The sequence below is a fragment of the Bradyrhizobium sp. AZCC 2262 genome, from assembly GCF_036924535.1.
Classification (GTDB): Bacteria; Pseudomonadota; Alphaproteobacteria; order Rhizobiales; family Xanthobacteraceae; genus Bradyrhizobium.
This window is the reverse complement of record NZ_JAZHRT010000001.1, coordinates 1,484,001-1,938,648: the sequence shown is the minus strand read 5'-3', so window position 1 is coordinate 1,938,648 and position 454,648 is coordinate 1,484,001. Positions and strand designations below refer to the sequence as shown.

436 protein-coding genes, 6 tRNA genes and 12 pseudogenes (2 of these 454 only partly in view) are annotated in these 454,648 nt (G+C 61.3%); 187 read left to right on the top strand and 267 right to left on the bottom strand.

Translation table 11 applies throughout. The features are described from left to right. From V1283_RS09145 to V1283_RS09130, 4 genes are all read right to left on the bottom strand, one after another. Window positions 1-1,677: the 5' portion of a hypothetical protein gene (locus tag V1283_RS09145; protein WP_334386099.1), read on the bottom strand. Its footprint begins 33 nt before the window's first position; 1,677 of the gene's 1,710 nt are visible here — the first part of the coding sequence; its start codon is at window positions 1,675-1,677; its stop codon lies off the left edge, out of view. Between the two features lie 496 nt (window positions 1,678-2,173). Then, a complete protein-coding gene (locus tag V1283_RS09140; RefSeq protein WP_334386098.1) occupies window positions 2,174-2,632 on the bottom strand; it encodes a hypothetical protein in 459 nt (152 codons plus the stop codon). A 429-nt stretch (window positions 2,633-3,061) separates the two neighbouring features. Beyond that, a tRNA-Leu gene (locus tag V1283_RS09135) sits at window positions 3,062-3,146 on the bottom strand. A gap of 97 nt (window positions 3,147-3,243) precedes the next feature. Continuing rightward, window positions 3,244-3,486, bottom strand: coding sequence for a FliM/FliN family flagellar motor switch protein (locus tag V1283_RS09130; RefSeq protein ID WP_066505938.1), 243 nt, complete (start codon window positions 3,484-3,486; stop codon window positions 3,244-3,246). A gap of 63 nt (window positions 3,487-3,549) precedes the next feature. On the opposite strand from V1283_RS09130, the gene lipB reads away from it, so the two are divergent. Then, the gene (lipB, locus tag V1283_RS09125) at window positions 3,550-4,278 is read left to right on the top strand and encodes a lipoyl(octanoyl) transferase LipB (RefSeq protein WP_334386097.1); all 729 of its coding nucleotides are present in this window, start codon (window positions 3,550-3,552) and stop codon (window positions 4,276-4,278) included. 84 nt (window positions 4,279-4,362) lie between these two features. Continuing rightward, window positions 4,363-4,662, top strand: a complete 300-nt coding sequence (locus V1283_RS09120; RefSeq protein WP_334386096.1) for a hypothetical protein — start codon at window positions 4,363-4,365, stop codon at window positions 4,660-4,662. Window positions 4,663-4,680: 18 nt separating this feature from the next. On the opposite strand, the gene V1283_RS09115 is transcribed toward V1283_RS09120, so the two are convergent. After that, window positions 4,681-5,109, bottom strand: coding sequence for a tautomerase family protein (locus V1283_RS09115; RefSeq protein WP_334386095.1), 429 nt, complete (start codon window positions 5,107-5,109; stop codon window positions 4,681-4,683). 117 nt (window positions 5,110-5,226) lie between these two features. Here V1283_RS09115 and V1283_RS09110 point away from each other — a divergent pair, with 117 nt between their 5' ends. Beyond that, entirely contained in the window at window positions 5,227-6,102 is an 876-nt protein-coding gene (locus tag V1283_RS09110; RefSeq protein ID WP_334386094.1) for a LysR family transcriptional regulator, read from the top strand. Window positions 6,103-6,183: 81 nt separating this feature from the next. Then, complete coding sequence (locus V1283_RS09105; protein ID WP_334386092.1) at window positions 6,184-7,707, top strand: PAS domain-containing sensor histidine kinase; 1,524 nt, start codon at window positions 6,184-6,186, stop codon at window positions 7,705-7,707. 142 nt (window positions 7,708-7,849) lie between these two features. Here the strand turns inward: V1283_RS09105 and V1283_RS09100 are convergent, their stop codons facing one another. Genes V1283_RS09100 through V1283_RS09090 form a run of 3 tightly spaced genes read right to left on the bottom strand, consistent with a single transcriptional unit; the run spans window position 7,850 to window position 10,531 of the window. Further along, window positions 7,850-9,286 (bottom strand): TIGR01777 family oxidoreductase, encoded by a 1,437-nt coding sequence (locus V1283_RS09100; RefSeq protein WP_334386091.1) that lies wholly within the window; start codon window positions 9,284-9,286, stop codon window positions 7,850-7,852. Then, complete coding sequence (locus V1283_RS09095) at window positions 9,283-9,948, bottom strand: DUF4166 domain-containing protein (RefSeq protein WP_334386090.1); 666 nt, start codon at window positions 9,946-9,948, stop codon at window positions 9,283-9,285. The genes V1283_RS09100 and V1283_RS09095 overlap by 4 nt, the downstream gene beginning before the upstream one ends. Window positions 9,949-9,973: 25 nt before the next feature. Next, window positions 9,974-10,531 (bottom strand): GbsR/MarR family transcriptional regulator, encoded by a 558-nt coding sequence (locus tag V1283_RS09090; protein ID WP_334386089.1) that lies wholly within the window; start codon window positions 10,529-10,531, stop codon window positions 9,974-9,976. A gap of 28 nt (window positions 10,532-10,559) precedes the next feature. Here V1283_RS09090 and V1283_RS09085 point away from each other — a divergent pair. Together V1283_RS09085 and V1283_RS44610 are read left to right on the top strand one after the other, a co-directional pair. Then, window positions 10,560-12,086: pseudogene (locus V1283_RS09085) on the top strand (PAS domain S-box protein); the annotation flags it as partial. 58 nt (window positions 12,087-12,144) lie between these two features. Beyond that, window positions 12,145-12,738 (top strand): diguanylate cyclase, encoded by a 594-nt coding sequence (locus tag V1283_RS44610; protein ID WP_442895718.1) that lies wholly within the window; start codon window positions 12,145-12,147, stop codon window positions 12,736-12,738. A gap of 179 nt (window positions 12,739-12,917) precedes the next feature. On the opposite strand, the gene V1283_RS09080 is transcribed toward V1283_RS44610, so the two are convergent. Both V1283_RS09080 and V1283_RS09075 read right to left on the bottom strand, forming a co-directional pair. Next, complete coding sequence (locus V1283_RS09080) at window positions 12,918-13,451, bottom strand: methyltransferase family protein (RefSeq protein ID WP_334386087.1); 534 nt, start codon at window positions 13,449-13,451, stop codon at window positions 12,918-12,920. 83 nt (window positions 13,452-13,534) lie between these two features. Then, window positions 13,535-13,685, bottom strand: a pseudogene (locus V1283_RS09075) (IS5/IS1182 family transposase); the annotation flags it as partial. Between the two features lie 202 nt (window positions 13,686-13,887). Here V1283_RS09075 and V1283_RS09070 point away from each other — a divergent pair. Beyond that, entirely contained in the window at window positions 13,888-14,040 is a 153-nt protein-coding gene (locus V1283_RS09070; RefSeq protein ID WP_334386086.1) for a hypothetical protein, read from the top strand. Here the strand turns inward: V1283_RS09070 and V1283_RS09065 are convergent. From V1283_RS09065 to V1283_RS09045, 5 genes are all read right to left on the bottom strand, one after another. Further along, window positions 14,037-14,177 carry a hypothetical protein gene (locus tag V1283_RS09065; RefSeq protein ID WP_334386085.1) on the bottom strand — a complete coding sequence of 47 codons (141 nt, stop codon included), beginning with the start codon at window positions 14,175-14,177 and terminating at the stop codon, window positions 14,037-14,039. The two genes, V1283_RS09070 and V1283_RS09065, sit on opposite strands and share 4 nt — an antisense overlap. 39 nt (window positions 14,178-14,216) lie before the next feature. Further along, window positions 14,217-14,516 carry an acylphosphatase gene (locus V1283_RS09060; RefSeq protein ID WP_334386084.1) on the bottom strand — a complete coding sequence of 100 codons (300 nt, stop codon included), beginning with the start codon at window positions 14,514-14,516 and terminating at the stop codon, window positions 14,217-14,219. After that, a complete protein-coding gene (locus V1283_RS09055) occupies window positions 14,513-15,382 on the bottom strand; it encodes an isocitrate lyase/PEP mutase family protein (protein WP_334386083.1) in 870 nt (289 codons plus the stop codon). The genes V1283_RS09060 and V1283_RS09055 overlap by 4 nt, the downstream gene beginning before the upstream one ends. A 105-nt stretch (window positions 15,383-15,487) precedes the next feature. Further along, the gene (locus V1283_RS09050) at window positions 15,488-17,503 is read right to left on the bottom strand and encodes an acetyl/propionyl/methylcrotonyl-CoA carboxylase subunit alpha (RefSeq protein ID WP_334386082.1); all 2,016 of its coding nucleotides are present in this window, start codon (window positions 17,501-17,503) and stop codon (window positions 15,488-15,490) included. 139 nt (window positions 17,504-17,642) lie between these two features. Beyond that, window positions 17,643-17,852 carry a hypothetical protein gene (locus V1283_RS09045; protein ID WP_334386081.1) on the bottom strand — a complete coding sequence of 70 codons (210 nt, stop codon included), beginning with the start codon at window positions 17,850-17,852 and terminating at the stop codon, window positions 17,643-17,645. Window positions 17,853-18,057: 205 nt separating this feature from the next. On the opposite strand from V1283_RS09045, the gene V1283_RS09040 reads away from it, so the two are divergent. Both V1283_RS09040 and V1283_RS09035 read left to right on the top strand, forming a co-directional pair. Beyond that, complete coding sequence (locus V1283_RS09040) at window positions 18,058-18,822, top strand: thermonuclease family protein (RefSeq protein ID WP_334386080.1); 765 nt, start codon at window positions 18,058-18,060, stop codon at window positions 18,820-18,822. A 56-nt stretch (window positions 18,823-18,878) separates the two neighbouring features. Further along, entirely contained in the window at window positions 18,879-21,338 is a 2,460-nt protein-coding gene (locus V1283_RS09035; RefSeq protein ID WP_442895717.1) for a PAS domain S-box protein, read from the top strand. A 19-nt stretch (window positions 21,339-21,357) separates the two neighbouring features. Here V1283_RS09035 and V1283_RS09030 read toward each other — a convergent pair whose 3' ends face one another. Beyond that, on the bottom strand, window positions 21,358-24,078 hold the full coding sequence (locus V1283_RS09030; RefSeq protein ID WP_334386078.1) for a bifunctional diguanylate cyclase/phosphodiesterase: 2,721 nt from the start codon (window positions 24,076-24,078) through the stop codon (window positions 21,358-21,360). 93 nt (window positions 24,079-24,171) lie between these two features. Then, window positions 24,172-24,699: a hypothetical protein gene (locus V1283_RS09025; protein WP_334386077.1), complete on the bottom strand. Its 528-nt coding sequence runs from the start codon at window positions 24,697-24,699 to the stop codon at window positions 24,172-24,174. Between the two features lie 322 nt (window positions 24,700-25,021). On the opposite strand from V1283_RS09025, the gene V1283_RS09020 reads away from it, so the two are divergent. Further along, window positions 25,022-25,585 (top strand): phosphatase PAP2 family protein, encoded by a 564-nt coding sequence (locus V1283_RS09020; RefSeq protein WP_334386076.1) that lies wholly within the window; start codon window positions 25,022-25,024, stop codon window positions 25,583-25,585. Window positions 25,586-25,658: 73 nt separating this feature from the next. Here the strand turns inward: V1283_RS09020 and V1283_RS09015 are convergent, their stop codons facing one another. From V1283_RS09015 to V1283_RS09005, 3 genes are all read right to left on the bottom strand, one after another. Continuing rightward, entirely contained in the window at window positions 25,659-26,150 is a 492-nt protein-coding gene (locus tag V1283_RS09015) for a YciE/YciF ferroxidase family protein (RefSeq protein ID WP_334386075.1), read from the bottom strand. A gap of 72 nt (window positions 26,151-26,222) precedes the next feature. After that, complete coding sequence (locus tag V1283_RS09010; protein WP_334386074.1) at window positions 26,223-26,675, bottom strand: PPC domain-containing DNA-binding protein; 453 nt, start codon at window positions 26,673-26,675, stop codon at window positions 26,223-26,225. Window positions 26,676-26,792: 117 nt separating this feature from the next. Further along, complete coding sequence (locus V1283_RS09005; RefSeq protein ID WP_334386073.1) at window positions 26,793-27,119, bottom strand: hypothetical protein; 327 nt, start codon at window positions 27,117-27,119, stop codon at window positions 26,793-26,795. A gap of 201 nt (window positions 27,120-27,320) precedes the next feature. Between V1283_RS09005 and V1283_RS09000 the strand changes: the two genes are divergently transcribed. Beyond that, window positions 27,321-29,159 carry an alkaline phosphatase family protein gene (locus V1283_RS09000; RefSeq protein ID WP_334386072.1) on the top strand — a complete coding sequence of 613 codons (1,839 nt, stop codon included), beginning with the start codon at window positions 27,321-27,323 and terminating at the stop codon, window positions 29,157-29,159. On the opposite strand, the gene V1283_RS44605 is transcribed toward V1283_RS09000, so the two are convergent. Then, a complete protein-coding gene (locus tag V1283_RS44605) occupies window positions 29,050-30,492 on the bottom strand; it encodes an OpgC domain-containing protein (protein WP_442895716.1) in 1,443 nt (480 codons plus the stop codon). The two genes, V1283_RS09000 and V1283_RS44605, sit on opposite strands and share 110 nt — an antisense overlap. A 49-nt stretch (window positions 30,493-30,541) precedes the next feature. Between V1283_RS44605 and V1283_RS08985 the strand changes: the two genes are divergently transcribed. Together V1283_RS08985 and V1283_RS08980 are read left to right on the top strand one after the other, a co-directional pair. Beyond that, window positions 30,542-30,748 carry a hypothetical protein gene (locus V1283_RS08985; RefSeq protein ID WP_334386071.1) on the top strand — a complete coding sequence of 69 codons (207 nt, stop codon included), beginning with the start codon at window positions 30,542-30,544 and terminating at the stop codon, window positions 30,746-30,748. A 6-nt stretch (window positions 30,749-30,754) separates the two neighbouring features. After that, window positions 30,755-31,213, top strand: a complete 459-nt coding sequence (locus V1283_RS08980) for a hypothetical protein (RefSeq protein WP_334386070.1) — start codon at window positions 30,755-30,757, stop codon at window positions 31,211-31,213. A gap of 1,198 nt (window positions 31,214-32,411) precedes the next feature. Here the strand turns inward: V1283_RS08980 and V1283_RS08975 are convergent. After that, a complete protein-coding gene (locus tag V1283_RS08975; protein WP_334386069.1) occupies window positions 32,412-32,999 on the bottom strand; it encodes a hypothetical protein in 588 nt (195 codons plus the stop codon). A gap of 371 nt (window positions 33,000-33,370) precedes the next feature. On the opposite strand from V1283_RS08975, the gene V1283_RS08970 reads away from it, so the two are divergent. Next, window positions 33,371-34,030, top strand: a complete 660-nt coding sequence (locus V1283_RS08970; RefSeq protein WP_334386068.1) for a peroxiredoxin — start codon at window positions 33,371-33,373, stop codon at window positions 34,028-34,030. Between the two features lie 112 nt (window positions 34,031-34,142). Here V1283_RS08970 and V1283_RS08965 read toward each other — a convergent pair whose 3' ends face one another. From V1283_RS08965 to V1283_RS08950, 4 genes are all read right to left on the bottom strand, one after another. Next, complete coding sequence (locus V1283_RS08965; protein WP_334386067.1) at window positions 34,143-34,544, bottom strand: DUF2177 family protein; 402 nt, start codon at window positions 34,542-34,544, stop codon at window positions 34,143-34,145. Window positions 34,545-34,657: 113 nt separating this feature from the next. After that, a complete protein-coding gene (locus V1283_RS08960; RefSeq protein ID WP_334386066.1) occupies window positions 34,658-36,394 on the bottom strand; it encodes a methyl-accepting chemotaxis protein in 1,737 nt (578 codons plus the stop codon). Between the two features lie 258 nt (window positions 36,395-36,652). Beyond that, window positions 36,653-37,537 (bottom strand): DMT family transporter, encoded by an 885-nt coding sequence (locus V1283_RS08955; protein ID WP_334386065.1) that lies wholly within the window; start codon window positions 37,535-37,537, stop codon window positions 36,653-36,655. 288 nt (window positions 37,538-37,825) lie between these two features. Next, window positions 37,826-38,272 carry a hypothetical protein gene (locus tag V1283_RS08950; RefSeq protein ID WP_334386063.1) on the bottom strand — a complete coding sequence of 149 codons (447 nt, stop codon included), beginning with the start codon at window positions 38,270-38,272 and terminating at the stop codon, window positions 37,826-37,828. Window positions 38,273-38,505: 233 nt separating this feature from the next. On the opposite strand from V1283_RS08950, the gene V1283_RS08945 reads away from it, so the two are divergent. The 3 genes from V1283_RS08945 to V1283_RS08935 all read left to right on the top strand — a co-directional run bounded on the left by V1283_RS08945 (window position 38,506) and on the right by V1283_RS08935 (window position 40,348). Then, window positions 38,506-38,763 carry a hypothetical protein gene (locus V1283_RS08945; protein WP_334386062.1) on the top strand — a complete coding sequence of 86 codons (258 nt, stop codon included), beginning with the start codon at window positions 38,506-38,508 and terminating at the stop codon, window positions 38,761-38,763. A gap of 50 nt (window positions 38,764-38,813) precedes the next feature. After that, window positions 38,814-38,890 (top strand) — tRNA-Arg (locus tag V1283_RS08940). A gap of 231 nt (window positions 38,891-39,121) precedes the next feature. Continuing rightward, window positions 39,122-40,348, top strand: coding sequence for a tyrosine-type recombinase/integrase (locus V1283_RS08935; protein WP_334386061.1), 1,227 nt, complete (start codon window positions 39,122-39,124; stop codon window positions 40,346-40,348). Between the two features lie 33 nt (window positions 40,349-40,381). Here V1283_RS08935 and V1283_RS08930 read toward each other — a convergent pair whose 3' ends face one another. From V1283_RS08930 to V1283_RS08915, 5 genes and pseudogenes are all read right to left on the bottom strand, one after another. Then, window positions 40,382-40,573, bottom strand: a complete 192-nt coding sequence (locus tag V1283_RS08930) for a helix-turn-helix domain-containing protein (RefSeq protein ID WP_334386060.1) — start codon at window positions 40,571-40,573, stop codon at window positions 40,382-40,384. Window positions 40,574-41,024: 451 nt separating this feature from the next. After that, window positions 41,025-43,145 carry a DUF3363 domain-containing protein gene (locus tag V1283_RS08925; protein WP_334386059.1) on the bottom strand — a complete coding sequence of 707 codons (2,121 nt, stop codon included), beginning with the start codon at window positions 43,143-43,145 and terminating at the stop codon, window positions 41,025-41,027. Window positions 43,146-43,799: 654 nt separating this feature from the next. Next, window positions 43,800-44,042: a hypothetical protein gene (locus V1283_RS08920; protein ID WP_334386058.1), complete on the bottom strand. Its 243-nt coding sequence runs from the start codon at window positions 44,040-44,042 to the stop codon at window positions 43,800-43,802. 16 nt (window positions 44,043-44,058) lie between these two features. Further along, window positions 44,059-44,217: pseudogene (locus V1283_RS44600) on the bottom strand (transposase); the annotation flags it as partial. A 99-nt stretch (window positions 44,218-44,316) separates the two neighbouring features. Next, window positions 44,317-44,847, bottom strand: coding sequence for an IS110 family transposase (locus V1283_RS08915; RefSeq protein ID WP_334386057.1), 531 nt, complete (start codon window positions 44,845-44,847; stop codon window positions 44,317-44,319). A gap of 213 nt (window positions 44,848-45,060) precedes the next feature. On the opposite strand from V1283_RS08915, the gene V1283_RS08910 reads away from it, so the two are divergent. The 8 genes from V1283_RS08910 to V1283_RS08875 all read left to right on the top strand — a co-directional run bounded on the left by V1283_RS08910 (window position 45,061) and on the right by V1283_RS08875 (window position 52,626). After that, window positions 45,061-45,348 carry a hypothetical protein gene (locus V1283_RS08910; protein ID WP_334386056.1) on the top strand — a complete coding sequence of 96 codons (288 nt, stop codon included), beginning with the start codon at window positions 45,061-45,063 and terminating at the stop codon, window positions 45,346-45,348. A 147-nt stretch (window positions 45,349-45,495) separates the two neighbouring features. Continuing rightward, a complete protein-coding gene (locus V1283_RS08905) occupies window positions 45,496-45,888 on the top strand; it encodes a hypothetical protein (RefSeq protein ID WP_334386055.1) in 393 nt (130 codons plus the stop codon). 255 nt (window positions 45,889-46,143) lie between these two features. Next, on the top strand, window positions 46,144-46,353 hold the full coding sequence (locus V1283_RS08900; RefSeq protein ID WP_334386054.1) for a formate dehydrogenase: 210 nt from the start codon (window positions 46,144-46,146) through the stop codon (window positions 46,351-46,353). Between the two features lie 11 nt (window positions 46,354-46,364). After that, window positions 46,365-49,319 (top strand): formate dehydrogenase subunit alpha, encoded by a 2,955-nt coding sequence (locus V1283_RS08895; RefSeq protein WP_334386053.1) that lies wholly within the window; start codon window positions 46,365-46,367, stop codon window positions 49,317-49,319. Between the two features lie 14 nt (window positions 49,320-49,333). Then, a complete protein-coding gene (gene fdh3B, locus V1283_RS08890; protein WP_334386052.1) occupies window positions 49,334-49,930 on the top strand; it encodes a formate dehydrogenase FDH3 subunit beta in 597 nt (198 codons plus the stop codon). A 116-nt stretch (window positions 49,931-50,046) separates the two neighbouring features. Then, window positions 50,047-51,009, top strand: a complete 963-nt coding sequence (locus V1283_RS08885) for a formate dehydrogenase subunit gamma (RefSeq protein WP_334393005.1) — start codon at window positions 50,047-50,049, stop codon at window positions 51,007-51,009. Window positions 51,010-51,058: 49 nt separating this feature from the next. After that, window positions 51,059-51,580, top strand: a complete 522-nt coding sequence (locus tag V1283_RS08880; protein WP_334386050.1) for a DUF3305 domain-containing protein — start codon at window positions 51,059-51,061, stop codon at window positions 51,578-51,580. Then, window positions 51,577-52,626, top strand: coding sequence for a DUF3306 domain-containing protein (locus V1283_RS08875; protein WP_334386049.1), 1,050 nt, complete (start codon window positions 51,577-51,579; stop codon window positions 52,624-52,626). The genes V1283_RS08880 and V1283_RS08875 overlap by 4 nt, the downstream gene beginning before the upstream one ends. Here the strand turns inward: V1283_RS08875 and V1283_RS08870 are convergent. Further along, a complete protein-coding gene (locus V1283_RS08870) occupies window positions 52,560-52,895 on the bottom strand; it encodes a hypothetical protein (protein ID WP_334386048.1) in 336 nt (111 codons plus the stop codon). The two genes, V1283_RS08875 and V1283_RS08870, sit on opposite strands and share 67 nt — an antisense overlap. 321 nt (window positions 52,896-53,216) lie before the next feature. Then, window positions 53,217-55,136, bottom strand: coding sequence for a potassium transporter Kup (locus V1283_RS08865; protein WP_334386047.1), 1,920 nt, complete (start codon window positions 55,134-55,136; stop codon window positions 53,217-53,219). A 727-nt stretch (window positions 55,137-55,863) separates the two neighbouring features. Between V1283_RS08865 and V1283_RS08860 the strand changes: the two genes are divergently transcribed. From V1283_RS08860 to V1283_RS08850, 3 genes are read left to right on the top strand one after another with little or no spacing between them, the layout of a single operon-like run. Continuing rightward, entirely contained in the window at window positions 55,864-57,063 is a 1,200-nt protein-coding gene (locus V1283_RS08860; RefSeq protein ID WP_334386046.1) for an HlyD family secretion protein, read from the top strand. Continuing rightward, entirely contained in the window at window positions 57,060-58,646 is a 1,587-nt protein-coding gene (locus V1283_RS08855; protein WP_334386045.1) for a DHA2 family efflux MFS transporter permease subunit, read from the top strand. The genes V1283_RS08860 and V1283_RS08855 overlap by 4 nt, the downstream gene beginning before the upstream one ends. A gap of 38 nt (window positions 58,647-58,684) precedes the next feature. Beyond that, window positions 58,685-60,163: an efflux transporter outer membrane subunit gene (locus V1283_RS08850; RefSeq protein ID WP_334386044.1), complete on the top strand. Its 1,479-nt coding sequence runs from the start codon at window positions 58,685-58,687 to the stop codon at window positions 60,161-60,163. 115 nt (window positions 60,164-60,278) lie between these two features. On the opposite strand, the gene V1283_RS08845 is transcribed toward V1283_RS08850, so the two are convergent. From V1283_RS08845 to V1283_RS08825, 5 genes and pseudogenes are all read right to left on the bottom strand, one after another. Further along, window positions 60,279-61,361, bottom strand: coding sequence for an L-dopachrome tautomerase-related protein (locus V1283_RS08845; protein ID WP_334386043.1), 1,083 nt, complete (start codon window positions 61,359-61,361; stop codon window positions 60,279-60,281). 229 nt (window positions 61,362-61,590) lie between these two features. Continuing rightward, complete coding sequence (locus V1283_RS08840) at window positions 61,591-61,773, bottom strand: hypothetical protein (RefSeq protein WP_334386042.1); 183 nt, start codon at window positions 61,771-61,773, stop codon at window positions 61,591-61,593. A 120-nt stretch (window positions 61,774-61,893) separates the two neighbouring features. Then, a complete protein-coding gene (locus V1283_RS08835) occupies window positions 61,894-62,106 on the bottom strand; it encodes a hypothetical protein (RefSeq protein ID WP_334386041.1) in 213 nt (70 codons plus the stop codon). A gap of 414 nt (window positions 62,107-62,520) precedes the next feature. After that, window positions 62,521-63,729: pseudogene (locus tag V1283_RS08830) on the bottom strand (S1C family serine protease); the annotation flags it as partial. A gap of 247 nt (window positions 63,730-63,976) precedes the next feature. Further along, window positions 63,977-66,601, bottom strand: coding sequence for an MMPL family transporter (locus tag V1283_RS08825; RefSeq protein WP_334386040.1), 2,625 nt, complete (start codon window positions 66,599-66,601; stop codon window positions 63,977-63,979). Window positions 66,602-67,195: 594 nt separating this feature from the next. On the opposite strand from V1283_RS08825, the gene V1283_RS08820 reads away from it, so the two are divergent. The 11 genes and pseudogenes from V1283_RS08820 to V1283_RS08770 all read left to right on the top strand — a co-directional run bounded on the left by V1283_RS08820 (window position 67,196) and on the right by V1283_RS08770 (window position 76,480). Further along, window positions 67,196-67,534, top strand: a complete 339-nt coding sequence (locus tag V1283_RS08820) for a hypothetical protein (protein ID WP_334386038.1) — start codon at window positions 67,196-67,198, stop codon at window positions 67,532-67,534. Then, entirely contained in the window at window positions 67,497-68,099 is a 603-nt protein-coding gene (locus tag V1283_RS08815; protein WP_334393004.1) for a TolC family protein, read from the top strand. The genes V1283_RS08820 and V1283_RS08815 overlap by 38 nt, the downstream gene beginning before the upstream one ends. Window positions 68,100-69,192: 1,093 nt before the next feature. Next, window positions 69,193-70,089 (top strand): annotated as a pseudogene (locus V1283_RS08810) (heme o synthase); the annotation flags it as partial. A gap of 145 nt (window positions 70,090-70,234) precedes the next feature. Beyond that, window positions 70,235-71,110 (top strand): ubiquinol oxidase subunit II, encoded by an 876-nt coding sequence (gene cyoA, locus V1283_RS08805; RefSeq protein WP_334386037.1) that lies wholly within the window; start codon window positions 70,235-70,237, stop codon window positions 71,108-71,110. After that, window positions 71,107-73,092 carry a cytochrome o ubiquinol oxidase subunit I gene (cyoB, locus tag V1283_RS08800; protein ID WP_334386036.1) on the top strand — a complete coding sequence of 662 codons (1,986 nt, stop codon included), beginning with the start codon at window positions 71,107-71,109 and terminating at the stop codon, window positions 73,090-73,092. The genes cyoA and cyoB overlap by 4 nt, the downstream gene beginning before the upstream one ends. Then, entirely contained in the window at window positions 73,089-73,721 is a 633-nt protein-coding gene (gene cyoC, locus V1283_RS08795; protein WP_334386035.1) for a cytochrome o ubiquinol oxidase subunit III, read from the top strand. The genes cyoB and cyoC overlap by 4 nt, the downstream gene beginning before the upstream one ends. Further along, window positions 73,718-74,125 carry a cytochrome o ubiquinol oxidase subunit IV gene (cyoD, locus tag V1283_RS08790; RefSeq protein ID WP_334386033.1) on the top strand — a complete coding sequence of 136 codons (408 nt, stop codon included), beginning with the start codon at window positions 73,718-73,720 and terminating at the stop codon, window positions 74,123-74,125. The genes cyoC and cyoD overlap by 4 nt, the downstream gene beginning before the upstream one ends. 132 nt (window positions 74,126-74,257) lie before the next feature. Next, window positions 74,258-74,752 (top strand): Dps family protein, encoded by a 495-nt coding sequence (locus V1283_RS08785; RefSeq protein WP_334386032.1) that lies wholly within the window; start codon window positions 74,258-74,260, stop codon window positions 74,750-74,752. Between the two features lie 141 nt (window positions 74,753-74,893). Next, on the top strand, window positions 74,894-75,082 hold the full coding sequence (locus V1283_RS08780; RefSeq protein ID WP_334386031.1) for a hypothetical protein: 189 nt from the start codon (window positions 74,894-74,896) through the stop codon (window positions 75,080-75,082). Between the two features lie 58 nt (window positions 75,083-75,140). After that, complete coding sequence (locus V1283_RS08775) at window positions 75,141-76,076, top strand: lactate/malate family dehydrogenase (protein ID WP_334386030.1); 936 nt, start codon at window positions 75,141-75,143, stop codon at window positions 76,074-76,076. Between the two features lie 59 nt (window positions 76,077-76,135). Further along, entirely contained in the window at window positions 76,136-76,480 is a 345-nt protein-coding gene (locus V1283_RS08770) for a hypothetical protein (protein ID WP_334386029.1), read from the top strand. Between the two features lie 279 nt (window positions 76,481-76,759). Here V1283_RS08770 and V1283_RS08760 read toward each other — a convergent pair whose 3' ends face one another. The 6 genes from V1283_RS08760 to V1283_RS08735 all read right to left on the bottom strand — a co-directional run bounded on the left by V1283_RS08760 (window position 76,760) and on the right by V1283_RS08735 (window position 80,688). Beyond that, window positions 76,760-77,329, bottom strand: a complete 570-nt coding sequence (locus V1283_RS08760) for an NADPH-dependent FMN reductase (protein WP_334386028.1) — start codon at window positions 77,327-77,329, stop codon at window positions 76,760-76,762. A 48-nt stretch (window positions 77,330-77,377) separates the two neighbouring features. Then, on the bottom strand, window positions 77,378-77,659 hold the full coding sequence (locus tag V1283_RS08755) for a hypothetical protein (protein ID WP_334386027.1): 282 nt from the start codon (window positions 77,657-77,659) through the stop codon (window positions 77,378-77,380). A gap of 167 nt (window positions 77,660-77,826) precedes the next feature. Continuing rightward, window positions 77,827-78,390 carry a c-type cytochrome gene (locus V1283_RS08750; RefSeq protein ID WP_334386026.1) on the bottom strand — a complete coding sequence of 188 codons (564 nt, stop codon included), beginning with the start codon at window positions 78,388-78,390 and terminating at the stop codon, window positions 77,827-77,829. Then, window positions 78,377-79,666, bottom strand: coding sequence for a sulfite dehydrogenase (gene soxC, locus V1283_RS08745; RefSeq protein WP_334386025.1), 1,290 nt, complete (start codon window positions 79,664-79,666; stop codon window positions 78,377-78,379). The genes V1283_RS08750 and soxC overlap by 14 nt, the downstream gene beginning before the upstream one ends. Window positions 79,667-79,939: 273 nt before the next feature. Continuing rightward, window positions 79,940-80,188, bottom strand: coding sequence for a hypothetical protein (locus V1283_RS08740; RefSeq protein ID WP_334386024.1), 249 nt, complete (start codon window positions 80,186-80,188; stop codon window positions 79,940-79,942). Window positions 80,189-80,439: 251 nt separating this feature from the next. Next, a complete protein-coding gene (locus V1283_RS08735) occupies window positions 80,440-80,688 on the bottom strand; it encodes a hypothetical protein (RefSeq protein WP_334386023.1) in 249 nt (82 codons plus the stop codon). 160 nt (window positions 80,689-80,848) lie between these two features. Between V1283_RS08735 and V1283_RS08730 the strand changes: the two genes are divergently transcribed. Next, the gene (locus V1283_RS08730; protein WP_334386022.1) at window positions 80,849-81,109 is read left to right on the top strand and encodes a hypothetical protein; all 261 of its coding nucleotides are present in this window, start codon (window positions 80,849-80,851) and stop codon (window positions 81,107-81,109) included. Between the two features lie 225 nt (window positions 81,110-81,334). On the opposite strand, the gene V1283_RS08725 is transcribed toward V1283_RS08730, so the two are convergent. Continuing rightward, window positions 81,335-81,550, bottom strand: a complete 216-nt coding sequence (locus V1283_RS08725; RefSeq protein ID WP_334393405.1) for a hypothetical protein — start codon at window positions 81,548-81,550, stop codon at window positions 81,335-81,337. 39 nt (window positions 81,551-81,589) lie between these two features. Here V1283_RS08725 and V1283_RS08720 point away from each other — a divergent pair, with 39 nt between their 5' ends. The 5 genes from V1283_RS08720 (at window position 81,590) to V1283_RS08700 (ending at window position 85,568) form a co-directional block, all read left to right on the top strand. Further along, window positions 81,590-82,012 carry a DUF2231 domain-containing protein gene (locus V1283_RS08720; RefSeq protein WP_334393003.1) on the top strand — a complete coding sequence of 141 codons (423 nt, stop codon included), beginning with the start codon at window positions 81,590-81,592 and terminating at the stop codon, window positions 82,010-82,012. 5 nt (window positions 82,013-82,017) lie between these two features. Further along, entirely contained in the window at window positions 82,018-83,361 is a 1,344-nt protein-coding gene (locus V1283_RS08715) for a PQQ-dependent sugar dehydrogenase (protein WP_334393002.1), read from the top strand. Window positions 83,362-83,612: 251 nt separating this feature from the next. After that, window positions 83,613-84,569: a catalase family peroxidase gene (locus V1283_RS08710; RefSeq protein ID WP_334386021.1), complete on the top strand. Its 957-nt coding sequence runs from the start codon at window positions 83,613-83,615 to the stop codon at window positions 84,567-84,569. After that, window positions 84,566-85,120, top strand: coding sequence for a cytochrome b (locus V1283_RS08705; protein ID WP_334386020.1), 555 nt, complete (start codon window positions 84,566-84,568; stop codon window positions 85,118-85,120). The genes V1283_RS08710 and V1283_RS08705 overlap by 4 nt, the downstream gene beginning before the upstream one ends. A gap of 52 nt (window positions 85,121-85,172) precedes the next feature. Next, window positions 85,173-85,568 carry a c-type cytochrome gene (locus V1283_RS08700; protein ID WP_442895715.1) on the top strand — a complete coding sequence of 132 codons (396 nt, stop codon included), beginning with the start codon at window positions 85,173-85,175 and terminating at the stop codon, window positions 85,566-85,568. Between the two features lie 542 nt (window positions 85,569-86,110). Here V1283_RS08700 and fdhD read toward each other — a convergent pair. The 13 genes and pseudogenes from fdhD to V1283_RS08645 all read right to left on the bottom strand — a co-directional run bounded on the left by fdhD (window position 86,111) and on the right by V1283_RS08645 (window position 103,679). Beyond that, window positions 86,111-86,917 (bottom strand): formate dehydrogenase accessory sulfurtransferase FdhD, encoded by an 807-nt coding sequence (gene fdhD, locus V1283_RS08695; RefSeq protein WP_334386019.1) that lies wholly within the window; start codon window positions 86,915-86,917, stop codon window positions 86,111-86,113. Between the two features lie 437 nt (window positions 86,918-87,354). Continuing rightward, entirely contained in the window at window positions 87,355-88,692 is a 1,338-nt protein-coding gene (locus V1283_RS08690) for an ABC transporter substrate-binding protein (RefSeq protein ID WP_334386018.1), read from the bottom strand. Between the two features lie 24 nt (window positions 88,693-88,716). Beyond that, complete coding sequence (locus tag V1283_RS08685; protein ID WP_334393000.1) at window positions 88,717-94,188, bottom strand: trifunctional serine/threonine-protein kinase/ATP-binding protein/sensor histidine kinase; 5,472 nt, start codon at window positions 94,186-94,188, stop codon at window positions 88,717-88,719. A gap of 495 nt (window positions 94,189-94,683) precedes the next feature. Further along, a complete protein-coding gene (locus V1283_RS44595) occupies window positions 94,684-94,995 on the bottom strand; it encodes a KUP/HAK/KT family potassium transporter (protein WP_442895848.1) in 312 nt (103 codons plus the stop codon). After that, window positions 94,973-95,215 (bottom strand): hypothetical protein, encoded by a 243-nt coding sequence (locus V1283_RS44590; protein ID WP_442895927.1) that lies wholly within the window; start codon window positions 95,213-95,215, stop codon window positions 94,973-94,975. Before V1283_RS44590 ends, V1283_RS44595 begins: the two co-directional genes overlap by 23 nt. Before the next feature lie 18 nt (window positions 95,216-95,233). After that, window positions 95,234-95,515, bottom strand: a pseudogene (locus V1283_RS44585) (KUP/HAK/KT family potassium transporter); the annotation flags it as partial. Window positions 95,516-95,546: 31 nt separating this feature from the next. After that, a pseudogene (locus V1283_RS08675) lies at window positions 95,547-96,506 on the bottom strand (KUP/HAK/KT family potassium transporter); the annotation flags it as partial. A 98-nt stretch (window positions 96,507-96,604) separates the two neighbouring features. Further along, window positions 96,605-96,769 (bottom strand): hypothetical protein, encoded by a 165-nt coding sequence (locus V1283_RS08670; protein WP_334386016.1) that lies wholly within the window; start codon window positions 96,767-96,769, stop codon window positions 96,605-96,607. Between the two features lie 250 nt (window positions 96,770-97,019). Next, window positions 97,020-98,336 (bottom strand): MFS transporter, encoded by a 1,317-nt coding sequence (locus tag V1283_RS08665; RefSeq protein ID WP_334392999.1) that lies wholly within the window; start codon window positions 98,334-98,336, stop codon window positions 97,020-97,022. 1,121 nt (window positions 98,337-99,457) lie between these two features. Next, entirely contained in the window at window positions 99,458-99,976 is a 519-nt protein-coding gene (locus V1283_RS08660; protein WP_334386015.1) for a c-type cytochrome, methanol metabolism-related, read from the bottom strand. Between the two features lie 342 nt (window positions 99,977-100,318). Then, a complete protein-coding gene (locus tag V1283_RS08655; protein ID WP_334386014.1) occupies window positions 100,319-101,467 on the bottom strand; it encodes a carbohydrate porin in 1,149 nt (382 codons plus the stop codon). A 428-nt stretch (window positions 101,468-101,895) separates the two neighbouring features. Beyond that, complete coding sequence (locus tag V1283_RS08650; protein WP_442895847.1) at window positions 101,896-103,251, bottom strand: PQQ-dependent sugar dehydrogenase; 1,356 nt, start codon at window positions 103,249-103,251, stop codon at window positions 101,896-101,898. Window positions 103,252-103,256: 5 nt separating this feature from the next. Beyond that, window positions 103,257-103,679 (bottom strand): DUF2231 domain-containing protein, encoded by a 423-nt coding sequence (locus V1283_RS08645; protein ID WP_334392998.1) that lies wholly within the window; start codon window positions 103,677-103,679, stop codon window positions 103,257-103,259. A 412-nt stretch (window positions 103,680-104,091) separates the two neighbouring features. Between V1283_RS08645 and pqqA the strand changes: the two genes are divergently transcribed. The 6 genes from pqqA (at window position 104,092) to rpoH (ending at window position 108,893) form a co-directional block, all read left to right on the top strand. Continuing rightward, complete coding sequence (gene pqqA / locus V1283_RS08640) at window positions 104,092-104,172, top strand: pyrroloquinoline quinone precursor peptide PqqA (RefSeq protein ID WP_057852732.1); 81 nt, start codon at window positions 104,092-104,094, stop codon at window positions 104,170-104,172. A 108-nt stretch (window positions 104,173-104,280) separates the two neighbouring features. Next, complete coding sequence (locus V1283_RS08635; RefSeq protein WP_334386012.1) at window positions 104,281-104,595, top strand: hypothetical protein; 315 nt, start codon at window positions 104,281-104,283, stop codon at window positions 104,593-104,595. A 122-nt stretch (window positions 104,596-104,717) separates the two neighbouring features. After that, the gene (locus V1283_RS08630) at window positions 104,718-106,106 is read left to right on the top strand and encodes a multicopper oxidase family protein (protein WP_334386011.1); all 1,389 of its coding nucleotides are present in this window, start codon (window positions 104,718-104,720) and stop codon (window positions 106,104-106,106) included. A gap of 67 nt (window positions 106,107-106,173) precedes the next feature. Continuing rightward, window positions 106,174-106,557, top strand: a complete 384-nt coding sequence (locus V1283_RS08625; RefSeq protein ID WP_334392997.1) for a carboxymuconolactone decarboxylase family protein — start codon at window positions 106,174-106,176, stop codon at window positions 106,555-106,557. Window positions 106,558-107,222: 665 nt separating this feature from the next. Further along, on the top strand, window positions 107,223-107,615 hold the full coding sequence (locus V1283_RS08620) for a hypothetical protein (RefSeq protein WP_334386010.1): 393 nt from the start codon (window positions 107,223-107,225) through the stop codon (window positions 107,613-107,615). Between the two features lie 345 nt (window positions 107,616-107,960). Next, entirely contained in the window at window positions 107,961-108,893 is a 933-nt protein-coding gene (gene rpoH / locus V1283_RS08615; protein ID WP_442895714.1) for an RNA polymerase sigma factor RpoH, read from the top strand. Between the two features lie 131 nt (window positions 108,894-109,024). On the opposite strand, the gene V1283_RS08610 is transcribed toward rpoH, so the two are convergent. Further along, complete coding sequence (locus V1283_RS08610; protein ID WP_334386009.1) at window positions 109,025-111,316, bottom strand: FdhF/YdeP family oxidoreductase; 2,292 nt, start codon at window positions 111,314-111,316, stop codon at window positions 109,025-109,027. Window positions 111,317-111,707: 391 nt separating this feature from the next. Further along, window positions 111,708-112,208 (bottom strand): hypothetical protein, encoded by a 501-nt coding sequence (locus V1283_RS08605; protein WP_334386008.1) that lies wholly within the window; start codon window positions 112,206-112,208, stop codon window positions 111,708-111,710. A gap of 279 nt (window positions 112,209-112,487) precedes the next feature. On the opposite strand from V1283_RS08605, the gene V1283_RS08600 reads away from it, so the two are divergent. The 11 genes and pseudogenes from V1283_RS08600 to V1283_RS08550 all read left to right on the top strand — a co-directional run bounded on the left by V1283_RS08600 (window position 112,488) and on the right by V1283_RS08550 (window position 124,785). After that, window positions 112,488-113,669 carry an efflux RND transporter periplasmic adaptor subunit gene (locus tag V1283_RS08600; RefSeq protein WP_334386007.1) on the top strand — a complete coding sequence of 394 codons (1,182 nt, stop codon included), beginning with the start codon at window positions 112,488-112,490 and terminating at the stop codon, window positions 113,667-113,669. Next, window positions 113,666-116,779: an efflux RND transporter permease subunit gene (locus tag V1283_RS08595; RefSeq protein WP_334386006.1), complete on the top strand. Its 3,114-nt coding sequence runs from the start codon at window positions 113,666-113,668 to the stop codon at window positions 116,777-116,779. Before V1283_RS08600 ends, V1283_RS08595 begins: the two co-directional genes overlap by 4 nt. Before the next feature lie 306 nt (window positions 116,780-117,085). Then, entirely contained in the window at window positions 117,086-118,354 is a 1,269-nt protein-coding gene (locus tag V1283_RS08590; protein ID WP_334386005.1) for a cupin domain-containing protein, read from the top strand. A 151-nt stretch (window positions 118,355-118,505) separates the two neighbouring features. Further along, on the top strand, window positions 118,506-118,709 hold the full coding sequence (locus tag V1283_RS08585; protein WP_334386004.1) for a DUF1427 family protein: 204 nt from the start codon (window positions 118,506-118,508) through the stop codon (window positions 118,707-118,709). Between the two features lie 159 nt (window positions 118,710-118,868). Further along, entirely contained in the window at window positions 118,869-119,270 is a 402-nt protein-coding gene (locus V1283_RS08580; protein ID WP_334386002.1) for a cupin domain-containing protein, read from the top strand. Window positions 119,271-119,367: 97 nt separating this feature from the next. Beyond that, window positions 119,368-120,042: a 2Fe-2S iron-sulfur cluster-binding protein gene (locus V1283_RS08575; RefSeq protein WP_334386001.1), complete on the top strand. Its 675-nt coding sequence runs from the start codon at window positions 119,368-119,370 to the stop codon at window positions 120,040-120,042. Beyond that, window positions 120,039-121,019, top strand: a complete 981-nt coding sequence (locus V1283_RS08570) for an FAD binding domain-containing protein (protein ID WP_334386000.1) — start codon at window positions 120,039-120,041, stop codon at window positions 121,017-121,019. The genes V1283_RS08575 and V1283_RS08570 overlap by 4 nt, the downstream gene beginning before the upstream one ends. A 13-nt stretch (window positions 121,020-121,032) precedes the next feature. Continuing rightward, window positions 121,033-123,234 carry a xanthine dehydrogenase family protein molybdopterin-binding subunit gene (locus tag V1283_RS08565; protein WP_334385999.1) on the top strand — a complete coding sequence of 734 codons (2,202 nt, stop codon included), beginning with the start codon at window positions 121,033-121,035 and terminating at the stop codon, window positions 123,232-123,234. After that, window positions 123,231-123,773: a cytochrome family protein gene (locus tag V1283_RS08560; RefSeq protein ID WP_334385998.1), complete on the top strand. Its 543-nt coding sequence runs from the start codon at window positions 123,231-123,233 to the stop codon at window positions 123,771-123,773. Before V1283_RS08565 ends, V1283_RS08560 begins: the two co-directional genes overlap by 4 nt. Before the next feature lie 176 nt (window positions 123,774-123,949). Further along, a pseudogene (locus V1283_RS08555) lies at window positions 123,950-124,272 on the top strand (cupin domain-containing protein); the annotation flags it as partial. Between the two features lie 96 nt (window positions 124,273-124,368). Next, complete coding sequence (locus V1283_RS08550) at window positions 124,369-124,785, top strand: thioesterase family protein (protein ID WP_334385997.1); 417 nt, start codon at window positions 124,369-124,371, stop codon at window positions 124,783-124,785. 108 nt (window positions 124,786-124,893) lie between these two features. Here V1283_RS08550 and V1283_RS08545 read toward each other — a convergent pair whose 3' ends face one another. The 5 genes from V1283_RS08545 to V1283_RS08525 all read right to left on the bottom strand — a co-directional run bounded on the left by V1283_RS08545 (window position 124,894) and on the right by V1283_RS08525 (window position 130,226). Further along, on the bottom strand, window positions 124,894-125,595 hold the full coding sequence (locus V1283_RS08545) for a YoaK family protein (protein WP_334385996.1): 702 nt from the start codon (window positions 125,593-125,595) through the stop codon (window positions 124,894-124,896). Window positions 125,596-125,604: 9 nt separating this feature from the next. Continuing rightward, entirely contained in the window at window positions 125,605-126,594 is a 990-nt protein-coding gene (cydB, locus tag V1283_RS08540) for a cytochrome d ubiquinol oxidase subunit II (RefSeq protein WP_334385995.1), read from the bottom strand. A gap of 2 nt (window positions 126,595-126,596) precedes the next feature. Continuing rightward, window positions 126,597-128,012, bottom strand: coding sequence for a cytochrome ubiquinol oxidase subunit I (locus tag V1283_RS08535; RefSeq protein ID WP_334385994.1), 1,416 nt, complete (start codon window positions 128,010-128,012; stop codon window positions 126,597-126,599). Window positions 128,013-128,197: 185 nt separating this feature from the next. After that, complete coding sequence (locus V1283_RS08530; RefSeq protein WP_334385993.1) at window positions 128,198-129,193, bottom strand: aldo/keto reductase; 996 nt, start codon at window positions 129,191-129,193, stop codon at window positions 128,198-128,200. A 94-nt stretch (window positions 129,194-129,287) separates the two neighbouring features. Further along, window positions 129,288-130,226 carry an NAD(P)-dependent oxidoreductase gene (locus tag V1283_RS08525; RefSeq protein ID WP_334385992.1) on the bottom strand — a complete coding sequence of 313 codons (939 nt, stop codon included), beginning with the start codon at window positions 130,224-130,226 and terminating at the stop codon, window positions 129,288-129,290. A gap of 659 nt (window positions 130,227-130,885) precedes the next feature. Here V1283_RS08525 and V1283_RS08520 point away from each other — a divergent pair. After that, window positions 130,886-131,623, top strand: coding sequence for an AraC family transcriptional regulator (locus tag V1283_RS08520; protein ID WP_334385991.1), 738 nt, complete (start codon window positions 130,886-130,888; stop codon window positions 131,621-131,623). A gap of 94 nt (window positions 131,624-131,717) precedes the next feature. Here the strand turns inward: V1283_RS08520 and V1283_RS08515 are convergent, their stop codons facing one another. Beyond that, complete coding sequence (locus V1283_RS08515; protein WP_334385990.1) at window positions 131,718-131,936, bottom strand: hypothetical protein; 219 nt, start codon at window positions 131,934-131,936, stop codon at window positions 131,718-131,720. A gap of 262 nt (window positions 131,937-132,198) precedes the next feature. Between V1283_RS08515 and tetH the strand changes: the two genes are divergently transcribed. The 3 genes from tetH (at window position 132,199) to V1283_RS08500 (ending at window position 134,158) form a co-directional block, all read left to right on the top strand. Next, window positions 132,199-132,990 (top strand): thiosulfate dehydrogenase, encoded by a 792-nt coding sequence (gene tetH, locus V1283_RS08510; protein WP_442895713.1) that lies wholly within the window; start codon window positions 132,199-132,201, stop codon window positions 132,988-132,990. 142 nt (window positions 132,991-133,132) lie between these two features. Next, the gene (locus tag V1283_RS08505) at window positions 133,133-133,267 is read left to right on the top strand and encodes a hypothetical protein (RefSeq protein ID WP_334385989.1); all 135 of its coding nucleotides are present in this window, start codon (window positions 133,133-133,135) and stop codon (window positions 133,265-133,267) included. A gap of 6 nt (window positions 133,268-133,273) precedes the next feature. Further along, window positions 133,274-134,158 (top strand): TQO small subunit DoxD, encoded by an 885-nt coding sequence (locus V1283_RS08500; RefSeq protein WP_334385988.1) that lies wholly within the window; start codon window positions 133,274-133,276, stop codon window positions 134,156-134,158. A gap of 131 nt (window positions 134,159-134,289) precedes the next feature. Here the strand turns inward: V1283_RS08500 and V1283_RS08495 are convergent, their stop codons facing one another. The 5 genes from V1283_RS08495 to V1283_RS08475 form a co-directional block, all read right to left on the bottom strand. Continuing rightward, window positions 134,290-135,660 carry a sensor histidine kinase gene (locus V1283_RS08495; protein ID WP_334385987.1) on the bottom strand — a complete coding sequence of 457 codons (1,371 nt, stop codon included), beginning with the start codon at window positions 135,658-135,660 and terminating at the stop codon, window positions 134,290-134,292. Window positions 135,661-135,966: 306 nt separating this feature from the next. Next, a complete protein-coding gene (locus V1283_RS08490; RefSeq protein ID WP_334385986.1) occupies window positions 135,967-136,350 on the bottom strand; it encodes a response regulator transcription factor in 384 nt (127 codons plus the stop codon). Between the two features lie 216 nt (window positions 136,351-136,566). Further along, complete coding sequence (locus V1283_RS08485) at window positions 136,567-137,220, bottom strand: response regulator transcription factor (RefSeq protein WP_334385985.1); 654 nt, start codon at window positions 137,218-137,220, stop codon at window positions 136,567-136,569. Further along, entirely contained in the window at window positions 137,217-139,931 is a 2,715-nt protein-coding gene (locus V1283_RS08480; protein WP_334385984.1) for a PAS domain-containing protein, read from the bottom strand. The genes V1283_RS08485 and V1283_RS08480 overlap by 4 nt, the downstream gene beginning before the upstream one ends. Before the next feature lie 1,205 nt (window positions 139,932-141,136). Then, window positions 141,137-141,442: a hypothetical protein gene (locus tag V1283_RS08475; RefSeq protein WP_334385983.1), complete on the bottom strand. Its 306-nt coding sequence runs from the start codon at window positions 141,440-141,442 to the stop codon at window positions 141,137-141,139. Between the two features lie 543 nt (window positions 141,443-141,985). Here V1283_RS08475 and V1283_RS08470 point away from each other — a divergent pair. After that, window positions 141,986-142,597, top strand: a complete 612-nt coding sequence (locus V1283_RS08470; protein ID WP_334385982.1) for a winged helix-turn-helix domain-containing protein — start codon at window positions 141,986-141,988, stop codon at window positions 142,595-142,597. Window positions 142,598-142,654: 57 nt separating this feature from the next. Next, window positions 142,655-143,917, top strand: a complete 1,263-nt coding sequence (gene hemA / locus V1283_RS08465; protein WP_334385981.1) for a 5-aminolevulinate synthase — start codon at window positions 142,655-142,657, stop codon at window positions 143,915-143,917. 136 nt (window positions 143,918-144,053) lie between these two features. Here the strand turns inward: hemA and V1283_RS08460 are convergent, their stop codons facing one another. Further along, window positions 144,054-144,290 carry a hypothetical protein gene (locus tag V1283_RS08460; RefSeq protein ID WP_334385980.1) on the bottom strand — a complete coding sequence of 79 codons (237 nt, stop codon included), beginning with the start codon at window positions 144,288-144,290 and terminating at the stop codon, window positions 144,054-144,056. 374 nt (window positions 144,291-144,664) lie between these two features. Here V1283_RS08460 and V1283_RS08455 point away from each other — a divergent pair, with 374 nt between their 5' ends. After that, the gene (locus V1283_RS08455; RefSeq protein WP_334385979.1) at window positions 144,665-144,961 is read left to right on the top strand and encodes a DUF3551 domain-containing protein; all 297 of its coding nucleotides are present in this window, start codon (window positions 144,665-144,667) and stop codon (window positions 144,959-144,961) included. An 80-nt stretch (window positions 144,962-145,041) separates the two neighbouring features. Here the strand turns inward: V1283_RS08455 and V1283_RS08450 are convergent, their stop codons facing one another. Then, window positions 145,042-146,406, bottom strand: coding sequence for a sensor histidine kinase (locus V1283_RS08450; protein WP_334385978.1), 1,365 nt, complete (start codon window positions 146,404-146,406; stop codon window positions 145,042-145,044). A 66-nt stretch (window positions 146,407-146,472) separates the two neighbouring features. Next, complete coding sequence (locus V1283_RS08445) at window positions 146,473-147,150, bottom strand: response regulator transcription factor (protein ID WP_334392993.1); 678 nt, start codon at window positions 147,148-147,150, stop codon at window positions 146,473-146,475. A 689-nt stretch (window positions 147,151-147,839) separates the two neighbouring features. Here V1283_RS08445 and V1283_RS08440 point away from each other — a divergent pair. Next, on the top strand, window positions 147,840-148,328 hold the full coding sequence (locus V1283_RS08440; protein ID WP_334385977.1) for a hypothetical protein: 489 nt from the start codon (window positions 147,840-147,842) through the stop codon (window positions 148,326-148,328). A gap of 281 nt (window positions 148,329-148,609) precedes the next feature. Here V1283_RS08440 and V1283_RS08435 read toward each other — a convergent pair whose 3' ends face one another. Genes V1283_RS08435 through V1283_RS08425 form a run of 3 tightly spaced genes read right to left on the bottom strand, consistent with a single transcriptional unit; the run spans window position 148,610 to window position 153,593 of the window. Next, complete coding sequence (locus V1283_RS08435; protein ID WP_334385976.1) at window positions 148,610-149,884, bottom strand: efflux RND transporter periplasmic adaptor subunit; 1,275 nt, start codon at window positions 149,882-149,884, stop codon at window positions 148,610-148,612. Then, entirely contained in the window at window positions 149,881-153,063 is a 3,183-nt protein-coding gene (locus V1283_RS08430; RefSeq protein ID WP_334385975.1) for an efflux RND transporter permease subunit, read from the bottom strand. The genes V1283_RS08435 and V1283_RS08430 overlap by 4 nt, the downstream gene beginning before the upstream one ends. A gap of 23 nt (window positions 153,064-153,086) precedes the next feature. Then, window positions 153,087-153,593 carry a DUF305 domain-containing protein gene (locus V1283_RS08425; RefSeq protein ID WP_334385974.1) on the bottom strand — a complete coding sequence of 169 codons (507 nt, stop codon included), beginning with the start codon at window positions 153,591-153,593 and terminating at the stop codon, window positions 153,087-153,089. A 660-nt stretch (window positions 153,594-154,253) separates the two neighbouring features. Between V1283_RS08425 and V1283_RS08420 the strand changes: the two genes are divergently transcribed. From V1283_RS08420 to V1283_RS08405, 4 genes are all read left to right on the top strand, one after another. After that, window positions 154,254-154,736: a YidH family protein gene (locus tag V1283_RS08420; RefSeq protein WP_334385973.1), complete on the top strand. Its 483-nt coding sequence runs from the start codon at window positions 154,254-154,256 to the stop codon at window positions 154,734-154,736. Window positions 154,737-154,745: 9 nt separating this feature from the next. Next, window positions 154,746-155,855: a sulfite oxidase gene (locus V1283_RS08415; RefSeq protein WP_334385972.1), complete on the top strand. Its 1,110-nt coding sequence runs from the start codon at window positions 154,746-154,748 to the stop codon at window positions 155,853-155,855. Window positions 155,856-157,029: 1,174 nt separating this feature from the next. After that, complete coding sequence (locus V1283_RS08410; protein ID WP_334385971.1) at window positions 157,030-158,496, top strand: catalase; 1,467 nt, start codon at window positions 157,030-157,032, stop codon at window positions 158,494-158,496. Window positions 158,497-158,605: 109 nt separating this feature from the next. Further along, the gene (locus V1283_RS08405) at window positions 158,606-159,352 is read left to right on the top strand and encodes an MIP/aquaporin family protein (protein WP_334385970.1); all 747 of its coding nucleotides are present in this window, start codon (window positions 158,606-158,608) and stop codon (window positions 159,350-159,352) included. Between the two features lie 85 nt (window positions 159,353-159,437). Here V1283_RS08405 and V1283_RS08400 read toward each other — a convergent pair whose 3' ends face one another. The 3 genes from V1283_RS08400 to V1283_RS08390 all read right to left on the bottom strand — a co-directional run bounded on the left by V1283_RS08400 (window position 159,438) and on the right by V1283_RS08390 (window position 163,720). Continuing rightward, window positions 159,438-160,892, bottom strand: a complete 1,455-nt coding sequence (locus V1283_RS08400) for an efflux transporter outer membrane subunit (RefSeq protein ID WP_334392992.1) — start codon at window positions 160,890-160,892, stop codon at window positions 159,438-159,440. A gap of 42 nt (window positions 160,893-160,934) precedes the next feature. After that, window positions 160,935-161,966: an HlyD family secretion protein gene (locus V1283_RS08395; RefSeq protein WP_334385969.1), complete on the bottom strand. Its 1,032-nt coding sequence runs from the start codon at window positions 161,964-161,966 to the stop codon at window positions 160,935-160,937. Between the two features lie 203 nt (window positions 161,967-162,169). Continuing rightward, window positions 162,170-163,720 carry an MFS transporter gene (locus V1283_RS08390; RefSeq protein ID WP_334385968.1) on the bottom strand — a complete coding sequence of 517 codons (1,551 nt, stop codon included), beginning with the start codon at window positions 163,718-163,720 and terminating at the stop codon, window positions 162,170-162,172. A 246-nt stretch (window positions 163,721-163,966) separates the two neighbouring features. On the opposite strand from V1283_RS08390, the gene V1283_RS08385 reads away from it, so the two are divergent. The 4 genes from V1283_RS08385 (at window position 163,967) to V1283_RS08370 (ending at window position 167,269) form a co-directional block, all read left to right on the top strand. Continuing rightward, on the top strand, window positions 163,967-164,626 hold the full coding sequence (locus V1283_RS08385; RefSeq protein ID WP_334385967.1) for an HD domain-containing protein: 660 nt from the start codon (window positions 163,967-163,969) through the stop codon (window positions 164,624-164,626). A gap of 52 nt (window positions 164,627-164,678) precedes the next feature. Further along, window positions 164,679-165,887, top strand: coding sequence for a formaldehyde dehydrogenase, glutathione-independent (fdhA, locus tag V1283_RS08380; protein ID WP_334385966.1), 1,209 nt, complete (start codon window positions 164,679-164,681; stop codon window positions 165,885-165,887). A 110-nt stretch (window positions 165,888-165,997) separates the two neighbouring features. Further along, window positions 165,998-166,444, top strand: a complete 447-nt coding sequence (locus V1283_RS08375) for a GlcG/HbpS family heme-binding protein (RefSeq protein WP_334385965.1) — start codon at window positions 165,998-166,000, stop codon at window positions 166,442-166,444. Between the two features lie 45 nt (window positions 166,445-166,489). Continuing rightward, window positions 166,490-167,269, top strand: a complete 780-nt coding sequence (locus V1283_RS08370) for a COG4705 family protein (protein WP_334385964.1) — start codon at window positions 166,490-166,492, stop codon at window positions 167,267-167,269. Window positions 167,270-167,470: 201 nt separating this feature from the next. On the opposite strand, the gene V1283_RS08365 is transcribed toward V1283_RS08370, so the two are convergent. After that, window positions 167,471-168,979, bottom strand: coding sequence for a porin (locus V1283_RS08365; RefSeq protein ID WP_334385963.1), 1,509 nt, complete (start codon window positions 168,977-168,979; stop codon window positions 167,471-167,473). 470 nt (window positions 168,980-169,449) lie between these two features. On the opposite strand from V1283_RS08365, the gene V1283_RS08360 reads away from it, so the two are divergent. Next, complete coding sequence (locus V1283_RS08360) at window positions 169,450-169,935, top strand: hypothetical protein (protein ID WP_334385961.1); 486 nt, start codon at window positions 169,450-169,452, stop codon at window positions 169,933-169,935. 1,438 nt (window positions 169,936-171,373) lie between these two features. On the opposite strand, the gene V1283_RS08355 is transcribed toward V1283_RS08360, so the two are convergent. The 3 genes and pseudogenes from V1283_RS08355 to V1283_RS08345 form a co-directional block, all read right to left on the bottom strand. Further along, window positions 171,374-171,616, bottom strand: coding sequence for a hypothetical protein (locus tag V1283_RS08355; protein WP_334385960.1), 243 nt, complete (start codon window positions 171,614-171,616; stop codon window positions 171,374-171,376). 430 nt (window positions 171,617-172,046) lie between these two features. Next, window positions 172,047-172,912 (bottom strand): annotated as a pseudogene (locus V1283_RS08350) (hypothetical protein). Between the two features lie 151 nt (window positions 172,913-173,063). Then, window positions 173,064-173,336: a hypothetical protein gene (locus V1283_RS08345; protein ID WP_334385959.1), complete on the bottom strand. Its 273-nt coding sequence runs from the start codon at window positions 173,334-173,336 to the stop codon at window positions 173,064-173,066. A gap of 112 nt (window positions 173,337-173,448) precedes the next feature. Between V1283_RS08345 and V1283_RS08340 the strand changes: the two genes are divergently transcribed. Both V1283_RS08340 and V1283_RS08335 read left to right on the top strand, forming a co-directional pair. Further along, entirely contained in the window at window positions 173,449-173,802 is a 354-nt protein-coding gene (locus V1283_RS08340) for a hypothetical protein (RefSeq protein WP_334385958.1), read from the top strand. 314 nt (window positions 173,803-174,116) lie between these two features. Beyond that, entirely contained in the window at window positions 174,117-174,656 is a 540-nt protein-coding gene (locus V1283_RS08335) for a GlcG/HbpS family heme-binding protein (protein ID WP_334385957.1), read from the top strand. A gap of 5 nt (window positions 174,657-174,661) precedes the next feature. Here the strand turns inward: V1283_RS08335 and V1283_RS08330 are convergent, their stop codons facing one another. Next, on the bottom strand, window positions 174,662-174,991 hold the full coding sequence (locus V1283_RS08330) for a hypothetical protein (protein WP_334385956.1): 330 nt from the start codon (window positions 174,989-174,991) through the stop codon (window positions 174,662-174,664). A gap of 1,219 nt (window positions 174,992-176,210) precedes the next feature. Here V1283_RS08330 and V1283_RS08325 point away from each other — a divergent pair. Then, window positions 176,211-176,495 carry a hypothetical protein gene (locus V1283_RS08325; protein ID WP_334385955.1) on the top strand — a complete coding sequence of 95 codons (285 nt, stop codon included), beginning with the start codon at window positions 176,211-176,213 and terminating at the stop codon, window positions 176,493-176,495. A 716-nt stretch (window positions 176,496-177,211) separates the two neighbouring features. Continuing rightward, window positions 177,212-177,928, top strand: coding sequence for a DUF1614 domain-containing protein (locus V1283_RS08320; protein ID WP_334385954.1), 717 nt, complete (start codon window positions 177,212-177,214; stop codon window positions 177,926-177,928). 364 nt (window positions 177,929-178,292) lie between these two features. On the opposite strand, the gene V1283_RS08315 is transcribed toward V1283_RS08320, so the two are convergent. Next, entirely contained in the window at window positions 178,293-179,543 is a 1,251-nt protein-coding gene (locus tag V1283_RS08315; protein ID WP_334385953.1) for an arsenic transporter, read from the bottom strand. Between the two features lie 539 nt (window positions 179,544-180,082). Then, window positions 180,083-180,499, bottom strand: coding sequence for a YodC family protein (locus V1283_RS08310; protein ID WP_334385951.1), 417 nt, complete (start codon window positions 180,497-180,499; stop codon window positions 180,083-180,085). An 853-nt stretch (window positions 180,500-181,352) separates the two neighbouring features. Between V1283_RS08310 and V1283_RS08305 the strand changes: the two genes are divergently transcribed. The 3 genes from V1283_RS08305 to V1283_RS08295 all read left to right on the top strand — a co-directional run bounded on the left by V1283_RS08305 (window position 181,353) and on the right by V1283_RS08295 (window position 183,880). Further along, entirely contained in the window at window positions 181,353-182,006 is a 654-nt protein-coding gene (locus tag V1283_RS08305) for an MEDS domain-containing protein (protein ID WP_334385950.1), read from the top strand. Between the two features lie 5 nt (window positions 182,007-182,011). Next, on the top strand, window positions 182,012-183,313 hold the full coding sequence (locus V1283_RS08300; RefSeq protein ID WP_334385949.1) for a sensor histidine kinase: 1,302 nt from the start codon (window positions 182,012-182,014) through the stop codon (window positions 183,311-183,313). A 135-nt stretch (window positions 183,314-183,448) separates the two neighbouring features. Then, window positions 183,449-183,880, top strand: a complete 432-nt coding sequence (locus tag V1283_RS08295; RefSeq protein WP_334385948.1) for a nucleoside 2-deoxyribosyltransferase — start codon at window positions 183,449-183,451, stop codon at window positions 183,878-183,880. A gap of 386 nt (window positions 183,881-184,266) precedes the next feature. On the opposite strand, the gene V1283_RS08290 is transcribed toward V1283_RS08295, so the two are convergent. The 5 genes from V1283_RS08290 to V1283_RS08270 all read right to left on the bottom strand — a co-directional run bounded on the left by V1283_RS08290 (window position 184,267) and on the right by V1283_RS08270 (window position 189,883). Beyond that, a complete protein-coding gene (locus tag V1283_RS08290; RefSeq protein WP_334385947.1) occupies window positions 184,267-184,734 on the bottom strand; it encodes a hypothetical protein in 468 nt (155 codons plus the stop codon). Continuing rightward, window positions 184,718-185,644 (bottom strand): DUF2950 domain-containing protein, encoded by a 927-nt coding sequence (locus V1283_RS08285; protein WP_334385946.1) that lies wholly within the window; start codon window positions 185,642-185,644, stop codon window positions 184,718-184,720. The genes V1283_RS08290 and V1283_RS08285 overlap by 17 nt, the downstream gene beginning before the upstream one ends. Beyond that, entirely contained in the window at window positions 185,641-187,311 is a 1,671-nt protein-coding gene (locus tag V1283_RS08280) for a DUF3300 domain-containing protein (protein ID WP_334385945.1), read from the bottom strand. Before V1283_RS08280 ends, V1283_RS08285 begins: the two co-directional genes overlap by 4 nt. Window positions 187,312-187,431: 120 nt before the next feature. Next, window positions 187,432-189,336 carry a sensor histidine kinase gene (locus V1283_RS08275; RefSeq protein WP_334385944.1) on the bottom strand — a complete coding sequence of 635 codons (1,905 nt, stop codon included), beginning with the start codon at window positions 189,334-189,336 and terminating at the stop codon, window positions 187,432-187,434. Between the two features lie 136 nt (window positions 189,337-189,472). Continuing rightward, window positions 189,473-189,883 carry a hypothetical protein gene (locus tag V1283_RS08270; protein ID WP_334385943.1) on the bottom strand — a complete coding sequence of 137 codons (411 nt, stop codon included), beginning with the start codon at window positions 189,881-189,883 and terminating at the stop codon, window positions 189,473-189,475. Window positions 189,884-190,212: 329 nt separating this feature from the next. Here V1283_RS08270 and V1283_RS08265 point away from each other — a divergent pair, with 329 nt between their 5' ends. Beyond that, a complete protein-coding gene (locus V1283_RS08265; protein ID WP_334392991.1) occupies window positions 190,213-190,668 on the top strand; it encodes a hypothetical protein in 456 nt (151 codons plus the stop codon). A 43-nt stretch (window positions 190,669-190,711) separates the two neighbouring features. Beyond that, window positions 190,712-191,512 carry a polyphosphate kinase 2 gene (ppk2, locus tag V1283_RS08260; protein ID WP_334385942.1) on the top strand — a complete coding sequence of 267 codons (801 nt, stop codon included), beginning with the start codon at window positions 190,712-190,714 and terminating at the stop codon, window positions 191,510-191,512. A gap of 48 nt (window positions 191,513-191,560) precedes the next feature. Here ppk2 and V1283_RS08255 read toward each other — a convergent pair whose 3' ends face one another. Next, window positions 191,561-191,998: a hypothetical protein gene (locus V1283_RS08255; protein WP_334385941.1), complete on the bottom strand. Its 438-nt coding sequence runs from the start codon at window positions 191,996-191,998 to the stop codon at window positions 191,561-191,563. 158 nt (window positions 191,999-192,156) lie between these two features. Continuing rightward, on the bottom strand, window positions 192,157-193,830 hold the full coding sequence (locus tag V1283_RS08250; protein ID WP_334385940.1) for a SulP family inorganic anion transporter: 1,674 nt from the start codon (window positions 193,828-193,830) through the stop codon (window positions 192,157-192,159). A 232-nt stretch (window positions 193,831-194,062) separates the two neighbouring features. Here V1283_RS08250 and V1283_RS08245 point away from each other — a divergent pair, with 232 nt between their 5' ends. Together V1283_RS08245 and V1283_RS08240 are read left to right on the top strand one after the other, a co-directional pair. Further along, window positions 194,063-194,959 (top strand): alpha/beta hydrolase family protein, encoded by an 897-nt coding sequence (locus V1283_RS08245; protein WP_334385939.1) that lies wholly within the window; start codon window positions 194,063-194,065, stop codon window positions 194,957-194,959. Between the two features lie 27 nt (window positions 194,960-194,986). Further along, a complete protein-coding gene (locus V1283_RS08240) occupies window positions 194,987-195,610 on the top strand; it encodes an invasion associated locus B family protein (RefSeq protein ID WP_334385937.1) in 624 nt (207 codons plus the stop codon). Between the two features lie 12 nt (window positions 195,611-195,622). Here the strand turns inward: V1283_RS08240 and V1283_RS08235 are convergent, their stop codons facing one another. Both V1283_RS08235 and V1283_RS08230 read right to left on the bottom strand, forming a co-directional pair. Beyond that, a complete protein-coding gene (locus tag V1283_RS08235; protein ID WP_334385936.1) occupies window positions 195,623-195,997 on the bottom strand; it encodes a response regulator transcription factor in 375 nt (124 codons plus the stop codon). A gap of 131 nt (window positions 195,998-196,128) precedes the next feature. Then, on the bottom strand, window positions 196,129-196,761 hold the full coding sequence (locus V1283_RS08230) for a response regulator transcription factor (RefSeq protein WP_334385935.1): 633 nt from the start codon (window positions 196,759-196,761) through the stop codon (window positions 196,129-196,131). 302 nt (window positions 196,762-197,063) lie between these two features. Between V1283_RS08230 and V1283_RS08225 the strand changes: the two genes are divergently transcribed. Continuing rightward, the gene (locus V1283_RS08225; protein WP_334385934.1) at window positions 197,064-197,747 is read left to right on the top strand and encodes a helix-turn-helix domain-containing protein; all 684 of its coding nucleotides are present in this window, start codon (window positions 197,064-197,066) and stop codon (window positions 197,745-197,747) included. On the opposite strand, the gene V1283_RS08220 is transcribed toward V1283_RS08225, so the two are convergent. Together V1283_RS08220 and V1283_RS08215 are read right to left on the bottom strand one after the other, a co-directional pair. Next, the gene (locus V1283_RS08220) at window positions 197,725-198,183 is read right to left on the bottom strand and encodes a potassium channel family protein (protein WP_334385933.1); all 459 of its coding nucleotides are present in this window, start codon (window positions 198,181-198,183) and stop codon (window positions 197,725-197,727) included. The genes V1283_RS08225 and V1283_RS08220 overlap by 23 nt on opposite strands. 68 nt (window positions 198,184-198,251) lie before the next feature. Next, window positions 198,252-198,800: a phasin gene (locus V1283_RS08215; protein WP_334385932.1), complete on the bottom strand. Its 549-nt coding sequence runs from the start codon at window positions 198,798-198,800 to the stop codon at window positions 198,252-198,254. A 47-nt stretch (window positions 198,801-198,847) separates the two neighbouring features. Here V1283_RS08215 and V1283_RS08210 point away from each other — a divergent pair, with 47 nt between their 5' ends. The 3 genes from V1283_RS08210 to V1283_RS08200 are packed head-to-tail and all read left to right on the top strand — an operon-like array spanning window position 198,848 to window position 200,631. Continuing rightward, window positions 198,848-199,495: a CoA transferase subunit A gene (locus V1283_RS08210; protein WP_334385931.1), complete on the top strand. Its 648-nt coding sequence runs from the start codon at window positions 198,848-198,850 to the stop codon at window positions 199,493-199,495. 3 nt (window positions 199,496-199,498) lie between these two features. Beyond that, window positions 199,499-200,149, top strand: a complete 651-nt coding sequence (locus V1283_RS08205; RefSeq protein WP_334385930.1) for a 3-oxoacid CoA-transferase subunit B — start codon at window positions 199,499-199,501, stop codon at window positions 200,147-200,149. Between the two features lie 23 nt (window positions 200,150-200,172). Beyond that, window positions 200,173-200,631, top strand: coding sequence for a MaoC family dehydratase (locus V1283_RS08200; RefSeq protein WP_334385929.1), 459 nt, complete (start codon window positions 200,173-200,175; stop codon window positions 200,629-200,631). Window positions 200,632-200,648: 17 nt separating this feature from the next. Here the strand turns inward: V1283_RS08200 and fabI are convergent, their stop codons facing one another. The 3 genes from fabI to V1283_RS08185 are packed head-to-tail and all read right to left on the bottom strand — an operon-like array spanning window position 200,649 to window position 203,625. Next, the gene (gene fabI / locus V1283_RS08195) at window positions 200,649-201,440 is read right to left on the bottom strand and encodes an enoyl-ACP reductase FabI (protein ID WP_334385928.1); all 792 of its coding nucleotides are present in this window, start codon (window positions 201,438-201,440) and stop codon (window positions 200,649-200,651) included. Further along, the gene (locus V1283_RS08190; RefSeq protein ID WP_334385927.1) at window positions 201,437-202,651 is read right to left on the bottom strand and encodes an acetate/propionate family kinase; all 1,215 of its coding nucleotides are present in this window, start codon (window positions 202,649-202,651) and stop codon (window positions 201,437-201,439) included. The genes fabI and V1283_RS08190 overlap by 4 nt, the downstream gene beginning before the upstream one ends. A 5-nt stretch (window positions 202,652-202,656) precedes the next feature. Continuing rightward, window positions 202,657-203,625, bottom strand: a complete 969-nt coding sequence (locus V1283_RS08185; RefSeq protein WP_334385926.1) for a phosphate acetyltransferase — start codon at window positions 203,623-203,625, stop codon at window positions 202,657-202,659. A gap of 334 nt (window positions 203,626-203,959) precedes the next feature. Between V1283_RS08185 and pflB the strand changes: the two genes are divergently transcribed. Genes pflB through V1283_RS08165 form a run of 4 tightly spaced genes read left to right on the top strand, consistent with a single transcriptional unit; the run spans window position 203,960 to window position 209,611 of the window. Beyond that, window positions 203,960-206,233: a formate C-acetyltransferase gene (gene pflB / locus V1283_RS08180; RefSeq protein ID WP_334385924.1), complete on the top strand. Its 2,274-nt coding sequence runs from the start codon at window positions 203,960-203,962 to the stop codon at window positions 206,231-206,233. A 14-nt stretch (window positions 206,234-206,247) separates the two neighbouring features. Beyond that, window positions 206,248-207,075: a pyruvate formate-lyase-activating protein gene (gene pflA, locus V1283_RS08175; RefSeq protein WP_334385922.1), complete on the top strand. Its 828-nt coding sequence runs from the start codon at window positions 206,248-206,250 to the stop codon at window positions 207,073-207,075. Window positions 207,076-207,105: 30 nt separating this feature from the next. After that, a complete protein-coding gene (locus V1283_RS08170) occupies window positions 207,106-208,704 on the top strand; it encodes an aspartate:alanine exchanger family transporter (protein ID WP_334385920.1) in 1,599 nt (532 codons plus the stop codon). A gap of 25 nt (window positions 208,705-208,729) precedes the next feature. Continuing rightward, window positions 208,730-209,611: a formate/nitrite transporter family protein gene (locus tag V1283_RS08165; protein ID WP_334385919.1), complete on the top strand. Its 882-nt coding sequence runs from the start codon at window positions 208,730-208,732 to the stop codon at window positions 209,609-209,611. Between the two features lie 62 nt (window positions 209,612-209,673). On the opposite strand, the gene V1283_RS08160 is transcribed toward V1283_RS08165, so the two are convergent. After that, the gene (locus tag V1283_RS08160; RefSeq protein WP_334385918.1) at window positions 209,674-211,902 is read right to left on the bottom strand and encodes a DUF3141 domain-containing protein; all 2,229 of its coding nucleotides are present in this window, start codon (window positions 211,900-211,902) and stop codon (window positions 209,674-209,676) included. A 77-nt stretch (window positions 211,903-211,979) separates the two neighbouring features. After that, window positions 211,980-213,062: an AI-2E family transporter gene (locus V1283_RS08155; RefSeq protein WP_334385917.1), complete on the bottom strand. Its 1,083-nt coding sequence runs from the start codon at window positions 213,060-213,062 to the stop codon at window positions 211,980-211,982. A gap of 157 nt (window positions 213,063-213,219) precedes the next feature. On the opposite strand from V1283_RS08155, the gene V1283_RS08150 reads away from it, so the two are divergent. After that, the gene (locus V1283_RS08150; protein WP_334385916.1) at window positions 213,220-213,741 is read left to right on the top strand and encodes a GNAT family N-acetyltransferase; all 522 of its coding nucleotides are present in this window, start codon (window positions 213,220-213,222) and stop codon (window positions 213,739-213,741) included. Between the two features lie 96 nt (window positions 213,742-213,837). Here V1283_RS08150 and V1283_RS08145 read toward each other — a convergent pair whose 3' ends face one another. Continuing rightward, complete coding sequence (locus V1283_RS08145; RefSeq protein WP_334385915.1) at window positions 213,838-214,113, bottom strand: hypothetical protein; 276 nt, start codon at window positions 214,111-214,113, stop codon at window positions 213,838-213,840. Between the two features lie 294 nt (window positions 214,114-214,407). Continuing rightward, window positions 214,408-214,893, bottom strand: coding sequence for a hypothetical protein (locus tag V1283_RS08140; protein ID WP_334385914.1), 486 nt, complete (start codon window positions 214,891-214,893; stop codon window positions 214,408-214,410). A 296-nt stretch (window positions 214,894-215,189) separates the two neighbouring features. Here V1283_RS08140 and V1283_RS08135 point away from each other — a divergent pair, with 296 nt between their 5' ends. Continuing rightward, window positions 215,190-215,810: a TetR/AcrR family transcriptional regulator gene (locus V1283_RS08135; protein WP_334385913.1), complete on the top strand. Its 621-nt coding sequence runs from the start codon at window positions 215,190-215,192 to the stop codon at window positions 215,808-215,810. A gap of 28 nt (window positions 215,811-215,838) precedes the next feature. After that, complete coding sequence (gene fabA, locus V1283_RS08130) at window positions 215,839-216,369, top strand: bifunctional 3-hydroxydecanoyl-ACP dehydratase/trans-2-decenoyl-ACP isomerase (protein WP_334385911.1); 531 nt, start codon at window positions 215,839-215,841, stop codon at window positions 216,367-216,369. 552 nt (window positions 216,370-216,921) lie between these two features. On the opposite strand, the gene V1283_RS08125 is transcribed toward fabA, so the two are convergent. From V1283_RS08125 to V1283_RS08110, 4 genes are all read right to left on the bottom strand, one after another. Continuing rightward, on the bottom strand, window positions 216,922-217,254 hold the full coding sequence (locus V1283_RS08125) for a hypothetical protein (protein WP_334385910.1): 333 nt from the start codon (window positions 217,252-217,254) through the stop codon (window positions 216,922-216,924). 329 nt (window positions 217,255-217,583) lie between these two features. After that, window positions 217,584-219,482 (bottom strand): putative bifunctional diguanylate cyclase/phosphodiesterase, encoded by a 1,899-nt coding sequence (locus tag V1283_RS08120; protein WP_334385909.1) that lies wholly within the window; start codon window positions 219,480-219,482, stop codon window positions 217,584-217,586. Between the two features lie 186 nt (window positions 219,483-219,668). After that, a complete protein-coding gene (locus V1283_RS08115; protein ID WP_334385908.1) occupies window positions 219,669-220,670 on the bottom strand; it encodes an alpha/beta hydrolase in 1,002 nt (333 codons plus the stop codon). Between the two features lie 502 nt (window positions 220,671-221,172). Continuing rightward, a complete protein-coding gene (locus tag V1283_RS08110) occupies window positions 221,173-222,339 on the bottom strand; it encodes a cupin domain-containing protein (protein ID WP_334385907.1) in 1,167 nt (388 codons plus the stop codon). 329 nt (window positions 222,340-222,668) lie between these two features. Here V1283_RS08110 and V1283_RS08105 point away from each other — a divergent pair, with 329 nt between their 5' ends. Further along, window positions 222,669-223,049, top strand: coding sequence for a hypothetical protein (locus V1283_RS08105; RefSeq protein WP_334385906.1), 381 nt, complete (start codon window positions 222,669-222,671; stop codon window positions 223,047-223,049). Window positions 223,050-223,064: 15 nt separating this feature from the next. On the opposite strand, the gene V1283_RS08100 is transcribed toward V1283_RS08105, so the two are convergent. Both V1283_RS08100 and V1283_RS08095 read right to left on the bottom strand, forming a co-directional pair. Then, entirely contained in the window at window positions 223,065-223,526 is a 462-nt protein-coding gene (locus V1283_RS08100) for a hypothetical protein (RefSeq protein WP_334385905.1), read from the bottom strand. 142 nt (window positions 223,527-223,668) lie between these two features. Further along, window positions 223,669-224,250 (bottom strand): hypothetical protein, encoded by a 582-nt coding sequence (locus tag V1283_RS08095; RefSeq protein WP_334385904.1) that lies wholly within the window; start codon window positions 224,248-224,250, stop codon window positions 223,669-223,671. A 276-nt stretch (window positions 224,251-224,526) separates the two neighbouring features. On the opposite strand from V1283_RS08095, the gene V1283_RS08090 reads away from it, so the two are divergent. Continuing rightward, window positions 224,527-224,910: a VOC family protein gene (locus V1283_RS08090; RefSeq protein ID WP_334385903.1), complete on the top strand. Its 384-nt coding sequence runs from the start codon at window positions 224,527-224,529 to the stop codon at window positions 224,908-224,910. 38 nt (window positions 224,911-224,948) lie between these two features. Here the strand turns inward: V1283_RS08090 and V1283_RS08085 are convergent, their stop codons facing one another. Beyond that, a complete protein-coding gene (locus V1283_RS08085) occupies window positions 224,949-225,398 on the bottom strand; it encodes a hypothetical protein (RefSeq protein WP_334392990.1) in 450 nt (149 codons plus the stop codon). Between the two features lie 236 nt (window positions 225,399-225,634). Here V1283_RS08085 and V1283_RS08080 point away from each other — a divergent pair, with 236 nt between their 5' ends. After that, a complete protein-coding gene (locus V1283_RS08080; RefSeq protein ID WP_334385901.1) occupies window positions 225,635-225,985 on the top strand; it encodes a GrlR family regulatory protein in 351 nt (116 codons plus the stop codon). 39 nt (window positions 225,986-226,024) lie between these two features. On the opposite strand, the gene V1283_RS08075 is transcribed toward V1283_RS08080, so the two are convergent. Both V1283_RS08075 and V1283_RS08070 read right to left on the bottom strand, forming a co-directional pair. Next, entirely contained in the window at window positions 226,025-228,706 is a 2,682-nt protein-coding gene (locus V1283_RS08075; RefSeq protein ID WP_334385900.1) for a PAS domain S-box protein, read from the bottom strand. A gap of 128 nt (window positions 228,707-228,834) precedes the next feature. Then, window positions 228,835-229,602, bottom strand: a complete 768-nt coding sequence (locus V1283_RS08070) for an AraC family transcriptional regulator (protein ID WP_334385899.1) — start codon at window positions 229,600-229,602, stop codon at window positions 228,835-228,837. Window positions 229,603-229,685: 83 nt separating this feature from the next. Between V1283_RS08070 and V1283_RS08065 the strand changes: the two genes are divergently transcribed. Continuing rightward, the gene (locus V1283_RS08065) at window positions 229,686-230,108 is read left to right on the top strand and encodes a nuclear transport factor 2 family protein (RefSeq protein ID WP_334385898.1); all 423 of its coding nucleotides are present in this window, start codon (window positions 229,686-229,688) and stop codon (window positions 230,106-230,108) included. A gap of 7 nt (window positions 230,109-230,115) precedes the next feature. Here the strand turns inward: V1283_RS08065 and V1283_RS08060 are convergent, their stop codons facing one another. From V1283_RS08060 to V1283_RS08015, 10 genes and pseudogenes are all read right to left on the bottom strand, one after another. Next, entirely contained in the window at window positions 230,116-231,039 is a 924-nt protein-coding gene (locus V1283_RS08060; protein ID WP_334385896.1) for a DMT family transporter, read from the bottom strand. A gap of 94 nt (window positions 231,040-231,133) precedes the next feature. Further along, window positions 231,134-231,957, bottom strand: a pseudogene (locus V1283_RS08055) (NUDIX hydrolase). A gap of 4 nt (window positions 231,958-231,961) precedes the next feature. After that, window positions 231,962-232,919 (bottom strand): annotated as a pseudogene (locus V1283_RS08050) (dihydrodipicolinate synthase family protein). A 99-nt stretch (window positions 232,920-233,018) separates the two neighbouring features. Continuing rightward, window positions 233,019-233,900, bottom strand: coding sequence for an SDR family oxidoreductase (locus V1283_RS08045; RefSeq protein ID WP_334385895.1), 882 nt, complete (start codon window positions 233,898-233,900; stop codon window positions 233,019-233,021). Between the two features lie 112 nt (window positions 233,901-234,012). Continuing rightward, window positions 234,013-234,873 (bottom strand): MaoC/PaaZ C-terminal domain-containing protein, encoded by an 861-nt coding sequence (locus V1283_RS08040; RefSeq protein WP_334385893.1) that lies wholly within the window; start codon window positions 234,871-234,873, stop codon window positions 234,013-234,015. 136 nt (window positions 234,874-235,009) lie between these two features. Then, the gene (locus V1283_RS08035) at window positions 235,010-235,399 is read right to left on the bottom strand and encodes a Zn-ribbon domain-containing OB-fold protein (protein WP_334385891.1); all 390 of its coding nucleotides are present in this window, start codon (window positions 235,397-235,399) and stop codon (window positions 235,010-235,012) included. Then, on the bottom strand, window positions 235,399-236,547 hold the full coding sequence (locus V1283_RS08030) for a thiolase domain-containing protein (RefSeq protein WP_334385890.1): 1,149 nt from the start codon (window positions 236,545-236,547) through the stop codon (window positions 235,399-235,401). Before V1283_RS08030 ends, V1283_RS08035 begins: the two co-directional genes overlap by 1 nt. Before the next feature lie 1,048 nt (window positions 236,548-237,595). Further along, the gene (locus tag V1283_RS08025; RefSeq protein ID WP_334385889.1) at window positions 237,596-237,940 is read right to left on the bottom strand and encodes an EamA family transporter; all 345 of its coding nucleotides are present in this window, start codon (window positions 237,938-237,940) and stop codon (window positions 237,596-237,598) included. Next, window positions 237,937-238,341, bottom strand: a complete 405-nt coding sequence (locus V1283_RS08020; protein ID WP_334385888.1) for a DMT family transporter — start codon at window positions 238,339-238,341, stop codon at window positions 237,937-237,939. Before V1283_RS08020 ends, V1283_RS08025 begins: the two co-directional genes overlap by 4 nt. After that, window positions 238,328-239,533 (bottom strand): GNAT family N-acetyltransferase, encoded by a 1,206-nt coding sequence (locus V1283_RS08015; RefSeq protein WP_334385886.1) that lies wholly within the window; start codon window positions 239,531-239,533, stop codon window positions 238,328-238,330. The genes V1283_RS08020 and V1283_RS08015 overlap by 14 nt, the downstream gene beginning before the upstream one ends. Before the next feature lie 231 nt (window positions 239,534-239,764). On the opposite strand from V1283_RS08015, the gene V1283_RS08010 reads away from it, so the two are divergent. After that, window positions 239,765-240,166 (top strand): hypothetical protein, encoded by a 402-nt coding sequence (locus tag V1283_RS08010; protein WP_334385884.1) that lies wholly within the window; start codon window positions 239,765-239,767, stop codon window positions 240,164-240,166. Window positions 240,167-240,286: 120 nt separating this feature from the next. After that, on the top strand, window positions 240,287-240,961 hold the full coding sequence (gene plsY, locus V1283_RS08005; protein ID WP_334385883.1) for a glycerol-3-phosphate 1-O-acyltransferase PlsY: 675 nt from the start codon (window positions 240,287-240,289) through the stop codon (window positions 240,959-240,961). A gap of 189 nt (window positions 240,962-241,150) precedes the next feature. On the opposite strand, the gene V1283_RS08000 is transcribed toward plsY, so the two are convergent. The 3 genes from V1283_RS08000 to V1283_RS07990 all read right to left on the bottom strand — a co-directional run bounded on the left by V1283_RS08000 (window position 241,151) and on the right by V1283_RS07990 (window position 247,420). Continuing rightward, complete coding sequence (locus tag V1283_RS08000) at window positions 241,151-241,795, bottom strand: hypothetical protein (RefSeq protein ID WP_334385882.1); 645 nt, start codon at window positions 241,793-241,795, stop codon at window positions 241,151-241,153. Continuing rightward, the gene (locus tag V1283_RS07995) at window positions 241,779-243,380 is read right to left on the bottom strand and encodes a hypothetical protein (protein WP_334385881.1); all 1,602 of its coding nucleotides are present in this window, start codon (window positions 243,378-243,380) and stop codon (window positions 241,779-241,781) included. Before V1283_RS07995 ends, V1283_RS08000 begins: the two co-directional genes overlap by 17 nt. A 533-nt stretch (window positions 243,381-243,913) precedes the next feature. After that, window positions 243,914-247,420, bottom strand: a complete 3,507-nt coding sequence (locus V1283_RS07990; protein ID WP_334385880.1) for an indolepyruvate ferredoxin oxidoreductase family protein — start codon at window positions 247,418-247,420, stop codon at window positions 243,914-243,916. Window positions 247,421-247,696: 276 nt separating this feature from the next. On the opposite strand from V1283_RS07990, the gene V1283_RS07985 reads away from it, so the two are divergent. After that, window positions 247,697-248,920 (top strand): cytochrome c, encoded by a 1,224-nt coding sequence (locus V1283_RS07985; RefSeq protein ID WP_334392989.1) that lies wholly within the window; start codon window positions 247,697-247,699, stop codon window positions 248,918-248,920. 4 nt (window positions 248,921-248,924) lie between these two features. Here V1283_RS07985 and V1283_RS07980 read toward each other — a convergent pair whose 3' ends face one another. After that, on the bottom strand, window positions 248,925-249,566 hold the full coding sequence (locus V1283_RS07980; protein ID WP_334385879.1) for a trimeric intracellular cation channel family protein: 642 nt from the start codon (window positions 249,564-249,566) through the stop codon (window positions 248,925-248,927). Window positions 249,567-249,699: 133 nt separating this feature from the next. Here V1283_RS07980 and V1283_RS07975 point away from each other — a divergent pair, with 133 nt between their 5' ends. Then, entirely contained in the window at window positions 249,700-250,137 is a 438-nt protein-coding gene (locus tag V1283_RS07975; RefSeq protein WP_334385878.1) for a hypothetical protein, read from the top strand. A gap of 132 nt (window positions 250,138-250,269) precedes the next feature. Here the strand turns inward: V1283_RS07975 and V1283_RS07970 are convergent, their stop codons facing one another. Continuing rightward, the gene (locus V1283_RS07970) at window positions 250,270-251,646 is read right to left on the bottom strand and encodes a SagB/ThcOx family dehydrogenase (RefSeq protein ID WP_334392988.1); all 1,377 of its coding nucleotides are present in this window, start codon (window positions 251,644-251,646) and stop codon (window positions 250,270-250,272) included. Between the two features lie 92 nt (window positions 251,647-251,738). Beyond that, window positions 251,739-253,985: a TOMM precursor leader peptide-binding protein gene (locus V1283_RS07965; protein ID WP_334385877.1), complete on the bottom strand. Its 2,247-nt coding sequence runs from the start codon at window positions 253,983-253,985 to the stop codon at window positions 251,739-251,741. A 927-nt stretch (window positions 253,986-254,912) separates the two neighbouring features. Here V1283_RS07965 and V1283_RS07960 point away from each other — a divergent pair. Further along, a complete protein-coding gene (locus V1283_RS07960) occupies window positions 254,913-255,782 on the top strand; it encodes a VOC family protein (RefSeq protein ID WP_334385876.1) in 870 nt (289 codons plus the stop codon). Between the two features lie 36 nt (window positions 255,783-255,818). On the opposite strand, the gene V1283_RS07955 is transcribed toward V1283_RS07960, so the two are convergent. Continuing rightward, window positions 255,819-256,631, bottom strand: coding sequence for an isocitrate lyase/PEP mutase family protein (locus tag V1283_RS07955; RefSeq protein ID WP_334385874.1), 813 nt, complete (start codon window positions 256,629-256,631; stop codon window positions 255,819-255,821). A 68-nt stretch (window positions 256,632-256,699) separates the two neighbouring features. Continuing rightward, window positions 256,700-257,008, bottom strand: coding sequence for an NIPSNAP family protein (locus tag V1283_RS07950; protein ID WP_334385872.1), 309 nt, complete (start codon window positions 257,006-257,008; stop codon window positions 256,700-256,702). Between the two features lie 167 nt (window positions 257,009-257,175). On the opposite strand from V1283_RS07950, the gene V1283_RS07945 reads away from it, so the two are divergent. Next, window positions 257,176-257,874 (top strand): ArsR/SmtB family transcription factor, encoded by a 699-nt coding sequence (locus V1283_RS07945; protein ID WP_334385871.1) that lies wholly within the window; start codon window positions 257,176-257,178, stop codon window positions 257,872-257,874. A 139-nt stretch (window positions 257,875-258,013) separates the two neighbouring features. On the opposite strand, the gene V1283_RS07940 is transcribed toward V1283_RS07945, so the two are convergent. Then, complete coding sequence (locus tag V1283_RS07940; protein WP_334385870.1) at window positions 258,014-259,225, bottom strand: ABC transporter substrate-binding protein; 1,212 nt, start codon at window positions 259,223-259,225, stop codon at window positions 258,014-258,016. A 244-nt stretch (window positions 259,226-259,469) separates the two neighbouring features. Between V1283_RS07940 and V1283_RS07935 the strand changes: the two genes are divergently transcribed. Then, window positions 259,470-260,495 carry an alpha/beta fold hydrolase gene (locus tag V1283_RS07935; protein ID WP_442895712.1) on the top strand — a complete coding sequence of 342 codons (1,026 nt, stop codon included), beginning with the start codon at window positions 259,470-259,472 and terminating at the stop codon, window positions 260,493-260,495. Window positions 260,496-260,581: 86 nt separating this feature from the next. Continuing rightward, window positions 260,582-260,821, top strand: coding sequence for a GCG_CRPN prefix-to-repeats domain-containing protein (locus tag V1283_RS07930; RefSeq protein ID WP_334385868.1), 240 nt, complete (start codon window positions 260,582-260,584; stop codon window positions 260,819-260,821). 248 nt (window positions 260,822-261,069) lie between these two features. Here the strand turns inward: V1283_RS07930 and V1283_RS07925 are convergent, their stop codons facing one another. Both V1283_RS07925 and V1283_RS07920 read right to left on the bottom strand, forming a co-directional pair. Further along, on the bottom strand, window positions 261,070-261,426 hold the full coding sequence (locus V1283_RS07925; protein WP_334385867.1) for a twin-arginine translocation signal domain-containing protein: 357 nt from the start codon (window positions 261,424-261,426) through the stop codon (window positions 261,070-261,072). A 206-nt stretch (window positions 261,427-261,632) separates the two neighbouring features. Next, window positions 261,633-261,950 carry a hypothetical protein gene (locus tag V1283_RS07920; RefSeq protein WP_334385866.1) on the bottom strand — a complete coding sequence of 106 codons (318 nt, stop codon included), beginning with the start codon at window positions 261,948-261,950 and terminating at the stop codon, window positions 261,633-261,635. 154 nt (window positions 261,951-262,104) lie between these two features. Here V1283_RS07920 and V1283_RS07915 point away from each other — a divergent pair, with 154 nt between their 5' ends. Beyond that, window positions 262,105-263,352 carry a glycerophosphodiester phosphodiesterase family protein gene (locus V1283_RS07915; protein ID WP_442895711.1) on the top strand — a complete coding sequence of 416 codons (1,248 nt, stop codon included), beginning with the start codon at window positions 262,105-262,107 and terminating at the stop codon, window positions 263,350-263,352. Window positions 263,353-263,501: 149 nt separating this feature from the next. Here V1283_RS07915 and V1283_RS07910 read toward each other — a convergent pair whose 3' ends face one another. The 5 genes from V1283_RS07910 to V1283_RS07890 all read right to left on the bottom strand — a co-directional run bounded on the left by V1283_RS07910 (window position 263,502) and on the right by V1283_RS07890 (window position 268,005). Beyond that, window positions 263,502-263,849, bottom strand: coding sequence for a hypothetical protein (locus V1283_RS07910; protein ID WP_334392985.1), 348 nt, complete (start codon window positions 263,847-263,849; stop codon window positions 263,502-263,504). 79 nt (window positions 263,850-263,928) lie between these two features. Then, complete coding sequence (locus V1283_RS07905; RefSeq protein ID WP_334385865.1) at window positions 263,929-264,918, bottom strand: Bug family tripartite tricarboxylate transporter substrate binding protein; 990 nt, start codon at window positions 264,916-264,918, stop codon at window positions 263,929-263,931. A gap of 212 nt (window positions 264,919-265,130) precedes the next feature. After that, window positions 265,131-265,946, bottom strand: coding sequence for a hypothetical protein (locus V1283_RS07900; RefSeq protein WP_334385864.1), 816 nt, complete (start codon window positions 265,944-265,946; stop codon window positions 265,131-265,133). A 244-nt stretch (window positions 265,947-266,190) separates the two neighbouring features. Next, window positions 266,191-267,456, bottom strand: a complete 1,266-nt coding sequence (gene ftsZ, locus V1283_RS07895; protein WP_334385863.1) for a cell division protein FtsZ — start codon at window positions 267,454-267,456, stop codon at window positions 266,191-266,193. Window positions 267,457-267,507: 51 nt separating this feature from the next. Further along, a complete protein-coding gene (locus V1283_RS07890) occupies window positions 267,508-268,005 on the bottom strand; it encodes a hypothetical protein (RefSeq protein WP_334385861.1) in 498 nt (165 codons plus the stop codon). A 232-nt stretch (window positions 268,006-268,237) separates the two neighbouring features. Here V1283_RS07890 and V1283_RS07885 point away from each other — a divergent pair, with 232 nt between their 5' ends. The 8 genes from V1283_RS07885 to V1283_RS07850 all read left to right on the top strand — a co-directional run bounded on the left by V1283_RS07885 (window position 268,238) and on the right by V1283_RS07850 (window position 274,673). After that, on the top strand, window positions 268,238-268,447 hold the full coding sequence (locus tag V1283_RS07885; protein WP_334385860.1) for a hypothetical protein: 210 nt from the start codon (window positions 268,238-268,240) through the stop codon (window positions 268,445-268,447). Between the two features lie 182 nt (window positions 268,448-268,629). Continuing rightward, entirely contained in the window at window positions 268,630-268,980 is a 351-nt protein-coding gene (locus V1283_RS07880) for a cupin domain-containing protein (RefSeq protein ID WP_334385859.1), read from the top strand. A 113-nt stretch (window positions 268,981-269,093) separates the two neighbouring features. Further along, window positions 269,094-271,052 carry an alpha/beta hydrolase domain-containing protein gene (locus V1283_RS07875; RefSeq protein WP_334385858.1) on the top strand — a complete coding sequence of 653 codons (1,959 nt, stop codon included), beginning with the start codon at window positions 269,094-269,096 and terminating at the stop codon, window positions 271,050-271,052. A 261-nt stretch (window positions 271,053-271,313) separates the two neighbouring features. Further along, entirely contained in the window at window positions 271,314-271,862 is a 549-nt protein-coding gene (locus V1283_RS07870) for a hypothetical protein (RefSeq protein WP_334385856.1), read from the top strand. Between the two features lie 149 nt (window positions 271,863-272,011). Continuing rightward, complete coding sequence (locus V1283_RS07865; RefSeq protein ID WP_334385854.1) at window positions 272,012-272,650, top strand: glutathione S-transferase family protein; 639 nt, start codon at window positions 272,012-272,014, stop codon at window positions 272,648-272,650. A gap of 28 nt (window positions 272,651-272,678) precedes the next feature. Further along, the gene (locus tag V1283_RS07860; RefSeq protein ID WP_334385853.1) at window positions 272,679-273,332 is read left to right on the top strand and encodes a glutathione S-transferase family protein; all 654 of its coding nucleotides are present in this window, start codon (window positions 272,679-272,681) and stop codon (window positions 273,330-273,332) included. A 223-nt stretch (window positions 273,333-273,555) separates the two neighbouring features. Continuing rightward, complete coding sequence (locus tag V1283_RS07855; RefSeq protein WP_334385852.1) at window positions 273,556-274,014, top strand: VOC family protein; 459 nt, start codon at window positions 273,556-273,558, stop codon at window positions 274,012-274,014. Window positions 274,015-274,244: 230 nt separating this feature from the next. Beyond that, window positions 274,245-274,673: a hypothetical protein gene (locus V1283_RS07850; RefSeq protein ID WP_334385851.1), complete on the top strand. Its 429-nt coding sequence runs from the start codon at window positions 274,245-274,247 to the stop codon at window positions 274,671-274,673. Between the two features lie 49 nt (window positions 274,674-274,722). Here the strand turns inward: V1283_RS07850 and V1283_RS07845 are convergent, their stop codons facing one another. Continuing rightward, the gene (locus V1283_RS07845; RefSeq protein WP_334385850.1) at window positions 274,723-276,255 is read right to left on the bottom strand and encodes an acyl-CoA carboxylase subunit beta; all 1,533 of its coding nucleotides are present in this window, start codon (window positions 276,253-276,255) and stop codon (window positions 274,723-274,725) included. Between the two features lie 135 nt (window positions 276,256-276,390). Here V1283_RS07845 and V1283_RS07840 point away from each other — a divergent pair, with 135 nt between their 5' ends. Then, window positions 276,391-276,804, top strand: coding sequence for a DUF4260 domain-containing protein (locus V1283_RS07840; RefSeq protein ID WP_334385849.1), 414 nt, complete (start codon window positions 276,391-276,393; stop codon window positions 276,802-276,804). A 13-nt stretch (window positions 276,805-276,817) separates the two neighbouring features. Here V1283_RS07840 and V1283_RS07835 read toward each other — a convergent pair whose 3' ends face one another. Further along, window positions 276,818-277,513, bottom strand: a complete 696-nt coding sequence (locus tag V1283_RS07835) for a DUF4919 domain-containing protein (protein ID WP_334385848.1) — start codon at window positions 277,511-277,513, stop codon at window positions 276,818-276,820. Between the two features lie 132 nt (window positions 277,514-277,645). On the opposite strand from V1283_RS07835, the gene V1283_RS07830 reads away from it, so the two are divergent. Further along, window positions 277,646-278,638, top strand: a complete 993-nt coding sequence (locus tag V1283_RS07830; RefSeq protein ID WP_334385847.1) for a dienelactone hydrolase family protein — start codon at window positions 277,646-277,648, stop codon at window positions 278,636-278,638. 82 nt (window positions 278,639-278,720) lie between these two features. Next, window positions 278,721-279,209, top strand: coding sequence for a hypothetical protein (locus V1283_RS07825; RefSeq protein ID WP_334385846.1), 489 nt, complete (start codon window positions 278,721-278,723; stop codon window positions 279,207-279,209). A gap of 38 nt (window positions 279,210-279,247) precedes the next feature. On the opposite strand, the gene V1283_RS07820 is transcribed toward V1283_RS07825, so the two are convergent. From V1283_RS07820 to V1283_RS07775, 10 genes and pseudogenes are all read right to left on the bottom strand, one after another. Further along, window positions 279,248-280,648, bottom strand: coding sequence for a serine hydrolase (locus V1283_RS07820; protein WP_334385845.1), 1,401 nt, complete (start codon window positions 280,646-280,648; stop codon window positions 279,248-279,250). Between the two features lie 214 nt (window positions 280,649-280,862). Further along, the gene (locus V1283_RS07815; RefSeq protein ID WP_334385844.1) at window positions 280,863-281,624 is read right to left on the bottom strand and encodes a class I SAM-dependent methyltransferase; all 762 of its coding nucleotides are present in this window, start codon (window positions 281,622-281,624) and stop codon (window positions 280,863-280,865) included. Between the two features lie 190 nt (window positions 281,625-281,814). Next, complete coding sequence (gene blaOXA / locus V1283_RS07810; protein WP_442895710.1) at window positions 281,815-282,681, bottom strand: class D beta-lactamase; 867 nt, start codon at window positions 282,679-282,681, stop codon at window positions 281,815-281,817. A 106-nt stretch (window positions 282,682-282,787) separates the two neighbouring features. Next, window positions 282,788-283,054, bottom strand: a complete 267-nt coding sequence (locus V1283_RS07805) for an EscU/YscU/HrcU family type III secretion system export apparatus switch protein (RefSeq protein ID WP_334385842.1) — start codon at window positions 283,052-283,054, stop codon at window positions 282,788-282,790. Then, entirely contained in the window at window positions 283,051-284,619 is a 1,569-nt protein-coding gene (fliK, locus tag V1283_RS07800; RefSeq protein WP_334385841.1) for a flagellar hook-length control protein FliK, read from the bottom strand. The genes V1283_RS07805 and fliK overlap by 4 nt, the downstream gene beginning before the upstream one ends. A gap of 70 nt (window positions 284,620-284,689) precedes the next feature. Further along, entirely contained in the window at window positions 284,690-285,463 is a 774-nt protein-coding gene (locus tag V1283_RS07795) for an ATP12 family chaperone protein (protein ID WP_334385840.1), read from the bottom strand. A gap of 147 nt (window positions 285,464-285,610) precedes the next feature. Further along, window positions 285,611-286,834, bottom strand: a complete 1,224-nt coding sequence (locus tag V1283_RS07790) for an amidohydrolase family protein (protein ID WP_334385839.1) — start codon at window positions 286,832-286,834, stop codon at window positions 285,611-285,613. 96 nt (window positions 286,835-286,930) lie between these two features. Then, window positions 286,931-288,127: an RluA family pseudouridine synthase gene (locus tag V1283_RS07785; RefSeq protein WP_334385838.1), complete on the bottom strand. Its 1,197-nt coding sequence runs from the start codon at window positions 288,125-288,127 to the stop codon at window positions 286,931-286,933. Further along, the gene (locus V1283_RS07780) at window positions 288,124-288,441 is read right to left on the bottom strand and encodes a HigA family addiction module antitoxin (RefSeq protein WP_334385836.1); all 318 of its coding nucleotides are present in this window, start codon (window positions 288,439-288,441) and stop codon (window positions 288,124-288,126) included. The genes V1283_RS07785 and V1283_RS07780 overlap by 4 nt, the downstream gene beginning before the upstream one ends. Before the next feature lie 12 nt (window positions 288,442-288,453). After that, a pseudogene (locus tag V1283_RS07775) lies at window positions 288,454-288,594 on the bottom strand (type II toxin-antitoxin system RelE/ParE family toxin); the annotation flags it as partial. A 219-nt stretch (window positions 288,595-288,813) separates the two neighbouring features. Between V1283_RS07775 and V1283_RS07770 the strand changes: the two are divergent. The 7 genes from V1283_RS07770 to V1283_RS07740 all read left to right on the top strand — a co-directional run bounded on the left by V1283_RS07770 (window position 288,814) and on the right by V1283_RS07740 (window position 291,729). After that, window positions 288,814-289,443, top strand: a complete 630-nt coding sequence (locus V1283_RS07770; RefSeq protein WP_334385834.1) for an alpha/beta hydrolase — start codon at window positions 288,814-288,816, stop codon at window positions 289,441-289,443. Beyond that, window positions 289,427-289,759: a hypothetical protein gene (locus V1283_RS07765; RefSeq protein WP_334385833.1), complete on the top strand. Its 333-nt coding sequence runs from the start codon at window positions 289,427-289,429 to the stop codon at window positions 289,757-289,759. Before V1283_RS07770 ends, V1283_RS07765 begins: the two co-directional genes overlap by 17 nt. Before the next feature lie 137 nt (window positions 289,760-289,896). After that, window positions 289,897-290,331, top strand: a complete 435-nt coding sequence (locus tag V1283_RS07760; protein WP_334385832.1) for a hypothetical protein — start codon at window positions 289,897-289,899, stop codon at window positions 290,329-290,331. Window positions 290,332-290,355: 24 nt separating this feature from the next. After that, window positions 290,356-290,724 carry a winged helix-turn-helix transcriptional regulator gene (locus tag V1283_RS07755; RefSeq protein WP_334385831.1) on the top strand — a complete coding sequence of 123 codons (369 nt, stop codon included), beginning with the start codon at window positions 290,356-290,358 and terminating at the stop codon, window positions 290,722-290,724. After that, window positions 290,708-291,037, top strand: a complete 330-nt coding sequence (locus V1283_RS07750; RefSeq protein WP_334385829.1) for a hypothetical protein — start codon at window positions 290,708-290,710, stop codon at window positions 291,035-291,037. Before V1283_RS07755 ends, V1283_RS07750 begins: the two co-directional genes overlap by 17 nt. 12 nt (window positions 291,038-291,049) lie before the next feature. Further along, window positions 291,050-291,445, top strand: a complete 396-nt coding sequence (locus V1283_RS07745) for a TfoX/Sxy family protein (RefSeq protein WP_334385828.1) — start codon at window positions 291,050-291,052, stop codon at window positions 291,443-291,445. Continuing rightward, on the top strand, window positions 291,442-291,729 hold the full coding sequence (locus V1283_RS07740; RefSeq protein WP_334385827.1) for a hypothetical protein: 288 nt from the start codon (window positions 291,442-291,444) through the stop codon (window positions 291,727-291,729). The genes V1283_RS07745 and V1283_RS07740 overlap by 4 nt, the downstream gene beginning before the upstream one ends. Before the next feature lie 106 nt (window positions 291,730-291,835). Here V1283_RS07740 and V1283_RS07735 read toward each other — a convergent pair whose 3' ends face one another. From V1283_RS07735 to V1283_RS07720, 4 genes are all read right to left on the bottom strand, one after another. Further along, the gene (locus V1283_RS07735) at window positions 291,836-292,552 is read right to left on the bottom strand and encodes a tetratricopeptide repeat protein (protein WP_334385826.1); all 717 of its coding nucleotides are present in this window, start codon (window positions 292,550-292,552) and stop codon (window positions 291,836-291,838) included. Beyond that, complete coding sequence (locus V1283_RS07730) at window positions 292,549-293,883, bottom strand: replication-associated recombination protein A (RefSeq protein ID WP_334385825.1); 1,335 nt, start codon at window positions 293,881-293,883, stop codon at window positions 292,549-292,551. The genes V1283_RS07735 and V1283_RS07730 overlap by 4 nt, the downstream gene beginning before the upstream one ends. Beyond that, window positions 293,880-295,274, bottom strand: coding sequence for a DegQ family serine endoprotease (locus V1283_RS07725; RefSeq protein WP_334385824.1), 1,395 nt, complete (start codon window positions 295,272-295,274; stop codon window positions 293,880-293,882). Before V1283_RS07725 ends, V1283_RS07730 begins: the two co-directional genes overlap by 4 nt. Window positions 295,275-295,454: 180 nt before the next feature. Then, window positions 295,455-295,832, bottom strand: coding sequence for a winged helix-turn-helix transcriptional regulator (locus V1283_RS07720; RefSeq protein ID WP_334385823.1), 378 nt, complete (start codon window positions 295,830-295,832; stop codon window positions 295,455-295,457). A 131-nt stretch (window positions 295,833-295,963) separates the two neighbouring features. Between V1283_RS07720 and V1283_RS07715 the strand changes: the two genes are divergently transcribed. Together V1283_RS07715 and V1283_RS07710 are read left to right on the top strand one after the other, a co-directional pair. Continuing rightward, complete coding sequence (locus V1283_RS07715) at window positions 295,964-296,977, top strand: zinc-binding alcohol dehydrogenase family protein (RefSeq protein ID WP_334385821.1); 1,014 nt, start codon at window positions 295,964-295,966, stop codon at window positions 296,975-296,977. Between the two features lie 352 nt (window positions 296,978-297,329). Next, window positions 297,330-297,719 (top strand): hypothetical protein, encoded by a 390-nt coding sequence (locus V1283_RS07710; RefSeq protein ID WP_334385820.1) that lies wholly within the window; start codon window positions 297,330-297,332, stop codon window positions 297,717-297,719. Window positions 297,720-297,801: 82 nt separating this feature from the next. On the opposite strand, the gene V1283_RS07705 is transcribed toward V1283_RS07710, so the two are convergent. The 34 genes from V1283_RS07705 to rpsL all read right to left on the bottom strand — a co-directional run bounded on the left by V1283_RS07705 (window position 297,802) and on the right by rpsL (window position 318,706). Continuing rightward, window positions 297,802-298,143: a DUF1236 domain-containing protein gene (locus V1283_RS07705; protein WP_334385819.1), complete on the bottom strand. Its 342-nt coding sequence runs from the start codon at window positions 298,141-298,143 to the stop codon at window positions 297,802-297,804. A gap of 150 nt (window positions 298,144-298,293) precedes the next feature. After that, window positions 298,294-298,590: a DUF1330 domain-containing protein gene (locus V1283_RS07700; RefSeq protein WP_334385818.1), complete on the bottom strand. Its 297-nt coding sequence runs from the start codon at window positions 298,588-298,590 to the stop codon at window positions 298,294-298,296. 8 nt (window positions 298,591-298,598) lie between these two features. After that, entirely contained in the window at window positions 298,599-299,399 is an 801-nt protein-coding gene (locus tag V1283_RS07695) for an SDR family NAD(P)-dependent oxidoreductase (RefSeq protein WP_334385816.1), read from the bottom strand. A 134-nt stretch (window positions 299,400-299,533) separates the two neighbouring features. After that, complete coding sequence (gene rplQ, locus V1283_RS07690; protein WP_334385815.1) at window positions 299,534-299,950, bottom strand: 50S ribosomal protein L17; 417 nt, start codon at window positions 299,948-299,950, stop codon at window positions 299,534-299,536. A gap of 184 nt (window positions 299,951-300,134) precedes the next feature. Further along, the gene (locus tag V1283_RS07685) at window positions 300,135-301,175 is read right to left on the bottom strand and encodes a DNA-directed RNA polymerase subunit alpha (RefSeq protein ID WP_334385814.1); all 1,041 of its coding nucleotides are present in this window, start codon (window positions 301,173-301,175) and stop codon (window positions 300,135-300,137) included. A 120-nt stretch (window positions 301,176-301,295) separates the two neighbouring features. Next, on the bottom strand, window positions 301,296-301,685 hold the full coding sequence (rpsK, locus tag V1283_RS07680) for a 30S ribosomal protein S11 (protein WP_006021048.1): 390 nt from the start codon (window positions 301,683-301,685) through the stop codon (window positions 301,296-301,298). A gap of 117 nt (window positions 301,686-301,802) precedes the next feature. Next, entirely contained in the window at window positions 301,803-302,171 is a 369-nt protein-coding gene (rpsM, locus tag V1283_RS07675; RefSeq protein WP_161855307.1) for a 30S ribosomal protein S13, read from the bottom strand. A gap of 186 nt (window positions 302,172-302,357) precedes the next feature. Then, the gene (locus tag V1283_RS07670; RefSeq protein ID WP_334385813.1) at window positions 302,358-303,215 is read right to left on the bottom strand and encodes an adenylate kinase; all 858 of its coding nucleotides are present in this window, start codon (window positions 303,213-303,215) and stop codon (window positions 302,358-302,360) included. Between the two features lie 76 nt (window positions 303,216-303,291). After that, window positions 303,292-304,623 (bottom strand): preprotein translocase subunit SecY, encoded by a 1,332-nt coding sequence (gene secY / locus V1283_RS07665; RefSeq protein WP_334385812.1) that lies wholly within the window; start codon window positions 304,621-304,623, stop codon window positions 303,292-303,294. 149 nt (window positions 304,624-304,772) lie between these two features. Then, window positions 304,773-305,261, bottom strand: a complete 489-nt coding sequence (gene rplO, locus V1283_RS07660; RefSeq protein ID WP_108518109.1) for a 50S ribosomal protein L15 — start codon at window positions 305,259-305,261, stop codon at window positions 304,773-304,775. A 17-nt stretch (window positions 305,262-305,278) separates the two neighbouring features. Then, window positions 305,279-305,473 carry a 50S ribosomal protein L30 gene (rpmD, locus tag V1283_RS07655; RefSeq protein ID WP_025588632.1) on the bottom strand — a complete coding sequence of 65 codons (195 nt, stop codon included), beginning with the start codon at window positions 305,471-305,473 and terminating at the stop codon, window positions 305,279-305,281. A 37-nt stretch (window positions 305,474-305,510) separates the two neighbouring features. After that, window positions 305,511-306,086 (bottom strand): 30S ribosomal protein S5, encoded by a 576-nt coding sequence (gene rpsE, locus V1283_RS07650; RefSeq protein WP_028349043.1) that lies wholly within the window; start codon window positions 306,084-306,086, stop codon window positions 305,511-305,513. Between the two features lie 61 nt (window positions 306,087-306,147). Continuing rightward, window positions 306,148-306,507: a 50S ribosomal protein L18 gene (rplR, locus tag V1283_RS07645; RefSeq protein ID WP_334385809.1), complete on the bottom strand. Its 360-nt coding sequence runs from the start codon at window positions 306,505-306,507 to the stop codon at window positions 306,148-306,150. A gap of 11 nt (window positions 306,508-306,518) precedes the next feature. Continuing rightward, complete coding sequence (gene rplF / locus V1283_RS07640) at window positions 306,519-307,052, bottom strand: 50S ribosomal protein L6 (RefSeq protein ID WP_334385808.1); 534 nt, start codon at window positions 307,050-307,052, stop codon at window positions 306,519-306,521. A gap of 128 nt (window positions 307,053-307,180) precedes the next feature. Beyond that, window positions 307,181-307,579 carry a 30S ribosomal protein S8 gene (gene rpsH, locus V1283_RS07635; protein ID WP_057834252.1) on the bottom strand — a complete coding sequence of 133 codons (399 nt, stop codon included), beginning with the start codon at window positions 307,577-307,579 and terminating at the stop codon, window positions 307,181-307,183. Between the two features lie 14 nt (window positions 307,580-307,593). Further along, window positions 307,594-307,899 carry a 30S ribosomal protein S14 gene (rpsN, locus tag V1283_RS07630; protein WP_334385807.1) on the bottom strand — a complete coding sequence of 102 codons (306 nt, stop codon included), beginning with the start codon at window positions 307,897-307,899 and terminating at the stop codon, window positions 307,594-307,596. A gap of 44 nt (window positions 307,900-307,943) precedes the next feature. Then, window positions 307,944-308,501, bottom strand: a complete 558-nt coding sequence (gene rplE, locus V1283_RS07625; protein ID WP_334385806.1) for a 50S ribosomal protein L5 — start codon at window positions 308,499-308,501, stop codon at window positions 307,944-307,946. Beyond that, window positions 308,494-308,808 carry a 50S ribosomal protein L24 gene (gene rplX, locus V1283_RS07620; RefSeq protein ID WP_108518098.1) on the bottom strand — a complete coding sequence of 105 codons (315 nt, stop codon included), beginning with the start codon at window positions 308,806-308,808 and terminating at the stop codon, window positions 308,494-308,496. Before rplX ends, rplE begins: the two co-directional genes overlap by 8 nt. Beyond that, complete coding sequence (rplN, locus tag V1283_RS07615) at window positions 308,808-309,176, bottom strand: 50S ribosomal protein L14 (RefSeq protein WP_011473865.1); 369 nt, start codon at window positions 309,174-309,176, stop codon at window positions 308,808-308,810. Before rplN ends, rplX begins: the two co-directional genes overlap by 1 nt. An 85-nt stretch (window positions 309,177-309,261) precedes the next feature. After that, window positions 309,262-309,510 (bottom strand): 30S ribosomal protein S17, encoded by a 249-nt coding sequence (gene rpsQ / locus V1283_RS07610; protein ID WP_057843583.1) that lies wholly within the window; start codon window positions 309,508-309,510, stop codon window positions 309,262-309,264. Window positions 309,511-309,521: 11 nt separating this feature from the next. Beyond that, window positions 309,522-309,728, bottom strand: coding sequence for a 50S ribosomal protein L29 (rpmC, locus tag V1283_RS07605; RefSeq protein WP_025588647.1), 207 nt, complete (start codon window positions 309,726-309,728; stop codon window positions 309,522-309,524). 4 nt (window positions 309,729-309,732) lie between these two features. Next, a complete protein-coding gene (rplP, locus tag V1283_RS07600) occupies window positions 309,733-310,146 on the bottom strand; it encodes a 50S ribosomal protein L16 (protein ID WP_025588649.1) in 414 nt (137 codons plus the stop codon). Between the two features lie 32 nt (window positions 310,147-310,178). Further along, entirely contained in the window at window positions 310,179-310,877 is a 699-nt protein-coding gene (gene rpsC, locus V1283_RS07595) for a 30S ribosomal protein S3 (RefSeq protein WP_025588651.1), read from the bottom strand. 19 nt (window positions 310,878-310,896) lie between these two features. Then, a complete protein-coding gene (gene rplV / locus V1283_RS07590) occupies window positions 310,897-311,283 on the bottom strand; it encodes a 50S ribosomal protein L22 (RefSeq protein WP_334385804.1) in 387 nt (128 codons plus the stop codon). A 10-nt stretch (window positions 311,284-311,293) separates the two neighbouring features. Then, entirely contained in the window at window positions 311,294-311,572 is a 279-nt protein-coding gene (rpsS, locus tag V1283_RS07585; RefSeq protein ID WP_247515602.1) for a 30S ribosomal protein S19, read from the bottom strand. 12 nt (window positions 311,573-311,584) lie between these two features. Beyond that, window positions 311,585-312,418 carry a 50S ribosomal protein L2 gene (gene rplB / locus V1283_RS07580; RefSeq protein ID WP_334385802.1) on the bottom strand — a complete coding sequence of 278 codons (834 nt, stop codon included), beginning with the start codon at window positions 312,416-312,418 and terminating at the stop codon, window positions 311,585-311,587. Between the two features lie 12 nt (window positions 312,419-312,430). Continuing rightward, window positions 312,431-312,730, bottom strand: coding sequence for a 50S ribosomal protein L23 (locus V1283_RS07575; protein ID WP_028349056.1), 300 nt, complete (start codon window positions 312,728-312,730; stop codon window positions 312,431-312,433). Beyond that, on the bottom strand, window positions 312,727-313,347 hold the full coding sequence (gene rplD, locus V1283_RS07570) for a 50S ribosomal protein L4 (RefSeq protein ID WP_108518082.1): 621 nt from the start codon (window positions 313,345-313,347) through the stop codon (window positions 312,727-312,729). The genes V1283_RS07575 and rplD overlap by 4 nt, the downstream gene beginning before the upstream one ends. A 1-nt stretch (window position 313,348) precedes the next feature. After that, complete coding sequence (gene rplC, locus V1283_RS07565) at window positions 313,349-314,068, bottom strand: 50S ribosomal protein L3 (protein WP_334385801.1); 720 nt, start codon at window positions 314,066-314,068, stop codon at window positions 313,349-313,351. 52 nt (window positions 314,069-314,120) lie between these two features. Next, the gene (gene rpsJ / locus V1283_RS07560) at window positions 314,121-314,429 is read right to left on the bottom strand and encodes a 30S ribosomal protein S10 (protein ID WP_002712302.1); all 309 of its coding nucleotides are present in this window, start codon (window positions 314,427-314,429) and stop codon (window positions 314,121-314,123) included. A gap of 86 nt (window positions 314,430-314,515) precedes the next feature. After that, window positions 314,516-315,706, bottom strand: coding sequence for an elongation factor Tu (gene tuf / locus V1283_RS07555; RefSeq protein ID WP_334385800.1), 1,191 nt, complete (start codon window positions 315,704-315,706; stop codon window positions 314,516-314,518). A 40-nt stretch (window positions 315,707-315,746) separates the two neighbouring features. Next, window positions 315,747-317,819 carry an elongation factor G gene (gene fusA / locus V1283_RS07550; RefSeq protein WP_334385799.1) on the bottom strand — a complete coding sequence of 691 codons (2,073 nt, stop codon included), beginning with the start codon at window positions 317,817-317,819 and terminating at the stop codon, window positions 315,747-315,749. 29 nt (window positions 317,820-317,848) lie between these two features. Continuing rightward, entirely contained in the window at window positions 317,849-318,319 is a 471-nt protein-coding gene (rpsG, locus tag V1283_RS07545) for a 30S ribosomal protein S7 (protein WP_212420850.1), read from the bottom strand. A 15-nt stretch (window positions 318,320-318,334) separates the two neighbouring features. Then, window positions 318,335-318,706 (bottom strand): 30S ribosomal protein S12, encoded by a 372-nt coding sequence (gene rpsL, locus V1283_RS07540; RefSeq protein WP_108518071.1) that lies wholly within the window; start codon window positions 318,704-318,706, stop codon window positions 318,335-318,337. Between the two features lie 710 nt (window positions 318,707-319,416). Between rpsL and V1283_RS07535 the strand changes: the two genes are divergently transcribed. Next, window positions 319,417-320,625 (top strand): FAD-dependent oxidoreductase, encoded by a 1,209-nt coding sequence (locus V1283_RS07535; protein WP_334385798.1) that lies wholly within the window; start codon window positions 319,417-319,419, stop codon window positions 320,623-320,625. A gap of 18 nt (window positions 320,626-320,643) precedes the next feature. Here V1283_RS07535 and V1283_RS07530 read toward each other — a convergent pair whose 3' ends face one another. The 8 genes from V1283_RS07530 to rplJ form a co-directional block, all read right to left on the bottom strand. Then, window positions 320,644-321,435 carry an MOSC domain-containing protein gene (locus V1283_RS07530; RefSeq protein ID WP_334385797.1) on the bottom strand — a complete coding sequence of 264 codons (792 nt, stop codon included), beginning with the start codon at window positions 321,433-321,435 and terminating at the stop codon, window positions 320,644-320,646. Between the two features lie 41 nt (window positions 321,436-321,476). Next, window positions 321,477-323,501 (bottom strand): ABC transporter ATP-binding protein, encoded by a 2,025-nt coding sequence (locus V1283_RS07525; protein WP_334385796.1) that lies wholly within the window; start codon window positions 323,499-323,501, stop codon window positions 321,477-321,479. Between the two features lie 165 nt (window positions 323,502-323,666). Beyond that, window positions 323,667-325,721: an FAD-dependent oxidoreductase gene (locus V1283_RS07520; protein WP_334385795.1), complete on the bottom strand. Its 2,055-nt coding sequence runs from the start codon at window positions 325,719-325,721 to the stop codon at window positions 323,667-323,669. A gap of 238 nt (window positions 325,722-325,959) precedes the next feature. After that, window positions 325,960-327,057: a helix-turn-helix transcriptional regulator gene (locus V1283_RS07515; protein WP_334385794.1), complete on the bottom strand. Its 1,098-nt coding sequence runs from the start codon at window positions 327,055-327,057 to the stop codon at window positions 325,960-325,962. Between the two features lie 155 nt (window positions 327,058-327,212). Further along, the gene (gene rpoC, locus V1283_RS07510) at window positions 327,213-331,412 is read right to left on the bottom strand and encodes a DNA-directed RNA polymerase subunit beta' (protein ID WP_334385793.1); all 4,200 of its coding nucleotides are present in this window, start codon (window positions 331,410-331,412) and stop codon (window positions 327,213-327,215) included. Between the two features lie 153 nt (window positions 331,413-331,565). Beyond that, complete coding sequence (rpoB, locus tag V1283_RS07505; RefSeq protein ID WP_334385792.1) at window positions 331,566-335,684, bottom strand: DNA-directed RNA polymerase subunit beta; 4,119 nt, start codon at window positions 335,682-335,684, stop codon at window positions 331,566-331,568. 455 nt (window positions 335,685-336,139) lie between these two features. Continuing rightward, complete coding sequence (rplL, locus tag V1283_RS07500) at window positions 336,140-336,511, bottom strand: 50S ribosomal protein L7/L12 (protein ID WP_108518057.1); 372 nt, start codon at window positions 336,509-336,511, stop codon at window positions 336,140-336,142. 52 nt (window positions 336,512-336,563) lie between these two features. Beyond that, window positions 336,564-337,082 carry a 50S ribosomal protein L10 gene (gene rplJ, locus V1283_RS07495; protein ID WP_334385791.1) on the bottom strand — a complete coding sequence of 173 codons (519 nt, stop codon included), beginning with the start codon at window positions 337,080-337,082 and terminating at the stop codon, window positions 336,564-336,566. 651 nt (window positions 337,083-337,733) lie between these two features. Here rplJ and V1283_RS07490 point away from each other — a divergent pair. From V1283_RS07490 to sigJ, 3 genes are read left to right on the top strand one after another with little or no spacing between them, the layout of a single operon-like run. Further along, window positions 337,734-338,111 carry a hypothetical protein gene (locus tag V1283_RS07490; protein ID WP_334385790.1) on the top strand — a complete coding sequence of 126 codons (378 nt, stop codon included), beginning with the start codon at window positions 337,734-337,736 and terminating at the stop codon, window positions 338,109-338,111. Then, a complete protein-coding gene (locus V1283_RS07485) occupies window positions 338,104-338,649 on the top strand; it encodes a hypothetical protein (protein ID WP_334385789.1) in 546 nt (181 codons plus the stop codon). The genes V1283_RS07490 and V1283_RS07485 overlap by 8 nt, the downstream gene beginning before the upstream one ends. Further along, window positions 338,621-339,514, top strand: a complete 894-nt coding sequence (gene sigJ / locus V1283_RS07480; RefSeq protein WP_334385788.1) for an RNA polymerase sigma factor SigJ — start codon at window positions 338,621-338,623, stop codon at window positions 339,512-339,514. Before V1283_RS07485 ends, sigJ begins: the two co-directional genes overlap by 29 nt. Window positions 339,515-339,519: 5 nt before the next feature. On the opposite strand, the gene V1283_RS07475 is transcribed toward sigJ, so the two are convergent. The 5 genes from V1283_RS07475 to secE form a co-directional block, all read right to left on the bottom strand. Continuing rightward, window positions 339,520-340,473 carry a 2-hydroxyacid dehydrogenase gene (locus V1283_RS07475; RefSeq protein ID WP_334385787.1) on the bottom strand — a complete coding sequence of 318 codons (954 nt, stop codon included), beginning with the start codon at window positions 340,471-340,473 and terminating at the stop codon, window positions 339,520-339,522. 118 nt (window positions 340,474-340,591) lie between these two features. After that, on the bottom strand, window positions 340,592-341,284 hold the full coding sequence (gene rplA / locus V1283_RS07470) for a 50S ribosomal protein L1 (RefSeq protein WP_334385786.1): 693 nt from the start codon (window positions 341,282-341,284) through the stop codon (window positions 340,592-340,594). Window positions 341,285-341,290: 6 nt separating this feature from the next. Further along, window positions 341,291-341,719: a 50S ribosomal protein L11 gene (gene rplK / locus V1283_RS07465; protein WP_334385785.1), complete on the bottom strand. Its 429-nt coding sequence runs from the start codon at window positions 341,717-341,719 to the stop codon at window positions 341,291-341,293. Between the two features lie 129 nt (window positions 341,720-341,848). Then, a complete protein-coding gene (nusG, locus tag V1283_RS07460; protein ID WP_247787048.1) occupies window positions 341,849-342,379 on the bottom strand; it encodes a transcription termination/antitermination protein NusG in 531 nt (176 codons plus the stop codon). A 20-nt stretch (window positions 342,380-342,399) separates the two neighbouring features. Beyond that, window positions 342,400-342,591, bottom strand: a complete 192-nt coding sequence (secE, locus tag V1283_RS07455) for a preprotein translocase subunit SecE (RefSeq protein ID WP_283034105.1) — start codon at window positions 342,589-342,591, stop codon at window positions 342,400-342,402. 378 nt (window positions 342,592-342,969) lie between these two features. On the opposite strand from secE, the gene V1283_RS07450 reads away from it, so the two are divergent. After that, entirely contained in the window at window positions 342,970-343,155 is a 186-nt protein-coding gene (locus V1283_RS07450) for a hypothetical protein (protein WP_334385781.1), read from the top strand. Window positions 343,156-343,416: 261 nt separating this feature from the next. Here the strand turns inward: V1283_RS07450 and V1283_RS07445 are convergent, their stop codons facing one another. Then, window positions 343,417-344,079 carry a hypothetical protein gene (locus tag V1283_RS07445; protein WP_334385780.1) on the bottom strand — a complete coding sequence of 221 codons (663 nt, stop codon included), beginning with the start codon at window positions 344,077-344,079 and terminating at the stop codon, window positions 343,417-343,419. A gap of 191 nt (window positions 344,080-344,270) precedes the next feature. Then, window positions 344,271-345,203: an FkbM family methyltransferase gene (locus tag V1283_RS07440; RefSeq protein WP_334385779.1), complete on the bottom strand. Its 933-nt coding sequence runs from the start codon at window positions 345,201-345,203 to the stop codon at window positions 344,271-344,273. A 245-nt stretch (window positions 345,204-345,448) separates the two neighbouring features. Between V1283_RS07440 and V1283_RS07435 the strand changes: the two genes are divergently transcribed. Then, on the top strand, window positions 345,449-345,760 hold the full coding sequence (locus V1283_RS07435; RefSeq protein WP_334385778.1) for a hypothetical protein: 312 nt from the start codon (window positions 345,449-345,451) through the stop codon (window positions 345,758-345,760). A 5-nt stretch (window positions 345,761-345,765) separates the two neighbouring features. Here V1283_RS07435 and V1283_RS07430 read toward each other — a convergent pair. Next, window positions 345,766-345,841, bottom strand: a tRNA-Trp gene (locus V1283_RS07430). 147 nt (window positions 345,842-345,988) lie between these two features. Here V1283_RS07430 and V1283_RS07425 point away from each other — a divergent pair. Beyond that, window positions 345,989-347,212 carry a serine hydrolase domain-containing protein gene (locus V1283_RS07425; protein WP_334385777.1) on the top strand — a complete coding sequence of 408 codons (1,224 nt, stop codon included), beginning with the start codon at window positions 345,989-345,991 and terminating at the stop codon, window positions 347,210-347,212. 118 nt (window positions 347,213-347,330) lie between these two features. Here V1283_RS07425 and V1283_RS07420 read toward each other — a convergent pair whose 3' ends face one another. After that, complete coding sequence (locus tag V1283_RS07420; RefSeq protein ID WP_334385776.1) at window positions 347,331-348,098, bottom strand: SDR family NAD(P)-dependent oxidoreductase; 768 nt, start codon at window positions 348,096-348,098, stop codon at window positions 347,331-347,333. Window positions 348,099-348,187: 89 nt separating this feature from the next. Continuing rightward, window positions 348,188-348,898: a histidine phosphatase family protein gene (locus V1283_RS07415; RefSeq protein WP_334392984.1), complete on the bottom strand. Its 711-nt coding sequence runs from the start codon at window positions 348,896-348,898 to the stop codon at window positions 348,188-348,190. Between the two features lie 138 nt (window positions 348,899-349,036). On the opposite strand from V1283_RS07415, the gene V1283_RS07410 reads away from it, so the two are divergent. Then, window positions 349,037-349,822, top strand: coding sequence for an SDR family NAD(P)-dependent oxidoreductase (locus V1283_RS07410; RefSeq protein WP_334385775.1), 786 nt, complete (start codon window positions 349,037-349,039; stop codon window positions 349,820-349,822). A 70-nt stretch (window positions 349,823-349,892) separates the two neighbouring features. Here the strand turns inward: V1283_RS07410 and V1283_RS07405 are convergent, their stop codons facing one another. From V1283_RS07405 to V1283_RS07390, 4 genes are all read right to left on the bottom strand, one after another. After that, window positions 349,893-350,249, bottom strand: a complete 357-nt coding sequence (locus tag V1283_RS07405) for an NIPSNAP family protein (protein WP_334385774.1) — start codon at window positions 350,247-350,249, stop codon at window positions 349,893-349,895. 43 nt (window positions 350,250-350,292) lie between these two features. Then, window positions 350,293-351,204, bottom strand: coding sequence for a DMT family transporter (locus V1283_RS07400; RefSeq protein ID WP_334385773.1), 912 nt, complete (start codon window positions 351,202-351,204; stop codon window positions 350,293-350,295). A gap of 18 nt (window positions 351,205-351,222) precedes the next feature. Beyond that, a complete protein-coding gene (locus V1283_RS07395; RefSeq protein ID WP_334385772.1) occupies window positions 351,223-352,281 on the bottom strand; it encodes a phosphotransferase family protein in 1,059 nt (352 codons plus the stop codon). 154 nt (window positions 352,282-352,435) lie between these two features. After that, window positions 352,436-353,659: an acyl-CoA dehydrogenase family protein gene (locus V1283_RS07390; protein WP_334385771.1), complete on the bottom strand. Its 1,224-nt coding sequence runs from the start codon at window positions 353,657-353,659 to the stop codon at window positions 352,436-352,438. Between the two features lie 174 nt (window positions 353,660-353,833). On the opposite strand from V1283_RS07390, the gene V1283_RS07385 reads away from it, so the two are divergent. Then, complete coding sequence (locus V1283_RS07385; RefSeq protein ID WP_334385770.1) at window positions 353,834-354,526, top strand: TetR/AcrR family transcriptional regulator; 693 nt, start codon at window positions 353,834-353,836, stop codon at window positions 354,524-354,526. A gap of 674 nt (window positions 354,527-355,200) precedes the next feature. Here V1283_RS07385 and V1283_RS07380 read toward each other — a convergent pair. After that, a complete protein-coding gene (locus tag V1283_RS07380; RefSeq protein ID WP_334385769.1) occupies window positions 355,201-356,760 on the bottom strand; it encodes a winged helix-turn-helix domain-containing protein in 1,560 nt (519 codons plus the stop codon). 137 nt (window positions 356,761-356,897) lie between these two features. On the opposite strand from V1283_RS07380, the gene V1283_RS07375 reads away from it, so the two are divergent. Further along, a complete protein-coding gene (locus V1283_RS07375; protein ID WP_334385768.1) occupies window positions 356,898-357,716 on the top strand; it encodes a hypothetical protein in 819 nt (272 codons plus the stop codon). Further along, the gene (locus V1283_RS07370) at window positions 357,661-358,155 is read left to right on the top strand and encodes a vanadium-dependent haloperoxidase (protein WP_334385767.1); all 495 of its coding nucleotides are present in this window, start codon (window positions 357,661-357,663) and stop codon (window positions 358,153-358,155) included. Before V1283_RS07375 ends, V1283_RS07370 begins: the two co-directional genes overlap by 56 nt. 65 nt (window positions 358,156-358,220) lie before the next feature. Here V1283_RS07370 and V1283_RS07365 read toward each other — a convergent pair whose 3' ends face one another. The 11 genes from V1283_RS07365 to V1283_RS07315 all read right to left on the bottom strand — a co-directional run bounded on the left by V1283_RS07365 (window position 358,221) and on the right by V1283_RS07315 (window position 373,746). After that, entirely contained in the window at window positions 358,221-358,613 is a 393-nt protein-coding gene (locus V1283_RS07365; protein ID WP_334385766.1) for a RidA family protein, read from the bottom strand. A 93-nt stretch (window positions 358,614-358,706) separates the two neighbouring features. Beyond that, on the bottom strand, window positions 358,707-359,933 hold the full coding sequence (locus tag V1283_RS07360) for a CaiB/BaiF CoA transferase family protein (RefSeq protein WP_334385765.1): 1,227 nt from the start codon (window positions 359,931-359,933) through the stop codon (window positions 358,707-358,709). 217 nt (window positions 359,934-360,150) lie between these two features. Continuing rightward, window positions 360,151-362,517 carry an ABC transporter substrate-binding protein gene (locus tag V1283_RS07355; RefSeq protein ID WP_334385764.1) on the bottom strand — a complete coding sequence of 789 codons (2,367 nt, stop codon included), beginning with the start codon at window positions 362,515-362,517 and terminating at the stop codon, window positions 360,151-360,153. Between the two features lie 352 nt (window positions 362,518-362,869). Next, complete coding sequence (locus V1283_RS07350) at window positions 362,870-365,164, bottom strand: ABC transporter substrate-binding protein (protein ID WP_442895709.1); 2,295 nt, start codon at window positions 365,162-365,164, stop codon at window positions 362,870-362,872. Window positions 365,165-365,716: 552 nt separating this feature from the next. Beyond that, window positions 365,717-366,913, bottom strand: coding sequence for an NADH:flavin oxidoreductase/NADH oxidase (locus V1283_RS07345; protein WP_334385763.1), 1,197 nt, complete (start codon window positions 366,911-366,913; stop codon window positions 365,717-365,719). Between the two features lie 19 nt (window positions 366,914-366,932). Then, window positions 366,933-367,037 (bottom strand): DUF1127 domain-containing protein, encoded by a 105-nt coding sequence (locus V1283_RS44580; RefSeq protein ID WP_442895846.1) that lies wholly within the window; start codon window positions 367,035-367,037, stop codon window positions 366,933-366,935. A gap of 93 nt (window positions 367,038-367,130) precedes the next feature. Next, entirely contained in the window at window positions 367,131-368,594 is a 1,464-nt protein-coding gene (locus V1283_RS07335; RefSeq protein WP_334385762.1) for a GntP family permease, read from the bottom strand. A 4-nt stretch (window positions 368,595-368,598) separates the two neighbouring features. Further along, the gene (locus V1283_RS07330; protein WP_334385761.1) at window positions 368,599-369,627 is read right to left on the bottom strand and encodes a patatin-like phospholipase family protein; all 1,029 of its coding nucleotides are present in this window, start codon (window positions 369,625-369,627) and stop codon (window positions 368,599-368,601) included. Window positions 369,628-369,666: 39 nt separating this feature from the next. Continuing rightward, window positions 369,667-369,900 carry a hypothetical protein gene (locus V1283_RS07325; protein WP_334385760.1) on the bottom strand — a complete coding sequence of 78 codons (234 nt, stop codon included), beginning with the start codon at window positions 369,898-369,900 and terminating at the stop codon, window positions 369,667-369,669. Between the two features lie 55 nt (window positions 369,901-369,955). Continuing rightward, entirely contained in the window at window positions 369,956-370,531 is a 576-nt protein-coding gene (locus V1283_RS07320) for an HdeD family acid-resistance protein (RefSeq protein ID WP_334385759.1), read from the bottom strand. A 428-nt stretch (window positions 370,532-370,959) separates the two neighbouring features. Beyond that, a complete protein-coding gene (locus V1283_RS07315; protein ID WP_334385757.1) occupies window positions 370,960-373,746 on the bottom strand; it encodes a UPF0182 family membrane protein in 2,787 nt (928 codons plus the stop codon). 237 nt (window positions 373,747-373,983) lie between these two features. On the opposite strand from V1283_RS07315, the gene rocD reads away from it, so the two are divergent. Both rocD and V1283_RS07305 read left to right on the top strand, forming a co-directional pair. Then, window positions 373,984-375,201, top strand: coding sequence for an ornithine--oxo-acid transaminase (gene rocD / locus V1283_RS07310; RefSeq protein WP_334385756.1), 1,218 nt, complete (start codon window positions 373,984-373,986; stop codon window positions 375,199-375,201). 82 nt (window positions 375,202-375,283) lie between these two features. After that, complete coding sequence (locus tag V1283_RS07305) at window positions 375,284-376,207, top strand: complex I NDUFA9 subunit family protein (RefSeq protein WP_334385755.1); 924 nt, start codon at window positions 375,284-375,286, stop codon at window positions 376,205-376,207. Between the two features lie 356 nt (window positions 376,208-376,563). Here the strand turns inward: V1283_RS07305 and V1283_RS07300 are convergent, their stop codons facing one another. Beyond that, window positions 376,564-377,757: a M20/M25/M40 family metallo-hydrolase gene (locus V1283_RS07300; protein WP_334385754.1), complete on the bottom strand. Its 1,194-nt coding sequence runs from the start codon at window positions 377,755-377,757 to the stop codon at window positions 376,564-376,566. 158 nt (window positions 377,758-377,915) lie between these two features. On the opposite strand from V1283_RS07300, the gene V1283_RS07295 reads away from it, so the two are divergent. The 3 genes from V1283_RS07295 to V1283_RS07285 all read left to right on the top strand — a co-directional run bounded on the left by V1283_RS07295 (window position 377,916) and on the right by V1283_RS07285 (window position 380,353). Further along, window positions 377,916-378,530 (top strand): TetR/AcrR family transcriptional regulator, encoded by a 615-nt coding sequence (locus tag V1283_RS07295; protein ID WP_334392980.1) that lies wholly within the window; start codon window positions 377,916-377,918, stop codon window positions 378,528-378,530. Between the two features lie 88 nt (window positions 378,531-378,618). Next, window positions 378,619-379,479: a DMT family transporter gene (locus V1283_RS07290; protein ID WP_334385753.1), complete on the top strand. Its 861-nt coding sequence runs from the start codon at window positions 378,619-378,621 to the stop codon at window positions 379,477-379,479. A gap of 352 nt (window positions 379,480-379,831) precedes the next feature. After that, window positions 379,832-380,353 carry a c-type cytochrome gene (locus V1283_RS07285; protein ID WP_334385751.1) on the top strand — a complete coding sequence of 174 codons (522 nt, stop codon included), beginning with the start codon at window positions 379,832-379,834 and terminating at the stop codon, window positions 380,351-380,353. 6 nt (window positions 380,354-380,359) lie between these two features. Here V1283_RS07285 and V1283_RS07280 read toward each other — a convergent pair whose 3' ends face one another. The 3 genes from V1283_RS07280 to mdoH form a co-directional block, all read right to left on the bottom strand. Then, a complete protein-coding gene (locus V1283_RS07280; protein ID WP_334385750.1) occupies window positions 380,360-381,703 on the bottom strand; it encodes a hypothetical protein in 1,344 nt (447 codons plus the stop codon). Further along, window positions 381,687-382,349, bottom strand: coding sequence for an FkbM family methyltransferase (locus tag V1283_RS07275; RefSeq protein WP_334385749.1), 663 nt, complete (start codon window positions 382,347-382,349; stop codon window positions 381,687-381,689). Before V1283_RS07275 ends, V1283_RS07280 begins: the two co-directional genes overlap by 17 nt. A gap of 84 nt (window positions 382,350-382,433) precedes the next feature. Next, window positions 382,434-384,260 (bottom strand): glucans biosynthesis glucosyltransferase MdoH, encoded by a 1,827-nt coding sequence (mdoH, locus tag V1283_RS07270; RefSeq protein ID WP_334385748.1) that lies wholly within the window; start codon window positions 384,258-384,260, stop codon window positions 382,434-382,436. Window positions 384,261-384,445: 185 nt separating this feature from the next. Here mdoH and V1283_RS07265 point away from each other — a divergent pair, with 185 nt between their 5' ends. Genes V1283_RS07265 through V1283_RS07250 form a run of 4 tightly spaced genes read left to right on the top strand, consistent with a single transcriptional unit; the run spans window position 384,446 to window position 387,587 of the window. After that, on the top strand, window positions 384,446-385,324 hold the full coding sequence (locus V1283_RS07265) for a zinc-dependent alcohol dehydrogenase (protein WP_334385747.1): 879 nt from the start codon (window positions 384,446-384,448) through the stop codon (window positions 385,322-385,324). Window positions 385,325-385,333: 9 nt separating this feature from the next. Then, the gene (locus V1283_RS07260) at window positions 385,334-385,735 is read left to right on the top strand and encodes a 6-pyruvoyl trahydropterin synthase family protein (protein ID WP_334385746.1); all 402 of its coding nucleotides are present in this window, start codon (window positions 385,334-385,336) and stop codon (window positions 385,733-385,735) included. Continuing rightward, window positions 385,732-386,781, top strand: a complete 1,050-nt coding sequence (locus V1283_RS07255) for a glycosyltransferase family 4 protein (RefSeq protein WP_334385745.1) — start codon at window positions 385,732-385,734, stop codon at window positions 386,779-386,781. The genes V1283_RS07260 and V1283_RS07255 overlap by 4 nt, the downstream gene beginning before the upstream one ends. Next, window positions 386,778-387,587 (top strand): SAM-dependent methyltransferase, encoded by an 810-nt coding sequence (locus V1283_RS07250; RefSeq protein WP_334385744.1) that lies wholly within the window; start codon window positions 386,778-386,780, stop codon window positions 387,585-387,587. The genes V1283_RS07255 and V1283_RS07250 overlap by 4 nt, the downstream gene beginning before the upstream one ends. On the opposite strand, the gene V1283_RS07245 is transcribed toward V1283_RS07250, so the two are convergent. Next, entirely contained in the window at window positions 387,548-388,357 is an 810-nt protein-coding gene (locus V1283_RS07245; protein ID WP_334385743.1) for a RibD family protein, read from the bottom strand. The two genes, V1283_RS07250 and V1283_RS07245, sit on opposite strands and share 40 nt — an antisense overlap. 539 nt (window positions 388,358-388,896) lie before the next feature. Between V1283_RS07245 and V1283_RS07240 the strand changes: the two genes are divergently transcribed. Together V1283_RS07240 and V1283_RS07235 are read left to right on the top strand one after the other, a co-directional pair. Next, a complete protein-coding gene (locus V1283_RS07240; RefSeq protein ID WP_334385742.1) occupies window positions 388,897-390,339 on the top strand; it encodes a hypothetical protein in 1,443 nt (480 codons plus the stop codon). Window positions 390,340-390,472: 133 nt separating this feature from the next. Beyond that, the gene (locus V1283_RS07235; RefSeq protein ID WP_334385741.1) at window positions 390,473-391,132 is read left to right on the top strand and encodes an HAD family hydrolase; all 660 of its coding nucleotides are present in this window, start codon (window positions 390,473-390,475) and stop codon (window positions 391,130-391,132) included. Between the two features lie 1,347 nt (window positions 391,133-392,479). Here the strand turns inward: V1283_RS07235 and V1283_RS07230 are convergent. Next, window positions 392,480-393,385 (bottom strand): LysR family transcriptional regulator, encoded by a 906-nt coding sequence (locus V1283_RS07230; RefSeq protein ID WP_334385740.1) that lies wholly within the window; start codon window positions 393,383-393,385, stop codon window positions 392,480-392,482. Window positions 393,386-393,509: 124 nt separating this feature from the next. On the opposite strand from V1283_RS07230, the gene V1283_RS07225 reads away from it, so the two are divergent. Together V1283_RS07225 and V1283_RS07220 are read left to right on the top strand one after the other, a co-directional pair. Continuing rightward, window positions 393,510-393,932, top strand: a complete 423-nt coding sequence (locus V1283_RS07225; protein ID WP_334385739.1) for a DoxX family protein — start codon at window positions 393,510-393,512, stop codon at window positions 393,930-393,932. Next, window positions 393,929-394,849: an NmrA family NAD(P)-binding protein gene (locus tag V1283_RS07220; protein ID WP_334385738.1), complete on the top strand. Its 921-nt coding sequence runs from the start codon at window positions 393,929-393,931 to the stop codon at window positions 394,847-394,849. Before V1283_RS07225 ends, V1283_RS07220 begins: the two co-directional genes overlap by 4 nt. A gap of 922 nt (window positions 394,850-395,771) precedes the next feature. Here the strand turns inward: V1283_RS07220 and V1283_RS07215 are convergent. After that, complete coding sequence (locus V1283_RS07215; protein WP_334385737.1) at window positions 395,772-397,208, bottom strand: amidase; 1,437 nt, start codon at window positions 397,206-397,208, stop codon at window positions 395,772-395,774. 246 nt (window positions 397,209-397,454) lie between these two features. Here V1283_RS07215 and V1283_RS07210 point away from each other — a divergent pair, with 246 nt between their 5' ends. Beyond that, the gene (locus V1283_RS07210) at window positions 397,455-398,327 is read left to right on the top strand and encodes a LysR family transcriptional regulator (protein WP_334392979.1); all 873 of its coding nucleotides are present in this window, start codon (window positions 397,455-397,457) and stop codon (window positions 398,325-398,327) included. 37 nt (window positions 398,328-398,364) lie between these two features. Here the strand turns inward: V1283_RS07210 and V1283_RS07205 are convergent, their stop codons facing one another. Next, window positions 398,365-399,273, bottom strand: coding sequence for a LysR family transcriptional regulator (locus V1283_RS07205; RefSeq protein WP_334385736.1), 909 nt, complete (start codon window positions 399,271-399,273; stop codon window positions 398,365-398,367). Between the two features lie 409 nt (window positions 399,274-399,682). Here V1283_RS07205 and V1283_RS07200 point away from each other — a divergent pair, with 409 nt between their 5' ends. Genes V1283_RS07200 through V1283_RS07190 form a run of 3 tightly spaced genes read left to right on the top strand, consistent with a single transcriptional unit; the run spans window position 399,683 to window position 402,562 of the window. Continuing rightward, window positions 399,683-400,837 carry an MFS transporter gene (locus V1283_RS07200; RefSeq protein WP_334392978.1) on the top strand — a complete coding sequence of 385 codons (1,155 nt, stop codon included), beginning with the start codon at window positions 399,683-399,685 and terminating at the stop codon, window positions 400,835-400,837. 25 nt (window positions 400,838-400,862) lie between these two features. Continuing rightward, on the top strand, window positions 400,863-401,843 hold the full coding sequence (locus V1283_RS07195) for a glutathione S-transferase C-terminal domain-containing protein (RefSeq protein WP_334385735.1): 981 nt from the start codon (window positions 400,863-400,865) through the stop codon (window positions 401,841-401,843). Continuing rightward, window positions 401,822-402,562, top strand: a complete 741-nt coding sequence (locus V1283_RS07190; RefSeq protein ID WP_334385734.1) for a glutathione S-transferase family protein — start codon at window positions 401,822-401,824, stop codon at window positions 402,560-402,562. Before V1283_RS07195 ends, V1283_RS07190 begins: the two co-directional genes overlap by 22 nt. Window positions 402,563-402,925: 363 nt before the next feature. Here the strand turns inward: V1283_RS07190 and V1283_RS07185 are convergent. After that, window positions 402,926-402,999: transfer RNA gene (locus tag V1283_RS07185), tRNA-Gly, on the bottom strand. A 341-nt stretch (window positions 403,000-403,340) separates the two neighbouring features. Further along, entirely contained in the window at window positions 403,341-403,538 is a 198-nt protein-coding gene (locus tag V1283_RS07180) for a hypothetical protein (RefSeq protein ID WP_334385733.1), read from the bottom strand. A 194-nt stretch (window positions 403,539-403,732) separates the two neighbouring features. On the opposite strand from V1283_RS07180, the gene V1283_RS07175 reads away from it, so the two are divergent. The 4 genes from V1283_RS07175 to V1283_RS07160 all read left to right on the top strand — a co-directional run bounded on the left by V1283_RS07175 (window position 403,733) and on the right by V1283_RS07160 (window position 407,071). Continuing rightward, window positions 403,733-404,128 carry a YciI family protein gene (locus V1283_RS07175; protein ID WP_334385732.1) on the top strand — a complete coding sequence of 132 codons (396 nt, stop codon included), beginning with the start codon at window positions 403,733-403,735 and terminating at the stop codon, window positions 404,126-404,128. A gap of 265 nt (window positions 404,129-404,393) precedes the next feature. Next, a complete protein-coding gene (locus V1283_RS07170; protein ID WP_334385731.1) occupies window positions 404,394-405,614 on the top strand; it encodes an ABC transporter substrate-binding protein in 1,221 nt (406 codons plus the stop codon). A 154-nt stretch (window positions 405,615-405,768) separates the two neighbouring features. Further along, entirely contained in the window at window positions 405,769-406,755 is a 987-nt protein-coding gene (locus V1283_RS07165) for a hypothetical protein (RefSeq protein WP_334385730.1), read from the top strand. 46 nt (window positions 406,756-406,801) lie between these two features. Further along, the gene (locus V1283_RS07160) at window positions 406,802-407,071 is read left to right on the top strand and encodes a hypothetical protein (protein WP_334385729.1); all 270 of its coding nucleotides are present in this window, start codon (window positions 406,802-406,804) and stop codon (window positions 407,069-407,071) included. 124 nt (window positions 407,072-407,195) lie between these two features. On the opposite strand, the gene V1283_RS07155 is transcribed toward V1283_RS07160, so the two are convergent. Beyond that, window positions 407,196-407,281, bottom strand: a tRNA-Tyr gene (locus V1283_RS07155). 203 nt (window positions 407,282-407,484) lie between these two features. Here V1283_RS07155 and rlmB point away from each other — a divergent pair. After that, entirely contained in the window at window positions 407,485-408,312 is an 828-nt protein-coding gene (gene rlmB / locus V1283_RS07150) for a 23S rRNA (guanosine(2251)-2'-O)-methyltransferase RlmB (RefSeq protein WP_334385728.1), read from the top strand. A 156-nt stretch (window positions 408,313-408,468) separates the two neighbouring features. On the opposite strand, the gene V1283_RS07145 is transcribed toward rlmB, so the two are convergent. Together V1283_RS07145 and V1283_RS07140 are read right to left on the bottom strand one after the other, a co-directional pair. Next, window positions 408,469-408,846 carry a hypothetical protein gene (locus V1283_RS07145; RefSeq protein WP_334385727.1) on the bottom strand — a complete coding sequence of 126 codons (378 nt, stop codon included), beginning with the start codon at window positions 408,844-408,846 and terminating at the stop codon, window positions 408,469-408,471. A gap of 25 nt (window positions 408,847-408,871) precedes the next feature. Next, a complete protein-coding gene (locus V1283_RS07140; protein ID WP_334385725.1) occupies window positions 408,872-409,318 on the bottom strand; it encodes a hypothetical protein in 447 nt (148 codons plus the stop codon). 269 nt (window positions 409,319-409,587) lie between these two features. Here V1283_RS07140 and V1283_RS07135 point away from each other — a divergent pair, with 269 nt between their 5' ends. From V1283_RS07135 to V1283_RS07125, 3 genes are all read left to right on the top strand, one after another. Then, window positions 409,588-411,225 carry an alkaline phosphatase family protein gene (locus V1283_RS07135; protein ID WP_334385724.1) on the top strand — a complete coding sequence of 546 codons (1,638 nt, stop codon included), beginning with the start codon at window positions 409,588-409,590 and terminating at the stop codon, window positions 411,223-411,225. 193 nt (window positions 411,226-411,418) lie between these two features. Further along, window positions 411,419-412,174 carry a hypothetical protein gene (locus V1283_RS07130; protein WP_334385723.1) on the top strand — a complete coding sequence of 252 codons (756 nt, stop codon included), beginning with the start codon at window positions 411,419-411,421 and terminating at the stop codon, window positions 412,172-412,174. Between the two features lie 144 nt (window positions 412,175-412,318). Beyond that, window positions 412,319-413,257: an alpha/beta fold hydrolase gene (locus tag V1283_RS07125; protein WP_334385722.1), complete on the top strand. Its 939-nt coding sequence runs from the start codon at window positions 412,319-412,321 to the stop codon at window positions 413,255-413,257. Window positions 413,258-413,269: 12 nt separating this feature from the next. Here V1283_RS07125 and V1283_RS07120 read toward each other — a convergent pair whose 3' ends face one another. From V1283_RS07120 to V1283_RS07090, 7 genes are all read right to left on the bottom strand, one after another. Next, on the bottom strand, window positions 413,270-413,896 hold the full coding sequence (locus V1283_RS07120) for a methyltransferase family protein (RefSeq protein ID WP_334385721.1): 627 nt from the start codon (window positions 413,894-413,896) through the stop codon (window positions 413,270-413,272). 26 nt (window positions 413,897-413,922) lie between these two features. Then, window positions 413,923-414,972, bottom strand: coding sequence for an NAD-dependent epimerase/dehydratase family protein (locus tag V1283_RS07115; protein WP_334385720.1), 1,050 nt, complete (start codon window positions 414,970-414,972; stop codon window positions 413,923-413,925). Window positions 414,973-415,005: 33 nt separating this feature from the next. Then, on the bottom strand, window positions 415,006-415,518 hold the full coding sequence (locus tag V1283_RS07110; protein ID WP_334385719.1) for an Mpo1 family 2-hydroxy fatty acid dioxygenase: 513 nt from the start codon (window positions 415,516-415,518) through the stop codon (window positions 415,006-415,008). Between the two features lie 480 nt (window positions 415,519-415,998). Further along, on the bottom strand, window positions 415,999-416,904 hold the full coding sequence (locus tag V1283_RS07105; RefSeq protein WP_334385718.1) for an amino acid ABC transporter substrate-binding protein: 906 nt from the start codon (window positions 416,902-416,904) through the stop codon (window positions 415,999-416,001). Between the two features lie 216 nt (window positions 416,905-417,120). Next, complete coding sequence (locus tag V1283_RS07100) at window positions 417,121-418,095, bottom strand: Bug family tripartite tricarboxylate transporter substrate binding protein (RefSeq protein ID WP_334385717.1); 975 nt, start codon at window positions 418,093-418,095, stop codon at window positions 417,121-417,123. A 61-nt stretch (window positions 418,096-418,156) separates the two neighbouring features. Next, window positions 418,157-418,852 (bottom strand): urease accessory protein, encoded by a 696-nt coding sequence (locus V1283_RS07095; protein WP_334385716.1) that lies wholly within the window; start codon window positions 418,850-418,852, stop codon window positions 418,157-418,159. 155 nt (window positions 418,853-419,007) lie between these two features. Beyond that, window positions 419,008-419,727 carry a dienelactone hydrolase family protein gene (locus V1283_RS07090; RefSeq protein ID WP_334385715.1) on the bottom strand — a complete coding sequence of 240 codons (720 nt, stop codon included), beginning with the start codon at window positions 419,725-419,727 and terminating at the stop codon, window positions 419,008-419,010. Window positions 419,728-419,918: 191 nt separating this feature from the next. On the opposite strand from V1283_RS07090, the gene V1283_RS07085 reads away from it, so the two are divergent. Beyond that, window positions 419,919-420,335, top strand: a complete 417-nt coding sequence (locus V1283_RS07085; RefSeq protein ID WP_334385714.1) for a hypothetical protein — start codon at window positions 419,919-419,921, stop codon at window positions 420,333-420,335. 176 nt (window positions 420,336-420,511) lie between these two features. Then, window positions 420,512-420,586, top strand: a tRNA-Thr gene (locus V1283_RS07080). Between the two features lie 425 nt (window positions 420,587-421,011). Here the strand turns inward: V1283_RS07080 and V1283_RS07075 are convergent. Continuing rightward, entirely contained in the window at window positions 421,012-422,607 is a 1,596-nt protein-coding gene (locus V1283_RS07075) for a porin (RefSeq protein WP_334385713.1), read from the bottom strand. A gap of 323 nt (window positions 422,608-422,930) precedes the next feature. Here V1283_RS07075 and V1283_RS07070 point away from each other — a divergent pair, with 323 nt between their 5' ends. Further along, window positions 422,931-423,533, top strand: a complete 603-nt coding sequence (locus tag V1283_RS07070; protein ID WP_334385712.1) for a MarR family winged helix-turn-helix transcriptional regulator — start codon at window positions 422,931-422,933, stop codon at window positions 423,531-423,533. A 15-nt stretch (window positions 423,534-423,548) separates the two neighbouring features. On the opposite strand, the gene V1283_RS07065 is transcribed toward V1283_RS07070, so the two are convergent. After that, window positions 423,549-424,658, bottom strand: a complete 1,110-nt coding sequence (locus V1283_RS07065) for an alpha/beta hydrolase family protein (RefSeq protein WP_334385711.1) — start codon at window positions 424,656-424,658, stop codon at window positions 423,549-423,551. A gap of 354 nt (window positions 424,659-425,012) precedes the next feature. Between V1283_RS07065 and V1283_RS07060 the strand changes: the two genes are divergently transcribed. Further along, on the top strand, window positions 425,013-425,228 hold the full coding sequence (locus V1283_RS07060; RefSeq protein ID WP_334385710.1) for a hypothetical protein: 216 nt from the start codon (window positions 425,013-425,015) through the stop codon (window positions 425,226-425,228). A 169-nt stretch (window positions 425,229-425,397) separates the two neighbouring features. Further along, on the top strand, window positions 425,398-425,853 hold the full coding sequence (locus V1283_RS07055) for a hypothetical protein (RefSeq protein ID WP_334385709.1): 456 nt from the start codon (window positions 425,398-425,400) through the stop codon (window positions 425,851-425,853). A gap of 102 nt (window positions 425,854-425,955) precedes the next feature. Here the strand turns inward: V1283_RS07055 and V1283_RS07050 are convergent, their stop codons facing one another. Together V1283_RS07050 and V1283_RS07045 are read right to left on the bottom strand one after the other, a co-directional pair. Next, window positions 425,956-426,804 carry an alpha/beta fold hydrolase gene (locus tag V1283_RS07050; protein WP_334385708.1) on the bottom strand — a complete coding sequence of 283 codons (849 nt, stop codon included), beginning with the start codon at window positions 426,802-426,804 and terminating at the stop codon, window positions 425,956-425,958. Further along, window positions 426,801-427,166, bottom strand: coding sequence for a hypothetical protein (locus V1283_RS07045; protein ID WP_334385707.1), 366 nt, complete (start codon window positions 427,164-427,166; stop codon window positions 426,801-426,803). The genes V1283_RS07050 and V1283_RS07045 overlap by 4 nt, the downstream gene beginning before the upstream one ends. Window positions 427,167-427,575: 409 nt before the next feature. Between V1283_RS07045 and V1283_RS07040 the strand changes: the two genes are divergently transcribed. After that, window positions 427,576-427,830: a hypothetical protein gene (locus V1283_RS07040; protein WP_334385705.1), complete on the top strand. Its 255-nt coding sequence runs from the start codon at window positions 427,576-427,578 to the stop codon at window positions 427,828-427,830. An 86-nt stretch (window positions 427,831-427,916) separates the two neighbouring features. On the opposite strand, the gene V1283_RS07035 is transcribed toward V1283_RS07040, so the two are convergent. From V1283_RS07035 to V1283_RS07015, 5 genes are all read right to left on the bottom strand, one after another. Continuing rightward, on the bottom strand, window positions 427,917-428,156 hold the full coding sequence (locus tag V1283_RS07035) for a hypothetical protein (protein WP_334385704.1): 240 nt from the start codon (window positions 428,154-428,156) through the stop codon (window positions 427,917-427,919). A 193-nt stretch (window positions 428,157-428,349) separates the two neighbouring features. Continuing rightward, window positions 428,350-429,063, bottom strand: coding sequence for an outer membrane protein (locus V1283_RS07030; RefSeq protein WP_334385703.1), 714 nt, complete (start codon window positions 429,061-429,063; stop codon window positions 428,350-428,352). 320 nt (window positions 429,064-429,383) lie between these two features. Then, window positions 429,384-430,433 (bottom strand): alpha/beta fold hydrolase, encoded by a 1,050-nt coding sequence (locus V1283_RS07025; RefSeq protein WP_334385702.1) that lies wholly within the window; start codon window positions 430,431-430,433, stop codon window positions 429,384-429,386. A gap of 200 nt (window positions 430,434-430,633) precedes the next feature. Continuing rightward, the gene (locus V1283_RS07020; RefSeq protein ID WP_334385701.1) at window positions 430,634-431,056 is read right to left on the bottom strand and encodes a hypothetical protein; all 423 of its coding nucleotides are present in this window, start codon (window positions 431,054-431,056) and stop codon (window positions 430,634-430,636) included. A 202-nt stretch (window positions 431,057-431,258) separates the two neighbouring features. After that, window positions 431,259-431,567 carry a His-rich protein BRANT gene (locus V1283_RS07015; RefSeq protein ID WP_334385700.1) on the bottom strand — a complete coding sequence of 103 codons (309 nt, stop codon included), beginning with the start codon at window positions 431,565-431,567 and terminating at the stop codon, window positions 431,259-431,261. Between the two features lie 281 nt (window positions 431,568-431,848). On the opposite strand from V1283_RS07015, the gene V1283_RS07010 reads away from it, so the two are divergent. Continuing rightward, window positions 431,849-432,400: a tetratricopeptide repeat protein gene (locus V1283_RS07010; protein WP_334385699.1), complete on the top strand. Its 552-nt coding sequence runs from the start codon at window positions 431,849-431,851 to the stop codon at window positions 432,398-432,400. Window positions 432,401-432,554: 154 nt separating this feature from the next. Here the strand turns inward: V1283_RS07010 and V1283_RS07005 are convergent, their stop codons facing one another. Then, on the bottom strand, window positions 432,555-434,129 hold the full coding sequence (locus tag V1283_RS07005) for a S10 family peptidase (protein ID WP_334385698.1): 1,575 nt from the start codon (window positions 434,127-434,129) through the stop codon (window positions 432,555-432,557). Between V1283_RS07005 and V1283_RS07000 the strand changes: the two genes are divergently transcribed. The 6 genes from V1283_RS07000 (at window position 434,113) to V1283_RS06975 (ending at window position 439,493) form a co-directional block, all read left to right on the top strand. Then, entirely contained in the window at window positions 434,113-434,388 is a 276-nt protein-coding gene (locus V1283_RS07000; RefSeq protein ID WP_334385697.1) for a hypothetical protein, read from the top strand. The two genes, V1283_RS07005 and V1283_RS07000, sit on opposite strands and share 17 nt — an antisense overlap. Window positions 434,389-434,418: 30 nt before the next feature. Continuing rightward, window positions 434,419-435,081, top strand: a complete 663-nt coding sequence (locus tag V1283_RS06995; RefSeq protein WP_334385696.1) for a hypothetical protein — start codon at window positions 434,419-434,421, stop codon at window positions 435,079-435,081. Window positions 435,082-435,130: 49 nt separating this feature from the next. Then, window positions 435,131-437,260 (top strand): adenylate/guanylate cyclase domain-containing protein, encoded by a 2,130-nt coding sequence (locus V1283_RS06990; RefSeq protein ID WP_334385695.1) that lies wholly within the window; start codon window positions 435,131-435,133, stop codon window positions 437,258-437,260. A gap of 140 nt (window positions 437,261-437,400) precedes the next feature. Further along, a complete protein-coding gene (locus V1283_RS06985; RefSeq protein WP_334385694.1) occupies window positions 437,401-438,180 on the top strand; it encodes an NAD kinase in 780 nt (259 codons plus the stop codon). Between the two features lie 167 nt (window positions 438,181-438,347). After that, window positions 438,348-438,893 (top strand): response regulator, encoded by a 546-nt coding sequence (locus V1283_RS06980; RefSeq protein ID WP_025590237.1) that lies wholly within the window; start codon window positions 438,348-438,350, stop codon window positions 438,891-438,893. A gap of 21 nt (window positions 438,894-438,914) precedes the next feature. After that, window positions 438,915-439,493: an Hpt domain-containing protein gene (locus V1283_RS06975; protein ID WP_334385693.1), complete on the top strand. Its 579-nt coding sequence runs from the start codon at window positions 438,915-438,917 to the stop codon at window positions 439,491-439,493. Between the two features lie 168 nt (window positions 439,494-439,661). On the opposite strand, the gene V1283_RS06970 is transcribed toward V1283_RS06975, so the two are convergent. From V1283_RS06970 to folE, 10 genes are all read right to left on the bottom strand, one after another. Further along, a complete protein-coding gene (locus V1283_RS06970; RefSeq protein WP_334385691.1) occupies window positions 439,662-440,837 on the bottom strand; it encodes a DUF2336 domain-containing protein in 1,176 nt (391 codons plus the stop codon). Window positions 440,838-441,105: 268 nt separating this feature from the next. Then, window positions 441,106-442,125: a transglycosylase SLT domain-containing protein gene (locus tag V1283_RS06965; RefSeq protein ID WP_334385690.1), complete on the bottom strand. Its 1,020-nt coding sequence runs from the start codon at window positions 442,123-442,125 to the stop codon at window positions 441,106-441,108. A gap of 132 nt (window positions 442,126-442,257) precedes the next feature. Continuing rightward, on the bottom strand, window positions 442,258-443,049 hold the full coding sequence (locus V1283_RS06960; RefSeq protein WP_334385689.1) for a c-type cytochrome: 792 nt from the start codon (window positions 443,047-443,049) through the stop codon (window positions 442,258-442,260). Continuing rightward, on the bottom strand, window positions 443,046-444,671 hold the full coding sequence (locus V1283_RS06955; RefSeq protein WP_334385688.1) for a b(o/a)3-type cytochrome-c oxidase subunit 1: 1,626 nt from the start codon (window positions 444,669-444,671) through the stop codon (window positions 443,046-443,048). Before V1283_RS06955 ends, V1283_RS06960 begins: the two co-directional genes overlap by 4 nt. After that, a complete protein-coding gene (locus tag V1283_RS06950; protein WP_334385687.1) occupies window positions 444,661-445,224 on the bottom strand; it encodes a cytochrome C oxidase subunit II in 564 nt (187 codons plus the stop codon). Before V1283_RS06950 ends, V1283_RS06955 begins: the two co-directional genes overlap by 11 nt. A 19-nt stretch (window positions 445,225-445,243) precedes the next feature. Further along, window positions 445,244-445,420 (bottom strand): hypothetical protein, encoded by a 177-nt coding sequence (locus V1283_RS06945; protein WP_334385686.1) that lies wholly within the window; start codon window positions 445,418-445,420, stop codon window positions 445,244-445,246. 7 nt (window positions 445,421-445,427) lie between these two features. Then, complete coding sequence (locus tag V1283_RS06940) at window positions 445,428-446,675, bottom strand: c-type cytochrome (protein ID WP_334385685.1); 1,248 nt, start codon at window positions 446,673-446,675, stop codon at window positions 445,428-445,430. 16 nt (window positions 446,676-446,691) lie between these two features. Continuing rightward, window positions 446,692-447,303: a c-type cytochrome gene (locus tag V1283_RS06935; protein ID WP_442895845.1), complete on the bottom strand. Its 612-nt coding sequence runs from the start codon at window positions 447,301-447,303 to the stop codon at window positions 446,692-446,694. A gap of 218 nt (window positions 447,304-447,521) precedes the next feature. Then, window positions 447,522-447,950: a phosphoribosyl-AMP cyclohydrolase gene (gene hisI / locus V1283_RS06930; RefSeq protein ID WP_334385683.1), complete on the bottom strand. Its 429-nt coding sequence runs from the start codon at window positions 447,948-447,950 to the stop codon at window positions 447,522-447,524. A 28-nt stretch (window positions 447,951-447,978) separates the two neighbouring features. Next, entirely contained in the window at window positions 447,979-448,701 is a 723-nt protein-coding gene (gene folE / locus V1283_RS06925; RefSeq protein WP_334385682.1) for a GTP cyclohydrolase I FolE, read from the bottom strand. A 233-nt stretch (window positions 448,702-448,934) separates the two neighbouring features. Between folE and V1283_RS06920 the strand changes: the two genes are divergently transcribed. Beyond that, a complete protein-coding gene (locus V1283_RS06920; protein WP_334385681.1) occupies window positions 448,935-449,384 on the top strand; it encodes an iron-sulfur cluster assembly scaffold protein in 450 nt (149 codons plus the stop codon). Window positions 449,385-449,565: 181 nt separating this feature from the next. On the opposite strand, the gene V1283_RS06915 is transcribed toward V1283_RS06920, so the two are convergent. Next, on the bottom strand, window positions 449,566-450,483 hold the full coding sequence (locus V1283_RS06915; RefSeq protein ID WP_334385680.1) for a hypothetical protein: 918 nt from the start codon (window positions 450,481-450,483) through the stop codon (window positions 449,566-449,568). A gap of 237 nt (window positions 450,484-450,720) precedes the next feature. On the opposite strand from V1283_RS06915, the gene yidD reads away from it, so the two are divergent. Both yidD and V1283_RS06905 read left to right on the top strand, forming a co-directional pair. Then, complete coding sequence (gene yidD / locus V1283_RS06910; RefSeq protein WP_334385679.1) at window positions 450,721-451,071, top strand: membrane protein insertion efficiency factor YidD; 351 nt, start codon at window positions 450,721-450,723, stop codon at window positions 451,069-451,071. A gap of 79 nt (window positions 451,072-451,150) precedes the next feature. Beyond that, complete coding sequence (locus tag V1283_RS06905; RefSeq protein ID WP_334385678.1) at window positions 451,151-451,318, top strand: hypothetical protein; 168 nt, start codon at window positions 451,151-451,153, stop codon at window positions 451,316-451,318. A gap of 10 nt (window positions 451,319-451,328) precedes the next feature. Here the strand turns inward: V1283_RS06905 and V1283_RS06900 are convergent, their stop codons facing one another. Further along, window positions 451,329-452,537 carry a hypothetical protein gene (locus tag V1283_RS06900; RefSeq protein ID WP_334385677.1) on the bottom strand — a complete coding sequence of 403 codons (1,209 nt, stop codon included), beginning with the start codon at window positions 452,535-452,537 and terminating at the stop codon, window positions 451,329-451,331. A gap of 2 nt (window positions 452,538-452,539) precedes the next feature. Beyond that, complete coding sequence (locus V1283_RS06895; RefSeq protein ID WP_334385675.1) at window positions 452,540-453,910, bottom strand: APC family permease; 1,371 nt, start codon at window positions 453,908-453,910, stop codon at window positions 452,540-452,542. 294 nt (window positions 453,911-454,204) lie between these two features. Here V1283_RS06895 and V1283_RS06890 point away from each other — a divergent pair, with 294 nt between their 5' ends. Next, window positions 454,205-454,648, top strand: the 5' portion of a protein-coding gene (locus tag V1283_RS06890; protein WP_334385674.1) for an alpha/beta hydrolase. It continues 867 nt past the right edge of the window; the window shows 444 of its 1,311 coding nt (coding positions 1-444); its start codon is at window positions 454,205-454,207; the stop codon falls past the right edge of the window.

The window sequence follows — 454,648 nt, the reverse complement described above, 5'->3', positions numbered from 1 at the left end:
GTCGAAGTGAAGACGCTTGAGGACTGTCTTTCCGTCCTCACGAACCATGTAGTGAGTCTTATGATGGGGAGAAGCTTCGCCTGGAGAGGTTAGCTCGACAGGAATGACGTCCATAGCTCCCTTGTGAGAGATCTTGTCACGCTGGATCAGGTCCTCGACGAAGGAACGGGCATCCTCCTCGGCGCTCGAGATGTCTTGCGTTCCGCCTGCCAGGGCGGCCGCCGCTACAGGAAAGCGCGCGCCCTCCACCGGCATGTGAACGTGCAGGGTGATGCCGAAGCGGGTCGCGAGCGGCCGGAGCGGAAGGTTCGGGGTGTCTCGCCCGGTCTTCTTGTATCCATCGCCCTCGTTGTCGAACTGAAGCTGCTGACCACTCGGAGCACGACCGGTGACACCGAAGGAGCCGCTGTGCTCCCGCAGGGTCCGAACAAGGGACATGGTTGCCGTGGGCGAGAGGATCCCGCGCTGGACAAAGCTGCTCGTAAGGGCCGCCCGGTAACGCCCGCCGGTGAGGGCCTGATCGGCCTGGATCATTCCTGCGGCCACCTGGCTGTAAAAGCCCGGCGTCACCGAAGCCACCCGCACGCCCTCGATGAGGAGCTTGCCTGCGTCGACCGAGACGGCCAGAAGCTTCTCCGAGTCGGTCCCGGCAAAACTGGCTGGGCCGATCTTGAACATGGCTGCCAGCACGTCGAGGAACGCGCCGGAAAATACGCGAGAGAACGAGTGCGGCTCCGAGGAAAGCTGCGTGGCGGGAGCCCTTGGCGGCAGGCTGGCGGGATTCCTGTAGAAGAAGTTGTTGGAGGCATTCCGCAGGCAGTCCCGGTCCACGGCTGTGGGACCGATCTGGACCCGGATGGCCCAGCCGAGTTGACGCGCGAGCTGGGAGAGTCGCGAATTCGAGCTCAAATGTCCGCGGGTTTGCTGAAGCACGAAATCGCGTAGCGACGGCAATTGGAGCTTGGAGAGCATCGCGCTGGCGTCGCCGAAAAACTCATGGAAGGCGGCGACCTCCAGGCTCATCGTGTTGAAGAGTTCGGGTTTCACTGCGTCGAGGATCGCGTGCCCGCCCTCGTGGCAGAACACGTCCGGACTTGCGCAGGAGAATACCGTCACGGGCGGGGCGACTTTATCGACCAGTCCATGAAAGAAGTTGAGGCCAGTCTCTCGAGAATAGAAGGCGTTGAAGTCCTCCCCCTCATCCAGATTGACCTGCATCGGCTGCTGATCGGTTGACCACTGCGTGCCGCCGGGAAGCAACGGACCCCAGAAGTTGATCGCCCGGGCCAAGCCGGAATCCAAGTCCCAGTAGCGGAATTCCGGAGTGGAAGGCTCATAAATTTCTGGATCCGGTTCGGCGTCGATGATCTGTATCTGGAGCGACGCCTGTGTGTTGGTGGGCTCGTCGGCGGGAAGCGGCTCGGCAGGGACGGGCCTCGATCCAGCTACCGCCTCAAGGAACGGATCATCTTCGTAGATCTGGATTCTCTCTGCCTCTACCTCTGCCGGTGCCACGGTCTTCACCACCGAGATCTTCGCAGTCCCTCGCGGTTCCTGCGCGAGCTGGCGCAAAGATTCAGCGATGGCTCCCTGGAGTGCGGCGTTCAACTTGTCGAGGTTTATGGAAACCTCACCTGCTTTCGAGCTGGATACTGCTTGCGCTTTCTGAGATGCCATGACTATTCCCTCCATTTTGCAACAATGGTTAGCCTGCTCAAAGAATCGCTGGTGGTGTGTGTCAACTCCCTCGACAAAACCTAATAGCGACTACGGCGGGTTGAAAAAGTCGAGCAACTCCGTCTCCGCTATCGCCGAACGAGTCTTGCACAGACTCTCGGTTCCGAGCTGGATGAGATCCAAGACGCCTGCATTCAAGAATGCTTGAGTGTCAGTATGAATTGGACACCCGGTAGCGATCGTATCTGAGAAATCGCTTTACGTGTGTGGTATAGTTCACACGCGTCATTATTCGGCGCGAGGCAATGTTGGTCAGTGGGCCTTGGGGCCATAGTCTACGCGTCTAGCTTCGAACCATCGGCGATGTCTGTTCTTTCGCCGCGGTCACGAGCGTGACGGAAATTTGAGAGGCGCCGGCTTCTTACCAACCTCAAGCATCGATTCGATGGCGATACTCAACGGGCCCCAGGACGACGGCCGCTCCCGCAGACAAGATTCAATGCCCCTGGGCGATCAGATCGATCACATGGAAAACGTGCAGTGGATGATATGATGTACGAAGCCTGGCCGCTTCGGCTGTCCCGCGCTCGGCCTCATCCTCGCCGACATAGATGCACTGCTCCGGCCGTGCGCCCGAACGCTGAACTGCGCGTTCAAAAAACTGCTTCTGACGTTTGTCGATCCCCTCAACGGAGCTGAACAGCAACAACGTCGGGTCGAAGAAATCGAGCAATCGGGCTGCCGCCATCATGGCGTGCATCCTGGCAAGTGTCTCCTCTCCGGTGTTGGAGATGACTCCCAGGCGCAACTTCATGTTGTTGACTTCCGTACCCCGAAGCTTGTCGAGAACGTCAGGCACGAACGGCAGCACCTTCAACTCCAGCAACGAACCATTATCCGACAACCGCGGAATGACGAGCGTATCGCCAAGATCAAAAAAGACGACGATGGACATCGGAACAAGACCCTTCCTAGCATCGAAGGCTCAATTCCTGGGATAAAATAGCAACATTAAGTAGATTAATAATATCAGCACAACTTTTTATTGGCAATCTTACAACTTCGGGGCCGCTCTCCGACACCGTCTCGCTCGGCACCGATGACTGCAGCAACTACCCGAAGCGGATGTGATCACGACAGAAGGACTCGCGCTCTCGAGAGAACCGAAGGCGGTCGGCGTTGCGCAGGCACCGCGCATTCGGGCGCTGGGATCAGACGAGCCGCGAATTTCTACGCTGGGCTACGCCATTACCGTCTCGTGAGGAGATGGCGGTTTTCGTGGGAGGTTGGTTCAAATAAGGATGCAACGACGAGCGCTGCACCAAGCCGCGCGAGGAGTAGATAAATCGATAAAATACCTTTTTATATCAATGGCTTATGCCCTTGGTGCGCTCGGAGGGACTCGAACCCCCACGATTTTACTCACTGCCACCTCAAGGCAGCGCGTCTACCAATTCCGCCACGAGCGCTTGGGATACCGGCTGGAAGGACTAGCGTCCGCCGGATCAACGGCGCCGATGTAACAAATCAGGGATGGGGGGACAAGGCAGTTTTGCGCTTGAATAACTACCTGACATCAGGCGATTTCGGCAGCATTTGCTTGACTTCGACCGCGATACGGTTGCGATCGACCAGCACCACGCCGGAAGCCACCGGAAGGTTGTTGGCGAGGATCTTGACCTCGTCCGCCTCGGTGGCGTCCAGTTCGATGATGGCGCCGCGGGAAAGCCGCATCACCTGGTGGATGGGCATGGTCGTGGTGCCGAGCACCACCATGAGATCGACGCTGACTTTATCGAGGGTGGCCACTTCGAAACCGCCAAAGGGGGACTAAATTGGTGTGGTTCCACCTGACCACGTTATGGTTAGCCAATGGTTAATGACCGCCAAAGCCTTGATTTGACGACGTTCGCGCAAGCCGAGGGCGGCGGCGAGGTCGAATGGCGGATTTCGGCAGGTCCCGTCCCCTACCCCGATGCCGTGACCGAGATGGAATCACGCGCGGCTGATATCGCCGACCAGAAGGCACCCGAGCTGGTGTGGTTGCTGGAGCATCCCCCGCTCTACACCTCGGGCACCAGCGGCAAGGAAGGCGACCTGCTCGATCCGCGGTTTCCCCTATTCACCACCGGCCGCGGCGGCCAGCTCACCTATCATGGTCCGGGGCAGCGGGTGGCCTATGTGATGCTCGACCTGAAACGGCGGCGGCCGGACGTGCGGGCCTACGTGGCGGGCCTTGAAGAATGGATCATCCGCACGCTCGACGCCTTCAACGTGCGCGGCGAACGTCGCGAGGATCGCGTCGGCGTCTGGGTCAGGCGGCCGGACAGGGGCGCAGGCTATGAGGACAAGATCGCCGCTATCGGCGTTCGGCTGCGGCGCTGGGTGTCGTTCCACGGCATCGCCATCAATGTCGAGCCGGAGCTTGCGCATTTTTCCGCGATCGTCCCCTGCGGCGTCATCGATCCTCGCTACGGCGTCACCTCGCTGGTGGATCTCGGCCTGCCCGTGACGATGGAAGACGTCGACGTCGCGCTCCGGCGGGCGTTTGAAGACGTGTTCGGGGCCACGAGCGCCCGCCTGCCGGAGGCAACGGCCTGAGACGTCCCCCACCCGCCCTGAGGTCTTCCACTCCCGCGAGCGGGGCCACATATCCAGAGGCAGCGGTGTGCAGAGGAGGTCGCGATGACGACGCACAGACTTCCCTTCGAAAACCGGTGGACCAACAATGCGAACGCCTTGCAATGGAATCGCGAGCTTGACCATCTGGGCGTGGCGAACGTGCGGGCCATGTTCGTAGATCACGAAACCCGGCATCCTAACCGGCGCAACGTCGTGCAGGACGTTCCGGCCGGCTTTGTCCGGGACTGGCTGGCGTTCCAGGATCGGCGCGCGGCGCGGCAACAACTGCTTTGGCGCGCAACCGTGATTGCTCTCTCGGGTGTCGCCGCGACGGCGGCCGTATTGGGAGCGCTAAGAACGTGACACGCACCCCACTGACGTTCACGCCGCGGCCTTCTGCGGCGCCACCTCCAGCTTGCCGGCGATGTAACGGCGCTCCTGGGTGAGACCGCCGAAGCCGTAGGCATCGCCCTTCACTTCGTCGACATGGGCGTAGCTTTCCTCATGCAGCGGCCCGAGCAGTTCGCCCATGCGCTGGAACAGCGCTGCGAGATAGGCCGCCTTCTCGTCCTTGGTGTTGGTGCCCTCGCTGACATGAACGTCGAGCCAGAAGCTGGCGAGGCTCTGCTCGGCGAGCGATCGGCCGCCGGCGAACCAATCAGCGGCATCGACCGATTTCACGATGATGGCGGTGACCTTGGGATCCTTGCGCAGGATTCGCGCGGTGAGATCGCTGACGGCGAAGGCAATTTCCGCCTTCAGCGACGGCGACTTGCGAACGCTGGAATAGGTGACTGATATAAGCGGCATGGTCGTTCTCCTTCGGTGGGGCGCGCTGGCATCGCGCTCCCATCCATCTAGACCCACGGCCATCATTTTGGTATCTTATCTCTGTTCATAACAGTGATAATAATCCTTGATGATAGCATGAGCACGCTGGATATCGATACGGTGCAGGCGTTCCTGCTGGTCGCAGAACTGCAAAGCTTTACCCGCGCCGCCGAGGCGCTCGGCACCACCCAGGCCGCCGTCAGCATGAAGCTGCAGCGGCTGGAGAGCGTGGTCGGCAAGCGGCTGGTCGAGCGCTCGCCGCGGGCGGTGGCGCTGACCGCCGCGGGTGCAGCGTTCCTGCCCAACGGCCGCGCGCTGATCGAGGCGCATGACCGCGCGCTGTCGGGCGAAGGGCCCGCGCGCCAGCAATTGTCGCTCGGGATCTCCGATCACGCCGCGGGACCGGAACTAGTGCCGCTGCTCGAACGGCTGCACGCGATGTCGTCGCAACTGGCGCTGTCCGTGACGATCGGCTTTTCGCGCGCGATGCTGGATGCCTACGATGCCGGCGAGCTCGATGCCGTTGTGGTGCGGCAGGAGGGCAGCCGCCGCGGCGGCGAGAAGCTGACCGTGGATGAGTTCGGCTGGTTCGCCGTTAAACGCCTGGTCTGGCGCCGCGGCGAGACGCTGCCCTTGGCGACGCTCGCCCCGCCCTGTGGCGTGCGCGCGTTGGCCATCCGCGCCCTCGACAAGGCCGGCATCACCTGGAGCGAGAGCTTTGTCGGCGGCGGCGTCACCGCCGTGGTCGCAGCCGCATTGGCCGGCCTTGCGGTCGCGCCGCTGGCCCGCCGGATCGCGCCGCCGGGACTGGTCGATATGGGGCCGGCCGAGGGGCTGCCGCGGCTTCCTTCCTCGAAGGTGATGCTGCACTCGAAGGTCAGCGATCCCGCCAAGCTCATGGCGTTGCGGACGCTGGCGGCGACGTTCAGGAGTGTGGTTGGCTCGGCGAAACGTTCCGTTTCGCCGGCGTAACGGACCGTTTCGTTAAAAAGACCGATTTTTCGGGAACCAATTGGCGCCTTGCGCGTTTGCGCCTCTTAAACGGGCAGTCGGATGTTCAAGAAAGATCAACAACAAGAAAGGGATCTCTTCGAATCCGAACGTAATTTCCGACTCCTGGTTGAAGGCGTTACCGACTACGCGCTGTACATGCTGGATCCGGGCGGCGTGGTGACGAGCTGGAATATCGGTGCCCAGCGGATCAAGGGCTACGCGCCTGACGAAATTATCGGGGAGCACTTTTCCCGCTTCTACACCGAAGCCGACCGCGCCAACGGCAAGCCACTCCGCGCCTTGCGCATTGCCCGGGAACAGGGCCGCTACGAGGAGGACGGCTGGCGCGTCCGCAAGGACGGCACCTTCTTCTGGGCCAGCGTCATCATCGACCCCATCTACGAGGACGGCAAGCTCGTCGGCTTCGCCAAGATCACCCGGGACATTACCGAGCGCCGCGAGGCGCAGCTCAAGCTTGAGCAGATGCATCAGCAGCTCGCGGAATCGCAAAAGCTCGACGCGCTCGGCCAGCTGACCGGCGGCGTGGCGCATGATTTCAACAATCTCCTGATGATCATCAGCGGCAGTCTTCACACGCTGAGGAAGACGGTTGGCGACGATCCCAAGAGCCAGCGGGCGCTATCGGCGATCGAAGGGGCGACCAGGCGTGGCGCCTCCCTCACCAGCCAGTTGCTGACATTCGCAAGGCGGCAGAGCGTCAACCCGCAAGCCGTCGACGTCGCCGAACGCATCGATGCGATGCGCGAAGTGCTCGATGCCGCCGTTGGCAGCGCGGTGACGCTGCAATTCGACGTCGTCCCGGGTGTCTGGCCGGTCATGGTCGACGTCGCCGAGTTCGAGACGGCGCTGGTCAATCTCGTCATCAATGCGCGTGACGCCATGGCCGCCGGCGGCGTCATCATCATATCGGCACACAACGACAGCCGCGGCGGCGAGGCTGGTGTAGGCGGCCAAGTCGCGATTTCAGTGAAGGACACCGGCGCCGGCATCGCGCCCGATATCCTCAGCAAGATCTTCGATCCCTTCTTCACCACCAAGCCGATCGGCAAGGGTACTGGTCTCGGACTATCGCAGGTTCATGGCTTCGCGCATCAGGCCGGCGGAACGGTCAAGGTGGCGAGCGAACTCTGCAAGGGCACCAGGATCACGATCCTGCTGCCGCGCAAGGAAGCCGCGCCCGCGGCCGAAGCCACCGATACAGTGGATATCGGCGGCAGCGGCACCGTGCTGCTGGTAGAGGACAATCCGGAGGTCGCCTCCGTCAGTGCCAGCCTGCTCGAACAGCTCGGCTACACCGTCCGCAGGGTGGCGAATGCCGAAGCGGCCTTGCGCGAAATCGAACTCGACGGGATAGACCTCGTCTTCTCCGACATCGTGATGCCCGGCAAGATGGACGGCCTCGGTCTGGCGCGCCACCTGAAGGCCACCAAGCCCGGACTGCCGATCCTGCTGGCCAGCGGCTACAGCGACGCCGCGCTGAACGTGCGCGGTGATTTTCCCATCCTGCGCAAGCCCTACGAAATCCACGAGCTCAGCCAGGCGATCGCGAAGCTGCCGCGGTGACGGTGCGATAGCGTTGTCGAGCGAAGTGGGTACCGGTTCGCGTGAAGAAAACGCGTCAAAATAAGAATCTAGAGCTTCGGTTCTGATTCAATCAGAACCGATAATGCTCTAGGCCGGCTCCCGGCCGACGCCCTTGCCCTCCTCACAGGATCGCCTCGAATGCGCTGCGCAGCGTTTCGTGCCGGAACACAAAACCGTTGCTGAGCGCCTTGTTCGGCAATACGCGCTGGCCACCCAGCAGCAATTCATTGGCGAAGTCGCCGCCGACACGGCGCAGCAGCCCGCCGGGAATGCGGAAAATCGCTGGCCGGTGCAGCCGGCGGCCCAATTCCTCGGTGAACTTTGTATTCGTGACGGGGATCGGCGCGGTGGCGTTGATCGGCCCTGCCAGTTCGGGCTTTGCGATCACATGCGCGATCAGGCGGATCAGATCATCGCGCTCGATCCACGACATCCACTGCCGGCCCGAGCCCAGCGGCCCGCCAAGGCCGAACTCGAACGGCGTCAGCATCCGCGTGATGAAGCCGCCATCGGTGCCGATCACGAGGCCAATCCGCAGGCAGACCACGCGCACGCCATGCGCTTCCGCCGGACGCGCCGCGTTCTCCCAGGCGTCGCAGAGTTCATGGCTGAAGCAGGCGTGTGATTTTGCCGACTCCGTCAGTACCTGATCCTGCCAGAGCCCATACCAGCCAATGGCCGAACCGCTCACCAGCACGGCCGGCTTGCGTTCCAGCCGCGCGATCAGCTTGACGATGTCGCCGGTCATGTTGATCCGGGAGTCGAGGATTTTGCGGCGCTTGGCTTCGGTCCACAGCCCGTTGCCGATCGGCTCGCCCGCAAGATTGACGATCACATCGATCCTCGCATCCGCCGGAAGCTGATCGAGACTCGTGATCAACGTGAGCGGCGGCGGCAGCATCTCGGCCTTCGCCGGGTTGCGCACCAGCGCGATGACCTGATGGCCGGCGCCGCTCAGACCTGCCACCAGACGGCTGCCGATGAAGCCGGTGGCGCCGGTGACCAGCACGGTCTGCCGTACGGGCAGTTTTTCGACCAGGCTCGCCGCCGGCGCGCTGGTCATGCGCGAAAGACGCTTTGACGCCACGAAATCGCGCAAGCCGCACAGCGCGGCGCCCACGGCTGCCGCCGCCGCGATCAGGCTGAGCCACCCCGTGTAAGCCGATTTGACGCCGGTCGGCTGCCCTGCCCAGCCGATCAGCACCGGCAGCAGCAGCACCAGAATGGCGCCGTAATTGATCGCAAGCAGCGTGTGATTGATGCGTTCGCTGGCTGGCAATTTCCGGCTCATGTCCTCCTCGACGAAATCCATCAGCGTGATAACGATTTCTGCCGCCAGCACCGCGATGATCAGCATCGCAAGAATGCCGTGCACTTCCAGCCAGCCCAGCACCAGGAACAACAGCGCATAGAGCATGTTGCGCAGGCTGTGGAGCTGCAGCTCGTAGCGCTGCGAGGGACGCCATGCGAGCCGCTCGGTCAACTCATGATGATAGAACGTGTCGAACACGCCCATCACGACCTGAATGGCGATCAGGATCCAAAGCAGCGACGTCATGATGCGGCCTCCTGGAACAATGCGGATTGGCGAATGAGCTTGCCGAAGCGCGGATGAACGATCTCCAGCGTGAAGCGGAACGTGCCGCCGCCGAGATCGGAATGGGTTACGGTGAGATCGCCGGGCGTGAGCCGTGGCGGCAGCGGCAGCCTCAATGGCCCGATCTGCAGGGAATAGCCGACGCTGCGAAACACCAGCGCTTCGTGCTCGACCGATATAAGCAGCGCCATGCTGATGCCGTAGCCGACATATTCTTCGAGTCCGGTCGGCCCGGCGAAACGCTTCGCCGAGTGAATGACCTGCGGAAAGCCGTTGCTGCGCGCGCAGATGCGGGTCCAGATCTGGCCGCCGCTCGCCGCATCCTCGGTCACCGTCACGACCATCGGGACGCCGCTCTCGGCGCCTGTCGGCAGCGGCCCGCCGATCAGGCGCGCAAGCTGCGCCAGCCACCAGCCGGCGCGGCTGAAACTCGCCTCCTCCACCGTGCCGACATAGACGACGGTCTCGCCATCGGCGAAGCGCTTGGAAAAACGCCGCCAGATCGCCAGCGGCAGCCGGCCCCATTCCTCGTCCGGCAACAGATCGTGAAAGCGGTGGTCGTCGAGCAGGATGGTGTTCGAGGCAGGCGTTGCGGGAAACCTTGGTACTCTGGTGGACGCCATCACACGCTCCTCGCTCTCTCCGTCCCTATCTGGATTTCCCCGTTGGCAGGAAGCTGACGATCTTCTCGCCAAGCTTGATCAGCGCGACCAGCCTCGGCCGCGGCACGTTCAGCATCTGCGTGTACCAGCGGTCGACCAGTTCGGTGAAAGCCAGCATTTCCTTCAGCCGCTTGGCTGCGACCGGGCTGATGGTCGGATCGTCAGCCGCATCCGAGACGCAGGCGCGCAACGCATCGACCGCGGGATCGATCTCGCGCTCCTTGCGGCGGGCGGCGATCCGCGCCGCCACTTCCCAGATATCGGTCTCCGCCTCGAAATGATCGCGGCGGTCGCCGAGGATCGGCACCCGGCGGATCAAATTCCAGGCCAGCAATTCCTTGATGGAGTTGGAGACGTTGGACCGTGCCATGCCGAGCGTCTCGGCAATGTCTTCCGCGGTCATCGGCGCCTCGGCGAGATAAAGCAGACCGTGGATCTGGCTGACGGAGCGGTTGACACCCCACTCGTCCCCCATGTCGCCCCAGTGCAGGACGAACCGCTCGACGACGGCCGGGAGTTTCTTTTTATCGGTTGTTTCTGTCATAACAGAAATATCTGACGAGACAGAGTGAATGTCAAGGGCCGAGGCTGCCGCTTTTTCCCATTGTTCGAATAGCCCAACGCCCGCGCCAGGGCCGCCACCTGCATTCATCCGTAGCCGGTTCCCGCATGGAACCCGTACGGATCTAAGCTGCTCCGTTTCACTTCCCGATCGATTTGTTAACCGCTTCGGTACCGATCGCCTCTTAAGGTTTAGGCTCGTTGCCGGCCAACGGGGTCTGGCACGGCCATCAAGGCGAAAGATGCCCGATCGAAATCCCCCAGGTCCCGGCGGGCTGCTGCGCCGGATATCTCCCGCAGCGGCGGTGATCGCCTTTGCGTTGGCGATGACCGCCTGTGTTCTGGGCGTCGTGATCTGGAAATCGCTCGAGGCCAAGGCGACCGCGCTCGCGGGCGGCCAGACCGACATTCAGAACCTCACGCACTCGTTGGCCGAGCACGCGTCGCATACGATCCGATCGGCCGACATCGCGATGGCCGGAATGGTCGATTTGCTGAAGTATCGGGATCCGTTGCCGGAGCGGTTCAACCCATACCTGGCGGAGACGGTGAGTTCGCTACCTCAGCTTCGCGAGATCGGCGTGCTCGATGTCGACGGCAAATGGCGATATTCGTCGTTGCCGGAAACACCGAGGCACGACAACTCCGACCGAAGCTACTTCATCTATCATCGTGACAAACCAGGAAGCGCACTGCGCATCAACGAGCCCCTGCAATCGCGCTTGACCGGACGGTCCACGATCATCCTGTCGAAACGCATCGACAAGCAGGACGGCAGCTTCGCCGGCGTCCTCACCGCCGCGATCGACAGCGACTACTTCAATCGCTTCTATAAGACCTTCCAGCTCGGTCCCGACGGCAGCATCAGCCTGTTACGGGACGACGGCGCCGTCCTGATCCGCTGGCCGTTCTCGGACAGGAGCACGAATCTTGCCGGGACCGACCTGTTTTCGCGGTACCTGAAGCTCAGTTCCGTCGGGTACTACAGGATCATCTCCCCCTTCGACGGTATCGCGAAATACTTCGGCTATGAGGAAACACCGCATTATCCGACGGTCGTCACTCTGGCGATGTCGGAAGACTGGCTGCTGGCGGATTGGCGGAGAACGCTACGGACCGACGCCATCGTTGCCGGCGTGCTGCTGTGCATGATCGTTCTGCTGGCCGCGCTACTCTCCCTGCAACTCCGCTCCCGCACAAGGACTGTGCGTGCATTGCGCCAGAGCGAGGCTCATTATCGCCTGCTCGCAGACAACATCGCCGACATCATCATCCTGATCGATGCCCGCGGCCTGTTGCGCTATGTTTCGCGGTCGGCCGAACCGGTGCTGGGATTGCGCCCAACGGATATTGTCGGCAAATCATGCTTTGACCTGGTGCATCCCGACGACAGGGAGAGCGTCAAATCGGCGACCACGCGGCTCGATGGAGTCGACGGCGTCAGCACCGTCGTGTTTCGACACTATCGCGGCGACGGGACGCTCGCATGGGTGGAAAGCAAGTTCAAGCTGGCGTCGGAACCGAGCGACCCCGCTCGGACGGAGTTTCTCTGCGTCATCCGCGATGTGACCGAGCGCAAGCGGATGGAGGACGAGCTTGACCCAACTCAACCGCCGCCTCACCCAGCTCGCGGCGACCGACGGACTGACCGGGCTGACCAACCGGCGCACCTTCGACGGCTTCCTGCGCCGCGAATACGAAGCCTGCGACGAGATTTCGGTGCTGCTGCTCGATATCGACAATTTCAAGGGCTACAACGACACCTACGGACACCAGGCCGGCGACCGTTGCCTGCAGGCGGTTGCGAAAGCCATCGGCGATGCGGCCGCCAATACGTCAGGCCTGGCCTCGCGCTATGGCGGCGAGGAATTCGCCGTCGTGTTGCCGAATACTTCGGAAAACGCCGCCCTGAAACTCGCCGAGACCATTCGGCTGACGGTTCGGGCGCTGGGCATTCCGAACACGGCCTCCAGCCGCGGATACATCACCATCAGCGTGGGCATCGCCGCCAGAAACCGCTCGACGCTCGACGAGGCCGCGCTGGTGGGGGAAGCCGACACCGCGCTCTACGAAGCCAAGCGTCTCGGCCGCAATCGCAGCATCGTGTATTCCTCCCTCGACCTGCGATACGTCGAGAGTGCCTCGATTCAGCACGACGGCGAGTTCGCGCCGGGTGAACGGACGTCCTAGGGGCTGAGAAGTAGTTCCGAGCGAGTTTGTCGTAGCGCGTTGCGATGCGCCTGAAACCCAACCGCTCCGCCAATGGGGAGATGTTCTTTTCCGAGGGCCGTTAGCGTGCCTGCTCGCGGCGCCGGTGAAGCGTCCGAGACCGGTCGCGAGCAGCGGCTCGCGCAACCGCGGGCCACCGATCATTTCGACCGCCATGGGGTCGTCCGCGGTATCCAGCGCGGGACGGCGGCGCGGAACGCCTCGTACTCTCTCCCAAACGTCCGCTCGAGCGTGGGTTCTTCGTACGCCACGACGAAGACGTGGAAGGCGAGCCAGAGCAGCGCGCCGTAGACGATGAGGCGCCAATCGCCCATCAGCACCGCTTGACCCAGGATGATGGCAACGACCGCGACGTATATTGGATTACGCACATAACGGTAGAGACCGGTCACCACGAGATTCCGGGTCGGCGCGATGGGCGCGGGGGTGCCGAGACCCTGCAGCGCGAAACGCGCAAATGCGTCAACGAGCCCAGGTACGCCTGCGAGAATCATTATCGCGCCGATGCCGCGCGTCAGCCCCAGACCAAGGAACGGCGGCCGGAGTTGCCAACCCGTGATCGACCATGGAACGAGCCCCGCCAGCGTACATGGGGCGACCACGAAGAAAACCGCCGAGCCCAGGACGGCAATGGTTCGTTGCACGGCGGTTCCCGACACTCGCTGGGAGCTCATTCCCCTCCCCTTCATGGTTTCCCGTCGTCATCCGGGTGCCGACACGCTCGCCATGTTATCCCAAAAGCGGAAACCGCGCACGACTAAAGCCAGAATGCCGCGGCGGCAACGAGGCACAGGGCTGAGAAGTAGTTCCGAGCGAGTTTAGCGCGTTGCGATGCGCCTGAAGTCCTTGAGCCTGCAGTAGCAGCGCTCGATGACGTTGCGATCCTTATAGGCTTGCTTGTCGTGACGTATGCGTTTGTCGAGAGCCATTCGATCCGGCGGTTCAGCAAGAGCGTTTTCCAGCGAAAGCCACCCCGGACTGATCCGGGGTCGATCCGGTTTCGCGTCAAGAAATTCCGGCGATCATTTGGCCGACTGGTAAGCCAGCTCACATTCATGCAAAGCCTTCCGCGCTATCAATTGCACGGGCGCCGACGCATGGAGGTCACGGATGACTGCTATCGCACGGGCGTTTTCGCGCGCCATTACCACCGTCAACGAGATCGAGATTCTCAAACAGATCATGCTTCTCGGCGCGGCCGGCCTGTTGGTTTCCGTGATGATGATGACGTACGGTGTCGATCTGAGCCCGGGTTTCTTCTAGCGTGCGCCGGGCCGCCACGAGAGGTCATCGGACAGCACATAGATCGTGATCGCGGCCAGACACATCACGACCCCGATCCAGAAGATCGGGGAATGATGGATTCGCCTCCAGTCGCGTCCAGGGTGTCGCGGCTTCATTCAGTCACCTCGTGGGTGCGTATCAGCCTTGCCAGGGCGTCAGATCGTCGGCAGCACCGAGAACCGCTCGCCTGCCTCCCGCAGCTTAAGCATGTCGGGATTGGCGGCTTCGTCCCGTAGCGCGTCGACCCGCGCCGATGACGGCCCTCGGCGGCAGGCCGTGATCATGGTTGCAACGGCTCCCGCGGGGCCGGCAAACACCGCCTCGACGCTGCCGTCGCGGCGATTGCGCACCCAGCCTTCGAGATCACGCGACCGCGCCTCGTGTTCGACAAAGTAGCGATAGCCGACGCCCTGCACCCGCCCGCTGATCGTGACATGGCGGATCGTGTCGGTCATGGCTTCTTCAATCCGAGGAGTGCGCCGCTGCGCGCTTTCACGTCCGCCTCGCGCATCGTCCTGCCGGTCAATTCGGATGACGCAAGACCTTTCAGGTTCTTCGGCGAGCCTCCCTCGCGCAAGGCCTTCAGCGTTTCATAGACGGCCTGGGTGGCGGCAGCGAACGGCGCGTGTCCCTGCAGCGCGATCCGCACGCGCTGGCTTGCGAGATAATCGAGCGCGGTCATCTCCTCGGGCGCGCCACCGAGCACGATCGGCAGCCGGGTTGCGGCGGAAATGGCTTCGAGTTCGCCCCGGTTCTTGATGCCGGTGAAGAACAGCGCATCGACACCGGTGGCCTCGTACGCCTTCGCGCGCGCAATGGCGTCGTCGAGACCGGTGACGGATACGGCGCCGGTGCGCGCCATGACGACCAGCGCGGGATCGCCGCGCCCGTCGAGCGCCGCCTTCATCTTGCCGACGCCCTCCTCCAGCGAGATCAGTTGCGTTCCGGCCTGTCCGAACGCCTGTGGCAACAGCGTATCCTCGATCGTCAGGCCGGCGGCGCCGGCGGCTTCGAGTTCCTGCACCGTGCGTCGGACATTGAGCGCGTTGCCATAGCCATGGTCGGCATCGACCAGCACCGGCAAGGCGGACGCGCGCGACATCCGGCGCATCTGTTCGGCCAGTTCCGTCAACGTGATCAGCGCGATATCGGGATCGCCGAGCACGACCAGCGACGCCACCGAGCCACCGAACATGCCGAGTTCGAAGCCGAGGTCTTCGGCAATACGGATCGAGGTCGCGTCATAGACCGACCCGGGCCGGATGCAGGAGCGACCGTTGAGAATGGAACGCAGTCTCTCGCGGCGCTGACGGAATGCCATTCCCAATACTCCACTCTTTCCGTCATTCCGGGATGGTGCGTAGCACCAGACCCGGAATCTCGAGATTCCGGGTTCGATGCTTCGCATCGCCCCGGAATGACGGCTCTACGCAAATTCCAGAATCAGCGCATCCACCGCCAGCGTGGCGCCGGCGGCGGCGTGGATCTTCTTCACCGTGCCGTCGCGCTCGGCGCGCAGCACGTTCTGCATCTTCATCGCCTCGACGACGGCCAAGGTCTCGCCGGACTTGACCTCCTGCCCTTCGCTCACGGCAATCGACACCACGAGGCCAGGCATTGGACACAGCAGCTTCTTCCCGGTGTCGGCGGCCGATGTCACCGGCATCAGCCGGGCGGCAGAGGCCTCGCTTTCGGTGAAGACGTTGACCGCAACGTCAAAGCCCTGATGCGCCAGGCGGATGCCGTTCGGGATCGCGCGCACCTGCATCGCCACGAAGTGGCCGTCGATGGTGCCCTGCCAGACCGGTTCGCCCGGCGTCCAGGTCGAGACCAGATTGTGCGGATTGCCGGGCCGACCGTCGGCGCCGATGAAGCGCACCGTGATGCCCTCGGCCTCGCGCGCCACATCGAGCGCGATTTCGTCGCGATCGAGCCACACCGCGCGGCGGCGTTCGCGTTGCACCAGCCGGCCGTTCATCTGTCCGGAAATCTGCCGCTTGCGCTCGCCCAGCACATGATCGATCGCGGCTCCGACAGCCGCCAGCCGCCGCGCGACCTCGCCTTCCGGCGGACGCGCGGAAAAACCTTTCGGGAATTCCTCGGCGATAAAGCCGGTGGAAAGCTTGCCCTCGCGCCAGCGCGGGTGGTTCATCAGCGCCGACAGGAACGGAATGTTGTGACGGATGCCGTCGACGTAAAACGCGTCCAGCGCGGTCGACTGCGCCTCGATCGCCGCCGCCCGCGACGGCGCATGCGTCACGAGTTTTGCAATCATCGGATCGTAATGGATCGAGATTTCGCCGCCTTCCTGCACGCCGGTGTCGTTGCGGATGGTGATGCCGCCATGGCTCGCTTCGGCGGGCGGGCGGTATTTCACCAGCCGGCCAATGGAGGGAAGAAAATTGCGGAACGGATCCTCGGCATAGACGCGGGATTCCACCGCCCAGCCGGTCAGCGTGACGTCCTTCTGCGCGATCGCAAGCTTCTCGCCGGCGGCGACGCGGATCATCTGCTCGACGAGGTCGATGCCGGTGATCAATTCGGTAACGGGATGCTCGACCTGCAGGCGGGTGTTCATCTCCAGGAAGTAGAAGCTCTTGTCCTGGCCGGCGACGAATTCGACCGTGCCGGCGGAATCGTAGTTCACGGCTTTTGCCAGCGACACCGCCTGTTCGCCCATCTTGCGGCGCGTGGTCTCGTCGAGCAGCGGCGACGGCGCCTCCTCGATGACTTTCTGGTTGCGGCGCTGGATCGAACATTCGCGCTCGCCGAGATAAATCACGTTGCCATGCTTGTCACCGAGCACCTGGATTTCGATATGGCGGGGATCGACAATGAATTTCTCGATGAAGACGCGGTCGTCGCCGAACGAGGATTTGGCTTCGGCCTTGGCGAGGTTGAAACCTTCGGCGACCTCGGCCTTCGAATGCGCGATCCGCATGCCCTTGCCGCCGCCGCCGGCGGAGGCCTTGATCATCACGGGATAGCCGATCTCGTCGGCGATCTTTACCGCGTGCTTTTCGTCTTCGATGACGCCGAGATGTCCCGGCACGGTCGACACCTTGGCCTTGGCGGCGGCCTTCTTGGATTCGATCTTGTCGCCCATGGCGGCGATGGCGCCGGGATTAGGACCGATGAAGACGATACCCGCCTTGGCAAGCTCGCGCGGGAACGCCTCGCGCTCTGACAGGAAGCCGTAGCCGGGATGCACGGCCTCTGCGCCGGTCTTGCGGCAGGCCTCGACGATTTTATCGATCAGCAGATAACTCTCGGCCGCGGCCGGCGGGCCGATCAGCACGGCATCATCGGCCATTTCGACATGGAGCGCATCGCGGTCGGCCTCGGAATACACGGCCACCGTCTCGATCCCCATCCGGCGCGCAGTCTTGATGACCCGGCAGGCGATCTCGCCGCGATTTGCGATCAAAATTCTCTTGAACATGTTCTTCTTGCTTGAGCTTTGGGCGGGATCCTCACCCGCAATGTGACATGCGGGGACGCGGGTAACAAACCCGTCGTACAGCAAAAATCGATGGAGGCAACGGTCTCGTATCGGCTTCGCCGTGCCAGCCCGCTGCAATTCACCCGGAATAGGCGTTGAACCGGCCCCGCGCGTAGGCGCGGGATACCGCCTTCATCAGCTCGCCGACCTCGGTTTCCAGATATTCATTGGCGACAATCAGCGCGCGGATCGTGGCCTTCAGGTCGCCGCCGCAGGCTGAAATCGCTTGATCCACCGCGGTTTCCAGCTCGTCGTCCTCTTCGAATTTCGGCTGCGAAGAGGATGACATGGCAATATTCCGTGCTGAGCGACGCTGGCTATGTTCCTATTTTGTTCTCGTCAAGTCAATGGGTCATTCGGCTTGTGGCCGCAACGGCGCTGACGGTTTTCCCCAACCTGCTTCGATGCGCGATTAGCGCCAGCGCCTTGGTTCAATCACCTCACCTTATGCTAGAAGGCGACGGCAGGTGTGGAATTGATTTGAAATGAAACAGATGCGGTCACGAATTTTTCTGGTTGCGGCGTTGCTTTCGATCGGACTTCCGGCCAGCCAGAGTTCGGCCGCCACCGCCATCGTCCGGGATGGCAGCACGCTTCAGCTTGGCAACCTCACCTACCGGCTCGACGGCATCGATGTCCCACCCGTCGACCAGCTCTGTATCGACGAGCACGCCGACGTCTGGACCTGCGGTATCGAGGCGCGCGATCAACTGACAAAACTGCTCGGTGGCAAGCAGATCCGCTGCGACGATCTCGGCCCCGATCCCGCCTACAAGAAACGGCATATCGGCGTCTGCAAGATCGAGGGCGATCCAGCCAGTCTCAGCCAGTTGCTGGTTCGCAACGGCTTTGCCCTGAATGTCGAAGCCTCCGCCAGCGGGCGCTTCCAGGCGGACGAGGCCCGCGCCAAAGACGACCGCCAGGGGCTGTGGAAGGGCTGCTTCGCCGCGCCGCGCGAGTTCCGTGCCGGCAAGAAGGACGGCGCCCTGCTCGGCGCCGCGTGCCGCGCCGACCGCGACCGCGAAATCCGCGAGGCCTTGTTCCCCGAGGATCTCGTGATGCCGGCGAGCTGCAACATCAAGGGCAAATACGCCGTCCGCGCGCGCGTCACCGGGAACCTCGGCATCTATCATCTGCAGGCGTGCCGCTCCTATCCAGGCCTGACCAGCCCGGATCGCTGGTTTTGTTCCGAGGAAGACGCACAGGCCGCCGGGTTCCGCAGGGCCTATAACTGCCGATCAACCACCAAGAGCAAATGAGGCTGGCAAACGCGCCGCCTCCTGTGTGAAAGTGCCCGCAAAGGTTGCCGGCACGCATGACCCCTTCCGACAGTTCAAATTTCCTGCCCGAAGCCGCCGCCGAACGCCTGCAGCAACATCTGCAGGAGATCGCCAGCGAACGCGACCGTGCTCATCGCGTGCTGCAGGAGCGCGAGGCCGAGCTGGTGCGGATCCAGCGCATCGCCGGCGTCGGCGGTCTCGAAATCGATTTCCGCGACGGCGTCAAGAATCGCCGCTCCCCCGAATATCTGCTGGTTCATGGCTTGCCGCCCGAGGCGGCCAACGAAACCTACGAAGAATGGGTCAGCCGAATCCATCCCGACGATCGCGAGCGAACGGTCCAGCATTTGTTCGGCATCCTGAAGAGCGAGAGCGAGGACTATTCGGCCGAATACCGCATCGTGCGGCCAAACGACGGCACGACCCGCTGGATCCGCGTCGTCGCCAAGATCGACCGCGACGGCGACGGCCGTGCGCTGCGCCTGGTCGGCGCCGATCTCGACGTCACCGCCCAAATGCTGGCGCAGGGAACCTTGCGCGAAAGCGAGGAGCGCTTCCGCCTGATCGCCGACAGCGCGCCGGTGCCGGTCTGGGTCACCAAGCTCGACCGCACGCGTTCCTTCGCCAACCAGGCCTATCTCGATTTCCTCGGGCTGCCGTTCGAGGAAGCCATCGTGTTCGACTGGCGCAAGCGGCTGCATCCGGATGACCAACAGCGCGTCGTGCAGGAATCGATCGCGGGCGAGGCCTCGCTCAAGCCATTCGTGCTGGAAGCCCGCTACCAGCGCGCCGACGGCGAATGGCGCTGGCTGCGCTCGGAATCCCAGCCGCGCTGGGACCCGACCGGCAACCATATCGGCTTCATCGGCGTCGCCCACGACATCACGTCGGCCAAGCAGGCCGAGCACGATTTGCGCCGGCTGAACGAAATCCTCGAATTGCGGATCACCGAACGCACGGCGCAGCTCGAATCCAGCGAAGCCCAGATGCGCGCGATCCTGGAGACCAGCCACCAGTATCAGGGACTGCTGAACCAGCACGGCGATCTCCTGTACGCCAACAAGACCGCGCTTGCCGGAATCCGCTGTGACGCCGGCGACGTGATCGGCAAGCCGTTCTGGGAAACGCCGTGGTTTTCCGGAACCGAAGGCATGCGCGACGCCGTCCGGGACGCCTTCATGGCCGTGATGCGGGGCGAAGAAGCCCAGATCGAAATGCGACTATGCCTGCCGGTCGGCGAGCGCTATTTCGACTTTGTAATGCGCCCCCTACGCGATCAGCACGGCGCGATCATCGGCGCGGTGCCCGATGCCGTCGACATCACCGAGCGCCGCCAGGGCGAGGAAGCGCTGCGCCAGTCGCAGAAGATGGAAGCGGTCGGGCAACTGACCGGCGGCGTCGCGCACGATTTCAACAATCTCCTGACCATCATCCGCTCCGCTACCGACTTCCTGCGCCGCCGCGAACTGCCGGAAGAGCGGCGCCGGCGCTATATCGACGCGATCGCCGAGACGGTGGAGCGGGCCTCCAAGCTGACCGGACAGTTGCTGGCGTTCGCCCGCAGGCAGCCGCTGAAGCCGCAAGTGTTCAATGTCGGCACCCAGGTCGAGGCGGTGGCGCGACTGATCCGCCCGCTGGTCGGCGCCCGGATCAGGATCGATGTCGACATATCAGACATCAATTGTTTTGCGATCGCCGACATCGCGCAGTTCGAAACCGCGCTGATGAATCTTGCCGTCAATAGCCGCGACGCCATGGACAGCGAGGGCCATCTGAACATCCGCGTCCGGAAAGTGGAAGCCATTCCGCCGCTCCGCGCCCAGTCCGGCCGCAGCGGCGACTTCGTCGCCATCACCGTGACCGATACCGGCATCGGCATCGCACCCGAGTTGCTCGAGACGATCTTCGAGCCGTTCTTCACCACCAAGGAAGTCGGCAAGGGCACCGGCCTCGGCCTCAGCCAGGCGTTCGGCTTTGCCAAGCAATCCGAGGGCGACATCGCGGTCGTGAGCGAGCCCGGCCAGGGCGCGACGTTTACGATCTACCTGCCGCAGGCGGCTGTCCCGGCCGATGCCGTCGAGGCGGCCGCGACCGGCACCGAGCCCGCCGCACGCGGCCGCGGCTACCGCGTGCTCGTGGTCGAGGACAATGACGACGTCGGACAGTTCTCCACCGAGTTGCTGGAAGATCTCGGATACACCGTCCGCCGCGTCGCCAGCGCGGATGCTGCGCTTGCAATCCTGGCCGAGGACGAATTTTCCGCTGACCTGGTGTTTTCCGACGTCATCATGCCCGGGATGAACGGCGTCGAACTCGCCGGCATCGTGCGCGAGCGCTATCCGGGCCTGCCCGTAGTCCTGACCAGCGGATACAGCAACGTGCTCGCGGAGAATGCCCACCGCGGCTTCGAGCTGATCCAGAAACCCTATTCGGTGGAATTGCTGTCGCGGAGTCTCAGGAAGGCGATCTCCGAGGCGCGGCCGCAGCCGGGCTGAAGCAATCTGGTGTCCAGCCTTACGCCGCGGCCTCGACGCCGGCCTCCCCCGATGCCAGCAGCGCGCGGATTTCCTGCGCCGGGCGTGCCGCGCTGAACAGAAAACCCTGCATCTGGGTGCATCCGAGATTCTGCACGGTCTCGCGCTGCTGCAGGGTCTCGACGCCTTCCGCGGTCGTGACCATGTTGCGGTCGGCGGCGATGCTCACCACCGCGCGGATGATCGAGGCCGACGAGGAATTGCGCGTCACTTCCTTGACGAAGGAGCGGTCGACCTTGATCTTGTCGAACGGAAAACGCTGCAGATATTGCAGCGAGGAATAGCCGGTTCCGAAATCGTCGAGCGCGATGTGAACCCCGAGCGCGCGGAGCTGGTTCAGCGTCGCGAGCGCAGCATCATCGTCCGCGATCAGAACGGCTTCCGTGATCTCCAGCTCCAGCCGGCGCGGGTCGAGGCCGGTGTCGGAGAGAACAGCCGCGACTTTCAGCGACAGCGCTTCCGACCGGAATTGAATCGGCGAGACGTTGACGGCGATGCGGACATCGGCCGGCCAGCTCGCGGCTTCGGCGCAGGCGGTGCGCAACACCCACTGCCCGATCTCCTCGATCAGGCCGGTTTCCTCGGCGACCGGCACGAAGTCGGCCGGAGAGACCATGCCGCGCACCGGATGCCGCCAGCGCAACAGCGCTTCGCAGCCGGTGACGCGGTCGCTGCGCAGATCGACCTGCGGCTGATAGTGCAGTTCGAATGCGCCTAACGCCAGCGCCACGCGCAAATCCGCCTCCAGCTCGCGGCGATGATTGGCCTGCTGCTCCATCGCTGGATCGAAGAAGCGATAGGTTCTGCGGCCGGCCGCCTTCGCCGCATACATGGCGAGATCGGCGTTCTTCAAGAGATCGAACAGGTCCGTGCCGTCGCGCGGCGCGATCGCGATGCCGATGCTGGCGTCGCTGGAAAGCTGGTGGCCATGGCAGTCGAACGGGGTGCGCAGCGCCTGATAGATCCGCGCGACCAGCGCATGAACGTCCTCGCCACTCGCGATGCCGTCCTGAAGAATGGCGAATTCATCGCCGCCGAGGCGGGCGATAAAATCTTCCGGGCCGACCGACTGGCGCAACCGCTCCGCCACGCCCTTCAGGAACTCGTCGCCGATCAGATGGCCCAGCGTGTCGTTGATGCGCTTGAACTCGTCGATGTCGATATAGAGGATCGCGAACTGGCGCCCCTCGGTTTCCAGCAGCAACCCTTCCGCATGGTGCTGGAACAGCGTGCGGTTCGGCAGATTGGTCAGCGCGTCGTAATGGGCGAGATGCTCGATCCTGGCCTGGTCGCGCCGCCCTTCGGTGACGTCTTCCAGTGTCGTGGCCCAGCCGCCGTCCGGCGACCGCTTGTAGATCAGCCGGATCGTGCGCCCGTCCGGCGTCGAGGTCACGGTATCCTGAACCAGGCTGCCGCTGGGATCGAGAAACCGGGCGCAATAAGCGTCGGCGTCGCCGACAAACGAGCCGAGCTCCTGACGGTACAGGATCAGGTCGCGCAGATGGAGGCCGGGTTTGACCACGTCGGGCGAGAGCCCGAACATCTCGATATATTGCTGGTTGCAGATCACGAGGCGCCCTGACGAATCGAACAACAGCAAGCCCTGCGTCATGTTGTTGATGGCGGTGTCGAGATGCTGGCTCTTCTCCGAAAGCTTGCGCTGGGCTGCGGCATGCTGGCTGCGCAACTGGCGCACGATCAGGAAGACCATGCCGATGACGACGACGATCGCCAGCGCGGCCGCAAAGAATTGCAGCCTGGTCTGCGCCCGCCAGTCGGCGAGTGCGGTCTCGGTCCTGGTGGTCGCGACGATGAGGATCGGAAAGTGCATCAGCGACTTGACGGCGCCGACCTTGTCTTCCGACGATCTCGCGCTGGTGAAGCGTCCCGAAACATTGCCGTCGAGCGCCAGCACGCGCTGAAACGCTTCCGTATTGGCGACGTTGTTGCCGATCAGCGAATAGTCCTTGGGATAGCGGGCGATGATGGTGCCGTCGCGGTGAATCATCGAAATCGCGGTGTCGCTGTCCAGCGCCAGCGATGCGACGAAATCCTCGAAGTGGGAAGGTTCAACGCCGCGGACGGCAAAGCCGATGATCTCGCCCTGGCGGCCGGTGATCTTTCGCGCAAAGACCGTGGTCCAGACCTTGGTCACCCGGCTCACGACCGGCTCGACGATCACGTCGGGCGCAGGCTTGCCTGACATGAACTCCTGGAAGTAGCGCCGGTCGGTGATGGTCTTGTCGGCCACCGGCCACATCTCGGACGAATTGATCAGCCGGCCCTTGGCGCTCCAGAGATTCAGGGCGCCGACATGCGGCAACACCGAAAGCTTCGCGCGCAGCATTTCGTGCGCGCTCAACGTCGACATCTTGCTTTCGAAGTCGTCGGCGGTGTGGACCCCGTCCGCCCGCATACTGGTCACGACATCTTCCTGGACGTGCTGGAGGTCCAGCAATTGCTGGTCGAAATGCCGCGACAGCAGGAGCGCGCTGTTGCTGAGTTCGCGTTCGGCGACATCCAGCGCCCGCTCGCGGTATTGCATGGCGAAATAGCCGGTGCCGAGCATGATCGCGATCACGAGCGCCGCCGCACTCAGGATCAGCCACTGGATGGCTCCCAGCCTGATCCGCCACGGCATGCCCGCAGCGAACAGCGGCTGGCTCTCCGCGATGATTTCTTGCGATGAATTATTCAGCACTTCCGCTGCCCCCACAGGCGCTTGTTGTAGGGGAACACAACCCAAAAGGGCGTTAGCAAAGTGAGTTATCGCGAGGTTAAAGCGGCGGCGGAATCAGGCGGATTCCGCTAGTTCAGCTTCCTTGAGGCTGCATTCGATCAGCGCCCCGCCGATGGTAAACTCCGAGAACGGCGACAGCTCGGTCGCGGCCAGCAGCGGCGCGAAGAACTGCGAATCCCCGGGGCTCTTCAGAAAGAAGCGGATGTGGCTGGCGGCCATCGTGTCTCTCGACAGCCATACGATGCCGGAGAACAGCGCCACCATCATCTGGGCGTATTGGCCGGCGTCCGCGATCCCCAGTTCGTAGATCGGCGACACCAGGATGAAGCGCGCACGCAGGATGGGGTTCGGAAACTTGCTCATCATCAGGCGGCTGACCTGGCAGGCCGCATGAATCCGCTCGCCGTCGGAAAGGCAGTACAGGCTGGGGTGGTCGCCGTCCTTGGTCAGGCTGTCATAGGCCGTAAAGCTTCCCGTCGAAAAGGTCGAAAAGTCCTCGCCGACGCTTTCAGCGTCCTTCTTCCATTGGCCCTTGATCGACCGCCAGGACCTGTCCGGCTCTTTCATCGGCAGAAGGCGCATGACTAACCAGAGGTTAATGCAAAACTTGATGCCAGTATCTTACGAGCAGCGGCTAAACGTTTGCTTACGGTTCCCTCGGCCGCGCAAATATTTGTTTGACCTCGTAAAACTACTACCCAGGTGAGCGTTCTGCCGGGGCGCTTCCTCGCAATGCCGGGTCGGTGAAACGCCCGGACGAAGCGACGACAGGAACGATCAGGCCCGGTCCGGGTTTTCCCACATCGGCGTTCCTTCCCCCGCAGCGTCGAACTCGAGCCCCGCCGAAATCCCTTTGAGACGGGTTGGCGGGGTTCTTTTATTCCGGTTGCGACAAGGGCGGACGATGGCGCTGTTTCGGATAAGGCCAACCCGGGCGGACATCGAAATCGCGGAGCGGATTGCGGACCACACCCGTCCGGAAATCGAACAAATCGCGGAGATCCTCACCTGGGGCGCCGACGAGCATGTCATTTGCGCGCTCGCCGCAGGCTGGTGGCTCTACTGCCGGCATCGCGGCGCGCAGGAACGCACCAACAGCAACCATGTCCTGCTCACGACGGTCGCCATTACGCTGCTGCCGCATCTCCTGAAGTCGATCTTCGACCAAAGACGTCCCGACCGTGAGATGGTCCGCGCACACCTTCACGGTGTGCCGTTTTCGGGAAAGCCGCTCGACGCCTTTCCATCCGGCCATGCCATCCATGTCGGCGCGCTGGCGTCGGCCGCTGCGGAGCTGCCGCCGGCGAAGCGCAACCTGGCCTGGTCGATCGGTGCGGGCCTCGTCCTGACGAGGATCGTTCTGCTGGCGCACTGGACCAGCGACGTGATCGCCGGCCTCGCGATCGGCGCTGCGGTCGAGCGGCTGCTCAGGCGTTGGACGGGTTTCGGATTGTCGCGCCCGGAATAGTCGAAGCTTGCGGTGTCGCCGTGCAAGCAGGACCGGCGGCGCTCGCTACAGCGCCGTCGGCCGGCTTTCGGTCTTACGCCGCGGCCTCGTAGTTGACTGCGGTTTCCGCGATCTTGGTCAGGGTTTCGTCGGTCTTCTTCTCTTCGGCCAGGGTCTGGTCGATCAGCTTCACGGCTTGCGGGTTGTTAAGCTTGGCCGCCCAGGCTTTCAGGGTGCCGTAGCGCGAAATCTCGTAATGCTCGACCGCTTGAGCCGCCGCCAGCAAACCGGCGTCGAGCGCGGGGGTGTCGGCATACTCCTCCATGATCTCCTTGCCTTCATCGAGAATGCCCTCGATGGCATCGCACTTCTTGCCGCGCGCGGCCTTGCCGAGCAGCTCGAAGACCTGTTCCAGGCGCTCGACCTGTCCCTCGGTCTCGTCATGGTGCTTTTCGAACGCTGCCCGCAGCTTGTCCGAATTGGCGGCCTTCGCCATTTTCGGCAACGCCTTCAGGATCTGCTTTTCGGCGTAGTAGATGTCCTTGAGCGTATCGAGAAACAGTTCGTTGAGGTCCTTTTCAGCCATGTCGTCCTCCATTGTTGGCAGGCGAACAACATGGGATTGAACGGAATGGTTCCTAAAGCTGCACGCGACGCTTCAGTCGCGCGCCGTCGCAAGATCGATCAGCGCAATCCCGAGGTCCGCCCGCTTCTTTCGTCGAAGCGTCGCCGGGACTTCGGTCAACACCACTTCGAGCGTCGGCCTCACCATGCCTGCCAGCAGGTGGCCGCCGCGGGTCGAGCCGTCGGCCAGCCCAAGCACGATGTGGACATGAAGGCTGGGCTTACCGTCATCGCCGACGGCTATGTCCCCGATCGCACTGAGAACCTCGCATTGCTCATTGACCTCGATCTTGCGGTAGCTCTTCGAATCAATGTCGAACCAGCCGACGGTTGCCCGCTCGAAGGCGCCGATCGCCGTCAGCGAGGCCGCTGATATCCCCGATTCATTGGCGAAGCGGGTAAGCGCTGCAAACGCCTCCTCACCCTGATCCAGAACGATGACGTGAAGGCGTGCCTCCGCGTCGGCGGCGATATGCTTGCTCTTCATGGGTGACCTCGCTTTGCGGTCAAGCCGCGCTGCGTCTGCTGTGCATGCCGGACTTAATGGAGAGGCGGCTCACCGGCCGCCTCTTTTCTTGTCTGCGGAGCTAATTCGTATCCACAGTCACACAGCTGACGGCGCGCGCTTCGGGGCAGCAGCCCCCTCCTTCTTTCCCTTTTTTCCCGGCGGGTCGCCGCCGCGATCCACCCTGCTCACCCGCTGGGCGCGCTCCTTGTCCCGCGGCTGCTCTTGTCCACGCTCGTCGCGGACGATGCCCTGGTCGTGACGATCGTCGTGGTGGCGATCGTGGTCTTGGCGACCAGCGGTTGATTCCGGCTCGGTCGCCTGACGTTGCTGCTCCCTGGCTTCCTCCATCAATAGCTCGTCGCCGAGCATTTGCCCGATGATCTGTTTGGTCTGGGCTTCGGCCTTCTGTTGGAACTTGCTCATGGCTGGCCTCCTGCAAGGAGAACGGCGCCGGGGCACCGATGTTTCCTCCAATAGGGCCTAAACCTTTGACCGAACGCGGCAGCATGTGCCCGGTCGCCGCTCTTGAGGCCGGTTCCGCACAATGTAACAATCCTGTCGCAGAGCGAAACTAAACGGGAGCGACGGCGGATCGCCGGAACTGCTGCCTGTGGGGAGAACCTGATGCGCCGCACCATCGTATTGCTGTCCGCCAGCTTGATCGCACTTGTCGCAGGCTCAGCGTCCGCGCAAAACGCCACCCCGCGTAACCTGATCCTGTTCGTGCCTGATGGTTTGCGCGGGCGCATCGTGACGCCGCAAACCGCGCCTGCGATGGCCGAGGTGCGGGACAAGGGCGTCCATTTCAAGAACTCGCATTCGCTGTTCCCGACCTTCACCATGGCGAACGGTTCGGCGATGGCCAGCGGCCATTACCTCGGCGATACCGGCACCTTCAGCAACACGATCTACACCGGCTATACTTCCGTGCCGGCCGGCGACACGGTCGTTCCCTTCATCGAAAACGACGCAGTACTCGGCGACGTCGACGAGCACTTCAACGGCGACTATCTCAACGAAGAAACCATTCTGAAGATGGCCCGCGCGCAGGGCTTCTCGACCGCCGCGATCGGCAAGCTCGGCCCGACCTATCTTTTCGACCATACCGACGGTGGCAAGAATACCATCGTGATCGACGATTCCACCGGTGGCAAGAATGGCGTGCCGCTGTCCGACGAAATGAAGGACGCGCTGACCAAGGCCGGGCTCCCTTTGGTGACGACCCCGCGCGGGGAAAACAGCAAGGCCGGTGACGCCAAGACACCGGGCACCACGACGGCGAATGTCGCGCAGCAGGCCTACATGGCCGACGTCGCGGCCAAGGTCGTGCTGCCGATGTTCAAGGCGCGCAACAAGCCGTTCGTGCTGGTGTTCTGGTCGCGCGATCCCGACGGCAGCCAGCACAACACCGGCGACAGCCTCAACACCATTACCCCAGGGATCAACGGGCCGACCTCGATGGCCGGCATCAAGAATGCCGACGGCAACCTCGCGCAACTGCGCAAGGCGCTGGACGAACTCGGCCTCGCCGCCTCGACCAATGTTATCGTTTCCTCCGATCATGGCTTCTCGACGATCTCGAAGGAAAGCAAGACCAGCCCCTCGGCAAAGATGTCCTACGACGACACGCCGAAGGATTTCCTCCCGATGGGCTTCCTGGCGATCGACCTTGCGAAGGCGCTGAACCTGCCGCTGCACGATCCCAACAACAAGAATGCGCCCGTGGCCGACAATGCCCATCCCAAGGCCGGCAACGGTGTGCTGGGAAAGGACCCGACGAAACCCGATCTGGTAATCGCAACCAATGGCGGATCTGACCTGATCTACATTCCCAGCAAGGAACGCAAGCTCGCGGACCGCACCATCAAGGCCCTGCTCGAACAGGATTACGTCAGCGGCATCTTCGTTGATGACGAGTTCGGGAGTTTCCCGGGCACGCTGCCGATGTCGCGGCTCGGCCTCAAGGGCAAGGCGGTGACGCCGCACCCGTCGATCGTGGTCAATTTCCGCTCCTGGTCGTCCGGCTGCGAAGAACCGACCAATTGCTCGGTGCAGATTGCCGACACCGTGCTGCGCCAGGGCCAGGGCATGCATGGCAGCTTCAGCCGCGGCGACACACTGAACTTCACGGCGGCGATCGGGCCTGATTTCAAATCGGGGTATGTTGACGCCCTGCCCGTCAGCAATGCCGACGTCGGCGCTACGGCTGCGAAGATCATGGGGCTGACGCAAAAAGCCAAGGGCAAGCTGATCGGCCGCGTCATGACCGAAGCCATGCCCAACGGCGCAACGCCGACAGCCCATGCCGGTACCGTGACGTCAAAACCGTCAGCGAACGGGCTGCGCACTGTGCTCAACTTCCAGCGCGTCGGCTCGCAACGCTATTTCGACGCGGCGGGCTTTCCCGGCCGCACGCTCGGGCTGGAAGCGGAAGGCGGCAAGCAGAAAACGGCGGGGAAATAGCCGCGACCCGGGCAGACGCCGACGATCGGCGCGTAGCCCGGCTGCGCGTAGCGGACATCCGGGATATCTTCACCAACGGCATTCCGCATGTCGCGGAGCCTGTCATCACTGCGCGAGCGCAATTGCGCTCGTCGCCGGGCGCGCATTCGCGCGACCCGCTGGCTGATGCGGGCCCACGCTTGCCAGGAAATATTATGATTGATGCCTGGGTTTGATGTCGATCAAGCTCAGCAGTGTTGCGGTCGCGATCATCGCCCCAATCCCACCGAGACTCAGTACTATCTGCATCGCAAGCCCGTCCGAGATGCCGAGCAGCGCCATGCGGCTGGCGAACGCCAGCAGAACGCCGACGCAATAGATTGGGAGCGAGTTCTGGCCACAGCAGATCGCGCCGCGCATCACTGGCGTCTTTAGCCAACGCCAATCGCGAGGCACCAACCATGCCGCCAAAACCGCTATGGCCAAAAAATGCAGCAGTCGCAGTGGGGTCGAGATTTGATTTGTCCAATGGATATATCAGCAGCGATAGCGCCTGCGGGATTAGTGCATCCAGCGGCTTGATGTGCGGGCTCAATACGATGACCAGGCTGAGGAGCAGATACAGCACGGCAAGTGCGCGCGCCGTACGTGACGTCACCCACGGTCGGACGCTCCTGTCCTCGATCATCCACCATGCGCCAAGCACAACGAGCAGCTGCCAGGCCAGCGGATTGAAGGCCCAGTGGCCGTTCGGCCCCGGGATGGTCCAGCCGAAGACATGCACCAGCGCATAAAGCGTCAGCGAGGCGCCAAGCGTCACGTTCGGTACGCGCAGCAGCAACCACAGCAGCGGCGCGAACGAGAGGTGAAGAAGCACGAAGATCGGCAACACGTCGGTATTCACCGGACGGTATAGCAGAACCGCCGCCTGCGCGAGCTTCTCGCCCGGATGGTCCAACAAAATGCGCGTATTGCTCTCGTCGGCGAGACGGCCGCCTCCTGCAAGGTGAACCAGGATGACGCAGCCGAGCGTGAGCAGCAGAAATGCGACATAAATGTCCCAGCTTCGCCGCAGCGTCCGGCGGACCACTCCGGTCCAGCCCTCGAAGCGCAATGCCTTGCCGTAGGCCAGCGCGCAGGTTACGCCCGAGACGAACATGAATACTTCGGCGGCATCGCTGAAGCCGTAGTTCCGCAGCGTCAGCCAGCTTCCGATGTTGTTTGGGACGTGGTCAAGGAAGATGAACCACAGCGCGATGCCTCGGCAGGCATCTATTCGCAAGTCGCGGGCCTGGCCTTTCAGCTCCGGTGGCTTGCCGAACGTTAGCTTGGCGGTGGCGGTTCGATCGTGCATCTGGGTTACCCCAAGCCGGCAAGATGGGCCTGCCGCTGGAGGTCCCGATGTGAGCTCGCTCACCTTCGGAGATTTATTTTTGCGCTGTCACTTTGAGGCGAATCTGCGCGCCAACGTTGAGCTTGGTCGACTTCGCAGTGATCAGTTGAGCCACGCGATTTCGACTCGCACGCTCGGGCTTGATGTGGAAGGTGGAGAACAGAAAACGGCGAGAGATAACCCCGCCGCATGTATTGGATCATCCGATGAGCCATAGCCCCTTGTGGATGTCGAATTTCACCAGGCCTTCGTCGCGCATTTTCAGAAGCAGGGATTGGCAGGCTTCCTCATTCGGGAGATTGGCACGCCGCATGAGTTGATAGGCCTTGAGCGGCTTCTCGCGAAGCGCATTCAGGATATTTTCGCGATCTTTCAGCACAACTGCTCCTGCAATCCAGAACTGGCGTTCATGATGAACGGCTCAGGCCATGATCAGTTTGATCTGGCCGTCTTCAAGGTTTCCCGCCGCGAGCGCGTCGCGTGCCATCTTTTCGATAACAGACCAATTTGCGAGAAGATATTTTTGGGCCAACGCCTTCGTCGGCAGTTCGGTTTGCAGAATGCAGCTCTGCCGCACGTTCCCATTCGCGATCTGGAAGGATACCGCTTGCGGCCCTTCGACGATCTCTTGTTCGGTGGGTTTGGCAGCTATCCGCATCCGCTATCCTTTGTGAACGCCTGACCAACCTGTCAGGATCGGCATCGACCGCCAGATCTTGATACGGTTGTAGAGCTTTTCGAATGAACGGCAAGCGGCCGGTTAGGACTGATCGTCCTCGGCCTCTGCGGAGCGTTTCGGCCTGTGATCCGCGATCGGCTGCGTGTTGCGGACCGCTTCGGCCAGCATGAGGCGCAACTCATCCTTTGTCATCGGTGGTTGCCGCGTAGTCGACGATTTCCATTGTGCCATGGAAATCTATATGGGGATGCCGAAGCCCAAATTAAACCCCCTGAGGCCAGGAACCTTATTCCAGGCAACCCAGCTTGTAGGGCGGGCCAAGGCGCGTAACGACGTGCCCATCATCAAGCGCGTAGCCCGGGTGAGCGCAGCGACACCCGGGATCGCTATCCCCGCATATCGCTGCGCTCATGCGGGCTACAATTCCGCTGGGTCCTGCGGACTGATTTGCTTCGGACGCAAGCGCAACTTCATGCGGTGGCCTACGACCAATTGGCACGACGGGCAAATCAGTAAAAACCTGTCTAGCTCTTTGCGCAAAAATATTCCGCTTTCGTTCTCACCCAAATCAACCCCATAACTCCTCCCGTCTCGCGGCAGATGAGGGGCGTTGGCCATCGTCACGAACGTGCGGTGAGATGCGATGGACGCGAATGGCGCGATAGACGTACGCGCCTTAAGCGTACGGCGAAGTCGTGTGGTCCTGACGCCGCGGTGCTGGCGCTAAGTTTCACGAGTTTGTCTCGTGGAGCGACGGTGGCAAGAAAGCCGTTCACCGGGGAGAGCACGAAGTAAGCCGTAAAGCCATTGCGCAGGGAAGGCCGGAATGCTCCCGCTGCCCTGTATGCTCGTGTGCACTTTTGTTTGCGCAAATCGCACGCGAGACCGCGGGTGCAGCAAGCACCCGGTCTTCCCTGCGCCCTCAGTTTTTAAAGAGGGCAAAAGAAGATGCAAACTTCGGGCGACCAGCGCTGCGAGAACGCCAAACTGTATCCACGTCATTGCGAGCGCAGCGAAGCAATCCACCTCTCCACTTGCGGCGCTATGGATTGCTTCGCTGCGCTCGCAATGACGTGGTAGGCCGCGGCGTACTGGATACCCCGCTTTCGCGGAGTATGACAGCGGAGGACAACGCAGGACCATTCAAACAAAAACGGCGGGAATGACCCCGCCGTCCTCAGATCAGTGATCGCAGATGAACCTACAGCATTCCCATATCCAGCATGCCCGGCAGTTGCGCGAGTGGCAGCGCTGCGGCGCCGATCAGGGTTGCGACCAGCGCCGCGAGGCGGTGGTTGATGCGGCGCTTGCCGCGCATCTGACTGGCAAGCCATTCCAGCACCTTGGTATCGATCTTGGCGGCCTGCGTCGGCGCCCAGCTCTCGATGTCGGTATCGGGCGACAGCGCCACCGTGCGCGGCGGCACCGGCAGGCCGGACTCGGACGCGGCATGATGGGCGACCGCCTTGGCGAGGAGATCGTCGAAACGCCCATCGTCGGTACGCTCGGCGGCGGCGTCGCTGATTTCAAACAGCGCCTCGACTTCGGCGCGGCTCACCGGCTGATGTTCGACCGCGCTGACGGTCAGGAAGCGCGCGCACCAGGCGGCGTCGTCGGCATCGAGCGCGCGGGAAAAATGGATACGGCCCTTCGTGGTGGGCCCCTCGCCGGTGATCACGCCATCACGCACAATGGTGAGCGCGTGGGCTGCGGTCTGGCGGCAGGACGGTTGCGGGACGTCAGACGTATCAGTGGACGTTTCAGTAGTCTTGGCAGTCGGGGCAGGCATAGTTGCACTTCTCGATTTCTTTTTCAGGTCCAGCATTTCCATACGGGGCATGAACGAGCGGTTAACGATTCGAAACTGGCATTTCGAGATTTTTAGATGGTTGCCGATTGGTCGCTGTGACATCGGTCACGGTTCAGGGCCACAGCGGGGGCGTGATGAGGACCATAAAAGGCGATATCGGGGCAACCCCGGACAATTGCGGCAATCGGTTCTTTTCGCCGCAGGCGCGCAGATCACAAGAAGATGCTAGGAGTTCCGCACTTGCGGAGAAGGATTTCACCTTTTACGTGAAGCGGTTCCTTTAATCATCGCCCGGGACTATAATCACCAGGACGAATTCCCCTGTAACTAGAATAAGATGAGGTCGTATCATGGCACTCCAGATTGGCGCAGTCGCCCCTGATTTCGAAGCCCAGACCACCGAGGGAAAGATCAAATTCCACGACTGGATCGGCAATAGCTGGGCGCTTTTGTTCTCGCACCCAAAGGACTTCACGCCGGTTTGCACCACCGAACTCGGCGCTCTCGCAAAGTTGAAGCCGGAATTCGACAAGCGCGGGGTCAAGCTGATGGGTTTGAGCGTCGATCCCGTCGACAGGCACGCAAAATGGTCCGAGGACATCAAGGAGACGCAAGGCGCGGCGCCGAACTACCCGATGATCGGCGACACTGATTTCAACGTCTCCAAGCTCTACGACATGTTGCCGGCCTCAACGTCGGGCGATCCGCTGACGCGCACGCCTGCCGACAACCAGACCGTCCGCAACGTCTTCATCATCGGGCCGGACAAGAAGATCAAGCTGGTGTTGGTTTATCCGATGACCACGGGCCGCAATTTCGCGGAAATCCTGCGCGTGATCGACTCCCTGCAGATGACCGCCAAGCATCGCGTCGCGACGCCTGCCGACTGGAAACAGGGCGAGGACGTCATCATCGCGGGCTCCGTCAGCGATGACGAGGCGAAGACGATCTATCCGGCCGGCTGGAAGGCGCCGAAGCCCTATATCCGCATGGTGCCGCAGCCGAAGTGACGGTTGCGATTGCTGTGCAATCGAAACCGTCATCCCGGGATGGTGCGTTAGCACCAGACCCGGGATCTCGAGATTCCGGGTTCGGTGCTTCGCACCGCCCCGGAATGACGGGTTAAGTCTTCGCCACCACCCAATTCGCCACGAGCAATCCGGCGGTCGACGAGACCGCCGTCACGAACGCGCCCCACGCGACGTCGACGATCGCGACCGGCCAGCTCCAGTGCTTGAGCAGCGCCAGCGAGGTCAGGTCGAAGGTCGCGTAGCAAAACAAGCCGAACAGCGCGCCATAGAGCAGCGTCGATTGCCAGGTCGCCCCTGCCCCGCCGCTGACGAAGATCACGACGCCGACGACATAGAGCAGATAGAACAGGATCGCGGGCGCGAGCTTGATCTCGCCCAGCATGTCGCCGACCTGCGAGGTGAAAAAGTCCTTGGCGACGATGCCAAGGAACAGAAAATCAAGCGGGATGATGACGAGCAACGTCACCAGATAGAGCGCGGCGTATCGGTTCACGGAAGCCCTCCAGCCCGGGAAACGAGCGGCAATCATTCGCAGAATAGAGAAACTACGAATCCGAAGGCTTCCGGTTTCACCGGCGGCAGGGCTCCGCCGCCGTGACGTTCCGCTCAGGCGGCGCGGACGCGATCGAGGAATTTTTCGACCTCGGCCTTCAAATGCAGGCTCTCGCTCGACAGATTCTGCGCGGACGCAAACATCCGGCTCGATGTCTCGCCGGTTTCGTCGGCGCCTTGAGCCGCGTTGCGGATGTTGGCCGCGACATCGGCCGTGCCGCTGGCAGCGGCGCGAACGCTCTGGGCGATGTTCTGGGTGGCGCCGCGCTGCTGCTCGACCGCCGCCGAGATCGAGGTGGCGATATCGCTGATGCGTTCGATGGTCTGGCCGATCGCCTTGATCGCGCTGACCGACTCTTCGGTCGCAAGCTGCATGTTGCCGATCTGGCTGGAAATCTCCTCGGTCGCCTTGGCGGTCTGGCCCGCGAGGCTCTTGACCTCCTGCGCCACCACGGCAAAGCCGCGGCCGGCGTCGCCTGCCCGCGCCGCCTCGATGGTGGCGTTAAGCGCCAGCAAGTTGGTCTGCTCGGCAATCGAGGTGATCAATTTCACCACGTCGCCGATCCGCGCGCCCGCTTCGGACAATTCGTTGATGCGCTGGTCGGTGGCGGCCGCCTGCTTGACGGCGTCGGCCGCGATCCCGTTCGATTCCTGAACCCGGCGGGTGATTTCCGCGATCGAGCTCGAGAGTTCGTCGGAGGCGGTCGCCGCGGTGCGGACATGCTCGGAGGCGGTTTCCGAGGCGCCCGCCGACTTGCCGGAGAGCCCGGCGGTGGTCCGCGCGGTCTCGGTGAGCTGCCGCGCGACGCGCTCGAATTCGCTGGAGGAGTTCAAAACCTTGTCGAGGATGCTGCCGACGCTGGTCTGGAATTCGTCGACGAAGCCCCGCAGTTCCGCCTTGCGCTGATCGGCGGCGGCAACGGCGGTCGCGGTCTGCTCCTCGCGCAACCGGCGGCGTTCGGCCGAGTTGTTCTTGAAGACTGCGAGGGTACGCGCAATCTCGCCGATCTCGTCCATGCGGTCGTCGCAGTCGATCTCGACATCGGCGTTGCCGTTCGCGATCGCGGTGAGCGAGGTCGTAACCGACCTCAGCGGCTTGGTCACTTGGCGCACGAGCAGCATGGTCAGCAGCATCACGAGAAGTGCGGCGACGACCGCGGCGATGGCCATATTCCGAATGGCTTCCGCAAGCATGCTCTCGTAATGCGCCATCGGAATGCCGACATAAATAATACCGATGACCTTGCCGGCCGGATTCATGACCGGATAGTACGCCGTCATGAAGGTCTTGCCGAACAGCGTCGCCGGCCCCTTGTACGCCTCGCCGCGGCGCAGGACCGCCTGTCCCGGGTGGTCGGGAGCGAGCTGGGTGCCGACGGCGCGGTCGCCGTTCTCCTTCTTCACATTGGTGGTGCGGCGGACGAACTGGTTGCTGGCCTCGTCATAGACGAACAGCGTCGCGTTGCCGCCGGTATAGCCCACGGCGCGATCGACGATCGCGTGGTCCTTGAACTCGGGCATCTTGGGAATTTCGGCACGGGCGACGGCCCCATCCTTGATCGTGATCTTGGCGTCGCTGTAGGTCTCGGCGAACGCCAGGCTCAGCGTGCGCAGGTTGACTTCGATGTCCCGCAGCGCCCGGTCGCCGAATTCCGAGGTCAGCGACCAATGGGCAGCTCCCACAACCAGCGCGGTATTTACGGCAATCAGGAATATGGCGCCGATAACGGCCTTGGTGCCGAGCCGGAGTTTCAGCGCCGGCAGGAACTTTCCAATCGATCGCGTAGCCATAACGAGAAATCCCCCAAAATCGGGCCCAATCTGCCCCGTTTTGCTTACGATCGCCTTAATAGGTGCAACCCTTGGCAAAGTCAGAGGAATTCGATTGAACCTATGCGCGTATCGCCGCCTTCGTTTGGCACCCGCGATGACCTCCGCATTTCCCACCCTTCCGCCGAGCATATATCCGCCCAGGTGCGCGCATCGGTTGCGTGCATCTATGCGTTCTACGAGAGAGCACCGAGCTTTCGGTTGCGCGCACGCACTCCATCAGCTCTTTGCAGGCGCGTTGCGATTGACCAGCAGCACGGCGGCGGCGCACGCGATCATGCCGGCAATCGCGACGGCATCGAGCCGCTCGTCGAACAACACGAAGGCCATCAGCGAGGTCACGGCCGGCACCAGATAGAACAGGCTCGCCACCGACGTCGCGGCCTGGTGCCGGATCAGCCAGTACAGCAGGCCGATCGAGCCGATCGACAACGCCACTGCGAGCCAGGCCAGGGCGAGAATGAATTCGGTGGTCCAATGCACCACGCGCGCTTCGAACAGGAAAGCACCGATCGTAAAGAACACGGTCACCGCGACATATTGCACGAGGTTGCCGCTGCGCCAGTCGATGCGACTGCAATAGCGCCGCTGGTAGAGCGTGCCGAGCGTGATACTGACCAGCGATATCGCAGACGCAATCCAGCCCCAGCCGGCCTGCCCGCTCATCGGCCGGTCGTGCAGGATCAGCGCAACGCCGGCAAGCCCGGTCAGCAGCCCGCCCCATTGCATCGCGGTCACGCGCTCGCCGAGCCAGCGGTTCGCGATAGTGGACGTCAGGATCGGCTGCAAACCGGGGATCAGCGCCGAAAGGCCCGCAGGAATGGACAGCGAGATCGCGACCGCCGTGCCGCCGAGATAGATTCCATGCACCAGAATGCCAGCGACGGCGCTGTGCCCGATCTCGACGCGGTTCGGCCATGCCGGCCGGGTGATGGCGCAGATGATGGCCATCAGCATCACCACAATGGCCATGCGGATCGCCAGATACGTCAAGGGATCGGCATTGTTGACGACATACTTGGTGCCGATGAACCCGGTGCTCCACAGCAGGACGAAAATCGCGGGCGCCGCGCGGGCGGCGAATTTGTCGAAGTTCTGGGTCATTGCCGCCCGTGTTGCCCGATCATATGCTGTGCGGCAAGGACCGATCGCGCGGTGAAAACCTGCGCGATTTCACATATCGAAGCTTGCTATCAAAAATCTCAAACGAGGAACGCCATGGACGTTCGTGCCGCCATCGCCGGCGCTGCTGGGATTGCGTCGCCGCCTGAGCGGCGGGCTATAGCGTTTTCGAGCGAGGTGGGTACCGGTTCGCGTGAAGAAAACGGGTCAAAGAAAAGAAGCTAGAGCTTCGGTTCTGATCCATTCAGAACTGACAATGCTTGAGTGCGATCACCACTCTTCCGGACAGGCATCGACGATTCTCCAGAGCTCGCCGCCGTTCTTGATCTTCTTCATCTCGGTGGTGAGCCCGCCATTGCGGCGGATCCAATCCTTCACGGTATCAGGATAATAGGACATGAGATCCGACGTCCCTTCCGAACTCGTGACCTTGATGCCGAAAGTGAAGGCCTTGTCATAATAGGCCTGGTGGAAACCGATGCTCGCCTTCGGCGTGACGCAGATCTTGTTCATCGGTACGATGCCGAACACCAGCGTGCAGGCCGAGTTGCAGATGCCGTCGATGATGACGCGTTCCTTGCGGTCGCGGATGCGCTTGTACTTGGCCTTGTACTCCTCGACATATCCGCCGTGATCGCGCGTAATATGCAGGTCGGCGCGCGCTGGCGTCGCGACCAGAACCGAGAGGGACAGCAGGGCAAGGGACGTGATGCGCATGGGTCGGTCGGGAACCGCATAGTCTTGTTCAGATGGAGAAAATCGGACCGTAAAGTCAGGACCAGACAGCAGAACTCTGGCCGGACTGTGTTCAGATTTGGTTAAGCATCCCTTGAGGCCGCAAATTGGCGCGTTGTGATGCTTTTCCGCAGCTTTTCTGCCCGTTTCGCGTAAAATGAGCCCCCAGACCCGCCAAAAAGGGCTAGTTTTGGATGGAATTCCGGAGAATCGAAATGACCAAAGCGAAGTTCTTGATTGCCGCCGCCCTGCTGTCCGCCGCGACCTTGGCCCCTGGTCTGGCCGACGCCCGCCACAATCGTCATCACCTGCCCAATTGGGGTCTGCCCTACCCGATCAGCTACCTGCACAATTACGGCCCCGGACTGCAGCCCGGCACCTTCGCCTATTATGATGGCCCCTCCACCGTCCTCTGCCGCCAGGGCGCCGCCGCCTATATCGGCCAGGACCGCCGCCGGCACCCCTGCTTCTGAGATTCGCGGCTGGCCCTGCCGGGCCAAGTCTGATAATCGGCAAACCGCACGCGCTCGTAGCTCAGCTGGATAGAGCATCGGATTTCGATTCCGAGGGTCGGGAGTTCGAATCTCTCCGAGCGCGCCAGGCCCGTCTTCACCCCGTTTCATCCACCATCGCCTGCCGTCACCAGACCAGTACACAAGGCATTGGAAAATAAGGCTTTCCTTTGTCGCCGGAGGTCGCCAGCCGTCGCCGGCCGTCGTCGGCCAACCTCCGCCAGACTGCCCCTTTAACTGTCCCTCGATCTGAGTTAGAATCTCCCCTATATCTAAAAACGCGGTCCCCTGGCGAGGGGCGCGGGAGTTCGAATCCCCTATGCAGCTCAGAACTGAAAAGCCGGTGATCACCGCAAAGAACTATCTTTCCGTTGGCCCCGGCGAATACCCCTGCGGCAACAACCTTTATCTGGTCGTCACGCCAAGTGGCGGCCGTCGCTGGGCGTTCCGCTACCAGCGCAACGGCGTCGTAAAAAAGATGGGTCTCGGCTCGGCCAAGGCGGCTGGCCTTAAGCTCTCCGAGGCCAAGGACAAGGCGATTGACGCCTTGCGACATCTCGCCAAGGGAACTGATCCAAGAGAGCACCGTAACGACGAGAAGCGCCGCGCCCAAGGATCGCGCCTGTTCGGCGAGTTCGCCGAGGAATGGCGGCAGACCTATGAGGCCGGCTTGAAACACAAGGCTGCGCGCAACAAGCTCAAGCGCATCGTGCAAGTTATCTGCAAGCAGTTGCACAAGCTGCGGCTCGACGAGATCGAGACCGAGCACATCATTGCCGTTCTGCGCAAGGTCTGGCATCAGCGCGAGATCTCGCGCGACACGCGCCAACGGATCAAGAAGATTCTGGACGCAGCCATAGCGCTGAACTTGCGACCGAAACACAACCCAGCCGATTGGGACAGCCGACTGAAGCCAATCATGCCGAAGCAGCGGAAGCGCGGCTCTATACGTGGCGGCCACAAGGCCATGGAATACCATGATCTGCCCGCGTTCATGCAAAAGCTCGCCGCCAATTCCGATCAAAGCGCCCGGGCGCTTGAAGTCGCCATCCTCACATTCGCGCGAACTATCGAGGTGCAGAACATGCGCTGGTCGCAGCTCGATCTAGAAGGCGGGCTTTGGGATTTGGGCACCCTTGATACCAAGAATGAACGGCCCAAGCGCACACCGCTGCCCCGACAAACGTTGGCCTATCTGCGCGATACCTATGAGGGCCGCGTGAGCGAAGAGTTCGTGTTCCCGGGTCGCAGCCTGACCAAGCCGATCTCCAACATGACGATGCTCAAGCATTTGAAGCAGATCACCGGGGACGAAACCCTGACGGTGCACGGCTTCCGCACCACGTTCCGGACCTGGGCGCAGGAGGAAACCGACTTTGAGGAGGAGATTGTCGAGCATTGCCTGCACCACATCACAGGCGATGATGCCGAAAAGGCCTACAAGCGCGGCGAGGCTCTAAGAAAGCGGCGCGTCGTGATGCAGGCATTCGCCGACTTTGCGACGCGGTCACCGAACAATAAGGTGACGCCGATGAGGGCCGCCTGAGAGTTCAGGCTGTCCATCTGAAGGGCGGGCATATCATCTCTTGTCGGGCAGATTTTCCAAGAAGGACGCCAGATCGGAGCGCGTGATGATGGTGCGTGTGCCGTACTTGCGAATTCGCAAGTGTCCTTCCCTGATCGCCTTGTAGATCGACGTTTGGCCGAGCGAAGAAAGTGTTGCAGCCTCCGGAACGGTGAGGCCGAGCTTTTCCATCGTAGGTCGGAGCATCGACGATTCGCCGTTTGGCATCCTCATAGGTCTTGAACCGCTTGCGGTGCCCCGCTCTCCCCAATCCACCACGGTCTGATTGCTCGCTGCGCCAGTTGACCTTCATCGAAGACATGCGGACTCAGTTGCTAGGGCCGACGCGAGTGTTCGGCAACATCCGAAAATCGGTCGGCGCAATTTCGGACGCAATTGCGCACAATTTGGATGGTGTATGCAGACTGAGCGTGGTTTCGATCATCGCTCCCTCCACCCGACGCCAGCGGACACGCCGGGCCCGTGTAAGGATGAGGAAGCGCTCCGTTTCCCATCAGCCTTACCTGCCTGACAAGCCCCTGCCGGGCCGCGACAGCCCGTCAAGGCCGCGAGCCGCGAAGCGGGGGCGCGAAACGCGCCAGCCTTGACGGGATGACGCTGGTCCGGCCCCGCTTGGGCTCAAGCCGTGCTCTTCCGCTTACAACCCCAGTCCGCGCTTTCTGCCGAAGCTCCATTCAATGTCGCCGCCGTTGCGCATGAGGCCGGAAATGTGCTGCCCGATGCGCTTGTCGAGCACGGGCTGCCACGGTACGAGGCTGAAGCCGAGACCGCCATCGCCGCTCAGGGTTTCGAGCATGGCGAACCGGCCGCTGGATAGCTGGATCGATCCGACGAGTTGGCCACCTATGGAGTTGCCGGCAGCAGCGGGCCGCCATGGCAATCCGCGTTCGGCGGCGAGCGCCTTGCCGGTCCGTTCGATGTCGGCGGCCTCAAGCCGCTGGATCAGATTCTTGGGCGCGCGGACATGGCCGTTGCCGAGATCCTTGACGTAACCCATGTTTGCGAGCGCTTGTTTGCGCTTCTCCAGCGCTGCCTTCACCTCCTGCCCGAACCCCTCACCGGCGAGCGCGACGCGCTGGCGGGAAACCAGCTCGCGATCGAGCCAGGTCGCTCCGTCTTGGTCGATCTGCTGGTCGAGGCCGGTGGAAGACAGGACGCTTATTCGGATGTTCGCGCGGTCCCGCGCCAGATCGTAGGCTTGGCCGCGCTCGGGAAGATCGGCAGGGACGCGCCAGTGATCCGCATCGATCCGCTCGGCATGGCCGGCCCGGCGCAGCGCCTCCAGGCGGCGGACGTGGGATCGAACGAAGGCCTCGGGGTCGCCGCCGATGCGATCGATGGCAGTTCTCGCCCGCTCCAGATGCTCGGACGGTCGGTAGATGCCTCCTTGATCTGCAATATCCATGATGTTGCGGTCTGCGGCGCGAGGACCGGGAGGGGCGGAGCCGGCCGCGACGATCATGCCTCGACCGACCTCCTCGGCGCGGGCGGCATCCATCTCGATATGATGCACACGCCCGTCTGCCCCATCGATCACCAACCGGACCCGCTCGCCGATCTCGTCGCCGCCGAGCCCCTTGTCCAACACCCGGCCGACGATGCGTTCGGTCGCGTTCTCGCGGTGCAGGATATAGCGCGCGGGGTGTCTATCCCCCGCCAGGCCCTCTCGCTCCAGCGCCCGGTGCATGGTCTTGATGATGTCGCCGCGCTCGCCAAGCTCGCGCAGCGCCGGCTCGGCTTTGGGCGACACGATCCATTGGCCAGTCTCGACCTCGGTAGCCAACCCCAAGCGCTCCAGCTTGCGCGCCCGCTCGATCAGCAGGGCACGGTTCTGGCGGAACGTGTCCCGCATATCCCGGTCGGGGCGCAGGTTGGTAAACTCCTTCCCCAGCTGCTCGGCGATCAGCATCCGGTCGAGCCGGGTGAAGCGATCGGCATCCACCTCCCGCTCAAGCTGCTTGGTTACCTCAGGCTCGGTCTGCCGGCCCAGCTCCCGCGTGAATATCTCGCTGGCGCGCTCGCGAATACCGTAGGCGATATAGTCGCCGGCGATGTTGAGGATCTTGCCGTCGTCGGTGACGCCGCGCACCAGGATGTGGGTGTGCGGGTGGCCGGTATTGTGGTGGTCGACCGCGATCCAGTCGAGTTTCGTCCCGAGGTCGGCTTCCATCTGCTTCATCAGATCGCGTGTGGTCTCGCGCGGGTCCGACAATTCCACGCCGTCCTCAGCCGAGACGATGAAGCGGAATTGGTGGCGATCATCGCGGCCTCGGTCGAGGAAAGCGCGACCATCCTCCACATCGCGCTCGCCTGAATAGGCCTGGCCCTTTTCGCCGTCACGGGTCACGCCGTCGCGTTCGAGATAGCGGAGATGCGCGTCGACCGCTTTGGCGCTGACGAAACCTCGCCCCCTCATCGCTCCCCGCTGCGGGTTGAGCTTTACGACCCGGGCCTTCACCGCCACGCGCCGGGCTCGCGTGCGCACCCCGCTTGCGTCCCGGCTCCACGCGCTCCGATCCTTCAGCGTCAGCGCTGTCGCAGCGCCCCGGCCCCGCGCATTGAACCGGCCCCCTCTCTTCCCGGCCCCGGCCAGGCGGTCGGGGTGGCCGCCGGCCCGACGGATGGCCTGTTGGACCTCGCCGAGAAAGCTCGTCGGGTGTCGGCGCACCCTGCCAGGCCGGCGCACATGGGTGGACAGACCACCACGATCCCGGACCTTGCCGGGACGGATGCGAAAGTCGTCTTCGTTGCTCGCCATGGGACGACGATCGGGGGTCGAAAAACACCGAGCAAGCACCGAATGCTCTCGTCGCATGGGAGCGCAGACATACGTGCATCGGCGTAAACACTGCGGTTTCTCAATCCCCGCACATTACGGGCGATGGCGCGTGGATCATTGCAAACAAAAGAGAAAGTGTCAGCGGCGCCCCCGACACACCTTACCGCACAGGAGCGAGCTCGACAAAACCAATGTGCAGACAGAAACTTAGGAACGAAGTTCTGGCAGCGAGGAATCTCGCTTTATCTTGCCGTCTTAGTCGGGCGTGCAAAGTCAACTCCCTCCTACGCTTTTTTGCGACTTCTCTAAACAAGCAGCGCTCCTTATCTCGCTGCTTCGATTGCGAGCAGCGTTCGCCACCAGCACGGTCGCGACTTGCATTCTCCAGGCGGGGTCCATCCGTTCCTTCGCGTTCAGCACTTGGCTTGTCGCATGCTCTTCATCAGGTTCATAAACAGGGCTGTCCAAGCAATCCGGCGCTCTCCTCCCTGAAGGGCGGCAGCAGGCAAGAGATAGCGGACATTCCCCGTTTCGCGGCCCCGCCAAGGGGCGCTCACCGCGCTCTCTAATCGTTGCTCCTCCTCAACATGCTGGGTGCAATGCCAGCGCTCATCCGTCGTGATCCCGCAGCAATTACTGCGCAGGCTTCAATCGCAGTCGCTGCGTGACCTTGGTACCGAAGCCGACATGGAAGTCGGTTTCGCTGACCCACATTCGATGCAGGATGCCCGCGAGCTTGCGCGCGACCGCGACGATCGCGCACAGCACGCTCGACCGTTTGGCGATCCGCAGGCCCCAGGCCCGCAATGCCGACCATTTCCTGACCCGCAGCAACAGGGCTTGCGGCCGCCTCGCATAGCGCCTCCCGAACGGCAACGTCGCCCTGCTTGCTGATGCGGCCCTCATAGTCGATCGACGTTCCAGACTGGTGTCGCCTCGGCGTCAGGCCAAAATGCGCTCCGACCGTTCGAGATCGCGCAAAGCGTCTGGGATCATCTACCCCCACTTTGAACGAAAGTGCTACAACGGGACCGACGCCAGGCACCGTCATCAAACGACGGCAGACCGCGTCATGCTGAATCACCTGAAGAAGCACGCGATGCAATCTTTCGTAGCCGTCGAAGATCGCCCGCCGCACGTCCAGCAGGCCTCAATCATGACAGAAAATACCGGATCGCTGTTCTCGAGGAGCTCCGGACGCGTGCTTCGTAGCCCCGCGACCAACGCCTCCCATCAGCAACCCATACGCTCGCAGCGTGCCGCGAACGTGATTCTCGACGTCGATCAGCTTGCGCTTGAGGAGTTTCCTGTTGGCCAGAAGTGAGCGCATCTTCTGCATGTCGATGTTCTTGACATGAACCGCGCGGTACCGGCCCAATCGTATCATCTGTGCGATGCCGCGAGCATTATTCTGATCGGTCTTGTTGCGCATCGTCGACAACGAAACACGAATATGACGGGCTTCAACAAAAATGATCGGGACGCCGGCTGGCTGCAGTTCGCGGTACAGCCAGATGCCCGGCGGCGACGACGCTTCGACGCCCAAGCGATCGAGGCGATCCGCGGAGCCCTCAAGAGCGCAGCGGATCGCCTCCGGCTCCGTGCTGACCTTGACCTCGCGAACCGTCACACCCTCGCTGTCGACGATACAAAGACTGGTTTCCTCAAGACCGACGTCCAATCCAACGTAAAGTTTCATCGGAGCTCTCCTTTGTGCCAACGACCACCTAAGTCGTTGCACCAGGCTCCGGATTCGGCCACGGTTCGCTTGCGCCAGGAAACGCCGGAACGACAGGGCAAGAAGGTGCAGTCGAAGCGACGCAAGATGGCTCCGCGCTAAAGCTACAGCGTGCGCACGGACAGCAAACCGATTGCTCTTCGGGCGTTCTGGGACATGCATATCGAAGCGTTGGACTGGAGCGGCATGGGGCATGCCGAATATGCCGCGGCGCTCGGTCTGTCGCCCCTTGCGTTGCGCATTTGGCGTGATCGCCTCGAAGAATCCGGCGAGGAAATGGACTGGCGATCGCGGCTTCATCCGAATGCCCGGGCTCAATTAAGCAGCGCTGCTAATTGTGCGCGGCGCAAATACCGCTTGACAGAGCATGCGGTGAACGGGCGGTCAAACCGGCGCCGCTTCAGCGACGAGCAAAAGCGGGCGCCGCGTCAGACCTGCATCTAAAGAGCGAGCAGTTCCGCGCTCCATTTTCCGATGCATTGGAAAATAGCCCTACGCGGCCAGCGTGGTGCGCCGCATTTTCGCTCCGCCCTTTCGCGACGCTGGGCAATGTGTGGTGCTGGCGAATGTCCTGAACCTGTGGCGGAGGGAATGTCCGCTAGTGGCGCACTAGCTAACATCGCCAATTTACCAAATGTCCGCTTTGCGCCGTCCACGATTAATTTGGTCGCCCCTTCGGTCGGCATCGCTATCGTGCCAGCGCGCATGCAACACGTGCGGCCGGAGAGCGTCGCCTTTGTGAAACTTTCCGATATCGCCTTGCGCGCGCAGCTCGGCATTGCCTACATGCAGACCGAGCGCTCGAACGCCGTCCGCAATCTGGTTGAAACGGCGCTGTCGTTCCGCGCGCGCCGATTAGATTCGTCGCGCCACGAAGCTCGGGAATCCCAAAGGGTGGCAGTGCAAATGACGGCGCGGCTCAAATCTTGTGCGCAGGAGGGTCTCTCATCTGATCAAAGATCAGTGATCTCTTGGGAAGACTAGTTGCGAACGAAGTGGGTTCGCCACGCTTTGTCAAAATCCGACTCTGAGCCATGCGAGATGACCACGCCTAACTACGTTCGCCACTGCGCGTATCGGATGATGGTTGTACATAAATCCTTTTTTAATCGAATTCCCGCACGGGCGAGAGCATCTTTCTGGCGTAGCGGCGAGTGCCTCTAGGGTGTACCCCCCTCATGAAAGCGTTCCCTGCCAATCGAGTCGTGACATCGCGTCTGCTGACGAGGAGAGTTTCGGATGGCCGATCGGCACAAAGGAACAATCGGGCGACGTCAGTTATTGCGCACGGGGGTTCTCGGCATCATCGCCACGGCCATAAGCGCTCGGGAAAGCGGCACCCTCGCCGCTGATACCGAAACCAACAGCGAAAAACGCAAGGCTCGCTATCAGGCGAACTCTGCCGAGGTTCAAAACTTTTATCGGGTCAACCGCTACCCGAAGCGCTGAGGGAGATTGCCATGCTGATAAAGCGCTCAGAACGTCAAGCGCGCCGAGGGAAAATTGCTTCAGAGTTGTCCAAGCCATCGGCTGACAACCCTAATCGTCGATCGTTTCTGCGCCGCTCAGGTCTCACCGCCGGAAGCTTGGCAGCGCTCGGCAGCTTACCACTTGCCAGCATACGGCAAGCGGCGGCAGGCGCGCCGCCACCTCCCGGCGCAATCGTCACCACCCGGAAGAATTTCTGCACCCATTGCTCGGTAGGTTGCTCGGTCATCGCGGAAGTCGCAAACGGCGTGTGGATCGGCCAGGAGCCGGACTATGACAGCCCGATCAATCGTGGCTCACATTGCTGCAAAGGGGCGGCAGTCCGAGACGACGTGTTGAGCAACCGCCGCTTGCGATACCCGCAAAAACTGGTGGATGGCCAATGGAAACGGCTCTCGTGGGATCAGGCTATTGATGAGATCGGCGACAAACTTCTGGAGATCCGCCAGAAGGCAGGCCCGGATTCGGCTTACTGGCTCGGTTCGGCAAAATTTACAAACGAAGCGGCCTATCTCAACCGCAAACTCGCCGCCTTCTGGGGAACGAACAACTCCGATCACCAGGCACGCATCTGTCATTCCACCACAGTCACCGGGGTCGCCAATACCTGGGGCTACGGCGCGATGACCAACAGCTACAACGACATCCGTAACGCCAAGACCATCCTACTCATGGGCGGCAATCCCGCCGAGGCGCATCCGGTTTCGTTACAGCACATTCTCGAAGGCAAGGAACTCAACCGCGCCAACTTTATCGTCGTCGACCCGCGGATGACGCGAACTGCAGCCCACGCGACCGAATATGTCCGTGTGCGGCCCGGAGTTCACATCGCAACCATCTATGGAATGCTCTGGCACATTTTCGAGAATGGCTGGGAGGACAAGGAATTCATCCACCAGCGCGTCTACGGCATCGAGGATATCCGCAAGGAGGTCGCGAAGTGGACGCCTGACGAAGTCGAGCGCGTCACCGGCGTGCCAGAAGCCCAAGTCAAGCACATCGCCGAGACCTTTGCCAAGGAGAAGCCGGCAACGCTGATCTGGGCGATGGGCCAGACGCAATTCGCCACAGGAACTGCCAACGTCCGCGCGAGTTGTATCCTGCTGCTCGCCACCGGCAATGTCGGCTATTCCGGCGGAGGCGCCAACATTTTCCGCGGCCACACCAATGTGCAAGGCGCCACAGATCTCGGTCTCGATGTGACGACACTACCTCTTTATTACGGTCTTTCCGAAGAGGCGTGGCAGCATTGGTGCCGAGTGTGGGAAGTCGACATAGACTGGATGCGCTCCCGCTTCCCCAACAAGACCCTGATGGAAACTCCCGGGATTCCGAGCACGCGTTGGTTTGATGCCACGTTGTTGCCAAAGGATCAGGTCAGCCAGCCCGACAACTTGCAGGCAATGTTCGTGATGGGGCACGGCGTCAACACGATCACCAGAATGCCGGAAGCAGTTCGGGGAATAGAAAAGCTCGACCTGCTGGTCGTATGCGACCCCTACCCGACCGCCTGGTCCGTGCTCTCCGAACGTAAGAACGGCACGTATCTCTTGCCGGCTTGCACCAGCTTTGAGATGGACGGTTCGCGCACGGCGTCCAACCGCTCCATCCAGTGGGGCGAGCAAATCGTGCCGCCCGTCTTTGAATCAAAGAACGACTACGATGTGATGTACATGCTGGCGAAGAAGTTTGGCTTCGCTGACAAGATGTTCAAGAATATCAAGGTGGAGAATGGCGCCGTATCCGCCGAGGACATTTTGCGTGAGATCAATCGCGGCGGGTGGTCGACCGGATATTGTGGCCAGTCACCCGAGCGTCTCAAAGCCCACATGAAGAACCAGGCAAAATTCGATCTGGTCACCCTCAGGGCGCCAAAGGACGATCCCGAAGTTGGCGGGGACTATTACGGTTTGCCATGGCCGTGCTGGGGAACGCCGGAGTTCAGGCACCCTGGAACTGCGATCCTTTATAATACCAACCTGCACGTAAAGGAAGGCGGAGGAACCTTCCGCGCCCGTTTCGGCATTGAGCGCGTGGTCAAGCGCAACGTGATGGAAAATGGGCAGGAGGTCGAAAGGGAACAGCATGACAACTTGCTCTCTGAGGACTCCTATTCGCTCGGCTCGGAAATCAAGGATGGATATCCGGAGTTCACCCTCGGCGTCCTCAAGAAGCTTGGCTGGGACAAGGACCTCACCGCCTCGGAGATGGAAATCATCCAGCGGGTGAACGCAACCAATCCCGATGCTGTGTCTTGGTCACTCGATCTTTCGGGCGGCATCCAGCGTGTGGCGATCGAACATGGCTGCAGCCCCTATGGCAACGGCAAGGCGCGCATGATTGCCTGGAATTTGCCGGATCCCATCCCGGTGCACCGCGAAGTCATTTACACGTCGCGGCCCGATCTCGTCGGCAAATATCCGACGCGTCCGGACGCTCGACAATTCCGCGTCCCGAATATCGGTTTCACCGTCCAGAAATCAGCTGTCGACAGGGGCATCATCAAGCAATTCCCGCTTATCCTGAGTTCAGGCCGGCTTGTCGAATACGAAGGTGGCGGTGAGGAAACGCGCTCCAACAAATGGCTCGCCGAGTTGAAGCAAGACATGTACGTCGAGATTAATCCGGCGGACGCATCTGCGCGCGGTATCAAGGACGGCAGCTGGGTCTGGGTCACCGGGGCTGAGAGCAATTCCCGAACACGGGTGAAGGCCCAGGTGACCGAGCGTGTCGGTAAAGGCGTTGCCTGGATGCCCTACCACTTTGCCGGCTGGTACGAAGGCGCCGATCTGCGCAGCAGGTATCCGAAAGGTGCAGATCCGATCGTTCTCGGCGAGAGCGTCAACACTTTGACGACCTATGGCTACGACCCCGCGACGGGCATGCAGGAACCCAAGGCAACGCTCTGTCAGATCAGAGCGGCATGAGGCGAGAATGAACCATGACTCGCGTCAAATTTCTTTGTGATGCCGAGCGTTGCATCGAGTGCAACGCCTGCGTCACGGCCTGCAAGAACGAACATGAAGTGCCGTGGGGCATCAATCGCCGTCGCGTCGTCACCATCAATGACGGCAAACCCGGCGAACGCTCGGTGTCGATGGCCTGCATGCACTGCACGAATGCCCCCTGCGCCGCGGTGTGCCCGGTGTCTTGCTTCTACACCACGGCCGACGGCATCGTACTTCACTCGAAGGACCTATGCATCGGTTGCGGATATTGCTTCTACGCCTGTCCGTTCGGCGCACCCCAATATCCGAAGATCGGAAACTTCGGCTCGCGCGGCAAGATGGACAAGTGCACTTACTGCGCAGGCGGACCGGAAGACGACAATACGCCGGCAGAATACGCCAAGTATGGCGCCAATCGTCTTGCCCAGGGCAAATTGCCGATTTGCGCCGAGATGTGCTCGACCAAGTCGCTGCTCGCCGGCGATGGCGCCATCATTGCCGAAATCTACAAGGAGCGCGTGATAAAGCGCGGCTATGGTTCGGGCGCATGGGGTTGGAAGACGGCCTATCACGAGGGCATTGATGTCTGAGGCGCCTCACGGACATTGCGGGCAACGATAGGGGCGCGGACCACCGGAGAACGATCATGATGAGGTGTCATGCGAGCATTCACTCTTTGATCATCGTTGCGTTGGCAATCCTGATGATGGTCGTGGGAAATCCGGCGCTCGCACAGCAACTCGGCCCGGACGGCGCACCCAATCCAACAGCGAGCGCGATGACCGAGCAGCAGTTGCTCCAGCAATCACCACGCATCGAGGGCAACATCGACCAGCCCATCGAGCGGGCGCGAGTGCTCATTCAACCAGCCGGCCGGGTATGGGATTATTTCCACCAAGTCACGTTGCGCTGGATCGGTGCCATCGTAATCCTCGGCATGATCGCTGCGCTCGCAGCCGCCTACCTCGTCATGGGACGGTTACGGATCTCCGCCGGACGTTCTGGGAAGACGATTCCGCGGTTCAATTCTTTCGAGCGTTTCGCGCACTGGCTGACAGCGGTGTCCTTCGTCATTCTCGGCTTGACCGGCTTGAACATCACGTTCGGGCGGATCACTCTTCTGCCGATGATCGGGCCTGACGCGTTCAGCCGCATGTCGCAAATCGCCAAATACCTCCACAACTACGTCAGCGCATCATTCGTAATCGGCCTTGTCCTGATCATTGCGCTATGGATCAAGGACAACGTTCCTCGGAAGGTCGATGTCGACTGGATCCGCCGGGGTGGCGGCTTCATCAAATCAAAACATGCGCCGGCGGGTCGCTTCAACGCGGGCGAGAAGCTGGTGTTCTGGTTCGCCCTCGGCGCGGGAGCGGTGGTTACCGTCTCAGGCGTCCTCCTCCTCTTTCCGTTCTACGTAACGAACATCGTGGGGATGCAAATCGCGCAGGTCGTTCACGCCGTGATCGCCGTTCTGTTCGTTGCGGTTATCATTGCTCATATCTACATCGGAACGCTCGGCATGGAGGGCGCTTTCGAGGCCATGGCGACCGGCGGAGTGGATCTCAACTGGGCAAAGGAACATCACGACATCTGGCTCGAAGAGCAGTTGACCAAGGAGCCCCTCGCCGCTCGATCTGGACAATCATCACCGGCTGCAGCGGAATGAGCACATCAGCCACGGAGGCCGTCGATGGGGCCAGGGGTGGGGATGAGGAATGAGATCAACTGCGCTCGCAAAAATTGTTGTTGGTGTGGTAGTCGAATGCCGCAAAGCGAGGAGCCCGTGGCTTGATTTTCTCTGGCGACCGGTCTCGGTGTTTGTTGGAACGCCATCGGCGGTACCCTGGACGCGAATCGGAGAGGAAGGCGATGCGACCACATTCTATGCGGGTGCGACTGCGATCGAACTGCATCGAACTGAAACGACGAACTATCGGCAAAATCTCTCTTCGGGGATGCCCGCGCTGTGGGTCGTTCTGCGACCGATAGCTGCGAATTCTAAGAGCCCAGCGTTCGACATCCTTACGGTAACGGCCGACCCCTCGGAGGGCGAGGCTTTGACCGATGCCGGCAATGATCTGGTCGCGAGCGTACCGATGCCCGCTGCGATCATCGACGCAATCGGCGGTTTTATCGCCGAGCATCACATCGAGCGGCCCTTCAACAAGCGGCAACGGGACCGAGGTGAGCCGCAGACGCCTGGCCACTGCAACCAGGACGGGGTGAACAGCAAATGACCCGGTCAGAAAACATCATTTCGCGCTGGTCGCGTATGAAGCGGAAATCCGACAATATCGTAGAGCCGGACGGTTCAGTCTCCGGGCCCAAACCCAATGAGGCAGAAGCTGGCGATTTCAATCGAGCAACGGTTGCAACGCCGCCAACAGACTCCCCCACCTCTGCGACCTTCGATCTGGCAAGCTTGCCGCCGCTTCAATCGATCGTTGCGGGCACCGACATCCGATCGTTTCTCGGATCAAGTGTCCCGGTCGAACTAACAAGAGCTGCGCTGAGGCGGGCCTGGGTAACCGATCCGGCAATTCGCGATTTCATCGGGATCGCCGAGAACCAATGGGATTTCAACGACCCAACCGCGATGCCGGGATTTGGACCGCTGAAAGCCGAGGATGTCGCAGGTCTTATCGGCCTCGGAGAGGCCGGGCAGGCCTGCGGAGCGTCGGATGAAGACGCCGGAGCAATCTCAGCCGCAGGTCAGGTCGATGAGATGGATCACGCACGGGCGGTCGAGTATGCGTTGCTCGCAACCCTGCTGTCGCATAGCCCGGATGCCAATATGATTGAGCAGTTGGCCTGCCTGAGTGGCGATGCAACCCAGTTGGGCGCGGCGCACGCGGCCCTCAGTTCTGCAGCCGCCAGCATGAAGCCGGAACGGATCGAGCGCGAATATTTCGATCTCTTCGTCGGACTCGAACGTGGCGAGCTTTTCCCCTACGCGTCATATTATCTGACGGGTTACCTCTATGGGCGTCCCCTCGCCCGGCTCCGCAAAACCCTGAACCAACTTGGCCTTGAGAGGACTGAGCGACGATCGGAACCCGAGGATCACGTTGCGGTACTTTTCGAAGTCATGGCCGGCCTCGCCGGTGGCCAGATCATTGCTCCCGGCGGGACCGATCGGAACATCTTCGAAAGCCATCTTAAGCCATGGATCGGGCGATTTTTTTCGGACCTTGAGCACGCCGAGTCTGCGATATTTTACAGCCGGGTCGGATCACTTGGCCGCATCTTTATGGAAATCGAAACCGAAGCATTTTCACTTTGATCTCCAGGCATTCCCTCCGTAGCGGCGCTTTCTTTGATCAGCGCACGGGTGCGGTTAACGATGTCGCCAGTGCGCGCTCCGTCCTTGACGATACAAGCGAGCAACCGCCGCATCGCTTCCGTATCCGTCGGCTGGGCGAGGAGCAGCTTCAGAGCGGTTTCGGCGTTCATGACGACAGCGCAGATCGGCTGGTTGATTTCGGCAATCGACGCCGACAGCTTCCCTAGGAACGCGACCCTGTTCGCGGACGCCAATCCGGTCTGAGGCATGGCACACCTCCGAATTGAGGTGGTGTAGCCGCTCCCGAGGGGCTTTTCCTTAGGGCCGACCTTAAAATTCTTAAATCACGGCTACCCGCGTGAGGCCCTCTGGCTGTCTTTCAAAGACAACACTGTCGCCCGTCTTCGCGAACCTTGGGCTTGGATCTCGGCCGGAGCAGCAGCAGTCGTAGCTACCGTGACGGTCTACGTCTGACAGTACACTTCGGTTTCGCAGCATCCGGAGGCTATATGAAAGGCAAAACTTCAGCTTGTCTCATCCACCCACTCGGTAGTCGCTTAGAGCGTGCATCCCGACATTGCTGGCTCCGATTACAATTCAATCCTTCGACCTATTTCAGTCAGTGAGCTCGAGGGTATCTTGAACCGGTCGACAGCATGCGCGGAATTGCGCGACATGAATGAAAACAATTTGACGCGCCATCTCGATAGCGGATTTCGATGTTTGCCGCTGACGAGGTCGCTGCGCTCGATGTAATAGTTCGCTTCATCCAGGAGCGGCACGCCGTCCTTTTTCGCCTGCGCGAGGACAGCCGGAAGGTTAGGGATCTCGACGAACCCGAAGTGAACAGTTACATGCCAAAAGCCATCGTCGAGCTGTTCTATGCCGACCCGGTCTCCTGATCGAACGCGAGGAACGTCCTCGAAGCGCACTGTCAGGGCAATAACCGTCTTGTGAAGCGATCCTACCCGCTTCACGTAGTTGACGATGACCGGCGGGATCGCTTTGCCAAGCCGGGTGAGAAATACAGAGGTGCCCGGAACTCTTACGACGTTGTCGCGGCGAAGGCGCGCGAAGAACTCGCTTGGCTGTTGAGAGTTTGCCGCGTTGCGCCGATGCATCGCAGCAACGCCGTAGTGCCAGGTCGTCATAATGATGAACACCAGACCGCCGAGTGTCAGCGGGATCCAGCCGCCGTCCACTATCTTCAGAAGGTTTGCCGAGAAGAAGGCAAGATCGACCGCCAACAGGATACCCGTGACGGCGGCTGCCTGACAAAGCGTCCACTGCCACCGATTACGCATCACGTGATAGAGCAGCGCCGTCGTCAGGAGCATCGTGGTCGATACAGCCGTCCCGTAAGCTCCGGCAAGACGATCGGAACTTCCAAAACCAGCGGCCAGGGCAACCGTAAGCGCCATCATGCTCCAATTGACGAACGGTACGTAGATCTGTCCGTATTCTTCTGCCGAAGTCTGACGGATCCGCACTCCTGGAAACCAGCCAAGCTGCATGGCCTGCCTCGTCATGGAGAACGAACCGGTAATGATGGCCTGGCTGGCGATGACGGTCGCCAGGGTCGCAAGCGCAACCAACGGATAAATCGTCCAGTTGGGCGCCAGTTTGAAAAATGGGTTTGCTTCCAGGCTAGGAGCTTCCAGGAAATTTCCGATCTGACCGGCGTAATTGAGAACGAGGGCCGGCAGCACAACGCAATACCAGGTAATGCGGATCGGATTTCGTCCGATGTGACCCATGTCAGCGTAAAGGGCTTCACCACCCGTCAATGCCAGAAATACTCCCCCCAGTACGGTGAACCCAAGAAATCCGTGACGCATCAGGAGTTGAGCACCATAGACGGGATTTACGGCAACCAGAACATGTGGGTTATGCACAATACCAACAAGGCCAAGGATCGCGATCGTTGCAAACCAGACGAACATGACCGGTCCGAAGGCCTTTCCGACGACGCCCGTTCCCCGGTGCTGAATTGCAAACAACACTGCCAAAATGACCAGGGCAATCGGCATCGTGTACGGTTTGAACATGCTTGTTGCGACGTTTAGACCTTCCACCGCGCTCAGAACCGAGATAGCGGGCGTAATAATTCCGTCACCGTAAATGAGGGCTGCACCAAGCAAGCCCAGCACGATGAGCGCCCGACCACGACCAGCCCAATCGGCACCGGTCAATGACATCAGCGCGAGAATTCCACCTTCACCCTGATTGTCGGCGTGCATGACGATAAAACAGTACTTGATTGATACCGTAATGATCAGCGCCCAAAAGATCAGAGATAGCGAGCCGAGTGCTGCCTCCGGCGTGAATTGATCTCCCATGATGTGCACAATTGTCTGCAGCGTATAGAGAGGGCTGGTCCCCAAGTCGCCGTAAACAATCCCAAGCGCCAGAAGCCCAGCCGATGCAGTCCCAGGCCGGGAAAACCCTTGATGAGCTTCTCTAGCTATATTTATCGGGACGTTCGGTGTGGAAACGGCAGATTTGGACATGTCATCTCCTTCTTCAGGAGATATGCAATGAACACTTTCGGGACCAGTAAATCTTTCGATAGGATCAATCGTCCACCGCGAATAGAACAACACTACCTGATGAAAGACTGAAGTCTTTAGCCGTTAATAGGGGAATCTCTAGCCCCGCTTGCTCGAACGCGTCCCAAGCGATTTCTAAAGTTTAATTTAATGGTGTCGGCGGGATTGGCAGACGACAACAGCTTTGCACACGCAATATCCTAGTGAACTGCAGAAGTATCCGGTCGTGTCGAACATTTCGCCGAAATTCGCCTTCGCACTCTTGCTGCTGCTGGCATCTCCTGCCGCTTCGTGGGCTCGAGCCGCGGGATTGGAAGAAAAGGAAAGTTTCCCGATCAGTAGTATTCCACCAGACCTCTGCTGCCGTCCCGCGCACCAAGATGTGAATCTTCCTGGTCGGTCTCGAAAGAATAAACTCGAATTTAGAAGACCGACGTTCCAGGGCGGCACAGTCTTTGGTCGTCGACGCGAAATTGTTCGTGTTGCGCATGGGAGCCGGAGGACCTGTGCCTCTGACGACGCAGACGCGCAGGACGGTCGCGAGGATCGAGGCATGCGGCTCGTTAGATAAAATCAAAGGGAAATGCCGGCGTTGTTTGAATAGGAGATCCAGAACGGCACCGATCCGGACCTCCAGGAGCTTGCGCGCCTGTGCACGAGGCGACTATTTCAGATCGGAGCAGAAGGCATGTCGGATAATGCCATTGGCGCCGAGCTTGCGGGCGGCGATACCGAGCAGACCCTAAGGGATGACAATCGGCAAGATCAAATGCCCACGCCCGCGAAGGACCTTGAGCCCGACTCCGGACATAAATATGCGGAAAAGGATAAAGCCGAAGAGGAAAGGCGCAGCAAGCGCCGTCCGCTGGTCGTCGCGGTGGGCATCCTCGTGGTCATCTTGCTTGCTGCGGGTGGACTTTTCTACTGGCTATCGACGCGCAACCTCGAAACCACTGATGACGCTTATACTGACGGACGCGCAATCGCCATAGCGCCGCAAGTTTCAGGCATGGTCGTTTCGCTTGACGTCACAGACAACCAGTTCGTGAAGCAGGGCCAACCACTCATCCATATTGACCCGCGCCAGTACGAGACCGACCGCGAACAAGCCGAAGGAGCCCTCGCAACTGCCAAGAGCCAGTACGCAGGTCAGCAATTCGGCGCCGAGATCGCCCGCAAGAATTTTCCAGCTCTGCTGGAGCAGGCGCAAGCGCAACTTGCAAACGCCAAGGCGAATTTAACGAAAGCCCAAGCCGACTACGGCAGACAACGGTCTCTCTCCAGGCCGGCCACCTCGCAACAAGAGGTCGATGCTGCGACGGCTGCGCTCAAGCAGGCACAGGCACAAGTCATGTTGGCGGAGGCGCAGGTCACTCAGAATTCACCGGTCCCTCAGCGGATCGGTGAGACCGACGCGCAGGTCGGCCAGCTGAAGGGGCAGGTCGAGCAGGCACAAGCAAGGCTCGATCAGGCCAATCTTAACCTGTCGTGGACGGTAGTCGCTGCACCCCAGGACGGCTGGATCACCAAGAGGAACGTGGAGAAAGGTACCTATGTCGCACCCGGCCAACAGATTTTCTCGATCGTGGCGCCGGAAGTCTGGGTGACAGCGAACTTCAAGGAGAGCCAGCTCGCTGATATGGGAAAGGGGCAGCCGGTCAAGATCAAGGTGGATGCGTATCCGACGCTCGATCTGCGGGGGCACGTGGATAGCATTCAGCTCGGCTCCGGATCGAAGTTCACAGCGTTCCCGCCTGAGAATGCGACAGGCAACTTCGTCAAGGTGGTGCAGCGCGTTCCGGTCAAGATCGTCATCGACAGCGGCCTGAACCCGAACATCCCGCTGCCGCTCGGAATATCCGTCGAGCCAACGGTGGCCGTGAGATGAGCGCCGAAGCCGCAACAGCCGATGCGGACGCGTCCTGGAAACCGCAGTACAATCCGTGGCTGATCGCGATCGCTGTCACGCTTGCAGCGTTCATGGAAGTTCTCGACACGACCATCGTGAACGTGGCGCTGCCGCATATCGCCGGCAGTCTGTCGTCGAGCAGCGACGAGGCCACTTGGGCGCTGACATCATACCTCGTTGCCAACGGCATCGTGTTGACGATCTCTGGCTGGCTGGGTGACCTGCTTGGCCGCAAGCGGTATTTTGTCATCTGCATCGCGATGTTCACAGTCTGCTCGTTTCTCTGCGGCACCGCGAGCAGTCTTACCCAATTGATCATCTATCGGTTGGCCCAGGGTTTCTTTGGCGGCGGATTGCAGCCAAACCAGCAATCCATCATCCTCGACACCTTTCCGCCGGCCAAACGCAGCGCAGCTTTTGGGGTTGCGGCCATCGCCACCGTGGTAGCTCCGGTCCTGGGTCCGACACTTGGCGGCTACATCACCGACCAGGCAAACTGGCGCTGGATATTCTTTCTGAACATCCCGGTCGGCATTATCGCCGTGTTTCTGGTCTCGATGCTGGTCGAGGATCCTCCCTGGGAAAAAAACAAAAGACGCCGCGGCATCGACTACATCGGATTGTCGTTGATCACCCTGGGGCTCGGAGCCCTTCAGATCATGATGGATCGCGGCGAGGACGAGGCCTGGTTCGAATCCAACTTCATCTGCCTGATGGCGCTTCTGGCCTTCCTCGGCATTCTCGGGGCGATCGGCTGGCTCCTGATCGCGCGGAAGCCGATCGTCAATCCTATCGTGTTCACCGATCGCAATTTCACTGCGGGCTGCATCATGATCGGGGCAACCGGTGCGATCCTCTACGCCAGCGCCGTCGTCATTCCCCAATTTGCGCAGCAGACCCTCAACTACACGGCGACATGGGCCGGACTTGTGCTTTCCCCCGGCGGGATTGCCGTTATCGTACTGATACCTCTCGTCGGCCGGCTGATGACCGTGTTGCAGACGCGCTATGTTATCGCACTTGGCTTCCTGATTATGGGATGCGCTCTTGTTTTCTCCAGCGGTCTCGCGCCGAACATCGATTTTGGCACGCTCGTGATGATGCGGACATTCCAAACCGCCGCTCTCGCCTTTCTGTTTGTACCGATCAGCACGGTCGCCTATTTGACGCTGCCGCGCGAGCTCAACGGTGATGGCGCCGCATTGTTCGCAATGTTTCGCAACGTGTTCGGCTCAATCGGAATTTCGCTCTCGACGGCAGAAATCATCCAACGCTCGCAGGTTCATCAAACCTACTTGTCGCAATGGGCGAGCCCGTTCCATCAACCCTATCAGGCCCTGATCGCGACCTATGAACAGACGCTGCGGGCGATGGGCCGCGCGGGTGCCGCGGTTCACGACGTTGCGGTCGGGCAAGTCTATCAGGCGTACCGGCTCCAGGCGACCGTGTTGGCGTATTCCGACGTGTTCTATTATTGCGCCATCGTCGCATTTTTCATGGTACCGTTCTGCTTTCTGCTATCGGCGAAAACCGGCGGCGGGCGTCCGCCAGGGGCGCATTGATGCTGTTCCGGGGCAAAAAAAGACGAATTGTCGCTGCGATGATCGCGCCTTTGCTCGCCGCCGGTTGCACAGTCGGACCGAACTTCGCGCCGCCGGATCCGCAGTTGCCGCAGACATCGTTCATGGATGACAAGGGCGTCGCTGTGGCCGATGCACGATTGCCGCCGCCAACCGATCCGGCATGGTGGGTAGCGTTCCGCGACCCGGTCCTGACCGATCTCGCGCGCCGTGTTGCCGACGCCAATCTCGACGTGCGAACCGCGACGATCCGGCTGGCCCAAAGCCGGTTTCAACGTGGCGTAACGGCCGCGGCGGCGTTTCCGTCGATCAATGGCGACGCCAAGTATACCCGGGAACTATACAGTCAGAACGGGATCGTCAGCCTGTTGAGCGGTCTTCTTGCGCCAGGGAGCAGTTTCAATCCTGGCGCGATCAACGACTACAATGTCGGGTTCGATGCCTCATGGGAACTCGATCTCTGGGGCAAGGTCCGCAGGCAGGTCGAAGCCGCCGACGCACAGGTTGATCAGGCCGCGGACCAACGCCGTGATGCGCTTGTCTCAAGCCTCGCCGAACTCGCACGCGACTATATCCAGCTGCGCGGCGCCCAGACGCAGATCAGGATCGCGAATGACAATCTGAAGATTGGCCGCGACATCCTTCAGCTCGTGCAGGAACGGCAACAACGCGGTCTGCAGAACAGCCTAGACGTCGAGAATGCCGCGGCGCAGGTCGAAAGCATTCGCGCGCAACTGCCGACGCTGCAACAAGAGGAATCCCAATACATCAATGCCCTCTGTTTGCTGCTGGACGAGTCGCCCGGAGCATTGCAAGCCGAGCTCCGCCGGCCAAGGCTGGTCCCTCCGGCGCCGCCGCGCGTTCCACTCGGAATTCCTTCCGAACTGGCGCGTCGCCGGCCGGACATTCGTGCGGCTGAGGCCCAACTGCATGCAGCCACCGCCAATATCGGCGTTGCCGTCGGAGCGTTCTATCCGAGCGTCCAGTTAAACGGCACGGTGGGTTTCGACGCGCTCGACATCAGAAACCTCTGGAAGGGCAGTTCGCTGCAATACATGGTCGGCCCGAGCGTTTCGCTGCCGATCTTCGCGGGCGGCAAGCTGAAGAGCACCCTCGAACTGCGCGATGCCCAGCAGCAGGAAGCGGCGATCACGTATCACAAGACGGTGCTGCAGGCCTGGCATGACGTCGTCAACGCGCTCGTCGCGTATCGCCTGGAACAGAACCGCCGCGGCAGGCTGAAGGCTCAATCCGAGCATTCCCGCCAGGCACTGGCGCTTGCCCGCACCCGCTATACTGACGGCGTGACGGAGTTCCTCTCGGTACTCGACGCGCAAAGATCGCTGCTGCAGGCGGAACAGCAATATGCGACCAGCACGACAAACGTCTCGCTTAATCTCGTCCAGCTCTTCAAGGCGCTCGGCGGGGGATGGGAATTGACCTTTCCCGATTTGCCGGCGAACACCGAGGTGGCGGTCAGCGATCGCGCGGCGAGATGAGTCCGCTTCGCGCCGGCAGCGGATGCTCCATTATCGCATTTTCCGCAAATTGATTAGCCCCGGCGAGATCGGCTTCGCCGATGCTTGCCTGGCCGCGCCGCCGTTCGCGCCAGGCTTAATGCGGAAGTTTGACCTTGAAGATCGTAAAGGGACCGGAGCGTGGCATATTGTTCTTGAACGCAACTTCCCAAAGATGGGAATCGGCGATGTAGAGGTAGCCGCCGCTGATCGCAAAACCATCCGCCCAGGAAAGCTTTGATGGATCGCTGGCGAAGACTTTTGAGCGCAACTTATTTCCTGGCGTCATGGTCAGTGAAACCACGGTGCCGTGCTCGAGATCGCCTCCATAAAGCGTGCCGTTTCCATCCATGATAAGACCGCCGCTCAGCACCGAGCTGCCGAGATACTCGACCTTCTTGGCAAGCTCCAAGTCGGAAAGCCTGGCATCGCGCAAGGCCGACGTCGGCACGCGCCAATAATTATGGTCGGTCAGCGGCCGGTAATAGAGCCAGCGCGCATCCGGAGAAAGCGCGATGCCGTCGGCCTGGATCTCCGTCACCGAGCCGTCGGGCCGCTGCGCGATCTCCTCGCCGATCATCAGATGCTGCTTGGGATCGGCGAAGGTCGAACGATCGCCGACCAGCACCTGCCTTGCATCGCCCGTGTTCAGATCGAGTACCACCAGGCTGCCCTTGTTCCCTGCATTGGTGAGGTAGGCATAGCCGTGCGCGGTATCGATCCGCAGATCGTTCAAAGAGTCTTTCGCCGAGACCACGCCTTTGAAATCATATTGCCGAATCACGTGGTTGGTAGACAGATCGAACTCGACCAGCTTCGGCGGCAGACGCTCCTGATCGACCTTCGGCAGGGACGAGTCGAGCGCCCAAAGATGATCCGCTTTGTCGACCCACAGCGCCTGGACAGAGATCCATTGTGACTTGCCATCCCCCTCCTCATTAAAACTGTTCCAGCCGGCGTCAGGATAAGGCGTGGCGGCGCCCGTTTTAGGATCTACCTCGACCATGCTGAAGCGCGAACGGACGATGGAGGATGGTGCCGTCGCGAACACCCTGCCCTCGGCCGAGACACCGATGCCGACAAGCCGGAAATCATCGCCGAATGCCTTCACGGTTTCCAGCGGTGGACCGATTTTGCCGCCATCCTCAGCCGCCGCGGGAGTCGTCGCGAGCACGCCCACCGCGAGAAACATGCTCCCGCAAGCGTGGGCCATCCTGATTCTCGTTGCCATGATCCGGCGATCCCTTGTCAATCTGCGCCTGTCGCAACCCTGAAAGGGTATATGGCGTCCAGTTACGGTGCGAACTGGTCAAAAATGGAACACTGGAATTCAACGTGGCGTGATCGGGGTCCATCAATTCATCGGCGCCTGTCGGCACAACATGCGGTGTCTACTCGCAGGAATGGCGTCATCCATCTCCACCGGGCGAGAGCTCACCTTGCTGATCGCAGCCGTTGTAATGGCGGTCGTTGTAAGTGGGCTCCAAACCGCGCGCGCCGCCCGGTCCTGTCGCTCCTCCCATCTCTTGCGCCAAGGCCGGCGTAGCAGCCAGTAGGGACACCGCAACACCCAGAACCTTGAGTTTGTGCATTTGCAATCTCCTGAATTGCATTCTCCTCAGGCAAGGTGACTCGTGTGGAGTTTGTGCTCTGGCGGAGGGAGCCAGAGTCGGATCAAGCCAGGAGAGTCTTCGCGATCAAGACCGGACGCCTTAGCTGAACAAAGAGAAAATCACGTGTAGCTGATCAGCCGCCGCAGCCATGAGCGCATCATAGTTTGTATGCCCTTGAGCTGCCGCCTTCAAAATACACTCGGCAAGATATGCTTTCACTGCCTGGGTTGACTGTTCCGTGGGAACCCTCGTCATGATGTCTTCAAGAACGCCCCTCATGACCTGGATGAGTTGGGGATCAAATTGCGGCATGCCATTAACTTTCCGATACGGTCTTCAACCCTCAAGGGCGCATTGCGCTATCTGCACCGCACCAGCGGCATGCTCGTCCAAGCGAGCGACCTCTGTCTGCGCGAACATTAGCCACCAAGGATCTTCGGGGAACGGGAGGGTCAACGGCTTCGAATCGTAGCGCACTCAGAACAAGACGTCCTGTCCGGCCAATTAATTCTTGTTCATCTGGGTGTACGTTGCGGCCCAATTCTCCGGCTATAAAGTCGTGGAAAACAGAGCGGGCCATGTCACGAGCAGGCACCCACTCGTGCTCTTCGCGACGCGAATCGCGATCATGCAACATTTCCTGTGAACCGAAGTACGTACTTCATAACGGCGTCGGCTGAACCGCCCATCAGCCGTGAAATGAAGGTCGGCACTGGCCTATGGCCGGTTGGGCAATTCACCGAGCGTGACGGTGAGCGTCTTCGATTCTCCGTTTCGGAGAATATCGAGTTTGGCCGAACTGCCGGGAGCCAGTGCGGCTACCTGTCGGGCGAGGTCACGGGACTCTTTGACTGGCGTGCCATTAAGTGCGGTGATGACATCGCCGGATTGAATGCCTGCCTTTGCCGCTGGACTTCCATTCTTCGGCTCGTCCACCATTGCACCTTCGGCGTTCTTCATGCCGAGGCTGTCGGCGATGCCCTTCGTTACAGGCTGAATCTGGACGCCCAGCCATCCGCGCGTCACAACTCCCTTGTCCTTGAGTTCGGCAACAACCGCCTTCGCTGTCTGCGCAGGGACGTCAAAGCCTATGCCGACCGAGCCGCCGGAAGGCGAGTAAATCGCAGTATTGACCCCTATCACGTTGCCATTCGTGTCGAACGCGGGACCGCCGGAATTACCCTTGTTGATCGGCGCATCGATCTGAATATAGTTGTCGTAAGGGCCTGAGCCGATGTCACGCCCCTGTGCGGATACGATGCCGGCGGTAACCGTGCCGCCAAGACCGAACGGATTGCCGACAGCCACGACCCAATCGCCAACGCGCGGTGCGCGGTCTGCGAAATTCGCGTACACGAAGCTGGATTTTCCGTCGACTTTGATGAGTGCGAGGTCAGTCTTGGGGTCTGTGCCAATGACCTTGGCCTTGTAGGTCGTGCCGTCATCGGTCGTGACCTGAACAGACTGGGCATGATCAACTACGTGATTGTTGGTCACGGCATAACCGTCAGGCGAAATGAAGAAGCCGGATCCGGCGCCAATGACGATATGCCGCTGCTGGGGCGTCTCTTCCGGCGCTCCGCCAAAACCGTATTGCTGAAAGAACCTTTCAAGCGGAGAACCCTGCGTGGGTGGTGGATTGTCTTCCTCATTCGAACTTAGATCCGCTGCGTCTGGGGTTTCACCCATCTGGACCCGCACGGAGATGACCGCGGGCTTTACCTTGGCCACCAGATCGGCAAAGCCTGCTGGCTGCTGCTGGCTTTGCGTATCCGCAGCGCTCGCGCTCAAAAGCCACGGCCGATACAGTTGCGTATAGCCCATTGGGCCTCCAAGCGCGACGATTGCGCCAATGCCGGCGGCGGAAGCGAGCAGCACCAGACGTCGTCGCGAGAACATCCGTGAATACCGATGGCTAGGTTCGTCGTTTGTCATGGTCGAAATCTCCTAGAAGTGAGGCTCAAAAGGCCTTTTCTGAATTCTGGGGACTGGACATTACGATGTCCTGTCGGACAGGTTAATTCGAGGAAAGTGTTTGAGCGGTTCGTGCATTCGCGCACGTTCTTTCGCAGCCTTGGCGCTGTGGAAGTCATTTGATCGCTTATGTCATCGCTTTTTGCCGTTCAACCAACGTCAGCGGTGCTTTGCTGATATTCCCGCGGCCAAGAACATGGAGGTTGCTTCATTCTGCCGGACTCGGGGTGATGGCCCGCCGCACCGAACGCTCTTGGATTTGGCGTGGCCGCCCCATCAGTACAGGCTGGAACAAAACCGCCGCAGCCATCGTGCACAGCAGTGCGAGCGCCATGAGCTTGCCCATGCTCGACATGCCCGGATAGCTTGACGACCACATACTCCCGAACGCCACGGCGTTCGTCATTGCACTGAAGACCACCGCCCTGGTCAGGCTCGATTGCAGCAATCCGGTTTTCCCGTCACGCCAAGCCATGATGTAGTAGATTTTGAATGCAACACCGACGCCAAGCAGTAGCGGCAATGCGACGACGTTCGCGAAATTCAATGTGATACCCGCAAGCGCGCAGACTTCGAGCGTCACGGCACCCGCAAGAGCCAGCGGGACCAGCGTCAAAAGCACGTCGACGATGCGTCTCAACGCTAAGAAAAGCAGTATTGCAATTGCGGCGAGCGCAAGGGCGCCGGCCTCGATGAAAGCGTTTGTGACCGTCTCTCCGGATTGATAGAGCGAAATGGCGGGGCCCGTCGCCGCGGGCACCGCCGCCAGAATGGCGGTTGCGAACTTGCGCAGCGTTGTTGTGGCATTGGAATCGCCCCTTGGGAGTACTTCAACGCGGGCGCGACCATCGGGGAGCATCCAGTCGCGAACGAGATCTTGAGGAAGAGTCGAGATAATCACTCGCTGTGGACTGAGGCTCTTTCGAAGGAGATCAAGATCATGAACGAGCGGTGGAATGAATGCGGCCTCGGCCCTGGTCCGGGTCGCGGCATCCGATCCGGCAAGCCGTTGCAGCAAGGCGGACACACTGCGCGCGGCGTCAGCACCGGGTCCCGTTTTGTTGCCCGCGGCAGCAGAAAGATCTACCGCGCTCGCCTGGATGGATGCGATCACTTCGTCATCGCGTGGGCCGGGCTGCTGCGGCTGAGAATTTAGCGCAGCGTCCAGACCTTGCGCGGAAGATTTGATTGCCGCGATCTTGGCATCCTGATCGCGCGGAATAAGGTTGCTGAGCGTTAGCGTGCGCAAGACTTCCGGCAAGCTATCGAGGCGTTTGGCAAGGGTGTCGGCCTGATCGAGCGAAGATGCAAGAATTTCGGCTTCATTGCCGCTGGTTTCTGCGGTGTTCTGCAATTCGCGATAGGTTTTGACCGATGCACTCGCCGGATTCTGCAGATTGACCGGATTGAAGTCGAACGGGATTTGGAACAGCAGCGGAACGCCAGCGAGAACGGTGATCATGGTAACCGCAATGACCGCGATGCGATGCCGCTGTAGAAAATCGTCGAGCGGCGCCAGAGCGGCAAAACCGACAGAAGCCGGCTCACCCGGAGGATTCAACGCAGCCAGCATCGCCGGAACAAAGGTGATGCTGCACATGAACGCGATTAGCATGCCGCACCCGGCGATCAGTCCGAGTTCGGAAAGGCCCTTATAGCTGGTGGGCAGGAATGAAAAGAACCCGACCGCCGTCGCAGCCGCCGCAAGAGCGAGAGGAGCGCCCGCTTTGCTGGCGGCGCTCCGCAAAGCAGCGCGTAAATTGTCGTGCTCATGGCGCTCCGAACGATATCGCATACTGAACTGAATGCCAAAATCAACGCCCAGTCCCACAAAAAGTACAAAGAAAGCGACCGAAATCAGATTGAACGCGCCAACCATTGCGAGACCGACAGCGGCAGTAACCGCAAGTCCGACCATCAGGCTGAACGACACCGCTAGAATCAACTTCCAGGAGCGCAACGCCAGCCACAGGATGACCAGCACTCCCAGAACTGCAAAGGAGATGTCTCGGAATGCGCTCCGCCGGATTACCGAGAACTGATCATCGTTCATCGGCACCGGGCCGGTCAGCGAGACTGTTGCGCCGTATCTGTCGCCAAGCTTGAGGTCGGCGGCCATTCGCCGGATACCTTCGGTCGCTGGATGGCCGGGCTGCAACGCGGAAAAGTCAAGAGAAGGCTGCACTTCTATGAAGTGCCGAGTTGAACCGGCTTGCAACGATCGTCCTGTGGCAAGTTCCTGCCAGGAAAATGCTGCAGGTCGACCGGACAGCACATCGTTCAACGTGCGTTCCGCCAGCGACAATGGCCACCTCAACTGTTCGAGCTTGATCTCGCCCGCCTGCACGCCTTTGGCCACAAGGGAAAGGGATTTCGCCACGCCGCGAAGGGTGGGATCAGATGCAAGTCCGGCAACGATGGGCTCTGCCTGACTTAGGCTGCCGAGCGAGTTGCGCAGTTCGGGGAGAGATTTAAATAGCAGCCCGTTACGCGCGAAGAAGTCTCCGCTATCAGGTTGCACGACCGTCGGAAACAGATTCCTTTGTTTTGAAAGGCCACTTGCGAGAGCCTCAGTCGCACCATCGACATTTTCCGGCGTCGACGCAGTAACAACGACGGAAATTTCTCTCTGCGGGAAAGCATCGGACAGCGCGATCTGGCGCTGATGCCACGGCAAATCCCGGGAGATCAGAGCTTCGGTATCGGTACTAATCGAAAAGCGGGCGAAGTCATAAGCGGTAGCAGCCGTCGCCAACAGAATTCCAACAACGATCAACGACCAACGATGGCGCGCACAGAGATCTACAGTCCGGACAATTACGGAGGTCAACATATCAAACCCGCCCGAATGCGTGTGAAGCTGATCTAGGCTCGCAATCCGTCGGCACCATTAAACTTATCTTTATGAAGAAATGGCCGCGAAACAGGTCCAGCCTGACGTCTCGTCCGGCAGGAGGAGGATTGGCGCAAACCCGCATGGCGCGCGCCTCATTGCCGGGGCGCTATCGAAGATGGTTGTGGACGCTGCTCCGTCGAACCAGGACGCGAGGCGGCCGCGGCCATGAGCTGGTCGCGCCCAGGATGTCCCCCCGGATGATTCGTAAGGCTTGAGATAGTAAGCGAGGGGGAGGCCTCAACTAAAAAAGAGTTTATGATTTGCAACGTGCTCAAGGTTTAGAAGAGCACAAGCAGACGATGCCTGCCGATTCAACCCAAGTTCGACATCTTAAAAGCCAATTTAATGGCTTCCCGTGCACCGTTGTGATCTCTGGTTTGCGCACTCGTGCAGCTCGATGATCCGTTTTCGAGTGTTGCGCGCATCCAGTCTTGACGACCGAGCAGTCAATATGGGCATCGACAAGTAGGTTTGAGCTTCGAGACATATTGCAAAGGGCCGATTTCGAGCGGCCGCCGGAGTCTTCAGGTCGTGCAGACCCGTTTCAACGAGGGGCTCACAAACGAACTCGATGTGACACTGGCGCAACGCCAGCTCGCCACATTCGAGGCCGGCCTCGGACCGCTGACGGGCCAACTGCAGTCAAGCCGGTACGTCATCGCCGTCTTGCTCGGACAGTATCCGGAGACGCTGGTGAAAGAACTGATAGCGGAGGGACCCGCTCCGCGTTTTCCGGCCAAGATTCCTATCGGTCTGCCGGTCAGTCTGTTGCAGCGACGTGCAGACATCCAGCAAGCGGAATTCGAGATAGGAGCAGCGACAGCCCGTATGGATCTGCAATCGCCGATCTTTTTCCGCGCGTGGCTGTGACAAGTGCCGTAGGCGGCCAAGACGGCGTGTTGCAGCAACTGGAACAGCCATTACGTTCATCGGCGGCATTGGTCCGGCGGTTTACTGGCCGGTCCTGGACTTCGGGACGCTTGATGCGCGTATCGAGGTGGCTGACTATCGGGCTCGCGAAGCGCTGCTTCGATACAAGGCAAAAGTGCTAGGTGCCGTGCAGGAGGTAGACCAGGCGATTGCGGATTACAATGCCGAACAGAGTCGCTTGAACAGCCTTTCCCGCGCCCGCAGTGCCGCCCTTGAGGCTGTCAAGCTTTCGTCCGCGCGCTATGAGAGAGGACTGACCGACTACCTCAACGTCTTGGATGCCGAACGACAGCAGTTTGAACTCGAAGCCCAATACGTCATCTCCAGGAGGGTGGCAGGCGTCCAGTTGGTCGCGCTCTACAAGGCACTCGGTGGCGGACGGGAACACTATCAGGCAGTTCCGCCCATCCGAACCCCAGAGCCTGCGATCGCCGCCGCGGCAGGGGAATTCAGCGGAGTTCGTCCGATCTCGACAGATCCGGGGTTGTCGCAGGTTCAACCCTGACGCGGCGGGTGGAAGCTTCTCTGAACTCATACCTTTGGTGAAGCCTGTGCGTCCGCTTATAGAAGCCTGCATAAGCCTTGGACATGGCAGCGACCCTTCGTCAAAAGGCGCGAACTTCCACCATGGGCCAACCAGGCGAGGACGTCACTCGATTTCATGAAATGCCTGCTGAGCGCTTCAAATGATCGGAGATCGCCTCTTGCGGCCCCGCGGGCTCTGAGTTCCTCTCGCTCGGCGGCAGACAGATCGAGATCAGTGCTCTTTCTTGTGGTCGATCATTTCCCTCAACCGGGTGGGTTTTTCCTTTGCTTTTTCCGGGCGGGGCGCCTGTTGACCGGCGAAGTTTTCAATCCGAAGTTCTTTGGTACGGCCGGGATTACTAGCGACCCGAACCGAGCGACCCGTCGCTGTTCGACGCCTCGTTGAATGTGACGAGGAATACTGCTCACGGCTGAAGCTCCCGTAGCCCCACCATTCACAGAGTGAACAGTGGTTCTTGCATCGGGGACGCCGGAGAGTCGGGGATGATGGGCTGGAAGGACGGAGACCAAGGCAGGGACGCGGGCTGGATCTTGGAATTCAGTCCGCTGCGCAAATAGCCGCGGTGCCCTCGATGAAGGGGCGTCATCATGACCGTGCTCAATTTTTCATAACCGGCCCGCGTTGCTTCCGCTATCGGTCACTGGAAGCCCGGGCTCGATCACAAACGTTCGTATGATCCTTCCATCCTTATCCATCGAGACGAGCGTACCCGCGTACAATTGAGCGAGCCATCCCGGCGGCTCTAATCTCCATGCTGTTCGAAGTGACCGAACGTCGACTGCTCCGGCCAAGCGGATTCTCAATGTATCAGCTGCACTCCCTCCCGACGAATGCCAGCACATTGCGGCGAGTGCTGTACGAACAGCCGGCTCATCTGCACCGGTCTTCATCAACGCGGTTGTAAACCGGACGAGCTCGCGATGCCGCCCTCCGCCACGCCAGAGATGGCAAAATACTCTTCCTGTGCATGATCAAGGCCGTGATCAAACGAACGCGGCGACGAAATCGTCGACATGGCAAAACGAATCTCTGGCGCTGAAAGAAGTTGACCATGAAGATCGCAGCTACCTCAATTCCTCGCCCGCGAGTGCTGCCCCGCTCAGGTTTGACGACACGGGTGCCTGATTTTCTCGCGCTCATGAAGCCACGCGTGATGTTGCTTGCGGTGTTCACCGCATTCGCCGGGTTGATGATTGCACCGGTTTCTCTCGATCCGCTACTCGGCTCGCTTGCGATGGTCGCAATTGCCGTCGGGGCCGGTGCCGCCGGGATGCTGAATATGTGGTACGATGCCGACATCGACGCCGTGATGACCCGCACGGCGCGGCGTCCGATCCCTCGCGGCAGGATTTCGCGCCCGGAAGCGCTTGCGTTCGGACTGTTTCTGTCCTGCGGCGCGGTCCTCGTCCTTGGCATGGCGACCAATGTCGCAGCCGCTGGCCTGCTCGCCTTCACGATCTTCTTCTACGTCGTCGTCTACACCCTCTGGCTGAAACGGATTACGCCGCAGAACATCGTCATCGGCGGCGCTGCCGGCGCGTTTCCTCCAGTGGTCGGCTGGTTATCCGCTACCGGAGACATCGGCCTCGAGCCGATCGTTCTCTTCCTGATCATCTTCCTGTGGACGCCCCCGCACTTCTGGGCGCTGTCGCTCAATCGTGCGGACGAATACCGGCGTGCCGGCGTGCCAATGCTCCCGGTCGTTGCCGGAAGGGCCGCAACGACGCTGCAAATCCTCATCTACAGCGTTTTGTTGGTACCGACCTCGTTGCTGCCAAGGGCACTCGGGTATGCCGGAGCACTGTACGGCGTGGTTGCTCTCGCCAGCGGAGCGGTCCTCCTTGCGCTGGCGTTGCAGCTGCACCGGAGCCAGCAGAGCGATCGGCAAGCGGCGCAGCGCCTGTTCCTGTTTTCGATTTCTTATCTGTTCCTGCTGTTTGCTGCCCTGCTGTCCAGCAACATCGGCGATCGATCGTCGTGGAAGGCCTCAGCGCGTGAGGACGCCCGGCGGATCACGCGATCCGCTCCGCTCGCAACCCTCCCTCTCCCTACCGCAATCGCTTTCGCCGCTGCGAAGTCCGACGAGGCCTAAGATGCGCTACAGATTGCTCGCTCTTGTCTTGCTCAGCGTCACGCTCGGAGGCTGCTCGGAAGGCGTCCTCGATCCAAAGGGACCCATTGCTGCAGCCGAACGACTTATACTGTTCAACTCGCTCGGCATCATGCTGGCGATCGTTGTTCCGACGATCCTCGCCACGATCGCTGTCGCCCTCTGGTTTCGCGCGTCGAATTCGCGCGCTGCGTACTTGCCGGATTTCGAGTATTCCGGGCGTCTCGAGCTGCTTGTTTGGTCGATCCCCGCCATGACGGTGCTTCTCGTGGGCGGCGTGGCGTGGGTTGGCGCCCACGACCTCGATCCGCGCAAGCCGATCAGCTCAAGCGCAACGCCTGTTACGGTGCAGGTCGTCTCGCTCGATTGGAAATGGCTGTTCATCTATCCGGAGCAGGGAATCGCGAGTGTCAACAAGCTGGTCGTACCAGTTGGTACGCCGATCAGCTTCGAACTGACCTCATCGAGCGTCATGAACAGCTTCTTCGTGCCTCAGCTCGGCAGCCAGATCTACACGATGTCGGGGATGGTGACGCGCCTTCACCTGCAAGCCGACCATCTGGGGACATATCCGGGGCTATCGACCATGTTCAGCGGCGAGGGCTTTTCCGACATGCGCTTTTCGGTTGATGCCGTGACGGACAACCGTTTTGCGCAATGGGTTCGCGAGGCGCGCGAAACTGGCCCGGTGCTGGATAGCCAGTCTTGCGCCGACCTGGCCAAGCCAAGCAAGGCGGTTGCGCCGTTCACCTACCGTGCGGTCACCGGTGATCTATTCAGCGGCATCGTGAACACCGCTTCCGCCATGGACAATCCATCGCAACTCATCTGTTCAACATCGCAGAGGGCCGAACAATGACTCTCCTGGGCAAGCTTGATTGGAGCGCGATTCCCTTTAATCAGCCGATCATCATGGGCGCAACCGCGTTCATGGCCCTTGTCGTCGTGGCGATCCTCGGATTCATCACGATGAAAGGCGCCTGGCTCTATCTGTGGCGTGAATGGCTCACCTCGGTCGACCACAAGCGCATCGGCGTCATGTATTGCATACTGGCGCTCGTCATGCTGCTGCGCGGCTTCAGCGATGCGATCATGATGCGCGCGCAGCAGGCGGTCGCAGCAGGCGGCGCACAGGGATATCTGCCACCCGAACATTTCGATCAGATCTTCTCGGCGCACGGCACGATCATGATCTTCTTCATGGCAATGCCGTTCGTGGTGGGGCTCATGAACTTCGTGGTGCCGCTGCAGCTCGGCATTCGCGACGTCGCTTTCCCCACGCTCAACTCCGTCAGCTTTTGGCTGACTGCCTCGGGCGCGCTGTTGATCAATCTGTCGTTGGCGGTCGGCGAGTTCTCAAAAGCCGGCTGGTGGGGTTATCCCCCACTGAGCGAATTGCAGTATTCTCCCGGCGTCGGCGTCGACTACTATCTGTGGTCATTGCAAATCTCCGGTCTCGGCACCTTGCTGGCAGGAATAAATTTCGTCACGACCATACTGAAGATGCGCGCGCCTGGGATGAGCTACATGCGCATGCCGGTTTTCTGCTGGACTTCGCTTGCCACCAATCTGCTCATTGTGGCGGCCTTTCCGGTGCTGACCGCGGTTCTCGCGATGCTGCTGCTGGATCGTTATCTCGGCTTCCATTTCTTCACGAACGAGGCCGGCGGCAATCAAATGTTGTACGCCAACCTGTTCTGGGTCTGGGGACACCCGGAAGTCTACATCCTGGTCCTGCCGGCGTTCGGAGTGTTTTCCGAGGTCATCGCGACCTTCTCCGGCAAACCGCTGTTCGGATACCGCTCGATGGTGGCCGCTACCATGGCGATTTGCATCCTCTCCTTTCTCGTTTGGCTGCACCACTTTTTCACCATGGGCGCCAGCGCTAACGTCAACGGCTTCTTCGGCATCATGAGCATGATCATCGCCTTGCCTACGGGCGTGAAGATCTACAACTGGCTGTTCACGATGTACGGCGGCCGGGTTCGGTTTACGGTACCCATGCTGTGGTCGATGGGCTTCATGGTGACTTTCGTCATCGGCGGCATGACCGGCGTGCTCCATGCAGTGCCGCCGGCCGACTATCAGTTGCACAACAGCGTGTTCCTGATCGCGCACTTCCATAACGTCATCATTGGCGGAACCGTGTTCGGGGCGATGGCGGGATACAGCTACTGGTTTCCGAAAGCATTCGGCTTCACGCTCGACGAACGCTGGGGCAAAGCTTCGTTCTGGTGCTGGCTCATCGGGTTCTATCTCGCATTCATGCCGCTCTATCTGGTGGGCCTGATGGGCATGACCCGACGCATGCAGCACTACGACAATTTGGCATGGCAGCCCTGGCTGGTGGTCGCGATGGTCGGCGCCGTCGTTATCCTGTGCGGGATCATCTGTCAGATCGTGCAGCTCGTCGTGTCGATTCGCGCTCGCGACAAGTTGCGCGTGACCGCCGACCCATGGAATGGCCGCACGCTCGAATGGGCCACGGCGTCGCCGCCGCCGGCGTGGAATTTTGCCTTCTCGCCGAATGTCAGCGGAACAGACGCTTTCTGGACGAGTAAGCGACGGGAGCAGGCGAAGCGGGACAAGCCGGGGCCAGCACGCGCGTACAAGCCGATAGAAATGCCGAAAAACAGCGCCACAGGTTTTGTCAGCGCCTTCTTCGCCGTCGTGATCGGTTTCGCGATGATCTGGCACATCTGGTGGATGGCAGCACTGGGACTCCTGGGCGCATTCGTAACGCTGCTTGCCTTCGCATTCCGCAAGCACACTGAGTTCGAAGTGCCGGCCGAGCAGATTGCCCGGTTCGAACGGGCTCAACAGGCAGGAGCGCCAGCATGAACATCGCCCTCACAGTGGACAGCGTCCAACAAGAGGCGTTGCCAAGCGCAAGTGAAGCCGGGCCCGCCCCGAAGAGGATCGTGGTCGCTTACGGTTTCTGGATCTTCCTGTTGAGCGACATCGTCATGTTTGCCGCGCTCTTTGCGAGCTACGCGGTTCTCGTTCACGCGACAGCAGAAGGTCCGACCGGCGCCCAGCTGTTCAATCAGACCACGGTGGCGATCGAAACCGCCTGCCTGCTCGTCTCGAGCTACACCTGCGGGCTGATGTCGCTCGCTGTCAATTCGCGAAATCGTCTCGGCACATATTTGGGTGCCCTGATCACGTTTGGGCTCGGCGCGGCATTTCTCACCCTCGAGGTCCGCGAATTCGCTGACATGATCGCTCACGGCGCGACGCCGCAGCGCAGCGCCTTTCTTTCCGCCTTCTTTACCCTTGTCGGCTGCCACGGGCTGCACGTCACCCTCGGACTGATCTGGCTCGTGGTGATGATGGTCCAGGTGGCGGTGATGGGATTCGTCGCCAACGTGCAACACCGCCTGCTCTGCTTCTCCCTGTTCTGGCACGCGCTCGATATCGTTTGGGTCGGCGTTTTCACGGTGGTTTATCTGATGGGAGTTAGCCTATGACGGACGTTCGATACGATCGCGCTCCCGGAGACATCCCGAGCGAGGAAGCGCGGGCATGGGCCCCCTCGGAGGCTCTAGTCTACACCATCGGCCTGCTGGTGGCGCTCATTCTCACGGCGACATCCTTCTGGGTTGCTAACACGTCGCTGCTCTGGCCGGGCGGCGTGGGCCTGGGCCTCGCGGTCCTCGCCATTGCCCAGATGGGCATTCACCTGGTGTTTTTCCTGCACATCAGCACCGGGCCGGACAGCACCAACAACGTGCTCGCGCTCGCCTTCGGCCTGCTCATCGTATTCGTGGTGGTCACGGGCACAATATGGATCGTGGCCGATCTGAACGACAACATGCTGATGCCATCGTCCGATGCGATGAATATGCAGATGCAGCGTCGAAGCCATGAGTGACGATCTCAGAACGCTAAACGTCATTTTAATTGAAACATCCGGGAATGCGGACGAACTATGGGTTGTCCGATACGATCGCCATCTGCTTGCGCGATTGCCGTCACCTGGCCAATAACCGACGAGGTCACCCACATGTTGCAGAAAACATCCCTCACGACCCCCACCACTCTTTCGGAAAACGCGGTTCGCGATATTTCGGCCGATTTGACGGTGCTTCTTTCGGACGTATTTGCGCTATATCTCAAGACCAAGAATTTCCATTGGCACATGTCCGGCCCACATTTCCGCGACTATCACTTGATGCTCGATGACCAGGGCGACCAGCTTTTTGCCATGACGGATGCCGTTGCCGAGCGCGTGCGGAAGATCGGCGGGACAACCGTTCGTTCGATCGGGCAGATCTCGCGCCTTCAGCGCATCATGGACAACAATGCAGAATACGTTGAGCCGCTCGACATGATAGCTGAGCTACGCGAAGATAACGTAATATTGACGCGGAGCATGCGCGAGGTTCATTCGCTTTGCGACATGGCCGGAGATGTGGCTACCGCAAGCCTGCTGGAGAACTGGATCGACGAGACTGAGAAGCGAACCTGGTTCCTCTTCGAGTGCGGTCAGCACGCCTGAAACCCAGGACGAAGGAAACGCTGCGGAAGACCACTCTCGTGGATATCTTCCCGTCTACTCGTAGATGGACGGACACGTTGGACCAGAGTCCTAACGACGGCCCTTCTGTCCTAGCTTACGACAACATCAAAGGAGGCACCAATGAAGGACAGGACCGGCCCGACAATTCCCAAGCGTCGGATCAAGGTTCAAAGGAAATTTGGATCAACGAGATCGAGAGTGCAGGATGCGGAATGGGAACGTGTCAATGACCAACTCGACGACGCGCTCAGGCAAACCTTTCCGGCCAGTGACGCGCTCTCGATTATTCAAATCGTTCGCTGCAACTAAGTCTCGAGGCCGGACTTATTCCCGCGATAGCCGGCCCAGGCACGGATGGGGTCATGTCATGAAGATCGGAATTATCGGAGCGGGCGCCGTCGGGGCCGCATGCGCAATGGCAACCCTCATCAGGGGTTGCGCCAGCGAGCTGGTTCTCGTCAACCGAGGCCGCGATCGCGCAAAAGGCATGGCGACCGACATGGGCTACGGGGCTCCCCTGTCATCCACCACCAAGGTGACAGATGGCGACTATTCAGATCTGGCAGGCGCCACGCTCGTCATGATCACCGTCGGCGTCAACGAGAAATCCGGCGGGGCAACGGATCGTAGCGATCCGCAGGGACGCTTGCGCCTCCTCGACAAGAATGCCGAGGTCTACCGCCAGGTCATTCCGTCGATTACCAAAGCCGCGCCGGACGCCGTTCTGCTCGTCGTCACCGACCCTCCGGATCCGCTTGCCTATCTGACACGCGCGCTGGCCGGTCATGAACGAGTTCTCTCCACCGGCACGCTGCTCGACAGCCTGCGCTTTCGCGTGCATTTAGGCCGACGACTCAAGGTAGCTCCGAAAACCATCGAAGCGCAGGTTCTCGGCGAACACGGAACATCCCAGATCTTTCACTGGTCTGGTGCTCGCGTAGGCGGAGTCCCGATCTCGGATGCGCTCGAGCAGCTCGGCCTCATGCAGGGCGACGACATCCGCGCGACGATCGAGAATGAAGTGCGCTATGCAAACATAACCATCATCGAAGGTATTGGAGCCAGCCAGTACGGCATTGGAATGGTTTGCGCGCGGATCGCCGAAATCGTGTTGCGCGACGAACGCACCGTAGTTCCGATCGGGGTCTATAACTCAAGACTTGGAGTGACACTCTCGCTGCCTGGCGTCGTCGGTCGGCACGGCTGCCTCCAGATCCTTGATCCTCCCCTGTCGAATGACGAACAGGTTGGCATGAAAAAATGCATCGAAACATTACGCAAGGCCCAAGAGCGAATCCGCTGATTATTTATCAGAACAAGTGCAACCAGAGTTCCGCGCATGGAAGCTCAGGAAGCGGGTAGATGGATCCTTCGATGACTGCAATTGCCCGCCTTGTCACCTTAGCGATTCTGCTCGGTTTTCCCGTCGTGCTGACGCCAGCGTTTGCGCGCGCCGGCTCGTTCGAGGAAAAGGTTTGGGATCCCGGAAACATCGACGCATTGCCGCCAGAGGTCCGAAGCGCGCTCACGCGAATGTGTAGACCGGACTTGGCGGCGCAGCGGTATTTCGCCGGCTACTTCGAGAATTCGAAGTTTCTCGTCTTGCACTTTGGACGTCTCCGTTGCGGCAACCGACCGACCATCTGTACCCAAGGACGATGCCTCCATCAGGTCTACCGAAAGTCGGCGATCGCTATCGGTTGCTGAGAAGCTACTACGGTCCGGACGACGATTAATGGCGTCGCGGCAGCGCAAGCGGCATGGTTGCGACGGCACGCCTGACGGGACCGACGATCGGAGCAGCGCTTGCAGCTCTCTGTTTTAGCCTGGCGGGTCGCGAGGGAGCTACGCTCGCACCTGTGCTTGGCGCGGTATTCGCTGCGACAACTGGCGGGATGTGCGTCATTCGTTTTGGTACGACACCCCGAAGCGCAGCTTGAGTTTCCAATTGTCGTTCCCTGCCCCCTCATGCAGCGGCCGTGACGTTCATGCCGCCTTTCGGACGGAGCGAACTGCCCTGATCTCCTCGATGAGATCATCAACACCCGCAAGTGCGAAGCTGAGCGCAGCTTCGTCGATGAGGCGCCCTTCGCGCACCTTCTCATGCACGCCGCCGATCACGATCTGGGGCCGAAAAACAGGACGTGCCGGTATCGATGCGAGCGTCTCGTTCATCTGCTGCTGCGCGCGCACACCGCCGATGAACGCGGGCGAGGCCGTCATCGTCAGTACCGGCTTTCTTTTCAGCACCGACAACCCGTACGGCCGCGAGGCCCAGTCGAGCGCGTTCTTCAGGACGCCCGACATGCCATGATTGTATTCGGGCGAGATTATGATCACGCCATCGCTGGCATCGATCGCCGAACGCAGGGCACGCACGGATTCGGGGGCGTGCTCGGCGTCATCATCCTCATTGTAGAGCGGAATCGCATGCAGCGGGAAAATGTCGAGCGCAGCCCGGAGCCCAAGCGCGTCCTGAAGGCCACGAAGCACCGCGGTGCTGTTGGAGGCGCGGCGCAGGCTGCCGGAGAGGCCGAGCAGTCGGAATTGAGGCATCAGGGAGGACTCCAGCATGACGTCTTATGCGACCATACGACTCTCGGTTCAAATCGCGGGAATCATGGGCCCGTAGTAGGCGCCCCAGTGGCCCCACACATCGCGGTTCCCGTACCCAAGCAATCCGTTACGTGAACCGCCAGTGCGGTTACCGTAAACGCCAAAGCTGTCAGCGCGAATACCACCGAAGCCGCCGCGAAGGTGATTGCCGCGAAAGCTATCACCTCCGCCACCGCCACCATGGCCGCCGCTTCGGGCAAACGCGCCTGTGGAAAGCCCGGAGCTTCCGAGAAAGACAATTGCAATAACAACCATGGTCTTGCGCAACATTGATGACCTCATTGAGATACTGCACCGCCTCGACTCGAGGACCGATGCTGACCGGTTGCTCGCACGCAAGCGTCCGGTGCACACTTTAAATCTATGACGCACACTTGTAATCGCTTGTCCGATATTGCTGCCGTTGGCGCGTTATTGCGGCCGAACAACAAGCGACGTCAGCAACCCGACATGCATTCCGGGGTCTTGACGTCAGGCCTGGGATCGCCAACGAACATGTTGCGATTTGGCATCTTGATCGCGGCAAGCGACTTGGCATCAAGCGTCGCATCCGCCGGCAGCAGACCGTTGAGGCTAAGAATATAGGCAGACACCGCATAGACGTCGTCGTTGCTGAGCGATTGCGGTGCGTTCTGCGGCATGGCGCGCCGGATGTAATCGAACAACGTCGGCGCGTATGGCCAATAGCTTCCGACGGTACGCACCGGCTTTGGCGTTCCGAGCGTGCCCTGCCCGCCGACGAGCCGGTCGCCGACGCCGCCCTCGCCCTTTGCGCCGTGACAAGCGGCGCATTGCTGACCGAATACTTCGCTCCCGTGACTGACACTGCCGCTTCCCGGCGGCAGGTTGCTACCGTCGCCACCGACATCGATGTTCCAACCCGCGATCTCCGCAGTCGTCGCGACCCGGCCGATGCCATACGGGCTTTGGGCCTTCACGCTCGTCACGCACAGCAGAGTAGCAACAGCCAGCGCCGCGAATTCAAGCCTACGCGTGGGCATTGGTCACCTCGCCGTTTCCAGCGATACGCCACGGCCAGATCGCGTTGTTATGGTAGACGTAATTATCGCCGCGCACCGCGAGCAGTTCGTCCAGCGTCGGCTGCACGTAGCCGGTCTCGTCGATAGCTCGGCTCTGGATCACCGCCGGCTTGCCGTCCCAATGCCACGGCAAGCGGAAGCGGGTCAGCGCGCGGGTCAGCACCGGCTCCTGCAGTTGCGCCTCCTGCCAGCTCTTGCCGTCATCGACGGATACGTCGACACGCCTGACTTTTCCGCGTCCGGTCCAGGCGATGCCGCTGATTTCGTGGAAACCCGGCGCCGACAGCCGCTGGCCGCCCGACGGCCGGGTGATGATGGATTTGGCTTCCATGTAGAATGTGAATTCGCGTGCCGTACCGTTGGGCATTGGGTCGGTGTATTTCGAGGTCTCATCGCGCGAGTAAGCCGGCTCCGCAGTGACTTGCAGGCGGCGCAGCCACTTCACATTCATATTGCCTTCAAAGCCCGGCACCAGCAGGCGAAGCGGATAGCCCTGCTGCGGGCGCAACCGCTCGCCGTTCTGGCTGTACGCCAGCATCGCGTCATCGAGGCATTTCTCGATCGGAATACTCCGGGTCATTGCCGCGGAATCGGCGCCTTCGGCGACAACCCATTTTGCGCCCGGCTGCAGGCCGGCTTCCTGCAACACCAGCTTCAGGCTGACCCCGGTCCATTCGGCGCAACTCAGCAGGCCGACAAGATCGGAAGCGGTCTTGCCATAGGGCTTTTTGTATTCCGGGTTGCCCGAGCATTCGAGGAAATAGATGTGAGACTCCGAGGGAAAGCGCCGGATATCGTCCATAGTGAAGATCAGGGGCCTGTCGACGAGGCCATGGAGCATCAGCCGGTGCAGCCCCGGATCAATGGTGGGAACGCCACTATGATGGCGCTCGTAGAACAGACCGTTCGGCGTAATGATGCCGTCGAGGTCCTGCAACGGCGTGCGTCCAGATGCCGACAAATACTGCGGCAGAGTCTTCGAGATGTTCTTGATGACGTCTTTTTCGAACGGAGACGGCGCGCCGTAGGGCTGGGTCCCCATGGGATCGCCGGGCGTCTTCATCCATTCCGGCACGTTGGGAGGGAGGTTGCCCGTATTTTCGGCCGCGGCGCGCGCTTCACTTCCGGCGAGGCCACCAGCAATGACGGCCCCGCCCAATAAGGCGCTACCTTCCCTCAGAAATCGCCGCCGGGATCCGGAGGCAACATTCCTGTCGATGTCGGTTGGCTTGGTCATCCTTGTCCTCCGCGCGAAATCGGTGTGCCTGGAATAACCTTGGCGAAGCTCCGCCCTGTCCCGGAAGGCATCTTGATGGTAATCACAAAGCGCGGCGGTGCTTGCCGAGGATTGCTGCGCCTTATCCGCTCTTGCCGCTCCAACAGGGTGGACAGGAATTCCTAAGGTTTGCCCCTTCCCGCTCAGATATGGAAAAGGCCGCGTCATTCCGATGCGGCCTTTTCTCGATTTGCCGCGCCCGAATTCGGGCCGGCGTAGATGCTTGGCGTCAGCTTACTTCCACGCGTGCCGGCGATCGTGTATCCGCGGACTCGGGATGACCGGGCCTCCGCTGCCGAACAGCTCCGGTGTCATGGCGTGCGGGCCCGCCGCCGGCGTGGGCCGGCCGCCATTCAGGACATCGTTATTGGGATAGTAGAACGCGAACGCACCCGGCTCCTGGATAGCTGCCTGCGCGAAAACCGGCGTTGCGAACATCAGCGACAGAATCGCTGCCGCAGTGAAAATCTTGAGTCTGTTCATCGTCTTTCTCCGTGTATCGATTAGTAACATCGGCCCTGAAGCTCAGGACGTCACAACGGAGGTAAGCCGAAAGGCTGCCTGTCCCACTAAATTGGGCTTCAGGAAGCTAAATTGAGTTTATATATCGATGCTCCGCCCCTTCATGCGGACGAAAGCATATTGAGGCGGCCATGACGCATGCCAGGCCGCCTCAATATTCTCATTTCCAGTTTGATCGAAAGCGTCAAGCTCGGGGGCTGGACGCAGCCACCTTAGCGGTGGTGCGTCTCATGATGACGTTGCAGTCGCCGATGATGCTCGATCGACGCGTTGCTGTTCTGCCAGTTGTTCCGATAGTAGCCGCCATCGGTGTACGGATTGCCAGGCCCCAGGTTCTGGCAATTTGCGTTCGGGTAGAACTGCGCGCAATAGCCGGGATTTGAAATAACGGGCTGTGCCAGTGCGGGAGTTGCGAAAGCTGCCGTAACGAGAGCGGCGGCGCCAATCAATGCGAATTTCATCTTGGTCTCCTGGTTGGTTCTCCCTGATAGGATGAAGAAAAATGGGAACGCGGGCGCGTTCTGCCAATACTCTAAAATTCAATTTAATGGCGCGACGGCTGGACAGACCTAGATCAGCTGCAGCTACGCAAACGCTTTCGTCAAGCAACGGAGCTTCATCATGTCCAATACCACGGCAAAAATCGCTTTCGCATTGTTGCTGTCCCTGGCCACCCCGGCCGCTTCATTTGCGCAGGCAGCGCGGACCGCAGGCGCCGCGGGATCCGGCAATATACCGATCAGTGGTATTCCGCCGGGCCCGGCAAATGTCGGTGGACTGAATAATGTGACGGTCGATCCCAGCGGGATCGGTAACGCATCCAGGATGGCTCCGCTGCCGCCTCCGCATATCACCGTCCCGGTGGTTCCGCGCTTCAAGTAAGGCGAAGAGACCGCGCGACTTCACACGGTTGCGTCAGCGGTCTGCCTCAATGAGATCTGCGTGATCGGTTCGATTTTTCGGCGATGAGTATCCTTGACCCACAGGGGTCGATCGCGGTCGCCGAAAGAGCCATCCTGATCGATATCACTTGCGATCATGTTGGCGATCATCCTGCCGACGCGGTGTCGTCATGGCGAACCTCAACCACAACATGACGCCGATAGATCAGCTCATGCAAATGCAGCGGTAGAACTCCCGAGCGGCATGTTCGAACCCGTCCCGAAAACTAAAACAGAATTTAGAGGACTCGCGCCCGCGCAATGTCAATATTGGATTGTCGGCCCAGATCTTCACGCCGGCGATCAGGACAGAGGGATCAAGCGGCCCGGAGGCAGAGATGCGCGCAACGTCCGTCAGGAGAATTTGAACATGCAGCAGCACGCTACGATCGCGGAAGCGAGCTTCACACGCGATGCCGATTTGAGACCAGCCCGGAGGCCGCGTGGACGACCGATCCACCGGATGCTGGTGTCGTTTTCCGCCGCCTACTTCACAGGCGCGCTGGTCACGGATCTCGTCTATTGGCAGATGCCCGATGTGATGTGGGAGAGGTTCTCCATCTGGCTGATCACCGCCGGTCTGATCATGGCGGGTCTGGCTGCTGTCGCGTACGTGATTGACCTTGCAGCCCGCAGGCGAATCGACAGGCCGGGCTGGCCTCGCGCGATTGGCTACGCGATCACGGTCTTGCTCGCGCTCACCAACGCCTTCGTTCACAGCCGCGACGGTTATACCGCTGTGGTACCGGCCGGCCTGACCCTTTCAGCGCTTGTCGTCATCGTTCTCGTGTTGACGGCCCTCGTTGCCAGAGCCCTGACAAATCGCCATCGGTTTGGAGCATAATCATGATGCACATCCTCAAGAATGCACGTTCGGCCAAACTGCCGCGTCTCGCCGCTCTTCTTGTCGCCGGCCTCGGACTCGCCGGCTGTGACGACCATGCTGGCGACCCAAAAATGCAGATCGGCGCCAATCCTCAGCTGCCCGCGTTGCAGCAGTATTTGATGCCGCCGATGCGCATCGCAGAGGTCGTAGGATGGGGCAAGGAAACTCCCACCGTGCCGGAGGGACTGCAGGTTCATGCACTGGCGACCGGCTTCCAGCATCCACGATCCCTCTACGTCCTTCCCAATGGAGACGTACTGGTGGTCGAGAGCAATGGACCAAAAGCGCCGATCCACCGGCCCAAGGACATCATTACCGGCTGGGTGCAGTCATTTGCCGGTGCCAAGGCAAAGGACGCAAACCGGATCACGCTGCTGCGCGACACCAATGGTGACGGCATTCCCGAAGTACGAACCGTGTTTCTGGATCATCTCAACTCGCCATTCGGCGTCGCCCTTGTTGGTCACGATCTCTATATTGCGAACACCGATGCCATCGTCCGCTATCCATATCAGGATGGACAGACCAGTATCACCGCGGCAGGCACCAAGCTCACGGATCTTCCCGGCGGCCCGATCGATCATCACTGGACCAAGTCGCTGTTGGCCAGTCCGGATGGCTCCAAGCTCTATGTCGGAGTCGGATCCAACAGCAACGTAGGCGAAAACGGAATCGGAGCCGAATATGAGCGGGCCGCGATCTGGGAGGTCGACGTTGCGTCGGGCGCGCATCGCATCTTCGCCAGCGGCGTACGCAATCCCACCGGCCTGCAATGGGAACCGGAGACCGGCAAGCTCTGGGCCATCGCCAACGAACGCGATGAGATCGGCCCCGACCTGGTTCCAGATTATCTGACCTCGGTAAAGGATGGAGGCTTCTATGGCTGGCCCTACAGCTATTACGGCCAACACCCAGACCCGCGCATCATGCCGCAGCGGCCCGATCTGGTGGCGACAGCCATTGCGCCGGACTATTCGCTGAGCTCTCACGTCGCGCCGCTGGGATTGGCGATGTACACAGGCACCGGGCTTCCCGCAAACTATCGCGGCGGTGCGTTCGTCGGCGAGCACGGAAGCTGGAATCGAACGCCGCTTAACGGCTACAAAGTGGTGTTTGTGCCGTTCAGCGGCGGAAAGCCCAGCGGCCCGGCGCAGGATGTCGTTACAGGCTTCCTCGATGCGAACAATCACGCGCGAGGACGGCCGGTCGGTCTGGCAGTCGACAAGAATGGCGCATTGTTGATTGCTGACGACGTCGGAAACACGGTTTGGTGGGTGTCTGGCTCCGCGCCGAAGCCTGCCAGTTAGTGGATCTCACCCCTAGCCAATGATCGAGTAAACGGCCCGCATAACGCAGAAAAAGAACCAAGCGGGCTGCGCTCGCCGAACGTCTGGATGCACCGAATATGAAACCACTCTGGTTCAAAGCGGCTATCGCGACCAATCCAGGACTACTGGTCCGGCTGGGCGCGATCGGCGCGGTATTGCTGAGCGTAATCGCGGCATTCGCTTACACGGGTGGTTGGCTCTCGCCAGTGCGGCTGACGCAGGACCGGATGATGGCAGCCTTCCGCGAAGCCAACGGCACCCACGTCGGCTTCCGCCGCAACCACGCCAAGGGAGTTTGCGTCACCGGCTGGTTCGAAAGCAACGGGCAGGCAGCAGCGATATCAAAAGCCGCTGTCTTCAAACCCGGCCGCGTCCCGGTGGTTGGCCGCTTCGCGCTCGCCGGCGGGATGCCGTTTCAGCCGGACGCACCCAACACCGTGCGCAGCATGGCACTGCGCCTTGTGCCGCCCGGCGGCGAGGAATGGCGCACGGGCATGAACAACATTCCGGTTTTTCCGGTGAATTCGGCGCGCGGCTTTTACGAGCAGTTGCTCGCCTTCAGCCCCGATCCGGCGACCGGCAAGCCTGATCCAGCGAAAATAAAAGCGTTCCTGGCTGCTCATCAAGAAGCCGCACGGGCACTCGCCCTGATCAAGAAACGCCAGGTCACTTCCGGTTTCGCAAACTCCACCTTCAATAGTCTCAACGCCTTCCGCTTCGTCGATGCAGCCGGCGCCCCTACGGCGGTTCGTTGGTCCGCAGTGCCGGTGCAACCCGTCGCGGCCGACGCGGCAGAGCAAACGGAGGCAGGTAACGAGAACTATCTCTTTGATGACCTGATCGCCCAAATCGCGCAACATCCACGGCAGTGGCAGCTGATCGTGACCATCGGGCAAGCTGGCGACCCGACCAACGATGCGACGCAGGCCTGGCCGGAGGGCCGCCAGCAGGTCGACGCCGGCACGGTGACCATCGATCGGGCCTCGAGTGAAGACGCTGGGCGCTGCACTGCCGTCAACTACGATCCTCTGGTGCTGCCAGCCGGCATCGAGCCATCCGACGATCCGTTGCTGAGCGCCCGCTCGGCGGTCTATGCGCGCTCGTTCACCCTGCGGGCCGAAGAGGATCACGAAAAGCCGCCCAGCGCAGTCACGCCACAGGATGTGCAAGCGGGAGGCAAGCTATGACTACCCAGGTCCGCTTCGCTGCTGCGTCCCGGCTTCTGCACTGGCTGATGGCGCCCATGATCATCGCGATGCTGTTCATCGGCGTCGGCATGGCCGCTTCGGTCTCCCGACGTTACGACCTTCTGGTCTCGATCCACCGGCCGCTCGGAATTGCGATCCTGGTCTTGTGCGTGGCGCGGATCGTCAACCGCTTCATCAATCCGCCGCCAGGTTTGCCCGACACGGTTCCATCCCTGCAGCGTTTCGCCGCCAAGGCATCGCATATCGCGCTCTATGCGCTCATGCTCATCTTGCCGCTGGTCGGCTGGGGCATGCTGTCGGCGGCGCGCTATCCGATCGTGCTCTACGGCCCGGTGTGGCTACCGCCGATTTTGCCGCATGATTTGACCCTCTATGCCTGGCTCCGCGACCTCCATACCGGCCTCGCCTACCTGCTGTTCGCGACCTTCCTCGCGCATTTCGGCGCCGCGCTTTACCACGGCCTCATCCGGCGCGACGGCGTGTTCGGGAGCATCCTGGGAACAAGGATCAACGCAATTTGCGAGGACTAACCTCGCGTTGATACAGAATTCAACGCAGACGCCTGAAACCTAGGAGTCGCACATGCGCACCGTCACCAGGATCCGTGTTGCTATCTGCTCGATGATGCTGGCGTGCAGCGTGACGCTTTCAGTCCCGCTTGCGGCGCACGCAGAGGGCGATGCCGCGGCCGGCGAAAAGATTTTCGCTCACTGCGCCCCCTGCCATTCGACCAAGCCGGGCGAAAACAAAGTCGGACCGTCACTGGCCGGCGTCTTCGACCGCAAGAGCGGAACAGAACCCGGCTATAGCTATTCCTCGGCAGTCAGGGGACTGAACGTAACCTGGGATGAAACAAACCTGAACGAATGGCTGCAGGGTCCCAGCAAGTTCGCCAAGGGCACGAAGATGATTTACTCCGTGCCGGACGAGAAGGATCGGCAGGACGTGATCGCCTATCTGAAGACGCTGCCGAAATGACGGTTTGCGGCGTCAGAGTCTCCCTTATGCGGTGGGCATGGCTTGCGCTCAACAGCCGCGGCAGATGTTTCCGATCGCTCGATCGACGGCGGCCTCTTCATGGGTCGGCTTGAGCATGGCGTCTGGGACCGAAGGAACGTCAGCCGATGTTGGCTGATGATGCGGCGGAAGCGGCGCAGTTCCGGTGAGGCGGGAATCTGGCGTCAGTGAGGGCGGGACGGTTGGATTCGCAGGAGCCATCAGGCCCTGCATCTCTCCTCCACGCATTCCTCCCCCGTGCATACCGCCGCGGGCATAACTGGCGGAGAGCCCGGCGAGCAAGAACACGAGGGTCGCTATGATGAGTTTTCGCATATTGCGCTCCTTGCACGGTGCGAGTGAAAGGCTTCGACACGCCTGTTGATGCGGCAGCCGGTCAATAAGTGAGAGCCGAGATCGCATCGCCCCTCGCGCTCATTGGACGGACTCTGCTCGCCAGCGGATCGCCTTGTCACTGGATGAGATAATATCGCAGCATGCCATTGCTGATAACAATCGCGTCACTACCGCAACGACTCCCGAGAAATTCTACATGGATGGGTGAACACTTCGAATCCGTCCTTGCGCGCGATGGCGACAAGTGTGATCCCCGCTGCATCCGCCATACGAACAGCCAGCGCGGTCGGAGCCGAGACCGACACCATCGCAGGTGCTCCAATCGCGGCGGTTTTCTGCACCATCTCCACCGACACCCGGCTGGTGAGAAGTACGATACCCTCGCTCGCCACAATGGACGCCTGAGCCAGAGCACCAGAAAGCTTATCGAGCGCATTGTGACGGCCGACGTCCTCCCGCAACGCAACGATACCGCTCGTAACGTTCCAGAGGGCCGCCGCGTGAACGGCGCGCGTCTCGATATTGAGTCTTTGACGCGATGGCAGGCCCTCCATGGCAGCCATGATCTGTTCCGGCGAGAATTGCCCTCCATGACGGATAGTGGCGGTCGGACGCATCGCTTCCGCGATTGATTCGATGCCGCACAATCCACAACCCGTCGGTCCTGCCATACGCCGCCGTCGTTCCTTCAGGCGATCGGCTCTCGGCTGACTGAGCCACATCCGCAATTCGACCCCGTCATCGAGGTGCACGATGTCTAACGAGTCGATATCAGCAGCAGAGTCGATGACGCCTTCGCTCAGGCTGAAGCCAAGCGCGAAATCTTCCAAATCCTGGGGCGTCGTCATCATTACGGCATAGGTGCCGCCGTTGTATGTGACCGCTACCGCGGTCTCTTCCGGAATCGAACGACGGCCCGAACTCGGAGTGCCTACCCGCCAACTCTGGCGGTGAACGGTTCGGGCCGGTTCCATTTTGCATTGCTCCGTTCGGAGAATTCCGCGGCGTAAATTGCGAACAGATTCCCATAACCTCCCGGCGGCTCATAGCCGAACACCTTCCAGCAAACTTGCTGATTGTCCGCACGAAACAGCGATCAGACGTACACATCATGTGTCTGACACGGCTTCTCAACTAAAAATAAGTTTAGCCTTTAGATATTTGGTGAGGGCGAGAACCAAGGGGATGCAGAGCAAGCATTCCTATAAGCGCGTCTGTCCTTAGCGCCTTTGAGACACGCTGACGGACTGCAAATTGTCCGCTTGCCGAGATAGTTTGGAGATGATCGGCGCGCGCTCGAAACGCGCTTTTGACCTAGAGCGGGCCCCTGCGCGGTGATGTACCTCCCCCTGCAGTCCGTCAACGCAAGCGCGCACGGCCGCGCATCAGATTGGGAGCCGCTTCCTTCGCTTCAGCTCCGCCTGAGACCTTCGAGTTCGCTTTCGGCCCAGGCCAACGTCTTCTCCATGGCTTCGCCCTGGTAGAAGCGCACGCACATCTTGGTCAATATCGCCTGGGCATAGATCTGCTGAGCGATCTTCGGCGGCGCCGGCGATGCCGAGATCGAAAGGATCTGGTGCTTGTGCGGGTTCGGGTAGTGATAAAGTGTTCCCTTCGGGGGGCCTTGTTCTGCCCACGTCTTCAGGGTGGTCAATTTCTCGAACGCCGGCAGATCGTAACCGCCGCTCGCTGCCACCAGTTTCTCCACCGCTGCGGGTTGTGACAAATGTAGCAGCAGGCTCTTTGCCGCCTGTTTATTCTTTGAGAAACTCCACACCGTCCAGAAATAAGGGACAAACGGTGCAAAACGGCCCTTCGGCCCCACCGGGAAGCCGTGAGTCCAGCACTGCTCCGCGACCTCCGGCGCATCGCGTTTGGCGACAGCCCATGCGCTCGGCGGGTTCAGGATCAGCGTGCCCTTGCCCGAGATCAGCCATTTGTTGTTAGAGGCATCGTCCCACGCCGGCACGTCTGGCGGAAGGAACGCCATCAACTTCCTGAAGTAATCGAGAACCTGCCGCACATTGTCGTTTCTGACGGTGACGTTTCCCCTGGCATCTACAACCTCGGCACCAAAGGCCTGGAAGAACGCGCCGACGGCATCGACGGAGTCGGCTGTTTGTCCGACACCGATGCCGAAGGGAAAGCCGCCCTTATGGCAGGCCTCCGCCGCTTTCAGGAACGTTTCCGTCGTCCATTTCTCGGCCCTGGGCGGTGCGCCGGCCGGATACATTTCCTGAACGTCAATGTTGGCGAATTTTTTCATCAGATCGATGCGTGAGCAAGGGCTCTTGATCTGGCTACCGATACTGGCGGGAGCGCCCAGCCATTTGTCTCCGGCCTTGCCGAGGTATTTGACGGTGCCATTGACTTCACCGTTCAGCTTAATGAGCGGCTCGACAACATCGTTCATGGGTTCGAGCAGGTCAGCCTGGGCATGCGGCCACCAGGTCGGCATTGCAAGAACGTCATGGCCGGATTTCGCCTGAGCCTCGGCGGCGATGGTCACCACGTCCTTGTTGGCCTGACTATTGATGTAGTCGATCGAAACATCGACGTTCTCCTTGACGGCCCACTCATTGACGAGTTCGGTGCTAGCCCTGTTGGCTCCAGGCACCCAGTGATCCCAAAAGCCGATCTCGAGTTTGCCGGCCGCATGTGCCGTTCGGACATATGGTACGGTCAACAGCGCCGCGGACGAAATAGTGGCAGCGACAAATCGCCGTCGAGAAAGCTGCCTCGGAGACATGGCATTCCCTCCATGATGAGCCGGTCACAACGTGTCCTCTTGATACAATGGCAATGTAAACTGAAACTTGGCGCCCGGCCCCACATTGTTGACGGCCGACATCCGGCCCCCGTGAGCTTCGATGATCGAACGGCAGATCGAGAGTCCCATACCCATGCCACTGGATTTGGTGGTGAAGAAGGCGTTGAACAGCCGGTCCGCGTTCTCGGCAGAGATCCCCGCTCCAGAGTCCGTCACGGTGACCAGCACCAGCTGTGCTCCGTCCTGGTCCGATCGGATTACCAGCTCGCGCGGTCGATCTGTAACCGACTGCATTGCCTCCAGGCCGTTCATCACCAGGTTAATAACTACCTGCTGCAGTTGGATCCGATCACCCAGGATCGCGGGTAGAGCCGGTGCCAACTCCGTCCGCAGCGCCACCCGGTGGCTGCTCAGCTCACGCTGCACCAGCGTGATAGTCTCCCCAATGACGTCATTGACCTTGAGCGGCACCTTCTCATTGCTGGTCTTGTTCGCGAGCGTCCGGACTCGCCGGATTACCTCACTCGCCCGAGTGCCGTCGTCGATGATCCATTCAACCGAGCGGCGCGCCGCGCTCAGGTTGGGATTCCCGCGGTCGAGCCAGCGCAGACAGGCCTCGGCGTTAGCTATGACGGCCGCGAGCGGCTGGTTTACTTCATGGGCGATGGAGGTCGCAAGCTGCCCCATCGTGGAAACGCGATTGACGTGCGCGAGCTCCATTTGGGCATCGAGCAAGCGCTGTTCGCTGGCGCGCAGCTTGTTCTCCGCTCGCTTGCGCTCCGTCATGTCGATGACGAAGACAACTCCCTCGTCTCGCTCCTGTTCGAAAAAGGCTCCGCCGACCAGAACCGGCACGCGACTACCATCCTTGCGGAAATATTCCTTCTCGTAAGGCTTGCAGGTCCCGGTCTCGCTGAGCTGGCCGATTGCATCCTGGTCGGCGGCGGCCCACTCGACAGGCGTCAGCTTCGTCCACCGTATCCGACCCGAGACAAGGTCTTCGCGGCCGTAGCCCAACAAGTCGAGAAACGCATCATTGGCCTCGATGATCCGGCCCCGAGCATCCCCGATCATGATTCCGATGATGTTGGCCTCGACGAGGCGGCGGATCCTGGCCTCCCGTTCCCCGAGATCGCTGTACAGACGGGCGTTCTCCAGAGAAATCGCCGCTTGCGACGCCAGCAGTTCGAGTACCGAAATCCGCGCAGGCGTGAATACGTACGATGCCAGTTTGTTCTCGAGATAAAGCGCCCCGATCAACTTGGCCTGCTTCACCAGGGGCAGGCAGAGGACTGACCGGGTGTGCTTCTGACGGATGTACTCATCCGACGTGAACAGATTCTGCACCATGGCGTCATCAAGGATTACGCTTCCGCGAGTCCGGATCATGTAATGGAGCACGGATTCGGGAAGCTCAATGGGCGATACGGCGGTCTGACGCAGCGTAACCTCAACTTGCCCTCGGCCGGTCGTCGCCTCCGCTGCGATGCGTGGCTCGTCGCCGTCCCGGAACAGGATGAGCAGGCCGCGTTCGGCGCCAGCATGCTCGACCGCGATTCGCAAAAGCGTTTCTATAAGCTTGCCGAGTTCGATCTCGCTCGAGACCCGGTGCGAAGCCTTGACAACGGTCCCGACGTCGAGCTGCTCGACGGCCCCACCAATGGTAGTCGCGGGAAATCCAGGGTCTGTTGTGTCGCGAAGATGCGGATGAAGTTGTTCGAGTTGCCGCACCTTGCCGTCGGCTCCCCAACGCAGATAGCCATGGCGGGCGTCCTGCAAATACATACGGGCAATCTTCTCGAAGCCACCCGCCGCGTAGAAGCGGGAGGCGACTTCATTGGCTAGTGCCTCATTATGAATAAACCCGTTTGCGCGAGCCGAACGGATGGCCTGTTCGTAGAGGCGCATTGCGTCAACGTCGCGGCCTTCGATGCGAGCGATCTCGGCACCGACCAGCGCGGCGCGATTGTCGAAATTTTCGGGGCAGTTCACCGCCCAGACTTCGAGTTGCCGGTGATGAGCATCCAGAGCCGCGACGTGCTGCTGGCATTGGCCGGGCGCAGCGGTGCCGCAGATTGCGGCGTGGCAAAGCGCGGCGTACAACTGATACTCCGCCGCTTCCACAGTGTAGTTCGCTATCCAGAACAGCGATTGAGCCCTCGATGCGGCATGCGCGGCTGACATATAGTCGCCGGCGAGAAAGCGCGCCTGCAGCTTGCGAGTCCAATAGGAGAACTCGGCACGTGCCAGACCTGGGTTATCAGCTAAACGATGCTCGATCTGACTCTCATCAAACTGCGCATCGTTAAACGAGCCGAACTTCGGCGTAAGTCCTCGGAGGGTCCGGATCAGCCCAAGCTGGATGGTGATGAGATCAATAGCCACCCTGAAACGTGTCCTCTCTGCAAACGCGAGACCATGCTCCGCTTGGCGCTGCACATCGGGAAGCGGGTCGCCCACTGCAAGAAGGTTCGTGCTCAAAGCGTGACAACTGTACGCGCTGAAGGTCGGGTCGCCGTTCTTGTTCGCAACCTCGAACGCCCGGCGCAGCAGATCGCGACCGGCTTTGAAATGCCTCGTCCAAGGCAGGACGTGAGTTCCGTACTGATTATAGACTCTGGCTTGGGAACCCGTCAGTCGACGTTGTTCGACGAGCTCATAACCAAGCTGGCCGAGGCGAAAACCGCCCCTGTAATCGCCAAAACGCGCGCCGGCGATAGCGCCAAGCATGACATATGCGAAGGTCGATCCGTCACAGTTGCCGCGCTCGATGCTGAGATTGACGGCCCTACAGATCACCAGGCAGGCCAGGTTGGCCTCTGTGTACATAGCTGCAGCAAACACCTTGGCGAGAACATCCAGAGTCGCCAACGAAGCCAGGTCCGTCATCAGGGGCAGATCAACGAGCTCGTCGATCGGTCGACTCCCAAGTTGCGACCATATCCGATCATATTCTCGCCGCGCTTCCTCTTCTGTTGGATGTGGCGACCAGTGGATGCCCACGTGCCGGAGGTAGTCCAGACCGACGGTAATGGCGCGCGCGTTCTGACCGACGGTCGTGTACAGGTCGGCGTACAAGCACACAACGTTGGCTCGTTCCAGCGTACTTGCGGTGCGGGTCGAAAGCACATTCAGGCGTTGCTCCGCTTCCGCCAGCGCGCCGGTGAGAAATTCGCATTCAGCCCGGTGCAGCTCCAGAGCAAAGCTGAGTTCTTGCCGGCGGTCCCAAGAATCGTCCGGCAACACGGCCGCACCGGCGGCGAGATAGGTAAGCGCCGAGGCGTAAGCTGTAGTGGCTTTGGCGCGCTGGCCTGCGAGCAGGTTGAACTCTGCCAGCTGCTCTCGTTCGTCTGGTGATGTGATCAAGGCGGCGCCGCGGTTGAGCTGATTGACGATTTCGAAGATAGCGTCTTCGCGTTTTTCCGCAGGAGTATGCACCGCAAGCAACCTTCCGATCAGAAGGTGCGCCTCGGCGCGAAGCTGTTCCGGTATGAGTGAATAGGCAGCTTCTCGGACACGATCGTGGATGAACTTGTATGAGTCCCCCAATTGCTCGACCAGTTCGAGATGAACGGCACTACGGAGATCCGAACGGACTTCGTCGTTCGATTTCCCCTGAACGATCGAAAGCATCGTGATCTCGGCGACGTTGCCGAGGCAGGCGAGCTGCTGCAACGTCGCCTGGGTTTCGACAGGCAGGCGGGTTAACTTTCCGACCATGAGGTCCACCACATTGTCGGTATACCCCTTGGCGTGAATGCGACCGAGCTCCCAGCGCCAGCCCGCCGCGTCATGATCGAAGCGGAGCAGCCCCTCTTCGGCGAGCGCAGAAATGAACTGAATCGTGAAGAACGGATTGCCAGCCGTCTTCTCATGCACTAGCCGCGCCAGCGCGGCGGCACGGCGCGGCGTGCAGCTAAGCGTATCCGCAATGAGCCGCCCCAAGTCGGCTCGGGCGAGCGGCGCAAGACTGATCTCCTGCACGAACGCTCCCGCCTTGCGGATAGCATCGAGCTTCCGCATCAGGGGATGGGCGGAATCGACTTCATTGTCCCGGTAAGCCCCGATCACCAGCAACGGCTGCACGTCTGCCTGGGTCAACAGGTCGGCGAGCAGATCGAGCGTCGCCGCGTCGAGCCATTGCAAATCGTCGAGAAAAAGCGCCAGGGGATGTTCAGGCCGAGCGAAGACGCCGATAAACCGCCCGAACACCAGCTGGAGACGGCTTTGTGCCTGCTGCGGCGGAAGCCCCGGGACCGGCGGTTGTTCTCCGATGAGAAGCTTCAGCTCGGGGATAACGCTGATCATGAGCTGCCCGTTTGAGCCCAGTGCCTCGCGCAGAGCGTCGCGCCAGCCGGCCAGCTCAGCGTCGCTCTTGCCCAGAAGCGGGCGGATCAGGCTCTGAAAAGCTTGCGCGAGCGTCGCATAAGGAATGTCGCGCTTGTACTGGTCGAACTTGCCGGAGGCAAAAAGGCCGCGCGCCGGCAGCAGCGCTTTGTGCAGCTCATTGACGACGGCGGACTTGCCGATACCGGAATATCCGGAGACCAGCACCAGCTCTCGTCGGCCGCGGGTGACGACGCGGTCGAAGGCGGCGAGCAGGGTCTCGATCTCGCGTTCCCGCCCGTACAGTTTCTCGGGAATCAAAAGCCGGTCGGGCGTGTCGTGTTTGCCCAGCGGAAAGGCGTCGATCCGGCGATGATCCTTCCACGCAGCAAGGCAGCACCGGAGGTCGCGCTCCAAGCCGGCAGCGGTCTGGTAGCGTTCCTCGGCCGTCTTGGCGAGCAGCTTCAGGATGAGGGCGGAGACCGCGGCCGGGACCGTCTCCAGCCGCTCGCTTGGCGGAATCGGCTTTCTAGCGATATGGCAGTGGACCCACTCCATGGGATCGGCTGCGGTAAACGGTAGTGAACCTGTGAGCATCTGGTACAGCGTGACGCCGAGGGCGTAGAGGTCGCTGCGGGCGCCGATCGAGCGGTTCATTCTTCCGGTCTGTTCTGGCGCCATATAAGCGAGCGTGCCCGCGATCGACTCGGGCGGCCCGGGGGCTTGGCGCTCGCGCGGCAAACGCGAGGCAATGCCGAACCCCGTCAGCCACACACCGCCGTTGGCCGCGTTCACCAGGATATTTGCCGGCTTGATGTCCTTGTGAACAAGGCCTCGCTCATGCATTTGGCGAAGCTTCCCGGCGAGCGAAATCGCGATGGCCAAGGAATGCGATACGTCCAGTGGCTGGCCAAGCAGTCGATCGAGTGGTGCGCCGCCGGGATCTTCAAGCACCAGCGTCATACGGTCGTTGTAGTGTGTCAGCGCGACTGGTCGCGCCGCCCACTCAGCGTCAAGTTCGGCCTTGAGTGCATATTCGTGCTCGAGTCGCTCGACGCAACCGGGTGAGCTTCCTTCCGCGGTAACGAGCAGGATTGGCGCCAAGCCGTTGCCGGAGCCCCGGTAGAGAGCGATGTCTCCCTCTCTCAGAGGAGAGAATGCGTAGCTCGAGAGATCGTTCACGAGAGCCTCCTGACAGGAGGACTGCTTTAGTACGTTGATTAGGTTACGTTTGCCACCGCCAGTCAATTCAAAAACGGGCGCGAAAGCGGCGGTCGCGTCACAATCGGTGCGATATAATGGCAAGACGGTGACGAGAGCCGCATGGCCCTAAGCTCACGAATTGGAGATGCTTGTTGAAATTTACTGACTTCCGGTTTTGGGACGTTTCGGAAGTGACGTTCGCGCTCTGTTGGTTCATTGGGTGCCGGGTCAAATCGGACATCCGCCAATCTTAGCCCAGCCCAAGTGAATTGGACCCATGTCGGAACTCGGAGAGCGAAACTCCCCTCACCCATCGGGCCACGGGGAACCCGTTCCACCGTTTCGCGGAGCTCGATTTTCCTCCTAAGAATCCATCTTCGTTCTAGCCCGGCAGCGACAGCATGCTCTCCAATGAGTCTATCCGCTGAGTCTATCCGCTTGTTACAACTCGATCCTTCGGCCTATTTCGATCAATGCGCTCGCAGGTATCTTGAACCGGTCGATGGCATGCGCGGAATTGCGCGACATGAACGAAAACAATGCGATGCGACATCGCGACAGGGCATTTCGATGTTGGCGGCTACGGAAATCCCCTCGCTCGATGTAACAGCTTGCTTCGTCCATGACCGGCACTCCGTCCTCTTTCGCAAGCGCGAGGACAGCGGGAAGGTCAGGGACTTCGACGAAACCAAAGTGAACAGCTACGTGCCAAAACCATCGTCGAGTTGTTCTATGCGGACGCGGTCTTTTGATCGAATGCGAGGAACGTCTCGAAGCTGACCGTCAGACAAATGACCGTCCTTTGCAGTGATCCGACGCGCTTCACGTAGTTGATGACGATGATGGGCGGTATGGTCTCGCGAAGGCGTGTGAGAAATACCGCAGTGCCGCGAACTCTTGCGACGTTGTCGCTGCGAAGACGAGCAAAGAACTCGGCCGGCTGTTGAGATACTGCCGCGTTGCGGCGATGCATTGCCTCAACGCCGTAATGCCAGGTCGTCATGATGGTGAAGACGAGGGCGCCGAATGTCAGCGGGATCCAGCCGCCGTCCAGTATCTTCAGAAGGTTCGCCGAGAAGAAGGCAAGATCGACTGCCAACAAGATGCTCGTGATGGCGGCTGCTTGACAGAGGGACCACTGCCACCGATTGCGCATCACATGGTAGAGCAGCGCCGTTGTTAAGACCATGGTGGTCGATACAGCGGTCCCGTAGGCGCCGGCAAGGCGATCGGAACTTCCGAACCCTGCAGTCAGGGCGACCGTAAACGCCATAATGGTCCAATTGACGGAATGGTACGTAGATCTGTCCGTGTTCGTCCGCCGAGGTCTGACTGATCCGGACATCCGGGAACCAGCCGAGTTGCATCGCCTGCCTCGTCATGGAGAACGCACCGGTGATGATGGCCTGGCTGGCGATGATGGTAGCGAGCGTTGCGAGCGCGACCATCGGGTAAATCGACCAGTTGGGCGCAAGCTTGAAAAACGGGTTTGCTTCCAGGTCGGGAGCGTCCAGGAAATTCCCGATCTGGCCAGCGTAATTGAGGACGAGAGCCGGCAGCACCACGCAATACCATGCAGCGCGGATTGGGTTTGGTCCGATGTGGCCCATGTCAGCGTAGAGCGCTTCACCACCCGTCAGCGCGAGGAATACACCACCCAGTAGGGTGAACCCGACAAATCCGTGCCCCATCACGAGTTCGGCGCCATGAATGGGATTTATCGCAGCCAGAACATGCGGATGATGCGCAATACCGACAACGCCAAGAATCGCGATTGCGGCAAACCACACGAACATGATCGGTCCGAAGGTCTTTCCAACGGTCCCGGTCCAACGATTCTGGATCGCAAATAGGCCGACCAGAATGACAAGGGCAAACGGCATCGTGTACGGTTTGAATATACCCGTCGCGACGTTTAAACCTTCTACCGCGCTCAGGACCGAGATTGCCGGCGTAACAATTCCGTCTCCGTAGATGAGAGCTGCACCAAACAAGCCCATGATAATGAGCCACTGACCACGACCAACCCAGCGGGCACTGGTCAATGTCATTAGCGCGAGTATCCCGCCTTCACCATGATTGTCGGCGCGCATGACAAGAAGACAGTACTTGATCGATATCGTGATGATCAGCGCCCAAAAGACGAGGGACAGCGAGCCAAGAGCAGCTTCCGGCGTGAATTGATCTCCCATGATGTGCATAATCGTTTGCAAGGTATAGAGAGGGCTGGTCCCGAGGTCGCCGTAGACAATGCCGAGCGCCATAAGCCCAGCCGATACGGTCGCAGGCCGTGCAAGCCTCTCTTGATCGCCCCCGGCAAGAACCGCCGGAGTATTCAGTGCGGAAGCAGTAGATGTTGACATCATCTTTTCAGCATTCTCCCCTCTTCTGCAGCAAGATGCGGCAAGCTTCCGCCACCCATCGCATCAACCAGGATGTCCAGCTTGAAGAGAAGAAATCCGAATGCTGGCACGGCCAGGCTGGTGTGTATCCTGCTCGTTCGCAGCTCGGTGTGGTTAGCGCTCATTGAGCCTTCCTCACGCGACCAACCTGGAGTGTCATGCCAGCGCACATCAAGGGCTGTCCTTCACGCGGCAAGACCGTGAGCGCCAGGGTCAGATGGCCTATCCGACGTAATGTAGGTCCACGATCTGTCCGGACCATAAGATTGGAGCTTCGGAAGGATAAATTCGAGTTTAAGAGATCGCCTGTGTACGGATAGCGCCGAGCGCAATAGGTCTGATCACGCTTAGTGCTGAGGCTAACGATGCTGGCGCTTATTCGGCTGGGGCGGTGTGTTCGGCCACATCGTCTTGGCCAAGCATCAGTACCACTCCCATGGCAATAATGCCGAGCGCCGCCAGCAGCAGCAGACCGCCGGCATAGCTGCCGGTATGGTCCTTGGTCCAGCCCATCGCAAAAGGACCTGCGAATCCCGCAAGGTTTCCGATCGAATTTATCACGGCGATCCCGGCAGCGGCCGCGGCGCCGGAGAGGAAGGCGGTGGGTAATGCCCAGAACACCGGCAGGTTGGCGAAGATGCCGAAGCCCGCCACACAAAGCGAAATCATCTTGAGCGTGGGGTTATCGAGCGCCGTGGAGACGGCGATTCCAGCAGCCGCAATAAACAGAGGGAATGCGACATGGAATCGCCGCTCGACGACGCGATCGGAGCGCCGGCCCCACCACACCATGCCGATCAGACCAACAGCGTAAGGTGTTGCAGAGACCAGCGTTGTTAGAAGAGTGTTGAGGCCGAAAGCCTTGACGATTTGCGGCAGGAAGAAACTCAGCCCGTAATTTGTCGCTACAGCGCCGAAATACACTAGGCTCAGCCCGAGGACTCGCGGGTTCACCAGCGATTGTCGCACCGAGAAGTCACGCGCTGTCTGACGCTGGCGCTGCTCCAGTTCCAGTCGACTGGCGAGCCACGTGCGCTCGTCAGGCGCGAGCCATGCCGCTTCGGCAGGCCAATCAGTAAGATAGAAAAATACCATGCCTGCGAGGATAATGGCAGGCACGGCCTCGATGATGAATAGCCACTGCCAACCGGCAAGACCGAGACCGCCGTGCAAATAAAGCAGCACACCGGAGATCGGCGCGCCGATGACCGTCGAGAGCGGAATGGCGGCCATGAAGTAGCCGACAATGCGCGCCCGGTACTGTGCCGGAAACCACAATGTCAGATAAAAGATGATACCGGGGAAGAAGCCGGCCTCGGCTGCGCCAAGCAGTACGCGAAGGAGGTAGAAGGTGTTCTCGTTGCCGAGCCCGGTGGTGTGAGCGATGGCGGGGATAAATGCCATGGTACCCGACAGAATCCCCCAACTCAGCATGATCCGGGCGATCCACTTGCGAGCACCGAATCGCTCGAGCAACAGGTTGGATGGCACCTCGAAGATGAAATACGCGATGAAGAAGATGCCGGCGCCGAGACCGAACGCGGTCTGCGACAAACCGAGGTCCTGGTTCATCGAAAGCGCGGCGAAACCTACGTTCACGCGGTCCAGATACGCGACGAAGTAGCAGACGATGAGGAACGGTACGATCCGCCTCGTGACTTTTGCGATAGTGCGGATTTCTACAGCGTCCATATGACTGCCGATCGGCGGGTTCACGGCCGGCCAGTCCGAATTCGGCAGGCTCTGCCATTCTGAGTGCGCCACGTAATTGTAGGTTGGCAGCCGGCCGGGACCATTAAATTCAATTTTAGAAAGGGCCAGCCGCCTTGATCAGCAATTTCGGTGGAAATGAGGAGTTGCCGAAGCACGACGGCCGCGGCAGAAGACAAGATCGCAATCGCGTTTTCATGGCGAATGAACTCGCGCATGCGAAAAAGTAACGCCACGCAAACTGACCATCGCATCGCGAGATGCGCGCAAGTGGTCGATTGCGGACGGCCTTAGTAGGCGAACGCGATGGCGATCAAGAGCAGGATCACAACGAAAGCGATCGCATCTCCATCAAGCTGTTTCCTATCGATGTGGACACGCATCGAACAGCACTCCTCTTTGCGGAAGCTACAATGAAACAATAGGCCTCAGCTGCTGCCGTTACAACAACGCGCCAGCAATGCGCGAAGCACAGCAGCACTTTGGTTACGCTGCAGCTGCGCGGTCCAAATTCGTATCTGGAAACCCCCAAGGAAGTACGATCCCATCCGCTCCTGATCGTCGGCATTTCAATGCCCGACGGAGATCGGTTCGGTCTGGCGGTCTTCGCCCGCCATGTCATTCGCTTCAAAAAAAAGCGTTCAGGCGGCTGAGCAGGATCTCCAGGGCGACGATGGTTAAGAGGATGATCACGACAAAGGCGATTGCCGCTCCATCAAGCTGTTTCCTATCGGTGTGGATACGCATCTGCAGCACTCCTCTTTGCGGAAGCTGCAAAACAAATATGCCTTAGTTGCCGCCGTTCCAACCGCGTGCCAGCAATGCACGAAGCACAGCAATATCTTGGACCGCTCCGGCCGAATCTCGTTCAGGACATGCGCGTGATTGATTCTACCACCAGGGTAGATCCCCGATCCAGACACCGTCCATCAACCTCGCATCGAAAAGTGGGCAGGCGATGTCGAGGGCCGAAGGGTCTGGTCGAGATGAATGCCGTCAACTGCATCTCTGGACCCAAAGCAAACGAATTCGCGGCCGAGGTTCGACACCAAGCTGGCCGGAGGGGCTCTTGAACGCCATTGCGCGAGCGCCGCAACCCCGGCTCAGCCCATGCAAGAGTCCTCGGCTGTTGTGTACGCGTCCGTCTTAGGCGCGTGCTTTTCCGGACGTTGACGGCTGAGCGCTCCGTCAGACCTGGCCCGCAGATAGACATAGATCGCATCAATGTAGCACATCACATTCTTGTTCGTGCCGAAGGACGGCATCACCTGCTGCTGCGCAGTGTTGACCTCCTTCTTGCCGGACACGACGGTCGAAACGAAGTCGCCGTAGCTGAGCGTTTTCAGGGAATCGACCAGCGATGGTGCATAGCTGGAACCGAGCCCGTCGGGCCCGTGGCATTGCAAGCAGTTGGCACCGTACCTCAAATATCCGGCGTAGGTGTACCAGTCGACGGTGCCATCGTTGGCGACCTTGAAGGTCGGATTGCCGTCCTTGTCGAGATATTCCCCCTCCCGGGAGCTAACGGCTTTGGGGTCGCCCGCTCCATCGGTGTGGGCAATGCCTGCAGTAAAGAGCAGAATCAACGCGACGGCCCCGGCGGTTTGCGAGATGGATGTCATGATGTGGCTCCTTGCCGCGAATTGGCACGTTGTTCGACGGCGTCGTCAGAGACGCGATACCGTCCAGCCAACTATTCACCAATCCCGTTTGGTGCTTGGCCGCGATTGCTGACATTGGCGTATTGTTGCTGCAAGTACGCGCTCTACGGGAGGCGCCCTCAGTACTCTCCCTGCGGATAACTCTCCCGCTTCCTATGATGCGATCTCCTTCCTCGCTCAGGAGGGCTTGGCGGCGCCATCGGCTGTGACGACAGACGCGCCGCTATATTCGCGAACACGAATGGTAGATGCACGCTCGAGCAACCGCGCTTTCATTCAAGAAAGGCAGGTCCGTGCGGCTGTTTAAAAATCTATCTTCGTTCTTAACCCGGCAACGACAGCACGCCCTCCAATGCCGCCCACATTGGCATAATACTGAACAACCGGTTGGACCAGGAACGGTCCGTAATTCAACAATACGTTCAACTCGACGCCGTGCTCGATCTTCCAGGGAACCATGCCCGGTGGGAGGAAATCGGAACTCAGACTGTTTCTCACATAGCCCAGCGATATGGAGTTGTGAAAACCCAAAGGCAGCGGCTCGTTGAAGCGCAGCCCCGCCGTGAGCTGCATGAAGTTGCGGTTGACATTCGGCGGACTCCAGTCGATCGCAAATATTGCATCCAGTCCAAGTGCTTCCTTCGGGTCAATGCGCCAGAGAGCCTGGCTCGCCTTCCAATACAGGAGATAGTTACCCGACACGGGTGTTGGGCTCAAGGGCGCCGTGAAGTCTCCGGGATTGTAGGCCACTCCGAACTGATAGAGGCCGGAATATCCTTTCCGGCTCTCGACGTTGTCAACGGTGCCCGATGTTGCGTTCCGACCCGGGGTGAACCCAATCTCCGAAACAAGGACTGGATCCCCACGGAACGTCGGAACCAGGCCGGTCGGGTTGCTCGTAAGGGGCGATGGATCGCCAGCCATCACCATCGATTTCAGATAAAGGTGGTCGATCGGTACGATACGAATTTCCGCAGCCGGAGTCGCGAAGGGATTGGCGGTCTCGAAGGTCGTACCCAAATTGCCCAACGCATAGCCCATTGGCCCGTTGATGAAGGACTCTCCGTACTGAGCGTTCCCGTAGAAATCCTGGCCGGCAAACTGTCCCACGCGTACAGCGATACGATCGTCCAGCCATCGCTTCTCGATCCACCACGAATCGAGGCGGGTCGTGCCGAAGCTGACCAGGCTGCTAGGCCCGGTCAGAAGCCCGAGATCCACTCCCATGTTGCCTCCGCCTTGCGAGAGTCCGGTCGCATGGAAATACAACCCGTCCTCCCCGGACAGCTTGCCAAAATCGACGTCGACGGTCGCGCGGAAGCGGCCCCATGAGTCAAATTTCGAGTTCTGCTGAGTCTTGAAGCCCCCGAAGGTGTCGCTGACATACTGGAAGTCAAATACGACGCCACGCTGCTCCAGGCGTGTTCGCTCGCCGCACCAGTCCCCCAACAAATGAGATTGAGAACCTACACGTAGGTCGTAGTTGCCAGGGCAACTCGACGTTTTGCCCTCACCGGTCTGGGAGTAAGCCGGGCTCCCGAAGACACACAGACCCACAGCTAGAAGAACAGGTCTGGCAGCGAGGCCTCGCCTATCCCATATCGCGGCTGACTGTGCAGGCATCCTGGCCGCCTTTCCAGCTGGTTGGCGGCACCATCGGCCGTACTTCTGGATGCGCTCGTTCAATGCGCTGGTATCATATTGCAACCCGGAGCGTTTCGTCCAGCTATCGTTGCGTCCGCCGCCCCGGGGTCACGCCTTGTGCCGCTGCACGTTGCGCTGCAACGTGCAGCTTCCGTTCGGTATTTAGCACGGCCCGGTCTGGTCGCGCCGTTTCGTCCAACTCAATGGAAACGATGCCGTTCGATGCGTCCGCTACGTCAATTGTTCGACGCAGAATGGGGATTACTCGATGACACCCGCCACACGGTGTCTCCAACGTCGTCGGCGATCAGCAGTCCGCCCGTCCGATCGACTGCCAGACCAACCGGCCTTCCGCGCGCGTGATTGTTTGCATCGAGGAAGCCGGTGACGACGTCCTGCGCCGGGCCGCTCGGTTTTCCGCCACTGAACGGCACGAACACTACCTTGTAGCCGTTGAGAGGCGTTCGATCCCAGCTTCCGTGTTCACTGACAAACGCGCCGCTGCGATAGTTTGCCGGAAGCTCGGTGCCTGTGTACATGGCTACCCCCAAGGGCGCGACGTGGGAGCTCAGCACGTAGTCCGGTACAATTGCCTTAGCCACTAGATCGGGGCGTTGAGGCTGGACCCGCGGGTCGAGATGCCGGCCGTAATAGCTATAGGGCCAGCCATAGAAACCGCCGTCCTGTACAGAGGACAGATAGTCCGGAACCAGATCGGGGCCGATCTCATCGCGTTCGTTGACGACGGCCCAGAGTTTGCGGGTCTCAGGCTCCCACGCGAGGCCCGTGGGATTGCGCGTGCCGCTGGCGAAGATGCGATGGGCGCCCGATGCTCGGTCGACCTCCCAGATCGCGGCTCGTTCATACTCGGCTCCAATTCCGTTTTCGGTGATGTTGCTGTTGGATCCGACACCGACATAGAGCTTGGAGCCATCCGGGCTGGCCAACAAAGCCTTGGTCCAGTGATGATCAATCGGGCCGCCAGGAAGGTCGGTCAGCTTGGTGCCGGGGGCCGTGATGCTGGTTTGCCCTTCCTGATAGGGATAGCGGATGATGGCGTCGGTATTGGCGACATAAAGATCGTTGCCGACCAAAGCGACGCCAAACGGCGAATTGAGGTGGTCCAGGAAGACAGTTCGCAGATCGGGAATGCCATCACCATTGCTGTCGCGCAGCAGCGTGATGCGGTTTCCGCCCTTGGCTGCGGCGCCGGCGAACCACGTTACCCAGTCAGTGAGGATGTCCTTGGGCCGGTTGATCGGCGGTTTCGGGCCATTGCTCTCGACCACCAACACGTCCCCGTTCGGAAGGACGTAGAGCGACCTTGGATGCTCAAAGCCGGTGGCCAATGCGTGGACCTGCAATTCCTGAGGCACCGCCGGAGTTTCATTGCCCCATGCGGCGACTCTCGCGATCTGTATCGGCGGTACCAAATACTGCTGCAGCGCGGGCAGCGGAGGATTGGCACCGATTTCTTTCCTCGGGTCGCCGCCCTCATAATTACAGCCGGCGAGTCCGAGTCCGGCGACGCCGACAAGGAGAGCGGCAAGACGCGGCAGTTTGGCCGAACGTGCATTCTTGAGGATGTGCATCATGATTATACTCCAAACCGACGGCGATTTCTCAGGGCGCTGGCAACGAGGGCCGTCAACACGAGAACGATGACGACAAGCGCCGAAAGCATCAGGCCGGTCGGTACCACTGCTGTGTAACCGTCGCGGCTGTGAACGAAGGCGTTAGTGAACGCCAGCAAGACCGCGATCGCGTAGCCAATCGCGCGGGGCAAGGCCGGCCTGTCGATTCGCCTGCGACCCGCCAGATCGATCACGTATGCGATAGTGGCCAGAGCCGCCATGATCAGACCGGCGGTGATCAGCCAGATGGAGAACCTCTCCCACATCACATCGGGCGCCTGCCAATAGACAAGATCTGTGACCAGAGCGCCCGCGAAATAGGCGGCGGAAAACGACACCAGCATCCGGTGGATCGGTCGTCCACGCGGCCTCCGCGCTGGTCTCAAATCGGCATCGCGTGTGAAACTCGCTTCCGTGATCGTAGCGTGCTGCTGCATGTTCAATCCTCATAGCGATCCCGCGCATCCGAATTTCTCGGGAGGGGGACGCGATTGATCTCCAAGTTCCATCGGCGACTCGAAAGCATCGGCCGATGCTCCAATATTGACTCTACTCGCGCATGCGTCCTTTAAATTCGGGTTTAGTTTTTCCTGAACCGCCCGAACGATTGAGTGAACGACAGACGGTAGAACCGCAAGGGCCCTGCCCGCGATCAGGATGACAAACCGAAACCTGTTCGTCAGCGATCCGAGGCCTCACAACACTAAACGCGAATTTAGTTGGGGGCCCGCAGCACGTCGCTACATAGAGGAGGTGATGACGGCGGCAATCGCGCCGCGGATTTAAGGAGTTCTAAAAATGGCCTGGAAAACACCGAAGATCGTTGAAGTTCCGGTTGGCATGGAAATCAACATGTACGCCTGCGCGGCGCATAAGTAGCTTCGATAACACCCGTTAGGTCGAGCACCGGGTATGGTTCCCGAGGGTCGTGGAGTTCGTCCCTCAAAGAAGGTGCGGCTGCATCCAACGCAGTCGTCGCTTACCGCCATGAAACGTAATCCTAACTTCGTTCACCATCGCAAAATTACAAAGGATCGGGACACCGGCAAGCTCTTCGCGAGACGCCATGGGTCGTCACGCACCCATGATGTGATTGTTGCTGTTACGCTGCTCGCATTACTGGTCGTGGCTATCGTGACCCGCGCCACCATCTCCAATGAAATCACGGATAGCAGTTTGGATCGCCAGAGTTATGTCGCACACGCGATCGACGTCGTCGCGACCCTGGGCTTTAGCATTGGACTGGCGGTGCTGCTGTTCTCCAGTCCTCCCCGCGCTGACGACGAAGGAGCGAGGTCGTGAGTAAGCCCTTCTCTCGCCGCCGATTTCTGCACACTGCGCTTGCTGCGAGCGTAGTGCCTATCTTACCCGATGCAGCGCGCGGGACTGCGCCTGCTCCCAAGCGTCTTGTCGCGGGAACGCGCGTGTTGGAAGTGAACGGCCGACCAGCCAAAATCTTCGGGCTGACAGGCCCCGACGGGCGTCCCGGTATTCACCTTGCTGCAGGCGAACGATTCCGCGTGGATCTTGCCAACGAATCCGGCGCACGAACCCTTGTCCACTGGCATGGGCAGCTTCCACCTTGGACGCAGGACGGTTTCCCCTGGCCGCAGACCCCGCCGATCGCGAACGGCGCTGTTCAAGCTTATGACTATGCTCCGATTCCCGGCACGTACTGGATGCACTCGCATCACGACATGCAGGAACAGAGCCTGATGACCGCGCCCCTTATCGTCAGTAGCGCCGCTGAGCTTCACGAAGACCGTCAGGAAGTCGTCCTCATGCTGCACGACTTCACCTTCCGAACGCCGGAAGAGGTGCTCGCCGGTCTCACCGGCACGAGTGTAGCCGCTGCACAGGCCATGGCGCGAAAGACCGAGGAGGCCCCGGCTGACAAGGACGACGCCGGTATACCCAAACCACGCATCGTGGGAATGGCTGCCCGTGCACCAAGTATGGCCATGCCGGGAATGACCATGTCAGGGCCGAGCAGCATGCAAATGGATTTGAATGATGTTGAATACGACGCATTCCTTGCCAACGATCGAACCTTGGCGGATCCAGAGATCGTGCGCGTCGAACGCGGTGGTCGCATCCGCCTGCGGGTCATTAACGGTGCGTCCTCAAGTCAGTTTTGGCTCGACCTTGGTGATCTCGCCGGCCGCGTGGTTGCGACCGACGGCCATCTCGTTCATCCGGTGGCGAGCAACCGTTTCCCGCTCGCGATGGCCCAGCGCCTCGACATCCTGATCGATTTACCGGGCGCCGGGGCGTTTCCGATCCTTGCCCGCCTAGAGGGCGGAAGTCGGCAGACCGGAATCGTTCTCGCAACGGCAGATGCGCCGGTTTCGCGGGTCGCCGAGAGCGCAGAAGCCGCACCGCCGGCCGACCTGTCGCTGGAGGCCCGGCTTATGGCAGTTGAGCCGCTGCCGCCGCGCTCCGCGGACATCGTTCAAGCCATCGTTCTCGGCGGCGGAATGAAGCCTTACGCCTGGTCCCTGAACGGCGAGTATTGGCCGCAGGTCTCGCCGCTCATGCTGACAAAGGGACAACGCGTCGAGATCGATCTGTTGAACCGCACCATGATGGCGCATCCGATCCATTTACACGGCCACGTGTTCCAGGTGATCGCAATTGACGGGCGACCGGTCCAGGGCGCCGTGCGCGACACTGTTTTGGTGATGCCGATGGGTCGCGTCCGGATTGCTTTCGACGCCGACAATCCGGGACGATGGGCGCTGCACTGTCACAATCTCTACCACATGGTCACCGGCATGATGACGGAATTCAGATATCAGGGGATCGACTTTTGACGATCTGATCCGTCCCCATGCCGTCAATGGTCTTTGCGAACTGTTCGATGTGAAGGATGCCGACATGATGCTCGATTGGAATGATTATCGCAAACAACTGGCGGCCGGCGTGAAAGAAATCGGCCAGCTCAGCCCCGATACGATCAAGGGATACATGGCGCTCAGCGCGGCTGGCCAAAAGACGGATCTGCTTGGCGCAAAAGTCCGAGAGCTCATCGCTCTCGCGGTGGCCGTCACGCTGCGATGCGACGGTTGCATTACGGTGCATACTGAGGCCGCAATCAAACGCGGCGCGACCAGGGAAGAAATTGCGGAAGCTTTGGGGGTCGCCATGACCGTCAACGCCGGGGCTGCGCTTGTCTACTCTGCACGCGTGATGGATGCGTTCAACGAATATCCGAGCGCGACCTCGCCGCGCGAGCCGGATTCCCTCGCCAATCTGCGCAAGTGAACTCGGAATGCTCGACCGCATGCTCAAGTCTTGATGATATGCTCGGCTGCTTCTGCGGCGGCCGGAGCTTGAGTACACAACTTAATGATGGATGCCAGTTGGTGGCACATCGCATCATTTCGCAGTGCTGCAGGATTTGGTTGCTATCGGGGCCTGGCGGACATCGATCAAGCCTCACCAATCAAGCTCGGTTTACGAGTCGCGCCCTGATCCGATCACCGAGAACGGTGCGGGACGATTACTAAACCAATATTTAATGGCGCAATCCGTTCTCGGGGCCTAGCTCATGGTCGGAACAGCCGCGCCACGCTTGTCCCCCGCGGCGTTTATCATGCGGTTGTTCGGCGGACGGCGCGCGCCACGCCCTATATCCCTCCTCCCTGCCCGAGGCGAGACGCGCGCCGTCCGATTTTTCCTTGGAGTAGCGGCGCGCCTACAGCCGCGATCAATCTCCGCGCGAGTTGGTCTGCATATCGGCCGGCGGCGTTCTGGCGCGACATGCCGTGAACCTATTTCGTCCTCGAGCCATATGAATTCGAATTTAATAGAGACGAGGCAAAGCATCCCCATCTTCCCTCCATGACGACGTTAGCGTTTGCCTTCGGCTATGCCGGCGTCTGAGAAAACCTGTGGCGGACAGTCCGCCCATCCCAAAGGAGAATGTCATGAGAGGACGAGTGATGATGATTTTGGCGAGCGCAGTGCTCGCCGGGAGCCTGCTGGCTACTGGTGCCCAAGCCCGCGGCGGCGGCGGTGGTGGCGGCGGTCATGGCGGTGGCGGCGGCTTTGGCGGAGGCCATATGGGCGGTGGCTTTGGCGGAGGTCACATGGGCGGCTTTGGCGGGGGCCACATGGGCGGCTTCGGCGGAGGCATGGGTGGCTTTGGCGCCGGCCGCGTCGGTGGCTTGGGCGCAGGTCGCATCGCGCACGTCGGCCACGGCCGCTTCGGCGGCGGACGGCACCGCTTCGCTGGCGGCGGCTATTACGACGACTACGGCCTTGGTTGTCCGTACTATCCAACCTACACATACAGCTATCCCTACTACTGCGACTACTGAACGGTAGACGGATCCGAAGCCGCGAACGCGCGGGCTTTCGACCCCTAACGGCTCACCTGGGAGAGTTGGCGAAACGCAGAACGCCAGCCCTGCCGGGTGAGCGCCACTAAGAGTAACGGCCTCACGCCATTGTTGAAGCGAATCGGGACGGCGCTCCGACAGGAAGCCGCCGAACGGCCGGTTTCACCATGCAAGCGGACCCTGATCGAGCCTTGCAGTTGAATTCGAATTTAATGTCCTAAACCTCAATTTAATAGGTCGTCCGCGCGCAGCGCCTATCATCTGGTGATCCGCTCGACTTTCGGCGGCGGAAGATTTCCAGCTTACCACAACGGAGCGACTGATATGGACATTGAGGGACAATTCGCAGGCCTCTCGGTTCGAACACGGCGCGGACCAGCGCTCGCCAAAAGCGGGCGCGGCCGGGGCTATCTCGACGACATCAGGCGTTTCGCGATGCTGGAAAGAGACCAGGAATATAACCTCGCCAAACGTTGGCGCGAGCACGGCGACCGCAATGCTGCGAATCAGCTCGTTACAAGTCATCTGCGTCTCGCCGTCAAGATCGCCATGGGTTACCGCGGCTACGGTCTGCCCGTTTCGGAAATCATCGCCGAAGGGAACGTCGGCCTGATGCAGGCCTTGAACCGCTTTGAGCCTGAAAAAGGCTTTCGCTTTGCCACCTACGCGATGTGGTGGATCAGGGCTTCCATACACGATTACATCCTGCGTTCTTGGTCGCTTGTGAAGATCGGCACCACCGCGAACCAAAAGAAGCTGTTCTTCAAACTACGCTCCGCGAAAAGCAAAATCGCCGCATTGGAAACCGGCGACCTTCACCCCGATCAGGTCGCGTTGATCGCAAAGGACCTTGATGTCACGAGCGAAGATGTTGTCGACATGAATCGACGGCTGGGCGGTGACAAATCTATCAATGTGCCGATGTATAATCGCGCTGATTCCGGCGAATGGCAGGACCATCTCGTTGATCAGTCCCCCTCTCCGGAAGCCATCGTGGTCGAACAGGACGAAAAGGAGCGTCGGCTCAAGGCATTGGTCGCCGCGATCGATGTCCTGGATGACCGCGAACGCCGCATCTTCGAGGCGCGACACTTGGTCGACGAACCACTGACGCTTGAAGATCTGGCGGCGGACTTCAACGTCTCGCGTGAACGCATACGGCAAATCGAGGCGCGCGCGTTCGAGAAAGTGCGAAAGGCGACAAAGAACCTCGTCGTGCAAGCACCGGCTGCGGTTGAGCAGGCTTGGGCGGACTGAACCCAGGTTCCGACCCGCGTTTCAGATTCCAACCGTTAATCCGCAGATCGGTCCGCTCGCCTAGAGCATTGCACTGGTCAGATCCTTAGAGGTTGGTTCCCGCACGTTCGCGCGCATTCCACGTCTGGTTTTCACGAAGCGCGGATCAGAACCGGAGTCGACTTGTAGGAAGGCGTTCCGGATTTTGCGTCGTAGTGATCGAGCGCAACCAGGACATTCGCCTCCGGATAATAGGCCGCGATCGAACCCTGCGCGATATGGTAGGCGACCGCCGTCAGGTTGCGCATGACCCGCTCGCCCGCTTTCGATCCGGCATCGGGCACGACGGTGATATCGACGAGATCGCCATGCTTCAGGCCGCGGCTGGCGAGGTCGTGCTCATTGACGAACACAACGTCGCGCCGCCCCGTAATTCCGCGATAGCGATCGTTCATGCCATAGATCGTTGTATTGTACTGGTCGTGACTTCTGATCGTTGTGAGCGTGAGAGCTTCACGATCGGCCACCCGCGGATCCTCATCTGTTCCGGGATAGATGATGAAATTGGCCCTCTTCGTCGGCGTCCACCAATCACGCTCTGATGCTGCAACATAGAGCCGAAATCCACCCGGCTTCTTGATCCGGTTGTTGAAATCGGCGAATTCCGGAAAGATCGCCTCGATGCAATCGCGAATCTTTCCGTAATCGGAAACCAGCTCGGCCCATTTGACGCGTGTGTTCGGCAATGTTGCCAGCGCGATTTCCGCGATAATCGCCGGCTCCGACTTGAGATGCTCGGACGCCGGCTTCAGGCCGCCGCGCGAAGCATGGACCATCGACATTGAATCTTCCACAGTGACCGACTGGCGACCAGTGGCCTGAATATCAATCTCGGTGCGTCCCAGACAGGGTAGAATGAAAGATTGCTTTGCGACCAGCAGATGGGTGCGATTGAGCTTGGTGGCGATGTGCACCGCGAGATCGAGCTTCCGCATTGCCTTGAATGTGACTTCCGGATCCGACATGGCAACGGCCAGGTTGCCGCCGAGGCAAACCAACGCCTTCGATCGCCCATCCCGGATCGCTTCGATGGCTTCGACCGCGTTGTGGCCCTTGTGGCGCGGCGGCTCGAATCCAAACACGCGGGCCAGCCCGTCCAGAAGCGCATTGTTCGGAATCTCGGTGATCCCGACCGTGCGATCACCCTGCACGTTCGAATGGCCGCGCAACGGAGAGATGCCCGCGCCCTTGCGCCCGATATTGCCGCGGAGCATCAACAGATTGGCGATCTGCTGAACATTGCCAGTGCCGTGGCGATGCTGGGTGATCCCCATGCCGTAATTGATGATGACGCGCTCGGCCTTGGCGTAGATTTCGCCGACGGCCTCGATATCGGATCGTGATAGACCCGAAGCTTCCTCAATCGAATCCCAGGAGGTCGCATCGAGGTCAGCCAGCAGTTCATCGATTCCGGTCGTATGATCTCTGATGAAATTCCGGTCGAGAACGCCGGAACCGCCTTCGGCAAGGCTTTTAGCATCGAGCGCCACGAGGGTCTTCATGATCCCCTTCAGTACCGCGATATCTCCGCCAACCTTCACCAGATAGTAGGTCGAGGCGATCGGCGTCGAGCTCAGCGTCAACATTTCGACAGGGTGTTGCGGCGACGTGAACCGTTCCAGTCCGCGCTCGTGCAGCGGATTGAAGGCGATAATCGGCACTCCCCGCTTCGAGACTGCGCGCAGCGTCGTCAGCATACGGGGATGATTGGTCCCAGGATTATGGCCGATACAGAAAAGCGCGTCGCAATGATCGAAATCCTCCAGGGTCACGGTTCCCTTGCCGACACCAATTGATTCCGGCAGACCGACGCTCGTCGCCTCATGGCACATATTCGAGCAGTCGGGAAAATTGTTGGTTCCGTATTCCCGCACGAACAGCTGATAGAGAAAGGCCGCCTCATTGGATGCGCGGCCGGACGTATAAAACTCCGCCATGTCGGGATGCGGTAACTCGCGGAGCGCGGCGCCGATCCTCGCCAGCGCCTCGTCCCAAGAAATCGGCAGGTATTTGTCCGTTGCCTGATCGTAGACCATTGGGTGAGTCAAGCGCCCCTCGTTCTCGAGGTCGAAATCTTGCCAATTCCAGAGTTCGCTGACCGTATGCGCTGCAAAGAATTCGGGCGTCGTCCGTTTGGCGGTTGCCTCCCAGGCGACAGCTTTGGCGCCGTTCTCGCAAAACTCGAACGAGGAGGTATGTTTGGGATCGGGCCAGGCGCAGCCCGGGCAATCAAACCCATGCGGCTGGTTCATGCTGAGGAGACCGTGGGTCTCCTTCACAATGGCCATCTGACCGCGCACCGCGTCCGCCACGGCCTTCAGGGCGCCCCACCCCGCCGCAGCTCCATCGTATTCGCGGACGCCTACGACATCGTCGTCGCTCATTGTGCTCTCCGTAATCGCAGCGATGTGGCCGAAAGGTAATTTTGGTGTTGGAACGAGCTTCCCTCTGAGATCATGAACGTCGGCACCGAGCTCGACATGCTCAATTAAAAAAAGATTTAGCGTTGAGAGGTCTGTCTCGATCGGACCATTCATCAGCGACAACCCGAAGCGGGTCTGCGTCAGAGAATAAACGCGTATTTAATTGCACCGATTGGGACGCCAGCCACTTACTGATCGAAGCCTAAACCGGCAGCGCCTTGCGGAAACGTACTCGCTCCCGATACCGACAGTTCTCGCCACGACGTCACGGGTTTCGAGAGGGAATGACAATGAGATACGCATTGATTGCTGCAGTGCTTCCGGCGCTCTTTGCCTGCAACGGCGCGATCGCTCAGGTTGGCACATTGCCGACAACCCCTACCCTTGGTGTGACCTCGCCGCTCGGAGCGGGCCCCGGCACGTCAGTCGGACCGACCGGCATCCCGCTTGGGTCTACCGAGATCATCTCAGGAGGACTTAGTCCAGCGCCCACTGGCGTGACCGGCACAATTACAATTCCGAGCACGAGCAGCGGCACGGCATGCTCGACCGTGGGAACTTCACCATCAACAATGTTCGGATCCACCACGAGCTTCGATGGCGGCGGAATGGGAATGGGAGTTGGAACCGGAGCGCCCGCCACTGCGGGGACGGCCAGCGGGGCGATGTCTGGCAGCACGGCAATGTCGGGATCGTCAGCGTCATCGGGGATCTCGAACTCTTCCGAGCCCTTGAGCACGTCGGGAGTATCGACCACCTCAGGAACGCTGGACACGGCGGGAATGTCTGGAATGTGCGGTTCCGGCTCAAGCAGCGTTGCGTCATCGTCGACTCCAACCTCAACGACGCCCACTGTGCCTGGAGGCGTCGCCCGAACCGGAATTCCGTTTGGTTCGACTGAGATTGGCAATCTTGGGATCAGTGGCACGCCTGCGGTGCCGACGCCGACCGTATCGCCCGTTGTGGGTACGGTGGGGCCGAGCGTAGCGCTACCAACACTCCCCACACTTGCTGCTCCATCCACTACTTCACCTACGACAACAAACCTTTTCCCGTGTCTGACCCCAGGGGCGACCGCAAGCTCTGCCACTGGCTGCTAGACAAAATTCGTTATCCTCAAGCGAGAACCGCTATGAATAAGAAAGTTGTTGTGCCGGCTGTTGCGCTGATTGCCGTGCTTGCAGCCGGTAGCTTGTCGTACTTTGCGCATATTCACGCGTTGGAAAAGGCCGCTGCGGCGCCCACTCCCCCGACGGTGCCGATCGTCGCCACGACGGTCGCGCAGCACGACGTGCCGATCTATCTTACGGGCGTAGGCACAGTGATAGCGTACAACACCGACGTCGTGCGCGCCCAGATCCAGGGGCAGATCATCAGCATCAACTTCACCGAAGGCCAAACCGTACATGCTGGCGACCTGCTCGCGCAGATCGATCCGCGCCCCTACCAGGCCCTGATTGATCAGTACACGGGCAATCTGGAGCGCGATCAGGCCCAACTCGTCAACGCCCAGGCCAACCTCACCCGTTACACCACATTGGGGGAGAAGGGTTGGGCTACTCCGCAATTGCTCGAAACACAAAAGGCGCAGGTCGGCGAGCTGCAGGCGGCCATCAAGGCCGATCAGGCGTTGATCGACGCCGCGAAGGTGCAGCTCAGCTTCACGCGCCTGACTTCGCCGATCGACGGAGTGGTAGGAATCCGTCAGATCGACGTGGGCAACATCATCAGTCCGTCGACTGCGAACGGCCTCGTCGTCGTCACGCAGCTCGACCCGATTTCGCTGATCTTCACGTTACCGGAGACGGTCCTGCCGCAAATCCAGCAACAGCAGCAACAAACCAAAACCCCGCTCCCGGTTCTCGCCTACAGCCAGGATAATGCCGTCAAATTGGATGAAGGCGTGCTCGGACTCGTCAACAATGAGATCCTGCAGACTACCGGCTCAATCCAGCTCAAGGCGAACTTTTCCAACAAGTCGCGCCGGCTCTGGCCTGGTCAACTCGTCAACGCGCGGCTGCTGGTCGACACGCGGCACAACGGCTTGACCGTTCCCGCGGGCGTCGTGCAGCAAGGCTCGACCGGCCCCTACGCCTACGTGGTCAATCCGGACAACACCGTCGCGATCCGCCAAATCAAGGTCGCGCAAATCAGCGACGGACAGGCGCTGATTGATTCTGGCCTGCACGCCAACGAGCAGGTCGTGGTCGACGGGCAGTACAAACTACAGCCGGGGGCGCATGTCACGATGCTGCACGGCAAGGCAGCACAGGAAGAAGCTGCACAGGACGCCCTGCAGGCGCCCATCCCATGAACATTTCCGCACCCTTTATCTATCGGCCGATCGCGACCGCGCTGCTGATGGTCGCGTTGTTGGTGGGCGGTCTGGTCGCCTATCCGCTGTTGCCGGTAGCGGCACTGCCGAACGTCAACTACCCGACGCTCACCGTCACCGCGCAGCTCCCGGGCGCCGATCCGCAGACCATGGCCTCCACGGTCGCTTCGCCACTCGAACTGCAATTCGGGGAGATCCCGGGTCTCACCCAGATGACGTCCGCCAGCGCGCTCGGCTACACCCAGATCACCCTGCAGTTCGAGTTGAACCGCCAGATCGACGGCGCAGTCAGCGACACGCTGTCGGCCATCAACGCCGCGAACGCCTATTTGCCGGCCGGCTTGCCCTATCCGCCACTGATCCGCAAAGTTAACCCGGCAGACACACCGATTTTAGTTCTGGGCATCACCTCGGACAGCTTGCCGCTGACCGTTGTCGACGCCTATGCGCAAAATATTCTGCTGCAAAAGATCTCGCAGGTATCCGGCGTCGGCCTCGTCGGCATCGGAGGTACACAGCAGCCGACCGTCCGCGTCCAGGTCGACCCTGAGGCACTGGCAGCTCGCGGCATCAACCTCGAGGACGTGCGAACGGTGCTTGGGCAAGCGAACGTCGACCTCCCTAAGGGTACGCTCAACAGCCCGCGCCAGACCTTCACGCTAAACACCAATGATCAGCTGTTCAAACCCGATCAATACGCTGACCTCGTCATCGCCTATCGCAATGGATCGCCGGTCCGCGTCCGCGACATCGGTCGCGCCATCAGCGCGGGAGAGAATGAGCTGATCGCCGGCTGGTACAACAACAGGCGGGCGATCATTCTGGCGATCCAGCGTCAGCCCGGCGCCAACGTCATCGAAACGGTGAGCCGGGTCAAGGCGATGATGCCTGTGCTTGAGGCCTCGATCCCGGCCGCCGTCAAGATAAATGTCATTTCCGATCGGACCCAGACCATCCGCGCAGCGGTCGCCGACGTGCAGTTTACCCTGCTGCTGACCGTTGCACTCGTCGTCATGGTCATCTTCATATTCCTGCGCAATCTCTGGGCGACCATTATCCCGGCCGTCACCGTGCCGTTGTCGTTGATCGGCACTTTCGCGGTCCTCTACGAAATGGGCTATAGCCTGGACAACCTTTCGCTCATGGCCTTGTCCATCGCAGTCGGATTCGTGGTCGACGACGCCGTCGTCGAGATCGAGAACATCACGCGACATATAGAGGACGGCATGTCGCCGTATGACGCGGCGCTCAGGGGGTCAGGCGAGATCGGATTCACCGTCATGGCGATCACGTTCTCGCTGATTGCCGTGTTTATTCCATTGTTCCTGATGAGCGGCTATGTCGGCTTGCTGTTCCGCGAGTTCGCGATAACAGTGAGCGTCGCGCTCGTTCTGTCGCTGATCATCTCGCGAACGCTCACGCCGATGATGTGCGCATACCTGCTCAAGCCGGAGAGCGAGCAACACGGGTGGCTCTACCGGATGTCCGAGCGTGGCTTCGATGGCCTGCTCTACGCGTATGAGGCCGGCCTCAAGATCGTGCTGCGCCACCGCTTCACCACGCTGATGGTGATGCTGGGAACGGTTGCGTTGACCGGTTACCTCTACGTTGTCATTCCAAAGGGTTTCTTCCCCCAGCAGGATACCGGATTGATCATCGGCCAGTCCGAGGCGGCGCAGGATATTTCTTTCCAGGCGATGAAAGAGCGCCAGCAAGCCATGCTCGACGCCATTACGAGGGATCCGGCCGTGGCGACAATCGGCTCGGCCGTCGGTGCCGGCGGCGGCAGCTACACACTTAACGATGGCCGTGTCTTCATTCAGCTCAAGCCCGCCAACCAGCGTGAACCGATCGAGAAGGTGATGGCCAGGCTGCGCACCAATCTGGCCAAGATCCAGGGCATCACGCTCTACATGCAGGCGGCCCAGGACATCACGGTCGGGGCGCGCCTGAACAAGACCCAGTTCCAGTACACGCTGAACGACGCCGACCCCGGCGAGCTCAGCCATTGGGCGGCGCTGTTCCTCGACAAGTTCAAGTCGGTTCCCGGCATCACCGACGTGGCCACCGACCAGCTCAACTCCGGGCCACTGCTCGACATCACGATCAAACGCGAAGTCGCCTCAAGCTATGGCATCCTGCCGTACACGATCGACAACACGCTTGACGACGCCTTTGGCCAGCGCATCGTCTCGACCATGTACACCACGCTGCAGCAATACCACGTCATTCTGGAGGTGAATCCGAAATTCCAGTACGGACCCGAAGCGCTCAACGGCATCTACGTCAAATCATCGAGTGGGCAGCAGGTGCCCCTGTCAACGCTGGTCGACTCGGTTGTGAAAGTCGCGCCACTCGTGATCAACCACACGGGCCAGTTCCCGTCGGTGACGATCTCGTTCAATCTCGCGCCGGGCACCGCGATCGGTCAGGCGGTCAGCGCCATTCAGGCGGTCGAAAAGGAGCTGCATCCTCCCCTCTCGTTGCAAACCAGCTTCCAAGGCAACGCGCAGGCATTCGGAGCGTCCTTGTCGAGCACGCCGATCCTCATCCTAGCCTCGCTCTTCGTGATCTATATCATTCTCGGCGTGCTGTACGAAAGCGTGATCCACCCGATCACCATCATCTCTACCCTGCCTTCGGCCGGCGTGGGCGCGCTGCTATTGCTGATGGCGGCCCACTATGATCTGAGCGTGATTGCAATCGTCGGCATCATACTGCTCATCGGCATCGTCAAGAAAAACGGCATCATGCTGGTGGACTTCGCCTTGCAGGCGGAGCAGAACGAGGGCCTAACGACTGAGGAGTCGATCTATCAGGCCTGCATTAAGCGCTTTCGCCCCATTCTGATGACGACGATGGCGGCACTGCTTGGCGCCGTGCCGATGATGGTGGGGACGGGAGTCGGCTCGGAGATTCGTCAGCCGCTCGGCTACGCCATCGTCGGCGGTTTGGCCCTGTCGCAAATTCTCACTCTCTATACAACACCGGTCGTCTATATCTACCTGGACCGGCTGCAGACGAAGCTGTTCGGCGAAAAGAAAAAGCAGACAGCCTCCGATGAAGCGAAGCTGACGCCAGCCGAATGAGGATGTAACAGTCCCCGGTGGCGCCAGAATTTGTTGGGCGGACGCGGCAACTGCGGAAGACATCCTCGCGACGATCGTGAAGCTCTGCCTAAAGTATCGACTCCGCATGCAAGTGCGAGGTCTGAACAAATCCATGGCGGTCCAATCGGTCGAACGATCGAGTATGGCCGCCGCTCCTGACACCGGCACTTGTCGCTGCGATCGAACGCGGGCCGGCCTTTCTAAACGCCAATTTAATGGCTTTGGAAGAGCTCACCACGATATCCGAACCGTTCAGACTTCATCCCTCAGCAGGAGTGACAAGCAATGTTCTCGAGGCGTGACATGTTGGCAGCGACAGCCGCAAGTGGGGCAATGGCAGCCGCGACGATAACCACGGCGGATGCCACGCCGGTGAAGAGCGATATCACCTTCGGCAATCCGAACGATCCGCCTCAAGGTGCGGTCAACGCCAAGAATCCGAGGAGCACCAGCGACCCCGGTCCGCAGAATCCGGCGATCAGGGACCAGTTTCCGGGAGCATTTTCGCCGCCGGCGACCGACGTTGGCAGCATGCCGCTGAGCTGGGCGTCATTCAACAATGCACCGCGCCGCATTCAAAATGGCGGCTGGGCGCGTCAGGTGACGCAGGACTCCTTCGCGGTTGCCGATACCATCTCCGGCGTCAACATGCGGCTGACCGCCGGCGGCATCCGCGAGATGCACTGGCACCAGTTTGCGGAATGGGCCTACATGACGTACGGCACTTGCCGCATCACCACGCTTGACGAACTGGGCCGGCCTTATATCGCCGACGTGAAGGAAGGCGACCTCTGGTATTTCCCCGCCGGCCTGCCGCATTCGCTGCAGGGCCTTGGCCCGGACGGGTGCGAGTTCATCATCTGCTTCGATGAAGGCAAGGCCTCCGAGTTTACTACCCTCCTGGTGTCGGAATGGTTCACGCATACGCCGCCGGATATCCTGGCTCAAAATTTCGGCGTTCCGGCCGACACGTTCAAGGATATTCCGCTTCGCGACCTCTACATCTTCCAAGGTGAGTTGCCCGGCGACCTGGCCGCGGACCGCGCTGCAGTGAGCGGACGCGGCGCACCGCCGCATCCTTTCACCTTCTCGCTCGGATCGGGAGCCCCGGCGCGCGAGACCAACGGCGGTACGGTGCACATTGCCGACAGCCGCAACTTCACCGTCTCGACCACCGTCGCCGCCGCGCTGGTGACGGTGCGTCCCGGCGGCATGCGGGAGATGCACTGGCATCCCAACGCCGACGAATGGCAGTACTGGATCAAGGGCAAGGGACAGATGACGATCTTCAACACCGGCCCGAACGCTGTCACGATGGACTTCAATGCAGGCGACGTCGGCTACGTCAAGAAGAACCTCGGACACTATATCAAGAACACAGGCGACACCGATCTGCAGTTCCTTGAAGTCTTCAGAGCGCCGTATTTCGCCGACGTCTCCCTGTCCGATTGGATCACCCGCACGCCACCGGCGATGGTGGCGCAGCACATAAACGTCAGCAAGGCGACCATCGCAAAATTCCCGAACAACAAGCCGGAAATCATGCCGCTGTGATCGAATCCTGGGCCGGGCGCCTGCCGAAGAAATCTTCCTCGGCAGGTGCCCGCGCATAGCCTCGACAACCGTGAGCGCTGGATCGAATCGAACGGCCAAAGCGACTTGTGATTCCGCCGGTCCGTTGCGGCCGCAGAAATAGGAGTCCGTGATGACTGGGTATCTCGTGTCCCTGTTTATGGGGCTGGTAGTGGGCGCGGCCTACGGGCTCGTCCATGTCCGCTCTCCGGCGCCGCCGATGATCGCCCTCGTCGGCCTGTTCGGAATGGTGTTAGGGCAGCAAGCGGTCGACATGGCGAAGCGCCGTTTCGTGCCACCGGCTCCGACCTCCATCCAGCGCTCTTTGGGGCAATGATATCATTTGGACGACCGACTTGAAAAAGCCAGCACCATTTCCTCGCCAAGAGAATGCGGGCTCAATTGTAAGTGAACTCTATAAACTCCAATTTAGTCACTTTCTCATCAGCCGCTGCTTAACTCCGTGGTTGAAGACCCAAATTGAATCGGGGACACCATGAGCGCTTCTGCAATCCGCATCGTCAGCCCGGCTGAATTCGATCGAGGAACCGCACAGACTTCAGGCTCCGAACGTCGCGCCGCGATCGCACCTGCACTCGGCATTGCGTCAGCCATCTGGGGCGGCCTGTTCGAAGTAGAGCCGGGATCGCGAACAGGAATTCATCATCACGGAGAGCAGGAAACGATCGCCTACGTGCTCTCTGGAGTCTGCGAAATCCGCTGGGGCATAAGCGGTGAATCGGTTGCGCGCGCCGAGGCCGGCGACTTCATTCATGTTCCCGCCTTTCTGCCCCACATGGAAATCAACCCCTCAAAACTCGAACCATTTCGATGGGTGGTCGTGCGCAGCACCGCGACACCCATCGTCGTCAACCTTCCGGACGACACCTGGCCGTAAGCGGGTGTCTTCCTGCAGAACGCAGGGTGGCACCAGGCCGTAAGCCCGATGCCTTCCTGCAACCAGCCTTCACGGACCTTGCGAACATGGAGCAATCATGGACGACCACGAATCCAACAGAGCGCCGGATGCACCAATTCGATTTGAGGTTACCCGCCGCACCGTCGTCGAGACCGGGACCACCGCGCTGCTGTTGACAGGGCTTCCACGCGCCGCTGTTGCCGCCGGGTCCGTCGACAACAAAGAGCCGACCCCGCCATCAGTGAGCGTCATACTTCAGATCAACGGCCGTTCGCATTCGCTGCCCCTCGATCCCCGCACGACATTGCTCGATGCTTTGCGGGAGCACCTCACCCTGACCGGCTCGAAAAAGGGTTGCGATCACGGCCAATGTGGCGCGTGCACGGTGCTGATCGAAGGACGCCGCATCAACTCCTGCCTGACGCTTGCGGTTATGCACGACGGCCAATCCGTCACCACGATCGAGGGGCTCGCCCAAGGCACGAATTTGCATCCATTGCAGACAGCCTTCGTCGAGCATGACGGCTTCCAGTGCGGTTACTGCACCTCCGGCCAGATCTGCTCGGCCATCGGAATGCTGGCCGAAAGCCAGTCGGGCATGCCGAGCTATGTGACCGAGGATTTGACGAAGTCGGCCGCCGAACTCACCGATGTGGAAATCCGCGAGAGAATGAGCGGCAACATCTGTCGCTGCGCAGCCTACCCCAACATCGTGGCCGCTATCAAACAAGCCGCAGGAATGCCGACATGAAAGCCTTTACCTACCAACGCGCCGACTCGGCGGCGCAGGCGGCCGCCGCTGCCGTCAAGCCCGGTGCGAAAATCATCGCCGGCGGCACCAATTTGCTCGACCTGATGAAATTGCAGGTCGAGACACCCTCGAATCTTGTCGATATCAACCGCCTGCCGCTCGACAAGATCGAAGAAACTTCCGACGGGGGCTTGCGTATCGGTACGCTGGTTCGCAACAGCGAGCTCGCCGCAGACCCGCGTGTGCGCCAGCGTTACGGCGTGCTGAGCCGCGCGCTGCTGGCTGGCGCCAGTGCGCAGTTGCGCAACAAGGCCACGACTGGCGGCAATCTGCTGCAGCGAACCCGCTGCTACTATTTCTATGACATCACAAAACCCTGCAACAAGCGCAACCCCGGCTCCGGTTGTGCAGCGCTCGCCGGCTTCAACCGCATTCACGCGATCCTGGGCACCAGCGAGCACTGCATTGCGACCCATCCGTCGGATATGGCTGTGGCGATGCAGGCGCTCGACGCCAGGGTGGAGACGATCAATCGCCAGGGCGAAACCAAGGTGATTCCGATCGCGGAGTTTTATCGTCTTCCCGGCAACACTCCCGAGATTGAGACGTCGCTCAAGCCGGGTGAACTCATCACTGCGGTGACGCTGCCTCCGCCGCCCCCGGGTGTGCAGGTTTACCGCAAGGTCCGCGATCGCGCTTCCTACGCCTTTGCGCTGGTGTCCGTTGCTGCAATCGTCGACAGCACGCGAGGCCAGATCCGCGCGGCCCGGCTGGCCTTCGGCGGGTTGGCGCATAGGCCGTGGCGGGTGGCGCAGGCCGAGCAGAGGTTGGTCAACGCAACTGCAAGCACGACCACTTTCAGCGTGGCTGCAGATGCTGTTCTCGAAGGCGCGCGCGGATTTGGCGGTAACGATTTCAAGATGCCCCTGACGCGGCGCACGCTGCACAGCGTGCTGGCAGAGACAACCCAGACTTGAGGGGAGCGAACCTATGGAAATGAATTCACCCGTCGGCCCCAATGCCCTCGATGCGGAGGGCATCGTGGGCAAGCCACTCGACCGCGTGGACGGTCCATTGAAGGTCACCGGCGGCGCGCGCTACGCCTATGAGATGCAGCAGGACAACGTGCTGTATGGTTTTGTGGTCGAGGCCTCGATCGGAAAAGGAAGGATCAGATCGCTTGACACGCGGGCGGCGGAGAAGGCGCCGGGCGTGGCGCTGGTTCTCACCCATCGCAACACACCCGCACAGGGCACCGGCAATCACCGCAAAGCGCATCCCGTACTCACCGGGCCGGAAGTGACGGGCTACGGCCAACCGGTTGCCTTCGTGGTTGCCAGGAGCTTCGAGGAGGCCCGGGCGGCGGCTTACCTCGTCAACGTGAAGTATGATCGGTCAAACGGAAAATACGCGCTCCGTGCCAACCTCAATGAGGCTCGCGTTCCAAGGCCAAGTGACGCTCCGACAGCCGACAGCGCGGTGGGCGATTTCGCAGGCGCATTTGCCGGCGCCCCGGTGCAACTCGACGTGACCTATACCACCCCATTGCAAAGTCACGCGATGATGGAACCCCATGCCACGCTCGCGATGTGGGACGGCGACAAGTTGATCCTGCACACGGCGAACCAGATGCTCAACCAGGGTCAAAAGGTCATCGCGACAACCCTGAAAATTCCCGTCGAGAACATCCGCCTGATTAGCCCGTTCATCGGTGGCGGGTTCGGCGGCAAGCTCTGGGTCAACGCCGATGCGATCCTGGCGGCGATCGCATCACGGCAACTCAAGCGGCCGGTGAAAATCGCACTGACCCGGCAGCAGATCTTTCACGTCACGACCCACCGCTCGGACACAATCCAGCGTGTTCGTCTGGGGACCGATCGGGAGGGCCGTATTCTCGCGATCGGCCACGATGTGTTCTCCGGCAATTTGCCCAGCGAGCAAACTTACGAGGGCGCCGCCCTCCAGACCCGCACGCTCTATGCCGGGCCCAATCGGTTGACGCGACATCGTCTGGCGCCACTGGATATTCCGGTGGCGTCGTCGATGCGGGCTCCCGGCGAGTCGGTCGGACTGATGGCTCTTGAATGTGCGATGGACGAGCTTGCCGAGAAACTCAATCTCGACCCGATCGAATTGCGCATTCGAAACGAGCCGAGCGAGGATCCGGAAAAGCATATCCCCTACTCGAGCCGCCACCTGATCGCTTGCATGCAGGAAGGCGCACGCCGATTTGGATGGGACAAGCGCAATCCAAAGCCAGGCCAGCTTCGCGACGGACGATGGCTGGTGGGAATCGGCATGGCTGCGGCGACACGCGGCAACCCGCTTCAGCTTTCCAAGGCCAATGTCCGGCTGGATCCCGACGGTACCTGCACCGTGCGAATGGCGATGACCGACATAGGAACCGGGACCTACACCATCCTTTCGCAGATCGCAGCGGAGATGCTCGGCCTGCGGACCGAACGCGTCCAGGTCAAACTCGGCGATACCAGCTTTCCGCAGGCGGCAGGTTCGGGCGGCTCATGGGGCGCGGGCAGCTCGGGCTCGGCCCTGTTCGAGGCGTGCAATGCGCTGCGCGAAAAGCTGGCACGGACCGCCGGCATGAATCCGGCAACCGCAAGGTTCGCCAACGGCAGCATCGCATCCGGCGAACAGTCCAGGAAGCTGACGGACCTTTTGGGCGCCGGGATGGACGCCGACGGCGAAATCAGGCCCGGCCGCAACAACAAGGATTTTTCACAGCAATCCTATGGCGCGCATTTCGCCGAAGTAGGCGTCGACGCGGATACGGGTGAGGTGAGCCTGCGGCGCATGCTCGGCGTATTCACCGCCGGCCGTGTTCTCAACGCAAAGACGGCGCGCTCGCAGGCGATGGGCGGAATGGTGTTCGGTGTAGGCGCAGCGCTGCACGAAGAAATGGCGCTCGATCCGCGTTTCGGCTTTTTCGTCAATCACGATCTCGCCGAATACCACGTGCCGGTGCATGCCGATATTCCAGCCATTGAAGCCATCTTCCTTCCCGAGCTGGACGACAGATCCAACCCGCTCAAAAGCAAGGGCGTCGGCGAACTCGGAATCTGCGGCGCCGGCGCCTCGATTGCCAATGCAGTTTACAATGCATGCGGCGTCCGGGTTCGGGATTACCCGATCACACTCGACAAGCTGCTTTCCGGGCTGCCGATGCGCACATGATCGGGCCAGAAGAAACAGGCATCCGGCGCCGCCCGTTCATGGTTGCGGCGATCGCAGTTACCGCAAGCGCCATCCTGGCGATCTGTCTTGCGGCCTCGCGCAGCGCTGCCGCAGGACCAGAAGCGACGCCCTCACCTCATGCCATCGAATATCTGCCGAGCATCAGCGACCTGATGATTGCGACAATTCAACCACGGCATGAGCGCCTCTGGCAGGCTGAGCAGGATGGAAACTGGCAGCTTGCGGCCTACGAGCTCGGAAACCTTCGCGGCGCCTTCGATCGACTCGGGCGCGCTCACCCCAGCGTTCACGACATCTCCTTCCCGGACATGATCACTTCCGTTACGGCGCAACCGTTCAAGAAACTCAACAGCGCGATCCAATCCAAAGACGGCACCGGATTCGCCAAGGCCTATGCCGATCTGACCGCCGCATGCAATTCATGTCATCAGGTTCTCGACCACAGCGTGGTCGAAGTCCGCGTACCGAGTCGGACACCCGCGTCGGATTTGAACATCAATAGCTCGTCGGGGAAATAACACCCCGCCTGCCACCTGATCAGTCCTCGAGGCAATTCTGAATCCCAATTTAATGGATCACGATATTCGTGAAGCTATCTTTGATCTGCACTCGATCTTTCAACGGAGCGATGATCATGCTTTCAAGACGGAATGTGCTGGCGGTGGCTGCTGCAGGCGCTGTTGCAGGCGCGGCTCCGAATGCCGACGAATGGCAGTACTATATCAAGGGCACGGCACGCATGACGGTGTTCAATACCGGCCCAATGCGATGACGATGGACTGCAATGCCCGAGACATCGGCTACGTCAGGCGCAATCTCGGACATTACGTCGAGAACGTCGGAGACACTGACCTGCAGTTTATCGGAGTCTTCAAGGCTTCCCGCTATGAAGAGGTTTCCCTCTCCAATTGGCTGACGCACACCCCACCATCACTCGTCGCCCAGCATCTGAATGTCGACGAGGCAGCCATTGCGAAGTGGCCCGATAACGGCCCCGGCGTGATGCCCAAGTCGTAGATCGCGAAGTCACGGACGGATTTCGGACACAAACAAGAAAACTCGTGATCCAGCGGTCATCCGCTGGATCACGAGGGAATCACGGACGAGGAGAATATGGACGCCCTCAACGATGTCACGACTGGCATGACCGCCGAGAAGACCATCATCGTGACTCCCGAGATGACGGTGGGTCATTTTGTGGCGGACATGCCGTCGGTCTACGCCACGCCGATGATGATTCTTCATATGGAAATGGCATCAGGCTCCGCGATCGCCTCGCATTTGCCGAAAGGCTTCGTCAGCGTTGGCATGGACGTGAAAGTCCGTCATCTCGCCGCAACGCCGGTCGGCCGCACGGTCCGTGCCATTTCGCGGGTGATTGAGGTCGACCGCAAGAGCGTGGTGTTTAAGCTCGAGGCCTGGGATGGCGACCGCAAGATCGGTGACGGCACCCATCGCCGTGGGGTCGTCAATGTAGTGGAGTTTGAGAGGCGGTTCGACGTGAGGCGAGCCACCATGAGCCCGGATTGATGAGATCCCGACAGCGCTGCGCTATCGGGACCCCGATCACCATAGCCCAATGCCGTGACAGCCCGGCAGGTTTGAGCGGACCTTGTGGCTCAAGGCCAGCCCGGCTGATCAATCCCGGGTTTTCGCGGTGTTCGCGTTCATCCCCATAGCAACCGCGAGCACAGCGAGGCCCACAGGTAAAGCCAAGGACGTAAGGCCAATTGCTGCCTCGCATGTCGCTCCAAGGCCGCAGCCAGCGGCAAAACCGACGATCGCCGGCCAGGTCAGCAGCGCCCGGGCGCGCGCCTTGGCGACGTCAGATAGCTTGCGACCGAACAGCACCTCGCCGATATCCATCATGAAATGTGTGATGTTGGTCGTCATGACCGCGGTCGACGGCACGCCTTTCAGCGAAATCTGCACGAGCGCATTTTGCACGGCCATCGCCGAGACACCGAACATTCCCGCAAGGATCGCCCTCGCTGCGTGCGGGTCCACTCTTGCGCCGGCGGAAGCACACAGGGCGAGGAAGCCAACGAGCAATAGCAATTGCAGCAGAAGAAGCGGTCGGAGCGAGGCGAATCCGATCCTCTCCAGGACGCTGGCCAGCAATCTGGTCAACCCGAGCGCCGCCACGAACACCGGGACCGATAGAATGTTCGCTACAGGCGCGCGGCTCCCAGCGGCCAGATGCGCGACAAGGACAACAAGATTGCCCGTGACATGGGCGGTGAACAGGCCGCCAAGTCCGAGAAAGCTGATTGCGTCCACGCTTCCCGCGATAATGCTGAGCACGGTCGGCAGCATTTTCGCATTGAGCGCGATCGCCATGAAGACAATCTAGTGCCCGTACCCGCCGCTCGCCCGGACTTTTCCCCTGAACACACTGTAGCTCACCAGCGTGTAGATCAACATCAGTGGAAAGACGATCACCCCGCACCCCCAGAACATGAACACCAGGCTCGATTGCGGTGCGGCAGCCTGGTCGACGGTGATGACGGAAGGGATCATGTATGGCCAGAAGGACAGCGCCAGCGTGCCGAACGCCGACATGAAGACCAGCGCGACCATGTGGAATGGCAAGTAATCGTTGTGGTTCAGGATACTGAGCGCGAGTACTGCCGCCGCGATCGCGCCAATCGCCGGAAACACAAACAGATATGGCCGGTCGATCCAGCGATGCAGGATTGGAAGATTTTCGGCCAACGCGTAAGCGAACACAACCACGAGGAACGCCAGTACGCCGACCGCAAGTACGGGAATCTGGCGGCGCGCAACGTCGCGAACTTGGCCCTCGCATTTCCTTATCAGCCAGCAAGCGCCAAGAAGCGCGTAGCCAAGACACAGGCCGATGCCGCAAAGGACCGCAAACGGCGTGAGCCAGCCGACCGCACCGCCGGAATATTCGCCGTTGGTGAACTGCAGTCCTTCGACCACGGCGCCGACCGTCATGCCTTGTATAAATGTCGCGATCAGGGATCCGCCGGCGAAGCTCAAATCCCAGATCCACCGCAGCCGTTGCGTTTTGTAGCGAAACTCGAATGCCACACCGCGCAGGATCAAGCCGGCGAGCATGACAATAAGAGGAAGGTAGAAAGCCGACAGCAACGTCGCATAGACCAGCGGGAAGGCTCCCCACAGGATCACCGCGGTGACCACCAGCCAGGTCTCGTTGCCGTCCCAGATCGGCGCGACGGCGCTCAGCATCGTACTACGCCTGGCTTCGCCGTTCGACAGTCCGAACAACAAGCCGACGCCGAGATCGACACCGTCAAGCAGCACATAGAGCAAGATGCTGATGGCCAAAAGCAAAACCCAGAACATGATCATGGCTACTCTCCGGCGACGATGGAGTTGGATACGGAGGTTGGCTCTTCCTCGGCGAGTGACATCGGTCGGTTCGGAACCACGAGATGCGGAACCTCGAACGACTTTCTCGCAGGACCAATGCGGATGAGCCGATAGATGTAAAACGTGCCGAACAGAAAGATGAAGGCGTAGACCGAACAGAAGATCGCCAGTGAAATCGTCGCTTCGCGCGCCGTCAGGAACGGCGTCACGGCATCCGCGGTTCGCAGCACGCCATAAACCACCCAGGGCTGGCGGCCGACTTCAGCGGTGAACCAGCCGGTAATGATCGCGACGAAGGGCAGCGGAAAGCTCAGGAAGGTCAGCCAAAGCAGCGGGCGATTGTACGCTAGGCGGTGCCTGTAACTCAGATAGCTGCCGAGCCAGGCGAGCCCCAGCATCAGCAGACCACATCCGACCATGATCCGGAATGCGAAGAACGGGATGACCACTGGCGGCCAGTTCTCCGGAGGGATGCTGTTGAGTCCTGTTTCCCCTGCAGTGAGACTATCGGAATCGATCAGGCTGCCGAAGGGTGGCGGCAGCGTAATCGCGAACAGGTTGCGCCGGTTCTTCACATCCGGCCATGCGAACAGCACTTCAGACCCCGGTTTTTCATCATTCCAGCGTCCCTCGATCGCAGCCATCTTGGATGGTTGATAAGTATTGACATAGATGCCGTTTAGATGCCCGAAGAACAGCTGGATCGGCATCAGCACGGCGGCGAGACCAAGGCCCATGCGCAGCATGATGCGGGACTCAGCATGGTATTCCTTTCGCAGCACGTACCATGCCCCGGTCGCGGCGACGCAGAAGGCACCGGTAAGGTAGGAGGCAAGCAACATGTGCGGGAATCGCGACCAAACGACCGAATTGAAGATGATCTTGGTCCAGTCATTGGGAACAAAGCTGCCATTCTCCATGACATAGCCTGATGGCACCTGCATCCAGCTGTTATTGACCATGATCCAGAACGCCGAAAAAGTGGTTCCCAGCGCGACCATCGCAGTCGAAAACAGGTAGAACCATGGCGGCACTCGGCTGCGGCCAAAGATGAGGACGCCGAAGAAACTGGCCTCGAGCATGAATGCGGTAAAGGTTTCGTACATCAGGAGCGGGCCCTGGATCGGCCCGGACACCTTGGACAGCACGCTCCAGTTGGTGCCGAACTGGAATGCCATGACGATCCCGGACACCACACCCAAGCCGAATGCCACACCGAATATCTTCAGCCAGAACTCGAAGATCACGCGATAGACGGGTCGGCCCGTGGAAAGCCCCAGGGCCTCGAGGACGGTGAGCCAGGCTGCCAACCCGATCGTGAAGGATGGAAAGATGATATGAAACGTGATGGTAAAGGCGAATTGAATTCTGGAGAGAAGAAGTGCCGTGATGTCCATTGTAGTTTCCCTGCCCAGGATGCGATCAACGAACCTGAACGTAGTAACGTCACAACCGAGAGCTATTAAATTCGCCGTTAATGCAGGATCAGAAAGTGATGCGGTTCATTGCTCTCGGCGAATGTATTGAACTCGCTAAGAAGCGATCATTTTTCCGGTTCCAAGACAGGCCAAGCGGTGTTGCGTCAGACTACGACACTGCGTGACGGCGGCGCCATGAACTCCGGGCCCACCGGATCGGTGATGATTTCGCGAAGGATCTCATCGATTTTAGCCATATCAGAGGCATCGAGCGACCATCCGGTCACCTCGTCGGCCGGCTGCAGCTGATCGGGATGGCGAGCCCCCCACAAGGCGGCGGTGATGCCCTGATCGAGCATCCAGCGGACCGCGAGGTGAATGACGCGCTTGCCGAAACGCTGCTGAGCGAGCCGATCGAGCCGGTGGACAGCTGCCAGATATTGCGCGAACCGAGGCTCGAGGAATTTCGGATCGGTGCGCCTCAGGTCGTCGCCACCGAAAACCGTACCTGCCCGCATTCGTCCCGACAACAGGCCTCGGCACAGCGCGCCATATCCCAGCATCGCGATCTTGTTCCTCCGGCAATAGGGCAGTAGGTCGGTCTCGATTCCGCGTTCGAACAGATTGTAGGGCGGCTGCAGCACGTGCAGTGGCGCGATGTGGCGAAACCGCTCCATCTGGAGAACCGAGAAGTTGCTCACGCCGATGGCGCGAATCTTCCCTTGCGCGAACAGGGTGTGCATTGCGTCCGCGGTCTCTTCGATCGTAACCAGCGGATCTGGCCAGTGAATCTGATAGATGTCAATGTAGTCGGTCCGAAGCCTGCGCAAGGACTCTTCGACCTCCCACATGATGCGGGCGCGGCTGGCATTGCGTGATACCTTTCCACCTTCCCATTGAAGTCCGGCCTTGGTGGCAATCAGCACGTTGGAGCGTAGTCCGCTTTCGGCGATCGCCCTGCCAACGATTTCTTCGGAGCGGCCAAATCCATAGACCGGGGCCGTATCGACAAGGTTGATGCCGTGCTCAAAAGCGGTCCGGATGGTGGCGATGGATTCGGCTTCGTCGGTTCCGCCCCACATCCACCCGCCGATCGCCCAAGTACCGATCGCGACCGGTGATACCCTGAGCGACGTGCCGGGAATGCTTGTCAACTTCATTCTCGTTTCGAGGGTCTCTGCTTGATCGGCCATATGCTGTTCCTTCTTCGAATGCGTGTGCCTTTGGGAGCGTGAGCGGCGGACAAGTCCAAACTCAGTCGGGATTCACTGAGGATATGGTGTAGAGGCCCGCCTCCTCCTCGGCGATGAGCGCGAGTGCAGTCCAGTCAAGGTCGCCATAACCGCGCGCGATTCCCGTGATCAACCGGTCCCTGACAACGCCCACTGACGGCATGGGGACGCCCGCCTTCTCTGCTTCCGCCAGCGCCAGACGCACGTCCTTGAGCACGAGAGGCAAAACAAATCCGGGCGCATAGGTCTGCCTGGCGATCTTGTCACCGTAAATCTTGTGCGCGCGCCCGCCGAACATCGTGGCCGTCATGATGTCCACGAAAGGCTGTGGATCCAGTCCGCGCTTTCGGACTACGGCCACGACTTCTCCGAGCATCTCCAGTGCCGTGGCGCTCATCATATTGCCGAGCAATTTGACGAGGTTGGCGTCTTGCGGGTCGGCTCCGACAACAAATGTCCTTTGTCCAAGGTTGTCCAGGATCGGCTGGCAGCGCACGACATCGGCTGAACGGCCAGCGGCGATGATGAACAGCTGGCGCGCCTTGGCGGCATCCGGATTTCCGAACACCGGCGCGGCTACATAGCCCTGCCCGTTGCGTGCGTGCTCGCTCGCAAGCAGCGACGCAGCCGCAGTGCTAATCGTGCTCATCGACAGGTGGATCGCGCCAGGCATCAGGCCCGCGGCTAGACCGTCGAGGCCGATGTCTCCTCGACCCAACACGATCTCGCGTACGGCATCATCGTCCGGCAACATGCTGATGACGATCTTGCAGTCGAGCAGATCGCCGATATCGGTCGTCGGCCTGAGACCGAGTGCCTCAAGCCTGCCGATCTGGTCCGAGCGGCGGACATAGGCGATTACCCGCCGTCCGCTGGCTGCAAGGTTTGCGGCCATCGCCGATCCCATGTGACCAAGGCCGACAAAGCCAATTTCGCCCACGTCCGGCTGGACGCCAGCCAATCCAGCATCGCCTCGCTCGCCAGGTAAATTCCCCGATGAACTTGAGACAGCAAGAGGAGAGATTGGCTGGTGTTTGGACATGGCGACTCCTGGCCGGGCTCAACACACCTTTTTGATGCGCACCTGCCGACTGACATATCCGCCATTTGGTGAAGAGCGCTGGTTGCCCTTGTCTCGACTTGCCGCGCTCTTGGGTTTTCTTGCTTAGATTCCATGAAAGGCTCGCACAATTTGACAAGGTCCCCGCTCGGCGTTTGAGCACCGTGCACGCCAGCCAAGAATAAAATCGAATTTAGTTTCTGAACGACAATTTAATGGTGTCATGAATTCACATGCTTACTCTTTGGATGGGCTGTCGCAACGACCCTCCGCCAAAGATGGAGAACGCTCTTTCAATCGCGAGCGGCGGTGACGACGACGTGATCCCATCATCATTAGCCGTGGATGGAAGAATGCTGCCGAGTCAATGCCCGCATGGGGAACGCACTATGAGTGGAAGCGGCATTCTCACTGTTCCTTCGTCTCCCCTGCGGATTGTTGACATTTCCCCACCCGATATCGCACGTCGCCAACTGGCGAATTGGGGCCGGATACAAGCTGACAACGTAAGAATTATCCGGCGCGAGACTTTCGAGGATGGCTTTCAAGCACAACGACATTTGCTGATCGCTTACGAACGCGCAGAACGGCATGATGGCGAGACGCTAATCGAGGGTCTGCCAAAATCGACCTTGCGCGAATTCAATTGCAGGCTCAGCTTCGTGCCCGCCGGCCATCGGTTCTACGGATGGCAGACGCCGCGGGTGCTGACGCGCGTCACTTATATCTATATTGATCTGCCGGATCGGCTGTTTGATCAAGAATCCGGCCTCGCCTGTCCCGCGATCCGCCCGCGCCTGTTCTTCTTCGATCAAGCCGTCTGGGACACCGCGCTCAAGCTCAAGGCCGAAGTCGGGAATTCCGACCCGTGGAGCCGCGAATATGCGGAGGCCTTGAGCCTTGTGCTGATGCATGAGCTCCTTCGACTGGAAAGAACGGCACCCTCCATGGCGAGACCGGTTCGCGGCGGCTTGCCAGCATGGCAGCAGAAGCGCGTGGCCGAATTCATCGAGGAGCATCTCGCGGAGGAAATTTCGCTGGCGGCCCTCGCAGAGCTCGTCGATCTGAGCCTCTATCATTTTGCGCGCGCCTTCACGCAATCGTTCGGCGCGCCTCCGCATCGTTACCATATGGCCCGCCGAATGGATCGCGCCAAGGGCTTGTTGCAGAGGCCGGCGCTCTCAGTGACGCAAATCGGCGCCCGGATCGGCTTTCGCGAAACGAGTTCGTTTTCGAAGGCATTTCGCAACTTCACCGGGCTTACGCCGACCGAATATCGCCGTCACCGAGAGGATTAGAGTCTTCCCAGGCACAAACCGATCTTCGGCCGCTGAGCCCGCGCCGCCCGAACGGAGGTTTGGCGGCGCGAACCCATGTCGAGAACATTACGCGTCAATCGTTAAACTTCGGCCCACCATGATAATGGTACGCATCGGCGTGGGGTATCTCCCTCGCGGCCGTCCCATTGAAAGCGTTGCCGGCGTAGGTCGTTTGCCAGGCCGAGGGGCTAGTCGCTTCGGGCCCGTACCACACGTTCGGCGCGGCCAGTGCCTGTCCTGAAATCGTTATCAGCATCGCTATCGATGCGGTCAAAGCGATATTTTTCGTCATCGTTCTGTTTCCTTGCTGTGCAGAATACCCGATCGCGGGGAACGCGCATCGCCGCATTTCGAAGGCCCATGCGCGTGGCGTTGATGTGGGGTTCTCAATCGACCGATACAATTAAATTCCGCTTTACAAGACGCGGTCTTGCGGACGTGTATCCTCGGCTGGCAGTTTCGCCAGCCAAGCGGTTTTCATAAAAAAGGATTTATTGGGCCTAGACGCATCCGCTGCCTATGTCCCAAAGTACAACAAACACGAGACACCAGATATGACGATTATCACTGGCAGACGGAGTGTCTTGAGGACGGTCGCTTTGACCGTGACCGCCGGCGCGATTGGTCTTGCCTCGGTGGCCAAGCCGGCTGCAGCAGCCGCCAAGTCGGCGTTGACGCCCGCCGGTGCCACGCATCTCAACGCGTTGATGAAGCGTCTAGCACAGGCCCCCCGCCGTCGCGATTTCAAGACCGTACCAATGGTCCTCGACCATCCAGAGCAATGGGATCACGAAGCATTGACCGAAGTGCTTTCGTACCAGCCTGCGGCCAAGCAGGCATGGGACAATACCGACATTGCAGGACCCTGGCTGAACATGATGCGCAATGCGCTCAACACGCAGATATGGTCCTTCAAGCATCCGGATTTTCTCGCTGTCTCGGTCACACATGGCACAGCGGATCTTGCGCTCTACGATCCGACGATCTGGGACAAGTATCAGCTCACGAGTTTGGCCGGCGACGAATTCAGGACCAATACGCTGATCATCGAGCGGAACGAAGCGGCTGCTGATACCGGGAACTATGAGGATCCGGCGGGGCCCTTCTCCGGCGATGACATTTCCATACCTGCGCTAATGCGGCGCGGCGTTGTTTTCATGTCCTGTCACAATGCGATTTGGGAACAGGCAGCTGCCCTCATCAAAACAGGCATCAACCCCGACAAGCTCTCTCACGCCGCACTTGCGGCGGAATTGACCAATCATCTCGTAGACGGCGTCGTTCTAATCCCCGGCGCGGGCGGCACGCTGCTCGAACTACAACAGGTCGGTTTTCACTACGCATAACAACGCCAAAATCCCACACGAGATCCATCCTTCATGTATCGGGTGCAAATCAACCGGCGAGGATCGATGTCCGCGCACGTTCGACGGCACAGCGGCAGCCTCCAACGAAGCCGCTCAGCGCGGCAAGGCAGACACCCTGCGCGTGGCCGCACTTGCCATGCTCTCCATCCGTTTCATTCAGGGATTCGTTTATTGGGGCGGCGGTTCGCGCCGCTTCATCTACGCGCCCGCCAAGCTGGACCCGAACGCTGCGAACTGGATGGCCAACAAATTCTAATCGGCGATGCCTGGCGCATTGCTTGGAACCGACCATATCATCGCCTTTCTGCTGCATCATTTCTATCTGCTCTATGCCTCGTTGATCCTGTTCAGCGCAGCTGAGCTGATCACGGGACTATGCCTAATGGCGGGCTTCCTTACCCGGGCTGCGGCGCTGGTCTCGATCGGGCTCTCAGTCGTTCTTATGTTGACGTTCGGATGGCAGGGCGCTACCTGCATCGATGAATGGACCATGGCGGCCTGCAATCTGGCGATCGGCGCCACCCTGATGCTTGGCGGCAGCGGCGCCTTCTCACTCGACAGCGCGCTGCTGGCGCGTAAACCGGCGCTCGCCGAACGGGGCTGGTTCCGCTGGATCTCCGGAGCCTTGCCGCTTCCAATGCGGAGCGGCATCTTTCAGAAATTTGCGTTGGCGGTATTCGCGGCAACCGTGATCTTCAATGTCGCTACCTACAACTATTATCGCGGCTCGGTGGTAACGCCGTTTCACGGCGGCCCGGTCAGCCCCAGCGAGCATCATCTCAGTCTAACCGATGGCGTCGTGCTGCCGAGCGGCGCCGTGCGATTCCATGCGTATCTCGATGGCGGTACACCGGCAGCGCCTTTGGACGTAATGAGGGCGGCGCTGAAATCCCACGATGGCAGCGTGCTCGAGCTGTGGGACGGTACTGCGCTCAGTCACTTGCCAGCTTCCGCGATCAGTAACGAGTTCGCCTACGACCGCTTTGCGCCGGGCCAGTTCGGCTTACGGGCGCAGATGGGAGCGATGGCGACGATCAAATTGCCCGCGATCAGCGCCGCGGCGACTATCGGGAACCATAGGCCGGCCAAATTAGAGCTACGTACGGTCAACGGCAAAGCATTCAACATCGCTGTCAGTGCGGAATAGGTGAAAAAGAGAGCACCTAACCCTCTCCTTTTCCAAGGACCACTCATTCCAAACGCAAATCCGGCGAAGTCACAGGCCATGCTCGACGGGATCGCGCCGATATCCGCATTCATCTGTGCGTACTGCCATTTTCACACCCGTGCCGGTGCAGATGGACAACCGATCTCGACCACGCACCCGGACCCTGAACGGATTGTGAATCGGAAGTCGTGCAACTTTACAATCGCGACCACGAGGTTCAAGCCGAGGCCCAAGCCTGACGTGTGTCGCACTTTATCCGACCGGTAGAAACGACGGAGCACAGCGTGACGTTCGTGTTCGTTTATGCCAGAACCGGTATCTCTCACGCGTACGATACTTTCGCAGTTACCGTGCAGTAATCCGATTTCCACCTGCCCTCCGGCGGGAGTATATTTGATGGCGTTGTCGACGAGATTGGCGACAGCCTCGATCAGCAGATCGCGGTCGCCACGCACGTTTAATTCGTGTGGCGAGTGAGTCAGAAGAGCAATCCCCTTGTCCTCCGCTATTGGCTCGTACATATCAGCCACTTCGCGGATGAGTTCCGCGAGGGCTACTTTGCCAAAGCTGGCCGATCGTTGACTTTTCTCGATTTCTGTTAGTCGCAAAATGGCGGTAATAGTGGATAACGACTGATCGAGTGCCTCGGTCGTTCTGTCTGCAACCACCTGGAGCTGTTCAAGCGTCCTGGCATTGGAGCGACCGCGCTCAAGTATCAGGCGCGCGCGGGTAAGCGGCGTCCGCAGATCATGGGCGATGTCACTGCCGACACCCGCAAGGGATTGGATGAGAGTTTCCATCTCATCGAGCATGCCGTTGACGATTATCGCAAGTCTGGTGAAGGGGTCGTCGGTGTTTCGATGCGGGAGTCGTCCGCGCAGATTGCCGGCAACGATGCGCTGAACGCGCTCGTTGACATCGACAATACGCTGACGGGCACGAGCGCTCAGTACCACACCGACCGCAAGGCAAAGAAGCACGGCGGGAACCACACCGAGCGCAAACGCCCCGCCAACGACGTGTGCGATCTCGGCGACTTCGTCGATATTTCGTCCGATCGCCAGCACGTCGCCATTCGGCAACCTGCGCGCGACCAGGCGGACCGCCTGTGTTTCCGATCCACTTTCGTCCTTCCTGTCGACCAAAGCGCTTTGCACGGCGTTATCGGTCTTGAGATCGGGCGGCAGATTTTCCAGGTTACCCGAGATCCTGCGGCCGTTCGGGTCAAATAATGCCGCAAGCCGAACGCGCCACGGATCCTGTTTCAGATGCTCATCGATCGCGTCCAGCCTGCGCTCGGGCGGCAAATCCGCAAAGGCGCTCATCTGCGAGGCGATCATACGGTCGGATCGAGTCGTCAGGTCATATTTCGTTTTCAAGTAGACAAAGCCGAGCAGCGCTACGACAAAGCCCGTGAATAGCGCTGCCACCAGCAAAGTCCACCGCAGCGTCGTCGAGCGCGCGAACGTGAGCAATTGCATCAGGTTGTCCCGCCGGAAGTATTAAGAGGCGTTTGAGGTTCCTTCCTGGGTTTCAGGGATCCCTGCGAAGCTTGCGGCAGAGTTCGTCAACTTTTGCCTTGACTCGCTTCGCCTGCGCCCGTCCGGCGCCTCCCCTGGCCCAGTCATGGATCAGCCTAACCTGATTGAGAAAATGGCTCGATACTACAGAGGGTTGCTTGGAACATCGTCTGGTTTGCGAGACCCATACTTTGGTTTACCCGCGGCAGCGCTCGCTCCAGCCAAAAACATACCGATGTCACAGACAATGCGCCGGCGTTCGTCGCCTCACTTGCCTGCACTGCCGCGATTCAGCGCGGTTTCGATGCAGCCGATCAGGACGGAGCCTGTGAAGGGTTTGGCCAGGAAGCAAATGGCTCCGACCTTCAGCGCCCGGGCGCGGACACTCTCATCGGGGAACGCCGTAATAAAAATAAACGGCACGTCGTTACCCCGAGCACGCACCTGATTCAGCAGGTCCAAACCGCTCATGCCGGGCATCTGCACATCCGCAACGACACACGAGGATTCGCCCGGGTGGACAGATTGCAAGAAGTCCTCGGCCGACGCAAATGTACGTACCATGTATCCATGCGAGCTGAGGAGATTGTCGGTTCCTGCGCGGACGGATGCATCGTCGTCAATGACGGAAATCACCGAAAGCGTTGACAAGACGGACCTTCCTGACACGAGAGCAAAGCGTCCTTTAGCACACCCCAACCAAAATGGGCTGCCGATCAGATTTCTAAAATCATACTTAGGTTTGTTTACCCAATAGCTTGGAGCATTGAGCCGACAAGAATCGACGGCATACGTACAGTACTTATGCATACCACCATCGCCAAACGGAAATGGATTCCGGGTCAGGATGCTAAATGAAACTTGCTGCTAGGGCTTGTTGCGACTAATTCCGAGGAGTTCCGCCTGTCTCAACAGATCGGCCAGCGACCTTGCGCCCATTTTCTTCATGACATGTCCCCGATGGATCTTCACGGTAATCTCGGCAAGTCCAAGTTCGGCTGCTACTTGCTTGTTCATCAGGCCGGTCGACACCAATGCCATAACCTCCCGCTCGCGAGTACTCAGGGTCTCAAAAAGGGTCCGCACATCCGTGACGATCCTGTCGGCCTCACGCCGCTCCCGATCGTGTTCGATCGCCTTCACGACAGCGTCGAGCATCTCCTGATCGCGAAACGGTTTGGTCAGGAAATCGATCGCTCCTCCCTTCATGGCCCTGACACTCATCGGGATGTCGCCATGGCCGGTCATGAAGATAATTGGAATGTGAATGTTCGCTTTGGCCAGTTCGGTTTGAAAATCCAGGCCACTCAGTCCGGGCAACCTGACGTCCAGCACCAGGCAGCTGGCAACATCCGGAAGCTTGCCTTGCAGCATTTCGGACGCGGAACCGAACACCTCGACCTGTAGTCCCACCGACTCAAAAAGGTTGCTGAGCGCTCTGCACATCGAGGCATCGTCTTCGACAACGAAGACAATCTTGGCGCTTGAGGGCCCATGCGATGATTCTGGTCGCTCGTTCATAACGTGACCTCCTGATGGAAGGGCAGGACGAACTGGAATGTAGCACCGTGCCCCTCGTTGCGGGAAGCTGACAGACGTCCTCCGTGGGCCTCCACGATGGAACGGCAGATTGAAAGCCCCATACCCATGCCGCCTGATTTGGTGGTGAAGAAGGCCTTGAACAACCGGTTCGCATCATCGCGGGAAATACCGACGCCGCAATCCGTCACGCTTACGATCATACTCTGCGCTTCGTCACAACGTGATCGGATCACCAGCTCGCGTGGCCGATCCGTGACCGGTTCCATTGCCTCAATGCCATTCATCACCAGGTTGATAACTACCTGCTGCAGCTGGATGCGATCACCGAGAATCAAGGACGTAGCCGTTGCCAACTCCGTTCGGAATGATATGCCATGGCGGATCAACTCGTGCTGCATCAGTGCGATGACCTCCCTGACGATAGTGTTGATATCGAGCGGCACCTTTTCAATATCGGCTTTGTTCGCCAGCGCTTTGACCCGTCGGATCACGTCGCTGGCCCGGCAGCTGTCATTGATGACCCATTCCACCGAGCGGCGTGCCTTGGCGATGTCTGGAGTTTCGCGGTCGAGCCAGCGCAGGCCGGCCTCAGCGTTGGCCACCGCAGCCGCCAGCGGCTGATTCACTTCGTGGGCGATGGAGGCCGTCAGTTCGCCAAGCATCGTCACGCGTGTTACATGTGCCAGTTCGGTCTGCGTCTTGCGCAGCTCATCCTCGGCCCGCTTGGTCGCTGTAACATCCATAATGGCGCCGATGAATTCCAACTGTTCAGCTGGATCTCTGACCGCACGAGCAACAACATGGACATGCTTGATTGAGCCATCCGGCATCAACAATCGGTGTTCGTAGTCGGCGTCTGTTCCGTCACGGGACGCGCGGCCGATGGTCTGCTCCACGAAGCCACGATCTTCCGGATGAACTCGCTGAAGCGCCATCTCCATAGTGAGCGAAGGCGGATCGTCGTATCCGAGAATTCTGAAAAATTCCTCGGATCCATGGCGTTCACCGGTTGAAACATTCCAGCCAAAGCTGCCGGTTAGGCTTAATCGTTGTGCTTCGACTAGTTTGGCTTCGCTTCGCCGCAACTTTCTTTCTGCTCGCTTCCGGTCCTCGATGTCGGTAGACGACCCGTACCATTTGACAATGTTGCCCGACTCATCGCGCAGGGGTTCGGCTCGGAATAAAAACCAGCGATACTCACCATCGAAGCGCCGGAGCCGAGCTTCAAGCTCGCCACGCACGCCGGATTCCCGTATTGCACTCCACTTCTGCAACATGCCCTTCTTGTCGTCGGGATGAAAAGCGCGAGGCCAGCCGGTTTCGATCTGATCTTCGGAAAGGCCGGTATAGTCAAGGGCTGGTTCATTGAGGAAGTCGGGAACCCCGTCCGCTCCAGCGCGCCAGACCAGCGTCGGGATTGTGTCGACGACCAGTCGAAAGCGATCTTCGGACTTCTTGATTTCGTCGAATGCCTTTTGCAGCGCCTCCCTTGCAGCGTATTGTTCGGTGACATCCACATGCGTGCCAATTAACTCAACCACGTCGCCCTCACTGCCGAGGACAGTGTGCCCTACGGAATGTATGTGCTTTATCGAACCGTCTGGAAGAATTATTCTAAAATCAACTTCGAAATCAGATTTCTCCTGGATAGCCCGGGCCGCCGCCTCGACATTCGGAAGCCTGTCTTCGGGATGAATGCGATCCCGGAACGCCTGCAGCGGCACATCGCCCTGTTCCGAATCGAATCCAAACAGGCCGTACATTCCGGGCGACCGATACGCCCACTCTCGACGTCGTACATCCCAGGCCCAACTGCTTGTACGACTCAAACGCTCGGTTTCGGTCAAATAGGCATCGCTGCGTCGCAGCTTCCGCTCCGTCTCCTTTGCAACGGTAACATCCGTCACCGCGCCCACAAACTCGATATTGCCGGACGTATCTCTCACGGAGCGAGCCACCGCTTGGATATACTTCACCGACCCATCCGGCATCAGCAATCGATATTCATGGTCGAAATCCTTTCCGTCGCGGGACGCGCGATCGACGGTCCCCTGCACGGCAGCGCGATCTTGCGGATGGGTACGCTGAACGATGAATTCCACGGTCGGTATAACCCTCGGGTCGCATCCAAAAATTCGGAAAGTCTGATCTGACCAGACGATCTCTCCGCTGGCGACATTCCATCCAAAGCTACCGGTGCCGCTCAATCTCTGCGCTTCGGTCAGATACATTTCGCTGCGCAGGAGTGCGGCTTCAATCCGCCTTTGATCCTCCATCGCCGCTCGCAGATCATTGCGGGAAAGCCGGAGGATTTCTGTTGCTCTTCTCTGTGCCGACATCAGAAATGCAACGACCAGCGATACAATGGAAAACAGGAGTAGACGGGGCACCTCCGCAACGGCCAATGCGAACAGACCACTCTTCCAGGTAAATGAACTGATTGGAGGCACCAGGTAATAATGGAAGGCCAAAAGGGCGAGTGCGATCGCAAACAGTGCCGGGCCGAAGCCACCGAACCACGCAGCGAAGATAACAGCGCAAAGCATCGACGATGTGATCGCCTCTGCATGCAATAAACGCGTGTTAAACTCTACAATAGCGATCGCAACGGCCACCGATAGCGCCGCCACTGCGTAGTGAGAACTTGTAGACGGCTTTGGCCGTCGTTGTGAGAGATCAAGTTTATTCATTCTCCTCGCGCGTCCCGCTAAGGTGATGAACTGGCGCCGTGAATCGAGCCGTATCACAACGCGACTGATTTCCAGAAATTCACTGTCTGGCTACGCATCGATCCCAGCGTCCAAGGTCTCCGAATGACATTAGATCATTTTGAAGAAGTTCGGCAATTCGATCGCCTCCACGCGGTCGGCGCCGGGGTTCCCGGGGGCCGAAGGCACTCAAAACTCTGAGCTAATCGGCGCAGGATCGCCAGTGGTTAAGCCGGCTAGTGTGCGGTGATTTTCCGGCTTGGCACTCATATCAAAGGGCAATCGCACTATCCTATAATTTGGCTGAGCCAAACCTTCGTTTAGTTGTTCCGCACCTTTTTGCACCTAGTTTAGCGTGAAGCTGATAGGTCGCGTTCCTCCCGCGCATGGCTGCTGAGCGGACGGCTTCGCGCTGGCCTCACCCCCTCCCTCACCCAGGTAGACGTGAGCCGTCTGCTTCTTCTCCATCGTGCAATCCCCCTTCAACTGGAGATTCGTTTGCAAGCAGATCGTGTGATCCTGCCAACAAACCTCCGTATGGTCCTGCGATCCCTTTCTATGCCACCCGCTTACCTACGTACGATTGAGGCAGCGGTCGCCATTCTCCTAGTCTTGCTGCAGATCGAAAGAGCCGATTGCAGGTGACAGGATGTCCGCGATCCAAGTTGAACAGATCAAGCGCAACCGCCACGAGACCGGCGGTCTGAGCCACATCCCTGTCCCTTCGACAAATGAGATTTGTGTCGGCGCAGAATTCCGCTGCTTCGCCTGTGGAGGCTGCAAGTGAAAGTGACGCTCTGCGCACAATGCCCCTACACGCGGCGGGATCTGGCAGGCCATTACGATCCAGACGCGATTCTTCACCTTTGCGCCAACTGCGACGGCGAACAAAAGGCGAGCACCAACGAGTACCCACGGAAAGCCGAGAGGAGGACAAAATGCGCAGCAATTCCAAATATACCCCCGCCGGCGCAGCCAAGCGTTGCCCGATCTGCGAAGGCAAGTTCGGCCTCGTCAGGCGCTATTCCTGGCGGACCTCGCTCTGTTCAGAGAAGTGCGCTGAGCGCTTCAGAGCCCGTCAGGAATGTGACCGCAGATGGTTACGTTGGTTCCAACCTGCTTGGGCATCGCGCGACGAGTTCGAGAAGTTCGGAATTCCTGGCCGGTAAGGAGTTTGCGCAGTGAACTCATTCTACAAATTCTTCCAGGGCATCTGTCTCTGCTGCGCGTTGATGATGCCGGTCCAGGCTCAGGATGCTGGGCTTCACCGCCACCCGCCGCAAGACCAGCTTCTGCACGAGAAGTTCTATTCGACATGGCACATGCCCGACAACCCAGCGGCCAGCTGTTGCAATAATGCGGACTGCTACCCGACCGAAATCAAGTACGTTGACGGCACGATCTACGCAAAACGCCGAGAGGACGGAAAATTCATTCTCATTCCACCGGAAAAGGTAGAACGGAACAGAGACAATCCGGATGGCAGAAACCACCTCTGCGCTCCCCCGCCCCGCGCCTTTCACGCGGCCGATACTGTGTTCTGCTTCGCATTGGGAGGCGCCACATGAGATTTGTATTGGTGAAGGAGAGGTCGCCACGCCGACAAGCATTCTGTGTGTCGTGCGATGAGCCGATCCGAGCAGGCTACCTGCGTGAAATCGGGACACACCTCACCTACTGCAATCACGATTGCTATGAAAATCACTGCCAGAGTGCGTTCCTGGTTCTCGAAAGCCAGGCAAGAGCATCATGAGCCGCCCTCCCCCTTGGTCCGACGCGCCATGAGCAAGAAGGACTCACCGGCGGGTCCTACTGAATGATCAATCAATCCGGCTATCGGAGATGAGTCTTCGCAGTCGGCGAAACGGGACATTGCGATGATAGCTTACAACACCAACCGCGATACCTCCGATCGGAGGCCGACGACATTCGTCGGCACGGATCCAAGGGCTGCGGAGAGTCCGATAAAGCTAGTGAATTCTTCAACCAGACCTGGCCAGCGTCGGGATCCAATTCGGCGCACGCGAGAATCGCCAATGCTGCGGGACGGAATGGCGGAGCGTCTTGCCGACATCGAAGGCTTGCCCGTTCTGGTGCGTGTGCTCGTCCGGGATTTACCGGCAGAAATGCGGTCCGATCTTGTCACGGATGCCGATGTGCAATTGCTGCTGTCCACCACACTCGAAAAGGCGATTGAGCGGATGCGCGGATCGCCTCTGCGACGCGATGCCTCCTCAAAGCAGCCGCTCGCCATCGTTGAACTGATCTCGGGCGGAGTACCTTCCACCCAGCTGCCGGTTTCGCTGACTGACACGGTGCTGCGCGTGGGCCCGTTGGAACTTGATCTCGTCGATCGAACTGTGAAGCGTGACGACCGCGAGATCGATCTGCGGCCGCGTGAGTTTCGGTTGCTCAAATACATGATGCAACGGAGCGGCAAGTTGCTAACGCGGGCAACCCTCCTCAAGGATGTTTGGAACTATAAGTTCGTCCCGGAAACGAACCTTGTCGACGTTCATATGGGCAAATTGCGTCGCAAGGTCGACGCATCGAATGAGCCGCCCATGATTCGCAACGTCCGAGGGGTTGGTTTCGTTCTCAGTCCGGCTTCCTTCCAGCAGAGTTCGTCGACGCCCCCCCAACCATGAACAAGCTTGCTGTCCATCGCTGCCGTCGATCTGGTCCGCCGATACGGAGTTCCGCGAATGTTCGATTATAACGGGAGTTTTCAATCTGCCGTTGCTGCGCTGAAGCGGGAGCATCGCTACCGCGTCTTCGCTGACCTGGAGCGTAAGGCGGGACAGTTCCCCCATGCGCTCTGGAATAGCCCGACCGGCAAGCGGGAGGTCGTGGTCTGGTGCTCAAACGACTATCTCGGCATGGGTCAGCATCCCAAGCTGATCGATGCGATGTGTGCCGCCGCGCGGATGATGGGCACGGGTGCCGGCGGGACCCGCAACATCTCGGGAACAAATCGGGCGCTGGTAGAGCTGGAGGTCGAGCTTGCCGACCTGCATGGCAAGGAAGCGGCGCTTGTTTTCACGTCAGGCTACGTCTCCAACCATACGGGCATCGCGACGATTGCCAGACTCCTTCCGGATTGCCTGATCCTGTCCGACGCGCTCAATCACAATTCGATGATCGAAGGCGTGCGTGCGGCCGGCTGTCCCAAACAGATCTGGCGCCACAACGATCTTAGGCACCTTGAGGAATTACTCATCCGCGCGGCGGCTGGCCGCCCGAAGCTGATCGTGTTCGAAAGCGTGTACTCGATGGACGGCGATGTCGCTCCGCTCGAGGCGATCTGTGACCTGGCGGAACGCTATGGCGCGATGACCTATCTCGACGAGGTGCACGCCGTTGGCATGTACGGGCGACGCGGCGCCGGGATCGCCGAGCGAGACGGAGTGATGGCGCGCATCGACGTCATCGAGGGAACGCTCGCAAAAGCCTTCGGCACGCTCGGCGGTTACATCGCCGGCAGCAGCGCCGTAGTGGATGCCGTCCGATCCCATGCACCCGGATTTATCTTCACGACAGCCTTGCCACCCGCGGTAGCTGCGGCTGCGACTGCATCGATCGCCCACCTTAAGACATCGGGTACCGAGCGTGCGGCCCAGCGCGCCGCCGTGGCAGCGACCAAGGCCGCCCTGCGGGAAGCCGGGTTGCCGGTGCTGGACACAGACACACATATCGTACCGGTGATGATCGGTGATCCCGACAAGTGCAAGCAGGCGAGCGATCTCTTGCTCCACCGGCACGGGATTTACATCCAGCCGATCAATTATCCGACCGTACCCCGGGGCACCGAGCGATTGCGGATTACCCCGACCCCGGCGCATGATGTTCGGTTGATCCAACAGTTGGCTGGCGCCTTGGTTTCGGTTTGGCAGGAGCTCGAGCTCCCGCTCGGAATAGACTGTCAGCCTGGCGAGCGGCTTGCACAGACGATCGCGGCCGGCGGCTAGTCGAGCCGGTCCGTTGCTTGACTTATTTTCCCGCTCCCGGCCTTGACGGCGAAACGGCCGAAGCGGTTTCACCTTTCAAGCGCGGCCAGTGTCGACAAGGCTACTTGGGCAAGTAACCGCAAGCAAATGCCTTTTCTCAGTTGTGGCCGCTGGTGCCAGGCGAATTGCCGCCGAACGAGGAGTCACCGGTGCCGCTCAACGTGGTCGGACCGTCCGGATTACCGTTCGGGTTACCGTAGTTCGGATGCAGCTGGACCACGCCGACGGCGTTGCGATCGGCCCTCACGGCCCCTTTATGATGAACTGTGTTTGCAAAGGCGGCCGTCCCTGAGAGGGCGAACGCTGTGGCTAACGCGATCGTCGTGAGTTTCATCGTCGTGTCCTTTGGATGGTTGTATCTCCTTGACTGTAGATAAGAGACGATTTCGATCGTCCCACTAAATTCGTCTTTAAGCGCGATGGAAGCCGTCAAGCCGCTGCATCAGTAGTCACGCAGGCGGCGCCACGATGAATAAGGCTTGGATGCTTGGATTACTCCGCCGAAATTGGAGCAAGTGTGTAGCATGCTGATCATCCGGGTATTGACCGACTGATGCCGGTTTTCATTAAACACGATTTCATCCTTTCGGGTCGCCGTTCGTGCGCGTTTAGAGAAATCAGACACAGCACGCAGGCGCCTTGCCGTGAGTCCTCGTGGATGAGCGAAGATTACTTTCTTTATAATCGCTTTCTCGGTCGTCAATCTCCATGTTGAGAGTGGGCATCCAAGTCAATGGAGACCTTGACATGAAGATAATTTCGACGACGGCGATCGCTTCGGTTATCGCTCTGTCAGCTATTGCCTTCGGCACGACCGAACCGGCGAACGCAGGCCCCATCGTTCCCCCGGGACATGACTGTATCGAATATGCCGAAGGCGGGACGGATTGTAGCTTCACGAGCTATGCGCAGTGTGAAGCGACAGCTTCCGGCCTCGCCGCCGAATGCTACGCAGCTCCCGATGATAAGCATTGGCGATGGCAAGGCCGAGGCGCCGGCCAATAGCAGCCGCCAAATCCTGGCTCCTGCTCCTAACAGCAAGGAGGCGCCGGAGTTCGTTCGCCCCCCGACGAGGCCGCGCTTTTTCACTCTTGCTTGTCGGGACAAATAATCTCCAACCGGCCGCCCTGACCAGAGTGGATCACGAGACGAAAGCCGTGCAGCTTTACGATCGCCGCCACCAGATTCAGCCCAAGGCCGACGCCCGGCGTACTTCGGATCTTGTCGGAACGGTAGAAACGCCGCAGCACGGCCTCGCGCTCCTGCTCGCTGATGCCGGGGCCGGTATCGGACACGCGTACGATGGTTTCGCTGTCGCCACGCAACAGCTCGATACTCACCTTGCCGCCTTCGGGCGTAAACTTGATGGCATTGTCGACGAGATTGGCGACCGCCTCCAGCAGGAGATCCCGGTCGCCGCGCACGTTAAGCCGGTGTCCCACGTCGACCCGCAAGTTGATATTCTTGTTTTCGGCAATCGGTTCGTAGATATCGCAAACCTCGCGCAGCATCTCGTGCAATGGAACGTCACCGAAGACCGCCGATCGCCGGCTGTTCTCGATTGCGGCCAGGCGCAGCAGGGCGGTGATGATTGTAAGCGACTGATCGATGTTCGCGACTGCCTTGTCTGCAACCGACTGGAGTTGTTCCAACGTCGTTGCGTTAGTGCGGCCGCGCTCGAGAGCGAGCCGCGCCCGCGTAAGTGGTGTCCGCAAATCATGGGCGATGTCGTTACCTACCCCCGCGAGCGCATGGATCATCGCTTCCATTTCATCGAGCAGGCCATTGACGATGACCGTGAGCCTCGAAAACGGATCGTCGACGTCGCGGTGTGGGAGCCGCTCGCGCAGATCGCCGGCGATGATGCGCTGGACCCGCTGATTTACCTCCTCGACCCGCTTTTGGGCCCGCATGCTCAGCCACGCGCCGGCCAGCAGGCATAAGCAAAACGCCGGCAGCAGACCGAGCGCCAATGCCTGAGCGACGACATGGGAGATTTCCCTGGTCTCGTCGACCTCACGTCCGATGACCAGTGCGTCGCCATTCGGCACGTGCCGGGCGATTGCGCGGATCACATGCATCTCCCTCCCGGCCGGGAGCGTCCGCTCGACCGAAATGCTCCTGACGGAATCGTTCATCTGGAGATCGGGCGGAAACCGTTCCAGGTTGCCCGCTATCTTGCGGCCGTCTGCGCTGAACAGGCCGGCATATTGAACGCCGCGGGAATCCTGCTGCAGATGGTCCTTGATCGCATCCAGTCGACGTTCGCCGGGCAAACCAACGATGAAGTTCAATTGACTCCCAATCATCTTGTCTGATCGCGCGATCAAGTACTGATCGGTCTGCCAGTAGATGAAGCCGAACAGAACCATGACGAAAGCCGCGAACACGCCGGTCACCGCCAGCGCCCACCGAAAGGTGTTCGAACGTAAGATGTGAGCCCGATCCATCGGGTTTCTTCCCGCGGATTTCCCGCTCAACGTCAGCGGCGGCGCGTTACTGGCTTCCATCTGGTTTCATGGTCCGGTTCGGAGAATGAAGCCGGCCCCGCGGACATTGTGGATCATGTGAGATTCGCCCGGCCCGTCCACCTTGTGGCGCAGCCGACCCATATGCACGTCAACCAGGTTCGTCGCTGGAACAAATTGATAGTTCCAAACCTCCTCCAGAAGCATGGCTCGCGTCAGCAGCTGATCGCTGCGTTGCATCATATATTCAAGCAAACGAAATTCGCGCGGCAAGAGATCGATCACCCGATCGCCGCGTTTGGCGGTGCGCTCGATCAGATCGAGTTCCAACGGTCCTACCCGCAACGTCGTCTCCCGCGATTCAACCGGCCGGCGCAACAAAGCCTCGATCCTGGCGACGAGCTCCACCAGTGCGAAGGGTTTGGTGAGATAGTCGTCACCCCCCATCCGCAATCCGCGCACGCGATCGTTAACCTCGCCCAGCGCGCTCAGCACCAGCACTGGGGTGCGGACTTGCTCCTTCCGCAAGGCTTCGATCACCGTGAGACCGTCCATTCCCGGCAACAACCGGTCCACGATCATGGCGTCGGGCTGCGATGAGCGGGCCTTGTCGAGGCCTTCTATGCCATTGGCCGACCATTCGACTTCAAAACCGCGATCGACGAGCTCGGCGGTAATTTCCTCGGCCGTTTCGCTGTCGTCCTCGATCAGAAGCACTTTTGTCATCGGTTCATTCCCAGCCGCTACTATGCCATTCGCACCGAGCCCTGTGCTCGAGCCTGGATTTCCTGGGATCATATGCTTGCTTGAGACCAAAGGCATAATCTCACCGGCCCCAAAAGCCATGGAAAAGAGCAGGACGGCGCCGCCCGCCTCGGTTCGGGGGGCAGGAGGCGTGGCGGACGCCGTCCTCATTGCGGCCAAGCTGAACACCGCCTCCGGGGGGCAAGCGCGGTGGGCCGCTCAACAAGACACATAGGCTTCCGGAGGGACCCCCACCACTAAATAGCATTTTAGAAACGACCCGGTCCGAAGCGCGTATCGCTCTACGCGCGGGCGTCGGGAAGCGGGCTTTCGGCTGCATGATCCGGAACAGTCGGAACCGGTTTTGCGAAAGGTCATGCGCTAATAAGATAGGGCGAGACGACTATTCGAGGAATTTCATCACGCTTTAGCAGCCTGCTGGCGATACGCCCGGTGTTGCCGCTGCGCCTGTGGCGTTAGCCGGCGCCATCGTCCCAGGCGTCGCTAGATTGATCGTCATGCTCTCGGCGCATGCCGACGTATTCGGTGTCGGCATCACACCCGTGGTCGGATCGATGCTGGTGTCGGCAAGCACCGCGACTGGTGGTTGAATCGCGCCAGGCGGGGGACTGCTCGGAACTTCGGGAGTCGAGAGCGGCAAAGCGGCGCCATTGGTCGGCGGACCTCCCGGCGTCGTGCTGCATACGGTAGTCGACGGGCTGCCGAGCGGGGACACCGGCGATATGGTCCCGGTCGTGCTGCCGACGAATGGCGTGGGAATAGTCCCCAACGCGATCCCTGGCATCATCGTTGTCGATGGCATCATCGTGGCTGTGCTGCCCGTAATGGATGTGGGGGCGGTGGTTGGTACCATCGATGGCGTTGGTGTGGACGTTGCGGTAGCGGCAGGCTCCGCCGCCGCTGCTGTCAGGGACGACGCCACCGGTATCGTCGTGCCGAAAAAATCGGTCGCGAACGACGTAGCTGGCGTTGCAGACAGCGCCAGCGGCGCGGTCGAGCTGGCGGTCGCGGCGGCGAGAGACGCAGCCGTCAGCGGCGGTGTCGTTGCTGCCGCCGGCGTAGAGGGCGTCGTTCCGATTGCGCCACCTGTTGCCGACACGGAAATAACTGGCACCGACGGCGTTCCAGGCGCAATTTGACCTGTTGGTGCAGCACAGGCCACGACCGTCCCTGGGGTCGTCGGGTCAGAAGCCAGCGGCACCGGCGCCAGCGTCGTGCCGGGAGAATTTGGCTGGGTTGTCGCCGAAAACGGGCTCGGACCATAGAGTGGAGATGTGACAATCGTCGCTGGCGTCGTTGGAAGCCCCATAGCCGTGCTACCCATGGTGGAGACCTGCGCCAGACCTGTGCTGCCTCCCCCCAGCAAGATGACCGTTGTGAAAAGTAAGCGTCGCATCGCCATTCCTCTCTCCGTCCCGATCTAGCTTGTCTGTGGTTTCTCTGCGCGAACCGTGACCTTGCTGCCATTCGCCAGGCCGAGCATCGGATTGAGGATGACCTGATCGCTGGGCTTGACGCCATCGTGCACTTCGACCTCCGTGCCGAAATCACGCGCAATCGTTATTTTCTGCAAATGGACGGTCCCGTTCTCGACGACCGCGACATGGACACCGTTCTGATCGAATACCACCGCGTCGGCGGGGATGATCATCGACGGCGTCTTTCTCGGGATATGCAGTTCGACGGTGCAATAGATCCCCGGGCTGAGCGCCCAGTCCGGATTGGGGACATCGATTTCGGTCAGCAGCGTGCGGCTGCCGGGCTGCAACGCGTTTGCGATTCGCGTCACCTTGCCGGGAAAGGCGCGATTTGGAATCTCGGGGACACGCACCACCGCGTCGACGCCGGGCTCAACCCCGAAAGCCTGGTCCTGGGGAACGAACACCTGGGTGCGGATCACGTCAGGGTGCATCAGCGTGAACATGAAGGTCGACCCCGATGTCACCAGGCTGCCATTGTCGATGTTGCGCTGTGTGATCACCCCGTCAAACGGCGCCACCACACGCTGGTACGCCTTCTCCTGCCCAAGAATTCGAATCTGGGCCTCCTGGGCTTCAATGTTGGACTGAGCCACACCCACCGCTGCTTGCTGCGCCTGCAGGGTCAGGCGATCGTTGTCACCCTGCTGAAGTGTAAGCCATCCCTGTTTGACCAGTTTGCTGTCGCGCGCATTGGTGACCTGGGCGAGTTCCTGGCTTGCCTGTGTCTGCCGCAACGTTGCCTGATTCTGGGCCAGCGTCGCCTTGGCTTGCGCAATCTGGTGGTCGAGCTCGGGGGCGGTAATGTCCACCAACAGGGCTCCAGCCTTGACCCGATCGCCGATGTCGACGTAGCGCTTTTCGATGTAGCCGCTGGTTCGCGCAAAGATATTCGCCGCCTCAAAGGCCGTCGTGGTCGCCGGCAAGCTGACCGTAATCTTGCTGTCGCTGGCGCGGACCGCCGCGACGCGAACGCTGGGGACAAAGGTCCTGCTCTGTTGCGCAATGGCCGCGACCTCGACGCCGGCCAGGTAGTGGCGCCAGCCCCCTATTCCGAGGCCGCCCAGCAGCAGCAGCGCGCTTCCGCCGATCAGCATCCCTCCGTAACGATGTCGACCCTTGCGACGCCCGTTGGGCAGAGCAACAACACGATCGGTTTGCGGATCAACGCGGTCCTCAACGTTTTCACGTTTCGGCTGCAAACGAATCTCGGTCATACCGGAACCTCCTCGAAAACGCCATGGTGCGGCTTTCCGTCGTTGCCTTTGCGCAGCATGGCGAACAGGTAAGGCACGATCAGTAACGTCGTCGGGGTCGCGAACAGCAGGCCGCCGATGACGGCTCGTGCGAGCGCAGCATTTTGCTCCTCACCGGCACCGCCAATCGCCATCGGGATCATGCCGACGATCATCGCAGCGGCAGTCATCAGCACGGGACGGATTCGGGTGTGGCCGGCGCTCAGCGCGGCCTCAAAGGCGGAGTGGCCTTTCAGCTGCTGTTCGCGCGCAAAAGTCACGAGCAAAATCGAGTTCGCTGAAGCGACGCCGACCGCCATGATCGCGCCCATCAGCGACGGCACGTTCAACGTGGTGCCGGTGATGAACAACATTGTGACGATGCCGCAAAGCGTCGCCGGCAGGGCCAGGATCACGACGAAAGGATCGCCGAACGTCTGGTAGTTCACGACCATCAGCAGATAGACGAAGACGGCGGCGAATAGCAGCCCGATGCCGAGATTCCGAAACGAGTCGTTCATACTCTGTATCTGACCAACGACCTGAATTGAGTTGCCCGGTTTCAGCTTCTGCCGCAGCTCCTTCGTAACCTTGTTGATGTCGGCTGCGACGGCGCCGAGATCGCGGCCCTGTACGCTGGCATACACATCGAAGACCGGCTGGATATTGGTCTGGTTCGAGTTCGTGGCGACCTTGTCGCGGTTGAACGTCGCGACATTGCTAAGCACGCCGGGGACGGTTTGGCCGCTCGCCGCCAATGAGGTGGAAACCGGCGTGTTTCCGAGCGCATTCAGCGAGTTGACGAGGCGTTCCGGTGTTTGCACGGCCAGATAATACGGAATCCCCGAACTCAGATCGGTCCAGAAATTGGGCGACACCTGCACCGACGAACTCAGGCTGACATTGATGTTCGTGGCTATGGTGCTGGCATTGAGGCCGAGCTGAGCAGCCCGGGTGCGATCGATTTCGGCGTAGAACGCCGGACCATCGACTTCCTGCTGCAGATGCGCGTCGACGATTCCAGGGATCGCAGCGAGACGTTGCTGAAGCTCCTTTGCAATCGAAAGGTTGTTGTGGTCGGTGCCCACGGTCCGAACGTCGATCTGCGCCGGCAATCCGAAGTTCAGGATCTGTGTCACGATGTCAGCCGCCTGGAAATAGAACGTGTTTTCGGGAAATGCGGCGGGCAGCACCTGACGCAACTTCTTGACATATTCGGCGGTCGGCCTGTGGCCTTCCTTCAGCTGGACCTGGATGACACCGTCATTGATTCCGATCGTGGAGCCATCCGCGAATGCCAGATTGTAGGCCCGCGCCGGCAAACCGATATTGTCGATAATGAGGCCGCGGTCCTGTTCTGGAATGACTTCACGGATCTTGTCCTCGACCTTCTGGAATGTCGCCTCGGTGCTTTCGATACGGGTCCCGGCGGGAGCCCGAACGTGAAGCTGGATCTGGCCACCGTCGATCAGCGGGAAAAAGTCCCGCCCAACGAACACGAGCATCGTGGCGCCGAGGCCGAGTATCAACACGGCGACAACAGGTACGATGGCCCGCCTGCGCAACAGCAGCGTGAGGACTTTCAGGTATCCCCCACGCAGCCGTTCGAAGCCGCGGTTGAATGCGGCGGTCATCCGCGAGAAGAAGCCTGGCGGGGTCCCATCGTCCGTACCATGACGCTCATTCTTGAGCAGCAAGCCGATCGTGATCGGAGTCAGGGTCCGCGACAACAAGTAGGAAGCCAGCATCGCAAATACGACAGCAAGACCAAGTGGCGTGAACAGGTACTTGGCCGGTCCGTCGAGAAACACCACCGACGTGAACACGCAACTGATGGCGAGCGTGGAAACCAGCGTCGGCACCGCGATCTCGGCGGCGCCGTGCAACGTCGCCTCGGAAAGCGGCATGTGTTCTTCGGTCCACAAGCGGTGCGTGTTCTCGATGGTCACGGTCGAGTCGTCGACCAGTATGCCAACCGCGAGCGCAAGGCCGCCGAGCGTCATGGTGTTCAGTGTCTCGCCGAGAAAGTACAGCACGATGAGCGACGACAGGATCGCTAGCGGAATCGAAATCATCACCACCAGCGTCGATCGCCAGGAGCCCAGGAAGATCAGAATCATCAGCGCGGTGAGGCCCGCGGCGATGGCGCCCTCGCGCAGCACGCCATTGACGGAATTTGTCACGAATACCGACTGGTCGAACAGTTCGTTGATCTTGAGCCCGGCCGGCGCGGCGGCGCGGATCGACTGCAGGGCCTGCTTCACGCCGTTGACGACCGCCAGCGTGGAGGCATTGCCATTCTTGATGATGCTGAGCAATACCGAGCGGTGGCCGTCCTCGCGCACGATGTTCTGCTGCACCAGCGAGCCGTCGCGTACTTGCGCCACGTCCTTCAACAGGATGGTGGCGCCGTTGGCAAACTTGACGGGCATCTTGTTGAGATCCTCGATCGTCGCCGGCGTCGCGTTGGTCCTCACCGTATACTGGACGTCTCCGATCTTCGCCGTTCCCGAAGGCAGCGTCAGGTTCTGGGTATTGACCGCATTCACGATATCAAGCGGCGTCAAGCCCCGGGACAGCAGCTTGTCCGGGTCGATATCAACCATGATCTGCCGATACTTGCCACCGGCCGGCGTCGGCAGCGTGACGCCCGGAACCGGCGCCAGATCCTGGCGAACGCGGTAAATACCGAAATCATAGAGCTGCTGCTCGTTCAGGCTGTCCGAATTAAGACTGAGCTGCAACACGGGAACACTGGACGCATTGAACTGTACAACGATGGGCGGCTCGATCCCGGGCGGCATCAGCGCGCGAATCGAATTCGTCGCGGACACGATCTGCGCGATAGCGAGGTCGAGGTTCACGTCGGGCTGGAAGTAGATCTTCTGAATCGACAGACCATTGAGGGTCTGCGCTTCCATATTCTTGATGCCGTTGACGTTCGCGCTGATGGAATATTGACTGTAGGTGGTGACGCGCTGTTCCATCTCCGGCGTGGTCAAACCGGTGTACTGCCAGATCACCGTGACCACCGGTATTCGAATTTCCGGAAAAATATCCGTCGGCATCGACCGGATGGCGGCGACGCCCAGAAACAGGATCAGGGCTGCGACTACATAAAACGTGTGCGGAAATCGTAGCGCAAATCGAACAATGCCCATGATTTATCCCTGCTGTGCGCTCATTAGAGACGATTCATTCCGCCATGGTCGACCGAACCGCCAATCGGGCCCAAGGTGCAGAGAGCTGCTCGGGATTGCTCTGGCAATTGCGCCACGGACGACTTCCCGTCACTCACAGCATCTTGCATTAACGTGATCTCTGGCTGCTGCGTCGCTGCGATACGCTCAGCCACCCGGCGAAATTGCTCGTTACTGCCGTAGTTGAGCTTGGCCTTCGCCATGTAGATCACGCCCTGGTGTGGCATCATCTCGACGAAATCACGATCGATATCGCCGATCGGCTTGATCGCCATGTCCGCCGTCATCTTCTGCATGGCGGCAGCGTTCGCCAACGGAATCACTTGTCCGTGCGAATGCTCTTGCTGATCCGCCGCATACTGGGCTCCGCCACGGACGTGGTGAGTCCTCGTCGGACCCTGCGCCAGCACGAACGACGTCGCCGCGACCGACGCCGAGGTCGCCAGCGAGATCACGCGTTTGCGGATAAAGGCGTGCGAAAACAGAACCATCTCTACCTCCAAGCGTAGTCAGACGTTGCCTGCGTGGATTTCCACGGCCCAGCCTTTGCGTTTCCCCGATATCTTTGGAGGGGTCGCCCGACCGAACTCCCGACAGCCCCAATGAGCCCCCTGAGCCTCCCGAACATGCACGCCACACATTGGGCTCTCAATTAAAAACCAATTTAGGGTTCTGATTTGGTTCTGACTGTCGAGCGATCGAATGAGGCATTACGCGCAGCCGGTTCTAAATTGTAATTTAGTGGTGTTGGCGAACCCTGGCCCTATGTCAGCCAGACGAAGGCCACACGATGTTGGGCGCTTCACAATCCAATGGAGAAATCGAATGACGAAGTTCAAGCTTGTATCGGCGGCATTGATCGCCACGGCCCTGGTCGCAGCTCCTGCTATGGCTCGCGAGCACCGCGCCGCTGTGCGACAGCACACCACTGCAACGACCGTTGACGGCGCTGGTTGCGTTCGGGCTCCAGCCGTGGGCGCATTTGCCAGCGAGCCGTGGACCGTTCCGCCTTGCGAACCCGCGACGGTCTACTGATCGATCCGCGTCGCGAGCGGTCGGGCCGGAGGTGAAAATCCGTCGGCCCGACTTCTTCTTGTGGCGCTCGTTTCCGGAGCGCCGACTACATCAAGCGTAGACGGCCGCATTGGCCGATGGTCGCCAACATACTCGCCTGTAATGGTAACGACGAAATGGGCATCCCTCCCGCAAAGCCAGCAGCTGAATTGCGCGACTATCTCGCGGAAGAGCGAACATTTCTCGCCTGGATTCGCACAGGTATCTCACTGATGGGCTTCGGGTTTGTGGTAGCCCGTTTTGGAATTTTCGGGAGTATGCCCTACCTACCGCAACAGCTCCCTGCCGGTCAGTCGCACGAATTCTCAGTTTGGTTTGGAGCGGCGCTGATTGCGATCGGTGCAATCGTGAACCTGTTTTCCGCACGACGCTTTATGCGACTAGTTGGCGAATTGAACCGCGATCGGTTCGCGGACCGCTCTCTCTCCAAGCAAGGCGTTCTCGTGGCCAGTTTCCTGGCGCTGCTCGGCATCGCCATGACGATCTACCTGACCTTGTTCCTGACAGAACCGCTGCACGCGTTGCACGCCACGTTCGCCGGCGTCGCGCCCGGCAAATAGGAGAGAATGATGGAAGGTTCGAAAACCAATTACGTCGACAACACACATCAGTTCTTTTCGGTGGGTCTCACCATCCGGCAGAAAGAGCCGAAGAATCTCGAAGCTCCCTTCGACCGGATCGACTCCTATCTTACTCCGACAGAACTATTTTACATCCGCAGTCATTTTCCGATACCGGCCCTCGACCGCGCTTCCTATCAGCTGCGCATCGACGGCGCCGTCAGGAGTCCGCTCGCGCTAAGTTACGAAGAGTTGCGCAGCATGCCATCTGAGACCCGCGTCGCGACTTTGGAATGCGCAGGCAACAGTCGGGTCTTTCTCGTCCCCCAGGTGCAAGGGGCACAGTGGGAACTCGGAGCGGTCAGCAATGCAGAATGGACCGGTGTGCCCCTGCGAGCGTTGCTGGAGCGCGCCGGTCTGGCTGAAGATGCGTGCGAGATCGTGCTCGAGGGTGCGGATCGCGGGATGCCGAAAGAAGAGCCCATGCCTCCCATACCGATATCATATGCTTGGAGCCTACCCCGGGCCAAGGCACTCCGGTCGGAAGTCCTGATCGCCTACCAGATGAACGGGCGCCAGCTTCCGCGGGATCACGGATTTCCAGTCCGCGCGATCGTCCCCGGACACTATGGAATGGCGTCCGTCAAGTGGCTGACGGGTATCCAGGCCGTACGCGAGCCGTTTCACGGCTATTGGCAGACGACGGACTATGCCTACTGGGTCATGATGGACGGAAAGCCCGTTCGGCGCCCGCTAGGAGAAATGCAGCTCAAATCCCAAATTGCGCGACCACGTGTTTGTGAAACGCTCGCTCCAAACCGGATCTACACGATTTCCGGTGCCGCATGGGCGGGTGAAACGGATGTGACGGAGATTGAGGTGAGCACCGACGGTGGCCGGACCTGGACCCGGGCAGAATTCGTAGACCCTGTACGACGACATGCATGGCGACGTTGGAAACTCGAGTGGATGACACCGCAAGAGCCGGGGCAATACACGCTGCTGTCGCGAGCCTGGGATGCGGCCGGCGTGGTCCAACCTGATAAGCACGACCGGAACTACGGCACCTATGTGATCAACCACCCTCTCCCAATCGAAGTGTTCATAGACGAGTCCTGAGGTTAGCACTCGTGACGTTCGGGATGCGTTCACCCCAACGGCTTGCACCTTCGGTGTGAACCCAGTCCGGGATCGGCCTTTCGCATTTCGAAGCCGTTCGCGGGCCGGGGTTCGATCAATTAGAGCCGCTAGATGTTTAAAGTGTCGAGTGGGAATGTCGGCGATTTCGCGCTGGCGCCGTGGACAAAATTTGCTTTAAGCAGCATAGAAACGCCAAGCTGAGCAGCGGATCGAGTCCGTTCGACGATAGCCAGGCCCTTAAGCAGGACGGACGAATTGCGCCGGGCTCGTTTGGCCGGCGCTTGGCGCCTGCCCGGCTCGACCTCGCGGGACGAAGCGCCGCGCGCCGTCCTTGTCCAGCACGAATTTTTGGGATGGATCCAATCATGTCCGTGTCACGCACCACCGCGAGGTGGACGTTGTCCAGGATCAGCCACTGCCCGCCGGTGGGCGTAATGGCCAGATCAACGGCCCGGTTGATCAAGCCGGCATGACTAGGCGATGCGGTCTCGCTTCGGACTTACCGCCGATAGCCTCGGCGGTTCTGGTTTGAACGCAGCAACGACGGTGCGAGCCGGCTCTCGCGAAAACGGCGTCACCTTGCCCGGCGATGAGACGACTTCCGAATCCGGACTTGGTCCGGCCTGGATCAGCCCATCCGGGCGCATGGAGACCTCTGAAAACGGAGCGGCGGCCGCACGCTCAAGTAAGTCCCGGAGTTTCGGATGTAGGCCCTCGTTGCGCGATACCGCGAGAATGTTGAATTGATGGAAAGAGGTCATAAAGGTCCTGTGCCATTGCCGCAGTTGATAGACGCTCAATCGTTGCAACATCTGAGCGATAGGGAAGAGATAGCGCGGCGGCCGAAGCTGACGATTAAATACGAATTTATTCTACGGTCTGATCTGCCGGAATTGGGGTTTGGCGCAGACTGTCTTTACCGGTGGACCTGACCCGAAGCTGAGCGCAATCGCACGACGATTGAGGCAAGGCCGGCACAATCGCAGCAACCAGAACCAAAGCTATTGCCGAGCCGATGGCTACATTTTTGCCAAGCCCGAGTTCTCGCAAAGGCACGCCAACAGATGACGCTGGAAAAGACGACGGTTCGAGACGGCCGAACAGGCAGGCTCGATAACAGCGTACGCGATCCAATACATCAGAGGAACTGAACATGGCTACAGAGAAGCTGTTTACGAACGCAACCGGCGCGCCGGTCGCAGACAACACCAACATCATGACGGCCGGCCGACGCGGCCCGGCGCTCCTGCAGGATATCTGGCTGATCGAGAAGTTGGCGCATTTCGACCGGGAAGTGATCCCGGAGCGGCGCATGCACGCCAAGGGCTGGGGTGCCTACGGGACCTTCACGGTGACCCACGACATCACCCGCTACACCAAGGCGAAGATTTTCTCGGAGATCGGGAAGCAAACGCCCATGTTCCTGCGCTTCTCGACCGTCGCCGGTGAGCGCGGCGCGGCCGACGCAGAACGCGACATTCGCGGCACCGCCCTCAAGTTCTATACCGAGGAGGGCAACTGGGACATTGTCGGCAACAACACGCCAGTCTTCTTCTTCCGCGACCCGTTGCGGTTCTCGGACCTCAATCATGCGATCAAGCGCGACCCGCGCACCGGGCTGCGCAGCGCGGACAACAATTGGGATTTCTGGACGCTGCTCCCCGAGGCGCTGCATCAGGTCACCGTCGTCATGTCCGATCGCGGCATCCCGAAGAGTTTCCGCAACATGCACCTTTTCGGCAGCCATACCTTCTCGATGATCAACACCGCCAATGAACGTGTCTGGGTCAAGTTCCACTTCCGCACCCAGCAGAGAATCGCAAACCTCACCGACGCGGAGGCCGAGGCCCTCGTCGCCAAGGATCGCGAAAGCCATGGCCGCGACCTGCTCAACGCGATCGAGGCCGGCGACTTTCCGCGCTGGAAGCTCTTCATTCAGGTGATGACCGAGGCCGAGGCGAAGACGCATCGGCATAATCCCTTCGACGTGACCAAGGTCTGGCCGAAAGCGGATTATCCGCTGATCGAGGTCGGTGTGATGGAGCTCAATCGTTACCCGGACAACTATTTCGCGGAAGTCGAGCAGGCGGCCTTCTCGCCCGCCAACATCGTGCCCGGCATTGGCTTTTCGCCCGACAAGATGCTGCAGGGCCGGCTGTTCTCCTATGGCGACACGCAGCGTTACCGGCTCGGCATCAACTTCAACCATATCCCGGTCAATGCCCCCAAGTGCCCGTTCCTCAGCTATCACCGCGATGGCAAGATGCGCACCGATGGCAATCTGGGCGGAACGCTCACTTACAATCCCAATAGCGCAGGACTCTGGGACAACCAGCCGGATTTTTCCGAGCCGCCAATGTCGATCGAAGGGGACGCGGCGCATTGGGACCACCGCGTCGAAGACGATCATTGGGAACAGCCGGGAAATTTGTTCCGGAAGATGACCGCGCAACAGCAGCGGCTGCTGTTCGAAAATACGGCGCGGGCAATGGGCGACGCCAAGTTGCAGATCAAGCAGCGGCACGTCGACAACTGCACGCGCGCCGATCCGGCCTACGGGGCCGGCGTAGCAAAGGCGCTGGGCCTCGATTTTAAACCGCGAACGATCGCCGCGGAATAGGTTCGATGGCTGGCGGCAACTCGCCTGCGCCGCCAGCCATCCCCAACCAACGAATCGTTCTTCGAAGCCTGATCGCGCCGAGCCGTCAATCTCATCTCTGGAGTTAACGATGTCCAACCGAATTGCAGCCAAACTCCTCGCGGAGTTCATCGGCACCTTCGCGCTGATATTCATCGGCGCCGGCGCCGCTGCCGTGGTCGGTGGCGGTGCCGGCCTGTCTGGTGTCGCCGCGGTTGCCCTCGCCCACGGTTTGACCGTCATGGCCTTCGCTTTCGCCTACGGCACGGTGTCAGGGGGCCACTTCAATCCCTCCGTCACCGTCGCCGTGCTCGCCGCCGGCGCCATGCGCGTCGGCGAGGCGGCCGGATACGTCGTCAGCCAGCTGGCTGGCGGTATTCTTGGCGCGCTTTTGTTGCGGGCCGTGCTAGGCGGTGCGGGGACCAGCCTCGGCACGCCTGACCTTGCGCACAACCTCGGATTGGGCGCGACGACCCTCACGGTCACCCCGTGGGCCGGCTACATAATTGAGGCGGTGCTCGGCTTTTTCCTGTCCACTGTCGTACTCAGCACGGCGGTTGCAGGCCGCGCCGGCAATCTCGCGCCTCTGGCGATCGGCGTGACCCTGGTCTTCAACATCATCATGGGCGGACCCCTCACCGGCGCCGCCTTCAATCCGGCGCGCGCGCTTGGCCCGATGGTGGCGACCGGCAATTTCAGCGATGCGTGGCTGTACCTGTCAGCCCCGATCGTTGGCGCCATCGTCGCAGCCATTCTGCACACGGGCCTAGCCCGGCTCGCCCAAGAGCGAATTGCAACAAACGACCACCGCGCGGCCGCCGGCACGCCCGCCGAATGAGATCCGTAACAGACAGACCTCCAGGTCATTCGGCCATATCATTCGGGAGCCGAGCCGCGAACGCGGACGGCTCTCGACCGGCTGCTTATCGCGCCTCAATCTTCTGCCGCGGCGTGCCATCTGCGCCAAAGGCGACATCTGCGACCTCCCATCCTCCCCCGAGCGCGCGATAAAGATTGACGAGATACGTCGCGATCTGCGTGTCACTGTCGGCAAGATCATTTTCGCTCTGCAGCAACTGAGCTTGTGCCGTGATGACATTCAGGAAGTCGATCGCACCCTCCGAGTAACGTTGCCTGGCGGCTTGCAGAGCGGCCTGATTTTCAGTGACGGACCGGGCGACATGGCCGCGCCGGAGTTGCCCTTCGCGATAGGCGGTGATGGCGTCATCGACCTCCTTCCAGGCCCGCAAGACGGTTTTCTGAAAGACGATGGCTGCCTCCCGCTCTCGCGATTCGCGCAGCGCCAGGGTGCCCCGCAACCGCCCCCCTTCGAAGATCGGAATGGAAACGGACGGCCCCAGAGCGAATGCGGTCGACGTCGGGGAGAACAGATTGGCCAGCTGCAAACTTTCCACGCCGACGGCACCGTTCAATGTCACGTCAGGATAAAAGCTCGCCACCGCGACGCCGGTTTGCGCCGTGGCTTCATGCAGTCGCGCCTCCGCCTCGCGCACGTCCGGCCGGCGACGCACCAGCGTTCCAGGCAGGCCCACCGGAACCTTGCGCGGCACGCGCGGCAATATTTGAGAGCGGCGCAACTCGACCTCGAGCGCGCGTGGAGCATAGCCCAGCAACAGTCCGATGACGTTAATAAACTCCGCCTCCTGGGTTCGTAGTGGCGGCAGGGTTGCGGCGATGGTGGCCTGTTGAGCCCGGGCTTGCGCAAGGTCGAGCGTCGTCGCGACCCCGTCGCCGAAACGTTTGTTCACCAGTTCCACATTCTCTTCGGCAAGGCGAAGGTTGCGTTTCGCGATCCCAAGACGGTTCTGGATGCCGCGCAATTGCATGTAGCCTTGCGCCAGTTCGGCGACCGCCGCCAGCGCGACGCCGTGTCGGTTCTCCACGGCCGCCAAGGTGGCGGCATCGGCGGCTTCCACCGCCCGCCGAACGCGACCGAACAGGTCCAGCTGCCAGGATGACGTCAAGCCATCCCGGAACAGGGGATATTCCAACGGCGCGCCAGGCCTAGCGACGAGCAAGGAGAGCGTGCCGTTCGGGCTCTGGCGATTATAGGTACTTGATGATTGTCCGTCGATCTGCGGCAGTCCCTGAGAGGCTGCGACCCGGCGCTGCGCCATGCTCTGGATCACGCGTTCCGCGGCCGTCGCGAGATCCAGGTTTTGCGCCACCAGCCTTTCGACCAGCGAGGACAGCTGAGGATCCCGAAAGCTTTTCCACCAGGCTATGTCGACCGCGCCCTCGACTGTCCGGCTTGGCACGCTTCCGCCATCTAACGCCGACCTCCTGGATGCTTCCGTTATCTCGGGGCTCTGGAAGTCCGGCCCAACGGTACAGCTGGTCAGACCGATGCCTAGCATCGGGCCGGAGAGGCACGCTGCAAGACGTAAGGCACGCACCAGTTAACGCCCGGTCACGCGATCGGTTGATCTGCGCTGTTCGTCCACGACGTCCTCCAGTCTCGTATGAATGGTGGTCTCGACCGACAGGCCCACGCGCAGGAGCTTAGCCAAAGGTTGGCCAGGCGTCACGACGATCTTGACCGGCAGCCGTTGCACGATCTTGGTAAAATTGCCGGTGGCGTTGTTGGGCGCGATCGGAGCGAAGGCGGCGCCGGAAGCTGGCGGCACGCTATCCACCGTCCCATTGAGGTCGATGTCGTAGGCATCCAGATGGATTGTTACCGGCTGGCCGCTGCGGACGTGCAGCAAATCCACTTCAAGATAGTTCGCTTCGATATAGACCTGGTCGAGCGGCACAACAGTCATCAGCGTCGTGCCCGGGCCGACATAGTTGCCGATCTGCACGGACCGTTCTCCCACCATGCCGTCGATCGGTGCCCTGATCTGCGTATAGGACAGATTGAGTCTGGCCTGCTCAAGTTGAGCTTCATCGGTGTTGACCACAGCCTCAGCCGCAGACCTCTGGGCCTTGAGCACGTCCAATTGCCGGCGCGCCGCATCGAGCGAAGCCTCGGCGCTATCCAGCGAGGCTTGACCCTGCTGAAGCGTGCTGTCGGCCTCCTGGTGCTCCCGCACGGTGCCGGCTCCCGTTGTGGCGAGATTGCCGTAGCGGCGCGCGTCCGCCTGCGCGAAAGCGAGCTTCGCGCGTGCCGATGCAACGGCGGCTTGTTGCTCTTCTATGATCGACGGCTGGCGCGACATGATCGCGGATATCTCATTCAATTTCGATCTATCGCGTGCCACCGCCGCCTCTGCGGAAGCCAGGGCTGTCTCATTGTCGCGCCGGTCGAGAGTCGCGAGCACCTGTCCGGTCTTGACGACGTCGTTGTCGTCAACCGCCACCGAGGCGATCTGTCCGGAGATGCGCGGCGCGATCGTGGCGTAATGGACCATCACATAAGCATCGGCGGTCCGTACGTCCGGGCGTGGCCGGAAAATGATGTACAGGACAACCGCGGCGAAGATCGCCACGACGAGTCCGACCAGAACGAAGGGCCAGCGCGGCAGACGCGCGGGGAGCTTATCTGCTTCCTCGTCTGTGCGGTCCGCCGACTCGCCATCCTTCTGAGATGGATCGCCATGCTTGCGCTGCAGGGCTAGGTCTGGCTTTTCGCTCCGCTCCAGCTCGGCGGGTCGCGTCTCGAGTTCGGCTATATCCTCTGCCATGCGGGTTCCTATGGCTTTGCAAAGAGGATACGTGGCGGGACGGTGCGGACCGGCAACGTCATCACCACGACCATCAAGAACACGGTCATGGCTCCGAGGATCAGAAAGGTGTCGCTCGTCGATAAAATCGCTGCCTGCTGCTCCACGGCGTGGCGGAAGGCTTCCAGGCTGTTCGGCATGCGGGGCTGACCGGCTGGCGTCAACTGTGGCGGGTACTGGGGCAGCACGCCGTTGCTCTGGAGCACCCGCCAGCGGTCCTGGCCGGCCTGATCGATGATGCGGTCGGAATGCAGCGCGTTGCGCCAGCGATCGATCAACGCCACGAACCAGGCGCTCGCCGCCTCGGCGACGGCGCGCGATGTGTTGACCAGCGCAGCCGCGAAAGGACCTTCTGCCGGGCTGGCAACGCTATTGGTGGTCATCATGAGCAACGGCATGATCACCATCGGCTGCCCGACCGCCTGGAGCAGCTGCCATAGATAGAATTGATCCCGGTTCCAATAGACCGTGAGAAAGGACGAACCGATGCAGGATGCGAGGATCAATCCCAGCCCGACCATGCTGACGACGCGCGAATCGACCCGCTTGTAATCCAGCAGCAGCGCCATCGCAGGCAACATCAACAGTTGTGACGCCGCGATCTCCAGCGTGACCAGGTTGGATTGCAGCGGTCTGTAACCCTGGACTTCCTGCAGGTATCGCAAGGGCACGGTCGACCCGGATTGACTGATCAGCAGAAAGGTGAACAAGCCAAGGGCACCGTAGGCGATGTTGCGACGACCGAGCATCTGCAGCTTCAGTAACGGCAAAGGGTGGAACCACTCGTTGACCAGGAATAGCGGGATGGCGATGGCGCTCACCAGTGCCAGCACGCAGATCAGGTTTGAGTTGAACCAGTCGAGCCGGTCACCCTGATACAGCATGGTGCTTAGGGCACCGGACCCGATCACCAGAAGCAGCGCGCCACGCCAGTCCAGCATTCGAAACCGTTCGTATTTCGGCTGATCCTGGTGCAGGCAGTACCAGACGAGGACGCCGGCCAACGAACAGAGTGGGACGGTCTGGAGGAATACGAAACGCCAGTCCACGATATCGGTCCAGAACGCGGCCACCGTGGAGGCCAGCGCGGGCGTGAAGGTCGCGGTCAAGGCGTAGACGGCCAGCCCGTAGAGCCGGATGTCCGGCGTGAGAACGCGAAACGCCGTGGTCATCAGCAGAGGAATGATCATGCCTCCCGCGAGCCCCTGCAGCAACCGCAGAGTGTAGATCGCCTCGATGTTCGGGCTGAACGGGATCAGCACGCTCGAGACGCCGCAGAGCGCGATCGCAAAAAGCGTCCAACGCCTTAGCGTGAAGGTCACCAGCAGCCAGGGCGAAATCGCCATGCCGATGATCTCGGCTGACACATACAGGCTTTCGATCCAGGTTCCGGCATCATGGCTGATCCCGAGTGCGCCGCGGATGTCGCTCAGCGCGATAGATGTAACCTGGTCGTTAAATTCGGACGTTATCGCAGCGATGAGAACGCCACAAAGGCCAAATAGCGGCTTGATATCCATGGGCTAAGACAACTCTTTTTCAATCAGTCGTGATTGCAAGCATCTTGCCGTCCATTCGGCCCGTCGAAGGTATTGATGATCCAGTAGCGCGGTAGCGACGGTTGAACCGTACGTCGCCGATCATGCGGATCAACAATAGCGATGACGCGACGTAAGAACATTAAATCCAAATTTAATCGACCCTTCCGGCGCGGCGTATCATGTTCTTTGTTGAGGGCGTCGGGCTTGCATAACGGGAGAAATGAAATGACGCTGGCGGCCGAGAAGACATTCGCAGTCGAAGGAATCCGCGTTCCCGACAGTAGCCTCGCCCGTAAGATCACAGAACTCGTCCGTGACACCGAGTCCGCGCTGCTGTTTCACCATTCGAGCCGCGTCTACTACTGGGGTGCGCTTGCCGGAAAGCGTCGCTCGCTGAAGTTCGATCACGAACTTCTCTATGCGGGTGCCATGTTCCACGACATGGGCTTGACGCCTGCGCACTGCAGCGCCCATGAACGCTTCGAAGTCGACGGCGCAAACGCCGCCCGCGATTTCCTCCGCAGCCACGGGGTTGCGCCGCGCGACATCGATACAGTCTGGACCGCTATCGCTCTGCACACGACGCCGGGCATCCCGCAGCACATGCACCCCGTCGTCGCCCTGGTGACGGCCGGAGTCGAGATGGATGTGCTGGGGCTCGCCTATGCCGACTACAGCGACGCTGAACGTGAAGCGGTCGTCCACGCGCATCCGCGCACCGAACACTTCAAGGAAGACATCATTCAAGCGTTCTACGACGGCATCGAACACAGACCCGAAACGACATTCGGTAACGTCAAGGCCGACGTGCTTGCGGACAAGGATCCCGCTTTCAGGCGCGGCAATTTCTGCAGCGTAATTCGCGGATCGGCCTGGAGAGCCTGACGGCCCGGCAATTCGGCTCGACGGTCCAGAGTGAAACCCAAAGGAGATTGCGATGGCCTCCAATTCCAACCGTGGCGTGGTTTACCTCAAACCCGGCCACGTCGAAGTCCAGAAGATTGACTTTCCGACCTTCCGCAATCCGGCGGGAAAGACCATCGATCACGGCGTCATTCTCAAGGTCGTCACCACGAATATCTGCGGCTCCGACCAGCACATGGTCCGGGGCCGCACGACTGCGCCGGCCGGCATGGTGCTCGGACATGAGATTACCGGCGAAGTGATCGAGAAAGGTCGGGACGTCGAGTATCTTGAGATCGGCGATCTCGTGTCGGTCCCTTTCAACGTCGCATGCGGCCGCTGCCGAACTTGTCGAGAGGGCGACACTGGCGTCTGCCTTCACGTCAACTCCGATCGCGCCGGAGGCGCTTATGGATATGTCGATATGGGCGGATGGATCGGCGGGCAAGCCGACTATGTGATGGTGCCCTACGCGGATTTCAACCTGCTCAAGTTTCCGGACAAGGCGCACGCGATGGAAAAAATCCGCGATCTGACCTGCCTGTCCGATATTCTGCCGACCGGATTCCACGGAGCAATCACCGCCAAGGTCGGCGTCGGATCGACGGTCTATGTCGCCGGCGCCGGGCCGGTCGGCCTCGCGGCCGCAGCGTCCGCGCGCATCCTGGGCGCAGCAGCTGTGCTGATCGGAGACATGAACCAGGAGCGGCTCGCCCACGCCAGGAAAGTCGGCTTCGAACCGATCGACCTCACAAGGCATGATCGCCTAGGCGAACTTGTCGCCGACGTGCTCGGCGTTCCGGAAGTCGACTGCGCGATCGACTGCGTCGGCTTCGAAGCAAAGGCGCAGGGAGCAGACGGAAAGGCCGTCGAAGCGCCTGCTATCGTGCTCAACAGCCTGATGGAGATCACCCGTGCAGCCGGCGCGATCGGCATTCCCGGCCTGTACGTGACGGACGATCCCGGAGCGCAAGAACAAGCCGCCAGGCAGGGCAATCTCAGCCTCCGCCTCGGGCTAGGCTGGGCGAAGTCCCATGCCCTTCATACCGGTCAGACGCCGGTGCTGAAATATAATCGGCAGCTCATGCAGGCGATTCTCTGGGACAGACTGCCCATCGCCGAGATCGTCAATGTCAAGGTGATCGGTCTTGAGCAGGCCCCGGACGGCTACAAGAACTTCGACGCTGGCGTCGCGAACAAGTTCGTCATCGATCCGCACGGCCAACTCTCCAAGGCTGCCTGATACGCGAGGCTGCCTAAGATCCGTGCGATTACCGAGGTCAAGCTCGCGCCGCAAAATCAACGAATCGAAATCAGGTCGCTATGACAAAACTTGGAATTAGCGTTGGAATATTGGCGACCGTCTTCTGCTTGTCAGCCGGGGCACAGACCATCAACGTGATGGCCCTCAATCAAGCCGGAGCCCAGACCGTCTTGCAAGCAGCGAAAGAGAGCGCACAGCAGCGGAATGCACCCTCAGCGATTGCAGTAGTTGATGCCGCCGGTGATCTGCTTGCTTTCCAGCGGATGGACGGCGTCCGCCCGGCAAGCGCGGACCTCGCCATAGCGAAGGCACGAACGGCTGCGCGGCTACAGCGGCCGACGGCGGAGATCGAGGACAACATCAACCGGGGCCGAACGGCATTTGTCACCGCCGATATCATGGCACTGCGCGGCGGCATTCCGATACGCGTAAACGGCGAAGTCGTGGGCGCAATAGGTGTTGCTGGCTTGAGCAAGGAGACCGACACCGACATCGCGAACGCTGCCGCGGTGGCCCTCATACCCCAGCATATGTGAGAGAGTTAGTGCGGCAACTCTCTTCCTTCCCACAAAGTCCTGCGCATGAATCAAACTGCCGAATATAGCTTGAGCAAAGTTCCCGAAGTTACGCTCGTTTTCTGGATCATAAAAATAGCAGCAACGACGTTGGGCGAGACCGGCGGCGATACCGTAACCATGACGCTCAACTGGGGGTACTTGGCTGGAACGCTACTGTTTTTTGCTGCGCTCGTTGCTCTGGTTGCCTTTCAAATTGTTGCGAGGAAGTTTCATCCCTTTCTCTATTGGGCCACGATCATAGCCTCCACGACGTTTGGAACCACGATGGCCGATTTTGCGGATCGGTCTTTGGGAATTGGTTATACGGGCGGTTCGTCGATTTTGTTACTCTGCCTCTTGGCGACACTTGGCCTTTGGTACTGGTCGCTTGGCTCGATATCGGTTGACACCGTTAACACGCCAAAAGTGGAAGTTTTTTATTGGGCAGCGATCACATTTTCGCAGACCTTGGGCACCGCTCTTGGTGACTGGATGGCCGATTCAACGGGCCTCGGATACGAAGGCGGAGCGGTCGTATTCGGTGCCGCGCTGGCAGTGGTCGCGGCCGCCTATTATTGGACGAAGGTATCGCGGGTAACGCTATTTTGGGCTGCCTTCATTCTTACCCGGCCACTGGGAGCCACCGTTGGCGATTTTCTCGATAAGCCCGTAAGCCATGGTGGTCTCGCATTGAGTCGCCCGATTGCATCCGCCGTCATTGCGGCTTTCATAATCGGGTGTCTGTTGATTTTGCCGCAACGAGCTGGCTCGCATCCGAAGGTATCTGAAACGGTGGTGCGATAGAAGAACTGTGCCGTCTTATGAATGGCCGCTTCGGGTCAAACTCAGAAGTCTTGAGTCCGCAGCTCTCATGAGCGGGCATCGCCAGTTCGAGCCGTCAGGTCCGAAAAGTGCCAACAGTGGACTCATACTTGCTCCAATCGCCGACGCGGGCGTCAGCGCCGCCGTCCGAAGCACAACCCACAGATCGGTCGTGGCCGGCTCTCAGAAGCGGAACCACAATCCGACCGTGGGAGCGATGTTGTTGCGCTGGAGAAAGCCGAAGGCCAAACCGCCATTCACTTGCGTGAACATGATCCCGGAATAGAGATCCCACTTTGGTGCAAACCGCCAATCGACAGCGGCAGAGATCCCGTCGAATGTCCCGGCGCATTGCGGGTGCTCGGTGCCGAAGCAGGGGGTGGGCCCCCCGGCGGCGGTGCCGAAGAAAGAATTCTGGATATAATGGTAATAGGCGCCGATCACATCCAGATTGTCGGTGACAGCGTACTTGGCCCCGACCCACATGACTTGGAAAGTCTTGTTGCCAAGACCGTTCACGCCGAAGGCGGTATTGTTGATATTCGTGTTGTTGAGCGCATCGCAGCCCAGACAAAGAAAGGTTCCCGCGATATCGGTAAAAGCGGTCTGCGGATTGCTGGGCGCCATATATCGAATATGTTCGTAACCGGCGTACAACTTCAGCGGTCCGTTCGTGTATTTGGCCACAAGCATCACGGCTTCATTGTCGGAGATCGTCGCTGTGAGCGTCTGTGGCAAGAACGGGGGGATCGGCACCCCATTGGCGTTATTGCTTCCCGGCGCAAGTGCGAGCGACACGGAATCTCTGACATGGCTGTAAATCGCGTCAACCGAGAGCACACCGTTGCCCCATGTTGAGATATCGGCACCGGCCTGGAACTGGTATGCGCCATTGGAGGCATTATTCTCGGCGTAGCCGCCGAACTGCCACAGCGCAGCTGCCCGGAATTGGCCGACATTGACCCGATATTTCAGTGACGTCGAGTTTCTACAGTTTTCGGTATTGCCGCCGCCGCAGGTTATTCCCTGAAAGCCGATGGGTGAGAAGCCGTAAGAGGCGCCGAACGGATCGTAGTCGAAGACAGCGTCCAGGGTCAGCGAGTTCTGTCGGAAAACGGTCAGGGTGCCATAGGTCGGAGAACTGAGGCCGACATAACCTTGGCCGTTGAACCACTGGCCCGCTCGGCTTGAATCGGCGTAGGCGGTTGCAAAGTTTTGGGGGATGCCGGCGTTCGCAGCAACCGATCCCGGTCCATTGGAGAATCGCAAGGAATACGGGTCGAAGCCAGCGTCCAGAGCAAAGACTACAGAGACGTCCCCGCCGATCGGCTTAGTTCCTTTGATTCCAATGAATGAATTGGTCAGCGCGTTGGGTGCAGGGCCCCAAAGCGCGGAGTTGTTCTGCTTCTGGATTAAGTATGAGGCGCCGACAGCGGATCGTGGGTCCCACGGCGCGCCATGGCTCTGCCAGCCGAACCCCGCGTCAATCGCGCCGTAGACCGTGATGCCCCACCAAGTCAGCTGGCAGTTCGTGGCAACAAAGTCCCACCCGTCGGTGCACGGCTTGGGCGCGGAAGCCGCCGTTGCCGCGGAAGCCCCGGTCGGGACAACGTCGGCGGCCCACGCCTCCACTCCGCAGAAGGCGCCACCGGCTGCGATGATCACGGCCGCAAAAAATGCCGAGCTTTGCACTGTGAGCCTCCCTGGCTCAACATGCACGATTGTAAGCAGGTATAAAGTTGGTCGGCAAGAAAGTACCAACGCCATACCAGTGATGCCAGAAAATTCTGATCCGAGTGGCAGCCACGCCACAGTCATCTCAAGAGGCTAACGGGTTCCGCAGTTGCTGTGGGGCGACCGCCGATGAGAGTCAGCTTCGGGTCAACAACCAGACCCTTGCAAGGTTTTCGTCTGTTCCAACCGGATCGAGAAAATTAAAACAATGTTGGACTGGTTGAGCAGGGCAGAGGCGCTGCCCGCGCAATTGTGCGCGAATGCCGTTCCGCGGACGATTGACTCTGTAACGCGCGTTTCAAGCCGAGTTGAGTTTGTTGAATCGGAATTTAGTGGGACGGGCGCGCGTTCTCCCTACATCCGGTACCAGGTATCCGCATCGGATGCTGCAGGCAGATAGCTCGCGGTCCAGACAGCACGCTCGCCTCATGAAGCGTGATCAATTCGTCTTATCCCACGCGGGTCTGCAATCGATCCATATAGGAGAAACGAAAATGATTTCATTCAAAGCTCTTGCTGCGGCCGTGCTGCTGGCCGCGACCGCGCCGGCATTCGCGCAAGCTCCTGGGGGTGCGCCAGTGCCAGGCGGTGTGAGCAGCAGCGACCACTCCCTGTATATCAAGAATCTACAGGACTCGGGGTATAATCCGAAGAACGACTTCAATCCGGACGGGACCATAAGGGCCGCCATCCAGGAGCCGGGCGCGTTTGCGTTCTATTATCCCAATCTGGACGTTCTGAATGGAGGCGCGCCAACGCCTGCTGCCAAGGCTTCTCGCGACTGGCCCGCGTTGAAGGGCGCGTGTGCATCGGCCGGTGGCGGCATCTCTTACTGCGGCGACCGCTATGACTCATATGCTTCCGCGCCCGACGCATTCCCGCGTCATCATGCCCGCCGCCATCACCGGTCGTAATTCGACCGCGCGGTACAGCGCCGTGCGCGGCACCACGGCCGCGTGGCGCGCTGTGGAGCAAGGTGGACCTCATCAGGAAGCGACGGCGCTCTCTCTCCGATCTCGACTGCTCTCTCCAGATGGCCAGTGCCCTGCCCGTGCATCATGCGTGGCCCATAGCTCCTTCATTTGTCGCTTCGACCAAGCCACGCACCCCCTGTCATCCACTTCGATAAAGTCTACTTGAACCAAACGCTGCGTGTTCACCTCACTCTTATTTGCCTAGGCTTGTGCGCCATAACGCGATTGAGGTGGCTCGGTCGGGCCGATCGACAGAAGCAGACTTTACGAGACTGCTTGGGTTTGCAAGCGCGACCGGGTCGAGCCAGTAGCAAGTCAGCCATGTCCGCCTTGCCGCCGAAGGCGGAAGAAAATTCAGAGCATGAGCGGGTGGTCTCGTTCTTATAACGCCGTGCCGCCGCCAAACTTGGATGGATCGTTGTAGCTCGGGGTGTCGTCGTAGTGGAACGGCGGCCGTGGCGGAACGGCGTAGTGAAAGGACAAACCTCGGACATGTCGCGGTTTAGAGCGATGCACCGTTGCGGCGTTGGCGGAACCACACAAAGTGATCAATAGGCCTGTGCCGATCAGGACGGCGTATGACGCAGCTACAGCCTTCCTCACTCTCCGCATTTAGATTTCTCCATAGGTCGATAGCGCCCCCGATCGAGTGTGCGCGGGCAATTAGTCGTCCGGCCCCAGCGACCGGGGGAGCCGCTGAGGCCGTACTAACAGTGCCTGCCTGAGGGAGAGCGGCACGATCCCGATCTAGGTTCGCACTCCGTCGGTCCCATTAAATTCTCCGTTAGATTCCCGGAGTGGCTTGCCATAGGCAGGCAAGAACCGCCGTTGTGAGCGCAGGCGGCTCCCATCTGAGACAGTGGGGGCCTAAATCCTGCTGGCCGCCGGCCCCACGTTCTGCTGGTATTCGATCAGCAATGTTTTTGGACATATTTACATTGTGGACAGTCGAAGAGACGCACCAAGTGAGTCCGGGGTTATGTTCGATCCAGGTAGCATCATATGGCCTTGACACTTGGGGTAATGAGTTGGGCTTGATCGGAATTAACTACAAGGCCGCCAATCGAGGCGGCCTTGGCGCGGCTCCATACTGACGTCCATCCTGAACACTTCGTACGCCCTCCCCGACTTCGTTACCGTTTCGTCGTGACGGTCAAACCAAGGTTTATCGCAGACGACCAGAAGATGTTATGCCGCAGAACGCAAGTGTGATGGAAGACCCCACCCAAATCGAGCATGTTTCACGCAGAAGGCGCTGCGCTGAGCCAGGCCTCCGGGATCTGCGAGGCGCAAAGTTTTGAATCGTGCGGACGGGGTCGATTTCCATCAGCGTCTCAGAGGCCTATTTGGAACGCTTTAGTAAATTCGGACGAGCATCTCACTCGGCAGGTTTATCATGCACAATCACGATTTGGTTTCCGATGGATTCCTCACGCTGACAGCGGCCAGCCTTGTGCTGCTGGGCTCGAGCTTGCTGGCTTTCGCGTTCAGCTGAGCTGACAATCTCGGACGTTCTCGCGCCTCGCAACCGATCGCCGACGAAAAAAGCGGAGGGTCCTAAGAAGTAATCAGACATCGTGGTTGCTTCAGGCATTCCACCGATCTCGACGATGGCAAACATGACCGGACCTCCGCCGGTGACAGCTGGCCGATTCCCCGGATAACTCGAATGGCCCGGAAGCGGTAGTGATGAACTTGCAGCGTGCCCCGTAGCTACGTATGCCGTCCCGAGCGCGGCAAGGCACGCGCGGGCAATCTCTGGCACCCCGTTGGTCTTTCGGATCGGTAACAATATGCAGCAGTTCCGTGACCCCTTTTACGCCCGACTGGCGCGACAATGCCGAACTACACAGGTTGCGCTCGGATCGATTTAATCACCGCAGTCTGCTGGCGGATGACCGTCTAGCGTGTGCGATGAAACATCAGGTAGTACTGCTGCTCGGGTGTCTTTGGTTGGTACGAATCGAGAGCAGCAAAGTGTGCAATACGCCGTTTCGCTTTTGTAGGCTTTTCCGGGAAGCCTTTAATAGTTCCTCGGAGAGGGCTACCCCCTACTCTTGCCCAGGCGGGGCCGCCGCCCTCACGCCGCCTGTCCGCCGCCCCATAGCTTCAGCCGATCTGGTTAATTTCGCCGGCTCTGGATTTATCTCGGTCGCAACAGCACTGCTTGCGAAGCGATTCTGCACCGGTTCGGGCGTCAGCTCTACCACCGCTGCGTTGGGGTTGCCCGGCTGAGCAACCATATCGGTGGTGACGAGATTGGTCAGTCGCAATTCTTCCCGAGACAGTTCATGCAGATCTTCCCACGGCGGCACGTTCAGCGACAGCGACAACAAATCGCCTGTGCCGCCCATGTCGAAGGTGTATTTGGCGAGACGCCCGATATCGCGTTTCACGATCATCAAATCATCTGCTCTGTAGGTCGCGGCCCTGGCGTCATTAGCGCGGTCACCCATCCAGATCTGATGCACCCGGACATGGGCAGTCTCGGGCACGTAACGCGTCTTGCCCGACAGAAGCAGGAACACGCACATCGATTCGCAATGCGCCACGGGCGCCATGCTGGCAGGAGTGCTCGGCGCGGTATTGTTCTCCACGCTGATACCGACGGTGGTTAGCGCCCCGAGATTGCGCCAGCGCCGTCCAAGCGCGATCGAGTCATTGACCGAACCGCCGCTGGAATCCAGCACGATGGTCGCGCCGCTGAGCTGTCGGCCGCGGGCGAATTCATCGAAATCCCTTGGACTATCGGCGGTCACGATGCCGACCGCGCTGACCCAGCCCCGGCAATTCGGTTGGCAGCGACCCAGCTGAACTTCATCGGCAATTTGCGTTCTTCAAGGGCGACACCGGCATGCGCCGAACCGCTCAGCATAGCCACCAATTCGATGCAAAGGGCGGCGCCAACGGGCAGCATGCAACCTTGGATTTCCGCCCAACGAGCGCGAGCAGAGGCTGGATCAGAGATGCGGGCGCACTCCGAGAATGCGGCCCTCGATATTGTCGCCAAGTTGGCCAAGAGTGACACGGCAAACAGAAACACCAGCATCACGAACATTATTCCCCGGCTATCGGGTGAGACTAGCCGCGTCGTGACGGCGTGCATACAGCGGCGACAGCTGGTGCTGCCCGGCCGGCGGTGCGGTTTCGGAACTAAATCCTAGCCAGGGCTGATGCTTGGCGCGCCATTTCGGGCCGGGGCCACGCATGTAGTGCAACTCGGGCCGGTAGCTGTCGCGCACGTCCATGAAGAGGTTGTGAACGACGCTGGCGAAGTCGGAGGCTGACTCAGCCGTCCTGCGAGCAAAACCTAACCATGCGGTTACATTTATGATTCTCATCGCTGAACTCCTCTTGTTGCCTTGCCGCTCGCCACATCGGCGGTTACCCCCAAGCGTAATCACAGAGAGATGGACCGGACCATTGCACGGGGGGTTGATCTGTACGTTACATTTGGTTGAGAAGGGCATACCTAGGTTTAAGTCGGCCCGCATTCAGTACATCACCACCGGGTTGATAGAATGCGTAGGCACACGGTTCCTGTATCGCGGCCTGCGCCAAAACGGGCAGTTGACCGCCCATCGTTGGGAGCGCCGCCGTTCCAAGAAATTTCTCCAATTGAACGCGCAGCTGACGAGCGACATCGGCGGGACGATCTTCATTATCGACTTCCTGCTGTCCGGCATCTTGGCAGACAAGGAAACCGAGCGGATCCCAGCCGAAATCCGAACCGCCATGGAAGCAATGGTGGCTTCTGTCGCGCTAAAGAAGAATTTAATGGTGTCGACGTGGTTGTCTCCTATCTAATCAACAAAGGAGACAACTATGAGAATCACGACAATAACACTAGCAATTGCGTTGACCCTCCCGAGTACGTTCGCCCTTGCGCGAGGTGGGATGAGCATGGGAAGTCACGTCACTCGCGCCTTCAGCACGGTTGGTGCGGCAGGTCGTATTGCAACCAGACCCAGGAATGTTTCTGGGAGTACGCTTCTTCCCATCGCGCATGATCCAAGCGGATCAACACTAACTGGGGCAGCTATGAACCGCGGCGGTTAACCCAAAAAAGGCCTCCGCAACTTCGCGGGGCTTTCTCATACGTAGTGGACGGAAGCTTATTCGTGCTGGCAGGGCCGGAGCAGGGCCGGACCATTCCATTAGCGGATATCAGAGATCAGCTCGCTATGACAAAACTTGGAATTGGCGTTGGAATATTGGCGACCGTCTTCTGCTTGTCAGCCGGGGCACAGACCATTAACGTGATGGTCCTCAATCAAGCCGGAGCCCAGGCCGTCTTGCAAGCAGCGCAAGAGAGCGCGCAGCAGCGGAATGCACCCTCAGCGATTGCGGTGGTTGATGCCGCCGGTGATCTGCTTGCTTTCCAACGAATGGATGGCGTCCGCCCAGCAAGCGCGGACCTCGCCATAGGGAAGGCACGAACGGCTGCGCGGCTACAACGGCCGACGGCGGAGATCGAGGACAACACCAACCAGGGCCGAACGGCATTCGTCACTGCCGATATCATGGCGCTGCGCGGCGGCATTCCGATACGCGTAAACGGCGAAGTCGTGGGCGCAATAGGGGTTGCTGGCTTGAGCAAGGAGACCGACACCGACATTGCGAACGCTGCTGCGGCGGCCCTGATAGACCAGCATATGTGAGAGAGTTAGTGCGCGCGTGGAACCATCCTACGGGCTTGAACAAATAGGCTGCGCATCAGCGACTCCGCGTTCAGGAACTCTCCCATCGCGGTGGCGGCATGCACTTCGGCCACGTCGACATCTTCAAGGGCGACGCCGGCCTGCTCGTAGGCCTTCTTTGCGGCGAGATGCGCGACGATCTTGTGCGGCTCGTCGATGTTGCGTGTGCTGCCCGTCTGCACAACGCTCGCCAGTACACGCACCGCGCGGCTGGCGGGCCCGTTCAAGCGTTTCAGACCGTCGCTGTCGGTAAACTGCTCAAGAACGACGTTCGCGCCAAATTCTGGGGGGAGCAATGGCGCGCAATTTAATGCTTACCGAACAACGCCAGCTGACCTCCGCACGTCGGAAAATGTCCGCTTTGCGCCAACGTAGCAAGAATTGACATTAGCTCGACTTGGCACGTTTAGGGCTGATCAGACCTACGGCCGACCGATTTCCCCGCAGGACGACGACTAGACCCCCTCAAGACTGATGCAGTGAAATGGGCTCAAGGTCCCTTAGCCGCTCCGACGAAGGTGGCCTGAAATCAATATCTGTTCGCGGAAAACGAACAAAGTCCGCAATTTTTCGGCCAGACAATCCTAAACAAATAAAAAAACAAAAAGCCACGCGGGCATTACACCGCATGGCCTTTGCGAGACTGGTCCCCTAGGCCCTCCAGAGATTCCGTCTCGGGGCACATAGTGGTGCGAGTGGGGTGTCTGTCTAGGGTGTGATGGAATTACCCACAGTTCCGACGAACGAACACACGTCAGCCAAGCCGCCGCTGGCGTCAGCATCGCGACGCCGGCCACCACGTTCGCGACGCCGTCGTGAGCGCCCGGGCGAATAGTCAATATGGGCGGAATTGGCGACTATCAGCCTAAGCCAGAGGCGGCGCTGCCGTTGTACAGCCACTGTCGGGTCTCTTCGTCGGTCCATCCGGGAACCGCGAATCGCGGCGTGGGAGCGGTAACACGTTCGACCGGGCGTAAGTGACCCTCGCGCGGTTGGAAGCGATGCACCCGCGCGGCGTTGGCAGAAGCACCCAAAGTGATCAAAAGGCCTACGGCCAGAACCGCTCGCATCGTATTTGCTCAGGTATCATCGATATCACGCCGATATGTGCGCACGCGCGGCCACCTCCCCAAGCTGAAACGACTTCACGATTAGTCAAATACCTTTGATGCCGGGCTCATGTGCCCCTCAAAACGCTCGGATTAAAATTCAATTTAATGGTGTCGGCGGATTCCGAACCTACATCAGCTTCACGCACATCGAGCAACGAATTGCGCAGAACATGAACGTCCACGCTCAAGCAAAGAACCGACGCGGTGACTTAGTACCCGTGATTGTAACTGTAATCGTCGCAGTCGTGGGTACGGCTGGTATCCTCAACAATTTGCGCGCAGCCAACGATTCGCAGGATAGCGGCAACGCGAGGATGATCACTTCCGCGGCGGTGTCGAGGGCCGGCGCAATCGAAATCCCTTCAGAGCCGCCCGCCGGCCGGCGCCAGCGAGGAGTCTCGACATGAAAAAGCTTTCCGTTCTTTGCATCGCCCTTTGCGTCGGCCTTTCGACCACCGCGGCGTTTGCCCGCGGCGGCATGGGAGGAGCGCATGGCATGGGATCGTCTCATATGTCCATGATGGGCGGCGCCTTCGGCACCACCGCTGCCGCGCCCGGCACCAACTCGTCGGGCACGGCGCTTTCCTCAACTGGCGTGGGTCGCCCCATGCTTGACACCAAGCCCGCTATCGACCCTGAAGACGCGAAGGTCGACAAAATGATAAATTCGATCTGCCGGGGATGTTGATGCTTCTGGGCTGGGGCGTTGCCACTAACCTTAAGGAACGTCAAATTGATTGAAGCAGTCGCGGCGTTTCTAGCCCTGTTTAGCGCTGGTATCTTTGTAGCTCATGCGGTCGACGCTTACACCCAAGGTGGCGAAGGTCAATGAAGCAGTGTGCATCGGGAAAATCGCCAGTGCAGCTAAAGCCTCAGCTCCGTCACCTTGACCGTATGCCGATTGACCGCGCAGTGCGCGACGCCGGCCACCACGTTCGCCATGCCGTCACGAGCGCCCGGACTATGGTCGATCGTTTCCTTGCCACCGCGTGACGTGCACCGCTCCAGCGAAGCGAGTTGATTTACCAACCGCGTCCGACAGCAAAACGGTTTCCGAATTGGAGCGTGGGTAGCAGATCCAGGGTCGAGAGGATTTTTAGACGCGCTCTCATTTATGGCGCGGATTGATGATCAGCCGCGACCGGGGCCGAAAACCGGCGCAGTTTAAATGACGGCCGCGAGAATGGTGAGCGTTAGTGCACGTGCCTGGGCCCCGCTGGGTGTTGCCGCGATCAATCCCAACGCAAAACATTGTGAGGCGACAGAACGCGCGGCGATCCTACCTAAGCAATGGCCCTACAGCGTCATTGCCCGGTCACACCATGCCCCCGTGCTGGCTTGGCGTGACGTTGTAGCGGTCACCTAGCGCCGTCTCTGCCCGAACCAAACCAAGCCGTCGATCTCATGGACGATCCCCAGGTTCACTATTTGCCGCTGACTCCGGGATTTTTTTCGATCCTGGTTTTTTTGGCATTGGCGCTGCTCATCCTGATCCAACTCCGCATCCTTAGATATGCCTATATGCGGCTCGGGGTAGGTCCGGGGGTCGCACTCCTTCTCCTATTCGGCTCATTGATCGGAAGCTACTTCAATCTTCCGATCACCGTGCTGCCCGGTCCGCCGGTCAGATCGGGGCAAATCGTCGACTTCTTCGGCATGCGCTACGTGGTGCCATTCGTGGTTTCGCCCAGCACCATTCTGGCTGTGAATGTCGGCGGTGCGGTGATTCCGACATTGATGTCCGCCTATCTCGTGCTTCGCTATCAGCTCTGGCTCAGGGCAGCGATCGCTGTCGCTGTAATTGCCGTCATTGTTCATTCCACGGCGACCCCCGTGGCTGGTATTGGCATTGCCGTGCCGGTGTTTGTGCCGGTCGTAGCCACGGCAATCCTTGCCCTCGTCCTCTCCCGCGAATATGCAGCGCCGCTGGCTTATATCGGCGGATCCATGGGAACGCTAATCGGCGCCGATATTCTCAATCTGGACAAGATCGGCAGCCTTGGCGCGCCCATCGCCTCCATCGGTGGCGCAGGGACATTTGACGGCATATTCCTGACCGGCATTTTAGCGGTGCTGCTCGCAGGCCTTGCCTCGCCATCGCGGCTGCGGCCGGTGTCGTAGGCGAACGGGCGCGTGAAAATGGCAGCTCCACGCGACACAGGCGCGCGCCCCAATTTTTGCAGGTCGGGTCAGCCGGCGCAGGTGCCCACTCGCCGGAGTCGGCCGGCGGTGAATGGGATCGCGAACCTCGTCGAGCGGGATGTGGTGAACTTCCAGCGCGGATCGAGCCAGCGCCGGCTCACGTCGACCCGGCGAGCTATTGTCTCAAAGGGCAAAGACCGTTCTCGAGGACATGTTCGGTCGCGATGTCCGGATGGAGTCAATCGCGTCATTCATACGCCAGTCACTTCGGATCTGCCCCTGGAGCAGACATTTTCAGTGGAGGCCAGGCATGTCTCGAGTGCCAAAGGCCGACATTCGTTGACTATGACACCGCCGTGATTGCCAGCAGGGCGACAACCAATGCTGGAGGCATGACGATAATACCAAGTTTCAGGAACTGCCACACTGTCACAGCTTCGCCTTCGCGCCTCAAGGCCATTAGCCACAGGATTGTGGCGAGCGAACCTGTCACAGAGAGGTTGGGGCCAAGGTCGACACCTATCAATGTTGCGCTTGTCACTTGCAGGGGGACATCGGCACTTTGGCTGACGGTGGCAGCGACCAAGCCAGTCGGAAGGTTGTTCAACAGGTTTGAAGCGAGAGCGACGAGAATGCCCGCACCGAAAGAAGCATCCCGAGGCGAGGATGCCGCCACGTTATGAAGCATCTGCGTGACCGAGTTCAATATCCCGGTCTGCTCGACAGACGCGACTAGTATGAACAGCCCGGCGACGAGCGGCAACACTCCCCATGAGATATCCCGCAACACAGGCAGCGGAGACTGCCGACTGATGATCAGCACGATGATGGTCACTGCGGTCCCTGCAATAAATGTCGGCAAGCCAAGCTGCTGGTCGAGCGACGATGCGCCAAGAAGTCCCAGAGCAGTGAGAGCAATGCCGACTGCAACGCATTTCCCGCCAACGGAAAGCGGCTCGGTTGGGAACTCCTCGCAAATCTTCTGATCCATCGCGGCGCGCTGGGTGAACCGCAGGAGGAGATAGGTGATGAGGATCGAGGCAATCGACGGCAACGTGAATTGATAGAGCCACTGTGCGAGCGGCGGTATATGGGCGCCAAAGATCACCAAGTTCGCCGGATTGGAAATTGGCAGCACAAAGCTCGCGGCATTGGCGATGAACGCACATATGAAAAGGTACGGCAGCGGCTCGACGCGGGCGGCTGTCGCAGCGGCATATACGGCAGGCGTCAGTACTACGGCTGTCGCGTCATTCGATAGGAACACCGTGACGATCGTACCGACGGAATAGATGATCAGAAATAGTCGCCTGGCGGAACTTCTCGCATGGCGAACAGCAAGCGCCGCCAGCCAATCGAACAGACCTTCCTGACACGCGACTTCGGCAAGTAGCATCATGCCGATCAGAAAGAGATAGACATCGGTCCCCTTTGCCGCTGCGGCGACTGCATTGCGCCAAGGAAGAAAGCCGAACGCGACCAGCACGACCGTGCCGGCCAGGGCCCAGACATATTCTGGTATCCGGAGCGGACGAGTGATCACCCCAAGTGTGGCAAGGGCAGCGACAGCGAGGATCGGAGTATTATGGTTCACCGGTTAGGACGCCGGGACTGGAACTGCGGCGCTGTCACCCGTTCGCTTCCCCGCGCATGCTGGTTTGAGCACGGAGGCGAACAAAAGCCAGATTACGATTGAGCCGATGGTAAAGCATCCAAGAATCATAAAGGCTGCGGGATATCCAAGGTCCTCCGCGGGCATGGGGCACAACCTGCCGCCAGAACCGCTGGAAATTGAACTTTCGGACATCGAAGAACTCACGCAATCAGTTTACGCGCTGAAGGCGCAACCCGAGTCGCCGCCTGACAAAGGTGATCCGCACTCCCGGCAGCCATAACCGTTGAAAGCAAGGCTTCCAAGCTGCGTGAGTGGGCCGAACGTCGCGGCGAGGAGTTCACATCAGAGGCCGCGAAAGCCGCTGGAAAGCAGGTTGGCACCTGGCTTACCGGAGCGTTCGTTATCTGGCTCGTGGACCAGATATTGGGTCTATCGCACGTTGCTCGCATGTGGCTGGACGCCTTGATCTCGAAATGAGTGCGAAAAGGCTGAGATCTCTGCGCAATCAGCCGATGACATCAGTAGCCGCAATGGAATTTGCCCGTGAACGATACCGACCCCGATGGGCAGTGCTTTTCATAATATCGATCGGCCGCTCGTTCTTCGTTTTGCTCTTGGCTCAGATTATCCGGGGGAGGAACTGCTACTGGTAAGCTCAGCACGGCGATGGGGAAACTTTCAGATTTGAGATCGCCGTTCCACTCGGTCCACGAGCAATTCACCTGATCGCCTTGGACCGCGGTAACGGTCATCAAGGGCCCACCTGAACGCACTCGAACAAGATCGCCATTGTGCAACGGAGAAGCGGAACGGCTCTCCGCTGCAACTTGGGAAGGAGGAGAAGCAGAAAAGGCGGGTATCGCCAAATACACGTTAACCCCAATTCCAAGCACTACTGCAATTGCAATCGAGTAGGGTCTCGTGCGCGCCAGCATGTTAAACTCCAGTTTTCACAGCCCATGGTCCGGCCCCAGTGAAGCTGGATGTAGGTTCGCAATCCGCCGAACTCCATTAAATTCTGCTTTAGTAGCCAAGCGCCCCGGTAGTATCTCAGTTCATTTTATTGGCCTTTGATGGTAGGTCGCGCCGCCACTGGGCTTCAGAGATTTCCGCCAACTATCCAAGGAACCCTCAGGGGATCACCCCACACACCTTAGTATGCTCGCAAGCTACCCGCGTACAATTGAGCCGCTGATCGCTATCGTCTTAGATACGGGCATGCGGTAGCGGCCCCCTGCCCCTCAGCACGCGCTATCGCTGCCCTCATTGGGCGTTTCCTCCCTAGACTTGGGCCGCTTGTCCCCCCGGCAGGCGGCCCTTCTTTTGCGCCATCACCTACCGTGCATCGAAGGTGTACGATCCGAGACCGTATAAGAATAGCAGCCGTGGAGTGTCAGCTTTGAAGCGCACAACGGACTCGAGTCAGACATCGCGGGAGGTCCGAAAAGTGGCCAAAACCGAAAGTCTTCGCTCGTTTGCCTCGTCGGCAAGCAGCGCCGAAAGTGGCCTATCTGTCGTCATGCCACGCCGGCTTACCCACTCAAGCGGGTAGGATTGGTGCGTAGGGATGCGGCAATCGTCACTCCGGTTTGTACTTGCGATTCTTGGGTGCACTCATGTCGCAAAGTATACAGAAGAAGGTGCGCATGCTGCACTACTCGAATCATGACGCACGAGTGACTGCGCAAATTTACAGGCAAAATGAGGCTTGACTTCGTACTCCTCCAGATTACCGTTCCCGAAATGTCCTATGGGTGCGGCGGAAATCCATTCTCGCGGAGGTCCATCATGATAGGCAATGAATGTCCCATCCACGTAGGTGATGGCTTGCTTGGCAAACACTGTCACGTTTGCGCTTTTTTCAATGGCTTCGACGAGCAGCACAGGGTACTTCGCTCGTTCATCAAAGAGGGGTTCGAGCGCGGCGACAAGGCTTTTCATATCGTGGATCCCGGGCTGCGGGAGGATCATCTGAAGCGACTCGCCGAAGCTGGCATAGACGTGGAGCAGGCGATAGCAACCGGACAGCTGGAGGTGCGGCGCTGGCAGGACGCTTACCTGCGCGACGATGGCTTCGATCAGGATGGAATGCTCGCCTTGCTCGAAGAGGTGCTCGGATCAGGGGCGGCAGCCGGTAATCCCTCCGTCAGATTTGTGTCGCGCGTGGAACCATCCCTAGTGGACAAAGCGGGCGAAGATAACTGGCTGGAATACGAGACGCGCGTCAACTATGCGGTCTCCAAGTACAACGACCCGGTAATATGTACGTACGATCTGGCGAACTTCAGTGCCAGCTTGGTGATGGACATGTTGCGGGTTCACCCCGTCGTGATTGTCGGAGGGGTGCTCCAGGAGAACCCGTTCTTTGTTCCTCCAGACCAGTTCCTCCTTGAACTCCGAGAGAGAAAATCGGCGCGGCGCGGCGCGATCCAAGCACACTGATAGTGATGGCTGACGAGAATCTCCGGCTGCGAGCAGCGCTTCGGGATTTAGTCGCACTTTCGACCATCCCAGCGGGGTGGATCGGGATCGCACCGCGCACGATTGCCGCCGGACTGGCCGACATTCTGGCGGGGTCGTTGGGTTTTGATTTTGCGTTCGTACGCTTGCTCGATCCCATCGGAGGGCTAACGATCGACGCCACGAGTGGATGCGCCACCAAGGAATTTTTAGACTGGCTCCAGGCCCAATTTTCTACTTTTGATGGGTCTTTGCGTAGGCAGATCATTCCAAATGTTATTGGCTTTGATGACAGACTGAAATCGCTCCGCGGTATCATTATCCCCATTGGGTTTAACGCCCACGCTGGTCTTGTAGCCATCGGCTGTGAGCGTAGCAATTTCCCAACCGAAACTGACAGGATGCTGCTGACAGTGGCTGCGAATCATGCGGCGACAGCCTTCCGCAGCGCGAACTTGATTCATGAACGGCGCCGGGCTGAGGAGGAAGTTCGCAAAGCCCGCGACGAACTTGAGATAAAGGTGATGGAAAGGACGGCTGAATTGCAGCGGACTATGGCTGAGCTGGCCCACATGAACCGCCTAGCGACAGCGGGCGTCCTTTTAGCGTCCATTGCTCATGAGATCAATCAGCCACTAACCGGGATTGTAATGCAAGCCAGTGCCGCCCGACAATGGCTCGCATTGAGAGAACCAAGCATAGAAAAGGCGAGAGACGCGCTGGGTCAAATCGAAACTGACGGTCTCCGTGCAGGTGAAATCATCGTAACCCTCCGCGGAATGTTCAAAAAGGAAACGCAGGCGAGAAACCCAATCGACATTAACAAGCTGATCTTCACGGTTCTTGCTATTGTGCGCCCCGAGTTGCAGAAGCATGGAGTAGAGCTGCGTACAGAACTCGATGAATCAGTCCCGACCTTGGAAGGCGACAGAGTTCAACTGCAGCAAGTCGTTTTAAACTTGGTCATGAACGCCATCGAGGCGATGCAGACGGGAGCGCCGCGAATATTGAGCATACGATCCTGCGTTAGCAAACCAAATTTTGTTCACGTGGTCGTCGAGGATACTGGCACGGGTATCGACCCATCCAACCACAATCATATTTTCGACCCGATGTTCACAACCAAAGAGCGTGGTATGGGACTTGGCCTTTCCATCTGCCATTCTATTATCGAAAGCCATAACGGCCGTATTTGGGTGGCGCGGGGAATCGACAAAGGCTCGATTTTCCAATTTGAGTTGCCGACGAACGTGGGCCAAGGTGATCAAGTTCGCCAACGTCATGCCTGAATAGCGGCGCGCGTTGCATAACGTGCCGATACGCGAAATCTAACCATGTCGCTTCGGGGCATTTGCGTCGATTTTGGCATCTCCGCGCCACGTCCGATTAGGGGTAATCTCGGAAGTGCAGTTATACGCGTTGCCATGAACCGCCGCCCCCGCTTGGGCTTCGCCGACTACGATATCGTTCGCGCGGCGGTGGAGCGTCTTCAGGCTGATCGTAATGGTGCGGCAAAGGGGGCTATTTTTTCGGCCGACATCCGCGCGATCGATCGATGTGACGATTCTCGTAATCGTTATGGACGCCGGGTAATCGACGAAGGAGCGTGCTTTGAGCTCGGATATGCCTACAGTCGCGGAAAGATATGCCTCGAGGTAAAAACGGACGTCCGGTCGCTGCTTCCTGTCGGCGACAACCCTATGATCGATTGCGCGCTTCGTAAGATATTCCGGGATGTTGATTCTGCTTGTGACTGGATTCGACGTCGGCAGTGGGAACAGCACATCAGCTGCACTCGTTCTATTCTCAGGCGGCCAAGATTCCGCGACGGTTCTCAACCCTCGAAACGAGCGTGACAATTTAGGAGTGGCGTACGCGCTAATGGGGGACACCTTGGGGGCCGCATTGGGGGACATCGCACCGCGAGTCCTCGACAACTCACTGATATTACTAAATTATATTAAGGCTCGGGTGAGTGGCGGAGAGAGTGGGATTCAAACCCCTAATTGTCCGGATGCCCTTGGGTTCTGACGCAACACACCGAGCAAATCCAGAGGCACCCCTCTGCCCTGCCCCTGGACTTGTCCCTCGGACCAAATTCTAACGAAAAACACCCGATAAATTAATGTGTTAGTAGAGGAGTTCGAATCTCTCCGAGCGCGCCAGCAAAAACAACCACCTAGCAAGGCGAGTGTTGATGACGGAAACCGCACTTCTGCCGACGAGCCGCAGCCGGGCAGGCTCACTTCAGTGAAATCCTGACCTCGCTGAGGTTCGCCGCGAACTCCATTCCTGCCCGGGGTCCTTGCAGGCCGATCCTTACGCCTTTCTCATTCCCCAACTGAACGCCTCCGAATCCGCCAACGAAAGTGCCCCCGCTGCCAACGGAGCTGTAGGTGCCGGCAAAGTCGCTGACCTGCCTTATACCTGAAGCCCACCCTTCCAGGCGGCTGACCGATGCCCCAGCCGTAACACCCAGGCTGAGACCGGACACTCTGAACGGATAGTTACGACCGCGATACGTCAGGACGCCGCTGCCGCCACCGGCGCCCACCATCAGGCCCGCCTTCACCAACTTGACCCGGACATAGCCGGGCGCCTGCGCGAGCGCCGATGTCGCCGGAACGGCGGATGCGAACGCCGCGATCGCCGCCAGGTACGCCGCGATCTCGCGCAGCAGAACTCGCCTGCTCTCAGGGTTTCGCGGCATCGATTTTCTTCCAGGTCTGATCCGGATCGAACAACATGAGGCGCTTGGCGACGAAGTCGGTCCGTTTTCCCAAATCCTTCTGGTAGACGGTGCCGGCATGATTGACCAGGAAGGTCATGACGCCGGAATTGCCGTACTCGGCAGGCCAGGCGATCAGCGCGAAGCCGCCGATCATCTTGCCCTTGACGACGTAGTTGAGCGCGCCGCCGGGTGCATCGGGCCCCTGCGCCTTCAGGATTCGGAAGTAATAGCCGTGGTACGGAGACGGCTCGTCCCCGGCCCTGTACCCTTCGGCTGAGGCCTCCGCCGCCAGCGCACCGAGCGGGCTCGGGTCGCTGTCGTCGCGCCAGAACAGACCGTCCTTCTTGCCGGGCGTCGAAACGATTCGTTGCGCGTAGACACCCGCGCCCTCGCCGCGATCCTTATCGGCATATTCGTTCTGGGCATCGACATAGGCGAGACTGGTCTGGATCGCGTCGAGCTCGTTGCGGCCGATACGGCGATACAGTATCTCCTGTCGCCCCGCGACGGCATCGAATTCCCAGCCTGTTCTGTTGTTTACCAAAGGTATCGGAAATGCAAAATCGTCCGCGCCCAGGATGAGCGTCGCTGTTTTGTTTCCTTCCACCTTGATCGAATGCTTGGTGTCATAGGTGGAGATGAACGCCTTGCGCGTCTCCGCGTCTGCAACGTCGTCGCCGGACTCGATGATGTCTTCGGCGCCCCCGCCGAGCACCTTGAGAATCTCCCGCTTGGTGCCGGTCTTGACCGCGGCAGCCAGCGCGGCCGCAGCGTCCTCCGGCGAGGGATAGGACTGCTGGGCCTGGGACACTGAGCTCATCAGGGCCAACGCCATGATTGCAGCAACGCTTGCCGACGCAGCGCGATGCAATGATGTCAAAGCGGTCATGGCGACACCTCCACGGGGATCTTGGCGCCGCCCGCAAGCCAATCGTGATAGGTGCGGAACGTCAGTCCGAGTTTCTCGTAGTAGACCCGCAGGTATCCGTCGCCAGCGCGCGTCACCGCATCCGGCATCACGCCTTGCACCTCCTGCGCCATTACGCCGACATAGGCCTTGCTGCTGCCAAGATAGCTGAAGCGGTAATAGCCGAGGCCGTTGGCGAGATGGCCGAGCAGGACGACGTCATGCTTCAGCGCGATGTCGGAACGACGCCCGCCGCCGCCACCGCCGCGGAAGCCGCCGCCACCACCTCCGCCACGGAAGCCGCCACCTCCACCGGCAAAAGCCGCACCACCGCCGCCGCCGCGCGGCATGCTCGCCATGCTGGACCGCCCGCGCGACGATGCCGCCGCAGCGGCGCGGCCGGACGATACGTTCATCGCACCACCGCGATTGCCTCCGCCGCCGCCGCCACGATTGGCGGCTCCGGCGCCGCCGCGGTTGGCTGCCTTCGCGCGATCACCGCCACCCTTGGCGCGATCGCTACCACCTTTGGCGCGATCACCCCCGCCCTTGCCACGGTCCGCAGCGCCTGCGCGATCGCCGCCGCCGGGCCGGTCACGCGTGCCTGCCCGGTCACCACCACGATCTCCGGCACGATCGCTTGCGCGATCTCCCGCTCCCGCTCGATCTCCTGCACGGTCTCCCGCACCCTGGTTCGGACGCAGCACCTGCTGTCCGTCGCGGCCGCGGAAATCCATCCGGTTGGAAGCGCCGGCCTTCAGGTTGTTGTTGCCGAAGCGCTGTTGAACATTGACGTTGTTGTAGCGCACGCCCTGGCGATGCGCCGCGTTGTGCTGCCAGCCATTTCCGATGTTGGTGGTGCGATGGTTGACATAGACGTTGCGGTTGCCCCAGTTGCAGCCGCCGCCCCAGTAATTGCCCCAGCGCCCGATCGCCCAGGCTGTGCCAAAGGCAAGACCGGCCGCAACCACCCCCGCGCCGATATAGGACGGGTAGCCGAAATAATAGGGTGGATATTCCGTGTAGGGCCAGGCTCCGTAGACCGTGGCCGGATCGTAATACGGCACGTAGACCGTATTAGGGTCGGCCTGTTCGATCACGACTACCTGCTTGCTTTCCTGGGTCTTGACGCTGACCTTCTGCTGCTTGGTCGTGACCAGGTTCTTGTTGTCATAGGCCTTGGTGCGCAGCCGCTGAATTGCATCCATCACGTCCGGCTGCTGAGCGAGGAAGGCATCGCCGAGATTCTTGGTCCAGTCGACCTTGTCGCTCATCATGGTCAGGACGTCCGCGGTGCTGGCCAGCGCCTTGACGCTGTCGTCCCAGGACTGCTTCTCGACCTCCGTCCTCAGCGCATCGCCCTTGAGCGACTTGCGCTCCTTCAGCCAGCGATCGGCCTGCACCACTTCCAGCGGATAGGTCGACGCCGCCAGCACATTTGCCAGCAGTTCGTCGGGATAGAGCGCAATCGGCGCAACCAGGGCTTCGAGCTGCTCGGACTTCAGCAGCTCTGCGCTCGGCGGCGATTGGGTCGCCGGCTGCGGCGTGCTGCTGGGAGCAGGCGGATTGTCGGCCGTTTGGGCGGAGACGGCGACAGGATTCGCCATCAACAGCGCAAGCGCGATCAGGGTCTTGCCGCAGTGAAACATCACACCCTCCTTAGACTTCGCGGCAAAGCATCGGTCCGAGGCGGGGTCGTTCTTTGATAAAGATCAAGGAAACCGATGGCCGCGCCTTGCTGCGGCGCAAGAGCAGCGTGGCCGCGTGTATCAGACCGAAGGTGATCGACCGCGGGTGATCGGAAGCTTGATCGTGAAAAGCGCACCGCCCGACGGCTGATTTTCCGCAAAAACCTGTCCGTGATGCGCTTCGACAATGGTGCGGACAATCGCAAGTCCCATGCCCATACCTTGCGACTTTGTCGTGAAAAACGGATCGAAGACATTCCTGAGATCGCCGGTCGCTATGCCGGGACCGGTGTCGCTGATCCTGATTTCCGCGCTGGTGCCCGAAAGGTTCGTGGTTACGCTAACTTCGCGCTCCGTTGCCTCCGCTTCGGATATCGCTTCCATCGCGTTGACAATCAGATTCAGAACGACCTGTTGCAGCTGAACAGCATCGCCCTTCACGTTCAGGTCAGCCGAGGTCGTGCCGCATTTAAGTGCGATCTCGCGCCCGTGGGCCACGGCTGTGACAAATCCGATCACTTGCCGTACCGTCTCGTTCAAGTCGATATATCTCATTTCAAAAGGTGTCTTCTTCAGCACGCTGCGAAGCCGGCGTATCACTTCGCTGGCGCGCTGATCGTCACGCCTGATGTCAGCGAGGATTTCCCTCACTTCATCGAGATCGGGTGAAGAGCTCTTCAGCATGAGTTCCGCCGTTTCGGCATTGGTAAGAATAGAGCCTAGCGGCTGGTTCAGCTCATGCGCGATAGAAGTCGTCAGTTCGCCGACTGTCGAATGGCGGTTGAGGTGTGCAAGCTCCACCAGGCGTTGACGCGATTCGACTTCGGCGAGATGGCGGCGACGCCGTTCACGCAGCAATCCGCCGATCAACGCTCCCTGGATCAGGATTACGATCGCAATCAACGACAGCTGCCAACCATATTTTTCCCAGGTGCGGGGCTCACGAAACAGGACTTCGCTTCCCGGCGGCAGGTTGCTCTTGCTGATGCCCCAGCGCTGCATCTCCCGCCAATCGTATTTCGGAGACGCAAATCCTATTGGCTGCACCTTGATATCGCCCGGCTTCTCGCCACCGAGGATTCGGATCGCAGCATTGGCGGTCTTCCGGCTGGTTTCATCGATCGAATGCATCGGGCCGCCGACGGTATCTCCGCCGAAAAACGCTTCCTGGAAGGAAAAGATCGGGGCGTTCGCGACCGCATGGAGACCGCGCAAGGCGATATCGCCTTCATGGGTGACACCTGCCGCGTCGACCGACATCAAGCCCCAGAACAGGACCGTGTGCGGTGGAAGCGCCGTCGCCCGCTTCAGGATTTCCTCAAATGACAGGTCCGCGTACCAGACGAATGCGACCCGGCTTTCGAAGGGCTTCGCTTCCTTCTTCGCTTCATTGAGCCAGAAATTCTCCAGAGGCGAGGCGCCGACGATGACGGCAATTGTCTGTGTATCCGGGAGGACCCGAAGAATGCTGCCGAAAAACGCTGAGAAGTCGTTGTAGACCGAGATGACGGTATCGTTGTTCGTCTGAAGCGTACGGTCCACCAGCCGCTGCTCGACCGCCGTCAGCACCATGGGTGCCTCAGGGAAGAGCTGTGCGCGATATTTCTGGACAAATCTGGCCGCAGGCGCCCCAATGCTCAATACGATGTCGGGTGGACGGTCAGCGTAGAGCGACCGTAGATAGTCGACAAACGGTGCCTCCGGTCCCGGGTTGTCAAACCGTGCCGTCAGCAACGTGTGCTCCTGAAGCTCCAGCGGCCATTGCGATTGCCGCGCGAGCTCCGCCTTAATTCTCAGGGCATATGCGCTCCAGGGCCGGAAGTCCCGCCCGAAAGAGTGCAGCATCAGCACGCGTTTGGGTTCTCCGCGCGGCGTGCTGCTTGCCGGTCCGGGCAGTATGGCAGCCAGGACCAGCAGACAGGCGCAGAGAGGAGCGGCCAGAACCGACCAGCCCCGGTTGATCGCTCCGATCGGGACGCCACTCATCCTCTAACCCCGGCAGTCCGAACGGCTGCATTCCAGCACATTTCCAGCGCCAGCGCACGGCAGCCAACGGTCTCAGCCGGGCAGGACGACGCCGTCAACAGCGCGTCGTGACCCGGCCACAGGCGTCCACGACCTACTAAGGTGCCGGACAGCGCGCGTATTTGATCTCCATGCCATCCATGCCTGGGAACATGCGGATGACGTTGTTGGCATCCGCCTCCCGCAGGCTGAACTGCACACTCTGTAGCATGATATCGGAAGCGCAGGCCGCGACCATATTGATCGTCTTGCCGTCATCTTTTCGCGCCTTGATGCGGCAACGCGCGAATTTTCCGGTAATCTGATCGCCCTCGATAATGAAGCCGCCGCCATAGACGTCGGACATGTCGCTGAAGGTCACCTGGGTGCCCTTGCGCGTGAATACTTTTGCGCAGTTGTCGGCATCGCTGGCCCAGGCGCCGTTGAGGTCGAAGGCTTTGGCGGAGCCGGGCATTGCGATGCCGAGCAAAAGCACCACAGATGCGGCATTGAATGAGAGAGGCTTCATTCTGTTTTCCCTTAATGACCAGCACTAGCGTCTTGATCGGTAGCAGCAACGCCTGGATCCGCAGCAGCGGTGCATGAACGAGTCCAGTCGCCCATCACCACCATCGGAAGATCCGATCCGTCGGCGCCGGGTGCGAAAAACGGCAGGTGATGGGGGGCGGCCGGATGCATTTGTTCGCTCAAATTTCTTATCCCGTCCGGGCGTCAGGACGCCCTGGACGGTGGCTTCACCCGGGCGCGGATTGCTTGATTTGGATCAACGGACCGTGGTCGACCGGACTTAGCCTCATGGCAGTGCTGACCCCTATATCCACCCAGGAGCCATCAGCCATGCCAGACAGCATCGATCATCTCATCCCCAGTGCGAACCAGATCCGGAAGGAAGCGGCCCTCAAGGAGGCCGAATTGGCGGATCAATATGCCCGCCTGGCCGCCGCCGCTGATGCCGAGAAACGTGCGCTGATCGAGCGGCTCGCCCGTCCGTCAGGCAAATCCGAGGAGGAGAAAATCCAGCTCGCCTCGACCATCATCCAGCGGGCGGTGCGAAACGGATTGACCGAAGTGCAGGTTTATCGGTTCCCCAACTCGCTGTGCACAGACAAGGGCCGCGCCATCAATCAACAGGAAGCTGGTTGGGAGAACACGCTGACCGGGATTCCGAAGGAAATATTCCAGCTCTGGACCGACTATCTGAAACCGCGGGGCTATCGCATCGGCTACCAGATCATCGATTACCCCGGAGGTGTTCCGGGCGACATCGCCATTACCATTGCCTGGGGAGACTGAGGACCAAGCGGCCGAATTCGACCTGAAACGCCAGAGGGGAAGCATGCCAGCCGACAAGCCCGCGGAGAGGATGAAGCGCAAGGACTATGAGAAGGAGCTGGAGAAGCTCCAGGTGGAGCTCTGTCATCTCCAGGAATGGGTCAAAGCCGAAAAGCCGAAGGTGATTATCATTTTCGAGGGCCGCGACGCCGCCGGCAAGGGCGGCACCATCAAGGCATTGACCGAAAAGGTGAGCCCGCGGGTGTTCCGTGTCTGCGCCCTGCCCGCGCCGTCCGACCGCCAAAAATCCCAGATGTTCATGCAGCGCTATATCGAGCAATTTCCGGCGAGCGGCGAGATCGTGATTTTCGACCGCAGCTGGTACAACCGCGCCGGCGTGGAATATGTAATGGGCTTCTGCAGCCCGGCGGAACACAAGCGTTTCCTGGAATTGTGTCCGTTGGTCGAGAAATTCGCCGTGGACGCCGGCATCGTCCTGATCAAGCTGTGGCTGGAGGTCGGGATGGAAGAGCAGGAACGCCGCTTCGAGGCACGCATCGAGGACCCTCTGCGGCAGTGGAAGCTGAGCCCGATGGACACCGAGTCGTTCGGGCGCTGGTACGATTACTCGCGGGCGCGCGACTTGATGTTCGAGGCGACCGACACGAAGCACGCGCCGTGGCGGCTGATCCGCTCCGACGACAAGCGACGGGCACGGCTCAACGTCATCTCGCACATCCTCAAGACGATCCCGTACAAGAAGATCGCGCGGGAGAAGGTCAAGCTGCCGAAGCGAACCCACAAGGGCCGCTACAACGACCAGGCCAGCCTGCGCCGGATGAAGTTCGTCGAGGAGCGGTACTGAAGCAAACCAGGCCGCGCAACGCCGCGGCCTGGTCGCCTCCCACTTACTTCAACCCTTCAATCGTATCGTGACCCCGCCGACGGCGGCGGACACTTCCGCGCCGACCCTGGGGCCGCTGAGCTGCAAGATCACACCGTTGCCGTTTTGGAGCTGAACGGCCCCGGCGCCCGCGGCAATGGCGCCACCTGCTCCGCCTACCGCGTAGGAGCCTTCGATCGAGGCCGGCCCCTTCAGATTGAGCGCACGACCGACAAACTTGGTGGTGGAGGCGCCGATCGTGAAGCCTACGCTCATGCCCGAGACGGTGAAGGGATATCGCTTGCCGCGATAGACCAGCACGCCCTCGCCACCGCCGACCCCGACGATGAATCCGCCTTTGGTGAAGACAACGACGACCTGGCCGGTTTCAGCTCGGGATGGTGCGCTGAAGCCGGCGACGCCCGCGAGCAAGGCGAACAGAGCGGCGAGGATCGCAAATTTTCGCATGACTTTCGTTCCTTCTGGTTGTGACAATATGCTATGCGGACACTGAGGGCTGTTTGGTCGACACTGGTGCCGGTCCCGGCGCCGTATCTTGATCCAAATCAAGCGCAGCCTGATCTTGCGAGCGGCGCCTCGCGTCCGCGCGCCGCAGTGCAGCAAGGTCAATCGTTTCTCAAATCGCCGAGCAAACTGTCCATTCTCCGGGTCCAGTTGGCGCTGTCGGTCTTTTCCGCAAGGCCATCAGCCTGCAAGACATCGCGGACTTGCCCGCGGGCGCCGACGATCTGGAAGGCGATGCCGCGCGAGACGAGTTCACCATGGAGGTCGTGCAGCATTTTCGCACCCGCGAGATCAATAAAGGGCGATGATGAGAGGCCGCAGACGACAAGCTTGATGTCCGGCGCTATGTGGACCCTTGCCATCACGGTCTCCATCACCGTTTCGGCATTGATGTAGAGCAGCGAGGCTTCGGGACGGAATGCGATCACATCCGCCAGCGGCTCGACGTCAGGGTGCCGCGCGCTGTCGGCATAACGGCCGGTTCCCGGCAGGCGGCCGAGGATCGCAACGTTCGGCTGCGAGGCGCGCGCAAGCAGCAGGAAAATGGAAGCAATTGCCGCCAGCAGGATGCCCTGAAGAATGCCCAGTATCAGCACGGAGACGAGGGCGATCGCCGCAGCGTAGAAGTCGATCCGGCTGATACGCCACATTCGCATCAGCGCGGCGATGTCAACGAGCTTGTAAACCGCTGTGAAAACGATAGCGGCGAGTACCGCCTTGGGCAGATTGGTCAATAAGCCCGTGAGAAAGAGCAGGCAGATCGCCAGCGTGGCCGAACAGATGACAAGCGCGAGCGGCGTCTTCGCGCCCGCCTGGTCGTTGACGGCGGATTGTGACAATCCGCCCGCAACGGGATAGCCATGGCCGAACGACACCGCGAGATTGGCAGCGCCCAGCCCCAAAAACTCCTGCCGCACATCGAGAGAGTAGCCATGCTTCGCCGCAAAACTTCGTGCAGCTGAGACGCCTTCGACATAGGCGAGCAACAGGATGCCGGCGGCCAGGGGAAACAGTTCATCGAATTCCAGCAGCCCGAAGGTCGGCATGGCAAAGCTCGGCAAGCCCTTCGGGATTTCGCCGGTGACGGGAATGCCCAGCGCCGGCAGGCCAAACACCGTCGCGACAACGATCGAGAGAATGACGACGGCAAGTCCCACCGGTCTGCCGGGCAACAGGCGTTCGCCGAACAGGATCAGCAGGATCGCAACAAATCCGATCGCGAACACGATCCAGTGGACGCCGCCGAGTTGTCCAACAAGCGTAACAACACGATCGAAGAAATTTCGTCCGCCGCCGGCAACGCCAAACAGGCTTGGCAACTGCGTCATGATGATGGTGAGCCCGGCGCCCGCCTTGAAGCCGACCAGAATGCTGTCGCTGATCAGGCGCACCAGCAGGCTGAGCCGGAAAATCCACGCAATCAGGCAGAGGACCGCAACCGCAAGGGCCGCCATGCTCGCAATCTGCGCATATCGGACCGCATCGCCCGCCGCGAGTACGCCGACCGTGGCTGCGATCATCAGCGAGATCGCCGAGGTCGGACCGACCGCAAGCTGCCGCGACGAGCCCAGCAGCACATAGCCGATGCCGCCCAGCATGTAGCCATAGATACCGATCTGCGGCGGCAGGCCGGCAAGCGCGGCATAGGCCAGCGACACCGGGATCGCATAGGCGGCCAGCGTGACCCCGGCAATGATGTCGGGGCGAAGCCAGTCGGCGCGGTATTCGGCAAGCCACTGCGCCGGTGGAAAGAATTTCAGCCAGTTCGATTTCATGGCGGCCTCTTGTGCAGGTGTCGAGATGGCCGCCGGCGAAGTCCAGGGTCTCCCCGCGGCACATTGGCGGATCAAAGGCACGCATCGCGGATATGCTTGGGTTGATCGGGCCCACAGACGCCGCTCTCGCGCCAGTCCGGGTTGATCTGAATCAATTGTTTCTTGGAATTTCGGCCGTCAGATCGCAACGCAAAGCGACCGGGGAAACGCCAATCGGCTGAGGGAGAGAGGGATGCGGTGCCGATACCTTTCGATCAGACGGCTGTTCGCGGCAACGATGCACATGCTGGCCGCCTTTGTCGCGCCGGCACAAGCGGAGGACAAGCCCGGACCGGTCCGCATTCAAGAGGAGATCTGGGCGCTGCCGCTGCCGCTTCCGATGTTCGCCTATGTGGTCCGGCCGATCGGTGACGGGCCATTCCCGCTGGTGATCATGAACCACGGCGTTTCGCTCAACCCAACTCAGCGCAGCTTCTTCCCCCTCGTCGAGTTTCGCGACGCCGCCAAATGGTTTGCCCAGCGCGGCAATCTCGTGGTCGCCCCCGTCGGATCGGGATACGGTGCGTCCGCCATCGATATGTCCGAGCATGGAATCTACGGCCCGTTCTTCTCGAAGGTCGGAAAGTGCAGCAATCCCGATTTCCGTGCTCCCGCGCTGGCAATTGCGCAAGCTGATCTCTGGATCATCGACTATCTGACGGCCGAAAAGCGCGTTGTGCCAAAGGACGTCATCGTCGTCGGGCAGTCCGCCGGCGGCTGGGCCGGGATCGCGCTTTCAAGCCTGAACCCGCCACCGGTCAAGGCCATCATCATCTTTGCCGCCGGCCGCGGCGGCCGTGTTGACGGCAAGCCAAACAACAATTGCGCGCCGGACAAACTGGTGGAGATGACCGGCGAGTTCGGCCGGACATCGCGCATCCCAATGCTGTGGATCTATATCGAGAACGATACCTTCTTCGGCCCTGCCCTGTCGAAACGCATGCTCGAAGCCTTTACCGCGGCCGGCGGCAAGGCCGAATACCATTTGATGCCGCCGTTCGGCAACGACGGGCATTTCTTTCTCGGCTCTCCCGACGCCATCCCGATCTGGTCGCCGCTCGTGGCGAAGTTCCTGGATGCACAGAAATAGGCGAAGCCGAAATCTGGAGGTGCAGCCATGACGGTCACGCATCAAACCGAACTGCAGCTGAAGACAGCCTACGCGAAGCATTCCTTCCGGGCGCTCTTGTTGGCCGTGCTCACGAGCATCGTGTTCGACCAGCCAGCCGCATCGCAACAGAACTCGGCCGCCGTGCCCACGGGGGCCGAAATGGCCCCGCGTGGGCAGCGCGAGGTCAAGGATGTCACTTATGGCGACTGGAAGAAGCTCTGCTTCAAGCCGGTTGGCACCAAAATGCTGTGCCGGACTTCGATCACCGGCACGTTCCCGACCGGTCAAATGGCAGTGCGCCTGGATATCATCGAGCGCGAAGGTGACGACGCCAGGCGGCTACAGGTGTTTTGCCCGGTCGGCATGTACCTGCCAAATCCAGTCAAGCTTGCTGTCGATGGAGGCAGCCCCTATCGCGTGCCCTATACCTGGTGCCTCACTAACGGCTGCATCGCCGGCACCGTCGTCGACCCGTTGCTGCTCGAGAAAATAGGTACGGGACAGATGTTGCGGCTGGAGTTCATGGATTCAAACCTGTTGTCGCTCACGACGTCGCTGCCGCTTGGCCAATTCGCCATCGTCCACAAGAGCGCGCCCGCACAGACGTTCGAACAGGACATTGATGAATGAGCCGAGGATCGCCTAAGCAGCGGTGGCGTGCACTTTTTCAATGGGTTCGATGAGCGACAGTGCGGCAAAAGGTTTTGTCAGGTAGGCGACACAACCCGACTCGATTGCGGCCGCACGGTTCGCTTCGCTGTCGTTGCCGGTAATATAGATGACCGGCAGGCTTACCCCGCTACCCGCGAGGCGCCGGCACAGCTCGATGCCGGATTCTCCATTCAAGTTGATGTCCAGGATGAAGCAAAACGCCTTGTCGAAATCGCCGTAAGTGAGCAGCGCATTGGCCGACTCGAACAATGTTGAATGGAAGCCGTGAACTCTCAGCAGACGCTTGATGCCCGTGCGCATCGACTGGTCATCGTCCACGATAAAAACGGAACTGCGGGCTGGCACGATGTTGCTCCACCCAGGGGTTCAACGGTTTGTTTCATTGCGCACCCATTCTGCACATTGTCACAAGACCTTCATATTGTCCTTACGTGCAAGGTCGTTCGGCAACCAAACGCGTTTGCTGAATATATCGATCACCTGCTTGGATCGCGGTCCGGATCCAGCATGCCAAGCCGTTCCGCATTCGAAACCAGTTCGGCGAACGAATGAACCTGCATCTTCTCCATCACCTGGTGGCGATGAGCTTTCACCGTTCGCTCGGTCGTTCCCAGCTCGAAAGCGATTTGCCTGTTGATCTTGCCGCGGATGATCAGATTGAAAACCTGTCGCTCGCGTGGCGTCAGGGTCGCCACCAGCCGGCGAAGGGAACCGAGCTCGCTCTGTTGATGGCGTGTAGTCTCGTAGCGCGCCATGGCGCGCTCGATTGCGTCGATCAGCTGTTCTGACGATGCCGGCTTGGCCAGGAAATCCTCGGCGCCTGCCTTGACGGCGCGCACGGTCGTCGGCGTATCGGCATACCCGGTAACGAAGACGATCGGCAGCGTCGAACCGCGCTCGATGAGGCGGCTTTGCAATTCGAGGCCGCTCAAGCCCGGCATCTGCACGTCGAGCAGGATGCATCCAGGCTTTTGAGCGTCCGGGAGGCGATCCAGCAATTGTTGGGCCGACGAATAGGTTTCGACGTCATAGCCCGCCAATTTCAGCCGGCGCGCGACGGCCGTTCTAAAGGAAGCATCGTCATCTATGACGTGAACAAGGCCAGGCAACTGCCCCTCCTCGCTGTTAAATCAAAACAATCGAAATATCTCTGCTCGATTCCCCGAAGCACCAAAAGGGAGCTCCTCCTCATCCCCAAGTTCATGCGTGACCCTGTATCCTCACGCGACGACTAGCCATTGCCGACCTGTCCTTTGGTACAATGAACCATCAGACAATAGTTAAGAATGCTTCCGTGGTCGAAGATACACTCGCAATGGTAGCGGGACAGCGGCGGCACATTTCCGCTCGATGAGAAATGCGTTTCACAAGTTAAGTAAAAGACACCCAACGACTAGTCAGGAGTTGGCCCATGTTCCTCCGCATTACGACCGATCCGGCCCCCCGTCCCACCTCTCTCGGCGAACTCGGAATAGCGAGTGAATCCAATCCAAAAGTCAGTTTAAACGAATTTACCTACAAAAAGGGCGTCGAAATCTACGGCGAAAAGGAGCCTGCGGACTACGTGTATCAGGTCAAGATTGGTGCAGTGCGAAGTTACAAGCTGCTTTCGGACGGTCGCCGCCAGATCGGCGCGTTTCACCTCGTCGGCGATATCTTCGGACTGGAGAATGGGACCGAGCACCGGTTTACGGCGGAGGCGATCGTCAACACCACGGTACGCCTGATCAAGCGGCGCAGCCTCGAGATAGCGGCCAATAGCGATGCCATGGTCTCGCGAAACCTGCTCAGCATGACCACGAGCAACCTGCAGCACGCGGAAGACCACATGCTTCTGCTCGGCCGCAAGACTTCGCTGGAGCGGGTCGCTGCCTTTCTGATCGAGATGGACCGACGGCTGACGGCAGCCGGCATCATGCCACTGCCGATGTCCCGGCGTGACATCGCCGACTATCTGGGCTTAACACTGGAGACCGTGTCCCGCGCGCTGTCGCGGCTGCATGAACTCGACATCATCGGATTTATCGGCAGCAATCAACGCCAGATCGTCCTTCTGAACCGCCCGCAGCTCGTTAGCCTCGATCTGAATAACTGAGCCCCGGTTTGCCCATCGACGCAAGATGCTCGACCGTCTTGCGTAGCACTTCGAACAGGACGGCGGTTGACCAGCCGAACATCAGGATGCCGTTCATTGCGGTCATCGGCCCAATCAGCCGCCACACCTCCACAGGCGTAATATCTCCGTACCCGAGCGTGGTGTAGTTGACGAAGGCGAAATAGAGCAGATCGCTGCCGTCAGGCGCCGCGCCTACGGCCGCATAGGCCAGCGCCCAAACGAAGACCTCCAGCGTGTGCGCCACCATCAGCGCCGCAGCGGTCGCGACCATCACAAGCATCAAATGCAATCTCGGCCGCTCGGTGTGCCGCAGCCCCGCGAAGCGGGCAATGCCGACCGCGCCGACGGTCACCAGCGCATGAATCATGATGCTGATCACGCTGACGATGCAGCCGACCATAAATTGAGCCACCATAACCGTCCCACGCTTGATCGGGCCGACAGAGGCATCTTCGAGCGCCTCGGCCGGTCCTGCAATTGCGTTCAGCTCTTTGGGGTAAAGACACCCGTCGCAGCTTTCATGGCAGACTCACCCATGCTCCTCGCATGGTCGGTCAGCGATCGCATCTGTTCCTGGAAAAATTCGGACTGGATCCTGGTGGCGTCCTGCATGTCCTTGGCTTGAATCAGCTTATCGCCGAAATCGAATGTTGCGGTGACATTGCGCTGCATGTAGTCGCAGAACTGCTTGGCCTGGCCGGCGACCGGCAGTGGCGAGGAGCCCAGGCCCTTTTCGAGCAGGTCAAAATACTCCGCGCTGGCCTTTCGAAGGCGCCCGTTGGTTTCGGCCAGCATCGTACGGATCTTGTCGGCGGAAAGGTTGGCGTCTGACATGACTAACTCCTCTTTTTGCAGGACGAATTGATTTCGACTTCGTTCGGAGCCCTCCGAACCATGCTCCAAAATAGCCGGCATAGAGCGCTGGCATGGGCGGGAGCGGTCGAAGGCGTTGGCATTACCATCCAGCGCGCGGAATAGCAGAAAGCCTTGATACAGATCAAAGGAGCGTTCTCGGCCTCTTATCAACATCATCGTCGCTTCCGCACTTTCACCGACCGCTTGCTGGCTGGAGGTTCAACATGAAGGCCGTCTCCGTGGAAGAAGCCGTTGCGATGATCCCGGCCGGGGCGAGCATCATGGTTGGCGGCTTCATGGGTGTCGGGACACCGGAGCGCTTGCTCGACGAGCTGGTGCGGCAGAAGAAGTCGGGCCTTTCCTTGATCAGCAATGACGCGGCCACACCCGGAAAAGGCGTCGGCAAGTTGTTCGAGGGCGCGCAGGTGTCACGCATGATTGGCACCCATATCGGGCTCAATCCCAAGGCGCAGCAGCAGATGCTAGGCAAACAGATCACCGTCGACCTGATCCCGCAGGGTACCTTCGTCGAGCGTATCCGAGCCGGCGGCTGCGGCCTCGGCGGCGTGCTGACGCCAACCGGCGTCGGCACCCTTGTCGAGGAGGGCAAGCAGAAGATCGATGTGAACGGGAAGACGTACCTGCTGGAGACCGCGCTGCGCGCCGATTTCGCGCTGGTGCACGCATTTCTGGCCGACTATGCCGGCAACCTCTCCTACGCCCTCACCGCGCGCAACTTCAATCCGGTGATGGCGATGGCAGCCGACACGGTGATCGTCACCGCCGAACACATCGTTCCGGTCGGCGTCATCGCGCCCGACCATGTCGTGACCCCCGGCCCCCTGGTCGATTACCTCATCGCGAACGGGTGACCCATGGATGCACAAACCATCATCGCCCGGCGCGTGGCGCAAGAGCTTCGGCCCGGCAACCTCGTCAATCTCGGCATCGGCATTCCGACGCTGGTCGCGAACTACGTGCCCGAGGGAATGAACGTGTTCTTCCAATCCGAGAACGGCCTGATCGGCACCGGTCCCATCCCCGAGCAGGGCTTGGCCCATCCATTGCTGACCGATGCCGGCGGCAGGCCGATCAGCGCGCTGCCGGGCGCCGCCACCTTCGACAGCGCGATGTCGTTCGGCCTGATCCGCGGCGGCCATGTCGACATCACGGTGCTCGGCGGTTTGCAGGTCGATGCCGGTGGACGCCTCGCCAACTGGATGATCCCCGGCAAGATGGTGCCGGGCATGGGCGGCGCCATGGACCTGGTCAGCGGGGCCAAACGCGTGATCGTCGCCATGCAGCACGCGGCCAATGGCAAGTCCAAGATCGTCGCCAAATGCAACCTGCCATTAACTTCGGCGCGGCCGGTCGATCTCGTCGTCACCGATATGGCGGTGATCGCCTTTCCCGGTGGCAAGGCGACGCTGCAGGAAACGGCGCCCGGCGTCACCGTCGCCGAGGTGCTGGCGGTGACGGAGGCCGAGCTCACCATTCCAGACAGGGTCCCGGAAATGAAGCTGTAACGCGCGAAGAACGGGTCAAAGCCATGCAGATTTTCAACGGGTTCGAGGAGCTGAAGGCCGCCGTCGGCACGGAGGTCGGCGTCAGCGACTGGATCGAAGTGACGCAGGACCGCATCAACAAGTTCGCGGAGGCAACCTGCGACGAGCAGTGGATCCATGTCGACCAGGAGCGTGCGCAAGAGGAGATGCCGGGCGGCAAGACTATCGCTCACGGCCTGCTGTCGTTGAGTCTGACGCCGATGTTCATCCGCTCGGTGATGGGTCTGAAGGGGCTGAAGAACACGTTGAATTATGGCGCTGACCGCATCCGATATCTCGCGCCGGTGCCGGCAGGCTCAAAATTGCGCGGCCGCGTCAGCATTGCGGAAGCCGAGGAAGTGCCGCCCAACGGCTTGCGCGTCCATTATCGCGTAGCGATCGAGATCGAGGGCGGCAAGCGCCCCGCCTGCGTCGCCGAGGTGATCGGCCTGCACTACAGCTGAAGCAAAAACGCTACGCCTCAATCGATGATGTGATAGCCGCCATCGATATAGAGCACGCTTCCCGTAATCAGCTTGGCGCCGTCGAGCGCGAGGAACGCAGTCGCCTTCCCCACATCGTCGATACTGACCAGACTGCGCGTCGGCGCCTGCGACTGCGCCTTGTCCATTAATTCGTCGAACTCGGGAATGCCCGACGCCGCGCGGGTTGCCAGCGGTCCAGGCGAGATGGCATGCACGCGAATGCCTTTCGGACCGAGTTCGGCCGCGATGTAGCGCACCGCAGCCTCGAGGGCCGCCTTCGCAACGCCCATGACATTGTAATTCTTCACCACCATCTGACTGCCATAATAGGTCATGGTGAATATGGTGCCGCCGTTCTTCATCAACGGCTCGGCCAGATGCGCCATTCGCATGAACGACCAGCAGGATACGTCCATGGTCTTCTGAAAACCCTCGCGGTCGACGTCGACCACGCGGCCGTGCAGCGCACCCTTCGGCGAGAAAGCGATGGAGTGCAGCAGGAAATCGAGCTGGCCCCATTCCTTCTCGATCCTCTCGAACACCTTTTCGGTTTCGCCGTCGACCATGACATCGAGCGGCATGAAGATTGGCGACTCCAGTGCCTTGGCCAGCGGCTCGACATGCTTCTTCGCCTTTTCGTTCAGATAGGTGACGGCAAGATCGGCGCCCAACGCCCGAAACGCCTTGGCGCAACCCCACGCGATGGATTGATCGTTGGCAATACCAACGACGAGCCCCTTCTTGCCTTTCAACGCGACCTTGGTCTCGGGAAATACCGGGATGTTCATGACACTCTCTCGCGTTTCTGGTTTGGCGTTTGCCGATTCATCAGCAGCGCCAGCGTGTGCTGCGCAATCATCAGCTCTTCGTCGGTAGGAACGACATAGACGGGAATACGGCTGTCGGATCGCGATATCTTGCTGGCGTGCCTGGCATTCTCCGCCGGATCGAGCACGACGCCGAGCCAGGCCAGCCTCTCGGCAATGCGGGCCCGGATCGTGGCCGAGTTCTCGCCGATCCCGGCAGTGAACACGAAGGCGTCAAGGCCCTGCAGCGCCGCCGCGAGCATGCCGGCGTTGAGGCCGACCCGGTAGACGAAATAGTCGATCGCAAACGCCGCGCGCGGCTCCGCGCTCGTCTCGAGTTCACGCATATCGTTGCTGACGCCCGACAGCCCCTTCAGGCCGCAGTCGCGATAGAGGAAATCCTGCACCTTCGATACCGAGACGCCCTTTTCCGCGATCAGATACAGCACCACGCCGGGATCGAGCTGGCCGGGGCGCGTTCCCATCGCGAGCCCGTCCAGCGCCGTAAAACCCATGGTGCTCTCGACGCTCTTTCCACTCTTCATCGCGCACATCGAGGCGCCGCTGCCGAGATGGGCGACAATCACGCGCCCGCCGGCAAGGTCGGGCGCAACCTGCGGCAGGCGCCTGGCGATATACTCGTAGGACAGGCCATGGAAGCCGTAGCGCCTGATGCCTTCTGCATGGAGCTGGTGCGGGATCGCATAATGGTCCGCCAGCGCATCGTGATCGCGATGAAAGGCAGTATCGAAACAAGCCACCTGCGGCAGAGCCGGAAAATTGTTCAGGAGCGTCCTGATCGGCGCGAGATTGTGTGGCTGGTGCAGTGGCGCCAGCGAGACATACCGCTCCAACCGCCCCACCACCCCGTGATCAATCAACACCGGGCGCGCATGGTCAGGCCCGCCATGGACGACGCGATGGCCGACGGCGATAGGGGTGATACTGCGTTCGTCGCGCAGCCACGCGCCTGCGACAGCCATCGCGGCCGGCACATCGGCCACCGCCTCGATCGGATAGGCGCGATCCGCCATCGGATCACCGCTCGGGCCGCTCGCGCGAAGCCGCGGACGACTGCCGATGCCGTCCATCTGGCCCTTGATTTGCCGTTGTAGCTTCCCCTCTCCCTCGACCGAAAAGACCTGGAACTTGACGCTTGAGGAACCTGCATTGACGACGAGGATCGTGTCCATGGCGATCACGCGACTGTTGGAGCGTTTTGACGTCGTGCGTGGGCATAAAGCCCCGCCACAGCACAGGACGCCATCCGTGCGCGGGCTGAATCCGCGCGCGAGGTCAGAACGACTGGCACCCGGGCGCCGACTACAATCCCAGCGCTATCGGCCTTGGCGAAGTAGGCGAGATTCTTTGCCAGCATGTTGCCGGATTCAAGATCGGGAACTACCAGGATCTGCGCACGGCCTGCGACCTCGGACTTGATGCCCTTGATCCGCGCCGCCTCCATGTCGATGGCGTTGTCGAATGCCAGCGGCCCATCGAGCAAGCCGCCGGTGATCTGGCCGCGGTCGGCCATTTTGCACAGCGCCGCCGCCTCGATCGTCGACGGAATCATGGCGGTGACGGTTTCGACCGCCGACAGGATCGCCACCCGCGGGGTCTTGCCGAAGCCGGCCTGGTTGTAGAGGTCGATGGCGTTCTGGATGATGTCCTGCTTGGCTGCGAGATCCGGAAAGATGTTGATCGCCGCGTCCGTGACGAAAATGGTCTCGGCATAGGCCGGTACGTCCATCACGAATACATGGCTGATGCGCCGGGCGGTGCGCAGGCCACCCACCTTCGCCGTCACTGCGCGCATCAGTTCGTCGGTGTGCAGGCTGCCCTTCATCAGCATTTCGCCCTTGGCGGCGTGAATCAGTTCGACGCCCTTGGCGGCGGATGCCTCGCTATGCGTGGCATCGACGATCTCGAAGCCGGAGATGTTGAGGTCGTATTTGCTGGCCGTCTCCCTGATTTTCTTTTCGGGTCCGACCAATACCGGCCGGATGATTCCGGCCGCCGCACTGTCGACGGCGCCGCGTAACGAGGTTTCATCGCAGGGATGCACGACAATGGTCGGCGCCGGCGGCACCGCTTGGGCCGCCGCGATCAGACGGTCATATTTGCTGGCTGAATGCGTTTCCACTGAACTGGCTGGCATAGGGGTCATGATGTCGCTCCGGATCCTTTTTTGGATCAGGCGCGCCGTTCACCAGCCGACCTTTGATCTAGGTCAATGGTTCGGCTCCTCTTGTCTTCCTTCATCAATCCCAGCTTGACGCCCGTCCGACATCGACGCTCCGGCTGCATTGAAATGCAATGCGTGTCCAAAGCTCCCGTCGCCGGGGGCAGCCTCGCTTGGGAGATGTCGTTTTCTTTGTTTGACATAGATCAAGCGCCGGAGAGCCGGCGCTCCGATCCTTGGGTTGCCTCGGGCAAGAAAGTGCGGCGGTTCCGGATCGAACGCCAGCGTCAAAGTAACCAAAACCACTGGGAGATCGACCATGAAGGGAAGCGCAGCTCTACGGAAGCAAGCCGATGCCGGCGATTGTTGGAGCGGCTTTCGGCCAGGGGACTGGACCACCTCCATCAATGTTCGCGATTTCATCGTCCGGAATGTCACGTCCTACACGGGAAACGAGGACTTTCTGGCAAAACCATCGCAGCGTACAAACGCCGTTTGGGCAAAACTGCAGCCTTACTTCGCGGATGAGCGGAAGAAGGGAGTGCTTGCCGTCGATACTCAAAATCCCTCGACGTTGCTTGCGCACAAGGCCGGCTATATCGATCGCGACAACGAAGTGATCGTGGGTCTACAGACCGATCAGCCCTTCAAGCGGGCGATCTTCCCGTTTGGCGGGCTCCGGATGGTGGAGGCTGGCCTCAAGGCCGCGGGCTTCGATCCCGATCCGCACGTTCAGGAGGCTTTCACGAAATACCGAAAGTCGCACAACGACGGCGTATTTGATGCCTACACGCCGGAGATCATGAGCTGCCGGAGGTCGGGGATCATTACCGGTCTTCCAGACTCCTACGGGCGCGGGCGGATCATCGGCGACTATAGGCGCGTGGCTCTCTATGGGGTCGACCGGCTCCTCGAGGCAAAGCGTGTCGAGCGGGAACAGATCGACGACATGTGGCCGACCGACGAAATCATTCGATCGCGCGAGGAGCTGTCCGAACAGATGCGCGCGCTGAAAGACCTGGCCTCGATGGCGAAGCTCTACGACTGCGACATATCAAAGCCTGCCGCGAATGCGCAGGAAGCCTTTCAGTGGACTTATTTCGCCTACCTGGGCGCCATAAAGGAAGCCAATGGCGCGGCGATGTCCATCGGACGGATTTCGAGTTTCCTGGATATCTACATCGAGCGCGACTTGAAGAGCGGTGTTCTGGACGAGGCGCGGGCGCAGGAGCTCTGGGATCAATTGGTGCAGAAGCTCCGGATCGTCCGGTTCCTGCGGACGCCTGATTATGACGCGCTGTTCAGCGGCGATCCCTACTGGGCGACCGAATGCGTCGGCGGCATGGATCTGGATGGGCGCGCCCTGGTGACCAAGAGCAGCTACCGCATGCTGCACACCTTATACAACCTCGGTCCGGCGCCCGAACCGAACATCACGGTTCTCTGGTCGAACCAAATGCCGGCGGCATTCAAGCGCTACTGCGTCAAGGTCAGCCGCGACACGTCCGCCCTTCAGTATGAGAACGACGATCTGATGCGCCCGTTCTGGGGAGACGACTACGGCATCGCCTGCTGCGTGTCGGCAATGCGTCTTGGCAAGCAGATGCAATTCTTCGGCGCCCGCGTCAATCTCGCAAAGGCGCTGCTCTACGCGATCAATGGCGGCCGCGATGAAGTATCGGGCGATCAAATCGCCCCGCAGACGCTGCCGGTCGCGGGCGACTTCCTTGACTACGATGACGTGATGGCCAAGTTCGATACAACAATGGAGTGGCTAGCGCGTACGTACGTGCACGCGATGAACTGCATTCACTACATGCACGACAAGTATTTCTACGAACGGCTGGAGATGGCTCTCCACGATCGCGACGTTCTCAGGACCATGGCATTCGGCATCGCCGGCCTTTCGGTGGTGGCCGACAGCCTCAGCGCGATCAAGTATGGAGAGATCCGTGTCGCCCGCGATGCGACGACCGGGTTGGTCGTCGACTATCAGAACGAAGGGAACAAGGCGACGCCGCAATTCGGCAACAACGACGACCGGGTCGATCAAATCGCGTCGGAGATCGTCACCAGCTTCATGGGGAAGATACGAAAACACCCCACCTACCGCAACGCGACGCACACCCAGAGCGTGCTCACCATCACTTCGAACGTGGTGTACGGCAAGGCTACGGGAAATACTCCCGATGGTCGCCGGAAGGGCGAGCCGTTCGGGCCAGGCGCGAATCCGATGCACGGCCGGGACAGCCACGGCTGGCTCGCCTCCTGCCTGTCCGTCGCAAAGCTTCCCTACAAGGACGCACAGGACGGCATCAGCTACACCGTCTCCATCGCTCCTCAAAAGGCGCATTTGTCCGAAGGCCAGCTTCTGGACGAGGCCGTCAAGGCTTTCGACGTCTACTTCGAGCGAGGTGGCTTCCACATGAACTTGAACGTGATCGACAGAGAGAAGCTCGAGGACGCAATAAAGAATCCTGACAAGTACCCGCAGCTCACGATCCGTGTGTCGGGCTACGCCGTGAACTTCGTTCGCCTGACGCCGGAGCAGCAGAGAGATGTGATCAGCCGTACTTTCCACGGCCAAATCTGATTTCGAGGCCCACGATGTCGACGGTGCAGACGCTTGAACCCGGAAGTCGTCATGACCTCCGGGTGGGGATTTCGCCCGACGCGCCAGACGAAAGCCAGCTCAAGGATGAGCAGGGCGCGTTCGGATATTGCCACTCCTACGAAACCTCGTCCCGATATGACGGGCCGGGCCTGCGCGTCGTCCTCTTCGTCTCCGGCTGCCTGCTGCGCTGCACATACTGCCATAATCCAGATACCTGGCATCTGAAGGACGGGACATACGTCTCAGCCGATCAAGTGCTCCGTCGCCTGGGCGATTTCGCGCCTGTACTTCTTCCGCTTGGTGGGGGACTCACGATTTCCGGCGGCGAGCCGATGGTGCAGCTTGCGTTCACCCGGCGGATATTCGCCGGTGCAAAGGAATTGGATTTGCATACCGCCATTCAGACCTCGGGGTTTCTGGGGGATCGTGCCGACGAAAGCTACCTTTCGAACGTCGATCTCGTGTTGCTCGACATCAAGAGTTCGGATCCCGACACCTATCGTCGGGTGACAGGCCGCGACCTCGCGCCAACGCTGCGTTTCGCGGAACGACTTGCTTCGCTGTCCAAGCCGGTCTGGGTCCGCTTCACCCTCGTCCCCGGCGAGAGCGATGACCCCGCCAATGTCGACGGCATCGCTCATTTTGTCGCGCCGATGAAGAACGTCGAGTGGGTCGAGGTGCAGCCGTTCCACCAGATGGGTTCCTTCAAGTGGAAGGCGATGGGGCTCGACTACAAGCTTCTCGATACTCCGACGGCCGGCCGGGAGCTGGTGGATAGGGTGATCGGGCAATTCCGCGCGGCAGGCTGCCGGGTGCGCTAACCGACAACAGGACTCCGGGAGAAAACAAACATGTTGGACCTTGCTCGCGAGATCATCGGAAGCCAGCCGATACTGACGGCATTTCTCGCGATCGGATTGGGCTACCTGGTCGGTCAGATCAGTATCGGGGGATTTTCTCTCGGCGTCGGCGCCGTTCTTTTCGTGGGCCTTGCCATCGGTGCGTTCGCACCCAAAGCCCAGATCACCGGGCCAATCGGGCTGACGGGACTGATCATGTTCCTGTATGGGATCGGGATCCTCTACGGCAGGCAGTTCTTCGAAGGCATGGTCGGTGCCGGCCAGAAGTACAATCTGCTGGCGCTTGTCGGATGCCTGGCCGGCTTGCTCGTTGCGCTAGGGCTTGGGCACATTTTCGGTATCAAGGTCGGACATACGCTCGGCATCTATGCGGGATCAATGACGAGCACCGCTACTCTCCAGGCTGCGCTCGACGTTATGAAGAACAAGGATCCGTCGATCGGCTATTCCATTGCCTACCCCTTCGGGGTCATCGGTCCGATCCTGTGCATTTACTTCATGACCCAGATCGTAAAGCCGAAATTTCCGGCCAAGGCGCAGCGGTTCCACATGGGCGAAATTTCGATCGGCGAAAGGCATGCCGGAAAGCGACTCGACGAATTGACGACGGCGCTCAGCGGGGTGCGGGTCACGATGGTCAGAAAGGGCGGACACAACATCGTTCCTGCGGCCGATACCGCCTTGACCGCCGGAGATGCCATTCTCGTGGTCGCGGAGGAGAATGAAGCAATTGCCAAGGCGGCCGCCACGCTTGGAAAACTGGAGCCCGGCCGCCTGGCCAGCGACCGTGCCGATCTCGATTACATCAGAGTCTTTGTCGGCAAGGCCGGCGTGGTCGGAATACCTCTTGCCAATCTTCCCATGCCGACCGGCTATCCAACCCATTTATTGCATGTCCGTCGTTATGATGCGGACCTCGTGCCGGCGCCGGACCTGATGCTGGAATTCGGCGACCGGGTCGGGGTGCTGACGCCTCCGGACCGCAAGGAGGAGATTCGGCGCCACTTCGGCGATACGGTGAAGGCGGCGGCCGAATTCAGCTACGTCTCGCTCGGGGTCGGAATGGTCCTCGGTGTCTTGCTTGGGCTTATTCCGATTCCGATTCCCGGTATCGGCGTGGTGACGCTCGGCATCGGAGGGGGACCGCTGATCGTCGCTCTCATCCTTGGCAAATTGCGGCGCACCGGCCCCATGCTCTGGACCATGCCGTTACCGGCGAACATCGTCTTGCGAAACTTCGGACTGGCGATGTTTCTTGCAACGGTTGGCGTCAACGCAGGGCAGCCCTTTGTTCGAACCGTCGCAGAATCCGGGCTTACGATGCTCTTTATCGGGATGGCGGTCCTGCTGACGACGGTCGCCATCGTCTTGCTGGTAGGCCACTACGTTCTAAAAATTCCGTACGACGATCTCGTGGGCGTGACCTCCGGCGCGACAGGAAATCCGGCGATTCTCGTCTATTCGACCAAGATGGCACCCACCGAACGGCCCGACATCGGCTACGCCATGATCTTTCCTTCCATGACGCTGGTGAAGGTGATCGCAGCGCAGATCGTGGGGCTCCTCATGGTTGGCGGCAGCGGCGGCTAGGTGACCGGGGCACAGGAGACACGGCATGGCTGATCAGGCATCCCCGCCGCAACCGCCTATCTTCAGTTTGAATGCCTACAGCCCCGCCGAGATCAAGGAGGCTGTCGAGAAGGTCGGCGTCAAGAAGACCAACCTTCCCTTTCTGGCCTCGTTGATGCTGGCGGTGATCGCAGGGGGCAGCATTGGATTGGGTGCGCTCTACTATACCATCATCGTCAGCGACCCGGGGCTGAGCTTCGCTGCGGCGCGTGTCATGGGCGGACTGGCATTTTCACTCGGACTGGTCATCGTTCTGGTTGGCGGAGCCGAGCTGTTCACGGGAAACAATCTGATCGTGATGGCCTGGGCGAGCGGGAATGTGACGACCAGGCAGATGCTGCGCAACTGGGTCGTCGTCTATTTCGGTAACCTGATCGGCGCGGTCGGACTTGTGGTTCTGGTCTTCCTTTCGCATCATCTCGACATGAACGGAGGCCGCGTCGGCCTGTCGATCCTGAATACGGCCGCCGCGAAGATCCAACCCGACGCTGTGACGTTATTCTTCAAGGGAGTTTTGTGTAACCTGCTCGTTTGCCTGGCGGTGTGGCTTGCGTATGCCGGCCGGTCGGTTACCGACAAGGTTGTTGCGCTCGTATTTCCGGTCTCCGCCTTCATAGCCGCCGGCTTTGAGCACTGCGTCGCCAACATGTATTTCCTGCCTTTGGCCTGGTTGATGACGCAGACAGGCGATGTTCCTGCTGATTTCGACGCGTCGGCCATCACGATGACGGGCATCATTCACAATCTTGTGCCGGTCACGCTCGGCAATATCGTAGGTGGTGCCGGCCTCGTCGGCGCAATGTATTGGACTATCTATCGGACCGCCTTCGGCAAGAGCTATGCTAACCAGGGCAAGGCAGGATCATGAGCAGCCGCCAAAGCGGCGATACAACGCGTTCGACCATGTCGCTCGGGGCTTTCCAACCAGCGTTACGATGCCTTCGCCTTGGGATCGAAAGGAGCGACGTTCGAAACCTTATCCGAAATTTCGTTCGGATCGACGCCGAACAGCTCGGCAATACGCTTGAGACGCCTGGCGACTTCGCCCGAGATTGCGGCGCTCGCGGACAGCACTTCGCGAATCGCAGTGAATGCTGCGTGGCGTTCACTTGCATTATCCGGTAATAGCTTCGGTATCGCAGCCAGTGCTCCTTCCTGATCCAGCAGAAGCATGAAGAATTGCTCGCGCACCAGCATCTTGAACTCGGCCAGCGTCAATCGCGTACCGGTGTCCTTGCGGCGAACGTTGCGCAACGCTTCAAGGCTGCGCTCGTCTGCCGTTCCCCTCGCCGACCCGACATAGAGCAGGCCGCGAATGGCCGCTTCGCGAACGCCGCCGTCGCCAATCCTGGATTTCAGCTCGGCGATCCGCTTTTGGAGCATTTCACGGTGCGCGGCAGACATCTCCCGCCGGCGCGATGGGACCGATTGCGGATCGATTCCGACGGCCGCCTGCAACGCAGGCGAACCGTAGACCGCAAGGAAGGTTGCCTCGCTGAGCGCCTCCTGCGAATCCCGCCAACCGTCCAACGCGTTGACGATCTGCTTGGAGATCTGTTCCTGAAACGCCAGGAAGGGATTGTCCGTCGAGGCCTGCTTGCGATCCTCGCTCACCTGCTCCGCCAGCGACTTCACCATAGCCATGAACGGATTCCGGCTGCTGAAAGCTTCATATTGAAGTCGCAACGGATGCAGGTTGCGCATCGTCTCCGCCACCTGAGGCTTCACCATGCGCTTGATCCAGGGCTGGAGGTACTTCTGGTAGGCCGCGAGATTGATTTCCGATACGCGCTTGGCGGCGGCAAACCGCCGCTCATCCTCGGGCGAATTACCACCCATGGCACGGATGTCGTCAAGCGTCCGCGCCTCGCAGCGCATCACCCACTGGCCGACGACGAGATCAGAACTCGCCGTCTCCTCGTCCTTGGCTTCGAACGTCGCTTCATAGAGCCCCGGCGGCAGCACGTCGATCAGATCGATATTGCTGGAGAATTCCGCGTGCTCCTTCTTGGCGACGCCGCCGGACACGAAAATGCCGAGATGGCCGATGCTTTTGTGGACCGTGTAGACGATCGTCTGCCCATAGGCCCTGATCTCATCGACGTCGGCATAGCAATCGAGGATCCAGTCCAGCGCTTGTTGCGGCGGGGTGACATTGTCGCCCTCGGAGCAGAACACCACGATCGGTGACCTGATGTTGCGCAAGTCCACCTTCTGGCCGTCGGACATCTCGATCTTGCCGGCGGCGAGATTGTTCCCGACGAAGAGTTCATCGACGATGAACTGGATTTCCTCGGCATTCAGATTGACGTGCCCACCCCACCAGCGCTCGAACTCGAGGTATCGGTCGGCCTCGGTATCGACCTTTGAGTAGACGTTGTACTGCTTGGTCCACAGCGTATTCGAAGGATTCTGGCTCTCGAAATTCTGCACGAGCCAGGCGCCGTCGAACTTGCCGGCTCCGAGATCGCTCGTCAGCGCCGTCAGCCAGCTTCCTCCCAGCAGGCCGCCCGAATAGCGCATCGGGTATTTGCCGTGCACGCCAGCCCAATAGGCAAGCGGCGCACCTGCGACGATAACGGGTCCGAACAGTTCCGGCCGCAGCGACGCAAGGATCATGATGGCCCAACCCGCCTGGCAGTTTCCGATCACGCAAGGCTTGCCGTCGGCCTCCGGATGGCGGCTGATGACTTTCTCGATGAACGCCGCTTCGGCCCGCGCGATACGCTCGATCGTTTGTCCTGGCATCGGCTCCGGCAGGAAGCCGATGAAATAGCAGGAATGGCCCGCCTTCATTGCGACGCCGATTTCGCTGTCCGCCTTGAACCCCCCGATTCCCGGACCATGGCCGGCACGCGGATCGACCACGATGAACGGTCGCCGGTTCAGATCAATTTCGACGTCTTTCGGCGGAATGATGCGCACCAGCGCATAATTTACCGGCTCATCCAGGTTGCGGCCGTCGATGATCAACTCGGCGGCATATTGCAGGACATGCGGCGCCGTTTGCGCGACGTGTTCCCGGTACTGATCGCCCCGCTGACGCAACACGTCCAGGAACAGGACACTGCGCTGGCTCGCGTCCATCATGTACTCTACGGCCGAAGCAACAAGTCCTGACATGGGACCGCCCGGCGGCGTTGTATTGTTCATCGACATGACTAGACCTCGCTATCTTGCGGTTCATTCAAGGAGCCCCGCAGCCTCGAACGTTGATTTAGGTCAACGTTCGACCGTCAGCCGGGCAACGACTCCGCCTTGGCGCGATCAGCGCGTATCCAGGCCACCGTCAACTCCCAGGCGAGGGAGAGAATGATCGGCCCGATAAAGAGACCGACAATTCCATGCGCGAGCGTTCCTCCGATCACCCCGATGAAGATCACGAGTGTCGGGGTCGTCAGGCCGCGTCCCATGACGAGCGGCTTCAAGATGTTGTCGAGTACGCCGACAAAGACCAGGAACAGCGTCAACAGGAGCGCGGTCGTGAAATCCTTGTCTGTCCAGATCCAGATGATCACGGGAAACAGGACGATTGCCGCGCCGATCTGCACGATTGTCAGGATCATGACCGCAAAGGCCAACAGGCCGGCGCTGGGAACTCCCGCCAACTTGAAGCCGATACCGGCCAGCAAGGACTGAACGATTGCGACGCCGATGACACCCTGGGATACCGCGCGGATAGTCGCGCCCCCCAACTCCAGGAAATGTTCGCTCTGCTCGGGCACAACGCGATAGAGAAAGCCCCTGCCCGCGGCCACAAGCTGCGAGCCGTAGGGAAAGAGAAACCCGGCCAGCGCCACAGACAGGAGAAACTTGAGCGTGCCCACGCCGGCATTGCCCGCAAGACCCAGCAAAACGCCCGCCAGCGGCTTCAGATAAGGAGCCACCTCGCGCAAGGCCGCTCGAATGTTGCTGGATGCCTGACTCCAGTGCTCGTAAAGCTGCGGACCGATCAGCGGCCAATTCTTGACGCCCTCCGGCGGAGATGGAACCATCAGGCTACCGGCACTCAAATTTCCGGCGAACTCCTTCACCCCGTCCAAGGCACTCAAGCCAAGCCAGGTCGCCGGCCCGATGACGATCGCGAGATTGATGAGGGTGAGAATTGCCGCCGCGAGCCTCGAGCGACCACCGAGAAGTCGGGAGAGGAAATCAAAGACGGGATAGAGCGCGACGGCGAGTACGATACTCCAGGCCAGGATCGGCACAAAGGGGCGGATCAGAACGAACGTCCAATAGATCAGAAAAGCAAGCAATCCGAGCCGGATCGCAAGCTGGATGACGTCGTCTCCGGGCAAATACTGGCGAAGGGTTTTCAAGGAGGCGCCTTCATCTGAGAGCGGGCATGCTGTCATCAAATTACCGGCCGCTCACGCGCAATAGTCTTGATCCAGATCAAGCGACCGCAGGCCGGGACGGGCCTCATCTGACAACCCGATCGATCCCGCGGCCCTTGTTGCCGACCCGTGAGGTCCAATGTCCGAGGCTATCGACTACACTGCACGCGAGCTTCTCAGCGACGGCAGCCAGATCGAAATCCGCGCGCTCCGGCGGGAGGATGAGGCTGACATGCTCGCTGCGGTCGGAAAGACCAGCGCACAATCGCTGCAGCGCCGTTTCTTCGTCATGAAGCGTCACTTCTCGGACAAGGAGCGCACCTTCTTCCTGGACGTCGATTTCAAAAATCATGTCGCGATCGTCGCGCTTGCAGATGAGGCCGGCCGCAAGGTTATCGTCGGCGGCGGCCGGTACATTGTTTTCGAGCCAGGGCGGGCCGAGATGGCATTTGTCGTCATCGATACATGGCAGGGCCGCGGCGTCGGCTCGATCCTGATGCGTCATCTCGTCAAGATCGCAAGCGATACCGGATTGAACGAGCTGACGGCAGAGGTTTTGCCTGAAAACGCCGCGATGATAAAAGTATTCAGAAAATTCGGCTTCAGCCCCGCCCCACGCCGAGATCCCCAGACACTCCATCTGGTACGGAAGCTCCCATAGAAACCACTTTCAGCGTAGCGCCCCCGTACGCGTTCGGAATGGAGATATCCCGGGAGATATAACGCTTGGCTCCGCCTCCGGCAGCCCGGTTCGGGCCTACCTCAATCCAAAAGGCGAGCGCCGGTAGCCGCTATTCCGAGCCTCATTCCTGCATACGAAGCTGCCGGTATACCCCGAAGCGTAGCGCCTCTGACCTTTCAGGTAATAGCGCCCTGTTCCAAAATCGAGCCAGACGATTGTGTCCCCCGGACAATGGCGTTGCGCCTGGGACTCATAGCGGAACGGTGTGAGGCTTTGCGCCATCGCGCTGTGCGACGCACACGAAATAACGGCCAAAAACGTAGCGGAACAGCCGTAGAACTTTATCCGCATTTGGTGCCTGCTTCGTCAAACCCAAGACTGCTACACTGAGACTGGTACACCGCAGCACCATTATCCCGATATTGAGCACACCATGCCGTTCAGCACGCGTGTCTGGGGCGACGACTCAACACCGGCCCATCAACGTGGTGCCGGAGTCCAACGGAGTATGTCGGATTTCCTTTAGCAGAGGCTCCTCGGAATCATTGGGCCGTCCGATAACCTGCGGCTCCTCGCCCGCCTGGCGATCACAGCGGGCATCGGGCGTAAAACAAATCACCGCACGCATATTCCTGTTGATCTAGATCAACGGACGCCTGCGCCGGATCTGAAGCACTGCAAGCAAGCTTCGCGATCGGCTGAGATGGTTTCATGCCGTCGCGTCCGTTCTGTTGGTCGCCGGCGCCCCTGCGAGGTTGCCAAGAGGCTGAACGCGTTTCGCTTGGATATGAGGTTGCCATGGCCGAAACACCCAAACTCTCTGTCGAAAAAGCGCTGGAAAAACTGCGTAAGGCCGATGCGCCGAAATCCAGGAACGCGCAGCGCACTGAGGACATGGATGCCCTTGATGACGAGATAAAGCGCATGAGAGCGCAAAGACTTCGCCTGGACCGCCACCAACGACGTTCGACCAAGAGTGATTGAAATCATCATTGATTTCCGCTGGTGGTCCGGTCGTGCTCCCGCCCGAAACAAGCGATGCTGCACCAAAGGCAAGGAGCACGCCATGATGGAAGCGCTCGAGAATTCGAACGCCTTGTCGGCGTCCATATCGGCAAGAATTCGTTCCATTTCGTCTGGCCTCACTGAGCGGGCGAGGTTCGAACTCCTGTCCCCAGATCCGCAGCAAAAATTCTAGACCGCGATTTCCGCCGGTCGTTCTGGATGGATCTGCGCTGTACGCAGCCGGACCTTTATCGCTCGCCTCAGCGTTCCCAGGAAAAGCCAGATCCGTCCCGGCGGCAACGCACCGGGAAAATCCCCGCCTGGAGCGACCGCAGCGACACGTCACGGTCTTCCCAACTCCTGGCTTGAATCGCAGCTCAAGAGTCTATATTGAACTGAATTCAATTCAACGGCTAAACCAGATGACCGCAACGATCGCGACACGAGAGAGATTGGTCCAAGCGGCCCAGAAGGAGCTGGTCCAGAGCCATGGGCATCTGGAAATGCAGGCCGTCGCGAAACGGGCGCAGGTTTCGGTCGGGCTCGCCTATCACCACTTTGGATCGAAGGCGGGCCTGATCGCCGCCGTTGTCGAGGCGTTCTACAGCCGCCTCGATGAAGAGGTTTTCAACGACGCGGGGCGGCCTTCGAAAAGCTGGGCGCACAGAGAAAGACGGCGAATAGCCTCCTATATCGCCTTCCATTACGACCACCCCTTTGCTCCCCTTGTCATCGGAGCGTTGAGCCGCGCGCCCGAGGTCCTCGATGTCGAGACAGCTTTTACCAACCGACAGCTCGCCGGTGGCGCATGCATGCTCGAGGCGGCGCAGCGTGACGGCATCGTTCCCGATCACGTCGATCCACATCTCACCATTGCGTTGATGATCGGCGGAATTCGCCAGGCCCTTATCGCTGCCCTGATGAGCGAACAACGACCCGATCCGGAGAAACTCACAGATGAAATTTGGGCCTTCATGGCCGGAGCCCTGCGCCTGACGGCTGGCTCCGGCATCGAAAAAACCGGTCGCGACAAAGTCGCCTGACGCTCCGCAAACGCCGAAGGAGTTTGTCTTGTCGAACCCAAGAGACTTTCACGCTCCGCAATCGTCCTACACCAGGGAAGATCTGCTCAAATCGAGCGAAGGCGGCTATTTCGGCCCGGGCAATGCCCAGCTGCCGGCACCGCCCATGCTGATGATAGACCGTATCACCGAGATCAGCCTGAACGGCGGAGAATTCGGCAAGGGCCACGTCATCGCCGAGCTGGATATCGCGCCGGGCCTCTGGTTTTTCGACTGTCACTTTCTCGGCGATCCGGTAATGCCGGGATGTCTGGGTCTGGACGCCATGTGGCAAATCGTCGGCTATTGGCTCGGCTGGTCGGGCTCACCGGGCAAGGGCCGCGCCGTCGGTGTCGGCGAGGTCAAGTTCCGGGGAGACATCAAGCCAGACATCAAGCGCGTGCGCTACGAGGTCAGTATGCGCCAGGTAAGGCGCGGCAAACTGGCTGTTGGAATTGCTGATGGCAGCGTGTTTGCTGACGACGCATGCGTATATTTCGCCAAGGATATGAGAGTCGGAATGATAGCGTCCGCGGTCTAAGATGCGGTCCGAGGAGACTGTGGCCTTTTCATCGGCCGCAGCCCATCACGCCCCTCACAGCCGAGCGCCGCAAAGAACAAGCGGGCATACCGATCAGGAACAAATCCAGATGATCGCAACCGCAATCGGGACACCCAAACCAAGCGCGCCGAAAATCGCCGGGACGAATTCGGAAAGCAGACTTGCTTCGTGCCGTACGCCAGGTGACGACATGACGTTACTCCTTGGAGCCCCGCGAGCCTCGGCCCGCCCCCAAGATGAACAATCAATCGCGCCTTCGGACCAAAGCCCGTGGCGACTCTCTATAGAGGGCAATGCTGGGGCGTTATGGTTAACAAGTGGTTAATCAGCACAAAGAGAGGCTTGCAGACCGCGCCCTGAAGACGCGCCGCTTGATCGTTAGTCACGTGCCAGCGGTGCACACGCCGCTTCGGCCAAAGTTCCGGAGGAGCGCCTCGCCGGCATCGTCAGCCGCTCCTCCGTCGCGCCCCGGCCGCCATCAAGGAATGGCGCCCACTCGGCGCCACTCCCTTTCAGCGGCGTACGCGCCGATCAGAACGAGCAGCCATACGCCGTGAGCGAGGCCTTCGTCGCATCCAGTGTCTGCTTGCAGGTCGCTTCCATGGTCGCCTTCGCCGACGGATTCTTTGCCATGTCGACCCAGGCCTTGCGCGTCTGGTCGATCTGCGTCTTGTACATCGCGCGCTGTGCCTCGGGAACCTTGGAGACGACGCAGGCGTCGTATTTGGTCAGGAAGTCGTCACAGGCGACGATACCCGTGCTCTGCGCGTGAGCCGTGGTGACGCCCGCGAGCAAGGCTATGCCCGCCGTGAGTGACAGCACCTGTCGGCGGTTCGCCGCGGCTTTCGATGTTGCTTGACGCATGACTCTCATTCCTCTGTATCAACTGAATAAATCGGATCGCCGGCAAGCGCCCGGCGTCGCCCCCCTATCTCCAAGACCTATCCGCAAAGCGTCGCGCGCCGACAACCGGTCGGCGTTGCGGACGTTGAGCAGTTCAAGCGTTGAGCAATTCGAGGCGAGACCGGGCACCACCGTGCCGGCAACGAATAAGTGTTCCGTCAATTTGGCGACATTATGGGTGACGGCATGGTGACATTGCGGCGGCCGATCGATCGGTGACAGGCCGTTGCCGTGCGATTGCGTTGCACTGAAACGGCAACGAAGCTGCGACGTCAGGCGTTGATCGAATCTCATCCGGCCGCGGCGGCCATTCGCGGATCGTCGGATATGCGGAAGTTGGCGATGAAGGTTTCGACCTCGCTCTGCGGCATCGGCCTGGCAAAGAAATATCCCTGCATCGTCGAGCAACCAAGACGGCCGATGATCTCGACCTGCTCTGCCGTTTCCACACCTTCGACCACACAGTCGAATTTCAGGTTGCGGCACAGGTCAATCACCGTCTTGACGATGTTGCGGGCGTTCTCCTGCGTCGCGATATTGCGGATGAAGCCGCGGTCGATCTTGATCTTGTCCAGCGACAATTGATGGACATAGCTCAGGCTGGACTGCCCCGATCCGAAGTCGTCCAGCGCTACCTTCAATCCCATCGATCGCAAAATCCTGAGCGAATCCTGCACCCGCTCGTAATCCTGCATCAGCGCCGTCTCGGTGACCTCGATAATGATGCGGCGGGGATCGATGCCGCTGCTTTCGATGAGCGCCACGATCTGCAGGATGGTGACTTGCGAGATCAGGTCGTGCATCGACAGATTGAAGGACAGGAAGATATCTTCCGGCCAGGAGTGGGCCGCGGCCAACGCCTTACGCAGCAGGACCTGCGTGATCGTCCCGATCAGTTCGGTGCGCTCCGCGACAGAGATGAAGACGTCAGGAGCGACATCGCCGAGCTCGGGATTACGCCATCGCGCGAGCGCTTCGAAGCCGACCAGCCGCGCCGTCCCGACATTGACGATCGGCTGAAAATGCAGCGACAGTTCCGCGTCGAGATCGATCCTCCGCAACGTATGTTCAATGGTGCTGAGCTTGCGGATTTCGACTTCGTGCTCCCTGGAGAAGATCACCGGCTGGCCGCGGTATCTCGCCTTGGCATGATAGAGCGCGTAGTCGGCGCGCTCATAGAGCAGCTCCGCCGTCGTGCCGGCGTCCGGCGCCAGTGCAAATCCCACCGAGCCGCCGATCTTGGCGACGATCCCCGCGACCGAAAACGGCGCGTCGAAGACGGAGCAGACTTTTGCGCCGACCGCAAGAACGGCCTCGGGATCGAGGTCCGCATCGACGATGATTCCAAACTCGTCACCGCCGAGACGCGCGATGAATTGCGTGTCATCGGAAAGCTCCAGGAGGCGCCGACCGGATTCCTGCAACACCCGGTCGCCGACCCCGTGTCCGTAGAGATCGTTCACCGCCTTGAAGCCGTCGAGATCGAGCACGCCGACGACGAATCTGTGGCCTTCCGTTCCCGCGCGCTCCGCGAGGACCGACAGCCGGTGGAAGAACTGGCGCCGGTTGGGCAGATCGGTGAGGCTGTCGACATTGGCAAGACGGAAGTTCTCGTTGCTGAGACGCCTGGTCTCTATTTGACCATTGACCATGGCGGCGAACTGCCCGGAACAGATGATCAGGATGTAGGTCATCGCGATCGTGACCAGGAACAGGTTCAATCCGATGGCGATATGAACCACGTCACCGCTTGCAAGCAGAAAAATAACGAACGGTGCGATCACGGTACCGGTCAGGATCAGCGCCGCCGGGCGCACATGCATCAGGCAGAAGATGCAGCTGACGACCGTGATGCCGACGAAAAACAGGATATGGCCGTAGCGGGAGATGTCGCCGTACGGAAACAGGCTAAGCGCCCACGCCAGGAAAGCAAATCCCAGCGCGCCACCCAGCGCCACCGTCGCCCGCAGGGTGCGGGCCGCTGCCTTCGGCTCGACCACGTGGTCGCGGCGTCGCGGCCAGATCAGGCAACGGATCGCGCAAGCCCCGACCAGAAAGCCGGGAAACACAACGGTCAGGCTTGTCGGCGCGATGCCAAGATGGGTAAACGCCAACGCAATCGAATTCACGCTCAGGATAAAATAGAGCAACGGGACCTGCCGCGAAAACGCCGCGAGCTGCGCGCCCATCAATTCGTGATTCTCGGCATCGATCCGAAATCACTTCGCGATATCGTTCATGAAGCAACCACAAGGATCCAATCTCCTTGACGGTGCCGCAAAACCCTTAAAATCGATGCCCTGCCGGCTTCAGGTCGCTACGCGGCTGGTTAACTGCCGGCTAACGCGCCGAAAACAGCTTCTCAAGCGGTCGTTTTACGCGGCTGAGGTATCGATTGAACGGCGTATCACCCGCCGCACTTCCGCATTGGACAGGAACAAATCGTGGTTGATGATGCCCCAACCGGCTTCGGACGCATCGATGACGCGCACCCCGAGCTGCTCGATGGCGGCCTTCTCGGCGGCGCCGACCCGTGTCATCCCGCCAGCCAATCGTCCCGACAGCGCCAGCGCGCGGTCGTTCGTCGCGGCGACGACGGTGATCTTGCGGCCGAGCGGACCGATGCGGACAACCGCCGACGAGAACACGTCCATGTCGATATCGGGTGAGGCAAATACCACGGCCCCGATCTTGTCCGTAATGGTGTCACCATTTCGCGCATAGAGCTGGCGCAGGCTTTCGAGCGTCAGCATGGTGCCCATGCTGTGTGCGACGATGTGTACGCGGCCGACGCCGGGAGTCGTGATGACGGATTGCAGCACGCGTTCGAAGCCGTCGCGCGACCACATTGCGCTGTCACGGTCATAGGCGTAGTCGAACAGTCCCGCCTTGGACGGCCAAGAGAAAACCATCGTCTGGCCGCGGAATTTGATGCCGTCGGCGAGGTGCGCGGCATCGAGCGCTGCCGTCTCGAATGTCTGCTTGAAACCGTGCACGTAGACCAGGACGTCGCCTCCGCCGCCCTGCGTCAGAAGGTCGCTGACCTCTCCCGACACCGGCTCGACCGCATCGAGACGCCAATCGCCAAGACCGGCTGCGGCGAGCGAGAAACGGCTCTCGTCGGGTGCCACCAGTTTCGCCCGCGCGACGGTCATTCTTGTAGCGCGCTCCGGCCCGAACCAGGGTTTCGTCCGCCCGCCATTCACCGGCTTGCGCGTGGTTGCGACGAGCACCGTCGGCTCCGCCGAGAGCGACGCAGCGTCGTAGCGCGCGCCGGTCGCGCCCAGATTGGCGCATCCGCCGAGCGCGAGCACACTGGCTGAGGACACCATCCCGCGCAGCAACGCGCGGCGGGATGTAAAAGTCTCGTTTTGCATCAAATGTCGGACGATCACATGGGACCTTTGGGAACACGGCCTTCACAGAGCGCGCGCGGCAGGTCTCCTGAACTAGGATGGCGAGAAAAGGGCGGACGATGACAATCGGTTGTTCCGGTTCCTCGCGATTCCGTGATCCGCGGGCGACACAACGAAACCATTTCGATCCGCCGCGAAATCCTCTGGAAACAAATGCCCCCTAGCCTGCTGCCTGATCAAACGACGGGGTTAGATCATGTTGGTATCGGTCCTGAACCTCATCTATCGCGGATTTCTCAAGCGTGCCCTTCTCGGCATTGCAACACAGGGAGGAAGGCTATGACCGAGGTCGTGACGGCATTCCTCATCTTCGTCAGCATCGGCGTATTCCTGGCGCACGCCTTTGACGCCTATCGTTTGCGCTAGACCTGACCTCGCAGCACGCTGATGCGATTGCTCTGCGAGGCCGGTTGACGTTTTCGTGCACGCTCAGCCTTGTGCACGCTCGGCGGCAACCGCTTCATCAACGATTCTTTCCGGCGATGCACACGTCCCGATCCGGGAATTTTCCGAACAGTTCCGCCGGCTGGCCGAAATTGGTGGCGAGCACGTCCTTGGGATTTGCCGCGATCCATTGTGACAAGTCGATGGTCTCGTAGATGCCCGCATTGAATCCGATCAGGATGCGCGCAGGCCCGCTGCCGACATTCTCGATCGAGTGTCCATAGCCTTGCGGGATGTAGCCGACATCGCCCTTTTGCAATCGCTCGACCCGGTAACGGCCGTGAGAGCCGAATAAGGTGACGCTCACCTCGCCATCGACGACGTACTGCCACTCGTCGGCGTTGGGATGCCAGTGCAGCGTCCGCAGCGCGCCGGGATCGAGATCGAGCACGACGCCGGTGATCGTCTTCGCAATCGGGAAACGGCTGGAATCGACGCGCCATTCCCGGCCGCCCTGATAGGTCGCATGCGGCGGCTGCGCCAGCAGGCGGTATTTGTGCGTCTCCGTCGGCAGCTTCCAGCCCTGCAGCGGCACCGAGGGTTCGGCAGGCGGCGGTTTGCCGCGCGCGAAATACACTTCCTCCTTCGGGAATGTTGTGAACGCCGTTTCGGGCAGGCCGAAATTCTTCGCCAGCAGCGCCGGCGGCGTATGCCCGACCCAGTCGGTGATGCTGAAGGTGCCGAATTCGGAGAAGTAACCGTTGTCGAAGATCAGGATGAAGTGACAGGGCTTGTCGCCGAGGCATTGCAGCATGTGACCGTGGCCGCGCGGGAAGTACCAGACGTCGCCCGGGTCGAAATCGTTGGTCTCGGCAAGACCGCGTGGGTCGACGACGGTGGTGCGGACGCGGCCCTCGAGAACCAACGCCCATTCGGCCGCGGTGGCGTGCCAGTGCAGTTCGCGCATCGCGCCGGGCTCAAGCCGCATCGAAACGCCGGCGATCCCCTTGGAGATCGGCAGTTGCGCAACCGTCGCCTCCTTGCCGTAGCTGTTGCCGATGACCTTGCCGTCCGACTTCTCCAGCGCGAATTTGAAGGTCGGCAGATCCTTGCCCGCGAGCGTTGGGTCCGGGACATTGTTCATGAAACTCGGATCGCCACCGGCGGCCGGCGTCGCCGAGCCCAGCGCTGCCAGCGAGACAATGCCTGCGGCAGCCAGAAACGCCCGGCGTTGCGGATCGGACATGGTGCTCTCCCCTTGCGGGCCAGCAAAATGCTCAGGGGCGGCCCACGCGACCGCCGATGGAGTGCCCGCAAGACCACAAGTTGGCGATGGGGTGTGCCGATCACAAGCCGGATCGCCCGGGGGCAACGAGACGTCGAGCAAGACCAGGCCAGCGTCCTCCGGGCCGCCGCGAGCCCAATTGAAAGGCCGTTAAATCAACAGGTTAGACAGAGGCTCGGGGATGGTGCTAGAGAACGCAGGGCGGGCAGCGGGATTTCGATTCCGAGGATCGGGAGTTCTGGTCTCTCCAGGCGCGCTCGTTCGGCTTATGGCAATTCGGAAATTTCGACATGAGAAAGATCATCCTGACGCTGGCGATCCTGTATCCGGCGGCGGCGCTGGCTCAGGGGACGAGTGCCCCGGCCGACCCCGCCAATCCTCCGACCATCGGCGGCAAACCGCTGGTTGTGGTCGGGTCTAAGAAGACTGCGGCGGCCAAGAAAGAAAAAGAGAAGCCCTTGTCGCCCGCCCAGAAGTTGCAGGCCTGCCAGGACATCGACGATGCGACCAAGGAGCGCCTGAATTGCTACGACGCCATCTATGCGCCGCAGCCCAAGCCAAAGGCTCCGGCAGCCAAGGGCGTCAACGACTGCCGCTTCATCAAGGAGGAAGATGACCGGCTGACCTGCTACAACGGTTTTGCGGACAAGATTCCGAAACCGCCGCGCTAAATCAGGCGGCGTGCTTTACCAGGTCCATCTCGGACCGCCGAAGAAGCCGAATTGCGACTGCTGCGCCACCCGCATTTGAGGCTGTTGCCCGAACTGCATCGGCGGCGCCGGACGGCTCTTGGCGACCTTGCGCTTACGCTGAACCTGCGGCTCGGATTTCTTCGCCTCCGGCGGCACGAACTGGGCAAACGTGTCCCGCACGCGGGCTTGGGCAGTGGCGTCGGCCGAGGCCACGGCAGGCGCCGGCGGCGCGACGGCCTGGGCCGTCACGGTCGGCGGAACAATGGTCGGAAGGCTGGTGTCGTAGACCACCCGCTCCGGCGGCTTCTGGTCAGAGCGAATGCGTACAACGGTCTTATCGACCGAAGGACCGGCCTGGCTGGCCACGACGGCCTGTTCTGGAACGAACGCATTGATCGCCAACAACAGCGCGACAAGCACCCCGCCGACAAACAGGAAATAACGCGCTACGGGCATTGAACTCGCTCCCCCCGCGCGGGTTGTGCGCGGTTCAATCGCCTAACGGGCGATACACCAGTTAGTTCCTGCCCCACCGGCAAGGTTCAAAGGCGCCGATCACGTTTTCGGGTACGGGGAACGCGCGTTTGGCCGCGCAGGGTTAAATTCGGCTGGCTGTCACCAGGGAACATTTCGCCTTATTTGCGTTGACGTTGACGAAGCCGACCAGCATGCCCGCATACCGCTTCCGGCTCTTCATGTTCACAGTATCGGGAATGAGGCGCCTGCGGTCGGTCAGATGGCTGCCGTCGCGGCGGATGAAGGTACAGGCGATCTCGATATCCTTCACCGCGTAGTCATTGGCGTTGCGAAGCGTGAACGTTACCAGCGCTTTTGAGCCGAGCCCGCCCCTTCGCCACGACTGCGAGATAATTTTCAGGCCATCGAGCGGCGACCTGGCGGCCTCCACTGTTTCCGGCGGCGCGACGTCGAGAGGCACGGCCGCCGGGTTGGCATCGGTCGGCGCCGGGCTCGACAGGGTTGCCTGGGTCCCGGCCGTGTCGTCGTTGCGGGATGTATCCTGCGTGACGCGGGTGACTTCAGTCGCCGTCGCGGTGGAGCGGCCTTCGGCATCGCTTGCTTGCGGGAGCATCAGCCATATGGCGCAGCCAGCAATGGCGATGGCCGGCAGCACGGCGAGCCGTGCCTCGGACTTTCCGAACGACCACCCGGCGATTCTCATAGCCGCGCCCTCACCCGGCAGCTCCGGCGATTGCCGTGCTGCGCATGAAAAAAGCCCTACGGGCGTTTTCCCGTACGGCTTCTGTCACGACCGCCGCTGTACGGATCCCGCCGCTTGTCAACAATCACCCAAGGCAGAAATGGTTGCATACCACCCCGACAATATTGCGGCGGCGGCGCGACCGCGATGGAATTGCGGATGCGCGGCGGCTACATTTGGCCGCGCCGTGACCGGCCTTGAGCGCCGCAACAACAATCAACAATGGAGAGACCGAAGATGCCGAACGTTATCTGGGACCATGTCCATTTGCGCAGTCCCGATCCCGAGGCGACCGCTGCATGGCTGGAAAACGTTCTCGGAGGCGAGATCATCCGTGGTCCCGGGCGGATCGACGTCAAACTCGGCGGCGCCAATGTGTTCATCGCGCCCGTCACCGCCGGCGACGGCGTCAACACCCCACCGGTGACGCCCTATCAGGGTCTCGACCATTTCGGCCTGACCGTGAAAGACATCGACGCGGTCGCCGCCGAGATCAAGGCCAAGGGCGTCGAGTTCACGAAGGAGCCGACCACCATCCGGCCCGGTGTTCGCATCTGCTTCATCCGCGGGCCGCAGGGCATTTCGGTCGAGCTGCTCGAGCGCGACAAGAAATATGCGTGACGCTCCGACGATGCGAGCGCGCACAAAACGGCGACGCGCTACGTCATGCTGCCCGGTATGAAGCAGCGGATGCTCAATCCTTGATAGCCGCGGATCGGCCAGACCATGGTCCGACCTACCCGGTTCGGCTCGGTGATGACGGCATCTTCGGGAACGTCATACCAATCGCCGTCGATACGAACGCGGTAGTGCCCGTCTTTCGTTTCCCAATCCACGTCGCTGACGGCGCTGCCGTCCGCGTCGGAACAACACGGCCCCTTCCCGCTCCTTAGACTGTCGAACCATTGCTTCAGCGGTGAGTTGGCATAGCGCCCGTCGGGATCGCGGGCCTCGCCGCGATCGGCGGCGAGCGGCAACATCAGCAACACGCTGCCGATCACCATTCGCGTTTTCCAGCGAACCGCGCGATGGCGGCCCAAAGTTTCACGGTTGCTGTTCTCGATGTATGGGCGCGGCGCGTGGCCGCCGGAATTCTTCCAGTTGGTCACCTGTTTCTCTTGCTCCAGCACCCGCCGGCCGGTGCCAAACCAAACTATGCATTTCACGGGCCAACTTGATTCGGCACACCGCAAGTCGTCCTCGCGTCACGTCGGAGTGGTACGGTTTGCGTTTGCTTCCTGTACGGGAATTGGCGGCCAACCTGACGCGTTGACGGTGCATGCCACGCTTTGGCATAATTCCTTGACCGGCTTCCTTGGGCGCGGCGGCTGGCCACTGGGACGTCATGAACAACGGGCTCTATTCGATTCACGTCACCCTGCTGGATGGGCGCATCGGCAAGGGCAGCGGCGTCATTCTGTTCCGGGACGGCCAGATTCTCGGTGGCGACGCCTATCTGTTTTATACCGGCAGCTACACCGTGAAGGGCGACACCTTCAAAGGCGAGGTCCTGGTGCAGCGTCACACCACCCCGCGCGACAATGACAATCCGCTGTTCGGTGGCCCCAATCCAGTCGGCATCGGCGTATCCGGAACCTTCACCGACACCCGCGGCAGCATGAATGGAACCGCGCTCGTCGGCAAAGCCAGCCAGATCTTCGGCGCCACGCTGCACAAGCTGGCGGATATCAATTAGCGCAACGGTCAACACACGCCTGCAGACGTCCCGCGTCGCCTACTCCGCCGCCTGCTCCAGCGGTGCTGTGCGCGGCAGGATCATCTGGATGCGCGTGCCGCCGCCCGGCTGGGAATCGAGATCAAGCCGGCCGCCAAGCCGCGTCGTCACGATGCTGTAGACGATGTGCAGGCCGAGCCCGGTGCCGCCCTGGTCGCGCCGCGTGGTGAAGAACGGATCGAACGCGCGGCGGCGGACGTCGAGACTCATGCCGCATCCATTATCGGAAAAGATGATCTCGACATTGTCCTTGCCGGACTCCCGCACCTGGATATCGACCGTACCGGGCTTGCCGTCCGGGAAGGCATGCGCCACCGAATTGAGGAACAGGTTGGTGAGCACCTGTCCGTAGGGCCCGGGATAGCTGTTCATCATCAGATTGGGCTGGCACTCGACATTGAGCGTCAGATTGTGTTTGCGCAGGCCGGGCCGCAGGCTCATCACCACCTGCTCGGTGAGATCGCCGAGGTCGAAGGAGCGCTGGTCGGAATAGTTGCGGTCGGCGGCGACCTGCTTGAAGGACTGGATCAGCTCGGCGGCGCGGTTGAGGTTGGCGACCAGTTGCGACGACGCATCGCGGCTGGTCTCGAGGAAATCGTTCAGGCTGGAGCGCCGCAGTTCGCCGCGGACAACCTCGGCCGTAAAGTTCGACGTCTTGCGCTCCAGAGCGGAGGCGACCGTCAGGCTGATGCCGACGGGGTTGTTGACCTCGTGGGCGACGCCGGCCACCAGCCGTCCCAACGCAGCAAGTTTTTCTGCCTCGATCAGCGAGTTCTGCGTCTCGCGCAGGTTCCGCAACGCCCCCTCCGCCGCATCCTTGGCCTTGCGCATCTCGAATTCGACGCGCTTGCGCTCACCGATGTCGAGCGCAACGGTCACGATGTTCTCAATCTCGCCGGAGGCATCCAGAATCGGCAGCTTGTTGACCAGCCATTGCCGCATCTGGCCGGATGCATCCTTGTATTCCTCCTCGTAGAAGCCGAGTTCCTTGCCAACCGCCAGCACCCGCTTGTCGGGCTCACTGGTCTTTTCGGCGCCGTAGCGCGACATCAGCTCGGCGGTGGTGCGGCCGATCGCGTACCCCGGCTCGACCCCGAAAATGCCCGCCATATAGCGGTTCATCAGGACGTAGCGGAGCTCCTTGTCCTTGACGTTGATGACCGCAGGCACGGTATCGATCACCATTTGCAGCAGGCGGCGGCCTTCGGCGATCGCATCCTCGGCGCGCTTCTGGTCGGTGATGTCGCGCACCGTTCCCTCGTAGCGGACGAGGACGCCGGCCTCGTTGTGCACGGCGCTCGCGCTGTCGGAGAGCCACAGCACCGTGTCGTTGCGCGTTCGAACCTGGTACTCATACTCACGGATCATGCCGTCGCGCTGCATCAGCCGCTCGTATTCCGCCCGCGCCTCGGGATGGACATAGACCGTGCTTGCGATGTCGCCGATTCCGTTGATCAGATCCTGCGGCGTGGAATAGCCCATCATCCGCGCCAGCGCCGGGTTGGCGTTGAGCAGCGAACCGCCGGGCGTCGTGACGTAGATTCCGTCGACCGAGGACTCGAACAGCTTACGGTAACTTTCCTCGGCAAGCCGCTGTTCGGCAAGCGCCCGCACCGCCGCCTCGCGCGCGGCATCGGCATCGACCAGCGTCTGCCGGAACACCTCGGCCGCGCGGGCAATGTCGCCGATCTCGTTGTCGACATCCGTCGCCGGGATCGAGGTGCTCTTTTCACCACCCGCCACCGCGCGGATTGAGTTTGCGATCGCGGCGAGCGGCCGCACGGTGCGGCGAACCACCAGCAGCGAGGCAAAAAGCCCGATCAGAACGCCCGCTGTTCCCAGCACGATGCTCTGCCACTTCGCTTCCGAGAGCGTCCGCGCAAAATCGCGGGCGAGGACCCGGCCCCGCCTCTCGCTGACTTCGCGCAACAATTCCGTGACGCGCTGGATCAGGCGGCCCTCCGCACTCAGCACTTCCTTGTCGATGTCGGAGATCTGCCGTTCCCGGATCGAGATGCCGATGATGGCTTCGGCATAGGCATTGACCGCGGCATGCAGCTTCGGATCCGCGATCGTCATCGAGCGCATGTTTTGCGCGGCCTGTTCGGCAGCCGACGGGTTGTGCGCCAGCAACGCCGAGGCGATCCGGCTCTGGGTCTGAGACAGGGTCGACGCGGTTTGGGGATCGGCCGCCTCGGCAACCGCAGTATCGAATTTTTCGCGCAATGGCGGCAACACGACGATCATTTCGGCCCGGCGGTTGATCAGCGCGGAAATCCGCTCGATGCCGCTGCGATAGGTCGCCAGGCGCTCGGTGACGCCGTCGATCATGTCCTGCTGTTCGGGCGCGAGCTCCAGCCGCGTCTTCTTCAGGACGTCGCCGAGCGCGGTCGCGGCCTCTCCGACCTGGAGCGATTGGCTGCCGGGATCCGTGACGAAATCCCGCGCGGCAAGCCGCAATTCGTTCATGCGGTGGTCGATGTCCTCGGCCAGATCGCGGACGCTCTGCAGCCGCTGAAGCTCGGCAAAGGTCGAATCGATGTGGCGGATGGCGATGACGCTGGCGGTCGACGTGATGATGATCACCGCCAGCACCAGCATGAAGCTGCCGAATGTCAGTTGGCCGATCGAAAGCGAGAACGATCGCTGCGGCGGCGAATTCGGCGGCGTTTCAGCGGTCATGTTGGTCGGGGCCGGCTCCTGTCGGGCGCAATATACGATGTATTTCGGGCCGTGGGGAACATGCGGTCCGGTGGTTAATGGCGGTAAATAGGCCGGATTCCACGGGGCCGAACGGACCCGCGGCCGATTCAAACCTGGACCGCTCCCGGCCTCAGCGCCCTCGCCAAATCCGACGGCATCATGCCGAACATGTCGCGAAATGCGCTGGAGAAATGTGACGAACTGGCAAAGCCGGCGGCATGGGCCGCTTCCGTCAGGGAGGCGCCATCGCCGCTGGCGCGAACCGCCGCGCCCATCCGGTTCCAGATGCGGTAACGCCGCAACGGCACCCCGGTCTCCGCCTTGAACAGATGGAGAAACCGCGACGGCGACAGGCCAGCCCGCGCCGCCAGGGTCGTCAGCCGGTGGGCCAGCTGTGGTTCGTCCCGCATATGCCGCAGTGCTGCGGCGATGCGCGCGCTGGCTTTCCCGCGCGTCCCCACACCCAGCAATTCTCCGAGCGATGCACGTCCATCCTGCGGCGCGATCCGGCTTTCGGCCAGGCCGGTCATGATTTCAATCACCCTGGACTCTTCCCTGAGGTCGAAGGCGGCCCGCGGCGTTGTGTTCGTCATCCGCGCGATCAACGCCTCGAGGTCGCGCCCCAACGGATCGACATAGAGGAATGCCATCCGGCTCCGTTCGATGCGCAAATGGTGCAGGCTGTTGGGCAGGATCAGCACGCTGCGGGCTGCGCGATAATCCGTCGTGCGATCCACCGGATCGTCAGCGACTTCCAGCTCATCATCGAGGCCGACGGCAAGGACGGCGGTCGCATTCCGGTGCGGCGTCAGCCCGAAGGCCGGGCCCAGATACAGCACCCGAGCGCCCCACCCGATCAGTTTCGCTGCCGCCATTGCGTGCATAGCCAGTTCTTGAAAGCCCGGATTGTCAGGCGGATCTAACCTCAGGAATGCAACGATCCCTGGGATTGACAATGATGGCAAATAACCGGTCCGAAATCGAGCACCAGGCCGCGATTGAGCGTACGCGATTAGCCGTTGGCCGCTACGCGAGCGCTTGGCTCGCGGGCGATCGTTCAGCACTTGCCGCCTGCTATCATGACGACTTCACACTGCATTATTTCGGCCGCAACCCGCTGGCGGGCGACCACGCCGGCAAGGCCGCCGCGCTCGGCGTCCTGGCCGAAGTCACGCGTCGCACCAATCGCCGGCTGCTCGCCATCGTCGACGTCATGGCCGGGCCTGAGCGCGGTGCGCTGCTGGTCCGCGAGCGCTTCGAGCGCGACGGAAAGACGGCCGAGGTCGAGCGCTTGCTGGTGTACGCCGTGCACGACGGACTGCTTTCCGAATGCTGGGTCTACGACCAGGACCAGGCGCAAGTCGATGCCTTTCTGGCGTAAAACCCGTTCAGACAGCCTCCCCGATCGGTTTCGCCTTTCGCGGTGGAATCGTCATCGCGGCGACACCGACGACGACACAGGCAAGGCCGATCCAGGCGGACGAACTCAACTGCTCGCCGAGAAAAATCACGCCGACCGCGACGCCGATCGGCACCCGCAGATAGGCCTGCGCGGTGGCGCCGATCGATCCCAGCGTCTGGATCAGGCGGAAATAGATCACGAAGGCGAGCGCGGTCGAGAACACCGCGAGCGCTGTCAGCGCCAGCAACGAATTTACCGAAGGCGCCAGCGTCCACGGCCGCTCCATCACCAGGCTCGCCGGGATCAGGATCGCCGCGCCGCAGAGCAGCGATCCCGCCGCCGGCGCCATCGGATCGAGATCCTTGAAGCTGCGGCCGAAGATCGCCGCGCCCGCGTAGCAGGTGGCGGCGAGCAGCATGACGATCTGCGCGGCCAGTTGCTCGCCCAGGCCCGCCAGCGCCTGCATGCCGACGATCAGGCAGATGCCCGCCATGCCCGAGACGACGCCGACCAGCTTGCGTGACGTCACCGCCTCGTGGCGCGTGACTGCGACCGTCAGGATGAACGTGAATATCGGCGCAGTCGAATTGAGGATGGTGGCAACGCCGGCGTCCAGCGCCTGCGTGCCCCAGGCCACCAGGGTCCACGGAATGACGCTGTTGAGGCAGGCCTGGAACAGGAAGCGGCGCCAATTCGCGGCATCCGCCGGCAATTTCATCCCGCGCCAGTGCATGATCACAACGAGCAGCAACCCGGCGATCAGGGTGCGCCCCGCAATCAGCGTCACCGGCGGGATCGTCGCCACTGCGACTTTCAGGAACGTGTAGGACGCGCCCCACAGCGTCGCGAGCGCCAGCAGCAGCGCCAGTTCGCTCGCGATCCCCTGATGTTTCGGTTGCAGCTCGTCCATGTCCGTGACCCCGGTCTTGTCTATGTCAGGACCGGACATTACAGGCTGCGGGCACTGCGATACTTCGCCATCCACCGAAGTGTCGATGCAATCTTCAGCCGACCGAACCGACCTCGAACACGTCGCCGTCGTAACCGGCTTCAAGGGGAATGCGAAGCTGGCGGCCGCCATTGTTCCGGGTCATGACCGGCGTCACGGTGACGACGGATTTGCCTCTGGAGTCGTCGAGCGCCGCCTTCACGCTTGGTTGCTTGCCGAGCTTTATCAGGTTGCGCGTGGTGGGGAACGGCAGCTTGAAGCGCCCGGTCTCGCCGCCTTCGAGCGCCTCGCGCGGCGACACCCAGATCGAGTCGGTGGATTCCTTGCCGTCATGGGCGCCGACCTGTTCCGGCGGCGCGGCGGCAAGAAAGAACCAGGTGTCGAACCGTTTTGGCATGCCCTCCGGCGTGATCCAGTGCGCATAGGGCACGAGTTCGTCGAGCGCCAGCACCATGCCGTTATCGGCCAGCACCTTGAGGAAGCTGATCTTGCTGTCGCAAAGGTCAGCGCGATGCGCCGTCTCGATTTCGCTGGCGCGCCTGGCATCGACCAGCGCCTTCGAGCCTTTTTCGGCCGCGCCAAAAGGATACCGCTTTCCTCGAAGGTTTCGCGGATCGCAGCGATGCGGAAGCTCAGCGTGGCCTCGTCCAACCCCTCGCCGCCCGAGTAAAGCTCTGGCGTCGCGATGATCTCCTTGTCGCCCTTGTCGACACTGCCGCCGGGAAACACCAGCGCGCCGGAGTTGAAGTCGATCTCATAATGGCGAACCATCATGAAGACTTCGATCTCTTCGCGGCTCTTGCCGTCGGCCTTGGCGCCTGCGCTGTCGCGCAGCAGCAGGATGGTGGATGCGGGACGCGGGGCAACGGTCTCGGCCATTGGACTAGCCTGCCGCGCTGGATTGCGGTTGCAGATTGGCGCGGCGGTCGACGCGCGCCACCCGCGACAAGAGATAATCGACCTCGGCCTTTGCGGTCGCCGTAATCGTCGCGCCGGGCTTGCGCTGCGCGCTGGACGAGATGATGCCGCGCTTCTGCAGCACGTATTTGCGCACCGACAGGCCCGCGCCGCGGCTGCTGCTCGTAACGGATCAGTGGCAGATGGGCGTCGAACAGATCATGCGCGGCATCGCGCTTGCCGGCCTTTTGCAGCTTGACGACATCGATCAGCAATTCCGGGAAGGCGTAGCCGGTCATGGCACCGTCGGCGCCGCGCTCCATCTCGAAATCGAGGAACAAGCCGCCGTTGCCAACGAGAATCGACATCGGCTTCAGCGAGCCGTCTTTCTGATAGCCACGCAGCGTCGAAATCTTCTCCAGGCCCGGCCAATCCTCATGCTTGAGCATGACGCAGGACGGCGAGTCCATCACGATCTTGCGGATCACGGCAGGCGTGAAGACGACGTTGAGCGTCAGCGGATAGTCCTGCAGCACCCAGGGAATCTCGTCGCCGATCGCTTCCTGCGCCTGCTTGAAATAGCCCGTGATCTGGTCATCGGTGCGTAAATGCGGCGGCGGCGCGATCATGACGCCGGCGGCGCCGGCATCCATCGAGGCCTTGGCCAGCGAGCGCATCGAGGCAAATCCCGGCGCCGAGACGCCGACGATGATCTGCATGTTCTTGGCGCGCTTGACGAAGCGTACCGCCACCTGCTCGGCCTCGGCTGCGTCGAGTTTTGGCGCCTCGCCCAGAATGCCGAGCACGGTGACGCCATCGCAGCCGACTTCGGCGTAGAAATCGGTCAGCCGGTCGATCGATTTCTCGTCGATACGGCCGTCATCGTGGAACGGCGTCGGCGCGATCGCAAAAGTGCCTGCGGCCTGGGCGGTAAGCTTGGTCATTGGTGCGTCTGTCCTGTTTTCCGTCATTCCGGGGCGCGAAGCGAACCCGGAATCTCGAGGTTCCGGGTTCGATGCTATCGCATCGCCCCGGAACGACATTCACTTAAATCGCCGCGCCGACTTCTTGATATCCTCCTCGGAGAAGAAGATTTCCTTGGCGTGGGTCACGATATCCTCGGCCTTCCACCCCGTAAACGGCGGCGTCCAGCCTTCCATTTCCATCATCCGCAGCTCGCGGACCCCACGGGGGCCGGAGACGCCGAGCACCTTGCCGGTCTGGTCGCCCGACAAGTCGCTGACCATGTATAGCACGGCCGGCGCGATGCCGTCCGGGCCCAGCGCCGCGCCGGGGTTCTCCTTATAGCGCGGCAGGTCGGCGGTCATGCGGGTCAGCGCGCCCGGGGCCAGCGTCCAGATCCGGATGTTGTATTTGCGGCCCTCGATCGCCAGCACGTTCGACAGTCCCCAGATACCGCCCTTGGCGGCGCCATAATTGGTCTGGCCGAAATTGCCGATCAGGCCCGAGGTCGAGGAGGTGTTGACGATGACGCCGCCGCCGTTCTCGCGCATCCATTTGAACACCGGCTGGGTGCAGCAGAAGGTGCCTTTGAGGTGCACCCTGATCACCCTGTCCCAGTTGGCTTCCTTGGCCTTGGCAAAAGTCTCGTCGAGCAGGATGCCGGCGTTGTTCACCAGAATATCGGCGCGGCCGAAATTCTTGATGGCGTCGTCGAATACCGACTGCCCGCCGGCGATGGTCGAAATGTCGGAACCGTTGGCGACGGCACGGCCGCCCTCTTCCTTGATCGCGTTGACCACTTTCTGCGCCATCGACACGTCGGCGCCGGAACCGTCGCGGGGACCGCCGAGATCATTGACCACGACCGCCGCGCCCTCGCGCGCGAACAGCTTTGCGTAGGCCTCACCGAGCCCGCCGCCTGCGCCGGTGATGATGGCAACCTTGCCGTCGAGTAATCCCATTTGTTCTCTCCCGCCTTCTTTGTTTTGCACCGTCATTCCGGGGCGCGAAGCGAACCCGGAACCTCGAGATTCCGGGTCTGGTCCTTCGGACCATCCCGGAATGACGGAAATTTCAACCCAGCACCGTTTTCCCGCTCTTGATCACGGTGACGCCACGCGACTTCACCTTGGCTTCGAACGAGACGACGTTGCCGTCCTTCCACAATTCCATCGTCACGGTCTCGCCGGGGAAGACCGGCGAGGAAAAGCGCGCGACGTGCTGTTTGAAGGCGGACGGATCGTAGTCGGCATAGGTCTGCAGCACGCCGCGGCAGGTGATGCCGTAGGTGCACATGCCGTGCAGGATCGGCTTCGGGAAACCGGCCTTCCTGGCAAACTCCGGATCGGAGTGCAGCGGGTTGCGGTCGCCGCAGAGGCGATAGACCAGCGCCTGGTCCGGACGCGTCGTGATGTCGACGATCTTGTCGGGCGCCCTGCTCGGCACCTTGTGCGGTTCGGGCTGGCCTTCGGATGGGCCGCCAAAGCCGCCGTCACCGCGCGCAAAACGCGAAGCCACCAGCGTGGCGAGCTTCTCGCCGCTCTCGTCCTTCAGCACGGTCTGGTGCCGGATCACGGCGCCCTTGTCCTTGCCCTTGTCGAAGACGTCGAGCACCGTCGAGTCGGCCGTGATCCTGGCCGCGCCCGGCAGCGGCTTGTGGAAGGTGATGTCACGCTCGCCGTCGACCACCATTACGCGGTTGAGATTCATCTCGCCGGGCCCTGAGCCCCACGCTGCCACCGAAGCGAAGGTCGGCACGACCTTGAGGGGACGCGGGGTGAAGGTGCCTTCGTTGACGTAGGCGAGTTCGTTCTCGTCCATCGGATCGCCGCCCATGCCGATCCCGTAGGCGTAGAGCATCACCTCGCGGTCGGTATAGGCGTATTTCTGGCCGAGATTTTTCAGAGCCATGAGCTGTTCGTAATTGATTGGCATGCGGTCATCTTCTCCCGATTTTGTTCTCACCGTCATGCCCGCGCAGGCGGGCATCCAGTAATCGCCGGTGTTTACTGGATCCCCGCTTTCGCGGGGATGACGACCCAATGTTTGGCGCGCAGCGCGCGCAACTTCGCTAGGCCGCCGTGAAGAATGGCAGTGGGGCGCCGTCGGTGGGCTTGAACACCACCTTCACCTTCTGGCCGATCTTCAGGCTCGTTAGATCGCAATCGACGATGTTGGTCTGCAGCGACGGGCCTTCCTTCAGCGTGACATAGGCGATGGCGTACGGACCGGTCGCCGATTTGCGCATCAGGCTGTAGGTGTAGATCGTGGCTTCACCCGAGCTCTCTTCCCACACGGTCTTGTCGGAGAAGCAGAACGGGCAGATCGAGCGCGGAAAGTAATGCGGCTCGCCGCAGGCGGTGCAGCGCTTGATCATGAACTTGCCGGCCTTGGCCGCTTCCCAGAACTGCGCGGTTTCCGGATTGGTCACCGGTGCCGGATATTTCTTTGCTTCGGCCATTACACGCGCTCCAGAATGCAGGTTGAGGCGGCGTGACGCACGCCGAGAAGTCCGCCGGTGCCGTGGGCGACTGCGAGATCGCAATTCGGCACCTGCACCTTCGGATGGGCTTCTCCGCGCAACTGGCGGACAGCCTCGAGGATCTTGGTCATGCCGCCGCGGTTGACCGGGTGGTTGCTGCAGAGGCCGCCGCCATCGGTGTTGAACGGCAGCTTGCCGACGCCCGAAATCAAATTGCCGTCGGAGACGAACTTGCCGCCCTCGCCTTTCTTGCAGAAGCCGAGGTCCTCGAGTTGCATCAGCACCGTGATGGTGAAGCTGTCATAGATCGAGGCGTACTTGATATCCTTTGGCGTGACGCCGGCCTCCTCGAAGGCGCGCGGGCCGGACCAGATGCCGGCGGAATAAGTGAGGTCGAGATCCTTGCCGCCGCGCGGGCCCTTCATCGCCTCGCCATGGCCGATCAGCCGCACCAGCGGCTTCTTCAGGCTCTTCGCGATCTCCGGCGTGGTCACGATCATCGCGCCGCCGCCATCGGTGACGACGCAGCAATCCATCCGGTGCAGCGGGTCCGAGATCATCGGCGAGTTCAGAACATCCTCGACGGTGACGACCTCCTTGAGCATTGCATGCGGGTTGTACTGGGCGTGATGGGAGGCCGCGACCTTGATCCAGGCGAGCTGTTCGCTCGTGGTGCCGTAGTCGTGCATGTGGCGCATGGCACACATGCCGTAGGCATTGTGGGTGGTCGCCCCATAGGCCGCCTCGAAATCGGCTTCCGCACCGGCGGCGCGCGCCGGCATCGGGCCGGTACGCGGCTTGCCGGCGAGTGTGACCAGCGCGATCGAGCATTTGCCGGCCGCGATCGCCTCCGCGGCGTGGCCGAGATGGATCAAATAGGAACAGCCGCCGGTTTCCGTGGAATCGACGTGACGCACCTTCAATCCGAGGTAATCGACCATCGGCCAGAGGCCGCCCGGGGCGTCGCCGGCGCAGAAATAGCCGTCGATGTCGGCCTTGGTGAGCCCGGCATCCTCGATCGCCCCCTTGGCGACCTCGGCGTGCAACTGCGCAGTTGATTTATCGGGTGCGTGCCGGGTGGGATGCTCGTAAATCCCGGCAATGTAGGCTTTGCCCTTGATGGTCAAATCGTTCTCCGTTGGCGTTTCTTTTTCCAGCTTTTTTCTGGCCTGTCGCCGCCCCCTTGGCAAGCGCCGTGATATTCCGCAGGGCGAGACAGTAGCGACTAGACTCAACTCGGGATGATTATCAGCGGAAATCGTATCAGGTCGGAGATGCGGATATGCCGGCGCGTTCCCGCGGCGCGACGCGCCCGAGTTGTACCTTGCCGCTTGCCCCCTCTAGCGTGAGAGGGCGCAGGGAAGACCGGGTGCGCGCTGCACCCGCGGTCTCGTGTGCAATGTGCACGAAGAAGTGCGCACACGAGCATACAGGTCCAGCGGAGAGCATCCGGCCTTCCCTGCGCAATGGTTTGACGGCTTATGCCGCGCTCTCCCCGGAGACGAATTCCTCTTGCCTCCGTCATCGGCGAATTGACGGCTTTGCGAGACCCGGTTGGGCTTCGAAAACCTCCGCCGATTTGACACCAGCCACGGGTGCCAGGACCACACGGTTTTGCCGTACGCGAACTGCGCCGCTCGTCTTGCGCGGATCGATCGCTCACAGCCTCAAGACAAAGCCTGAGGCCGCCCTGCAATGCCTCGCGCGCGCAACGCCATCGCGTCCACCGCAACCCGCACTCCACGTATCGTGACGACGCGTACGCCCCTCTTCGATGAGGCGGGATGGCGCGAAGATGGAGCTGATTTGGGGGAAATGAGAAGCGCTATATTTTTGCAGCGCAATCTGGACGACCCAAATCACGTTGGAATGACTGGTGAAATTCGTTTTTGCGCGCAGCGCTTTTCAGGGGTTTGGGTTAGCGGGCCGGGGCTGTCGCGCACCCGAAACCCTTACGGATTTGCCCGTCGGCCGACCGGCAAGAGCAAGGGCGATGCCTTCAATGGGAAACGAATAACAGCATTGCCGAGATTACCCCGTCATCGGACATGACGCGGACATACCAAGATCGACGCGAATGACGCAGAGCGGACCGGCTGATAATCATCGCGCCCGTGACCTTTGCCAGATGAGTGGACTCAGCGGCTCTCTTGGTCCCGAAGTGCTTTTAGAGCCTTAGGCCCCTGCCACGAGCATCAGCCCCGCGCCGATCAGGCTGACGCCGATCCAGCCGCGCAGCGGCACTTTCTCGCCGAGGAAGAGCCAGGCGCTAGCCATCAGGAAGACCGGTGCGAGACCCTCGAAGGCGTAGAGTTGACTGAGCTCATATTTGCTCAGGAGATCCAGCCACAGGAAGAACCACAGGCTGAAAAGAGCGATGCCGCCGAAGAGCCACAAGCCGGTCTGAACCCGTGATCGCTCTAGTCCGTCTATGCCGGCCATCGCATGCTTGAGCAGGAGGTTTCCGGCCACGACGAGGACCTGGCAGAACAGGCAGAGGAAAAGCGTGAAGGCGGTCATAGGCGTTCATCCGCAACTGCCGACGGCGCCGCCGCAAGGAAAACACCGACGAAGACCAACAAGATTCCAAGCGCGCGGCCCGAGCTGATCTGCTCGTGCAGGAAGAGCCAGGCCGAGATCGGCACCATCAACTGAACGATGCTCTGCACCGCGAAGGCGATACCCACGGGGATCGTCTTGAGAGCTTCGAGCCACGCGACGAAGTTCAGGACGTAGAAAACGATGCCGATCCAGGTGGCCCAATGCGTCATGGGCGAGTCCGGTTGGGCGGTCGCTCCGATCTTCAGGAGAAGCTCTCCGGCCGCGAGCAGGCCGGCGCACGCGCCGAGCTTCAGGTAGGCCTTCGTGCTGGCAGAGAGCTTCAGACTAAAGCCCGGCAGGGCCTGGTCAGAGGTCAGCATAGTTCGAAAACTCCGCAAGGGTTTTGTCGTGGCGCGTCGGATCGAGCCATCGAACGATATACTTCATGACAAAATTCCCGATTGCGGAGCGGTGCCGCACGTAGAGATCGAGCGGCACGAGTTCCTGCTTGAGGTGCAGTTTCGGGTCGTAGCAAAGGCCGGTGCTCGCATAGGCCTTCAGGCCGTTGCGGAGCGCCCAGTTCACGATGTCACGAAACGTGTAGTGGTAGAGGCCGGCGCTGACGCTCGATTGATAGTCGATGCCGATGTATTCGTCGCAGATGGTGTCGCCGTCGATCGTGCAAATGCTGAAGGCGACCGGACGACCATTCTGCCGCCACACGAAATAGCGCACCTTGTCGGGCATCGCACGGCCGAGCTGCACGAGAAACTCGGGCGTGAGCTTCTCGAAGTGCATCGAAGATTTTTCATAGATCTGCAGATAGAGCGGATAGAGCTCATCGACCTCCGCTTCGATGTTGGTCGAGACGGTCAGCTCGATCGGATCGGCCGCGTCGATCGCCTTGAACTTGCGGCGCAGGTTCTTCCTGGTGGCAGAACCGAGCTTCTTCGACAGGTATTCGTCGAATGAAGCGAAGTCGAAATTCAGCCGCGTCATCGGCATGCTCGGAACGCGGACAAAACCGTCTGCCTGCAGGCGATCGAGCACCGCGCGATGGGAGGCACGAAATTCCTTGAAGACGATCAGGCCCGCGCCGAGCTTGTATGCCTCTTCGACCAGCGCGTCTTTCAGCACCGGGATGCACTGCATCTGCCACGTCACGTCGCCGTCGAGCACGCCTTCGCCTGCAACGCATCCCACCATCAGCACCCGCGCGCGCAGGAAGGTAGGCCACGCGCGGCGAACGGTGTCGATCCAGGATTTCACGCCGGCGCTCACTCCCTCGGCCATGTCGATTGACGTGACGAAGAACGGCTGCACGGTGCCGGCCTGGCTGAGCTGATCCGTGATCATCAGATAGCGGTGCGTGATCTCGGGATGCATCGTATCTTCGACGATGTCGTAGTAGCGATGATCCTTGCGCTTGCCGGCAAAGGCTTGCTTCCACAGCGGCGACAACCGAATTTCCTTGCCTCTCGCCACGAAGGCGCGCAGCGCAGCCCCGACGGCTGCTGTGGGGGCCTGTACCGATGGGGGCACTGCGATCGTTGCGGTCATTGCGTCCGACATGTTGAGTTCGAGAGAACTACGTTGCGTTCGATGCAGGCAGATTATCGAAGTCGCGCGCGGTCCAATGTGAGGCCCCTCACGCGCACTCGTGCCAGGTTGCCCGGCAATCAAATCGTCGCCTGTTCGCCGCGCGCGACCGCCAGTTCGCCGTCGCTTGAGGGAGAATGCCGCCGCCCGGCTTGCGCAGGATCCGGATATCGGTCGGCCAAGGCGCTGTCGGGGCACGCATGCATGCGAGTCGGCCCGCTGGTCGTCGGCATGGAAGCGGCTGCGCTCAGGGCCCTCTTGGGAGAACCCTCTCGCCAGATCCAGGGACCGAAGGACACGACGGTGTGGGCCTGTTTCTTCGGCAAGACCAATGACGATCCCTATCTGGTCGCTTCGATCTGGCAGGACAGGCTGGTAGCCATCCAGGTGACGGGCCGATTACCGGCGGACAAATATGTCTTCAACGGCATTACGCTCGGAGCGACGGCCGAGAGCGTCACCAGGCAACTCGGCAAGCCGATGCTCGTCGGGCCCAGCTCGCAGGCGAACACCGATGTGTGGTCATATCAGCCCTGGACCTTTTCATTGGAAATGAGCGGCGATCGCGTGACGTCGATCCGGGTTGCCGACCCGCAATTTAACTAGAATGCGGACCCAAAGCGGCCACCAACCAGCCCACAACCCTCGCTGAATCCGTCTACAATGACCAATCACGGTCAAAGAGGTAGACGACCTGCCTGAAATCAGAGCGTCGAGGTGAATCCCATGGTTTTCTGGATAGCGAGCGTGATCGGACTGGCGATCGCCTATCTCTTCGGTTCTACGCCCACGGGCTATCTGGCGGGGAAACTGCTCAAGGGCATTGATATCCGAGAGCATGGCTCCAAATCCATTGGGGCAACGAACGTCTTGCGAACCCTGGGAAAATGGCCTGCGTTGGTGGTGCTCCTGGTAGATGTGCTGAAAGGTGCGGCGGCGATCGTCTTTGCCCGCTGGTTTTATCCCTGGCTCTATACATTGCCGTCCGTCACGCCACCGACAGCACTTGATCCGCAAACCTGGCTGCCATGGGCTGTCTGCCTGGCCGGACTTGCCGCGTTGATGGGGCATGGCCGTTCGATCTGGTTGAATTTTACAGGTGGCAAATCCGCTGCGACGGGACTCGGCGTGTTGCTGGCGATGTCCTGGCCGGTGGGCTTGGGTGCTGCTGCGGCTTTTGGCGTCGTGCTGGCTGTTGTTCGGATTGTTTCCCTTGGTTCGATGCTGGCGGCGTTGACTGCGATCGCCCTCGTCTGGGCCTTGGAGCAACCGCTGCCTTATCGGTTATTGGTGATGGCAGGCGGCATTTACGTGATAGCGCGCCATCGTGCCAACATTCAGCGGCTACTGGCTGGGACAGAGCCACGCCTGGGACAAAGCAGCCCGGAATCGAAAACGTAATCGCAAGTTTGGAATCGCAGGGAAGGCAAGGCGACTTGTCCGCCGTAGCTCGAAGAGCGAAGGCGGAAGCGTGCCCACCGTCACGAGCCGAATGTTAGATGGTGGGCGCGGCGCTATGCGCCTTAGCTCACCCTACGCTGCCCCTGCTCCGCCCCGGCTGGCGTGGCGCAGCCGGCGGATGAATCGACCTCAATGACCAGCCAGTGTTTTGTAAGCCGTAATGGCACGCTTGAGGTCGTCGTATTCCTCGCAGGGAATCAAACAGAGATTTTCCAGCTCTGCCAGCAATTGCTGTGCCTTGGCAGGCTCCCCCAGCACCAGATAGGCCTCACCGAGATGCTCACGCGCGCTGCGGTGGCGGGGACTTAGCATCAGTGCTTTCTGATAGTGGCCAATCGCAGGCCCCATCTGACGCAGTCGCCGATAGGCGTAACCGATGTAGTTCCGGATATCGGCATTAGTCGGGTCGCGCAGCGCAGCGAGCTCGAACGCTGCGATTGCCCCATTCCAATTCCCTGCGCCCAGTGCCTTCTTGCCGGCCTTGAAATCGGGGTCGAGCTGCGCCCAGTCGGCGTCCGACACAACGGACGCCATCGTGGTGCAAATCGGCCAGGCCTCGACGATGGCGGTCGACTCAGCCGGCCTTACGGCCGCGCCGAACGGTGCGGTCCCGGTCCGCCAGCCCGGCGAGCTTATGGTGTAGGCGGCCACGCCGCTCACCAGCACGCCGAGCATTGCTGCCAATGCAACCGCCCGGATCATCGTTGCTTTCTCGACCTGATGGCTGCCCGGCGCTTTTGGCCGGGCAGCCAAGAAATTATTTTCGTGCAGCACCTATCGTGTCGTCCTGGCGCGTGTATGCCCGGGCCACAAGGATTTCCTGCCGTTCCGTATCGGCGTTGCTGGCCAGGTTCACCAGCTTGCCAAAGTAATCGGATGCCTTCTGGCGGTCGCCTGCGCCGTCTGCCGCGCGGGCAGCTCCCCAGAACGCTCGGAAGCGGTTGGGCGTCTGCTTGAGTGCGGTCTCGAACTCGTTCAGGGCCGCGGCGGGCTGCCCCGTCTCCAGCAGCATTTCCGCCAGCAACTCGCGGAACGGATAGAGGCGGTTCTCCATCGCGACATGCTTTACACTGCCGTCTTCGCCGTCAGCCGCTGCCCGCATGAATTTCAGCGCCTGATCGGTCGCACCTTCTTTCAGTGCGATCCAGGCCGAAACGGCAAGCATCTGCTCCTCGGTCCGGTCCGCCCAGTAGGATTGGTCGGCGCGCTGCAATGTCGTTCGTAACGCTTTCATCGCCTCAATCTCTTGTTTGGCCCCGGCGACATCGCCAGTGCGCGCCATGCCGAGACCGCGCGTGAAGCGGATCAACGAATCCGCCATGGGATATTGGCTGGCAGTCATCGCCAGATCGGCAGCACCTGCCCAATCCGCCCGTTCCAGGACGTAACGCGCCGGCATCGCGTTCTTGGCAGTGAAATTGGCGAAGTTGATCGGACGATCGCCGCGGTCGGCGGTGGCGAGCGACTTCTTGATCATCGCATCGGCTTTGGCGTCCTGCGCGAGCTGCAGATGTGCATAGACCGTAAAATCCGACGCATGATAGTAGTCCGGCTGGATCTCAAGCGCCGACGCGTTCGAGGCGATGGATTCCTCCCAAAGCCCTACCATCGAGTAGATGTGCGACGGCATGTGCCGCGCGTGCGGGACGGCCGGCGCAATGCCGGCATAGCGCCGCGCCGACGCGATGCCCTTCTCGGCAAGCGGCGCGAAGTCGTAGGCGTGAATGAGATAGTGCGTCACGCCTGGATGCTGCGGATTCTGCTCGAAGAGTTTCTCCAACAGCGCCGCGGACTTGATCTGATTGGCGTAGGTGAGATCGCTCTTCGGTGCCGAGGCTTGCAGCGTCAGCGCGTAATAGACCTGCGCCTCGTAGTCATCAGGATAGGTTTGCGCCACCCTCTCCATAGCGGCACCATAGGCTGCCATTCGGGCATCCACGGGGACCTTGTCATGGTCGCGGAAGTAGACGCCAAGGGCCTCGATCCAGTCGCGCTCGCGCTGCGTCTTTGGCCCGGCAGCCAGTGCTTTTTCGATTGCTTCCCAACCCGCCTGCGCCTCGGCTCGCGTCGGTGTAATTGCAAGGGTGTTGCCGAGGCGATCCATCGCCACGCCCCAATGCGCCATGGCGCAGTTAGGATCCTGCTGCAGGATCTCTTCGAACTTCCGGCGGGCGATCAAGAACCAGTACGAATGGAGCATGGCGACGCCGCGGTCAAACTCGACCTGCACCTTGGGGTCGCAGGAGGTAGGGAAAGTTGCCTTCCCGAGCTTTTCGTCCTGCTGGCCGATTGCGCCGCTTGTGAGCGCCGCAGTAATCAGGCCGGCAGCAAATAAGGTTCGTCCCGATTTCGCGTTCATCGTGAGTCTCCTCTAAGCCTTGGGAGTGATCGTCCGTAAGCTTGCTCCAGTGATCAGATGCCTCGCCGTCCTTCCTCATTCGTCGATTTCGGTTTGTTGCCTCTGTGCCTGCAAAGCGTATGGCCACGGATCATGCACACCGGCCCAATGCGCGAAAAATCGCGCCTGCAACCAGTCTCCAATGAATGCGAAATGCTTGCGCTGAGGCACCGACGTCGCCCTCCCTTCACAGGATTTCGGCACGTCTCGTGGAATTCGCTAGCTGAAGTCTAGCCCTCTTTCCATGCTCCCGGAAGAGCCGGCGCCGCGCCCAGATTGCGCAATATCTGGATGTGAATTGAGTCCGGATGTGCACAGAGGCGGGCATTCGACCGCCCTCGAATGTATGGTTCCGTCGCACGGCGCGCAGGGAAGGCAAAGCGACTTGTCCGCCGTAGCTCGAAGAGCGAAGGCGGAAACGTGCCCACCGCCGCGAGCCGAATGTTAGATGGTGGGCGCGGCGCAATCGCGCCTTTGCCCACCCTACGGCAGCCCTACTCCGCCGCAATCTGCCGAGGGGCTGGCGGTGGATTGACGAGGTCGGCTGCCAGCTGCGTGTAGCGAGCTTTCGCGTCCTGCACCGCCTTCTCCTTCACCGGGCCGTAGCCGCGGATGCGGTCGGGCAGCGAGAGAATTTCCACCGCGGTGTCGTGGGTGACCGGCGACAAGAGGCCGAGCACGGTGACGACGTCCTTCTCGTAACCCGCGATGAGGTCGCGCTCGAGCTTGCGGTCGGGGCTGTGGCCGAAGATGTCGAATGGCGTGCCGCGCAGGAAGCGCAGTCTTGCCAGCGTCCGGAACACCGGCATCATCCACGCGCCGAAGGCGCGCTTCTTCGGCCGGCCGAGTGCATCCTTAGCCCCGCCGAGGATCGGCGGCGCCAGGTTGAAGTTGAACTTGAAGTCGCCTTCGAACTGGTCGCGGAGCTGCTTTTCGAACTTTCCGTCGGTGAACAGCCGTGCGACTTCGTACTCATCCTTGTAGGCAAGCAGTTTTGCGTAGTTGACCGCGACCGCCCGCGGCAGCGCGTCGCCATAGCCGCCATCGGTGGCCGCATCGCCCACGCGCTTCACGAGAGCCCGATAGCGCTCGGCGAGCGCGGCATTTTGATAGTCGGCGAGGTGCGCGCTGCGATGGTCGATGATTTCATCGAGCGACATCGCATCCAGCGTCTTCGGCGCAACAACCTCGTCCTGGCCTTTCATCATGGCCTCGAGCCGCGCCGGATCGGCGGCGGCGAGACGGCCGAGCTGGAAGGCCTGCGTGTTCATCTTGATCGAGACGCCGTTGACCTCGATCGCCTGCAGAATTGCCTTCGCCGACAGCGGCAGCAGGCCCTTCTGATAGGCGTAGCCCAGCATCATGATGTTGGTGGCGATGGAGTCACCGAGCAGCGCTTCGGCGGGCTTGGTGAAGTCGTAGAAAGAAGAGTCCTTGCGCAGCTCGGTCTCCAGCACGTGGTTGACCTTGCGGCTCTGGAAATTGAAGTCGCGGTTGAGGATGAAGTCGGCGGTCGGAATGACGTGGGTGTTGATGACGCCGACGGTGCGACTGGCTTCGCAGAGCGTAATCGTGTCCTTGGCGGCGGCGACCACCTCGTCGGCGGCCATCACGAGATCGGCGGTGCCGGTGACGATGCGCGAACAGGTGACATCGGCGGTGTGCTCCGAAAGCCGGACGTGGCTGAGCACCGCGCCGCCTTTCTGCGCGAGGCCGGACATGTCGAGGATCATGCTGGCCTTGCCTTCGATATGCGCGGCCATGCCGAGCAGCGCGCCGATCGTCAGCACGCCGGTGCCGCCGACGCCGCCGACCGCGATATTGTAGGGCCGCTCCAGCGAGGGGAATGAGGCCGGCTCGGGCAGATCGCCGATGTCGCCGAGGCCGGAATCGCCAAGGTTTGCCGGGGCACGGCGGCGCGGCTTGCCGCCGTCGATGGTGACGAAGGACGGGCAAAAGCCCTTCAGGCACGAATAGTCCTTGTTGCAGGTCGACTGGTTGATGGTGCGCTTGCGGCCCATCGCGGTTTCCAGGGGCTCAACCGAAATGCAGTTCGACTGCACCGAGCAGTCGCCGCAGCCTTCGCAGACGGCAGGATTGATCATGACGCGACGCGCAGGATCCTCCATCAGGCCGCGCTTGCGGCGGCGGCGCTTTTCGGCGGCGCAGGTCTGCACGAAGACGATCGCCGAAGTGCCCTTCAGCGTGCGGCAGGTTCTCTGCACAGCGTCGAGTTCGTCGCGGTGCGCGACCTTGACGCCGGGAGCGATGTCGGACGCCGGATAGGCATCCGGATTTTCCGAGACGAGATAGATGTTGCGGATGCCTTCCGAATGAAGCTGGAAGGTGATCTGCTGCGGCGACAATTCGCCGTCGACATGCTGGCCGCCGGTCATCGCGGTCGCGTCGTTATAGAGCAGCTTGTAGGTGATGTTGGCGCCGGAGGCGACCGCCTGCCGGATCGCGAGGCTGCCGGAATGGAAATAGGTGCCGTCGCCGAGATTGGCGAACACATGCTCTTCCTTGGTGAAGGGGGCGACGCCGACCCACGGCACGCCCTCGCCTCCCATGTGGGTGTAGGTTTCGGTCGAGCGGTCCATCCACAGCGCCATGAAGTGACAGCCGATGCCGGCGAAGGCGCGGCTGCCTTCCGGCACCTTGGTCGAGGTGTTGTGCGGGCAGCCGGAGCAGAAATACGGCGTACGGGTGACTGGCGCCACCGCCTGCATCTGGGTCGCCTGTCGGCCATTGAACCAGTCGGCCTTGGCGCGAAGCATCGCGGCGATTTCGGGATTGAGATTCAGTCGAAGCAGGCGCTCGGTCAGCGAACTCGCCAGCGAGGCGACGGAAAGCTCGGCGGCGAAAGTGAGAAAACGCTTGTCGTGATCGTCCATCTTGCCGACGATGCGCGGGCGGACGTCGTCGCGCCAGTTGAACAATTCCTGCTTGACCTGATTTTCGACGATCTCGCGGCGTTCCTCGACGATGAAAATTTCCTCAAGGCCGACGGCGAAATTGCGCACGCCTTCCGGCTCCAGCGGCCAGGGCATGCCGATCTTGTAAAGACGAAGCCCGATCTTGGCGGCGACCTCCTCGGTGATCCCGAGTTCGCGCAGCGCCTGACGGATATCCTCGTAGCTCTTGCCTGATGCCATGATGCCGTAACGGGCATTCGGCGAATCCATGGTGACGCGGTTGATCTTGTTGGCGCGCGCGAACGCGATGGCCGCATAGCCCTTGTAGTCCTGCAGGCGCAGGTCCTGCGCATAGCGGTCGTCGGGCCAGCGCAGATTGAGGCCGCCGGGCGGCATCTCGAAATCGGTCGGGATCGCGAACGGCGTCATCTCGTCGGTGAGGTCGATTTCGGCTGTCGTCTCCACCGTCTCGGTGATCACCTTCATGCCGACCCAGCAGCCGGAGTAGCGCGACATCGCGATGCCCAGCAGGCCCATCTCGATCATTTCGTGGATGCTGGAGGGATAGAGATACGGCATCAGCGCGGAGATGAAGGCGTGGTCCGATTGATGCGGGACGGTGGAGGATTTGGCGCCATGGTCGTCGCCGGCCAGACACAGCACGCCGCCGTTTTTCGCGGAGCCCGCCGTGTTGCCGTGCCGGAACACGTCGCCACAGCGGTCGACGCCGGGGCCCTTGCCGTACCAGATGCCGACTGCGCCATCATATTTGGCGCCGGGCGACAGATTGAGCTGCTGCGAGCCCCAGATCGCGGTGGCCGCGAGGTCCTCGTTCACGCCGGGCTGGAACTTGATGTTGTACTGCTCGAGATGTTTTCGGGCGGCAAAAAGCTGCTGGTCATAGCCGCCCAGCGGAGAGCCGCGGTAGCCGGAGATAAAGCCTGCGGTGTTCAGCCCTGCGGCACGGTCACGGCGGATCTGCGCCATCGGCAGGCGGACCAGCGCCTGGATACCGGTCAGGAAGATGTGCCCTGTACCCTGGGTGTATTTCTGATCGAGACTGATCGGACCCTGGTTGATTCCCATTGCACCCTCTTGAGCCTTGATCGGGATGACTGTTTTTAGCTAGTCATCTGAACTTGTTAGAACCAGTCTATGTCGGATTTTCTTGGCCACGCACTACAAATCTCGCTCCCGACGCCGTGCTTTCAAAGATCGCAATTTCGTGCCGGGAATAACGGCGCACCTTTTCGGTTTGTGTCGTCCGGGAGCCTCGGCGCGAAACGGCATGACATCCTCCTCCCTCCGCTTTCGCGCTATAACGCCCCAGGAGGCCAGATGGTGCAGGGACCACGCCGGATCATGCGGACGATTCTCGCTTGCGTATTTTTGTGCACTGCGTTCGCGGTCGGCGAAGGCCATGCCCAGTCCAAGAGCGAACCACTGACCGCAGAGGATATCGCGCGCGGCAAGGCGCTGACCGAAGCCGGCGACTGCGCAAGCTGCCATACCGCCGATCCCGCAAAACCGTTCGCCGGTGGCAAGCGGATCGATACCCCGTTCGGCGGCATCTATTCGCCCAATCTGACGCCGGATCGCGAGACGGGCCTGGGCGCCTGGAGCGATGACGCCTTCTACGACGCCCTGCGGTTTGGCGTGGCGCGCGACGGCTCACGCTATTACCCGGCCTTCCCCTACCCGAACTTCACCAAGCTGACGCGCCAGGACATTCTCGCCATCCGCGCCTATCTGGCGACGCTGACGCCGGTGAGCAATGCGCCGCGCGCGCCCGAACTGCGCTGGCCGTTCAACCATCGCGTCGTGATGCGCGGCTGGAACTGGCTGTTCTTCAAGCCCGGCATTCTGATGCCGGACCAGCAAAAGAGCACGGAGTGGAATCGCGGCCGCTATCTGGTCGAGGGCGTCGCCCATTGCGGCGCCTGCCATACGCCGAAGAACATGTTTGGCGCCGAGAAACGCCGCCGGGCCTACAGCGGCGGACGGGTCGCGGGCATGTTCGCGCCACGGCTGGACGGGGCTGCGCGCAGCGGCCTAAAATCCTGGAGCGTGGAAGACATCACCGAATATCTGCAGAGCGGCCGCAACGGCAAGAGCCATGCCGGCGAATTGATGTCGGAGGTCGTCGTCAATTCGACTTCAAGGATGAGTGATGCGGATGTCAGAGCGATTGCGATTTACCTGAAGGATCTGCCGGCGGGTGCGCGGGAGCCGAAGGTCGCCCGGCCGCCGCCTTCGCAAATGGCTGCGGGCGAAAAGCTCTACAATGGCGCCTGCATCGCCTGCCACGAAAAGGACGGCTCGGGCGCGCCGCGGATCTATCCGCCGCTGCCAGGCAACGCCAACCTGCAATCCGCCGACGCCTTGAGTACGCTGCGCGTCATCCTCGATGGCGCGCAAACCGTCACAACGCCGCGTGCGCCCAACGCGGGATCGATGCCGGCCTATGCCGCGAAAATGACCGACCAGGAGATTGCCGACGTGACGAACTACATCCGCAACGCCTGGGGCAACGCGGCGCCGCTGGTGACAGCGGACGAGGTCGCGAAGGCGCGCAGGACAAAATAGCTGCTCAGCGCGGCTCATCGTTAAAGACGAATTTCGGCATTTCCCATTTGTAGCGGATCGCCAATAGCCGCAGCGTGAGGCCGAGCGCAAATGTCAGCGCGGTCCAGACGTGGTCGCTGAGCTTGAGCCCGAAGCCGGTGGCGTAGAACAGTCCGGTGACGACGGAGACGCTGGCGTAGAGTTCGGCGCGAAACAACAGCGGCACGTCGTTGCAGAGAATGTCGCGCAGCACGCCGCCGGCGCAGCCGGTGATCATGCCAGCGACGATCACGATCGGCAGCGAGGCGTTCATTTGCCAGGCGACATCGCAGCCGGCCATCGTGAAGACGACCAGCCCGATCGCGTCCAGCACCAGAAACGCGGTGTTGAGCCGGTGCACGTGCCGCGCGACTAAAATGGTGGCGAAGGCCGCCACCGCCGTCAGTGCGAGATAGGACGGGTTTTGCACCCAGACCAGCGGATAGTGCCCGAGCAGCACATCACGGATGGTGCCGCCACCTAGCGCGGTGATGCAGCCGAGCATGCACACGCCGGCCCAGTCCATGCTGCGGCGGCCCGCCGCGAGTGCGGCCGTCATCGCCTGCGCGGTCAGCGCCACATAGGACAACAGATGCAGGACGGTATCGCCGGGCGGCAAGCTCCACATGGCAAACCTCACATTGGGAACCGGGAATCATCAGTTCCAACATTACGGGGTTGCAACATTGGCGGGGAACATCCGTGCACGCCAGCCATTGTCTCCCCGCTTAGCTTTGGGGTGCTAACGGAGGAACCTATTCATGGCATACCAACCGAATCCGAACGATCCCTACCGCGCCGGCCTGAGCGATGAAGAAATCCGCCATCAGGCCCGCCTCAACAGTCTCGACAATGAGTTGCAAGCCGATCCGGAACTGGCCGAAGGTCCCGCCAGCGGCACCAAGGTCGCCATGTTCGCCGTCGCTATCGCGGTGGTGCTCGGCGCCCTGTTCTATGGCCTCAACAATACGACCGTGAACCAGGCCGGTACCACGCCGGAGAGCCAGACCGCACAGACGCAGCCGGCCAAGCCCGCGGCGCCTTCGGGCATGCGTGACGTAACGCCCCGCAGCAACAACCAGCCGGGCACGACCACGGGTGCGGCGACCAACCGCCCGACACCGCCGGCACCGCCCAGCACGGACATGAACAAGCCGACCACGCCGCCTGCGGACGACGCGCCGGCTAGCAAGCAGTAACAATTATCATGCGAAGACGCGCAGCGGGCCAACGGGCCCGCTGTTTTTTTAGCTCTCGGCGTGGGCTCCTTAGTACGCAGCAAAATTCGCATCGAGGCTCCGGCCTGGCCGCCTTTCGAGAAATATCGTGCTCTAGCCCGGGGCCTCCGGCTTCTTCCCGCGTCCGAGCGCGAATTGACCGACCGGGCCCTCTACATGGAATTCGAGCCCCGTCATTTTTGCAAACAGATCGATGTTGCTGGTGCCGATGGCGCAGCCACCAAGGCCCATATCGGTCGCCGCCAGGTAGAACGTCTGGATGATGCTGCCAACATCCTTCAGGATCAGCGAGTATGCGATTGAGCTGTATTTCCAGGAGATCCGCCCAAAACGCGCGGCGATCGTGATCAGGACCTGCGGCGGACCCGGGGCGTCCATGGCAAACTCGGCTGCCGCCGCAAGCGCCTGGAGTTGCTGAGCCGAGACCCCGATCGCTACCAGCGCGTGGCCGCCCGCGTCGTAATGGTAAAGTCCGCGTGCAAGCCCGTCGCAATTCGAGATCGCCAGATACAATTCCAGTTCGTACGCGCTGCCGGCCGACGGATAGGGCCTTGTGCTGTAGGTAGTCTCAGGACTGCCTTCGAAATTCGCGCCGCTATTCCATTCCGACAGGACCCGGGCAGCGCTGTCGAGAAACTGCGCGAGCTCGGCGAGCGTGACCGGATGCTCGTCATCGAAATCCCGGACTGAATGGCGTTCGCGCAACCGCCCTGCAAAGGATGAGACCGGATCCGAGGTAGAGAAGTTGCGCAGGTCAATCTTCTTGCCGGGCCACGGCGGACGCACCGCGGGCAGCGGTGAAACAACGCTTGCGTAGGCGAAGGTGCCGCCTACCGGATTGGTCTGCCGGCCCTCGGTGCTCCGCGTGTGAAACACGAGATCGTGGAAATCCCAGAGAACAAGATTGCCGTCGCCTTCATTCACCCGAAGGCCGTCTCCGCTTTTCGCATTGAGCTTGAGCAGGAACTGGCTATTTAGCAGCAGTTCGAGCAGATCGAGGTGGAAGGCGGCCGCGTCGCGGCGAAGCCTGCTGATCTTGTGAGGCCGCGACAGCGCAGCAAGCATGGCGGCAATGGCGGGGTCGCCAATTCGAAACAGCGCGCCGGCGCGCGGCGATTCCAGCACCATCTCGTTGCCGCGCCGGTGCAGATAGGCAAAGCGCGACAGCACGACAGTGTCACTCTCGCCGAGCTTTGCGCGTTGCGGCCAGTACTCAGGGACCTGGGGCTCGATGACCACAAGGTCCTGCGCGTCACGCGGAAAGGACAGGCGATATTCGAGCAGCCCGTGCCGCGCCAGTCGATGCACCAGGACATCGACTTCCCTCGCGATAGCGCTCTTACCGGCAAAGGACACCAGCGGCAAGCCGTCGGTCAGATTTCGCGCTCGATCCATCGCGGCCGTGCTCAATTGTCCCAGATTGACGGAATAGCCGTTCACGAAGGCGGCGATGCTCCCGTCCGCCTGCATCTGCAGGGAGAAATGACCGTTCAATCGGGCGGCGATGACTGGCGCAATCTTCCTGGTCGGCTTTTTCCGGGGAGCGCGCACGAAAGACCCTTTCAGGTGTGCGGCAGGAACGGAGTGAGTTCGCTCTCCAGCCGCGGGCGATCCAGCAATCCAAGCTTCAGCGGAACATCGTAAAGCCGGCCCGGTGCGAAGCGGCGATAGAAATGCCGCAGGCCTGGAACGAGCACGCGAACGACCGGGACCTCAACGTCGGGCCGCGTCTGGTCGAGCACGAGGAAATCGTACCCTGCCCGGGTGGCGATCTCGACACAGGCATTCACCTGATCGCGCGTGTTGTCGTGGACCTCAAGGCCGGGAGCCGGCGGAACGATCGGATTGTCGCTCGGGATCAGGAACGGATGATCTTCCAGGCGCAGCGGATTGACACCGTCGAGCGATGGCTTCTCGCCGCTGCCGCCGCCCATCATGCCGATTGACATGAATTGCGTTAGCTCGGTGAGCGAACGCAGCAAGGCGATGCGGCGATCGAAATGCGCGCCGGAACCGAACTCGATGTTCTCGTGGCCGTTCTGCATCCAGTGCATCACCGACACGTAGGTGGGAATGCCGAGATCGCTGGTGACGTCCAGCACCCACAGCCGTCGTCCGGCATCCGCAAACTGCGTTTGCAGATCCTGGATGTAGGAATCGCTGAATTGCTTGAGGTCGACCTCGGCGCGCCGCAGCCGGCTGTACCACCAAATGGCGTAGGCATCGCGCTCGACCAGTTCGAGGAAGCCCTGAACGATGGCTTCCTCGCGGGTGTTGCCGGCCGCGCAACCGTTGGAATCGGTATGGAAACCGCCGTAGAAGAAATAGAGCAAGCCGGTCGGGAGATATTTGAAACGCTTGTCGCGCAGCGACCAGACCGGCGACCACTCGGTCCTGGTCGAGGGATCGAGCGGCTCAGGAACGGGGTGTGAATCGTCCGGCGACTCGGTCAATCTGCCTTGAAACTGAGCGTCGCTGAAAAGCTGGACGTCGTTGGGGTGGATGGCATCACCGGGATCGAAATCGGTAAAGCGGCGCGCCGTCCTGATCTCGTCACCCTGGAAAATACCCGAATAACGCTCGATCGACTCCATCAGCGCGCTGGCCTCGCCCTGCTCGGCGGTCGAGCCCTTGCCGAAGCTGCCGCCGCTCAGCCCGGACCTGAGCTGATCGACGCTCTGGGCCGGCGAGGAGAAATTATGATAGGCGAAAAAATTGGTGTTCATCGGCAGATCGACCTCGATCCGCTCGAGCCGCGTCACCACACCGGTCAACGGGCTTATATGCTTGCGGAAGCGCGCTACGGTGGCCCGAGACGTCACGGTGCGATATCCACCGCTGGTCATGATGAGCTTGCTGCCTTCGGCGATCTCGATCGGCGTCGCCGCCCGGCGCGGACTCTGCACCTTCTTGCTGCCGCAGGTGGGACATTGCGGGCGCCGCGCGACAAAGTGCTTGCTAACGACCGCACCCGTCAGATCGAGGCTCGCGATGTGATCGCGCAGATCGGTGCGAAAGCCCGAGGCAATCGCTTTCGCAATTTCGACGGCAGCGAAATGAAATGCGCCTTGTCCGACGCTCTCGTTGACCAGGGGTGACACGGCGACAGCCTGCGCCTGTCCGCGGTCGAGAAACCCCTTGATCTCCCGGTTGCGGATCATGCGATCGAAAAGACAGTTCCAGCAGGCGCTCTCGCCGGGCTTGAACACCGGGCCCACCAGCGGAAACACACCGGACGGCTGCACCAGCAGCCAGGGCGTCTTGTCGGCCACGCGCTCCCCGTTCATATCGCCCAGCCGCCGGTCGAGATAGTCGTTCACCAGCGTGATCGTGAGTTTTGGCGAACGCTTGGCAATCTGGACGCCGAGTTTGCTCAAGGCCGCGGCGAGCTCTTTGGCGCCTTTGACGTCGATCGCTTCGACCCGCACCGGGCAATTGCGGAGATTCTGTTCCGCGACTTCGAGAGGCAGGCCGAGACTAGCCCAATATCCCGCGACGGCGCCATCGAATGCGGGCGACGTTCCCGCAACGACGTATCGCCGCTCCAACAGCCGCTTGATCGCTTCCTCTATCTTGTCGGCTGGAAAGCTCTTCGAAAGCTGGCGAACGATCTCTGGCGCAGCTTTGCCATTTTTTCCGATCGCCGTGGCTACCGCACAATAAAGCTCGCCGTGCAGGAAGAACTTGCGGTCCTCCGAATAGAGGCAGACCACATCGGGAGGAAGCACATAGGCGGTGAAGTTCGGCGCGAATCGCAAAATGTTCTTGCGGGTCTTGCTCGCCACGGGGCTCTTGCGATTGTCTCTCATCGGATCAGCACGCGGATTTTGTTACCTGTCATCTTCAAATTGCCAGAGCACGGCGAACCTCTCGTCCCGCCGGACCTGTGCGCCGACGTCGACTGGAATTGTTCGAATGAGTTGGAACACACTCGCTTGTCACCGGCAAGCCGCCCACGCTGGCAGGCGAACGGTGCAACGCAAACAAGAAACTGGCCGGGTCGATCGCGGGCCCGGCCAATGAAATCGTGGCGTGTCGATACACAATCAGAAGGCGTCGCCGCCTAGCACCAGCGGCACCGGCCCCAGGATGCACAGCAGCCTGTTGCTACCCACGGCACGCCTACACCTATCCAACCAACGCCGCAGCCACCACAGCCGACGCCACATCGGCAGCCTCTGCAGCCCGCGCAGCCGCGACAGCCACCGCATCCACGGGCGGCGCATCCACCACATCCGCGGCAGCCACCGCATCCGCGGGCCAGTTGCACGCCGCTAAGGGTATTTTCTTCGTCTGCGAAGAGACGGAACGTAGCGAGGCTGACGTCGGCAATTTCCTCTTCACCGAGCGTGATCATCACGCCAGGTGCGAAATTCGGCCGCTGAACATCGGCCGTCGGTACGGCCGCTGCATATGCACTTCCTGCTAGCGAAAAAGTTAGTCCTGCGGCTCCCAACACCGGTGCTGCGGCTTTGGTTACTCGCTTCCTTTTCGAAGCTTGCTTCACCCGAGGCATGGTCGCATCCTCCAACATGTTACAAGAAGGATCTCCGTAGGACCGATCCTACGCGGACAGAATAAGGTAGGCAAGATTCATGCGCACACGAAAATGTAATGGCGCACTTTCAGATTGCATTCATCTTCATGAACGTTGTCGCCACATTTTCGTCCAATGGCCGCAACGCCTGCGACTTGGTGCAGTGCGCAATCGCCCCCGGATCTGAACGGAGAATTGCTTGGTCGATCAACCCGCACGCTTCGCCTGGTATGAACTCCTGACCACGGACGTCGAGGCCGCAAGCGCCTTTTATGGCCAGGTCGTCGGCTGGGGTGCGAAGGATGAGTCGACCGAGGATCTGGTCTACACAGTGCTTACTGCGGGCGAGGTTCCGGTAGGCGGGCTGATGGATCTCCCGGAAGAGGGCCGGCGATTGGGGGCAACTCCGAGATGGCTCGGCTACGTCGCCGTCGATGACATCGATGAGACGGCCGCACAGATCAGGCGTCGCGGAGGCGCTGTCATGCTGCCGCCGACGGACAGCAATATCGGCCGGGTTTCAGTGGTCGCCGATCCGCAAAAGGCGAATTTTGCGCTGGTCAGCGGACTAACATATGGCCAACCGCAATCCGGCGGCCTGGACGAGTTGGGGCGCGTGGGCTGGCACGAATTGCTGGCTCAGGACCGGAACAAGATTTTCGATTTCTACGGCGAACTTTTCGGCTGGCAGAAGGACCCCGGCGAAACCGATCCGGCAGACTTTTATCAATTGTTCTCGTCGGCCGGACAGACGCTCGGCGGCATGCTCACCAAGCTTCCGAGCGTGCCGCAGCCGTGCTGGCTCTATTACTTCAATGTCGACGACATCGGCGCGGCGGCCAAGCGCGTCAATAGTGGCGGCGGCCGGATGCTCCAGGGTCCGATCGAACTGTCCGATAATTGCTGGATCGCGCGGTGCGTCGATCCCCAGGGCGCGCTGTTTGCGCTGCAGGGTGCCCAGGGGCCGAAGGGCACCGAGCGCCCCTCCGCCTCGGAGGTCGCTTGGTCTGCCAAGTGGGGCGACATTGCTTCACATGGCAGGATGGTGCTGCCAAAGCCGAAGCGCTGAGCGCGAGTGGCCGCTCTGAATTGATGGGTTCACGCTTTAGCTGAACATCTTGTTGAGTTCGCCGCCGGGATAGCCGTTGGTGAATTCGCTGAATGTCCCCTGCTCGGCCATCTCCTTTGATGCCTTCATGAAACCGGCCCACGCCATCCGCGCCAGCGCGCCGCCGACGCTGATCCGGCGTACGCCGAGATCGCCCGCGATTTTCAGCGACGGGCCGGCTGCGCCGACCAGGAGATTGACGGGTCTTGGCGCGACCGCCTTCACGACCGCCGAAATCTCTTCCGCCGTCGCGATGCCGGGCGCATAGAGGCAATCGGCGCCGGCTTCGGCATAGGCGGTGAGCCGGTCGATCACGAGCGCCAGATCCTTCTGCCCGCGCAGGAACGCCTCGCAGCGGCCGGTGAGCAGCACGCCGCTGTTGTCGGCGTCGATGGCTTTCCGCGCCGCCCGGATGCGATCGATTGCCAACGCACGATCGAACAGCGGCTTTGCGTTGTCTCCGGTAAAATCCTCGATCGAAAGGCCGGCGACGCCGGTCTTCACGGCGCGCGCGACATTGACGCCGACCTTGTCCGGCTCGTGCGCAAAGCCGTCCTCGAAGTCGGCATTGACGGGGATATCGACCGCCGTGCAGATCGCGGCAAGATGCGTGCAGACATCGTCGACGGTGACGCGGTTGTCGGCCTTGGCAATCGTCCAGGCAAAGCCCGCGCTGGTGGAAGCCAGCGCCTTGAAGCCGAGATGCTGCAAGGCCTTCGCGCTGCCGACGTCAAAGGGATTCGGGATGATGAAGCATCCGCTCTCGTGCAATTTTTTGAACGCGGCGCGTTTGTCAGCAGGTGTCAGCATGGATCGCTCCCCTCAATGTTTGTTGGCGCCGCGTAGATAGGAACGCAGCGCCGGTTCTGCCAGACGCCTCACGCCACGACCTTGCGCAGGAACGTCCGCTCCTCGGCGAGGATGAACTTGTTTTCCTCGGCGAAATTGAAATTGGCCATGCCTTCGCTGTCGGCGCGCAGGCGCGCCCGGTAGCTTTCATAGGCGGCGAGGCTCTCGAACGAGATCAGCGCGAACGCGATGTTGTTGGTGCCCTCATGCGGCATCCAGTAGCCAAGCAGGTCGCCGCCGCATTTCGGGATGATCGTGAGCCAGTTTTTCGAATATTGCTCGAACTGGGCGCGCTTGAACGGATCGAGCTGGTAGCGAATGAAAACGGTGATGGTCATGACGGGGCTCCTGTGCTGCTCCTCCGTCATTGCGAGGAGCGAAGCGACGAAGCAATCCATCCCTCCGCTTGTGGCGGCATGGATTGCTTCGCTTCGCTCGCAATGACGGAGCTGAGAGCGGAGAATAGCCGCTTGCCCTACCGCGATGCTTCGGCTATCATCGAACTATGAAAGCAGGCCCCGACATCGCCATGGTCGCCTCTTTGGTCGGCGATCCCGCGCGTTCCAACATGCTGACGGCGCTGATGACCGGCCGCGCGCTGACCGCGAGCGAGCTGGCGCACCAGGCCGGCATCACGCCGCAGACCGCGAGTTCGCATCTGGCGAAACTCGAAGCCGGCGGCCTGATCGAGCCGGAGAAACAGGGCCGCCACCGCTATTACCGTCTCACCGGTCCCGACGTCGCCCATGTGCTCGAAGGCCTTGCGGGCCTGGCCGAGCGCGCCGGGCACACGCGCGTGCGCACGGGGCCGAAGGAGCCGGCGCTGCGGCGGGCGCGGATCTGCTACGACCACCTGGCCGGCGACCTCGGCGTGCAGATGCTCGACAGCCTGCGCAAGCAACGGCTGGTCCGGCAGACAAAACAGGACATCGAACTCACCGGCGAAGGCAAGCGCTTCATGGCCGAGGCGTTGCAGATCGACACGGAGGCGTTGGCGCACCCGCGCCGTCCCGTGTGCAAGGCCTGTCTCGACTGGAGCGAACGCCGCCATCACCTCGCCGGCACGCTCGGCGCCGCCGTGATGAACCGCTTCACCGAACTCAACTGGGCAGCGCGGGATCCTGCGCCGGGCAGCCGCGTCGTCAACTTCACCCGCACCGGCGAAAAACGCTTCGCCGCGCTGTTCGGAAGCGAGCCGGCTTAAGCGCGACTCATGAACCAATCCGGCGGGAACGCAGACCAAACGGTGCCTGCGTTTCCGAGGGCGATTTCAGCGCCGGGCTGAAAGCCGAATAACGCGCCCGACGGACGTGCGAGCCGCCGACACGTCGCCGCGACCGATCTCAGCGTTGCTTCACCATCGGGCAAGCGCTCTCGCTGAGCGGCCGCGCCGCTTGCTCAGCCGGCACCGTGGCAAGGAGCTTGAGATAATCGAACTGGTATTTGGATTCCGAGGGCTTCTTCACCTGCAGCAGATAATAAGGCCGCATCACACGTCCATCCTCGCGCACCGTGCCTTTTGTGTAGAAGTCGTCGATCGGCAGTTCCTTCATCTTGGCGACGACCTTGGTCGCATCGGTCGTGCCGGCTGCCGCCACCGCCTTGAGGTAATGCAACGTCGCCCCATAGGTCCCGGCATGGATCATGCTCGGCGGTTTCCCTGCGTTCCGGGCGACGAGGCGTTTGGTCCAGGCGCGGGTCGCGTCATCCAGGTCCCAGAAGAAGGTCTCGCTCGCGGTCAGGCCCTGCGCCGCTTCGAGGCCAAGGGCGTGGGTGTCGGGAAACTGCAGCAGGAGCGCAGCCACGCGCTGGTCGCCTTTGCGGCCCAAGCCGAATTCCCCAGCCTGTTTGATCGCGTTGATGGTGTCGCCGCCGGCGTTCGAGAGCGCGACGATCTTCGCCTTCGAGGCTTGCGCCTGCAGCAGAAAGGACGAGAAGTCGGCGGTATTGAGTGGATGGCGCACGGCCCCCACCACCTTGCCACCGGCGGCCGTGACGAACGCTGAGGTGTCGCGCTCGAGCGCATGCCCGAATGCGTAGTCGGCGGTGATGAAAAACCAGCTATCGCCGCCCTGCTTCACCAACGCCTGGCCGATCGTCGCCGCAAGGCCGTAGGTGTCGAAGCTCCAGTGCACGCCGTGCGGCGAACAGGCTTTTCCGGAGAGATCCGACGTGGCGGCGCCGGTGTTGATGTCAACGGCGTCGTGCGTGCGCGTGACCTCGCGCACAGCGAGCCCCACGGCCGAATTGGGAACGTCGAGGATGAGGCTGACGCCCTCGGTCTCGATCCACTGCCGCGCGATGTTGGCGCCGATGTCGGGCTTGTTCTGGTGGTCGGCAAAGATGACTTCGATCGGCCGGCCCAGCACCTTGCCGCCGAAATCCTCGACCGCCATGCGTGCGGCGTGGACCGAACCCATGCCGGAGAGATCCGCGTACAGTCCCGTCTGGTCGTTGAGGACACCGAGCTTGACCGGTTGCTGCGCGACCGCGGAGGCGGTCAGCCCCGCTCCCCATAACAGGAGCGCGAGCGCGGCGATAATGTGGCGACGCATTAAAACCCTCCCCTTGCCGTAGCGACCGCTGATGTCGGTCGTCTTGGCATGATGGTACAGGGGAAGGGCATTACTGCAAAGTGGCGCGCGGGCTTTTGCGTCCGCTTCGTGCATCAGCGCGGCATGGCAGCGCTCACCATGAGAGTAGCCAGCCTATGCTCTCGCCAAAACGTGAAATGCAAAGACTTTACACCGGGCGACGTCGGCATCAATACGCCCCTGTCTTGAGAACAGGAGTTTCGGGATGCGAGGGATGTGCGTCGGCGTGGTAGCAGCCGCCTTGGCCGCGATGCCGTTATTGTCTGCGACCGCAGCGGAAACTGAACGACCTGCCGCGCGCGAGCCGTACGGCATCGGGCTCGAAGGTTTTGTCTATCCCTACCCCGTCCACCTGCTGCCGCTGGTGAACGACGGCGAGCAGGTGCGGATGGCCTATATGGATGTCGCTCCCGCGCAGCCGAACGGGCGCACCGTGGTGCTGCTGCATGGCCGGAATTTTCCATCGAGCTACTGGGCGCCGGTCATCAAGACCTTGAACGATGCCGGCTATCGCGTGGTCGTGCCGGACCAGATCGGTTTCGGCAAATCCTCCAAGCCACAAGGCGATTTGCATTTCGATACGCTGGCGCGCAACACCATCGCGCTGCTCGATCATCTCCAGATCGCCAAGGCCGACATCGTGGCGCATTCGCTCGGCGGCATGCTGGGCGTGCGGATCGCGCGAGCCTACCCGGACCGGATTGCGCATCTGGTGCTCACCGCCCCGATCGGCCTGGAGGATTATCGGCTCTACGTGCCGCCGACGCCGACCGAGAAGATTCTTGAGAACGAAGACAAGCTCACCGCGGACGGTTATCGCAAACAGCTCGAGACAAACTACGCGCTAAAACTGCCGCCCGAACAGGTCACGCCGTTCATCGACGCGCGTTTCAACATCAAGGGCAGCGCCGAATATCCGCGCTGGCTGCGCGCGTTCGTCAGCTCGGCGCAATTGATCTACCGCGAGCCTGTCGTGCACGAGATCCCGCTGATCACGCAGCCGACGCTGTTCGTGATGGGCGCCGACGACCACAACGCGCCGGGAAGACCCAATGCGCCAGAGGCGTTGCGCGCGAAAATGGGACAAAATGCCGAGCTGGCCAAGGCGCTCGCCGCAAAGATGGCGAACGGCCGGGCCGAAGTGGTGCCGAATACCGGGCACCTGGTCTTCCTGGAAGCGCCGGCCAGATACAACGAACTGGTGCTCGGATTTTTGGCCGTAGCTCCATGACAAATCAACGACATTCATGTTCCATTCAGCTGTTCGTGACTAGGTTCCGAACCGTGCCGCCCTTGCGGCCGAAAACGGGAGAAAACATGAAATACCTTTTCGCAGCAGTTTTGGCCCTGGGCACCATTGCCAGCTTCAGCGCGGCGGAAGCCGCGGGCGGATGCGGCCCCGGCTGGCATCGTGGTCCCTATGGCGGCTGCCAGCCCAACCGCCGGGTCGTTGTGGCCCCGGTCGTCGTGGCGCCGGCTCCGGTCGTCGTGGTGCGGCCCGGCCGCGTGTGCCCTTACGGCACCGTGTGGCGCTACGGACGCTGCCGCGCTTACTGACATTTCCAAGGCAAGACAAAAGCCCCGCTCTCGCGGGGCTTTTTTTATTGCTTGTTCAGAGATCCCCAAAGCCTGATGAAGCCGGCTTCAACTAACGTGATCCGTCACCCTGAGGTGGCCGTGCGCAGCGCGGCCCTCGAAGGGCGACGGCCACGGGCCTCTCATCCTTCGAGGCTCGCTTCGCTCGCGCCTCAGGATGACGGAGATAGTGCGAGCGTCGACTTGAAACCCTCACGCTCTAAGGCGCCTTACCAGTAGTAACGACGACGACGCCAGTAGCGGCGGCGCCAACGACGGCGGCGATGCCAGCCCCAATGCCTGCGACGCCAACGGCGGCGGCGCCAACCCCAATGCCGGCGACGCCAGCCCCAGTGCCGACGGCCCCAGCCGCGATGGCGGCCGTGGCCCCAGCGCACTTCTTCCGGCGTGAGGCGATCGACCTCCTCGCCCGAGGTGACGGCGGGTTGCGCATCAGGATTGACGGGCAGTTTGGCGTCGTCGGCGAGCGGCGCCGGCATCAGCGGCGCGGCCTGCGCGCTCGCTGCAAGCGCGATGCCGCCCGCGGCAAATCCAAAGGCGAGTTTCAGAAAGTGGCGGCGTTCCATCACATCTTCTCCTCCGTCTGCTGGGTGCGAAGAAGAGAGTTTCGAGGTGCCGAGATGAACGCCCGCTGAACTGCGCGTTCAGCTTCGTTGCGAATGAATCCGATCCCGGAAATATTTACGTGCGCGCCTCTTCGCGGCGGAACATTTGTCGCCGCTGCGGCTTTTCTGCATCGCGCGGGCGTGTGACGTCGGGCGCCGCCCGCATCTCAAGCCGGGACCAACTCCTCGGCCAGCACCAGCACATCCCGCGTGCGCGTCACGTCCGGCCAGTCGCGGTTGAAATCGGCGATCAGGCGTTTCATCTCGGGTCCCTCGATCGCGCGATCGAGCGCAGCCTTGTCCGTGAATTGGTACATCGCCTGGTGCAGCGAGGGATCGGTCGCACTCCAGTAACGCCACGCCTTTACGGCGCCGAACGATTTCATCGCATCCGGCAGATGCTCGCGCGAATACCAGGCGCCGAAGGCCTCGCGCTTGGCGGGGTCTGATACGGTGGCGCGGACGACGAAGAAAGCTGCAGGCATGTTTCTCTCCCTGGAATTGTTCTTGTAGAGTCCATCAACAACGGTGCAGGAAAGGGTGGGCACGCTGCGCTTTGCCCACCCTGCGCACCATTCAAACTGTCACATGCTCCGTGATATCAAGGCCGCGCGCAACGCGTTTTTCCGAGGTGCTACCATGCCTGCCCGCCATCGCCCTGCCCTGCTCTCCGCGCTCTGCTTCCTGACCGCGACCATGCCTGCCATGGCGCAGGACATTGCCCTGCCGCGCGAGGCGCAGGTCGGGCCGCGGCCGTTTTATCTGGTCGACAAGATGAAGGACGGGCCGCTGAAGCAACAGCTCAGCCAATGCACCGGGCCGTTTCGCAAGACCGACTTTTCCATCGGCCACCGCGGCGCTGCGCTGGAATTCCCCGAGCATACAAGGGAGTCCTATCTGGCGGCGGCCCGCATGGGCGCCGGAATCATCGAATGCGACGTCACGTTCACGAAAGACCGCGAACTGGTCTGCCGGCACTCGCAGTGCGACCTGCATACCACGACCAATATTTTGACGGAGCCGGAGCTAGCCGCCAAATGCTCACAGGCCTTCAGCCCGGCTGATCCCGCCACCGGCAAGAAGGCGTCGGCAAAATGCTGCACGAGCGACATCACGCTCGCCGAATTCCGGCGGCTCACCGCCAAGATGGACGGCTTCAACGCCGATGCGAAGACGCCGGAAGAATACCAGAACGGCACGCCGCGCTGGCGCACCGATCTCTATGCCAATTCCGGCACGCTGATGACGCATGATGAGAGCATCGTGCTGATCAAAAGCCTGGGCGCCAAGTTCACGCCGGAATTGAAGGCGCCCGAAGTGGCGATGCCGTTCGACGGCGACTACACCCAGGAGAAATACGCATCGCAAATGCTGGACACCTACAAGAAAGCCGGCATTCCCGCGAGCGACGTGTTCGCGCAAAGCTTCAATCTCGCCGACGTGCTCTACTGGGTGAAAACCGAGCCGGAATTCGCAAAGCAGGCGGTCTATCTCGAGGAGCGCTACGAGAAGCAGGGTCTCGATCCCAATAAGCCCGAAACCTGGAAACCCTCGATGGCGGAATTGAAGGCGCAAGGCGTAGCCATCCTCGGGCCGCCGATCTGGACCATGCTGACGCTGAACGACAAGCGCGAGATTGTCCCGTCCGAATACGCCAAGGCGGCGAAAGCCGCAGGCCTCGACCTGATCGGCTGGTCGCTGGAGCGCGACGGCCCGCTGCACAAGGGCGGCGGCTTCTATCACAAGTCGATCAAATCAGCGGTCGATCGCGACGGCGATACGCTGACGGTGCTGGACGTGCTCGCCAAACAGGTCGGCGTGCGCGCGATGTTCTCGGACTGGCCGGCGACGACGACGTTCTATGCGAGCTGCACGGGGATGAAGTGAGGGCTTCGTGGTTCGTAGGGTGGGCAAAGGCGTGCTAACGCCGTGCCCGCCAAACTTGCTCGACCAGGAATGGTGGGCACGCTTTCGCTTTGCCCACCCTGCGGACTACGGACAGCCCGTGCTAAGCACTGCCTCTGCGAGCTGGCACGTCAACTCAGTTTCATGGGGCTATCGCCAACCACTCGAAGATCGATCCTGCCGATCAGATCCGAACGGAGCATCTCGGCGGCGCTGATGGCGTCCGTCGTCTGCCGCAACGTACTGACGTTCGATCCAAGCGATACGATGCCGCCGAGCACCGCGGCGATCGACCCGAGGGCGGCGACCTGACTGGACCCGAACAGGCCGAGTATCATCGCGAGCAGCAAGGCTGCGCCGCCGGCGATGGCCGCCTTGGAAACCAGAATGATCTTTCGGCATCGCTCCGAGACTTCGGCAAGCTCCTCGAGCCGCTCCTCGATGAGTGAAATCTCGTCGGTCGGGTCGTCCTCGGGCATCACATTCAAGATCGAGCACCAATGAGCTGGTGGGTTACGGCTTGGCTCTACCTACCCTACCCGCCGATCGGCTTTCGCGCTAGACAGGCTCCAGGCCGAGCGCCTGGGCGCTCTCGATCCAGGTCGGCAATTCACGCTGATACAGCGCGTTGCTTTCCTTGAAGCCGAGCGCCGGTTCCAGCACGAAAGTGGCGAGAACTTCCTTCACCTTTGGATCGCTGTTGGCTGCCACGCACAGTTCCGCCAGCCGATCGACGATCGGCTGCGGCACAGCCTTTGGCAAAGCCCATCCGGTGAAGCCGCTTATGGTGAAGAACTTCGATGTCGCGCCTTGTTCGGGCAGGGTCTTGATATCAGGGATCGCGTCGACCTTCTTCGAATGCACCGCGAACACAACGGCTTTATCGCCTTGCAGAACGGTTTGCGCCGCCGTGTAGCTGCCCATCGCGGCATCGAGCGTGCCGTCCAGCAAACCCGTCCACATCGGCGCTTCGCCACGGTAGTGGATAGGTTCGATCTTGAGACCATACTGCTTGTTGAGTTCATTGATGGTCATGTGCGGGGACGAGCCCGCGCTATAGGTGCCGAAGTTCACCTGACCCTTCTTGCGCGCGAAAGCGACGAAATCATCCAGCGTCTTGACGCCTGACGCCAGGCTGGCGCACAGCGGCAGCCCGGCGCCCGGAATGACGCTGACCAGCGTCAGATCCTTGTCCATGTCGTAGCCGGGATTCTTCATCATGACCCGGTTCATCACATAAGTGGTCGAGATCGAGCACAGGATCGTATGACCGTCCGGCTCGGCGCGCGCGACGTCCGCGGCGCCGATCGAGCCGGAGGCGCCCGCCTTGTTCTCGATGACGACGGTCTTTCCTACCTGCCTGGTGATGAAATCGCCGAACGCGCGCGCGAGCAGGTCGGTCTGCCCGCCCGCCGGATAGCTGCAGACCATCCGGATATTCCGCGACGGCCACCCGGCTTGCGCCGAGGCCCCGCGCGCAAGCAACGGCATTGCGGCGGCTGCCGTACCGGCAGCGATGAGGTGACGACGATTGATTTTTGCAAACATTGATTCCTCCCTGATTTTTCAGGGAGCGTAGCGCATCGCCCGGCTACAGCTACATGCGAAGGCCGGGACAGATTGGCGCACTTGCCGAAATTCGCGCAGGCGCAGCAACGCAACGAACGGCATTTGCGCCTGTCGTATTCCGAGCGCTGGAAAATATTGCGACTGGCGAGAGAGGTGACACCGCCTTCGGCGGACGGCGACGCCTGTCAAAACTACTGTTGTCGGGCCTGCACCGGCGCGCGCGCTTGCACCCTGGCTTGCGTCGGCGGAACCGTTGACACGGGCTTACGCGCAGGAGTGGCAACCGGCCGCGGCGGATTAGCTGATGGCGCTGCCGATGTCACTGCAGATGTCCTGGGCCGCTGGCTCTGCTCGGACGCGTTGGCGATCACGCGCGCCATTTGCTCCTGGTTCGCCTTGAGCTGCTCGGCGGTCCTGGCACTTTCGCGAGCCAGTTCTACCTGGCTGGCCTTCAGCTGCTCGATCTCTTGCTGCACGCTTGCGAGATCGCGCGCCATCGTCTGGAGCAATTGCGTCTGCTCGGCAGCGGCGGCTGCCGCATCTTGCGGCGCGGTCTCGGCCGGAGCCGGCAACTGCGAAGCTGCTGTATTCGCCGCAGCCAACTGAACGGCAGGCGGGCTCTGCTGGTCGGCAAGCTTCGGTGTTGCCGACGACAACGACGAATCCGAAGCCAATTGCGGTACCCACCGGGAGACCATCGGCCTGACCGTCTCGCCATAGGACTGCCAGGCGAAAGCAGCGGTACAGATACCCGCTGTCAACAGCAGGCCGATAAAGCCGCGTAGCGCCGGACTGCCTCGCGATGACCGACGAGGCCTGTTTGCGGGCTTTTTCTCCAGCCTGGAAATCTGTTCATTGAACCGTGCGAGTTCTTGATCCGCACGAACGATCTGCTCATAAGCATGCGCGAGCCGTTCATCGGCGCGCGAGACCAGCTCCATCTCTTGCGTGGACAGTGCCGGATTAGCGTGCGGATCGGTTTGCCTGGTGTTCACCGGGGAATCCATGGGGCGCCTCTTCCCAGTTTGCCGTCAACTGAACGGGCGATCGTCGGATTGTAGACACTTCCAACCTCCGTTTTGACCAAAGCAAGGCTGGAGGATGGAAAGTATAGGGCTGATTTTGGGCAATGCCAACTGAGTCGGGAGACTCGCATTGCGTCAGCGCACGGCCTTGACGGCAGTCTTCCTGATGTCGCGTCGCAGAGCTCTGCTTCCGACACCTGGAAGCGAATTGATTTCTAACGACGGCTCAATTCGCCTTGCGGCTCAGGAAGGCCGGGATATCGAGAATCTTTTCCTCGACCGGGCCGCGTACGGGAGCGGCGCGACCGAACGGATCGAGGCGCTGCGGTGCCGCCGGCCGCGCATGTTCCACGATCGGCCTTGCCGGTCGCACCTCGGGGTGGCGGGCCATCGGAAGCATCGACGGCGGACTGGCGAATTGCTGCGGCGGTATACTGCGCTCGATCCGCTCAGTGGTGCGGCGCCTGTCGTTGCTCAGCCGGCTGGCGAGGTCCGTCAGTGAGCCTTCCGCCGGCTGCGCCTGCCGCGCAGCGCCGAGATTGTCGATGCCGGTCGCCACCACCGAGACGCGGACGACGCCTTCGAGGCTTGCATCGAAGGTGGCGCCGACAATGATGTTGGCGTCCGGATCGGCTTCGTCGCGGATGCGGGTCGCGGCCTCGTCCACCTCGAACAGCGTCAGGTCCCTGCCGCCGGTGATGGAGACGATCAGGCCGCTGGCGCGCTTGATCGAGGGATCCTCGATCAACGGATTGGAAATCGCAGCCACCGCAGCGTTGAGCACGCGCTTCGGGCCGGAAGCCTCGCCCCTGCCCATCATGGCCTTGCCCTTTTCGCGCATCACAGAGAGAACGTCGGCAAAATCGAGATTGATCAGACCTTCCTTGACGATGAGGTCGCTGATGCAGGCCACGCCCGAATAAAGCACCTGATCGGCCATCGCGAAGGCGTCCGAAAATGTGGTCTTCTCGTTGGCGACCCGGAACAGGTTCTGGTTCGGGATGATCAACAGGGTGTCGACCTCCTTCAGCAACTCCGCGATGCCGGCTTCGGCATAGCGCATGCGGCGCTGGCCCTCGAACTGGAATGGCTTGGTGACGACACCGATGGTGAGGATGCCGAGCTCACGAGCGGCCCTGGCGATAATGGGGGCAGCGCCGGTGCCGGTGCCGCCACCCATGCCGGCCGTGACGAACACCATGTGCGCGCCGTTCAATTGCTCGCGGACCACATCGATGGCCTCTTCCGCTGCAGCGCGTCCGATGTCAGGCTGCGCGCCGGCGCCAAGGCCGCCGGTCACCTGCCTGCCCATCTGGATGACCCGCCGGGCCTTCGAACTGGTGAGCGCCTGCGCATCGGTATTGGCGACGAGGAAGTCGACGCCTTCGAGCCCGGCCTCGATCATGTTGTTGACGGCATTGCCGCCGGCACCGCCGACCCCGCACACGATGATGCGCGCCTTCAACTCGTGGATATCGGTCATGCCAGTCATTGTTGCCCCACGATTGCTCCGCGACGCTGCGGAATGAGAAGACAGGGATAGCTAGCCACGTGCCGCCTTGCGGTCTGATTCCACCAGGGTCGCGGCGAGCTGCCCCAGCCGGCGCTCCGTCTTGTCGATCGAGCTATCAGTGCGGGCACGGGTCCGCAGGACTGCCACCTCCCCCTCAAGCCGCGCCGCCGCCTCCCTGGCCGCCGTGCTCTCGGCAGTCGCATGCATCAACTCGGCCACCAGGTGCTCGGCGCGCTCGCGTTCGCGCTCGAAATCGGCGCGGTGACTTGCTGAGCTTGCCTCAAGGCGCGTGATCTCCGCCCGCAATGCCTCGACTTGTGCCGTCAACAGGGCGACATGGCTGGCCTGGCGACGGCCCGGTGGCTGTGGCGTATGGTGTATTTCGGCGAGATCAATGCTCACCAGGGCTTTGCCATCGTCCGACAGCGAACGCGGCAGCCGGAGCCGCCTGGCAAGCGAACGGGCGGCGGCTGGCGAGATGTTCAGGCGGGCGCCGAGGGCGTCATAGGTCAGAAACTCAACAGACATCGGCTGTTCTCCTCGAACGAACCGGGCGGTAAATCCGCTAGTGATAACTGGCAATGACCAGAGGCTAGGCCGTCATGGTTAACAGATGGTTAACGGACGAACCGGGGTCGCCGATATCCGCGCAACAGCCAGCGATTTTGTTCTCCCAGACGGTAACCAAGGGCGTCGAAAGCTGGCGTAAGATCAACAGGTTGCGGTATAGTTTCGGGACTGCGGCTGAGGCGCGATACCCATGGACGACGAACAGCTCGCTGACCTGCACAGATTCCTTGCCGAGCACCATCGAAAGCTGGCCAAGGACGCCGTGCTCGACGTCGTGCAGCAATATCACGCCGATCTCGCACAGCGCCTCGCGGATGAGGCTGCGCTGATCTACAGACGAACGGCGATCGCGCAGCGCCTTCGCGAAGGCGAGCAGCGGAAGAAAGACGAGCTGGGGTGAACGGCAGCGGCGGCCGCAGGCGGAAGCCGCAATCCACCACGGTGACCGCCAACCCTGGACGGCGGATTGCGTTGGCGCGAACCTGCCATGCGGACCTCCCCTGACCGTTTCGTGGATAACGAAGCGAGGCTATCATGGCGCGGCACCACGTGATGGGGGCGGATGATCCGAGGGAGGCCGTCATGAACCAGCCGCAGCCAGTCAAGGACGCCAGTCACCTTTACGAAGTCGAGCGTCGTGCCGAGCACGCCGCCCGCCCCGGCTTTCGCATTACCGAATTGCAGCTCTCTGCAACCCAGAAGGTGCCGTGGCACACCCACACCAATGTGTCAGATACTTTTTACATTCTGGAAGGCCAGATGCGGCTGTTCCTGCAGGAGCCGAAAGAGGAAGTGAATCTGAAGCCCGGCGAAGTCTATGTCGTCAGACCCACGCGACCGCACCTGGTGACCAACGGCGGCGCCAAGTCGCTCACTTTCCTGGTTCTGCAAGGGGTCGGCGAATACGATTTTGTACCTCTGTTGCCGCGTTAGGGCGGCGTTGAGATTTTCCGCGCGCCCTCACCCTGCGATGCTATAGATGGCCGCGACAAAAACGAGCGCGGAGAGGATTTCAACCTCTCGCGCCAGACAGGGAAGGAACGGCCATGCGCAAGATATTGGCGGGCGCGATTGCGGCAGTTTGCCTCTCACCGGTCGCGCTACGGGCGGAGGTCATCCGCTTCGACATCGTGGAACGCCTGCCGGCCTTCGTCGGCCGCAGCTTTGGTGACGTCGGCCCCTATGAGCGGATCACCGCGCGTGCCACCATCGCCCTCAATCCGTCCGACGATCGCAACGCCGTCATCACTGATCTCGCGCAGGCGCCGCGCAGCCCGGACGGCAAAGTGGAAGCGACCGCCGACGTCGTGATCCTGCGGCCCGCCGATCCCACGCGCGGCAACGGCACGCTGCTGCTGGAAGTGCCCAACCGCGGTCGAAAGCTCGCGCCGCAACTGTTCGACGATTCATCGCAGCCCGGCGCGAACAACGCGCAAGGTCCAGGCGACGCCGGCATCGGCTTCCTGCACCGCCAGGGCTACACGATGGTGTGGGTCGGCTGGCAGGGCGAGATCCCCTCCAAGCCCGGCCAGATGGCGTTGACCGCGCCGGTACTGAAGGGCGTGACGGGACCTGCGCGCGAGGAATTCGTCTTCGACACCACGACGAGTCCCGCGCGGGCAACACTGACCTGGCCTGCGGCCGATCCCGCCAACCTCACTGTCACCGTTCGCGCCGCCTGGGCCGACGCGCGCCAGACGCCATCAGGCCTCTCGGCCCGCCTCGTCGATCCCGTAACCGTCGAGATCACGCGGCCCGACGGTTTTGATGCCGGCGCGCTCTACGAGATCACCTACACGGCGCGCGATCCGGTGCCGCTCGGCATGGGTTTTGCCGCGGTACGCGATGTCGCGAGCTTCCTGCGCCGCGATGCGACGCCGGCCAATCCGTTGCTGAACGGCCTGCATCCGTCCGTCAGCCGCGCGATCGGCTTCGGTGTTTCGCAATCCGGCCGCTTCCTGCGCGACTTCCTCCATCTCGGCTTCAATGAAGATCTGCAGGGCCGCGTCGTGTTCGACGGCCTGATGCCACATGTCGCCGGCACCCGGCGCATGGCGACCAACGTCCGCTTCGGACAGCCCGGCCGCAACCCCCGCCATCCGCAGGACCAAGCCTGGCAGGCCGACCTGTTCCCGTTCACCTATGCGACGCTAAGCGATCCGATCTCCGGCAAGACCGACGGCCTGCTGCGCCGCTGCGCGCTGTCGGTGACCTGCCCCAAGGTGATGCAGACCGACAGTGAGCATGAATGGTGGGCCTCCCACGCCTCGCTGCTGGTGACCGATCTCGCGGGCAACCACCTCGATTTGCCTGATAATGTCCGCGCCTACATGATCGCGGGCACGCCGCATTTTGCCGACCCCAGCGACGTGATGCGTAAGGGCCAGGCGGCGATGTCGCTGCCGCAAAACCCTGTTCATGCCGGCGCGCCAATGCGCGCGCTGCTGACCGATCTCAATGCCTGGATCAGCGATGGCGTCCCGCCGCCGGCAAGCCGCGTGCCGATGCGCGCCCATGGCACGCTGGTCGCAGCCGAAGGCGCGGTGCGCACCGATATCCCCGGCCTGCCCTTCAATGGCATCCATACGCTGGCTGTCTTCTCCGACCAGAGCGTGCTGCCGCCCACGGAGATCGGCCGCTATCCCGTGTTCGTGCCGAAGGCTGATGATGACGGCATGGCGATATCAGGCATCCGCCAGCTCGCGCTCGCCGTGCCGCGCGCAACCTACACGGGGTGGAATCCACGCGCGCAAGGTTTTGGACCGACCGCGTTCTATCCCTTGCAGGGCGCCGCGGTGCCGTTCGCGCCAACCGAAGCAGCGCGGAAGGAAGTGCACGATCCGCGGCTGTCGATCGCGGAACGTTACGCGGATGACGACGTCTATGTCGCCGCTGTGCGTCGAGAGGCTGCGCGGCAAGTCGCCGAGCGGCTGCTGTTGCCCGAGGATGCCGATCGCGCCGTCGAGGCGGCGAAGCAAGGCAAGCTGGCGAAGCTCGGGCAGTAAGCCGCCGTCGGATGGATGGAGCGCACCGAGCTACGGCGGACAGGCCACCTGCCCCGACCTGATTGCTCGTGAGAGCACCACGCGGCGCGCAGCGGGGTGCTTTGGTCTCAACCGCAGGACGCTTGCCCCGAGGTCGACCCTCCAGCGCCATCAGTTGGCCTCTAACCAGCCCGAATTGATTTTGAAGCTGTTGAGCGCCGTCGATCCCGGACTTGGGGGATACGGCCGATTTTTTATTCGATTGGCTTCGGGGGTGCGGCAATGAAGCAAACCGTCATTTGGCTGGCGTTGGCGCTGTTGTTTGCGATCGGCGCGACCCTCTCGGTCATCGCCGACTCATTCGGACCAGCGGCCACGGCCGAGACGACAGCGCCCGCAACCCTGGTGGAGGCACCACAACCCGTCGTCGCGGCGAGCGCGAAACCGGCCGAGCCGGAGGTTCCTGTTGTGATACTCGATGACGTGCCACCGAAATCGGCCGTTAGCTCGGAAGCGCTTGCTCGCTGGTTCGTCGAACCCGGCGCATCGCTGGCGCCGCGCGCGGCCGAGGCGCTGCTCGCGCCCTTGCCACTCGCTCCAGCGGCGGCCGCGACCATTGCCGGCCAACCCGGGCAAGACTCCAGAGCGGCCATCAAGCCGCTGGAAGGCGACGCCCGGCCAACCAGAAAGCCCAAAGACAGCAACGCGCAACTGCCCGGCAAGCGGCGAACGGCCAACGCCAGGGCATGCGGCTCGCCAAGCCGATTTTCGGATCTATTGCGACGATTGAATCTCGCATCGCGCTGTTCGACCAGGCGCTCGGCCGCGTGATGCCAACAGCGGATCGCGATATTGGTGGGTTACACTAACGCTAACCCTCCCCACACCGTTGGCCTGCGCTGACGAAAAAACTTGCCACTGATGTCGGAACGCGAGCCCTTCGCCCGTCCTTTGCTTGAACCAGCACATGGAGAAACCGGATGGCCGGCCTGACTCTGACCACCTTCGATTGGGTTCCCGAACTGCCGCGGGGTCTTGTACGCGATCTGCGTGTGCGCTGGGCGCTGGAAGAGGCCGGCCTGCCCTATCGCGTCGCGAGCGTGCCGTTTGGCGATCGAAAGCCTGAGCATTTCGCGCACCAGCCCTTCGGCCAGGTGCCGTGGTTGACCGATGGCGACCTCTCGATCTTCGAGAGCGGCGCGATCCTGCTTCACCTCGGGCAACTAAGTGCGGCGCTGATGCCGACCGATCCGCGCGGCCGCAGCAAGGCGATGGAATGGGTGTTCGCCGCCCTCAATTCCGTCGAGATGGCGAGCCTGCCCTGGTCCATGTTCAAGTTCACCGGCGAGCCGGCATCGAAGTTTTTGGACGAGTTCCTCAAGATCCGGCTCAAGCACCTGGAGGCGGTGTTGGCAGGACGCGAATGGCTGGCGGGGTCCTTCTCCGTCGCCGACATCCTGATGGCGGATGTGCTGCGCCCCGTCGATCGCTTCGACGGGCTGGCGGGCCATCCCGCCTGCCGCGACTACGTCGCGCGCGCCACGGCCCGCCCGGCTTTCGTGAAGGCGCACGCAGACCAGATGGCGCATTTCGCTGCGGCAGACTCTAGGGCGGGTTAGAGCCGATGATTTTCGAAGGAGCCTCACGATGACCATCATCATTACTGCCTTTGAGCGGTCACCCGATGGCGGCATGGGACTGGCGCGTGATACGCGCGTTCGCTGGGCGCTTGAAGAAGTGGGCCAGCCCTACGGGGTTCGCCTGGTTTCGTTTCGAGCGATGAAGGAACCTGCACATCTGGCGCTGCATCCTTTCGGCCAGATTCCGACCTACGAGGAAAGCGATCTCGCCCTGTTCGAGACAGGGTCGATCGTATTCCATATCGCCGAGCGGCATGCGGGCCTGCTGCCTGACGATGCCGATGCGCGGGCGCGCGCGATCACGTGGATGTTTGCCGCGCTCAACACGGTGGAGCCGCCGATCCTCGAACTCGTAACCGCCAAGATTTTCGAGGGCGACAGGCCGTGGACCAAGGAGCGCCTGCCTCTGGTCGAGAATCGCGTCTGCGAGCGGTTGAAGCAACTCGCCGCTCGCCTTGGCAGTGCCGATTGGCTCGATGGTGGGTTCAGCGCGGGCGACCTGATGATGGTGTCGGTGCTGCTCAGGTTGAAACCATCGGGCCTCCTGAACGAATATCCGAGCCTTGCCGCCTATGTCGCCCGCGGCGAAGCGCGGCCCGCCTACAAGCGGGCTTTCGACGCTCAATTGGCGGTTAACACCGGCAAGCCACCGGGCGGCTGATTAAGGTCCGTCCTGGGCTCGATGCCGTCGTCCGGGTTTTTCATTCAGCCATTAGTGGCCGGACTTAATGCGTGTCATCGTGCAGACACGCATGGGAACCCTTGCCGCAGATCGTCGGCTCCGACCTGTCACATTTCGCGACGATAATTTTGCTCCCGGCTGCGGCAACCCGATTTGGCCGTGCCGCGTTATTTCGGTTCGTTCAACGCCACAGGAGACTGCCATGGCTGCGAAAGTAAAACCGATCCCGAAAGGGTTTCACACCGTGACACCTTACCTCATCGTCGAGGGCGCGAAAAAGACGATCAGCTTCATGGAACAGGCGCTGGGCGCCCAGCATGACCATGAGCCGACCTTGCGGCCGGACGGCACGATCATGCATGCGACGCTCAAGGTCGGAGATTCGATGGTGATGATCTCGGACGCCTCCGAGCACGCCAAGGCCATGCCCGTCATGCTGTATCTCTACGTGCCCGATGTCGATGCCGCCTATCAAAAGGCAATCAAGGCAGGCGCCACCTCGATCATGGAACCAGCGGATCAATTCTATGGCGATCGCAGCGGCGGCGTGAAGGATGCCGCCGGCAACAGCTGGTTCTTCGGCACCCACATCGAAGACGTCACGCCAGCGGAATTGAAGAAGCGCGCGGAGGAAGCCTTCAAGAAGCAGAAGGCTGCTTAGCGCGCTGAGTTTGCGATGGAGTGAGGCTCAGCTTAGTAGGGTGAGCGAAGCTAAATAGATTTCTTTTTCGGATCGTCCGATGATCAAGGCGATCTCGTTCATGAAGATGAATGGGGACTCGATGGGGCGGTTCGCATCTTATCGCGCAGGTAATCCTTGCGCGCCGGACTTGCAGAGCGCACACTTGCTACCTCAAGCATCATCATAAGAACTTACGGAGGATGCAGACCATGCCACGGGTCAAGCAAGCTTCGAAGCAGAAAAACACAACCAAAGCCGCCGCCGTGACGGTGCTGGGTGCCACCGGACTGGGTTTTTCACTGCTGGGTAGCACATCAGCATCCACGATGCCCGCTGCTGATATCGCGCAATTTGACAATACCCCGTCCAATCAGCGCTTCGTTCTTAGCGAAGAGGAAATGGCCGACGTCAGTCTCGCCACGTTCCATCTCCTCGATAAGGAAAACGTTGGCAGCGGCGTGCAGCTAGCCCGCGCTGGTGGCTGCCGTGGCTGCGCGGCCCGTGGCTGCCGTGGATGCGCGGCTCGTGGCTGCCGTGGCTGCCGTGGCTGCGCGGTCCGTGCCTGCGCAGTCGGCTGTGCGGTCGGCTGCGCGGCTGGCAGCTGTTGCGCATCTTGGGGATATTGCCGCGTGTGCTAAGTCCCCACGAACGCCTTCGGCTAACCCACCCTATACACCACGCACCGCCTCACAACGGCAAATTGTCGTGCTTCTTCGCCGGCATCTCGACCTTCTTGTCTTTCAGCATCGCCAGCGCGCGGGCGATCCGCTTCCGTGTCGAATGCGGCATGATGACGTCGTCGATATAGCCGCGCTCGGCGGCGATGAACGGGGACAGGAAGCGGTCTTCGTATTCCTTGGTGCGCTTGGCGATCGCCTTGGGGTCGTTCATGTCGCTGCGGAAGATGATTTCGACCGCACCCTTGGCGCCCATCACGGCGATCTGCGCGGTCGGCCAGGCGTAGTTCATGTCGGCGCCGATTTCCTTTGAGGCCATGACGTCGAAGGCGCCGCCATAGGCTTTGCGGGTGATGATGGTGACGAGCGGCACCGTGCATTGCGAATAGGCGAACAAGAGCTTCGCGCCGTGCTTGATCAGACCGCCATACTCTTGCGCGGTGCCCGGCAGGAAGCCCGGCACGTCGACGAACGTCACGATCGGGATATTGAAGGCATCACAAAAACGGACGAAACGCGCGGCCTTGCGTGAGGCGTCGCTGTCGAGCACGCCCGCCAGCACCATCGGCTGGTTGGCGACGAAGCCGACGGTGCGGCCGGCGATGCGGCCGAAGCCGGTGACGATGTTGCGGGCAAAGGTTTCCGAGATTTCGAAGAAGTCGCCCTCGTCCACGACCTTACTGATCAGCTCCTTCATGTCATAGGGCTTGTTCGGATTGTCGGGGATCAGCGTGTCCAGCGACATGTCCACCCGCTCGATGTCGTCAAAGCTCGGCCATTCCGGCACGCCGTCGGCATTGTTGGACGGCAGGAAGTCGATCAGCCGGCGCATCTGCAGCAGCGTCTCGACGTCGTTCTCGAACGCGCCGTCCGCGATCGAGGAGCGCGTGGCGTGCACCGAGGCGCCGCCGAGTTCTTCGGCCGTGACCACCTCGTTGGTGACGGTCTTCACCACGTCGGGGCCAGTGACGAACATGTAAGAGGTGTTCTTCACCATGAAGATGAAGTCGGTCATCGCCGGCGAATAGACGTCGCCGCCGGCGCACGGGCCCATGATGACCGAGATCTGCGGGATCACGCCCGAGGCAATGACGTTGCGGCGGAACACATAGGAATAGCCCGCGAGCGCCGCCACACCCTCCTGGATGCGCGCGCCGCCGGCGTCATAGAGGCCGATGATCGGCGCCCTCGCCTTCATCGCCATGTCCTGCAGTTTTGTGATTTTCAGCGCGTGGGTTTCCGACAGCGAGCCGCCGAACACGGTAAAATCCTTGGCGAAGACAAAGGTCTTGCGGCCGTTCACCGTGCCCCAGCCGGTGACGACGCCGTCGCCCGGCACTTTTGACTTCTCCATGCCGAATTCGGTCGAGCGGTGCTCGACGAACATGTCGAATTCCTCGAACGAGCCCTTGTCGAGCAAGAGCTCGATGCGCTCCCGCGCGGTCAATTTTCCGCGGGCGTGCTGCGCCTCGATGCGCTTTTCGCCGCCGCCGAGCTTGGCGCCGGCGCGCCGTTCTTCGAGGGTGTCCAGGATATCCTTCATGCTGCTTCCGCCCGCCTTTGGTGTCGATTTATGGGCCTTCTAACACGGCCTTTTCGGAACCGGAAACACCCCTTCCGGCCTCTGGTACCGCCGCCTGGCGCCCCCTATATCCGCATCCTGACTATGGGGAATGGAATGACCGATACCGCAAGCGCCGACACCTCGGGCGCTGTTACAGGGGGTGTGCGCACGTTGCTGCGGCTGGAGGGATTAGCGCTCTTTATCGGTATGACGCTGCTTTATTATATCTGGGACGGCGACTGGTGGGTCTACGGCCTGCTGTTCTTCGTACCCGATCTCAGCTTTGCGGCCTACCTGTCGGGACCGCGTTTCGGCGCCCTCATCTACAACGCAGCCCACAGCTATCTCGCGCCGATGGCGATGATGACGACCGGCTTTGGCACCGCCTCGCCGCTCATCCTTTCGATCGCCATGATCTGGCTGGCCCATATCGGCTTCGACCGCGCGCTCGGCTACGGCCTGAAATATGAGAGCGGATTCGGCTTCACCCATATGGGGCGGATCGGGAAGCCGCAGGGCCCGGTGTAGGCAGGCCGTAGCGCTACTCAAGCGAACAGAGCGCCGCTATCGCGTGATCGTCTACTGCTTCTTCTGTAACGTTCGCGCCAATTGCGCGTGCGGGCGGTCGACGTTGAAAAAGAGCGTTACCGTTCGGTCTGATTCCGGCAACTTGACCTCGAACCGGTCGAAGGCGGATCCCCCGTGGTTCACCAGTGCCTGCTTGACCGGCGTCAGCGCCGCGGTCTCCAACACACTGTACTCTTCGTCGACTGCGATGACGAACGAAGGCGGTTTCCGGGCTCTTTCCGTCACCCGACTTGAGCACGGAACTGAACAGCCCCAGGAACATCGCATAATGCCGCCGCGCCTCCTCCTCGTTACCCGCCTTCTTCTGGCAGAAGGCCGCAATCTTGTGGGCGTCCATATGAACGAAGTTGACCTCAAGCACCTCGTTCGCGTGCGCCATCGCTGATGGGCAATCGCCGGCGTCGTAGGCCTTCTTCAGCTTGCTCGCGATTTCGACGACGCCGTAAGGCGCGTATTTTGAACTGGCGGCATACGCAAGACGAAACGCCGTGTAGTCGATCTCGATCTTGCCGGCTTTCACCTGCGCGACATAATCGTCGTAAGACGGCTCGGCAGCGCGCGTGTTTCCCGGCAGCAGGGCTAGTCCGACCAGCAGCAAAGCGACGCCTGCTCCCCTTGAAATGATTGCCATGTGTCCCTCGAACTGCATCGGATATTCCCCGGTTTCCAGGGCTCCCGCAAGGCAGGACACATCGAGGGACCGGCGCAGCAAATTGACAGTCCGCCGCCTGCTTGATCTAGTCCGCAGATAACGAAAAAACATTTTGGGGGAGCGATGCTGATGGATTGGCGCGTCACGGCTGCGGCCGCGATTTTTTGCACGGGATTATTGATCACCTGCATCGAGACCAATGCGCAGTCGATGCCAAAGGACGTCGCGGCGCGCACCGAAATCTACGCGATCCCGTCGCTGACGATTTCCGACCAGCAATTTCTGACCGGAGATACCAACGGCAAAGAGGTCACCGTCGCCGGCGAATTCCGCATCGCGCAGGGCAGCGGAAAACTCCCGGTCGTGGTGCTGATGCATGGGTCGAGTGGCGTCGGCGCCGGCATGGACCCGTGGGTGCGTCACTTCAATGCGATGGGGATTTCGACCTTCGTGATCGACGGCTTCAGCGGCCGTGGGCTGACGGCGGTCGGCCCCAACCAGGCGCTGCTCGGCCGGCTCAATTTCATTGTCGATATCTATCGCTCGCTGGAAATCCTCGCCAGGCATCCGCGCGTCGATCCCGACCGCATCGTGCTGATGGGATTTTCGCGCGGCGGACAGGCCGCGCTCTACGCCAGCCTCGAACGCTTCCAAAAACTCTGGAACAAGTCCGGCGCGCAGTTCGCCGCCTACATTCCGTTCTATCCGGATTGCTCGACCAGCTATGCCACCGACACCGAGACCGTGGCGCGTCCGATCCGGATCTACCACGGCACACCCGACGACTATAACCCGGTCGCAACCTGCAAGGCCTATCTCGCCCGCCTGCAGGAAGCGAAACGCGACGTGGTGCTGACGGAATATCCGGACTCCGAGCATGGTTTTGATGCCGGCCTGCTCGGCCTCAGCACGGTCGCCGTATCGACCAATGCCCAATCCGCACGCAATTGCCGCCTCAAGGAGGGCGAAGGCGGCGTTCTCATGAACACCGATACGCAGGCGCCCTTCACCTACAAGGATACCTGCATCGCGCTCAATCCGCATGTCGGCGGCAATCCGGCCACCGCAATCGAAGCTCGCAAAGCCGTGAGCGACTTCCTGCAGGTATTGCTCAAATTGTGATAGCGACGGGGTAGAACCTTGGAACCGACGAACCCATTTGCGGTCTTGGCGTTGATTGCCAAACCGAATGGAGACAATCAAGATGTCTGGATCCAATCTCACGCGGACAGCCTTGCTGTTCGCATCGCTATCGCTGGCCGGCAGCGCGGCGCTGGCCGCACCTGCCTCGCCTTTCAATGCCATGGCGGGCACATGGTCGGGTGGCGGCGTGCTCAGCACCGCCGACGGCCAGCAGGAGCAATTGCGTTGCCGCGCGGCGTATGATGTCGCCGGGCGCGGCGAGCAGCTTCGGCTCAATCTGAGGTGTGCCAGCGCGAGCTTCAATTTCGATCTCGCAAGCGAGGTCGAATACCGCGGCGGCGAGATCTCCGGCTCATGGAGCGAGGCCAGCCGCAACGCTTCCGGCACCCTTTCCGGCCGCGCCGCCGGCGATCACGTCGAGGCTGCCGCAAGAGGCGACAGCTTTTCGGCTCACCTGTCGCTGACGACACGCGGCGGACGGCAGACGGTGTCCATCCAACCGCAGGGCGGCAGCATTACGTCCGTCTCGCTGGCGCTGAGCCGGCGTTAGCGATCTCGGCGAGGCGATCCGGCATACGGCGATCCAGCTTACGGCAGCCGCTTGCCCAGCATGTTCTTGCCGTTCTGATGCAGCGTCAGCGACGGCGCCACGCCGCCTTCAGGCGGCCGGACGAAGCTGACCTGCGCGTCGACCACGCGATAGAAAAATTCGGCCTCGCTCTCGGCATAGACCTCGAACTCGGGCTGCGCCGTTGCCTGAATGTACAGGCGCTTGCCATCGGGGCGCACCGTCAGGATGAAGGTCGGCGATATTTCGTAGCGGCCGGCATAGGTGGCGAGCACCGCCGGATCGACTGGCACCTCGCGGTGAAGTTTTGGGGGCGGGTATGCCGCGTTGACCAGATGCGTGCCAAGCGCGATATGGGCGTCATAGTCGGCCGCATTGGAGAGCAGGACGCAGTTTCGCCGGGTCTTGGTCGAGTAGCCGATGAAGGTCGCATAACCCCCGGTGCCGCCGCTCTTCCAGATCAGTTCGTCGCCGAACCGCTGGGAGACGAACCAGCCGAGGCCCACGTCGCGCTGATCCATCCGCGGGCGGCGCTCGGAAAGCGTCATCTTCAGCGCGGCAGCGACCGTCGGATCGGCGGGATCGAGACACATCTGAAGAAACTTCAACAGGTCGTTCGCCGTTGAACGAAACGCGCCGGCGCCCGCAAGCGCCAAGAAATCCCAATTCGGGACCGGCGCGAGGCCAGCGTTGTGGCCTTGCGCCAGGCGCTGTCGCATCGAACTTGTGAGCGTGATGCGGGTATCGTCCATGCCGAGCGGCGCGCAGATGCGCGAGACAACGAGGTCTTCATAGCTTTTGCCGGCGCGTAGCTCGAGGATATGGCCAAGCAGGCCGAAGCCGAGGTTGGAGTATTCGAAGTGCTTGCCCGGCTTGAAGCCGAGCTTGTGGTTCGACAGGTAGTCGTAGAGCCGCTCGGCCGTGTAATCGATGTAGGGATTGCCCCAATCCTTCGGCGCGAAATTGGACGGCATCCGCGGCAGGCCTGAGGTGTAGGTCGCAAGATCAAGCAAGGTGATCGGCGCACCCTCGAAATCCGGCATCTTGACGCCGGCGGGCAGAAATTTGGCCGCAGGGTCGTCCGCCGCCACCTCGCCCCGCAGCACCATGTCGGCCAACAACAGCGAGGTGAGCACTTTTGTGATCGAACCGATCTCGAACACGGTGTCGGCATCGAGCGGGCGATCGGAGCCGGACTGCCCATAGACGGTGACGCTGCGCCGGCCGCTGTCGATCGTCGCGGCGACGATCCCCATGGTGTCGCGGGCAATATCCACGCGCTCCCTGAGGATGGCGGCGAGGTCCTGCTCGGGCGTTGACTGGGCTTGCACTGACTGGGCCTGCAATGACTGGGCCTGCACCCTTCCCCGCGCGAGCAGCAGCGCCGGGCCCGCGAGCAGAACCGAGCGGCGATGCAGCATGCAAAGCTCCGTTGACCGTCCCTGCCCGACAGCGGTGCTGGCCGGACTCATGCCAGCGTCAACCTGCGCGGGCGCAAGCTGGCCCGTCAAGTTAAGTCTCGTTAATAAGCCACGATGTCGGCGAGGCATTGCTGCCTCACCGTCATGCGCGCGGCGATCTGGCTGTGCTCGTAGCGTACCGCCGACGCAGCGCCGGAGGATGGCGGGATGTTTTTCAACCCGTGGCGTAGACGTTGTGGCCGAAGATCGAAAGACCGATTGTTTCGGCTGCGGCGCGCGGGAAGAAGCGATAGTCCGACAGCCGGAGCGGCGAGAAGCGGAAGCGCTTTGGCTGCAGATGCGCGAACCGGAACAGGCTCGCGATGTCCTTTTCCGAGAAAAAGTTGATGTGATCGGGCGGCACCCAGAGATGCCGCGCGCGCCAGGCCGAAGACAGCGCGCGAATGTCGTGCACATTTGGCGTGATCGCGATCACGATGCCGCCGGGGTTGAGCGATGCCGCGGCCGTTTCGAGTAACTGCCGGGGCTGCGCAACGTGCTCCAGGACGTTGTCGATCACGACGGCATCGGCTTTGGCTCCGCCTTCGTAGACCTCCTGCACGATAGAGACACCGGCGCGGATGCCGAAATCCGAGAGCCCGGTGGCCGGTTCGTAGCCGACATATGTAAGCGGATCGTTCCGGAGCAGGTAGCCGACCTCGCCGCGGCCACAGCCGATCTCCAGCACCCGCTGTCCGGGCTTCAACCGGGACAGGATTAACCGCCTGATCTGGTGGTGCCGCGGGCGGAAGCCCCAATCAATCTTGTTGATGTCGACGTGGTTCGCGGTGTCGGCTGGCGGATCGGCGACAAAGACGTGGCCGCAATCCGCGCACGCCACGATCGAGAATCGCTCACCGGCGCGGTCGACCGTCAGTTTGGGAACAAACGAGGCAGCGTCACACAGAGCACAGACAACACGGGGCGAGCGATCCATGGAATATATTCCCTTAGGTGTGTGTCTCCGTCTCTATAGCTCGGGGAGAAGTTCGCCGTAAAGCTGTGTTTCGTCGGGATCTGCACCCGTCGCGATGGCTCCATGGTTCCGCCAGAAACGGAACCGAGCCACGGTTGCAGCCACCTGCGATGTCGTCATGATCCGGGTATTCGCCGACGAAGGCAGTCCGTCAAATCGCCACGATATCGGCGAGGCATTGCTGCACCACCGCCATGCGGGCGGCGATGTGGCTCTGCTCCTTGCAGTCCATGTTCATGGCGAACACGGTCTGCTGGCTGCCCTTCTCGACCCAGCCGACCATCCAGCCCAATGACGGCTTGCCTTGCTCGGCGCCCAGAAGGCCGCTCTTGGCGCGGATGGTGGCGTCGCCGACCTTGGTCACCGGCAGGATGTCGCGCGTCAGTTCCTGGCTGCGCTTGGACACCGGCAGCACGCCGCGCCGCAGCCGGTCGACGAAATCGATCTGCTGGACGGGATCGATGCGCAAATTGCCAGTCAGCCAGAACTGGTCGATGCCGCCGCCGATGTCGTGGTTGCCATAGTCGAACAGGTCGACATATTTCTGCATGCGCTCGGCCCCGATGCGGCGCGCGATTTCCTGATAGACCGGCACGGCGGATACCGCGATCGCCGAGCGCAGCGTGTGATCCTTGTTCCAGGCCTCGATAGCGCGCGTCACGCCGTCCCACTTGAAGACGTCCTTGTCGGGGTCCTCGACCACCCCGGTCTCCAGCGCAACGATCGAATTCGGAATCTTGAAGGTCGAGGCCGGCAGCTTGCCCTCGCCCGAGCGCACCTTGTCGCTGGCGATGATCAGGTAGTCGTCCACCTTGTAGCCGACGAAGGTGCCTGTGGTGCCGAGATCGAAAAACCGCTTGGCCAGATCGTCGCGAAACTCGCTGCGCTGGTAGGAGACGTTGGCGAAACTACGGTTGGGAAGAATGCTCGCGGCTGTGAGAAGACCGAGCGCATGGCGGCGATTGATCACGGTTATGTCCGAACTGGTTGAGGAACGGCGAAACGATGCTGATGGCATCGTGGAAAAACTATGACAAGGGGGCTTTTCGTATGACGCGTTTCCTTGACGCGAACCGGATTCCACCCCGGATCAAGTCCGGGCAGGTTTTCGCTTGAAAACGCTATCAGCGGATCCGGCCCGACAGCCGCAGCACGAAGACCAGCACCTCGGCGACCGCCTTGTAGAGATCCGGCGGAATCTCGTCGCCGATTTCGACATGGGACAAGGCCCCGGCCAGCAGCTCATTCTCCTCGATCGGGATGTCATGTTCCCGGGCGAGTTCGATGATCTTTGCGCCGATGACGCCCTTGCCCTTGGCAACGACCCGCGGCGCGCCTGTCTTGTCATAGTGCAGCGCGACCGCAAGCCTGCTCCTGGTCTCGACGCTCATAGCGCGCGGTCCAGAAAATGGCCGGCGCGGGCGGCCGGCTCGGCCTGTGTCGGTGCGCCGTCGCGGATCACGATATCGCCGGGCTGAAGCTCGGCCCGGCTGAGCGCCTGGCTCAGGTCGGATACACCGGCGCGCAGTTGCTCCGCCGTGGCAGGCCGTTCCGCCCAGATCCGCACCGAGGTCTTTTCGCCGGTGAGCGAGATCAGCGCGTGAACCGGACCGGCTGGCTCGACGTCGAGCGAAAACCGCGCCCGCCACACCCGCTTGGCCGCCTCGACGGCCTCGCTACCGCCATCGCGGGAAATCTCGAACTGCGCCATTGCCGTGCCCTGCGGGGTCACGAACGGAATTTCGAAATTCCAGCGCGGCACGGTCATATCGGCCTTCGCCGACGTGTCGATACGGTCCGGCAGGGACGCCACCTGCAGCAGGGTTTGCCGTGCGATGGCCGCATCGGTGTCATCGAGCAGATGATGCGCGGTTGCCTCGAGCGGCGCATCCGGGGCGATCGTCGGCGATGCAATCGGCTGGGCGGCCGGAAGCGCGCCGCGGATCGGCGGCGGCGGCGTGTTGGTGTGAAAGGTCATGTCCGCGCCACGAACGTCTTTCGTTGGGGCGGCTACGCGCAGCGGGTTGCCAAGCTCCTGCAGCAGGTTCAAGGTCGCACCGGCCGAAGGTCCGGCGTCGAGCGCCCCCGCAAGCTGATTGCGAGCGGCTTGTCCCGCCAGCGCAAGACTCTCGGTTGCGGGCAATCGCGCCTGCGGCAGAAGGATTTCCTGGACATCGAGATTGGGCGACGAAGACGGCGCAAGGCTCGCGGCGGCGGCCTGTGGTGGCGCGGCTCGTTGCGCGCCGGCCGGCGTCGCGATTGTTGCGTTGCTGCCAAGCGCCGATTGCAGCGTCTGGCGAAGCACGATCAGCGCGGCCTTGAGGTCGGGAACGCCGCTCGGGGGGATCGAGCCTGCAGCCAGCGACGCCTCGAAGAAGATTCCGGATTTCTGGAACGCCGTCTTGATATCGCCGCCGTCGAGGTTTTGATCGAGGCTGGTCTGTTGCGCCAGCACCTGCGCGATCGCCGCCTGCAATTTCGGCGGCAGATTGGTGGAGGAAACCGCCGCGCCAAGATTGGCAAACAACGGTGCCAGGCTGTCCTGTTCGGTGACCGCGGCTTGCGCGGCTGTGGAGACGGCTGTGCGCTCCAGTGGCGTCAGCACGTTCTTCGGCGACACGATGGCCGGCCGACTGGCTGCCGCTTCGGCCAGCGCATCGGGTGAAAGCGTCACGGCATCGGCCGCGGCATCACCGCCCTGCCCGACTACGGCGAGGCGAATGCCATCCTTGGTCTGCATGACCGCGAGCTGCAGGTTCTGACCCTGCTGCAACGGAATTTCCGAGGCCACGTCGATCGAGAGGCTGGCGATCGCAATCCGCACCAGATCGGCGGACAGCACTTTCAGGACCTGCGCGTTGACCACGCTCCCCGGCTGCAGCACGAGTTCGGGCGCAATGCCACCAGCCTCTTGGGCTGATAGCACCGGGAGAACGGGATTGATTGAGATCGCCATATCTGAGGTCTCGGCCAGGCTAGAGGCTAACCCGGCGTCCTAAACCTCTCGTTAACCGGCGGTGTGGCGCTCAGGCCTTCAGGGCATCCAAAATGGTCACCGCGGCCCGGAAATCGACCAGCCGGGCGGCCCGGCGGGCCGCCACCTCCTCGTCCACGCCCCATTTTTCGGCGTTCCAGTCCTCATCGACATGGGCGGCGGTCCAGACCTGATCGGGATCGCGGACACCGTGCAGCAGCGCCAGCGCCAGCAATGCCGAGCCCGTAAGGGTCGTCACCACATGCAGGGCGGCCACCGACCAGGGGTCGACCGGAAACACGCCACGGGCGGCCCTGATCGCCTGCGCCGGCTGCGCGACATGCACGATCCCCTCGGACAGGATGAAATGGGCGCCAAGGTCGTTCGCGGCCCAGGACAGCACCGGGTCCCAATGCGAGGCTTCGCGCGCGACCAGCGCCTCGGGATGGCCGGCGCGATAGAACAGCAGATCCGAGCCGAGGTATCTCGCGACATCGTCGGCCACCGCATCGACGCGGTTGACGACCTCGGCGACGCTGTTGGCAAAGCGCGTCAGCGGCATGGTCAGGGGATCGATGGTCTCGCCTTGCGCATTCCATTCGGCGGCGATCGCGTCCGCGATGGCGCCGGTCGGCGCCACGACCTGGCGGCCAGAGGGCGTGCGGATCGGCTTGCCATCGAGCGTAACGGAAAACCCACCCTCCGCCGCGGCCGTGCCGGCCTCCTTGTAGAAGCGCTTGCGCTGGGGCGTGCGCGTGGCGCGTCGCACCGCCTCCTCCGGATCGAGTGGAGAATGTCCGGCGACTTCATCGAATAGTTCACGCATCTCGTGTCCGGCTTCCCGCAGGCGGCGATAAATTCAGCTCTGACAATACGATAACGGTGAATGCAAATAAAGCCGATGAGGCGTTTGCGGCGAACTCCTGCGAAGCCGGGTTACGGCGGCAAACGCGAATATCGGGTTCCCCCGGCATCAGGGCTTCTGATAGATCACCTTCCCCGCGCGGATGGTGTGGGCGACCTTGGCGAGGTTCTTGACGTCGGCGAGCGGATCGCCGTCGAGCACCACGAGGTCGGCGTCAAACCCCTTCTCGACCCGGCCCTTCTTCGCGGCCTTGAAATAGCCCGCCGGATTCGTCGTCAGCGAGGCCAGCACCTGCCGTTCCGAAAGCGCCCGGTGCATCAATTCGTATTCGAGCGTGGTGTCATAGAGCGGGATGTAACCGACGTCGGTGCCGAACAGAACCGTGTTGCCGTTTTCCGAGAAGCTCCTGAGCTGGCCGACAATGTTGTCGACGATGCGCCCAACGATCTCGGGCGGCAGCGGCAGCTTCGCAAACAGCGACAAGGTCGGCGTCAGCGCCGTTCCCTGCTCTTTGAAGCGCGCGAGCTGCTCGGCGGGATAGCCCGGCTGCCTGGCGACCGTGTGCGCCATCACATCGACCCCGGCGGCAATCACGGCTTCAATACCGGCAGTATTTTGGGGGTGCGCGAACACCGGCTTGCCTTGCGCGTGCGCGACGTCGACCGCGGCCTTGGCAATGGCCGCATCCATGTTCACGACCGGCTTGTCTTCTCCCTTGTAGGAGCCGGTGAACAGCTTGATGCCGTCGAGGCCGATCCGCATATAGTTCCGCGCCATCTCCGCCGCCCGCTCCGGCGTTTCCGCCTCGGGTATTCGCGCGTCCGGCAAGTAAGCAGGACGGCCATCCCTGGGGAAAATGCTGCCGACGAGGAAAATATTGGGACCCAGGATCTCATCCGCATAGACACGACGGCGCAATGCCATCGAGTTGTCGGGGTCGGACCCGAGACTCCACACGGTGGTAAAACCCCATCGCGTCAGCATTTCCTGCATGTGGGCCGTGAGCGGAGCCGCCGGTGCACTGGCGGCGTTCCTCCAAACCGCTTCCGTGAAATGAACGTGGCTGTTCCAGAAGCCGGCTACCACCGTCTTGCCGGTGCAATCGATCAGGCGCGCATCGGATGGCATCTGCACGTCGCTGCGGCTGCCGATCGCGACAATGACGCCGTTGGCCGTGACGACGACCGCATCGTCGAGCGGCGTGGCGTCAGGCGACGCGTAAACCTTGCCGCCCACGAGCGCGAGCGTCTGCGCATTGGCGGTAGCGCCGATGCCGACGGCCGCTGCAAGCAGGCCATGAAAGAGCGCGGCGCGGAGCAGATTTCCGATCATGTGGAGTCCTCAACTGGATGACACAGCCGAACCCTACGCGATGCCTGTGCTTCCGGTTTGACAGTTGTTGCGCAACCGGCGCCGCTGGACGGGCCGCTATTCCTCCGGCGCGTTCTCGATCGGGTCGAACCGGTCGGCCTCCAGCCCCAGCAGATTCCAGGACTGCAGCATGTGCGGCGGCAGCGGCGCGGTCGCGTCGATGAAGCCGCCACGCGGATGCGGGATCACGATCCGGCGTGCCAGCAGATGCAGCCGGTTCTGCAGGCCGCCCGGCAGCTCCCAGTTCTCCTTGTTGAAATATTTGGGATCGCCGACGATGGCGTGGTCGATATGGGCCATGTGGGCGCGCAATTGATGGGTCCGCCCGGTCACCGGCTTCAGCGATACCCAGGCGAGTTTTTGGGCGGAGGTCTCGACCACGGCATAGTAGGTCACCGCGTGGCTCGCGCCCTCGTCGCCGTGTTTTGCCACCCGCATGATGCTGTCGTCCTCGCTCTCCTCCTTGGCGAGGTAGGTCGAGATGCGGCCCTGCTTCGGCTTCGGCACGCCGGCCACCAGCGCCCAGTAAATCTTGCGCGCCGAGCGGTGACGGAACGAGCCGGTCAAGGCGGTTGCGGCAAACCGCGTCTTTGCAATCAGCAGGCAGCCCGAGGTTTCCCGATCCAGCCGGTGCACCAGCCGCGGCTTCTGCCCCTTGGCATCGCGCATCACTTCCAGCATGTCGTCGACATTTCGCGTGATGCCGGAGCCGCCCTGCACGGCGAGGCCCGCGGGCTTGTTCAGCACCATGACATCGGCGTCCTCAAAGAGGATCATGTCCTTGAGCGCCTGCAGTGTTTTGGTGGCGGCTTCGGAGAGTGGGCCCGCACCTTTCGGCGTGTCGAGCTTCAGCGGCGGAATGCGAACGCTCTGGCCTTCCTCCAGCCGATCCTTGCTGTCGGCGCGCTTGCCGTTGACGCGCAGCTCGCCCTTCCGGACGATGCGCTGGATGTGGGAGAACGACAGGCCGGGAAAACGCGCCTCGAGGAAGCGGTCGACGCGCATGTTGTTTTCGTCCGCGGTCACCACGACGGTCTGAACCTTGGTCGGCAGCGGCGGCGGCTCGGGCGCGATCTTCTCGGGCTCGGGAACGAACGACGATGGTCGCGCCGCGCGGGGCGCAGCAGAACGCGCCGGTGGCTTGCCGCCCGGACGAAACGACTGCGGCCGCTCGGCTGCCGAGCCCCGATAGGGACGCGCGCCCTTCGGGCGATCACCCGCCGGGCGGAGAGGTCTCTTGACGCGACGGCTCATGCCGTTTTTCCAATCTTTCGAGATGTCGGACGGGTGGCACGACGCGGCAATACCGCGATCTTCGCACCGACCTGGTTTTCGGCGAGACGCAGCTCGTAATTCTGCTGCAAGTTCATCCAGAATTGCGGACTGGTGCCAAACCAGTGCCCAAGACGCAGCGCCGTGTCGGCCGTGATGCCGCGCTGGCCGTGAATGATCCCCGTGATCCGGTTCACCGGCACGTCAATCTGGCGCGAAAGCTCGGCAGCACTCAAGCCAAGTTCGCGCAACTCTTCGGCAAGATGTTCGCCGGGATGGATAGGTGTACGAGGCACGGTGGTGTTCCCTCAATGATAGTCGACGATCTCTACCTCGACAGGGCCAGGCATCCCGTCGGGCCATGCGAAGCAGATACGCCATTGATCGCTTATCCGAATTGAAAACTGTCCAGCACGATCGCCCTTGAGCGCTTCCAGGCGATTGCCCGGCATCCTGCCAAATAAATGAAGCTCGCTGCGGCATCCCAGCCGCTAGCAGCATTTACGACTTACGTAAATAGTAAATCCCTTGCCCAAAGGCGCGCCGCACGGCAGAAACGCGCTTGCTGGCGTCGGTGCGGAGTGAGCAAAAGCAGCGGATCGTCACCGCGAATTCGGTACAAATCGGCCATGCTGGCCCAAGACAGAAGAAACGAAGGAGTATCGGGGATGGCATTCTCGAGATTGGCGCTGGCTGCGCTTGCGGTCGTCATCGCCAGCACAGTTTCCGCGCAGCAAGCTCCGATGTCCGAAGATCTCGTGTGGACGCTCCTGGAAATCGGCCGTGTCGTCGATCCGCCCAAGACCGCGGCGCTGTTCGCACCGATGCAGGAGAAGGAACCGTATCAGGGCGTAAAGACCGAGCGCGATGTCAAATACGGCCCGGCCGATCGCCACCTGCTCGATATCTTCACGCCGGAGGCGGCGGCATCAGCCCGACCGGTGCTGATCTTCGTTCACGGTGGCGCCTTCGTCGGCGGCAACAAGCGGACAGCCCCGACCAGCCCGTTCTACGACAATGTGATGCTGTGGGCCGTCCACAACGGCTTTGTCGGCGTCAACGCCACCTATCGGCTCGCGCCGCAATCGCCCTACCCGGCGGGCGCTGAGGACCTTGCCGCCGTCGTGGCGTGGGTCGCGGGCAAGATCGGCGAGCGTGGTGGCGACCCGGCGCGCATCTATTTGATGGGGGCATTCGGCCGGCGCGGTTCATGTCGCCAACTACGTCTCGCATCCGGAATTTTACAAGGTAAGGGATGGCGGCCTTGCCGGCGCGGTGATGGTGTCCGGGATCTATGACCTGAACGCTTCGCCGCTCGGCGATCCCGAGATCGCCTATTTCGGCTCCGACCCGTCGCGCTATGCCGAGCGCTCCTCGCTTCCGGGATTGCTGACGACGAAGATCCCGCTGATGATCGCCGCCGCCGAACTCGACCCGCCGCGTTTCGTCGAACAGTTCAATCTGCTGAAGCAGGCGATCTGCAAAGCGCCGAACGGGTGCGGGCGGGCGACGATGGTGCCGCAGCACAGCCATATGTCGGAAGTGTATGCGATCAACGCGGTGGGTACGCCCCTTACCGACGAGATCCTGGATTTTGTGAAGGCAGGGAAATAGCTTTCGAATGAGGCCGCGCATTGCGCGCCCCACACCCGGAACCGCCGTTGCGCCAGAGGCGCTCCGGTCACCGATGACAGTTGACTCCAGATTTTGTACTGCATACTATAAAAAATGTAGTAAGCTGGAGCTTTCCGATGTCAGCGACATCTGACGTTGCCCGCCCAACCCGCGTCCGCGGCTTTTGGCTTGGCTTTGCCGCCTATCTGCTTCCGTCCTTTCCGATCGCCTTTGTCTGGCATCTCGTCCTGTTCGAGCAAAAGTACCACGCGCTCCAGATCTATCGCGACGAACCGGTGATTGCCTTCGGACTGGCTTCAATGATCATCCAGGGCGCGATCTTCTCGTGGTTGTTCCCGCGCGTATTCACGCAAGGCAGCGGCTCCTTCGTGAAGGACGGGCTGTTGTATGGTCTTGGCGCTGGCCTGCTGTCGTGGTCATTCACCACGCTCGCGGTCGGAGCCAAGAATGTAATGGTTTCCGTGCCGGATTATGTGCTGCTCGAAACCGCGTTCACGATCCTGCAATTCGCCATCGTGGGCCCGTTGATTGCGCTCGCCTACCGAAGATGATGCGGAGGAAACCAACCTAGAGGCATGAGCAACCTTCACTATCCGCAATTCTGCGCACTTGCCCGCGCGGCGGAAATCATCGGCGAGCGATGGACTCTCCTGATTATCAGGGAGCTTCTTCTCGGGCCGAAGCGATTTGGCGATCTCCTGGATCATCTTGACGGCATGAGCCCAACCTTGCTGACAACGCGCCTCACCGCCCTGATCGAATGCAACGTCGTGCGGCGGACCGCCTTGCCGCCTCCGGTCAATGCGCGGGTGTACGAGTTGACGGAGATCGGCCGGGAGATTCAGCCCGCGATCCGGGAGCTGATCCGCGTGGGGCGGCCGCTTCCTGTTCCCCCCAGTGCCGGGCGATACTTTCGAGCCGGATTGGGTGCTGCTCGGCCTTGACGCTATCGCGAAGCGCTCACCCGTGCCGGAAATCAGGGTCGGCCTCGTGGTTACCCATGGCAAGAAATCGGCCGGCTTTACCGTCGCGGGCAGCGGATCAGGTACGGCAATCCAGAGAGGCCTCACCGATTGCAAGGGGACGCTGGAAGCCCCGTTCGACGCGGTGCTGCAGATTGTCGGAATGAGCGTATCGCTTCAGGATGCGATTGAGGCGAAGCGCGCCAGCGTAAGCGGCGCCATGGCGCTCGTCCGCAAGCTTCCCCTTCTGTTCGACCTCGCGGATCGCCGGCGCATCGCGCCCGCTGCAAACTGACGGGAGGGACCGGTGGCCTGGACGAAATCACCGCAGTCGCTGATCGATCTGTTCGAGAAGTCGGTTCCGTCAGGCACAAGCGTTTCCCGCCGCAAGATGTTCGGCTACCCGGCGGCCTTCGCCAACGGAAACCTCTTTGTCGGGCTGCATCAGAACGATTTCATCATACGGCTATCGGAGAAGGATCGCGCCCGGTTCAGCGCCGAATTCGGCGAGCGGCGCTTCGAGCCCATGCCGGGCCGGCCGATGCGTGAATATGTGAGATTGCCCGATGAACTGCTGGCCGACCCGCGCAGGCGTGCATCCTGGATCAATCTTTCGCTGCGGTATGCCGAGGCAATCGCGCCGAAGGCGAAGTCTCCAAAGAGAAAGCAAATACCCCGATCGGTGAAAAGGAGTCGCACATGAAGAAGTTTATGCTGCTGCATTACGGATTTGAGAAGCCCACCCCGGAAATCATGGCTGCCTGGGGCAAATGGTTCGAGGCAACCAAGCCGCATACCGTTGACATGGGCGGTTTCGGCAACGGTCGCGAAATCTCGAAGGGCGGAACCAAGGACCTTCCGCTCGGGCCTGACTCGATCACCGGCTTCATGATCGTCAACGCGGCAAGTCTCGACGACGCCGAGAAGATGGCTCAGGGCAATCCCTTCATTTCGAGCATTCGGGTCTACGAAGTAAGGTCGGCTTGACGCGAAAGATTGCAGCGAATTGGTGAGGTTCAGCGGCGTTACCAATGCACCGTGTCGGCTGCCGCATGACAACCGCGCGGCCTCCGACTGGTCAAGGCGGTTTGAGCTATTTGCACTGCGCGACGCTTCTCACCGCGGTCAGATCGCTGACGGAATTGTTCGACGGACGCTTCTTGGCGGCCTCCTCCGCCGCGGCGCAGGCCGCCACCGCGTCTCCGTTCTGGAACCTGGCCCAGGCGAGATTGGTCCAGGCATCGCTGAAGTCCGGGGACTCCTTGACCGCCTGGTCCAGCACGGCTTGCGCATCACGCGGCCGTTTGGCGATCAGGAGCAGGCGGCCATAGTCGGCCTTGAGCGCCTTCACCGGATTAGGTTGCTTGAGCGCGACCCTGAACAATTCATCGGCGGCGTCGAAATCATTGAAGCGGGCTTGAGCAATCACCGCAAAGCCGTGATAGACGGCGCTCTGTTCGGGTGAAATGAGAAACGCCTGATTAAACCGGATCGCGGCTTCCCGTACCCTGCCGGCTTGTATCGCTAGCCACGCGCGCTTGGATGTTTCCTCGAAAGCCTTTTCACGCGAGCCGGTGGCTGCAACGATGGCGTCTACAAATTTTTCATCAGCGGCCTTGTCCTCTGGACTCTTCACCGCAAATCCGAAAAACGGCTGCTCGTTGGTGGGCGCCGAATACGTCCGCTTCGTCACTTGCACGCCCGGCACCACCTCGACGGTCTCGGCGGCAGCCGCAAGCGTGGGCGCCAGCGTCGCCACAAGGGCTGCGGCGCGAATGGTCTGTGCAAGGTAGTTTCTGAAACTGCTCATTCGCGCTCACGTTCCCTTCGCAACTTCGCCCAATAATCCAGCCGCTTGCGGATTTCACGCTCGAAGCCGCGGTCCGGCGGATCGTAGAAGGTCTGCCGGCCCAAAGCTTCCGGAAAGTAGTCCTGCCCGGAGAAGGCGTCCGGCGCGTCGTGGTCGTATTCGTAACCCGAACCATAGCCTTCCGACTTCATCAGCTTGGTCGGCGAATTGAGAATATGTTTTGGCGGCAGCAGCGAACCGCCCTCCTTCGCCGTGCGCATCGCAGCCCCGAAGGCCTTGTAGGCGGCGTTCGATTTCGGCGCGGTGGCGAGATAAATCACGGCCTGCGCGATCGCGAGTTCGCCCTCGGGAGATCCAAGAAAATCAAACGCCTCCTTGGCGGCGTTGCCGATCACCAGCGCCTGCGGATCGGCAAGCCCGATGTCCTCGACCGCCATCCGCACCACGCGCCGCGCCAGAAACAGCGGGTCCTCGCCGGCGTCCAGCATGCGCGCGAGGTAATACAGCGCCGCATCGGGATCGGAGCCGCGCACCGATTTATGCAGCGCCGAGATCAAATTGTAATGGCCGTCGGCGGATTTGTCGTAGATAGGCGCGCGGCGCTGCAAAATTTCCTGCAGCTGCGCGGCGCTGAAGATTTCGTCCTTGCGCGCGGCGCGCCAGACCTCTTCGGCCAAAGTCAGCGCGGCCCGGCCGTCGCCATCGGCCATGCGCACCAGCACGGCGCGCGCCTCTGCATCGAGCGGCAGTTTCCGCCCCTCCACCTTCTCGGCATGGGCATAGAGTTTTTCGATCGCGGCGGGATCGAGCGAGTGAAACACCAGGACACGTGCCCGCGACAGAAGCGCGGCGTTGAGTTCGAACGACGGATTTTCCGTGGTGGCGCCGACCAGCACCACCGTGCCGTCTTCCATCACAGGCAGGAATGAATCCTGCTGCGCGCGGTTAAAACGATGCACCTCGTCGACGAACAACAGCGTGCCCTTGCCCATCTCGCGGCGGGCACGGGCGGCGTCGAACACTTTTTTCAGGTCGGCAACACCCGAAAACACCGCGGAAATCTGCTCGAAATGCAGCTCGGTGGCGTCGGCCAGCAGCCGCGCCACGGTGGTCTTGCCGGTGCCGGGCGGTCCCCAGAACACCAGCGAGCCCAGCGTGCGCGTCGCCAGCATCCGCGTCAGCGCGCCGTCGGGACCGAGGATGTGATCCTGGCCGACCACGTCGGCGAGCGTGCGCGGGCGCAACCGGTCGGGCAGCGGACGCGGCGCGTCCTGCTCCATCCCCGCCGCGGCGAAGAGATTGGTCGCTTCGCGGGGTTGCTTGGGGCTCATCCGCCCAGCGTCACGTTGATCTGCTGGCCGCCGCGCACCACGACGATGCGCCAGAGCCTGGCGGACGCTTTCGAAGCCTTGTCGAGATCGCTGGTCTTGGCGATCTTCTGGTTGTTGACCGCGAGGATGATGTCGCCCTTCTGGAATCCGACGCTGGCGGCGGTGCCGCCATCCTCGAGGTCGATCACCACGACGCCTTCGGTCTGGGAATCCAGATGCAGTTCATCGGCGACCGCCGGCGAAATGTTGGCGACCTTCGCGCCCTGGAACGGCGAACGCGCGGTCAGCATGATTTCGTCGCGGTTGGTATCGGGGGCCGTCTCCAGCGGCACCGTCAATTTCACGGTCTTGCCGGAACGCTGCACGTCGATCTGGGCTGAGCCGCCGAGCGGTCGCGTAGCGAAGCGGTAATCGAACGCATTGGGGTCGTCGATCGACTGCCCTTCGATCGCGACGATCAGGTCGGACGGTTTCAGACCGGCGCGCGCCGCCGGGCTGTTCGGCGCGACATTGGCGATCAATGCGCCGTTCGGCAGTTTCAGTCCCAGCGTCTCGGCGATTTCGGGCGTCACCGCCTGCAGCTTCGCGCCCAGCCACGGCCGCTTGACGGCCTTGCCGCCGCCCTTGGCGGACGCCACGACGACGCGCACCATGTTGGCCGGGATCGCAAAGCCGATGCCCTGCGAGCCGCCGGAGCGCGAGAAGATCGCGGTGTTGATGCCGGCGAGCTTGCCGGTCATGTCGACCAGCGCGCCGCCGGAATTGCCGGGATTGATCGCCGCATCGGTCTGGATGAAGAACTGGTAGTCGGTGATGCCGACTTGCGTCCGCGCCAGCGCCGAGACGATGCCGTGGGTCACGGTCTGGCCGACGCCAAAGGGGTTGCCGATCGCGAGCACGACGTCGCCGACCTGCAGTTCATCGGAATTGGCAAAATCCAGCGTGACAAATTTCTCTTTTCCGTCCTTCACGCGCAACACGGCCAGATCGGTGCGGCTGTCCTTGAGCACGATCTCGGCTTCGAATTCGCGCTTGTCGGAGAGCGAGATCTTGACCTGGTCGGCGCCCTCGATGACGTGATTGTTGGTGACCACGAGGCCGGAAGCATCGACCATCACGCCCGATCCGAGCGAGCGCTGCATCTGCTCCGGCTGCTGGCCGGGGACGCCGAAGAAGCGGCGGAAGAGCGGGTCGTCCAGCAGCGGGTTGCGGTTCTGCACGGTTTTGGCGGCATAGACGTTCACCACCGCCGGCTGCACGCGCTGCACGATCGGCGCGTAGGACAGCCGGAGTTCGGCGCCCGAGGACGGCACGCGCCGGTCCTGCGCCAGCGCGGGCGTTGCAACGACTGCGGAGACCAGCAGCAGGGCGAAAAAGCGGATCAAATTCATGCGGAAATCCTGGAATTTGGCGCCTCACATATAGATGCGAGGCGGCAACGAGAGAAGATAAAGCGGTACACAATACCGGCAGTCAAAGCGTTTTTCAGCGAAGTGGAGACCGGTTCGCGCCAAAAAAACGCGTCAATTCAAAAACCTAGAGTCTCGTTCCGATTCCATCGGAACGAGGCTCTAGGCCGCGCGATCGGGCGCTTTGACGGCGTCCGGCGCCGGCCCACAGGATAGCCTTTCCCGATGGCCCTCGCCCCACGCCCGCAACGTCTCGATCACCGGCCGCAGGCTCTCGCCAATGTCCGACAGCGTGTATTCGACCCGCGGCGGCACCTCGGCATAGACCTTGCGGATCACGAGCTTGTCGTCCTCGAGCGCCCGCAGCTGCTTGGTCAGCATGCGCTGGGTAATCCCGGGCATCCGCCGCCGCAACTCCCCGAAGCGCTGGGTGCCGGCCTGCAGGTGAAACAGGATCACGCCCTTCCACTTGCCGTCGATCAGGTCGAGTGTCGCTTCGACCGCGCAGCCGGGCCGATGGGCAAAATTCCGCCGTTTCATTGCCGTTTCCTGGGCTATTTTCCAATAGTATCCAAACAGGGACTAGTTCCCTAAATTTACAGTACTTGCCAATTTGATGCCAGCGCGACAGTTAGGCAACCAACCGTTCAAGCAGGCAGGAGACATCGGGCATGAAAGCCGTCGGGTACAAAAAATCGCTCCCCATCGAGGACGCACAATCGCTATTCGATTTCGAAACCGCCAAGCCGGAGCCGAAGGGCCGCGACATCAGAGTCGCCGTCAAGGCCATCTCGGCCAACCCGGTCGACTACAAGGTCCGCAAGCGCGCCGCCCCGCCCGAGGGCGAGACCAAGATCCTGGGTTATGACGCCGCCGGTATCGTCGACGCCGTCGGCCCTGAAGTCACGCTGTTCAAGCCGGGCGACGAAGTGTTTTACGCCGGCTCGATCCTGCGCCAGGGCACCAACGCCGAATTTCATCTGGTCGACGAGCGGATCGTCGGCCGCAAGCCAAAATCGCTATCGTTCGCGCAGGCCGCGGCGCTGCCGCTGACCTCGATCACCGCGTGGGAATTGCTGTTCGACCGGCTCGGCGCCGTGCCGGGCAAGAGCGTCGATCCGCGCACGCTTTTGATCACCGGCGCCGCCGGTGGCGTCGGCTCGATCCTGATCCAGCTCGCGCGCCGCCTCACCGGCCTCACGGTTATCGCCACCGCGACGCGGCCGGAGTCGCAGAAATGGTGCCTCGATCGCGGCGCGCACGCCGTGATCGATCACTCCAAACCGATGAAGGAGCAGATCGAAAAACTGAAGTTGCCGCCGGTCGCGCTCGTCGCGAGCCTCACCTTCACCGACCAGCATTACAAGTCGATCGCGGATTTCATCGCCCCGCAAGGCAAGTTCGGCCTGATCGACGATCCCCCGGAATTCACCGTCAGCGCGTTCAAGGGCAAGGCGGTCTCGATCCATTGGGAGTCGATGTTCACGCGCTCATCGTTCCAGACGGCTGACATGATCGCGCAGCATCATCTGCTCAACGATGTGGCAGACCTGATCGACAAGGGCGTGCTACGCACCACCCTCGACCAGACTTTCGGCACCATCAACGCGGCCAATTTGAAGCGTGCCCATGCGCTGCTGGAAAGCGGCAAGTCGCGCGGCAAGATCGTGCTGGAGGGCTGGTAGCAGCCAATAACGCCCTGCTCGGCGCACATCGCAGTCTCACTGCGCGCGCCGAATGCTGCCATCGCCAGACCTGAGGCAGATGCTCGTGGCGCTCTCCGTGAGCGGCGCGAGTTATTATGCCGCAAGGAGTTCCATATGCTGGAAAAATGGTGGTTCGCAACGAAGGCTCGATTCCCCGTCGCCTGGAACCCCCGTTCATGAAAGTTAAATTTGCCGCCAAAACCGTTTGCAAGCCGGCACGTGAGCAACGAACTTCACTCGAAAGTGTTTATCGAGTCTCTGTTTTACGAAAGGAGCGAACTCCGCTCCAATGTAAAATGTTTGGCGTCTGTTTTACGGAAAGGAGTGGTCCATGAGGAAAGCACCTTTGGTATTGGCCGCAGCGGCAACGCTTGGCCTCGCCACCATCGCAGCACCGGCGCCCGCGCAGGCCTGGCGTGGCGGATTCTTCCCAGGGGTAGCTGGCGGGCTTATCGCGGGGGCGGTGATTGGAGGAATCGCCTCCAGCGCCTACGCCTACGGTCCCGGCTACGGATACTATGACGGCTATGGGCCGGGATATTATGGCGGTGGATACGCCCCGGCTTACTACGGCGGCTATTACGGCGGTGGTTACGCCCCGGCTTACTATGGCGGCGGATACGGGTCCTACTACGGCGGGCCGTATGTCCGCCGCGTGTATCGCCCGGCGTACGCTTACTATCCGCGGCGGTATTACGGCGGCTACTATCGGCGCTGGTGACTTGGCAAGCTGGTGACTTGGCAAAATGAAAAAGGGCCGCCTCTACTGGCGGCCCTTTTTGCATGGCGATGCGAGCGCACCCTCAGTCGACTTCATGCACCACGGTGCGGGTGGCAGGATCGACCAGCATCACACGGTTGTTCGAGTAGAAATAGCGATACTTCGTCACTGACGGGCCCCAATCCGAAGGCACCGCCTCGAGTTCAACGTCGGTCGGCACCTTGGCGCCAACGATGATTCTTTCCTGCGTTTCCACCGGGCGGATCTTGTGCTCGGTGACGTAAGTCTTGATGCGGGTGCGATACTCCGGCTCGATCCGGACCGTCGCGCCTGCGGCTCCGGTCGTCGTCGTGACGGTGGTTTGCCCGTTGGCTATCGTTGCAACCAGCAACACCGCCGCCACAAGAATGAACAGCTTCGTCATCGGGTTCCTCCTCAAGCCGCATCAGCGCGGCTACGGGAAGAACAGATTTTTCGCGCTGTTGTTCCGGGAAGAATTCGGCGCCGCAAACGCGTTGCATGCGCAAATATATCGCCCGACGCGGAGCTTTCAGTGCGGCACTCCGATGCAAGCTCAAACGGGCGCGACGCCCTCAACGAAGATCAGCCGACGATCGATCGCCGTCTGCCGCACTTTCAGCGCCTCGGCGTATTCCGGCGAGGCGTACCATTCGCGCAAACGTTCCATCGTCGGAAATTCGACGACGATGATCGTCTTCGGGGGCGGGCCGCCTTCGACCACGCTGGCAGCGCCACCCCGCACCAGATAGCGGCCGCCATATTGCGCGATCGCCTTCGCGGCGATGGTGCGATAGGCTTCGAAACCTGCGACGTCGCGCACCTCGACTTCGGAAATGACATAGGCCGACATTTCTCACCTCACGCGATGGTCTGGATCAGTCCGCCTTCTGCCCGCAACGCGGCGCCGTTGGTGGCGGAAGCCTCTTTCGAACTGACGTAGATCACCATATTGGCGATCTCCTCGACGCTGGCAAAGCGCTGGATCAGCGATCCGGGGCGATGCTGCTTGATGAACTGCGCGGCCGCATCCTGCTCGGACTGGCCGTTTTGCCTGGCGAGATCGGCAACGAAAGTTTCGACGCCTTCGGACATGGTCGGCCCCGGCATCACGGAATTGACGGTAACAGCGGTACCCCGGGTCAATTCGGCAAGGCCGCGCGAAACGGCAAGTTGCGCCGTCTTGGTCATGCCGTAATGGATCATCTCCTTGGGAATCATCAGCGCCGACTCCGAGGCGATGAAAACGATACGGCCCCAATTGCGCTTCAGCATGTCCGGCATGTAGGCGCGCGACAAGCGGATGCCGGACATCACATTGACATCGAAAAAGCGGCTCCAGTCCTCATCCGGAATATCGAAGAAGGGTTTTGGCTCGAAGATGCCGGCGTTATTGATGAGAATGTCGACATCAGGCAGCGCCGCGACCAGCGCCTTGCATCCCGCCGCCGTCGAGACGTCAGCGGCAACAGCCCGCACCTTGCCGCCGGCCTTACCGGCAGTCTTGCCGAGCGCGGCGGCCACGGCATCGACCTTGGCTTGCGCCCGGCCATTGATCACCACGTCCGCGCCTGCAGCAAGGAGACCCTTGGCAATTGCGTGGCCGATACCGGAGGTGGAGCCCGTCACCAGCGCCGTCTTGCCCGAAAGATCGATTTTCATCCGTCATCTCCATCGTTGATGACAGCGATATCGGGAGCGGCGGGTACGACCGCCAATGCAGCCCGCGCGCGGCAGATGCGCAAATAAAAAGCGGCGCCTGAGCGCCGCTTTTGAAAGTCACGATTTTGGAAAACCTACGCCGCCTCGGCGGACTTTTCCTGCACCGGGCCGGAATCCAGGCCCTTGGCATCGACGTCGCGGTCGACGAACTCGATCACGGCCATCGGCGCGTTGTCGCCGTAGCGGAAGCCGGCCTTGATGATGCGGGTGTAGCCGCCCTGGCGGTCCTTGTAGCGGGTCGCCAGAACGTCGAACAGCTTCTTGACCTGATCCTTGTCGCGCATCTCGGAGATCGCCTGGCGGCGCAGGGCGAGCCCGCCCTTCTTGCCGAGCGTGACCAGCTTCTCGACGATCGGGCGCAATTCCTTCGCCTTCGGAAGCGTGGTGACGATCTGCTCGTGCTTGATCAGCGCCGCGCACATGTTGGCGAACATCGCGCGGCGATGCTCGGCGGTGCGGTTGAGCTTACGATGAACCTTGCCGTGACGCATTGAACTATTCCTTGATTGCCTTCGTCGCGACGGTTCGTCGGACTTGTTGCTCAGGTGGGCTGCCTGCGTTCGCCCCAGTCATTCCGGACGTCGCGAAGCGGCGATCCGGAATCTCGAGATTCCCCGATGCGCAATTGCGCATCTGCGGTTCGATGCTCGCGCATCGCCCCGGAATGACGAATGCTCAGTAGTGATCCTCGAAGCGCTTGGCGAGCTCGTCGATGTTCTCCGGCGGCCAGCCCGGCACTTCCATGCCGAGATGCAGGCCCATCTGGGCCAGCACTTCCTTGATCTCGTTCAGCGACTTGCGGCCGAAGTTCGGAGTGCGGAGCATTTCCGCTTCCGACTTCTGCACGAGGTCGCCGATATAGACGATGTTGTCGTTCTTCAGGCAGTTTGCCGAACGCACCGACAGTTCGAGCTCGTCGACCTTCTTGAGGAACGCCGGGTTGAAGGCGAGATCGGGAATGATCTCCTGCGCCACTTCCTTGCGCGGCTCTTCGAAGTTCACGAACACGTTGAGCTGATCCTGCAGGATGCGGGCGGCATAGGCCACCGCGTCTTCCGGCGAGATCGCGCCGTTGGTCTCGATCGTCATGGTCAGCTTGTCGTAGTCGAGGATCTGGCCCTCGCGGGTGTTCTCGACCTTGTAGGAGACCTTGCGCACGGGCGAGAACAGGCTGTCGACCGGGATCAGGCCGATCGGCGCGTCCTCAGGCCGATTGCGCTCGGCGGCGACGTAGCCCTTGCCGGAAGCGACCGTGAACTCCATGCGGATTTCCGCGCCCTCGTCCAGCGTGCAGATCTGCAGGTCGGGATTGAGCACGACGATGTCGCCTACGGTCTGGATGTCGCCGGCGGTGACGGCGCCCGGGCCGGACTTCTTCACGACCATGCGCTTGGGGCCTTCGCCCTGCATCTTGATCGCGATGTCCTTGATGTTGAGCACGATGTCGGTGACGTCCTCGCGAACGCCCGCGATCGAGGAGAACTCGTGCAGCACGCCGTCGATGTGCACCGACTGCACGGCGGCGCCCTGCAGCGACGACAGCAGGATGCGGCGCAGTGCGTTGCCGAGCGTCTGGCCGAAGCCGCGCTCGAGCGGTTCGGCGACCACGGTGGCAAACCGGGTCGCATCAGTGCCCGGCGTTACCTGCAGCTTGTTCGGTCGAATAAGTTCTTGCCAATTTTTCTGGATCGTCACTTTGTCACCCCTTCGGGTCAATAGACCGGCCAGTCGATCCGCCTTCAGATCACTGGCGTTGGAGATCCGCGGATCGGTCCGCGGCAGTCAAAATTCCAAAAGCAATCGCGGGGCCCGGAAACGAGCGCCCGCGACCAAACGTCAGACCCGCCGGCGCTTGCGCGGACGGCAGCCATTATGCGGGATCGTCGTCACGTCACGGATCGACGTCACGGTGAAGCCCGCCGCCTGCAGCGCACGAAGCGCCGATTCACGGCCCGAACCGGGGCCTGCAACTTCCACTTCCAGCGTGCGCATGCCGTGTTCCTGCGCCTTCTTGGAAACGTCTTCGGCCGCGACCTGCGCGGCGTAGGGGGTCGACTTGCGCGAGCCCTTGAAGCCCATCGTGCCGGCCGAGGACCAGGCAATGGTGTTGCCCTGCGCGTCGGTGATGGTGATGGTCGTGTTGTTGAACGACGAATTGACGTGCGCGATACCCGAGGCGATGTTCTTGCGTTCGCGACGGCGTACGCGGGTGGCTTCCTTGCCCATTACCTAAAACCTTCCTGTGATCTCAAACGCCGCCGTACTGCCAGCGGCTACACCTAAGAAGCGAACGGCGAGCGGCGAATAATCCTATTCGCCACTCCCTATTCGCTATTCGCAAAATTACTTCTTCTTGCCGGCGATCGACTTGGCCGGGCCCTTGCGCGTGCGCGCGTTGGTGTGGGTGCGCTGGCCGCGCACCGGCAGGCCGCGACGATGACGCAGGCCGCGATAGCAGCCGAGGTCCATCAGACGCTTGATGTTGATACCGGTCTCGCGGCGAAGATCGCCCTCGACAAGGTAGTCGCGGTCGATCACTTCGCGGATCTGCAGGACTTCCTGGTCGCTCAGCTGGCTGACGCGACGATCCTCCGGGATCTTGACCTTCTCGATGATCTCGGCCGCGTTCTTCTGGCCGATGCCATGAATGTACTGGAGCGCGATCAGAACGCGCTTGTTGGTCGGGATATTCACGCCGGCAATACGGGCCACGGACTTTTCTCCTGTCGCCGATCCGTCATGGACCGGCTTTAAGTTCTTGCTATCTCGGGCAGGTGTCCGCAAACGCGAACACGACGCCCTTCCCCTCATCTGCTTCGGGGCCCGGCATCGTCATAAAACTATCCGACTTGGATGCGGGGCTTATTAAAGGATTCAACTCGGTTTCGTCAACCGCCTCTATCGCTTAGCTCGCTTTTTCGTGACCTTTTTCGAGGCCTTGGCGGGTGTCTTTTTTGCCACCTTTTTGGCCATGGCAGTTCCCCGCCCCTTGGCGGCCGCGGCAGCCTTCCTGGCCACCCTGGAGGCTGCTTTCTTGCCCTTTGGAGCGGCTTTGGGGGCCTTCTTGGCCGTTTTGGCAGCCTTTTTGCCCGCTGGCTTGGCGGTCTTCCTGGCGGCCGCAGCGGCCTTTTTGGCCGGAGCCGCAGCCTTGGCTCCCTTGGGTTCCACGGCCCCGATCGCCGACAGGATGCGGTTGATTTCCCGGGTGACGTGCTCGATGGTCATCATCCCATCGACCGTCAGGAGCTTTCGCCGCTCCGAATAATAGTGAATCAGGGGCTCGGTCAGCGTGCGGTAGTTCGCCAGCCGCTTGGACAGCACTTCCGGGGTATCGTCGATTCGCACTTCCTCGCCGCGTGCCCGCATCTCGGCGACACGCGTCTCCACGCGGTCCAGCAGCGCACTCTCGTTGACGCGCAATTCGACCACGGCATCGAGCTTGATGTGTTTCTTCTTCAGGAGTTCGTCGAGCGCTGCCGCCTGCGGCACCGTGCGCGGAAATCCGTCGAGAATGAATCCGTTCTTCATGTCGGGCTGGTCGAGGCGGTCGGAGATGATCCCGATCACGATCTCATCCGGCACCAGCGAGCCGCTGGCCATGATGTCCTTGGCCTGCAGGCCGACCGGCGTTTGGGCGGCGACCGCCGCACGCAGCATCTCGCCGGTCGAGAGCTGGACGATGCGGTGCTTCTGGACCAGCCGCTGCGCCTGGGTGCCCTTGCCCGCGCCCGGCGGACCCAAAAGGATCAATCTCATGACTATTCGCCCCCCGGCTTGGTGAGCGAAACGCCGCACACCCTTTATTGAAATTCAGACCGCAGCCTGCCGCCCGTTAGCGGCGGCGGCCCCTCAATTTGGACTTCCTGATCAGCCCCTCATACTGATGGGCTAGGAGATAACCCTGCACCTGCGCGACCGTATCCATGGTCACGCTGACGACGATCAGAAGCGAGGTGCCGCCGAAGTAGAACGGCACCGACGCGTAGGAAATCAGGATTTCCGGAATCAGACAGACGATCGCCAGATAGAGCGCGCCGAGCACGGTAATGCGCGACAGCACGTAATCGATATATTCGGCGGTGCGCTCGCCCGGGCGGATGCCGGGGATGAAGCCGCCATGCTTCTTCAGATTGTCGGCGGTTTCGGTCGGGTTGAACACGATCGCGGTGTAGAAGAAGGCGAAGAACACGATCAGCGCCAGATAGAGGAACAGGAACAGCGGACGGCCATGGCTGAGCTGCGTGTTCAGCCACTGGAACCATTCAGGACCCTTGCCGGCGTTGAAGTTCGCGACCGTGGCCGGCAGCAGCAGCAGCGACGAGGCGAAGATCGGCGGAATCACGCCCGAGGTGTTGAGCTTGAGCGGCAGATGCGAGGACTGGCCCTCGAACATCTTGTTGCCGACCTGACGCTTCGGATACTGGATCAGAAGCCTGCGCTGCGCGCGCTCCATGAACACGATGAAGGCGATCACGGCGACCGCCATCACGATCACAACCAGGATCAGGCCGGTCGAGAGCGCGCCCTGGCGTCCCAGTTCCAGCATATTGGCGAGCGCTGAAGGCAGCTCGGCGACGATGCCCGCCAGAATGATCAGCGAAATGCCGTTGCCGATGCCGCGCGAGGTGATCTGCTCGCCGAGCCACATCAGGAACATGGTGCCACCGGTCAGCGTGATCGTGGTCGAGAGCAGGAAGAAGATGCCGGGGTCGCTGACGACGTTGCCGGCGCCCTGGAGGCCCACGGCAATGCCGTAGGACTGGAACGCGGCGAGGATCACCGTCAGATAGCGGGTGTACTGGTTCAGCGTCTTGCGGCCCGCCTCACCTTCCTTCTTCAGCGCCTCGAGCTGCGGAGACACCGTGGTCAAGAGCTGGATGATGATCGATGCCGAGATGTACGGCATGATGTTCAGCGCGAAGATCGCCATGCGGTGGATGCCGCCGCCGGCGAACATGTTGAACATGCCGAGGATGCCGCCGGCCTGCGACTTGAACACCTGCTCCCAGATCGCGGGATCGATGCCGGGCAGCGGGATATAGGTGCCGAGCCGATAAACAAGCAGCGCACCCAGCGTGAACCAGATGCGCTTCTTCAGTTCGTCGGCTTTCGCCAAGGCGCCGAAATTGAGGTTTGCCGCAAGTTGTTCTGCTGCTGAGACCATGATCAGGCTTTCTCCCGCCGCCCCCCAAGCCGATGCCCCCGGTCGGGGGCTATCGGCAGACGCCGGACATTATTTGGTGCTCGGCTTCGATAAAGTCCATTGGTCGATCGTGCCGATCGCCCGCCCATGGGCGGGCGATGACGCAGATGTTACGCCGCCTCGCCTTCGTCCTTCTTGGCCGGGGCCAGGATCTTCACGGTGCCGCCGGCCTTCTCGACCGCCGCGACCGCGGATTTGGAAGCGCCGTGCACCTCGATCGCGAGCTTGGCCTTGAGTTCGCCGCGCCCGAGCAGCCGCAGGCCGTCCTTGGCGCGACGGATCACGCCCGCCTTCACCAGCGATTCGACGGTGACGGTTTCCTTGGCGTCGACCAGCTTGGCGTCGATCGCCTCCTGCAGCCGGTCGAGATTGATCTCGGCGAAGTCGAGCCGGAAGATGTTGTTGAAGCCGCGCTTCGGCAGGCGCCGATGCAGCGGCATCTGGCCGCCCTCGAAGCCCTTGATGCGCACGCCCGAACGCGCGGTCTGGCCCTTGCCGCCGCGGCCCGAAGTCTTGCCCTTGCCGGAACCGATGCCACGGCCGACGCGCATGCGCTTCTTGCGCGAGCCGGCGTTGTCGGCGATATCGCTGAGCTTCATCGCCCTGTCTCCTTAATTTACTTCTCGCCGACGACGCGGACGAGATGTTGAACCTTGCTGATCATGCCGCGAACCTCAGGCGTATCCTGAAGCTCGGCAACCCGGCCGATCTTGTTGAGCTTGAGGCCGATCAGCGTCGAACGCTGCGAGTGGTGGCGGCGGATCGCGCTGCCGGTCTGCTCGACCTTGATCGTCTTTGCGGCCTTGGCCATCGTCTTAACTCCAAAGAGCGCTAAAAAATCGCGCCGGTTATTCAGCCACCACTTCGGCATCGCCGCCGACGCGGCGCGACTGCAGCGTGGACACCTTGATGTTGCGGCGTGCCGCCACCGAACGCGGCGAATCCTGATGCTTCAGCGCGTCGAAGGTGGCGCGAACCATGTTGTAGGGATTCGACGAGCCGATCGACTTCGCCACCACGTCCTGGATGCCGAGCGTTTCGAACACCGCGCGCATCGGGCCGCCGGCGATGATGCCGGTACCGGCCGGAGCCGCGCGCAAGTAGACGCGGCCGGCGCCGTGGCGGCCGGCGATGTCGTGGTGCAGCGTGCGGCCTTCGCGCAATGCGACGCGCGTCAGATTGCGCTTGGCCGACTCGGTCGCCTTGCGGATCGCTTCGGGCACTTCGCGCGCCTTGCCGTGGCCGAAACCGACCCGGCCCTTCTGGTCGCCGATCACGACCAGCGCCGCAAAGCCGAAGCGCTTGCCGCCCTTGACGACTTTCGCCACGCGATTGATGTGGACGAGCTTGTCGACGAACTCGCTGTCGCGCTCCTCGCGATCCCTGCTCCGTTCGCGTCCGCCGCGTTCGCGTTCACCTGCCATGGTGTTTTCCAATCTTTAGGGGAGTAAAGCCCCTGTCCTCGTAATTATCCAAAACGGTTCGTTAGAAGCTCAGTCCGCTCTCGCGGGCCGCATCGGCGAGCGCCTTGACGCGCCCATGATAGAGATACTGGCCGCGGTCGAACACGACTTCCGTGACGCCGTTCTTCACGGCGCGTTCCGCCAGCAGCTTGCCGACGGCCTTGGCCGCATCGATGTTGGCGCCCGTATTGCCGCCATCGCGCATGGTCTTTTCCAGCGACGAGGCGGAAGCCAGCGTTTCGCCCTTCAGGTCGTCGATGACCTGGGCGTAGATGTGCTTCGACGAACGGAACACCGACAGACGCGGGCGTCCATTGGCGGACCGGCGCAGCGAGTTGCGCACGCGCTGCTTGCGCCGGGCATTCGTGACCTTGAGTGACATGACCGGCTCCGTTACTTCTTCTTGCCTTCCTTGCGGAAGATGAATTCGTTGGCGTACTTCACGCCCTTGCCCTTGTAGGGCTCCGGCGGACGGTAGGCGCGGATTTCCGCGGCGACCTGGCCGACGCGCTGGGAATCGGTGCCCGTGATCGTGATCTCGGTCGGCTTCGGCACCACGATGGTGATGCCTTCCGGGATCGCGTAGACGACGTCGTGGCTGTAGCCGAGCGCGAGCTGCAGGTTCTTGCCCTGCAGCGCAGCACGATAACCGACGCCGGTGATCTCGAGCTTCTTCTCGAAACCCTTGGTGACGCCCTCGACCAGGTTCGCGACCTGCGCGCGCGCGGTGCCATACATGGCCTGCGCACGGTTGGTCTTGAGCCTCGGCGCGACTTTGACCGCACCGCTCTCGAACTTCACCTTGACATCGTCATGCACGACGAACTGAAGCTGGCCCTTCGGCCCCTTCATCTTGACGGTCTGCCCCTCGACGCTCGCCGTCACACCGGACGGGATCGCCACAGGCCGTTTGCCAACACGTGACATGGCTCTAAATCCTTCTCCTTAGCGTTTTCCGGCGAAGTGTGTAGCGGTTCGCCGAAGAAAACGCGTCAAACTAAAAGCGTGTGCGCATTCTTGTCGCAAAACCGGTTCCCACTTTTGCGGAATGCGCACTAGAACACCGTGAAGAGAATTTCGCCGCCCACATTCGCGTCACGCGCGGCGTGGTCAGCCATGATTCCCTTCGGCGTCGACAACACCGAAATGCCGAGACCGTTATTCACCCGCGGCAGATTCTTCACCGAGGCGTAAACCCGACGGCCCGGCTTGGAGACCCGCTCGATCTCGCGAATGACGGGCTCGCCGTCGAAATATTTCAGCTCGATCTCGAGCTCGCTGCGGCCCGAGGCATGTTCGACGCTGGCATAGCCGCGGATGTAGCCCTCGGATTTCAGCACTTCGAGCACGCTGGCACGCATCTTCGAGCCCGGGGTCGAGACCTTGGACTTCGAACGCATCTGCGCGTTGCGGATGCGGGTGATGAGATCGGAAATCGGATCGTGCGTTGACATCTTGACGACCCTCCTTACCAGCTCGACTTCACGAGCCCGGGAACCAGGCCCTTGGAGCCGAGTTCACGCAGCGCGATGCGGGAAAGCTTGTTCTTGCGGTAGTTCGAGCGCGGGCGGCCGGACAGTTCGCAGCGGTTGCGGATCCGCGTCGCCGACGAATTGCGCGGCATCTGGGCGAGCTTCAGCGTCGCCGCGAACCGCTCTTCCATCGGCCTGGTCTTGTCGGCGATGATCGCCTTCAGCTTCGCGCGCTGCGGGGCGGCGTTCTTCGTCATCCGCTTGCGCCGGTTGTTCTTCTCGATCGAACTCTTCTTTGCCATGCTTGGCTCCTGGGTTTCCGCGTTTGAGAGGCTTTAACTGCGTCTCACTGCCGGAACGGGAAATTGAATGCGGTCAACAAGGCACGCGCCTCATCGTCGGTCTTCGCCGTGGTGCAGACCGTGATGTCCATGCCGCGGGCTTCCGAAACCTTGTCGAAATCGATTTCGGGGAAAATGATATGCTCCTTGAGGCCGAGCGAATAATTGCCGCGGCCGTCGAAGCTCTTCGGGTTGAGCCCGCGGAAGTCGCGCACGCGCGGCAGGGCCACGTTCACCAGGCGATCGATGAACTCGTACATCTTGACCTTGCGCAGCGTGACCTTGCAGCCGATCGGCTGGTTCTCACGCAGCTTGAAGGTCGCGATCGCGATCCGCGAATAGGTCACGATCGCCTTCTGGCCGGCGATCTGCGTCAGTTCGCCAGCCGCGGTCTCGGCCTTTTTCCGGTCGTTGACGGCATCGCCGACGCCCATGTTGAGCACGACCTTGTCCAGCCGCGGCACCTGCATGACGTTGGCATAGCCGAACTGTTCGGTCAGCTTGCCGCGAATGCTCTTGTCATACTCCGCGCGCAGACGCGGTATGTAAGCGGTATCAGCCATCGATCTCTGCTCCCGAGCTCTTGGCAATGCGTACCTTCTTGCCATCAGCCTGAATCTTGAAGCCCACGCGGGTCGGCTTTCCGTCCTTGCCGACATAGGCGATGTTGGACAGGTGGATCGGCGACTCCTTGGAGATAATGCCGCCTTCCTGGTTCTGGGTCTGCTTCTGGTGACGCTTCACCAGGTTGACGCCGCGCACCAGCGCCTTGTTCTCGGCGGGGCGGACCTCGAATACTTCGCCGGTGCGGCCCTTGTCGCGGCCGTTCAGCACGATGACCTTGTCACCTTTCCGGATCTTGGCAGCCATCACAGCACCTCCGGCGCAAGCGAAATGATCTTCATGTGGTTCTTGGCGCGCAGCTCGCGCGGCACGGGCCCGAAGATACGGGTGCCGACCGGCTCCGACTGGTTGTTGATCAACACGGCGGCGTTGCGGTCGAAGCGGATGACCGAGCCGTCGGCGCGGCGGATGTCCTTGCGGACCCGCACCACGACGGCCTTCATCACATCGCCCTTCTTCACCTTGCCGCGCGGAATCGCTTCCTTGATCGACACGACGATAACGTCGCCCACGGTGGCATAGCGGCGCTTGGAGCCCCCAAGCACCTTGATGCACATGACACGGCGTGCGCCTGAATTGTCGGCCACGTCGAGGTTGGTCTGCATCTGAATCATTGATGCACCTCGTCCTCTTTCTGATGCGCTCGAATTAGCGCCTAAAATTTTTCCTGATTACTCATCCGGCCGGGCCGAGTGAATCTCAGGCGGTTTTCTTCTGTTCGCCCCGGACCACGGTCCAGCGCTTCAACTTGGAGATCGGCTTGCTCTCCTCGATCCACACCATGTCGCCCGGCTTGAACTCGCTGTTCTCGTCGTGCGCGTGGTAGTTCTTGGAGCGGCGGATCGTCTTCTTGTAGATCGGATGGGTGAAGCGGCGATCGACGCGCACCACCACCGTCTTGGCTTGCTTGTCGCTCACGACCACGCCCTGAAGGGTACGTTTCGGCATAATACGGCCTCTTACTTCTTCTTCGCGCGCGTTTGCGCGGCGATGGTCTTGATGCGGGCGATGTCGCGGCGGGCTTCGCGCAGCCGCGAGGTGTTCTCGAGCTGCCCGGTGGCACGCTGGAAACGCAGGTTGAAACGTTCCTTCTTCAGATTGAGGACGGCGTCGTCCCTCTGGTCGTCGCTCATCGCGCGGATGTCTTCAACTTTCATCGGGGCCATGACGTTACTCCGCAATGCGCGCGACGAAGCGCGTCTTGATCGGCAGCTTGGCGGCGGCGAGCGAGAGCGCTTCCTTCGCGGTCTGCACCGTGACGCCGTCGATCTCGAAAATCACGCGGCCGGGCTTGACCCGCGCCACCCACAATTCCGGCGTACCCTTGCCGGAGCCCATGCGGACTTCGGCGGGCTTCTTCGACACCGGCAGGTCCGGAAACACGCGGATCCAGACGCGGCCGGCGCGCTTCATGTGACGGGTCAGCGCGCGGCGCGCGGCTTCGATCTGGCGGGCGGTGATGCGCTCGGGCGCCATCGCCTTCAGGCCGAATTGACCGAACGACAACGTCGCACCCGAAGTCGCAACGCCGTGGATACGGCCCTTATGCGCCTTCCGGAACTTCGTTTTCTTTGGTTGCATCATGGCTTTAAGCCCTCAAACCTTCTTCTGATGTCTCACGCAGCGTCGCGGCGCGGACGTGCGGTGTCGCCTTCGGCCATCTTCTTGTCCTGGGCCATCGGATCGTGCTCGAGGATCTCACCCTTGAAGATCCAGACCTTGACGCCGCAGGTACCGAACGTCGTAAATGCTGTCGCCACACCGTAATCGATGTCGGCGCGAAGCGTGTGCAACGGCACGCGACCTTCGCGATACCATTCCATGCGCGCGATTTCGGCGCCGCCGAGACGGCCCGAGCAGTTGATACGAATGCCTTCGGCGCCAAGACGCATCGCCGACTGCACCGCCCGCTTCATGGCGCGGCGGAAAGCGACGCGACGCTCGAGCTGTTGCGCAATCGATTCGGCGACCAGGGTGGCGTCGAGCTCCGGCTTGCGGATTTCGACGATGTTGATGACGACGTCGGAAGCCGTGATGTCGGCAACCCGCTTGCGCAGCTTGTCGATGTCGGCGCCCTTCTTGCCGATCACCACGCCCGGACGCGCCGAATGGATCGTCACGCGGCACTTCTTGTGCGGACGCTCGATCACGATGCGGGCAACCGCCGCCTGCTTGAGTTCCTTGTGCAGGATCTCGCGGATCTTGACGTCTTCATGCAACAGCTTGCCGTACTCGTTCTTGCCGGCGAACCAACGGGAATCCCACGTCCGGTTGATGCCGAGACGCAGTCCGATTGGATTGATCTTTTGACCCATCGTTTTCTCCCGCGCCGCTTTAAGCGCTTGCCTCGGCCTCGACCTGACGAACCACGATGGTCAGGTGCGAGAACGGTTTATACACACGCCCCGAACGGCCACGGCCGCGCGGCGAAAAACGCTTCATCACGATGCCGTTGCCGACATGCGCCTCGGCGACGACGAGATCGTCGACTTCGAGGTCGTGGTTGTTCTCGGCGTTCGCGATCGCCGATTCCAGGCACTTCTTGACGTCGACCGCGATCCGCTTGCGCGAGAACTGCAGGTCGGCGAGCGCAGCAGCCGCCTTCCGGCCGCGGATCAGCTGCGCGACAAGATTGAGCTTCTGCGGGCTGACGCGCAGCATCCGGGCAACTGCCTTGGCCTCGTTGTCCGCAAGGACACGTTCGCGCTTTGGTTTGCTCATCGTCTATTCCTCAAGCCTTCTTGGCTTTCTTGTCGCCAGAATGGCCATGGAAGGTACGGGTCGGCGAGAACTCGCCGAACTTGTGACCCACCATTTCCTCGTTGATCGATACCGGCACATGCTTCTGGCCGTTGTAGACGCCGAACGTCAGGCCGACGAACTGCGGCAGGATGGTCGAGCGGCGGCTCCAGATCTTGATGACGTCGTGACGGCCGGACGCACGCGCAGCATCTGCCTTCTTGAGCAGAGAGGCTTCGACGAACGGGCCTTTCCAGACTGAACGTACCATGTCCGGCGTTCCTTACTTCTTCCGCTTGTGGCGGCTTAGGAGAATGAATCGATTGGTCGACTTGTTCGAACGGGTCTTCTTGCCCTTGGTCGGCTTGCCCCACGGCGTGACCGGGTGGCGGCCGCCCGAGGTGCGGCCTTCGCCGCCGCCGTGCGGATGGTCGATCGGGTTCATGACGACGCCGCGGTTATGCGGACGCCAGCCCAGCCAGCGGGTACGGCCGGCCTTGCCGATCGAAATGTTCATGTGATCGGGGTTCGACACCGCACCGATGGTGCCGCGGCAACGGCCGTGCACCAGGCGCTGCTCGCCCGAATTCAGGCGCAGGATGACGTAGTCCTGGTCGCGACCGACGATCTGGGCGTAGGTGCCGGCCGAACGCGCGATCTGGCCGCCCTTCCCGATCTTCATCTCGATGTTGTGGATGATGGTGCCGACCGGCATGTTGCCGAGCGGCATGACATTGCCGGGCTTGACGTCGACATAGTTGCCGGCAACGACCGTGTCGCCCACAGCCAGACGCTGCGGCGCCAGGATGTAGGCCTGCTCGCCGTCCTGATACTTGATCAGCGCGATGAACGCGGTGCGGTTCGGATCATACTCCAGCCGCTCGACGACGGCGGGAACGTCGATCTTGTTCCGCTTGAAGTCCACCAGGCGGTAGGACTTCTTGTGGCCGCCGCCGCGGAAACGCACGGTGATGCGGCCGGTGTTGTTGCGGCCGCCATTGCCGAGCTTGCCCTCGGTCAGCGCCTTCACCGGCTTGCCCTTGTAGAGCGCCGAACGGTCGACCATCACCAGCTGGCGCTGGCCCGGCGTCGTCGGATTGTATGTTTTCAATGCCATCGCTGTGTCGCCTTATAGTCCGGTAGTGACGTCGATGCGGTGGCCCTCTTCGAGGGTCACGACAGCCCGCTTCACGTCCGACTGCGAACCGAAATTGCCGCGGAACACCTTGGTCTTGCCCTTGCGGACCAGCGTGTTCACGCTCTTCACCTTGACGTCGAACAGCTTCTCGACGGCTTCCTTGATTTGCGGCTTGGTCGCCTTGCTGGCGACCTTGAACACGACCTTGTTGTGCTCGGACGCCACCGTCGCCTTTTCGGTGACGACGGGTGCCACGATCACGTCGTAATGGCGCGGATCGATATTCTTCATTTGAAGCGCGCCTCCAGCGCATCGACTGCCGCCTTCGTCAGCACGAGCTTCTGACGACGCAGAATGTCATAGACGTTGATGCCCTGGATCGGCAGCACGTCGATATTCGGAATGTTGCGCGCGGCGGTCGCGAAACCGGCGTGCACCTCGGCGCCGTCGATGATCAGCGCATTGGTCAGGCCGAGACCCGAGAAGTGGCCGACCAGCGCCTTGGTCTTGGCGTCCTTGACCTGCGCATTGTCGATCACGATCAGGCCGCCGTCCTTGGCTTTCGCCGAGAGAGCATGCTTGAGCGCCAGCGCGCGCACCTTCTTCGGGAGGTCGGTCGCGTGCGAGCGAACCACCGGACCGAACGCACGGCCACCGCCGCGGAACTGCGGCACGCGGGCCGAGCCGTGACGGGCGCCGCCGGTGCCCTTCTGCTTGTACATCTTCTTGCCGGTGCGCCAGACGTCGGCGCGGCCCTGCGTCTTGTGCGTTCCGGCCTGGCGCTTGTTGAGCTGCCATTGCACGCAACGCTGGATGATGTCGGCACGGGGCTCGAGACCGAAGATCGCGTCCGAGAGCTGGACCGAACCAGCTTCCTTGCCTTCAAGGGTCGTGACTTTCAGTTCCATCTCACGCGCCCTCCTGCTCGGCCGGAGCCTGAGCCTGCTCACCGCCGGCGACCTTGAACTTGCCGGGCTTCGGAGCTTCCTTCGGCAGCGGCTTCTTGACGGCGTCGCGCACCGAGATCCAGCCGCCCTTGGAGCCGGGAACGGCGCCTTCGACGAGGATCAGGCCGCGCTCGACGTCGGTCTGCACCACACGCAGATTGAGCGTGGTGATGCGATCGACACCCATGTGACCGGGCATCTTCTTGTTCTTGAAGGTCTTGCCGGGATCCTGGCGTCCGCCGGTCGAACCGATCGAACGATGCGAAACCGACACACCGTGGGTGGCGCGCAGACCGCCGAAATTCCAGCGCTTCATGCCGCCGGCAAAACCCTTACCGACCGAGGTGCCGGTGACGTCGACGAACTGGCCGACCACGAAATGGTCCGCCTGAATCTCGGCGCCAACCGGGATCAGCGCGTCTTCCGACACGCGGAACTCGGTGACCTTCCGCTTGGGCTCGACCTTGGACACCGCAAACTGGCCGCGTTCCGCCTTCGGCAGATAGACGGTCTTGCGGGTACCCGAACCGAGCTGCAGCGCGACATAACCGTTCTTCTCGGTCGTGCGGTGGCCCAGCACCTGGCAATTGCCCAGCTTCAGCACGGTCACAGGGATATGTTCGCCGGTCTCCGTAAAGACCCGCGTCATCCCGACCTTTTGTGCGATCACTCCGGAGCGCATCGGCGTGCTTCCTGTTCTTTCTGTCCGTTAACTTCGGACGATCCTGAAAATCTTAGAGCTTGATCTCGACGTCGACACCGGCGGCCAGGTCGAGCTTCATCAAAGCATCGACGGTCTGCGGGGTCGGATCGACGATGTCGAGAAGGCGCTTGTGGGTGCGCATCTCGAATTGCTCGCGGCTCTTCTTGTCGACGTGCGGTGAACGGTTGACGGTGAACTTCTCGATGCGGGTGGGCAGCGGAATGGGTCCGCGAACCTGGGCACCGGTACGTTTCGCCGTGTTCACGATCTCGCGGGTCGACGTATCGAGGATACGATGGTCGAACGCCTTGAGACGGATGCGAATATTTTGGCCGTTCATTGCCGATGTCTTTCTTTAGTGAGTGGCGAGTAGCGAATAGCGAATAGAAAATCCCTATTCGCCACTCGCCATTCCCTATTCGCTTCTTACTCGATGATGGAGGCGACGACGCCGGCGCCGACGGTGCGGCCACCTTCACGGATCGCGAAGCGCAGCTTTTCTTCCATCGCGATCGGCACGATCAGGTGCACTTCCATCGCGATGTTGTCGCCCGGCATCACCATTTCGGTGCCTTCGGGCAGATGCACGACACCGGTCACGTCGGTGGTGCGGAAGTAGAACTGGGGCCGATAGTTGGTGAAGAACGGGGTGTGACGACCGCCCTCTTCCTTGGTCAGGATGTAGGCCTCAGCCTTGAACTTGGTGTGCGGCTTGACCGAACCCGGCTTGCACAGCACCTGGCCACGCTCGACTTCCTCGCGCTTGGTGCCGCGGAGCAGCGCACCGATGTTGTCGCCGGCCTGGCCCTGATCGAGCAGCTTGCGGAACATCTCGACGCCGGTGACGATGGTTTTCTGGGTGGCGCGGAGACCAACGATTTCGATTTCCTCGCCGACCTTGACGATGCCGCGTTCGACACGGCCGGTCACCACGGTGCCGCGGCCCGAGATCGAGAACACGTCTTCGACCGGCATCAGGAACGGCTGGTCGACCGGACGCTCCGGCTGCGGAATGTAGGCGTCGACCTGCTTCATCAGTTCGAGGATGGCGTCGTGGCCGAGCACCTTGTCCTTGTCCTCAAGCGCGGCCAGCGCCGAGCCCTTGACGATCGGGATGGTGTCGCCCGGGAATTCGTACTTCGAAAGCAGTTCGCGGACTTCGAGCTCGACGAGCTCGAGCAGTTCCGGATCGTCGACCATGTCGCACTTGTTCAGGAACACGACCAGCGCGGGAACGCCGACCTGGCGAGCCAGCAGGATGTGCTCGCGGGTCTGCGGCATCGGGCCGTCGGCAGCCGACACCACCAGGATCGCGCCGTCCATCTGCGCCGCACCGGTGATCATGTTCTTCACATAGTCGGCGTGGCCCGGGCAATCGACGTGGGCATAATGCCGGTTCTTGGTTTCGTATTCGACGTGAGCGGTCGAGATCGTGATGCCGCGCGCCTTTTCTTCCGGCGCCTTGTCGATCTGATCGTACGCCGTGAACGTCGCACCGCCGGTTTCAGCCAGCACCTTGGTGATCGCTGCGGTCAGCGAGGTCTTGCCATGGTCGACGTGACCGATGGTTCCGATGTTGCAGTGCGGTTTATTACGTTCAAACTTTGCTTTGGCCATTTGACTCTCCGTTCAGTCGTTAGCTTTGAACCAACGACAATCAGGCAAACTTCTTCTGGACTTCTGCCGACACGTTCGCCGGCGCTTCAGCGTAGTGATCGAATTGCATCGTAAAGGTCGCGCGTCCCTGGCTCATCGAGCGCAGGTTATTCACGTACCCGAACATGTTCATGAGCGGCACCATCGCGTTGATGACGTTGGCGTTGCCGCGCATGTCCTGGCCCTGGATCTGGCCGCGCCGCGAATTCAGGTCGCCGATGACCGAACCGGTATAGTCTTCCGGGGTCACCACCTCGACCTTCATGATCGGCTCGAGCAGAACGGACTTGCCCTTCTGCAGCGCTTCGCGGAATGCCGCGCGCGATGCGATTTCGAAGGCCAGCGCCGAGGAGTCGACGTCGTGATACTTGCCGTCGACCAGTTGAACCTTGACGTCCACCACCGGGAAGCCGGCGACCACGCCCGAGCCCATCACGCTGTTGAGGCCCTTTTCGACGCCGGGGATGTATTCCTTCGGCACCGCGCCGCCGACGATCTTCGATTCGAACTCGTAGCCCTTGCCGGGCTCGTTCGGCTCGACGATGATCGACACTTCGGCGAACTGACCGGTACCACCGGTCTGCTTCTTGTGCGTGTACTTGACTTCAGCGCGCTTGGTGACGCGCTCGCGGAACGCCACCTGCGGCGCGCCGATGTTGGCGTCGACCTTGTAGGTGCGGCGGAGGATGTCGACCTTGATGTCGAGATGGAGTTCGCCCATGCCCTTGAGAATGGTCTGGCCGGACTCCTGGTCGGTCGACACGCGGAACGACGGATCTTCGGCGGCGAGCTTCGCCAGTGCTACGCCCAGCTTTTCCTGGTCGGCCTTCGACTTCGGCTCGATCGCGATTTCGATCACCGGCTCCGGGAATTCCATCTTTTCGAGGATCACCTGCTTGTCGGGATCGCACAGCGTGTCACCGGTGCGCGCTTCCTTCAGGCCGGCAAGTGCCACGATGTCGCCGGCATAGGCTTCCTTGATGTCTTCGCGGTTGTTCGCATGCATCAACAGCATGCGGCCGATACGTTCTTTCTTCTCGCGGGTCGAGTTGACCACGCCGGTACCGCTCATCAGCACGCCCGAATAGATGCGGCAGAAGGTGATGGTGCCGACGAACGGGTCGTCCATGATCTTGAACGCGAGCAGAGCCAGCGGCTCCTTGTCGTCGGCCTTGCGGACGACTTCGTTGCCGTCATCGTCGATGCCCTTGATCGCAGGCACGTCGATGGGCGACGGCAGATAATCCACCACCGCGTCGAGCAGCGGCTGCACGCCCTTGTTCTTGAAGGCCGAGCCGCACAGCACGGGATAGAAGGCGCCGGTCAGCACGGCTTTACGGATCAGCCGCTTCAGCGTCGCCTCATCGGGCTCCTTGCCATCGAGGTAAGCCGCAAGCGCGTCGTCATCGAGCTCGACGGCGGCTTCCAGCATCTTCTCGCGGTATTCCTTCGCCTTGTCGGCGAGGTCGGCGGGAATATCGATGTCCTTGAAGTTGGCGCCGAGCGCCTCGTCTTCCCAAACCACGCCCTTCATGCGGACGAGGTCGACCAGGCCCTTGAAGTTGTTCTCGGAGCCGATCGGAAGCTGGATCGCAATCGGCTTGGCGCCGAGGCGGTCGACGATATCGTCGAGACACTTATAGAAATCGGCGCCGGTCTTATCCATCTTGTTGGCGAAGACGATGCGCGGAACCCTGTACTTGTCGCCCTGGCGCCAGACGGTTTCGGTCTGCGGTTCGACGCCCTGGTTCGAATCGAGCACGCACACCGCGCCGTCGAGCACGCGCAGCGAACGCTCGACTTCGATGGTAAAGTCGACGTGGCCGGGGGTGTCGATGATGTTGAGGCGCTTGCCGTTCCAGAACGCGGTGGTCGCAGCGGAGGTGATCGTGATGCCACGCTCCTGCTCCTGCTCCATCCAGTCCATCGTCGCGGCACCTTCGTGCACTTCGCCGATCTTGTGGCTCTTGCCGGTGTAATAAAGGATGCGCTCGGTGGTCGTGGTCTTACCGGCATCGATATGCGCCATGATACCGAAGTTGCGGTAATTCTCTATGGCATGAACGCGAGGCATGGGCTGTTCCTTAAATCCGTTCTTCGCCGTTACCAGCGATAATGCGAGAAGGCACGGTTGGCTTCCGCCATCCGGTGCACATCTTCACGCTTCTTGACGGCGTTCCCCCGGTTGTTCGACGCGTCGAGCAACTCGGCCGAGAGCCGCTCCGTCATCGTCTTTTCATTGCGCTCGCGCGCTGCAGTGATGATCCAGCGAATGCCCAGCGCCTGACGGCGGACCGAGCGGACTTCGACCGGCACCTGGTAGGTGGCGCCGCCGACGCGGCGCGACCGCACTTCGATGGTCGGCATGACGTTTTCCAGCGCCTGCTCGAACACCGGCAGCGGGCCCTGCTTGGTCTTGGTTTCGATCATGGCGAGCGCGCCGTAGACGATGCTCTCGGCGGCGGACTTCTTGCCGTCGTACATGATCGAGTTCATGAACTTCGTGATGATGATGTTCCCGAACTTCGGATCCGGGTTCACTTCACGCTTTTCAGCAGAATGGCGACGAGACATCTGATCTGTTCCCGCTTACTTCGGACGCTTCGCGCCGTACTTCGAACGACGCTGCTTACGGTTCTTGACGCCCTGGGTATCGAGGACGCCGCGGAGGATGTGGTAGCGCACGCCGGGCAAGTCCTTGACGCGGCCGCCGCGGATCATGACCACCGAGTGCTCCTGAAGGTTATGGCCTTCACCCGGGATGTAGCCGATCACTTCGAAGCCGTTGGTCAGGCGCACCTTGGCGACCTTACGAAGCGCCGAGTTCGGCTTCTTCGGGGTCGTGGTGTAGACGCGCGTGCAAACGCCGCGCTTCTGCGGCGACTGTTGCAGCGCCGGCACCTTCTTGCGTGACTTCTGCACCGCACGCGGTTTTGCGATCAGCTGGTTGATCGTCGGCATGTCAGCCTTCACCCTTTAGTTCGCGCGAAACCTCGAATGGCTTTCGCAAATTCTTCTCGGAACTAGCCGTTCCGTTCGGCCCGCCCTGCGTGAAAAACATTCACGCAAAACGAAATCGCGCCAACCACCCATCGCTGAGCGGAAAGCGCTTCGACGCCACAGAGGACCGCGACTGAAGGCCGATCAGCGTTCGCTGTCCGGCCCGCTTCCGAGGTCATGCATCCGAGTTCACTCTCAAGAGGACGTGCTCAAGAGAACTAAAATCGTCCTGGCATTGCCTAGCAATATGATCGACAGCGTTTGAGCGGCATTCGTCGAGGTTGGTGCCCGTCCAGGCCCTCAGGAAACTTCCGTAAGGATTTGAAAGGGTGTTCCGTTCCGACGTTGGCGTTGCTCACCGCCTGTCGTTAAGTGGCCGTCTTCTATAAGTGGTGGACAGCTAAGTCAAGCGAAACGAGAACGCTTGAAACGCCTATGGCGTCTGCGGATTCAGTGCTTCGCGTGAATGCGCGAAGCGCGGAAGTGAATTCGCGACGTCCGACATAGATAGTGTTCCGCCCTGCCCTGCGCCACCCGAGTCGCAATTTTCATCCGGGTAAATATACCCAGAAACATTATTCTCGTGGAATCCGGACCGATGCCGGCCCTCCGACTAAGCCTTTATTTGCCATTCCGGGTGCAAAAGTGTCGCACCCCGGCTGAGATTCCATATGAAATACACCGACATTGCGATCATCGGCGGCGGCCTCGCCGGCTCTACTGCAGCCGCCATGCTCGGACGCGCGGGAATTCCGACGGTCCTGATCGATCCGCATCAGGCCTATCCATTCGACTTCCGCGTCGAAAAAATCAGCGGCGACGAGCAGCTCGGCCGCTTCTACCAGACCGGAATCGCCGATTCGGTGCTGCGCTCGGCCACCCATGACGGCGAAAACTGGATCGCGCGATTCGGCTATCTGCTCGACAAGAAGCCGAGCCGCCAATACGGCATCATGTACGATGCACTGATCGGCGCGGTCCGCGCCGAAATCGCAGCCCCCGCCGAACTCATCTACGCCAAGGTGACCGACGTCTCGACCAGTGCGGAGCGGCAGAAGCTCACGCTATCCAACGGTGAAACGATTTCGGCGCGCCTGGTGGTGCTGGCCAATGGCCTGAGTGTCGGGCTGCGCCGCAATCTCGGTATCGAGCGCCAGATCCTCAGCGCCAGCCATTCCATCTCGATCGGATTTGACCTGGTGCCGGTCGGCCGCCCGGCCTTCGAATTTCCTGCGCTTACCTATTTTTCGGAGCGGGCAAGCGAGCGCGTCGCCTATGTCACGCTCTTCCCGATCAGAAGCCGGATGCGGGCCAACCTTTTCGTCTACCGCGAGGTCGACGACCCCTGGCTGCGCGAGATGCGGAAGAAGCCGGTCGAGACCATGAACGCCGCGCTGCCCAGGCTGCGCCGCATCACCGGCGAATACGGCGTTGCCGGCGACGTCAAGATCAGGCCCGCCGATCTCTATGTCTCAACCGGGTATCGCCAAGCGGGCCTCGTCCTGGTCGGCGACGCCTTTGCGCACACCTGCCCGGTTACCGGCACCGGCACCGACAAGGTATTCACCGACGTAGCCCAGCTCTGCAACGTCCATATCCCCGCCTGGCTCGCGACCGAGGGCATGGGCGAAGACAAGATCGCCTCCTTTTACGACGATCCGGTCAAGCAGGCCTGCGATGCCTGGTCGATGGCAAAGGCCGTCAGCTTCCGCAAGGTCACGATCGAGAACGGGCCCTACTGGCAGGCTCAGCGCTGGGCGCGTTTCCTGGCGTGGTTCGGCGAAGGCTGCTTGCGGCGGATGCGAAACGGGATCAGCGCGGGGTCAAACCGCCGGGCTCACTCCTCGTCGTCATCGTCTTCATTGTCGTCGTCGGTCTGACCGGCGGCGTTGTGCGGACTAATCCTGAAGAACGATATCGTCACCCGGGCGAACCAGACCCGCCACCAGCACAGCGGCGTAGACGCCCGCTCTCCCGTCATGATTCTTTGCTACATACCGCAAAATCTCGGGATTCTCGTCGAGCGTCTCCGGATCAATGCTGATCATGCGACAACGGATATCGCGTTCCAGAATGTGGACCGTCAGTTTCGGACCGATCCGCAGTCGCCGGCCGACGAATGCGTCTTCGGCAAAGCTTCCACCGGAATTGAGATCGACATAGAAGTTTTCGCGAAAGCGACGCTTGTCGAGCGTCAAGCCCACCGCGCGGCCAATTCCGTCAATCGTCTGGGTTGCAAGCAACGAAAGTGGGCGACAGTCCGTTATGGCGCAGTCCGAGCGTATGATGGTCAGGTCGGAAGCGTTGAGCTGATCACCTCCGATCAGACCCAGCAGCGCCGGATCGGACGCTGACAGAGTTTTTCCGTTCGGCGCATCGATCTCAAGCGCCAGATCGTCACTGGAGGGAAACAGCGGTGTCAGGCCGGGACCACGGGTTTCTGCATCGGTCAGGTTGCCCGGTACAAGCGTCAGCTCGGGACGGCGAAACCTCGGGCGAAATCGCAGCATTTCCTTTCTGCTTCGTGCGGTGAGGAAGGGAAAGGCCTTGGGCGCGCCCGCATGATGGACAGCGTAGAGCCGGTCGCCGAGCACGCCGCCAAAGCCGACATACGCCTCGGGCAGGGATTCTCCCGGCATGCTCTTTACCGGGTAACGCCAAACGCTTTCAAGTCGCCCAACAACCGTCACTACAATTCTCGTCTGACATTTCCCGGTCGCGGCAGTCCGGACTACTCGTCGTCATCCTCATCGTCGTCATCGTCTTCGTTGTCGTCGTCCGCCTGAGTGGCGGCGTTGTGCGACGTATGGCCCTGGTCGTCCCAGAGCTTGCGATAGACCCCGTTGGCCGCGAGCAACTGCGCATGCGAGCCGCGCTCGATCGCCTGCCCGCCTGAAATCACGATGATCTCGTCCATTTCGACCACCGACGTCAGGCGGTGGGTCGACCAGATCATGGTGCGGCCCTCCGCCACATTCAGAAGCGTGCGATTGATCGCGGCTTCGGTGGTCTGGTCGAGCGCCGACGTCGCTTCGTCGAGCAGCAGCAGCGAGGGATTGCGGATGATCGCGCGCGCGATCGCGATGCGCTGGCGCTGGCCGCCCGACAGCGTGTCGCCGCGCTCGCCGACGGGCGTGTCGTATTTCTGCGGCAGGCTCATGATGTAGCCGTGAATCTCGGCCTTGCGCGCCGCTTCCTCGACCTCCTCGTCGCTGGCGCCTTCCTTGCCGAGCCGGATGTTCTCCCGGATCGACATGTTGAACAGCATGTTCTCCTGGAACACGATCGCCATGCCACCACGCAGCGACTCGCGGGTCACGCGGCGGATATCGACGCCGTCGATCGCCACCCGCCCCTCGTCCGGCGTGTAAAGGCGCAGGATCAGGTTGAGCAGCGTGCTCTTGCCCGAGCCGCTGGGACCGACGATCGCGATACGCTTGCCGACGCCGAGCTTGAGGCTGAAATTGTCGAGCACCGGCGTCTCGCTGCCTTCGTAGGCGAAGGTGACGCGGTCGAAGGTGATGTCGTTGGTGATGCGCGGCAAATCGGGGGCGCCCGGGCGATCGGCGCCGCGCGTCGGCTCATCCAGCAGTTCCTGGATGTGCCGCACCGCCGCCGCCGACTGGATCGACACCGGAATGAAGTGCATCAGATGGGCGATGTTGTAGGACACCTCCCAGAACGCGCTCTCGAAGGTGACGAAGGTGCCGATGGTGATCTGGCCCTTGGTGGCGAGATAGGCGCCGATTGCCAGCACCACGAGGTGCAGCAGCAATACTGAAATGGTGACGGTGCGCTCCACCATCGTGGAGAGGAAGACAGCCGACGCGGTCTTGATGCGCACTTCCTGGTTGCGCATCGTAAACCAGCCCAGCGTGCGGCGCTGCAGGCTGAATGCCTTGACCACGGCCTGCGCCGCCACGTTTTCCTGCACCGTGCCGAGCAACGCCGATTCATTGAGCTTCTGCTCGTAATTGGCCTGCACCGCCTTCGGCGTCAGGATCCGCGGCCCGATCAGCGTGATCGGGAACACCAGCAGCGCCACCGCCGCAAGCTGCCAGTTCAAAAACAGCATCAGGATGATGCCGGCGATCAATTCCAGGAACGGCAGCGCCGCGCTGTTGGCGAAGGTCTTGACCGAACCTTCGAAGGCCGCAAGGTCGATCGAGAAGCGCGAGAGAATCTCGCCGCGCCTGGTTTTGGCAAAATAGGACGACGGCAGGTTCTGGACATGCTCGAACAGCCGCGTCCGCACATCGGCAATGATGGACGCCGCCAGCCGCGCGTCCCATCGCTCGTACCAGACCGCAATGATCGACGTGACGATACCGGCGACCGCGAGCACGCCGAGGATCTTGTAGAGCGCCTGAAAATCCTCTTCGCCGAGCGCGTCATCGATCAGGAATTTCAGACTCAGCGGCATGATGACGTTGAATAGCGTCTCGACCATGACGCCGAAGCTGACGAAGATCAGGAGTTTCCTGTAATTGGCGAGATACGGCCGGACGAAGCCGTACATCGTCGCCATCGCGCCGGCGGCTTCCTTGGCGGTGAAGACGACGAGGTCCTCGTCATCATCATCGTCGTCGAGCTCCAGCTCGTCCTGTTCGTCGTCCTTGTCATCGTCGGAGGGCGCGCCGGCGGCCTTGCCGCCGGAAAGCGGCGCGACAGCCTCCGGCACGAGCTTCTTCGTCAGCTCAGGATCGTCCGCCGGCGCGGGATTCTGATCATCCGAGGATGGAGGCTTGGGCGCCATGAAACCAACCGATGCTGCACGGCCGGCATGACCGCAAATCGAACGCGGCAGCGACGGGCGCTACCGCCACGGATTCTATGCGATCGGGATCAATTCGGCAAACATTTGGCGCGGCCGGCGCTGATTCATCAGAGCCGGTCGTGCCTTATTACAACCGGTCGGACCTCAATCGTCCGATTCAACCTTGTCAAAAAACGAATAGCGCAGGCTGTCGGCGTCGGCGTACCACTGCCCCGGCCCCTTGTTGGCAGCCAGCGTCGCCGCCCACACCGCATCGGTGCAGTCACGGCGGTGCATCGCGAGGTCGAATCCGTTGCCGAAGAACAATTCAGACCATTCCCACCAGGTGCCGAGCTTCTTCACGCCGCGCAACAGGTCGTAGCGGTCGATCAGCGCCGGGGCCATGTCCGACGTCACCGATCCGAACACCAGCCCGGTCTTCACGACGCGGTTGAGTTCGCGCACCGCCCGCGGGACCTGCTTTTCAGCAATGTGACACAGGCTGGTCTCGAACACGAAATCGAATTCGCCGTCCTTGAACGGCATGTCGAGGATGGAGCCGAGCTTGTTGTACTTTTTCAGCGCCTTCGGCGTTTTGGCGTGGATCGTCTTGTTGTTTTCGATACCCCAGGCGTCGATACCGCGCTCGCGGAGCGCGCCGACCAGTTCGCCGCTGGCGGCGCCGGCAACGAGCAGCTTGTAGCCCTTGGCCCTGTTCCAGACGATCTTGATCAGGTCCGTCAGATAGGCCGGATCGGTAAACCGGCTCCAGACCTCGCTGTAGGGACCGACACCACGGTAATTTTCGAAATAGCCGCGGTCGATCTTGTCGGACGACACCTCGCCCTGCTGCGCGCGGGCGCGGCGCAACCGGATCATCTCGGTCAGAATGATATCGGTGGCCGCGTCGGAGGAGTCGAGCAGACCGTTCAGCGTCGAATCGAACAGATAGTCGCCGACCACGACGATTCCCGGATGCTCTTTCGGCTCCGGCCGATGGTTGGTCATGACGTCGCGCACCGGCAGGCCGCCCGGCAGCGCATTCACCGACGACAGCCAGCGGTGGATCTTGCCTTCCATGAAATGATCGCGGGCGTTGCCGAGCGAGGCCGGCAACGATTTCAGCGCGGCATCGATCAGTTCCTGATCGCTCAGATTGGCGAACGCCAGCGCGTCCGAGCCGGCGATCAGCCAGTTCAGCACGCCGTGCTTGCCGACGTCGTGGCGGGCGCCCTCATTGTAGACGCAGCAGCCGCCGAACGCTTCCGACATGAACCAGGCGCCGGCGATCTTCTCGCCCCAGAACGGTTCGTCGAACAGGATCGAAACCCGCAAATAGTGCGCCGGACGGTCGAAATAGGCGACATGCTTGACCATCGACTTGCGCAGCTCTTCGCCATCCCAGCGCATGGTGGCGAGCCAGGAATGCGGCAGGCACATCAGCACCAGATCGAAATCGCGTGTCTCCGGCCCCTTCCCGTTCATCATGTTGAGCTGATAACGGCCGCTATCGGTCTTGCCGACCTTGAGCACGCGATGATTGAGCTGGATGTCAGCATCCACTTCCGAGCGCAGACACTCGATCAGTTGCTCGTTGCCGTTCTGGATCGAATACAAGCCGATATAGCCGTCGACATCCATCACGAAGTTTTTCAGCGCGTTCAGCCCGTTGGTATTGTGGCTTTCGGTTGCGAGATCGGACCGCGCCATCACTTTAAGGAATCGCTTGGCGGTGGGATCGTCGACTTCCCGGTCGAGCAGCTCCTCGCAGGTCATGTAGGCCCACGGATGCTCGTTATCGTGGGCGCCGACGCCTTCGTAATATTCGATCGGCGACACCATGTCGGAACAGCGCTTGCGAAACGCCTCGATTGCGGCTGCAGTTTTCGCGCCGTATTTGCGGCGCATGCCCGGCACGTCGTTGAGCAGCTCGCCGTCGAGGTGCACCTGCTCGGCGTCCATCGGTATCGTCTGCAGACCGAAATGCTGGATCAGTTCCCGCAGCGGATCCGGGCCGGTCATCGAATAATCGTAGATTTCGGCGACGCCGGCCTCGTACATCGCCGGCGCGGAATCGAATTTGCGCGAGACGATCTTGCCCCCGACGCGGTCGGACGCCTCGTAGATCGTGACGCGGCAAAGATCGCCGAGCTTTTTCTTCAAATACCAGGCGCTCATCAGCCCGCCGGGGCCGCCGCCTACGATTGCAAGATCCAACATGTCTTTTCCGTCGCCCTCCGGCCCCTGCCTTCGGAGCAGCCGGTCTAAACCACATTAGCAAAAGCGCTTTTCACCCTGAAGGGAAGATGAACAAAGCAGGCCCTCGCAACGCAACAATGAAAGAAAGCAGCAAAATGGCCGGCTTGTGCCGGCCTTTTGTCTTCGCACCGTATTCTTGCGGAAGCCTTATTCCGCCAGCGAGTGGGCCCAAGGTCCGCCTCCGAAACCGTGGGCGCGGTTAACCACCACGGAACGCCTTGCCGGCGAGCAGGCTGGCCAGCTCCTGCTGGCGCGAGAGGCCGGTCTTGGACAACACGGCCTTGAGCTGGCTGCGCACCGTTTCCCGGTTGACGCCTGTCGCGTCGGCAAGTGTATCAATGGTTTCGGCCTGGCCAATGCCCCGCGCCACGCGCGCTTCTGCCGGTGTCAGGTCGAACAGGCCTTGCAGGACCTCCGCGTTCGGCACCGCGGCGCGGTCGACCGGCGTCACTACCAGCAGCGCGGTGGCCTGAGTGAAGATATCGCGTGCGGAGCCGCGTACGGGGACGACATGCAGCACCATCGGCACGTGACCCACCGTCGCGGCGACCGGTATGGATTTCACGGTCCGGCTGCCGGCAAGCGGCAGCGCGCCGAGGGCTTCGGCGAGCAGCGCATCCGCCGCGACGTCCGCTATCGTCACGCGCTGCGTGCGATCCTGAAACAGCGAAGGCATCAGCGCATCGAACAGGCCATTCACTGCCAACACCCGGCCGGGCCCGCGCAGCATCGCGCCCGGCAGACCCAGCGCCTGCAATGCGTCCACCTGGGCACGTGCGCGCTCGAAGCCAAGGCGGTTTGCTGCCAGGGAGGCGCGGGCCAGATGCGGCCGCAGTCCATCCAGCAAGGCGACGACCTCTCGCGGCACCGGGCCACGATCCTGATGCCGCGGCAGGACAATTGCGATTGAATCACCGATCGGCATCGGGATGAGCGTTCCGGCCCGGTAGCCGATGCCATGCTTGCGGTAAAAATTGCAGTAGACTTCGTTGGTCGCGATCTCCTCCTCCGAGAGGAGGTCATAGTCGGTGACGAAGCCCGCATGATTGAGCGCAATGGCGCGCGGCAGGTTGGGATCGTGTTCGCTCCATCCGTCTCTCAGGAAAACAGGCATGATCTGGTCATATTCGACCGAATTGACCGCGCTTGTGTATCCATCCCGCACGCCGAACAGAAAGCCGCCGTTGCCGCCGACCGCTGCACCGAGTTCGCCGAGCAGCGCCGGCCAAAGCGAGGGCATGAGTCCGGCCTCATAAATGCGATCGATCAGATGTTCTGGATCAATTGATGCGTTCATGGGGACTCGAAGGGATCGTCAACATGGTCAGACATCACGCTGTGACTGGGTAGCACGTATCACCCTTATGGGTGAAGCACGGGCCACGGCCGTTGAAAAAGCAAAAGCCGGCTTCGCAGCCGGCTTTCTTTTTCGATCGGAACCTGGTGGAACCCTTACTCCGCCGGTGGCAGAGCCAGCGGTTCCGCTTCCGGCGCGGTCGGCACGATCGTCGCCTGCTTCTCGCGCTCGTCGAGAATCAGCTTATCGCGCTTGACCGCGACTTCGCGGATCTTGGCCATCGAAGCGCCGGTGCCCGCCGGGATCAGCCGGCCGACAATGACGTTCTCCTTGAGGCCTTCCAGCGGGTCCACCTTGCCGTTGACGGCGGCTTCGGTGAGCACGCGGGTGGTCTCCTGGAACGAGGCCGCCGAGAAGAACGAGCGGGTCTGCAAGCTCGCCTTGGTGATGCCGAGCAGAACCGGCGTTCCCGTGGCGGGTTTCTTGCCCTCTTCCTTGGCCTTCAGGTTGAGCGCATCGAACTCGATCTTGTCGACCTGCTCGCCCGAGATCATGTCGGTGTCGCCCTGGTCGGTGACCTCGACCTTCTGCAGCATCTGACGGACAATCACCTCGATGTGCTTGTCGTTGATGAGCACGCCCTGCAGCCGGTAGACTTCCTGGATTTCGTTGACCAGATAGGCAGCGAGTTCCTCGATGCCCTTGATCGCCAGGATGTCGTGCGGCGCCGGATTGCCTTCGACGATGAAATCGCCCTTTTCGACGATGTCGCCGTCCTGCAGATGGATGTGCTTGCCCTTCGGGATCAGGTACTCGCGCGGCTCCTCGGTCTTGTCCATCGGCTCGATCGAGATGCGGCGCTTGTTCTTGTAGTCGCGGCCGAAACGGATCGTGCCCGCGATTTCCGCGATGATCGCCGCGTCCTTTGGCTTGCGGGCCTCGAACAGTTCGGCCACCCGCGGCAGACCGCCGGTGATGTCGCGGGTCTTGGCGCTTTCCGTGGAGATACGCGCCAGGATGTCGCCGGCCTTGACCTTGGCGCCGATGTCGACCGACAAAATGCCGTCGACCGACAGCATGTAGCGGGCATCGCCGCCACGTGCGAGCTTCAGCACCTTGCCGTCCTTGCCCTTGACGACGATCGCGGGCCGCAGATCCGCCCCGCCCCGCGACGCGCGCCAGTCGATGACGACGCGCTTGGCGATACCGGTGGATTCGTCCAGCGTTTCCGAGATCGACTGACCCTCGACCAGGTCCTCGAACCCGATGGTGCCTTCGACTTCGGTGAGCACCGGACGGCTGTACGGATCCCATTCCGCGATGCGCTGGCCGCGCTTGACCATATCGCCTTCGTCGACGTGCATGCGCGCGCCGTACTGAATGCGGTGGGTCGCACGCTCGGTGCCGTCGGCATCGGTGATCGCAACGACCATGTTGCGGACCATCGCGACCGAATGCCCTTCGCTGTTCCGGGCGATGGCCTTGTTCCTGATGGTGACCTTGCCGTCGAAATTCGACTCGACGAACGACTGCTCGTTGATCTGCGCCGCGCCGCCGATGTGGAACGTGCGCATGGTGAGCTGCGTGCCGGGTTCACCGATCGACTGCGCGGCGATGACGCCGACAGCTTCGCCGTGGTTGACCGGCGTGCCGCGGGCGAGATCGCGGCCGTAGCACTTGCCGCAGATGCCGTTGACGAGTTCGCAGGTCAGGGCCGAACGGATCTTCACTTCCTGGATGCCGGCCTGCTGGATGGCGTCGACATGCGTCTCTTCCATCAGCGTGCCGCGCTTGACCACGACCTTGTTGGTCGCGGGATCGCGCAGGTCCTCGCCCGTGGTACGGCCGAGGATACGCGACGCCAGCGAGGCGACAACCGTTCCGGCGTCGACGATGGCGCGCATCTTGATGCCGAGCTTGGTGCCGCAATCGTCCTGCGTGATGATGCAGTCCTGCGCCACGTCGACCAGACGGCGGGTCAGGTAACCGGAGTTCGCGGTCTTCAACGCGGTGTCCGCGAGACCCTTGCGGGCGCCGTGGGTCGAGTTGAAGTATTCGAGCACCGACAAACCTTCCTTGAAGTTGGAAATGATCGGCGTCTCGATGATTTCACCCGACGGCTTCGCCATCAGGCCGCGCATACCGGCGAGCTGACGCATCTGGGCCGGCGAACCGCGCGCGCCCGAATGCGCCATCATGTAGATCGAGTTGATGTCGGCGTCGGCGCCCTTCGGCGTCTTCTTGGTCGAGGAGATTTCCTTCATCATCTCCTTGGCGATTTCTTCGGTCGCCTTCGACCAGGCGTCGACCACCTTGTTGTACTTCTCGCCATGGGTGATCAGACCGTCGTTGTACTGCTGCTCGAAATCCTTCGCCAGCGTACGGGTGGTGTCGACGATCTTCCACTTCGAGTGCGGGACGACCATGTCGTCCTTGCCGAACGAGATGCCGGCCTTGAACGCGTTGTAGAAGCCGAGCGCCATGATGCGGTCGCAGAAGATCACCGTCTCCTTCTGACCACAGTGACGGTAGACCTGATCGATCACGCCGGAGATTTCCCGCTTGGTCATCAGCTTGTTGATGATGTCGTACGAGATCTTCGCCGAACTCGGCAGCAGATTGCCGAGCATGACGCGGCCCGCGGTGGTTTCGATCCAGCGCTTCGTCACCTTGCCGGTCTCGTCCATGCCCTCCCACCGGTACTTGATCTTGGTGTGGAGGTGGATGACCTTCGAATGCAGGGCGTGCTCGAGTTCGGCCATGTCGCCGAAGATCTTGCCCTCGCCGGGCAGGCCTTCGCGCATGATCGACACGTAGTAGAGGCCGAGCACGATGTCCTGCGACGGCACGATGATCGGCTGACCGTTCGCGGGATGCAGGATGTTGTTGGTCGACATCATCAGGACGCGCGCTTCGAGCTGCGCTTCCAGCGACAGCGGGACGTGCACGGCCATCTGGTCGCCGTCGAAGTCGGCGTTGAACGCGGCGCAAACCAGCGGATGGAGCTGGATCGCCTTGCCTTCGATCAGGACCGGCTCGAACGCCTGAATGCCGAGGCGATGCAGCGTCGGCGCGCGGTTGAGCAGCACCGGATGCTCGCGGATCACCTCGTCGAGAATATCCCAGACCTCGGGACGTTCTTTTTCGACCAGCTTCTTCGCCTGCTTCACGGTGGTGGACAGACCCTTGGCGTCGAGCCGTGAATAGATGAACGGCTTGAACAGTTCGAGCGCCATCTTCTTCGGCAGGCCGCACTGATGCAGCCGCAGCTCGGGACCGACCACGATCACCGAACGGCCCGAATAGTCGACGCGCTTGCCGAGCAGGTTCTGCCGGAAGCGGCCCTGCTTGCCCTTGAGCATGTCGGCCAGCGACTTCAAGGGCCGCTTGTTGGCGCCGGTGATGACGCGGCCGCGGCGGCCGTTGTCGAACAGCGCGTCGACGGCCTCCTGCAGCATGCGCTTTTCGTTGCGGATGATGATGTCGGGCGCGCGCAGCTCCATCAGCCGCTTCAAGCGGTTGTTGCGGTTGATGACGCGGCGGTAGAGGTCGTTGAGATCAGACGTCGCGAAGCGGCCGCCGTCGAGCGGCACCAGCGGACGCAGGTCCGGCGGAATCACCGGCACCACGGTCAGGATCATCCACTCCGGCTTGTTGCCGGAATAGCGGAACGCCTCGACGATCTTCAGCCGCTTGGCGAGCTTCTTGTGCTTGATGTCGGACTCGGTCTCCTGCATCTCGGCGCGCAGGGACTGCTCGAGCTTTTCGAGCTCAAGTCCCTTCAACAGCTCGCGGATCGCTTCCGCGCCGATCATGGCGGTGAAGGAATCCTGGCCGTATTCGTCCTGCGCCTTCAGGTACTCGTCTTCCGAGAGCAACTGACGGTCCTTGAGCGCGGTCAGGCCCGGCTCCAGCACGACGTAATATTCGAAGTACAGGATCCGCTCGAGATCCTTCAGCGTCATGTCGAGCAGAAGTCCGATGCGGGACGGCAGCGACTTCAAAAACCAGATGTGGGCAACGGGCGCGGCCAGTTCGATATGGCCCATGCGCTCGCGCCGGACGCGCGACAGCGTCACTTCGACCGAGCACTTTTCGCAGATGATACCCTTGTACTTCATTCGCTTGTACTTGCCGCACAAGCACTCGTAATCCTTGATCGGCCCGAAGATGCGGGCGCAGAACAGGCCGTCACGCTCCGGCTTGAAGGTCCGGTAGTTGATGGTCTCCGGCTTTTTGATCTCGCCGTAGGACCAGGACAGAATCTTCTCCGGGGACGCAATCGAGATCCGGATCTGGTCGAAGACCTGAGCCGGAGTCGTCGGATTGAAGAGATTCATAATTTCTTGGTTCATCGTCTTCTCCTCGCGTGCCGATCGTCACCGGCAGCAAATTCGAAACTCTTTTCTAGCGCACGCCCCGCTCAACGTCCGAGAGGAGCGCGAATGCCCGGCCCATCTGCGCGAAGACATGCTTCACGCTCCTGGCCGGACATGGAATCTTTAGCGTTACTCGGCCGCCTCGGACGTGGTCGCCGGTCCCACCTTGGAATTGTGCAGGTCGACGTTGAGGCCGAGCGAGCGCATTTCCTTGACCAGCACGTTGAACGATTCCGGAATACCCGCCTCGAACGTGTCGTCGCCGCGCACGATCGCCTCGTACACCTTGGTACGGCCGGCGACGTCGTCCGACTTCACGGTCAGCATTTCCTGCAGCGTGTAGGCCGCGCCGTAGGCTTCCAGCGCCCACACCTCCATTTCGCCGAAACGTTGCCCGCCGAACTGCGCCTTGCCGCCCAGCGGCTGCTGGGTGACGAGCGAGTACGGACCGATCGAACGCGCGTGGATCTTGTCGTCGACCAGATGGTGCAGCTTGAGCATGTAGATGTAGCCGACCGTCACCTTGCGGTCGAAGGCATCGCCGGTGCGGCCGTCATAGACGGTCGACTGGCCGGAGGCGTCGAAGCCCGCGAGCTTCAGCATCTCCTCGATGTCGGCTTCCTTGGCGCCGTCGAACACCGGCGTTGCGATCGGCACGCCGTGGCTCAGATTCTTGCCAAGCTCCATCAGCTCGTTGTCGTTCAGCGTCTTGATGGTTTCATCGTCGCCATAGATCTTCTTCAGGGTCTCGCGCAGCGGCTTGAGGTCCTGCTTCTGGTAATAGCTGTCGATGGTCTGGCCGATGCGCTTGCCGAGGCCTGCGCAGGCCCAACCGAGATGCGTCTCCAGAATCTGGCCGACGTTCATGCGCGAGGGCACGCCAAGCGGATTGAGCACGATGTCCGCATGCGTGCCGTCCTCGAGGAACGGCATGTCCTCGATCGGAACGATCTTGGACACCACGCCCTTGTTGCCGTGACGGCCGGCCATCTTGTCGCCGGGCTGGATCTTGCGCTTCACCGCGACGAAGACCTTGACCATCTTCATCACGCCGGGCGGCAACTCGTCGCCACGCTGCAGCTTTTCGACCTTGTCGAGGAAACGCTGTTCAAGGCCCTTCTTCGATTCGTCGTATTGCTTCCGCATCGCCTCGATTTCGCTCATCAGCTTGTCGTTCGGCGAGGCAAACATCCACCACTGCGACTTCGGATACTCCTCGAGCACGGCGCGCGTGATCTTGGTGTCCTTCTTGAAGCCCTTGGGACCCGCAATGCCCTGGCGGTTTTCCAGGAGCTCGGCGAGGCGGCCGTAGACGTTGCGGTCGAGGATCGCCTGTTCGTCGTCGCGGTCCTTGGCCAGACGCTCGATCTCTTCCCGCTCGATCGCCAGCGCACGCTCGTCCTTGTCGACGCCGTGACGGTTGAACACGCGCACTTCCACGATCGTGCCCTGCACGCCAGGCGGCACGCGGAGCGAGGTATCGCGGACGTCGGAAGCCTTTTCGCCGAAAATGGCGCGCAGCAGCTTTTCTTCCGGCGTCATCGGGCTTTCGCCCTTCGGCGTGATCTTGCCGACCAGGATGTCGCCGGCGCGGACTTCGGCACCGATGTAAACGATACCGGCTTCGTCGAGGTTCTTGAGCGCTTCTTCCGAAACGTTCGGAATGTCGCGGGTGATTTCCTCAGGTCCGAGCTTGGTGTCGCGGGCCATCACCTCGAACTCCTCGATGTGGATCGAGGTGAAGACGTCGTCCTTCACGATCCGCTCCGAGAGCAGGATCGAGTCTTCGAAGTTGTAGCCGTTCCACGGCATGAACGCGACCAGCACGTTGCGGCCGAGCGCGAGCTCGCCGAGATCGGTCGAGGGACCGTCGGCGATGATGTCGCCCTTCTTGACGATGTCGCCGACCTTCACCAGCGGACGCTGGTTGATGCAGGTCGACTGGTTGGAGCGTTGGTACTTCATCAGCCGGTAGATATCGACGCCCGACTTGGTCGGATCGAGATCTTCAGTGGCGCGGATCACGACGCGGGTGGCGTCGATCTGGTCGATCACGCCCGAGCGTCGCGCGGCGATCGCCGCACCGGAGTCACGGGCAACCACGCCTTCCATGCCGGTGCCGACGAACGGCGCCTCGGCGCGAACCAGCGGCACCGCCTGGCGCTGCATGTTCGAGCCCATCAGCGCGCGGTTGGCGTCGTCGTTCTCGAGGAACGGGATCAGCGCCGCGGCCACCGAAACCAGCTGCTTCGGCGACACGTCCATGTAGTCGACCTTGTCGGGCGTGATCGGCAGCACTTCGCCGGCGTGACGGCAAACGATCAGGTCTTCGGTGAAGCGGCCCTTGGCGTCGAGCGGCACGTTGGCTTGCGCCACGCGATAACGGCCCTCCTCCATCGCCGAGAGATACACGACCTCGTCGGTGACGCGGCCGTCCTTCACCTTGCGATAGGGCGTTTCGACGAAGCCGTACTTGTTGACGCGCGCGAACGTCGCCAGCGAGTTGATCAGGCCGATGTTCGGACCTTCCGGCGTTTCGATCGGGCAGATGCGGCCGTAATGCGTCGGATGCACGTCGCGCACTTCGAAGCCGGCGCGCTCGCGGGTCAGGCCGCCCGGTCCAAGCGCCGAGAGACGGCGCTTGTGGGTGATCTCCGACAGCGGGTTGGTCTGGTCCATGAACTGCGAGAGCTGCGAGGAGCCGAAGAATTCGCGCACTGCCGCTGCCGCCGGCTTGGCGTTGATCAGGTCCTGCGGCATCACGGTGTCGATATCGACACTGGACATGCGCTCCTTGATCGCGCGTTCCATGCGCAGCAGGCCGATGCGGTACTGGTTCTCCATCAGCTCGCCGACCGAACGCACACGGCGGTTGCCGAGATGGTCGATGTCGTCGATCTCGCCCTTGCCGTCACGCAGGTCGACCAGCGTCTTGATGACGGCCAGGATGTCTTCCTTGCGCAGCGTGCGATGGGTGTCGGGCGCGTCGAGCTCGAGGCGCATGTTCATCTTGACGCGGCCGACCGCGGACAGGTCGTAGCGCTCGCTGTCGAAGAACAGCGACTGGAACATGGTCTGGGCCGAGTCGATGGTCGGCGGCTCACCCGGACGCATCACGCGGTAGATGTCGAACAGCGCGTCTTCACGCGTCATGTTCTTGTCGGCATGCAGCGTGTTGCGGATGTAGGCGCCGACATTGACATGGTCGATGTCGAGCAGCGGCAATTCCTTGTAGCCCTGCTCGTTGAGCGCCTTCAGCGACTTCTCGGTGAGCTCCTCGCCGGCTTCGGCGTAGATTTCACCGGTCTTCGGATTGACGAGATCCTCGGCGAGATAATTGCCGACCAGCTCTTCGTCCGACAGACGCAGCGCCTTGAGGCCCTTTTCCTGCAACTGGCGCGCGGCGCGCACCGTCAGCTTCTTGCCGGCCTCGAGCACGACCTTGCCGGTATCGGCGTCGATCAGATCGTTGATGGTCGAGTAGCCGCGGAAACGCGCGGCATCGAACGGCACGCGCCAGCCTTCCTTGGTCCGCTTGAAATTGATCTTCTTGTAGAACGTGGACAGGATGGTCTCGCCATCGAGACCGAGCGCGAACATCAGCGACGTCACCGGAATCTTGCGGCGGCGGTCGATGCGCGCGAACACGATGTCCTTGGCGTCGAACTCGATGTCGAGCCAGGACCCGCGATACGGAATCACGCGCGCGGCAAACAACAGTTTGCCGGACGAGTGGGTCTTGCCCTTGTCGTGGTCGAAGAACACGCCAGGCGAACGGTGCATCTGGGAGACGATGACGCGCTCGGTGCCGTTGACGACGAAGGTGCCGTTCATGGTCATGAGCGGGATATCGCCCATGTAGACGTCCTGCTCCTTGATGTCCTTGACGGACTTGGCGCCGGTTTCCTCGTCGATATCGAACACGATCAGGCGCAGCGTCACCTTGAGCGGCGCAGCATAGGTCATGCCGCGCTGGCGGCACTCGTCGACGTCGTATTTCGGCGGCTCGAATTCGTAACGGACGAATTCCAGCATCGAGGTGCCCGAGAAATCCGAGATCGGGAACACCGAGCGGAACACCGCCTGCAGTCCCTCGTCCAGCCGGCCACCCTGGGGCTCCTCGACCATCAGGAACTGGTCGTAGGACGCCTTCTGAACCTCGATGAGGTTCGGCATCTCGGCGACTTCCTTGATGTGTCCAAAGAACTTGCGAACGCGTTTGCGACCGGTGAATGTCTGCTGCGCCATCGTGGCCTCTCATTTTCGTCGCCCTTATGGGCGAACCTTCCGAAGCGCGACTGCCATCGCCCCCGGGTTGAATTTCGAATCGCTCAAAAGGAACAAAGCCCACCTTCAGGAATGAAGTCCTGAATCTGTACTTTAGACCTTCAAAACGCAAAACGACGCGCGGGGCGCATGACTGCACCCGCCCGTCTCAACTTGCCGCTTCACGGACTGAAAAAGCCCGAAATCTGACTGTCTCCCAACGGCTTACGCCGGGAACCCTGCCGTCCCCGCCGCCTACCGCGTTTTCCTGCTGCCGCCCCGATATGGGGCGGAATCGTGGAGATTCGAGGGGCTAACCCCGCGAATCCCCACACTTTTCTGTGTACGCCGTACTCCGGGTTACCCCATCGTACCAACTTTGGACAGATCCCGGGTCTCGCTGACGCTCGCCCGGGATTTCGCCGAAGCAACTTGCGTTACTTCAGCTCAACCTTCGCACCAGCCTTTTCGAGCTGGGCCTTGAGCTTGTCGGCCTCTTCCTTGTTCACGCCTTCCTTGACCGGCTTGGGCGCGCCTTCGACGAGGTCCTTGGCTTCCTTGAGGCCCAGGCCGGTGATGGCGCGGACTTCCTTGATGACTTCGATCTTCTTGTCGCCGGCGGCAGCCAGAACGACCGTGAACTCGGTCTTTTCTTCAGCCGGGGCGGCAGCGGCGGCAGCGGGACCGGCGACCGCAACGGCGGCAGCAGCGGACACGCCCCACTTTTCTTCGAGGAGCTTTGCGAGCTCGGCAGCTTCGAGCACGGTCAGGCTCGAGAGGTCGTCGACGATTTTCTGTAGGTCAGCCATTGATCAGTTTCCTTAAACGTATTGGTTCGAACCAGGTTTGATTTGCGAAGGATCAGGCCGCTTCGCTCTTTGAGGCATAGGCCTGGACGACGCGCGCGAGCTTGGCCGCGGGCGCAGTCGAGAGCTGAGCGATCTTGGTCGCCGGCGCCACCAGGAGGCCGACAATCTTGCCGCGCAGTTCGTCCAGCGACGGCAATGAGGCAAGCGCCTTCACACCGTTCACATCCAGGACGGTTTTACCCATCGAGCCGCCGAGAATGACGAACCGCTCGTTCGTCTTGGCGAATTCGATGGCAACCTTCGGCGCCGCTACCGGATCGTTTGAAGTCGCGATCACGGTCGGTCCCTTCAGCAGGGAGCCGATGGCAACGACATCCGTGCCTTCAAGAGCAATTTTGGCGAGACGGTTCTTCGAGACCTTCACCGACGCACCCGCCTGCTTCATCTGCATGCGCAGCTTCTGCATCTGGGCCACGGTGAGGCCGGAATAGTGGGCGACGACTGCGACGCTCGTGGTCTTGAAGACCTCGTTCAGCGCCTCAACCGCGTCCTTTTTTGCCGCTCTTTCCACAGCAAGCTCTCTCCGGTTGGCGGCCTTCGCTTAAGAGCGAGACCGCCGGGTTGCACCCATCGTCTCACCCAAAACCTGACCTCTAGACACCAGTCTCAAGGACACGCCGGGCAAGACGACATTTGAAACGCCTGCCCTCCCGAACCAGATGGCGCGGGGTGTCGAGGTTCGAACCAAATCAGCCATGGCGTCGCCAAAGGCGGCGTCGAAGCGAAATCCGGTCTTCACCCGTCTATGCAGGCTGTAAGATTAAGCCGTTGAGGAAACTTGCGTTTGGGCACAAATTTCAACGTCGGCGCCTGCAGTCTCGGACAGGATCGAGGCCATCCGGCAAGCCGAAAGACCCCTGCCGCAATCCACCGAAGCGATGAGCTTTCCTTCCTTTCGAGCAATCCATGCGGATGTCCTGAAAGGAATGATCTCCTACCGTATCGGGTTTTCGGAATGCGCGCACGGACGTGCCAGCAACGGCCAGCACGCCCGGAAGCGGTTGTTTACCGAGTCTTGTCCGGCTTGCCAAGAGCAAAATTCAGACCAGATCGGGCTTGGTCCTTTAGCCTGAATTTGAGCCCGAAACGGGCCCGAAAATTTTCTTTGGCCGCCTCCGTCACACTGGCGCGGGCTCGCTCGTCTTGGCCTCAGGAGGTTCCCATGCGGCGTTCGATTGCAGCGATACTGGCAATTCCCACCCTCTTCAACGGACTTGCGATGCTCTTGGCCGGTCCCCGCTGGTACGAAAGTGTTCCAGGGGTCACCGAAACCGGCCCCTTCAACCCGCATTTCGTCCAGGACATCGGCATTGCATTTCTCGTCGCCGGCCTCGCGCTCGCCGCGCGGGCATGGCGCCCGCGCTATTGGCCGGCGGCGATAGCAGGCGCCGGTTTTCTGGCCGCGCACGCCCTGCTCCATCTGGTGCTGATCGCCGGCGGCCACTCCCATCACGTCGCGTTCGACCTCCTCGCCGTCGTCCTGCCGTCGGCCATCGCCCTTTATTCCGCCTTCCCCAGCCCAGGAGAAAGTCATGCGTAGTTGGATCGCCCGCCGCACGCTGCGTGGATTCGCCAAACGTTATGGTTACGACACCAGCTATCTCGAGATGATGCTAAATGAGTCCCCTTCCGCCTTCTTCAAGTTCGCGCCCGTCATGAAGGCGTCCGCCCATCGCGAGGCGGTCCCGATCGATGCGAGTTTCGCAGCCAAGATCGTCGGCGCGCTGGCCGAGGATTGCGGGCCCTGCACGCAACTGGTCGTCGACATGGCGCTGGAAGCCGGCATGCCGAAGGACCAGATCGAAGCCGTGCTGCGCCGTGATCCACGCGCGATGAATGATGCAACCACGCTCGGGTTCCGGTTTGCCGACGCGGTGGCGCGCCGGTCCGCTGACGACGATGAATTTCGCGATGCCGTCCGCGCCCAATGGGGCCAGAAAGGCGTGATAGATCTGACGCTGGCGCTGCAACTGGGCCGGATGTTTCCGATGGTGAAAGGAGGCCTCGGCTATGCCAGGGAGTGCCGCCGCGTCGTCGTGGACGGACACAATGTCGATGTCGTCAAACAGGCCGCTTGAGACCGACCCGCTGGCGCCCCATCGCGGGCGCCTGCTCGGGCTCGCCTATCGCATGCTCGGCAGCCGCAGTGACGCCGAAGACGTCGTGCAGGACGCCTATCTGCGATTTGCCGGCGCACAAGGCGTCCATAATCCGGAGGCCTTTCTCGTCACCATCGTGACCCGCCTCTGTCTCGATCGCCTGAAGAGCGCCAAGGCACAGCGGGAAATCTATGTCGGGCCGTGGCTCCCCGAGCCCGTGTTCGACGCGGAGGGCCTGTCGGCCGACGCCGCCACCGAACTGGCCGACGATCTATCATTCGCATTGTTGCTGGCGCTGGACCGGCTGTCGCCGATGGAACGCGCGGCCTTCCTGCTGCACGACGTGTTCGACACGCCGTTTTCCGAGATCGCCGCCATGCTCGACCGCACCGAAGCGTCCTGCCGGCAACTGGCCTCGCGGGCCCGCCGGGCGGTGCGCGACAATCGCCCCGTGCCCGTGGCGACGCCCGACAGTCACGCTCGCCTCCTGCAGGCCTTCAGCGACGCGGTTGCCAGCGGCGATGTCAGGCAGCTGGCCGAATTGCTGCGAGAGGACGCGGTTGCAATCACCGATGGCGGCGGCCGCAAGTTCGCGGCGCGCAATCCGATCATCGGCGCCGACAAGGTCGCGCGCTTCTTCATCGGCCTTGCCGGCAAGACCGCCGGCCATGATGTCCGTATCGCGCCGGCTGTTATCAACGGGACCGTGGGCGCGCTGCTCTATCTGGACGGCGAACTCGATCTCACCCTGAGCATGGCGATCGACGGCGAAAAGATCGCCGCGATCTATGTCGTCCGCAATCCCGACAAGCTGCGCCATTTGCCGGCTGCCGGGATGCACTGAAGCCGTCAGCCGGGCGGCACCGCATACGGCAGCGGCCTGCCTGCGAAAAACGCGTCGAGATTGGCCATCACGCAGTCCTGCATCGCCACGTGCGATTCCAGCGTATGGCCGCCGATATGCGGCGAGAGCACGACGTTGGGCAGCGCCGTCAGCGCGTCCGGCGCATGAGGCTCCCTGGCGTAGACATCGAGGCCGGCGCCGGCGATGGTCTGGTCGGTGAGCGCCGCGATCAAAGCCTGCTGGTCGATCACCGAGCCGCGCGAGATGTTGACGACGCAGCCGTCCTTGCCGAGCTTCTTCAGGATATCGGCATCGACGGCGTGGTTGGCATCCGCGCCCGCCCGCACCGCGACCATCAGGACGCTGCACCATTCGGCCAGCGCATCGAGCGTCGGAAAATATTGATAGGGAACGTCGTGCTGGCTGCGGCTGAAATAGCCGACCTCGGTCTCGAACGCAGCGACGCGTGCCGCGATCTTGCGGCCGATCTCGCCCATGCCGTAGACGCCGATTTTGCGGCCGAGCATGCCCGCCTGCGGGCGCATCATCGGTGACGGTTTTGCCGCCGCCCAGCTCCCGCCCCGCACATAGTCGTCAGCCACGAGCAGTCGCCGTGTGGCCGCCAGCATCAAGGTAACCGCGATATCGGCGACCGACGCCGCGTTGGCCCCCGGACTGTGGCCAACCGCAATGTTGCGTTTCGCCGCCGCCGCCAGATCGACGCCGTCATAGCCGGTGCCGTAGCAGACGATGGCGCTGAGCTTAGGCAGAAGGTCCATCGCGTCGCCGCGAAGCGGCGTGCCGCCGGCGGTGATCATCGCGCGAATGTCTGCGAGCTGCTCGGCGGAGAACACTTCATTGGGCGGCTTGCCCGCGGCGTTCAGCAACTCATAGCGTTCGCCGAAACGCTCCATCTGGGCCTTTGGAAAACGGGAATAGATCAGGACTTTCTCGGGCATTGTTCTTCCTTCTTGGCAAGTCCGGCGCGGCGACGATTACGAAAAAGCGACGTCAAACGCAAAGGGCGGAATCGGTCACCCGATTCCGCCCTTCCTTATTCACTTAAACTGCAAGGAACTAGCCGAGCAGCGTGCCCGGCTCGACCTTGACGCCCGGGCCCATGGTGGAGGAGACCGCCACGCGCTGGATATAAGTGCCCTTGGCGCCGGCGGGCTTTGCCTTCGACACCGCGTCCGCAAGCGCCTTGACGTTCTGCACCAGCTTTTCCTCGGAGAACGACGCCTTGCCGACGCCGGCCTGCACGATGCCCGCCTTCTCGACGCGGAATTCGACCGAGCCGCCCTTGGCGCCCTTCACGGCAGTGGCGACGTCCATCGTCACGGTGCCGATCTTCGGGTTCGGCATCATGCCGCGCGGGCCGAGCACCTTACCGAGGCGGCCGACCAGCGGCATCATGTCGGGGGTGGCGATACAGCGATCGAAATCGATGTTGCCGCCCTGCACCTTCTCAACCAGGTCTTCGGCGCCGACGACGTCAGCGCCTGCTGCCTTGGCTTCTTCGGCCTTGGCGCCACGGGCGAACACGCCGACGCGCAGCGTGCGGCCGGTGCCGTTCGGCAGGTTGACGACGCCGCGAACCATCTGGTCGGCGTGACGCGGGTCGACGCCGAGGTTGATCGCGATCTCGATCGTCTCGTCGAACTTCGACTTGGCGCGTTCCTTGACCATCTTGATGGCATCCGCGAGCGGATAGAGCTTCTCGCGGTCGACACCCTCGCGGGCCTTGCTCAAACGTTTTCCGATTGCCATGACCCGTTACCCCGCAACTTCCAGACCCATCGAACGGGCGGAGCCCTCAACCATCTTCATGGCCGACTCGACGGAATCGCAATTGAGATCCTTCATCTTCTTCTCGGCGATCTCGCGCACTTGCGCGCGTGTCACCTGGCCGGCCTTGTCGCGGCCCGGAGCTTTCGAACCGGACTGGATCTTGGCGGCCTGCTTGAGGAAGTGGGACATCGGCGGCGTCTTCATCTCGAACGTGAAGGAACGGTCCGCATAGATGGTGATGATCACCGGGATCGGGGTGTTCTTTTCTTCCTTCTGCGTCTGGGCGTTGAACGCCTTGCAGAATTCCATGATGTTGAGACCGCGCTGACCAAGCGCGGGACCGATCGGGGGCGAAGGATTCGCCGCACCGGCCGGCACCTGCAATTTCAGGTATCCGGTCACTTTCTTTGCCATGTATCGCTCCTGTTGTGCCGGCCGGGGCCGGCTGTTTCAGGGTCCGTGGTTCGGTTGAAGAGCGGCTGGCGACCGCCCTCTCCCTCCCACGGCCTCAATTGACGCGAAGACAGAGCTTCGCGCTTTCGGTCAGACCTTCTCGACCTGACCGAATTCCAGTTCGACGGGCGTGGCGCGGCCGAAGATCGACACCGCGACCTTCACGCGCGAACGCGCCTCGTCAATTTCTTCAACCACGCCGGAGAACGACGCGAACGGCCCATCGGCCACACGGACGTTCTCGCCGATTTCGAACGAAACCGAGGCCTTCGGACGTTCGACGCCTTCCTGCACCTGGTGCAGGATCCGCATCGCCTCGGATTCGGAGATCGGCATCGGCTTGTTTTCGGCGCCCAGGAAGCCGGTCACCTTGGGCGTGTTCTTGATCAGGTGAAACGCCTCGTCGGTCAGTTTCATCTTCACCAGCACGTAGCCCGGGAAGAACTTGCGTTCGGCATCGATCTTGCGGCCGCGGCGCACCTCGGTGACCTTTTCGGTCGGCACCAGCACCTGCTCGAACAAGTCCTCAAGCCCACGCTGCTTGGCCTGCTCGCGGATCGATTCAGAGACCTTTTTTTCGAAATTCGAATAGGCGTGAACAATATACCAGCGCTTGTCCATGGTTTGGGTTCCGGTGCTCATCAGTGGACGCCCAGCAGGAAGGTGACAACGTAGCGGATGATCAAATCCGAGGTGAAAAAGAAGATCGAGGCCAGTGCAACCATTACGAACACCATGATCGTGGTGATCGTCGTCTCGCGGCGCGTCGGCCAGGTGACCTTGGCGGTCTCCGAGCGCACTTCCTGCAGGAATTTGAACGGGCTGAAAGCCATCGTTGGTTACCGCGTCCTTCGTGAGGCGATTGTGATTTAAAGCGAATCCGAACAGCCCTCTCGCGCCCAGCCCTCTCTCGAAGGATGAGCGCCAAGCGGGCTCGATTGTTCGGGGGAATTCAAAGCCGCGCCGGATATCCGCATCTAGCGGGCCGGCTGCAGGTGGCGGGTATCTACTGCCGACCGGGCAAAAGGTCAAGGTACGGGGTGCCGCGGGGCCTCCAAATGGCCCCCCTTTGGGGGACGCCCCAACGAAAAAGGCTGCCGGCCATTGGTTAATCCCCGGGTACAGCCTTCTCTCAAATGCCCACAAGCCCGCGATCTGGATTTTAAAAACTCCCGGCTATTCTGGGCGTTCCATAGGGGAGCGAGACGACGATGGCTCTGTTAGGCCAAGACCTGGAAAGACCCTCGGGCGAGACGGCCTGGACCGTTCTCGACGCGGCGAACGACCTCGGCGACACAACCACCATCGACGCATGTCGGCGGGTCATCGACGCAGATCTGCGGGGCGAGGCTCCCGCGCGATCGGACATGGCGGTTCTCACCGCGTTCTTCGCGTAAGCCCGGGCAACGCCCGGGAAGTTCTGTCAAGCCCTTGATTAAGCTGACTTAGCTGGCAGGAATGGCAGGACTCGAAGCTGCGCCCCCCGGTTTTGGCGCGACCGCGCGCCGGATCGCCGAAAGCCTACAAGCACCCATGAGCGCAATTCATCCCGACGGCTACGGTGATCGCCTCTCGAGAGGCCTCCCGCGCTCTGCCGAAGGGAGTAGTCCGGATGGGAAACGCGAGGCCGAAGCCCCGCGCCTAGCCGTTCTTGTTCCTCAGCCTTGTGGGATTGGCGTGGTAGCTGGGGGACTTAGGGGGGCTCCTCCAAGCGAAAAAGGTCCCACAGGTTTAGGCTGCGGAGCCATCTTTTTGCGCGCTACTCGGGATAGCCGATTTTGAGCATGCCTTGCCGAAATGGAGGAAGTAACTTCCGGGGTTATTGCATTTTGCAGCGAGTCGACCTTCGCTATGAGCCTGGAAATCTGAGCAGACACCTTCTTCACGTCTTCATGCTCATCCGCTATCTGAGTAGATAATTTCTTCACACCGGCTTGCCCATCGCCGACGCTCTGTCTCAGCGAAGCAAGCGTAATTGAATCCTGCTGAAGAAGAGCTGTGTTTTGCTGCAATAAGAAGTTGTTCTCCTGCAGCGAGGCAGCGTGTTGCTGCTGGGCCGAATGAATATCCTTCAATGCGGCGACAGCCGGATCCGCTATGGGATCGGAAGCTTTCTGGTGCGGAAGCAGTTCGGCCAGACTGCTGATGTCAGGCAGAGCAAAATCGGAAGGCGACATTGTGTAGAAGGCCGCCGTCGAGTTTATTCCAAGAGCGAGCACCGCCAGCGCCAGGACTGATTTCCGGCTCGATTTCTTGGTCGGCGCCGTGGATTCGGGTTGTTCGGTTTGGCTCTGCTTTTCCGATGTGTTGGTCACGTGCATCAACCTCAATGAGTGAACAAAAAAGAGCCGTCGCTGGATCGTCCGTTGCGACGGCTCCTTTTACGCGGCACCCAACTAGAACTGCCTGAGACTATAGGCTGATGAGATTAATTCCACGTTAGCGCCTCAACCGCCTGCGGTGCATCGCCAGCCGCAGAGACATTCCAGTATGCTACCGAGTTCGCGGTCTCTCACTCATCAACGATCTGTCCGCCGTCATAACCGCAAGCGACCCGTCCGAGCGCCGCGCGAAACTGTTCGGTATCGACCGTGGACGCAAGCTCTGCGAGGTCATCGGACTTCGCAATTCGGCGGGCGCGAGCCAAAAGCGACGTTATGAGGCTTGTATCGAGATAAGGCAGGCTCGCCCAAAATCCGCGCGCGAGATCCTGCGCCAACGCGTGATCGGGATGTTGCTTATTTTCGGGGGCACGGCCTATCTCGTACATGTGACGAACCGCCTGCCACGGTGCCCGCTCGGACGGAAGGCGCGCCAAAATCTCAGGATGTTCTTGCGCGACATAGAACCGGTTGAGCGTGTCGAACAGAACGAAGTGGTAGCCCTGAGCAACAAGGAACGGTTCCCAGTCCTGCCATCCCCGCTCTGACGCCAGCGGCATTACCGCTTCGGCGACGATCACCTTCGGTCGAAAACGCTTCCAATCGCCGCCGAACAGAACATCGCCTTCGGCGCCCTCGACATCGATCTTGAGGAAGTCGACAGAGCCTAGATCGTGTCTTTCGCACAATTTGGCCAGCGTCGTCACAGGCATGCGAACGGTCTGATAGTCGACGCCGAACGCTTTTGCTTTTTGCGCGAGGCCTTCCACTGTCGTCGAGAGCCCGTGCAGACGTTCGACCACATGGAAGTCGATTTCGCCGCAGTGTCGTCCGACCAGGCCACAAATCGCGAGATCGCGCGGGCGCAGCCGCTGGTACAGCGCCACAAGTTCAGGCTGTGGCTCGACTACAATTCCTCGCCAGCCGCGTTCATAGAACCAGAACGACACGTTGTCGGCAATCGGATGCCCTGCACCGACATCGATATAGGTCCCGGTGCTCTGTCCCGCGAAGGCCAGCGAAAGATGATAGTCCTCGAGATTCTGTGAGTAGGATAGCTCCATTCGCTTTCGTTTCTCTCCGGCGTGCTGATGCATCCTCAGCCGACAAACCGGCCCGCCCTGCGGCACGTCGGCATTCTGTCCATTCCTTCACTGTGCTCTAATTTGGGGACTTAGTGTCAATGTGAAACAAAACGGACCTTGGGCGGGCGGGCAGACCTTCCCCCTCGCTGGGTCCGTTATACCCCCAGGTCCAGCGCGATGCGGTCGAGCGTGGCGTGGATCCTCCCAAGGTCGAACGGTCCACGATGACGACTTACGACCTGAAGCAGACCGGTCAATTGATCGAGGCGATGCGGAGCACCCGGCTGTTTGCCCCTGGCTGTCCTTACTGGGGATGCGGCGGGGTCAGATCGCTGGCCTCCGGAGCCCATCCCAAAGTCGCCTCGGAACGGCTGGGACATAGCAGGATCGGAATCACCTTGGACCTTTACGGCCACGTGATGCCCGGAATGCAAGAAGACGCTGCGGCACGGGTAGGTGCTGGCCTTTCAGGCCGCAAAAACCACCGCCAAGTGAATGGCAGCAAGAGCCCGCTGGAAGTTTTGCTAAGTTATTGAAAAGATGGCAGGAGTGGCAGGGCTCGAACCTGCGACCCCCGGTTTTGGAGACCGGTGCTCTACCAATTGAGCTACACTCCTGCAGGGAACCGGCGCGTGCGCCGCTTCGCGCCGTTTCAAGCATAGGGCATACCCCGATTGCAAGGGCGAAGCGGCTTCCGGCCTACCCAAAGCTGGGCATCTGCGCCAGACTGGTTTCTACAAACAACAAGCGCAACGGGAGAGACCATGAACGCGCAGACCGCCGCCCGGCAGACACCCACCCCCCAGACCCCTTCTCTCCCCGACGCCAAGCCGGAAACGATCGGGCTCTCGACCGTCCGCCTGCAGCGGATGTCGGACGCCTTCAAGCGCGAGGTCGACAAGGGAACCCTCCCCGGCGCGACCGTGATGGTGGCGCGGCGCGGTCAGGTCGGCTGGTTCGATGCGATCGGCCGCCAGAGCCCGGCGGGAGGCGCGCCGATGGCGCATGACAGCATCTTCCGCATCTTCTCGATGACGAAGCCGATCGTCTCGGCCGGCATCATGATGCTGGTCGAGGACGGTCACTTCATTCTGGGCGATCCCGTCGCGAAATTTATTCCGGAGTTTGCCGGGCAGAAGGTCGGCGTCGACAACAACGGCAAGCTCGACCTCGTCCCGGTAAAGCGGCAGATGACCGTCCAGGACCTGCTGCGGCATACCTCGGGCCTGACCTACGACCACACCGGCAACGGCCTGGTCCAGCAGCTCTACCAGCAGTCGCGGCTGCGCAGCCGCAAGATCACCAACGCCGAGCACGCGACCATGATCGCCGGCATGCCGCTGATCTGCCAGCCCGGCGCGGAATGGAATTACAGCCGCTCGACCGACGTGCTCGGCCGCATCATCGAGGTCGTCTCCGGCAAGTCGCTCGGCGCCTTCCTGACCGAACGCATCCTGGCGCCGCTGCAAATGGCCGAGACCGCATTCCATACGGGCGAAGCCAACGCCAGCCGCCTCGCCGAGCCGTTCGCAACCGATCCATGGAATGGCGACAAGGTGCAGCTCTTCAACATGCTGGAGAAGCCCGCGATGGAATCCGGCGGCGGGGGGCTGGTCTCGACCACGATGGACTATGCGCGGTTCTGCCAGATGCTGCTCAATGGCGGCGCGCTCGACGGCGTCCGGATCATCGGTCGCAAGACGCTGGAGCTGATGGCCTCGGATCACCTCAGCGCCGGCGTGAAGGTCGACTCGCCGCTGATGCCGCCCGGCCACGGTTTTGGCCTCGGCTTCGCTGTCCGTACGCACCGCGGCATCGCGCCGTTCCCGGGCTCGCTCGGCCAGTTCTTCTGGAGCGGCATGGCCGGCACGTTCTTCTTCATCGACCCGGCGGAAGACCTGTTCACGGTGTTCATGATGCAGGGCCCCGGCCAGCGCGAATATATCCGTTCGATGCTGCGGGATCTGGTGTACGCGGCGGTGGAGTAAGGCGCAGCGTCATTCCGAGGCGCGCGTTAGCGCGAACTATGGTGCGCATTGCGCACCTGAGAATCTCGAGATTCCGGGTTCAGCCCTAACGGGCTGCCCCGGAATGACAAGCCAAGCCTCAACTGATCGTAGCCCCGCCGTCGATCACGATGGTCTGGCCGGTCATGAAGTCCCCGGCCTTCGATCCCATCAGCACCGCGGCGCCCGCGATCTCGTCCGGCACGCCGATGCGCAAGAGCGGCGAACGCGCGGTGGAAGCCTTCAGCGTCTCCGGATTGTCCCACAGCGCTTTGGCGAAATCGGTCTTGATCAGGCCGGGCGCGATGCAGTTCACGCGGATATTGTGCTTGCCGTACTCGCAGGCCAGGTTGCGCGCGAGCTGCATGTCGGCGGCCTTCGAGATCGCGTAGGCGCCGAGCACGGTCGAGCCCTTCAGGCCGCCGATCGAGGACACGATCACGATCGAGCCGTCCTTTCGCTCGATCATCTGCGGCACCACCATGTTGATCAGCCAGTTGTTGGCGACGATGTTGTTGTCGAGGATTTTTCGGAACTGGTCGTCGGAAATGCCGCCGAGCGGACCGTAGTAGGGATTGGACGCGGCGTTGCAGACCAGCACGTCGATCTTGCCGAAGGCGCGGTTGGATTCGTCGACCAGGTTCTGCAGGTTTTCCTTGTTCGAGATGTTCGCCGCGATCGCAACCGCCGTCCCCTTGCCGAACTTTTCGTTGATCTCCCTGGCGACCTGATCGCAGACGTCCTGCTTGCGCGAGGAGATCACGACCTTGGCGCCGTGCTCGGCCATGCGCTCGGCGATGGCGCGGCCGATGCCGCGCGTGGAGCCGGTGATGACGGCGACTTTTCCCGACATATCGAACAAGGTCATGTCTCTCTCCCCGATGTTGGTCCAGCGCAATGCTGGCTTGGTCTTGAATTCGAACTAAGCAGCCTTTGCAGTTCTCGACAACTCAAGGCTCAGGCGAGTTTCGTCTCCGGCGGCTTCACCTCAGGCCCCGCCGGCTGATGCATGGCGTTGTGCGAAGCGTCCGCGATCCAAGGCTGCTGGTTGACCATCGGCAGCCGCCAGCCGGTGTAATCGGCGCTTGAGAGATGATCGAGCCGCGTCACCGAACAATTGTCGATATCGAAGGCGAGGCCTTTCTCCGGCTGACCGCCGAGTGCGAGCCCGACGGCAGCCCTGATCGTGCCGCCATGAGCGACGGCGATGACGTCCCTGCCCGCCTGCTCGGCGTTGATGCGCTCGATGGCGCCGCAAACGCGGTTATAGAGGTTCATGAAACTCTCGCCGCCGGGCGGGGGTTCGTCGATCTCAGTAAGCCAGTGGCTGCCGACCGGCCGGCTGGCGAGAAATGCCGCGCGGTTCAGGCCTTGCCACTCACCGAGATGCTGTTCGGCGAACGCATTCACGTGCGGCATGTCCGACGGCTTGGGAAATCCGGCGGCCCAGATCGCGCTTGCGGTCTGATGCGTGCGCTTCAGATTGCTTGCATACCAGACCGCGTTGCGCGGCAGGATTTTTCCAACCGCCTCGAACACGACGCGGTCGCTGGTGTCGCAGCCCAGATCCTCCTGCCCGTAAATGCAGCCGTTATCTTCGCGGACCGGCGCATGGCGAATCCACCACCATCGCGTCACAATCACCCGCGGCCTGTCTGGATTCGACATCATCAAAGCCCTTCAATACTGTTCGCTGTCGCTGTACGTCAGAGCACGCATCGTCTCAAGTGACTTGGCGTTTGAAATTCTGTTTGAATTCCGCAAGGCGGCAGACGCCGACGCGCATAACACTGCAGGGAGAAACTCATGGGCCGCCTCGAAGGCAAATCCGTCGTCATCACAGGTGCTGGAAGTGGCATCGGACGCGCAGCGTCGGTGCTGTTCTCCAGGGAGGGCGCGAAGCTCATTATCGTCGACCGCACCGAGGGCGTGAAGGAAACCGCAAAGCTCGTCAGTGACGCCGGCGGCACCATCGAGGCCGTGATGGCGGATGCGGGTTCGGAGGCCGACGTGAAGGCCTTCATCGACAGGGCGGTCGCGAAATACGGCAGGCTCGACGCGATCTGGGCCAATGCCGGCGTCAGCGGCGGGCTGGTGCCCTTGGCCGAGCAGACCGTCGATCACTGGCAGGAGGTGTTGCGCGTCAATCTGATCGGGCCGTTTCTCGCGATCAAGCATTCGATGCCGCACATGATCAAGCAGAAGTCCGGCTCGATCGTCTGCACCGCATCTGTGGCGGGCCTCAAGGCCGGCGCCAGTGGTCACCCTTACGGCGCGAGCAAGGCCGGCGTTATCAGCCTGGTGCAGACCACCGCCTACTCGCTGTCCGGCACCGGTGTGCGCATCAACGCAGTATGCCCGGGTCTGATCGAAACCGGCATGACCAAGCCGGTGTTCGATCGCGCCAAGGAGCGCGGCACCCAGGACAAGATCGGCCAGCTCAATCCGCTGAAGCGTCCCGGCCAGCCGCACGAGCTTGCGGCGATGGGATTGTTCCTCGCCAGCGACGACGCCTCCTACGTCAACGGCCAGGCGATCCCGGTCGACGGCGGCCTCACCGCGTCGATGCCGTATACCGGCAAGCCGATCTAGCGAGATTCCCGTGTCCCGGACGCGGCGCGGCGTGTAACGCTGCTCCGCAGAGCCGGGACACGAGAATGATCTATGCGGAGATCGCAAGAAGGCTCCTGCCTTTTGCCGGCGAATAGTCCGTTGCCGCCAGCAAACGGTCCTCGATCTGGCCCACCATCAGGCCGTGTTCCGCATGCGTCACGCGCTTGATCTCGGACCATTCGGTATCGGCCATGAAGGCCGACCATGCGGCCGTCTTGGCCGCCTCGTCGGGCCATTCCAAGAGATAGGCAAACTCGGTCCTGTCGCCGAATTTGGTTTCCCACATCGCGACGATCCGGAAACCATATCCGGTTTGCATGATGCGCGCGGCGTGATCGCGAAAGCGGGCGTGGAACGCGGCCTTGTTCTTTTCGAATATTTCGTAGATGCGCAGTTGCTGGATCATGACCATCTCCAATCAGCCTCGGATATGGACACCCGCGACGCAATCACAAGCCGTCCGGCGGAAAGCCGGATGATTCCGCCGCCAGCGCGCGGTGGCGGATGCGTTCGCGGTAGAAGGCGTAGAGACCGGACAGCACGATGATGGATGCGCCGAGCACCATCATCGCGTCGGGCACGTCGCCGAACACGAGATAACCGAGCAGCATCGCCCACAGCAGCGCCAAATAGCGGAACGGCGCCACCGCGGAGATGTCGCCGGTGCGCAACGCTGTGATGATACATTGGTAGCCGATCAGCAGCAGCACGGCGGCCAGCGCCTGCAGGCCGAGCGCGCCTGTCGATGGCGGCGTCCAGCCGCCGAGCGGAACCAGGATGGCGCCACCGGCAGCGGTTACGGTCACGGTCGTCAACAGCGTGATGAACAGCGACGGAATCTGCGCGGGGATCTTCCTCGTCGCGAGATCGCGCAGCGCGCAGAAGCCGACCGACACCAGCGCGAACAGCGAATACTGGCTGAAGCCCGCAAGCCCCGGCCGCACGATGATCAGCACGCCGATGAAGCCGGCCACGATCGCCGACCAGCGCCGCCATCCGACCGGCTCACCGAATATCACGGCGGCGCCGAGCGTGATCGCCAGTGGCAGCGCCTGGAAGATCGCCGAGGTGTTGGCGAGCGGCAAATGCGCGAGCGCCGCCATGAACGAGATCGTGCCGCCGATTTCGCCGAACACCCGCAGCGCCACCGGCTTGACCATCAGGGTGTGCAACGGACGCAGCGCGCCCTGATGCCAGGCGAACACCGCGACCAGCAGAATCGCGAACAGCCCGCGCACCAGCATCACCTGGCCGAAGTTCATCTCGGACGACACTACCTTGGTGATGGAGTCGTTCGTGGTGAACGCCGCCATGGATACCGCCATGAGCAGGCTGCCGCGAATATTCGGAGAGAGTGCCAAGTAAGCCAACGACGCGGCTTAGGTCGCGCCGGCTTTCTGTGCATATGCCCAGGCATCCTTCGACAGTGGCACGGTGCGCGCCGCCGACTCCAGCGCCCTGGCATTGGCCGCGGTGCCGTCGCGAACGCGGCCGGCGATGCCCTGCGTGATGCCGGCCAGACGGAACAGGTTGTAGGCAAAATACCAGTTCAGGTCAGGCACGGCGCTGCCGGTGACGTTGCAGTAGATCTGCGCGGCCTCTTCCAGGCTCGGAATGTTGAGTGCCTTGAGATCGGCATTGGCGAGACCCGGCATGGTCCACTGCATCAACAGATAGGTGAAGTCGGCCATGGGATCGCCGAGCGTCGACAGTTCCCAGTCCAGCACGGCCTGCACGCGCGGTTCCGTCGCATGGAAAATCATGTTGTCGAGACGGTAGTCGCCGTGGACGACCGAGGCGCGCGCCTGCGCCGGCACGGTTTTCGGCAGCCACTCGGCAAGCTTCTCGAATTCCGGAATGTGCTGCGTCTCGGAGGCGCGGTATTGCTTGGTCCAGCGATCGACCTGACGCGCGAAATAATTGCCCGGCTTGCCGAAATCGCCGAGCCCGATTTTCTCGGGATCGAAGACATGGAGTTTTGCCAGCGTCTCGATCTTGCTGGTAAAAATCTTGCGGCGGGCGTCCGGCGTCTGGCTCGGCAGGCTCGGATCCCAGAACACCCGGCCCTCTTCCATCGACATGATGTAGAAGGCCGCGCCGATCACGGCGTCGTCGGTGCACAGCGCGTAGGCCTTGGCGACCGGAAAGCCCTGCTTGCCGAGCGCTGCGATGACGCGGAACTCGCGATCGACCGCATGCGCCGAGGGCAGCAATTTACCGAACGGTTTTCGACGCATCACGTAGGAGCGCGCCGGCGTTTCGAGCTTGTAGGTCGGGTTGGACTGGCCGCCCTTGAACTGCAGGACGGTCAGCGGCCCCTGATAGCCCTCGACATGCTCGCGCATCCAGCCATCGAGGCTCGCCTCGTTGATACGATGACGCTCCTCGACTTCCTTGGTGCCCGAGAACTCTTCGTCTTTCCTGACGCCGTCCGCCACGATGACGCTCCCTTACATTTTTTATTATTCCGTCATTCCGGGATGGTCCGAAGGACCAGACCCGGAATCTCGAGATTCCGGGTTCGATGCTGTCGCATCGCCCCGGAATGACGGGTAGGAGCGCAGGTGACGGCTCCCGTCGGTTAGTGTGCCGTCAGTTTGCATACTTCCGAAGTTCAAGTCTGGCAATGGCGCGATTGTGCACCTCGTCCGGACCGTCCGCGAGGCGAAGCGTCCGGATATGGGCGTAATCCTTTGCCAGGCCGGCATCGTCGGAGACGCCGCCGCCGCCGTAAGCCTGGATGGCGTTGTCGATGATCTTCAGCGCCATATTGGGAGCCGTGACCTTGATCATCGCGATCTCGGCCTGCGCGGTCTTGTTGCCGACCTTGTCCATCATGTCGGCGGCCTTGAGGCACAGCAAGCGATTCATCTCGATATCGGCACGCGCTTCGCCGATGCGCTGTTCCCACACCGAGTGCTCGATGATCTTCTTGCCGAACGCGGTGCGCGAGGCCAGCCGCTTCACCATCTTCTCCAGCGCCTCCTCGGCCTTGCCGATGGTGCGCATGCAGTGATGGATACGGCCCGGGCCGAGACGGCCCTGTGCGATCTCGAAACCTCGGCCTTCGCCGAGCAGGATGTTTTCCTTCGGCACGCGAACGTTTTCCAGCAGCACCTGGGCGTGACCGTGCGGCGCGTCGTCAAAGCCGAACACCGGCAGCATCTTCTCCACCTTGATGCCGGGAGTGTCGAGCGGAACCAGGATCTGCGACTGCTGCTGATGCTTCGCCGCCTTGAAATCGGTCTTGCCCATCAGGATCGCGATCTTGCAGCGGGGGTCGCCGACGCCCGACGACCACCATTTGCGGCCGTTGATGACATAGTGGTCGCCGTCCTTTTCGATGCGCGTCTCGATGTTGGTGGCGTCCGATGACGCCACGGCCGGCTCGGTCATCAGGAAGGCGGAGCGGATCTCGCCCTCCATCAGCGGCTTCAGCCACTTCCGCTTCTGCTCCTTGGTGCCGTAGCGGATGAACACTTCCATGTTGCCGGTATCGGGGGCGGAACAGTTGAACACCTCCGAGGCCCAGGAGATGTGGCCCATCTCTTCCGACAGCAGCGCATATTCGAGGTTGGTCAATCCCGCGCCGCGGAATTCGTCGTCTTCATGCGCGTTCGGCGGCATGAACATGTTCCAGAGGCCTTCGGCCTTCGCCTTCTTCTTCAGCTCCTCGAGGATCGGGATCACCTTCCAGCGCGGGCCCTCCGCATCCTGCTTCTCGTAGATCGGCACCGCCGGACGAACATGCGTCTTCATGAACGCCTGTACGCGGTTCAGCCATTCCTTTTGCCTTTCGGACATGTCGAAATTCATGGGACGCTCCTCACCTCTGGCTTCTGAAATCGTTGGCCGCACTGTCCGCCCGCCTCTCGTTCGCCGCAAGGTATTTTGCGCTTCGCAATGAGACGACGGATTGACATTTCCCGCCCTTCAAACGATAGTTTCATACAACTGTTTGAATTGCAACTCCTCCAACGGGAGGCTGATATGTCGAGCGATCGGACCCGGTCCGCCATCCTTGCCGCCGCCGAACGGCTTTACGCCGATCGCGGTTTTGGCGACGTGACGCTGCGCGACATCGTCGCCGAGGCGAACGTCAACCTCGCCGCGGTAAATTATCATTTTGGCTCCAAGGACGAATTGATCGCGGAGCTGTTCGTCACCCGCAGCCTCGCCACCAACCGCGAGCGTCTCAACGAGTTGAAACTTGCCGAGGAAAAGGGCGGCGGCCGCGCCTCGATCGAGGCCATCCTGCATGCGCTGGTGGGCCCAACGCTCCGCGGCTGCCTCGGCCCCGACCGCGAAGGCTCGACGGCTGCACGCTTCATGATCCGTGCCTCGATCGAGTCGGTGCCACCGATCCGCCGCATCAAGAACCGCGAGGTCGATCATTTGCGGAAATTCATCGCCGCGATGCGGCGCGCGATGCCCGGCCGTGACGACGCCGATCTCTATTGGGGCCTGCATTTTGCGCTGGCGATGTCGCATCACACCATCCGGGAAAAAGAGCGGTTGGCGAAATTGTCGGAAGGACAATGCGACCTCAACGACGTCCAGGCGATCATCGACCGCGTGGTTTCGGTCTCGGTGATGGCGCTGACCGGCGGCGAGACGCCGGCGAAGAAGGCGCCTGCCCGGCCGGCGATGCCACATGGCAGGCTGACGCGGCAGGATCTCTGAGTTGAGTTTCTTGTAGTGGATCTTGTAGCCCGGATGAGCGAAGCGAAGCAATCCATCCTTCCGTGCGTGAGGTGACAATAGATTGCTTCGCTTCGCTCGCAATGACGATGGATATAGTTCCGCATTCTCGCGACGCCTTTCGCCCGAGGTTTGCTATTCACCTTGGCCCTCCTCGAAATCAGAGGGCGCAGGGAAGACCGGGTGCTTGCTGCACCCGCGGTCTCGCGTGCGATTTGCGCAAACAAAACTGCACACGAGCATACAGGGCAGCGGAGCATTCCGGCCTTCCCTGCGCAATGGCTTTACGGCTTACTTCGTGCTCTCCCCGGAGAACGGCTCTTTTGCCTCCGTCGCCAGCGAGACAGATCCCGCCAACTTAACGCCAGCACCGCGGCGCCCGAACCACACGACTTCGCCGTACGCTTAAGGCGCGTACGTCTAGCGCGCCATTCGCGTCCATCGCATCTCACCGCGCGTTCGTGACGATGGCCAACGCCCCTCATCCGCCGTGAGACAAGCGGAGTTATGCAGTTGATTTGGGTGAGAACGAAAGCAGAATATTTTTGCAAAAGAGGCTGGACAGGTTTTGGGTGATTTGCCCGTCGGGCACGGAGGAAAAAACACAAGCCTTTCAATATCCGAACATGAACGCCATGCCCCCTCCTCACACAACGCTATGTCAGCCCGGCCTTGCGCATTCCCGTCAGGAAATGCGCCATCAGTTCGGGCGTCTGATAGGGGACGCTCGATTTGATCCAGTCGACCGAGAGTTGGGGTTGTTCAAGCCGTACGGCAGCGAGAGATTGTTTGGCCTCCTCCACTCTTCCCATCTGGGCCAGGCTCGCGCAGCGCAGGCGCTGGGCGCCGTGAAAGCCAGGGCGCAGCCGCAGTAATTCTTCCGAGGTTCGGAAGGCGTCTGCGTATCGGCCGGCGAGATAGTGCGCGACCGTAATGCCGCCGAGGAACATCGCGGTGTCGGGATCCAGCGGGCTGAGCCGGATCGCCTCGTTGCCATGCGCGATGGCTTCGTCGCATTGCCCGGAGAACGCCAGCCCATGGCTCAGATAGCAATGCGCGGCCGCTGAACTCGGATTGAGGCTGACGGCGCGCCGGAACGCCGCAATCGATTCCTCGGTACGCCATTCCATCATCGACCAATAGCCGAACGCGATCTGTCCCCACGGATCGCAATCGTCCAGCGCGACCGCCCGCACGATGTGCGGACGGCCGGCGAGCAAGCCCTGGTCGCGATCAATCCAGCCATTATGCGCGGCAAACACCAGGCAAAACCCGAGCAGGCTCCGGGCCGGGGCGTAGTCCGGATAGGCATCGACGGCGCGATGGAGCGCCGCAATGGCTGCTTCATTATCCGATCGCGTGAGCCGCCAGACATGGGTTTGCGCCCGCGCCACCAGCTCCCAGGCACCGAGATCGCCCGGCGAACGCGAAAACGCGCGAACGCCCTCCGCCGCCAGCAAGCGCGGCTCGATCGCAGCGACGACGCTGCTCGTGATTTCATCCTGTATCGCAAAGATGTCACCCAGTTCGCGGTCATATTGCCCGGCCCAGTGATGGCCGCCGGTCACCGCGTCAATCAGCTGGGCACTGATGCGCAAGCGCTGGCCGGCACGGCGCACGCTGCCTTCGAGCACATAGCGAACGCCAAGCTTGCTTGCGACCTCCCTGATATCGATGGCGCGGCCCTTGTAGACAAAGGTCGAGTTGCGGGCGATCACGAACAGCCACCGGATGCGGGACAGTCCGGTGATCAAGTCCTCGGACATGCCGTCGGCGAAGTGTTCTTGATCGGGATCGCCACTCATGTTGTCAAACGGCAGCACCGCAATGGAGGGACGATCGGGCAACGGCAGCGTGCGGCTCTCACCGGCTTCCGCGCTCGAGGGCGCATCGTCAGCGTCGATCGCAACTACCGGCAAGGCGAACAGATAGCCGCGCTTGGAGACGGTTTCGACGATCGCCTGTGCGTCGTCCTGCAGGGCCTGCCGGATCTCCTTGATGCACTGCGCGAGCGAATTCGGCGTGACGTTGAGGTTCTGCCAGACGCCGTCGATCAGTTCTGCCTTCGGAACGAGCCGGCCGGGATGCTGCGCGAGATATACCAGCATATCGAAGGACTTTGGCCGCAGCGGCACGATGACGCCATCGCGGCGCAGGCAGGCCGATCGGCGGTCGACCAGGAACGGGCCAAAACGGTAGCTCTTGAGTTCCGGCATGTCTGCGCGGGCCTGTACCAGGGGTCAATCCAGAGCATTTCATCACAATTTCACCGCTTCTTCACGACTGCCACGCGTATGAATATGGGACTTTCCGGCGAGCCCTCTCCCGAGGGCGACATGCAGGAGAGGTTCCAATGAAGCCAACATCAGGATTTTCGCTGGCCGTTCGGATCTGCAGCGCCCTCGCCGTCGCGCTGTTCGCGACTGCCGCCCACGCCGACGTCATCATGGACTGGAACGCGAAGGCCGACGCCCTCGCCATAGAAAAGCAGCTTCTGAATGCCCCGAATGCCCGCGGGCAGGCGATGCTCCACATCGCAATGTTCGAGGCGGTCAACGCCATCGACAGGCGGTATGCACCCTACAAGCTCAACCTCACCGCGGACCGGGCCACATCAAGGGAAGCCGCTGCGGCTGCCGCGGCATATGACGTACTGTTGGCGCTGCATCCCGACAAGAAGACCGATCTCGATGCGGCGTTGGCCGGGTCGCTTGCCGGGATTGCCGAGAACGAGGCGAAGTCGAAGGGCATCGAGCTCGGCAAACAGGCTGCTGCCGGGATCATCGCCTTGCGCACCAATGACGGCAGCAACATGCCTGAAGACCATCGTCCCGCCACCACGGCCGGCGTCTATGTACCGACCACGATACCGATCGAGTCCACGAGTTCGAAGATCAAGCCGTTCGCGATGACAAGCGCGTCGCAATTTCGCGCCGCCCCGCCTCCCGCGCTGACGTCGGAAACCTGGACCAGGGATTTGAACGAAATTCGCGAGATCGGCAGTAATGTGAGCACCAAACGCTCGGCCGAGCAGACGACGATCGCCCGCTTCTGGTTCTTCACCGGACCGCGGACCTACAATACGATTGTCCGCCAGCTCGCCTCGCAACAGGAAGATGGACCTCGTCGATTGCGCCCGCCTCTACGCGCTGACGGCGATCGCCGGCGCTGACGCCTTCATCGCCGTGTTCGAGGCGAAATATACCTACAATCTGTGGCGTCCCGTAACAGCCATCCGCAACGCCGACCTCACGTCCAACCCGGCGACCCCGCGCGAGGCATCATGGCAGCCTTTGGGCGTGACGCCGATGCACCCGGAGTATCCGTGCGCGCATTGTATCACCGCCAGCGCGGTTTCGACCGTGCTGCAGCATATCGTGGGCAACGAGGTCGGCGAGATTACGCTGGCGAGCCCGACGGCTGCCGGCGTCACACGCAAGTGGACGCGGCTGCAGGATTATAGCGACGAGGTTTCCAACGCGCGCATCTATGCCGGCTTCCACTATCGCTTCTCCACCGAGGCCGGGAAAGACATGGGCAAGAAGATCGGCGACCTCGCGGCTACGACGCTGATGCTGGGCGCCGTGGCCGATGCACAGCAGAAACGCTGACCGAAGAAATCACAGGGATCGAGGCCGCTGGCCGGGCGGCCTCTTCAATCCCGATCATGGCAGGCCTACGCCAATGCCACGCAATCAATCTCGATGTCGAACGGCGCGAACCATTCGGGCGTGCAAACGAAGATGCGCGCCGGCGGATCTGCCGGAAAATAGCGCGCGTAGATCGCGTTGACGACGGCGAAATGCCTGGCCGAAGTGCAATAGACGTTGCACTTCATCACGTTTTGCAACGATGTGCCCGCCGTCTCCAGGCACCGTTTCAATTGCTCAAGGACGAGTTCGGTCTGACGTTCGATCGGACCGGTGAAGAGCTCACCGGTATCGGGATCGAACGGCGGCAGGCCCGAAACGAACACCATGCCGCCGCCGCGCGTCACCGGCGAGACCGGCGCGTTCCGCTTCGCAAGCCAGGACGACATCGGCTCGACTGGAATAACTTCCCGTTTCATCGTTGCACCTCTCGAACGGACTGATCGAGGGTGCAGACTAGCGCCATTCGACGCCAGCATGCTTCGATTAAGATCGAAATGTCGATGTCGCGATCAGACGATCTTCTTTTCCTTCAGCGCTTCCACCTTGGCCTCGTCATACCCGATCGTCGCTAGCACAGCCTTGGTGTCCGCGCCGAGCAGCGGCGGGGCGCGATAGTTCTTGATCGGGGTGCCGGAGAAGGTGATGGCGTTGCGGATCAGCGACAGATCCGGCTCGAATGGGTGATCGACCTTGACCCGCATGCCGCGCGACTGAACGTGCGGATCGGCGAACACCTGCTCGAAATTGTTGATCGGCCCGGAGGGCACGCCGGCCTTCTCCAGTTCGTCCAGCCAATAGGCGACGGGCTTCTTCAGGAACAACCCGGCGAAGATCGCCATGATCTCCTTGCCGTGCACGACGCGGTCGTTGTTCTTCAGGAAGCGGGGATCGGTGGCGAGTTCGGGGCTACCCAGCACCGCGCAGGTGCGCTGGAACTGGCCGTCATTGCCGACCACCAGCATCAGCTCGCCGTCGGTGCAGCGGAACACGCCGGCCGGCATGCCGCCATTGCCCCAGGTGCCGCGCCGCGGCGGGGTCTGGCCGTTGACGAGGTAGATCTGCAGCCAATGCGACAGCGAGGCGATCACGGTGTCGAACAGGCAGACGTCGACATGCTGCCCCTCGCCGCCATTGACCTTGCGATGAAAGAGCGCCGAGAGAATGCCGATCGACGTGTTCATGCCGGTCATGTAGTCGACAATGGAAGGACCGACCTTCATCGGGCCCGCGCCGGGCTCGCCGTCGATATGACCGGTGACGCTCATCAACCCGCCCATCGCCTGCAGGATCGCGTCGTAGCCGGCGCGCGGCGCATAAGGCCCGGTCTGGCCGAAGCCGGTCACCGAGCAATAGATGATGCCGGGGTTGATCGCCTTGATCGTTTCATAATCGAGCTTGTAGCGTTTGAGATCGCCGACCTTGTAGTTCTCCATCATCACGTCGCAGGTTTTTGCGAGCTCGCGGATGATCTCCTGCCCTTCCGGGCTGGCGATATTGACGGTGACCGATTTCTTGTTGCGGTTGGCGCAGAGGTAGAACGAGTTGTTGTTGTTCGCCTTGCCCTCGGGATCCCTGAGGTAAGGCGGGCCGAAGGCGCGGGCGTCGTCGCCGCCAGCGGGGCGTTCGATCTTGATCACCTCGGCGCCGAGATCGGCCAGCATCTGCGCCGACAAGGGGCCTGCAAGCACCCGCGTCAGGTCGAGAATTTTGATGCCCGAAAGTGGCAGAGCCGACATGAACTTCCTCCGAATTTTTTGGCGTGGTGGCGCGGGAACGTGGCCCGTCGCGCTGCGAAGCCAAGCCGATACACTATTTTATGCGACTGAGCCCTGCATTACCGGCATGACGCCATCCGTTCGGGGCCGCTTTGCGCACAGGTGGCCGAACCCCAAAAGCACGACGGCCCGCGCGAGGCGGGCCGTCCTGTCGTCAAACCGTTATCGGCCGGCCCGGTTACCTGCTGGCGCCGGCCTTGGCGCGGCCGGCCCGCCATTCCAGGAATTCGCGATACAGGGGATCGCGGTCCTGCGGGGCAAGTGCGGCGGCCGGTGCAGCAACCGGAGCCGGCGGCGGCGCGGCGCCGGATGCCGCCGACACAGCAGAGCCTGCGGGCAGCGGCATGTTGCGGTCGAGCCATTCCTGCGCGGCCTTGAAGCGGGTCCAGCCGGATACCGTCGCGCGTGGCGCCATCTCCTTCCACTTCGGATGGAACGGCGGACGCTGCAGCTGCGCGACCTTGTCGAACATGGTGTCCACCAAAAGCGACAGGCGGCGATAACGGTCGCTGTTCGGCGCCCAGTTATACGACGCCAGCACCGCCTCGGCCGCGATCGTCTCCACCGAGCCGCCATCCGCCACCAGGTTCGGGTAGTCCGCCGACGAAAGCTTGGACGGCAGATATTCCTCCTGCAGCGGCTTGGCGTATTCGACCGGCACCAGGTGCAGGTTGCGGTCCTGGATCTGGTTCAGCCATTGCAGCGGCTTGCCCTCGATCGCCACGATCGCGTCGACCTCGCCCTTGCGCAGCATGTCCACGGCAAGCCGCGGCTCCTGATAGATCAGATGCGGCCTGATCCCGAGCCGGTCGAACACGTTGATCGCCGTCACGAAGGTCGAGCTGTCGGGCAAATCGACCACCACGGTCTTGCCGTCGAGGTCCCGCATGCTGGTGATCGTCTTCGGCGCCAGCACATGCATTTCCTCGTTGAACATCTTGGCGACGTAGACGAACTGGTTGCGGATGTCCTTGGCGAAGTCCTTGCGATCGAGATAGGACAGCGTGTCCTTGCGCACGATGCCGGCATCGACACCCCTTAGCAGCAGGATATCCGACACCGCCTGCACCGATCCGCGGCCCATCACCGGCAGGATCCGCAGCGCCGTGCCATTGTCGAGCACGGAGGCGAGATCGGCGCCGACCTGGGCGTAGGTCGAGCCGAACGAGCCGGTCATCAGGCTCACGGTGTTGGCGTTGAGCTGGTTCGCCAGATCGCGCTTGGTGGCGGTGCCGTACTTGAAGATGGTCTTGAAGGACTCGCTGACGGCGCCCGCATCGACGCCGCTTCGCACCGGGCCGAAGTGCTGCCATTGGCCGTTGGTGAAGCGCATCATCCGCATCTGCTCGATCGGCGCATGATCGGACGGGCTGGTGTTGATCTGGATACCCTGCACCATCATCGGAAGCTGGATGCCTTTGAGCAGGCGGGCCTGCCTCATGATGTTTTCGCGCGACAGGTCGTCGCCGCAGTTCTTCAGGACCTCGACCGTCAGCTTGCCGACCAGATAGCCGAGGACGGCCTGGCCGTTGGTCTTGCTCACGCTCGGGAGATAGCGCTGCATGAAGGCGCTCCATTCGCGGAACACCGCCTCGCCGGCCGCCGCCGCGTCTTCGCCCTCCAGCCTGTATGCAGCCGACAACAGGCCTTCCGCATTTTGCGGACCTGCCGGCTGAATCACGGCCGAGTACGAATTGGAGATCGAGGCGGCGAACTGTAGCGGCCGCCAACCGAGTTCGGCGCTTCGCTTGATCGCCATGACAGCGAATTTCGGCGTGGTGAACTCAATGAGGACGTCGGCGCCGGAGGCCTTGAGCTTGGCCATCTGGGGGTCGATGGTGGTGTCGTTCACCTTGTATGGCGCCTCGGCCACGATCGCAATCTTGCCACCCAGGCCGTCCTTCAGGCCCTTCAAATATTCCTTGCCCATCCCGTCCTCCTGATAGAGGACCGCGATCCTGCTGCGGGGATGGTTCTCCAGCAGATACTGCGCAAAAATTTGCGCTTCAGCCGTGTAAGTCGGCAAGAAGCCAATGGTCCAGGGAAACTCTTGCGGCTGGTCCCAGGCCGCCGCACCCGACAGGGCAAAAAGTTGCGGGACCTTTTTTGAGTTCAAATAGGGCTGGATCGCGGCGTTGGTGTTGGTGCCGATGGTTCCCAAGGTGAGGAGAACGTTGTCTTCCTCGACCAGCTTGCGGGTCATCGCCATGGTCTTGGTGGGTTCGTAGGCGTCGTCATAGGTGATCATATTGACCTTGCGGCCGTTGATACCGCCTTCGGCGTTGACCTTGTCCAGATACGCCGCGATGCCCTTGGCGATCACGCCATAAGCGGAGGCCGGACCGGTATAGGGCGCAGTGTTGCCGATCCGGATCTCGTTGGCGCCCGGGCCCGCCGCCAAGCCCTGCCCGAAAGCCGGCCCCGCCATCGCGGCAAGCACCAGTGCCGTTGCAGCGCTGCGCCGAGGCGCGGTAAAAAGCCGCAGACCGTCACGGGCCACAGACCCGGACAATTGCGCCCAACGAGTATCGATCAAAGCCCGCATCTGACTGCGCCCCCTAGAGCATATACCTGCGATTTTTCGAGCAGCGAGACGATAGCGTTTCAGCCCCACTCGCTGACAATGTGTCTCAATCGGATTGATTTTATGTCATGGCCAGTCGTTTACCAGAGCGCGGTTAGTCGATTGTGTGTTCTGTCGCGACAATGCGGCGCATTAGCGTTACGAAATCACGACTCGGTTGCGCCCGCGAATGTTCATTCTCGTTATAGTTGCATAAACACAACCTGCTGCTGGCCTCGCGAGGTTCGCGGCCGCCGGCCCTTCATCTCAAAAGCACGACGGCCCGCGCGAGGCGGGCCGTCCTGGCGTCAAACCGCGTTATCGGTTCGCCTGATTACCTGTTGGTACTGGCCTTGGCGCGGCCGGCCCGCCATTCCAGGAATTCGCGATACAGCGGATCCTGCGGAGCATTGGCTGTGGCTGGTGCAGCAGCCGCCGGCGCAGCGCCGGACGCCGCCGACACGGCTGCGCCTGCGGGCAGCGGCATGTTGCGGTCGAGCCATTCCTGCGCCGCCTTGAAGCGGGTCCAGCCGGATACCGTCGCGCGTGGCGCCATTTCCTTCCACTTCGGATGGAACGGCGGACGCTGCAGCTGCGCGACCTTGTCGAACATGGTGTCCACCAAAAGCGCGAGGCGGCGGTAGCGGTCGCTGTTCGGCGCCCAGTTATACGACGCCAGCACTGCTTCAGCCGCAACCGTTTCGACGGAGCCGCCATCCGCTATCAGGTTCGGGTAGTCCGCCGACGAAAGCTTGGACGGCAGATATTCCTCCTGCAGCGGCTTGGCGTATTCGACCGGCACCAGGTGCAGGTTGCGATCCTGGATCTGGTTCAGCCATTGCAGCGGCTTGCCCTCGATCGCCACGATCGCGTCGACCTCGCCCTTGCGCAGCATGTCCACCGCGAGCCGTGGCTCCTGATAGATCAGATGCGGCCTGATCCCGAGGCGGTCGAACACGTTGATCGCCGTCACGAAGGTCGAGCTGTCGGGCAAATCGACCACCACGGTCTTGCCGTCGAGGTCCCGCATGCTGGTGATCGTCTTCGGCGCCAGGACGTGCATTTCCTCGTTGAACATCTTGGCGACGTAGACGAACTGGTTGCGGATGTCCTTGGCGAAGTCCTTGCGATCGAGATAGGACAGCGTGTCCTTGCGCACGATGCCGGCATCGACGCCGCGCAGCAGCAGGATGTCCGACACCGCCTGCACCGATCCGCGGCCCATCACCGGCAGGATCCGCAGCGCCGTGCCATTGTCGAGCACGGACGCGAGATCGGCGCCGACCTGGGCGTAGGTCGAGCCGAACGAGCCGGTCATCAGGCTCACGGTGTTGGCGTTGAGCTGGTTCGCCAGATCGCGCTTGGTGGCGGTGCCGTACTTGAACAGCGTCTTGAAGGACTCGCTGACGGTGCCCGGATCGATGCCGCTTCGCACCGGCCCAAAGAACTGCCAGTGGCCGTTGCTGAAACGCATCAACCGCATCTGCTCGATCGTCGCGTGGTCGGACGGGCTGGTGTTGATCTGGATGCCCGGCACCATCATCGGAAGCTGCAGACCCTTGATCGAGCGGGCCTGCTTCATGATGTTTTCGCGCGAGAAGTCGTCGCCGCAGTTCTTCAGGACTTCGATAATGAGCTTGGAGTTCAGATAGCCGTAGACGGCCTGGCCGTTCGACTTGCTGACGCTCGGAACGTATCGCTCCATGAAGGCGCTCCATTCGCGGAACGCCGCGGGGCCGGCGGCCTGGGCATCCTCGCCCTCCACCCGGTACATGGCCGAGATGATGCCTTCGGCGTTTTCCATGCCCGCCGGCGCCATGACGGCCGACACCGATTCAGACACCGAGGCGAGGAAATGCACCGGCTTCCAGCCGATTTCGGCATTGCGCTTGATCGCCATGGTGGCGAATTTCGGCGTGGTGAATTGCATGAAGATGTCGGCGCCCGAGGCCTTGAGCTTGGCGATCTGGGCGTCGATGCTGGTGTCCGTTACCTTGTACGGCGCCTCGGCCACGACCGGAATCTTGCCGCCGAGGCCGTCCTTTAGGCCCTTGAGGTAGTCCTTGCCGAAACCGTCGTCCTGATAGAGCACCGCGATCTTGCTGCGCGGATGGTTCTCAAGGATATACTGCGAATAGATGTGAGCTTCGGTCTGGTAGCTGGGCAGGAAGCCCATGGTCCAGGGAAACTCGCGCGGCTGGTCCCACATCGTCGCGCCCGAGGCGACGAAGAGCTGCGGGATCTTCTTCGAGTTCAGATAGGGGTGGACCGCCTGGCTGGTGTTAGTGCCGAGGCTCGCCAGTATAAAGAGAACGTTGTCTTCCTCGACGAGCTTGCGGGTCGCCTCCATCGTCTTGGTCGGATTGTAGGCGTCGTCATAGGAAATGAAGTTGATCTTGCGGCCCCTGATGCCGCCCTCGGCGTTGACCTTGTCGAAATAGGCCGCCATCACCTTGCCGATCACGCCATAGGCAGAAGCCGGACCGGTATAGGGCACGGTGTTGCCGATCCGGATCTCGTTGGCGCCCGGGCCCGCCGCCTGGCCCTGCCCGAAAGCCGGCCCCGCCATCGCGGCAAGCACCAGTGCCGTTGCAGCGCTGCGCCGAGGCGCGGTGAAAAGCCGGCGCATGGCCCCTGCTGTCCGAAACCGGGACAATTGCTCCATACGCGGACGAGTGACGTCGATCCCCATTGTAGTCCCCCCCTGTGAGCCCATATTTTCCGCAAATTTTTTGAATGCGGTGATGCGTGCGTGCAGCGTTTCAACCCTACTCGCCGACAATGCGTTTGAATCGGACTGATTTTGTGGCGAGTCTAGGCGTTCCGTAAGGCATGGTTACCAGGCACGCATTTCGCCCTCAGAAACGCCCGGAAATTGACGTTAGCTCATCACCCCGAAATTGAAAAGTGTTGGCGTTGCAGCCACAGGGGCCTGCGGTGCATCACCCTGCGACGCGATTCAGCGATATCTTGAAGAGATTTTGAATGATGGCGGGGTGGAGGGAATCGAACCCTTATATTCAGCTTGAAAGTCTCCGGAATTTCGTAGCGTTTTCAAGGAACCCTTCCGACATTTCTCGGCGCTTTGGGCGTCTGGGTTCACGACGGAATTTGCTCTTTTGTCGAAATGGCCGACCGCCCCGGGAACGCTAGGCGGCACCGCGAACCGCCAAGCCCAAGTTCATGAACGGCGCGTGACGACGCCGGTCGGCGTGGCAAAACCTTCCATCGTTCTGATCCGCTTCTCGAGCCACCAGCCATACTCCGGCGCCCAATCCTCGAAGCGACGGTTGATGCCAAGTTCGTGCGCCCAATGGTGTGCGATGTTGGGGTTGAACTGCGCCTGGCGGCCAATCGCGATAAGATCGGCCTGCCCATTCTGAAGGATCATCTCCGCCTGCTCCGCCTCGAGAATGATGCCGACGGCCATGGTCGGGATATCAGCCTGTTCGCGAACCCGCTCCGCAAAAGGAACCTGGAATCCGAGGCTGCGCGGCACTTGAGCCGCGGTGGCCGCACCGGAGATGCCGCCCGAGGAGCAGTCGATTACATCCACTCCGCGCACCTTCAGCTCGCGTGCAAAAGCGACCGTATCATCGATATTCCAACCCTCCTGCGTGCCGTCGACGGCCGAGACGCGCAAGAACAACGGCATCGATGCCGGCATTTCCTGGCGCACCGCTTCGACGATCTCAAGCGGCAGACGCATGCGCCCAGCCCGGTCGCCACCATACTCATCATTGCGCGTGTTCGAGACCGGCGACAGAAATGAGGCGAGGAGATATCCGTGCGCGGTGTGGATTTCGATGGTGTCGAATCCGGCGGCAACCGCGCGCTTCGCCGCGGCCGCCCACGTGCCGACCATCGCCTTGCACTCGGCTGTCGTCAGTTGCCGCGGCGTTTGCCAGCCTTTGGCGACCGGCTCGGCCGTGGGTCCGACCGGCTGCCAGACCTTGGCACCGGATTTCAGGTTCTCCTCGGTCAGTGGTCCCATGCCCTGCATCGCGCTCTGCGAGCAGGACTTGCGACCGCCGTGAGCGAGCTGGATGCCGATCGCCGCTCCCTGGCTCCTCATGAACGCGATCAGAGGCTTGAAGCTTTCCACCTGCGCATCGTTCCAAAGGCCGAGGTCACGCTCGTTGATGAGCCCGATCTCCTCGACGGCCGTCGCCTCTACAAAGACGAGCCCAAAGCCGCCCAACGCGTAGCGGCCAAGATGCACGATGTGGAATGTACCGCAGGTATTTCCGGGGTCGCAGCTATAGTGAACCATCGGTGGCACGACGAGACGGTTTTTTATTTCCAGACCTCGAATGGCAAGTGGCTGGAACAGCATTGGCCGTGCGATTTTGCCGCCGTTGATTGATCCCTCAGTCATTCGAGTATCTCCCCACAAATTATCGCCGCGTCATGCCAATATCCCGGAGCACAAGGTCGCTCAACTCGTACAGGACTATGCGCAACCTTTCGCGTTCGCGCCATTCTCGAAACGCAACCCCAATATCCCTTTAGCGAGCGGTAAGGACTCCGCGTCGATGCGGTCGTCCGTCCTGCCCTCGTATTCAGCCTGGAAGTCGGGGAATTCTCGCGATGGCTCAGAACGATCCCACCATCGAGCCGAGCGCAATGACGGCGACCAGTGCTACGAGGGCGCCGACGATGCCGACCATAACGATGTCGCGATAGCTGTCCCGGTGCGTCGATCCGCAGACCGCGAGCAACGTGACTACCGCGCCATTGTGCGGCAGGCTGTCGAGCGTGCCCGAACCGATCACCGCGACGCGATGCAGCAGCGCGGGATCAAGCCCTATCTCCGCCGCGCGCGTCATGTAGGTCGCGCCGAGCGCGTCGAGCGCAATGGTCAGCCCGCCTGACGCCGAGCCTGTGAGAGCCGCGAGCACGTTGGTGGCGACGGCCAGCGACACCAGCGGTCCGCCGCCGATGCCGAGCACGGCGTCGCGCACCACGGCGAAAGCAGGCATCGCCGCCACCACGGCGCCGAAGCCGACCAGGCTCGCCACGCTGATCGCCGGCAATACCGAGGCGTTGGCGCCGGCGTCCATGGTCGCGCGCAGCGCCCGCAGTCGCCGATGGCTGACCGCGAGCACGGTCAGAATCGCGCAGGCAAGTGCTGTGATCACGGCCCACACGCCGCCGACAGCGGCGAGCGACGTCCCGCCCCAGCGGGGTTCGGCGAGAAAGCTTGTGTCGAGTGCCGGCAAGATGAACAACGACATCGCGAGATTGACAATAATCACCACGACGAGGGGCAGCGCGGCGAGCATGGCCGGAGGCGGCACGTCGGTCACCTCGCCATGCACAATCTCCGCCGGATCGAACTCGCGCGCGGTGGTGGCGCGTTCGCGCAGCGTTTCGTCGGTGGCGAGACGGTCGGACGGCATCGGCGCGCCCTCGCCGAAGCCTTCGCCGCTCTTCCTTGCGACCGCCTCCTGGCGATTGAGCCACCACAGGCCGAAGCCGAACATGATCAGCGATGCCAGGATGCCGAGACCGGGCGCGGCAAAGGGCGTGGTGCCGAAGAACGGCATCGGGATCGCGTTCTGGATCGACGGCGTGCCGGGCAGTGCCGACATGGTGAAGGTCGAGGTGCCGAGCACGATGGCCGCCGGCATCAGACGCCGCGGAATGCCGGCCGCACGAAACAGCTCCTGCGCCATCGGCGCCAGCACGAAGAAGGCGACGAACAGGCTGACGCCGCCATAGGTGACGAGCGCGCCGGCGAGCACCACTGCCAGCACCGCCCGCTGCGGGCCGAGCCGTTCGGTCATGAAGTTCGCGATCGCGCCGACTGATCCGCTGTCTTCCATCAGCTTGCCGAACAGCGCGCCAAGCAGAAACAGCGGAAAGAACTGCGCCAGGAAGCCTGCTGCACTGACCATGAAGGTCTGGGTCCAGTGGGCGAGCAGCGGCTCGCGGGAGAACAACGCTGCGATCAAGGCGGCGAGCGGCGCAAGCAGCAGCACGCTCCAGCCCCGGAACGCGAACGCGATCAGAAGGCCGAGCCCGATCAGGATGCCGAGAAGCCCTGACACCGTCATGATCTCAGCATTCCGCCAGCAGCGCGTCGAGATCGGTCGTGGATTGCTTGCCGATATCCTCGCCGTGGGCGTTGAGGAATGCGTCGGCGCTCTTGCGGCCCTCTTCTTTCAGCAGCGAGACGAACGCCCACTCGGCGTTCATCTTCGACGACGCACCGAAGTCCGCGAGCGCGTCGGTCATGATCCGGTGCGTGCGCATTCCGGCCCAGCGCGCGCCCTCGCCGTGTCCGGGGTCCGCCACCTGGCGCAGCAGCGCCATCATGCGCAATTCCTTCATCAGCGGCGAGTTGAAGGAAATCTCGTTGAGCCGGTTGAGGATCTCGTTTGCCGTGCGCGGCGGCTCCGCCCGTTCGCGCGGATTGATCTGCACCAGAATGGTGTCGTGCGCGTCGCTCTCGCGCACCAGCGGCGTCAGCGTCGGATTACCGGCATAGCCGCCGTCCCAGTACGGTTCGCCGTCGATCTCGATCGCATGGAACATGGTCGGCAGGCAGGCCGAGGCAAGCAGGACGTCGGCGGTGATCTCCTTGTTGCGGAAGATGCGGCCGCGGCCGGTGCGCACACTGGTCGCGGTGACGAACAGCCTGATCGGTGCGCGGCCCAGTCGGTCGAAATCGATGCTCTCGTCGAGTATTGAACGCAGCGGGTTGAGACCGAGCGGATTGAGATCATAGGGCGACACCACGCGGGCCATCAGGTCCATGGCGATATAGGCGGGTGACGTGTCGAGCGTCCAGCGGCCCATCAGGCGGTCGAGCGGCGAGCGCTGCAGCGGGCTGAACGCCGCAGCCTGCGACACCCGCCGCCAATAGGCCTCAAGCGCCGCCCGCGCGCCTCCGGCGCCGCCTTGCGTCCATCCGTCCGCCACCAGGGCTGCATTCATCGCACCCGCCGACGTGCCGGAGATCGCCTCGATCTTCAGCCACGGCTCCTCGATCAGCCGATCGAGCACGCCCCAGGTGAACGCGCCGTGGGAGCCGCCGCCCTGCAAGGCGAGGTCCACCAGAACCGGCTCGCGCGCGGTTTCTTCCATCTTCATCCTCCCAGGCCGGAAGTGAAATGACGCCTTAGGTCAGGGCGAGCCCACAATGCCTCGTCTCGACCCTTCGTACGATCGACGCAGCAGCGCGTACAGGCTGCCGCCCGTCGCCGCGCCAAGGAGGTAGGCGACGGCGACCAGCAGCGCGAGCGGCACGCGGGCATTGAAGCTGAGGAAGGACATGGTGACGATCTCGAAGTTCTGCGCCGCGAAGATAGTCGTCGCGGCGGCGAACAGAATGATGACGGCGAGGTAGACCCACCGCATGGGCGCCTCCTGATTGTCGATCAACAACGTGGCGCGCAGTCCGCCGCCGCCACCCTCAACGGCTTCGGCGCAGGCCGAAACCTATTCCGATCCAGCCTGCGCCGGCCATGATGAGGTCGATGCCGAGGAACAGGCCGAGGATATAAAGGCTCGAGACCGGCCAGCGCGCCAAAATCAGGAGACCGAGCAACAGCGTGATCACGCCCGACAGCGCCACCCAGATCCAGGGCGTTTCCCGTTTCATGCTGAAGGCCAGGATGATCCGCATGATGCCCGAGGCCACCAGCGATGCGCCGAGGATGAGGGTGAGCAGCACGGCAGCGAGCAGCGGATTCTCGAACGTGACGAAGCCGGCGACGATGTAGAGCACACCGAGCAGTACCCAGAGCAGGAATTTGCCCCAGCTCTTGATCTGGAAGGCGCTGAACACTTCGGCGACGCCGGCGATGATCATCATCACGCCGACGACGAGCACGCTCGCGACGGTGGCCATCGCGACGCTGCCAAGCGCGATGAACCCGGCGATGAGATAGACTACGCCGAGTGCGATGATCCAGCCCGACTTGGCACGCAGTGGCGCCGTATCCGAGCGGGCCTCGGGATCTGCCACTGTGCCTGAAGTATTGGTCATGACGGCCCTCCGATGTGAAAACCTATCCGACGTTCGTCTCCAAGGGATGGAAGATAATAGCAGAATTGGAAGAGGAATTCAGTCTAATTAACATCCAACGGTTGTCAGATCGAGAACTTGTACTAAGTCACTGAAACTGCTCGGGGTGGGTGAAAGGGAATCGAAACCCTCGTATTCGGCTTGGAAGTCACTGAATTTTCCCAATGTTTTCAAAAACCCTTCTGACATTTCTCAGCTTTTTGGGCGTTTGGGTTCACTGCAGAACTTCTCTTTGTCCGAATGACAATTGCTACCCGGCGTTGGTCCTACCAACCCAACCGGGGCGCCGTACCAACACGCCGGTCTGCCGCCTCATTTCCACGACCGACGACAGCGGATACCACAACCGGAGTGGTCGAGCATGTTCTTCTGCCAGCGTGTGCAGGGATTTAGTGTCCGGCCGATTGCCGGCTCATTTTCTCCAAAAGACCGCGCATCGCGTCGATCTGCTTGCCGAAGCCTGCCCAATCCCCAGATCTCAGCAGCTCCATTGCCCGGTTGTAGCGATCGAGCGCCTCCAGCGCCGTATTTTCCCCAGGGCTCGCACGTGGCATTTCCGTTGCAGCACTCGGCGATGTCGGCGGCGCGTTAGTTTCGATGAAAAGCGCGGACAAGGCCTCAGCAAGCGTCTCTTTCATGACGACATGCTCGCCATAGGCCGCGATCACGCGCTTGAGCTCCGGCAAATGTCCGTGGACCGCGCGCAGATACAGCGGCGATACGTACAGGATCGAATTCTCGATCGGGATCACCAGCAGATTTCCGCGGATCACCCGTGAACCCATCTGGTTCCACAGCGATATCTGCTGGGAAATCTCCGTGTTCTGATTAATGCGCGCCTCGATCTGGAACGGTCCGTAGACGAGCTTCTCCTTGGGAAATTCGTAGACGATCAGCTTGCCATAGTCGGGTGCGTCGCAGCGCGCTGCCAGCCATGCGATCATGTTGTCGCGCCGGCTTGGTACCATGGGGATCATGATGAAGAACTCTGCCTGGGTTTCTCCGGGCAGCCGCATGACAATGTAGTAAGGGACCATCGGCGTCACGCCGCCGTCGCCGGCGGGCTGGCGCGGAAATTGCCAAAGATCCTCGCGGTTATAGAAAACGTCGGCAGATGCCATGTGATAGGTCTGGTAAAGCTGCGCTTGAATCAGGAAGAGATCCTCGGGATAGCGAATATGCTTCTGCAGATCGGGCGGCATGGCCGCGAACGGCTTGAATAACCCCGGAAAGATTCGCTGGAAGGTGGCGGCGATCGGGTCCGCCTGGTCCATCAGATAAAAGTCGACGCTGCCGTTATAGGCGTCGATGACGGCCTTCACGGAATTGCGGATGTAGTTGAGATTGCGGCCGGGCGCAGGCTGCGCAGAGGGAAAATAGTCGCTGGTCGTATAGGCATCCTGGATCCAGAACAGCCGCCCCTCGCTGACGACCAGATAGGGATCGTGGTCGAGGCTCAGGAACGGGGCGATCATGCGTACCCGTTCCCCGATATTGCGCCGGATAATGATCCGGCTGTCGTCGGTGATATAGCTGGAGAGCAGCAGGTTCACGTCGTTGAAGTGGTGGGCGAAGATGATTTTTCGCACCATCCCCGGCAGCGGGATGCCACCGGCACCGTCGTAGGCCGCGTAGACGTTTTCATTCCCCTTCGGATAATCGAATTCCGGCGTGGTGGTCCTGACGAGGACATAGTTGCTCTTCTCTTGTCCATAGTAGATGCGCGGTTCGCGGATTTCGGGGCCGCCGTCCGCAACGGGAGGAATATCCCGCAAGTAAAGCAGCGGAAGCCCTTCAGCGCTCTTGTGCATTACCGGGCTCATCACCGCCCCATTGCCGTGGGTGAACAGCAGGTGGAGGTTGACCCACGTCTGGGCGTTAGGCGGCAGCAGTGAGGATCTGAGCTCGCGTGCCGAGAGCATCACGCTCTGGTAGGCGCCGCGAAGCCAGTAGCGGTCGACATCCAGGTCGCTTAATTTGTAATAGGTGCGTATCTCCTGCAGCTGGGCGTAGGTATCCGCCAGCGGCTGCCCGTCCCACAATCTGATGTTCTCGATAGTCGCCTTGTTGGCTTCGAGTGTCCTGAAGGTCAGGTTCTGTTCGGCAGGAAAGGGCTTCGCCGCGATCCGATCGAGGTTATAGGCTTCCCGGGTCAGGCGGATGCTGCGTTCGATGTAGGGCCGCTCCAGCTCCAGTTCGTTCGGTTTGACGTAAAATCGCTGGAACAACATCGGGACCACGCCGGACAGCAGGAAGGCGCCGCCGAACACGAGCAACATCGCGGCAGTGGGAAGCCGGTAGGTGCGCACCCACAGGTTCGCCCCTGCGGCCAATGCTGCGACGACCGAGAGTCCGATCAGCAACCAGAGGACGGGCAGTTCCACATGGATGTCGGTATAGCTCGCGCCGACCACCACGCCATTGTCTCCGTAGAGCAGCAGATAGCGGTCGAGGGCGTAGGACCATGCCTTGACGGCAAAGAAGCAGCCGAGCAGCGCCGAGCCGTGGACAACCGCTGCCGGCGATATCGACCATCGCTGGGCCCGGCATTCGATGTCGCCGTGCACCCAATAGACCAGCCCCGCGAGGAGCGCGCTCATGAAGAGCGTGAGCATTGCCCAGTTCTTGATGGCGATATAGGCGGGAAGAGAAAACAGATAGAAACCAATGTCCTTGTCGTACAACGGATCGTTCGCGCCATATGGCACGTGATAGAGGAACTGCAGAATAATGCTCCAGTTGCCGAACTCCCAGGAGGCGGCAAGCAGCGCGGCTAATCCGGCGCTGCCGCCGATGGTGAGGGACCATGGTAACCGGTCGCGTATGAATTCAAACAGATCGGGCGGCGTCGGTGTGGTCGCGAGCTTCCAGTCGAACGCGGTAGGAAACCGGACTCGTTGCCGTCGGGTAAAGTGAAGTGCGAGCCGTGCGTTCGCCCACACGATGACGGCAGTTGCCGCGAAGACGACTAAAAAGACTCCGGCTTTCGCGCCGATCGACGTCCAGAAAACCTGCGAATAGCCGATTGCAGAGAACCACATCCAGTCGACCAGGAAGTCGCCGACGATCGCGAGAAGGATCAGGCAAATTCCGGCGAAGACGGCAGTCACAACCAGCCCGACCACGGCGTTTCGCCCTGGTGGCTTCCGTTCGGGCCCGGTAATCCCGATCGTCATGAACGCATTATAGCAGAACGAGAACGCGGCGGCGCCCGTCGTGGGGCTTCGCGTCTGTTTTTTTGCGTCTCCCGTCCTACATAAGGACAGAGGCGCGCATCACCTTACGCGCGCCTGAATCGGGAGAGCGCGCCATGAGCTGTGATCTCACGACGCTGTGGTGTCTGTGTGCCTTCACAACGATCGGAGGGATATGCGGAGTCAGCGCGGGTGAGGATCGCGGCAGGAGCGCTTGTCATGACCGATTTCGCCGGCCTTGAAGCCCGTTTCGGCGCGGGAAATTATGCACCATTGCCGGTCACGATCGTCCGCGGGGCCGGAATCTACGTGTGGGACGAGGCTGGTCGACGCTACATCGACATGATGGGAGCCTATTCGGCAGCGAGCTTTGGCCATTGCCACCCGCGTCTCGTCAAGGCGTTGACCGATCAGGCGCAGCGTCTGGATACGATCTCGCGCGCTTATTTCAGCGACCGGCTGGGACCTTTCCTCGCCAGGGCTTGCGAGCTGACCGGTATGGACGCCGCGCTGCCGATGAACAGCGGCGCGGAAGCCGTCGAGACGGCGCTCAAGGCGGCACGTAAATGGGCCTACAAGGTCAAGGGTGTGCCGTCCGGTCGAGCCGAAGTCATTGCTGCGGAGGGAAATTTCCACGGCCGTACCATCTCGATCATCGGTTTTTCTTCGGTGGCCCAATATCGCGACGGCTTCGGGCCGTTTCCGCCTGGCTTTAAGCTCGTGCCGTTCGGCGACGCATCGGCGCTCGCCGCAGCCATAACCCCTGACACCGCGGCCTTTCTGGTCGAACCGATCCAGGGCGAAGGCGGGATCAACGTGCCGCCATCCGGATATCTCGCGGAAGCGGCGCGAATCTGCAAAGCGAACAACGTGCTACTGCTGTGCGACGAGATCCAGAGTGGTCTGGGACGCACCGGTCGTCTGTTGGCGTGTCAGCATGAAGGCGTAACGCCCGACGGTCTGATGCTCGGCAAGGCGCTCGGCGGGGGGATGTTGCCGGTTTCTCTTTTTCTCGCCCGTCGCGAGGTCATGCAGGTTTTCACGCCTGGCGATCACGGCAGCACGTTCGGAGGCAACCCGATTGCATCAGCGGTCGGATTGGCCGCACTCGATACCCTGATCGAGGAGCGATTGATTGAACGTGCCGCGACTGTCGGCGCGCATCTACTCGATCGGCTCTATTCGATCAAAAATCCGATCATTCGCGAAGTGCGCGGTCGCGGTCTGTTCGCCGGGGTCGAGTTACACCACAACATGGCAAGCGCCGGTACGGTGATCACGCGCCTGCTTCAGGCGGGAGTGCTGACCAAAGATACCCACCGGAACACGATACGCTTTGCGCCCCCCTTGATTATCGACGAGCAGCAAGTGGATTGGGCGGTAGACCGATTGACCGAAGTACTGGACGAGATCGCCGCATCGACGGTTCAGGCTTAGCGGCCTCCGAGGTGGCCAGGCCCGCTCCGATCCACTCCCGGCGCCGTGAGAGAATTCCCGCGTGAACTTACGAATCTGAGACATGGTGGCAACAAGCGGGCGCACCGTCACCGTATTCGGCGGAACTGGATTTCTCGGCCGCCACATCGTTCGACGTCTGCGCCATCGCGGATTTCCGGTTCGAATTGCGTCAAGGCATCCGGATCGGGGACATAGTCAGTTTGGCCCTGACGATCCGCAACTTCAATCCGTTGAGGCCAATGTTCACGACGAGCGATCGGTCGCGGATGCGCTTGCCGGCGCTTACGGCGTTGTAAATGCGGTCAGTCTTTACGTCGAGCGCGGACAGGGCACTTTTCATTCCGTTCACGTCGAGTCTGCCCAACGAGTGGCCGTGCAAGCGCGCCGGGCCGGTGTCGAACGGCTTGTTCATGTTTCAGGAATTGGCGCGGATGCCGCGTCACCATCGCCGTACACCCGAAAGCGTGGCGAAGGCGAACTGGCGGTCCGGGCCGCCTTCCCCGATGCAACTTTCATCCGACCGGCGGTGATGTTCGGATCGGACGATGCGTTTCTCACGACCATCCTCACGCTGCTCCGCCGGCTTCCAATCTATCCGATGTTCGGCCGCGGCCTGACCAGATTGCAGCCGGCCTATGTGGAGGATGTCGCCGAGGCGATTGGCCGGATCATGCAGCGAGCGGAGAGGCCTTCAGCGATCTTCGAGTTCGGCGGCCCTCGCGTCTACTCTTACGAGGAGCTTCTCAGGGTCGTTGCGCTCCAGGCTGGCGTTGCGCCCCACCTGATTCCAATCCCGTTCGCGCTTTGGCACGCACTCGCATGGGCCTCCGAAATGCTCCCTGGTCCGCGCCTCACTCGCAATCAAGTGGAACTGATGCAGATCGACACCGTGTCGTCGCCGGAGTTGCCTGGATTTTCTGAACTTGAGATTTCGCCGCTCCCCGTCGAGGCAACACTTCAGAGGATGCTATCGAATAGCCTTTGAAAGAGGCTCCTCGGTTAATCCGCGCCAACGCGTGACAGGCTCACGCACTGCATCCGCTGAAGCAGCCGGGTTTGTCAGAATGAGATCCGGCCTCGCGCTAAATCATTGAAAGCATTGGAGCGGGTGAAGGGAATCGAAACCCTCGTATTCGGCTTGGAAGGCTCCGAAATTTCGCAATCTTTTCAAGAGCCGTTCCGACATTTCGCAGCTTTTTTGGGCGACTGAGATCATCACCGAACTTCTCTTTGTCGGAATGGCGACTATCACCCATGCGTTCATTCCTTGCGCTAGATCACAAGCCGAACCAGGCAGCCTGTCGCCGCGCTCTCAATGGCTCGGGAGCTGAACCGCGAGGCTCATCGCATCGTCGCGAGTTGGATCGCGAGCGCGCACGCCCGGTCGTACTCGTCGAGATTGATCCACTCGTCGATCGTGTGCGGCTCGTTCTGCCCCGCGCCGAAGGTCACCGTCGGAACGCCGTGGCGGACCATCCAGTTTGCATCCAACCCGCCATTCGCGGCGCGGATGGTCGGTGTTGCGCCGATGCCGGACACTGCCGCGACCGCGCGCTTGACCACGGGCAGGCTCTCCTTCATGCGGAACGGATAATAGTCGGTCTCGGCCTTGAACTTGACGCGGCCCGACTTGCCATCGCTGTTCTTCACGCTCTTTGCGGCCTTCTCGAATGCAGCCTTGTAGGCTTTCGTAATCTCCTTGAAGAACTTGCTGTCGTGGCTGCGGCTTTCGCCGCGCACGTGCACATAGTCGGTGACAACATTGGTGGCGTCCCCGGCCGGCCGGCCGTCGCCGCCGGTGACGGGACCGACATTGCTCGTGCCCTTCAGCTTGCGCTTCACCACCTTGCCGAACCAGCCACCGGCCCTCACATCGGCGAGCGCAAGCGCCAGGATCATGGTCGAACTGATCCCGCGCTCCGGTGCGACGCCGGCGTGCGAGGCGCGGCCGAAAATCTCGACCTGCCAGCGATCCGCGCCAACGGCGCCGATCGTGACATTGGAGGCCGAGCCGCCGTCGTAATTGAAGGCCATGACCGGCGAGCCGAGCTCAGCCGTCTTGACGTGGCGCGCTCCCCATAGCCCGCTCTCCTCCCGCACGCAGAACAGAAGCGTGATCGGCGGATGATCCAGGTTTTGTTTCGCAAGCTCGGCCGCCAGCGTCACGAGAACGCCACAGCCGGCGCGGTTGTCGCCGCCGAGCGCGGTCTTCGCCTCATTGACGATCTTGCGCCCCGCAAGCTTCGGCTTCGCTCCGGCACACAGCGGCACGGTGTCCATGTGGGTCATGAACATGATCCGCGGCTGGTTGTGCATTGCGCCTCGGCCGGGCAGATCGACAATGAGGTTCCCGGTCTCCGTCGGCACCGGAATGCGTGTGTTGGCGTCGTCAAGGCGGATCGCGGTCGCCGGCACGCCACTTTCCTGCAACGCCGCGCTGAGCTCGCGTCCTATCGCTGCCTCCTTTCCGGTCACTCCCTCGACAGCGAGGAAGCGCATGAGGCGATCGGTGGCGGTTTTGACGTCGATGGGCATGACGATCCCTTGATGTGGCTTGCGGAGCTTGTGAGCATCGTTCGAGACGCGTTGCTGCGCAAGACCCATAAGGAAGAGTTGCCGACATGCCAAAATTGACGCGATTGACCCCAAGCGGTCACTTGCGATTTAAAGACCAATTGGTCTATATATTAGCAATGAGCCACCAAACCCCAGTCCGGTTGCCCCGCGGGCGCCCCCGAAGTTTCGACGTGGAAGCCGCTGTCGAACGTGCGATGGGTGTGTTCTGGTCGCGCGGCTATCACGCTACGGCGCTCCCGGACCTTCTTCGTGCGACGAAGCTCTCGCGTGGCAGCCTTTACGCCGCTTTCGGTGACAAGCACTCGCTCTTCCTGCGTGCGCTTGATCGCTACATTGCCGATGCGCTGGCACGGATGGATATCGAATTCGACCCCCGCAGAGAGCCGCTCGACGGCCTGCGGGCCTATCTCGCCGGCTACGTTGACCGCACGAGCGGTGCCAATGGTCGGCGCGGATGTCTGCTGGTGGCCACAGCCATGGAACTGGCTGGCCAGGATGCTGAAGTTGGTCGTCGCATCGCGAGCTTTTTCAAAGCCATGGAGGCCAGGGTGGCGGATGCACTTTCCCGTGCGAAGACGGCGGGCAAGTTGGCCGATGGTGTTGAGCCTTCAAGCGCCGCCCGAATTCTCGTCTGTTTCGTCGAGGGGCTGCGAGTGGTCGGCAAAACAGCACCGTCACGGATCACATCGCAAGCCACCGCTGACGCTCTTCTCGACCGCTTCATGAGGTGAACAACCCATATCAGGTAAACGACTCCTGTACGCCTCCGCCATTGGCGCGCCGATATCTAGACTGATCGGTCTTGAAAGGAAGAATGCCATGTCTGTCATCCAGATTGTCTGCGCGGTGGCCGTCCCCTTGCTCTGGGGTTATCAGTTCGTGGCTATCAAAGTGGGCGTTACGGAGTTTCCGCCTCTTTTCTTCCTCGCACTGCGCTTCCTGGCCATCGCGCTGCTGCTTGTTCCGTTCGTCAAAAGGCCCACGCGTCAAGAGTTCGGCCCCATCGCGGCTATTTCGATTTTCCTTGGTGGACTGAACTTTGGGCTCTTCTATGTTGGCCTTGGGCTCGGCTCGGGAAGCATGTCGGCCGTCGCATATCAGCTCGCCACACCCTTCACCGTCCTGTTAGCCTGGCCCCTGCTCGCGGAGAGGCCGTCTCTCACCACATCCGCCGGAGTGGTGCTTGCATTCGTCGGCGTGGTCGTGCTGGCCGCGGAGCCTGGCCTGTCGGCAAACGCGTTTCCGTTGCTGCTTGTGGTCGGGGCAGCCTTCGCATTCGCGGTATCCAACGTCTTGACGAAACGCTACGGCCCTTTTGATCCGCTGATGTTGATGGGGTGGTCGTCGCTGCTCACCGTGCCGCAGGTCATGTTGATGTCGTTGCTCCTTGAATATGGACAACTGGCGAGCCTCGTCACGGCGGATGAACGTGGTTGGCTGGCACTCGCCTACACCGTTTTCATCGGAGGAATTGTCGGGTTTGGCCTGTGGTTCTGGCTGATCGCCCGTTGCTCCATGGGCCGCGTCGCACCCTTCGGCCTGCTGCTTCCGGTGTTCGCCTTGATTTCGAGCGTGCTGTTCCTTGGCGACCGCATGACCCCAAAATTGATAGTCGGTGGGCTGCTCGCGATCTCCGGCGTCGCCATTACACAAGTAAGACCGGGCGCTCGACCAATTTGAACCCGGAAGTCGCGTCGTGGCGCTTCGAGCAGTGTCTTTCCGATGAGGTCCCACGCCCGGGTGCCGCCGGCCGTGATCAAAGCATTGTTCCGGTCCAGACGAAGCGAACGCTACTGAAACGCGCCGCTATGGCATCGCGGAGTTCAGCTAACCCATCGGCAGGACCGCAGGCCAGGGTGTCCTGATGATGAATTCGCCTTCGGTATCATCAATCATTGAACTTTGGCCGCAAAGCATCACGTGAAATTTGCGTGTGATATCGTATCATGTGCAACCTTTCGAACGGTTCGTTATTCCCGAACTGAGCCACTCATTTCAGTTCGGGGCGGCAAACAGACGATCGGAGGCTTACATGCGTTTCCTTGCGGCAATCGGTGCTTTGGCGATCGTGGTCGGCATTGGCTGTGCGGCCTTTTTCTTCGGCGGCTATTATAGCGTCGCCGGGACGACAGAAGATCCCGCCGCCGTCACATGGGCTCTGACCCGGGTGCGGACCGCGTCGATCAATCGCCACGCCAACGATAACCCGCCGGCCTCGTTTGGCGACGCCGCGATGGTACAGGCTGGCGCCAAAGCTTATGCCAGTTTCGGCTGCGCGACCTGCCACGGCGCGCCAGGCGTCAAATGGCTGAAGTTCTCGGAAGGGCTACATCCCGATCCTCCGGACCTGAAGGAAGTCGCCGGTGGGCTCTCCCCTGCCCAACTATTCTGGGTGATCAAGAACGGCATCAACATGACGGGCATGCCCAGCTTCGCGGAGGCTGGCGCCCGGGATGACGAGATCTGGTCGATTGCGGCATTTGTCAAGAAATTGCCGAGCGTTTCCGACGCCGACTACAAGACCTGGACCGCGTCGGCCGAACCCAAGCAATAGGCCGTTCTAGCGCGGCAGCTCAGCTCCCTTGCCTCTGCCGGAGATAACGACGACGCCACCGGCGATGGCGGCCAGCACCGCCCAATAGCCGTAGCGGTAGTCGGACGCCACGCCCACGGCTGAGAAGCTCAGCACATAAATCGTCGCCGAACCGCAAACACCCAGTGCGAAGGCCGCTTCGCGGAAGCCACTGCGCCGCCAGCTCAAGCAACAAACGATGATGCAGGCCAGAAGCCAAAAGCCGACGCGAAGAAAAGGCGTAGGTTTGAGCACGTCGTGTGCCGAGACCATCGCGTTGAACGCAGCTCGATCGGCAAAGACCTTCTTCGTCGGATGTTCAACATCGGCCGTCCACATCGTCAGATTGTCGGCGGCGAGAAAATTCCACATGAAGGCCGAGCGGTGCTGCAAATAGGCAATCGGGTGATGGAGGATTGCTGCCAGCCAGGCCCGAGATATCGCCGGGGTACCGAACAAGCCTTTTTCACGTTCGACCTTGCCCATCACGAAATCGCAGGGCTCGAGCCGCCAATAGATGTCCCATTGCGTCGGCTGGTAACATCTATTGAGCAGCATCGCGTTTTCCGATTCGCTCCAGTCGACGGGAAACTGGTTCACTTTCGAGAAGTGGCTGATGCCGCCGAGATCGAAGATCATGATCGTTTGCAGCGGATGCTGTCGTTTCGCGTCCAGGATACCGTAGTAAACGAGCTGCACGATGCCAAAGAGACCAATCGCGGCCGGAACGCAGAGAATAGCCGCTTTGCGCAGCGAGACCCGCGACAGCCAAACAATATAGGCAATGAGTATCGGTGCAGCCAGCAAGGCGTTCGGCCTCAGCAAGACCCCGAATATAACCAACACAAGCGCCAGCACCTGCCCGGTCAGCCTGATCGGAGACGGACGTTCAGACACCGCGAACGCGGCGGTGGCGGCAAGCAACCAGCACGTTGCAAACAGGACGTCCCGCCAGATGATCCCGGCAAGAGACAGAGCCGGCGGCGTCATTGCCAGCAGGGGCAACAGCAACGCGCTGCCCTTGCCGCGGGATGCGAGCGCAAGCGAGAGGACGCCAAACCCCAGCCAGTAGGTCGTGGCAAACAGCAGGAACATGCTGCCGGCGCCGGGAGCGATCGGATCGATCAGGGCCCACAGCCAGACCATGACCGGCGACTGCCAATCGCCCATCGTGCCCTTGGCGATATCTTCATAGACGAATTTGGCGTCGTAGGTCATCACGCCGGGATAGAAGATCAACAGCGTCAAGCCGAAACCTGCAGCGAGCAGTACGGCGACAGAGATCATCAGCAGCCGCGGCTGCAACAGCAGTCGATCAGGCCGCGACGGCATAGATGTCTCCGGAATTTGCCGCCTGCGGCAACTCGATCAGCCAACGCGCGATGTCCTGCGCATCCATCCACTCCCCGATCAGCGTCTGGCTTTCCCCAAGGGCCGCGTTGAAGCGTCTGTAACCCATCGCCGAACACCGCTCGATGCAGGCAAGCCCCACGTCGCGCTGGATGGTGGTGAACTCAAACGAAAGCGCGCGCACCGCCTGGGACAAGCCTGACAGCGCCTCCGCCTCAAAGCCTTCGACATCCAGCTTGATGAACGCGGGAACGCCATGTTTGGCAATCAATGCATCCAGTGTGGTGACCGCGACGTCGATTGCCTCGCTCCAGCGCTGGGTTTCCCAACCGGGCGCGCCGTGCGCGGCTTCAACAAACGCCGGAGAGACCGACGACACTGTCGGGTTATCGACATTGATCAGCATGCGCGCCCTGCCCGGCTCGCGTCCGACCGCCAGCGCCTCGATCGCAACAGATTTGCTGCGCCCATAGAGCAGCCTGAGGGCCCTCACCATCGACGGCTGCGGCTCGACGGCGACGACGCGCGCACCGAGCCGATGGAACGAAGCAACGCGATCGCCGACATGTGCGCCGACGTCGAATACCAGATCGCCAGGCCGGACGAAGTTGCCATGGAGTCGGTCCATAGCCGCAGCCCGCCTCTTGTCTCCGTAATAGATGCGAAACGACCTGATGGTGGCACGCGCGGTCCTGACGGGGCCGGGCATTGTCTAGACCGAGCTTGTCAGAGGCGGCTGGCTCTCTGAGTTGATCGCGGGCGATGCCAACGCCAGAAGTTCCTGCGGGGTTGCCGTCTCCTCGGGAACCCGGCCGATACCGATACGGGTTGCAAGACCGCCGAGCGCAGGCCAGGCTGTCACCATCGCAAAGGGAGCCGCCAGGGCCGGCCCGCCAGCCAGCAGGAGAATGTACGGCAATGCCCACGGCTGGCTTGCCAGCACGAGGCCGAGCGAGATGCATCCCACGAGGGTCTGCGGCCAAAGATCATGCAACGCCAGGGTCAAGGGCACCGCGTGGTTATCGCGGACCTGCCCCATCCAGTTGATCTCACGATTGAACAGCAGGCCAAAGAGAAAGATCGTGTGACTGATCCAGAGGATCGGACACAGGACGATCGAGTACATGGTTTCGATGACGAAATTGACGGCGAACCGGCCCGCGCCGCCAAATGCGCGGCGCTCCTCCGGCGAGAGCAGGACGTCGAGAGCGCCCGCGATCTTCGGCGAGAACCACATCACGAGCACCCAAATCAGCAACGCGCCGCCGGCATCGGCGCGCATGATCGTGGAGGGATCGTCACACCGTACGAGCGCGATCGTCGCAAGGGCGAGCAAGCCGATCCAGGCCGGGGAGCCGATGAACATCAGGATCGCGAGTACCAGCTGATAGCGGCTGACCGGCCGGAGGTTCGGCAGCAACAGAAATCGCCAGTACTGCATGTTGCCCTGACACCAGCGCAGGTCGCGACGCATGAACTCCAGCAGTGTCGGTGGACTTTCCTCCCAGCCGAGGTCTTCCCGCGGCATCACGCGCACATGATAGCCGGCGGAGCGCATCAGCGCCGCCTCGATCTGGTCGTGACTGAGGATATGCCGCTCCTCCTCGCCGCTCCCGGACAACAACGGAAGCTGGCAGTGCTTTATGAACGGTTCAAGCCGCAGGACAGCGTTGTGTCCCCAATAGGGGCCGCAATCCGACTGCCACCACGCGCTTCCGATCGTGTAGGAGCGCATGCCGAGCCGCATGCCGAACTGAAAGATGCGGGCGAACAAGCTCGTTGACGGCAGCCCCACAACCAGGCCCTGCAGGATACCGAGCCTGGGATCGACCTGCATGATCCGGACCAGCCGGATAATCGCGTCCGCCGACATGAAGCTGTCGGCATCGAGCGTGACCGCGAGCTCGTGGCGGCTTCCCCAGCGCTCGCAAAACTCGCGGATATTGCCGGCCTTGAAGCCGACGTTCACGGTGCGACGCCGATAGCTGACGGCGATGCGATCGCGCCAGCTTGCGATCAACTCCGAAAATAGCGCTTCCTCCCTGACCGCAAGATCGGCATCGTTGGTATCGCTGAGGAGGTAAAGGTGGAAGCGCTCACCGTAGCCAGAGGCGTGGATTCCCTCGAGCATCGGCTCCAAATTACGGATGATACGGAGCGGCAGCTCGTTGCGAACGCAAAGCAGGATTGCCGTCGACGCTGTCACGGGTTGGTCATCGCCGATCAGGCCGGCCGCGGGCAGTACCGCAGCCACCGGATCGACGGAAAAGCGCATGATAATGAAGCCGATCACGGCATTCGAGAAGCCCGCAACCATCCACGGCAAAATGACGGCGAACAGGACCAGCGCCGCAAGATCGAGGATTCCAAATCCGCCGGGCGTCAACGCCAACGCGGCGAGCCATAGCGATCCCGCCATGGTGACCAAAAACAGGACAGCGAAAATCGCCCGCCTGGCGAACATTCTCGTGTCGGCGGCTTCGGCTTGTATCATGGCGGGGCGGTGTGCTTTGTGGCAGGAAAGGTTATGACTTCTCATTCGCCCGCGGGCAATGCAGATTACCGCTTATAACACGTCGAGCCGCCGGGAATTCCAGTTCGAGACCGAAGAAAATGGATGCTAGTGCGAGTGCCGATATTGCCTTGGCTCTTTGGTATCGCGGCCCCGGACAGGTCGAACTCCGCCAAGAAGCCATAGCACCGCCCGTCGCAAGCGAAGTACGGGTGAAAACCCTCTATAGCGCGATCAGCCGCGGCACTGAATCGCTCGTGTTTGGCGGGCGTGTACCTGTGGGCGAATTCGAGAGGATGCGCGCGCCGTTCATGGCCGGCGGTTTTCCCTTTCCCGTCAAATACGGCTACGCCGCCGTAGGACGGATCGAGAATGGCGGCGATGCCTTGCAAGGCAAGAGCGTCTTTGCGCTCCACCCGCACCAGACCGCATTCAACATCCCCGCAAACGCCGCCGTGGCGCTTCCGGATGATGTGCCGCCACTCCGCGCGGTGCTGGCGGCCAACATGGAAACCGCGCTTAATGGCGTGTGGGACGCCGCACCGGGACCAGCCGATCGCATCGCCGTCATCGGGGCCGGCGTGGTCGGCTCGCTTGTCGCCTATCTGTGCGGGCAGATCTCCGGTACGGACGTCACGCTCGTCGACATCAACTCCAGCCGATCGGAATTAGCAGGAAAGCTCGGGGTTGGTTTCGCAGAGCCCGGAAACGCGAAAGCCGATTGCGATCTCGTCGTTCACGCCAGCGGCTCGCCCGATGGATTGCGGACGGCACTCGAACTGGCCGGAGACGAGGCGACTGTGCTCGAAATGAGCTGGTATGGTGACGCGGCAGTGACCGCCATGCTTGGAGGCCCGTTCCACAGCCGCCGGCTTCGGCTCGTATCGAGCCAGGTCGGACGCATCGCGCCATCGCACCGTCCGCGCTGGACACACAGCCGCCGCCTCGCGGCCGCGGTTGCGCTGCTCAGTGATCCAAGGCTCGATGCATTGCTGGCGCCAGCCGTTGCGTTCGGCGATTTGCCGAAGCGATTGCCAGGAATTCTCGACGCTGGTAGCGGGATACTATGCCAACCCGTCATCTATTCGTAAGGAGCTGCCTTGTTCACCGTCGAAGTTCGCGACCACATCATGATCGCTCATTCCTTTAAGGGCGCGGTTTTTGGACCAGCGCAGAGCATGCACGGCGCCACATTCGTGGTAGATGCCGCCTTCATCGCCGAGAGCCTCGACAACAATGGAATTGTGATCGATATCGGCCGTGCACACGATGCGCTCAAGGCGGTCCTGGCGCCGCTCAACTACCGCAATCTCGACGACGTGCCCGAATTCAAGGGTAGCAACACCACGACGGAATTTCTGTCCAAACATATCTTCGACGGCCTGGCAAAGCCGGCCCGCGCCGGCGAGCTCGGCCGTCCCGGACGGGAGCTCAAGGCCCTGCGCATCACGCTCTCCGAGTCGCACCTCGCGCGCGCGCAATATGAGGCGCCCTTGTGGTGAAGCGCGTCGTCTTCGCGGTGCCAGGCAGTCTCGATACGCCGACCGGTGGCTACGCCTATGACCGGCGGATCGTGGCCGAACTCCGGCAATTGGGATGGGACGTCGAATGTCTCAACGTCGGCGAAGGATTTCCTTCGCCGGATAAGGCAACCCAATCTGCCGCGCGATCCCTTCTGTTGAAGGTACCGGACGGCCAACCGATCGTGGTGGACGGCCTGGCATTGGGAGTCCTGCCAGACGTTGCGGGGGAAGTTGCAAGCCGGCATCCGTTACTCGGGCTGGTTCATCACCCCCTCGCACTGGAATGGGGGCTGTCAGCCGAACGAGCCGATGCGTTGCATCGCAGCGAGCAGGCTGCCTTGGCTCTGGCGCGCGAAGTCGTCGTAACGAGCCCTGCGACCGCAAAACTTGTCGCTTCCGACTATGGCGTACCGGCCGAGCGCATCACTGTGGCAAGGCCCGGCAGCGATCCGGCGCCGCGGTCTTCGGGAAGCCGAAACGAAGTGCCGCATTTGCTGTCCGTTGGCGCCGTGGTGCCCCGCAAGGGATTCGAAGTACTCGTTGCCGCTCTGGCGACATTGGTTGAGCTTCCGTGGCGGCTGACGATTGTCGGAGATCTCACCCGCGATCCGAATGAAGCGGCAAGGCTTCAGGCCAGCATATCCCAACACAAGCTTACCGGCCGAATCGCGGCGCTTGGCGCCGTACCTTCCAAACGTCTTGCGGGACTATATGACGAGGCCGACTTGTTCGTTCTCGCCTCCCATTTCGAGGGATATGGAATGGCCTACGCCGAGGCATTGTCGCACGGTCTGCCTGTGATCGGCACGACGGCGGGCGCTATCCCGGATACTGTTCCGCAGGAAGCGGGCTTGCTGGTAGCCCCCGGCGACGCGGGTGAACTGGCCGGAGCCCTGCGCCGGGTGATCGCTGACGCCGAACTGCGCCGCCGCCTCTCGGACGCGGCATCGGCGGCGGCGCGGACGCTGCCCACCTGGCAGCAATCCGCAGCGATCTTTGCGACCGCACTGGAGAAGCTTGCATGAGCGGCTTCTCTGCCGAATGGCTGGCCTTGCGCGAAAGCTATGACTTGCGCGCTCGCAATCCGATCGTGCTCGAGGCGGTGGCCAACCTGTTCAAGTCGCACGACGCAGTAAGCGTCGTCGATCTCGCCTGCGGCGCCGGCTCCACCGTCCGCGCGCTCAGTTCGCACTTGCCGGCACGGCAACACTGGGATCTCGTGGACACCGATCAGCGCCTGCTGACTTTGGCGTGCAGCGGAAAGTCAATCGGCGATGTCAGGCTGAATGCCGTTCCACTCGATCTCAGCGGCAATTTCGAAGCGGTGCTCGACAGCACGAAAGAGTTGATAACGATCTCGGCACTGCTCGATCTGGTCTCCGAAACCTGGTTGGATCGCTTTGCCCGCACTATCGTCGCGCGCACGTTGCCGGTCTATGCAGCGCTGACCTATGACGGCCGCGTCGACCTCTCCCCCGCCGATCCCCTCGATGCGACGATCGCGTCCGCGGTGAATGCCCATCAGCATACCGACAAGGGCTTTGGGCCGGCGCTGGGGCCTTCGGCTGCCGCTGCGGCCGTATCCATGTTCGAGGCGCTCGGGTATTCGGTAGTTCACGGCAGCTCGGATTGGCTGATCGGAACAGCCGACCAGGAAATCCAGCTTGAACTGCTGGCCGGATGGGCTACTGCCGCGAGGGAAGTCGAAGCGCTACCGCATTGCGATATCGACGATTGGCTGGCAAGACGGAAGGACGAGGTCGGCGCACGCGCTTCGACGATGCGCGTGGGTCATGTCGATCTTTTTGCAACGCCGATTGCGACCCGCTGACCAGACAAGTCGCAATCGAACAGAACATCGTCCTCGATCTTGTGCACGCGGACCGGCATCCGGTGGGCCTGATCGGCCCGTTCGAGCGGCGGCAAATCGATCCCAGGGCCTCCCGCGCCCAACATGACGGGCGCCACGTTGACATGCAATCGATCGAGACATCGTGCCGCGATAAAGCGCGACACGGTATCAGCACCGCCCTCAATCAAGATCCGGCGCATCCCTGCGGCGGCCAGCGACGCGACGATGGCGGACGGTGCAATGTTGCCGTCCTCCGCAGGCAAGGTGATGGCCTCAACGCCGGGGGGCGGTGTGGCCCGCGAGCCATCTGCCGTAATGAACAGACGGCGAACACCATCGTCGGCGAACAGCTTTGCATTTGCTCCCAGGCGCCCTCTCGGATCGATAACGGCACGCGCTGGCTGTGGACCCGCGACTTGTCTGACCGTCAATTGCGGATTGTCCGCCAGCGCCGTTCCAACTCCGACCACGACAATGTCGACCAGCGCGCGCAGCCGGTGCAGATGGTCGATGCCGGCCGGACAGTTGATGTACTTTGAGTGGCCCGTCGCCGTCGCGACGCGACCATCGAGCGATTGGCCGACCTGCCCAACAACCACGAGATCGTCCACCGTCCCGGTGCACAACGGGCCGAACAGATCCGCCCAGGCTTGCGGCAGGGGTTGCTGGCCACTACGAAAACGCTCGACAAAGCTCTCCCACGTATCGGGAAAGGCAAATTTGCGGGTGGGGAAATTGCCAAGCTGCACGGCAGAATTCGGTTCTCGCGAGTTATCAATGATACTATCGGCCACTCGATCTTAAAAATCCATCTGATTTCTGTCGGAATGATTCAGGACTTTCGGTGTTCCACGAAGGCGCCCAGTAAAAGAAAGTCCCGCAATGAACGCCGCGCACTCTCCTGTAATCTCTGCCCTGTTTGGCAACGAGGCACACCCCAGCGTTAGTCGCGCTTTGGGCGAACTGCAAGCGCGAAGGCCAATTCGTGTTAACGCCGCTGGCGAGGTATTGTTCGTTTTGCCCGTGGAGGGCCTTGACGACCAGAAGGCTGCGCGAATTTGCGGCGCTGTGCGGCCCGAATGCGCCGGAGCTGATCGTGACACAGCAACGAGCACGCGCCATCGGGATTGAGTCATCGACGCCAATGGCACTGCCGCTTTCCGCGGAGGCCCGTACGAGCGATATCTTCGCCCTCGCTGCCGACGGCGAAACCAGGAGCCAAGTCGTGAACCTGCAATGCTTCTATTTGCGCTGAGCTGTATCATGGCTGGCATGGACAGTCGTTGACATGTCCGGCCGCGCACTGCGCTTCGATGACCGTGCGTTGCGATTTCTGATCGTTGGCGCAGGCCTGGGTTGGTCCGTCGCATTCCCTGTCATCGCACTTTTCCATCAGCTCGAGCTCTATGGCGACGGCGCGATGTTTTCGTATGCTGTCGCGGTCCGGGATGTTTGGGCCTTCCATTGGCATAACATCTCTGGCCGAACGTCCGTCTTCCTGTTGACCCTGTTGCCCGCCGAAGCACTCGTCCGAATCACGGGCAATCCGTGGGCTGGAATCATCGCCTATGGGCTGCTTTTCTATCTATCTCCATTGATGGGGCTGGCCGTAACCTACGCGAGCGACCGCTCGCCCGGCCGCATCATCTTCGTCTATGCGTGCGGGTCGACAGCCCTGCTCTGCCCGCTGATCTTCGGCTTTCCCACGGAGATGTGGCTCGCCCACGCGATATTCTGGCCCGCGCTGGCGCTGAGCCACTATGCGAAACCGACCAGTGCCGGGACCTTGCTGGTGTTTGCCGCGTGGCTCCTGCTGGCGTTCACGCACGAAGGAGCCCTGGTGTTGCTCCTGGTCATCGCAGCAACGCTGACGCCGCGTGGATTATCGAGCGCAACTTTCGTGCGCGCAGCAATCAACTTGACAATCATTGTGACACTGGCCGCAGCAGCGAAGCTCGCTCTTCCGCCCGATGATTATTACGCCGACGCATTCTCGCGGGCTGCACTGCACTTCTTCGATCTCGAAATCTTCAAAGTAGGGCTGGTCCTGGTATTGCTGACGGCGGTCATCGGCTACGGCGCGATGCTTATATCGTTGTCAATATGGCTGCCGAGAGGGGCTTGCATTTTCGCTCTCGGACTCTTGCTCGGATTGCTGTCCATCTACTTGCTGCGTTTCGATCATTCCATCCATGCGAGCAGCCGCTACTATTTGCGGACCGCGCTGGTCATCGCCACACCCCTGCTCGGCGCGTTGGCGGCCATAACGGCCATGGCCAGAGAAGGGATCGTTCTCAATCGACCAGCGAGGCTGCGGCACGCCCTGATCTCGCCCCGTGACGGGACGCTGTGCGCCCTTGTCTCGATCTTTCTCGTGGTGAACTTGATTCATGCGATCGAAACCGGGAAATTCGTAGCGTCATGGATGGATTATCGCGATGCAATTGCGGGGCTGGCGATGGGGAGCAAGTCCGACCCTGCGCTCGGTGACCCACGTTTCGTCTCAGCCGAGCGGATTTCGCCAACTCTCGCACCCCTGTCGTGGTTCTCGACTATCCCTTATCTGTCGATCATTCTCTCGAACTTCTCGCCAAACCGGCTGGTCATCGATCCCGCTGGAAATTACTTCTGGCTATCCTGCGGAACGGCAACAAGGAACAAGGATGCGGAGCTTGCCGTCCCGGTGCAGACCCGCGAATTGGTCCGGGTTTATTCGTGCCTGCATCGATAAACCCGGGACGCTGTCCATGAGATCGCCAATGTCCCAACAATCAGGCATACCATCGAGACCACCCGCCGAGATGAAAATGATGCGTCAGAGTTCGCTCATACGAATTGCGCGAAAGCTGTTTTGAGAGACAACCTTGAAACTAATCATCTTTGATTTCGACGGCACATTGGTCGACAGCCGCTCGCTGATTCTGGAGAGCCATCGAATCGTATTTGCCGAATTTCAGTTGCCGGTCCCCTCGCCCGCCGACAGTCTTGCGCTGGTCGGAAAGTCACTTGATGTCATTCTGACCGAGCTGGCCGGCCCGACAGCCCCGATACTTGAGATGGTCAGGGCCTACGATCTGCTCCTGCCGCAACTGAGAGCGGATTCCGCCTTCGCCGAACGGCCTTTCGACGGAATTGGCGACCTTCTGCATGAGCTGAGCTCTACTTCGGATATTGCTCTGGGCATCGCCACCGGGCACAGGTCTGACACGGTCGCCCCCGCGCTGGAAGCACTGCAATGGAACGGCTTTTTTCGAACCATTCAGGCCGCCGACACGGCGCCCTCCAAACCGCACCCCGGGATGCTCCTGCAGGCGCTGACGGCAACGGGGGTAACGCCCAAAAATGCGGTCTTTATTGGCGACACGACCTTTGACATGGAGATGGCTCAGGCCGCCCAGTTGCGGTCGATCGGTGTCGCCTGGGGTTATCACAAGGCGGATCGATTGATGGCGGCTGGCGCGCATCAAATTGCCAAGGGAGTTGACGAGCTGAGAGGCTGTATTCGATCTGTCATGAGCGAGTGAACCGTCTCACCGAGAGTCGCTGGAGCTGCGCCGTCGCGTATCATTTCGGCGTAATCGGTGTCTTCGGATCGGAATCAGGTCTTCAGGGGGAGCAAGTTGACCCGAAGAAGCAATCCACTCGATCAAGCGCAATGCAATTTCGTCCTGCTCTGCCTTGCGCAGCAATGCGTCTCGTTCGTCGCCGGCGGGAAGCTCGCCGGCCTTCTCGCGAAGTCTTCTGATTTGATCGCTCAAGCGATCCACGTGAGACGCTTTGCTCAAGGTCGAATACTGCCGGATTGCCGCTATCAGTGAGGTACGGGTGGTTCGCCGAAAAGTTTCGGATCGTTCAGAGATTTTCCTTTGCGGGCGGCGCAACCCAAGACGCTATGCGCGCGCCCCAAACCCTTGATTGCTGCGCTTAACCGGCATCGTCGCAGATTAGGCACTCATAGCGCCGCATGCCCCATCATCCCGCCGATTTGATCGATCGTGAAGTCGTAAGAGCTTGGGACCGCGGTCGCCAGAACCACATGATCAAGAGCTGACAACGTCCGGAGCAACTGCGATGCGTTCTCTTTTTGCCTTGGGCCTGTTGATCGCTCTGTGTGCTTCCGCCGACGCTGTCGGAGTGCATCATTTCAAACCGCGCCAACATGTCATCGTTCGACCCAGCCACGATCTGCCGGCCGGAGCACACTTTGCTGTCCCGGGTTGGACAGACGAGCAGACCGAGTATTGGTTAGACAGGGGCCCCAGTGCTTGTGCAGGCTGTGGATAGCCGCAGCGTCAGTGGGTACCCTTTGTTAAACGCTCTAACCTAATCCACGCCAGCCCGTACAAAACAGGGAGCATCGACTCGGCATGTCATGCCAATTTGGCGTGATGTTCACCGAGCAGGCGGCGCCGCATTGCGTGCACACGAACCATGTCACACGGAGTCACTCGTAACGCTTCGAACTAAACGGCGGCACGGATGGAAACGTCCGGTAATGCTCGGCTTTTCGGAAACCGCGATTGCACCAGCTCGCGACATACGAAATGGATCGAAAATCACTACTAAGTGTCTGATTTTATTTGGAGCGGGTGAAGGGAATCGAACCCTCGTATTCAGCTTGGAAGTCAGAAAATCTTGAAACACTTTCAAAGGCCATTCTGACATTTTGCAGCTTTTCGATCCCTTGAGATCATTACAGAATTTCTCAGTGTCAGAATGGTCGTGGGCTGCCTTTGGCATTGCTGTGTCCGTCCGGTGTATCACTCTTGCAAACGGTCGTTTGACAGAACGACACACCCCACAGTGCAACCGCCGCCGACAGACATAACTCAGAATGTGATTTCGAGGGCAGGACGGAGCGGTTCGTTACGCTACTCTAGATAGGGCGCGAGCACATCTTCGATCCATTTCATGAATGCGCGGACTCGGCGCGACAGATTGCTCCGGTGTGCCACGACGAGGGACACGGCGAGCGCCCGGCGACGAAAATCGGGCATGATCTCCACAAGCGCTCCACTCTCTAAGTATCGGCCGATCCCCAAGAGTGGCGCTTGAATCAGACCAAGACCGGCGAGGGCAGCGGCTTCGTAGGTCTGCGCGCTGTTGACGTGTAGCGCACCTGGCAACTGAAGCGTCGCGTAGCTGTCGCCGTCCGGATATTCCCATCCATAGGGTCGCGCGCCCAGCGTCGTCGAAAAATGAATTGACCGGTGTCCCTGACGCTGGAGATCTTCCAGCGATCGAGGGACGCCGTAGCGTGCCAGATAGGCGGGACTGGCGGCGTTGACCACGCGCAACAAGCCCAGTGAGCGGGCAATCAGCGTCTCGTCCCTGATGGGACCAAGCCGTAATACGCAGTCGAACCCCTCTTGAACCAGATCAACTTGCCGATCCGTACTCGACACCTCCAGCTCCAACTCGGGGTGAGTCGCCATGAAATCCGGCAAGGCCGGCACGATCGTTGTGCGCGCCACCTCGGTTGGAAGATCGACCCGCAAACGCCCGCGGAGCGCCACGCGATCACCTGCGAACATCGAGTGTAGGTCATCGACTTCAGCAAGCAGATCGCGGGCGCGGGCATGAAATGCGCGTCCGTCCTCCGTCAACTGCACGCTGCGCGTCGTCCGGTGCAGGAGCCTGACACCGATATCCTCTTCCAGCTTCCGGACCGCCGTTGAGGCTCTTCCCTTTTGAATACCCAGACTATCGGCCGCGCGGGTAAAGCTCCCCATTTCCGCGACCGTCAGGAAAATGAGGATGGGCTCAAGCTTCTGCATTTTCGGGCCTCCACATTGTTCATCCTATGGAGAACAGTGGGTTCATTTCTCTGACATTTATCACATCTGAGAGACACAGTAAGTAGGAGACCTCGAAGACAGATGACCCTCTCGGAGAACGCCAATGTCCGAAACTATGAACCTTCATCAGGCGCCGGAAGCCGTGAACCTGCATCGCGCTCCGTGGGCCGGCCTGATCATGAGCGCGGCTGTCGTCGTCGCTCTGGTGGCAGATGGCACTATTCAGCTTTTCGCGCCGGCACAGATCGCGGGCATGTTGCAGGAAACCGGGTTCGCGATGGACCTGACCCGCATCGTGGGTCCGATCATACTCGCCTGCGCCATCCTTTACGCCGTCCCGGCTACCGCCGTCCTCGGCGCGATCCTGGTGACGGGCTTTCTGGGCGGCGCCATCTGCGCCCATGTCCGCATCGGTGAATTGGGGTCGCCGCCGGAAATCATTTCCCTGCTTCTGGGCGCGCTGACATGGGGCGGCCTCTACGCGCGCGATCCCCGTATCCGGGCCCTTCTGCCGCTCATCCGTTGAACCAACAGGGCAATGCTCTGTCCCTCAAGATCAGGAGAAAACACATGTTTTTAGTAATGGGAATCACAGGAAAGGTGGGCGGCGCAACGGCGGAACATCTGTTGGCGCACGGCAAGAAAGTACGCGCGCTGGTCCGCAATCGCGAGAAGGCGTTAAGCTGGGCGAACCAGGGCGTGGAACTGGTGGACGGCGATTGGAATGATTCGGCGGCCATCGAGCGAGCGCTCAAAGGCGTCGAAGGCGCGTTCGTCATGTTGCCGGCTGTATGGGCGCCCTCGCCCGATTACAAAGAAGCCAAGGGCGTGATTGCGAACTATGTCGAGGCGCTCACCAAGACTGCGCCTTCGCGCGTGGTTGCGCTTTCGTCGATGGGCGCGAACAGAACCAGTGGGCTCGGGATGATCACGGCCTTGTCGCTCATGGAGCAAGGTTTTCGCGACCTGACATCCCCAATCGCATTTGTGCGCGCAGGCGGCTTCTTCGAAAACTTCCTCTACGGCTTGCAGGTCGCCCAGAGCGGAACGCTACCGGTCTACTACAACCCGACAAACCGGAAATCGACCATGGTCGCGACGAACGATATCGGCGCGGAAGTCGCAACCCTTTTGAGCGGGCCAGCCTGGTCGGGACGGCGCGTCGTCGAGCTTGGTTCGATGATCAGCGCGGATGAAATCGCGGAGCAATTGGGTGAAGTCCTGAATCTCGACGTGAAAGCCTTTGCAGTCCCGCGTGCCGGGTGGGCGGAAGCGTTCGAACAATTCGGCATCCCGAAGGGCCACACCGGACCTGCCGAAGAAATGTTTGAGGCCGTGAATGCAGGATGGATGGACCTCGGAGTCGACGGCACGGAGCACGTAGTGGGTACAACGTCCGCACGCGATGTATTCGCGGCGGCCCAGAAGGCCGTGACGGCGTGAACCGCGACGTTCGAGGGCGAGCCTGTGACGAGGGCGCCCTCATTCGCGCCCTGCGGGTCTCCTCCGCGACAGGCGGGGCGGCGCCGAGATAATCCGAAGGGACGCGAACCAGTTCGTCGAAACCGAAGAACGAAACCGTTTTCGGTGATGGCATTCAAGTCGTCGTGCGACTTCAATCTCGAAACCTTGGAACTGAGTCCCGCTCACCCTCGCAAGCGTCACTACTGGCCAATCGTTTGGCTATTTCATCTGCGTAAACTTCGCGCGCGTCATATTCCGTCTATCCTATTTTTACGCCATCGCCGCCGATCGCCGCACGCGCGTTCAACACCTCTTCGCCAAACCAAAATCTTCGGTCTTGATGAGCTCGCACCTGTCTGAAAACAGCGGTGTGGGAATATGCGAGATACGAAAAACAGTCGGTCGAAAAGCGAGCAACAGAAAATGTAAAGCTGCTTTTGTCAGAATGAAATCATCAAAAAAAGAGCCGTCCCTTGAGCTAAGTCTATGAAAAGGCTGGAGCGGGTGAAGGGAATCGAACCCTCGTATTCAGCTTGGAAGTCGGGAAATACTGTAGTGTTTTCAAAGACCGTTCTGACATTTCGTAGATCTCTGAGTGATTGAGATCACTAAGGAGTTTCTCTTTGTCAGAATGGCGAGAGGGGTGTTTGCACAAAGTTATTGATCGAAGTTTCGCTGGTCGCTCAGGGAACGTTGGTGCGTCGCCTCCCCCCAAGATGCTGCTACGATGTTCTGTCAGCAAGACGGGAGCGCCTCCCATCTTTTCGTAGATCGCCTTCCACCTTCGCAACGACCGGCCTCGGCAATACCGCTATGTCAGCGCCCATGACGTACTCGCTGTCGTTGCTGCGTCAATCTCTTGGCGCGGCCGACCTGTTCTTGTTTCGGTGGCGCTTCGCCGTCAAAGCCGGGGGTGCCTGCGATGCCAGTCCGTCGCCTGCTGATATGCGTCGCCCGCGCGCACGAGCAGCCCCTCGTCGAGGTGGCGGCATACAAATTGGAATGAGAGCGGCAAGCCCTTTGCCGTAAAGCCGTTTGGCATGGTGAGCGTCGGGTTACCGGACATGTCGAACGGGGTCGCGAAACGCAAAAAGGCGCTGAGTTCGGCCGGCTTCGTGAAGAGCTCCGCTTCTTGCTTGATCGTAAAATCAGCGAGCGGCTGGGTCGGAATCAGCAGTAAATCGACATCCGAAAGCAAAGCCGTTAGCTCTCCCGTGAAAATCAAACGATCATGGTTCACCTTCATCAGATCCACGGCCGAGACGGTACGGCCATAATCGATCAACCCTGAGATCGAGCCGCTCACCGGGGGGCCATATTCCGAGGCTCGCGATGGATAGGTCGTATGGTGGCCGATAGCTGCCTCGACTCCAGCGAGAACTCCCCATCCCGCTGTTACAGCCTCGTAATCTGGCATCTTCACCTCTTGAATCGTCGCGCCGATTCCTTGCAGCACGCGACGCGTTTCGCGGAGAGCTTGTACAATATCGGCATCGACGCCCATCTCATTGTAGGCTGGATCGATGCCGATACGCAGTCCGCGCACTCCCTTGCCGAGATTAGCAAGATAGTCAGGCACAGGAGCGATCAGCGTCGTTGGGTCATTTGCATCACGACCTGCGATCACGCCAAGCATGGCGCCCGCATCAGCGGCAGATCTGGTTAGAGGACCGACATGATCCATGCTCGGAGCGAGCGGAAATACGCCATATCTACTGACGCGTCCCCAGGTGGGCTTCAGCCCCGTAACGCCATTGGCGGAGGCGGGATAGCGGATCGATCCACCCGTGTCGCTGCCGAGTGAACCGAAGGTGAGCCCCGCCGCCGTTGCAACGCCCGAACCACTCGACGAGGCGCCGGCGTAGTAGTCTGCGTTCCAGGGATTTTTTGGTGCTTCTACCGCCGGGTGGTGCTTGGCGAAGGCACCCTCGGTTAGCTGGAGCTTGCCCAACAGCACGGATCCCGCATCCGCCAAGCGCTTCACCACGGTCGCATCAAAATTTGGCTTATGGCCCGCAAAGATCGCCATTCCAGCCGTGGTCGCGATGTCGGCAGTGTTGTAAATATCCTTGACGGCAACGGGAATGCCATGCAGTGGCCCACGATAGTGGCCTGCCGCAATTTCGGCTTCAGCCCGAAAGGCTTGCGATAACGCTAGTTCGGATGTGACGGTTGCGTACGAATGAAGCGAGGGTTCAAGCCTTGCGACGCGGTCCAGCATTGCTTTGGTCAGTTCGACAGGCGAGATTTTGCGCGACTTGATAGCATCGGCCGTCTCCAGCAGGGTCGCATAGTGAACGCCGGTAACCGATCCGGCCGTGGTGGGTACGCTGGCCATAGTCATGCTCGCTGCCGTCGCTGCCAAGCCACGGAGGAATTCTGTACGTGATAGATCCATCGCTCTCTTTCCCCGCTCGCCTTGTTCATTCGGAGTCTCCTCATTCAACGCATTTCGGCCCGAGCTCTTCTCTTCAACTCTCGCGCCTTGGCCGCGGATCGCGCTTGACGCGAACCTAGCCGTCGGTTGACTATAAAAAAACCGGATGGATCCATATTTCAGAGACAACAATTTCGGATAAGCGACATGGCTACGTTGGACGTCGATGCCGTCGAAGCTTTCGTGGCGATCGCAGATCTCCAAAGTTTCACACGAGCCGCTCAAGCGCTCGGCACCACGCAAGGCGCCATCAGTGTGAAGCTGAAGCGGCTGGAAGATCGGGTAGGCCAGAAATTGATCGAGCGGACGCCGCGGCGGGTGCGCTTGTCGGCACAAGGCGCATTGTTCCTCGGCTCCGCGCGCGACTTTCTGGCTGCACATCAACGCGCCCTCACCGGGCTGTCCTCGGTTCGTCGGCGTTTCTCGCTAGGTATATCGACCCAGGTCGGCGGACCGGAGGTTCCCACGTTGCTGGCCCGGCTGAATACATATGATCCGGCCCTCATCATCGAGATGCGGCTCGACGATTCGCGAGACCTGCTCGACGCTTTCGATCGCGGCGAAATCGATGCGATCATCGTCCGCCGCGAAGAGGACCGACGAGACGGCGAAGTGCTAACGCAGGAGCATTTCGGTTGGTTTGCGACTCCAGATTTTATTTTTCGAGCGGGCGAGCCGCTACGCCTGGCTGCCTCCTCGCCCTCTTGCAACATGCGTGAAATCGCCACCCGTGCGCTCGACGACGCGGGAATAGCGTGGACAGAGGTCTTCCTTGGCTGTGGCTCCTTTGCCGTTTCAGAGGCGGTCGCGGCCGGCTTGGCCACCGCAATATTGTCTTTCCGGCTTGCACCGCCCGGCACAGTGGAGGTCAGCCACCGGTTCGGGCTACCGCCCCTTCCCTCATCCGAGATTGTGCTGCTTTCATCGCTATCCGATACGAAGTCTCGCAAGGCGCTTGGAACGATCGCGACTGCCTTTCGAGAACACCCTCAAGCGGGATCTGCGGGCAACGGCGCTTAAGCTTGGCAAGAGGCGTTGCCTGCCATGAGCTCGGAGCTCAGCGTAAGGCGCGCGGGCGCCGCCCTTCCAGAAGATTACGTTCCGAAGCGAGGGCCTTCGCGATAAAATCCATGAAAGCTCGAATCCGCGCCGTGTGTTTCAGATCATCGTGCGTGAGCAGCCAGACAGCCGAGCGAGGTTCCGATAGCGCCTTCGCGGCAAATCGGCGTAGCCCGGGTGCAGAGTCTCCGACGTAGCATGGGAGCACGGCAAGACCAAACCCGGCATCGGCGGCATCCCGCAAAGCAGGAAGTGCGTCGACCCGGCAGGAGATACGCGCCATACGAATGTTCTCGCGCATCCAGCGTGCGATGACGGTGCTAGCCAGCGTGTCATCAAGTCCGATCCAATCGTGAGCAGACAGGTCCTTGTCGCCGTATCCCGTCAGGTACGCATCTGAACCATAGACCGCATGGGCGATATCGGCCACGCGTCGGCCAACCAGCAGATCGGAAGGCGCTGGCGTCGGCCGAATCGCGACGTCCGCCTCTCGGCGCGTAAGATCGGCAACCGTGTTCGAGGTGACGATTTCGAGTCGAATTTCCGGATGTGAGACCCGCATCGAGACCAGATGCCGCATCAAGATCGCGCTGAGTGTGTCGGTTGTTGTTACGCGCACAGTACCGGCCGGCTTTAGATCCTGCCCCGAAAGCTTCCGTTCGAGCGTTAGCACCTCGTCTTCGAGGCGGGCCGCCGACGCAGCCGCGGTCTCTCCGGCCGGCGTCGGTGCATAACCGTCGCGGAAACGCTCGAACAGGCGAACACCCATCTTTTTCTCGATAGCGTCGAGGCGGCGAAAAACCGTCGAGTGCCTCACACCGAGCGCTCGCGCAGCTCCCGATAGTGAGCCCTCCCGGAAAACAGCAAGAACCACGCGAAGATCGTTCCAGTCGGATGGGATGTGCATTTTTGCAAACTCATTTCGCAGAAATCGACAATTACTGTTCTCAAATAGATAAGCAAAATAGTCGCTTCAAGGCCAGTCGATGGCGGCGCGCGCCGCAAAATCTGCCAGAGGAGTTCGAGGTTGAGCAGTCAAATTGCCGAGCCGACGCAAATCCATCAGGCCGAGCTCGAAGGAGATTATCCCCGGCGCTGGCTCGCGCTACCGGTGCTTCTTACCGGTGCATTTCTGCCGATCCTCGACTTCAATGTCGCCAACCTGGCTCTGCCGGCAATTCGGCAAGACCTTGGGGCAACCTCGAGCGAGGTGCAGTTCGTCATATCGGCCTATGCCGCAACGTACGCAGTGTTCCTGATAACCGGCGGCCGGTTGGGCGACCTGTTTTGGCCGGCGACGGATGTTCTTGTTGGGCGTGGCCGGCTTCACGACCGCCTCCGCGCTATGCGGCATCGCCTGGTCGCCCCCTATTCTCGTCGCCGCTCGGATCCTCCAGGGTCTGACGGCTACAGCGATGGCGCCCCAAGTACTTGCCTCGATCCGCGTTCTGTTTCCTGCCGCCGAACAAGGGCGAGCTCTTGGGTTCTATGGCGCTACCTTCGGCCTGGCCAATATCTGCGGTCAGATACTGGGCGGCGCCTTGGTTTCATCTCATCCCTTCGGGTTGGCCTGGCAGGCGATCTTCCTCATCAACGTACCGATCGGCGTTGCCGCGTTCATTGGTGGCTTGCTCTTTCTCCGCGACTCTCGTGCGCACCAGGCTCAAAGGCTCGACGTTGGCGGCGTGGTTTTGCTGTCACTGACCCTAGCCCTGCTGGTCTATCCGTTGGTCGAGGGTCGCGAGACCGGGTGGCCCACGTGGACCATTGCCATGCTCGTGGCGTCGCCGTTCGCTCTCGTGACATTCGCTCGCTACGAAGCGCGTCTTTCGGCCGGTGGCGGCGACCCGCTGGTCGCCCTCGACCTTTTACGCAACAACGCTTTCGTTATCGGACTGGTGATGGCCTTGGCCTTCTATATGCTCTCCTCGTTCTACCTGACGTTCGCAGTCTATCTGCAGAGCGGATTACACGAGACGTCGCTGGCGGCCGGGCTCGCTACACTGCCCTTCGCCATCGGTTTCTTCGTCAGCTCGCTCGTCTCGTCCTACGTCATGCAGTGGCTCGGGGTGCGCGCGCTGACACTTGGCTTTGCGCTGCAGGTTGTCGGCTTCGGTGCGGTGATGCTCTCGGTCGCCAAAGTCCTTCCCCAGAGTCTGGAGATCGGTCTGGCCTGCGGCGGATTGGGCTTCGGGATCGTCATGCCGTCGGTCATCAAGGCCGTCATCGGCAGCATCGACCAGCGCCATGCCGGGCTGGCATCGGGGATCATGATCTCGACCTTTCAGGTCGGCGCGGCGCTCGGCGTCGCGATCATCGGCGGTGTATTCTACAGCGCCCTTGGGACGCGCCAGGATCTGGATGCCTATGCGCACGCCTTCATTCTCGCCCTCGGCTGCAACGTAGCGCTACTTGCGCTGGCCGGTGTGCTGTCACTCTGGCTGCCCGGCGAGCGGCAAGCCTCAGACTGAGGTCGTTTGGGCCGGCGAGGACACGATGAAGCTGATGATCAACGGAACCTGGCGGGGCGATGTTGATGCAACGCCCGAGCTCGACGCGCGGCGGATGATCCATGCCGGGAGTTTTCGCGACTGCATCACGGCAGACGGAACGTCCGGGTTCCCTGCGGAGGCTGGGCGCTACCATCTCTATGTTTCGCCTGCCTGTCCGTTTTCACATCGCGTCATTATCGTTCATGCACTCAAGGGCCTCGAAAGCGTTGTCGACCTCTCGATCCTGCATCCTCTCTGGGACACAATGGATGGCTGGGCTTTCTCGGATACCGGCTCGTCGACCGTCGATCGTGCAGGTAACGGATTCCTTCGCTTGCATGAGGCATATCGCGCGTCGCGCCCCGACTACACCGGCAAGGTCACCGTCCCGGTCCTCTGGGACCAGCATTCTCGTCGAATCGTAAACAACGAGTCGCTGGAGATCGCGCAGATGTTGAACGATGCTTTCGACAGGTTCGGGAGTGATCCCCGCATCAACCTTTCCCCAGCAAGCCTGAGGTCCGCGATGGACGATTTGAACAATCGGATCACGAGGAGCCTGGCGGTCGGCGTCTACTCGGTCGCCGACGCCAGGCATCAGCAGGAATACGACGCTGCGATGGACGACCTGTTCGGCTTCCTCGATGATCTCGACTTACAGCTTTGCGACGGCCGTCGATTTCTCCTGGGTGAACAGCCGACGCTCGCCGATGTCCTGGTTTATCCGCCGCTTGTGCGTTTCGATACCGTGTACAATCCGCTGTTCCGGGCGAGCCGCAGGCGGCTCATCGACTATCCACGTCTGTCGGCGCTGGTCCGGCGTATCCACGATCTCGCCGGCGTCGCCGAGACGCTCCGTTACGACCACATTCTCGCTCACTACTACGACGGCGATTGGGCCGTAGCGAGTCGGCGTGGGATCGTTCCGGAATTTCCTGCCGTGAATTGGCTACAACGCCCCTCATGGCGCATTCAGGAGAAATAGCCATGACTTTCTCAGCTCTTTCCGCTCCGACTATCGCTAAGCACAGACTTTACTACTCGCCAGGAAGTTGCTCGATGGCCGTACATATCGTGTTGGAGGAGATCGGCGAACCATACGACCAGAAGTTAGTCTCAGCCTCAGGACTCAAGGAGGGCGAGATGACTGCGACGCAGGAGTGGAAGGCAATGAACCCAAAAGGGCGTGTACCCGCGTTGCTGGGCGTTGCTGGCCGCATCGGCGGCGCCGAAGACCTTCTCACAGAGGGGCCCGCTATTCTCATCTATCTGGCACGTACGAACCCGTCCGCCAAACTACTACCGGCAGAGCCGGCCGCTGAAGCGAGGTGTATCGAATGGATGAACTGGCTGGCCGGTAACGTGCATGCGATGTCATACGGGCAAATTTGGCGACCCCAGCGATTCACGAATGACGAGAATTCATTTCCTGCACTAAGAATCCGAGGCAAGGAAAACATTTCGGATCAGTATGCTTATATCGAAAGCTTGCTCTCAGACGGGCGTCAATGGGCCGTGCCAGAGGGATATACTGTCGTCGATCCATATCTCTTCGTATTCTATTATTGGGGCACACGCATCGATCTGGACATGCGCGGGCTTTACCCAGCTTGGACGCGTCTAACGGCACGTACCATTGCAAGGCCGGCCGTGCAGCGCATGATGGCAAACGAGGGCGTCGAGCTTTTCCTGCAGACAGATTAAGCTTGGCCTGTCTCTCGCTCATTCGTTGTTATCGGGGTGACGTCATGCCCGTTTGAACGAGACAATCGTCAGATATTCGCGAAAACGTGGCTCTATCGAGATAATCAATTGAGGGGTATCGCGTTCAGATGAGCGATTCTCGCTTCTTGATCTCTCGCTCCAATCCATCATGGGCAAATCTGGGCTAACTTTGGCAAATCGCTCCGAGCGGGATCGCATGAATGGCCTCGCCCGGAGGAGTGCGATCAGTTGCCGTGGTGATAACGTCATTTCGCCAAACTGGAAAAACTGACGAATTTAGATCGGTAAGCAGCCGTGTTGTCAGAATAAGATCGAGAATTCGTGCTAAGTTATTGAATTATCTGGAGCGGGTGAAGGGAATCGAACCCTCGTATTCAGCTTGGAAGGCTGCTGCTCTACCATTGAGCTACACCCGCGCTGGCGATGAACTAACACGCCGTGCAGGCGGCCTCAACCCGCCCCCGCCGGTCCCGTCCGAACATCCCGGGGATACCCCATCGGCCGGTCCGGGCCCTTAACAGGGGCCGATTCGCCGCCTATATCGATGTTTCCATCAACAATGAAAGGAGGTGATCCAGTGTCTTTTACCAAGCGCTGTCACCTCGCTGGGATCGCCCGCTAGGCCCCGTTTGAAGGCCTGGCTCCGGGCGCTCTCAGGCCTGGACCAGCGAGTACAAGGGTTGGAGCGCGGCGGGAGCCATCCCGCCGCGCTTTTTTCATGTGCTTTGGTGATTTGCCAAGCGGTTTACCGGAGAAGTTAGAAGCCGCAAAGATTGACGCGCGGGCGCGGGCCGCGGCGGTCTTCGACGATGCGCTCGCCGCCATTGACGGCCGAACTGCCGTAGTAGCGATGATGGCCGGAGACGTCGTGCCAATCGCCCGCTTGCGACGACGCCGGCTGTGGTGCACGCAATCTGGCCGCATCGCAGATGATCGTGGCTGGCTGGCGTCGCATGACCCGTCTCCATGAATGGGGCGCGTTGGCTCGCGTTCTGTTCATCAGTCGAGAGCCTGTCACCCCGCGTTCAAGGGCGATCCGATATATCGTGTTTCCGGAATGTTTCATCGCGACCCATATGTCGGGATGATCCGGGCCGGATCGTCCTTTGAGGGGGCAGCCAATCCGGCCAGCCCAACCAGGAGAACCCGATGCTCTACGCCATTCTCGCCTACCACGTCGAAGCCGAGGTAACGTCCTGGACACCGGAACAGGATGCGGCCGTTATGACCGGCCTGCTCGCGGTGCATGACCGGCTCAACGTGAACAAGCTGCTCGGGCCGTCGGCGCGGCTGGGTGGCACGGCGGAGGCCCGCACCTTGCGCGGACCGGGCAACGGAATAGTGATCGACGGGCCGTTTGCCGAGACCAAGGAGCAGCTATTGGGCTTGTATGTGGTGAACTGCGACAACGCGGACGCCGCGCTCGATGTCGCGCGCGACCTGCGCCGGGTCAATCCGTCCGCCGTCTACGAGATCCGCCCGATCAGGCTTTATCGCCCCGGAGAATCGTTGCCGGAAACCGCTGAGGAAGGCGGTCAGGGCTGAGGCTTCGAGGAACAAAAGCGAATTCGTTGACACAACCGATCGACGGCGTAGGCTTGTCGCATCGCGTTTTGCGGGAACTTGCTCCAGCCTCTGCCGCCAGTTGTCGCCCTGTTTCGGCATGAGCCGGTTGGGACGAAGGGCTCATCCATTCTTGTCAATGACGACCACGCTGCCGTCAATCTCTCGGCGTTGATCTAAATCAAGCCGAGCGCGTTCAATATGTCTCGAAATCTGGCTGCACTCTTTTTGTAACTGAGTTCATCCGATGCAAACCAGAGTCCGAACGCTGATTGCGATTGTCTTGGCGCTTGCGTCATTAAGCGCGATCTCCGAGCGCGTGCGCGACCCCGGCGTGACCGACACTGAAATTCGCATCGGGAACGTTATGCCCTATAGCGGCAGTTTGGAGGTCTTCGGAGCGATTGGAAAAGCCGAAGCGGCGTATTTCGAGATGATCAACGAGCGCGGCGGGATCAACGGCCGCAAGGTGCGCTTCATCTCATATGATGACAAATCCGATCCGTCGACCGCGCTGAACCTTACACGCGGCCTTATCGAGAAAGACGACGTCCTCTTGATGTTCGGTTCGTTCGGAACGCCGGGAAACTTTGCCGTTCGCGCATACCTGAATGAAAGGCAAATTCCTCAACTCTTTGTCGCCTCAGGAGACGACCATCTGAGCGATCCATCGATGTTCCCGTGGACGATGGGCTGGCAGCCCTCCATTCGGGAAGAGGGGCGCATCTACGCCAACTACATCCAGGCGTCCTACCCCGGAAAAAAGATCGTAGCTCTTTGGCAGAACGATTATTTCGGTCGAGAACTGTTCAAGGGGTTGGAAGACGGGCTCGGTAACATCGCCCGGATGATCAGGGTCGACATCGCCTACGATATCGCAGATGAGCATCTGGACACGCACGTATCGGTCTTGAAGCGGTCGGGAGCGGACGTTTTTGTATTTGCAGGGATGCCTGCAAACGCAGCGAAAGTCGTCCGAATAGCGGCGGATCTCAATTGGCATCCTGTGTTCATACTGAACCATATGGCTTCATCGATTGCGACGGCGCCAAAGCCTGCCGGGCCGGAAGACGCCTTGGGCGCAATTACAGCTGCCTTCTTGAAAGATCCAAATGATCCGGCCTGGAAGGACGAACAAGCCTCCAGGGACTGGCAGGCATTCATCGAAAAATATAACCGGGCCGGCGGCAAGGACGACAGTGCCGCCGTGTTCGGCTACGCCGCCGCCGAGACATTGGCCCAGGTGCTCAAACAGTGCGGCAGCGACCTGTCTCGCGAGAACGTCATGAAGCAGGCAGCGGCCCTCCAGGACTACCAGGGCTCCATGTTGCTGCCTGGAATCAAAATCAGCACCGGCCCCTGGAACTTCCGGCCGATCAAACACCTGCGGCTGATTCAATTCGACGGCCGCACCTGGCAGCCGATCGGCGACGTGCTCGAAACGGCTTTCTCCAACGCGCAGAAGTAGGTGGTGTCCGATGCTGAAGATCGGACATCATGGGGCGCACGTCCCCGACGGCCAGCGAATCGACGTGCAGTCAAAATCACAAAATCGTTACTAAGGGATTACTAAGTGACTGATATACATAGAAATGCACGGTTCCCGCGAGCGGAGCGGCGTTATGTCGCTGGTGGTTCAAACGGGTCAACTGGACACTCCACACATCGTCGATGCGGTGGCACCGGAAACCGCGTCGTGGGCGACGGTAGGTCACAGCCCGTTTCTCTTTAGTCATCAACTCGCACACCATCCGCTCTTCGAAATCTCCGAGCTTGCGCGCATAGCCGAATCCGTTGTTCGGCGGGGCGACCCAAACAAGTACGGCATAAGGTTCGAGAGCGCAGGTGCCTCCGAGGAGATCGATATCGAAGCGATGGCCGCGGAGGGTCAACTGGTCGAGATAGTCAAGCGCATCGAACGAGGCGGTATATGGCTCAAGATGTCCAGCTTGCACGAACTGGACCCGCGCTATGAGCAACTGCGCAGAAGCTTCATTGCCGAGTTGGAGGACCTGACGAAGTTGCGGCTGGAGGATGAAATCAGCTGGTCGGGTCTATCAATATTTGTCGCTTCTCCGAACATGATGACACCGTACCATTTCGATCACGATATGAACTTTTTGTTTCAAATCCAGGGCGACAAGGATGTGTATCTTTTTGATCAGGAGAATCGCTTCGTACTGACCGAGCAAGAAATCGAGGATTTCTATCGCGGGCGCGCGTTTGCGGGAATCCTTCGCGACGAGACCCGTAACTTGGGGGTCAGGTATCGTTTGGTTCCAGGCAAAGCGGTTCACCAACCACCACTCGCTCCTCATTTGATTTTCAATGGAGACAATGTCTCCGTGAGTGTGAGTATCTGGTTCGCGCTCCGCTCCTTGGATAAGCGCGCCAAGATCTACCAGGCCAATTCTTGTCTTCGGCGGCTGGGATGGCGACCGCGCTCGCCGGGGTCATCACCAGTTGCGGACCGGCTAAAGATTGCTGCGCTGACTGTTTTGTCGAATCCGAAACCAACGACACAAAGACAGCTGCTTTACTCGGGCATCGAGAGAATTTCAGCTCCCGCCAGGTTGGCTAAGCGAATGTTGGTCCGCCGTCGCGCATGAGGCATTGAACGTTGCTGGCTTCTGCGCTTTTAGGCGAGGAAATGCCTTGTTTGCGCGCAAAGTCCGCCGCATGGCGGCGCTGCACTTGCCAGGGTTTTGCGGAGTGCCGTTGAATGCTTATGAAGCAGCCAAGAAAGCAGCATCCCCTTGCCCGAGACCGGCTCTTCCAAAAATGTCGGAAGTGATCTCGCTGCGCGAGAAGGTAGCCCAAGCCGAGTTCGCAGTACGCGTCCTTAACCTACCCCTCGCTGGGTACGAGGAAATGGCAGAGCTGCCGCAAAAGGTGACAACCTTAGGGCGCTATCCAATAAATTGACCAACACCAAGAAGATGCAGTGCGTCACCGCCATCGCCAGCCGTGCCGCGTAGCGCCCTTCTCGATGCTTCCCAACTTGGTTGGGCTCTGGGAAGCGGATGCAGCCTAAGCCATTGATAAAGGTTGGTGGGGGAAGAAGGACTCGAACCTTCGAAGTCGTAAGACGGCTGATTTACAGTCAGCTCCCTTTGCCACTCGGGACACTCCCCCGTCCAACACCATCGCAAGCCTAACCGCTTGGAGGCGGCGGATCAGGCCATGGATGACGTTAATACCGTGAGCCGATGGCGCGCTCCCGGTCGGGCGCGTTTATGGGCGAAGGGGGGTGGCAAAGTCAACCAAGGCAAGCCGCTAAAAACGGCCCTTGAGGCATCCAAATTGCCATAATCAGGGACCCGTGACACAAGCTCCCCATGAGCGATCGCGACCGAAAACCGCCGTTCCGCCGTGGCGGCGGCAAACCCTTCGAAAAAGGGCGGAAATTCGCCCGTCCGCCTGGTCACCGGGACCGGGATTCGAGCCCCGACGGACCGGTGATTCTTTATGGCTGGCACACCGTTTCGGCGGCGCTGGCCAACCCGGAACGGCAGATCCGCAAGCTGTTCCTGACCGAAAACGCCGCCCGGCGGCTGGCGGACGAGAATATCGACACCCGCGTTCCCCCCGAAATCGTCCGGCCGAACGCGATCGACCAGCGGCTCGGGCCCGACGCCGTGCACCAGGGGCTGTTGGCGGAAGCCGAGCCCCTGCCCTCGCCTGACATCGATACGCTGGCTCAGGAAGGCATCGTGCTGGTGCTCGACCAGATCACCGATCCGCACAATGTCGGCGCGATCATGCGTTCGGCGGCCGCGTTTGCGGTGAAAGCGATCGTCACCACCGCCCGGCACAGCCCGGAGGCCACCGGCGTGCTGGCGAAATCTGCGTCCGGCGCGCTGGAACTGGTGCCGCTGGTCACCGTGCAAAACCTCGCCCGCGCGCTCACCGCGTTGAACGACCGCGGCTTCATGACGGTCGGGCTGGACAGTGAGGGGACCGAAGACCTCGGCGCGGTCACGCTGCAGCAGCCGCTGGCGTTGGTGCTGGGTGCCGAAGGCAAGGGCCTGCGGCAATTGACGCGCGAGACCTGCAGCGTGGTGGCGCGGCTCGACATGCCCGGCGAGATCAAGAGCCTGAACGTCTCGAACGCCGCGGTGCTCGCGCTCTACATAGGCGCCACCCGGCTCGGACTCATGAAATAAAAAGCGCCCGCTCGCGCGAAGCGAACGGGCGTCAAAACTTTCAGGATTCTGGAGCTTCGGTTCTGATTAAATCAGAACCGAAGCTCCAGCTTTTTGTTTTGACGCGTTTTCTTCACGCGAACCGGCATCCACTTCGCTTGAAAACGCTTTCTTGGATCAGTAATAGCGGCGCAGCACGCGCTGGCCGTAATAGCGCCCGGCGTGCCCGTAGCGGTGCACGCGATAACCGTAGTGCGGGCGGTTGTAGCCATAGCCGTAGCCGGAGATCGAGCCTTCGCGATAGACCCGACGCGGCGCCCAGTTGCCGGGACCGGTATAGGTCGGGCCCTGGTTGACGTAGTAGTACTGCTGCTCTGGATCGGGCAGCCGCTCACGGACTCCCCAACCGCCACAGGGGTTGCAGCCAGCATAGCCATACGCCGCGATGGGCGCGACATAGACCTGCGGCGCGCACGCGGTGTAACCGCAGGCCATCGCCGGCGCAGCGGCCATCACGGCGACTGCGGCGACCAATCCTGTAATCAAATGACGCATTACTCTCTCCTGTCAGTGTTCTTAGTTAGCGTGGGAAATGTTGCGGCCTCCGCCTGTCTTCCTGCGGCGCATAAATGATTGCAGGCGGATCGACGGGGACGTTGGACTGCGCCGGCAGCGGCGCCGACTGCGCCGACCAGGACTGATGATAGCTCTCGGCCGGCTGCGGCAACCGGCGGTTCGCCGGCGGCTCGATTTCCAGCCGCCCGTAACCGGGCATGCGGCCGGCGCTCGGATAATAATGGCCGACGTTCGGCACCGGATCGATATAGCGGCCACCGTAGACGGTCGGCACGACATGGGTGCCCTTGCCCAGCCCCCAATCGCCCTCGACCACCGCATAGGATGCGTCGACGCCGTTAATGATGACGGGTACGCCGGGACGGCCCGGAATCACGATCTCGAAGCCGCCGCCGGCAAAAGCGGCCGAATTCGTCGCGATGAAAAGTGCCAATGCCACGCCGATACGCATCGCTGGGAATCCCGGTTTCGTCAGGTCCCAATTTAATCCCAACACGTCATCGCAGGAGTTAAGGCAGCCGGCCAAACTGCCGGTAAGGCTAATGCGCAGGCATCGATCGCCATTCAATTGCGAGAAAAGTCGCTATCCAAACGTTAACGCCTGGGGATCGGAAGGCCGACCCCGGAAGCCCCGCTACCCGCTCGATTGTCATTTGCGCGGCAATATCGCACCATCCCGCCCTCTTCCGCTCTCTCTGAACTCCAGCCGAAATGCCTGAAATGACGACCAAAACGCCTGCGAAGAATGTGCTCTGGATCATGTGCGACCAGCTTCGCTACGACTATCTCGGCTGCACCGGGCATCCAGTTCTGAAGACGCCGAACATCGATGCGATGGCCAGGCGCGGCGTGCTGTTTTCCAACGCCTATGTGCAGTCGCCGATCTGCGGCCCGTCGCGGATGTCGTTCTATACCGGCCGCTACATGCGCTCGCACGGCTCGCACTGGAACGGCTGGCCGCTGCGCATTGGCGAACCAACGCTCGGCGATCACTTGAAGAAGATCGGCGTCCGCAGCGTGCTGGTCGGCAAGACGCATATGGCGCCCGATCTTGAGGGCCTGAAGAGTCTCGGCATTCCACCGGACTCGATCATCGGCGTGCATGCGTCGGAATGCGGGTTCGAGCCCTACGAGCGCGACGACGGCCTGCATCCGACGGGACGGCCGCGCCCGGCCTACGACAATTATCTGCGCCAGCATGGCTATGACGCGCCCAATCCCTGGGAACACTGGGCCAATTCCGGCGCGGCCGAGGACGGGACCCTGCAGAACGGCTGGCTGCTGGTGCATGCCGACAAGGCTGCGCGCGTACCGGACGAGCATTCCGAGACGCCCTACATGACGCGGCGCGCGATGGAGTTCATTGCGGAGGCCCAGGACGATGGGCGGCCATGGTGCCTGCATCTGTCCTACATCAAGCCGCACTGGCCCTATATCGCGCCGGAGCCCTACGCCAGCATGTACGGACCGCAGGACGTGCAGCCCGTGATCCGCTCGCAGGAGGAACGCGCCAACGCGCATCCGGTATTCGCCGCCTATATGGACATGCGCTATTCCCGCAACATGTCGCGCAACGAAGCCCGCGAAAAAGTCATCCCGACCTATATGGGCCTGATCAAGCAGATCGACGACCAGATGGGCGTGTTGATGCGCTTTCTCGAAGCGCGCGGCCTGCTCGACAGCACCATGATCGTGTTCACGTCGGACCATGGCGACTATCTCGGCGATCACTGGATGGGCGAGAAGGATCTTTTCCACGAACAGTCGGCCAAAATCCCGCTGATCGTGATCGACCCGTCGGCGGCCGCCGACGGCACGCGCGGCACGGTGAGCGACGCGCTGGTCGAGGCGATCGACCTGGCGCCGACCTTCATCGACTATTTCGGCAGCAATCCACCCGACCACATTCTGGAAGGACGTTCGCTGCTGCCGCTCTTGCACGGTGACCAGCCTGCGGACTGGCGAAAGGTGGTGTTCTCCGAATACGACTACGCCATGCAGGACGTCCGCGTGATGCTGAACCAGCCGATCGAGCGCTGCCGGCTGTTCATGGTGTTCGACGGGCGCTGGAAATACATCCATGCCTCCGGCTTCCGGCCGATGCTCTATGATCTCGAGAGCGATCCGCAGGAATTTGTCGATCGCGGCGCCGACCCCGCCTGCGCCGATATCGTGGCGCGGCTGCAATCGGAACTGTTCGACTGGGCGCTGCATCCGAAGATGCACATCACAACGCCGAACGCGAAGATCGCGGCGTATGCAGCCCAGCAATTGCAGGTGAAGAACGGCGTGCTGATCGGCATCTGGGATGAGGCCGAGCTCGGGGCGATCAGGGAGAAGATCGGGATGAAGCCTTAGGCGCCGACCCCCACACGCGCCAACCCTGTTCTGCCCTGGCATTCAGCGAAAACCATCGAGGAGTTCCGGTGTTGCGGCGGAGACACGTCGTGCTGGTAAATTGCGACCGCTCACGCCACGTTTATTGCAGTTCCGAGCGCGCGGACGCTACGGTCGCCCGGCGAAACACCTTCGCAGCCCTTCGAGGAGCGCAATGAAGCCATATCGCGGCGATATCGGATCTGTCGGCTGGTTATCCTTTCTCGGCCGGGCGTCATTGCCTCGACTGTATGCGATAGCGATGGCGGCGTTGCTTCTGCTGCCGATTGGCGCAAGTTCGGCGCTGGCGGCGCCGAATTCCGCGTCGGCAGCCTCGACCGCTCATGTCTACCTGCTCCGCGGCGTGCTCAATATCTTTTCTCTGGGACTCGATGACATAGCGGCACAGCTGCGGGCGCAGGGCATCCCGGTTACGGTCGCAAACTTCGCTTCATGGTCGTCGCTCGCCGACGAAGCCGCCGTGGGCTACAGGAGCGGCAGGATCAAGACGATCATTCTGGTCGGGCATTCCTCTGGAGCGACCGCCCTGCCCGACATGGTCGCCAAGCTGGATCAGCTTGGCGCTCCCGTGAAGCTGGCAATCGGCCTGGATTCGGTGTTTCGCACCAGGCTCTCGGGGCGCGTGGGACGCTACGTAAACTTCTACATCGCCAACGGCAACGGCGAGCCGGTCGCGAAGACCGCGCAATTCCAGGGCAAGCTCGAGAATATCAATGTGCAGAACGTGCCTGGCGTCGGGCACATGTCCATCGAAAAGAACCAGATCATGCAGCGCAAGGTGATCGGCGAGATCGACGCCGTCGTATTTGGCCGATCTGCACCATCTTCGGGGGCGCAGAGGCCACGTCAGCCTGGAGCGGCGGACGCGGTGAGATCAGGCCCGGCGAGGGCCGCGGCGGTACGCGAGTAGTCCGAACGCCGTCACAGAAACGACGAATGCCGCAAATTCTGCCGATTCCTCGACGATAGATCACCCGCAGAGCGGCGGATGGCATCGCCCGCTGGCATTTGGGTCTGGCGTATCTTTGCGCCTAAATCGCGAGCGGAAATGTACATGAGACGTCCGACGCAGGTTGCGGCCGCGGTGATCCGTGCAGCCCTTTCCGTCTGCATCTGGTCGGCCGTTTGCAATCTGGCGATCGCCGGCCCGGTCGCACGCACGACCAACGCTGTCGCGACGGTCGCTCCCGACACGCCGCCAGCCGCGACCCAGCCGCAGGCGCGCGTCTACCTGTTCCGTGGCGCGCTCGGTCCGATCTTTTCGCGCGGGATGGACCACCTGACCAAGCGCCTCGAAGACGCCGGCATCCGGGCGGACGTCTACGAATTCACCATTTGCCGGCTGATCGCGGATCAGGCTATCCGCGAATTCCGTGACAATCCCGCTCCGATCGTCCTGATCGGGCATTCGATGGGCGGACTGTGTGCCCTGACGTTCGCCGGGATACTGAAGTCCGAAAACATCTCGGTAAGCCTGGTGGTCACCATCGATCCGGCCCACGCAAGCCCGAAAGTGCCGCTGAACGTCGAACGTTACATCAACATTTTCCTGTCCGACAGCGTATTGGGTGGCGGCGATGTGATGGCAGAGCCGGGTTACCAGGGTCACTACGCGAGCTTCGATTTGAAGCAGCACGAGGAAGTCAGCCACATCAACATCGACAAGATGGATTCCATCCACGAGCAATTGGTGACGGCAATTGCGCAACTTGCGACGACGCCTTTGCCGGCCAAGGGCGAGGCGCTGCCGTTGCGCTACGTCGTTCCTTCCGATGCTCCGCTTGAGCTATGGGACAGCGGCACGCCGCAATTCGCCCGTTCGGGCGATACCTTGCAGCGGCTTGCGGCACTCAACCATGTACCGCTGTGGTCACTTACCCAGGTCAATCAGTATTCAGAGAGTGCACCGCTGTCACAAGGTCAGCGCGTTTTGGTTCCGCGCCGTCTTACGCCACCTGTTGCAACATCTGTGGCGTCGCGCCCGAAACCGTAGCTTGCAGCGGCGTCAGGTCGGCGGCAGGAACGGAATCAGCATCGGAACGCGACGGCAATACGATCCATAGGCATCCGCACCGAGTTCAGCCGTGAGGAAGCCTTCCTCCATGCGGGCCTTCAACCCCATCCCGAGCGAGATCAGCACCGCGCCCAGCATCGCGGTCACGGTTCCGACCGCGATACCCGTCACCAACATCCCCGCGATAAGCCCCGTATAGATCGGGTGGCGCACCATCCCGTAGGGGCCGGTGTCAATGACCTGGTGGCCTTCCTTGTGCGTGATCGCGTTCGACCAGAAACGTCCGAGATGAATTCTCCCCCACCACGTGAACGAGATCCCCGCAAGGACAAGACATGCCAGCACGTAGACGCCAAGGTTGCCAAACTGCCAGAGCGGCTTTTCCCCGAGGATCCTGCCGGTCAACGGCAAGAAAAGAACGGCCCCCACGAGAATCGGGAAGCGGTACTTGAGCGACTCCCAGGTCATCACGTGCTTCTTGGTTTGGCCGGACCAGAACGATGCTACGACCCAACTGATGACCCACAAAATCCAGATGGTCGCGAGCAACTGTGTGGGCCAGGTAGTGGTCCAGCCACTCAAGGCGAAAGCCAACCATTGGCCAAGATCGTTCAGCATGTCGAGAACCGTATTAAGCGATTGGATCAGCCGCCAAACCGGCGCTCGACGTGAGACGGTCGAGGGCGAGTACTCGGCGTTGAGCCCCATTCAGTTTGATTGTGGCCGGCATCAAGCAGATGCGCAATGGTTTCCCGCAACACAGGTTCGACGGGGCCTGGCGCATAGCCCAGCTCGCGTTGCGCCTTTTCGATCGACAAGGCCCCTGCACGCAATGCGATACGAACGCCTTCGGCCGTACCGGACGGAGGCCGGCGCGTCACGTGATCGGCGATGAACTCCAGCGTCGCAGTGACCATTTCGGCGACCTTGCCGTTCACGTGAATACGCCGGACGCGGCGGCCGCTGACATCAGCCATGAGTGCGAGAACCTGTCTTAGCGGCATGCTTTCGCCGCCGAGAACGTAACGATGTCCGGCCTGTCCGCGCTCCATGGCGAGGATCAGCCCTTCGGCGGCGTCACGCACATCGACGAGGTTCACGACAAAATCAAGATGCAATTGAAGGCGTCGGCCGAGAAAATACCGGAGCATCGCCGTCGGAGGGGTCACGTTGTGGTCATAAGGCCCGACGGGCATGGTCGGACAGCCGATAACCACCGGATATCCGGATGCGGCCGCCTGCATGGCGAACCGGTCGGCGAGCATTTTCGAGCGCGTATATGGACCCGGCATGTCGTCCGGCAGCAACGCATCGTCAGCGACAGGAACCATCGACGGCGATGCACGGAACAGAATGGATTCCGTCGAGCAGTGCAGGAAGCGCTTTATGCCGCGCTTGCGCGCTGTCCCAATGACGATCTCGGTGCCGCCGTAATTGACGGTGTGGAAATCATCTTTCCGCGGCAGCCACATCCCCGGCAAGCCGGCCAGGTGGTAGACCTCCTGGACTCCGTCCATTGCCTGGTCCACCAGGTCGCGATCAAGTACCGATCCCCTGACATACTGAACCTGCGGCAAGGCGCGGGGCGGTGGCTGAAGATCGAGAACCCTCACCTGCCCACCTCGCGCTTTCAACGCGGAGACGAGGTGCTTTCCGATGAACCCACTGCCGCCTGTGACCAGTATGCGCGTCATGCTGCCGATGGACTCAAGCTGAACTATTTGAGATCACGATGGAGCACCTTGCGGATGCCCCTGGATGATGATGGCGAGATCGCGCCGAAAGCCCAGCGCAATAAACAACTTCGCCATGACAAACATTGGTCCGAGCAACAGGTGGGTCGGATTGTCGACCAGCGCAGGCTGCCGTTGCTCGAACACGCGGTGCCCAACAATCTGCGATGCGACCCCAATGACGATCAGGATGGCCGTGAGTGACCACATGCCGGCAGTGGTCGCATGACTGACGATCATGGCAGCGACTGAGAGCAACACGATGGCGGCCCCAAGGATCGCGGTTCCGAGCGCGAAGTCGAGCAGAAACCAGTAGATGAGCACCGGTACGACAGCGATGACCGCCGCGCTGGTCTGGAACTCGAATATGGTGACGGACCACAGGCTGAGCGGAAGAACAGCGGCCAGGAACAAGAACACGATGCCGAAGACATGCATCGCGCAATTCCAGGGGTCACGATGGTACTCAACGTAATCCGCAAGCTGCCGCCGAAAATATGAACTCATGCGGGTGCTTATCCCCGTTCTGTTGGCAGGACGCGGCCAGACGGGTCAACCAAAACCCGGCGCACCTGCTTCGATGCCATAAGAGACACAATGGTAGTTAAACTTGGGAATCATCAGCAAGTCAAAGCGCGGATTCGCCACAGTTTGGCCGCCCTCGGGCGCGCGAAGGAACTGCCAGTGTTGACAAATCATGCAGTAATTCAGGCGACTAGCATGGTACAGGGACCTCGGGAACCGCCATGCGTTGCGACAGTTTTCCCCGCAGGGTTGCCGTTTACCTCGTCTCGTGAGTACACGGTTTACCCCGCGATCCCAAGCACCAGCACAATCGCTCCGACCAGAATGAGGCTGACGGCCCAAACTCCGCGATCAGGCAGAAGATCGGAATGAAGCCTCAGACGACCCGCGCCATCACACAAACCCGGAAACACCTCATCGAACATCCGGCCTTCCTAGAGCCTTGCCCTCGGGCCGATCCCTTCAGCGCTCGTAGCTTGCGGGATCCGCGCTGTCGGAGGGATGCGCAAAAGCGTTGCGCAGAACCGCTGACATGGGCGTATTGAAATTGAGGCCGTTGGGCGGGACCGGCGCTTCGAACCACTTCCGGTAAATCACTTCGATATCTGGCCCCCGATAAAGCTCCGCCGTCGCACGGTCGGCCACGGCCTTGAACGGTGCATCGTCCTTGCGCAGCATGATCCCGTAGGGTTCAGCCTTGGACAAAGCTTCCTCGCTAATCCTGTAGGCAGACGGATCCTTCGATCTTGCGATTGCGACGGCGAGCTGCACGTCGTCGAGGACGTAGGCAGCAGCGCGGCCAGTCTCCAGCATGAGAAACGCTTCCGCCTGATCCTTTGCGGCCAGCGGCGTGATGCCGAGATTGCGTGCGGCATTGGCCTGATTGAGCTGCACCATGTTGGTCGAGCCCGATATCGCAACAACAGGTTTGCCTTTCAGATCATCGATCGTGATGATCTTGTCGGATTTTCGCGTGGCAAACCGGGTGGCCGACAGAAAATGTGAGTTCGTGAACGCCACCTGCCGCTGCCGGTCCACATTGTTGGTCGTGGAAGAGCATACGAGATCAACCGTCCCATTCATCATGAGTGGGATGCGATTGGACGAAGTGACCGGAAGCGTTTCGACGGCAACATTGGAGACGTTGATTTCACGCTTCACCGCGTCGACGATCCTCATGCAGATATCGACGGCATATCCGATCGCTTTCTGGTTCCCGTCGAGATAGCTGAAGGGCACCGAGGCTTCCTGGAAGCCGAGGATGATCTTGTTGGTCTCCTTGATCTTCTGGAGCGTCCCGGTCAGCTCGCTCGCGCGCGCGGGGATGGCGATCAGGGCAACGGCAAGGATGGTCAATGGCAGGCGCATCACGGTGGACCTCATCGGATAGTGAATGGGTTTGCAGCGACCGAATGGATGGCCGTCGTGCCAATCAATCGCGGGCTACCGTAGTTGATCAGCAGGCTTTGCCGAATTAGCGGCTGTGAAAACCGGCTATATCAAAGTTGCATTGCTGACGCCGCGGAGCCGGTCACCGGGCGCGCGTTCGCGCGACCCGTTGGCGCTCGTCAGGGTTCAAGATCCTCAATTCGTGATCTTGTATCCCGTCGCCTTCACGATCGGCTGCCAGAAGGCGGTGTTGGCGGCGAGCTCCTGCGTCAGGCCTTCGGGCGTCGAGCCGACCGGGATCAGGCCGATCGCCAACAACTTCTCCTTGACCTCGGGCTTGGCGAGCACGGTGGCGGCCGCCCCGCTCAATTTCTTCGCGAAATCGGATGACGCGCCCGCCGGCAGCCACATGCCGTACCAGGCATCCGCCACCAGATCGACGCCGCTCTCTTTCAAGGTCGGGGCATCGGGCAGGAACGGCGAGCGCGTCTCGCTGCCGACCGCGAGAATCCGGATGTTGCCGGCGCGATGCTGCGGGATGGCATCGGTCAACGTGGAAATCGCAAACGGCATATGGCCGCCGACAAGATCGTTGATGATCGGCGCGCTGCCGCGATACGCCACGCGCGTCAGCTTGATGCCCAGCGCCTGCTCGAGCCGCGATCCGCTAAAATGCGGAATGGTGCCATTGCTGGGCACGCCGAACGTGGCCTGGTCCGGATTGGCTTTCAGCCAGGCGACGAATTGCTTGAAGTCCTTGACCTCGGCCGGGACGGCCGTGCCGACGAAGACGCAGAACTCGAAGCGCGCGAGCTGGCTGACCGGAACGAAATCCTTTGCCGCGTCGAAACTCGGTGTCGTCTCGACCATCGGCAGCAGATACATCGTCGGTCCCGTGGTGACGAGAATGGTGGTGCCGTCGGGATTGGCCCCCTTCACCGCCTTGATGCCGATCAGCCCGTCGCCGCCGGTGCGGTTCTCGACGATGACGTTGCGGTCGAGCAATGGGCCGATGTGCTGCGCCAGCAAGCGGCACAGCGCGTCGCCGCCGCCGCCGGCCGCAAAGGGAAAGACGATTTTCGTCAGCGGCCCCGCTTGCGCGAAGGCCTTGCCCGTCATCGCGGCCAATGCAGTTGCGGCGCTTCCGGCCAGAAAATCTCGGCGTTTCATCTCATCCTCTCCGAACCCAATATGATTGTTGATCAGCCCGCAGCGCTGAGGCGCCCCCGTGTCAGGCCAGCACCGTCTCGACCACGGTCATGACACCGATCGCGACGGTGACAAGGCCCACCGCACCCTGCAAGCCGCGATTGGCCCAGGTGAGCCAGCGGGCCGAAACCGCGAGCGGCACCGCGATCACCGTCGACAGCGCGCCCATGCCGATCATCGAGCCGGCGCCGAACAGCGCGACATATCCGAGGCCCACGACGGGACTGGAGGCCTGTGTGACCGTCAGCACTAAAAGCGCGGTCGAGCCCGCCATGCCGTGCATCAGGCCGACCAGCAGCGTGCACCAACGGAAGCCATGGGCATGCGCATGCGCCGCCCGCGCATGCGGGCTGGTTTCGCCGGCATGGCTGTGGGCATGGAAATGCACCGTGCCGTCGCCATGGCCGTGCTGGTGGAAATGCACGCGGTCGCGCCACAGCCGCCACAGCACATGCGCCCCGAGCCCGATCAGCATGACACCGACGGCGGTCTCGATCGGCCGGGCAATGGTTTCGGGAATCGCGCGACCGAGCAGGATGGCGGCGCCGGCAAAGGTGAACAAGGTGAGCGTGTGGCCAAGCCCCCAGGTCAGGCCGTGATTGACGATATCGGACACATGGCTGCGGCGCGCGGCGATGCTGGAGACGGCGGCGATATGATCGGCCTCGAGCGCATGCTGCATGCCCAGCAAAAACCCCAGCCCCAGAATTCCGAACATACGCCCCCTACCCGCAGTATCCGTTGAAGTTCAAGTTGAACTTCCGATTTGGTCTTTGACGCGTTTCCTTCACGCGAACCGGTATCCACCCACGGATCAAGTCCGCGGGCATGCTTCGCTTGAAAACGCCATGAAATACCAGCCGGAAGACTTTGTCAGGTCAAGACTTCATCGAACAGGCTTTTCATCGACGCCCAGGAGCGGCGGTCAGCCTGCTCGTTGTACAAGGCGGCGCGCATCATCGAGCCGTCGGCGGCCGGGTTGGTGAAACCGTGCAGCGTGTTGCCATAGGCGATGATTTGCCAGTCCGTCACGCCGCCGATTCGCATCTCGCTCTCGAAATCAGCGACCTGTTCCGGCGGCGCCAGGGGATCGTCGACGCCGGTGCAGACCAGCACGCTGGCCTTTACCTGTCCCGGTTGCGCCGGCAACTTGGTCGTCAGCACGCCGTGGAAGCTGACGACGGCCTTCAGATTAGCGCCCGCGCGCGCCAGCTCCAGCACCACAGACCCGCCAAAGCAGAACCCGATCGCCGCCAGCCTGCCGGCATCGACCTGCGGCAGCGCGGCGAGCGTTTCGAGCGCGACGCGCCCTCGCGCACGCAGCTTGTCCGGCTCGGCGCGAAGCCCACCGACCAGGGTTGCGACTTCCTGCAGATTGGACGCCTGCCGCCGATCGCCGAACATGTCGGCGGCCAGCGCGACATAGCCAAGACCGGCGAGCCGGCGCGCCCGCTCCATCGCGAATTCGCCGAGCCCGAGCCCTTCGTGAAACACCAGGACGCCCGGTCGCGGCCCGGCAGCATTCTCGTCCATTGCAAGATAGCCGCGCAGATTGGCCTCGTCACAGCGGTAGTCGATGTCGCGCGCCCGCATCGAATTTCCTGATCCTTCAAATGAAAGGAAGCTGGAACTTCACACCGGTTTGCAGACCGCACAACCGAAATCGCAAAGCCGTGCTTTCCCGTTGATCGGTATCACGCCGGTTTGACGCAACCGGAATGCGAACACCGGAACGATCGGCTGAAGGCGCGCTTACCTACCACCATCAGCAACGGAGCGTCCCCATGACAAAATCCGGAATTCTCATCGCCGCCGCGATTCTTGCGTCCGCGCTCGCCAGCCCCGCAATGGCGCAGCAGGTCATCTACAATCCCGGCTATTGCGCACAATTCTATCCAAACGCCAATTGCCAGAACAAGGGACCGGGAAACCCCTACACCGGCAGTTACCAGCGTCAGGCCTATCGCGATCAGGCCTATCGGGATCGCAACTGGCAGGGCAGCTATAACCGCTCCGACGACAACAGCGGCTTCTGGCCGGGCGACGTCGCGGCCGGCGTTGTCGGCGGCGCGGTTGGCAGCGCTGCAGCCATCGCTACCACCCCGATCGGGAGCGAAGCCTATGCCCGACAGAACGGATTTGTCTGCATCCCCGGCACCTTGTTCCGCGGCGAGGACGGACGGCGGCATCTCTGCCAGTGAGGCGGCTTGCGAATCGAGTTTCCAAAAAGGCGGCTGGAAAGGCCGCCTTTTCCATGCGAGAGCGGTGAAAGCGGTTCTTGAGGTTCTGGCCCTTTGCGGCCAAGTCTGATATTCGACCCGCCGAAGATCGGACCCAAGTGGCGGGCTATTTCACCCCTCGCCGATCGCCTCAATTCGCCGGTTTAGCTCAGCGGTAGAGCAGCGGTTTTGTAAACCGAAGGTCGGGAGTTCAATCCTCTCAACCGGCACCACGACCTTAGCGTCGGGACAGGGCTTTTCCTCGATCTTCCCCGCGATTCGCGTGTTGGGCATTCGAACCGGCCGTGCGGGCCAAGCGCCGGAAGACAGAAAACATCTTGCCGCAAAAATCAAAAACCTCCGGCAGGGCATTGCCGGAGGTTTCGGAGGTTTACGTCTCGTTCGAGACCAAAGAGGCGGCCAAGAAAATTGGTCGGCTACCTTGAGGTCACATTAGATTATGTAATTACATGAGTAAATCACATTTTTAGATTTTTTGAAGTCTTCAAGCTTTTGTGTGCTGGTCCTGTCCCCTTCTCGCGCAACCCATCGTGCACGATCAATTCTGAAACCGGACCTGCGAAGGTAAGCATTCAAAAATTAACCCCCAGCGGTTTTCCGCTGGGGGCCTTTGTTGCAAAGTGTCAGACGATCGGGATCAGAAGTTGCGCTGAGCGCGAACGTTCAGGAAGACGGTGCTTTGATCCTTGAACTCGTACACGGTGGTCGGCTTCGGAGCCGCCGGAGCCAAGGTGGCCGCACCGGTGAACTTCTGGTCGAGGAAGAACGCGCCGACTTCAGCCGAGAACGTCAGGTTCTTGACGGGAGTCCAGCGGGTGGTCAGACCAACCTGGGCAATGTTGTAGTCCGGGTTGCAGCTATAGTCTGCAGACACGGCCTTGCTGAAGTTGAAGCTCGCGCAGAACTGACCCTTGGCGGAGAGGATGTCGGTTGAGCTGCCACCAAAGCGCACCGAGGCGTAGCTACCCCAGAGGCTGGACGACCAGTAGGGATCCCAATTGTGGTTGAACGCACCACGGACACCCCATGCATCCACTAGCTTGAGGTCGCCGGTAGCACCGCCGGTAAGAAACCCGGGCAGGAAAACCGCATCAGCCGTTTGGCCAAAGCCAATGCTCTGATACGCACCCGCACGGCCCGTGCTACCGAACATCCCGAAGCTCGGCGAGCCACCGCTCGTGGAGATCACGGCCTTGGTATCACCCTTGGAGTACGAGACGTCGATCTTGAAGTCGTCGCCCGCACCGGTCGGGAGGTTCTTGATCTGCAACGCAGCCATCACCGCGCCACCCCACTTGTCTTCGGGGTGACCGCCGATTTCCGACAGCGCGGTCGGAACGCCGCCAGCGCCGAGGATGTTGTAGGAAGCGTTCACGAGGTGCGCCATACCTGAAATCTGGAACAGACCCCAAGCCTGGTCGACGCGGATGTTGCCGACGATGTCGGGAGCATGCGTGCCGCCGTAAGCGTTGGCACCAGCGGCCGTGGCTTGGCTAGAACCCGCTGCAAACCCTGCGACTGTGGCGGCCACGCCCAAGTTTAGCACGGCGGTGCGGTTGAACACGGTCGGATCATCGAGGCCGATGGTGCCCGACACGCCGTTGCCGAACTGAGCGGTGTACTGGATGTTGTTGACGCCGGTGACGTAGTCGGCACCGCCCATCAAGAACGAGTTGTTGTTGCCCGGATAACCGTTCCAGGGCGTTGCGTAGGCCGAGGCCGACTTACCGAAGGTGAAACCAGCGAACTGGATGAACACCATTTCAACCGCGACATAGCCGCCGCCAGCGGTGGAGAGCAGTGCGTTGTTCAGGCCAGCCTGCGATCCGACCGCGAGCGAGGGGTTGGAGCTTCCGAAGTTCTGGAACTGGAAGTCGGCCTGACCGAAGGTGCGGACCACGCCGTATTCGGTGGCGGTGCGGGTATCAACCGTCAGCGCCATACGGGAACGGGAGTTGAAGTAGTCGCGGTAGCGATTGCCCTGACCCGGATCGCCTGAATAGAACGGCTGGCCGTAGACGCCGCCGTTGAACGTGGTGTCGACGCGCAGATAACCACCCAGCTTGATGCAGGTGTCGGTGCCCGGGATATAGAAGAAACCCGCGCCATACAGGGAGCAGATCCTGACGTACTCGACCGCTTTGGCCTTGACGGGAAGATCGGCAGCCTGCGCTCCGCTCATGGCGACGAGACCCGCCGCTGAGCCGAGAACAAGGCTCTTGATCATATTCATGTTAAACCTCCAAGTTGCTCTGCCAGGACAAGGGCGGACCTGTGACTATTCCCCCAGAGGAACGTCCGCCCTCGCCTTTTGAAAACCGCTTAGTCGCTTCGCGCCTTCGGACACACCCGCATGAACGCGAGGGACTTAAGCGAACCACCAAAACGGAACAATCAAGGACCCCCCTTGACCGTCTTCGGAACTATGCATGCGCATTTTACTTAATCAAAATACTTTATGAACTCAGCTATCTCGATCCCGACCAACTGTGTCGAAGCGGCAACACCGCCGAATACACAACATCGCATCCAGGCGGCGACCTAAACGCTCCCCAATTGGATGAATTTGTTATTAAATCAGCTAAGCTGCTTGATGCAGACTCGGATCTGGGGGGAGTCATGGGACAGGAACCCCGCAAGGGATCGGACTCGTCGAGCCGCGCCAAGCGCGCAGGACCGAATGAGCTCGGCGGGAAGAATCACGACATCGCCCGGCAATTCGCCTGGGAGATCGCCGCCATCAACGTGCACCTCCAGGAGATTCGTTACTTCTGGGCAAAAGCCCTCGGCGTCAGCGGCCCGCAATGGATGATCCTGATGGCGTTGGCCGATCTGGATCAGGGAGAGGGCGTGCCTGTGAAGGTGGTGTCAAAGATGCTCTATGTTGACCCATCCTTCGTAACGACCCAATCGAAAATGCTCGAAAAGAAGGGCTTCATGCGCCGAAAGACCTCAGGGGACGACGCCCGGGTCGTGCAGATGTCATTGACGGACAAGACCTACAAGCACATCGCAGCCCTGGCTTCCCAGCAGGAGGAGCTCAACAACTTCATCTTTGCCGAATTCAGTGACCGCGAACTCAGCGAGTTCACCGGCAAACTCGCGGCACTGAAGATCCGCCTCGAGAAGGCCTGCCTCAAGGTTGCGATGGACATATGATTATTTGCGGCGGTGTCAGGCTGGTACCTGGTCGAGGCGATCGGCAAGCCAGTCGAAGATGAACTCGTTGGCCAGCGTAGGGTTGTCATAGTGGCCTTGCGCAGCGGCGGTTTCCGAGCTTTCGAAAATCTTCAGTGAAATATCGGGATGATAGGACTTAAGCCGTTCGAACAGATCGGTAACAATGCTGCTTTCCAGCCAGCCCTGGCCGCCCACCGTGATCAGGACCGGGCAATGGAATCTTGGCCCAGGCCAGCCTCCTCCAATTCCCGCGCTTCCCCCACCATCCCGCCAGAGGCGGTTCGTCAAGAAGGCACGTTCGTGCATATCCCAGAGTCCGCCGTCGCAGACCACGGCGGCGAAGCGATTGTCGAGAGCGACGCCGCGCGCCACAAAGGACGACCCTGCCCCATCGCCAAGAATGGCTATCCGGTGTTCGTCAACATCGTCCCGCGTCGTCAGGTAATCCCTCACGCAACCGACCGACGTTTCCAGATCGCGCCGGCCGACCACCTCCGCGAATTCGGCGCCGACGCCGGCACCGAGGAGATCCACGGCCAGCAGAGACATTCCTCGCTCGCGCGCATAACGCGCCACCTTGAAAAGATACTCTTCCTTCCAATGTCCGGGATCGCCCATGCATACGACGACTGGCGCTCGGCCGGAAGCCGCCGAGGACGGCAAGAAATAACCTTCCAACACGTGGCCTTCCAGCCAGGGAATCTCGACCACCTCGCCGGCCGGAGTCAGATGCGCGATGTAGCGGCGGGTGCAGGCGCGCATGATGCTCAGCGCGTCCTGCCGCTTCTTGTCCGCAGCGTCCAGTGCGAACGTGGATGCCTGATAGTAGTTGATGGCCCGAAGCCAGTTACTTTGCGCGGTCAACACATGACCGCGCTCGAAGGCAGCGTTGGCGCGCTCATGATTAAGGTCGGCAATCCTGATCCATTCCCGATACCAGGAATTTCCGCGATCATTCGAGTCGATCCGACTCGCGGCAAGGTAGCATTCGGAAACCATCGAGCCGCCTTCCTGAGCCGCCCCTAGCAGCCTCAGGAATTCGGTCGAGAACTCGTCGGTGTCCAGCCATTGAACCTGGCTTTCTGGATCAAAGTGAATTGTCATCTACCGGCGCAGCTTAATTGATTACGTCAGCTGTCTACTACAGATTCAATGTCGTTCGCGGACAACTTTGCGAGAGCTGCATTGGCATTCCGACATAGCTGCCATCGCCACGGCTCCTTTGCGTGGTGCGACGGATGCAGCCCTAGGTAGTTTCGAACATCAAACCGTCATATGCCCTCATCGTCGAATGCATGTGCCGATGTCGCCTCAATCGGTCACGTTCTGAATCCGTTTCTGTCTTATTCAAGGGGGAGCCGCCTGTCGCGGATGTCCGCCTCCCCCGCCTTGCTGGCTGGAACCACTCCTTCCCTTCCGCGTTTTTCTCGCATGAGGATTCGCGAAGAAAATTGCAACATGGTCCTGCTGGCCGTTGTCGCGTCTTTCAGCGTAGCCATTGCGGGCGGCGCAACGCTGTTGGGTAACAAGCCGGTGCCGTTCGCCGACCGGACGACCGGCCGCGTCGAGCAGGCCCCCTCACCCGACAAGCGAATCATCTATGTCAGCGACCAGCCGCCGGTACGCGTGGTCGGCGCGCCATTTGTCCCGAACACAAATCCCCGCGAACGCTAAGGCCACGCCACGAGCCGCGGATCTCGCGCCATGTGCACGTTGCCAGTCACGAACTGTCACCGTTTTGTCACCTCGCGCGCAAAAGCGTGGCAGTTATCCCCAGCCACCCTCCCCACCCGCTTGATTCCACAAAAACCGTTTGATGGAGTGACTTGGGCCGAGGTGTTTCATGAAATGGATGAGGGAACGCGATCTCCTGATCGCGCAAACGATGGCGTTTGTCCAATCGGTGACCGGCAAGATGCCGGAAGCCGAGACGATGGTCGGCGCGTCGGTTGCCCCGCTCTCCGTCGAGACATCCGAAACCACCCGTCCAACCGCAGCCCTCTTCGACATTTCCGCTCTGCTGGCTGAGACGCCACCTGCCGCTCGGGCGCCGACCGAAGCTCAAGTCCCGACAGTAGAAGTGTCCGGGGAAACGGCACGGGAGATACCGAGGCCGGTCCCCCTTGCCCGTCCCGACGTGCGGGAGGATTTCCAGTCCGAGATCAAAGCGCGGATCGCCAGTTTCCGCGCCCATCAAGAGCGATTCAACCGCGAGCGCGAGGCCTACTGCACGGCCACCATGGCCAAGGTCCACGCCGCCTTGAAGGAAGGCGCACTGCCGCCGCGGCTGGGTAAATAGCCTGACATCCCTTGCCCGGACGCAAGCGCTGCCTACCAAGGACCATTCTACTTTGCTTGGGGTTGTTTTCGCAATTTTGTCCGGACCACGCTCTGAGCGAGCCTAATTCCCCGCGATCTTCTCCAGCACCGGCAGCAGATGCGTGAGAAACGCCTGCGGGTCTTCGCTCATCGGAAAGTGGCCGAGCCCCTTCATGATGGTGACCTCGCAGCCGGGAATACTTTTCGCCACCGCCAGCGTCTCCTCCGGCGTGCAGGAATAGTCGTATTCGCCGGACAGCAAAAACAGCGGGCAGCGCCTTGTGTCGATCTGCGCGACCCGACCGCGGATGTCGCCGTCCAGCTTGTAGAAATAGAGATCGCCCTTGAAGACGCCGGGACCGCCCTGCATGTAATGCCAAAGCGTTTCCCAGCGCTCCCTGTCCGGCGCATCGGGGCCGACCAGCCCTGAGACGATGGCGCCGCAGACTTCGCCGCCATGCACGTCCGCCCGGTGGAGGAAGTTGAGGTCATAATAGGGATCGACATGCGCACCGGCCTGCAGGCCGATGATGGCGCGAAATCGTTCCGGATGCTCGAGCGCCAGATGCAGCGCGATGCGGCCGCCGATCGAGCAGCCGATCAGGATCGGTTTGTCGAGGCCAAGCGCTGCCGAAATCTCCAGCACCATGGTCGTATATTGCGCCGAGGTGAGCTGATATTCCTCCTCATGCCAGCCGGCAGGCGGCGAGGATTTGCCGTGCCAAGGCATATCGAAGGCGATCACGCGGTGGTTTCGGGTAACACGCGTGTCGTTCATCAGGCCGCGATACTGCCGCCCGTCACTGCCCGCGGTGTGCAGGCACAGCAACGGTGACCCCTCGCCGGCTTCCTCGACATAGATCCGGTGCGGCCGGCCGAACAGATCGAGATGCATGTAGCGGCCGGTAATCGGCTCGAATCTCGCGCTCATGCGGCGGCTCCTTCGCGCAGCTTGGCAAGGGCTTCCTTGAAGTAGCGCAGATGGGACATGAATATCTGCAGATTGCCTTCGGCCTTCAGCGCGCGCCGCTTGATCAGCGCCATCAGGTCATTCGAGCCCGGTGGCGGCCGCCTGCTCCAGAATTTCTGCCATTCCTGTTCGGACGCACGGAGCGCAAAGGACGAAGACGGCATCACGAACGGCCCTTCCGTCACCGAGACGATACGGCCCTCGAAGATGGAGATCAGCCAGGGCGTTGCGCCAACTTCCAGAAGGAAACTGGTCGTTAGATACCGGCCGCGCCGGACCAGGCCCTCGTCGTCGTTGACCCGCTGCTGCAGCGTTTCGATCATTTCCTGCCCCGTCCTTGATCCGCCGGCCGCTCGCGCGGCTCTCCCCTTTGGCAGTCATGTTCAGCGGAATGAGGCGGGCGTCAATCGGCCTGGGCTAAAGCCAGGCGCATACCAGTGCCACGTTGGCCGCGCAGGCGACCAAGAGGCAGACGGTCAGCGTGAGTTGGACACGCTCGCAGGAGGTCTGGAGGCTCGTTCTCATGGCCGGAAACATCCGGCGATTCTGGCGGTCGAGTCTCGGGGATTCTTTTTTCGGGCGTTTACGGCTCGTTAAAGACTCAGAGACTCCACAAAAATGGGCCGAAGCGAGCCAATTTGCTCCCGAAACAGCCTGTCGAATGGCGGCATGGCAGCCAAGCCTGAAACCCGGGCCCCGCTTCCGCGTTGACCGTTTTTGCCGGAGCCGACAATGCCCTACGCGCTGTTCTCAAACGATGCCAAGCTGAGCAAGGCCTATCCCACCGCGGCCGACGTCTGGAAGATTGCCCAGAAGAGCGGCCTCGTGGTCGATGTCGTCTCCGAGGACGACAAAGAGCACCCTCATCCGGTGCTGGACCACGACTACGAGATCAAGCCGTGCCAGCTCGAGCCGTATGAAGACCCCGCTCGCAACAAGGCCGAGGCCGAGCGCGAAGCGCAGACGGAATTGCAGTTGGCGTCGTAAGGGGACGGCGGCCGGTCGGGCAAGCAACGGCTCTCGCCAGATGGGTCCCGTTCGCCGGGGACGACATCCGAGGGAGAAAATCGGTTTTACGGCGTCGCCGAGACCAGCGAAGCCTGTTCCGAAGCCAGAGTGACACAGGCCTTGCGCCGCTGCAGTCCCCTGATCGCGCCGGTTACCTTGCGCACCTTGCCGGCCCCGCACGACGGATCCTGCACGAGGGCGATTTCATAGGGAGCAAGAATAAGCGGTTCGGATTTCAGGACAGTTTGAGCAAGGCACGGAAACGCCGCTGCGGAAAAGATCAGCCCTAACGCAAAAGCACGCATGTTTTGATGTCCAACCAGCCGGCTGGAATTTATAATAGCGGATCATGACGAAAAGTTGCGTGCAGCGCGAAATTTTTTTTGGCGCACTCAAAGTGCACGCGGCAAGCCACGCGAGGCGCAGCCGCGCCGGCATCCGATCAAAAAAAGGCCGGCGTGACGCCGGCCTTTTTGGGTCTCGATACGAAGCGCCGTATCAATATCTGGAGGCAGCAGGCCCACCCCAACCAAACCGGTAGTTCACGCCGACCTTGGCGGTGTGTTCGTCGTTGCGGAAGCTGCGACCGGCGATGTCGGCAGGGCCTGCCGTGAAGGTGGTGTTGCCGAAGTTGTAATACTGGTATTCGGCCTTGGCCGACCAGTTCGGGGCGAACATGTATTCAAGGCCGCCGCCGACGGTGTAGCCGTCCTTGTGGCTGCCGTTGGTGGTGAAGGCCGCCGGCACGCCGGCCACCGACACCCCGAGATTGTTGCCGTCGCGCCAGGCGTAACCGCCCTTGGCGTACAGCAGCGCCGGGCCCCAAGTGTAGCCGAGCCGGCCGGTCACCGAGCCGATCTGGTCGGTGTTGGAGGTCACGAGGGTACCGCCCGGAAACAGCACGCCATTATTATTGCTGGCGGGCAGCCAGCTGTACTGGGCTTCGGCACCCATGACCCAGTTCGGCGCGAACTGATAGTCGAAGCCGCCCTGCACGCCGCCAAGGAAGCGGGCGTCGCTGCCCTGCAGGGAGTTGTTGCCTGCGAAGGCGCCGCCCACATGGCCACCGATATAAAATCCGGTCCAGTTATAGACGACCTGAGGCGCGGTATAGGCCGGCGCCTTGGTATAGGGCCGCGGCGGCATGTCGGCCGCAAAAGCTGGAGCCGCCATGGCGGCCAGCGCGGCAGCGCCGAGCAAAATCTTCTTCATCATCATTCCCCGTTACGGACGTTGCAGACACCAATCCAAACAACGTGACTTCATTTAGGTTGCTTTGCGGCAAGTGCCCGCGACCCGATGGCGCGCCACTGTGACGGCACAGCAACAAAGCGCTTTAGTTCCCTCGCACGTAAGACTTTTTCCTCCGTTAAGGAGGTGGTTTCCCGCTTAGTTGATGTCCGGGGTGGCTAAGGCAAGGTTCAACCCTCGCCGAAAAGTGATCCAAATTCGTTCACGGTTCCGTCCAAGGCCCCCCGGAAGACGGCCCCCCCGCCGGCAGGCTCTTCGCCCGCCGGCCGGCCAAGCTCCCTTCAGGAGCGAGCCACTTCGATGATCGCATTAGCAAAGGCCTGCGGCGCCTCTTGCGGCAGGTTATGTCCGATGCCCCCGGTGACCAGGCGGTGAACGTATTTGCCGGAAAACTTCCCGGCATAGACCTTGGGGTCCGGATGCGGAGCACCGTTGGCGTCGCCTTCGAGGGTGACGGTGGGCACCGTGATGGCGGGTAATTTGGCCAGCCGCTTTTCCAGTTCGTCGTATTTCGCCTCCCCCGGGGCGAGACCAAGCCGCCAGCGATAGTTGTGGATCACGATGGCGACATGGTCGGGGTTGTCGAAGGACGCCGCGCTGCGTTCGAAGGTGGCGTCATCGAAATTCCACTTCGGCGAGGCGAGCTGCCAGATCAGTTTTGAAAATTCGCGCCGGTATTTTTCGTAGCCCAGCCGGCCGCGTTCGGTCGCAAAGTAATACTGGTACCACCATTGCAGTTCGGCCGTCGGCGGCAATGGCTTGCTATTGGCCTCCTGGCTGCCGATCAGATAGCCGCTGACCGAGACCAGCGCCTTGACGCGCTCCGGCCAGATCGCCGCGACGATGTCGGCGGTCCGGGCGCCCCAGTCGAAGCCGGCGACCACCGCCTTGTCGATCTTCAGCGCATCCATCAGGGCGACGACGTCGGTGGCGAGCGCGCCCTGCTGGCCGTTACGCGGGGTTTCGACCGAGAGGAAGCGCGTCGTGCCGTAGCCGCGCAGCCAGGGCGCGATCACCCGGAAGCCCGCTGAGGCCAGCAGCGGGGCTACATCGACGAAGGCATAGATGTCGTAGGGCCAGCCGTGCAGGAGGATGACGACGGGACCATCGGCGGGCCCGGCTTCGGCATAACCGACATTGAGAACGCCGGCCTCGACCTGTTTCAGCGCGGCAAACGAGGTGTGGGCGCCCGGCCTGATCGCGCCCGCGCCGACCCTGGCGTCGCCGGACTGCGCAAAGAGCGCGCCGCTCATGGCGAACGGCGCCGCCGCCAGTGTCACGGCGGCGGTGCCGAGGAAGCGGCGGCGGTCAGGATTGGTGGACAGGGGCATGGATTGCACTCCGGCTACATCTGATACGATTAGATCGCATACGATCTAAATAACAGGCTACCTTATGTCAAACCCTTCCGGCCGACGCGGCATCACACTCTCGTGTGGAGGCCGGGATGAATTCCGACAAGGCTGATCCGGCCAATCCAAGCCATGCTGGGCCACAAGCTTGGCGCACTTTCAATGAAACGCGCGCGAAATCAGCGCGTCAGTTTTTCCAGGTCCGCGAATGGCGCGTACGCCACCCCCGCACAGGGCTCTGCGGCGTTTTCGATGATGCGGTCGAGGCGACCGTCGACGAAGAGCATGGCGCGTTCACGTGGCTCGCGGTAGCCGCCGTCGGACTCGCGCGCGCTGAACCGGAGACAGGCGACATAGCGCAGTCGCCCGCCGACGACGCGCTCGACCGGCTCGGCCATGACGGCGTCGCGCACGCCGACGGGGTCGTTGAGATAGGTCTTCAGGAACGACAGCACCTCGGTGCGGTAATTTTTGGGAAAAGGCTGGCTGGAGACGCCGCGGTCGTCAGTATAGGTGATCGGCTTGCCGTCATCGCTGGCGGCACAGGCCGACAGCATGATCGGCAGCAACATCATCGCCGCGAATTTGGCCGAACGTTTCAAGCGAACTCTTCCCCTGCCCTTCGCCGTCTCTTAGACCGCCCGGCAGCGAAATGGAATTCGCAACTCGGTTATCTCCTCACTTCGCTCTCGAAAAGTTGAGCGCGCCAGCCCACGGCCATTAGCGAAGCAAATGGCGCGTGGGCTGGTCTGTCATTCGCAGGCGCTGGGCAATGGGGGCGAAATGCGCGCCGGCGAATCAGGTTCAGCTGCGTTTGGCGGCCGGCGTCACGTGCTTGACCGCAATGTGCTTCGCATGCGTCTTGTGCAAGCCGATGTGCTTGTGGTGGCGATGATGCCGATAATGCTTGTGATGGCGGCCCATCGTTGCATTGGCGTTCAGCGCCTTCGATTTGCCTTCAGCCTTGATAACAGGTGCCTGCGTGGACTTGTTCACCGGCGCCTGCGTGGTCTTGTTCACCGGAGCCTGCGCGGTCTTGCCCGGCGTGCCGGCAAGCGCAGGCGCGGCGAGAACGGAAACGGCAACGAGCGCTGCGGAAATGGTCTTGAGCATGGTTGTCTCCTCTTTCCATGGGACCCGCGGGCATTTCCGGTCGAAAGGCCGGGCTCGCCGATCATGCATGCGAAGCTAGCGGCTCCACGCTGAACCCCTCCTGAATCGGACTTTTGGATTCCGTTCATCTGAATGACATCTTCGTCATGTCCGTTGACTGCGCACCGCCGATGAAAATTGGCGGAATCAAGGGAAGCGGCGCGGAAATGTTCTCGGCCGTCGGGGGTTCAACTCAGCGGGCTTCGGTGTAGGATTGCCGAACCGGCCATCAGGAGAGATGCATGAATAGACTTGCGATCAGGATTTTGACTCTTGCAATGCTGTCGCTCACGCTCGCGGCCGCCCCTGTCGTTAGCGTCGTCTACGCAGCGCCCGACAACGATCCCCCGCCGCCGGACAAGAAGAAAAAGAAATCCAGCGAAGCCCGCCCGGGCAACGAGCAGACCGCATTCGCCCAAAACGCATTCGCTGACGGCTATCGCGCCGCCTACGCCGCGATCTACGACCGCCACGACTATTCCTCGGCAATCACGCAGCTCAAGGCGCTCGGCCGTGACGACTCAGCCGCCGTCGCCAACCTGATCGGCTATTCCTATCGCAAGCTCGGCGACTACAAGGTCTCGCAGATCTGGTACGAGCGCGCGCTCAAGGCCGATCCGAACCACGTCAAGACCTGGCAGTATTACGGCCTGTGGCAGGTCGAACAGGGTAATCGCGACCAGGCGCAGTACCACCTGAACCGCATCGCCCAGCTCACCGGCACGACAAGCGAGGAATATCGCTCGCTCGCCGCCGCGCTGGAAAAGCCGCCGGGCACCGGGTTGGTTTACTGAGGCACTAGCCTCTCGTCGTCATTGCGAGCGAAGCGAAGCAATCCACATCACGACGGAAGTCTGGATTGCTTCGTCGCTCCGCTCCTCGCAATGACGACACAATGAGAACCGGCGCAGTGCATGATCACTGCGCCGGTTTTTTATTGTTGCGAGTTCACTTCATCGCCTTCTCGACCTCCGCACGAAATGCTTGACGTGCGGCGTCGCGCGAATAGAACATGTGGCCGCCGGGATAGACCACGAGTTTCACCCGGTCCGATCGCGCATAGGCCGGCAACTGGTCGAGAATCACCTTCGAGCCAAAATAAGGTGTGGCGAGATCGAACAGCCCGTGGCCGACCAGCAATTTCATTTTCGGGTCGAGCGCGAGAATCTGGCGCAACTGCGAAACCGACTCGGCCGGACCACGGCCGAAATCCCAGGCTCTGTTCACGGCTTCATTGAGCAATTGGTACGAGCCGTCGGGGCGCCAATTGAGTTTGCGCGTGGTAAGGTCGACGGCCGCGCTCGTCAGCGGCGCCATCAGGGAATCGCCGGAGGGATCGCCGAAAAGAAAGTAGCTGGAATCCGGATAGGGATCGAAGCCCGACACCGAGGCGTCGTAGCGTCCCGTCACGCGGCCGTTGCGGCGGTCGAACTCCCTGCGGAATTCGCCGACCTCGAAACGCCCGGCCAGCCTGCGGCTCACCGCCTGATCGATGCCGGTCAACGCGGCCACCTTGTCGGCAAGGCGGGTCGTCGCCTCTTTGTCGGCCTGTCCCTTGATAAGATCGGTGAGATATTCGCCCTGCGCGTAGCGTTCGACATCGGCGAGATCGGCGCGCGTCACCGCTCCCTTGGCTTCGCGCGCGACCGCCGCCATGCTCGGCAGCGTGTACATGTATTGCAGGAGGCTCGAGCCGCTAAAGTCGCGATAGTCGAACAGCGGTGAGATCATGATCACGCCGCGCACGCCGACGCCCTGCTGGGTCTGCAGATTGCGCACGATCTTCGGTCCGCGGATGCCGCCATAGCTCTCGCCGGTGACGAATTTCGGCGACAGCAGGCGGTCGTATTTTTCCAGCCAGCGCCGGATCACGAGCGCGATGGCGCTGACGTCGCCGTCGACGGAGTAGAGGCGCTTGCGCGTATCGTCGCCGGACGCGACGAAGCGGCTGTAGCCGGTGCCGACGGGATCGATGAAGACGAGATCGGTGAAGTCGAGCCAGGTCTCGGCGTTGGGCAACAGCTCAGGCGTCGCTGACGACACGGCGCCCTCGCCTGTGATCGACACGCGCCAGGGGCCGGCGTCGCCGAACTGCAGCCAGGCCGAGGACGCGCCCGGACCGCCGTTGAACAGAAACGTCACCGGCCGGCTTGCGCGATCGACGCCCTCGAGCTGGTAGGAGGTGTAGGCGATTTCGGCCTGGGGCTCGCCCTTGTCGTCGAACAGCCGGATCGAGCCTGCGGTGGCGGTGAAGTCGAGCGTGCGGCCGGGCAGCGCCAGGGTCTGCCTGGTGGTGGAATCCGGCGGCAGGCGATGTTGTTCGGCCGCGGGCGGCTGGGTTGTGGCGCCGGCCCGCCCTGCTCCGCCCTTCTGGCCCGATGGCGACGGCGACGGCGTGGCCGCAGGTTGCTGCTGCGAGGCCGGCGAACTTGCCTCCTCGGCGCGCGCCCCGCTCACCCAACACACGACCAGGAGCGTGGCGGCAAGGCACATGGGGCGCGTCGCCGTGAAACGAAAAGCCATGCCGTTTGCTCCCTGTGCACCCGCGATCCAGCCGCGCGCTCTGCGGATTCTGCCGCAACAGTGCGACAATGAGGCCGTGGTGCACAACAAGGAGAAACTTTCTCGAAAATCACAATCCCGACAGCATCGCGTGAGAAAGCGGTCAATGCGTCCGGTGGTTGTCCACGCCGGCCGTCAGGTGCTATCGGTCGGTTCCGTCGACGCACCGACGGGTATTTTTGATCCATTCATGAAACCAACCGGGCGCTGGCGCGACTAACGAACCTGCGCTTTCCGATGGGGACTCAACATGAAACGTTCGATTGCTGTTTGTCTCGGCCTGATGGCGGTGGCCTCTCCGGCGGCCGCAGATTCGCCGGTCGCGGTGGTCGAGGACGTTCAGGGCAAGGTCACCGGCGCGGAATTCATGGACTATGTGACGCCCAAAGCGGTCATCAAGATCGGCGACGGCGGCTCCGTCATTCTCAGCTACCTGAAGTCATGCCGGCGCGAGACGATCAGTGGTGCCGGCACCATCATCGTCGGCACCGAGGAGAGCGCGGTTCACCTCGCCGACGTCAAGGCCGAGAAGACGAATTGCGATCCCAACCAGGCCAACGCGACCACGCGCGAGACCAGCGGCGTCGCCGCCACCGTGCTGCGCAGCGTCGAAGCCGCTTCCCTACCGCAGCCGCAGCTCACCCTTTACGGCGCATCGCCGCTGGTGGAGGCCAAAGGCCGCGGCAAACTGGTGATCCGGCGCCTCGACGTGCCGGGCGAGCGTCAGGAGATCAGTCTCGGCGGCACCCAGCTCAAGGGACGGTTCCTGGATTTCGCCAGCGAGAACGTCGCCCTGGCTCCCGGCGGCCTCTACACCGCCACGTTCAAAACATCGCATATCGTCTTCAAGGTAGACCCGCAGGCCAAGCCCGGCGCGACGCCGATCGTCGGCCGGTTGCTGCGGATGGAATAGGCGTGACGGGCCACCCCGCTTGAGAATCCGGCGCAGCACGCGCAACAGGATGGTGGTTGCCGCCATCGTGCTGGTCTGCGCGGCGGCTTCGGTTTCCCCCGCCGCCAGACCGATCCGCGGGCTGTCCCTCGACCTCCTCACCGCGCTGCGCTGGGAAATGTTCGGCCACGGGCAGGATCCGGCCGCTTCGCCGGCGGTCGTCGTCGCGATCGACGAGGAAAGCCTGCGCACCGCCCCGTTCATGGACGCGCCAATGCTGACCTGGACCGGGGAGATCGGCCGCGTGCTGAGTGCGACGCTCGAAGGCGGCGCCAAGGTCGCCGGCTTCGACATGGTGATTCCGAAATCGATCGAGCAGTCGGAGATACCGTTCGGCGAGGGCACGCTCGGCGAGAAAGTCCGCGGCTTCGACCGCGACTTCCTTCGCGCGCTGGCCGGCGCGGCGACGAACGGCAAGGTGGTGCTGGGAGAGATCCTGGGCGGCAACCAGCCGGTCAGGCCATCGCCGGGACAGCGCGTCGCGGTGCGCCAGCAGCAGAACATCCGCCCGCTCAACGTTCATGTCGACAGCGACGATATCGTGCGGCGCCTGCCGCTGGACTTCACCGTCAACGGGACGACGGTGCCCTCGATGGCGGTCGAGCTGGCCTCGCGGGCGCTGGGCGCCGCACCCGAGTTCGATGAACGCGGCAGGCTGACGCTTGCCGGCTACCGCGTCCCCGGCCGCGTGCCTAACACCATGACGCTGAATTTCGAAGGCGGTGCCGACGACATTCCGACCTTCTCGTTTGCCGACCTGCGCGCGTGCGCCGTCAAGAACGACAAGGATTACTTTCGGCGGTGGTTCGCCGGAAAGGTCGTCATTTTCGGCAGCGTTCTCGATATCGAGGACCGCCGCCAGACCTCCAAGCGTTTTGCGACCGGAATCGAAGGCGCGCGCGTACCGCGCTGCGCGGGTGAGAGTACGCCGGTCACGGCCGGCTTTCGGATCAGCACAATCGCCGGCGTCTATATCCATGCAACGGCGGTCAACAATCTGATCTCGCGCAACGCGGTGGTCGAACCCGGCCCGCTGGTGCGCTTTCTGATCTCTGCCCTGTTTGCGGCGCTGGCGGCAGTCGCCGCGTGGCGGTTTCGGCCGCTCAGCGCAGCAATGGCCTGGATGGCCGTGATCGGGGCCAGCATTGCCGGCGCCACGATCGCGTTCAACCACGCGCTGGCGCTGCCGATCGCCGAGCCGTTCCTGGCGAGCCTTTTCGCGCTCGCCGCCACCATCGGCTTCCGCTTCGTCGTCGCCGACAAGGACCGCCGCCTGCTGCAGAAGAGCTTTGCGCTCTACCTTGCCCCGCACGTCATCAACCGCATGCTGTCGTCGAACAAATTGCCTGAACTCGGCGGCGAAACCCGCAACGTGACGGTGTTCTTCTCCGACATCGAGGGATTTTCGCTGATCGCGGAAAAGATGTCGCCCGACAACCTGATGGAGCTGATGAACGAATATCTGTCGGCGATGACCGACGTCATCGAGCGTCACGGCGGATACGTCGACAAATATATCGGCGACTCCATCGTGGCGGTGTTCGGCGCGCCGGCCGACGACCCTGATCATGCCGCCAACGCGGCGCGCGCCGCGCTGGATTGCTGCACGCAACTGACCGAACTCAACGCTTCTTCCGCCCTGTTCCAGGAATGCAAGCTGGCGCAGCGGATCGGCATCAATTCCGGCGAGGCGCTGGTCGGCAATTTCGGATCACGGCGGCGCTTCAACTACTCCGTGATGAGCGACGCCGTGAACCTGGCATCGCGGCTGGAGGGCGCCAACAAATTCTATGGCACCACGGTCATCGCTTCCGAGACCACCGTAGCCCTCACCGGCGAGGCCTTCGCCTGGCGCGAACTCGACGCCATCAGGGTCAAGGGACGAACCCAGGCGCTGAAAATCTACCAATTGCTGGCGCTGTCGGCCGAGCTGACGTCCGCGCAAGCGACATTGATCGCCAACTACGCCGACGGGCTGGCGCAGTGGCGGGCCCGCGAATTCGATCGCGCCGCGCAGTGTTTCGGCCGTTCGGCCGACATCGACCGGCCGGCGTCGCTGTTTGCGGCGCGGGCCCGGGAATTGGCCCAAAACCCGCCGGGCGAGGACTGGGACCCGATCCGGACGTTGCAGGAAAAATGACGTTCCGATGACCAGCGGTTTACGTTACCGGCGCGAAAGAGCGGGCTGGCTATCTCGACAAGCCTGCCTAAGGTGTATAGACGAGCGCGGCGCAATCCGGCGCCACCCGATCCTGGTGCTACCCAAGAGTTCGTCGTCCGATGGCCACCCCCAAGCGATACGACCGGATCGCCTTTGTGGCGAGCGCAAGCACCGAAGCGCAGACCGCGCTGGCGCAGCTCGTCAAGCTCTACGGCAATCACGATGCCGACGACGCCGACGTCGTGGTGGCGCTCGGCGGCGACGGATTGATGCTGCAGACGCTGCACCGGCATATGCGCTCGGGCAAGCCGATCTACGGCATGCATCGCGGCACCGTCGGCTTCCTGATGAACGAATTCACCACGCACGATTTGCAGACGCGGCTGGCGGCGGCGCGGGAATCGCTGATCAATCCGCTCCTGATGCGCGCCACCGACATCCATGGCGCGGTGCATCTGCATCACGCCATCAACGAGGTCGCGCTGTTTCGCCAGACCAACCAGGCCGCACGTCTGCGCATCCTGATCGACGAGCACGAGCGGATGGCGGAATTGATCGCCGACGGCATCCTGGTGGCGACGCCGGCCGGCTCCACCGCCTATAACCTCTCGGCGCAGGGGCCTATCCTGCCGATCAATGCCGCGCTTCTGGCGCTGACCCCGATTAGCGCGTTCCGGCCCAGGCGCTGGCGCGGCGCGCTCCTCCCCAACTCCGCTTTCGTTGTCATCGAGGTGCTCGAAGGCGAAAAGCGTCCGGTTGCGGCCGCCGCCGACCATGACGACGTGCGCGATGTCCGCCGCGTCGAGGTGCTGTCCGACAAGACGATCTCGATGCGGATGCTGTTCGATCCCGGTCACAGCCTCGAGGAACGCATCCTGCGCGAGCAATTCGGATCCTGACGCCCACCTGGTGACCGCCTGGTGACCTTGAACCGGGTTCCTGTCCTGAAAAAGTGGCGCCATTCGCTATCGGCGCGTGCCGAATAGACCGGCTTCGCAACCATTCCTTAACGAGCACCGCGATATGGTTAACACCAGTATACCGTTTAGCTTGGCCGGGCCGGACCATGTATCGCATCGACTTCAACAAGCTGCGATTTCTGATTTGCGACGACAATCCGCACATGCGCCGCATCCTGCGGACGCTGTTGCATTCGTTCGGCGCGCGCGAGGCCTATGAGGCCGAGGACGGCGCCACTGCGCTGGAAATGTACAGCCACTACGTGCCCGATATCGTCATCACCGACTGGTCGATGCCGATCTTTGACGGTCTCGAACTGGCGCAGATGATCCGGCAGCCGGAATCGAAGGGCAACCCCTACGCGCCGATCATCATGCTGACCGGGCATTCGGAGAAACGCCGCGTCACCGTCGCACGCGATGCCGGCGTCACCGAGTTTCTGGCGAAGCCGATCTCGGCCAAGGGACTCTACCAGCGCATTCTCAACGTCGTCGCCAACCCGCGCCCCTTCATCAAGACCAAGACCTATTTCGGCCCCGACCGCCGGCGCAATACCAACAACGCCTATATCGGCCCCGAGCGCCGCGTGGGCGGCGAGGTGGAAGTCATGCAACAGCCGTCGCTGCTCGACAAGGCGCGCTCGGCCGTCTAGCGCCGGCCCGGAGAGACCCTGATGACGAAACAGAAGCCCGGGACGATACAGGTCAAGTCGTTTGGCGATCACCACGTAATCACGCAGCCCAATCCCTTGCGCAAGGTATTGCTGCGCGTTCCCGAATCCGACCTCGACGATCCCGTCGGGCGCGCGGAAAAGGCGCTCGCCGGACTGTCCGGTGAATTCAAGAACTGGATGACGATCGAGGCCGACCGGCTCTCGGCGGCGCATGCGGTCGTTCTCCGCGACGCCTTCACCACCGACAACCGCGAAGAGCTGTTTCGCGCCGCCCATGACATCAAGGGCGACGCCGCCACTTTCGGCTTCCCTTCCGCAGGCGCCGCCGCCGAAAGCCTCTGCCGCATCATCGAACACGCGCCCGACCTCGACCAGGTCCCGGCCGAGCTGATCACCCACCACATCAACGCCATTCAGGCGATCGTGCGCGAACGCACCAAGCTCGACACCGTCACAATGGCCAGCAAGCTGAGCAAGCAGCTGCGCGGCGTCGCGGACGAATTCCTGCTCAAGGTCAACCGCGACCGCCCCGAACATCTCGAAGCGATCCTGGCGCCGAGCATCGTTCCGGCGGAATAGGATCTGGCGCGGCTATCGCCACAGGTCGTCCCTGCGAACGCAGGGACCCATACGCCGCGGCTTATCCGTGGAGCGATGGAGCGACCATCTTCTGAAACAATCAGCGTCGGTGGTTATGGGTCCCTGCGTTCGCAGGGACGACATCGAATGTGTGGTTACAATGCTGGCCTACGCCGCGATCAGATCGCGCACGGGCGGCACGTGCGCTTCGTCGGCGACCAGTTCCTCGCAGAACATGCGGGCTTCCTCGCGCGCGGACTCGGTCGCGAAGCGCCGCAGCAGGATCAACAGCGGCTCGGCGGATTTGCCGTCGGTTTCGCAGTGGGTCAGAACGCGCTCGACCATGCGGCGGCGCAGTCTCTCCGCCCCGCCGGTCGTATCGACATAGCCGGTCTCGCGGCTGGCCTCGAGCGCGACGCGGAACGCCGCAAAGGTCGATTCCGGAAGGCCGGCGCGAACCAGCAGCGCCTGCAGGCTGGCGTTGCCGCGGTCATGCACGAGCGCGGTAACGCGGGCCAGCGGCAGGTCGGCCAGTTCGGCAAGCGCGGCCTCGAACAGTTCGAGATTGCCCGACAACAGCGCGCGCAGGATCAGGCCGGCGTTGAGCTGCCCCGTTGCGCGCAGATGCTGGACCAGGCCCTGCATGTCTTCGCCGCGCGAGCGCGCCGCGATGCTGATGGTCGAGCGTTCGCGGGACTCGTCCGCCAGCCGCCCCGCCCTTTCGGGGCTCAGCCAGTAGCGGGCGGCAGCGAGCTGCGCGAGCGTGTTGGTCAGTTTTGCGACCAGCGCCGCGCGGGTGGCGGCCGGCAAGCCTTCCAGTACCAGCATCGCTTCCCTGATGGCGGCGAGATGGCCATGCCGTTCGACAATGCGGTCCCAGGAAAATGGCGCAAGCTCGGCGTAGGCGTTTTCGATCAATTCGAGCGCTGCCGCCGCCGAACCTACTTCGGCAATCGCGGCGGAAACCGACGACGGCAAATTGATGCGGCGAGCGATCGCGCATTGCGTGTCGCTGGTACCGGTCGCGACGATATCGACGAGGTCGGCGTCGATCAGGAGCGGCGAATGTTCGAGCACCGGCAGCGCGATCGACGGCTGGTCGGCCGCAAGCGCTCGCACGATCGTGGCCGGCGCGTCAGGGCTTCGCGAAAATACTTCCGCCATGGCCTGGCGGACCAGCGGCGACGGATCGTCGAGCAGCATCAGCAGCGCGCCTTCGGCGGCGATGCGATCGTCCTCGGTGAGATCTGAAATCAACCAGGCCCGCGCCAAAGCCCGCGTCGCCTCTGCCCGCTCGCCTGCCGGAGCGGTACGAATCCAACTGATGAACTGCCGAACGATCATGGTCCTGGCTACGCAACGTGAGACGACACCGTGACGCGGTGCCACTATTAGAAAAAATAAACCATGACGCTTAACAAAGGGTTCACCATAAACGGCTGGTTTTATTGACGTTTTGTTAAGGGTGCGAGGTAACCCGGCACAGGCACCGCCCTTATCCCCAAGGAGCCGTGCATCGCGCGGCGTCTCGCAGAGATGGCCACGCACACTACTCGGGCCGCATGGTTCGAGACGTCGCTTCGCAGCGCCTCACCGAACATGCTGCCGCATGTCAGCTGCTGAATGTGCCTTCGCGGTCGCTGAAGAGATCGAGTCGGCCGGGAGCGCGAACCTCGGGCGTATGTCCTGACAGCGCGGTGCTCGCCGAGGTAAGCGACGAATTGCTGCCCCACAACTCCTGCACCGCCGGCGAAATCGGCTGCGCGCGTTCGCCGGCCTGGAACAGCGAGCGGAAGATCGGCTCCGATGACGCTGCAGCAACCTGCGACGTTGCGGCAACCGGCGTTACGCTGCGCTGATCCGGAAAGCTCGACAGATAGGCGGCGTTGTCGATCGCCGTCGCCGCCGGCGCGGCGCTGCTCGCGACCGTGACGCGCCTCGGCAGATCGCCGCCGGCAGCCGCCATGGCGGTGCGCGTCACCGGCGAGTTGGCGGCGGCCGCGTAGCGCGTGCTCAGCACCGAATAGACCTGCGAGACGCTGCGCGCGTTGCCCGATCGGTCGTAGAAGATTGACTGGTTGGCCGCCGCCGCGTTCGGAAACATCTGTGCGGCGGATGCGTTCGGATTGTCCTCGGCGTTCTGGATCAGCTTGCCGGCGCCGCCGACGCCCATGAAATGCGCCATATAGAGTTCGGCGTCGGTCGGGCGGCGGCCAATCGTGCCGGTCAGCTTGAAACTGTTGGACTGGGTCAGCACCGCCGCCATCGACGAGGCGGCATCCGGATCGTCGCGCAGTTTCATGATCGTGGCGCGCGCGGTGGGATCATCGACCGAATAGCTGCCGGAAGGATTTTTGGTGATCGCGTCGGCGTATTTGCCGTAGCCGAGATGGTCACCCGCCTCCTTCACCGTGCCGAGCCAGGTCTGGTCGATGAACTGAAACAGCCCGCGCGCCGACGAGGTGCTGGCGGCGGCCTTCGGATTGAAGTTGGATTCCATCTTCGCGGTGGCGAGCAGGTATTCGAAGCTGGCGCCGGTGGCCGAGGCGGCCTGCTTGATCGAGCCCGCGATTCTCGCGCGCGTGGGATCGACACCTGCCGCAGCTGTGGCGCTTGTTGTGTCGACCGACATGTCTCTGGTGCCCCGCTCCTCGCGAAACGACCGCGCGGGCGCTCAAGGCCCTGGCAATCAGCGCCTATACACGGGCGAGACTGCCGCAATTATGGTTAATGGCGCGTTAAGAAATCGTTCCTTGCCCACCGTTCACGGCTGAGCTTCGTAATAGCGGGCGACCTGGTCGATCTCTTCCGCGGTCATCTGACGGGCGATATTGCGCATCTGCTGGCTGATGTCGTTGCGGCGGGTGCCGGCTGCGAAGGCCTGCAGTTGCGCCTTGATGTAGACGGCCGACTGGCCGCCGAGCCAGGGGCTGCCGGCCTTGTTATCGACGTCGCCATGGCAGGAGCCGCACGGCGCGATGTTGCGCATCGGCGCACCGATCGTGACGATCGCAGGGGCTGCCATTGTCGGATCGAGCTTGTTCGACGGCACGCGCGGCAGATAGGCATAATAGGCCGCGATATCCAGCATGTCCTGATTGCTCAGATTGGCCGCGAACGGACTCATGATGACGTTGACCCGCGCGCCGGTCTTGAAATCGTTCAGTTCCTTCCAGGTGACGGCGGCGAACTGCCCGGCCAGATTCGGCGAATTGGCGTCGCTGACGCCCTGCGGCCCGTGGCAGATCGCGCAGCGCTGCGCCAGCGTCGCGCCGCGGCCGATCGAGACCTGATCGTGCCGCGTGAGCATCTCCGAGGTCATCACCACGTTCGAGGTCTTGAAATCGGGCTGAATGGCGGCGCCCTGCTGCGACACGCGCGGCACGCCCGCGGCGCTGCAGATCGCATCCCACATGCCGCTCAGTTTCAGATCCGGCTGCGCCAGCGGCAGCCAGATCAGGCCGGCGAAGGCGGCAAGCACCGCGATGGCGGCCGTCACGCCGACGCTCGCGCTGAACCACGGATTGCGCAACGAGAACAGCGGCTGCTCGCTCATCGGCTCGCTCCGACATAGACCGCGGGCACGTTGGTTTCCTTCAGAACCATCAATTGCGCGATCGGATAGCCGTAATTGACGATGGTGAGCCCGACCATCAGGGCGAGCCAGAGCCCAAAGCTGTTCAGCGCGGCCGGAAGTCGCGCCGGCATGTGCAAGGGCACGGCGAACCGGTAGGCACCCGCTTCGCTGGCTGGCGAACGCTGGCCGCGGATCAACACGGTGAGAAACAGGATTCCCGAGACCAGCAAAATGAAGCCGCCGATCGCCGACATCGACACCGAAAACGCCTGCGGCGAGATCGCCGGATTGGCATAGTCGTAGAACGCCATGCGGCGCGGCATGCCGAGGATGCCGACATAGTGCCACGGGAACGTCGTCACGATCATGCCGATGAACCACAGCCAGAGCTGGGTTCGCATCAGGCCGAAACTTTCCAGCGCGCGGCCGGTGAGATGCGGCCACAGATCATAGGCGATCGCGAAATACATGATCACGATGGCGCCGCCGAAGATCAGGTGAAAGTGGCCTGTGATCCATTGCGTGTTGTGGACGGAGGCGTCGAGCTGATAGCTCATGTTGATCAGCCCGCCGGCGCCGCCGAAGCCGAGCATGACCAGCGATAGCGCGGTCGCCAGCATGATCGGATTTTGCCAGGGCAACGCGCTGACCCATCCGAACGCGCCGCGGCCACCGCGCAACCGGCTGGCGATCTCGGCGGAGGCGCAGATGGTGAACACCGTCAGCAGCGTCGGCAGCGCGACCAGCCCGGTGAACACCGAATGCATGAACTTGAAGCCGGCGCCGACCTGCGGGTCGGCAAACAGGTGATGCACGCCGATCGGCATCGCCACCACGACGAACAGGATAAAGGCAATCCGCCCCATCGGGTCGCTGTAGAGCCTGCTGCCGATCGCGCGCGGGAAAATCGTGTAATAGGCGATATAGGTCGGCATCAGCCAGAAATAGACGATCGCATGCAGCGTCCAGGAGAAGAACACGCGCGCCAGCCCGGCGTCGATGGTCGACCTCAGGCCGAGCGCCACCGGCAATATCTGGAAAATGATCTCAAGCGCCGCACCGACCGCCGTCCAGCCCCAGAGATAGGCGCCTGCGACATTGGCGAACATCGCCAGCGGCACCGGCTTGTCGGGATTTTCCCGCTTCCAGATCGCCAGATTGATCGGCATCAGCGCGACCCATATCCATGAGCCGACCACTACCATCACGACGCCGATGTAATAGAAGGGATTTCCGACCATCGGCGGGTAGAAGGTGTAGAGCACCGAGGCGAGCCCCAGCGAGACCGGAATCATCGCCACCACGGCACCGACCGCGATCAGGAAAAAGCCCGCCCAGGCCCAGCGGCGGCCGACCAGCGGTCTTTCCAGCGCCGCTTCCGTGATCGCATAGCCGAACCCCATCGCGATCAGGGTCGGGAATACATAGCCCATCGCCGAGCCGTGCGCAGTGACCGAGCGATAATAGAATTCCGGATTGAAGTGCCAGGCGTTGAGCGGACTGCGGACAAACATCTGCCAGGCGCCGAGCACCAGCGCCGCGCCGAACACGACGAAGGCGAGCCAGAAATGGGCGAGGATGAGGCGCTTGTTAATCAACACAGGTCAGCCTCCGTCGCGCTGCGGCAAGCTTGGCAAAGGCATCCTTGTCCACCACCTTGACCTTGCCCCACATGCCCTGATGCCCGATGCCGCAGAATTCCTGGCACGGCATCACGTGATCGCCCGGCGCCTTGAAGCGGATCGGCAGCACGGCGACGTAGCCGGGCACCAGCATGGTGTTGATGTTGGTGCCCTCGATCAAAAGGCCGTGCACCACATCCGCGCTTGTCGTGCGCAGGGTGATCGGGGTTTCCGCGGGCACCACGATGCATTGCGGCGTGAATGAATATTGCTGTCCGACCGCGCGCACGGTGACCGAGCCGTCGGCCTCGGGCACGCTGCCAAGGTTGCTTTCGACGAATTCGCCGGAAAGATGCAGCGTCTTGGGGTCGGAGGTTTCGACATGACCCTGCGGCATGGTCGCCTGATGGATGCCGATGAAAGTCGCCATGCCGACCAGCATGCCGACGATCACGATCGAAAGGATAGCCCATCGCCGTTCGATGCGGGCTGCGACCGCCTCGCCGACGTCGTGATCCGTCTCTGTCGTCATGCTCGGGCGCTCATCATGTTCAAACGCTCCTGGGCAGGAATACCAGGAGGTAGAATGCAAACCACAGCGCGATCACGATCGCGGTCGCGATGCCGGCAACTGCAATTGCGCCGCCTGGACCGGAGCGGACGATGGCATCGACGCGCTCCTCTTCGGAGCCCAGCGTGGACGATTGCGGCGGGGTTGAATTGATCATGAGCCCCTCAGTTCAGCGTTGCCGCGCGAAGTTCATTGGCCTGTCGCGCCGAGACGGCTGCGCCGCGATTGCCCCAGGAGGTGCGGATGTAGGTCACGACGGCCGCGACCTCGTCGTCGGACATCCGATGCGCGAACGGCGGCATGCCATAGGGCATCGGATTTCCCGCCGTCCCCGGCGGATAGCCGCCATTGAGCACCATCCGGATCGCGTTGACGGCCGAGACCATCTGGATCGACTGGTTGCCGGCGAGCGGCGGATAATGCGGCGGCATGCCGAGTCCCTGCGCGCCATGGCAGCTGGCGCATTCGCGGTCGTAGATCTGCTTGCCCAATGACAGCAGCAGGCTGCTTTCCGCCGAAGGCAGCGGCGCTGTCGGCTTATCCGGCGACGTCCCCTGCGCGAGAGACTTCAGATAGATCGCCATCGCGCGGGTGTCGTCGTCGTTGAGATATTGCAGGCTGTTGTAGACGACTTCGGCCATCGGTCCATAAACCGCACCGCGAGCGGAAACGCCCTTGCGCAGATAGTCGGATATCTCCTCGATGGTCCAGTCGCCGAGGCCGGCTTCCTTGTTCGAGGTCAGCGACGGGGCGTACCAGTTCTGCATCGGAATCAAGCCGCCCTCGAAGGCCTGCGATTCCGAACTGCCGCCCAGCGCATTGATCGCGGTGTGGCACATCCCGCAATGGCCGAGGCCTTCGACCAGATAGGCGCCCCTGTTCCACTCCGCCGATTTGGTCGGATCGGGCTTGTACACGCCCTCGTTGAAGAACAGCGTGCGCCATCCGAGGATCAGCGAGCGGTTGTTGAAGGGAAATTTCAGATCGTGCTCGCGGTTACGCTGCTTCACCGGCGGGATCGAGCGCAAATAGGCGTAGATCGCGTCGCTGTCCTCGCGCGTCACCTTGGTGTAGGAGGCAAATGGCATCGCCGGATAGACCAGCCCGCCATCGGGGAAACGTCCGTTGTGCATCATCTGGTAGAACTGGTCGGACGTCCACATGCCGATACCGGTTTGCGGGTCGGGCGTGATGTTGGAGGTGTAGAGCGTGCCGAACGGCGTCTTCATCGGCAGGCCACCAGCAAAGGTCTTGCCCTCGCGCGCGGTATGACAGGCGATGCAATCGCCGGCACGGGCGAGATATTCACCCTTGGCAAGCAAGGCCGCGTCCTGCGCCGGCGCAGGCGAGGTGCCAGCCAACAGCAACGATACGAGGAAAGCCGGGAGCAGAGCTTTCAAGGTTCTCGGCATGTGCACGATCTCCCCTTCAGTTCGGCTGGCTGCCGCAGGCAAGCGGCATCGGCAGGCTGCCGCGCCTGGCAAACGACGGGTCCGTCGGCGCGGGACGCGATGACAGGAAGGCCGCGACGGCCTTGACGTCGTCCTCGGTCAGGAGACCCGCGACGATCTGCATGCAGTCCGGTGCGGCTGCGGTGCGCGTGCCGTAGCGCCAGCCGCCGAGCTGGGCACTGATGTAATTGGCGCGCAAGCCAAGCAGACCGGGTATCGCGGGCTCCATGCCGCCGAGGCTTGGGCCATGGCAAGCGGAGCACGGCGGGACGCCGTTTTTCGGATCCCCCTCCTTCACCAGTGCTTCGCCACGGGCGAGGACGTCATTGCTGACGGTGGGAACGGCGGGCGCCGGAAATGGCGGCCGCAACGAGGCAAAATGGTCGGCCATCTGCTTGAGGTAGGCGTCAGGCAGAAAATCCAGCAGATAGTTCATCGGCGGATATTTGCGGCGACCGTCCCTGAATGCCACGAGCTGATTGTAGAGATAGCCCGCGGGCTTGCCCGCCAGCCGCGGAAAATACACGTCGCTGGTGCCCTCACCCTCCGCGCCGTGACACGAGGCGCAGGCGAGCACGCGCGCGGCCATGGTGTCGGGGGCGCGCTCAGGCGGTGGCGCCTGGGTCTGCGCTTGCGCGAGCCCGACCGGAAGCGCGATCGAAACAAGAAGGGGGAATATCGGTAAAGTTCGAAGCAGCACCGTCATTACCCCATCGCGACGACGAGATGGAACTTTTGCATATCACGCACACGGAGGCAACGAAGCCCGGCCGCTTCGCACCTCCGTTTGACATGGATCAATTGAATTTATTTGCGATAGACTTTGTTCGGATCGAATTGCCTGTCCGCATCGACGAATGACAACCGCGTGTCACCGTCGGCCGCGTCGATCTTGCGATAGAAGCACGAATGCCGCCCGGTGTGACACGCCGCGCCGTGCTGCTCGACGCGAATCCAGACTGCATCCTGATCGCAATCCATGCGCATCTCGACCACGCGCTGGGTGTGACCCGAAGTCTCACCCTTTCGCCACAACGCGTTGCGAGACCGGCTGAAATACCAGGCCTCACCGCTCGCGATCGTCTTGCGCAGGGCTTCGTCGTTCATGTGCGCGACCATCAGCACGTCGCCCGTGGCGGTATCAGTCGCAACGCAGGTTACGAGACCGGACGCGTCGAATTTGGGCTGGAAGACCAGCCCCTCCTCACGCTCGTTGGCATCTGCGGATTTGGACACGGCAGTCCTCGCGGAAATTCCGGCGAGGTTACCGGCTCGGTCCTCGCACCAGGGACAGGAAACGCTGCTGCTCCGCCGGATTGTCGCGGAACATGCCGGTGAACCGGCTGGTGAACGTCGTCGCGCCATGCTTGGCGACGCCGCGCACCGACATGCAGGTATGCTCCGCCTCGATCAGCACGGCAACGCCACGGGGTTTCAACACCTCGTCGATCGCGGCCGCGATCTGGGCGGTCAGGTGTTCCTGGGTCTGCAGGCGGCGGGCGAAGATATCTGTGAGCCGCGCCAGCTTGGACAATCCCACCACCCGCTCGACCGGCGTATAGGCGATATGCGCCCTGCCGTAGAACGGCATCATGTGATGCTCGCATTGCGAGGTGAATTCGATGTCCCGGATCAGGACGAAATCGTCATAGCCGGCGGTTTCGCCAAAGGTGCGGTCCAGCACCTCGGCCGGGCACTGGTGGTAGCCCTGATAGAGTTCGTCAAAAGCTTCGACCACTCGGCGCGGCGTATCCAGCAAGCCCTCGCGGTCGGTGTTCTCGCCGATATAGCTCAAGAGCGTGTGCACGGCCTGTTCGGCCTCCGCGCGCGAGGGGCGCGGCAGGTCGGCGCGGACGGCAGCCGCCAGGAACTCGGCCGGATCGAGCTCGGTCGGGCGGGTCTCCGGGGTCACATCGGGCGATTTGACTTCGGAAGGCTTCAAGTCAGGAGCCTTGCCCGGGCGGAGGGATTTGATCAATGCGTCCATGTCTTCTCCGTTCGACCGGTCCGAAAGACCGGAGTGTCACCGGGCAGACGGGGCGGTTTCGCCGCCGGGCGCCTGAGTCCCATCCACAAAACGCCGGCGGCCGCACTGGTTTCAATCCCGGCGCGCCTTCGGCGAAACGGCCGGGCTGTTTTTCCGCCGTTCCTGTCCATATATAGGACGATGAAACCCAGCCGCCAAGGGCGCTCAGACCGCCGCCCGGGACACCTAATCTCATGCTGAACGACATCTACAACAAGCGGATCATCGAACTGGCGGGCAATATCCCCCGCCTCGGCCGCCTCCCCGACCCCCACGCCAGCGCCACCGCCCACTCCAAACTGTGCGGCTCGACCGTCAAGATCGATCTCAAGATGGAAGGGCCCGTGGTCACCGACTTCGCCCATGACGTGAAGGCCTGCGCGCTAGGACAAGCCTCCTCCTCGATCATGGCAAGCCATGTGGTCGGCTCGACGGCCAGCGAGTTACGTGAATTGCGAGAAACCGTCCGCAAGATGCTGAAGGAAAACGGTACTCCCCCGCAAGGCAAATGGGCCGACATCGCCCTGCTCGAACCCGTACGCGACTACAAGGCCCGTCATGCCTCGACCATGCTGACCTTCGACGCCGTGGTCGACGCCATCGGCCAGATCGAGGCCCGGACGAAGCAGACGGCGCAGGCTTAAGGGGTAAGTCCCGCCCAAAACCAATCCCGTCATGCCCGCCAACGGGTCTCGCCTTCGGCGAGCCCGATGGCAGGCTCCGGCGGGCATCCAGTACGCCGGGAATTCTCGTTCAATCACCAACGCCGCAGCGTACTGGATCATCCGCTTTCGCGGATGATGACACCGTCTGTTGGGGTGCAGGTTACTTCTGCGGCTGAGCCGGTGCCGTCGCAGCGCCGCCCGTCGGAACCGCGGCTTCGGCGGTCTTGGTGGACTTGCCCGGCGCTTGTTGCGCGTCGCCCTCGACGGCGGCGGAACTGACGAAGCGATCCTGCGGCTTGGAAGGCTTCGCCGCGGCCATCGGCGTCGCATTGTCCTGCAGGAACACGTCGGCGAGCGCATCGGTCGTGACGAGATTGGTCAGCCGCAGTTCACCGCGCGACAATTCGTGCAGATCTTCCCACGGCGGCACGCTGAGCGCGAGTGACAGCAAATCGCCGGTGCCACCCATGTCGAAGGTGTATTTCGTGAGCCGGCCGATGTCGCGCTGCACGATCATCAGGTCCTGCGCAGTGTAGCTGGCGGCCTTGGCGTCGTCGGCGCGATCGCCCATCCAGATCTGGTGCACGCGGACATGCGCAACCGGCGGCACGTAACGGGCCTTGCCTGACAGAAGCAGAAACACGCACATCGATTCGCAATAGGCTTCCGGCGTCACGCTCGCGCGCTCGCCGTTCGCGGTCTGCGTCCGCACTGTCGAGCCGACCGTGGTCAGCGCGCCAAGACCACGAAACTTGCGGCCGAGCGCGATGGAATCGTTGACCGAGCCGCCGCTGGAATCCAGCACGATGGTCGCGCCGGCAAGCTGGCGGCCCCTGGCGAATTCCTCGAATTCCTTCGGGCTGTCTGATGTGACGATGCCGACGGCCGAAACCCAGCCCCTGCAATCCGCCTGACACGCATTCCACTTGAAATGCATCGGCTGCTTGCGTTCTTCGAGGGTGCCTCCGGCGTGCGCCGAATTTCCCAGCGTCGTGATCGCGCCAGGCAATGCGAGACAGAGGGCGGTGGCGCCGATCAGCGCCCAGCCGCGAAATTTCAACGACCTCACAAACCTCAATTTGGTTCCTTCCCCCAAGCCCCTTCAGGGTGCAATGGCAATGGCCCCGCTTCAACGCGACATGATTCTGTCATCGACGCGCTGGCGAAACGGTAACCGTACTGACGTGTGCCGTCCATAATACCTTGGCTTGCTGCGGTGCCGCGCGGTGCGATAATTGCGAAGTGTGGCGTAAATATCTGCGCTAAATCAGTTCCTTGCTTGGGAACTCCCGCAAGACTACGTACATGGTTCAGCATGGCGCCCGCCGATCAGTCATCGTCATCCCACAAGCAATGCACGGACTGTGCCAGCACGGTCCGCCGTTTGCCGCGCAACGCAGGGCGCGCACTGATCTGGATCTACCGCCACACGCTGTCGCCCCTGGTCGGTTACAATTGCCGGCACCTGCCGACATGTTCGGTGTACGGCGACGAAGCGATCGAGCGCTTCGGCCTGTGGGGCGGCGGATGGATGACGCTGGCGCGGATCCTGCGCTGCCAGCCCTTCGGCACATCCGGCATCGACAACGTGCCGCTGACCAGGCCGCCGGGTGCGCGATGGTACTTGCCGTGGCGCTATGGTCGATGGCGCGGCGTCAACGGCTGATAGCGCGCATTGCTGATGTGCGGGAACTCGAGTTCCTCGCCCGCATTGATTGGCTGCTCCCTCAGGGAGGAAACAAACAATGCGCTGGAAAATCAGCCACCATGGTCACGATCCCCGGCTGAACGACTTGCTCGCGATCCTCGCGCTGCTCGTCCTCAGTGTCGCGGCTTGGCAATATTTCGGCACGCACTCCGAACCATCAAGCCGGGCGGCCTACATCGTCCCCAGTCAAAGCGTCCGCTGGTGAAGTCGGGCTTCTAACGCGAGAACGGCCAGAAATCTGGTAGCGGCCGCGACCCTATATACGCCCGCGGCCTGCGCGGGGGTGGCGCTGGCGGCGCCGCGGCCGATGCTGCGGCGTCGATGGCAGGCGACCCGTCGTCGGCCAGCCTCACCGACAGCAGCAAATTCGATTCAGGCGTGCGCCAGCGATAGCCGATGCCGAAATCGATCGGCTGCGCGCGCCGGAACAGCGCGGCATATGAATCCTGATAGCGTCCCGCGAATTCGTCGATCGGTCCGAGATAACGGCCGAACGGGAAGAAGCGCCATTTCTTCGTGCTGTAATAGCCAAGCGGGATTCCGGAATCGTCCTGAATGATGGTGGCGCTGTTATTGAGCAGGAAGTCGCGCACCGTGGTGAAGTTGCCGGAATGCAGCAGATAGGACGCGCTCTTGATCAGGCTGTTGGCGGGCGCGAGCGTCGCGCAGAATTTCAGGAAGCCGCTCGCCTTCACGCCGGAGTTGGAAAGGTCGGTCGAGAAGTAATACAGGGTCTTTTCCTGACCGTCACTGCCGGCAAAGATGATGCGCACGCCGCGCACGGCATTCGGTCCGGCATTTTCGCCTGCGAAATGCGCCGCGCCCTGGTCGTCCAGCGAGATCGGGCTGACGCTTCTGACGGTCATGCCCGAGCGCGCCAGGAACACGTAGAGGATCGGCAAGGTGCCGCTGATCTGTCCCGCCTGCAGATCAGTCTTCATCTGCTTGGTGATGAAGAAGCTGAAGCTCAGGATCGAACCGAGCGAGCGCTCGACATTGTAGAGCGCCGACGCAATGCCGCCGCGCGACAATCGCGAGAGGTCGGGCACCGAGCCGACCGGCTCGAGCGCACTCAGCACGTAGGTCGACGCCTTGGAATGGAAGGCGTTCGCATAGAGAAAGTCCGGGCCTGAGAACATGTAGAACATGGTCGGCTTGGGCGCCGCCAGATTGGTGTCCGCCCAGGCGCGGATCCGCGATATTTGGCGCTGCTCGAGTTTCTCGAACGCGCTGTCGAAGAATTTTGCGTGGCGTTGCCAGGCCGGGTCGTTGGTGAGCGGCGCGAGCGGCGAATCCGCCGACGGCATCATTCCGGCCAGAAATTTCGCGGTGTCGTCCACCGTTGCGGTTTGGGCATTGACGGTTGCCACGGCCGTCAGCAGCATGACGCCCGCCAGCGTCGCAATGCGCAGGGAATGCAGCATGTTCATTCGCGGCCCGCGGCGACTGCGTGGATTTGATCTGCTCGCTTGCGGAAAACGGCGTAAATCAAGAGACCTGAAAACATGATCAAAAGACTAAGGAGCGAGCGCAGCGGCTGTTCCGTCAAAAGATAGTACATCATGAAGCCGGTCACGAGCAGGAAAACCACCGGGGTTACCGGGTATCCCCAGGCGCGGTAGGGCCGCGGCAGGTCAGGATGCGTGATCCGGAGCTTGATGACCCCAAGCACGGTAAAGAACGAGCAGAACAACAAAGAGAACTGGATGAATTCGAGCACGGCCTCGAAGCTGCGCGTTAACAGCATCAGGCTCGCGACCGTGAGCTGAAACAGAATGGCGTAAGGCGGCGCGCCGCCGGTCGATCTTCGGGCGAACGGCCGCAGCACCGGAATATCCTCGCCCATCGTCATCATGACGCGCGGCCCGATCCACATCATCGCGCTGATCGAGGAGATCAGTCCGACGCAGATCATCGCGCCGACGATGCGGCCGCCGAATTCGCCGAAGATGTAGCTGCCGGAAATCCGGGCGACGTCGAGCTGGCCTGCGAGCTTGTCGATCGGCGCGGTGTGCAGGAACACCGCGTTGAGCGCGACATACAACACCAGCACGATCAGCGTTCCGATCAGCATCGCCCGCGGTACGTTGCGCTCGGGCAACCTCACCTCACCGATGATGTAGGTCGCCGCGTTCCACCCCGAGAACGAATACATCACGAAGACGAGACTGATCGCGAACGGCGCGCTGACGATATGGGTGAAGTCGGAGGCCGTCGGCGCAAACGACACTGGCTGCGCCGTGCCAATGACGAAGCCGCAGACCAGGAAGGCCACGATCAGCACCACCTTCAGGATGGTCGCGACCAGTTGAAAGGTCGAGGAGTGCCGCACGCCGGTGAGTTGCACCAGCGACACCAGCCAGACCACGCCGACCGCCAGCGCCAGCGGCGGCGCACTGGGTACGACCGACTTGCCGTACTCGCCGAATGCCATGGCGGCCAGGGCTACGGGTGCGGCGAAGCCGACGGTTGCCGATACCCAGCCCGCCACAAAGCCGAAGGCCGGGTGATAGGCCCGGCCGAGGAAGTTGTACTCGCCGCTGGAGCGCGGAAACATTGCGCCGAGTTCGCCGTAGGAAAACACCCCGCACAGCGCGACGACGCCGCCGACGGTCCACAGCAACAGGATCGAAAAGCCGGAGGGGATGTCCTTGACCTGAAAGCCGAGGCTGGTGAAGACGCCGACGCCGACCATGTCGGCAACGACGATGGCAACCGCCACCAGGACCGAAACGGTTGAACCGCTGCCGGAGCGCGCGCCGGGCCAAGCCGGGCTTCCCGTTTCTAATGCCGCCATCTCGGACCCACCTTCAAGCGCCCGCAGCCGAGAGCTGCATCGTGCAGGGTGACGCCCCTCAATTCAAGCAATGTTAACAAGGGTTTAAATTGAGACACAAAAAAGGTTTCATGATACCGAGAACGGCCACCGTGCCATTACTGGATTGCGAAAACATCGTGACGGTCCCACAATCGCGACACGATTGGGTGGTCTCCTCCAGCTTCCGGACGTGGGGAGTTTTTCCGGACGCTAAACGTCGCCCGTGTGCAAGCTTGACCTCGGTTGACGGTGGATCTTGGGACATTGGGGTGGATGGTCGGAGCTGATCCGAAATTCCAGACAATTGGTCGCGCCATCCGATCGGCGTTGTCGGCCGTGCCGCTTCGCGCCCTGCCTCTTCAATGGCACTGGCTTGCGATGGCCGCGCTGTGCGTGCCGCTTTCCTTTGTCCTGGTTCAATGCGGCAAGGCGCCGAACGCTGAAATGCTGGCGGCGAACACAGATGGCGCTAAATCCCGGGCCGATTCCCGGACTTCGATCGATACGTTCGAGGACCGTTTCCCTCAGCCGCAATTCGCTGACCGTTTCCCGACCGCCAATGAAAGCCTGCCGCAGTTCCAGCGCCAGGTCGCGCTGGCGCCTCAGCCGCCGCGCACGGTGCGTACCGAGCCCGTGCGGGTCGCCTCGCTCACGCCGACGCTGATGCTACCCCGCACCGAGCGCGAAGAATTGACCACGCTGGTCAGCATGAAGTCC

Bases quoted from the DNA above. Each gene is read 5' to 3' on its own strand.
- V1283_RS09140 (WP_334386098.1), bottom strand. From the start codon at position 2,632: ATGTCCATCGTCGTCTTTTTTGATCTTGGCGATACGCTCGTCATTCCG.
- lipB (WP_334386097.1), top strand. From the start codon at position 3,550: ATGGTTAATGACCGCCAAAGCCTTGATTTGACGACGTTCGCGCAAGCC.
- V1283_RS09120 (WP_334386096.1), top strand. From the start codon at position 4,363: ATGACGACGCACAGACTTCCCTTCGAAAACCGGTGGACCAACAATGCG.
- V1283_RS09115 (WP_334386095.1), bottom strand. From the start codon at position 5,109: ATGCCGCTTATATCAGTCACCTATTCCAGCGTTCGCAAGTCGCCGTCG.
- V1283_RS09110 (WP_334386094.1), top strand. From the start codon at position 5,227: ATGAGCACGCTGGATATCGATACGGTGCAGGCGTTCCTGCTGGTCGCA.
- V1283_RS09105 (WP_334386092.1), top strand. From the start codon at position 6,184: ATGTTCAAGAAAGATCAACAACAAGAAAGGGATCTCTTCGAATCCGAA.
- V1283_RS09100 (WP_334386091.1), bottom strand. From the start codon at position 9,286: ATGACGTCGCTGCTTTGGATCCTGATCGCCATTCAGGTCGTGATGGGC.
- V1283_RS09095 (WP_334386090.1), bottom strand. From the start codon at position 9,948: ATGGCGTCCACCAGAGTACCAAGGTTTCCCGCAACGCCTGCCTCGAAC.
- V1283_RS09090 (WP_334386089.1), bottom strand. From the start codon at position 10,531: ATGACAGAAACAACCGATAAAAAGAAACTCCCGGCCGTCGTCGAGCGG.
- V1283_RS09080 (WP_334386087.1), bottom strand. From the start codon at position 13,451: ATGAGCTCCCAGCGAGTGTCGGGAACCGCCGTGCAACGAACCATTGCC.
- V1283_RS09070 (WP_334386086.1), top strand. From the start codon at position 13,888: ATGACTGCTATCGCACGGGCGTTTTCGCGCGCCATTACCACCGTCAAC.
- V1283_RS09065 (WP_334386085.1), bottom strand. From the start codon at position 14,177: ATGAAGCCGCGACACCCTGGACGCGACTGGAGGCGAATCCATCATTCC.
- V1283_RS09060 (WP_334386084.1), bottom strand. From the start codon at position 14,516: ATGACCGACACGATCCGCCATGTCACGATCAGCGGGCGGGTGCAGGGC.
- V1283_RS09055 (WP_334386083.1), bottom strand. From the start codon at position 15,382: ATGGCATTCCGTCAGCGCCGCGAGAGACTGCGTTCCATTCTCAACGGT.
- V1283_RS09050 (WP_334386082.1), bottom strand. From the start codon at position 17,503: ATGTTCAAGAGAATTTTGATCGCAAATCGCGGCGAGATCGCCTGCCGG.
- V1283_RS09045 (WP_334386081.1), bottom strand. From the start codon at position 17,852: ATGTCATCCTCTTCGCAGCCGAAATTCGAAGAGGACGACGAGCTGGAA.
- V1283_RS09040 (WP_334386080.1), top strand. From the start codon at position 18,058: ATGCGGTCACGAATTTTTCTGGTTGCGGCGTTGCTTTCGATCGGACTT.
- V1283_RS09035 (WP_442895717.1), top strand. From the start codon at position 18,879: ATGACCCCTTCCGACAGTTCAAATTTCCTGCCCGAAGCCGCCGCCGAA.
- V1283_RS09025 (WP_334386077.1), bottom strand. From the start codon at position 24,699: ATGCGCCTTCTGCCGATGAAAGAGCCGGACAGGTCCTGGCGGTCGATC.
- V1283_RS09020 (WP_334386076.1), top strand. From the start codon at position 25,022: ATGGCGCTGTTTCGGATAAGGCCAACCCGGGCGGACATCGAAATCGCG.
- V1283_RS09015 (WP_334386075.1), bottom strand. From the start codon at position 26,150: ATGGCTGAAAAGGACCTCAACGAACTGTTTCTCGATACGCTCAAGGAC.
- V1283_RS09010 (WP_334386074.1), bottom strand. From the start codon at position 26,675: ATGAAGAGCAAGCATATCGCCGCCGACGCGGAGGCACGCCTTCACGTC.
- V1283_RS09005 (WP_334386073.1), bottom strand. From the start codon at position 27,119: ATGAGCAAGTTCCAACAGAAGGCCGAAGCCCAGACCAAACAGATCATC.
- V1283_RS09000 (WP_334386072.1), top strand. From the start codon at position 27,321: ATGCGCCGCACCATCGTATTGCTGTCCGCCAGCTTGATCGCACTTGTC.
- V1283_RS44605 (WP_442895716.1), bottom strand. From the start codon at position 30,492: ATGCACGATCGAACCGCCACCGCCAAGCTAACGTTCGGCAAGCCACCG.
- V1283_RS08975 (WP_334386069.1), bottom strand. From the start codon at position 32,999: ATGCCTGCCCCGACTGCCAAGACTACTGAAACGTCCACTGATACGTCT.
- V1283_RS08970 (WP_334386068.1), top strand. From the start codon at position 33,371: ATGGCACTCCAGATTGGCGCAGTCGCCCCTGATTTCGAAGCCCAGACC.
- V1283_RS08960 (WP_334386066.1), bottom strand. From the start codon at position 36,394: ATGGCTACGCGATCGATTGGAAAGTTCCTGCCGGCGCTGAAACTCCGG.
- V1283_RS08955 (WP_334386065.1), bottom strand. From the start codon at position 37,537: ATGACCCAGAACTTCGACAAATTCGCCGCCCGCGCGGCGCCCGCGATT.
- V1283_RS08950 (WP_334386063.1), bottom strand. From the start codon at position 38,272: ATGCGCATCACGTCCCTTGCCCTGCTGTCCCTCTCGGTTCTGGTCGCG.
- V1283_RS08945 (WP_334386062.1), top strand. From the start codon at position 38,506: ATGACCAAAGCGAAGTTCTTGATTGCCGCCGCCCTGCTGTCCGCCGCG.
- V1283_RS08935 (WP_334386061.1), top strand. From the start codon at position 39,122: ATGCAGCTCAGAACTGAAAAGCCGGTGATCACCGCAAAGAACTATCTT.
- V1283_RS08930 (WP_334386060.1), bottom strand. From the start codon at position 40,573: ATGCTCCGACCTACGATGGAAAAGCTCGGCCTCACCGTTCCGGAGGCT.
- V1283_RS08925 (WP_334386059.1), bottom strand. From the start codon at position 43,145: ATGGCGAGCAACGAAGACGACTTTCGCATCCGTCCCGGCAAGGTCCGG.
- V1283_RS08910 (WP_334386056.1), top strand. From the start codon at position 45,061: ATGCATATCGAAGCGTTGGACTGGAGCGGCATGGGGCATGCCGAATAT.
- V1283_RS08905 (WP_334386055.1), top strand. From the start codon at position 45,496: ATGTCCGCTAGTGGCGCACTAGCTAACATCGCCAATTTACCAAATGTC.
- V1283_RS08900 (WP_334386054.1), top strand. From the start codon at position 46,144: ATGGCCGATCGGCACAAAGGAACAATCGGGCGACGTCAGTTATTGCGC.
- V1283_RS08895 (WP_334386053.1), top strand. From the start codon at position 46,365: ATGCTGATAAAGCGCTCAGAACGTCAAGCGCGCCGAGGGAAAATTGCT.
- fdh3B (WP_334386052.1), top strand. From the start codon at position 49,334: ATGACTCGCGTCAAATTTCTTTGTGATGCCGAGCGTTGCATCGAGTGC.
- V1283_RS08885 (WP_334393005.1), top strand. From the start codon at position 50,047: ATGGTCGTGGGAAATCCGGCGCTCGCACAGCAACTCGGCCCGGACGGC.
- V1283_RS08880 (WP_334386050.1), top strand. From the start codon at position 51,059: ATGAGATCAACTGCGCTCGCAAAAATTGTTGTTGGTGTGGTAGTCGAA.
- V1283_RS08875 (WP_334386049.1), top strand. From the start codon at position 51,577: ATGACCCGGTCAGAAAACATCATTTCGCGCTGGTCGCGTATGAAGCGG.
- V1283_RS08870 (WP_334386048.1), bottom strand. From the start codon at position 52,895: ATGCCTCAGACCGGATTGGCGTCCGCGAACAGGGTCGCGTTCCTAGGG.
- V1283_RS08865 (WP_334386047.1), bottom strand. From the start codon at position 55,136: ATGTCCAAATCTGCCGTTTCCACACCGAACGTCCCGATAAATATAGCT.
- V1283_RS08860 (WP_334386046.1), top strand. From the start codon at position 55,864: ATGTCGGATAATGCCATTGGCGCCGAGCTTGCGGGCGGCGATACCGAG.
- V1283_RS08855 (WP_334386045.1), top strand. From the start codon at position 57,060: ATGAGCGCCGAAGCCGCAACAGCCGATGCGGACGCGTCCTGGAAACCG.
- V1283_RS08850 (WP_334386044.1), top strand. From the start codon at position 58,685: ATGATCGCGCCTTTGCTCGCCGCCGGTTGCACAGTCGGACCGAACTTC.
- V1283_RS08840 (WP_334386042.1), bottom strand. From the start codon at position 61,773: ATGCACAAACTCAAGGTTCTGGGTGTTGCGGTGTCCCTACTGGCTGCT.
- V1283_RS08835 (WP_334386041.1), bottom strand. From the start codon at position 62,106: ATGCCGCAATTTGATCCCCAACTCATCCAGGTCATGAGGGGCGTTCTT.
- V1283_RS08825 (WP_334386040.1), bottom strand. From the start codon at position 66,601: ATGTTGACCTCCGTAATTGTCCGGACTGTAGATCTCTGTGCGCGCCAT.
- cyoA (WP_334386037.1), top strand. From the start codon at position 70,235: ATGCGCTACAGATTGCTCGCTCTTGTCTTGCTCAGCGTCACGCTCGGA.
- cyoB (WP_334386036.1), top strand. From the start codon at position 71,107: ATGACTCTCCTGGGCAAGCTTGATTGGAGCGCGATTCCCTTTAATCAG.
- cyoC (WP_334386035.1), top strand. From the start codon at position 73,089: ATGAACATCGCCCTCACAGTGGACAGCGTCCAACAAGAGGCGTTGCCA.
- cyoD (WP_334386033.1), top strand. From the start codon at position 73,718: ATGACGGACGTTCGATACGATCGCGCTCCCGGAGACATCCCGAGCGAG.
- V1283_RS08785 (WP_334386032.1), top strand. From the start codon at position 74,258: ATGTTGCAGAAAACATCCCTCACGACCCCCACCACTCTTTCGGAAAAC.
- V1283_RS08780 (WP_334386031.1), top strand. From the start codon at position 74,894: ATGAAGGACAGGACCGGCCCGACAATTCCCAAGCGTCGGATCAAGGTT.
- V1283_RS08775 (WP_334386030.1), top strand. From the start codon at position 75,141: ATGAAGATCGGAATTATCGGAGCGGGCGCCGTCGGGGCCGCATGCGCA.
- V1283_RS08770 (WP_334386029.1), top strand. From the start codon at position 76,136: ATGGATCCTTCGATGACTGCAATTGCCCGCCTTGTCACCTTAGCGATT.
- V1283_RS08760 (WP_334386028.1), bottom strand. From the start codon at position 77,329: ATGCCTCAATTCCGACTGCTCGGCCTCTCCGGCAGCCTGCGCCGCGCC.
- V1283_RS08755 (WP_334386027.1), bottom strand. From the start codon at position 77,659: ATGTTGCGCAAGACCATGGTTGTTATTGCAATTGTCTTTCTCGGAAGC.
- V1283_RS08750 (WP_334386026.1), bottom strand. From the start codon at position 78,390: ATGCCCACGCGTAGGCTTGAATTCGCGGCGCTGGCTGTTGCTACTCTG.
- soxC (WP_334386025.1), bottom strand. From the start codon at position 79,666: ATGACCAAGCCAACCGACATCGACAGGAATGTTGCCTCCGGATCCCGG.
- V1283_RS08740 (WP_334386024.1), bottom strand. From the start codon at position 80,188: ATGAACAGACTCAAGATTTTCACTGCGGCAGCGATTCTGTCGCTGATG.
- V1283_RS08735 (WP_334386023.1), bottom strand. From the start codon at position 80,688: ATGAAATTCGCATTGATTGGCGCCGCCGCTCTCGTTACGGCAGCTTTC.
- V1283_RS08730 (WP_334386022.1), top strand. From the start codon at position 80,849: ATGTCCAATACCACGGCAAAAATCGCTTTCGCATTGTTGCTGTCCCTG.
- V1283_RS08715 (WP_334393002.1), top strand. From the start codon at position 82,018: ATGCACATCCTCAAGAATGCACGTTCGGCCAAACTGCCGCGTCTCGCC.
- V1283_RS08710 (WP_334386021.1), top strand. From the start codon at position 83,613: ATGGCAGCCTTCCGCGAAGCCAACGGCACCCACGTCGGCTTCCGCCGC.
- V1283_RS08705 (WP_334386020.1), top strand. From the start codon at position 84,566: ATGACTACCCAGGTCCGCTTCGCTGCTGCGTCCCGGCTTCTGCACTGG.
- V1283_RS08700 (WP_442895715.1), top strand. From the start codon at position 85,173: ATGCGCACCGTCACCAGGATCCGTGTTGCTATCTGCTCGATGATGCTG.
- fdhD (WP_334386019.1), bottom strand. From the start codon at position 86,917: ATGGAACCGGCCCGAACCGTTCACCGCCAGAGTTGGCGGGTAGGCACT.
- V1283_RS08690 (WP_334386018.1), bottom strand. From the start codon at position 88,692: ATGTCTCCGAGGCAGCTTTCTCGACGGCGATTTGTCGCTGCCACTATT.
- V1283_RS44590 (WP_442895927.1), bottom strand. From the start codon at position 95,215: ATGCATCGCCGCAACGCGGCAGTATCTCAACAGCCGGCCGAGTTCTTT.
- V1283_RS08670 (WP_334386016.1), bottom strand. From the start codon at position 96,769: ATGAGCGCTAACCACACCGAGCTGCGAACGAGCAGGATACACACCAGC.
- V1283_RS08665 (WP_334392999.1), bottom strand. From the start codon at position 98,336: ATGGACGCTGTAGAAATCCGCACTATCGCAAAAGTCACGAGGCGGATC.
- V1283_RS08660 (WP_334386015.1), bottom strand. From the start codon at position 99,976: ATGACATCCATCTCGCAAACCGCCGGGGCCGTCGCGTTGATTCTGCTC.
- V1283_RS08650 (WP_442895847.1), bottom strand. From the start codon at position 103,251: ATGCACATCCTCAAGAATGCACGTTCGGCCAAACTGCCGCGTCTTGCC.
- pqqA (WP_057852732.1), top strand. From the start codon at position 104,092: ATGGCCTGGAAAACACCGAAGATCGTTGAAGTTCCGGTTGGCATGGAA.
- V1283_RS08635 (WP_334386012.1), top strand. From the start codon at position 104,281: ATGAAACGTAATCCTAACTTCGTTCACCATCGCAAAATTACAAAGGAT.
- V1283_RS08625 (WP_334392997.1), top strand. From the start codon at position 106,174: ATGCTCGATTGGAATGATTATCGCAAACAACTGGCGGCCGGCGTGAAA.
- V1283_RS08620 (WP_334386010.1), top strand. From the start codon at position 107,223: ATGAGAGGACGAGTGATGATGATTTTGGCGAGCGCAGTGCTCGCCGGG.
- rpoH (WP_442895714.1), top strand. From the start codon at position 107,961: ATGGACATTGAGGGACAATTCGCAGGCCTCTCGGTTCGAACACGGCGC.
- V1283_RS08610 (WP_334386009.1), bottom strand. From the start codon at position 111,316: ATGAGCGACGACGATGTCGTAGGCGTCCGCGAATACGATGGAGCTGCG.
- V1283_RS08600 (WP_334386007.1), top strand. From the start codon at position 112,488: ATGAATAAGAAAGTTGTTGTGCCGGCTGTTGCGCTGATTGCCGTGCTT.
- V1283_RS08595 (WP_334386006.1), top strand. From the start codon at position 113,666: ATGAACATTTCCGCACCCTTTATCTATCGGCCGATCGCGACCGCGCTG.
- V1283_RS08590 (WP_334386005.1), top strand. From the start codon at position 117,086: ATGTTCTCGAGGCGTGACATGTTGGCAGCGACAGCCGCAAGTGGGGCA.
- V1283_RS08585 (WP_334386004.1), top strand. From the start codon at position 118,506: ATGACTGGGTATCTCGTGTCCCTGTTTATGGGGCTGGTAGTGGGCGCG.
- V1283_RS08580 (WP_334386002.1), top strand. From the start codon at position 118,869: ATGAGCGCTTCTGCAATCCGCATCGTCAGCCCGGCTGAATTCGATCGA.
- V1283_RS08575 (WP_334386001.1), top strand. From the start codon at position 119,368: ATGGACGACCACGAATCCAACAGAGCGCCGGATGCACCAATTCGATTT.
- V1283_RS08570 (WP_334386000.1), top strand. From the start codon at position 120,039: ATGAAAGCCTTTACCTACCAACGCGCCGACTCGGCGGCGCAGGCGGCC.
- V1283_RS08565 (WP_334385999.1), top strand. From the start codon at position 121,033: ATGGAAATGAATTCACCCGTCGGCCCCAATGCCCTCGATGCGGAGGGC.
- V1283_RS08560 (WP_334385998.1), top strand. From the start codon at position 123,231: ATGATCGGGCCAGAAGAAACAGGCATCCGGCGCCGCCCGTTCATGGTT.
- V1283_RS08550 (WP_334385997.1), top strand. From the start codon at position 124,369: ATGGACGCCCTCAACGATGTCACGACTGGCATGACCGCCGAGAAGACC.
- V1283_RS08545 (WP_334385996.1), bottom strand. From the start codon at position 125,595: ATGGCGATCGCGCTCAATGCGAAAATGCTGCCGACCGTGCTCAGCATT.
- cydB (WP_334385995.1), bottom strand. From the start codon at position 126,594: ATGATCATGTTCTGGGTTTTGCTTTTGGCCATCAGCATCTTGCTCTAT.
- V1283_RS08535 (WP_334385994.1), bottom strand. From the start codon at position 128,012: ATGGACATCACGGCACTTCTTCTCTCCAGAATTCAATTCGCCTTTACC.
- V1283_RS08530 (WP_334385993.1), bottom strand. From the start codon at position 129,193: ATGAAGTTGACAAGCATTCCCGGCACGTCGCTCAGGGTATCACCGGTC.
- V1283_RS08515 (WP_334385990.1), bottom strand. From the start codon at position 131,936: ATGACGAAAAATATCGCTTTGACCGCATCGATAGCGATGCTGATAACG.
- tetH (WP_442895713.1), top strand. From the start codon at position 132,199: ATGACGATTATCACTGGCAGACGGAGTGTCTTGAGGACGGTCGCTTTG.
- V1283_RS08500 (WP_334385988.1), top strand. From the start codon at position 133,274: ATGCCTGGCGCATTGCTTGGAACCGACCATATCATCGCCTTTCTGCTG.
- V1283_RS08495 (WP_334385987.1), bottom strand. From the start codon at position 135,660: ATGCAATTGCTCACGTTCGCGCGCTCGACGACGCTGCGGTGGACTTTG.
- V1283_RS08485 (WP_334385985.1), bottom strand. From the start codon at position 137,220: ATGAACGAGCGACCAGAATCATCGCATGGGCCCTCAAGCGCCAAGATT.
- V1283_RS08480 (WP_334385984.1), bottom strand. From the start codon at position 139,931: ATGAATAAACTTGATCTCTCACAACGACGGCCAAAGCCGTCTACAAGT.
- V1283_RS08470 (WP_334385982.1), top strand. From the start codon at position 141,986: ATGCTGCGGGACGGAATGGCGGAGCGTCTTGCCGACATCGAAGGCTTG.
- hemA (WP_334385981.1), top strand. From the start codon at position 142,655: ATGTTCGATTATAACGGGAGTTTTCAATCTGCCGTTGCTGCGCTGAAG.
- V1283_RS08460 (WP_334385980.1), bottom strand. From the start codon at position 144,290: ATGAAACTCACGACGATCGCGTTAGCCACAGCGTTCGCCCTCTCAGGG.
- V1283_RS08455 (WP_334385979.1), top strand. From the start codon at position 144,665: ATGTTGAGAGTGGGCATCCAAGTCAATGGAGACCTTGACATGAAGATA.
- V1283_RS08450 (WP_334385978.1), bottom strand. From the start codon at position 146,406: ATGGATCGGGCTCACATCTTACGTTCGAACACCTTTCGGTGGGCGCTG.
- V1283_RS08445 (WP_334392993.1), bottom strand. From the start codon at position 147,150: ATGACAAAAGTGCTTCTGATCGAGGACGACAGCGAAACGGCCGAGGAA.
- V1283_RS08435 (WP_334385976.1), bottom strand. From the start codon at position 149,884: ATGACCGAGATTCGTTTGCAGCCGAAACGTGAAAACGTTGAGGACCGC.
- V1283_RS08430 (WP_334385975.1), bottom strand. From the start codon at position 153,063: ATGGGCATTGTTCGATTTGCGCTACGATTTCCGCACACGTTTTATGTA.
- V1283_RS08425 (WP_334385974.1), bottom strand. From the start codon at position 153,593: ATGGTTCTGTTTTCGCACGCCTTTATCCGCAAACGCGTGATCTCGCTG.
- V1283_RS08420 (WP_334385973.1), top strand. From the start codon at position 154,254: ATGGTCGCCAACATACTCGCCTGTAATGGTAACGACGAAATGGGCATC.
- V1283_RS08415 (WP_334385972.1), top strand. From the start codon at position 154,746: ATGGAAGGTTCGAAAACCAATTACGTCGACAACACACATCAGTTCTTT.
- V1283_RS08410 (WP_334385971.1), top strand. From the start codon at position 157,030: ATGGCTACAGAGAAGCTGTTTACGAACGCAACCGGCGCGCCGGTCGCA.
- V1283_RS08405 (WP_334385970.1), top strand. From the start codon at position 158,606: ATGTCCAACCGAATTGCAGCCAAACTCCTCGCGGAGTTCATCGGCACC.
- V1283_RS08400 (WP_334392992.1), bottom strand. From the start codon at position 160,892: ATGCTAGGCATCGGTCTGACCAGCTGTACCGTTGGGCCGGACTTCCAG.
- V1283_RS08390 (WP_334385968.1), bottom strand. From the start codon at position 163,720: ATGGATATCAAGCCGCTATTTGGCCTTTGTGGCGTTCTCATCGCTGCG.
- V1283_RS08385 (WP_334385967.1), top strand. From the start codon at position 163,967: ATGACGCTGGCGGCCGAGAAGACATTCGCAGTCGAAGGAATCCGCGTT.
- fdhA (WP_334385966.1), top strand. From the start codon at position 164,679: ATGGCCTCCAATTCCAACCGTGGCGTGGTTTACCTCAAACCCGGCCAC.
- V1283_RS08370 (WP_334385964.1), top strand. From the start codon at position 166,490: ATGAATCAAACTGCCGAATATAGCTTGAGCAAAGTTCCCGAAGTTACG.
- V1283_RS08360 (WP_334385961.1), top strand. From the start codon at position 169,450: ATGAAGCGTGATCAATTCGTCTTATCCCACGCGGGTCTGCAATCGATC.
- V1283_RS08355 (WP_334385960.1), bottom strand. From the start codon at position 171,616: ATGTTTGCCATCGTCGAGATCGGTGGAATGCCTGAAGCAACCACGATG.
- V1283_RS08345 (WP_334385959.1), bottom strand. From the start codon at position 173,336: ATGAGAATCATAAATGTAACCGCATGGTTAGGTTTTGCTCGCAGGACG.
- V1283_RS08325 (WP_334385955.1), top strand. From the start codon at position 176,211: ATGAAAAAGCTTTCCGTTCTTTGCATCGCCCTTTGCGTCGGCCTTTCG.
- V1283_RS08320 (WP_334385954.1), top strand. From the start codon at position 177,212: ATGGACGATCCCCAGGTTCACTATTTGCCGCTGACTCCGGGATTTTTT.
- V1283_RS08310 (WP_334385951.1), bottom strand. From the start codon at position 180,499: ATGCTGGCGCGCACGAGACCCTACTCGATTGCAATTGCAGTAGTGCTT.
- V1283_RS08305 (WP_334385950.1), top strand. From the start codon at position 181,353: ATGATAGGCAATGAATGTCCCATCCACGTAGGTGATGGCTTGCTTGGC.
- V1283_RS08300 (WP_334385949.1), top strand. From the start codon at position 182,012: ATGGCTGACGAGAATCTCCGGCTGCGAGCAGCGCTTCGGGATTTAGTC.
- V1283_RS08295 (WP_334385948.1), top strand. From the start codon at position 183,449: ATGAACCGCCGCCCCCGCTTGGGCTTCGCCGACTACGATATCGTTCGC.
- V1283_RS08290 (WP_334385947.1), bottom strand. From the start codon at position 184,734: ATGCCGCGAAACCCTGAGAGCAGGCGAGTTCTGCTGCGCGAGATCGCG.
- V1283_RS08285 (WP_334385946.1), bottom strand. From the start codon at position 185,644: ATGACCGCTTTGACATCATTGCATCGCGCTGCGTCGGCAAGCGTTGCT.
- V1283_RS08280 (WP_334385945.1), bottom strand. From the start codon at position 187,311: ATGTTTCACTGCGGCAAGACCCTGATCGCGCTTGCGCTGTTGATGGCG.
- V1283_RS08275 (WP_334385944.1), bottom strand. From the start codon at position 189,336: ATGAGTGGCGTCCCGATCGGAGCGATCAACCGGGGCTGGTCGGTTCTG.
- V1283_RS08270 (WP_334385943.1), bottom strand. From the start codon at position 189,883: ATGAAGCCTCTCTCATTCAATGCCGCATCTGTGGTGCTTTTGCTCGGC.
- V1283_RS08265 (WP_334392991.1), top strand. From the start codon at position 190,213: ATGCCAGACAGCATCGATCATCTCATCCCCAGTGCGAACCAGATCCGG.
- ppk2 (WP_334385942.1), top strand. From the start codon at position 190,712: ATGCCAGCCGACAAGCCCGCGGAGAGGATGAAGCGCAAGGACTATGAG.
- V1283_RS08255 (WP_334385941.1), bottom strand. From the start codon at position 191,998: ATGCGAAAATTTGCGATCCTCGCCGCTCTGTTCGCCTTGCTCGCGGGC.
- V1283_RS08250 (WP_334385940.1), bottom strand. From the start codon at position 193,830: ATGAAATCGAACTGGCTGAAATTCTTTCCACCGGCGCAGTGGCTTGCC.
- V1283_RS08245 (WP_334385939.1), top strand. From the start codon at position 194,063: ATGCGGTGCCGATACCTTTCGATCAGACGGCTGTTCGCGGCAACGATG.
- V1283_RS08240 (WP_334385937.1), top strand. From the start codon at position 194,987: ATGACGGTCACGCATCAAACCGAACTGCAGCTGAAGACAGCCTACGCG.
- V1283_RS08225 (WP_334385934.1), top strand. From the start codon at position 197,064: ATGTTCCTCCGCATTACGACCGATCCGGCCCCCCGTCCCACCTCTCTC.
- V1283_RS08220 (WP_334385933.1), bottom strand. From the start codon at position 198,183: ATGGTGGCTCAATTTATGGTCGGCTGCATCGTCAGCGTGATCAGCATC.
- V1283_RS08215 (WP_334385932.1), bottom strand. From the start codon at position 198,800: ATGATGTTGATAAGAGGCCGAGAACGCTCCTTTGATCTGTATCAAGGC.
- V1283_RS08210 (WP_334385931.1), top strand. From the start codon at position 198,848: ATGAAGGCCGTCTCCGTGGAAGAAGCCGTTGCGATGATCCCGGCCGGG.
- V1283_RS08205 (WP_334385930.1), top strand. From the start codon at position 199,499: ATGGATGCACAAACCATCATCGCCCGGCGCGTGGCGCAAGAGCTTCGG.
- V1283_RS08200 (WP_334385929.1), top strand. From the start codon at position 200,173: ATGCAGATTTTCAACGGGTTCGAGGAGCTGAAGGCCGCCGTCGGCACG.
- fabI (WP_334385928.1), bottom strand. From the start codon at position 201,440: ATGAACATCCCGGTATTTCCCGAGACCAAGGTCGCGTTGAAAGGCAAG.
- V1283_RS08190 (WP_334385927.1), bottom strand. From the start codon at position 202,651: ATGGACACGATCCTCGTCGTCAATGCAGGTTCCTCAAGCGTCAAGTTC.
- V1283_RS08185 (WP_334385926.1), bottom strand. From the start codon at position 203,625: ATGACCCCTATGCCAGCCAGTTCAGTGGAAACGCATTCAGCCAGCAAA.
- pflB (WP_334385924.1), top strand. From the start codon at position 203,960: ATGAAGGGAAGCGCAGCTCTACGGAAGCAAGCCGATGCCGGCGATTGT.
- pflA (WP_334385922.1), top strand. From the start codon at position 206,248: ATGTCGACGGTGCAGACGCTTGAACCCGGAAGTCGTCATGACCTCCGG.
- V1283_RS08170 (WP_334385920.1), top strand. From the start codon at position 207,106: ATGTTGGACCTTGCTCGCGAGATCATCGGAAGCCAGCCGATACTGACG.
- V1283_RS08165 (WP_334385919.1), top strand. From the start codon at position 208,730: ATGGCTGATCAGGCATCCCCGCCGCAACCGCCTATCTTCAGTTTGAAT.
- V1283_RS08160 (WP_334385918.1), bottom strand. From the start codon at position 211,902: ATGTCGATGAACAATACAACGCCGCCGGGCGGTCCCATGTCAGGACTT.
- V1283_RS08150 (WP_334385916.1), top strand. From the start codon at position 213,220: ATGTCCGAGGCTATCGACTACACTGCACGCGAGCTTCTCAGCGACGGC.
- V1283_RS08145 (WP_334385915.1), bottom strand. From the start codon at position 214,113: ATGCGGATAAAGTTCTACGGCTGTTCCGCTACGTTTTTGGCCGTTATT.
- V1283_RS08140 (WP_334385914.1), bottom strand. From the start codon at position 214,893: ATGGAACGAATTCTTGCCGATATGGACGCCGACAAGGCGTTCGAATTC.
- V1283_RS08135 (WP_334385913.1), top strand. From the start codon at position 215,190: ATGACCGCAACGATCGCGACACGAGAGAGATTGGTCCAAGCGGCCCAG.
- V1283_RS08125 (WP_334385910.1), bottom strand. From the start codon at position 217,254: ATGCGTCAAGCAACATCGAAAGCCGCGGCGAACCGCCGACAGGTGCTG.
- V1283_RS08120 (WP_334385909.1), bottom strand. From the start codon at position 219,482: ATGGGCGCGCAGCTCGCGGCGTTTTCGCGGCAGGTCCCGTTGCTCTAT.
- V1283_RS08115 (WP_334385908.1), bottom strand. From the start codon at position 220,670: ATGCAAAACGAGACTTTTACATCCCGCCGCGCGTTGCTGCGCGGGATG.
- V1283_RS08110 (WP_334385907.1), bottom strand. From the start codon at position 222,339: ATGTCCGATCCGCAACGCCGGGCGTTTCTGGCTGCCGCAGGCATTGTC.
- V1283_RS08105 (WP_334385906.1), top strand. From the start codon at position 222,669: ATGAGAAAGATCATCCTGACGCTGGCGATCCTGTATCCGGCGGCGGCG.
- V1283_RS08100 (WP_334385905.1), bottom strand. From the start codon at position 223,526: ATGCCCGTAGCGCGTTATTTCCTGTTTGTCGGCGGGGTGCTTGTCGCG.
- V1283_RS08095 (WP_334385904.1), bottom strand. From the start codon at position 224,250: ATGAGAATCGCCGGGTGGTCGTTCGGAAAGTCCGAGGCACGGCTCGCC.
- V1283_RS08090 (WP_334385903.1), top strand. From the start codon at position 224,527: ATGCCGAACGTTATCTGGGACCATGTCCATTTGCGCAGTCCCGATCCC.
- V1283_RS08080 (WP_334385901.1), top strand. From the start codon at position 225,635: ATGAACAACGGGCTCTATTCGATTCACGTCACCCTGCTGGATGGGCGC.
- V1283_RS08075 (WP_334385900.1), bottom strand. From the start codon at position 228,706: ATGACCGCTGAAACGCCGCCGAATTCGCCGCCGCAGCGATCGTTCTCG.
- V1283_RS08070 (WP_334385899.1), bottom strand. From the start codon at position 229,602: ATGGCGGCAGCGAAACTGATCGGGTGGGGCGCTCGGGTGCTGTATCTG.
- V1283_RS08065 (WP_334385898.1), top strand. From the start codon at position 229,686: ATGGCAAATAACCGGTCCGAAATCGAGCACCAGGCCGCGATTGAGCGT.
- V1283_RS08060 (WP_334385896.1), bottom strand. From the start codon at position 231,039: ATGGACGAGCTGCAACCGAAACATCAGGGGATCGCGAGCGAACTGGCG.
- V1283_RS08045 (WP_334385895.1), bottom strand. From the start codon at position 233,900: ATGGGATTACTCGACGGCAAGGTTGCCATCATCACCGGCGCAGGCGGC.
- V1283_RS08040 (WP_334385893.1), bottom strand. From the start codon at position 234,873: ATGCCAATCAATTACGAACAGCTCATGGCTCTGAAAAATCTCGGCCAG.
- V1283_RS08035 (WP_334385891.1), bottom strand. From the start codon at position 235,399: ATGGCCGAAGCAAAGAAATATCCGGCACCGGTGACCAATCCGGAAACC.
- V1283_RS08025 (WP_334385889.1), bottom strand. From the start codon at position 237,940: ATGACCGCCTTCACGCTTTTCCTCTGCCTGTTCTGCCAGGTCCTCGTC.
- V1283_RS08020 (WP_334385888.1), bottom strand. From the start codon at position 238,341: ATGCTGACCTCTGACCAGGCCCTGCCGGGCTTTAGTCTGAAGCTCTCT.
- V1283_RS08015 (WP_334385886.1), bottom strand. From the start codon at position 239,533: ATGTCGGACGCAATGACCGCAACGATCGCAGTGCCCCCATCGGTACAG.
- V1283_RS08010 (WP_334385884.1), top strand. From the start codon at position 239,765: ATGCGAGTCGGCCCGCTGGTCGTCGGCATGGAAGCGGCTGCGCTCAGG.
- plsY (WP_334385883.1), top strand. From the start codon at position 240,287: ATGGTTTTCTGGATAGCGAGCGTGATCGGACTGGCGATCGCCTATCTC.
- V1283_RS07995 (WP_334385881.1), bottom strand. From the start codon at position 243,380: ATGAACGCGAAATCGGGACGAACCTTATTTGCTGCCGGCCTGATTACT.
- V1283_RS07990 (WP_334385880.1), bottom strand. From the start codon at position 247,420: ATGGGAATCAACCAGGGTCCGATCAGTCTCGATCAGAAATACACCCAG.
- V1283_RS07985 (WP_334392989.1), top strand. From the start codon at position 247,697: ATGCGGACGATTCTCGCTTGCGTATTTTTGTGCACTGCGTTCGCGGTC.
- V1283_RS07980 (WP_334385879.1), bottom strand. From the start codon at position 249,566: ATGTGGAGCTTGCCGCCCGGCGATACCGTCCTGCATCTGTTGTCCTAT.
- V1283_RS07975 (WP_334385878.1), top strand. From the start codon at position 249,700: ATGGCATACCAACCGAATCCGAACGATCCCTACCGCGCCGGCCTGAGC.
- V1283_RS07970 (WP_334392988.1), bottom strand. From the start codon at position 251,646: ATGCAGGCGGACGGGAGCATCGCCGCCTTCGTGAACGGCTATTCCGTC.
- V1283_RS07965 (WP_334385877.1), bottom strand. From the start codon at position 253,985: ATGAGAGACAATCGCAAGAGCCCCGTGGCGAGCAAGACCCGCAAGAAC.
- V1283_RS07955 (WP_334385874.1), bottom strand. From the start codon at position 256,631: ATGCTGACACCTGCTGACAAACGCGCCGCGTTCAAAAAATTGCACGAG.
- V1283_RS07950 (WP_334385872.1), bottom strand. From the start codon at position 257,008: ATGACCATCACCGTTTTCATTCGCTACCAGCTCGATCCGTTCAAGCGC.
- V1283_RS07945 (WP_334385871.1), top strand. From the start codon at position 257,176: ATGAAAGCAGGCCCCGACATCGCCATGGTCGCCTCTTTGGTCGGCGAT.
- V1283_RS07940 (WP_334385870.1), bottom strand. From the start codon at position 259,225: ATGCGTCGCCACATTATCGCCGCGCTCGCGCTCCTGTTATGGGGAGCG.
- V1283_RS07935 (WP_442895712.1), top strand. From the start codon at position 259,470: ATGCGAGGGATGTGCGTCGGCGTGGTAGCAGCCGCCTTGGCCGCGATG.
- V1283_RS07930 (WP_334385868.1), top strand. From the start codon at position 260,582: ATGAAATACCTTTTCGCAGCAGTTTTGGCCCTGGGCACCATTGCCAGC.
- V1283_RS07925 (WP_334385867.1), bottom strand. From the start codon at position 261,426: ATGGAACGCCGCCACTTTCTGAAACTCGCCTTTGGATTTGCCGCGGGC.
- V1283_RS07920 (WP_334385866.1), bottom strand. From the start codon at position 261,950: ATGCCTGCAGCTTTCTTCGTCGTCCGCGCCACCGTATCAGACCCCGCC.
- V1283_RS07915 (WP_442895711.1), top strand. From the start codon at position 262,105: ATGCCTGCCCGCCATCGCCCTGCCCTGCTCTCCGCGCTCTGCTTCCTG.
- V1283_RS07910 (WP_334392985.1), bottom strand. From the start codon at position 263,849: ATGCCCGAGGACGACCCGACCGACGAGATTTCACTCATCGAGGAGCGG.
- V1283_RS07905 (WP_334385865.1), bottom strand. From the start codon at position 264,918: ATGTTTGCAAAAATCAATCGTCGTCACCTCATCGCTGCCGGTACGGCA.
- V1283_RS07900 (WP_334385864.1), bottom strand. From the start codon at position 265,946: ATGGATTCCCCGGTGAACACCAGGCAAACCGATCCGCACGCTAATCCG.
- ftsZ (WP_334385863.1), bottom strand. From the start codon at position 267,456: ATGACTGGCATGACCGATATCCACGAGTTGAAGGCGCGCATCATCGTG.
- V1283_RS07890 (WP_334385861.1), bottom strand. From the start codon at position 268,005: ATGTCTGTTGAGTTTCTGACCTATGACGCCCTCGGCGCCCGCCTGAAC.
- V1283_RS07885 (WP_334385860.1), top strand. From the start codon at position 268,238: ATGGACGACGAACAGCTCGCTGACCTGCACAGATTCCTTGCCGAGCAC.
- V1283_RS07880 (WP_334385859.1), top strand. From the start codon at position 268,630: ATGAACCAGCCGCAGCCAGTCAAGGACGCCAGTCACCTTTACGAAGTC.
- V1283_RS07875 (WP_334385858.1), top strand. From the start codon at position 269,094: ATGCGCAAGATATTGGCGGGCGCGATTGCGGCAGTTTGCCTCTCACCG.
- V1283_RS07870 (WP_334385856.1), top strand. From the start codon at position 271,314: ATGAAGCAAACCGTCATTTGGCTGGCGTTGGCGCTGTTGTTTGCGATC.
- V1283_RS07865 (WP_334385854.1), top strand. From the start codon at position 272,012: ATGGCCGGCCTGACTCTGACCACCTTCGATTGGGTTCCCGAACTGCCG.
- V1283_RS07860 (WP_334385853.1), top strand. From the start codon at position 272,679: ATGACCATCATCATTACTGCCTTTGAGCGGTCACCCGATGGCGGCATG.
- V1283_RS07855 (WP_334385852.1), top strand. From the start codon at position 273,556: ATGGCTGCGAAAGTAAAACCGATCCCGAAAGGGTTTCACACCGTGACA.
- V1283_RS07850 (WP_334385851.1), top strand. From the start codon at position 274,245: ATGCCACGGGTCAAGCAAGCTTCGAAGCAGAAAAACACAACCAAAGCC.
- V1283_RS07845 (WP_334385850.1), bottom strand. From the start codon at position 276,255: ATGAAGGATATCCTGGACACCCTCGAAGAACGGCGCGCCGGCGCCAAG.
- V1283_RS07840 (WP_334385849.1), top strand. From the start codon at position 276,391: ATGACCGATACCGCAAGCGCCGACACCTCGGGCGCTGTTACAGGGGGT.
- V1283_RS07835 (WP_334385848.1), bottom strand. From the start codon at position 277,513: ATGCAGTTCGAGGGACACATGGCAATCATTTCAAGGGGAGCAGGCGTC.
- V1283_RS07830 (WP_334385847.1), top strand. From the start codon at position 277,646: ATGGATTGGCGCGTCACGGCTGCGGCCGCGATTTTTTGCACGGGATTA.
- V1283_RS07825 (WP_334385846.1), top strand. From the start codon at position 278,721: ATGTCTGGATCCAATCTCACGCGGACAGCCTTGCTGTTCGCATCGCTA.
- V1283_RS07820 (WP_334385845.1), bottom strand. From the start codon at position 280,648: ATGCTGCATCGCCGCTCGGTTCTGCTCGCGGGCCCGGCGCTGCTGCTC.
- V1283_RS07815 (WP_334385844.1), bottom strand. From the start codon at position 281,624: ATGGATCGCTCGCCCCGTGTTGTCTGTGCTCTGTGTGACGCTGCCTCG.
- blaOXA (WP_442895710.1), bottom strand. From the start codon at position 282,681: ATGCCATCAGCATCGTTTCGCCGTTCCTCAACCAGTTCGGACATAACC.
- V1283_RS07805 (WP_334385842.1), bottom strand. From the start codon at position 283,054: ATGAGCGTCGAGACCAGGAGCAGGCTTGCGGTCGCGCTGCACTATGAC.
- fliK (WP_334385841.1), bottom strand. From the start codon at position 284,619: ATGGCGATCTCAATCAATCCCGTTCTCCCGGTGCTATCAGCCCAAGAG.
- V1283_RS07795 (WP_334385840.1), bottom strand. From the start codon at position 285,463: ATGCGTGAACTATTCGATGAAGTCGCCGGACATTCTCCACTCGATCCG.
- V1283_RS07790 (WP_334385839.1), bottom strand. From the start codon at position 286,834: ATGATCGGAAATCTGCTCCGCGCCGCGCTCTTTCATGGCCTGCTTGCA.
- V1283_RS07785 (WP_334385838.1), bottom strand. From the start codon at position 288,127: ATGAGCCGTCGCGTCAAGAGACCTCTCCGCCCGGCGGGTGATCGCCCG.
- V1283_RS07770 (WP_334385834.1), top strand. From the start codon at position 288,814: ATGGCATTCTCGAGATTGGCGCTGGCTGCGCTTGCGGTCGTCATCGCC.
- V1283_RS07760 (WP_334385832.1), top strand. From the start codon at position 289,897: ATGTCAGCGACATCTGACGTTGCCCGCCCAACCCGCGTCCGCGGCTTT.
- V1283_RS07755 (WP_334385831.1), top strand. From the start codon at position 290,356: ATGAGCAACCTTCACTATCCGCAATTCTGCGCACTTGCCCGCGCGGCG.
- V1283_RS07740 (WP_334385827.1), top strand. From the start codon at position 291,442: ATGAAGAAGTTTATGCTGCTGCATTACGGATTTGAGAAGCCCACCCCG.
- V1283_RS07735 (WP_334385826.1), bottom strand. From the start codon at position 292,552: ATGAGCAGTTTCAGAAACTACCTTGCACAGACCATTCGCGCCGCAGCC.
- V1283_RS07730 (WP_334385825.1), bottom strand. From the start codon at position 293,883: ATGAGCCCCAAGCAACCCCGCGAAGCGACCAATCTCTTCGCCGCGGCG.
- V1283_RS07725 (WP_334385824.1), bottom strand. From the start codon at position 295,274: ATGAATTTGATCCGCTTTTTCGCCCTGCTGCTGGTCTCCGCAGTCGTT.
- V1283_RS07720 (WP_334385823.1), bottom strand. From the start codon at position 295,832: ATGAAACGGCGGAATTTTGCCCATCGGCCCGGCTGCGCGGTCGAAGCG.
- V1283_RS07715 (WP_334385821.1), top strand. From the start codon at position 295,964: ATGAAAGCCGTCGGGTACAAAAAATCGCTCCCCATCGAGGACGCACAA.
- V1283_RS07710 (WP_334385820.1), top strand. From the start codon at position 297,330: ATGAGGAAAGCACCTTTGGTATTGGCCGCAGCGGCAACGCTTGGCCTC.
- V1283_RS07705 (WP_334385819.1), bottom strand. From the start codon at position 298,143: ATGACGAAGCTGTTCATTCTTGTGGCGGCGGTGTTGCTGGTTGCAACG.
- V1283_RS07700 (WP_334385818.1), bottom strand. From the start codon at position 298,590: ATGTCGGCCTATGTCATTTCCGAAGTCGAGGTGCGCGACGTCGCAGGT.
- V1283_RS07695 (WP_334385816.1), bottom strand. From the start codon at position 299,399: ATGAAAATCGATCTTTCGGGCAAGACGGCGCTGGTGACGGGCTCCACC.
- rplQ (WP_334385815.1), bottom strand. From the start codon at position 299,950: ATGCGTCACGGCAAGGTTCATCGTAAGCTCAACCGCACCGCCGAGCAT.
- rpsK (WP_006021048.1), bottom strand. From the start codon at position 301,685: ATGGGCAAGGAAGCCACCCGCGTACGCCGTCGCGAACGCAAGAACATC.
- V1283_RS07670 (WP_334385813.1), bottom strand. From the start codon at position 303,215: ATGAGATTGATCCTTTTGGGTCCGCCGGGCGCGGGCAAGGGCACCCAG.
- secY (WP_334385812.1), bottom strand. From the start codon at position 304,623: ATGGTCTCAGCAGCAGAACAACTTGCGGCAAACCTCAATTTCGGCGCC.
- rplO (WP_108518109.1), bottom strand. From the start codon at position 305,261: ATGAAGCTCAGCGATATCGCCGACAACGCCGGCTCGCGCAAGAAGCGC.
- rpmD (WP_025588632.1), bottom strand. From the start codon at position 305,473: ATGGCCAAGGCCGCAAAGACGATCAAGGTCGAGCAGACCGGCAGCGCG.
- rpsE (WP_028349043.1), bottom strand. From the start codon at position 306,086: ATGGCAGGTGAACGCGAACGCGGCGGACGCGAACGGAGCAGGGATCGC.
- rplR (WP_334385809.1), bottom strand. From the start codon at position 306,507: ATGTCACTCAAGGTCACGAATGCCCGGCGCAAGCAGCGCGTGCGCAAC.
- rplF (WP_334385808.1), bottom strand. From the start codon at position 307,052: ATGTCACGTGTTGGCAAACGGCCTGTGGCGATCCCGTCCGGTGTGACG.
- rpsH (WP_057834252.1), bottom strand. From the start codon at position 307,579: ATGTCAACGCACGATCCGATTTCCGATCTCATCACCCGCATCCGCAAC.
- rpsN (WP_334385807.1), bottom strand. From the start codon at position 307,899: ATGGCAAAGAAGAGTTCGATCGAGAAGAACAACCGGCGCAAGCGGATG.
- rplE (WP_334385806.1), bottom strand. From the start codon at position 308,501: ATGGCTGATACCGCTTACATACCGCGTCTGCGCGCGGAGTATGACAAG.
- rplX (WP_108518098.1), bottom strand. From the start codon at position 308,808: ATGGCTGCCAAGATCCGGAAAGGTGACAAGGTCATCGTGCTGAACGGC.
- rplN (WP_011473865.1), bottom strand. From the start codon at position 309,176: ATGATTCAGATGCAGACCAACCTCGACGTGGCCGACAATTCAGGCGCA.
- rpsQ (WP_057843583.1), bottom strand. From the start codon at position 309,510: ATGCCGAAACGTACCCTTCAGGGCGTGGTCGTGAGCGACAAGCAAGCC.
- rpmC (WP_025588647.1), bottom strand. From the start codon at position 309,728: ATGGCCCCGATGAAAGTTGAAGACATCCGCGCGATGAGCGACGACCAG.
- rplP (WP_025588649.1), bottom strand. From the start codon at position 310,146: ATGATGCAACCAAAGAAAACGAAGTTCCGGAAGGCGCATAAGGGCCGT.
- rpsC (WP_025588651.1), bottom strand. From the start codon at position 310,877: ATGGGTCAAAAGATCAATCCAATCGGACTGCGTCTCGGCATCAACCGG.
- rplV (WP_334385804.1), bottom strand. From the start codon at position 311,283: ATGAGCAAACCAAAGCGCGAACGTGTCCTTGCGGACAACGAGGCCAAG.
- rpsS (WP_247515602.1), bottom strand. From the start codon at position 311,572: ATGGTACGTTCAGTCTGGAAAGGCCCGTTCGTCGAAGCCTCTCTGCTC.
- rplB (WP_334385802.1), bottom strand. From the start codon at position 312,418: ATGGCATTGAAAACATACAATCCGACGACGCCGGGCCAGCGCCAGCTG.
- V1283_RS07575 (WP_028349056.1), bottom strand. From the start codon at position 312,730: ATGAAGAATATCGATCCGCGCCATTACGACGTGATCGTGGCACCCGTC.
- rplD (WP_108518082.1), bottom strand. From the start codon at position 313,347: ATGGAACTGAAAGTCACGACCCTTGAAGGCAAGGAAGCTGGTTCGGTC.
- rplC (WP_334385801.1), bottom strand. From the start codon at position 314,068: ATGCGCTCCGGAGTGATCGCACAAAAGGTCGGGATGACGCGGGTCTTT.
- rpsJ (WP_002712302.1), bottom strand. From the start codon at position 314,429: ATGAACGGCCAAAATATTCGCATCCGTCTCAAGGCGTTCGACCATCGT.
- tuf (WP_334385800.1), bottom strand. From the start codon at position 315,706: ATGGCCAAAGCAAAGTTTGAACGTAATAAACCGCACTGCAACATCGGA.
- fusA (WP_334385799.1), bottom strand. From the start codon at position 317,819: ATGCCTCGCGTTCATGCCATAGAGAATTACCGCAACTTCGGTATCATG.
- rpsG (WP_212420850.1), bottom strand. From the start codon at position 318,319: ATGTCTCGTCGCCATTCTGCTGAAAAGCGTGAAGTGAACCCGGATCCG.
- rpsL (WP_108518071.1), bottom strand. From the start codon at position 318,706: ATGCCGACGATCAACCAGCTGATCGCAAAACCGCGTGCGGTGCAGAAG.
- V1283_RS07535 (WP_334385798.1), top strand. From the start codon at position 319,417: ATGAAATACACCGACATTGCGATCATCGGCGGCGGCCTCGCCGGCTCT.
- V1283_RS07525 (WP_334385796.1), bottom strand. From the start codon at position 323,501: ATGGCGCCCAAGCCTCCATCCTCGGATGATCAGAATCCCGCGCCGGCG.
- V1283_RS07520 (WP_334385795.1), bottom strand. From the start codon at position 325,721: ATGTTGGATCTTGCAATCGTAGGCGGCGGCCCCGGCGGGCTGATGAGC.
- V1283_RS07515 (WP_334385794.1), bottom strand. From the start codon at position 327,057: ATGAACGCATCAATTGATCCAGAACATCTGATCGATCGCATTTATGAG.
- rpoC (WP_334385793.1), bottom strand. From the start codon at position 331,412: ATGAACCAAGAAATTATGAATCTCTTCAATCCGACGACTCCGGCTCAG.
- rpoB (WP_334385792.1), bottom strand. From the start codon at position 335,684: ATGGCGCAGCAGACATTCACCGGTCGCAAACGCGTTCGCAAGTTCTTT.
- rplL (WP_108518057.1), bottom strand. From the start codon at position 336,511: ATGGCTGACCTACAGAAAATCGTCGACGACCTCTCGAGCCTGACCGTG.
- V1283_RS07490 (WP_334385790.1), top strand. From the start codon at position 337,734: ATGCGGCGTTCGATTGCAGCGATACTGGCAATTCCCACCCTCTTCAAC.
- V1283_RS07485 (WP_334385789.1), top strand. From the start codon at position 338,104: ATGCGTAGTTGGATCGCCCGCCGCACGCTGCGTGGATTCGCCAAACGT.
- sigJ (WP_334385788.1), top strand. From the start codon at position 338,621: ATGTCGATGTCGTCAAACAGGCCGCTTGAGACCGACCCGCTGGCGCCC.
- V1283_RS07475 (WP_334385787.1), bottom strand. From the start codon at position 340,473: ATGCCCGAGAAAGTCCTGATCTATTCCCGTTTTCCAAAGGCCCAGATG.
- rplA (WP_334385786.1), bottom strand. From the start codon at position 341,284: ATGGCAATCGGAAAACGTTTGAGCAAGGCCCGCGAGGGTGTCGACCGC.
- rplK (WP_334385785.1), bottom strand. From the start codon at position 341,719: ATGGCAAAGAAAGTGACCGGATACCTGAAATTGCAGGTGCCGGCCGGT.
- nusG (WP_247787048.1), bottom strand. From the start codon at position 342,379: ATGGACAAGCGCTGGTATATTGTTCACGCCTATTCGAATTTCGAAAAA.
- secE (WP_283034105.1), bottom strand. From the start codon at position 342,591: ATGGCTTTCAGCCCGTTCAAATTCCTGCAGGAAGTGCGCTCGGAGACC.
- V1283_RS07450 (WP_334385781.1), top strand. From the start codon at position 342,970: ATGGCTCTGTTAGGCCAAGACCTGGAAAGACCCTCGGGCGAGACGGCC.
- V1283_RS07445 (WP_334385780.1), bottom strand. From the start codon at position 344,079: ATGCACGTGACCAACACATCGGAAAAGCAGAGCCAAACCGAACAACCC.
- V1283_RS07440 (WP_334385779.1), bottom strand. From the start codon at position 345,203: ATGGAGCTATCCTACTCACAGAATCTCGAGGACTATCATCTTTCGCTG.
- V1283_RS07435 (WP_334385778.1), top strand. From the start codon at position 345,449: ATGACGACTTACGACCTGAAGCAGACCGGTCAATTGATCGAGGCGATG.
- V1283_RS07425 (WP_334385777.1), top strand. From the start codon at position 345,989: ATGAACGCGCAGACCGCCGCCCGGCAGACACCCACCCCCCAGACCCCT.
- V1283_RS07420 (WP_334385776.1), bottom strand. From the start codon at position 348,098: ATGACCTTGTTCGATATGTCGGGAAAAGTCGCCGTCATCACCGGCTCC.
- V1283_RS07415 (WP_334392984.1), bottom strand. From the start codon at position 348,898: ATGTCGAATCCAGACAGGCCGCGGGTGATTGTGACGCGATGGTGGTGG.
- V1283_RS07410 (WP_334385775.1), top strand. From the start codon at position 349,037: ATGGGCCGCCTCGAAGGCAAATCCGTCGTCATCACAGGTGCTGGAAGT.
- V1283_RS07405 (WP_334385774.1), bottom strand. From the start codon at position 350,249: ATGATCCAGCAACTGCGCATCTACGAAATATTCGAAAAGAACAAGGCC.
- V1283_RS07390 (WP_334385771.1), bottom strand. From the start codon at position 353,659: ATGAATTTCGACATGTCCGAAAGGCAAAAGGAATGGCTGAACCGCGTA.
- V1283_RS07385 (WP_334385770.1), top strand. From the start codon at position 353,834: ATGTCGAGCGATCGGACCCGGTCCGCCATCCTTGCCGCCGCCGAACGG.
- V1283_RS07380 (WP_334385769.1), bottom strand. From the start codon at position 356,760: ATGCCGGAACTCAAGAGCTACCGTTTTGGCCCGTTCCTGGTCGACCGC.
- V1283_RS07375 (WP_334385768.1), top strand. From the start codon at position 356,898: ATGAAGCCAACATCAGGATTTTCGCTGGCCGTTCGGATCTGCAGCGCC.
- V1283_RS07370 (WP_334385767.1), top strand. From the start codon at position 357,661: ATGGACCTCGTCGATTGCGCCCGCCTCTACGCGCTGACGGCGATCGCC.
- V1283_RS07365 (WP_334385766.1), bottom strand. From the start codon at position 358,613: ATGAAACGGGAAGTTATTCCAGTCGAGCCGATGTCGTCCTGGCTTGCG.
- V1283_RS07360 (WP_334385765.1), bottom strand. From the start codon at position 359,933: ATGTCGGCTCTGCCACTTTCGGGCATCAAAATTCTCGACCTGACGCGG.
- V1283_RS07355 (WP_334385764.1), bottom strand. From the start codon at position 362,517: ATGCGGGCTTTGATCGATACTCGTTGGGCGCAATTGTCCGGGTCTGTG.
- V1283_RS07350 (WP_442895709.1), bottom strand. From the start codon at position 365,164: ATGCGCCGGCTTTTCACCGCGCCTCGGCGCAGCGCTGCAACGGCACTG.
- V1283_RS07345 (WP_334385763.1), bottom strand. From the start codon at position 366,913: ATGACTGAGGGATCAATCAACGGCGGCAAAATCGCACGGCCAATGCTG.
- V1283_RS07335 (WP_334385762.1), bottom strand. From the start codon at position 368,594: ATGACGGTGTCAGGGCTTCTCGGCATCCTGATCGGGCTCGGCCTTCTG.
- V1283_RS07330 (WP_334385761.1), bottom strand. From the start codon at position 369,627: ATGGAAGAAACCGCGCGCGAGCCGGTTCTGGTGGACCTCGCCTTGCAG.
- V1283_RS07325 (WP_334385760.1), bottom strand. From the start codon at position 369,900: ATGCGGTGGGTCTACCTCGCCGTCATCATTCTGTTCGCCGCCGCGACG.
- V1283_RS07320 (WP_334385759.1), bottom strand. From the start codon at position 370,531: ATGACCAATACTTCAGGCACAGTGGCAGATCCCGAGGCCCGCTCGGAT.
- V1283_RS07315 (WP_334385757.1), bottom strand. From the start codon at position 373,746: ATGACGATCGGGATTACCGGGCCCGAACGGAAGCCACCAGGGCGAAAC.
- rocD (WP_334385756.1), top strand. From the start codon at position 373,984: ATGACCGATTTCGCCGGCCTTGAAGCCCGTTTCGGCGCGGGAAATTAT.
- V1283_RS07305 (WP_334385755.1), top strand. From the start codon at position 375,284: ATGGTGGCAACAAGCGGGCGCACCGTCACCGTATTCGGCGGAACTGGA.
- V1283_RS07300 (WP_334385754.1), bottom strand. From the start codon at position 377,757: ATGCCCATCGACGTCAAAACCGCCACCGATCGCCTCATGCGCTTCCTC.
- V1283_RS07295 (WP_334392980.1), top strand. From the start codon at position 377,916: ATGAGCCACCAAACCCCAGTCCGGTTGCCCCGCGGGCGCCCCCGAAGT.
- V1283_RS07290 (WP_334385753.1), top strand. From the start codon at position 378,619: ATGTCTGTCATCCAGATTGTCTGCGCGGTGGCCGTCCCCTTGCTCTGG.
- V1283_RS07285 (WP_334385751.1), top strand. From the start codon at position 379,832: ATGCGTTTCCTTGCGGCAATCGGTGCTTTGGCGATCGTGGTCGGCATT.
- V1283_RS07280 (WP_334385750.1), bottom strand. From the start codon at position 381,703: ATGCCGTCGCGGCCTGATCGACTGCTGTTGCAGCCGCGGCTGCTGATG.
- V1283_RS07275 (WP_334385749.1), bottom strand. From the start codon at position 382,349: ATGGACCGACTCCATGGCAACTTCGTCCGGCCTGGCGATCTGGTATTC.
- mdoH (WP_334385748.1), bottom strand. From the start codon at position 384,260: ATGAGAAGTCATAACCTTTCCTGCCACAAAGCACACCGCCCCGCCATG.
- V1283_RS07250 (WP_334385744.1), top strand. From the start codon at position 386,778: ATGAGCGGCTTCTCTGCCGAATGGCTGGCCTTGCGCGAAAGCTATGAC.
- V1283_RS07240 (WP_334385742.1), top strand. From the start codon at position 388,897: ATGTCCGGCCGCGCACTGCGCTTCGATGACCGTGCGTTGCGATTTCTG.
- V1283_RS07230 (WP_334385740.1), bottom strand. From the start codon at position 393,385: ATGCAGAAGCTTGAGCCCATCCTCATTTTCCTGACGGTCGCGGAAATG.
- V1283_RS07225 (WP_334385739.1), top strand. From the start codon at position 393,510: ATGTCCGAAACTATGAACCTTCATCAGGCGCCGGAAGCCGTGAACCTG.
- V1283_RS07215 (WP_334385737.1), bottom strand. From the start codon at position 397,208: ATGGCCAGCGTACCCACCACGGCCGGATCGGTTACCGGCGTTCACTAT.
- V1283_RS07210 (WP_334392979.1), top strand. From the start codon at position 397,455: ATGGCTACGTTGGACGTCGATGCCGTCGAAGCTTTCGTGGCGATCGCA.
- V1283_RS07205 (WP_334385736.1), bottom strand. From the start codon at position 399,273: ATGCACATCCCATCCGACTGGAACGATCTTCGCGTGGTTCTTGCTGTT.
- V1283_RS07195 (WP_334385735.1), top strand. From the start codon at position 400,863: ATGAAGCTGATGATCAACGGAACCTGGCGGGGCGATGTTGATGCAACG.
- V1283_RS07190 (WP_334385734.1), top strand. From the start codon at position 401,822: ATGGCGCATTCAGGAGAAATAGCCATGACTTTCTCAGCTCTTTCCGCT.
- V1283_RS07180 (WP_334385733.1), bottom strand. From the start codon at position 403,538: ATGCGACGCCAGCCAGCCACGATCATCTGCGATGCGGCCAGATTGCGT.
- V1283_RS07175 (WP_334385732.1), top strand. From the start codon at position 403,733: ATGCTCTACGCCATTCTCGCCTACCACGTCGAAGCCGAGGTAACGTCC.
- V1283_RS07170 (WP_334385731.1), top strand. From the start codon at position 404,394: ATGCAAACCAGAGTCCGAACGCTGATTGCGATTGTCTTGGCGCTTGCG.
- V1283_RS07165 (WP_334385730.1), top strand. From the start codon at position 405,769: ATGTCGCTGGTGGTTCAAACGGGTCAACTGGACACTCCACACATCGTC.
- rlmB (WP_334385728.1), top strand. From the start codon at position 407,485: ATGAGCGATCGCGACCGAAAACCGCCGTTCCGCCGTGGCGGCGGCAAA.
- V1283_RS07145 (WP_334385727.1), bottom strand. From the start codon at position 408,846: ATGCGTCATTTGATTACAGGATTGGTCGCCGCAGTCGCCGTGATGGCC.
- V1283_RS07140 (WP_334385725.1), bottom strand. From the start codon at position 409,318: ATGCGTATCGGCGTGGCATTGGCACTTTTCATCGCGACGAATTCGGCC.
- V1283_RS07135 (WP_334385724.1), top strand. From the start codon at position 409,588: ATGACGACCAAAACGCCTGCGAAGAATGTGCTCTGGATCATGTGCGAC.
- V1283_RS07130 (WP_334385723.1), top strand. From the start codon at position 411,419: ATGAAGCCATATCGCGGCGATATCGGATCTGTCGGCTGGTTATCCTTT.
- V1283_RS07125 (WP_334385722.1), top strand. From the start codon at position 412,319: ATGAGACGTCCGACGCAGGTTGCGGCCGCGGTGATCCGTGCAGCCCTT.
- V1283_RS07120 (WP_334385721.1), bottom strand. From the start codon at position 413,896: ATGCTGAACGATCTTGGCCAATGGTTGGCTTTCGCCTTGAGTGGCTGG.
- V1283_RS07115 (WP_334385720.1), bottom strand. From the start codon at position 414,972: ATGACGCGCATACTGGTCACAGGCGGCAGTGGGTTCATCGGAAAGCAC.
- V1283_RS07110 (WP_334385719.1), bottom strand. From the start codon at position 415,518: ATGAGTTCATATTTTCGGCGGCAGCTTGCGGATTACGTTGAGTACCAT.
- V1283_RS07105 (WP_334385718.1), bottom strand. From the start codon at position 416,904: ATGCGCCTGCCATTGACCATCCTTGCCGTTGCCCTGATCGCCATCCCC.
- V1283_RS07100 (WP_334385717.1), bottom strand. From the start codon at position 418,095: ATGAAACGCCGAGATTTTCTGGCCGGAAGCGCCGCAACTGCATTGGCC.
- V1283_RS07095 (WP_334385716.1), bottom strand. From the start codon at position 418,852: ATGTTCGGAATTCTGGGGCTGGGGTTTTTGCTGGGCATGCAGCATGCG.
- V1283_RS07090 (WP_334385715.1), bottom strand. From the start codon at position 419,727: ATGCGGGCGCGCGACATCGACTACCGCTGTGACGAGGCCAATCTGCGC.
- V1283_RS07085 (WP_334385714.1), top strand. From the start codon at position 419,919: ATGACAAAATCCGGAATTCTCATCGCCGCCGCGATTCTTGCGTCCGCG.
- V1283_RS07075 (WP_334385713.1), bottom strand. From the start codon at position 422,607: ATGAATATGATCAAGAGCCTTGTTCTCGGCTCAGCGGCGGGTCTCGTC.
- V1283_RS07065 (WP_334385711.1), bottom strand. From the start codon at position 424,658: ATGACAATTCACTTTGATCCAGAAAGCCAGGTTCAATGGCTGGACACC.
- V1283_RS07060 (WP_334385710.1), top strand. From the start codon at position 425,013: ATGGTCCTGCTGGCCGTTGTCGCGTCTTTCAGCGTAGCCATTGCGGGC.
- V1283_RS07055 (WP_334385709.1), top strand. From the start codon at position 425,398: ATGAAATGGATGAGGGAACGCGATCTCCTGATCGCGCAAACGATGGCG.
- V1283_RS07050 (WP_334385708.1), bottom strand. From the start codon at position 426,804: ATGAGCGCGAGATTCGAGCCGATTACCGGCCGCTACATGCATCTCGAT.
- V1283_RS07045 (WP_334385707.1), bottom strand. From the start codon at position 427,166: ATGATCGAAACGCTGCAGCAGCGGGTCAACGACGACGAGGGCCTGGTC.
- V1283_RS07040 (WP_334385705.1), top strand. From the start codon at position 427,576: ATGCCCTACGCGCTGTTCTCAAACGATGCCAAGCTGAGCAAGGCCTAT.
- V1283_RS07035 (WP_334385704.1), bottom strand. From the start codon at position 428,156: ATGCGTGCTTTTGCGTTAGGGCTGATCTTTTCCGCAGCGGCGTTTCCG.
- V1283_RS07030 (WP_334385703.1), bottom strand. From the start codon at position 429,063: ATGAAGAAGATTTTGCTCGGCGCTGCCGCGCTGGCCGCCATGGCGGCT.
- V1283_RS07025 (WP_334385702.1), bottom strand. From the start codon at position 430,433: ATGCCCCTGTCCACCAATCCTGACCGCCGCCGCTTCCTCGGCACCGCC.
- V1283_RS07015 (WP_334385700.1), bottom strand. From the start codon at position 431,567: ATGCTCAAGACCATTTCCGCAGCGCTCGTTGCCGTTTCCGTTCTCGCC.
- V1283_RS07010 (WP_334385699.1), top strand. From the start codon at position 431,849: ATGAATAGACTTGCGATCAGGATTTTGACTCTTGCAATGCTGTCGCTC.
- V1283_RS07005 (WP_334385698.1), bottom strand. From the start codon at position 434,129: ATGGCTTTTCGTTTCACGGCGACGCGCCCCATGTGCCTTGCCGCCACG.
- V1283_RS06995 (WP_334385696.1), top strand. From the start codon at position 434,419: ATGAAACGTTCGATTGCTGTTTGTCTCGGCCTGATGGCGGTGGCCTCT.
- V1283_RS06990 (WP_334385695.1), top strand. From the start codon at position 435,131: ATGGTGGTTGCCGCCATCGTGCTGGTCTGCGCGGCGGCTTCGGTTTCC.
- V1283_RS06985 (WP_334385694.1), top strand. From the start codon at position 437,401: ATGGCCACCCCCAAGCGATACGACCGGATCGCCTTTGTGGCGAGCGCA.
- V1283_RS06980 (WP_025590237.1), top strand. From the start codon at position 438,348: ATGTATCGCATCGACTTCAACAAGCTGCGATTTCTGATTTGCGACGAC.
- V1283_RS06975 (WP_334385693.1), top strand. From the start codon at position 438,915: ATGACGAAACAGAAGCCCGGGACGATACAGGTCAAGTCGTTTGGCGAT.
- V1283_RS06970 (WP_334385691.1), bottom strand. From the start codon at position 440,837: ATGATCGTTCGGCAGTTCATCAGTTGGATTCGTACCGCTCCGGCAGGC.
- V1283_RS06965 (WP_334385690.1), bottom strand. From the start codon at position 442,125: ATGTCGGTCGACACAACAAGCGCCACAGCTGCGGCAGGTGTCGATCCC.
- V1283_RS06960 (WP_334385689.1), bottom strand. From the start codon at position 443,049: ATGAGCGAGCAGCCGCTGTTCTCGTTGCGCAATCCGTGGTTCAGCGCG.
- V1283_RS06950 (WP_334385687.1), bottom strand. From the start codon at position 445,224: ATGACGACAGAGACGGATCACGACGTCGGCGAGGCGGTCGCAGCCCGC.
- V1283_RS06945 (WP_334385686.1), bottom strand. From the start codon at position 445,420: ATGATCAATTCAACCCCGCCGCAATCGTCCACGCTGGGCTCCGAAGAG.
- V1283_RS06940 (WP_334385685.1), bottom strand. From the start codon at position 446,675: ATGCCGAGAACCTTGAAAGCTCTGCTCCCGGCTTTCCTCGTATCGTTG.
- V1283_RS06935 (WP_442895845.1), bottom strand. From the start codon at position 447,303: ATGGCCGCGCGCGTGCTCGCCTGCGCCTCGTGTCACGGCGCGGAGGGT.
- folE (WP_334385682.1), bottom strand. From the start codon at position 448,701: ATGGACGCATTGATCAAATCCCTCCGCCCGGGCAAGGCTCCTGACTTG.
- V1283_RS06920 (WP_334385681.1), top strand. From the start codon at position 448,935: ATGCTGAACGACATCTACAACAAGCGGATCATCGAACTGGCGGGCAAT.
- yidD (WP_334385679.1), top strand. From the start codon at position 450,721: ATGGCGCCCGCCGATCAGTCATCGTCATCCCACAAGCAATGCACGGAC.
- V1283_RS06905 (WP_334385678.1), top strand. From the start codon at position 451,151: ATGCGCTGGAAAATCAGCCACCATGGTCACGATCCCCGGCTGAACGAC.
- V1283_RS06900 (WP_334385677.1), bottom strand. From the start codon at position 452,537: ATGCTGCATTCCCTGCGCATTGCGACGCTGGCGGGCGTCATGCTGCTG.
- V1283_RS06895 (WP_334385675.1), bottom strand. From the start codon at position 453,910: ATGGCGGCATTAGAAACGGGAAGCCCGGCTTGGCCCGGCGCGCGCTCC.